327 protein-coding genes, 3 tRNA genes and 1 pseudogene (2 of these 331 only partly in view) are annotated in these 461,373 nt (G+C 46.2%); 200 read left to right on the top strand and 131 right to left on the bottom strand.

Annotation, left to right across the window (positions count from 1 at the left end; all coding sequences use genetic code 11):
- On the top strand, window positions 1–402 hold the end of the coding sequence (locus H6F73_RS13415) for a PLP-dependent aspartate aminotransferase family protein (RefSeq protein ID WP_190759215.1). Its footprint begins 813 nt before the window's first position; the window shows 402 of its 1,215 coding nt (coding positions 814–1,215); the start codon falls outside the window, past its left edge; the stop codon is at window positions 400–402.
- Window positions 403–648: 246 nt separating this feature from the next.
- Here the strand turns inward: H6F73_RS13415 and H6F73_RS27275 are convergent, their stop codons facing one another.
- On the bottom strand, window positions 649–1,887 hold the full coding sequence (locus H6F73_RS27275) for a septal ring lytic transglycosylase RlpA family protein (protein ID WP_199330518.1): 1,239 nt from the start codon (window positions 1,885–1,887) through the stop codon (window positions 649–651).
- Window positions 1,888–2,505: 618 nt separating this feature from the next.
- On the opposite strand from H6F73_RS27275, the gene H6F73_RS13425 reads away from it, so the two are divergent.
- The 8 genes from H6F73_RS13425 (at window position 2,506) to H6F73_RS13460 (ending at window position 11,827) form a co-directional block, all read left to right on the top strand.
- Window positions 2,506–3,735, top strand: a complete 1,230-nt coding sequence (locus H6F73_RS13425; RefSeq protein ID WP_190759216.1) for an ABC transporter substrate-binding protein — start codon at window positions 2,506–2,508, stop codon at window positions 3,733–3,735.
- Between the two features lie 119 nt (window positions 3,736–3,854).
- Entirely contained in the window at window positions 3,855–4,805 is a 951-nt protein-coding gene (locus tag H6F73_RS13430; protein WP_190759217.1) for a branched-chain amino acid ABC transporter permease, read from the top strand.
- Window positions 4,806–4,845: 40 nt separating this feature from the next.
- A complete protein-coding gene (locus tag H6F73_RS13435) occupies window positions 4,846–5,634 on the top strand; it encodes an Rpn family recombination-promoting nuclease/putative transposase (RefSeq protein WP_190759218.1) in 789 nt (262 codons plus the stop codon).
- 115 nt (window positions 5,635–5,749) lie between these two features.
- Complete coding sequence (locus tag H6F73_RS13440) at window positions 5,750–6,679, top strand: branched-chain amino acid ABC transporter permease (RefSeq protein WP_190759219.1); 930 nt, start codon at window positions 5,750–5,752, stop codon at window positions 6,677–6,679.
- Window positions 6,680–6,690: 11 nt separating this feature from the next.
- Complete coding sequence (locus tag H6F73_RS13445; protein ID WP_190759650.1) at window positions 6,691–7,515, top strand: ABC transporter ATP-binding protein; 825 nt, start codon at window positions 6,691–6,693, stop codon at window positions 7,513–7,515.
- A 66-nt stretch (window positions 7,516–7,581) separates the two neighbouring features.
- Window positions 7,582–8,304, top strand: coding sequence for an ABC transporter ATP-binding protein (locus tag H6F73_RS13450; protein WP_190759220.1), 723 nt, complete (start codon window positions 7,582–7,584; stop codon window positions 8,302–8,304).
- A gap of 753 nt (window positions 8,305–9,057) precedes the next feature.
- The gene (locus H6F73_RS13455) at window positions 9,058–10,770 is read left to right on the top strand and encodes an ABC transporter ATP-binding protein/permease (RefSeq protein ID WP_190759221.1); all 1,713 of its coding nucleotides are present in this window, start codon (window positions 9,058–9,060) and stop codon (window positions 10,768–10,770) included.
- A 193-nt stretch (window positions 10,771–10,963) separates the two neighbouring features.
- The gene (locus H6F73_RS13460; RefSeq protein ID WP_190759222.1) at window positions 10,964–11,827 is read left to right on the top strand and encodes an EamA family transporter; all 864 of its coding nucleotides are present in this window, start codon (window positions 10,964–10,966) and stop codon (window positions 11,825–11,827) included.
- Between the two features lie 6 nt (window positions 11,828–11,833).
- Here the strand turns inward: H6F73_RS13460 and H6F73_RS13465 are convergent, their stop codons facing one another.
- Window positions 11,834–12,325 carry a GNAT family N-acetyltransferase gene (locus H6F73_RS13465; RefSeq protein WP_190759223.1) on the bottom strand — a complete coding sequence of 164 codons (492 nt, stop codon included), beginning with the start codon at window positions 12,323–12,325 and terminating at the stop codon, window positions 11,834–11,836.
- A 272-nt stretch (window positions 12,326–12,597) separates the two neighbouring features.
- On the opposite strand from H6F73_RS13465, the gene H6F73_RS13470 reads away from it, so the two are divergent.
- Entirely contained in the window at window positions 12,598–14,847 is a 2,250-nt protein-coding gene (locus H6F73_RS13470; RefSeq protein WP_190759224.1) for a GAF domain-containing protein, read from the top strand.
- A gap of 645 nt (window positions 14,848–15,492) precedes the next feature.
- On the opposite strand, the gene H6F73_RS13475 is transcribed toward H6F73_RS13470, so the two are convergent.
- Window positions 15,493–17,673, bottom strand: coding sequence for a transglycosylase SLT domain-containing protein (locus tag H6F73_RS13475; protein ID WP_190759225.1), 2,181 nt, complete (start codon window positions 17,671–17,673; stop codon window positions 15,493–15,495).
- Between the two features lie 959 nt (window positions 17,674–18,632).
- On the opposite strand from H6F73_RS13475, the gene H6F73_RS13480 reads away from it, so the two are divergent.
- On the top strand, window positions 18,633–20,111 hold the full coding sequence (locus tag H6F73_RS13480) for a leucyl aminopeptidase (RefSeq protein ID WP_190759226.1): 1,479 nt from the start codon (window positions 18,633–18,635) through the stop codon (window positions 20,109–20,111).
- 294 nt (window positions 20,112–20,405) lie between these two features.
- Here H6F73_RS13480 and H6F73_RS13485 read toward each other — a convergent pair whose 3' ends face one another.
- Window positions 20,406–25,868: an ATP-binding sensor histidine kinase gene (locus H6F73_RS13485; protein WP_190759227.1), complete on the bottom strand. Its 5,463-nt coding sequence runs from the start codon at window positions 25,866–25,868 to the stop codon at window positions 20,406–20,408.
- Between the two features lie 577 nt (window positions 25,869–26,445).
- Here H6F73_RS13485 and H6F73_RS13490 point away from each other — a divergent pair.
- Window positions 26,446–28,512, top strand: a complete 2,067-nt coding sequence (locus H6F73_RS13490; protein ID WP_347239533.1) for an acylase — start codon at window positions 26,446–26,448, stop codon at window positions 28,510–28,512.
- Between the two features lie 105 nt (window positions 28,513–28,617).
- Here H6F73_RS13490 and H6F73_RS13495 read toward each other — a convergent pair whose 3' ends face one another.
- From H6F73_RS13495 to H6F73_RS27015, 3 genes are all read right to left on the bottom strand, one after another.
- Window positions 28,618–29,913 carry an MFS transporter gene (locus H6F73_RS13495; RefSeq protein ID WP_190759229.1) on the bottom strand — a complete coding sequence of 432 codons (1,296 nt, stop codon included), beginning with the start codon at window positions 29,911–29,913 and terminating at the stop codon, window positions 28,618–28,620.
- A gap of 238 nt (window positions 29,914–30,151) precedes the next feature.
- Window positions 30,152–31,315 carry a PepSY-associated TM helix domain-containing protein gene (locus tag H6F73_RS13500; RefSeq protein ID WP_190759230.1) on the bottom strand — a complete coding sequence of 388 codons (1,164 nt, stop codon included), beginning with the start codon at window positions 31,313–31,315 and terminating at the stop codon, window positions 30,152–30,154.
- Window positions 31,316–31,538: 223 nt separating this feature from the next.
- On the bottom strand, window positions 31,539–34,316 hold the full coding sequence (locus H6F73_RS27015; protein WP_190759231.1) for a TonB-dependent receptor: 2,778 nt from the start codon (window positions 34,314–34,316) through the stop codon (window positions 31,539–31,541).
- Between the two features lie 541 nt (window positions 34,317–34,857).
- Here H6F73_RS27015 and H6F73_RS13510 point away from each other — a divergent pair.
- The 13 genes from H6F73_RS13510 (at window position 34,858) to H6F73_RS13570 (ending at window position 75,342) form a co-directional block, all read left to right on the top strand.
- On the top strand, window positions 34,858–43,449 hold the full coding sequence (locus H6F73_RS13510; RefSeq protein ID WP_190759232.1) for a non-ribosomal peptide synthetase: 8,592 nt from the start codon (window positions 34,858–34,860) through the stop codon (window positions 43,447–43,449).
- 52 nt (window positions 43,450–43,501) lie between these two features.
- Entirely contained in the window at window positions 43,502–48,160 is a 4,659-nt protein-coding gene (locus H6F73_RS13515) for a non-ribosomal peptide synthetase (RefSeq protein ID WP_190759233.1), read from the top strand.
- Between the two features lies 1 nt (window position 48,161).
- Window positions 48,162–56,180: a non-ribosomal peptide synthetase gene (locus H6F73_RS13520; RefSeq protein ID WP_190759234.1), complete on the top strand. Its 8,019-nt coding sequence runs from the start codon at window positions 48,162–48,164 to the stop codon at window positions 56,178–56,180.
- 13 nt (window positions 56,181–56,193) lie between these two features.
- Complete coding sequence (locus H6F73_RS13525; RefSeq protein ID WP_190759235.1) at window positions 56,194–57,219, top strand: TauD/TfdA family dioxygenase; 1,026 nt, start codon at window positions 56,194–56,196, stop codon at window positions 57,217–57,219.
- A 23-nt stretch (window positions 57,220–57,242) separates the two neighbouring features.
- A complete protein-coding gene (locus H6F73_RS13530; RefSeq protein ID WP_190759236.1) occupies window positions 57,243–60,536 on the top strand; it encodes a non-ribosomal peptide synthetase in 3,294 nt (1,097 codons plus the stop codon).
- Window positions 60,533–66,286 (top strand): non-ribosomal peptide synthetase, encoded by a 5,754-nt coding sequence (locus H6F73_RS13535; RefSeq protein WP_190759237.1) that lies wholly within the window; start codon window positions 60,533–60,535, stop codon window positions 66,284–66,286. The genes H6F73_RS13530 and H6F73_RS13535 overlap by 4 nt, the downstream gene beginning before the upstream one ends.
- A gap of 112 nt (window positions 66,287–66,398) precedes the next feature.
- A complete protein-coding gene (locus H6F73_RS13540) occupies window positions 66,399–70,781 on the top strand; it encodes a non-ribosomal peptide synthetase (protein WP_190759238.1) in 4,383 nt (1,460 codons plus the stop codon).
- Window positions 70,782–70,819: 38 nt separating this feature from the next.
- A complete protein-coding gene (locus H6F73_RS13545) occupies window positions 70,820–72,229 on the top strand; it encodes an aspartate aminotransferase family protein (RefSeq protein ID WP_190759239.1) in 1,410 nt (469 codons plus the stop codon).
- A gap of 59 nt (window positions 72,230–72,288) precedes the next feature.
- On the top strand, window positions 72,289–73,035 hold the full coding sequence (locus tag H6F73_RS13550; RefSeq protein WP_190759240.1) for a class I SAM-dependent methyltransferase: 747 nt from the start codon (window positions 72,289–72,291) through the stop codon (window positions 73,033–73,035).
- A 41-nt stretch (window positions 73,036–73,076) separates the two neighbouring features.
- Entirely contained in the window at window positions 73,077–73,307 is a 231-nt protein-coding gene (locus H6F73_RS13555) for an MbtH family protein (RefSeq protein ID WP_147686907.1), read from the top strand.
- 77 nt (window positions 73,308–73,384) lie between these two features.
- A complete protein-coding gene (locus H6F73_RS13560) occupies window positions 73,385–74,233 on the top strand; it encodes a thioesterase II family protein (protein ID WP_347239534.1) in 849 nt (282 codons plus the stop codon).
- A gap of 119 nt (window positions 74,234–74,352) precedes the next feature.
- Complete coding sequence (locus H6F73_RS13565) at window positions 74,353–74,889, top strand: tetratricopeptide repeat protein (protein WP_190759241.1); 537 nt, start codon at window positions 74,353–74,355, stop codon at window positions 74,887–74,889.
- A gap of 156 nt (window positions 74,890–75,045) precedes the next feature.
- A complete protein-coding gene (locus tag H6F73_RS13570) occupies window positions 75,046–75,342 on the top strand; it encodes a DUF3493 domain-containing protein (RefSeq protein WP_190759242.1) in 297 nt (98 codons plus the stop codon).
- 342 nt (window positions 75,343–75,684) lie between these two features.
- Here the strand turns inward: H6F73_RS13570 and H6F73_RS13575 are convergent, their stop codons facing one another.
- From H6F73_RS13575 to H6F73_RS13620, 11 genes are all read right to left on the bottom strand, one after another.
- Window positions 75,685–75,906: a hypothetical protein gene (locus H6F73_RS13575; protein ID WP_190759243.1), complete on the bottom strand. Its 222-nt coding sequence runs from the start codon at window positions 75,904–75,906 to the stop codon at window positions 75,685–75,687.
- Between the two features lie 211 nt (window positions 75,907–76,117).
- Complete coding sequence (locus tag H6F73_RS13580; protein WP_190759244.1) at window positions 76,118–76,810, bottom strand: low-complexity tail membrane protein; 693 nt, start codon at window positions 76,808–76,810, stop codon at window positions 76,118–76,120.
- Window positions 76,811–76,944: 134 nt separating this feature from the next.
- Entirely contained in the window at window positions 76,945–80,082 is a 3,138-nt protein-coding gene (gene infB / locus H6F73_RS13585; protein ID WP_190759245.1) for a translation initiation factor IF-2, read from the bottom strand.
- A 61-nt stretch (window positions 80,083–80,143) separates the two neighbouring features.
- A complete protein-coding gene (locus H6F73_RS27020; protein WP_277882607.1) occupies window positions 80,144–80,272 on the bottom strand; it encodes a hypothetical protein in 129 nt (42 codons plus the stop codon).
- Window positions 80,273–80,327: 55 nt separating this feature from the next.
- Complete coding sequence (locus tag H6F73_RS13590) at window positions 80,328–80,675, bottom strand: YlxR family protein (RefSeq protein WP_190759246.1); 348 nt, start codon at window positions 80,673–80,675, stop codon at window positions 80,328–80,330.
- A gap of 208 nt (window positions 80,676–80,883) precedes the next feature.
- On the bottom strand, window positions 80,884–82,179 hold the full coding sequence (gene nusA, locus H6F73_RS13595) for a transcription termination factor NusA (protein WP_190759247.1): 1,296 nt from the start codon (window positions 82,177–82,179) through the stop codon (window positions 80,884–80,886).
- A gap of 99 nt (window positions 82,180–82,278) precedes the next feature.
- Window positions 82,279–82,740: a ribosome maturation factor RimP gene (gene rimP, locus H6F73_RS13600; protein WP_190759248.1), complete on the bottom strand. Its 462-nt coding sequence runs from the start codon at window positions 82,738–82,740 to the stop codon at window positions 82,279–82,281.
- A 260-nt stretch (window positions 82,741–83,000) separates the two neighbouring features.
- The gene (locus H6F73_RS13605; protein WP_242072437.1) at window positions 83,001–84,479 is read right to left on the bottom strand and encodes a hypothetical protein; all 1,479 of its coding nucleotides are present in this window, start codon (window positions 84,477–84,479) and stop codon (window positions 83,001–83,003) included.
- Window positions 84,480–84,780: 301 nt separating this feature from the next.
- The gene (locus H6F73_RS13610; protein ID WP_190759249.1) at window positions 84,781–85,383 is read right to left on the bottom strand and encodes a DUF948 domain-containing protein; all 603 of its coding nucleotides are present in this window, start codon (window positions 85,381–85,383) and stop codon (window positions 84,781–84,783) included.
- 64 nt (window positions 85,384–85,447) lie between these two features.
- Complete coding sequence (locus H6F73_RS13615) at window positions 85,448–85,858, bottom strand: YtxH domain-containing protein (protein WP_190759250.1); 411 nt, start codon at window positions 85,856–85,858, stop codon at window positions 85,448–85,450.
- 235 nt (window positions 85,859–86,093) lie between these two features.
- A complete protein-coding gene (locus H6F73_RS13620) occupies window positions 86,094–86,411 on the bottom strand; it encodes a hypothetical protein (protein WP_190759251.1) in 318 nt (105 codons plus the stop codon).
- Window positions 86,412–86,470: 59 nt separating this feature from the next.
- On the opposite strand from H6F73_RS13620, the gene H6F73_RS13625 reads away from it, so the two are divergent.
- From H6F73_RS13625 to H6F73_RS13640, 4 genes are all read left to right on the top strand, one after another.
- Entirely contained in the window at window positions 86,471–86,608 is a 138-nt protein-coding gene (locus H6F73_RS13625) for a hypothetical protein (protein ID WP_190759252.1), read from the top strand.
- A gap of 122 nt (window positions 86,609–86,730) precedes the next feature.
- Window positions 86,731–87,666 (top strand): hypothetical protein, encoded by a 936-nt coding sequence (locus H6F73_RS13630; RefSeq protein ID WP_190759253.1) that lies wholly within the window; start codon window positions 86,731–86,733, stop codon window positions 87,664–87,666.
- 94 nt (window positions 87,667–87,760) lie between these two features.
- Window positions 87,761–89,683 (top strand): plasmid segregation protein ParM domain-containing protein, encoded by a 1,923-nt coding sequence (locus H6F73_RS13635; RefSeq protein WP_190759254.1) that lies wholly within the window; start codon window positions 87,761–87,763, stop codon window positions 89,681–89,683.
- A 280-nt stretch (window positions 89,684–89,963) separates the two neighbouring features.
- A complete protein-coding gene (locus tag H6F73_RS13640) occupies window positions 89,964–93,077 on the top strand; it encodes an efflux RND transporter permease subunit (protein ID WP_190759255.1) in 3,114 nt (1,037 codons plus the stop codon).
- Between the two features lie 19 nt (window positions 93,078–93,096).
- Here H6F73_RS13640 and H6F73_RS13645 read toward each other — a convergent pair whose 3' ends face one another.
- Window positions 93,097–100,797: a PAS domain S-box protein gene (locus H6F73_RS13645; RefSeq protein ID WP_190759256.1), complete on the bottom strand. Its 7,701-nt coding sequence runs from the start codon at window positions 100,795–100,797 to the stop codon at window positions 93,097–93,099.
- Between the two features lie 127 nt (window positions 100,798–100,924).
- Window positions 100,925–101,197 (bottom strand): hypothetical protein, encoded by a 273-nt coding sequence (locus H6F73_RS13650; protein WP_190759257.1) that lies wholly within the window; start codon window positions 101,195–101,197, stop codon window positions 100,925–100,927.
- Window positions 101,198–101,278: 81 nt separating this feature from the next.
- On the opposite strand from H6F73_RS13650, the gene H6F73_RS13655 reads away from it, so the two are divergent.
- On the top strand, window positions 101,279–101,869 hold the full coding sequence (locus H6F73_RS13655) for a COP23 domain-containing protein (RefSeq protein WP_190759258.1): 591 nt from the start codon (window positions 101,279–101,281) through the stop codon (window positions 101,867–101,869).
- A gap of 269 nt (window positions 101,870–102,138) precedes the next feature.
- Here H6F73_RS13655 and ggt read toward each other — a convergent pair whose 3' ends face one another.
- Together ggt and H6F73_RS13665 are read right to left on the bottom strand one after the other, a co-directional pair.
- Window positions 102,139–103,695, bottom strand: a complete 1,557-nt coding sequence (gene ggt / locus H6F73_RS13660) for a gamma-glutamyltransferase (RefSeq protein ID WP_190759259.1) — start codon at window positions 103,693–103,695, stop codon at window positions 102,139–102,141.
- A gap of 112 nt (window positions 103,696–103,807) precedes the next feature.
- Window positions 103,808–105,610 (bottom strand): mechanosensitive ion channel domain-containing protein, encoded by a 1,803-nt coding sequence (locus H6F73_RS13665; RefSeq protein ID WP_347239535.1) that lies wholly within the window; start codon window positions 105,608–105,610, stop codon window positions 103,808–103,810.
- An 803-nt stretch (window positions 105,611–106,413) separates the two neighbouring features.
- Here H6F73_RS13665 and H6F73_RS13670 point away from each other — a divergent pair.
- The 3 genes from H6F73_RS13670 to H6F73_RS13680 all read left to right on the top strand — a co-directional run bounded on the left by H6F73_RS13670 (window position 106,414) and on the right by H6F73_RS13680 (window position 108,802).
- A complete protein-coding gene (locus H6F73_RS13670) occupies window positions 106,414–107,331 on the top strand; it encodes a DMT family transporter (protein ID WP_190759260.1) in 918 nt (305 codons plus the stop codon).
- A 155-nt stretch (window positions 107,332–107,486) separates the two neighbouring features.
- Window positions 107,487–108,149, top strand: a complete 663-nt coding sequence (locus H6F73_RS13675; RefSeq protein WP_190759261.1) for an HAD-IA family hydrolase — start codon at window positions 107,487–107,489, stop codon at window positions 108,147–108,149.
- A gap of 437 nt (window positions 108,150–108,586) precedes the next feature.
- Complete coding sequence (locus H6F73_RS13680) at window positions 108,587–108,802, top strand: hypothetical protein (protein ID WP_190759262.1); 216 nt, start codon at window positions 108,587–108,589, stop codon at window positions 108,800–108,802.
- Window positions 108,803–108,978: 176 nt separating this feature from the next.
- Here H6F73_RS13680 and H6F73_RS13685 read toward each other — a convergent pair whose 3' ends face one another.
- The 6 genes from H6F73_RS13685 to H6F73_RS13710 form a co-directional block, all read right to left on the bottom strand.
- A complete protein-coding gene (locus H6F73_RS13685) occupies window positions 108,979–109,635 on the bottom strand; it encodes a YdcF family protein (RefSeq protein ID WP_190759263.1) in 657 nt (218 codons plus the stop codon).
- A 12-nt stretch (window positions 109,636–109,647) separates the two neighbouring features.
- Window positions 109,648–110,769 carry a serine hydrolase domain-containing protein gene (locus tag H6F73_RS13690; RefSeq protein WP_190759264.1) on the bottom strand — a complete coding sequence of 374 codons (1,122 nt, stop codon included), beginning with the start codon at window positions 110,767–110,769 and terminating at the stop codon, window positions 109,648–109,650.
- A 142-nt stretch (window positions 110,770–110,911) separates the two neighbouring features.
- Complete coding sequence (locus tag H6F73_RS13695) at window positions 110,912–111,385, bottom strand: peptidase M56 (RefSeq protein WP_190759265.1); 474 nt, start codon at window positions 111,383–111,385, stop codon at window positions 110,912–110,914.
- 684 nt (window positions 111,386–112,069) lie between these two features.
- Window positions 112,070–113,122, bottom strand: coding sequence for a 3-deoxy-7-phosphoheptulonate synthase (locus H6F73_RS13700; protein ID WP_190759266.1), 1,053 nt, complete (start codon window positions 113,120–113,122; stop codon window positions 112,070–112,072).
- A gap of 353 nt (window positions 113,123–113,475) precedes the next feature.
- Window positions 113,476–113,895, bottom strand: a complete 420-nt coding sequence (locus H6F73_RS13705) for a PIN domain-containing protein (protein ID WP_190759267.1) — start codon at window positions 113,893–113,895, stop codon at window positions 113,476–113,478.
- Entirely contained in the window at window positions 113,895–114,131 is a 237-nt protein-coding gene (locus H6F73_RS13710; protein ID WP_190759268.1) for a hypothetical protein, read from the bottom strand. Before H6F73_RS13710 ends, H6F73_RS13705 begins: the two co-directional genes overlap by 1 nt.
- A 165-nt stretch (window positions 114,132–114,296) precedes the next feature.
- Between H6F73_RS13710 and H6F73_RS13715 the strand changes: the two genes are divergently transcribed.
- The 3 genes from H6F73_RS13715 to H6F73_RS13725 all read left to right on the top strand — a co-directional run bounded on the left by H6F73_RS13715 (window position 114,297) and on the right by H6F73_RS13725 (window position 119,720).
- A complete protein-coding gene (locus tag H6F73_RS13715) occupies window positions 114,297–115,340 on the top strand; it encodes a dipeptide epimerase (protein WP_190759269.1) in 1,044 nt (347 codons plus the stop codon).
- A 184-nt stretch (window positions 115,341–115,524) separates the two neighbouring features.
- Complete coding sequence (locus tag H6F73_RS13720) at window positions 115,525–116,577, top strand: DUF1611 domain-containing protein (protein ID WP_190759270.1); 1,053 nt, start codon at window positions 115,525–115,527, stop codon at window positions 116,575–116,577.
- Between the two features lie 707 nt (window positions 116,578–117,284).
- The gene (locus H6F73_RS13725) at window positions 117,285–119,720 is read left to right on the top strand and encodes an MASE1 domain-containing protein (RefSeq protein WP_190759271.1); all 2,436 of its coding nucleotides are present in this window, start codon (window positions 117,285–117,287) and stop codon (window positions 119,718–119,720) included.
- Window positions 119,721–119,966: 246 nt separating this feature from the next.
- On the opposite strand, the gene H6F73_RS13730 is transcribed toward H6F73_RS13725, so the two are convergent.
- Window positions 119,967–120,650, bottom strand: coding sequence for a Uma2 family endonuclease (locus tag H6F73_RS13730; protein WP_190759272.1), 684 nt, complete (start codon window positions 120,648–120,650; stop codon window positions 119,967–119,969).
- Window positions 120,651–120,731: 81 nt separating this feature from the next.
- Here H6F73_RS13730 and H6F73_RS13735 point away from each other — a divergent pair, with 81 nt between their 5' ends.
- The 5 genes from H6F73_RS13735 (at window position 120,732) to H6F73_RS13755 (ending at window position 129,506) form a co-directional block, all read left to right on the top strand.
- Window positions 120,732–122,645, top strand: coding sequence for an oligopeptide transporter, OPT family (locus tag H6F73_RS13735; RefSeq protein ID WP_190759273.1), 1,914 nt, complete (start codon window positions 120,732–120,734; stop codon window positions 122,643–122,645).
- Between the two features lie 833 nt (window positions 122,646–123,478).
- Window positions 123,479–125,134, top strand: a complete 1,656-nt coding sequence (locus H6F73_RS13740) for an iron uptake porin (protein ID WP_190759274.1) — start codon at window positions 123,479–123,481, stop codon at window positions 125,132–125,134.
- A 687-nt stretch (window positions 125,135–125,821) separates the two neighbouring features.
- Window positions 125,822–126,799, top strand: a complete 978-nt coding sequence (locus H6F73_RS13745; protein ID WP_190759275.1) for a substrate-binding domain-containing protein — start codon at window positions 125,822–125,824, stop codon at window positions 126,797–126,799.
- A gap of 83 nt (window positions 126,800–126,882) precedes the next feature.
- Complete coding sequence (locus H6F73_RS13750; RefSeq protein WP_190759276.1) at window positions 126,883–128,505, top strand: sugar ABC transporter ATP-binding protein; 1,623 nt, start codon at window positions 126,883–126,885, stop codon at window positions 128,503–128,505.
- Window positions 128,502–129,506 (top strand): ribose ABC transporter permease, encoded by a 1,005-nt coding sequence (locus tag H6F73_RS13755; protein ID WP_190759277.1) that lies wholly within the window; start codon window positions 128,502–128,504, stop codon window positions 129,504–129,506. Before H6F73_RS13750 ends, H6F73_RS13755 begins: the two co-directional genes overlap by 4 nt.
- 97 nt (window positions 129,507–129,603) lie before the next feature.
- Here the strand turns inward: H6F73_RS13755 and H6F73_RS13760 are convergent, their stop codons facing one another.
- On the bottom strand, window positions 129,604–130,815 hold the full coding sequence (locus H6F73_RS13760) for an ATP-binding protein (RefSeq protein WP_190759278.1): 1,212 nt from the start codon (window positions 130,813–130,815) through the stop codon (window positions 129,604–129,606).
- Window positions 130,816–131,140: 325 nt separating this feature from the next.
- Here H6F73_RS13760 and glgP (H6F73_RS13765) point away from each other — a divergent pair, with 325 nt between their 5' ends.
- Window positions 131,141–133,738 carry an alpha-glucan family phosphorylase gene (gene glgP / locus H6F73_RS13765; RefSeq protein WP_190759654.1) on the top strand — a complete coding sequence of 866 codons (2,598 nt, stop codon included), beginning with the start codon at window positions 131,141–131,143 and terminating at the stop codon, window positions 133,736–133,738.
- A gap of 96 nt (window positions 133,739–133,834) precedes the next feature.
- Complete coding sequence (locus tag H6F73_RS13770) at window positions 133,835–134,452, top strand: Uma2 family endonuclease (protein ID WP_190759279.1); 618 nt, start codon at window positions 133,835–133,837, stop codon at window positions 134,450–134,452.
- Window positions 134,453–134,515: 63 nt separating this feature from the next.
- On the opposite strand, the gene H6F73_RS13775 is transcribed toward H6F73_RS13770, so the two are convergent.
- Window positions 134,516–135,286: a DUF429 domain-containing protein gene (locus H6F73_RS13775; protein ID WP_190759280.1), complete on the bottom strand. Its 771-nt coding sequence runs from the start codon at window positions 135,284–135,286 to the stop codon at window positions 134,516–134,518.
- 316 nt (window positions 135,287–135,602) lie between these two features.
- On the opposite strand from H6F73_RS13775, the gene trpS reads away from it, so the two are divergent.
- The 5 genes from trpS to H6F73_RS13800 all read left to right on the top strand — a co-directional run bounded on the left by trpS (window position 135,603) and on the right by H6F73_RS13800 (window position 140,489).
- Window positions 135,603–136,613, top strand: a complete 1,011-nt coding sequence (trpS, locus tag H6F73_RS13780; protein ID WP_190759281.1) for a tryptophan--tRNA ligase — start codon at window positions 135,603–135,605, stop codon at window positions 136,611–136,613.
- Window positions 136,614–136,855: 242 nt separating this feature from the next.
- The gene (locus H6F73_RS13785) at window positions 136,856–137,797 is read left to right on the top strand and encodes a methylenetetrahydrofolate reductase (protein ID WP_190759282.1); all 942 of its coding nucleotides are present in this window, start codon (window positions 136,856–136,858) and stop codon (window positions 137,795–137,797) included.
- A gap of 311 nt (window positions 137,798–138,108) precedes the next feature.
- Window positions 138,109–139,128, top strand: a complete 1,020-nt coding sequence (locus tag H6F73_RS13790; RefSeq protein WP_190759283.1) for an ABC transporter ATP-binding protein — start codon at window positions 138,109–138,111, stop codon at window positions 139,126–139,128.
- A 54-nt stretch (window positions 139,129–139,182) separates the two neighbouring features.
- Window positions 139,183–140,073 (top strand): ABC transporter permease, encoded by an 891-nt coding sequence (locus H6F73_RS13795; protein ID WP_190759284.1) that lies wholly within the window; start codon window positions 139,183–139,185, stop codon window positions 140,071–140,073.
- A 38-nt stretch (window positions 140,074–140,111) separates the two neighbouring features.
- The gene (locus H6F73_RS13800; protein WP_190759285.1) at window positions 140,112–140,489 is read left to right on the top strand and encodes a hypothetical protein; all 378 of its coding nucleotides are present in this window, start codon (window positions 140,112–140,114) and stop codon (window positions 140,487–140,489) included.
- A gap of 136 nt (window positions 140,490–140,625) precedes the next feature.
- Here H6F73_RS13800 and H6F73_RS13805 read toward each other — a convergent pair whose 3' ends face one another.
- The 3 genes from H6F73_RS13805 to H6F73_RS13815 form a co-directional block, all read right to left on the bottom strand.
- Window positions 140,626–142,992: a C39 family peptidase gene (locus tag H6F73_RS13805; protein WP_190759286.1), complete on the bottom strand. Its 2,367-nt coding sequence runs from the start codon at window positions 142,990–142,992 to the stop codon at window positions 140,626–140,628.
- A gap of 320 nt (window positions 142,993–143,312) precedes the next feature.
- On the bottom strand, window positions 143,313–143,753 hold the full coding sequence (locus tag H6F73_RS13810; RefSeq protein WP_190759287.1) for a peroxiredoxin: 441 nt from the start codon (window positions 143,751–143,753) through the stop codon (window positions 143,313–143,315).
- Window positions 143,754–144,081: 328 nt separating this feature from the next.
- Complete coding sequence (locus H6F73_RS13815) at window positions 144,082–144,285, bottom strand: hypothetical protein (RefSeq protein WP_190759288.1); 204 nt, start codon at window positions 144,283–144,285, stop codon at window positions 144,082–144,084.
- 410 nt (window positions 144,286–144,695) lie between these two features.
- Between H6F73_RS13815 and trxA the strand changes: the two genes are divergently transcribed.
- The 4 genes from trxA (at window position 144,696) to H6F73_RS13835 (ending at window position 148,296) form a co-directional block, all read left to right on the top strand.
- Window positions 144,696–145,517 carry a thioredoxin gene (gene trxA, locus H6F73_RS13820; protein WP_190759289.1) on the top strand — a complete coding sequence of 274 codons (822 nt, stop codon included), beginning with the start codon at window positions 144,696–144,698 and terminating at the stop codon, window positions 145,515–145,517.
- A 342-nt stretch (window positions 145,518–145,859) separates the two neighbouring features.
- The gene (locus tag H6F73_RS13825) at window positions 145,860–146,885 is read left to right on the top strand and encodes a sirohydrochlorin chelatase (protein WP_190759290.1); all 1,026 of its coding nucleotides are present in this window, start codon (window positions 145,860–145,862) and stop codon (window positions 146,883–146,885) included.
- A 129-nt stretch (window positions 146,886–147,014) separates the two neighbouring features.
- Window positions 147,015–147,281: a regulatory protein SipA gene (sipA, locus tag H6F73_RS13830; RefSeq protein WP_190759291.1), complete on the top strand. Its 267-nt coding sequence runs from the start codon at window positions 147,015–147,017 to the stop codon at window positions 147,279–147,281.
- Between the two features lie 91 nt (window positions 147,282–147,372).
- Window positions 147,373–148,296, top strand: a complete 924-nt coding sequence (locus tag H6F73_RS13835; protein ID WP_190759292.1) for a YegS/Rv2252/BmrU family lipid kinase — start codon at window positions 147,373–147,375, stop codon at window positions 148,294–148,296.
- A 178-nt stretch (window positions 148,297–148,474) separates the two neighbouring features.
- Here the strand turns inward: H6F73_RS13835 and H6F73_RS13840 are convergent, their stop codons facing one another.
- Window positions 148,475–149,641, bottom strand: a complete 1,167-nt coding sequence (locus H6F73_RS13840) for an IscS subfamily cysteine desulfurase (RefSeq protein ID WP_190759293.1) — start codon at window positions 149,639–149,641, stop codon at window positions 148,475–148,477.
- Between the two features lie 714 nt (window positions 149,642–150,355).
- On the opposite strand from H6F73_RS13840, the gene H6F73_RS13845 reads away from it, so the two are divergent.
- From H6F73_RS13845 to H6F73_RS13910, 14 genes are all read left to right on the top strand, one after another.
- Window positions 150,356–151,519 (top strand): BMP family ABC transporter substrate-binding protein, encoded by a 1,164-nt coding sequence (locus H6F73_RS13845; protein ID WP_190759294.1) that lies wholly within the window; start codon window positions 150,356–150,358, stop codon window positions 151,517–151,519.
- A 156-nt stretch (window positions 151,520–151,675) separates the two neighbouring features.
- Window positions 151,676–152,800, top strand: a complete 1,125-nt coding sequence (locus H6F73_RS13850; RefSeq protein WP_190759295.1) for an ABC transporter permease — start codon at window positions 151,676–151,678, stop codon at window positions 152,798–152,800.
- A 38-nt stretch (window positions 152,801–152,838) separates the two neighbouring features.
- Complete coding sequence (locus H6F73_RS13855; protein WP_190759296.1) at window positions 152,839–153,765, top strand: ABC transporter permease; 927 nt, start codon at window positions 152,839–152,841, stop codon at window positions 153,763–153,765.
- A 53-nt stretch (window positions 153,766–153,818) separates the two neighbouring features.
- Complete coding sequence (locus H6F73_RS13860) at window positions 153,819–154,502, top strand: isochorismatase family cysteine hydrolase (RefSeq protein ID WP_190759297.1); 684 nt, start codon at window positions 153,819–153,821, stop codon at window positions 154,500–154,502.
- Between the two features lie 164 nt (window positions 154,503–154,666).
- Complete coding sequence (locus H6F73_RS13865) at window positions 154,667–156,235, top strand: ABC transporter ATP-binding protein (RefSeq protein ID WP_190759298.1); 1,569 nt, start codon at window positions 154,667–154,669, stop codon at window positions 156,233–156,235.
- A gap of 45 nt (window positions 156,236–156,280) precedes the next feature.
- On the top strand, window positions 156,281–156,637 hold the full coding sequence (locus H6F73_RS13870; RefSeq protein ID WP_190759299.1) for a cupin domain-containing protein: 357 nt from the start codon (window positions 156,281–156,283) through the stop codon (window positions 156,635–156,637).
- 22 nt (window positions 156,638–156,659) lie between these two features.
- The gene (locus tag H6F73_RS13875; RefSeq protein ID WP_190759300.1) at window positions 156,660–157,361 is read left to right on the top strand and encodes an isochorismatase family cysteine hydrolase; all 702 of its coding nucleotides are present in this window, start codon (window positions 156,660–156,662) and stop codon (window positions 157,359–157,361) included.
- Between the two features lie 20 nt (window positions 157,362–157,381).
- Complete coding sequence (locus H6F73_RS13880) at window positions 157,382–157,783, top strand: gamma-glutamylcyclotransferase (protein WP_190759301.1); 402 nt, start codon at window positions 157,382–157,384, stop codon at window positions 157,781–157,783.
- Window positions 157,784–158,035: 252 nt separating this feature from the next.
- Window positions 158,036–159,982: an iron uptake porin gene (locus tag H6F73_RS13885; RefSeq protein WP_347239536.1), complete on the top strand. Its 1,947-nt coding sequence runs from the start codon at window positions 158,036–158,038 to the stop codon at window positions 159,980–159,982.
- Between the two features lie 155 nt (window positions 159,983–160,137).
- Window positions 160,138–160,623, top strand: coding sequence for a 2-amino-4-hydroxy-6-hydroxymethyldihydropteridine diphosphokinase (gene folK, locus H6F73_RS13890; RefSeq protein WP_347239537.1), 486 nt, complete (start codon window positions 160,138–160,140; stop codon window positions 160,621–160,623).
- A 100-nt stretch (window positions 160,624–160,723) separates the two neighbouring features.
- On the top strand, window positions 160,724–160,921 hold the full coding sequence (locus H6F73_RS13895) for a heavy-metal-associated domain-containing protein (protein ID WP_190759302.1): 198 nt from the start codon (window positions 160,724–160,726) through the stop codon (window positions 160,919–160,921).
- 171 nt (window positions 160,922–161,092) lie between these two features.
- Entirely contained in the window at window positions 161,093–161,644 is a 552-nt protein-coding gene (locus H6F73_RS13900) for an NUDIX hydrolase (RefSeq protein ID WP_190759303.1), read from the top strand.
- 427 nt (window positions 161,645–162,071) lie between these two features.
- Window positions 162,072–162,692, top strand: coding sequence for a VanW family protein (locus H6F73_RS13905; RefSeq protein ID WP_242072439.1), 621 nt, complete (start codon window positions 162,072–162,074; stop codon window positions 162,690–162,692).
- Between the two features lie 42 nt (window positions 162,693–162,734).
- A complete protein-coding gene (locus H6F73_RS13910; RefSeq protein WP_190759305.1) occupies window positions 162,735–163,577 on the top strand; it encodes an ADP-ribosylglycohydrolase family protein in 843 nt (280 codons plus the stop codon).
- Between the two features lie 33 nt (window positions 163,578–163,610).
- On the opposite strand, the gene H6F73_RS13915 is transcribed toward H6F73_RS13910, so the two are convergent.
- Window positions 163,611–164,024: a TonB-dependent receptor plug domain-containing protein gene (locus tag H6F73_RS13915; protein WP_190759306.1), complete on the bottom strand. Its 414-nt coding sequence runs from the start codon at window positions 164,022–164,024 to the stop codon at window positions 163,611–163,613.
- A 185-nt stretch (window positions 164,025–164,209) separates the two neighbouring features.
- On the opposite strand from H6F73_RS13915, the gene H6F73_RS13920 reads away from it, so the two are divergent.
- From H6F73_RS13920 to H6F73_RS26585, 3 genes and pseudogenes are all read left to right on the top strand, one after another.
- Window positions 164,210–165,643, top strand: coding sequence for a deoxyribodipyrimidine photo-lyase (locus tag H6F73_RS13920; RefSeq protein ID WP_190759307.1), 1,434 nt, complete (start codon window positions 164,210–164,212; stop codon window positions 165,641–165,643).
- A 525-nt stretch (window positions 165,644–166,168) separates the two neighbouring features.
- Complete coding sequence (locus H6F73_RS13925) at window positions 166,169–166,795, top strand: PEP-CTERM sorting domain-containing protein (RefSeq protein WP_190759308.1); 627 nt, start codon at window positions 166,169–166,171, stop codon at window positions 166,793–166,795.
- Between the two features lie 493 nt (window positions 166,796–167,288).
- Window positions 167,289–167,708, top strand: a pseudogene (locus tag H6F73_RS26585) (IS982 family transposase).
- Window positions 167,709–167,937: 229 nt separating this feature from the next.
- Here H6F73_RS26585 and H6F73_RS13935 read toward each other — a convergent pair.
- The 3 genes from H6F73_RS13935 to H6F73_RS13945 form a co-directional block, all read right to left on the bottom strand.
- Window positions 167,938–168,621, bottom strand: coding sequence for a transposase (locus H6F73_RS13935; protein ID WP_277882616.1), 684 nt, complete (start codon window positions 168,619–168,621; stop codon window positions 167,938–167,940).
- Entirely contained in the window at window positions 168,622–169,110 is a 489-nt protein-coding gene (locus tag H6F73_RS13940) for a hypothetical protein (protein ID WP_190759310.1), read from the bottom strand. It lies immediately after the preceding gene.
- Between the two features lie 87 nt (window positions 169,111–169,197).
- Window positions 169,198–170,055 (bottom strand): FkbM family methyltransferase, encoded by an 858-nt coding sequence (locus H6F73_RS13945; RefSeq protein WP_190759311.1) that lies wholly within the window; start codon window positions 170,053–170,055, stop codon window positions 169,198–169,200.
- A 201-nt stretch (window positions 170,056–170,256) separates the two neighbouring features.
- Here H6F73_RS13945 and mnmG point away from each other — a divergent pair, with 201 nt between their 5' ends.
- From mnmG to H6F73_RS13980, 7 genes are all read left to right on the top strand, one after another.
- Complete coding sequence (gene mnmG / locus H6F73_RS13950) at window positions 170,257–172,179, top strand: tRNA uridine-5-carboxymethylaminomethyl(34) synthesis enzyme MnmG (protein WP_190759312.1); 1,923 nt, start codon at window positions 170,257–170,259, stop codon at window positions 172,177–172,179.
- Between the two features lie 268 nt (window positions 172,180–172,447).
- Window positions 172,448–173,854 (top strand): hypothetical protein, encoded by a 1,407-nt coding sequence (locus H6F73_RS13955; RefSeq protein WP_190759313.1) that lies wholly within the window; start codon window positions 172,448–172,450, stop codon window positions 173,852–173,854.
- Window positions 173,855–173,971: 117 nt separating this feature from the next.
- Window positions 173,972–174,559, top strand: a complete 588-nt coding sequence (locus H6F73_RS13960; RefSeq protein WP_190759314.1) for a TIGR04376 family protein — start codon at window positions 173,972–173,974, stop codon at window positions 174,557–174,559.
- A gap of 367 nt (window positions 174,560–174,926) precedes the next feature.
- Window positions 174,927–175,073, top strand: coding sequence for a ribbon-helix-helix protein, CopG family (locus H6F73_RS13965; protein ID WP_190665880.1), 147 nt, complete (start codon window positions 174,927–174,929; stop codon window positions 175,071–175,073).
- A gap of 411 nt (window positions 175,074–175,484) precedes the next feature.
- On the top strand, window positions 175,485–177,698 hold the full coding sequence (glgP, locus tag H6F73_RS13970) for an alpha-glucan family phosphorylase (RefSeq protein WP_190759315.1): 2,214 nt from the start codon (window positions 175,485–175,487) through the stop codon (window positions 177,696–177,698).
- A gap of 166 nt (window positions 177,699–177,864) precedes the next feature.
- Window positions 177,865–178,698: a Tab2/Atab2 family RNA-binding protein gene (locus tag H6F73_RS13975; protein ID WP_190759316.1), complete on the top strand. Its 834-nt coding sequence runs from the start codon at window positions 177,865–177,867 to the stop codon at window positions 178,696–178,698.
- A gap of 157 nt (window positions 178,699–178,855) precedes the next feature.
- On the top strand, window positions 178,856–180,247 hold the full coding sequence (locus H6F73_RS13980; RefSeq protein ID WP_190759317.1) for a hypothetical protein: 1,392 nt from the start codon (window positions 178,856–178,858) through the stop codon (window positions 180,245–180,247).
- Window positions 180,248–180,446: 199 nt separating this feature from the next.
- Here H6F73_RS13980 and H6F73_RS13985 read toward each other — a convergent pair whose 3' ends face one another.
- The gene (locus H6F73_RS13985; RefSeq protein WP_190759318.1) at window positions 180,447–180,650 is read right to left on the bottom strand and encodes a hypothetical protein; all 204 of its coding nucleotides are present in this window, start codon (window positions 180,648–180,650) and stop codon (window positions 180,447–180,449) included.
- Window positions 180,651–180,864: 214 nt separating this feature from the next.
- Between H6F73_RS13985 and H6F73_RS13990 the strand changes: the two genes are divergently transcribed.
- Window positions 180,865–181,737 (top strand): S-methyl-5'-thioadenosine phosphorylase, encoded by an 873-nt coding sequence (locus tag H6F73_RS13990; RefSeq protein ID WP_147682409.1) that lies wholly within the window; start codon window positions 180,865–180,867, stop codon window positions 181,735–181,737.
- Window positions 181,738–182,026: 289 nt separating this feature from the next.
- Here H6F73_RS13990 and H6F73_RS13995 read toward each other — a convergent pair whose 3' ends face one another.
- Both H6F73_RS13995 and H6F73_RS14000 read right to left on the bottom strand, forming a co-directional pair.
- The gene (locus H6F73_RS13995; RefSeq protein ID WP_190759319.1) at window positions 182,027–183,019 is read right to left on the bottom strand and encodes a tetratricopeptide repeat protein; all 993 of its coding nucleotides are present in this window, start codon (window positions 183,017–183,019) and stop codon (window positions 182,027–182,029) included.
- A gap of 71 nt (window positions 183,020–183,090) precedes the next feature.
- Complete coding sequence (locus tag H6F73_RS14000) at window positions 183,091–183,513, bottom strand: tetratricopeptide repeat protein (RefSeq protein WP_190759320.1); 423 nt, start codon at window positions 183,511–183,513, stop codon at window positions 183,091–183,093.
- A 40-nt stretch (window positions 183,514–183,553) separates the two neighbouring features.
- Between H6F73_RS14000 and H6F73_RS14005 the strand changes: the two genes are divergently transcribed.
- The 6 genes from H6F73_RS14005 to H6F73_RS14030 all read left to right on the top strand — a co-directional run bounded on the left by H6F73_RS14005 (window position 183,554) and on the right by H6F73_RS14030 (window position 187,419).
- The gene (locus tag H6F73_RS14005) at window positions 183,554–183,694 is read left to right on the top strand and encodes a hypothetical protein (RefSeq protein WP_190759321.1); all 141 of its coding nucleotides are present in this window, start codon (window positions 183,554–183,556) and stop codon (window positions 183,692–183,694) included.
- A gap of 177 nt (window positions 183,695–183,871) precedes the next feature.
- Window positions 183,872–184,879 carry an RNA-directed DNA polymerase gene (locus H6F73_RS14010; RefSeq protein ID WP_190759322.1) on the top strand — a complete coding sequence of 336 codons (1,008 nt, stop codon included), beginning with the start codon at window positions 183,872–183,874 and terminating at the stop codon, window positions 184,877–184,879.
- The gene (locus H6F73_RS14015; protein ID WP_190759323.1) at window positions 184,854–186,260 is read left to right on the top strand and encodes a hypothetical protein; all 1,407 of its coding nucleotides are present in this window, start codon (window positions 184,854–184,856) and stop codon (window positions 186,258–186,260) included. The genes H6F73_RS14010 and H6F73_RS14015 overlap by 26 nt, the downstream gene beginning before the upstream one ends.
- 91 nt (window positions 186,261–186,351) lie before the next feature.
- On the top strand, window positions 186,352–186,696 hold the full coding sequence (locus tag H6F73_RS14020; protein WP_190759324.1) for a hypothetical protein: 345 nt from the start codon (window positions 186,352–186,354) through the stop codon (window positions 186,694–186,696).
- Window positions 186,686–187,105 (top strand): hypothetical protein, encoded by a 420-nt coding sequence (locus tag H6F73_RS14025; protein ID WP_199330613.1) that lies wholly within the window; start codon window positions 186,686–186,688, stop codon window positions 187,103–187,105. Before H6F73_RS14020 ends, H6F73_RS14025 begins: the two co-directional genes overlap by 11 nt.
- Before the next feature lie 158 nt (window positions 187,106–187,263).
- On the top strand, window positions 187,264–187,419 hold the full coding sequence (locus H6F73_RS14030; protein WP_190759325.1) for a hypothetical protein: 156 nt from the start codon (window positions 187,264–187,266) through the stop codon (window positions 187,417–187,419).
- 27 nt (window positions 187,420–187,446) lie between these two features.
- On the opposite strand, the gene pyrE is transcribed toward H6F73_RS14030, so the two are convergent.
- On the bottom strand, window positions 187,447–188,040 hold the full coding sequence (gene pyrE / locus H6F73_RS14035) for an orotate phosphoribosyltransferase (protein ID WP_190759326.1): 594 nt from the start codon (window positions 188,038–188,040) through the stop codon (window positions 187,447–187,449).
- A gap of 86 nt (window positions 188,041–188,126) precedes the next feature.
- Between pyrE and H6F73_RS14040 the strand changes: the two genes are divergently transcribed.
- The 3 genes from H6F73_RS14040 to bioF all read left to right on the top strand — a co-directional run bounded on the left by H6F73_RS14040 (window position 188,127) and on the right by bioF (window position 190,196).
- On the top strand, window positions 188,127–188,576 hold the full coding sequence (locus H6F73_RS14040; RefSeq protein WP_190759327.1) for a hypothetical protein: 450 nt from the start codon (window positions 188,127–188,129) through the stop codon (window positions 188,574–188,576).
- A 123-nt stretch (window positions 188,577–188,699) separates the two neighbouring features.
- Window positions 188,700–189,023, top strand: coding sequence for a hypothetical protein (locus H6F73_RS26590; protein WP_242072440.1), 324 nt, complete (start codon window positions 188,700–188,702; stop codon window positions 189,021–189,023).
- Between the two features lie 9 nt (window positions 189,024–189,032).
- Window positions 189,033–190,196 carry an 8-amino-7-oxononanoate synthase gene (gene bioF, locus H6F73_RS14050; protein ID WP_190759328.1) on the top strand — a complete coding sequence of 388 codons (1,164 nt, stop codon included), beginning with the start codon at window positions 189,033–189,035 and terminating at the stop codon, window positions 190,194–190,196.
- Between the two features lie 128 nt (window positions 190,197–190,324).
- On the opposite strand, the gene H6F73_RS14055 is transcribed toward bioF, so the two are convergent.
- From H6F73_RS14055 to H6F73_RS14090, 8 genes are all read right to left on the bottom strand, one after another.
- The gene (locus H6F73_RS14055) at window positions 190,325–190,942 is read right to left on the bottom strand and encodes a BON domain-containing protein (RefSeq protein WP_190759329.1); all 618 of its coding nucleotides are present in this window, start codon (window positions 190,940–190,942) and stop codon (window positions 190,325–190,327) included.
- A 253-nt stretch (window positions 190,943–191,195) separates the two neighbouring features.
- Window positions 191,196–192,398 carry a general stress protein gene (locus H6F73_RS14060; protein WP_190759330.1) on the bottom strand — a complete coding sequence of 401 codons (1,203 nt, stop codon included), beginning with the start codon at window positions 192,396–192,398 and terminating at the stop codon, window positions 191,196–191,198.
- Window positions 192,399–192,572: 174 nt separating this feature from the next.
- Window positions 192,573–193,067, bottom strand: a complete 495-nt coding sequence (locus tag H6F73_RS14065) for a BON domain-containing protein (protein ID WP_190759331.1) — start codon at window positions 193,065–193,067, stop codon at window positions 192,573–192,575.
- Between the two features lie 49 nt (window positions 193,068–193,116).
- A complete protein-coding gene (locus H6F73_RS14070; protein WP_190759332.1) occupies window positions 193,117–193,707 on the bottom strand; it encodes a hypothetical protein in 591 nt (196 codons plus the stop codon).
- 417 nt (window positions 193,708–194,124) lie between these two features.
- Complete coding sequence (locus tag H6F73_RS14075; protein WP_190759333.1) at window positions 194,125–196,617, bottom strand: CHAT domain-containing protein; 2,493 nt, start codon at window positions 196,615–196,617, stop codon at window positions 194,125–194,127.
- Window positions 196,618–196,625: 8 nt separating this feature from the next.
- Window positions 196,626–199,292: a filamentous hemagglutinin N-terminal domain-containing protein gene (locus tag H6F73_RS14080; protein ID WP_190759334.1), complete on the bottom strand. Its 2,667-nt coding sequence runs from the start codon at window positions 199,290–199,292 to the stop codon at window positions 196,626–196,628.
- A gap of 108 nt (window positions 199,293–199,400) precedes the next feature.
- Window positions 199,401–200,039: a PEP-CTERM sorting domain-containing protein gene (locus H6F73_RS14085; protein ID WP_190759335.1), complete on the bottom strand. Its 639-nt coding sequence runs from the start codon at window positions 200,037–200,039 to the stop codon at window positions 199,401–199,403.
- A 94-nt stretch (window positions 200,040–200,133) separates the two neighbouring features.
- Window positions 200,134–206,205 carry a proprotein convertase P-domain-containing protein gene (locus H6F73_RS14090; protein WP_190759336.1) on the bottom strand — a complete coding sequence of 2,024 codons (6,072 nt, stop codon included), beginning with the start codon at window positions 206,203–206,205 and terminating at the stop codon, window positions 200,134–200,136.
- Between the two features lie 1,378 nt (window positions 206,206–207,583).
- Here H6F73_RS14090 and H6F73_RS14095 point away from each other — a divergent pair.
- The 12 genes from H6F73_RS14095 (at window position 207,584) to galK (ending at window position 222,887) form a co-directional block, all read left to right on the top strand.
- Window positions 207,584–208,903: a glycosyltransferase family 1 protein gene (locus H6F73_RS14095; protein WP_190759337.1), complete on the top strand. Its 1,320-nt coding sequence runs from the start codon at window positions 207,584–207,586 to the stop codon at window positions 208,901–208,903.
- A 176-nt stretch (window positions 208,904–209,079) separates the two neighbouring features.
- On the top strand, window positions 209,080–210,312 hold the full coding sequence (gene glf, locus H6F73_RS14100) for a UDP-galactopyranose mutase (RefSeq protein WP_190759338.1): 1,233 nt from the start codon (window positions 209,080–209,082) through the stop codon (window positions 210,310–210,312).
- Window positions 210,293–212,494, top strand: coding sequence for a family 1 glycosylhydrolase (locus tag H6F73_RS14105; protein WP_190759339.1), 2,202 nt, complete (start codon window positions 210,293–210,295; stop codon window positions 212,492–212,494). The genes glf and H6F73_RS14105 overlap by 20 nt, the downstream gene beginning before the upstream one ends.
- A gap of 779 nt (window positions 212,495–213,273) precedes the next feature.
- On the top strand, window positions 213,274–213,651 hold the full coding sequence (locus tag H6F73_RS14110) for an STAS domain-containing protein (protein WP_190759340.1): 378 nt from the start codon (window positions 213,274–213,276) through the stop codon (window positions 213,649–213,651).
- 473 nt (window positions 213,652–214,124) lie between these two features.
- On the top strand, window positions 214,125–214,862 hold the full coding sequence (gene nuoB, locus H6F73_RS14115) for an NADH-quinone oxidoreductase subunit NuoB (RefSeq protein WP_190759341.1): 738 nt from the start codon (window positions 214,125–214,127) through the stop codon (window positions 214,860–214,862).
- A gap of 205 nt (window positions 214,863–215,067) precedes the next feature.
- On the top strand, window positions 215,068–216,069 hold the full coding sequence (galE, locus tag H6F73_RS14120; protein WP_190759342.1) for a UDP-glucose 4-epimerase GalE: 1,002 nt from the start codon (window positions 215,068–215,070) through the stop codon (window positions 216,067–216,069).
- 23 nt (window positions 216,070–216,092) lie between these two features.
- The gene (locus tag H6F73_RS14125) at window positions 216,093–216,482 is read left to right on the top strand and encodes a signal peptidase I (RefSeq protein WP_190759343.1); all 390 of its coding nucleotides are present in this window, start codon (window positions 216,093–216,095) and stop codon (window positions 216,480–216,482) included.
- Window positions 216,483–216,772: 290 nt separating this feature from the next.
- A complete protein-coding gene (locus H6F73_RS14130; protein WP_242072441.1) occupies window positions 216,773–218,602 on the top strand; it encodes a glycoside hydrolase family 2 TIM barrel-domain containing protein in 1,830 nt (609 codons plus the stop codon).
- Complete coding sequence (gene galT, locus H6F73_RS14135) at window positions 218,535–219,635, top strand: galactose-1-phosphate uridylyltransferase (protein WP_190759345.1); 1,101 nt, start codon at window positions 218,535–218,537, stop codon at window positions 219,633–219,635. Before H6F73_RS14130 ends, galT begins: the two co-directional genes overlap by 68 nt.
- 117 nt (window positions 219,636–219,752) lie before the next feature.
- On the top strand, window positions 219,753–220,853 hold the full coding sequence (locus H6F73_RS14140; RefSeq protein ID WP_190759346.1) for a M24 family metallopeptidase: 1,101 nt from the start codon (window positions 219,753–219,755) through the stop codon (window positions 220,851–220,853).
- A 148-nt stretch (window positions 220,854–221,001) separates the two neighbouring features.
- The gene (locus H6F73_RS14145) at window positions 221,002–221,637 is read left to right on the top strand and encodes a hypothetical protein (protein ID WP_190759347.1); all 636 of its coding nucleotides are present in this window, start codon (window positions 221,002–221,004) and stop codon (window positions 221,635–221,637) included.
- 179 nt (window positions 221,638–221,816) lie between these two features.
- The gene (galK, locus tag H6F73_RS14150; RefSeq protein ID WP_190759348.1) at window positions 221,817–222,887 is read left to right on the top strand and encodes a galactokinase; all 1,071 of its coding nucleotides are present in this window, start codon (window positions 221,817–221,819) and stop codon (window positions 222,885–222,887) included.
- Window positions 222,888–223,076: 189 nt separating this feature from the next.
- Here galK and H6F73_RS14155 read toward each other — a convergent pair whose 3' ends face one another.
- Entirely contained in the window at window positions 223,077–224,246 is a 1,170-nt protein-coding gene (locus tag H6F73_RS14155; protein ID WP_190759349.1) for a hypothetical protein, read from the bottom strand.
- Window positions 224,247–224,686: 440 nt separating this feature from the next.
- On the opposite strand from H6F73_RS14155, the gene H6F73_RS14160 reads away from it, so the two are divergent.
- Complete coding sequence (locus H6F73_RS14160) at window positions 224,687–225,541, top strand: MBL fold metallo-hydrolase (protein WP_190759350.1); 855 nt, start codon at window positions 224,687–224,689, stop codon at window positions 225,539–225,541.
- Between the two features lie 205 nt (window positions 225,542–225,746).
- On the opposite strand, the gene H6F73_RS14165 is transcribed toward H6F73_RS14160, so the two are convergent.
- From H6F73_RS14165 to H6F73_RS14200, 8 genes are all read right to left on the bottom strand, one after another.
- Window positions 225,747–226,136 carry a hypothetical protein gene (locus H6F73_RS14165; RefSeq protein ID WP_190759351.1) on the bottom strand — a complete coding sequence of 130 codons (390 nt, stop codon included), beginning with the start codon at window positions 226,134–226,136 and terminating at the stop codon, window positions 225,747–225,749.
- A gap of 359 nt (window positions 226,137–226,495) precedes the next feature.
- On the bottom strand, window positions 226,496–227,509 hold the full coding sequence (locus H6F73_RS14170) for an SDR family oxidoreductase (RefSeq protein ID WP_147686541.1): 1,014 nt from the start codon (window positions 227,507–227,509) through the stop codon (window positions 226,496–226,498).
- Window positions 227,510–227,638: 129 nt separating this feature from the next.
- The gene (locus tag H6F73_RS14175) at window positions 227,639–228,904 is read right to left on the bottom strand and encodes a DUF4142 domain-containing protein (protein WP_190759352.1); all 1,266 of its coding nucleotides are present in this window, start codon (window positions 228,902–228,904) and stop codon (window positions 227,639–227,641) included.
- Window positions 228,905–229,068: 164 nt separating this feature from the next.
- A complete protein-coding gene (locus H6F73_RS14180; protein ID WP_190759353.1) occupies window positions 229,069–230,130 on the bottom strand; it encodes a hypothetical protein in 1,062 nt (353 codons plus the stop codon).
- A gap of 666 nt (window positions 230,131–230,796) precedes the next feature.
- Complete coding sequence (locus H6F73_RS14185) at window positions 230,797–232,527, bottom strand: hypothetical protein (RefSeq protein ID WP_190759354.1); 1,731 nt, start codon at window positions 232,525–232,527, stop codon at window positions 230,797–230,799.
- A gap of 80 nt (window positions 232,528–232,607) precedes the next feature.
- Window positions 232,608–234,245 carry a glycosyltransferase family 39 protein gene (locus H6F73_RS14190; protein ID WP_199330523.1) on the bottom strand — a complete coding sequence of 546 codons (1,638 nt, stop codon included), beginning with the start codon at window positions 234,243–234,245 and terminating at the stop codon, window positions 232,608–232,610.
- Window positions 234,246–234,302: 57 nt separating this feature from the next.
- Window positions 234,303–235,994, bottom strand: coding sequence for a hypothetical protein (locus tag H6F73_RS14195; RefSeq protein WP_347239538.1), 1,692 nt, complete (start codon window positions 235,992–235,994; stop codon window positions 234,303–234,305).
- A gap of 124 nt (window positions 235,995–236,118) precedes the next feature.
- Complete coding sequence (locus H6F73_RS14200; protein WP_190759356.1) at window positions 236,119–237,921, bottom strand: hypothetical protein; 1,803 nt, start codon at window positions 237,919–237,921, stop codon at window positions 236,119–236,121.
- Between the two features lie 192 nt (window positions 237,922–238,113).
- Between H6F73_RS14200 and H6F73_RS14205 the strand changes: the two genes are divergently transcribed.
- The gene (locus H6F73_RS14205; protein WP_190759357.1) at window positions 238,114–239,040 is read left to right on the top strand and encodes a glycosyltransferase family 2 protein; all 927 of its coding nucleotides are present in this window, start codon (window positions 238,114–238,116) and stop codon (window positions 239,038–239,040) included.
- Window positions 239,041–239,073: 33 nt separating this feature from the next.
- On the opposite strand, the gene H6F73_RS14210 is transcribed toward H6F73_RS14205, so the two are convergent.
- The 6 genes from H6F73_RS14210 to H6F73_RS14235 all read right to left on the bottom strand — a co-directional run bounded on the left by H6F73_RS14210 (window position 239,074) and on the right by H6F73_RS14235 (window position 245,364).
- A complete protein-coding gene (locus H6F73_RS14210) occupies window positions 239,074–240,015 on the bottom strand; it encodes a lysylphosphatidylglycerol synthase transmembrane domain-containing protein (RefSeq protein WP_190759358.1) in 942 nt (313 codons plus the stop codon).
- A 105-nt stretch (window positions 240,016–240,120) separates the two neighbouring features.
- Window positions 240,121–240,708, bottom strand: a complete 588-nt coding sequence (locus tag H6F73_RS14215) for a Uma2 family endonuclease (RefSeq protein ID WP_190759659.1) — start codon at window positions 240,706–240,708, stop codon at window positions 240,121–240,123.
- Between the two features lie 153 nt (window positions 240,709–240,861).
- Window positions 240,862–241,392, bottom strand: coding sequence for a nuclear transport factor 2 family protein (locus H6F73_RS14220; RefSeq protein WP_190759359.1), 531 nt, complete (start codon window positions 241,390–241,392; stop codon window positions 240,862–240,864).
- 230 nt (window positions 241,393–241,622) lie between these two features.
- Window positions 241,623–242,480: a M48 family metalloprotease gene (locus H6F73_RS14225; RefSeq protein ID WP_190759360.1), complete on the bottom strand. Its 858-nt coding sequence runs from the start codon at window positions 242,478–242,480 to the stop codon at window positions 241,623–241,625.
- Between the two features lie 184 nt (window positions 242,481–242,664).
- A complete protein-coding gene (locus H6F73_RS14230; protein WP_242072442.1) occupies window positions 242,665–244,293 on the bottom strand; it encodes a hypothetical protein in 1,629 nt (542 codons plus the stop codon).
- Window positions 244,294–244,419: 126 nt separating this feature from the next.
- Window positions 244,420–245,364: a glycosyltransferase family 2 protein gene (locus H6F73_RS14235; protein WP_190759362.1), complete on the bottom strand. Its 945-nt coding sequence runs from the start codon at window positions 245,362–245,364 to the stop codon at window positions 244,420–244,422.
- A gap of 577 nt (window positions 245,365–245,941) precedes the next feature.
- On the opposite strand from H6F73_RS14235, the gene H6F73_RS25990 reads away from it, so the two are divergent.
- Window positions 245,942–247,243 carry a hypothetical protein gene (locus H6F73_RS25990; RefSeq protein ID WP_199330524.1) on the top strand — a complete coding sequence of 434 codons (1,302 nt, stop codon included), beginning with the start codon at window positions 245,942–245,944 and terminating at the stop codon, window positions 247,241–247,243.
- A gap of 133 nt (window positions 247,244–247,376) precedes the next feature.
- A complete protein-coding gene (locus H6F73_RS14245; protein WP_190759363.1) occupies window positions 247,377–247,982 on the top strand; it encodes an exopolysaccharide biosynthesis protein in 606 nt (201 codons plus the stop codon).
- A gap of 36 nt (window positions 247,983–248,018) precedes the next feature.
- Here H6F73_RS14245 and H6F73_RS27025 read toward each other — a convergent pair whose 3' ends face one another.
- Entirely contained in the window at window positions 248,019–248,153 is a 135-nt protein-coding gene (locus H6F73_RS27025) for a hypothetical protein (protein WP_277882608.1), read from the bottom strand.
- A 745-nt stretch (window positions 248,154–248,898) separates the two neighbouring features.
- Between H6F73_RS27025 and rnc the strand changes: the two genes are divergently transcribed.
- The 13 genes from rnc to H6F73_RS14315 all read left to right on the top strand — a co-directional run bounded on the left by rnc (window position 248,899) and on the right by H6F73_RS14315 (window position 271,107).
- Entirely contained in the window at window positions 248,899–249,582 is a 684-nt protein-coding gene (gene rnc, locus H6F73_RS14255) for a ribonuclease III (protein ID WP_190759365.1), read from the top strand.
- Window positions 249,583–249,968: 386 nt separating this feature from the next.
- Entirely contained in the window at window positions 249,969–251,450 is a 1,482-nt protein-coding gene (locus H6F73_RS14260; protein ID WP_190759366.1) for a tetratricopeptide repeat protein, read from the top strand.
- Window positions 251,451–251,623: 173 nt separating this feature from the next.
- Window positions 251,624–252,553 carry a tetratricopeptide repeat protein gene (locus H6F73_RS14265; RefSeq protein WP_190759367.1) on the top strand — a complete coding sequence of 310 codons (930 nt, stop codon included), beginning with the start codon at window positions 251,624–251,626 and terminating at the stop codon, window positions 252,551–252,553.
- 132 nt (window positions 252,554–252,685) lie between these two features.
- Window positions 252,686–253,684, top strand: a complete 999-nt coding sequence (locus H6F73_RS14270; protein WP_190759368.1) for a tetratricopeptide repeat protein — start codon at window positions 252,686–252,688, stop codon at window positions 253,682–253,684.
- Window positions 253,685–254,253: 569 nt separating this feature from the next.
- Window positions 254,254–254,853, top strand: coding sequence for a hypothetical protein (locus tag H6F73_RS14275; protein WP_190759369.1), 600 nt, complete (start codon window positions 254,254–254,256; stop codon window positions 254,851–254,853).
- 550 nt (window positions 254,854–255,403) lie between these two features.
- Window positions 255,404–256,666 (top strand): hypothetical protein, encoded by a 1,263-nt coding sequence (locus H6F73_RS14280; RefSeq protein ID WP_190759370.1) that lies wholly within the window; start codon window positions 255,404–255,406, stop codon window positions 256,664–256,666.
- A gap of 76 nt (window positions 256,667–256,742) precedes the next feature.
- The gene (locus H6F73_RS14285) at window positions 256,743–259,058 is read left to right on the top strand and encodes an NAD(P)-binding protein (RefSeq protein ID WP_190759371.1); all 2,316 of its coding nucleotides are present in this window, start codon (window positions 256,743–256,745) and stop codon (window positions 259,056–259,058) included.
- Between the two features lie 209 nt (window positions 259,059–259,267).
- A complete protein-coding gene (locus H6F73_RS14290) occupies window positions 259,268–264,766 on the top strand; it encodes an ATP-binding sensor histidine kinase (RefSeq protein ID WP_190759372.1) in 5,499 nt (1,832 codons plus the stop codon).
- A gap of 300 nt (window positions 264,767–265,066) precedes the next feature.
- Entirely contained in the window at window positions 265,067–265,546 is a 480-nt protein-coding gene (locus H6F73_RS14295; protein ID WP_190759373.1) for a hypothetical protein, read from the top strand.
- Between the two features lie 10 nt (window positions 265,547–265,556).
- Window positions 265,557–265,910 (top strand): hypothetical protein, encoded by a 354-nt coding sequence (locus tag H6F73_RS14300; RefSeq protein WP_190759682.1) that lies wholly within the window; start codon window positions 265,557–265,559, stop codon window positions 265,908–265,910.
- A gap of 8 nt (window positions 265,911–265,918) precedes the next feature.
- Window positions 265,919–266,692: a tetratricopeptide repeat protein gene (locus H6F73_RS14305; protein WP_277882609.1), complete on the top strand. Its 774-nt coding sequence runs from the start codon at window positions 265,919–265,921 to the stop codon at window positions 266,690–266,692.
- Window positions 266,693–267,054: 362 nt separating this feature from the next.
- A complete protein-coding gene (locus H6F73_RS14310) occupies window positions 267,055–268,578 on the top strand; it encodes a carboxypeptidase M32 (RefSeq protein ID WP_190759660.1) in 1,524 nt (507 codons plus the stop codon).
- A gap of 108 nt (window positions 268,579–268,686) precedes the next feature.
- Window positions 268,687–271,107, top strand: coding sequence for a sucrose synthase (locus H6F73_RS14315; RefSeq protein WP_190759375.1), 2,421 nt, complete (start codon window positions 268,687–268,689; stop codon window positions 271,105–271,107).
- Window positions 271,108–271,190: 83 nt separating this feature from the next.
- Here the strand turns inward: H6F73_RS14315 and H6F73_RS14320 are convergent, their stop codons facing one another.
- The 4 genes from H6F73_RS14320 to infC form a co-directional block, all read right to left on the bottom strand.
- Complete coding sequence (locus H6F73_RS14320) at window positions 271,191–271,673, bottom strand: Crp/Fnr family transcriptional regulator (RefSeq protein WP_190759376.1); 483 nt, start codon at window positions 271,671–271,673, stop codon at window positions 271,191–271,193.
- Between the two features lie 104 nt (window positions 271,674–271,777).
- The gene (locus H6F73_RS14325; protein WP_190759661.1) at window positions 271,778–274,837 is read right to left on the bottom strand and encodes a HEAT repeat domain-containing protein; all 3,060 of its coding nucleotides are present in this window, start codon (window positions 274,835–274,837) and stop codon (window positions 271,778–271,780) included.
- 194 nt (window positions 274,838–275,031) lie between these two features.
- Window positions 275,032–275,193 carry a hypothetical protein gene (locus H6F73_RS14330; protein ID WP_190759377.1) on the bottom strand — a complete coding sequence of 54 codons (162 nt, stop codon included), beginning with the start codon at window positions 275,191–275,193 and terminating at the stop codon, window positions 275,032–275,034.
- Window positions 275,194–275,265: 72 nt separating this feature from the next.
- Window positions 275,266–275,805: a translation initiation factor IF-3 gene (infC, locus tag H6F73_RS14335; RefSeq protein WP_190759662.1), complete on the bottom strand. Its 540-nt coding sequence runs from the start codon at window positions 275,803–275,805 to the stop codon at window positions 275,266–275,268.
- Window positions 275,806–276,138: 333 nt separating this feature from the next.
- Here infC and H6F73_RS14340 point away from each other — a divergent pair, with 333 nt between their 5' ends.
- The 3 genes from H6F73_RS14340 to H6F73_RS14350 all read left to right on the top strand — a co-directional run bounded on the left by H6F73_RS14340 (window position 276,139) and on the right by H6F73_RS14350 (window position 279,189).
- The gene (locus H6F73_RS14340) at window positions 276,139–277,116 is read left to right on the top strand and encodes an alpha/beta fold hydrolase (RefSeq protein ID WP_190759378.1); all 978 of its coding nucleotides are present in this window, start codon (window positions 276,139–276,141) and stop codon (window positions 277,114–277,116) included.
- 299 nt (window positions 277,117–277,415) lie between these two features.
- The gene (locus H6F73_RS14345) at window positions 277,416–277,931 is read left to right on the top strand and encodes a pentapeptide repeat-containing protein (protein ID WP_190759379.1); all 516 of its coding nucleotides are present in this window, start codon (window positions 277,416–277,418) and stop codon (window positions 277,929–277,931) included.
- A 94-nt stretch (window positions 277,932–278,025) separates the two neighbouring features.
- Entirely contained in the window at window positions 278,026–279,189 is a 1,164-nt protein-coding gene (locus tag H6F73_RS14350) for an AMIN domain-containing protein (RefSeq protein WP_190759380.1), read from the top strand.
- Window positions 279,190–279,273: 84 nt separating this feature from the next.
- On the opposite strand, the gene H6F73_RS14355 is transcribed toward H6F73_RS14350, so the two are convergent.
- Both H6F73_RS14355 and H6F73_RS14360 read right to left on the bottom strand, forming a co-directional pair.
- Window positions 279,274–279,399 (bottom strand): photosystem II protein Y, encoded by a 126-nt coding sequence (locus H6F73_RS14355; RefSeq protein WP_190759381.1) that lies wholly within the window; start codon window positions 279,397–279,399, stop codon window positions 279,274–279,276.
- Between the two features lie 185 nt (window positions 279,400–279,584).
- Window positions 279,585–280,139 carry a gamma carbonic anhydrase family protein gene (locus H6F73_RS14360; RefSeq protein WP_190759663.1) on the bottom strand — a complete coding sequence of 185 codons (555 nt, stop codon included), beginning with the start codon at window positions 280,137–280,139 and terminating at the stop codon, window positions 279,585–279,587.
- A gap of 116 nt (window positions 280,140–280,255) precedes the next feature.
- Between H6F73_RS14360 and H6F73_RS14365 the strand changes: the two genes are divergently transcribed.
- Window positions 280,256–280,765, top strand: a complete 510-nt coding sequence (locus tag H6F73_RS14365; RefSeq protein ID WP_190759382.1) for a TIGR02652 family protein — start codon at window positions 280,256–280,258, stop codon at window positions 280,763–280,765.
- A gap of 152 nt (window positions 280,766–280,917) precedes the next feature.
- Window positions 280,918–281,355, top strand: a complete 438-nt coding sequence (locus tag H6F73_RS14370) for a VOC family protein (protein ID WP_190759383.1) — start codon at window positions 280,918–280,920, stop codon at window positions 281,353–281,355.
- 37 nt (window positions 281,356–281,392) lie between these two features.
- Here the strand turns inward: H6F73_RS14370 and H6F73_RS14375 are convergent, their stop codons facing one another.
- Together H6F73_RS14375 and H6F73_RS14380 are read right to left on the bottom strand one after the other, a co-directional pair.
- A complete protein-coding gene (locus H6F73_RS14375; RefSeq protein ID WP_190759384.1) occupies window positions 281,393–281,575 on the bottom strand; it encodes a hypothetical protein in 183 nt (60 codons plus the stop codon).
- 124 nt (window positions 281,576–281,699) lie between these two features.
- Complete coding sequence (locus tag H6F73_RS14380; RefSeq protein WP_199330526.1) at window positions 281,700–281,966, bottom strand: hypothetical protein; 267 nt, start codon at window positions 281,964–281,966, stop codon at window positions 281,700–281,702.
- Window positions 281,967–282,183: 217 nt separating this feature from the next.
- On the opposite strand from H6F73_RS14380, the gene H6F73_RS14385 reads away from it, so the two are divergent.
- The 3 genes from H6F73_RS14385 to H6F73_RS14395 all read left to right on the top strand — a co-directional run bounded on the left by H6F73_RS14385 (window position 282,184) and on the right by H6F73_RS14395 (window position 286,254).
- Window positions 282,184–283,635, top strand: a complete 1,452-nt coding sequence (locus tag H6F73_RS14385) for an aminotransferase class I/II-fold pyridoxal phosphate-dependent enzyme (protein ID WP_190759385.1) — start codon at window positions 282,184–282,186, stop codon at window positions 283,633–283,635.
- Between the two features lie 456 nt (window positions 283,636–284,091).
- A complete protein-coding gene (locus H6F73_RS14390) occupies window positions 284,092–284,691 on the top strand; it encodes a transposase (RefSeq protein WP_190759386.1) in 600 nt (199 codons plus the stop codon).
- A 252-nt stretch (window positions 284,692–284,943) separates the two neighbouring features.
- On the top strand, window positions 284,944–286,254 hold the full coding sequence (locus H6F73_RS14395; protein ID WP_190759387.1) for a hypothetical protein: 1,311 nt from the start codon (window positions 284,944–284,946) through the stop codon (window positions 286,252–286,254).
- A gap of 35 nt (window positions 286,255–286,289) precedes the next feature.
- On the opposite strand, the gene H6F73_RS14400 is transcribed toward H6F73_RS14395, so the two are convergent.
- Both H6F73_RS14400 and H6F73_RS14405 read right to left on the bottom strand, forming a co-directional pair.
- A complete protein-coding gene (locus H6F73_RS14400; protein WP_242072443.1) occupies window positions 286,290–286,535 on the bottom strand; it encodes a hypothetical protein in 246 nt (81 codons plus the stop codon).
- Window positions 286,536–286,645: 110 nt separating this feature from the next.
- Window positions 286,646–287,839 (bottom strand): SpoIID/LytB domain-containing protein, encoded by a 1,194-nt coding sequence (locus tag H6F73_RS14405; protein WP_190759388.1) that lies wholly within the window; start codon window positions 287,837–287,839, stop codon window positions 286,646–286,648.
- Between the two features lie 354 nt (window positions 287,840–288,193).
- Here H6F73_RS14405 and H6F73_RS14410 point away from each other — a divergent pair, with 354 nt between their 5' ends.
- From H6F73_RS14410 to H6F73_RS14425, 4 genes are all read left to right on the top strand, one after another.
- Complete coding sequence (locus H6F73_RS14410; protein WP_190759389.1) at window positions 288,194–289,324, top strand: ABC transporter ATP-binding protein; 1,131 nt, start codon at window positions 288,194–288,196, stop codon at window positions 289,322–289,324.
- A 310-nt stretch (window positions 289,325–289,634) separates the two neighbouring features.
- Window positions 289,635–290,753 (top strand): extracellular solute-binding protein, encoded by a 1,119-nt coding sequence (locus tag H6F73_RS14415; RefSeq protein WP_190759390.1) that lies wholly within the window; start codon window positions 289,635–289,637, stop codon window positions 290,751–290,753.
- Between the two features lie 110 nt (window positions 290,754–290,863).
- Window positions 290,864–291,772 (top strand): ABC transporter permease subunit, encoded by a 909-nt coding sequence (locus tag H6F73_RS14420; protein WP_190759391.1) that lies wholly within the window; start codon window positions 290,864–290,866, stop codon window positions 291,770–291,772.
- Window positions 291,773–291,892: 120 nt separating this feature from the next.
- A complete protein-coding gene (locus H6F73_RS14425; protein WP_190759392.1) occupies window positions 291,893–292,738 on the top strand; it encodes an ABC transporter permease in 846 nt (281 codons plus the stop codon).
- A gap of 131 nt (window positions 292,739–292,869) precedes the next feature.
- Here the strand turns inward: H6F73_RS14425 and H6F73_RS14430 are convergent, their stop codons facing one another.
- From H6F73_RS14430 to H6F73_RS14440, 3 genes are all read right to left on the bottom strand, one after another.
- Complete coding sequence (locus tag H6F73_RS14430; protein ID WP_190759393.1) at window positions 292,870–293,847, bottom strand: DUF1517 domain-containing protein; 978 nt, start codon at window positions 293,845–293,847, stop codon at window positions 292,870–292,872.
- Window positions 293,848–294,400: 553 nt separating this feature from the next.
- Entirely contained in the window at window positions 294,401–294,622 is a 222-nt protein-coding gene (thiS, locus tag H6F73_RS14435) for a sulfur carrier protein ThiS (protein WP_190759394.1), read from the bottom strand.
- A gap of 121 nt (window positions 294,623–294,743) precedes the next feature.
- Window positions 294,744–295,844 (bottom strand): thiamine phosphate synthase, encoded by a 1,101-nt coding sequence (locus H6F73_RS14440; RefSeq protein WP_190759395.1) that lies wholly within the window; start codon window positions 295,842–295,844, stop codon window positions 294,744–294,746.
- 315 nt (window positions 295,845–296,159) lie between these two features.
- On the opposite strand from H6F73_RS14440, the gene H6F73_RS14445 reads away from it, so the two are divergent.
- Entirely contained in the window at window positions 296,160–297,884 is a 1,725-nt protein-coding gene (locus tag H6F73_RS14445) for a DUF1565 domain-containing protein (RefSeq protein WP_190759396.1), read from the top strand.
- A gap of 77 nt (window positions 297,885–297,961) precedes the next feature.
- Here the strand turns inward: H6F73_RS14445 and H6F73_RS14450 are convergent, their stop codons facing one another.
- Both H6F73_RS14450 and dapF read right to left on the bottom strand, forming a co-directional pair.
- Entirely contained in the window at window positions 297,962–299,101 is a 1,140-nt protein-coding gene (locus H6F73_RS14450) for a hypothetical protein (protein WP_190759397.1), read from the bottom strand.
- A gap of 538 nt (window positions 299,102–299,639) precedes the next feature.
- A complete protein-coding gene (dapF, locus tag H6F73_RS14455) occupies window positions 299,640–300,494 on the bottom strand; it encodes a diaminopimelate epimerase (RefSeq protein WP_190759398.1) in 855 nt (284 codons plus the stop codon).
- Window positions 300,495–300,761: 267 nt separating this feature from the next.
- Between dapF and H6F73_RS14460 the strand changes: the two genes are divergently transcribed.
- Entirely contained in the window at window positions 300,762–300,974 is a 213-nt protein-coding gene (locus H6F73_RS14460; protein ID WP_190759399.1) for an RNA chaperone Hfq, read from the top strand.
- Between the two features lie 57 nt (window positions 300,975–301,031).
- Here H6F73_RS14460 and H6F73_RS14465 read toward each other — a convergent pair whose 3' ends face one another.
- Window positions 301,032–303,344, bottom strand: coding sequence for a cation:proton antiporter (locus H6F73_RS14465; protein ID WP_242072444.1), 2,313 nt, complete (start codon window positions 303,342–303,344; stop codon window positions 301,032–301,034).
- Window positions 303,345–303,596: 252 nt separating this feature from the next.
- Between H6F73_RS14465 and H6F73_RS14470 the strand changes: the two genes are divergently transcribed.
- The 4 genes from H6F73_RS14470 (at window position 303,597) to H6F73_RS14485 (ending at window position 308,213) form a co-directional block, all read left to right on the top strand.
- Window positions 303,597–304,583, top strand: a complete 987-nt coding sequence (locus tag H6F73_RS14470; protein WP_277882610.1) for a M23 family metallopeptidase — start codon at window positions 303,597–303,599, stop codon at window positions 304,581–304,583.
- Between the two features lie 101 nt (window positions 304,584–304,684).
- On the top strand, window positions 304,685–305,236 hold the full coding sequence (locus H6F73_RS14475; RefSeq protein WP_190759401.1) for a late competence development ComFB family protein: 552 nt from the start codon (window positions 304,685–304,687) through the stop codon (window positions 305,234–305,236).
- Between the two features lie 155 nt (window positions 305,237–305,391).
- Window positions 305,392–306,387: a ketol-acid reductoisomerase gene (gene ilvC, locus H6F73_RS14480; RefSeq protein ID WP_190759402.1), complete on the top strand. Its 996-nt coding sequence runs from the start codon at window positions 305,392–305,394 to the stop codon at window positions 306,385–306,387.
- A gap of 515 nt (window positions 306,388–306,902) precedes the next feature.
- The gene (locus H6F73_RS14485) at window positions 306,903–308,213 is read left to right on the top strand and encodes a Mur ligase family protein (RefSeq protein ID WP_190759403.1); all 1,311 of its coding nucleotides are present in this window, start codon (window positions 306,903–306,905) and stop codon (window positions 308,211–308,213) included.
- Here H6F73_RS14485 and H6F73_RS14490 read toward each other — a convergent pair.
- The gene (locus H6F73_RS14490; RefSeq protein ID WP_242072494.1) at window positions 308,210–309,451 is read right to left on the bottom strand and encodes a sugar ABC transporter substrate-binding protein; all 1,242 of its coding nucleotides are present in this window, start codon (window positions 309,449–309,451) and stop codon (window positions 308,210–308,212) included. The two genes, H6F73_RS14485 and H6F73_RS14490, sit on opposite strands and share 4 nt — an antisense overlap.
- Before the next feature lie 753 nt (window positions 309,452–310,204).
- Between H6F73_RS14490 and pilM the strand changes: the two genes are divergently transcribed.
- The 8 genes from pilM (at window position 310,205) to thyX (ending at window position 321,152) form a co-directional block, all read left to right on the top strand.
- A complete protein-coding gene (gene pilM, locus H6F73_RS14495) occupies window positions 310,205–311,308 on the top strand; it encodes a type IV pilus assembly protein PilM (protein WP_190759405.1) in 1,104 nt (367 codons plus the stop codon).
- Window positions 311,309–311,312: 4 nt separating this feature from the next.
- On the top strand, window positions 311,313–312,227 hold the full coding sequence (locus H6F73_RS14500) for a PilN domain-containing protein (protein WP_190759406.1): 915 nt from the start codon (window positions 311,313–311,315) through the stop codon (window positions 312,225–312,227).
- Window positions 312,224–312,961, top strand: coding sequence for a hypothetical protein (locus H6F73_RS14505; protein WP_190759407.1), 738 nt, complete (start codon window positions 312,224–312,226; stop codon window positions 312,959–312,961). Before H6F73_RS14500 ends, H6F73_RS14505 begins: the two co-directional genes overlap by 4 nt.
- A 107-nt stretch (window positions 312,962–313,068) precedes the next feature.
- Window positions 313,069–315,480, top strand: coding sequence for an AMIN domain-containing protein (locus tag H6F73_RS14510; protein ID WP_190759408.1), 2,412 nt, complete (start codon window positions 313,069–313,071; stop codon window positions 315,478–315,480).
- Window positions 315,481–316,160: 680 nt separating this feature from the next.
- Complete coding sequence (locus H6F73_RS14515) at window positions 316,161–316,439, top strand: HU family DNA-binding protein (RefSeq protein WP_190669218.1); 279 nt, start codon at window positions 316,161–316,163, stop codon at window positions 316,437–316,439.
- 27 nt (window positions 316,440–316,466) lie between these two features.
- Window positions 316,467–317,552, top strand: a complete 1,086-nt coding sequence (cobD, locus tag H6F73_RS14520) for a threonine-phosphate decarboxylase CobD (RefSeq protein ID WP_190759409.1) — start codon at window positions 316,467–316,469, stop codon at window positions 317,550–317,552.
- Window positions 317,553–317,732: 180 nt separating this feature from the next.
- Window positions 317,733–319,172 (top strand): FAD-dependent oxidoreductase, encoded by a 1,440-nt coding sequence (locus H6F73_RS14525; protein WP_190759410.1) that lies wholly within the window; start codon window positions 317,733–317,735, stop codon window positions 319,170–319,172.
- A gap of 105 nt (window positions 319,173–319,277) precedes the next feature.
- On the top strand, window positions 319,278–321,152 hold the full coding sequence (gene thyX / locus H6F73_RS14530) for an FAD-dependent thymidylate synthase (RefSeq protein WP_190759411.1): 1,875 nt from the start codon (window positions 319,278–319,280) through the stop codon (window positions 321,150–321,152).
- A 42-nt stretch (window positions 321,153–321,194) separates the two neighbouring features.
- Here thyX and dcd read toward each other — a convergent pair whose 3' ends face one another.
- A complete protein-coding gene (gene dcd / locus H6F73_RS14535) occupies window positions 321,195–321,776 on the bottom strand; it encodes a dCTP deaminase (protein ID WP_190759667.1) in 582 nt (193 codons plus the stop codon).
- Window positions 321,777–322,101: 325 nt separating this feature from the next.
- On the opposite strand from dcd, the gene H6F73_RS14540 reads away from it, so the two are divergent.
- The gene (locus tag H6F73_RS14540; RefSeq protein WP_190759412.1) at window positions 322,102–323,715 is read left to right on the top strand and encodes a VWA domain-containing protein; all 1,614 of its coding nucleotides are present in this window, start codon (window positions 322,102–322,104) and stop codon (window positions 323,713–323,715) included.
- 134 nt (window positions 323,716–323,849) lie between these two features.
- On the opposite strand, the gene H6F73_RS14545 is transcribed toward H6F73_RS14540, so the two are convergent.
- Entirely contained in the window at window positions 323,850–324,386 is a 537-nt protein-coding gene (locus tag H6F73_RS14545; RefSeq protein ID WP_190759413.1) for a P-loop NTPase family protein, read from the bottom strand.
- 426 nt (window positions 324,387–324,812) lie between these two features.
- Here H6F73_RS14545 and H6F73_RS14550 point away from each other — a divergent pair, with 426 nt between their 5' ends.
- Together H6F73_RS14550 and rph are read left to right on the top strand one after the other, a co-directional pair.
- The gene (locus H6F73_RS14550; RefSeq protein WP_190759414.1) at window positions 324,813–325,373 is read left to right on the top strand and encodes an adenylate kinase; all 561 of its coding nucleotides are present in this window, start codon (window positions 324,813–324,815) and stop codon (window positions 325,371–325,373) included.
- A 15-nt stretch (window positions 325,374–325,388) separates the two neighbouring features.
- Window positions 325,389–326,117: a ribonuclease PH gene (gene rph / locus H6F73_RS14555; RefSeq protein WP_190759415.1), complete on the top strand. Its 729-nt coding sequence runs from the start codon at window positions 325,389–325,391 to the stop codon at window positions 326,115–326,117.
- 14 nt (window positions 326,118–326,131) lie between these two features.
- On the opposite strand, the gene H6F73_RS14560 is transcribed toward rph, so the two are convergent.
- Window positions 326,132–326,593 (bottom strand): DUF29 domain-containing protein, encoded by a 462-nt coding sequence (locus tag H6F73_RS14560; RefSeq protein ID WP_190759416.1) that lies wholly within the window; start codon window positions 326,591–326,593, stop codon window positions 326,132–326,134.
- A gap of 294 nt (window positions 326,594–326,887) precedes the next feature.
- Between H6F73_RS14560 and bchB the strand changes: the two genes are divergently transcribed.
- Both bchB and H6F73_RS14570 read left to right on the top strand, forming a co-directional pair.
- A complete protein-coding gene (bchB, locus tag H6F73_RS14565) occupies window positions 326,888–328,414 on the top strand; it encodes a ferredoxin:protochlorophyllide reductase (ATP-dependent) subunit B (protein ID WP_190759417.1) in 1,527 nt (508 codons plus the stop codon).
- A gap of 226 nt (window positions 328,415–328,640) precedes the next feature.
- Entirely contained in the window at window positions 328,641–329,387 is a 747-nt protein-coding gene (locus tag H6F73_RS14570) for a GUN4 domain-containing protein (RefSeq protein ID WP_190759418.1), read from the top strand.
- 43 nt (window positions 329,388–329,430) lie between these two features.
- Here the strand turns inward: H6F73_RS14570 and H6F73_RS14575 are convergent, their stop codons facing one another.
- Complete coding sequence (locus H6F73_RS14575) at window positions 329,431–330,330, bottom strand: alpha/beta hydrolase-fold protein (RefSeq protein ID WP_242072446.1); 900 nt, start codon at window positions 330,328–330,330, stop codon at window positions 329,431–329,433.
- A gap of 299 nt (window positions 330,331–330,629) precedes the next feature.
- Here H6F73_RS14575 and H6F73_RS14580 point away from each other — a divergent pair, with 299 nt between their 5' ends.
- Window positions 330,630–330,896, top strand: coding sequence for a hypothetical protein (locus tag H6F73_RS14580; RefSeq protein ID WP_190759420.1), 267 nt, complete (start codon window positions 330,630–330,632; stop codon window positions 330,894–330,896).
- A gap of 103 nt (window positions 330,897–330,999) precedes the next feature.
- Here the strand turns inward: H6F73_RS14580 and H6F73_RS14585 are convergent, their stop codons facing one another.
- Window positions 331,000–331,209 (bottom strand): chlorophyll a/b-binding protein, encoded by a 210-nt coding sequence (locus H6F73_RS14585; protein WP_190759421.1) that lies wholly within the window; start codon window positions 331,207–331,209, stop codon window positions 331,000–331,002.
- Between the two features lie 401 nt (window positions 331,210–331,610).
- A complete protein-coding gene (locus tag H6F73_RS14590) occupies window positions 331,611–332,150 on the bottom strand; it encodes an isochorismatase family cysteine hydrolase (protein ID WP_190759422.1) in 540 nt (179 codons plus the stop codon).
- Between the two features lie 302 nt (window positions 332,151–332,452).
- Between H6F73_RS14590 and H6F73_RS14595 the strand changes: the two genes are divergently transcribed.
- Window positions 332,453–333,316: a mechanosensitive ion channel family protein gene (locus tag H6F73_RS14595; RefSeq protein WP_190759423.1), complete on the top strand. Its 864-nt coding sequence runs from the start codon at window positions 332,453–332,455 to the stop codon at window positions 333,314–333,316.
- Window positions 333,317–333,470: 154 nt separating this feature from the next.
- Here the strand turns inward: H6F73_RS14595 and H6F73_RS14600 are convergent, their stop codons facing one another.
- On the bottom strand, window positions 333,471–334,739 hold the full coding sequence (locus tag H6F73_RS14600; protein WP_190759424.1) for a glycosyltransferase family 1 protein: 1,269 nt from the start codon (window positions 334,737–334,739) through the stop codon (window positions 333,471–333,473).
- An 861-nt stretch (window positions 334,740–335,600) separates the two neighbouring features.
- Here H6F73_RS14600 and H6F73_RS14605 point away from each other — a divergent pair.
- Window positions 335,601–335,692: transfer RNA gene (locus H6F73_RS14605), tRNA-Ser, on the top strand.
- Window positions 335,693–335,994: 302 nt separating this feature from the next.
- On the opposite strand, the gene H6F73_RS14610 is transcribed toward H6F73_RS14605, so the two are convergent.
- The gene (locus H6F73_RS14610; protein ID WP_190759425.1) at window positions 335,995–336,930 is read right to left on the bottom strand and encodes a serine hydrolase; all 936 of its coding nucleotides are present in this window, start codon (window positions 336,928–336,930) and stop codon (window positions 335,995–335,997) included.
- 174 nt (window positions 336,931–337,104) lie between these two features.
- Between H6F73_RS14610 and H6F73_RS14615 the strand changes: the two genes are divergently transcribed.
- Both H6F73_RS14615 and H6F73_RS14620 read left to right on the top strand, forming a co-directional pair.
- On the top strand, window positions 337,105–337,863 hold the full coding sequence (locus H6F73_RS14615; RefSeq protein ID WP_190759426.1) for a C40 family peptidase: 759 nt from the start codon (window positions 337,105–337,107) through the stop codon (window positions 337,861–337,863).
- Window positions 337,864–338,055: 192 nt separating this feature from the next.
- Complete coding sequence (locus H6F73_RS14620) at window positions 338,056–339,117, top strand: glycosyltransferase family 2 protein (RefSeq protein WP_190759427.1); 1,062 nt, start codon at window positions 338,056–338,058, stop codon at window positions 339,115–339,117.
- A 10-nt stretch (window positions 339,118–339,127) separates the two neighbouring features.
- Here the strand turns inward: H6F73_RS14620 and H6F73_RS14625 are convergent, their stop codons facing one another.
- Window positions 339,128–339,313, bottom strand: a complete 186-nt coding sequence (locus tag H6F73_RS14625) for a hypothetical protein (RefSeq protein WP_190759683.1) — start codon at window positions 339,311–339,313, stop codon at window positions 339,128–339,130.
- A gap of 28 nt (window positions 339,314–339,341) precedes the next feature.
- Here H6F73_RS14625 and H6F73_RS14630 point away from each other — a divergent pair, with 28 nt between their 5' ends.
- Entirely contained in the window at window positions 339,342–340,592 is a 1,251-nt protein-coding gene (locus tag H6F73_RS14630) for an MFS transporter (RefSeq protein WP_190759668.1), read from the top strand.
- 51 nt (window positions 340,593–340,643) lie between these two features.
- On the opposite strand, the gene H6F73_RS14635 is transcribed toward H6F73_RS14630, so the two are convergent.
- A tRNA-Arg gene (locus H6F73_RS14635) sits at window positions 340,644–340,717 on the bottom strand.
- 74 nt (window positions 340,718–340,791) lie between these two features.
- Between H6F73_RS14635 and moaC the strand changes: the two genes are divergently transcribed.
- Window positions 340,792–341,304 (top strand): cyclic pyranopterin monophosphate synthase MoaC, encoded by a 513-nt coding sequence (gene moaC / locus H6F73_RS14640; protein ID WP_190759428.1) that lies wholly within the window; start codon window positions 340,792–340,794, stop codon window positions 341,302–341,304.
- Between the two features lie 71 nt (window positions 341,305–341,375).
- Here the strand turns inward: moaC and H6F73_RS14645 are convergent, their stop codons facing one another.
- Window positions 341,376–341,906 carry a hypothetical protein gene (locus H6F73_RS14645; protein WP_190759429.1) on the bottom strand — a complete coding sequence of 177 codons (531 nt, stop codon included), beginning with the start codon at window positions 341,904–341,906 and terminating at the stop codon, window positions 341,376–341,378.
- Window positions 341,907–342,150: 244 nt separating this feature from the next.
- Between H6F73_RS14645 and H6F73_RS14650 the strand changes: the two genes are divergently transcribed.
- From H6F73_RS14650 to H6F73_RS14660, 3 genes are all read left to right on the top strand, one after another.
- The gene (locus tag H6F73_RS14650; RefSeq protein WP_190759430.1) at window positions 342,151–342,444 is read left to right on the top strand and encodes a 2TM domain-containing protein; all 294 of its coding nucleotides are present in this window, start codon (window positions 342,151–342,153) and stop codon (window positions 342,442–342,444) included.
- A 221-nt stretch (window positions 342,445–342,665) separates the two neighbouring features.
- Window positions 342,666–344,843 carry a CHASE2 domain-containing protein gene (locus H6F73_RS14655; protein WP_190759431.1) on the top strand — a complete coding sequence of 726 codons (2,178 nt, stop codon included), beginning with the start codon at window positions 342,666–342,668 and terminating at the stop codon, window positions 344,841–344,843.
- A 324-nt stretch (window positions 344,844–345,167) separates the two neighbouring features.
- A complete protein-coding gene (locus H6F73_RS14660; protein WP_190759432.1) occupies window positions 345,168–345,401 on the top strand; it encodes a hypothetical protein in 234 nt (77 codons plus the stop codon).
- 70 nt (window positions 345,402–345,471) lie between these two features.
- Here H6F73_RS14660 and nadB read toward each other — a convergent pair whose 3' ends face one another.
- The 4 genes from nadB to H6F73_RS14680 all read right to left on the bottom strand — a co-directional run bounded on the left by nadB (window position 345,472) and on the right by H6F73_RS14680 (window position 349,851).
- A complete protein-coding gene (gene nadB, locus H6F73_RS14665) occupies window positions 345,472–347,181 on the bottom strand; it encodes an L-aspartate oxidase (RefSeq protein WP_190759433.1) in 1,710 nt (569 codons plus the stop codon).
- 188 nt (window positions 347,182–347,369) lie between these two features.
- Window positions 347,370–347,798: a photosystem II complex extrinsic protein PsbU gene (gene psbU, locus H6F73_RS14670; RefSeq protein ID WP_190759434.1), complete on the bottom strand. Its 429-nt coding sequence runs from the start codon at window positions 347,796–347,798 to the stop codon at window positions 347,370–347,372.
- A 218-nt stretch (window positions 347,799–348,016) separates the two neighbouring features.
- On the bottom strand, window positions 348,017–349,003 hold the full coding sequence (locus H6F73_RS14675) for an FHA domain-containing protein (RefSeq protein WP_190759435.1): 987 nt from the start codon (window positions 349,001–349,003) through the stop codon (window positions 348,017–348,019).
- Between the two features lie 119 nt (window positions 349,004–349,122).
- Window positions 349,123–349,851 (bottom strand): DUF3120 domain-containing protein, encoded by a 729-nt coding sequence (locus H6F73_RS14680; RefSeq protein ID WP_190759436.1) that lies wholly within the window; start codon window positions 349,849–349,851, stop codon window positions 349,123–349,125.
- 324 nt (window positions 349,852–350,175) lie between these two features.
- Here H6F73_RS14680 and H6F73_RS14685 point away from each other — a divergent pair, with 324 nt between their 5' ends.
- Entirely contained in the window at window positions 350,176–351,018 is an 843-nt protein-coding gene (locus tag H6F73_RS14685) for an undecaprenyl-diphosphate phosphatase (protein ID WP_242072495.1), read from the top strand.
- A gap of 177 nt (window positions 351,019–351,195) precedes the next feature.
- Complete coding sequence (locus H6F73_RS14690; RefSeq protein WP_190759438.1) at window positions 351,196–352,527, top strand: TIGR03279 family radical SAM protein; 1,332 nt, start codon at window positions 351,196–351,198, stop codon at window positions 352,525–352,527.
- A gap of 12 nt (window positions 352,528–352,539) precedes the next feature.
- Here the strand turns inward: H6F73_RS14690 and H6F73_RS14695 are convergent, their stop codons facing one another.
- Window positions 352,540–353,868: a protein kinase gene (locus tag H6F73_RS14695; RefSeq protein WP_190759439.1), complete on the bottom strand. Its 1,329-nt coding sequence runs from the start codon at window positions 353,866–353,868 to the stop codon at window positions 352,540–352,542.
- Between the two features lie 407 nt (window positions 353,869–354,275).
- The gene (locus H6F73_RS14705; protein ID WP_190759440.1) at window positions 354,276–354,458 is read right to left on the bottom strand and encodes a hypothetical protein; all 183 of its coding nucleotides are present in this window, start codon (window positions 354,456–354,458) and stop codon (window positions 354,276–354,278) included.
- Window positions 354,459–354,676: 218 nt separating this feature from the next.
- Between H6F73_RS14705 and H6F73_RS27030 the strand changes: the two genes are divergently transcribed.
- The gene (locus H6F73_RS27030; protein ID WP_277882611.1) at window positions 354,677–354,799 is read left to right on the top strand and encodes a hypothetical protein; all 123 of its coding nucleotides are present in this window, start codon (window positions 354,677–354,679) and stop codon (window positions 354,797–354,799) included.
- A 94-nt stretch (window positions 354,800–354,893) separates the two neighbouring features.
- Here the strand turns inward: H6F73_RS27030 and H6F73_RS14710 are convergent, their stop codons facing one another.
- From H6F73_RS14710 to H6F73_RS14730, 5 genes are all read right to left on the bottom strand, one after another.
- The gene (locus tag H6F73_RS14710; RefSeq protein WP_242072447.1) at window positions 354,894–357,110 is read right to left on the bottom strand and encodes a serine/threonine-protein kinase; all 2,217 of its coding nucleotides are present in this window, start codon (window positions 357,108–357,110) and stop codon (window positions 354,894–354,896) included.
- Window positions 357,111–357,200: 90 nt separating this feature from the next.
- The gene (locus tag H6F73_RS14715) at window positions 357,201–357,356 is read right to left on the bottom strand and encodes a PIN domain-containing protein (RefSeq protein ID WP_190759441.1); all 156 of its coding nucleotides are present in this window, start codon (window positions 357,354–357,356) and stop codon (window positions 357,201–357,203) included.
- Window positions 357,357–357,358: 2 nt separating this feature from the next.
- Window positions 357,359–357,511 carry a hypothetical protein gene (locus tag H6F73_RS26000; RefSeq protein ID WP_199330529.1) on the bottom strand — a complete coding sequence of 51 codons (153 nt, stop codon included), beginning with the start codon at window positions 357,509–357,511 and terminating at the stop codon, window positions 357,359–357,361.
- A 304-nt stretch (window positions 357,512–357,815) separates the two neighbouring features.
- Window positions 357,816–359,156 (bottom strand): serine/threonine-protein kinase, encoded by a 1,341-nt coding sequence (locus H6F73_RS26605; RefSeq protein ID WP_190759442.1) that lies wholly within the window; start codon window positions 359,154–359,156, stop codon window positions 357,816–357,818.
- Window positions 359,157–359,404: 248 nt separating this feature from the next.
- Window positions 359,405–360,202 (bottom strand): hypothetical protein, encoded by a 798-nt coding sequence (locus tag H6F73_RS14730; protein ID WP_190759443.1) that lies wholly within the window; start codon window positions 360,200–360,202, stop codon window positions 359,405–359,407.
- Window positions 360,203–360,623: 421 nt separating this feature from the next.
- Between H6F73_RS14730 and H6F73_RS14735 the strand changes: the two genes are divergently transcribed.
- Window positions 360,624–364,877 (top strand): chemotaxis protein CheB, encoded by a 4,254-nt coding sequence (locus H6F73_RS14735; RefSeq protein ID WP_190759444.1) that lies wholly within the window; start codon window positions 360,624–360,626, stop codon window positions 364,875–364,877.
- Between the two features lie 120 nt (window positions 364,878–364,997).
- Here H6F73_RS14735 and H6F73_RS14740 read toward each other — a convergent pair whose 3' ends face one another.
- The 5 genes from H6F73_RS14740 to H6F73_RS14760 form a co-directional block, all read right to left on the bottom strand.
- On the bottom strand, window positions 364,998–368,318 hold the full coding sequence (locus H6F73_RS14740; RefSeq protein WP_190759445.1) for an efflux RND transporter permease subunit: 3,321 nt from the start codon (window positions 368,316–368,318) through the stop codon (window positions 364,998–365,000).
- A 495-nt stretch (window positions 368,319–368,813) separates the two neighbouring features.
- Entirely contained in the window at window positions 368,814–370,859 is a 2,046-nt protein-coding gene (locus tag H6F73_RS14745; protein ID WP_190759446.1) for an alpha/beta hydrolase, read from the bottom strand.
- 134 nt (window positions 370,860–370,993) lie between these two features.
- Window positions 370,994–371,692, bottom strand: a complete 699-nt coding sequence (locus H6F73_RS14750; protein WP_190759447.1) for a hypothetical protein — start codon at window positions 371,690–371,692, stop codon at window positions 370,994–370,996.
- 100 nt (window positions 371,693–371,792) lie between these two features.
- The gene (locus H6F73_RS14755; protein WP_190759448.1) at window positions 371,793–372,812 is read right to left on the bottom strand and encodes a DNA cytosine methyltransferase; all 1,020 of its coding nucleotides are present in this window, start codon (window positions 372,810–372,812) and stop codon (window positions 371,793–371,795) included.
- 65 nt (window positions 372,813–372,877) lie between these two features.
- Window positions 372,878–374,368: a CIA30 family protein gene (locus H6F73_RS14760; RefSeq protein WP_190759449.1), complete on the bottom strand. Its 1,491-nt coding sequence runs from the start codon at window positions 374,366–374,368 to the stop codon at window positions 372,878–372,880.
- Between the two features lie 289 nt (window positions 374,369–374,657).
- Here H6F73_RS14760 and H6F73_RS14765 point away from each other — a divergent pair, with 289 nt between their 5' ends.
- Window positions 374,658–374,855, top strand: a complete 198-nt coding sequence (locus tag H6F73_RS14765) for a hypothetical protein (RefSeq protein WP_190759450.1) — start codon at window positions 374,658–374,660, stop codon at window positions 374,853–374,855.
- A gap of 18 nt (window positions 374,856–374,873) precedes the next feature.
- Here H6F73_RS14765 and H6F73_RS14770 read toward each other — a convergent pair whose 3' ends face one another.
- The 3 genes from H6F73_RS14770 to alr form a co-directional block, all read right to left on the bottom strand.
- Window positions 374,874–376,409, bottom strand: a complete 1,536-nt coding sequence (locus H6F73_RS14770; RefSeq protein WP_190759451.1) for a right-handed parallel beta-helix repeat-containing protein — start codon at window positions 376,407–376,409, stop codon at window positions 374,874–374,876.
- Window positions 376,410–376,829: 420 nt separating this feature from the next.
- Window positions 376,830–377,093 (bottom strand): tyrosine-type recombinase/integrase, encoded by a 264-nt coding sequence (locus tag H6F73_RS14775; RefSeq protein ID WP_190759452.1) that lies wholly within the window; start codon window positions 377,091–377,093, stop codon window positions 376,830–376,832.
- Between the two features lie 350 nt (window positions 377,094–377,443).
- Window positions 377,444–378,640 (bottom strand): alanine racemase, encoded by a 1,197-nt coding sequence (gene alr, locus H6F73_RS14780; RefSeq protein ID WP_190759453.1) that lies wholly within the window; start codon window positions 378,638–378,640, stop codon window positions 377,444–377,446.
- A 491-nt stretch (window positions 378,641–379,131) separates the two neighbouring features.
- Between alr and H6F73_RS14785 the strand changes: the two genes are divergently transcribed.
- From H6F73_RS14785 to H6F73_RS14830, 10 genes are all read left to right on the top strand, one after another.
- Window positions 379,132–382,224: an adenylate/guanylate cyclase domain-containing protein gene (locus H6F73_RS14785; protein WP_190759454.1), complete on the top strand. Its 3,093-nt coding sequence runs from the start codon at window positions 379,132–379,134 to the stop codon at window positions 382,222–382,224.
- A gap of 148 nt (window positions 382,225–382,372) precedes the next feature.
- A complete protein-coding gene (locus H6F73_RS14790) occupies window positions 382,373–383,416 on the top strand; it encodes a cytochrome-c peroxidase (RefSeq protein WP_190759455.1) in 1,044 nt (347 codons plus the stop codon).
- The gene (locus tag H6F73_RS14795; RefSeq protein ID WP_190759456.1) at window positions 383,413–385,881 is read left to right on the top strand and encodes an adenylate/guanylate cyclase domain-containing protein; all 2,469 of its coding nucleotides are present in this window, start codon (window positions 383,413–383,415) and stop codon (window positions 385,879–385,881) included. The genes H6F73_RS14790 and H6F73_RS14795 overlap by 4 nt, the downstream gene beginning before the upstream one ends.
- 136 nt (window positions 385,882–386,017) lie before the next feature.
- Window positions 386,018–390,172: a PAS domain S-box protein gene (locus H6F73_RS26610; protein WP_190759457.1), complete on the top strand. Its 4,155-nt coding sequence runs from the start codon at window positions 386,018–386,020 to the stop codon at window positions 390,170–390,172.
- Window positions 390,173–390,580: 408 nt separating this feature from the next.
- Window positions 390,581–392,683 carry an adenylate/guanylate cyclase domain-containing protein gene (locus tag H6F73_RS14805; RefSeq protein ID WP_242072448.1) on the top strand — a complete coding sequence of 701 codons (2,103 nt, stop codon included), beginning with the start codon at window positions 390,581–390,583 and terminating at the stop codon, window positions 392,681–392,683.
- A gap of 197 nt (window positions 392,684–392,880) precedes the next feature.
- Window positions 392,881–394,671 (top strand): iron uptake porin, encoded by a 1,791-nt coding sequence (locus H6F73_RS14810; protein WP_190759458.1) that lies wholly within the window; start codon window positions 392,881–392,883, stop codon window positions 394,669–394,671.
- A gap of 365 nt (window positions 394,672–395,036) precedes the next feature.
- The gene (locus H6F73_RS14815) at window positions 395,037–395,948 is read left to right on the top strand and encodes an ABC transporter substrate-binding protein (RefSeq protein ID WP_190759459.1); all 912 of its coding nucleotides are present in this window, start codon (window positions 395,037–395,039) and stop codon (window positions 395,946–395,948) included.
- Complete coding sequence (locus H6F73_RS14820) at window positions 395,949–396,935, top strand: ABC transporter substrate-binding protein (RefSeq protein ID WP_190759460.1); 987 nt, start codon at window positions 395,949–395,951, stop codon at window positions 396,933–396,935.
- 126 nt (window positions 396,936–397,061) lie between these two features.
- Window positions 397,062–399,881: an adenylate/guanylate cyclase domain-containing protein gene (locus tag H6F73_RS14825; RefSeq protein WP_190759461.1), complete on the top strand. Its 2,820-nt coding sequence runs from the start codon at window positions 397,062–397,064 to the stop codon at window positions 399,879–399,881.
- 144 nt (window positions 399,882–400,025) lie between these two features.
- The gene (locus H6F73_RS14830) at window positions 400,026–400,526 is read left to right on the top strand and encodes an HNH endonuclease (RefSeq protein WP_190759462.1); all 501 of its coding nucleotides are present in this window, start codon (window positions 400,026–400,028) and stop codon (window positions 400,524–400,526) included.
- Here H6F73_RS14830 and H6F73_RS14835 read toward each other — a convergent pair.
- On the bottom strand, window positions 400,523–400,915 hold the full coding sequence (locus H6F73_RS14835; protein WP_190759463.1) for a hypothetical protein: 393 nt from the start codon (window positions 400,913–400,915) through the stop codon (window positions 400,523–400,525). The genes H6F73_RS14830 and H6F73_RS14835 overlap by 4 nt on opposite strands.
- A gap of 83 nt (window positions 400,916–400,998) precedes the next feature.
- Here H6F73_RS14835 and H6F73_RS14840 point away from each other — a divergent pair, with 83 nt between their 5' ends.
- The 8 genes from H6F73_RS14840 to H6F73_RS14875 all read left to right on the top strand — a co-directional run bounded on the left by H6F73_RS14840 (window position 400,999) and on the right by H6F73_RS14875 (window position 408,307).
- A complete protein-coding gene (locus H6F73_RS14840; protein WP_347239550.1) occupies window positions 400,999–402,159 on the top strand; it encodes a bifunctional oligoribonuclease/PAP phosphatase NrnA in 1,161 nt (386 codons plus the stop codon).
- Window positions 402,160–402,266: 107 nt separating this feature from the next.
- Window positions 402,267–402,767: a phosphohistidine phosphatase SixA gene (gene sixA / locus H6F73_RS14845; RefSeq protein ID WP_190759464.1), complete on the top strand. Its 501-nt coding sequence runs from the start codon at window positions 402,267–402,269 to the stop codon at window positions 402,765–402,767.
- Window positions 402,768–402,860: 93 nt separating this feature from the next.
- A complete protein-coding gene (locus tag H6F73_RS14850) occupies window positions 402,861–404,018 on the top strand; it encodes a citrate synthase (RefSeq protein ID WP_190759465.1) in 1,158 nt (385 codons plus the stop codon).
- A 311-nt stretch (window positions 404,019–404,329) separates the two neighbouring features.
- On the top strand, window positions 404,330–405,448 hold the full coding sequence (gene nuoH, locus H6F73_RS14855; RefSeq protein WP_190759466.1) for an NADH-quinone oxidoreductase subunit NuoH: 1,119 nt from the start codon (window positions 404,330–404,332) through the stop codon (window positions 405,446–405,448).
- Between the two features lie 149 nt (window positions 405,449–405,597).
- Window positions 405,598–406,182, top strand: a complete 585-nt coding sequence (gene ndhI, locus H6F73_RS14860) for an NAD(P)H-quinone oxidoreductase subunit I (protein WP_190759467.1) — start codon at window positions 405,598–405,600, stop codon at window positions 406,180–406,182.
- A gap of 79 nt (window positions 406,183–406,261) precedes the next feature.
- Window positions 406,262–406,897 carry an NADH-quinone oxidoreductase subunit J gene (locus H6F73_RS14865; RefSeq protein WP_190759468.1) on the top strand — a complete coding sequence of 212 codons (636 nt, stop codon included), beginning with the start codon at window positions 406,262–406,264 and terminating at the stop codon, window positions 406,895–406,897.
- 55 nt (window positions 406,898–406,952) lie between these two features.
- Window positions 406,953–407,258 (top strand): NADH-quinone oxidoreductase subunit NuoK, encoded by a 306-nt coding sequence (gene nuoK / locus H6F73_RS14870; protein WP_199330606.1) that lies wholly within the window; start codon window positions 406,953–406,955, stop codon window positions 407,256–407,258.
- Window positions 407,259–407,386: 128 nt separating this feature from the next.
- On the top strand, window positions 407,387–408,307 hold the full coding sequence (locus H6F73_RS14875; RefSeq protein WP_190759470.1) for an NAD(+) kinase: 921 nt from the start codon (window positions 407,387–407,389) through the stop codon (window positions 408,305–408,307).
- A 116-nt stretch (window positions 408,308–408,423) separates the two neighbouring features.
- Here the strand turns inward: H6F73_RS14875 and H6F73_RS14880 are convergent, their stop codons facing one another.
- The gene (locus H6F73_RS14880; protein ID WP_190759471.1) at window positions 408,424–409,485 is read right to left on the bottom strand and encodes a peptidoglycan recognition family protein; all 1,062 of its coding nucleotides are present in this window, start codon (window positions 409,483–409,485) and stop codon (window positions 408,424–408,426) included.
- A 578-nt stretch (window positions 409,486–410,063) separates the two neighbouring features.
- Between H6F73_RS14880 and H6F73_RS14885 the strand changes: the two genes are divergently transcribed.
- From H6F73_RS14885 to H6F73_RS14915, 7 genes are all read left to right on the top strand, one after another.
- Window positions 410,064–412,427, top strand: a complete 2,364-nt coding sequence (locus H6F73_RS14885) for a serine/threonine-protein kinase (protein ID WP_190759472.1) — start codon at window positions 410,064–410,066, stop codon at window positions 412,425–412,427.
- A 256-nt stretch (window positions 412,428–412,683) separates the two neighbouring features.
- A tRNA-Leu gene (locus tag H6F73_RS14890) sits at window positions 412,684–412,764 on the top strand.
- A gap of 709 nt (window positions 412,765–413,473) precedes the next feature.
- Window positions 413,474–415,507, top strand: a complete 2,034-nt coding sequence (locus H6F73_RS14895) for an alpha-1,4-glucan--maltose-1-phosphate maltosyltransferase (RefSeq protein WP_242072450.1) — start codon at window positions 413,474–413,476, stop codon at window positions 415,505–415,507.
- A gap of 234 nt (window positions 415,508–415,741) precedes the next feature.
- Window positions 415,742–419,068 (top strand): maltose alpha-D-glucosyltransferase, encoded by a 3,327-nt coding sequence (gene treS / locus H6F73_RS14900; RefSeq protein WP_190759473.1) that lies wholly within the window; start codon window positions 415,742–415,744, stop codon window positions 419,066–419,068.
- Window positions 419,069–419,193: 125 nt separating this feature from the next.
- On the top strand, window positions 419,194–421,137 hold the full coding sequence (gene glgB / locus H6F73_RS14905; RefSeq protein WP_190759474.1) for a 1,4-alpha-glucan branching protein GlgB: 1,944 nt from the start codon (window positions 419,194–419,196) through the stop codon (window positions 421,135–421,137).
- A 652-nt stretch (window positions 421,138–421,789) separates the two neighbouring features.
- On the top strand, window positions 421,790–423,610 hold the full coding sequence (treZ, locus tag H6F73_RS14910; RefSeq protein WP_190759475.1) for a malto-oligosyltrehalose trehalohydrolase: 1,821 nt from the start codon (window positions 421,790–421,792) through the stop codon (window positions 423,608–423,610).
- A gap of 213 nt (window positions 423,611–423,823) precedes the next feature.
- Window positions 423,824–424,375, top strand: coding sequence for a chorismate lyase (locus H6F73_RS14915; RefSeq protein WP_242072497.1), 552 nt, complete (start codon window positions 423,824–423,826; stop codon window positions 424,373–424,375).
- Between the two features lie 155 nt (window positions 424,376–424,530).
- Here H6F73_RS14915 and purF read toward each other — a convergent pair whose 3' ends face one another.
- The 6 genes from purF to H6F73_RS14945 all read right to left on the bottom strand — a co-directional run bounded on the left by purF (window position 424,531) and on the right by H6F73_RS14945 (window position 432,957).
- A complete protein-coding gene (gene purF / locus H6F73_RS14920; RefSeq protein ID WP_190759477.1) occupies window positions 424,531–426,102 on the bottom strand; it encodes an amidophosphoribosyltransferase in 1,572 nt (523 codons plus the stop codon).
- Window positions 426,103–426,390: 288 nt separating this feature from the next.
- Window positions 426,391–428,775, bottom strand: coding sequence for a phosphoribosylformylglycinamidine synthase subunit PurL (gene purL, locus H6F73_RS14925; RefSeq protein WP_190759478.1), 2,385 nt, complete (start codon window positions 428,773–428,775; stop codon window positions 426,391–426,393).
- Between the two features lie 380 nt (window positions 428,776–429,155).
- Window positions 429,156–430,397, bottom strand: a complete 1,242-nt coding sequence (gene codA, locus H6F73_RS14930; protein WP_199330531.1) for a cytosine deaminase — start codon at window positions 430,395–430,397, stop codon at window positions 429,156–429,158.
- Window positions 430,394–431,215, bottom strand: coding sequence for a hypothetical protein (locus H6F73_RS14935; protein WP_190759479.1), 822 nt, complete (start codon window positions 431,213–431,215; stop codon window positions 430,394–430,396). Before H6F73_RS14935 ends, codA begins: the two co-directional genes overlap by 4 nt.
- A gap of 236 nt (window positions 431,216–431,451) precedes the next feature.
- The gene (locus H6F73_RS14940; RefSeq protein ID WP_190759480.1) at window positions 431,452–431,742 is read right to left on the bottom strand and encodes a hypothetical protein; all 291 of its coding nucleotides are present in this window, start codon (window positions 431,740–431,742) and stop codon (window positions 431,452–431,454) included.
- Between the two features lie 474 nt (window positions 431,743–432,216).
- Window positions 432,217–432,957 carry a LuxR C-terminal-related transcriptional regulator gene (locus H6F73_RS14945; protein ID WP_347239539.1) on the bottom strand — a complete coding sequence of 247 codons (741 nt, stop codon included), beginning with the start codon at window positions 432,955–432,957 and terminating at the stop codon, window positions 432,217–432,219.
- A gap of 121 nt (window positions 432,958–433,078) precedes the next feature.
- On the opposite strand from H6F73_RS14945, the gene H6F73_RS14950 reads away from it, so the two are divergent.
- Both H6F73_RS14950 and H6F73_RS14955 read left to right on the top strand, forming a co-directional pair.
- Window positions 433,079–433,501 (top strand): DUF6220 domain-containing protein, encoded by a 423-nt coding sequence (locus tag H6F73_RS14950; protein WP_147682480.1) that lies wholly within the window; start codon window positions 433,079–433,081, stop codon window positions 433,499–433,501.
- 78 nt (window positions 433,502–433,579) lie between these two features.
- Window positions 433,580–433,939 (top strand): MAPEG family protein, encoded by a 360-nt coding sequence (locus tag H6F73_RS14955; protein WP_242072498.1) that lies wholly within the window; start codon window positions 433,580–433,582, stop codon window positions 433,937–433,939.
- A gap of 745 nt (window positions 433,940–434,684) precedes the next feature.
- Here H6F73_RS14955 and H6F73_RS14960 read toward each other — a convergent pair.
- Complete coding sequence (locus tag H6F73_RS14960) at window positions 434,685–436,067, bottom strand: efflux RND transporter periplasmic adaptor subunit (protein WP_190759483.1); 1,383 nt, start codon at window positions 436,065–436,067, stop codon at window positions 434,685–434,687.
- 103 nt (window positions 436,068–436,170) lie between these two features.
- On the opposite strand from H6F73_RS14960, the gene H6F73_RS14965 reads away from it, so the two are divergent.
- The 4 genes from H6F73_RS14965 (at window position 436,171) to H6F73_RS14980 (ending at window position 442,743) form a co-directional block, all read left to right on the top strand.
- The gene (locus H6F73_RS14965) at window positions 436,171–436,758 is read left to right on the top strand and encodes a PadR family transcriptional regulator (RefSeq protein WP_190759484.1); all 588 of its coding nucleotides are present in this window, start codon (window positions 436,171–436,173) and stop codon (window positions 436,756–436,758) included.
- A 359-nt stretch (window positions 436,759–437,117) separates the two neighbouring features.
- Entirely contained in the window at window positions 437,118–438,716 is a 1,599-nt protein-coding gene (locus H6F73_RS14970; RefSeq protein ID WP_190759485.1) for an efflux RND transporter periplasmic adaptor subunit, read from the top strand.
- An 88-nt stretch (window positions 438,717–438,804) separates the two neighbouring features.
- Complete coding sequence (locus H6F73_RS14975; RefSeq protein WP_190759486.1) at window positions 438,805–442,008, top strand: efflux RND transporter permease subunit; 3,204 nt, start codon at window positions 438,805–438,807, stop codon at window positions 442,006–442,008.
- 96 nt (window positions 442,009–442,104) lie between these two features.
- Entirely contained in the window at window positions 442,105–442,743 is a 639-nt protein-coding gene (locus tag H6F73_RS14980; RefSeq protein ID WP_190759487.1) for a hypothetical protein, read from the top strand.
- Between the two features lie 212 nt (window positions 442,744–442,955).
- Here H6F73_RS14980 and H6F73_RS14985 read toward each other — a convergent pair whose 3' ends face one another.
- Window positions 442,956–443,162 carry a hypothetical protein gene (locus tag H6F73_RS14985; RefSeq protein ID WP_190759488.1) on the bottom strand — a complete coding sequence of 69 codons (207 nt, stop codon included), beginning with the start codon at window positions 443,160–443,162 and terminating at the stop codon, window positions 442,956–442,958.
- Window positions 443,163–443,500: 338 nt separating this feature from the next.
- On the opposite strand from H6F73_RS14985, the gene H6F73_RS14990 reads away from it, so the two are divergent.
- Together H6F73_RS14990 and H6F73_RS14995 are read left to right on the top strand one after the other, a co-directional pair.
- On the top strand, window positions 443,501–445,444 hold the full coding sequence (locus tag H6F73_RS14990; protein ID WP_190759489.1) for an efflux RND transporter periplasmic adaptor subunit: 1,944 nt from the start codon (window positions 443,501–443,503) through the stop codon (window positions 445,442–445,444).
- Between the two features lie 534 nt (window positions 445,445–445,978).
- Window positions 445,979–450,274: an EAL domain-containing protein gene (locus tag H6F73_RS14995; protein ID WP_190759490.1), complete on the top strand. Its 4,296-nt coding sequence runs from the start codon at window positions 445,979–445,981 to the stop codon at window positions 450,272–450,274.
- A gap of 88 nt (window positions 450,275–450,362) precedes the next feature.
- Here the strand turns inward: H6F73_RS14995 and H6F73_RS15000 are convergent, their stop codons facing one another.
- Window positions 450,363–451,433 carry a DUF3616 domain-containing protein gene (locus H6F73_RS15000; RefSeq protein WP_190759491.1) on the bottom strand — a complete coding sequence of 357 codons (1,071 nt, stop codon included), beginning with the start codon at window positions 451,431–451,433 and terminating at the stop codon, window positions 450,363–450,365.
- A gap of 866 nt (window positions 451,434–452,299) precedes the next feature.
- Between H6F73_RS15000 and H6F73_RS15005 the strand changes: the two genes are divergently transcribed.
- Window positions 452,300–452,617: an RNA-binding protein gene (locus H6F73_RS15005; RefSeq protein WP_190669374.1), complete on the top strand. Its 318-nt coding sequence runs from the start codon at window positions 452,300–452,302 to the stop codon at window positions 452,615–452,617.
- Between the two features lie 297 nt (window positions 452,618–452,914).
- Window positions 452,915–453,097 carry a 30S ribosomal protein S21 gene (gene rpsU / locus H6F73_RS15010; protein ID WP_190669376.1) on the top strand — a complete coding sequence of 61 codons (183 nt, stop codon included), beginning with the start codon at window positions 452,915–452,917 and terminating at the stop codon, window positions 453,095–453,097.
- Window positions 453,098–453,419: 322 nt separating this feature from the next.
- Here the strand turns inward: rpsU and H6F73_RS15015 are convergent, their stop codons facing one another.
- The 3 genes from H6F73_RS15015 to H6F73_RS15020 all read right to left on the bottom strand — a co-directional run bounded on the left by H6F73_RS15015 (window position 453,420) and on the right by H6F73_RS15020 (window position 454,320).
- Window positions 453,420–453,701 carry an NfeD family protein gene (locus H6F73_RS15015; RefSeq protein ID WP_190759492.1) on the bottom strand — a complete coding sequence of 94 codons (282 nt, stop codon included), beginning with the start codon at window positions 453,699–453,701 and terminating at the stop codon, window positions 453,420–453,422.
- 39 nt (window positions 453,702–453,740) lie between these two features.
- Complete coding sequence (locus tag H6F73_RS27035; protein ID WP_277882612.1) at window positions 453,741–453,872, bottom strand: hypothetical protein; 132 nt, start codon at window positions 453,870–453,872, stop codon at window positions 453,741–453,743.
- 268 nt (window positions 453,873–454,140) lie between these two features.
- Window positions 454,141–454,320, bottom strand: coding sequence for a hypothetical protein (locus tag H6F73_RS15020; RefSeq protein ID WP_190759493.1), 180 nt, complete (start codon window positions 454,318–454,320; stop codon window positions 454,141–454,143).
- Window positions 454,321–455,259: 939 nt separating this feature from the next.
- Here H6F73_RS15020 and H6F73_RS15025 point away from each other — a divergent pair.
- A complete protein-coding gene (locus tag H6F73_RS15025) occupies window positions 455,260–455,535 on the top strand; it encodes a GlsB/YeaQ/YmgE family stress response membrane protein (RefSeq protein ID WP_190759494.1) in 276 nt (91 codons plus the stop codon).
- A 154-nt stretch (window positions 455,536–455,689) separates the two neighbouring features.
- Here H6F73_RS15025 and H6F73_RS15030 read toward each other — a convergent pair whose 3' ends face one another.
- Both H6F73_RS15030 and H6F73_RS15035 read right to left on the bottom strand, forming a co-directional pair.
- Window positions 455,690–456,061, bottom strand: a complete 372-nt coding sequence (locus tag H6F73_RS15030) for a DUF4342 domain-containing protein (RefSeq protein ID WP_190759495.1) — start codon at window positions 456,059–456,061, stop codon at window positions 455,690–455,692.
- 176 nt (window positions 456,062–456,237) lie between these two features.
- Window positions 456,238–457,353, bottom strand: coding sequence for a WD40 repeat domain-containing protein (locus H6F73_RS15035; RefSeq protein WP_190759496.1), 1,116 nt, complete (start codon window positions 457,351–457,353; stop codon window positions 456,238–456,240).
- Between the two features lie 711 nt (window positions 457,354–458,064).
- On the opposite strand from H6F73_RS15035, the gene H6F73_RS15040 reads away from it, so the two are divergent.
- The 3 genes from H6F73_RS15040 (at window position 458,065) to rppA (ending at window position 460,690) form a co-directional block, all read left to right on the top strand.
- The gene (locus H6F73_RS15040) at window positions 458,065–458,595 is read left to right on the top strand and encodes a hypothetical protein (RefSeq protein ID WP_190759497.1); all 531 of its coding nucleotides are present in this window, start codon (window positions 458,065–458,067) and stop codon (window positions 458,593–458,595) included.
- A gap of 31 nt (window positions 458,596–458,626) precedes the next feature.
- Window positions 458,627–459,253: a DUF305 domain-containing protein gene (locus tag H6F73_RS15045; RefSeq protein ID WP_190759498.1), complete on the top strand. Its 627-nt coding sequence runs from the start codon at window positions 458,627–458,629 to the stop codon at window positions 459,251–459,253.
- Window positions 459,254–459,994: 741 nt separating this feature from the next.
- Window positions 459,995–460,690: a two-component system response regulator RppA gene (gene rppA / locus H6F73_RS15050; RefSeq protein ID WP_190759499.1), complete on the top strand. Its 696-nt coding sequence runs from the start codon at window positions 459,995–459,997 to the stop codon at window positions 460,688–460,690.
- Between the two features lie 107 nt (window positions 460,691–460,797).
- Here rppA and H6F73_RS15055 read toward each other — a convergent pair whose 3' ends face one another.
- A protein-coding gene (locus H6F73_RS15055) for an AI-2E family transporter (protein WP_190759500.1) crosses the window boundary here: on the bottom strand, window positions 460,798–461,373 show its 3' portion. Its footprint extends 477 nt past the window's final position; only the last 576 of its 1,053 coding nucleotides appear in the window; its start codon lies off the right edge, out of view; its stop codon occupies window positions 460,798–460,800.

Genomic DNA, 461,373 nt, shown 5'->3' on the forward strand with positions numbered 1-461,373 from the left:
GCACTGAAAGTGGCACAATTCCTGGAATCTCATCCTCAAGTCAAACAGATGATTTATCCAGGTCTACCCTCCCATCCGCAACACGAATTAGCAAAACGGCAGATGCGAAACTTTTCTGGCATGATTGCTTTCCAGGCCAAAGATGCTCTTGCCGTTGCTCAAGCTTTTGCCCAGCGATTGCAAGTCATTCACTATGCTGTGTCTCTTGGTCATCAGCGTAGTCTTATCTACTATATTTCGACTCAGGAAATGCTAGAAACCTCTTTCGCACTCGATGAGACGCAGGCTGAGGCGTACCGCAACTTTGCAGGGGATGGGGTTTTCAGACTATCAGTGGGACTTGAAGACGCGGAGGATCTCTGTAGGGACTTAGATCAAACAATGTCAAGCGTTGGAGGGTAAGCTATTGTCGCGTAGCGAGCTAAATGGATTCTTACGCCGATTGCGTTGGTCGATGCCAAAAAATTTAGAAAAATTGCGGCAAAATCTCGAAGTCGAGCTGGAAAATTTAACGTCACCAATTCTCGCATCAATTACTGTACGGCATGATATCTTATCAGCTTTATGTGTAGTTGACTTTTAGAGAATTAGTATACATTTGCTCTCAACACGAGCGAGCAGAAATTCCTTGTGTTTCTCCTCTCTTCCCTAGCTTCTAGTCTTTTGCATGACGACAGCCTCCACCGGCACGACTCCAGATTCCACACTATTGAGGCATCGGGCTGCCTCACGGGAGAGATCCAAGGCTCTATCCCCAACATAAGGGCCACGATCATTGACTCGCACAATCACGGTCTTGCGACTTTCCAGGCTGGTTACTTTCAAATAGGTATCGAAAGGCAAGGAGGGATGGGCGGCAGTAAGTTCTGTTTGCCGATACGTTTCACCTGTGGCAGTGGGGCGACCTTCAAAATAAGGCCCATACCAAGAAGCCAACCCCGCAATTTTCCTTGGTGTTTCCACCAATTGATGCATCTTCGCTTGAGCTTCTACTAGGGTTAATGGGGGAGTTTCTAGAGCAATTCGGAGATTGTTCACCCACTCAATCGCTAGTAATTCGCGGTTAGTTTTAAGACCGGCACTTAGTTTTTTATCGATTGTCAGGATTATGCGAGTGCCGGCTTTAAGCGCAGGCATTCCATTCACCATTGTCGGCTGTAGTTGTGCCGGCTGGAAATGCCGGTCTTTTAAAGATTGTTCTAAAGCCTGAGCAATCTTATTTGCTTGGGCGCGTCCGGGCACTTCTGCAATCACATATTCCTTCACCCGAACCTGAAACGTCTCCAGGTTGGAGGATGAGCCGGCAGCCTCCCGATCCTGTCTCGACTTCAAATTTCGCCAAAAGCCTTGCAGCTTGGTGTCTCCAGCCTTAGCTTGAGTGCTGCCGGCTTGAGCGTTTTGCTCGGTGCGAATAACCACCACCGACACCGGCACCGTCTGAGAGGGGGGTTCAACTCTCTCGGTTCGAGGCACTAAATTGTGAAAAAACTCAAAAATTTTATTCGCGGAATCGCTTTCAACTGGAACTTTGACATCCAACGGTTCAAACGGCTGCTGAGTGGTTTGTGAAACCGTGATTAATTGAGGGGTTTGCGGCACTTGCTCAGAAGGGCAAAGCGGTTTGTCTGCAAAATTTAGCCACGGCCAAGAACGGAACGGTTTGACTCGCTTTAGTTGAGGGGAATTGCGTCCCCGCTGAAGCATCCAATTAAGCGGCAGCAGGACAACTGGGGGAGCAAATGAACTTGAAATGCTTGTACTTGCTTTTGCCTGAGAGAACCAAGAATGAGACCAATTAATCTCAAAACCGGCTGCCGATAAACCTTTGGCTGGAACTGCGCTGATTAAGGGAACGGGGCTTTTGGCTAACCCGTGACCAGATGCCACTACACAGCTCAAACAAGGTGTTATCCAAATAAGTCCGAGAAACGGCATGGGCTTTCCTCTGCTACAAGTTGTGTGCGATCAGTTGGCTCCTTAAAAAATAGAAACGATCCTTCATAATTCGTAACGTATATGCACCACTAAGTAAATAGTAATAAGCGATACCCCAGCCGAAAGTCAACCTTTTTGTCTACGAATGCTGTGATCCCAGGCCCAAAAGCTGCTTATTTTCGTCCATACAGATTGCCGGCAACCAGCCTGTTTCCCTGTTTAGCAGGGGCACTTGAGGGGCAGATAGCGCTCAAAAATTAGCGATGGCACCCGTGAGTAAACAGCGGCGTTCGGCTGTAAAATACAACATCTGTTGCTGTTGAGATCAGTTAGAGCCTTGCAAACCAGTGCGGAATCTATCGAGAATCCTTTACTTTTTCAATGAAAGAGCCGGTTGCATCGCCGGCTTAATCAGGCTGCCGGTGATGCGAGTGAGCCTGAAAAAATGGCCAATTGTGATCATTGGATGCGCGATAGACTTAACCGAGTGCCGGTAAAAAAACAAAAATAGGCTCTTTAATTGGTTACAGCTTCAGTAAAATATTCTCAAAGAATTTCCCTTTAGTTGTTATGAAAAAATTTGCTGTTCATCGTACCTGTGCTTTATTTGTTACTTTGGCTGTATTGCTAAGTGCTTGTGGTGAGACAAATAGTGCTTCAAATTCCTCAACTGAAACCACGTCTTCAACAACAGCCGGCTCATCTGGGGCAATTCCTATTGGCGTTGCGGTAGGACAAACCGGCAACGTTGGTTTAATCGGTCAAGAATCTGTTGCCGGTGCAAAAATTGCTGAAAAATATTTCAATGACAAAGGCGGTGTTGACGGCACCCCCATTAAACTGATTCTTGAAGACACGGGAGGGGATGAAGCCGGCGCGATTAATGCCTTTCAATCGTTGATTACTAAACACAAAGTCGTTGGCATTGTTGGGCCGAGCCGGTCACAGCAAGGGTTTGCTGCCCAGCCGGTGGCAAATAACGCCAAAGTGCCGGTACTTGGGCCTTCTACTACGGCTAAAGGAATTCCCCAAATTGGAGACTATATCGCTCGCGTTTCAGCACCCGTAACGATCGTTGCACCCAATGCAGTGAAAGCAGCAATTAAGCTCAATCCTAAGCTCAAAAGAGTTGCCGTTTTTTATGCTCAAGATGATGCTTATAGCAAATCTGAAACAGACATTTTTCAGCAGACTGTGAAGGAACAAGGACTTGATCTTGTCACCGTCCAAAAGTTCCAAACAACTGACACAGACTTTCAAACCCAAGCAACTAACGGGATGAATTTAAAACCCGATCTAGTGATTATTTCTAGTCTAACTTCTGACGGAGGAAACTTGGTTCGGCAATTGCGAGAACTCGGTTATAAAGGCTTAATTATTGGGGGTAACGGTCTCAATACTCCTAATGTCTATCCAGTCTGTAAAGCACTTTGTGATGGGGTGTTAGTTGCCCAAGCTTACAGTCCTGAGCATTCGAGCGAAATCAATAACGTGTATCGCACAGCTTATACCAATCAATATAAAAAAGATCCCCCTCAATTTAGCGCTCAAGCTTTCACCGCTGTTCAAGTATTCGTAGAAGCCCTAAAAGCAGTCGATCAGAAAACTGACATTTCTAAAATGTCCCTTCCTCAACTGCGAACAGAACTGAACAAACAGATATTAGCTGGAAAGTACGATACGCCCATCGGTGAGATTTCTTTTACCTCAGAAGGAGAAATCGTTCAGAAAGATTTTTACGTCGCTCAAATCAAAATGGATGCTGATGGAAACAAGGGTAAATTTACTTACCTGAAATAAGGGTATTGCTTTTAAGAAGTCACGCAAAGGAACGCAGAGTCAATGAAAATCTTTGCGTTTCTTTGCGTTTAGTATAAAATAAGCGCGTCCCTAATCGATGGAGATCAATTAGAATAATTATGGATTTAACTTTATTTTTTCAACAATTTCTTAACGGGTTATCGATTGGGAGTGTTTATGCCATTTTTGCACTGGGATACACTCTCATCTTCTCTATTTTGGGCATTATTAATTTCGCACATGGGGCAATTTTTACCCTAGGTGCCTACTTTACTTATGCGTTGATGGGTGGTGCCTTCGGTTTTAATGGATTATTAGCAAACGCACAATTGCCTATTCGCTTACCTTTTATCTTGGCATTGCTTTTAGGCAGTACCCTAGCCGGTTTGGTTGGAGTGGCTGTGGAACGTTTGGCTTTTCGACCTTTGCGCCGGCAGGGTGCAGATCCGCTGCTGACGGTGGTTTCAAGCTTAGGGGTGGCCTTAGTTATTGTCAATTTAATTCAGTATTTAGTGGGGGCAGAAAGCTACACATTTCCCGCTAATACTTATGGCAATTTGCCCCCATCCATTAACTTTGGTACGCCGGAAAACCCCATCCCTATTCGCACAGTTCAGATAGTAATCTTTGGGGTTTCTGTGTTAATTTTGCTAATCCTCACTTATTTCATCAATCGCACGAAATACGGGAAAGCAATGCGGGCTGTTGCTGAAGATGGGCTGACGGCTAGTTTGCTTGGGATTAACACGGATTTTTTTATCGTTCTGACATTTTTTATCAGCAGCTTTTTGGCAGGATTGGCGGGAACGTTAGTCGGTTCTAGCGTGAGTATTGCCGGCCCTTATTTTGGAATTGCTGTTGGGCTTAAAGGCTTAGCAGTGATTGTGTTGGGAGGTTTAGGCAGTATTCCCGGTGCAGTGGTGGGGGGTTTGGCAATTGGACTGGTGGAGGCGTTTGTACCGGGAGAATTTTCTGCCTATAAAGATGCGGTTGCCTTTGGGATATTGTTTTTCATGCTATTAGTTAAACCTGAAGGCTTGCTGGGCCGCCGGTTTGTGCAAAAAGTGTAGGGCATCAGGCTTTTAAAATGCTTTTTAATCTGCCTAAGTCATGAAAACAGATAGCCTCTTTTATCAGATTTTTCAAACATTTCCCGGCATTTTCTTTGAGTTAATCGGTCAGCCGGCATCCGAAGGCAATGCTTATCAGTTCCAGTCAGTTGAAATTAAGGAAACCGTTAAACGTATTGATGGCGTGTTTGTGCCGGCAACTGAGACTCAACAGCCGATCTATTTTGTTGAAGTTCAATTTCAGTCTGACAAGGATTTTTACTACCGATTCTTTACTGAAATTTTCCTCTATCTAGGGCAAAACAAACCAAAAAAAGATTGGCGTGCAGTGCCGGTGTTTTATCAACGCCGGCTCGATCCAGGAGTCCCCATAGAATATCAGTGTCTGCTTGCCAGTCAGCAAGTGCAGTGGGTTTACTTAGATGAATTAGGTGAAACCGCAAACCAATCACTGGGAGTGGGAATGGTGCAATTAGTGGTTGAAGATGAGGCAACCGCACAGCGACAAGCCAGACAGTTAATCCAGAAAGCGCAGATAGAGCTTGAGGATGAGGCAATTAAGCGAAAGGTGATAGAATTTATTGAGACAATCTTGCTCTATAAATTTCCCAATTTAAGCCGGCAGGAGATAGAAGCCATGTTTGACTTAAGTGAGTTAAAGCAGACGAGATACTTTCAAGATATTAAGGAAGAAGGCAAGTTAGAAGGCAAGTTAGAAACAGTGCCTCGGCTAGTGCAATTAGGGTTAAGTTTTGAACAGATAGCAGCAGCATTAGAGTTGGATATTGAAAGGGTAAGGCAGGCATCTGAAAGACAATCTGATAGCTGAATTTAGGGAGTGGCTAATTGGTAAAAAGCCGATCGCAGTTGCGATAAAGTTGCTGAGTTTCAAAATTGTAAAAAGTAACCGTTAATAATATTTGTAATGGGTATCGTTAATTGCAATGGAAAATTTTTTCAGTACCTACGGATTTCTAATTGTATCCATGATCATGGGGGCGTTGCTGGGACTGTCCTTGTATTTGCCACTGATGGCTGGGCAACTCTCTCTAGCTAGCCCTGGTTTTTATGCCTTGGGCGGGTATATTTCGGCAATATTGTCAACTAAAGTTTTTCCCCCTACTGAGGGTTTCTTTCCCTTCCATCTGCTGCTTTTAGAAATGCTGATTGCCGGCATTGTTAGCGGAATATTAGGTCTTTTAGTCGGAATACCGGCACTGAGATTGCGAGGAATTTATTTAGCGATCGCCACTATCGCTTTTGTTGAAGTTCTGCGAGTTTTATCCCTGAATTTAGAAATCACTGGCGGCGCAGTTGGAATTTTTGGGATTCCTCAACCTTTTGCCACTCCCCTTGAATATTTGTGGGTGGCAGTGCCGTTACTAATAATTAGTATGGTTTTACTTTACCGGCTCGAACGCATTCGCGTCGGACGGGCGCTGACAGCTATTCGTGAGGATGAATTGGCTGCCGGTGCAGTAGGGATTAATCCAACTTACTACAAAGTTTTAGCATTTACTTTAGGTGCAATTTTAGCCGGCATTGTTGGAGCCATTAGCGCTCACTTTCTCAATACTTGGAACGCCCGTCAGGGTACATTTGATGCCAGTATCGTTTACTTAACCTCAGTTTTAATTGGTGGCACCCGAACCTTTGTCGGGCCGGTGTTAGGAGGTATGGTATTTACAGCACTGCCTGAAATATTGAGATCCCTTGCAGAAATCCCTCGCTTACCCATTTGGTTAGCAGAATTTTTGCGAGATGGGCGGCTAATTATTTTTGGTGTGCTAATTGTTGTAGGGACAATATTTTTCCCCCAAGGTTTAGTAACGCCCGAATTATTTAAAAAACGCCGGCAGACGCAGCGATGGTAATTTATAACTGTATGAAAGCACAAAACACAAGCCAAGATTCAACGGCTACAAATGAAAGAACTTGCCTAGAAGCAAAGACTTTAACTCGCAAATTTGGGGGTTTAGTTGCTGTCAATGAAGTGTCTTTCACCGTAAAGCAAAATGAAATATTCGGCCTGATAGGCCCAAATGGAGCAGGAAAAACAACGCTATTTAATTTAATGACTGGAATGATCGTTCCTTCTAGCGGGGAACTGATTTATCAAGGGCAAAACATTTCCGCCCTCAAACCGCATCAAATTGCCGCTAAAGGAATTGCCCGAACCTTCCAAAATATTCGTTTATTTGCCGATTTGTCAGCACTAGAAAACGTGATGGTTGCTAGACATCTCCATAATCGCGGCGTAGAAAATCCTTTATTATCTTGGGTAATTGGGGTGCTGGGTTTGCCACCGGCACCCAAAGAAGAACGTCAAACCCGCGAAAAAGCTTTGGAATTACTAAATATGGTAGGGTTGAGCGATCGCGCCGGCGAAAAAGCCAAAAACTTTTCCTACGGCGATCAGCGCCGCCTGGAAATCGCCAGAGCACTAGCTTTAGAACCGCAAGTGTTACTGCTTGATGAACCGGCTGCCGGTATGAACACCAATGAGAAGCAACAACTAAGTGAATTTATCCGGGAGATGCGTGATTCTTTTAACTTAACCATCATCTTAATTGAGCATCATGTGCCCTTAGTTATGGGTTTGTGTGAGCGCATTGCTGTCTTGCATTTCGGTCAATTAATTGCTTTGGGAAACCCCGCATCCGTCAGAAGCGATCCCGCCGTAATTGAAGCCTATTTAGGAGATGAATAAAAAATTAATAGGGGAAATGGGAAGGAATTTAAGTTAAAAATATTTTTAAATTAATCTGAGGTTTGCATGGAATTAACTAGCACATTGTTATTAGAAATTAAGGAATTATATGTTAATTATGGCGGAATTCAAGCATTGCAAGACATTAATATAACAATTAACAGCGGCGAGGTGGTAACGCTGATTGGCGCAAATGGAGCCGGTAAAAGCACAACATTGCGAGCGATTTCTAAAATTGTCAATCCGCGCAAAGGTAAGATTTTCTACCGGGGGCGCGATATTACGCGACGCCAAGCTCATGAAGTGGTGCGCCTAGGCATTGCTCATAGTCCAGAAGGACGCCGAGTGCTCGCGCGGCAAACGGTTCTTGATAACTTGGAATTAGGCGCATATATCCGCTCGAATTTGACGGAAGTGAAGGCAGATTTGGATCGGCAATTTGAACTTTTTCCGCGTCTAGCAGAACGCCGGCAGCAGTTAGCTGGAACACTCAGCGGCGGCGAACAGCAAATGCTGGCGATTGCGAGGGCGTTAATGAGCCGGCCAAAATTGTTACTTTTAGATGAACCTAGTCTGGGGTTAGCACCGGCGATCGTGCGCGAGATTTTTTCGATCATCCAAAACTTGCGTACCACCGGCGTCACTATTCTTTTGGTCGAACAAAATGCTAGCCTCGCATTGCAAACTGCTGATCGGGGCTATGTCCTCGAAGCCGGTCACATTACCCTCACCGGCGCAGCGTCAGACTTACTAAAAGATGAGCGAGTCAAGCAGGCTTATTTAGGGTAAAGCGAAAGGCCGTCATACTTTTGCCTGGAAAACAACTTAATTAAATGCTTGAACCAGCATTTCTCACAAGCCCATTTCATTTGGGTAATTGAGAGAATTTTTTTTATTTATTTTTGAGTATTTGAAGCCTCTTCATCCTGAAATTTTTATTGACTTGTGCTTTAACTCTCAATTAATCATGGGTGATTTATAGCTTTTCTGAAACTTTCATGGTTTGTAGTTTTTTTAATTCACTAAAACCTTACTACAACAAAATCTGTTAGTTATCTGAGAGTTATCCGGTTTCATTTGAATCAAATTTTATTGTTATATAAAAATTACCTAACTGCCTCTTTATTTATTTTTTTGCTTTTTCTTTCATATATAAATTTTCATTTTAATTTTAACCTAACTGATTAAGCAGTTCCTCTTAAAGACTTGCCATCGGCCCAAATGACATGGTTGGTGGCGATCCCCATCTGAAACACATCCTCTGCCTGTAGAATAAACAAGCCCAGTTCAATTATGCTGAGGTGATGTGTTCAACAAGACCTGTAGCCTCTCAACAACTACGGCAAAAGCCTCTAGGCGTTCTGGAATGATCACGAGGGGCCAAAATCAAAACAAATTTTTGATTGAAGCCAACACAACATCACGATCATTTATAACCTTGGAAACGCTCAATCTCTGTGACTTTCCTCGCTGAAACTTTAACCTCTGTATTAATGTCAAGCTTTTATTAACCAGAGATGTGCATTGCTCAAAACAAAGAAAATGAACAGATTCGACTGGCAGTTGTGGCAGCAGTTTTTGGCGCTTGCCAAACCCTATTGGTATTCTGAAGAAAAATGGAAAGCCAGGGGATTACTGGCGATTTTGCTGTTGTTGTTGCTGTTAGTTAGTGGCATTAATGTGACCATTAGCTATGTAAATAGAGATTACATGACCGCCCTCTCCAACAAAGATGCTTCCAAATATTTTCATCTATTGTTTGTTTATGGCGGTGTGTTTGCGGTTGCCACTCCAATTGTGGTGTTTTATCGCTACGTGCGAAAACAACTCAGTCTTTACTGGCGGGAGTGGCTAACCAATTATTTTGTAGATAGATATTTTCGCAACCGCGCGTATTATCAAATTCATGAGAATAGAAACATTGATAATCCAGATCAGCGCATCTCTGAAGATATCCGATCATTTACTCAAGAAAGCCTTGAATATTTGTTGATTTTGCTCAATGCCGGCATCGATTTGATAGCCTTTATTGGCATTCTCTGGTCAATTTCTATCCCACTTGTGAGCGTGCTCGTTCTCTACGCGACAGTCGGCACCGGCATGACCATTTGGTTCGGTAAGCGACTGATCGGGTTAAACTTCAACCAGTTGCGAAGAGAAGCCAATTTTCGTTATGGCTTAGTGCGTATTCGTGACAACGCCGAATCTATTGCATTTTATCAGGGAGAACAACAGGAATCAAATCAGGTAAAGCGACAATTAATGGAGGTCATTCGCAATTTTAATATTCTCATTGGTTGGGAACGAAACTTAGATTTTTTCACCACTGGCTATCGCTATCTTGTCGTCATTGTACCTTCATTAATCGTCGCTCCCTTGTATTTTGCCGGCCATGTTGAATTTGGAGTAATTACGCAAGCAATTTTTGCTTTCAGGCAGGTTTTAGACGCCCTCTCTGTGATAGTCGATGAGTTTGACAAACTCAGCGTGTTTGCGGCTGGAATTAATCGCTTAGAAGGCATTACTGAAGTTTTGGAAAAACCCACCCCAACTCGCAAGCTGGAAACACCTTGCATTGAAAGGAGAACCGGCTCTTATTTAGCCCTTAAGCATCTAACTTTGCAAATTCCCAACTCGAATAAAATTTTGGTTAGGGATCTGTCTGTTACGATTCAACCGAGTGAAGGATTATTAATCGTTGGTCCTAGTGGTGCCGGCAAGAGTTCCTTAATGCGTGCGATTGCGGGATTGTGGGACAGTGGCACCGGCTCTCTGATCAGACCGAATTTAGAGGAAATGCTGTTTTTACCCCAGCGTCCTTACATGATTTTAGGTTCCTTACGCACCCAATTACTTTACCCCAGCACTCACCGAAATATTGCAGACAAAGAACTCAAAAAAGTGTTGCTGCAAGTCAACCTTGAATATCTGCTAGATAGAGTAAGTGGGTTTGATGCAGAGTTAGACTGGGGAGATGTTTTATCGGTTGGGGAACAACAGCGCCTCGCCTTCGCCCGTCTACTGCTTTCTTCACCGCGCTACGCCTTTTTAGATGAAGCCACAAGCGCTTTAGATATTAAAAATGAGCAGTCTCTTTACCAGCATTTGCAAGCGACAAACACAACATTTATCAGTGTTGGTCATCGTGCTAGCTTGCTGAAGTATCACCAGCACGTTTTAGAGCTAAAAGGAGATGCCAGTTGGCGGCTGGTGCCGGTTGAAGCTTATGCTGCCGGCGCAAGTTCTTTAGTCTAGAAAAAGGAAAGAAAGAGAAAGTAAACAGTAAAATCTACTTTTACTTTCCTCTTTTCCTCCCATACTTCAATTGAAATTGCTTGTTTTGCTCAATAACTCTAACTTAAGGATGATGACCGGCAGCCCCTTAAGATGAACAATTATTGCAAGTCTATTACACTCCTTCTAGTGCAAAATTCTTATCTGATAGCTTATGCTTTGGTTTCTTCTATCTTTTTTGACAGCTTTCTTTGAAGCGATTAAAGATGTTTTCGGTAAACAAGGTCTTAAAAATAACGATGAATACGTCGTTTCTTGGGCGCTCACTTTTTTTTGCGCTGTTTTTTTAATTCCTTTTACAATCTTATTTAAAATTCCTCCTTTGGGAAACCTGTTTTGGATCTCCCTGGCCATTGGTGGCCTTCTAAATACGATCAGCACCCTGCTTTACATCAAAGCCATTAAAGAATCCGATTTATCACTGACGCTTCCGATGATCGCTTTAACGCCTTTATTTATGGTGATCACCTCTCCTTTAATTGTGGGAGAGTGGCCAGACAAATTTGATCTGGTGGGGATTGTGCTATTAGTAATCGGCTCTTATCTATTAAATATTAAAGAAAAATCTAAAGGTTACTTAGCTCCATTTCGAGCGTTGGTGCAAACCAAAGGGCCACGCTATATGTTAATTGTGGCATTTATCTGGAGCATTACCTCCAACTTTGATAAGCTGGGTGTGCAAAATTCCTCGCCTGTTTTTTGGGTCATGGCGTTGTTTATCGTAATGACGTTAATGTTACTACCTATCCTGTTATTCAAAACCTCTCAGCCGGCAAAGAAAATTATCAAAGGATTGCCCGTTTTACTGGCAATGGGTCTGTGCTGCGCTTTAGCCGTAATTTTCCAAATGCAAGCGCTAACGATGACCCTGGTTGTTAAGGTCATTGCTATCAAGCGTACGAGCGTTTTAATGGGAGTATTATTGGGTTACTTTATTTTTAAAGAAAAAGGCATTAAAGAGCGATTTCTCGGCTCAGCAACAATGATTGTAGGGGTTTTATTCATGACATTATTCTAGAAAAAGTTAGGGTAATAGATGCTTGACATATACCCGATCACACCGGCTCGTCTCTACCCCAGTTGCCGGTTGATAACCGCTGCTTTCATAGAGACGTGTAGCTTCTTTCAATACGCTGGCGGTTTCAATCCAAATCGTTTGAAAATTGCGATCGGCAATCGCTTTTTCTAGCTGTTGCAGTAAGAATTTACCTAATCCTTGTCCTCTTGCTTCGGGCAAAAGATACATTTTGCGAATTTCCACCGCATTAATGCCCCGCTTCACCGGATAATAAGCGCCGGTGCCCACCAGTTGAGCCTGCTTTTCAATTACCCAAAACTCGCCGCCGGCAGATAAGTAACACGCTTCAATTTCCAATACATCCCGATCTGCACCGGCAGCTTCCCAACCCAAACCATACTCAGCTAAAACGTCCCGAATGATCGCCGCAGCGCCGGCTCGATCCTGCGGTTGCCACGAACGAATTAAAAAATCTTGATAAAATGTCTTGCCTGTCATGAATAACCAGTGTTCAAATTTAAGCTGCGTGAATGTACGGGTGCTATTATCCGTGAACTTACGGAAAGCAACGTTTGATGACTTTTCGGAGGTTAAACTGAGATCATTGAGATTATACTTTATAAATTATAAATAGAAAATTTCTCCCTTACTCCCAATTGCCGGTTAATTATATCTCTGTCAATTTTAAATTTTGTTCAAACGCTACAAATTTAACTTATAAGAATCGGCGAAAATCATAGAAATAACCCTTCTGAGAGGCAGAGAAACAAATGGCTCAAGTTAGTTTAAAGAAAATTCTTTCTAAAAAAGAATGCTTGTCTGCGCTCCAGAACCTCATTGCTGCAATGGGTAAAGCCATTAGCGTTGAGGATACAGACGGCAAAATCTTGATAGGAAGCGAACTCAAAAATCCCAGCGAGAAGTATCCTGTCGAAGTTTCAGATGAAGTGATTGGCTCGGTAAGTGGAGACGAGAGTGCATCTGCTGTCGCCGGCTTGCTTTCTTATTTAGCAAATAAAGAACTAGAAAAGAAAACCCTAGCACTTGAATTATTAGATAAATATAGAGAAAGTGAATTTTTTTATGAAACCTCTCAAAAAATCACTGCTAGCTTGGATCTTAAAGAAGTTACTAAATTGATCGTTGAGGAAGCCCAAAGACTAATAGAGGCAACCGGCGGCTCAGTCATGTTAGTAAATGAAAGTACCGACAAGCTTGAGATCGTTTCCGCATTCGGTCAAGAATGGAATTTAAACCTAACCCGAAAACTCGGTGAAGGCATCGTTGGCAGCATTGTATTAACCGGCAAAGGAGAAATCGTTAACGAAGTCTTATCAGATGCTAGATATATTGCCGATCATGAGCCAATTAGCTCTTTAATTTGCGTTCCTTTAAAAACCAAAGATAAAGTCATCGGTGCCCTCGCACTCAGTAGCACTTGCCCGTTCACCTATCGGGCAGAGGATCTTAAACTCCTCACCATGCTTGCTTTTCAGGCAGCCTCAGTCATCGAAAACGCATTGCTTCATGAAAACAAGCTCAAAGAAAGCCGGCGAGATGCCTTACTTTTCCGGTTGGCTAGCCAGATCCGTTTATCCTTAAACCTCGACACTATTTTAGAAACGGCAGTGAGCGAGATTCGCACACTTTTACAGATTGATCGCTGCCAGTTTATTTGGTATCGACCGGCAGCCCAGAAAAAAGAAGAATTGAGATTGAAACAAGAAGAATTTGTTTTTCCCCATTCTCAACTATCAACCCTTAATTATAGTAGTTGGGAAGTGGTACATGAATCAAAAAAATCTGATTTACCAAGCTTGTTGGGCTGCTGTTCTGCTGTAGAAATTGGAAGTTTCACGCAGAACCTGCTAAAGATGGAAAGGTTTCAAGCCGATGCGGTGGCAAATCTTAGCGATCCGGTTCTGCAAAAATTCTTTGAGGGACGAGGCATTAAATCTGTATTAGCGCTGCCTATACAAACGCGATCAGGGGCAATTGGTGTAGTGAGCTGTGCGAGTAGTGAAAACGTGCGACCCTGGAGTGAGCATGAAGTGGAACTCTTGCACGCGATTGCCAATCAACTCGCACTGGCACTCGATCAAGCAGAACTTTACGATCAAACTCGCATTGCCGCCGCTGTTGCCCAAGCGCAAACCCAAGAGTTGCAGCAAACCCTCCACGAATTGCAACAAACCCAATCTCAATTAATTCAGAGCGAAAAGATGTCTTCTTTGGGACAATTGGTTGCCGGTGTCGCTCACGAAATCAACAATCCCGTTAACTTTATTTACGGCAATCTTTCCCACGCCCATGACTACACCCAACAGTTACTTCAACTGTTGGAACTTTATCAGCAGGGCAACCAAAATCTAATTGAAGCCTATGCAGAAGAGATTGAACTGGAATTCTTAATCGAAGATTTACCCAAATTACTGTCATCTATGCATCTGGGAGTTGATCGCATCCGCCAGATTGTGCTGTCATTGCGAAATTTCTCGCGAGTGGATCAAGCGCAGATGAAGCCGGTAGATATTCACGAGGGAATTGATAGCACTTTGTTGATCTTGCAGCATCGCTTGAAAACAACATCAGGAAAGACAGGAATTCAGGTTATTAAAGAGTACGGCAATCTGCCACAAGTGGAATGCTACGCCGGCCAACTTAACCAAGTTTTTATGAACATTCTGAGCAACGCCCTCGATGCTTTAGAGGAGCAGGAACAACCGGGTATTATCACCATTTCTACCGAAGCTTTAGAACCCTATGCGGGCGGCGTGACGATTCGGATTCGAGATAACGGCCCAGGCATGACTGAGGCAGTTAAATCAAAATTGTTTGACCCGTTTTATACCACAAAGCCGGTGGGAAAAGGCACCGGATTGGGGCTATCGATTAGCTACGAAATTGTGGTAGATAAACATCGGGGAGTTCTCAGGTGCTTATCTCAGCCGGGAGAGGGAACAGAGTTTGTTATAGAAATTCCGGTAACACAATCAGCAGCCTTTAAGCTTGCCGGTTAGCAGCTACGACGCATTGAATTAATTTCACAGAATTCTTCATCGGGCATCCTTCACGTGTGTCTGATGAACTGACTAAAAGGACTAGATTAAGCAAGTGGTATAAGGGCAGAGGAATTGTATAAAAATTGAATTAATTTCACAAAGATAGTTGCTATCTTTTAAAGTTCTTCCCTGACGACTTGTTCCATAAACTGAGCAACCGACCCATCGTTTCGCATCCTTAAGGGTACACAATAGTCCTAAATCTTTGAAGCAGCGGCGCGTTAGTTCCATTCGCTGCAGAGCTTGCGCTGCTCTCCCTTGCCGGGTGAATGTGAAAAGGAAGATCGCCCACAGCAATTCTGGAACCCAAAATTAGAGGCGCAGAACACCGAGAATACTAGCTACACCCGATGCTACGCTGTACAATACACTCCGTTCTAAGCCTCATGCTACACATCGTGTTACATAGATTGTTATACATAATACTACATTCAGTAAACAACAAATAATACATCTAATGCTATACCCGATTAAATACAGATGATAGGGGAGGGTGCCGGCAGATAAATGCAGATAAGGTTAATAAGCAAATAGGGTATGTCTACCGGCAGGCAGGCATACCCCTAGCTGTGTGAGCTTCTAAGGTTTTTGTAAGCAGTCCGCTCATTTTTTCGATGTAGTTTGCATCGCTTCTGAGTGTTCGGCTAAGCGTTGGCTTAGTTCTGGATTGTACAGTCTCAGGTAATTCCAGTAGTTGCCAAAGACAGATTTGACGTAGGTTTGAGTTTCCTCGAAAGGAATCTTTTCTACAAAGATATCGGGATCGCTGAAACCGTATTTAGCAATCCAATCAGCTACATTACTAGGGCCGGCATTGTAACTCGCTACGGCTAACAAAGAGTTATTTTTGTATTCGCGGTGCGTGAAATCTAAATAGCCAGTCCCTAGTTGGATGTTGTCATCTGGATTGTCTAGTTTGTATTGTTTAACGCCAAACGTTTTAGCAACTTCAGCGCCCGTTTCTGGCATTACCTGCATTAATCCAACTGCACCCACACCCGATTTAATTGCCGGCATAAAACGCGATTCCTGCCGAATCAAGCCGGTTACCAGTAGGGAATTGAGCTTGCGAGCTTCAGACCAGTTAACAATACTATCCAAAAATGGAAATGGATAAAGCGCGTGCCAGTAAGCGCGTTCTTGTTTGAGGGTTTCGTATTGCAGTTTCTCTTCAGGTTTATCTCGCTGATCTAAACTGCCTATCATGAAAAGGGCTTCTAAATTATCGCCAACTGCCAGCCGCATTAAACCATCTGTAAACTGTTCTGCAACCGTTGGCTCCATCGGGGTTTTAAATTCTACGTGCCAAAGTCTCCAAGCATCCACTCCTTGACCAAGTTGGTAGAGTTCTTTTAACACCTCAGAACCTGTGGGCAGATTGGGCAGCACTTCTGGCTGTAGTACAAGCGGTGTGCGATCTCTAACGGTTGTGAAGTCTCCCACATCCCAACCCAATAGGACAGCAGCACGCCAAGCATAGTAAGATTCTGGATACTTTGCGAGCACCCACTCAAACGCTTGCTTAACTTCGGCATCTTTGCCTAAAATCTTCCCCCATTTGCCGGCCCAGAAAGCCGCCTCTGGCGCTTGCTCACTGTCAGGGTTTTCTGTAATAATTTGCTGCGCCAATTGCCAAGCTCTTTGCACATCGGTCACAGCGGCTCGTTGCTGAGCCTGAGTCCAGCGCAACTTTGCAGCAGCGTTAGATTTGCTGTGTTCGCTCAGAAGTGTTTTACGCACTTGTTCCGCTGCTTTGGCATTTTTCCGGCTGTCTAGAACTTTTGCTTTTTCTAATAGAGCCTCCGGTGCTTTTTCTGGAAACCGCTTGACAACTGCATCAAGATAGTCAATCGCCTGTTTGGGACTGACTAACTCTTGCAGGCGCAACAGTCCTGTGGCAGTTTCTTCAGCTGCTGGATATTCTCGCAACAGCTTTTTATAAGCACTCTCAGCCGAGTCTTGTTTTTCCCCTAGCTGCAACCCCCGACCGGCACGGTATGCGTTGCGCGGTGTGCGGGTGGCTTTGGCGTAGGCAGCGCCGGCTTTGCCATACACCTGCTTTTCCCAATAACCGAAGGCGACGGCTTCCCACTCTTCTTCCGTCAGTTTTTCCCCAAACTTAGTGTCGAGCCGGTCTAACACAGAAATAATATCTGGGTGGTAAAGGCCGTGTTTCGCCAGTACCATCAGCATCTCCTGCTGATTGGGCTTTTTCTGCAACCGAAGGCTGGCAATTTCAACGCTGCGGGGGTGCTTGGGAAATTCCTCGATTGCTCGATCCCAGTATTTGCCATCTTTTTGGCCCAGCGCAAACAAAGCTTCTGCCGCCACCGGCTCTTTACCATGACGCTTGAGAACTTCTTGCCAAGCCTCCTCAGCCTTCCCGGCATCCCCAGCGACTTCATAAGCGCGGGCGCGTTGCACAGCAATATGGCCGGCGAGAAGCGGATAATCATTCTCCAACCCTTCCAACCATTTCAGCGCCTCAGTTCCCTGCTGCTGCCCAATCAGATCGCTGGCGAGAAGATAACGAGCGCGGCTGCGATCTTGCGATTTTGGCTCCTGCGCCAGCGCCTCCAGCTTTGACGCCCGTTTTTCCGGTGATAACTGCGCTAGCGGCAACACTTCCGATTTCGGGTCTTGGACATCCACCTGCTTCAGCTCGTTTTGGAACATCCCGACTCCGTTCCATATTATTACCGGCAAGCTAATTCCGAGTACCAGAACACAGATTCCTGTCCCGATTGCCACAGAAACGTTGGGTTTGCGTCGTTGCTTGAACATGGATAAGGTTAAGCCTTCAAGAGTTTTGAGTTTTGAGGTTTGAGCCTGCAAGAGTTTTGAGTTGGGACTTCACTCCTATCCGGGCGAAGCCTGAGCGGGCTTTTTGGGCAATCGCCCCTACGACTCCTGACTTTTGACTCTCACTTTGATGAGCTAAGCGCTGGCTCCTGACATATTAACTTTTATTTTTATAAATAGTGACTCAAATCATAAACAATTGCAAACGTTTAGTTGGCCCGCAAGTTATCTCAGGTTTGTCAACCACAACACCCTAACTGCCGGTTAAAGGCATTGGAGATGGCGCTACAACTGAGATTCAGGATTTTATTGATGTCAGCGTTAATCCATATTTGCTAACCATCCGGCTCAGGCACAATCGAAATATCAGCGAATTCGGCTTCCCAATGCAATGTTATCTCGCTAACCAGCCTGAAGAATACACTAAATTTTTGACAACTCTCGCTTTATTGATAAAATCTAGCGCTTCTTAATCTTAGGAAACACGGAAAAGACAGAAAGTCATTGGGGGGCTTCCCCCCAAACCCCCCATTGGGGGACGCACCCGTCCCCCAAACCCCCTCCACAAGGGTTCATCGGCTATGCCTCATGGATCTAAGAATTGCTATATTAGAGCCAAATTAAAAAAATATAAATTATGATTTAAATCGCTTATGAATTTCCTAAAATCTGCTAATAGTTAAGCTATATTTTTTCTCTATAATAAAATTTTCCGGGTTTATAATTCTCAAAATTTAAAAGTAAAAATAGACTTAGGCCAAATGAGGTAAAAAGCAGCAGTATCACACCCCTTATGCAGACGAACCAGGATGCTCGGCCAGAGATTTCCGCACAAGGACTTTGGCCGAATCGGCGCAAACAGCCCAGACGTTTTAATTATAAAATTGAATAAGTTTTGCCATAGTAGTAATGGTATAAGTAATCAAAAGGTAGAAGGCAGAATGGATTTTCGAGCGACTGAACTTAGCTTCTTGGATTGGTCAGGGGATGCCCTAGCGATCGGATTGTTTGAGGATGCCGTGGAATTAACCGGCAATTTGGCGCAACTCGATGAAAAGCTAGCCGGCACCTTGAAAGAACTGATTGAAGAAAGCGAATTTAAGGGAAAAGACGGCAGCAGCGCCGTAACTCGCGTTGGCACCGGCAGCCCCATTCGCAAAATCATTGTAGTCGGTTTGGGCAAAGCAGACGCCCTGAAATTAGACAGCTGGCGTCGGGCTGCCGCTGCGGCTGCGCGATTGGCAAATAAAGAAAAGTGCAAAACTTTGGGGTTAGCGCTGCCGGTGTGGCATGAGGCACCGGATGCCACAGCAGAGGCGATTGTGGAAGGCGCAGAACTGGCTCTCTATCAGGATAATCGCTTTAAGTCAGACACAGAAAATAAAGGGCTAAAACTAGAACACATTGATTTGCTGGGGTTAGCCGGCACAGAAGCATCCATCACCCGTGCTCAGCAAATTTGTGCCGGTGTGATGCTAGCACGCCAACTCGTTGCAGCGCCGGCGAATTCGGTAACGCCAATCACAATGGCAGAAGCCGCCCAAGCAATTGCCTCGGAACACGGCTTAGAGATTGAAATCCTTGAACGAGAAGCCTGCGAAGAACTCGGCATGGGAGCCTTTTTAGGCGTTGCTCTAGCCTCGGATCTGCCGCCCAAGTTCCTCCACCTCACCTACAAACCAGAAGGGACGCCGCGCCGCAAACTGGCAATTGTGGGCAAGGGTTTGACCTTTGACTCTGGCGGTTTGAACATCAAAGTTGCCGGCAGCGGGGTGGAGATGATGAAGGTAGACATGGCGGGTGCCGGTGCAACCCTAGGTGCGGCTAAGGCGATCGCGCTGCTCAAGCCAGATGTGGAGGTTCACTTCATCTCAGCCGTGACTGAAAATATGATTAGCGGCCACGCCATGCGCCCCGGTGACATCCTCAAGGCTTCAAATGGCAAAACGATTGAAATTAACAACACGGATGCAGAGGGGCGTTTGACCCTGGCAGATGCCTTAGTGTTTGCAGAAAAGCTGGGGGTTGACGCAATTGTAGATTTAGCGACCCTCACCGGCGCGTGTATTATCGCGTTGGGCGATGATATTGCCGGCTTATGGAGTCCTGATGATGCAGTGGCAAATCAACTGCTCAAAGCATCGGAAATGGCCGGTGAAAAGTTCTGGCGGATGCCTTTGGAAGAGAAATATTTTGAAGGCTTAAAATCTCCGATCGCGGATATGAAAAATACCGGCCCGCGTCCCGGTGGTTCAATTACTGCCGCTTTGTTTCTGAAGCAATTTGTTAAAGAAACGCCTTGGGTTCACCTAGATATTGCAGGGCCGGTTTGGACGGATAAAGAAAGCGGTTATAACAGCGTCGGGGCCACCGGCTTCCCCGTTCGCACGCTTGTTAATTGGGTGTTAAGTGATGCTTGATGGGGATTTTTAACCGCAGATTCCGCAGATAAACGCAGATAACAGATGGATGTATTTCTTCCTCGAATTAAAATAAGAGGAAGAAATATTGAGTAAATCCTAGCAAGCTCTAGGTTTAAGACACTCAACAGATTAACCCTTTTGGAGGGGGTTTGGGGGACGCAACCGTCCCCCAATGGGGGGTTTGGGGGGAAGCCCCCCAAGGTCTTTCTGCCTTTCATCCAATTGAGATTGGGGCAATCTGATTCAGGTTGCCCCAATTTTATGAGCAGCAAAGCAAAAAGTTTGCAGAGTTTAGCCGGCATCATTTGAATAAACAGCCGGCACTTCAAGAATAAACTCAGTTCCCTCTCCGGGTGCCGAGACACAGCTCAATTTTCCCCCGTGTTTTTCAACCACAATTTGGTAACTAATCGATAATCCTAATCCAGTGCCTTTACCCACCGGCTTTGTTGTGAAGAAAGGATCAAACAGACGTTGCGTCACTTCTTCAGGCATCCCTGGCCCATTATCAGAAATCCGAATCACCAGCCAGCCGGCGCTGAGTTCTGTGCGAATTTTGATGCGATTGGGATTTTGTTCAATTTCCTTGTAGGAACGATGCCGGTTGCTCTCATCTAGCGCATCAATTGCATTTGCCAAAATGTTCATAAACACTTGGTTAAGCTGGCCGGCATAACATTCTATCTGAGGCACTTCCCCATATTCTTTCATCAGAAGAATTGCCGGACGTTCTGCATTTGCTTTCAGGCGATGTTGCAGAATCATTAGTGTGCTGTCAATACCCTGATGAATGTCTGCCGGCTTTTTCGCTTGCTCATCCACGCGGGAGAAATTGCGTAACGACTGCATAATCTCCCGAATGCGCTCTGTTCCCACCTGCATAGAAGAAAGTATTTTAGGCAAATCTTCAATCAAGTAATCAAGTTCGATTGCTTCTGCTTCTTCTTGAACTTCTGCTGGTGGGTTCGGGAATTTTTCATGATATAAATTCAGAAAGTTGATCAAATCTTGTACATAATTAGAAACGTGGTGCAGGTTGCCGGTGATAAAGCTAACGGGGTTATTCACTTCATGCGCGATTCCTGCAACCAGTTGCCCCAAACTTGATATTTTTTCGGTTTGAACCAGTTGACTTTGAGTTTGTTGCAGCTTGTGAAACGCTTGTTCAAGTTCTTGGGTTTTTTCGCTCAAGGCAGTATTTTTGACTTCCAGCTCTTGGGAATACGCTTGTAAGTTTTTGTACAAACTAGCGTTTTCAATGGAAATAGCTACTTGAGAAGTCAAAACTTTCAGAACTTCTAAGCGTTCTGGGGTAAACGTTCCCGCTGTCAAGTCATTCTCCAGATAAAGAATGCCGGTTAACTTCCCTTGATAAAGAATGGGCAACCCTAAGATAGACTTAGGTTGGTTTTTCACAATATAGGGATCGGTTGTAAAAAGTCCTTCAGTTGTCGCTGCATCAACAACCACTGTTTTTTGGGTTCTTTCGATATAGTTAATCATCGAAAGTGGCAAATTTTCAACCGCTTCTACGGGAATCGCGTGCAGCACTGAACAAGTGTGGTTGGCCACATTTTTTTCTGCAACCACCACCAATTTTTCTGCTTCTTTAAGCAGGAGAAATCCTTTTCGCGCACCGGCATTTTCAATCAAAATGTGCATTAATTTTTCGAGCAGCCGGTCAAGAACAATTTCCGAAGAAATAGCAAGCGAAGCTTTCATCACCGCCGCCAAATCTAACGCTGCTGAAACTGTTCCCGTTGTCGAGGTTGTCGTCCGCGTCACTTCAAGATTGCTGGTTTCTCTAGCAAGTAGGCGAGCGAAGAAACCTGGATATCTTGAAGCCAAATCTTTTGCTTTTGCTACAGCTCCCCAACGGATATAGCAGTAGTAAGCTTCAGTTAAATAAGCTTGAGCGATCTTCTCTTTCTCACACTCAAAATAGAACTGCGCCGCCAGTTCATTTGCCATCGCTTCTTCTTGAACATAGCCTTGGTTTCTGGCTGCTTTTATGCAAATGTCATAAAATTCCATTGCAACCAAAGGTTTGCCTAAAACCCGTGCTTTTTCTGCTTCTACTAGATCGTACTTGTGTTGGAAGTTTGCGGGAGCGTGCTGCGCCCAGATTTTCATCTGTTTTTGGTTGGTTTCTACTTGCTCTAAGAATTGTTGCTGTTCGCTGGGGTTGGCTTGGGGATAATGAGCGAGGAGTGCCAGAGAGTGGTAGCAATTAAGGACGGCAACCTGCATAAAACCAAACGCAGAGCCGGCTTGTTCTGCTGCCAAAGATGCTGATTTTATTGCAGCTTCAAAATCTCTAAACTGATATAAAAGAATGGTTTTAGCGACATAAAACACAAATAAAACTGTTCCCGTTTTCGCTTCAATTAAACGGGGTAACATTTGAGCTTCATCAAAACTCTCGCCAATTAACAGATATTTATCGGCTGCTTTGCCTTGAAAATTTAGCCCTAATTGTCGCCACACACTCGAAAAGTGAATGGGTATTTCTTGCTTAATTTTTATGGCTAGATCAATGTAAGGCGCTTGTTGTCGTACCGCAGACTCTAAGCTTTTTTCGGTAAAAAATAAGTAGCCGCAATAGTTACCGATACAATATCCACCCCATTCGATATCTCCAGTTTCCAGTCCACTTTGAACGCCTTCTTGGAAGGAGGTTACACTGTTTTTCGCGTGTTCTGTCCAGCTTCTAATATTGGCGTTAAACAAGTTGTAAACTTTAGCCTTGAGTTCTTTGGCGTCGAATTGCTCTAGCAGTTTTAAAGCGATTAAGCCGGCTTGATATCCTGCATCCAGTTTTCCGAGTCCAGACAGCAACAAGCCATAGAAACCATAGGCAAATGCTGAAAGGGCTGAATTTCCGTGTTCAATACAAAGATTGATCATCGTTAATATTACTTGCGGAAAAATCTCAGGTTTTGCCTGAAAAACCGGCGTACAGAGGAGTTTTAAAATCCGCATAGCCGCAAGCTTTTGCGGATCAGTCATGGTGGGAATGTTTTCTAATTCCGCAAGTTCGGGCAACTCAACCACTAAACTGTCTTCGCTGCTGAGTGTTAAGAGATAAACGCCCAAGCTTTCCAAAACTTGCAAGCCGGTATCAACGGCTTTGATCATCTCTAGTTGAGCAATATAAACCTGCATTTGCAGTTCATACACTTTGACTTTGTCAAGTAGAGAGGTCACTTGTTCGCCGGCAACTGCAACTAAGCTGGCTGCCTTGGTAAAGTTGATGTTTAAATATTCCGCTTCTACGGCTTCTAAATGCAGGGACAGCGCGAGATCATAGTGACTCTGCCAACTGTTTGCCGGCAACAGTTTTAATCCCACGGTTAAATACCTAACAGCCGCTTCATAAGCTGCCGCTGCTTTCGCTTTTTTACCGGCAATCAGATTTAAGTTGGCAAGTTCCTCTTTTTCCGTTTCATTGGAGATTAGTTCCAAACCGATATTGAGCTGATTGACAATATCAAAGATATTTTCTTCTAGGGCAAATTTCGCTGTTTTCTGCAACAGCAGTTGGCCAATTTTTAAATGAGTGGCTTTTTTCTGGTCTTCGACAATTAAAGAGTAGGCAGCTTGTTGCACCCGATCATGCAAAAACTTGTAGCTAACCCTAATTTCTTCAAAAACTAAAGCACCCTGTTGGGTTTGGTCAAAAAATAAGGGGATTTTGTAGGCATTGCTCAACGGTAAAATTAAGCCGGCTTGCAGTGCATCCCATAGCTCATCGGCAGTGGTTAACACGGATTGCTCGTTGACAATGGCAAGCACATCTAAGCTAAAAGAGTTGCCAATACAGGCGGCTAGTTTTAAAAGGTATTGGGTTTTTTCCGGCAGCTTTTGAATGTTCCTGGCAACCAGTTCGACAATATTGTAATCGGTAATTCCAATGGCTTGGATTTGATCAATGTTCCACAGCCAGCGACCTTCAAGGAAATCAAAATGCAAAAGCTTCTCAGCATGAAGTGTTTGCAGTAATTGAGTCAAGAAGAAGGGATTACCGGCGGTTTTATTAAAAACTAGCTCAGCAAGTTCTTTCGATCTTTCTTTTTCGTGGAGGGTATCGGCAACTAATTGCTGAACATGAGGGAGCGCTAAAGGCTGGAGCGTGATATTATTCACAATTGCTCCGCCAGATTTAATCTCATCTAAAGTCAACATTAACGGATGAGTTGGGCTGACTTCATTATCCCGATATGCCCCAATCATCAGCAAGTATTGGCTGTCAGGGTCAGCAATTAGCAGATGAATTAACTTTAAGGAAGCGCTATCTGCCCATTGCAAGTCATCGAGGAACAAGACAAGCGGATGTTCTTTTCGGGTAAAGACATGAATGAATTGTTTAAACACCCGATTAAAGCGATTTTGGGATTCAGCAGGACCCATTTGAGGGACAGCCGGCTGGTTTCCGACTATCAATTCAACTTCGGGAATCACATCAACAATCACTTGACCATTCGCACCCAAAGCATTTTCTAGCTTTTCTTTCCAAATAAAGATGCGATCAGAACTTTCTGTTAAAAGCTGTCGGATCAATTCGGCGAACGCTTGAATTAAAGCCGCATAAGGAATATTTCGTTTAAACTGATCGAACTTGCCTGCGATAAAATACCCACGCGCCGCAAGAATCGGTTTATGTACTTCTTGAACTAAACAAGATTTACCGATTCCTGAGTAACCGGAAACTAACATCATCTCGGAACGGAGAACGCCCACTCCCTCTTTCAATTTTTTGCTAGGTTGCCTTCCAGCAACCCGGTCAAAAGCATCCATTAAGGTGATGACTTCTGCTTCGCGCCCATACAATTTTTGAGGAATATAAAATTTTCCAGATTTATCTCGTTTGCCTGGAGTAAAATTTTTAATTTGTTCGGCTTTTTGTAGATGAATCAAGCACTCTTCTAAATCCACCTTTAGCCCCTGAGCGCTTTGATATCTGTCCTCTGCATTTTTAGCTAAAAGTTTTATCACAATATCAGAAACCGCCCCGAAAATTTCCGGAAAAGTAGGGGTTTCATCAAGCGTTTCTACAGCATGAGGAGGAACCGGCTGCTTAGCAATATGGCAGTGAACAAGTTCTAGTGGATCGGTGGAGGGAAAGGGAAGCGAACCTGTTAGCATCTCATAAAAAGTGACGCCTAAAGAGTAGAAATCGGTGCGGTAATCAATCGAGCGATTCATCCTGCCTGTTTGTTCCGGTGACATATAGGCAAGGGTGCCTTCTATCAAATTGGGATTGCTCAGGTTTTGGGTTTCTCTTGATAGCCGCGAAGAAATGCTAAAATCTGTGAGTTTAACCTTTTTAGTTTCTGGATTGATGATGATGTTGTGGGGCTTAATATCTTTATGAATTATCTGATTTTGATGCAACACTGCGAGGGCTGAAGATAGCTGAATTGCAATTAAAAGAAACTGCGTCAAATTAATTTTTTCATGGCTGAGAAATTGTTTAAGAGATTCTCCGCCAAAATCTTCCAAAATTAATGCAACACCGTTATTATAGTTGTCCAAAGCAATCGATCTGACAATTCCCTCCCCATTTAGACTTTGGGAAATTTTGTATTCGTGTCTTAATTGGGTAATTTCTTCTAGGGTAGGATACTCTGCTTTAAGCACTTTAACGATTACTGGGGTTTTATCCAATTGCTTTATTCCGCGAAATATTATCGTTTTTTCACCTTCATGAAGCGGTAAGTCGTTAAGTTGGTAATCAGTTAAAGAGGTGTTCATTTTTGATGAATAAATCTGTAGCTAATGAATTGAAGGAAACAGAAAAGTGAATAGATGAGATTTTTTAATTTAGAAATTAATTATTCTGTAATTTCCAAATCAGAAAATCAGATGAAAATAGTGCAACCCTAACTAAAAACTCAAAACCGTTCGCAATCGCTCCTCAGATTGAGGTTTACAAAACTTCGCTGACAGGTGCCTACCGCTGCCGGCTTGAACGGAAAAATGCCTGTTCCAGAAGGGTGAAGTCGCGATACATCAATAAACTTAACACCTTTTGACGCCGGCTCTTGTCTGTGGTGATTACCCCATCCTTGCTCTATGCTCAGTGTCTCTCTTCTGAAGTCATGTTTAATTTTGCCTACTACTTAGCTTTTTAAAGAATGCCCTAAATTCAAAAATATATTAACTTTTAAATAAAATTAAATATAAAAACATAAATCTTAAATTTCCTTAGAGTAAAAAGGGGAGTACGCTTAACAAAAACCGAATAACCGGATAAATTATTCCTTGTTCAGACCCCTACCTTCTAAAAATGTTCTTAAATCTACCGCTTTCAGCTCGTCTTAAAAGGCGATTGTTACGAATCATTCTATTAATTGCCGGTTTTGTCCTAACTTTGCTTCTAGGCATCTACAGTCCATCCGCCGGCTCACAAAGCAACGAAATTTTGTGGGATACCTATGGCGTTCCTCATATTTACGCACAAGATGCAAAAAGTTTGTTTCACGCCTTTGGTTGGGCGCAGATGCAAAGTCACGGCAATCTGATTTTACGTTTGTATGGTCAAGCGCGGGGACGGGCAGCAGAATACTGGGGGCAAGATTATTTAGAATCTGATCAATGGGTGCAGACAATGGGAATTCCCGAACGCGCCGGCGAGTGGTATAAAGCCCAAAGTCCAGAGTTTCAAACTTATCTTGATGCCTTTGCCGCCGGCATCAACGCTTATGCTAAACAACATCGTGATGAAATCGACGATGAATTAGAAATTGTGCTGCCAATTGAGCCGGCAGATTTACTCGCTCACTTGCAACGTGTCGTTCATTTCACATTTGTTGTCAACCCACAAAGTCTTTCCAATATTGACGAAGACACCAACCCTGCCGGTTCAAATGGTTGGGCGATCGCACCCTCACATTCAGAAAGTGGAAACGCGATGTTACTTGCCAACCCACATCTTCCTTGGGCAGACTTATTTCTGTGGTATGAAGCGCAATTAAACGCCCCTGGAATTGATGCCTATGGAGCAACCCTCGTGGGATTTCCTGTTCTAGAAATTGCTTTTAATAATAACCTGGGCTGGACTCATACGGTCAACACCCATGATGGCTGGGATGCCTACGAATTGCAATTAGCAAAGGACGGTTATCGCTTCGATGGCAAAATTAAAGCATTTGAGACACAAAACAAAGTCTTGAAAGTGAAACAAGCAGACGGTACTCTGCGTGAAGAACCGTTGATCGTGCGGCAATCCATTCACGGGCCGGTTGTCACGCAAAAAGATGATAAAGCCATTGCGCTGCGAGTTGTGGGACTGGATCAGCCTGGAGCTTTAGAAGAGTGGTGGGAGATGGCACGGGCGAACAATTTGACAGCGTTTGAAACCGCTCTTAAACGCTTGCAAATTCCCATGTTTACGGTGATGTATGCAGATCGAGAAGGGCATATTATGCACTTTTTTAACGGTCAGGTGCCGGTGCGTTCTCAGGGAGATTTTGAAGATTGGTCTGGAATTATTCCCGGTGATCAATCTAATAATTTATGGACAAAAAATCACCCTTATGAAGACTTACCCCGTGTGATCGATCCGCCCACCGGCTGGTTGCAAAATGCTAACGATTCGCCCTGGACAACAACATTTCCCCCGGCAATCGATCCAGATAATTATCCTCCCTATATGGCACCGCGTGGCCCGATGAATTTGCGGCCCCAGCGTTCAGCGAAGATGCTGCTTGAAGAGGACAAACTCTCGTTTGATGAACTGGTTAAATATAAGCACTCAACGCGGATGGAATTGGCTGATCGTTTGCTAGACGATTTAATTCCTGCCGCCCGTCAGGGTAGTGAATTGGCGCGTCGGGCGGCTGATGTCTTGCAAAATTGGGATCGCAATGCAGATGCAGATAGCCGAGGTGCCGTGCTTTTTGCATTCTGGGCTGATGCAATGGATTCTGATAATTTGTTTGCGAAACCTTGGAGTGAAAAATCTCCCCTGACAACGCCTGATGGTTTAGCAAATCCTGCCGGCGCGGTATCGGTATTGGAAGCAGTTGCAGCCAAAGTTGAGGCGACTTATGGGGCACTAGATATTGCGTGGGGCGAGATAAACCGGCTTGATTTGGGGGATGTTAATTTGCCGGCAAATGGTGCTGAAGATTTTCTGGGTGCATTTCGGGCACTTGAATTATCTCCCACAGAAGACGGTCATTTTGAAGCAGTTGGGGGAGATTCCTACGTTGCCGTGATTGAATTTTCTCAGCCGGTAAAAGCAATGGCACTGACCAGTTATGGGAATGCAACCCAACCCCATTCGCCGCATCGTGGCGATCAGTTAAAGTTATTTGCCGGCAAACAATTAAGGCCGGTGTGGCGATCTCGTTCAGAAATTGAAGCCCATTTAGCTTCTCGGCAACAGTTTTAATAAACCACAGATAAACACAGATAAATTAGCAATGATCTGTGTTTATCTCTGTATGCCCGCCGGCCCGCTGCGCTATCATCTGCGTTTATCTGCGTTTATCTGCGGTTAAAAATCCTCATCCCGATCTGCCACAAGCGTTTCCACATCGCGCAACCGGCGGAACGCATACCCACTTAACCCAACAAGCAATAAGCAGATTGAGCTAATAACGTACAAAAGCGCCACACCGGCACCGTCACCCGTCCCAAATATTCCCCCAAAAATGGGTGCCAGCGAACCTTGTGGCTTCATCGCCGGCTCAAATACATAATCCGCAAGTGGCCCCGCTATTAAGTAACCGAGTGCTGACATGAGCATCATCAGCATTGAACGAGTGGCGAATACGCGCCCTTGCACTGCCGGTTTAACTTTGGCCAACCAAATCGCATCATAAGAACTACCCAGGAGTGGAAAGTTGACAGATGAACAAAATTGTGCAGGAATCCAAATGAACAGCGTTTGACCGAGGCCAAACACGATTTTACTTGCGCCGGCACCCACCATTCCCAGCAGAAAACCGTTGATTCGACGCTTTGGCCCACCCCAGCCGGTGATGATTAGTGCCCCGATAACGCCGCCGATACCGGCTGCTGAGGCGACGGTTCCCAAGACTCTGGCATCGTTGCCGGTGCGGGCTAAAATCATGGGCGAGTAAAGTGCTGCGCCGATATCGTGGGCAAACCAAAACAGGGAGGCGGATAGCAGCAGCGCTAGCAAACTGGGGCGTTTGGCGATGTAACGGAAGCCGAAACTAATTTCGTGGAGGATGTTTGGCCGGCTTTGTTGCGCTGTTTCGGTAATTTTTGGTTGCGGGATGTGTACGAAGAGGACTGTGGTGACGGCGAGTATAAAGGTGATGAGATCGATGGTTAAGATGCCGGCGAGGCTAATGAGATAGTAGAGGGAACCTGCGAGTGCCGGTGCCATGATATTAGAGCCATAATTTGCTAAAAAGCCAATACTGCTGGCGCGGCTGTACTGCTTTTCGGGCACCATGATTGAGATTGTTGCTGAGTAAGCGAGTTCTTGAATTTGCTCGAAGGTGCCGGTGATTGAGCCGGCTACATATAGGTGCCAGATTTGCAGATTGTGGGTGAGATAAAGGAATAAGATGGCGATGGTTGATAGGCCGGCAATGGTATCGCCGGCTATCATTAAAAGTTTCCGATTGTAGCGATCTACAATAATGCCGGCGAAGGGTGCGATTAAGATTCGTGGGATTTGGCTGAAGAAGCCGAATAATGCTAGTGCTGTTGTTTGTTCTGTGATTTCCCACACCCATATTGTGAGGGCAAAGCTTGACATTTTGCTGCCAAGAATTGAGGCTGTTTGGCCGATCCAAATGGTTAGGAAGGTTCGCACGATAGGTATATATTTTTAACCGCAGATAAACGCGGATGGTTTATGGGTGGGTGTTATGGGTTTTTGGGGGATAAGATTTTTTTAACCACAGATGGACGCAGATAAACGCGGATGGTTTATGGGTGGGTGTTATGGGTTTTTGGGGGATAAGATTTTTTTAACCGCAGATGGACGCAGATAAACGCGGATGGTTTATGGGTGGGTGTTATGGGTTTTTGGGGGATAAGATTTTGATGGTTTAAAACCAGGGCCATTCGGTTAGTCTGAGGGTTTCTTGTTCGTAAACGGGGATGCCTTGGCTGCGGCGGATGGCTTCTTCTCGTCGTGCTTTTGCCCACTGGCGCTGTCGCCACAATACGAGGCCGGTAAGAAATAGGAAGGCGGGGGAAAGACCGATTAATACATGAATGATTCGGGTTCCTATGCCTCCATAGTTGCCGATGTGGAGGGGAAATAGTAAATTTACAATTTTGGTGGCTAAAGGTGTTTTTAAGGCATTTTCTACGCGTAAGACTTGGCCGCTGTACTGGTCAAGATAGATTCTACTATTTCCATTCGGGGTGATTTCTTGGGGAAATTTCTTTCTAACTTGGATAATTTCTTCGGGTTGGCTTGGAAGGGAAATAAAGGTAGTTTTTGCACCCGGTAAGGCTGCATCGGCTTTTTTTAAAATGGCATCAATTGGCATCACCGGCTTGTTTTTGACAACTTTGGATGTTAGTTCCGGCGGATGGGGTGTTTGAGTGAGCGAGTAAACGGCGTTTTCAAATTCGGTGTGAAAAATTATTGCGGTGCCGGTGAAGGCGATGATTATTAGAAAGATGGCTGATAAGATTCCCCCGACTTTGTGGAGATCGTAATTAATTAACCGGCTGGGGGAATTCCAGCGAATTTTGAAGCCTGAAATCAATTTTTTCCAACCTGGCCATAAAATAATGCCGGTGATGCTTAGCAGTAGCAGCAATATCCCGCTGGTGCCAACAACTTTCATGCCGATTTCGCCGGCAAGCAGTTTGTAGTGTAGGTCATAGATAAAAGTAGTTAAGGTGCGTCCCCACTGTTGCGAACCGAGGATATCGCCAGTGTAAGGGTTGAGGTAAAAGAAGAGTGATTCATCGTTTTTTGATGACATTGCGATTTTATAAACGCTATCTATCTTTTGAGGCAGATCGATGTAAGATAGCGTTAAATCGGGATAGGCTGAGCGGACTGTATCAAGGGCTGTTTGGACAGGGATTCGCTCTCCTTGAGGAATGACGTGAAACAGATGGGGATTGAGAAAGTGATCGATCTCTTTATGAAAAACTAAGAAGCTGCCGGTTAAGCCAATTAGAACCAGTATGAGTCCGACTAATATTCCTAAATAGCGGTGTGTACTCAAGGCGAGCTGACGTAATTTCATATTGATTCACCGAATTTGGAAAGGATGGGTACTTAAATTACTTCAGCCGGCTTCTTTCCATCGCTCAAAAACTCTTCCTCCCTTCTGATATCCTGTCGCCTCGCTTACCTGAATAACTGAGTAGGGTGCGTAAGACACACACCCTACACTCAATCAGAATTTGTTTGCCGGCAGTCCTGTTTAAAAGCAGTGAATTTTCCGCTCTTTTTAGCTTGGTTTAGTCTTAAAAAGACAAACTGTAGCCTACAGTAACCGTTCTGCCTCTAGCTGCGGTGTCTAGAGAATCTAGAAAACCACCCAGCCATTGAGATTGGACAGTGGAATACTGCTCATTTAACAAGTTTTGAATGCCAATTTGTAGCGTTCCTCGCCCGATCTGAATGCTGCTGAGGTAGTCTACGGTGATGTAACTTTCAATCGGTGCACCATCCAGTTCAGCTTCAAAGCCGGCACTGCGATCACCACTAAAGAGCAATTGCAAACGATTACTCCAGCCTGGTGTGGTTTGGTTTTCGATATAAGCTGTCAGCTTCACCGGCTGAATTGTACTACTATCAAGCGCCAGATATTCGCCATCTTCATCATCATCACTTTCACCTTCTGTCCAGCTTGCTGTACCGCCGAATTGCCAGTTATCTGTCGGTTGCCAATCAATCGTTGCTTCAGCGCCGTAAATACGTTGTGGGGCACGGATAATTTCTAATCGACCGTTTTCATCCTCTTGCAGAGTGGAACCAAGTTCTGAGGTATTGTAGAAGCCGGCAAGTGATACTTGCACCTGAGACCACTGACCTCGAATGCCAAGTTCGTAGTTATTCGTTTTGATCGGTTCTGTCACCTGCAAATCCGATTCAACTGCAACAAAACCTTCGGGAGGTCTGCGGAGAATACGGCCAAAATCTGGAATGGAAAAACCTTGGGCAAAGTTAGTAAAGAAACTAATTTCTTCCGTGGCTTTATAAACAGCGCCGGCATTAAAAACGGTTGCATCAAAATCCCGTTCTCCGCCTGTAATCGGCTGATCTTCTGCTGTGAGGTAGTCGTCAACAGTCAGGCCAATGCGTTCGTGACGCAAGCCACCACTTAAAAGAAATTGCTCGCTAATATCCCATTGGAGCTGGGCGAATAAGCCGAGGTTATTCACTTCATAAGGGGGTACATAATCGCGCTCTCCGATTTTCCGTAGAACGTTCCCTCCACTTGCATCGAACTCTTCTGTATCGAAAAGTTCAAACTTCTGGCCGATATCCTCCTTCACATAATCAACGCCCCAAAGTAAGCTGGCAACGTCACTAAAAGGGGTGTCAATTTGCAATCTTCCGCCTAAACGTTCTGTTTCCTGTCGGGAGTTGGCAACATCAATCAAGCTTTCAGGCTCGAAAATTCGGTTATCAAAAAACGCACCGCCACTGGCGTTCTGCCGATAGTAGGCTTGAGCTTGAACACGACTACCAAAGATGTTTTCATTGGAATAATCTAGACTAGCCACGGTATTGAGATTTTGTGGGCCAGGAACTCCAATAAATTGTAAGTTTCTTCTCAGCGCTCTGGCTTTTTCGTCATCTTCATCCTGGTCAACGGCGGGATCGGTGATATATTTCACCTCTTGGGTGTCGCGGAAATGATTAAACGTCAGTTGGAGGCGTTGCTCGTCTGTAATATCTAGGCCAACTTTGCCGAGTAAATTAATTGTTGTGCTATCTGAAGCATCGACTTCCGCAAGGGGAATTCGGTCGCCTTCGGCATCAAAAGCTGCGCCAACTTTGACGACTGAGGCGCTGGTGGTAAAGTCAACATTACCCTGCCGGCCAGAAATTCCGTAGACAAGGTTCGATCCGAAACTGTCCTCGATATGGCTTAAGGAGTTCGTCAGATCTGCTTGTATGTTAGAAGTGATGCCCTCTTCACCAGGTGACCGGGTGATGATGTTGATCACACCCCCCGTCGCCCCTTCCCCGTAGACCGCACTAGGGCCACGAATAACTTCAACTCGCTCAATGGCGCTGGGATCGATGGATCGCAGTTCTGTACCATAGGCGGTTGAAAGGTTGGTGCTCACCGGCACGCCGTCAATCAACACAAGAGGCCGGCGACCCCGCAAAGATTGTCCAAATGAACGATAGCTTTGGTTTGGTTGGCCTAAGCCGGGAACCGACTGGCCCAGAACATCCGGTAGGTTTCTGGAAAAGGTTGCCTGTTGTTGGATCTCTTCACGGTCAATCACGGTGACAGAACGCGGCACATCTTCCACTTCTTCTGCCGTTCGGGTGGCAGTAACAATCAGGTCAACAGGTCGCTCTGCTTCTGTTTGAGCGGAGTCAGGCCCAGTGGGAGGCAGTGGCGGAATTTGAACCCCTGGCTCACCCGATGGCGGAGTTGAGGGTGTTTCAAAGTCGGGTTCACCGGCATCTGGAGAAGGTCTGGGGATCGGTGCTTGAGTCTCTGGTTCAGTGTCGGGTGATGTGGGGATCGTTGGTAGTGTGGGTTGCTGACCAGATGGGGGTGTGGGGATCGGTGCTGGCGGCCTTTCAATGCTGGGTTGCTGTGATGGCTTTGTCGGTCTAGTCGGTGCCGGCTGTTGTGCGGTTGTTTCAGTACCGGGGTTGACGCTGAGAACTAGACCCTGTTTGCTATTGCTCACTTGTGCGGTGGGTACGCCTGTCTCGCCGGTGACGATGACTCGAACGCTGTAAGTATCCAGGGGGATTACTTGGATTGAGCTGATTCCCGGTGCTGGATTGTCTTGACGAAACGCATTGCCAGCCGGTAAACGCAACTGAGTGGTGATCACGTCCGCAACGAAGGTTTCACCATAGCTGTAACTGAAGACTTGCAAAGGTTTGCCGTCTGCGGTTTCTAAGATAACCTCCAGGCCGCTTGGTGTCTGGTTGACCCGAACGTTGGTCACTTGCGCGATCTCACTTTTTGCCGGCAAAGCGATTAATACCGATAACGCTCCAGCCAGCCCCAAACCCCTGAGAAATTGCTGTTGTCTGTCCATTGCTCCTCACACAAAAATCGATCCAGTCACACCCGTATGATCTGCCTGAGTTCACGATCCCTCAGTTTTAAAAGCCGTGCTCAGTCTTTAATGAGAAAGAATTTTAATTAAATAGCAAAGTCATCCATTCTGTCAATCACAGTTTAATGACAATGAAATTCATTACTTATTAGGGGGCATCACCCCTCTTGGCAAGTAACAGCATTCATGAAAGCACGAAGAACGCACATTAGGCAACCCCATGACAAAATCCTACCTTCAATAGCTGACAAAGATTATCCAACAGTCCTGGCAAACTTCAAAAATTTAGAACCAGCCTATTGACAATTAGTTGCAGCATGGTAAGGTAAATAACTGTCAAGCCTGTTACAGATTGCATCAAGGCACTGACAGGCCGGTGAGGGCACTAGAAGTAAAACGCGCTCTCGCAGATTCCCAACTTAAACAGCTATAAGCGTTTACTGACAAGGCTTTCAAGCTTTTACGGGATAATTTTGACTTTTCGCAGCCGTGTTCAACACTTTGGGGTTGATAGAGATCAATGGCCGATTATTCTCAGAACTTTTCGCAACGCTCCCTGAGTTGTGCCAATTTAGTGGAACTCCTGCGCTACAGAGCATTCCACCAGCCAGAAAAGATCGCTTATACCTTTTTGCCAGAAGGCGAAACTGAAGAAATCAGCATTACTTATCAAGAATTAGACCGGCAAAGTCGTGCGATCGCAGCCTCGCTGCAATCTTTGGCTGCGAGTGGAGAACGTGCTTTGCTGCTATATCCCGCAGGACTTGATTATCTCGTCGCCTTTTTCGGGTGTTTATATAGCCAAGTGATCGCAGTTCCGCTTTACCCACCCAAGGTGAAGCGCAATTTATCCAAAATTCAAGTTATTGCAACCGATGCACAGGCAAGTTTTGCACTGACAACCACGCGAATTGCCGGTAATTTAGAAGCGATATTTGAGCGAGCGCCGCAGTTAAAAGCAATGCAGTGGTTGGCGACTGACGCGCTAATTGATCAGGAGGAAGCGTGGTTTGAGCCGGCGATCAACCCTGATGATTTGGCTTATTTGCAATACACCTCTGGCTCCACCTCCACTCCGAAAGGCGTGATGATTAGTCACGCCAATGTACTGCACAATATTGATTGTATTGATCGCGGTTTTGAACATACACAAGATAGCGTTGCCGTGACATGGCTGCCCCATTTTCACGATATGGGGTTAATTGATGGATTATTAAAACCACTTTATAAAGGAATTCCCTGTTATTTCATGCCGCCGGCAGCGTTTATTCAGCGTCCGGTTCGGTGGCTGGAAGCAATTTCACGTTATCAAGCAACCCATAGCGGCGGGCCAAATTTTGCTTACGATCTTTGCGCTCGTAAAATCTCGCCGGCGCAACGAGCGACACTAGATTTAAGTAGCTGGCGTGTGGCTTATAACGGCGCAGAACCGATTGATAAACAAGTTTTAGAACAATTTTTTAAAGTATTTGAACCTTGCGGTTTTCGTTGGGATGCCTTTTGTCCGGCTTACGGAATGGCAGAAACAACGCTAAAAATTTCTACAGTTCATAAAAAAGATGCGCCTGTTTTCCGAGCTGTGGAAGCAGCGGCGCTTGAAAAAAATCGCGTTGTAGAAATTGCGGAAAACGAAGAAGGTGCGCGAACCCTGGTTGGGTGCGGTTATCCTGATTTTGATATTAATGTTGCGATTGTCAATCCTGATTTGCTGAGCCGCTGTGCTGATGGCGAAGTGGGTGAAATTTGGGTTGCCGGTTCTTCGGTGGCGCAGGGATATTGGAGCCGGCAGGAAGAAACAAAAGCAACCTTTCAAGCATATCTTTCTGATACCGGAGAAGGGCCGTTTTTACGCACGGGAGATTTAGGCTTTTTTCATAAAAAAGAGTTGTTTATTACAGGCCGGCTCAAAGATTTAATTATCATTCGAGGCCGTAATCTTTATCCCCAAGATATTGAGAGAGTTGTTGAGCGCAGCCATCCCGCTTTAAGACTGGCTGCCAATGCGGCTTTTTCAGTACAAGTTGAGCGAGAAAAACAGCTCATTGTGGTGCAAGAGTTAGAATCTCGGCAAGCACCGGATATAGAAGAAATTGCCGCAGCCATTCGTCAGGCAATCGCTGAAGAATTTGAGGTAGAAGTCTATGGAGTCGTGTTAATTAAACCAACGACGATTCCAAAGACAACCAGTGGAAAAATTCAGCGTCGCGCTTGTAAGACGGAATTTTTAAACGGCAGTTTAGAGGTTTTAGGAAGTAGCCTTTTAACGTTAGTCGCAGAAAGTGAGACGCGGTTAACCCGTGAAATATTGTTGGCAGAGACTCCAGAAGCACGGGTGCCGGTTCTGGAAGCTTATCTTTTAGAGCAAGTGACGCGAGTCCTGCCGGTGAAGCTACCTATCAACTCATTGCAGCAGCCTTTAAATAGCTTAGGACTTGATTCTTTAAAAGTTTTTGAGTTAAAAAATCAAATTGAAACTGACCTCGGAGTGAGTTTATCGGTTGCAGACTTTTTTGAGGAAATCAATCTGGCTCAGTTGGCTGCACAAATTCTTGAGCAAGTGGCAGGAATCCCGGCTATATCAGCAATTGTGCCAATTTCTCGCAAAGAGAATATCCCGTTATCTTTTGCTCAAGAGCGGTTGTGGTTTTTTGATCAATTAGAGCCGGCAAACCCCTTTTATAATCTTTGCACGACGATCCATTTAACAGGAAACCTTGATGTAGAAGCACTGAGAAAAAGTTTAAATGAGATTGTCTGCCGGCATGAAGTGTTAAGAACCACATTTGCGTCGGTAGAAGGGCAGCCGGTGCAGGTTATTCATCAAAATCTCGATTTTGAAGTGCCGGTTGTCGATTTCCCTCAAACTGAAAATCATACATCCCCTTATAAAGGGGGGGATCTGATTCAAGATTTCATTCTTCAGGAAGCGCGAACCCCATTCAACTTAGAACAAGACTCTTTATTACGCGCCAAACTCCTGCAACTATCTGAAGGCGAACACGTTCTGATTTTGACAGCGCATCATATCGTATTTGATGGCTGGTCAATGGGCGTTTTCATGGGAGAAATTGCCACACTTTATCAAGCTTTTTCCACAGGGAACATAGCGTCACTTCCTTCTTTGCCAATTCAGTATGCAGATTTTGCAGTTTGGCAGCGTCAGTGGTTGCAGGGAGAGGTTTTAGAAACACAGCTAAGTTATTGGAAACAGCAGCTAAGCGGAAGCCTGCCGGTGTTAAATTTACCCACAGATTTTCCCCTTCCTGCGGTTCAAACGTTTCAGGGAAAACGGCAAACGTGGGAGTTTTCTAAGGGTTTAACTGAGGCGGTTTGTGAATTAAGCCGGCAAGAAAAAACAACTTTATTCATGACTTTGCTGGCAGCATTCAAAGTATTGTTGTACCGCTATACCGGACAAGAAGATATTTTAATTGGTTCGCCGGTTGCTAACCGCAATCAATCAGAAATAAAACCCTTAATTGGCTTTTTTGTCAATACTTTAGTGCTGCGAACTGATCTGGCCGGCGATCCCAGTTTTCGAGCGTTATTGAGTCGAGTTCGCGAAGTCGCTTTAGGTGCTTACGCTCATCAAGACTTGCCCTTCGAGAAGCTGGTAGAGGAATTGCAACCAGAGCGAGATTTAAGTCATTCGCCGCTATTTCAAGTGGCTCTTGTCTTCCAAAATAACTTGACCCAGACTTTGGACTTGCCGGCACTGAAATTCAGTTCACAGGAAGTAGACACCGGCACCGCTAATTTTGATTTAACTCTATTTTTAGAAGAAACTGAACAGGGACTAATCGGAACTTGGGAATATAACACTGATTTATTCCAAGCCGGTACGATCACTCGAATGATGGGGCATTTCCAAACGCTACTAGAAGGAATTGTTGCAAACCCAGAACAGCGAATTTCCGAACTGCCGGTGCTGACTGAAACCGAAAAACATCAACTATTAGTGCAGTGGGTTAACCCAAGCCAAAAACCAAACACACCTGAAGAAAATCTCTGCATACATCAGCTATTTGAAGCCCAAGTTCAACGCACACCCCATGCAGTTGCCGCAATTTTTGAAAATCAGCAGCTAACTTATCAAGAACTGAATGAAAAAGCAAATAATTTAGCAAATTACCTGCAAACTTTAGGAGTCAAACCCGAAGTTTTAGTCGGAATTTGTGTTGAACGTTCCCTAGAAATGCTCGTGGGAATTCTAGCAATTCTTAAAGCCGGCGGTGCTTACCTGCCAATCGATCCATCCTCTCCAAAAGAGCGCCTTGCTTTCATGCTTGAAGATGCACAGGTGCCAATACTGCTGACTCAGAAACAACTGTTAGAAACCGTATCGAACTACAGCGGTCAAATCCTATGTTTAGATGAAAATCAAGAATTTATTACCGAAAAAAGCCCAGAAAATCCTCTCAGCAATGTCTGCGCCGGCCACCTCGCTTATGTCATTTATACCTCTGGCTCAACCGGCACACCCAAAGGCGTCACAGTCACCCACTCAAACGTTGTCCGTTTATTTGCCGCTACACAACCTTGGTATAATTTCAACGCCGAAGATGTCTGGACAGTTTTCCATTCAATCGCCTTTGACTTCTCCGTGTGGGAAATTTGGGGAGCGCTGCTTTACGGAGGCAAACTTGTTGTCGTTCCCTACATAACCAGCCGCTCACCTGCAGATTTTTATCAGTTGTTAAATGAACAGAAAGTCACTGTTCTCAATCAGACTCCTTCGGCTTTTCGTCAACTGATTAAAGCGGAAGAGTCTAGAGAAAGCTCTGAAGAATTAAACCTGCGTTTAGTAATTTTCGGCGGGGAAGCATTAGAGTTGCAAAGTTTGAAACCCTGGTTTGAACGGCACGGCGACAAAACCCCACAATTAGTGAATATGTACGGGATTACAGAAACCACCGTTCATGTCACTTATCGTCCCCTAACAAAGGCTGATCTGAATGCAACCGGAAGTGTAATTGGTCGGCCAATTCCTGACTTACAAGTGTATTTATTAGATAATAATCGCCAGCCGGTTCCCATTGGGGTTCCGGGTGAAATGTATATTGGGGGTGCCGGTGTGGCGCGGGGATATCTCAATCGCCCAGAATTAACCGCTGAACGATTTATTTCTAATTGCTTCAGCGACGAGCCTGAAGCACGACTTTATAAATCTGGGGATTTAGCGCGTTATCTGCCAAATGGAGAGCTTGAGTATTTAGGAAGAATTGACCATCAAGTAAAAATTCGGGGATTTCGCATCGAACTGGGAGAAATAGAAGCGGCTCTCAGTCAGCATCCATCTGTCGAGAAAGCGGTTGTGATTGCTAGAGAAGATGAGCCGGGCAATAAGCGAATAGTGGCTTATCTTGTGGCTAATGAACCCTTAATAGATAGTCAAGGTTCTCCGATAAAATCTAGCGAATTGCGAAGCTTTTTAAAGGAGAAACTGCCGGAATATATGGTGCCGGCTGCTTTTGTGTTCCTCGGTTCTATCCCGCTGACCTCTAACGGAAAAATTGACCGCTCAGCGCTGCCGACTCCTGATACCTCTAGACCGGAATTAGAGTCTGCTTTCGCGGCACCTCGCACTCCACAACAACAGCAGCTTGCTGATATTTGGGCGAATGTTTTAGGTGTTAAACAAGTCGGAATTAACGACAATTTCTTTGAATTGGGAGGACATTCTCTCCTGGCAACTCGACTGGTTGCAAAAGTGCGTGAAACATTTCAGGTGGGCTTACCTTTGCGCTGCCTATTTCAATGTCCTACTGTCGCAACTTTGGGCACTTTGATCGCACAACAAGCCAAACAAATAGATGAAAAACTGTCTATCAATTCCTTACCTGCAATTGTCCCAAATCAAGACAGCCGGCATCAACCTTTCCCGCTAACTGATATTCAGCAAGCTTACTGGATTGGTCGCAGTAGGGCATTTGAATTAGGAAATGTTGCCGCGCATATTTATGTAGAAATTGACACCGTTAATTTAGACTTTGAACGATTCAATAAAGCTTGGCAAGAACTGGTTGAACGTCATGACATACTGCGGGCAATTATCTTACCAGACGGCCAACAGCAGATTTTAGAAAAAGTGCCAGCTTATCAAATTCGAGTTTTAGATTGGCGGCAACAAAGTTCTGAATTCATCAATGCTCGACTAGAGGAAGTTCGCCGTTCATTATCTCATCAAATCTTACTCTGTGATCGCTGGCCTTTGTTTGAAATTCAGGCTTCTCAATTAGATCAGCAAAAAGTTCGACTTCACTTCAGTTTTGATGCCTTAATTAGCGATGCTTGGAGTTTTCAAATACTTGGACAAGAACTAGCCAAGCTTTATCAAAATGCAAAAAATAGGCTGAATCCACTTCAAATATCTTTTCGAGATTATGTGTTAGGTGAAATCGCTAGCCGCAATTCAGAACAGTACCAGCGATCTTTAGAGTATTGGCAAAACCGGCTTCCCAGTTTACCCCCAGCACCCGAACTCCCTCTAGCTCAAAATCCTGCTGCAATTAAACAACCGCGTTTTGTGCGCCGCAGCGGTAAATTAGAGGCAAAAACTTGGCAAAAACTGAAAGATAAAGCTACCAAAGCCAGCATCACTCACTCAGGAATTTTGCTGGCTGCCTTTGCGGAAATCTTAACAGTTTGGAGCAAGACTCCTCGATTTACGATTGGTTTAACTTTATTCAATCGCTTGCCATTGCATCCCCAAGTTAATGAGATTGTTGGAGATTTCACCTCATTAACTTTGCTGGAAGTAAATAACGCCACACCGGCACCCTTTGCACAGCGAGTGCAGCGCATTCAAGAACAACTTTGGGACGATCTTGATCACCGTTATGTTAGTGGCGTTGAAGTATTGCGGGAGTTAAGCCGGCACCAAAACAGAATTTCAAGCGCCATGATGCCGGTGGTGTTTACCAGCACATTAACTCAGGATGCTCAAAGTGATGAACAAAATTTTCCCTTAGATTGGTTAGGAAAGTTCATTTACGGTATCACCCAAACGCCCCAAGTTTTTCTCGATCATCAGGTATTTGAAGAAGCCGGCTCGCTCGTTTTTCACTGGGATTGTGTTGAGGAATTGTTTCCTGTCGGAATGCTGGACGATATGTTTGCCGCTTATTGCAACTTCCTCCAACGTCTAGCAAATGAAACAGAAAGCTGGCAAGAAATTCACCCTGAATTATTACCCTCGGCACAATTAACGCAACGCAATGCTATCAACGCCACCGACGCGCCTGTGCCGGCAGCGACGCTTCACAGCTTATTTAGCGATCGCGTGCCGTTGCATCCTAAAAAAGCGGCTGTGGTAACAAGCGATCGCACTCTAACTTACGAAGAATTACACCGGCATTCCCATCACCTCGCTTGCCGGTTGCAACAACTCGGTGCACGCCCAAATACCCTAATTGCTGTCGTTATGGAGAAAGGCTGGGAGCAAGTTGTTGCCTGCTTAGGCATTCTCATGTCTGGCGCAGCCTATGTGCCGATCGATCCTGCACTCCCGTCGGCACGGCGATCGCATCTATTCGCACAAGCAGAAGTGCAGATCGCTGTCACTCAATCTTGGCTTGACACAGCCTTAGAATGGCCAGAAAATCTTCAAAGAATCTGCCTTGAAGATAATGAAGCATTGGGAGAAAACTCCTCTCTCATCCCTCATCCCTCGTCCCTCATCCCTGAAGAAAATCTCGCTTACGTTATTTACACTTCTGGTTCCACCGGCACTCCCAAAGGCGTAACGATTAATCATCGCGGGGCTGTTAACACAATTGTTGACATTAATCAGCGTTTTAACGTGGGAGAAACTGACCGAGTATTTGCACTTTCTTCATTGAGTTTTGACCTGTCAGTTTATGACATCTTTGGCACTCTAGCTGCTGGGGGAACCCTTGTTATTCCCGAAGCCAGTAAAACCCAAGATCCTGCCCATTGGGCAAAGTTAATGCAGCGCGAGAAAATTACGATTTGGAATTCGGTTCCTGCCTTAATGCAAATGATGGTGGAATATGCAGCTAATACTCCTAAAATCCTTGCAAGTTTGCGCTTAGTTTTGCTTAGCGGAGATTGGCTGCCCTTAACCTTGCCGGTTCAAATTCAAGCCGCAGTTAAAGGGGTAGAAGTTATTAGCTTGGGGGGTGCAACGGAAGCCTCGATTTGGTCAATTCTCTATCCAATTAAACAAGTAAACTCAGCTTGGAAAAGCATTCCTTACGGGCAAGCGATGAAAAACCAGCGCTTCTACGTCCTCAATGAAGCGCTAGAACCTTGTCCCGTATGGGTTCCAGGACAGCTTTACATCGCCGGCATCGGACTCGCTCAAGGTTACTGGCGCGATGAGATAAAAACGGCTGCGAGCTTCTTCACCCATCCTCGCACCGGCGAAAAGTTGTACCGCACAGGAGATTTAGGACGTTTTCTCCCCGATGGCAATATTGAATTTTTGGGAAGACAAGACTTTCAAGTTAAAGTCGGTGGTTATCGCATTGAATTAGGAGAAATTGAATCAGTTTTGATGCAACATCCAGCCGTGCGAGAAGCTGTTGTCACTACATTCGGCGAACAACAAAATAAGCGTCTCGTTGCTTATATTATTCCTGAGTCTTCTTCTTCAATTTCTGAAGCTTCATCTTTCAAAGAGTTGCAAAACTTCTTAAAAGAAAAGCTGCCCGAATATATGGTGCCGGCAACCTTTATGAAACTGGATACTCTGCCCTTAACTTCTAATGGCAAAGTGGATCGCAAAGCACTTCCCGCACCTAACTTTATAAAGTCTGAATTGGATGAAAACTTTGTTGCACCTCAAACGCCGGTTGAAGAACGGTTAGCCAGAATTTGGTCTGAACTTTTAAGTTTAGAACAAGTCGGAATTTATGACAGTTTCTTTGAACTGGGAGGAAATTCCTTGCTAGCGACTCAATTGTTAACTAGACTGCGCGAAACATTTCAGGTAGAGTTGCCCCTGCGGGATTTATTTGAAGTTCAAACGATTAGCGGACTTTGCGAAAAAATTTCCCAAGCTAAGAAGAAAGGCGAAAAACTCCAAGAACAGGAAATTGTGTCGGTTTCTCGAAAAGCCTATCGCAAGAAATTGTCTTCATTAAGCTAACTGCTAAAAACCGCCGGTAAGCACACAACAGTAATCAACCGAAATTCAGCCGATGACTTCGCATTTTTTAAACAACTCTTTAGAGATCAAAACCCCAGCAAATTCTTCAGGAGAAGTCTTTGTACTTCCCACCTCATTTGCTCAACAAAGGCTGTGGTTTCTTGATCAATTTGAATCGGGCAATTCTTTCTACAACCTGCCGGCAGCCGTGCAATTGAAAGGGCAGGTTAATATCCCTGTTTTAGAAGAAAGTTTTCAAGAAATTGTGCGCCGGCATGAAGTTTTGCGAACAGCCTTCACCCTAGAAGACGGGGAGCCGGTTCAAGTCATTTATCCCAATGTGGATTTAAAATTACAAATCGTAGATTTTACCCAAATCCAAAACCCCCATCCTCAAATCCAAACGGCAATTCTTGAAGAGGCTCAAAAAACCTTCAACTTAGCCGAACCTCCTTTGCTGCGTACCACGCTAATTAAGTTAGACGAGCAAGAATTTATTCTGCTCCTAAATATCCACCATATTGTTTCAGATGGTTGGTCATTAGGAGTGCTGGTAAAAGAATTAGCAGCCCTTTATGAAGCCTTTTTGTTAAACAAACCCTCCCCGCTTCCTGAGCTTCCGATTCAATATGCCGACTTTGCAATTTGGCAGCAAGAAAACTTGCAAGGAGAAAAGTTAGAAACTCAGTTAAATTACTGGAAGCAGCAGCTTCAAGATGCACCTCTATTACTGGAGTTGCCGGCAGATAAACCCCGCTCAGCCGTTCAGACATTTCGAGGTGCGAGACAATCATTTGTGTTGTCAAAGGTTCTTACTGACGCCTTAAAAGAGTTCAGTAACCGAGAGAATGCTACGCTCTTTATGACGCTTCTAGCGGCCTTTAACGCGTTGCTCCATCGCTATACAGAGCGCACAGATATCTTAGTGGGTTCTCCCATCGCCAATCGCAATAAAGCTGAGATTGAAGGGTTGATTGGTTTTTTTGTCAATACATTAATTCTTCGCACTAAACTATCTGAAAACTCCAGCTTTCGGGAATTACTCGCACAAGTTCGAGAGGTAACGCTAGGTGCTTATGCTCATCAAGATTTACCGTTTGAAAAGCTAGTTGAAGAACTAAAACCCGAAAGGAGCCTCAGTCATAACCCGTTGTTTCAAGTCATGTTTTTGCTGCAAAATGCACCAATGCCAACCCTGGAATTACCGGGGTTAACGTTGAGTGTTTTAGAAATTGATAGCGGCACCTCTAAATTTGATTTAACCCTTGAAATGGCTGAAAAGCCGGATGGGCTTCATGGTTGGTTTGAATATAATACAGATTTGTTTGAGAGCAGCACCATCAGCCGCATGATTGGGCACTTTAAAAATTTATTAGAAAGAATTTTTGCTAATCCAGAACAGCAAATTTTTCAACTGCCATTACTCACTGAAAATGAACAGCATCAACTTTTAGTGGAATGGGTCGGCGATGAAGAAGAAATTAACGAGCCAACACAACATTTGTGCCTGCATCACTTATTTGAAGCCCAAGTAGAAAGAACACCCGATGCAATTGCCGTAGTTTTTGAAAATCAACAGCTAACTTATCAAGAACTGAATGAAAAAGCAAATAGTTTAGCAAATTACCTGCAAACTTTAGGAGTCAAACCCGAAGTTTTGGTGGGGATTTGTGTTGAACGTTCCCTAGAAATGCTTGTGGGGCTTCTGGGCATTCTCAAAGCCGGCGGCGCTTATGTTCCCCTAGACCCAGCCTATCCTTCTGAGCGCTTGGCCTTCATGCTAGAAGATGCTCGCGTGCCCGTGTTGCTCACCCAGTCCCATCTCGTTGAGACACTTCCAAAGCATCAAGTCGCTGGCACCGGCATCCTGCCTATCACTGTCTGCTTAGATACCCAGTGGCAGGCCAATGTTTTAGCCAGTAACGAGAACCCTGTCAGCAGCGTAGCAGCCGCGAATCGAGCCTACGTCATCTATACATCGGGTTCAACCGGCAAGCCAAAAGGTGTGCAAATTTGTCACCAGGCTGTGGTCAACTTCTTAAGTTCCATGCGGGTAGAACCGGGGCTAACGGCTGAAGATACACTGCTATCAGTCACCACCCTATCTTTTGACATTGCAGCGCTGGAACTTTTCCTCCCCCTGAGTGCTGGTGCGCGTGTGGTGCTAGTTAGCCGGCAAGTCGTCTCAGATGGAAAGCTATTGTTAGAAACACTCCATCAATCTGGGGCAACAGTGATGCAAGCCACACCCGCAACTTGGCGGCTATTATTAGAAGCCGGTTGGAGTGGCAGTGGACAGCTCAAAATTCTTTGCGGTGGAGAAGCTTTGCCGAGAGAACTGGCCAATCAGTTAACGGCGCGGTGCAAAGAACTCTGGAACCTTTACGGCCCAACTGAAACTACGATCTGGTCGGCAGCGTGTAAAGTCAAGCCTGGGAACGCTTCAGTTCCCATCGGGCAACCCATTGCCAACACGCAGATTTATTTACTCTCCCGGCATCTGGTGCCTGTACCCATTGGTGTGCCGGGAGAAGTTTATATTGGGGGTGTCGGCTTATCTAGAGGGTATTTAAACCGGCCTGATTTAACGGCTGAAAAGTTTATTCCAAATTTATTTAGCCAACATTCAAATAGCCGGCTCTACAAAACCGGCGACTTAGGACGTTATTTACCCGACGGCACAATCGAATATCTCGGTCGCATTGATAATCAAGTTAAGATTCGGGGTTTCCGGATTGAACTGGGCGAAATTGAAGCAAAATTACTAGAAAACCCGGCTGTTCAAGAAGCTGTAGTTGTTGTGCGTGAAGAGAATTTAGGCAATAAACGGTTAGTTGCTTATGTGGTTCCTAAAGCGCAATCAATTGCTCTCAAATCAAGTAACTTACGCCAGGATTTACAACGTAAGTTACCGGATTATATGGTGCCGGCAACTTTTGTTATGTTGGAAAGTCTGCCTTTAACTCCCAACGGTAAGGTAGATCGCAAAGCCCTGCCGTCTCCTGAGAAAACTCGACTAGAACAAGAAAAAGCTTTTACCGCACCTCACACGCCGGTTGAGGAAACTTTGGCACAGATTTGGACTCAAGTTCTCGGTCTTAAACAAGTTGGCATTGATGACAATTTCTTTGAATTAGGAGGAGATTCTATCCTCAGCATTCAGGTCATTGCTAAAGCTCATCAAGCAGGATTAAAACTTAAACCTAAACAACTCTTTCAATATCAAACAATTGCTCAACTAGCAGCCGTTGCCGGCACAACTACTGCGCTGGAATCTCAACAAGAACTAATCACAGGAAAATTTCCCCTCACTCCTATCCAGCACTGGTTTTTTGAACAAAATTTTTCCGATTCCCATCACTGGAACCAGTCAATTCTTCTAAAAACGAAACAACCGCTCAATTCAAAACGCGTGGAAAAAGTTGTGCGGCAATTGTTAAGGCATCACGATGCGTTGCGCCTACGTTTTCTGCACGAAGAAACCGGCTGGCAACAGGAAAATGCTGAACCTGATGAGGCTGTACCATTTAGCGAAATAGATTTGTCATCGCTGTCGGCACAGGAACAAGCGCCGGCCATGCAAAAAGCTGTGGATAATTTGCAAGCCAGTCTGAACTTATCCCAAGGGCCATTGATGCAGGTTGCCTTGTTTGACTTTGGCGATCAAAAACCGAATTACTTGTTATTTGTAATTCACCACTTAGCTGTTGATGGGGTATCCTGGCGGATTTTAATTGAAGATTTTCAGATCGCTTACGAACAACTAAGCCGAAATGAAGCGCTCACACTTCCAGCTAAAACGACCTCATTTAAACAGTGGTCAGAACGCTTGAATTTGTACGCCCAATCGGGCGAATTAAAACAAGAGTTGAATCACTGGTTTTCACATTCTGGCAAAAAGGTTTCTCCGTTGCCGGTGGATCATGTTAATGGGACAAATACAGTTGCAACAGCCAACACGGTATCCGTGACATTAAGTGTCGAAGAAACCCGTTCTTTGTTGCAAGAAGTGTCGGCAGCTTATCGCACACAAATTAATGATGTGTTGTTGACAGCTTTGCTACAGGCTTTTGAAGAATGGACTGGAGAACAAACCTTGCTTGTTGATTTAGAAGGTCATGGACGCGAAGACATTTTTGAGGATGTAAATTTATCGCATACTGTGGGCTGGTTTACCAGTTTATTTCCAGTCTGGTTATATTTAGAAGCCACACATCCTGGGGAGGCTTTGAAGGCGGTTAAAGAGCAGTTGCGAGGCATTCCTAATCACGGCATTGGCTACGGCATTTTGCGATATTTGACTGGCGAAATTGCTGATACATTGCTTTCTTTGCCTCAAGCTGAAGTAAGTTTTAACTATCTGGGACAATTTGATCAAGTTCTGCCGACATCCTCTTTATTTGCCCTTTCCTCAACGTCTCCAGGGATAACTTGTAGCCCACGAGGAAATCGGCATTATCTACTAGAAATTAATGGCTTTGTTGTGGGTGAAAAGCTGCAAATAGATTGGACATACAGCCAAGAAGTTCATCAACAAAGTACCATTGAAAATTTGGCGCAAGGGTTTGTGGCAAAACTGCAAACGCTAATCGCTCATTGCCAATCACCCGATGCCGGTGGCTACACCCCCTCTGATTTTGCAGAGTTTCAGTGGAGCCAGTGGAGTCAAGAAGATTTAGACAAAATTAATGCAGTTCTGGGAGAGGTGTGAAATGAGTAAAAGCAATATCGCAGAGTTTTATCCCCTCTCGCCCATTCAACAGGGCATCCTGTTTCACACGCTTTATCAACCAAAATCAAGTGTGTATTTTGGGCAGCTACTTTGCACTTTGCAGGGTAAAATCAATGTTGCAGCCTTTAAAGAAAGTTGGCAGCAGGTTATTAACCGGCACTCGATTTTACGCACTGCTTTTGTTTGGGAAGGCTTAAAAGAGCCAATCCAAGTTGTTCGCAAACAAGTCAGTCTGCCTTGGGAACAATTCGATTGGAGAGGGCTATCTTCTATCGAACAGCAAGCGCATCTAGAAATATTTCTCAAAAAAGACCACGAGCGAAATTTTGAACTAACATCAGCCCCCCTAATTCGCATCACGCTGATTCAGTTAGAAGACAATACTTATCAGTTCATCTGGAGCCATCACCACTTAATATTAGATGGGTGGTCACTTCCCTTAATTCTCAAAGAAGTCTTTGCATTTTATGACGCCTTTTGCGAAGGCAAGGAACTGAACCTGACGCGTCCTCGCCCTTATCGAGACTACATTGCATGGTTGCACCGGCAAGATTTGTCTGCTGCTGAATCTTTTTGGCGGGAAACGCTTAAAGGTTTTACCGCACCCACTTCGTTAGTAATTGATAAAACTTTAAGTTTATCCCACACAGAAAACGAGCAAGGTGAGTGTAAAATCGCACTCTGTGCATCAATGACGACTGCACTTCAGTCTTTGGTACGACAGCATCAGCTAACATTAAATACCCTCGTTCAGGGTGCCTGGGCCATGCTTTTAAGCCGTTATAGTGGCGAAGAAGATGTCGTTTTTGGGGCGACTGTTTCGGGGCGTCCTCCTGAATTAGTGGGCGCTGAATCAATCGTGGGGATGTTCATTAATACCCTGCCGATGAGGGTATCAGTGCCGGCAGAAGCATCACTTTTATCATGGTTAAAGCAACTACAATTTCATCAGGTTGAGTTGCGCGAGTACGAATACAGCCCCTTGGTAGAAATTCAGCAGCGATGGAGTCAAATTCCTCACAATGTCCCGCTGTTTGAAAGCATTGTAGTTTTTGAAAATTATCCTGTTGATCCAGCTTTACGAGAGCGAAATAGTCATCTAGAAATTTGTGATGTGCAATCCCACGACAGCACAAATTATCCAATTACTGTGATGGTGATCGCACAATCTGAGTTAACAATCAAGATTTCGTATGATCGTCGGCGCTTTGATGCTGATACGATCACTCGAATGCTCGGTCATTTACAGACATTGTTAGAAGGAATCGTTGCCAATCCCAATCAATATTTGAAGGATTTGCCGATATTAACGCCGGCAGAACGGAAACAACTGCTGGAATTAAATAACATCGCCGATTATTCCCAGAATATTTGTCTGCATCAGTTATTTGAAACGCAAGTAGAAAAAACACCGGATGCAGTAGCCCTAATATTTGAACAGCAACAGCTAACTTACCGAGAACTGAATCAAAAAGCCAATCAACTTGCACATTACTTACAATCTTTGGGTGTCAACCCAGAAGTTTTAGTCGGAATTTATCTAGAACGCTCCCTAGAAACGATTATTGGAATCTTAGGCATTCTTAAAGCCGGCGGTGCATATCTACCCATCGATCCAGCTTATCCAAAAGAGCGCCTTGCTTTCATGCTCGAAGACGCACAGGTGCCGGTATTGCTGACTCAGAAACGGCTTTTAGAAACCGTACCGAACTACAGCGGTAAAATTATCTGCTTGGATGAAAGTCAAGAATTTATTACCGAAAAAAGCCCAGAAAATCCTCTCAGCAATGTCAGCGCCGGCCACCTCGCTTATGTAATTTATACCTCCGGTTCCACCGGCACACCCAAAGGCGTCACAGTCACCCACTCAAACGTTGTCCGTTTATTTGCCGCTACACAACCTTGGTATAATTTCAACGCCGAAGATGTCTGGACAGTTTTCCATTCAATCGCCTTTGACTTCTCCGTTTGGGAAATTTGGGGAGCGCTGCTTTACGGCGGCAAACTTGTTGTCGTTCCCTACATAACCAGCCGCTCACCTGCAGATTTTTATCAGTTGTTAAATGAACAGAAAGTCACTGTTCTCAATCAGACTCCTTCGGCTTTTCGTCAACTGATTAAAGCGGAAGAGTCTAGAGAAAGCTCTGAAGAATTAAACCTGCGTTTAGTAATTTTCGGCGGGGAAGCATTAGAGTTGCAAAGTTTGAAACCCTGGTTTGAACGGCACGGCGACAAAACCCCACAATTAGTGAATATGTACGGGATTACAGAAACCACCGTTCATGTCACTTATCGTCCCCTAACAAAGGCTGATCTGAATGCAACCGGAAGTGTAATTGGTCGGCCAATTCCTGACTTACAAGTGTATTTATTAGATAATAATCGCCAGCCGGTTCCCATTGGGGTTCCGGGTGAAATGTATATTGGGGGTGCCGGTGTGGCGCGGGGATATCTCAATCGCCCAGAATTAACCGCTGAACGATTTATTTCTAATTGCTTCAGCGACGAGCCTGAAGCACGACTTTATAAATCTGGGGATTTAGCGCGTTATCTGCCAAATGGGGAGCTTGAGTATTTAGGAAGAATTGACCATCAAGTAAAAATTCGGGGATTTCGCATCGAACTGGGAGAAATAGAAGCGGCTCTCAGTCAGCATCCATCTGTTGCGGAAGCGGTTGTGATTGCTAGAGAGGATGAGCTGGGTGATAAGCGATTAGTGGCTTATATTGTGGCTGATGAACCCTTAATAGATAGTCAAGTTTCTCCGATAAAATACAGCGAACTGCGAAGCTTTTTGAAGGAGAAACTGCCGGAGTATATGGTGCCGGCTGCTTTTGTGTTTCTCCCGTCTATTCCGCTGACTTCTAATGGAAAGGTTGACCGGCGAGCGCTGCCGGCTCCTGATACCTCCAGACCTGAATTAGAGTCTACCTTCGCTGCACCTCGCACTCCTGAAGAAAAGTTGTTTGCAGAAATTTGGGGACAAGTTCTCGGACTGGAAAAAGTCGGCATCCATGATAACTATTTTGCTTTAGGTGGAGATTCAATTCGCAGTATCCAGGTACAATCTTTAGCAAAAAAACAAGGTTTTAATATTTCGCTGCAAGAATTATTTCAATATCAAACAATTGCTCAGCTAGTTGAGAAAATTAAAAAGGAAAAATCAGAGCCGTCCCAACCAGAAAAAAGCCAATATTTCAGCCTTATCGGTGATGACGATAAACAACGCTTACCGGATGGGATAGAGGATGCCTACCCTCTGGCAATGCTTCAAATGGGGATGATTTTCCACAGCGAATATAGCCAAGAAAGCGCCACTTATCACGATATTTTTAGCTTTCATCTCAAAGCACCGCTGGATCTTCAAGCTTTGCCGGCAGCCATCCAATATTTAACCAATCGTCATGGGATTTTGCGAACTTCGTTGCACCTCACCGGCTTTAGTATCCCAATGCAACTGGTTCATCAAAACGTTGAGATTCCTTTGCGGGTGGAAGATTTGCGTCATCTTTCAAACGCAGAGCAAGAAAACGCTTTAAATGCCTGGTTTGAATTAGAAAGAAACCTGCATTTTAATTGGAATATTTCCCCTTTACTGCGCTTCCAAATTCATCGCCGCACTGATGACACCTTTCAGCTTACACTAACTTTCCATCACGCAATTCTTGATGGATGGAGTGTGGCTTCCTTGCTGAATGAACTGTTTGGACAGTATTTCTTACTTTTAGGCAAAAAAGCCGGTTCTATTGCACTACCTCCCACCAGTACATTCCGTGATTTTGTGGCACTGGAACAAGCTGTGATTGCATCCCAAGAACAGCAGCATTATTGGAGTGAAAAGTTAAACGACAGCAGCATGACTGTACTGCCTCGTTGGCCGGCTTTTCAACAAAAACAAAAAGTTCAGCAAATTTGTGTGCAAGATGTGAGCGTCCCACCAGAGATTTCTGAAGGACTTAAACAGCTTGCAAAATCCGCAGATGTTCCCCTCAAAAGTGTTTTACTAGCCGCACACTTACGCGTTTTAAATCTACTTACCGGACAAGTAGATATCCTCACGGGATTAGTGGCAAATGGACGCCCAGAACAGACAGACGGGGAGCGAATTTTAGGGCTTTTTCTCAATACTTTGCCATTGCGCCTGCAACTGTCTGGCGGCACTTGGATAGATTTGGTACGGCAAGTTTTTGAAGCAGAACGAGAAGTGTTACCCTTTCGGCGCTATCCGCTGGCAGAAATTCAGAAAAACCAGGGAAATCAGCCTTTATTTGAAACGGCCTTTAACTATGTAAATTTTCACGTTTATCAAGGGTTGCAAGAACTTGAAGATGTCAGAGTTTTAGGGCAAAAATTCTTGTTGGAAACTAATTTTCCTTTATTTGCTGATTTCAGCCTTGATCCTTTTTCTTCTGAAGTGGAACTGTCGCTGGAGTACGATGCTGTAGAGTTTAGTCACGAACAAATTCAGGCAATAACCGGTTATTATGCTCGGACTTTGGCGGCAATGGTGTCCGAGCCGTTGGGACGTTATGAAAGACATTTGCTGCTTTCCGAGGGAGAGCAAAATCAGTTGCTTGTTGAGTGGAATAATACCCCAACTAAGTCAATTCAAGAACAATACATTCATCAAGTATTTGAAGCCCAAGTGGAACGGGCACCGGATGCAGTTGCAGTGGTATTTGAAGATCACCAACTGACTTATGATGAGCTGAACGAAAAAGCAAATCAATTAGCGCATTACCTGCAAGAAATTGGTGTAAAACCAGAGGTGCTGGTTGGAATCTGTGTGGAGCGTTCTGTTGAGATTGTGATTGCTGTTTTAGGCGTTTTGAAAGCCGGTGGAGCTTATCTACCACTCGATCCAGCTTATCCGCAGCAGCGCTTGGCTGTTATGTTGGAAGACGCACAAGTGTCGATAATTTTAACCCAGAAACGGTTGTTAGAAACTCTTCCTTCACATCAGGCTAAAGTTGTCTGTTTGGATAATGAGCAAACTTTACAAATTAACAATCAAAATTATTTCAAAAATCCCCAACTAACTCAGCCATGTTTTCCTTCAAACTTGGCCTATGTCATTTATACCTCTGGCTCCACCGGCACCCCAAAAGGCGTGATGATTTCCCACGGCAATCTGAGCAATGCCTATGCTGCTTGGAAGGATGCTTATTCGCTTGATTCCACACCAACTTGTCATTTACAAATGGCAAATTTCTCCTTTGATGTCTTTTCTGGCGATTTGATCCGGGCGCTCTGTTTCGGAGGAAAATTAGTTCTCTGTCCGCGAGATTTTCTCTTAGAACCAGAAAAGCTGTATCAGCTAATGCTTCAAGAAGAAGTTGATTCTGCTGAATTTGTACCGGCTGTGTTAAGGAGCCTCATTCAATATTTAGAAAAAACCAATCAGTCTCTCAAGTTCATGCGGTTGCTAATTGCCGGTTCTGATAGCTGGTATGGCAAAGAATATCAGGAAGTTAAACGCTTTTGTGGACTAGAAACTCGCGTTATCAACTCCTATGGATTGACAGAAGCAACTATCGACAGCACTTACTTTGAAAGCGATGTAACTGAGCTGCAAAGTGAGGGTTTAATTCCTATCGGTCGTCCCTTTGCCGGCACCCAAACTTATATTTTAGATTCTCATCTTCAGCCAGTGCCGATTGGCGTTTTCGGAGAGTTATGTATTGGAGGGAAGGGATTAGCACGGGGATATTTAAATCGGCCCGATTTGACCGCAGAAAAATTCATCCCCAACCCCTTCTTTAAAGAAAAAGAAAAATCCCCTCTCATCACGGCTTCAAGTCGGCTCTACAAAACCGGCGATTTAGCCCGTTATTTACCTGATGGAACTATTGAACTGTTAGGGCGAATTGACTATCAAGAAAAAATTAGAGGTTTCCGGATAGAACTCTCTGAAATTGAGGCAATCATTAGTCAGCATCCAAAGGTAGAACAGTCGGTGGTTACGGTTTGGAAAGATGCAGCCGGCAACAAAAACTTAGTTGCCTATGTTGTTTCAACCTCTAATTTTGGAGCGCAAAACCCCAACATTGGCGACAGTAGGGTGCCGTGTCTCACGCACCCGACAGCATTTCACTTTCCTAACAACGCTGCTGAGTTAATCGGATTTGGTATCAAGAGCGAATTGCGCGGCTTCCTCAAAGAGAAATTGCCCGATTATATGGTGCCGGCTACATTTGTGTTGCTGGAGACTTTGCCCCTAACGCCGAACGGAAAAGTTGATCGTCGTGCATTGCCGGCACCCCAGCTAACAACAAGTGATTTAAAAGAGAATTTTGCCGCACCGCGAACTCCAATTGAAGAAGTTATCGCCCAGACTTATGCACTCGTTCTTGGTGTTGAAAAAGTCGGGATTTACGACAATTTTTTTGAATTAGGCGGACATTCCTTATTAGCAACTCAGGTAATTTCTCGACTGCGAGAAGCTTTCCAAATCGCAATTCCTTTATCGTGGCTGTTTGAGTCGCCGGCAGTGGCGAGTTTGACTATACGCATTGAGACGGCACTAAAGTCTGAGCAAAAATTTGCAGCGCCGCCCATTCATCCCGTACCGCGCAACCAAACATTACCCCTATCTTTTGCTCAACAACGGATGTGGTTGTTGCAGCAGTTAGCGCCGGATTCTTCTCTTTACAATTCTCCGGTTGCAGTCCGATTGAAAGGTTCTCTCAACTTGGCAGCTTTAGAGCAAAGTTTGAACGAAATTATTCAGCGTCACGAAGCTTTGAGAACAAGTTTTGTGGAAATGGAAGGTGAACTCGTTCAAATCATTCACGGCACTGTAAAAATTACTTTGCCGATGATAGATTTAAGCGAGGTGCCGGCATCAAATCACGATGCTGAAGTGCGCCGATTAGCTATAGAAGATGCTGTAAAACCCTTTGATTTAACTCAATGTCCGCTACTTCGTGCCACTTTGCTGCGGTTGAACTCACAAGAACATATTACACTGCTAACGATGCACCACATCGTTTCTGATGGGTGGTCGATGGGAGTTTTTCTAAAAGAATTGGCAGCACTTTATGAAGCCTTTTGTGCTGGAAATCCTTCGCCACTTCCTGAACTGCCGGTGCAGTATGCCGACTTTGCTGTTTGGCAGCGCCAGTGGTTGCAAGGAGAAGTTTTGCAAAGTCAGTTAAATTACTGGAAGCAGCAACTAAGCGGTCGTTGTCCTCAGTTAAAATTCTCTACCAATGGGTTAAAATCCTCTGTTTCAAGTAATCGCGGTGCCAAACAATCGTTTATTATTTCCAAGGATGTAAGCGAAGCACTTTCTCAATTAAGCCGCCAGGAAGGTGTCACTTTATTTATGACCTTGCTAGCAGCATTTCAGACTCTGCTCTATTGCAACACCGGCACTAAAGATATCCGAATAGGTTCTCCCATTGCCAACCGTAATCAGGTTGAAATTGAGAAATTGATTGGATTTTTTATTAATACTTTAGTGTTGCGAAATGACTTGTCTGACAATCCAACGTTTCGAGAAATGATGAGACGGTGCCGTACTGTTGCTTTAGGCGCTTATGCTCATCAAGATTTGCCATTTGAGAAGCTGGTAGAAGAACTACAACCTGAGCGGAATTTGAATCATAACCCCATGTATCAAGCATGGTTTGTGCTGCAAAATGCTCCGATGCCTCCCTTGGAATTAGCGGGTTTAACTCTCAGCCTGTTTGAGCTAGGAACCGAAACGGCAAGGCATGATTTACTCCTTGACATTTGGGAAATTCCTGAAGGCTTAAATGCTAGCTTTGAATACAAAACTGATTTATTTGATCAGGCGCTGATTACCCGATTAATTAGAGATTTTGACGGACTTCTCAATCAAGTTGTGGCACAGCCTAATAGCCGGTTGAGCGAACTTGCAGAAATTATCGCTGAAACCGGCAGACAAGCACAGCTCATTCAAGAAAAGGAACTTCAAGCAACAGGCCGGCAAAAATTAAAGATGAGCAAGCGGAAGGCAATTCAAGATTTATAGAAGTGAGCTAAATATGGCGCTTAAAAAGTTAGGAAACATCAGTCGTAAAACGATCAGCCTGTCCCCAGAGGAATTAATTAAGACCTCGTATGTACAGCAGGACAGCCTGCTTCCATTAGTCGTGCAGCCGGCTGTAGATGAATTGAACTTGACAGCTTGGGCGCACAACAATCGCCAATTTATTCAAAATCACTTATGGAAGCACGGAGGAATTCTTTTTCGGGACTTCAAAGTAGATGGGGTAACGGAATTTGAGCGGTTTATTCAAGCAGTTGCTGGGGAATTGCTAGAGTATTCTTTTCGCTCAACGCCACGCAGTAAAGTAAATGGAAATATTTATACTTCAACTGAGTATCCTGCTACTCAATTTATTCCGTTACATAATGAAATGGCCTATTCTCGCAATTGGCCGCTAAAAATTGCTTTCTTCTGCGTTAAAAAAGCCGAACAGGGCGGAGAAACTCCGATTGCAGATAGTCGAAAAGTTTTTGAGCGAATCAAGCCAGAAATTCGTGAAAAATTTATGCAAAAAAAGGTTATGTATGTGCGAAACTATGGAGGGGGAATAGATTTACCCTGGCAAAATGTTTTTAATACCGACAGCAAACCTGAAGTAGAAAAGTATTGCGTTAAAGCTGGAATTGAGTTTGAATGGAAAGAGAATGATCGCCTTAGAACCAGGCAGATTTGTCAGGCTGTTGCGAAGCATCCTAATACGAATGAAATGGTGTGGTTTAATCAAGCTCATTTATTCCACATTTCCAATTTAGAACCCACCGTCTGTCAAGAGCTTTTAGCAACTTTTAAAGCGGAAGATTTACCCCGCAATGCCTATTACGGTGATGGTTCGACAATTGAAGATGATGTTTTAGAAGCCATTCGCCAAGTTTATCAGCAAGAAACAATCATCTTTCCTTGGCAAGAAGGAGATGTTTTGTTACTGGACAATATGTTAGCAACACACGGAAGGACGCCATTTTCCGGTTCCCGCCAGGTTGTCGTCGGCATGGCTGAACCGTTTACCTGTCAGGATATTTAGGATATAAAAAAGGAATTATTAAGATGCCAACAAAAAAGATTGAAGGATTTCGACTGTCTCCACAACAAAAACATTTATGGCGACTACAAGAAGTTGAACAAGGACATCCCTATCGTGTTCAGTGTGGGGTGACAATTGAAGGAAATCTAAACAAAGAGCAGTTAAAAATTGCCCTAGAGAATATAGTCTGCCGGCATGAGATTCTTCGCACGGCATTTCAGTGCCTGCCGGGTATGACAATTCCGTTGCAAGTGATTGCTGAGACTTGTCAAATTTCTCTATCTGAATATGATCTCAGTGAGTTGCATCCCGAACAACAGGAAATTCAAACTGACGCTCTATTTCAAACACTGATTCAACAGCCTTTTAATTTTGAAAAATGCTCACTTTTTGATGCTTCTCTTGTAAGATTATCCTCACAGAAGCATCAGTTATTGCTTAGCTTATCTGCTATGAATGCAGACGGCACAACACTTAAAAACTTAGTGCGTGAAATCAGTTGTTTATATTCAACGGGCTTACAGGGAGAGCAAGCCGGTGATGAACCCATGCAATATGCTGATATTGCCGAATGGCAAAATGAATTACTGGAATCAGAAGAGACGCATATTGGCAAAGAATATTGGCAAAAGCTGACGATTGCTGATTTTCCAAAAATTAATCTTCCTTTTGAGGAAAAGGTTTTGAAAAATCCAGACTTTCAGCCTCAGTCATTGAGGGTTAAAATCAATCAAAATTCAACCCAAAAAATAAAATTATTATCCCAAAAGTATGAAACAGAAGTTTCTCAATTACTGCTGGCTAGTTGGCAAATTCTAATTTGGCGACTAACCAGAGAAACCAACATTATTGTCGGGCTAGCTAGTGATGGGAGAAAATATGAAGAGTTAGAAACGGCGCTGGGACCCTTATGCCAATGTTTACCGCTTCAAAATCATCTTGCAGCAGATTTAAAATTTTGCGAAGTTTTACAGCAAGTTGAGCGCTTAGCGAATGAGGTTTATAACTGGCAAGAATATTTTAGTTGGGAAACGCTTTTAGATTCCAATGAAAATGCTCAAGGTTTTTCAGGATTGCCATTTTGTTTTGAATTGATTGATATTTCAAACAAATATGAAACTAACAGCGTTTCATTTTTAATCGAGCAGCAGTACGCCTGTACTGAGCGCTTCAAAGTTAAACTGTCGTGTATTTATCAAGAAGATTCCCTTGTTGCCCAGTTTTATTATGATTCCAGATTATTTTCACTTGAAGATATCGAACGTTTATCAAAACATTTTGAAACGCTGTTAGAAAGTGCGATAAATAACCCGGAAACTGCGATAGGTCAATTAGATATCTTGAGCGAGTCTGCCCGATATCAACTATTGGTTCAATTCAACAGCACTCAAACTAATTCCCCTGAAAATAAGTGTATTCACAACTTCTTTGAAGAACAAACTGAACGCACTCCAAACAATATTGCCGTTGTTTATGAAAATCAGAAACTCACTTACGCTGAACTCAACGCACGGGCGAACCTACTAGCTCACCACTTGCAAGAATTAGGCGTTGACTCAGATGTTATTGTAGGTATTTGCGTCGAACGTTCAATAGAAATGATAGTCGGAATGCTGGGCGTTCTCAAAGCCGGCGGTGCTTACTTACCAATTGAGCCAACAATGCCGGCTGAACGCATAGCCTTGATGTTAGAAGACGCTCAAGTTCCAGTCTTGCTAACTCAAGAAAACCTTTTACAAACCCTGCCAATACATAGCGCACAAATCGTCTGCATAGACAGAATTGTTGCTGACAAGGTAACTGAAAATGCCGGATTACTTCAAAGTAAAAAGCATAATAATCTTACCGCTTTAGCTTATGTAATTTATACTTCTGGTTCCACCGGCACCCCCAAAGGAGTTGCCATTGAACACCGAAACCTCAGCAACTATTTGCACAGTATTCTGGAAAGATTAAAATTACCTGCCGGTGCCAGTTTCGCCACCGTTTCCACCTTTGCAGCCGACTTAGGAAACACAGCGATTTTTCCGGCATTGTGTACAGGCGGCTGCCTCCATATCATCTCCCAGGAACGCGCCACAGATCCAGAAGCCTTAGCAGAATATTTTCGCCGGCAGCCCATAGATTGTTTAAAAATCGTTCCCTCCCACCTTGCCGCCTTGCTCACATCTTCTGAAGCCGCAGCTATTTTGCCTCGTCAGCGCCTGATTTTAGGAGGTGAAGCTGTTAGCTGGAATTTAATGGAGAAAGTGCATAAATACGCTCCAAATTGCCTGATTTTCAATCATTATGGGCCGACAGAAGCTACTGTAGGGGTGTTGACTTATCAGGTCGATTTTGAAAAATTGCAGCATGATTCTGAAACAGTTCCACTCGGTCGTCCGATTGCGAATACCCAAATTTATATCCTCGATTCCTACCAGCAGCCGGTGCCCCTGGGTGTAGCCGGTGAATTGTACATCGATGGTGATAATTTAGCGCGTGGCTATTTAAATCGCCCTGAACTAACCGCAGAAAAATTTATTACAAATCCCTTCAAACCGCAACCCGATGCGCGTCTTTACAAAACCGGCGATTTAGCTCGTTATTTACCCGATGGAAATATTGAGTTTTTGGGACGCATTGACTCTCAGGTAAAAATTCGGGGATTTCGCATCGAACTCGGAGAAATTGAAGCGACTTTAAGACAGCATCCAGATGTAGACCAAGCGGTGGTTATAGATTGGGAAGATGTACCGGGTGATAAACGTCTCGTTGCTTACGTCGTTCCCAAGGAAGAATTAATTGCTTCAAAATCCAATCTGCAAAATTTAAAATTAAGTGATTTGCGGAACTTGTTGCAAGAAAAATTACCCGCATACATGATGCCGGCAGCGTTTGTCATTCTCAAAAACCTGCCTTTGACGGCTAACGGAAAAATAGATCGGCAAAAATTATCGGCTGCCGATAAAACCTGTTTATTTTCTACAGAAACCTTTGTCGCGCCTCGCACTCCCCTTGAGGAAAAGCTCGCAGATATTTGGGCTGAAGTTCTTCATCTTGAAAAAGTTAGCATTTACGACAATTTCTTTGAGTTGGGAGGGCACTCTCTACTAGCGACTCAGGTAATTTCTCGACTGCGCCAAGCTTTTCAAATTGAGTTGCCTTTAACCCATCTTTTTGAATTTCCAACAATTGCCGATTTAGCGGGGATAATTTCAGAAAGGATAGAGCGGCCATCAGAGGATGAAGCATTCGCTCAAATGCTAGCAGAGCTAGAGCAACTATCAGAGGAAGAAGTCCAACAAATTTTGGCTAAGGAAGGGGTGAACAAATGAGCGATCTTCTCGCACGCATGGCAGAACTTTCTCCAGAAAAACGTGAGCTGCTGTTGCGCCGGCTTAACCAGAGAAAAGAAAACGTTTCCCCTATATCAATCAAACCCCAAGCTCGAAATTCTAACGTTTTCCCCGTCTCATTTTCTCAACAGCGGTTATGGTTCCTCGATCAATTAGATCCCGGCAACCCGACTTATAACATCCCTGCGGCTATACGTCTGACGGGAAAGCTCAATCTGGCTGCTTTAGAGCAAAGTTTTAACGAGGTTATCAAGCGTCACGAAGTTTTACGGGTAACTTTTGCAACGGTAGATGAGCAACCCGTTCAAATCATTCATCCAACTGGTGATTTTAAATTGCCGGTTTTAGATTTAACACCCTTCCAAAATCAAGATTCCCAAATCCAAAACTTCATAGTAGAGGAAGCAAAGCGACCATTTGATTTGGCAAAAGATCCGTTATTGCGAGTTAGGTTGCTGCATTTAAAGGATTCAGAATATGTCGTGATCCTAACGATGCACCATATCATCGCTGATGGTTGGTCAATGGGGATCTTTATTGAAGAAATTGCGACACTTTATCAAGCTTTTTCTAACGGCAAACCTTCCCCTCTACTTGAACTGCCAATCCAGTATCCAGATTTCGCAATTTGGCAGCGAAAGTGGCTACAGGGAGAGGTGTTAGAAAAGCAAATTGCCTATTGGAAAAAGCAGCTAGGCGGCACGCTTCCTGTATTGGAGTTGCCGGCAGATCGACCACGACCGGCAGTGCAAACCTTCCAAGGCGCACAGGAAAGTTTCATTGTTCCTAAAAAGCTGACTGAGGCAATTGCTGAATTAAGCCGGCGTGAAGGCACAACCTTATTTATGACCTTGCTGGCAGCATTCAAAGTATTACTTTACCGCTACACCGGCCAAACAGATATTTTAATTGGGTCTCCCATTGCTAACCGCAATCGAGCTGAAATTGAAAAATTAATTGGCTTTTTTGTTAATACTTTAGTATTGCGAACTGACTTAGCCAATAATCCAACTTTTCGGGAGTTGCTAAGTCGAGTTAGAGAAATCGCATTAGGTGCTTATGCTCATCAAGACTTGCCATTTGAGAAGTTGGTAGAGGAATTGCAGCCGGCACGCAACATGAGCCATGCCCCTCTATTTCAGGTGATGTTTGTTCTGCAAAATTCGCCGCTCTCCTCTCTAAAGCTGCCAGGATTAACCTTGCATCCTTTGGAGATAGAAACCACCACCGCTAAGTTTGATTTAACCCTGTCAATGCTCAACACCGAGCAGGGATTAAATGGGGTAGTAGAATATAACATCGATTTGTTTGATGCTGCCACAATTAAACAGATAATTGGGCATTTCCAGACTTTATTAGAAGGAATTATTGCCAATCCAGAACAGCAAATTTCCAAATTACCGTTACTAACTGAGCAAGAGCGCGATCAACTGTTAGTTGGATGGAATAATTCTTCGGCAGAGGAGCAAGGGAGAAAAGAAAATTCTGGATTGTGCCTGCATCAGTTATTTGAAGTACAAGTAGAAAAAACCCCAGATGCGGTTGCCGCAGTATTTGAAAATCAACAACTGACTTATCAAGAACTCAATCAAAGAGCGAATCAACTTGCAAACTATTTACAAACTCTCGGCGTTCAGCCAGAAGTTTTAGTTGGAATTTGTATTGAACGCTCACTGGAAATGCTGGTTGGGATTCTTGGGATTCTCAAAGCTGGCGGCGCTTATGTTCCACTTGATCCAGCCTATCCAAGGGAGCGCCTCGCACTCATGTTAGAGGACGCACAGGTGCCGGTGCTATTAACTCAAAAATGCCTGGTAGAAACCCTGCCAGAACATCAAGCTCAGGTGGTGTGTATCGATCAATATGAATTAGATAATTCCGACAATAATTCCATTAAAGATTTCAACTTTCCTAAATCTAATCCTTTCAATCTAGCCTATGTAATTTATACCTCTGGCTCTACAGGACGCCCTAAAGGCGTGCAGATCGCGCACGCTTCTGTCATTAACTTCTTAAGATCAATGCAGAAGCGGCTAGAAGTCACAAATAAAGAAGTTTTTATAGCAGAAACTTCTCTCTCTTTTGATATTGCGGTTTTGGAGCTTTTCCTGCCGCTTATTACAGGCGCTTGCGTTGTTTTGGTCAGCCGTGAAGTAGCATCTAATGGCACAGAACTCTTAAAAATGTTGACCAGTTCGGGGGCTACATTTATGCAAGCAACTCCTGCAACTTGGCAAATGCTTTTAGCAGTAGGATGGCAAGAAAGTAAGAATTTAAAAATACTCTGCGGCGGTGAAGCTTTACCGCGAAAGCTCGCCAATCAGTTGCTAGAAAGAGGTGCGAACGTATGGAATCTTTATGGCCCTACGGAAACCACGATTTGGTCTACTATCTATAAAGTTGAGTCAAATGAGCAGCCAGTTTCCATTGGTCGTCCGATAGCGAATACACAAATTTACATATTAGACTCTTCCCTGCAACCAGTGCCGATCGGTGCGGTTGGTGAACTGTATATCGGTGGTGCCGGCTTATCTAGAGGGTATTTAAACCGACCTGATTTAACGGCTGAAAAATTTATTCCCAACCCCTTCTTTAAAGAGAGAGAGGGGGAGGGTGGATTCTATTTTACCCAGACTTCAGACCGGCTCTACAAAACTGGCGATTTAGCCCGTTATCTTCCCACTGGACAAATTGAATATTTAGGCAGAATTGATCATCAAGTAAAAATTCGGGGATTCCGCATCGAGTTAGGAGAAATTGAATCCGCCCTCAGCCAGCATTCTTCTGTACGGGAAGCTGTGGTTACGGCTAGAGAAGATCGTCCAGGCGAGAAATTTTTAGTCGCTTATCTTGTGCCTAACGAGCAGTTAGTTAATGAAAAATCCCAAATTTCAAATCTAAAATCTAGCGAACTGCGTAATTTTTTGAAAGAAAAGTTACCTGATTACATGGTGCCGGCTGTCTTTGTGCTGCTGGAAGCGCTACCTTTAACGCCTAACGGGAAAGTTGACCGCCGATCACTGCCGGCACCAGACACGGCTATCAGTGACTTAACCAGCGCTTTTATCAGTCCTCGGAACCCGGTTGAAGAGGTAATCGCCGGCATCTGGACTGAAGTGCTTCATGTTGAACGAGTCGGCATCGACGATAACTTTTTTGAGTTAGGCGGACATTCATTATTAGCCACTCAGGTAATTTCTCGCCTGCGCGAAGCTTTGCAAATTGAACTTCCCCTGCGCTATCTGTTTGAGTCGCCAACGGTGGCTGGTTTGGGTGAGCGCATTAACGCAGCAAATGTTAAGGAGAAAAGTCTTAAAGCCCCCCCCATTGTGTCGGCTTCACGGCCTAAAGAATTGCCCCTTTCTTTTGCTCAACAACGCCTTTGGTTCCTAGATCAATTAGCTCCTGGCGATCCGGCTTATAATATCCCAGCGGCGGTGCATCTAAAAGGTGAACTCAATGTGCCGGCGCTAGAAAAAAGCCTGAATGAAATTATCTATCGCCACGAAGTTTTGCGAACAAGTTTTGCTACACTGGATGGGCAACCTGTTCAAATTATCCATCTAAATTTTGATTTTAAGTTGTCGATTTTGGATTTAACACAAAACCAAAATCAAACATCGAAACTGCAAAGTTACATTATTGAAGAAGCGCGACAACCATTTGATTTAACGCGCTTACCTTTGCTGCGAGTTACGTTGCTAAAACTAGAGAGTATAGAGTGGGTTGCTGTGCTGACCATGCACCACATCGTTTCTGATGGTTGGTCGATGGGAGTGCTGGTTCAGGAATTGGCGACACTTTATGAAGCATTTTGTGCCGGCAACTCGTCCCCACTGCCGGCGTTACCAATTCAATATGCAGACTATGCCATGTGGCAGCGCAAGTGGTTGCAAGGGGAGGTTTTGGAAGCCAAACTTAGCTACTGGAAGCAGCAGTTAGGAACAAGCTTGCCGGTGCTGCAATTCCCCACTTTGCGAACGCGAACTGATGTTTCGACATTTCGGGGTGCAAGCCACTCTTTCCAATTACCGGCAAATTTGTCTAAGGCAATCAATAAAGTAAGTCGGCAAGAAAATGTCACACTTTTTATGACATTGTTGGCTGCTTTTCAAACATTTTTATATCGTTACACAAATCAAGATGATCTGGTTATTGGCACCGATCTAGCAAATCGTACTCAGGTAGAAACAGAGTCTCTCATTGGTTTCTTTGTTAATCTTCTCGTCTTACGCACTGATCTCAGCGGCAACCCAACTTTTCGGGAGTTGTTGAAGCGAGTTCGAGAGGTGACATTAAACGCTTATGCCCATCAAGATTTGCCTTTCGAGAAACTGGTGGAAGCATTGCGTCCTGATCGCAGTTCCAGCCACAACCCGCTTTTTCAAGTGTTATTTGTTCTGCAAAACACCCCGGTGCCGGCTTTAGAGCTTCCGGGTTTGACCTTAACGCCTCTTGAGATTGACAGCGGCACAGCCAAGTTCGATCTGGCTTTATTTATGGCGGAAACAAAGTCGGAAATCATCGGAACTTTTAAGTATAATGCTGAGCTTTTTGATGAAGCCACTATTGCTCAAATTTCTGATCGCTTTGTTACCCTACTCAGCAGCATTATCGCGCAAAGCGATGCTCGTTTAAACAGTTTAGAAATTATCACAGAAGCTGAAAAACAGAAACAAGCCATGCAAGAAGTAAAACGTGAAAAAGGTAACTTTAGCAAATTCAAAACTATCAAGCCGAAAGCGGTGAGTCTGCCCCAAGGAGAATTAATCCGAACCGAGTCTCTACAGCCAGGAGAAACTTTTCCTTTGGTCATCAAGCCGGCTGTTGCTGAGGTTGATATCATTGATTGGGCAAAGAGTAACCGGGAATTTATCGAAACCAAATTGCTACAACATGGCGCAATTTTATTTCGAGGTTTTAACGAACCTTTAGTGTCTGTATTTGAGCAATTTGCCCTTTCTCTTTGCCCTCAATTATTTGGCGAATATGGGGATTTACCCCGCGAAGGAATTAGTGGAAAGGTTTACGGTTCAACGCCTTATCCGGCGGATAAAGCGATTTTATTTCATAACGAAAGTTCACACTTGCATCGCTGGCCGTTAAAAATCTGGTTTTTTTGTGTGCAGCCGGCAAAACAAGGCGGCGAAACGCCGATAGTTGACTGTCGCAAAGTTTATCAACTTCTTGACCCCAAACTCATCGAAAAATTCACACAAAAGCAACTTGTCTATGTCCGCAACTACACTGATGGACTTGATGTAAGTTGGCAGGAATTTTTTAGAACGACAGATAAAGCTGTAGTAGAAGATTATTGTCGGCAAGCTGCCATAGAATTTGAGTGGAAAGAAAACAATGGGTTGAAAACTAAAAAAATTAGGCCGGCAGTAACGAAACATCCAAAAACTGGAGAAATGGTCTTTTTTAATCAACTGCCCTTGCATCATGTTTCTTGCTTAGATCCAGCAGTTCGCGCTTCTTTAGTCTCCGTATTTGGAGAAGAAAACTTACCCCGCAATGTTTACTACGGAGATGGAACGCCTATAGAAGATTCTGTCATTGAAGAAATTCAAGCAGTCTATCAAAAAGCAGCCGTTACTTTTCCTTGGCAGGCTGGAGACATATTAATGTTAGATAATATGTTGGCCGCCCACAGCCGTAATCCTTTTACAGGTTATCGAAAAATTGTAGTGGCAATGGGAGAAATGTTTTCTGAAGACAAACATTAAAAAGATGCTCTTTTAACGCCGGCAATGGGAGAAAAGCTGCAAAAGTTTTTCGCTTTCGGTTTTCTCCTTGCCCTGATCAAATTAATTTGAAGTAGTTTAACATTCAAGAAAAATGCAAACAATTACTGGATTTCGGCTTTCTCCTCAACAAAAATATTTATGGTCTTTGCTTCAAGAAAGCCCCGCTTATCGTGCCCAATGCTCTCTTCTTATAGAAGGTAATCTTAACCAAAAAACGTTAAAAGAAGCTTTACAAGCAGTCATCAATCGACATGAAATCTTACGAACAACTTTTCATCGCCGGCCAGGGGTAAAAGTTCCCATTCAAGTTATAGAAAGCGTCACTGTACCTTCCTGGAAATTTATTGATTTTACTCAAAGCGAGCCTCAAGATATACAAACGAAACTTCAAAGCATCCTAAAAGAAGAAACTAGCGTTAATCTTGAATTTGACAAATCGCTATTATTGCGTTTATCTTTAATTTATCTATCCGAAAATAGATATATTCTTATTGTTAGTTTGCCATCGCTTTGTGCCGATAACCGCACACTCACTAATTTGGCTCAAGAAATTAGCCAAGCTTATCGGGCTTGTCTTCAAGGTGAGGAACTGTCTGATGAAGAAATTGTGCAATATGTTCAATTTTCAGAATGGCAGAATGAATTACTTGAGGATGAAGATGCAGAAGCCGGCAAAGAATTTTGGAATCAGCAAGATTTTTCGACTTTAGCTAATTTAAAGTTGCCTTTTGAAAATAAAAGAGTTGAGGTGCCGACTCGCTTTGAACCCAACTTTAGCGAAGATAAAATAGAGCTTTCTCTCGTTGCTAAAATCGAACAAGCCGCAAGAAAGTATAATGTTTCAACTTCTCTATTTTTACTCGCTTGCTGGAAAATCTTACTTTGGCGATTAACTGGGCGAGAAACTATCATTGTTAACTCCGCCTTTGATGGCAGAAAATATGAAGAATTAGAACCGGCACTTGGATTATTTGCTAAATTCTTACCCCTTCAGACTCATCTGCAAGATAACTTCCACTTCAATGAAATTTTGCAGCAAATCCAGCAGTGGGAACGAGATGCTTACAAGTGGCAGGAATATTTCTTAGCAGAAGACATTGGCAACGCAATTTTACCTTTTAGTTTCGAGTTTGAGGAACAGCCGGCAACTTATTCTGCTGCTGATATATCTTTTTCAATTGTCCACCAGTACGTCTGCTTTGATCGGTTCAAAGTCAAACTTTCTTGCCAGCGCCAGGAAAATTTTCTCTTAGCACAGTTTCACTACGATCCGGCTTTTATTGACGAAATAGCAATTCGATGCTTAGCGGACCAATTTCATACTTTACTAGAAAGTGCCGCAAATAACCCAGAAAGTGTGATCGGACAGTTAGGAATATTGAGCGAACGTACGCGAAATCAACTGTTAGTAGAATTTAACAATACGCAAGTAAATTATTCACAAGATCAATGTATTCATAAAATTTTTGAAGAACAAGTAAAGCGCACACCTGCTCAGATTGCGCTTGTATTTGAAAATCAGCAGCTAACCTACCGGGAACTAAATGATCGCTCTAACAAACTTGCCAATTACCTACAGAAATTAGGCGTAGAACCTGAAACAGTAGTGGCAATTTGTGTGGAACGTTCCCTAGAAATGGTGGTGGCAATGCTGGGCATTCTTAAAGCCGGCAGCGCTTATTTACCGCTCGATCCAGCCATGCCGGCAGATCGCATAGCCTTGATGTTGCAAGATGCTAAGGTGCCGGTTTTGTTAACGCAACAGCATCTTGTGAATAACTTCGGCGAACACGCAGCACAGGTTCTTTGCCTAGATACGGAATGGAAAGTTATAGAAAAGCAAGCTGAAGATTCAATTAAACCCCTCAAATTAACTATCCCAAACCCATCAAACCTCGCCTATGTAATTTACACCTCTGGTTCCACCGGCATCCCCAAAGGCGTTGCGATTGAACACCGGCAACTATCTAATTACTTGCAGGGAATTACAGATAAATTAAACTTAAGTGCCGGTGCAAATTTTGCCCTCATTTCCACCTTTGCCGCCGACTTAGGGCATTCCGTTGTTTTTCCCTCCCTGTGCGGCGGTGGCTGTCTCCATATCATCTCCCAAGAACGCGCAACCGATCCCGAAGCACTTGCCGATTATTGCCGGCAATATCCCATTGATTGTCTGAAAATTGTCCCCTCTCATTTGCAAGCATTACTAACAGCTTCCTCTCCCGCAGATATCCTACCTCGTCAGCGATTAATCTTAGGCGGTGAAACTTTAAGTTGGAACTTGATTGAGACGATCAAAAAATACGCCCCAAACTGTTTTATCTTAAACCATTATGGGCCAACAGAAGCAACCGTAGGCGTTTTGACTTATCAGGTAGATTCAGGAGAATTCGCTCACATTTCGGAAACAGTTCCCCTAGGTTGTCCTCTGCAAAATACACAGATTTATTTACTGGATTCACAGTTGCAGCCGGTGCCGATTGGGGTGCCTGGTGAAATTTATATCGGTGGTGCGGGGTTAGCACGAGGCTATTTAAACCAGCTCAAACTCACGGCAGAGAAATTTATTGTTAACCCATTTAATCGGGAAACCCGACTGTACAAAACCGGCGATTTAGGCCGTTATTTACCCGATGGAAATATTGAGTTTTTAGGACGCATTGATCATCAGGTAAAAATTCGCGGTTTCCGCATTGAATTAGGCGAAATTGAAACAGTGCTGTCTCAACATCCGGCAGTGCGTGAAACAGTTGTTGTCGTGCGAGAAGATAAGCCTGGGGAAAAAAGCCTTGTCGCCTACATCAATGTCAACCCTAAAATTCAAAGTCCCAAATCTAGTGAATGGCGTGCTTTTTTGAAAGAAAAGCTGCCGGATTACATGATGCCATCATCATTTGTCGTACTCAAGGCACTGCCACTGACGCCAAATGGCAAAATAGATCGTCAAGCACTGCCGGCACCAGAAACCCTCAATACCGATTTAGCCGATACATTTGTCCCACCTCGCACCCCCGTTGAGGAGGTATTAACCGGCATTTGGGCAAAACTGCTTAATCTTGAAAAAGTGGGAATTCATGATAATTTCTTTGACTTGGGAGGACACTCCTTACTCATTACTCAATTATTAGCAAAGGTACGAGAAAGTTTTGATGTGAATCTGCCTTTACGCAGTTTGTTCGACTTTCCTACGATTGCCGGTTTAGCCAATAGCATTGATAAGCAAAATGCAAATTCTTTTACACTTCATCCCTCCAAGTTTGCTCTGAGTGCTGAAGCCGTCTTGGATTCTACAATTCGTCCCGCCACTCAACTTATTTATTCTGCCAAGCCTACCTCTATCTTCTTAACAGGAGCAACCGGCTTCCTCGGTGCTTTTTTACTGAATGAACTGTTGCAAAAAACACAGGCAGATATTTATTGCCTGGTACGTTCCTCTGATATTGAATCAGCCAAGCAACGGTTAAAAAACAGCCTTGAATGTTACTCACTATGGGAGGAACGCCTCAGTTCTCGAATTATCCCAGTTATCGGAAACTTGTCTGAACCCCTTTTAGGTCTTTCAAATGAGCAATTTCAAACGCTCGCCAGTAAACTTGATGTCATTTACCACAATGGTGCATTTGTTAACTTCACTTACCCCTATTACGCACTCAAAAACGCTAATGTTTTAGGAACTCAAGAAATTCTGCGATTGGCAAGTGCTTTTAAACTCAAGCCCGTCCATTTTATTTCTACTACTTCTGTTTTTTCACCAGTGATTGAGTCAGGCGTTCAAATTGTGCGAGAACAAGACAATTTGACTCCGGGCGAAGCCCTCACTGGTGGCTATGCTCAGAGTAAGTGGGTGGCTGAAAAGTTGATAGAAATTGCCCGCGAACGGGGGATTCCTGTTTCTATATACAGACCCGGACGTATTTCTGGGCACAGCCAAACAGGTGTTTGTAATCCTAGCGATTTTCTCTACAGAGCGATCACCGGCTGCATTCAACTCGGATGTGCGCCGGTTCATGACCGAAGGATGAATATAGCGCCAATTGACTATGTAAGCCGAGCAATTGTTCATCTTTCTCAGCAAAAAGAATTGCTAGGAAATACCTTTCATTTAGCCAACCCTCAGCCATTTCTTCTCAATGAATTAGTCGATTGGATGGGTTCGCTGGGTTATCCACTTGAGCGGGTTTCTTATGATCATTGGAAAGCAGAAATACGGAATAGGGCTGGAGAGTCTCAGGAAAATGCTTTATATCCGCTGGTCGGTCTTTTTTCTGAAGGAGATTCTGAAACGCCAAAATCTAAATCAGGGGTGCTACAGTTTGATTGCCAAAATACCTTAAATGGTCTTGCCGGCACAGACATCATTTGCCCAACAGTAGATATTAACTTGTTCCGCACCTACTTCTCATATCTCATCGCTCGTGGCATTGTAAATGCGCCTAAGCAAAATGATGAACTTACTACCCATAAATTCGCTTAAATGTCAAGAATTTTAAGTTAAACTTAGGAGAATCAAAAATGACTGAACAATTACGAGAAAAACATTTAGAAGCGCTGATTGAGCGCTACACAAAGCGCACCAAGAAATCAAAGCAAATGATGGAAAACTCTCGCCCGATTATGGCAGATAATCGGGCTTCCGATGGGTTTCGTTTTCCCGTTAAAGAAATGTTTTATCCAATTGTAGCTAAGCGATCTCTCGGTTCCAAAATTTGGGATGTGGACGGGAATGAATACATTGATTTAACAATGGGATTGGGAGTTAATCTATTCGGACACAACCCATCTTTTATTAAAGAAGCACTGATTGAGCAACTGGATAAAGGCATTCAAATTGGCCCTCAAGCAGAACTTGCCGGCGAAGTTGCTGAGTTAATTTCTGAGATAACCGGCATGGAGCGCGTCACCTTTTCTAACACCGGCACCGAAGCCGTTATGGCAGCCATTCGAGTCGCCCGCGCCGCCACAGGACGCAATAAAATAGTTGTATTCTCAAATTCTTATCACGGTCATTTTGATGGAGTTCTGGCAAAGGCAAAAAAAGGAGATGAGCATTTAAGTTCGCTGCCACAAGCGCCTGGAATTCCTTTAAGCATGGTTGAAGATGTTTTGGTTTTAAATTACGGAAATCCTCAATCCCTCGAAATTATCAAAGCGCATTCTCATGAATTGGCGGCTGTTTTAGTTGAACCTGTACAGACTCGCCGGCTCGACTTTCAACCGAAAGAATTTCTCCAAGAACTCAGGCAATTAACCAAAGAAACAGAAATTGTATTAATCTTTGATGAAATGGTTTCGGGTTTCAGAATTCATTTAGGAGGGGCGCAAGCTTGGTTTGGGATAGAAGCTGATATTGCCACCTATGGAAAAATTGTCGGGGGTGGAATGCCGATTGGTATTATCGCCGGCAAAGCGGCTTATATGGATAGAATTGACGGCGGGATGTGGAAATATGGAGATGCTTCCTACCCTCAAGTCGAAATGACATTTTTCGCCGGCACTTTTTGCAAACACCCCCTGGCGATGGCAGCGGCACGCGCTGTATTGCAACAGCTTAAAACTCAAGGAGCCGATCTTCAAGAAAACTTAAACCAGCGCACCTCTCACTTAATCCAAACTTTGAACGCTTACTTAACAGAAAACGAAGCCCCAATTTGGTTAGTCAATTGTGGCTCAGTTTTCCGAGCTGTCGCCTCCTCAGTTCATCATATTGATCCTTTTCTCTTTCATTTAATCGAAAAAGGAATATTCATTTCTGAAGGTCGCAGTTGTTTTCTTTCCACTGCTCATACAGATCAAGATATTGAATTGATCATTCAAGCCGTGAAAGAAAGCGTCCAAGAAATGCGAAAAGGAGGGTTTTGGCCTGTTTCCTCCTCCAACTCGCAAAAAGTGCCGGCAGTTTCAGGTGGTTTAAAGACAAAATAAGCCCGTTTCTTTAAAGGCTGGCAAAACTTCATTGATTCTTCCCTAGAAAAGCGAAAAATATGTCTTCAGGCATTGTTTATTCCGACTACGATCCTTTAGCTCAGATATATAACCAAGTTTGGGGCGAGGAGCTAGCGGAGGTTGCGCTGCAACCTGTCGAACAATTATTGCTAAAGCATCTCCCCAAAGAAGCGCATATTCTTGACCTGTGTTGTGGCAGCGGCCAGTTAGCGCAAAAATTGCTCCTGAAAGGCTACAAAGTCACTGGAATTGATGGCTCCGAGAAGATGCTGCACTACGCTCGTGAAAATGCACCGGCAGGTCAATTTATCTTAGATGATGCCCGATTCTTCAAATTTCCGGCAACCTTTCATGGGGTCATTTCCACAACCTACGCTTTGCAATATGTCATGAACATTGAGGAATTAACTTCGGTTTTCCAGAATGTTTATAACGCGCTGTTAGATAATGGCTGGTTCCTGTTCGATTTGAGTTTAGAAGAACGGTTTCAATCCTCAAGCTGGCAAGGCTTGGCGGGTGGAGATGTTCAAGACAATTATGCGTGGGCGATGCAGCGCAGCTATCAAGCCGAAGAAAAAATAGGCTGCGTCAAAACTACAATATTCCAATTGATAGACGAAGCGTGGCAGCGAATCGATAACACGACTTTAATGAAATGTTACTTTCCCGAAGAAATTCAACCGGCTCTAGAAAGCGTGGGTTTCAAGAAAATTAGCATTTACGATGCAGAAGGTGATTTTGCTATGCCTATTTCTGGCAAGATATACTTTGTCTGTCAGAAATAACGAGCCTGGTCAAAAAACTCGATATTGGGAGAAATGGTTCCATGAATAAAGACAATACAGAAGACAGCACGATCTACAAAGTTGTTGTGAATGACGAAGGTCAATATTCAATATGGCCGAGTGACCGAGAAAACGCTCTCGGCTGGCAAGATGCCGGAAAAACCGGCTCTAAAACAGAATGTTTAGCCTACATTAAAGAAGTGTGGACGGATATGAGACCCCTCAGCCTCCAAAAGCAAATGGCAGACTCAGCCGGCCAAACACAAGCTTAATCACGGGTGCATCTCAAATTTGCAAAAATATTGGAGTGGGAGCATCTTGCTCCCTAAGACTACAGCAAGCGGGCAAGATGCCCGCACTACAAATTTTCAAAAATGAGACAGCCGGCATTCCCGCCTGCCCCAAAAAAAATATTCAAATGTTAAAAACAAGCAAATCAGCTTTTAACGCTTGGGTGATGTGCCCTAAACCCAATCCCCAAGCTAGCTTGCGCCTCTTTTGCTTTCCCTATGCCGGCGCGGGATCTCAAATTTTTCGCACATGGGCGCAGAGTCTGCCGGCAAGTATCGAAGTTTGTCCCATAGAACTGCCAGGGCGGGGAACTCGAATCATGGAAACTCCCTGCACTCAACTTGAGCCACTTGTTGAAACCCTCGCATCCGTTCTTTTGCCCCACCTAGACAAGCCATTTGCCTTTTTTGGTCATAGTATGGGGGCACTGCTGAGCTTTGAAATCGTTCGCCGGCTTCGCAAAAAATCCAATTTGCTGCCCCTTCACCTCTTTGTATCGGGCCGGCAAGCCCCTCAGATACCGGATTTAAATCCCCCCATCCACGCACTTCCTGAATCGGCCTTCCTGGAGGAACTGCGCCGCTATAATGGCACACCTCAAGCCGTGCTGGAAAATGCAGAACTGATGCAGTTGCTTCTCCCGATTCTGCGGGCAGATTTTGCCGCCATTGAAACCTATGTTTACGCAAGCGAACCTCCCCTTGATTGTCCAATCACGGCTTTTGGCGGGTTCCAAGATCCGGAAGCCAGTTGTGATCAGCTAGAAGCTTGGCGCGAACAGACGAGCGCTGCGTTTTCCCTACAGATGTTTCCGGGGGATCACTTCTTTTTACACTCAGCCCAGCCCCAGTTGCTTCAGTTTCTTTCTCAAGCGCTGCATAAGCTGGCAGACTTAGGGTGCGGTTAAAGCGCGTGAAACTCCTATTCCTCGGCTATGGTTGCTGGCTTCTCTTCAAAGAACTGAAGAAGTCCGTCTATCTAGTGGGGTAAAGTGAAAGAGATGAGAGTCTCAGTGTTTCTGTGGTTATGGATAGCAATCTTCCCATTGTTTACGTGTCCCTGTTGCTAGTTTTGCTCTCTGCTGCCGGTTGGTTCGTTTTTCGCCAGATCCTTAGAACTCGCAAAGTAGAAAGTAACCTGGCACGGTTGCAAAACAAGCTAAGCAAAGACAAGGGCAAGGGCACTGCCCAAGAACATTACGAACTTGGCAGTATTTATTTGGATAAGAAACTGTTTGCCCAGGCAGCGGTGCAGTTCCAAAAAGCCTTAAAAGCTAAAGACTTGGAGGGAGAGGAAAATCAGGCTCTTGTCTACAATGCTTATGGCTATGCTTGTGCTGCCCAAGAGCAGTATGACTTAGCTATTCGCCAATACAAGGAGGCTTTGAAGTTCAATCCCGCTTATGTGACGGCGATTAACAATCTGGGCTTTGCTTATGAACGTAAGAAGTTAGCGGCTCAGGCGTTGGAAACTTACGAGGAAGCGCTGAAGTATGAGCCGGCTAATCCAACGGCTAAAAAACGCGCTGAATCGCTGCGGAAACAAGTGGTTCCTGCCGCCTAAAATGATGCCGGCAATTTGAATTAACCGCTCAGAAATGCAGGGATTTTGGCAATGCGAAAGTTCCTGCATTTCTAGTCTGTGTTTATCTGTGGTTAAAAAACATCCCATCTCTGGCCTAAAATGAAAGGGCCATACCCATTGCCAAATTTCAACATTATGGCCGATCCTAGTTCAAAAAAGCCTGCCGGGAGTCAGAAAGCCTCCCCGAAGCTTAGCCCTGAAACCTACGCTCGCCTCAAAGGGGAAGCTGCCGCCCCTTACCGGGGACTGCGGAAGTTTGTTTATGTCGTCTGCGGAGCCTCTGGTTTCTTGGGTGCCTTTGTCTTCTTGGCTCAGCTCATTGCCGGCAGAGAAGTTAGCTCAGCTTTGCCCAATTTTGCCCTACAAGTTGGGGTCATTGCTCTGATGATTTGGCTATTTCGTCTGGATAAGGCGTCGGGTAAAGAGCGGTAAGGCTGCCGGTGTCGCGCAACAAAACTTCTTAAATCCTGACAGTCAAACACAAAAATAAAGAAAATATAAGGAAAGTCAGGGTATTTTGATAAAGGTGCCACAATAAAAACATGAAAGATTGATTGGGGTCAGCCGATATAAAGACCCTAAGCTTCAATACAAAGAATACTCGCAACGCGTCAAACTCCACAATATAGGGGTTCTGGCGCGTTGTACTTTTAAGGCTTAAAATTTTCTGACTATAAAACACCCCTTCATTGCCGGCAGATTTTTTCTGCAACATTTAAGAGGCGTTGGGTTTTACTTCCGCTGCCGGGGAATTTGCCGGCAGCGGGAAAGATGTTAGTAAGCTAAAGTTTCTAGGGTTTCGCGCAGATAGCAACGGACTTGGTGATCCAATCCTGCATCTCGGTATTGTTTGTCCAGAAGAAGCTCTGTTTGCCAGCGTTTAAATCCAGAGCTGGCCGCAATTGCTTGTTTGAGGCTATTCCAGATTTTGGCATCGGCCTCATGGCCCGATGATGTAGCTTTAACTTCCCGTAGGTTAAAAGGAGATTGAGCCATAAATATCTCACTGATTGACGAGGAACCGCAGACTGAAGGATAGCCAATGGCACCCTTGACATGACCACCGGCACCTTCAGAGTGCAGATGGAGCCTCTACTGTCAATTTGATATTTTTATCCAGGTTTGTCAAGTTTTTCCGGTCTTAAAGCCGGAAAAAGTCAAGAAATGCCGGTAAATATATAATTTACCCTACCGATGTGCCTGCAGCTTAAGCAGATTCGGTGGGATTTGAGCTGGAAGCCGGCTCATCGGTTGCTAGGGGTGAAACCGGCTGTGGGGTGGCAACGGCAGAGGTTGCGGTTACCATTTCCGATTCAGCTTCGAGGGCCGGCAATATTTGATTCACCTGCAAACCCAACGATGTAAAATCCTGGCGGATCTTTTCTAGGGGATAGGGTGAGGTGCCGGCAAATTTTGCGTCACCGCCTAACATCACCCGTGCGACGCTCACCGGCACTTGCAAGAATAAATTACAGCCCAAAAAGGCCAGTGCTGCTAAAACCAATCCTGCCGGTCGCCAGTCTGAAGGAGCCACTGAAGCTGCAATCGGTGACCACCAGTAGATTGGCCACAAAGCCAGTGCTAGGAAAATGGCCACCAAAATCGAGAGCATTTGATGTGCCGGTGTTTTAAAAAGGCTGAGGATACGCTGCCGTTCTGGGGTCAGAAGCTCCGGCTTCATGGCCACGACCAACGTGCTAAAGATGTAGAAGGGACGAAAAAGTTGCATCCCTAACACCGGCACAATGCCGGCAGCGCCAACTAAAAATAATTCTAACCAAACCGGCAATAGCGGAGCGCCCATTGCCAATCCCACCAGGCACAGGCCCAATAAAATTGGAAAAGCGGCCAAGCCGGCCAAATGAATCCACAGAAAAGGATCGGATCTAAAGGAGCGCATTTGTCAATCGTCAGTTTTCAGTTGTCCGTTGTCAGAGCTTAGCTGTTAGGGGCTGGCGGTCAGATGTCCGTTATTAATCGCACTTTGACCCAGACAGGGACGCTCTCCCTGATTCCTAACAGCTAAGCACCAACCTAAGTAGCTGATAGAGTCCGCCGCTTGCTAACCATCCGGAAGGCTTCGATGATGTCACTTTCAGCCCAGGCATGGAAATTATCGAGTCCTATACCGCATTCAAAGCCGGCGTTGACTTCCTTGACATCCTCTCTCATCCGTCGGAGCGAGTCGAGGGTTCCCTCGTGGATCACATTATTGCCCCGACGCACGCGCACCTTACAGTTGCGGATAAACTTGCCAGACTGAACCATGCAGCCGGCGACAGTGCCCTTGGTCGCTGGGAAGACAGCCCGGACTTCCGCTTGACCCAAAGGTTCTTCAACCAATTCTGGATCGAGCAGACCTTCCATTGCCCCTTGGATATCATCAAGCAGTTTGTAGATGATGTTGTATTCGCGCACATCTACACCGGCTGCATCTGCTGCTTGTCGCGCACCGCTTGCCAGGGTCGTGTTAAATCCAACAATCACCGCATCAGAAGCGGCTGCGAGATCGACATCTGTTTCCGTGACTTCGCCGGGGGCTGAGAACAGCACTCGGACTTGCACTTCATTTTGAGGCAACTGTTTAAGCGATCCCAAAATAGCTTCCACAGAGCCTTGAACATCGGCTTTGAGGATGAGGTTGAGTTCCTTGAGCTGGCCTTCTTGAGCGCGGGCTGAGAGGCTGCTGAGGGTAACGCGGCGAGAAGCCATCGCCTGCTGTAGACGAGATTGGCGGTTCTCTTCGGAGCGCAGGTCTACAACGGCGCGAGCTTCGCGTTCGTTGGTGTAAACCTCGAACTCGTCACCGGCTGCTGGGACATCTCCCAGACCCAACACTTCAACGGCAAAAGACGGAGTTGCCGCATCCACGCGTGCGCCTCGGTCATCAATCATCGCCCGCACCTTGCCCATTGCTGAGCCGGCTACGAGGATATCACCCACTCGCAAAGTACCATTTTGCAACAGCAAGGTCGCAACCGGCCCTCTTGCCTTATCGAGGTGCGCTTCAATGACCGTACCTTTAGCGGAGCGGTCGGGGTTGGCTTGCAGCTCTTGGATTTCTGCAACTAACAGGATCATCTCTAACAGGGTATCGAGGTTTTCCCCTTTAATGGCGCTCACTGCCACCATAATGGTGTCGCCGCCCCATTCTTCTGATACCAGACCGTATTCAGTCAGTTCCTGCTTCACGCGCTCCGGCTGAGCGCCTTCTTTGTCTATTTTGTTAATGGCCACGATAATCGGCACTTCAGCGGCTTTCGCGTGGCTGATTGCTTCAATCGTTTGAGGCCGGACGCCGTCATCTGCTGCCACCACCAAAATTGCGATGTCAGTGACCCGTGCGCCCCGTGCCCGCATTGCGGTGAATGCTTCGTGGCCCGGTGTGTCCAGAAAGACGACTTGCTGCATCTCGCCTTCATGTTCCACATCCACATGGTAAGCACCGATGTGCTGGGTAATCCCCCCAGCTTCGCCGGATGCCACTTTTGTTTTGCGGATCGTGTCGAGCAAAGTCGTTTTGCCGTGGTCTACGTGGCCCATAATCGTGACCACCGGCGGACGCGGAACCAGGTATTCCATATCTTCCGCATCGAGCATTTCGGTACTCTTGCGAGCTTCCGATTCTTCCTCAGCAGTTTCTACCTCAACACCTAGCTCTTGGGCGACCAACGTGGCCGTTTCCAGATCCAAGGTTTGCGTGATGTTGACCGCCATTCCTTTAAAGAACAAGGCCCTCACGATGTCGGTTTCTGCTGCACCTAGAATGTTTGCCAGATCCCGAACCGTCATGCTGCCGGTCAGTGTCACTTGCTCTGGCCGTTTTTTCGTCTGCTGTTCGCGGCTGTTGCGGCGGCTAGACTTACTGCCACTGCCTTGCTCACCACCCCGACTGGCCGCAGATTTCTTCGTTTTATTTGCCGCCAGTGCCGGCGCTGCTGCCGGTTTGGCTTGGGCGGGACGAGCTTTTTGCTTGGCCGGTCGGGCGATGGAGAGACTGACCTGAACGGTTTCGGGCAGTTCATCCAATTCTTCCAAATCCTCATCTTCATCTTCGATGGGTTTGGTACGCCGTTTCGCCTTTACGCCGGCTTTGCCAGCTTTCTCTGGAAACTCTTGGATTTCCTCTTCCTCGTCCTGGCGGTTTTTGGGGCGTTTTGGAGGCCGAGGCGGGGTCGGGCGCAGCAATTGGATAGCGTCCGTGTCATCTTCTGATGACTCAGCCGCGACTTCACGTTCTCCTGGAGCCGTTGGGGCTGCCGGTTCAGCCGGACGTACCCGCTGGGGTCGCTGTAGTTCTGGAATCCGCTTCGCTGTTTTTGGCTTTAACTCTATTCCTGCCGATTCTCCAACCGCTGCAATGCGCGGCGCTGATGGCGCTTGCGGAGCCTCAGGTTTCGCTTGAGGAGGAGCCTGAGAGGGTGCTGCTGGCTCCTCACCCCTGACTCGTTTGATCACAGGCCGAGCTTCTCTTCCCCCTGGAGAACCGGGGGCTTGAGGGGCAGCCGGTCTCACTGGCGGAGACGACAATCTGGCTGATGGCACGGGTGGGCTGGCTGGTGTCGGCGTTGCCGGCGGTTGGGGTTTATTAATCGGTTGAGGGTTTTCTTCAGCCACAGGCGGCGGCAATTGTGCCACTGCGTTATCTGTATCTGACTCTATCTCTAGAGGTTCCGTAACCAAATCTGTATCTGTAACAGAGTCTGCTGCTACAAATTCTTCTTCACTCTGATTGTTGGCGCGAACTGGCCGATTCAGCATCTTCGGCTTTCCTGGTTGCTGTGCCCGATACTGGGCTGGTGGCGATTGAGGGGGAACTAAAACCTGCTGTTGCACAGTTCCGCTGCCGCCTACCTGTTGTTTGGGGGTAGCGCGGGGGGTAGGGCGAACCTCCAAAATTTGCTGTTTTTTCCGATCGTTGTTGTGGCGATCGCCTGCTTCTGTAGGTGGCGTCGCAGGTTTTTGTCTAGCCGGTGCTGACTTAAGTTGAGTAGATTGGTTGGCCGTATGTTTATCAGCTTGAGCACGAATGCGCTCCGCTTCCGATTCTGTAATCGTGCTGCTGTGGCTTTTTACTGCTATATTGAGCTGTTCGCACACTGCCAAGATGTCTTTGTTATCCAAATTCAATTCCCGTGATAGCTCGTAAATTCTGACTCTGCCGTTGTTCATCCACTTCTCCCTCTAGAATCCAACCTATTGTCACAGGGTGACCCACTGTTTTTAAAAGGCACTACATTGATTTGTCATCTGTGACGACGCCTAACCTTTCTCGCACACAACGCAAATTGCGCTGGTTGACAAGGGATAAGAAGCGCCCTGTAGCCTGACCGTGGCTAGCGTTCTCAGCTTGGTAGACCATGTTGGCCTCTTTGCTGCGAACAAACTTCCTTTCTAATCTAATCTTGCACAAATCTTTAAAGAACTGTGGGCGGTCTTGTTTGGGGTTTGGGTTCTGAGGCTATTTGATTCTGGTTAGGGAGCTTTGCAGCCAGTTGCTTTGAAGCATCCGCCTGCATCGCGGATAAACGTTGCCACAAGATTTGGTAAATTTCGATCGGGACGGATGCTTTGAGGGCGCGTCCCAGTCGATTTTTCTTTTGCGCTGCACTTAAGCAGCTCTCATTAGAGCAAAGGTAGGCCGAACGCCCCATGCCTAGGTCTAATTGTAACTGATGGGACGGAAAGACTCTGACAATCCGCCACAAATCATTTTTATGAGCCACTCGGCGGCAACTGATACAACGACGGTAGTTCGTTTCCATTTACACCCTAAGGCATAAGGGTGAAAAAAAAATCATCCCTGTCAAAGAATTCTACCTGTAAATTTTCCACTCTTGGGTTCTGCACAAAAACAATTTAAAACTGTCTGAACCCTCCAGGTAAAATTTTTACTCAGAAAAAATTGCCTTGTGCCGGCTCCCTCCCCAGACAGCGCCCTCCAAAAACGCCGCCCCTTATGAGATTGAAGCCTTAGGTCGAAGCGCCGGTTGTTTCCTCCGCAAAGCTTGGTGAGGCTTCGGTGCTGGCTGCTTCATCTTCGTACTCATCTTCATATTCATCCTCATATTCATCTTCCAACGCCGCCTCCTCGGCTTCGGCTGCCTGCTGGGCAAACTTCCGATTTTCCGCTTCGTAGTCATACTTAGCGGTATCTTTGATATCAATTTTCCAGCCGGTCAGGCGAGCTGCTAGGCGGACGTTCTGCCCTTCTTTCCCGATGGCTAAACTGAGTTGATCCTCGGCCACAAGGACGTGGGACTGCCGGCCTTCGGTGGCCACCAGACGCACTTCATCCACTCGCGCTGGACTGAGGGCGTTGGCGATATAGGTTGCTGGATCTGGGGACCAGCGAATCACATCTATTTTTTCACCTCTTAATTCATTCACCACGACCTGAATGCGTGATCCCCGCGCTCCAATACAAGCGCCAACGGGATCAACGTCTCGTTCTAGGGTATCGACGGCTATTTTGGTTCGAGGGCCAACATGACGTGAGGGTGGGTTGGCTTCTCTGGCCACTGCTACAATTCGGACGACTTCATCCTCAATTTCGGGCACTTCGTTGGCAAACAGATAGACCACTAAGCCGGCATCTGCTCTAGAAACGATGAGTTGGGGTCCGCGTTGAGGGGCGTCGGTTACTTTTTTTAAGAAAACCTTAAATGTGGCGTTGGCGCGATAGTTGTCATTGGGCAACTGTTCCCGCTTGGGAAGTTCTGCTTCGACTTCTGGCTGGCCAAATCCACTGCTGACGGCCATAATCACAGACTGCCGCTCAAACCGCAGCACTCTGGCTTGCAAGACGGTTCCTTCTAAATCCTGGAATTCTTCTTGAACTAACTTGCGCTGCTGATCCCGTAGCTTTTGCGCCAGCACTTGTTTGGTCTGAATCGCCGCCATCCGACCAAAATCACCTTGTTCTGGGGTGACATCCAGAACGACGGTGTCGCCAAGTTGGGCTTCTGCGGCAACGGCTTGGACTTCTTCCAGGGAAATTTCATGATCCAAATTGCCGACTTCCTCGACAATGGTCTTGGTGGAAAGCACGCGAAAGCCTTCTTCTTCCACGTCTAGGTCTACTTCAAAGTTGTCGAAGTAGTTTTCATCAAAGTTGGGTTGATCGAACCGCTGGGTGCGTCGGAAGCGCTCGTAGCCTTTGAGTAATGCTTCTCTCAGGGCTGCTTGAACGGCGTGTTTGGGTAAATTCCGCTCTAGACTGATGCCGTCGATCATGTCTTTGAGACCAGGGAGTTTGACGATTGACATAAACAGAAAAACCTCGCTGTTGAATGGATAAATCGTGAGTTGGCGAATAAAAGTAACGAATTACTGATGGGACAAAGCAGATGAGTATTTGGAAGGGCCTCACTGCCGTTCGTCCAGCTCGACTTTGGCGACCAACTGCCGAGGAATGGAAATGACACGACCTTTTTGATTGAGATAAACGGCTGTCTCATCCCGCCGAATCAATTGGCCCGACCACTCTACATGACCGTGGTAGGGTTCAGAAGCGCTCACCGTGACCGGAAAGCCTTTAAAAGAGATAAATTCTCGGTCTGTTGCCAGATGCCGCGATATACCGGGACTAGAAATTTCCAGCACATAAGCGTCGGGAATAATATCTGAGGCATCTAAGGCGGCTTCCAGTGCCCGACTCATGCGTTCGCAGTCATCTAACCCGGTATCTTCCTGCCGGTTGCGGATATCGACTCTCAACACCGGCGGACTTTGGTTGGTATGAAAAACCGCACTGACGACTTCTAATTCGAGCGCTTCTGCAACAGGTGTCGCCAATTCGATGATTTGTGGGATCAGGGGATGAGTCATTGTTCGTTTCAATAAAAAAAGTGGGTACTCCCCCACTTCCCGTGTACATGACACTCTTCTGTCACTCTTGCCAAGACAGAAGTCTTAATGTTTGCCCGCAAGGGGTTTGAATTCCCCTGTTTCTTCTGTGAAATCGGGCAAGGACAAAGGCGTTTAAATGTCAATCCCTAAGCGGGATTTTAGCAAGCACTTTACTCTACCCTCCACCCATTCTACAACAAAAATCTCGCTGTGCGGGTTGGTCTGACGACCCATTGCTTCTAGCGTCCAGCCAATCGGCGCAGTTGTTGGGTTTGCTGCAAGATGTGCGCGGGATCAGGTTCGGGTGTTCGTTTGACGTAGTTGATCTTGATCTCTTCTAGCAGATCGGAAACGAGGGTTTGCAGTTCTTCAAGGGTCTGTTCTTGCTGTAATTCTGAGCGTAGGGCTTCGCTAAAATGCTCTACAAGCCGGTCAGATAGTTTGGTGGCGATGGGATCGGGGGGGGCGTTGGCAATGGCCGTGTAGGCGCTCTGAGGCATCTCTGTTAGCAGTTTTGAGACTTGTGAGACTAACTGCTCGGTTAGCTGGGCCGGCAGGTGTCCTAGTCCCGGAAAGTGCTGAAGTTGCTGGTAAACCGGCAGTTGGTTGAGGGTGTGATCCAGGTTATGGCGCAACAAGGCTTCTACGTCGGTTTGAACTTCGGGTAAGGCTTTGCAGAGAGTGACTTGCAGCAAACGTTTGGCAATGACTTCGATCTCGTTGGTGTTATTGATGTCGATGTAGCGTTTTTGGGTTGATTGCAGCAGGGATCTGGCAACCTCCCCTCGTTCCACGGCACCCTGAAGTTGGTCGATTGCCTGGATCACGACGACTTCAGTGAGTTCTTCGGCAAAACTGGCGACAAAAACCCGGCTGATTTGGGTTCGCAAAGGTTCGAGATCGGGAAATTTGGCATTGTTGAGGCGAATAACGACGGGGATCACACGCAGCCACCGCCAGAAGGGGAGTAAGAGAAAGATGTCATACCAACGCAATAGCATGGCGTCGGGTATCCAGCGCAACCCTGTGTGCCGGCGCGAAAGCCACCAGGTACGGACGAGAAATTCGATTAAAAACAGCCCGATAAACCATCGGTCGATTTTCCAGAATCGGTCAATAAATTTGCCATTTTCTCCGATGTTTCGATAATAATTCGTTGCGATTAATGGCTCGATTTGGCGCTCGAAAAAGGCAATTTGCGAGTTCCAGCCTTTTTGAGTTAAATACTGCTGGCTCCAAAAGGTTCGGAATGAGTCTTTTGAAGAAGCATCTCTATTGCCAAAAACCTGCCGGCGCATTCGGTTTTTGATGGTTTCTAAAGTGCCGGTTTTCTCGGCAATCTGAAAGTGATTTTGATCAATCATTTCGCCGCTAAGTTCGCGGAGTCGCTGGAGTACGGTTTCGGCTTGGGCGGAATCTAATCCATTGCTGGCGACTTGTTCTTTCAGTTGATCGACTATTTCTAAATACTGTTGGGTGTCTCTATGGGGTTCAATGCCTTTATAGGGGTCATAGAGTTTGTAAAAGTTAACATCTTTCAGCGGTTCGTACACTCGGCCCAATGTCCAAAATCCCCGCAGATATAAATCACGTGCGGGTACATAGCTCAAGTCAAACAGCACCAACCCTAAGTTAGCTAAGGCTAGGAAAGCCATCAGCCGGTCGAACCAAAGACTCCGGGGAGAAACTTTGCGAGTGGTGATTTGTCTGGATTGCATGGCTAAATTTTTAGGAAGTTGGAACCGGCACGATTGAAATTTGAAGGCATCGATGCAATAACTTACTGATTTTTCGACAAAATCTCACTGCTTGGAAAAAATTATTTGAACGTTGGAAAATGTGGGGATCAGTGAGCGAGTCCACCCTTAAGATGCCGCAAGAAAGTAATCCGAGTTGAGCGTAAGAGTTGCGGGAACTTCCGAAAGATAAGAGTGGGTTCCTGAATCGCTCAATCGAAAAAGTAAAATCAGGAAAACTTAACCATTAAAAATCAAAAAATGTCTTTTTTGAACTTAATTTTTAACGGTCAGGTGGGGGAATGTCTGAAGCAGGAGGCGGGGCAATTTCCCAATCGGGTTGACCGGCATCTTCAAGGCGGGGCGGTAACCGGGAAGCACTGGGGTTTTGCCCGCTTGGAACGTCATCACCGTTGCGTCCAGATTCCTCTGGGGAATTCAAGCGATCCCGAACCTCGAAGGGGGGTCTTTGAGAAGCTGGAAGACGCCCTACAGGCCGGCGAGTGGCCTCTGAACCGGCAGATGGACGGGTAAAGGTTTTCCAAGCAGTTTGGATGCCGGCAAAAACGCTGCGAGTGGTGACTTGCGCTTTTTTCGCCTGCTGCTTCGCGCTGCCAAGGGTTTGATCCACTTGTTTGACAACATCGGTGGCGCTGTTAACTCCTTCGCTGACATCATCGGTCAGATCGCTGATTTCCATGCCGGTGAGGCGGATAGCTTCCAAGGTGGGAGGCAACTCACGCGATAATGTCTCCGCTAATTTTTCCACACTCCGCGCAGCCCGCGCTAACTCCTGTAAGGCCGGCAAGGCTGCCACCAAAACAGCAGTTAAACTGACTGCAACCAGCAAAATTGACAGTCCTAGCCAAAAAATGGGGTCGATCACAGAATTGTGTTGAAAGTAGCAGGGGGTGGGCAATCAGTCTGTAAGGGTCTGTCTAGACTCAACTTTAACGTTCTTGAGGCATTTCCGTTGGCATTACCTCTCCAGCAGAGTTAGTCACTACGTCACCGTAGGCATCACGCATCGGAGAACTTGACGCTGGGGAACCTGCGGCTTCTGTTTGGCTAAGGATTTGACGTTCTCTGCCAGAGGCTTCTATGCCGGCGTTAATGGCTTCGCGCAATCTTGTTAGGGTGCCATCCCAGTTCCGCAGCGCTGTTTCTGACAGGCGATCCGCTTGCATTTGTACGCTGGTTGACAAGTCTTCGGCTAATTCCGGTAGGGCGTCTGCAGATTTTTTCAGCAGCTTGCGCGTGTCCCGGCCCGTACGAGGGGCCAGCAGTAGGCCAGTGACTGTGCCAATGGCGGCTCCTAACAGCACACCCCCAAAAAAGAATCCTGAGCGGTTATTTGACATCGTTCGGTTTGTATTCTTACACCAATTGTAGGAGTCTTGATGGGCGATTCAAGCTTCTAAGGGTTGAGTCCGGCTGATAACAGCGTTCGGCACTCGTTCCTAAATACTTCAAAGCGCCTTAAACTCGCCTGTAGATTAGCACAGGTGTGAAGCGCTTGATCCGCGCACCGGCTTTCTCTAAGCGGATGATGGGTGAAGCAACTGCGTCCTTTTACGCTTGGGAAACCGCTGTTTTTCAGGGTTTGAACCGGCGCACCACGGTTGAGCGACGCCGCCACGCCGTTTGGCCTAAACTTAGGAGGCCCAACACTTGCTCAGCCCGCTGAAGTTGGGTTTGCAGTTGCCGGTATTGTTTTCGCAGCTGGCGAGTGCCCCGTTGTCCTTTGATAATGGCATTGGGTGCGCCATGCAGCACGGCATAAGTGTTACGCTCAACTGAGATCAGTGTATCTGCGACATTGGCCAGCACCCGCCGCAAGTTCCACACTTGCCATGCCACATAAAGGCACAAGAGTGCGATGAGCGCATTGACGATTAAAACGACTGTCAGCATTTCCCCCCTCTCGCGATTGACTTCTCTAGCTAAAGTTGCGGGTTATCCCTACATCGGCTTTGGCTCGATCATACCTGTATAACCTAGGCGATGAGTATCTACGAGAAGGTGGATCTCAAAGCTGGGATCTGATCAATGGAACGACTGGCAGTTCAGTTGCCGGCTTTCCATCCAACATCTATGGCAGACTAACTTAAAGAGGCTGGAAAAATCTTAGCGGTGAACTCAGTCATGAAGCGTCCGAGCTTGAAAGGTGATACCTAGCTGACGCTATATTGTGAATAAGTATTCCGCTAACGCTGAAGTTTTAAAGAACCCGATGAAAACGCTCATAACACTTTTTGACAAAGAACGCAGTGAACTCCAGAGAGATATAGATAAGGCAGGCAGCCTTGACCAAGTCGTAAAACTGGTTCAAAACCGGCTTGATAATTTAGAAAAAAGTTACATGGGTGATCTTAATGTCACTCAGATACGTCTGGCTTCCTTTTTTCTAGAAACTCTGCGCCAGTCTGTTGCTGCTTTGAGTGCGGCTAATGAGGTTAAATTTTCGGTTCCCCCCACCTCATCAATTTCTAACTCAACTGCAAAGTTAGCTCCGAATAAGTTAATTTTAAAAGTTTTGCAGGTGCTTGCCGGCGCAGGAACCTTAACTTCCTTAATTTCCTTAATGCCAAATGACCCGCAAGTGTGGATGCCGACCTTATTGGTGTCGGTTGTCATTGGCTTAGAAGTTGCCCTTAAACTTGACAAAAAAACCAGCGAAAATAATTCAACCGTTCCGCTGCTTCCAGAAACGACTCTGCCGGTTGTGCGCGTTGATAGTCAAATTTTATTAGGCAACCTCGCGGATGCTTTAAATACAATCGATCAGGCAGTTGCACGGGCAACAGATGTTCAAAGAAACCCTGAATCTAATGGTTTAGAAGAACTGCCAGAATTGTTAACGCTGATTCAAAGACTTTGGGGCGCGTCAGTTCTAAATAAACCCCAGATGGCAATTGAACTAACAAAAATGTTGCCCCAAGTTTTGATGGAAGAGGGAATTCGCGCTCAGATTTATCAGCCCCATGAGGCAAAAAATTCTCGTGAGTATTTTGATTTTGAGCCAAGCATTGATCCCGCCACTAAAGACTGCGTGACAATTACGCCGGCCTTATTTAAAGGTGATAGCTTGTTGCGGCGTGGTCGAGTGATTGAGCCGGCTAATCTAACGCTTCCACAAAGTGATCGTTATAATGAAACTGTGCGGTGAGCCGGCAGTTGCTTAAAGTTGGAAAATTAGAAATTGACCTTAATACCCAGTCAGCCGAATTCGTTGAACTCAGGATAAAATCTTTAGTAAAGTTATGGAAATTTTAGAAACAATCGGTTTCGATCTGGGACATGGAGAAACAGCCGTCGCTAAAGCTGTAATCGAGAGCATTGAGCCTCCAGAAATGCTGGAAGTCAACAATAAAAAAAATCAAATTACTGCCCTAGGTTGGCATCCTGAACTTGGCTATCTTGTGGGAGAGCAAGCCTTAATTCAAGTTGGGGTTACTCAGCTTCAAATTGCTTTTAAGCAAAAACCTAATCAAGATGCAAGTTATCGAGAAACCCTGCGAAGTTTCTTAAAAACCTATTACTCGCTTTTGAAAGAAAGCCGGCAAATTCAAGGCGAGAAAAACAGCTATTTTTATGTAGGTTGCCCTTCAGGTTGGTCACTAGAAGATCGTGAAGAGTACCAAAAGCTGCTTCAGGAAGCTGGAATTCCGCTGCTGAATGTGATCCCAGAATCACGAGCGGCTTTTATGCAAGCCAAGGAAGCCGGTAAACTTGAGTACAACAAGCTGACATCATCGGTACTGATTGTTGATATTGGTTCTTCAACAACTGATTTTACCCTCGTTAAAAGCTTATCCGAAATCCCTATAGATTTTGGCAGTAATGAGCTGGGAGCTTCTTTAATTGACAAAGCAATTTTTGAACGCACGCTTGCCAATCACGAGCAAAAAGAATTACTTGAGAGAGTCTTTGCTCAATATTCACATCACAAAGCTCGCTGTGAACTTGCCTGCCGCAAAGCAAAGGAAGATTATTTTTCTAACGAACAGCTTTACAGTTCCCCTCAATCTTTTGCACGGGGGTTTGAGTCGATTAACGAACAAATTTATTTTATCCCCCAAGTCAATCAATCAATCATGGAGGAAATTTTAAACCACCCCTTAGCGGAATTAGGGAAAAAGAGTTGGATTCAATCATTTCGTGAAGCAGTCACGGTGGCGAAAGAAAAGCTCGATCAACAAGGCATTGCCCCAAAAGTCTTGCTGATGACAGGTGGGGCATCTCGCATGAAGTTTACCCGTCTTATTTGCGAAAAAACATTTCCCGAACCCGAAACGCAAGTTCGTCCCGATCCAGAACCTGAACGCTGCATTGCGCTGGGTTTAGCGCGAGTGGGAAGATGGGATTTGCGTGCTGCTGCTTTCAAACAAGAAATGAATCACTTATTTGATTCAAATTTTTTCAGAAATCTCATTGAAAAAAATCTGCCGAATTTAATAGAATTATTGACCAATTCACTTTCAGATGAATTAATTAAATCCATCGTTAAAACTGGGTTAAAAGATTGGCAAAATAACAAAATTAGGACTTTATCTGATCTCGAAGGTTCTATGAAACAGCGAGCGGAGCAGTGGGTTAAAAGTAATGAAACTCAGGCTCTCATTAACAGCCAATGTCTCGCTTGGTTTAATAGCAAGATTCAGCCTGAATTAGCCGATAAAACCGATCCGATTTGTCGAAAATTTCAGATTCCCAGAAGCAGTTTAAGGTTTGAGGAAGGAATCGCGCCGGCAGCCGTAAATCCGGAACTCCAGCTCGGAGATGCGATTCTTGCCGAAATTGTGTCATTTATCATCAATGTGGTGATTGGTGGGGGCACTCTTGCTAGTCTCTTGACTTTAATCTTAACTGGACATTTAACTTGGCCAATCGCCCTAGTTTATGGAGCTTCAGCTTTAGCGGCAGGAATGGAGTTAAATCGTCAGGGTGTTAAAGATGCGATTAAGACAAATTTAGATGTTCCTAGCTGGATGCGTTCAAATTTGTTAAGTAACAGTAAAATTGACAGTATATGCAAGGAAATAAATCCAGAGTTGGAGAAGGTTCTCAAAGAACAACTGGCGGCGAATCAGGAGACGTTTGATCAGTTAATGGAAAAAGTTGAGTTAGGGTTAAAAGACGCTCTGAATGCAAAGATTCAAGAAGCGATCATTTTAATTCAATAAAAACCGGCACTTTATCAACTTAACTGCATGATGCCGGCTCTTTGTCAAAATATAGGCAAGAGCTGGCTTTTTTATATAGCTGTATATTGTCAAAATTTTTATAAAAGTTTGTCAGGAGAGAAGTTTCATTCTAATTTCATTTTCCTATGAAAAACTCTATTCTAGGTGCCAACTGATGCCGGCTTAAAAAGTTGCAGGAATAACTACTTGGGCGAACACATCTCGCACCTTCAAAGCAGGTATTGAGGCGGCAAGAGTCAAACGCTTAGTTAAACAAATTATGCTTAATGCCATCCTCAAGTGGTCAATTGTCCAGCGCTGGTTGGTTGTCTTAGGGGCAATTATCGTCACCGTTTTAGGCGCTTATAACCTAACGCAAATGCCCTTAGATGTTTTTCCCAACTTTGCTCCTCCCCAAGTTGAGATTCAAACAGAAGCACCAGGATTAGCACCTGAAGAAGTGGAATCCCTCGTCACATTACCGATTGAAAGTGCCGTCAATGGCACTCCAGGCGTAACAACAGTGCGATCTTCCTCGGCTGCCGGCATCTCTGTTGTCAAAGTAATTTTTAGCTGGGGAACCAATGTCTATCAAGCCAGACAGTTAGTAACAGAAAGATTGCAGCAAGCCAGCGAAAAACTTCCAGAAAGTGTTGAGCAACCGCAAATTTCTCCCATTAGTTCCCCCATTGGCACCATTTTGCAATACGCTTTCACGGCGGAAACTACGCCATTAATGGAAGTGCGGAGACTGGTTGATCGTGATATTACCAACCGTCTGCTAGCCGTTCCTGGTATTTCTCAAGTCGTCGTTTATGGCGGAGATATCCGTCAGTATCAAGTGCTGGTTATTCCCGCTAAATTAAAAGCCTTTAATGTTTCCTTAGCAGAAGTCACGGAAGCAGCCGAAGCAGCTAACACCAATGCAGCCGGTGGCTTTTTGATTAGTCCAGATCGAGAATTATTAATTCGAGGAATTGGCAGGATTTCCTCAATTGAAGATTTAAAACAATCCGTTGTTACCACCCGGAATGGCACCCCCGTATTACTAAGCGATGTGGCTGATGTGGAAATTGGAGCCGCATTAATGCGAGGTGATGGCAGTATTAATGGTGCGCGGGCAATTGTGGTGGTGATCGACAAACAACCCCAAGTTGACACGCCGGCAGTTACGAAGGCGGTTGAAGCTGCGATGGCAGAACTTAAGCCTAGCCTACCTCAAGATGTTCAGTTTACCGTCACATTTCGGCAGGAAAATTTTATCGATGATGCCATTGAAAATGTTTTGAGTGCTTTACGTGATGGCATCATTATTGTTTCGATTATTCTGTTGCTATTTTTGATGAATTGGCGCACTGCTATTATTACCCTGAGCGCAATTCCCCTATCTGTGCTAATTGGAATGATGATTCTCAATTTGTTTGGTCAAGGCATCAATACAATGACGCTAGGGGGACTAGCCGTGGCAATTGGCTCAGTGGTAGATGACTCAATTGTGGATATGGAAAATGCCTACCGAGGATTGCGAAAAAATCAGTTAGCAGGAACGCCGGTTCATCCGTTCCAAATTGTTTATGATACCTCCGTGGAAGTGCGCGTTAGTGTGATATTTTCAACCGTGATTATCGCTGTCGTTTTTGCCCCTATTTTTACCCTAACTGGAGTTGAAGGTCGAATTTTTGCGCCAATGGGTGTGGCTTATTTAATCTCGATTTTTGCTTCAACCTTTGTGGCAATGACACTCTCACCGGCATTATGTGCCATCTTGTTAGCTAAGCAGCAATTACCGGAAGATGAAACCTGGGTTTCGCGGTTTTCTCAAAGGCTATATCGACCTCTTCTAAAATTTTCTCTAAATTTCCCCAAGATTATCTTGATGATAGCGATTGCTTCATTTATCGCTTCCCTAATTGTTCTAACTTCTTTAGGACGGGTATTCTTGCCGGAGTTTCAAGAGCGATCGCTTGTTAATGCGATGCTGCTGTATCCTGGTGTTTCTTTAGAAGCGACAAATCAGGCGGGATTCGCCATTCAAGACGCGCTTAAGAATGACAGCCGGTTTGAGTCGGTGCAGTTACGTTCTGGACGTGCACCGGGAGATGCAGATGCCGGCGGCGTTAATTTAGGACACGTTGATATCGAAATTAGCGATGAAGGGATGAGAAATCGGCAGGCAACGGTTGAGAAAGTTAGAGAAGAATTTGCTAAATTGCCCGGTGTCGCGCCGAGTATTGGGGGCTTTATTTCTCACCGCATGGATGAAGTTTTATCTGGGGTTAGAAGTGCAATTGCGGTGAAAATCTTTGGCCCTGAACTGGATGAATTACGCAGAATTGGCGCTGAAGTTCAAACAGCCATGCGCGAAATTGAAGGAATCGTGGATTTGCAGCTTGAACCTCAAGTTCCTATCAAACAGTTACAAATTCAATTTGACCGGCTCTCTGCCGCTCGTTATGGTCTTTCGATTGGTAACTTATCAGAAACAATTGAAACGGCATTAAATGGGCGAGTGGTTTCTCAAGTGCTGAAAGAACAGCAATTATTTGATTTATTAGTCTGGCTAAAAGAAGATTCTCGCCGCAATTTAGATACGATTCGAGATTTGTTAATTGATACACCGAGCGGGCAGAAAATTCCCCTAGGACAGGTTGCTAAAATTGATTATGGAACCGGCCCGAATACCATCAATCGCGAAAATGTTTCTCGCTTAATCGTTGTTTCTGCCAATGTTGCCGGTCGAGATTTAGGCTCTGTGGTTGATGAGATTCAAGCCAAGGTGAAACAAGCGGTACAACTACCTCCTGGCTATTTTATCCAATACGGCGGTCAGTTTGAATCTGAACAGCGAGCGACGCAAAATTTGCTGGTATTCGGAACTTTAGCGCTTGTCGTTATCGCTGTTTTAATGTATTTTGCCGTCAAATCTATACCGGCAATGCTGATGATTATGATCAATCTACCCTTAGCGATCATTGGCGGCATTATTTCTGTCGCTTTGGGTGGCGGCATCCTCTCTGTTGCCTCGATGGTGGGATTCATTACGTTGTTTGGCGTAGCCACGCGCAACGGACTGCTGCTGGTGGAAAACTATAACAGCAAGTTTGCGATGGGTATGCCCTTGAAACAGGTGCTATTTGAGGGATCGATAGAGCGACTTGCAGCCATTTTGATGACTGCGCTCACTTCAGCATTGGGAATGGTGCCCCTCGTAATTGGCACAGGTGCCGGCAAGGAAATTTTGCAACCGTTGGCGGTAGTGGTGCTGGGCGGGTTATTTACCTCTACGGCATTAACGTTGCTGGTGCTGCCGGCACTTTATGCCCAGTTTGGGAAATTTTTAGTGCCGAAGCAAACACCGGCATCTCTTGAAGAGAAAAGTTGGAGTGGCGTTTGAAACGATTTGCCGCTTCGATTTATCCCTGAGTATTATCCTCCAGTTGCCGGCTCAGACGTGCCACCACCTGAATCAACTCATCCGTATCCACCGGCTTAGCCAAATGCTGCTGAAAACCGGCCTCAAGCACGCGCCGGCGATCCTCTTCCATCGCGTAGGCGGTTAGTGCCACCGCAGGGATTTTGCCGCCCCGATCCGCAGCCAAAGCTCTCACCTTACGGATCAACGAGTAGCCATCCTCCTCAGGCATTCCGATATCGCTAACTAAAACATTGGGTTGAAATTGCTGTAAAGCGATAAATGCCGTATTCACGGAGGCCACTACCTTCACCTCAGCGCCACTTTGTTCGAGTGCTGTAACAATAACGTCTCGCGTGTCAGCTTCATCATCAACGACAAGCACCCGGACGTTGGAGAGTGGGGCAGAGGCAGAGGAGGAGTGCAGGAGTGCAGGGGGATTTTCTTCTACCGGCTGCCTTTCCAAAAGTGGCAGCAACACGGTGAAGGTTGCCCCTTGTCCCTCACCCAAACTGTCAGCCTGGATCGTGCCGCCGTGCAGTTCGACTAAATGGCGCACAATTGCCAAACCCAAACCCAGTCCGCCGTGCGCCCGTGTCGTTGAGCCATCCGCCTGACGGAAATACTCAAAAACATGGGGGAGAAAATCGCCTGGGATGCCAATGCCGGTGTCGCTGACTTGAATTTGAGCCATAGAACCGGCAGCCGCAAGGCGGATCGTCACACACCCTCCCGACGGGGTAAACTTAATCGCATTTGAGAGCAAATTCCAGACAATCTGCTGTAACCGGCCTGGATCGGCTGAAATTAACTTCACCGTTGGATCAAGCAATCGCTCAATTTTAATCGCCTTCGCTTCAGCAGCCGGTCGCATCGTATCAAGCGCCCCCTCAATGGTGGATGCTAAATTCACCGGCATTATATTCAGGCTGGTTTTGCCCCGCAGGATGCGCGAAACATCCAGCAAATCTTCTACCAGTTGAGTTTGCAGGCGGGCGTTGCGCTCAATTGTTTCCAGGGCGCGAGAAATGGTTGCTGCATTAAAGTTACGAGTCCGCAGCATCTGCGCCCAGCCCAAAATTGCATTCAGCGGCGAACGTAACTCATGAGAAAGTACCGCCAGAAACTCATCTTTAATTCGGTTCGCCGCTTCCGCTTCACCGCGTGCCTCCCGTTCACGAGCTAAAAGTTGCTCGCGTTCTGCCTCCAACTGCTTACGGTCGCTAATATCGGCAACAATTGACAGACAGCTCTTTTGGCCTTTTGCATCCCGCAGTTCAGTCGCCCAAACGGCGATATCAATCGGTGAACCGTCTTTTTTCTGCCGGCGCAACTCTACCCCAATTAATTCCTCTCCTTGGCTAATGGTGGCGAGGTTTGCTAGAAATTCTTCTCGTTTGTCTTCTGGAACCGAAGGCAGAAAACAGCCCAGTGCTTCTTGTTCACTCCAGCCAAAAATCCGCTCAGCGGCTGGATTCCATAAAGTTACAACCCCATCATTGAGATTAAACACCCGAATCCCCAAGGGGCAAGCTTGAATCAAGCTGTTAAGGGTTTGATTGGTTTCCCACAGCTTTTCAGAAGCTTGTTTGCGATCAGTAATATCCGTAATCATGGCGATTTCGCCCGTGAATTCTCCTCGCTCATTAATAATGGCGTTGCTAGAATTCAGTGTCCACAGTTCAGAACCATCTTTGCGACGCCACCGGCATTCACTCAGTGCTTTAGTTCCTTGGGTTTGCCCCTCAATATTTCCCTCGGATACGATGCGGGCCGGCTCGTTCGTGAAGTCAGAAATCGGACGCCCCATCATCTCTTCCACGGTATAGCCCAGCATCTGAGCCATGCGAGGATTCACGAAATCTGTGTACCCTTGGGCGTTAATTGTCCAAATTCCTTCATAAGACGTTTCAACGATGCGACGGTAGCGTTCCTCACTCTGCCGGCGCTCTGACTCGGCTTGTTTGAGTTGGGTTAAATTGAGAACAAAGCTGACCCCGCGATCCTGAGATCCCTCAAACATGACACCGCCGAGTACAACGGGAATGCGGCTGCCGTCTTTGCAAATGTATTCCTTTTCTAGGGGACTCGCTGCCCCAGACTGCTTCATCTGAGCAATTGCCCCCTCACTGAGATGCAGATGTTCAGCAGGGGTCATGTCTTTCCAGTTGACTTTACCGGCTCGCAAATCTTCCTGGGTATAGCCCACCATCTGCAAAAAGGCATCATTGGCATCGGTAATGTTGCCGGTGGTGTCCCAAAAGATCGCGCCGATGACGTTGGACTCTACCAAGCGTCTAAAGCGGGATTCACTCTCGCGCAGCGCTTCCTCTGCCTGCTTGCGTTCGCTGATATCGATGCCAGAGCCAATGTAGCCGGCAAAACTGCCATCGGGAGCGTAAAGCGGCACGCCGGTATCGAAAATCCAGCGGTATTCACCATCGGCTCGTTGGTGCCGGTATTCGATTTGGAAGCCTTCCAGCCGGTTTAATGCCACCCTACACGCCTCCGCACAAGGTTGTACATCGTCAGGATGCCGCCCTTCATACCAACCAAGGGAGAGTGCTTCTTCTAGGGTGTGGCCGGTAAAGTCTAGCCAAGGCTGGTTGAAATAGGTGCATTGCCCATCTGTGCCGGCCATCCAGATAAATGCCGGTGAGTTATCTGCCATCGTGCGGAAGCAGGCTTCGCTTTGCTTGAGCGCATCTAGCGCCGTTTCAGCAGCAGCACGGGCTAATCGTTCAGCTTCAAACAGACGCGCTCGCTCTAGGGCTTGGGCGCACTGCTGGGCCAGCGCCAGCATAAAAGCACGGTCATCTTGATTGAATTGCCGATCCTCTGGAAAGCCCAAACCGATTCCGCCTACAACGCGCTCGTTCACGATCATCGGGATGGCAACTAAAGCGCCATCAGTGGCCGTGGCTTCTACATGGACAGACACTAGATGGGGATACTGGGCGTTACGCTCTGCCTGTGTTTCCAGCACAATCGGCTGCCTGTGCCGCACCGCATCAGCAATGGGTACGGGCGCATCCGCTGCAAAACGGGGCCATGCATCCACAACGTCTTGCGGGTAGCCCACGATCCGGATATTCTCAAATTCTGTGCCGGCTTCATTGAGCAAAGAGACGAGTCCGACATTTGCATCCAGTACGGCTAATCCGGAAGTGAGGATCGCATCTGCCACTTCTGAGGCTGTCAGTGCTTCTGAAAGGGTGGCAGTCACGTATTGCAAACCGGCGATCCGTTCAGCGGTGCGCTCAGCTAGATGCCGGGTTTGCTGTTCTCGAACCAAAAGCTGAGCACGTTCAGACTCGATTTGTTTAGCGGCAGAAATATCACGAATAAAGGCAGTCGTAGCCGGCCCATCCGGTAACTCAAACCGGGCAACATGAACCTGAAAAGGAAACACCGAGCCGTCCCTTCTTTGACCAAGGGTTTCATAATTATTCGGAACGGTTTCCCCTCGCTCTCGTTGTCGAATTCTTTCAGTGATCTCCTCGCGGCACTGGGGCGCAATATCATTGAGCAGCGGTCTGCCTTGCATTTCAGAGAGAGTGCTGTAGCCAAACATCTTGAGGTAAGCAGGGTTGGCGTACAAACTGACTCCGTTACGCGCGATGGAGATGCCCATTGGTGCGTTTTCAAACAACAAGCGGAAGCGCTCTTCACTCTGCCGCAGGGCTTCCTCAACCCGCTTGAGTTCAGTAATATCCCCCACGGTGACACCCGTGCCTAAGATTTCTCCACTGCCGGAACGGATCGGGTAGTAGCTTGCCAACCAGCGCTGCTGCTGATTAGGAGCAGCGCGTGTGTCGCCACTCACTTCTACATTTAAAATTGGCTCTCCGGTATTAAGGACTTGCCGGTGAAGTGCTCTGGTGATGGATGCTGTTTTTGCCGGCAAAATTTCCTCAAGGGTGCGCCCTAAGTGATCTGCCAAAGGAATGCCGTTGATCTCTGCGAGGCAACGATTGAGGCGCACAAAGCGCAGATCGCGATCCATAAAGGCAAACCCAACCGGCGCACTTTCCAGCAAGGCGTTGAGCAGTGCTAAGGACTCATCTTTGCGACGTTCTGCCTCCTGAACCTCGCGGTAAAGCAGCGCATTGTCGATGGCGACAGCAGCGCGGTGGGCTAAATCTTCAGCCAAGGCGAGATCGGCGGCAGTGTAATGACGCTCTGATTCGGCTATGGCAAAGGAAATTGCACCGAATACCCGCCCACGGGCAATCAGTGGCACGCTCATATAAGACTTGATCGCCAACGAGCGCAGCATCTCTAGGTGTTCTGCATCTAGGGCAGTGGCAACTAATACTTCATCGGGCATCTGTGGATACAGTTGTGATTGCCCTGTACGCAGTACCTTCACGATGGGGTGTTCCCCATTCGGGCCGGCTGGGTAGCGCTGTTCAATGTCACGCGCTAGCTGCTCTTTGATTGGGTTGGGATGAACTGCAGCCACCCGGCGGAATACCTCGTTGGTTTCGGCAATATCGACGACGCAATAATCTGCCAGAGTGGGAACCGCTAAACGCGCCACGCTGGAGAGAGTCGTTTCGTAGTCGAGGGAAGAAGCCAGCAGGGTACTCGCTTGCGATAGAAACTGCGCGGTTTGTTCGGCCCGCTTTTGATCCTCAATATCTGTACAAGTTCCAAACCACTTGATAATCTGGCCTTGTGCGTCGTGCATAGGTAACGCTCGTACCAAGTGCCAGCGATATTGCCCATCGGTTGAGTGCCGCAACCGAAATTCAACTTCGTACTTCGTGCCGGTGGTTAAGGAGTGCTGCCAGCGATCAAGACTGTGGGGGAGATCGTCTGAATGCAGCATCTGTTGCCATCCCCAGCCGATCAGGTTGTCAACGCTTAATCCGCTGTAGTTCGCAACACGCTGGTTCATGTAATCTAACTGGCCATCGGGTTGTGCCGTCCAGATTAGCTGGGGGATCGAGTCGGCGAGGAAGCGAAAACTTTCTTCGCTTTGGATCAGCGCTTGCTCTAGCTGTTTGCGCTCAGTGATATTTTCAAAGGCTATTCCCACACAGCGATCGGGCAGGGGAAATGCTTTGATAGAAAAGAATTGCCCAGTAATCCGTTCATCGCTGTAAAGCACTTCTCCAAAGTCTTTGGCAATGCCGGTGTGAATGACTTCTGCATAATCTTGAGGCAATTGTGTCTCAAGCATTAGCGGGAAACTCTCAGCCAATGTGGTTCCGATCAACTCTTCCATCGCTATCCCGTTCGATTGACGGGCAGCGGGATTGCTTGCTATCAGCCGAAAAGAACCCAGATCCTTGCTATCTTCCAGTTGCCAAACGCTCAAGCCCACCGGCACATTTTTAACAATGTCTGCATAAAGCTGGATGCGCTTTGAGGCGGCTCTTTGCTCGCTGATATCCTCAATCATGCCAAATCCGTAAAGCGGTTCAGCGTTATCGTCCCGAACCAGCGTCACGGTTAAATTCACCCACAAACTTTCTTGATTTTTTTTGATATATCGTTTTTCTAACTGATAAGTAGAAATTTTTCTCTCAAATAGTTGCTCAAGCAGCCGCATATCTGAGTCAATGTCTTCGGGATGGGTAATATCAACAAATGTCAGCTCGGTTAATTCTTCTGCGGTATACCCCAACATTTCGCAGAAAGTTGGATTGACATTAACGATTTGATAGTCCAAATTAGCGACAACAATTCCAATGGGTGAAGCTTCAAAAAAGGTGCGAAATCGCTCTTCACTGGCTCGCAAGTTCTCCTCAGCTAATTTTCGCTCGGTGATGTCATAAGAAGTGCCGACGCCGGCTACAATGCGCCCAGAACCATCCCGAATCGGGGCGGAATTGGCAATCATCGTGCCACGGCTGCCATCCCCCCGCACGATTTCCACCTCTTCGTTTATTACCACTTCTCCTGTTCTGATAGACCTTGCCAAGGGGATTTCTTCGGCTGTGTAAGGCCGGCCATCTGCGTGAAAGATTTCGTACTGCAAATAGTCTTCGACTTGGTCAAGTATTTGGTAATTGCCGCGCACGAGTTGCTTCACTTGCTCATTCATCAGCACGAGACGCCCCGAAGGGGCTTCGGCGACGACGACACTGGCCGGCATTTGCTGCAATACAGCTTCTAAGAGTCTCTCCTTGGACTCCAACTCCTCGAAGAAGCGATCACGTTCTGCTTCGGCTCGTTTGCGATCACTTAGATCCAGGATAAAGCCCACGCCTATTTCGTCAGATCCTCCTAGATAAGCAGCTCCCACCAAAACCGGCACGCGGGTGCCGTCTTTGCGGATGTATTCTTTTTCAAAAGGCGTGTGGGTTCCTATTGTTTTCAGTTCCTCAACTGCGTGCAGATCGAGTGGCCGATATTCTGGAGGTGTTAGTTCTACCCAGTTCAGGTTTCCAGAGAGCGCCTCTTCTGGTGTATATCCCAGGATCTCGCACAAGGCGTTATTGACTTCTATGATCTTGCCGGTGAAGTCTGCGAACATAATCCCGATCAAGTTCGAGGCTATCATGCGTCTGGCGCGGGATTCGCTTTCTCGCAGCGCAGCTTCAGTTCGTTTCTGGGCGGTGATGTCATAGGCAATACCCAAGACATATTCAACTGAACCATCTAAGGCAAATTCTGGCACCATGCGCGAGCAATAGTAGTGTGTGCCATCACTGGGCGTGGGCAACTCAAATTCAAAGCTCATCTGTTGAGCTGTGGTAAATACTTGTTGAAAACAGGCTTCCCACATCGCGCAATCTGCTTCTGGGGTGCCTAATTCTCGGTGAGTTTTCCCGGCAAATTCTTGCTGGGGGATGCCGGTTACTTGTTCGATGGCGGGGTTAACGTAAACGTGACGAAATTCTCTGTCTATGCGGGCGATGAGCAGGGGGGCATTTTCAACAATGGTTCTAATTTCTCGTTCGCGCCGGTGTAATTCTTCTTCTATTTGCTTGGTGTGTGTGATGTTACGCCAACTTACAACAAAACCATCCTCTAGTTTGCTAGCGCGGATCTCATAAGCTTTGACGAGGCGTTGTTGGTTAAATACATCTTCGTAGATCAGGGATTCTTTGCTTAGGGGAATGCCGGTTTCTACGACTTGGCAGTATTCCTCAAATAAGCCGGTTTCTTGATATGCCGGCAGCAATTCACCCAGTCGCTTACCAATTTTTTCTTCTTTGCTAAATAGGTGATCTGCACAAGCGCCGGCGTTGATATATTCGACTTGAAAATCTGTGATGCGACCGAATTGGTCTCGAATGCTTTTATATATACCAAAACAGTCGAGCATATTTTCGACTGAGATACTAAAGCGCTGTTCGCTTTTTTGTAATGTTCTTTCTACTGACTGGCGATCTGGGATATCTACGAGAAAACCGCTGAGGCGTTGTAGGTTGCCTTGGGTGTCTTTGACAGTGCTGAGTCTATCACGCAGCCACACCACACCCCCGTCGGCTGCCACGGCACGGAACTCAATTTCTTGTGGCTTTCCTTCAGAGATGGCTTGATGATACAAAGCTAGGGTACGATCTCGCTCATCTGGATGGATCAGGTTTGTCCAGAAATTCGGGTTTGAGAGCCACTCCTGGACAGAATAGCCCAAAAGTTGCTCGGCTTGCCGGCTCACAAAGGTAAACTGCAAGGTGGTTGTTTGTCTTTCCCAAACGATGACACCGAGCGTTTGCGCGATATCGTGGCATTGTTGTTCCATTCCTTTATCCTCGGTGTGTGCCACCTATTCACGAGCCTAGCACTGAGTCGCTACTGCAAAATACGACGGTTCTGGCGAAAATGCGATCTCGCACTAAAACTATTATGTGCTCAAGATTTTTGCCGGTCTAGCCACCGTGCTGATCTGTGTATTTTCCCTGAGGAGTGCCGGCGTTTTTACTGTAAAACTGCTCAGCAAAAGCCGGTTTGAGATACACGCACCCTGCCGGCACCTCTGTAGCGTCGGTGCGCTCTGGAAACAGAAAGTGACTGATTAAACTCAAACTCCGTTGCAGAGGCGGTGTCGCTGCCGGCAGGCGCTTGATGCCGGTGCCGGTTGTGAGGGTGAATTGAGGAACACCAGGATTATTTAAACGACAACATAATATATCAGCTGGCAACTTGGGAGAAGTTGGTGCCCTTTATTGATGTGCTTTAAGTTTACTGCTAATTTTCTAATCGCTTCTCTGACTTTTGCCGTCTTGGGAGTTAATTCAACTGTAGCTCAACCAGTTGTCTCACCTCCAAGCCCTACAAGAAATTCACCAGAAGCAACTATCTTTAAATGTATTCCTTACAGCAATGAATTTTTGATTACTGTTGCACAAAACGGTGAAAGAGAAGCGGCTTTATTTATCTGGAGCCAGCATAATTTTAGTTCTGACATACCTCCTCAAGAAGCTTGCAACAGTTTTTCACAACGCTTGAGTGAGAAAGTAACTCAGAACAACGGTAGTTTGAAAAATTTGCTGTTTACAATGGGGCGGGTGAGTGATCGAACCGTGCTTTGTTTGGTACACAATTACCAAGAAGGCTGTAACACACATAACACGGTGTTCACATTAAACCCTGAAGATGCTAAACAATATAATGGACAACCCTATAAATTTGTAGAATATTTAACAAACTTTCGGCCCCCGGCTTGCGACTCTCAAGTTGTACAATTTGTTGGAAATCCGATTATCGATATTGAGCGGCAATTTTATTTTAGTTTAGAACTTTGGCAAAATAAATTTTTACTCAATGAAACACCGATCCCCTCACCTCCACCCGAATGCGTAAACCAGAAATAATAAAATAAAAAGCATCATCCTCATCTTAAAAACTTCTCCTCCAGCCAAAAAAACCTCAACGGCATCTGTGTTTCTCTGTGTCCATCTGTGGTTAAAAAACATAAAAATTTAACTTGTTATAAAATTCTCAAAAAGCCACAACCCATTCCTCTAACCGTTAATTTTATCTGCGTATGGCTAGCGCCACGCTGCGCTATCATCTGCGATTCAAAATATTAAACTTTATTACGATCAACAAATACAAAATCTTTCATTTCCATTAAAAAAACCTAAACCTCTCGAATCACACCACCTCTTCGCCGATCTCCTGCCCCTGAAATATCTCCTTCCGAAGTTTCCAAAACTGTATGAACTCCCCCAAAAAACATATTCTTTTTCTGCCACTCAACTAACTGACTACTAAAGTTAATCCCTAAATTCTTAATTTCTTCGCTGGCAAATCCCGGTTCCAAACTAAAAACATTATTTTCCCAGTGAACTCTAGGGCTATCCACTGCCCTATCAACCGGCATCTTAAAATCAATAATATTGGAAATGACTTGTAAAATCGCAGTTCTGATCCGATTCGATCCACCTGAACCCAAAACAATTTCTGGTTGATTATCTTTTAACACAATAGTAGGAGCCATCATCGAAGAAATTCGTACATTTTCCGGCCACTTATGGAATCCTTGCGGGTTTAAATCTTCTTCACCCAGCATATTATTAACCATAATGCCGGTGCCGGGAATGACATAACCCGATCCTTCGCCATTGGAAGTTGTAACACTGGCAGCATTTCCTTCACTATCAACTACGCTGATATGGGTTGTGCTACCCCATTTACTGGAAATTTCTGTTAATTGATTTATCGAATTTGATAAATGAGAGGAGTTTAAAAAATTATCTGCAACATCTTGTTGATAAAGATTTCCATCGAAACCATGTTTTCTGGCATCATTTGTTAAACGCATTACCTCTGCTAATAGTTGCAAATGACGAGTGCTGCCAAATTCTAGATTTTCTAGATTAACATTGGATAGCAGTTTTAAGGCAAAGGCAATCAGTGTGCCTCCAGAACTCGGCGGAGGATTTGTTAGTAAAGTATTGCCTCGATAATTTATAATCTGCGGGGTTCTTTCGATAACGCGATAGTTTTTCAAGTCTTCTAAGGTTAAATGCCCACCTTGATCCTGGCAATCTTTAACAAGTTGATCAGCGATTTCGCCTTCGTAAAATTCCCTTGCTCCTTTTTCTGTTAAATAGGTTAATGTCTTGGCAAAGTCTTGGAATGATAATTGTTCGCCGGCTTGAATAAGCTTGCCGGTGGGAGCATATATTTTGCGGCTTTCTTCAGAAGCCAGCATAATCGGGTTGAGGAGTGTTAAGCAGTAAGCTTGAAAATCGTTGAGTTCTATGCCGTTTTGTGCATAGTGAATTGCCGGCTCTGCAACTGCTTTTAAGGGTAATCTGCCTAACTTTTTTTGAACGTAAAACACCCCAGCAAGATTGGTCGGCACTGCCATAGAACCAAGCCCAATATGAAATTCTTGCACGGCTCCGCCAAAATTAACTTCAATCGGAGCAAAACTTAATTCTGACTCAGGTTTTTTCTGGCGAGGAGTTTGGGTAAAAAAATCAAATAAAATATTTTGGTTATCTTGCGTGTGTGCTAAAAGAAATCCCCCACCGGCAGCCGAAGTTAAGGCAGATTCAGTGACAAAAGATGCTAAAATTGCAGCGGCTGCGGCATCAAAAGCATTGCCGCCTTGTCGCAACATTTCAACGCCGGCTTCTGCTGTTTTTGGGTGGCCGGCTGCAATCACGCCATGAGTTTTTTTATTCATAAATAGTAATTTTTCCTTTTTCTAATTATCTTATGCCGGCAACCTCTAAATATTGGTAGAGGCAAGCCATATCCGCTCTTAGGGGAAACTCTTGAGATGACAAAACCTGCTTTCAATCCCGCTCAATTCTATCGCGTTCTGCGTTCTTTATCACATCAGATGATCCGTTTTTCTGATTTCCTAAGCGTTCTAACAGACGTGATATAAGACGCTCCAATTCTGGCGACAAGCTCAAGGGCAAATCTTCAGAATGTAAATGTAAATCTTGTTGTGGGAAAGGAATTTTGATATCTTGCTCCCGAAAAAGTTCTTCAATGCGAAAATAGATATCGCTTTTGAGAAGATATTGCTTGCTAGGTTCTTTTGTCCACACAAGTAATTCAAAATCCAGATAACTCTCCCCAAACCCTTTAAATAAAATTTGGGGTGCAGGAAAGGGCAAGACACCCTCATGATCTTTCGTGGCATCCAACAATGCTTGTTTAACTTTTTTCATATCTGAACCGTATTCCACCCCAACCGGCAACTTCAACCGTGAAACTGGATTGTGATGACTCCAGTTAATCACTTCGGTTTCTAAAAAGCGGGAATTTGGCACAATAATGGAAATATTATTGAGCGTTCGGATCAGGGTGCTGCGTGCCCCAATTCGTTCGACTGTGCCCATATAGGTTCCGATTTCAATAAAGTCTCCCACCTGAATTGGGCGCTCAAAAATTAAGACTAAACCACTGCCAAAGTTTTTGGCGATATCTTGAAAACCAAAACCAATCCCAACACCGAGCGCACTAGCGAGAATGGTTAAGGAACTAATATCTAACCCCCAAATTTGCAGCACAACTAAAGTGCCCAAAATAATTAAGCTATATTTAATAATGACGGCAACAGCTTCCTGTGCGCCCCGATTAAAGCCGGTGAGTCCCAAAATCCGAGATTTTACCAGATTGGTGGCGATTCCAGAAATAAAAACGACTCCAAAAAGTAGAGCCATTAGAATGAGGATATCCGTCACCGTGTAATCGTTTTGACTAAGGGTGAGGATCGGGGAAGTAAACGTTGCACCGAGGCTGTTTGTGAGCCGGTAAATCCATTGACGCGTTAGGGGAAATAAATTGGTGATATTAAAAATTGTGGCTAACCATAAACCCATGCGCGCACTCGCTAGGGTGAGGTTAAGCAATACATCCATCAATTTATGAGAGTCAGGACTCGAACCTGCCGGCACCGGCATCAGTCTTTGCAATCCTGAAACGATATACTGCCGCCAAATATGCCCTAAAAACCAATGAAGCGCCAGCGCAAACATGACCATCGCGCTGACTTGAATTAACGCTTCTTGCATAAAGTCGGCGCTGCGTTCTTGCTGAGCTTGTTGCAGTGCTTGCTGAATTTGTTTCGCCCAAATCTCCGCTTGTTCTGTTGCCGTCATGCCGTCAATTGCATCGAGTTGGGTGACCGTCAGCAAATACTGATCATTCAGTAAAATTGTTGGTAATTGGTTACGTTCTTCCACCTTGACTGTCACCGGCACGGAAGATTGAGCTGCCTGTTTCAGTTGAGTATTAATCCACTCAGCGCGAAATTCGGCTGGATAATCTCCCGCTTGACTGAGTAAAAACAGTTCTCGACCATCTAAAATGATCGGAGCCTTAGAAACTGAGGAAACGATTTTTTTGACTCGTTCGGTGGTTTTGGCAGCTAGTAACTTCCCTGAATAATCTTGCGGGTGGCTGATTAAGGAAAGTTCCGATCCTGGCGAAGTTACAGTAGCACTGAAGGCTGTTATCGGAGCGCTTTTCCCTTGAGCGATTGCCGGCGACCGGCTCAGCAAACCCACAAGCAGCGCCATTACAATTCCAGCAATACAACAGGCCGGCAACAGCCAAAATTGATGACGGTTTCGATTGTTTTTCACGTAGATGCTCCTACCTATATAGGGACTAGAGGTTAGAGACTAGCGGCCAGAGACTAATGGGGGCGGATGGCTGACGCACAAAGTCTGCGCTCAAAGGTCGTTAATCGTTGTAGGGTTAAGACAGTCGGCCTTCTCGGCAGCAACAATTCACGCAAAATGATAACACTTCTCTAAAACCAAAAGATTTCTTATTTTAGACGTTAGCAGAACGAGAGTGTTTGAGAAATTCACTTCACAAACGACAAAAGAAAAATTTTGAATGGAACCCCCCAAAGAGAGGAATTCGACAAATTATAAAATAAGCATTTAGAGGGACGCGAGTCGCCTTCTCATTTGATTCTCTTAAAAGAGGGGATTTGTGGAGGCTTGAAAGATGGAAACGCGAGTGAATGAAAATAATATCAGGAGAAAAGACCTGATTACTAGCCTGCTTACGGGTTTGATTATTGGGGCAATTGCCGGTGCCCCTATCGGTTGGTTCGTTCATCAGTATTATGCGGAGCAACGGTTAGCTCAAATTTTGATATGCCGGGAGAAGAATCGGAATCAGCCTGAAGCCACGGTGCAGCAGATTTGCGGGTCTAGATTCTAAAAATCAATTCAATAATTGCTGGCTTAGAGTTTTTTAAACGAAAAAGCACACAAAGGAATTGACAAGGGGTTTTTGGCGAAAAATAGCTAAGAATCGCTCAAATCTGCCTGTGGTTTCCCCTGGAGACTTGGCGCTAACCTGTGCGTGACTGTGGGTTAAAAAAGCGCTCAGGATCGGGCACAATGGAAGAATTTGGCACAGGTATTGAGTGATGAGCCTAGCCGAGCGACCGGCTCGTTGGCAAGTGGGGCTGGTTCTGATTGCTGGCATTTTGGCCATCTCGACGGCGGCAATTTTTATACGCCTAGCAATTGCAGCAGCCGGCGCTGGGGGTGTGGGGTTCAGTCTGGTTTTGGCGGCTTCTCGTCTGGCGCTTGCCGGCCTGATTTTGCTGCCAACGTGGCGACGTATTCAGTTTAACCGGCTAGATCGGGGTGCTTTGCGTTTTGCCGGCATGGCGGGGTTTTTTCTGGCGCTGCACTTTGCCACCTGGATTACTTCGCTCTCTTACACCTCCATTGCAGCTTCTACCGCTCTCGTCACAACCAATCCAGTTTGGGTGGCTATTCTTTCATGGCTGTGGTTTAAGGAGAAACCCACCGCGCAACAAGCGGCTGGTATTGCCATCGCTTTCGCCGGCGGCTTGTGTATCGGTTTTGCAGATGCCGGTTCGGCTGATGCCGGCAGCAACCCGCTATGGGGAGATTTTCTGGCACTGCTGGGTTCGGTCGCTATTAGTCTGTATTTGCTTTTAGGGCGAGAGGCGCAACGGCGAGGGCTGGGCATAGGGGGATACGTGGCAGTGGCTTACACGGTTGCAGCGCTGGTGCTTTTGCCGCTGCCGCCGATGTTTGGAGCCGGCTACATCGGTTATCCGAGAGAAGTTTATCTCTACCTGCTGTTGATGGCCATTTTTCCTCAGTTGATTGGCCACACCAGTTTTAATTGGGCAGTTGTCTGGATTTCACCCACCTTGGTGACGCTGGCAATTTTGTTTGAGCCGGTGGGTTCGAGTCTCCTCGGCTATCTGCTATTTCGGGAAGTGCCCCCAGTGCCGGTTTTGGGAGGTGCGGCGGTTTTGCTTGCCGGTGTGGCGATCGCAGCATTAGGCGCGAGGAAAGAGTGCTGAGTGAGAGTGGGAGAGATTAATTGCGGTTATTTTAGCAAGCTCAATCTAAGCCGGCACTCCCATAGATGGGAATGGTGCGGAATTTAACTTGAGTTTTGCTAATTCCGGGCGATAATTAGCCTCGGTATTAACACTTAAGGAATGGGTGAGAAACGATGCTGGCGGCAATACTTTTTGATCTCGATGGAACTTTGGCAAATACTGACCCAATTCACTTCTTAACTTGGCAAGAATTGCTGAGAACGTATGATTTAGAGATTGATCAGGCGTTTTATAAAAGCCGGATTAGTGGTCGTCTCAATCCGGTGATTGTTCAAGACATTTTGCCACACTTGACGGCATCTGAAGGCAAGCGGGTTGCGGATGAAAAAGAGGCTCATTTCCGCCGGCTGGCAACTGAACTTGAATGTTTGCCTGGACTTGCTGACGTGATCGCTTGGATAGAAGAGTGCCGGTTGCAACGAGCGATTGTGACGAATGCCCCGCGTGCGAATGCTGAGTTTATGCTGGAAGTTTTGGGACTCATTGATATTTTCCCGCAGGTTATCTTAGCGGAAGATGGGCCGGCAGGAAAGCCCGATCCCGCTCCTTATCTATTGGCGCTTAGCCGGTTGGGTGTGAAGCCAGAAGAGGCACTTGCCTTTGAAGATTCTCCCTCTGGAATTCGTTCGGCTGTGGCTGCCGGCATTTATACAATTGGCATTGCTTCCACTCATCCTCCGCAAAACCTCTTCGATGCCGGTGCAACAATGGTGATTCCTGATTTCACAGATTCTCAATTGTGGTCGTTCTTGCGATCTTCTGAAATAGCCGGCTGATGGACGATTGCCGGTTTAACTTGCCTGTTGCAATTGAAGGAAAGAGGCAAAGGGGATCAGAAATCAACGGTATTTTCACGGTTTGGGGATCGTGGGAGAGAAATTTGCTAGATCCGAGCAAGTTTGGATTGTAACTTGTGAATTTTGCTTAGGGGCTTAGCGCGTCTAAGCCTTTCCCTTAAAGCTTTTCAGTTTTTTACGAATTAATTCGTCAATTTCCTTAATTAACCGGACTTTATCATATAAACGAAATAAAAAATGCCATCTTGGCAGATTGTGAATCCTATAAGCAATCGAAATTTTTTTTATCACTGTTTCTTATAAATTTTAAGTAACAGATTTTTTTAATCTTTTTCTCCCTTTTTTGATACCTAGACTACTTCTCGCTCGAAAAAAAAGCTTCATAGTATAAACATCACTTTCGAGCGATAACTTTTATGCAAACCAGTAGCCCTTGTACCTCCACTTGTCGCAATTGCCGATTCTACAGCATCGAAGGACGCCGAGGGGGTCACTGCCAGCTACTCGATGTGCCGGTGCAAGGTAGCTGGAAGTCTTGTTCCTTAGCTATGCAACCTTTTGCGCCGGCATGGGACAATCTGGAAGAGATTATGCTCTGGCCGCAGGAAAGTTTGATGCAGCAGCCGGCATGAGGATGATGCCTCTGTGAAGCCTGCCGGTGCCGGTTAATCGCAAATTCCGGTTAGCTAAACTTTTTTTGCTGACTCTAAACTCCTGATGATGCCAGAATCATCTATTAATGCGATCTTGTAATGCCGGCAGACAAGATGCCGGGTGCAACCATTCTGCTTTAATAACTTGTATAAAGTTAAAAGGTGTGAGGATTTTGAGCCGGCATTTCAAATAACCGTCTGATTAAATATAAGCTGTAAAACAATGTTTCTCGTCTCAAAAACTCCGATTGAGCCGAAAAACTTTTATATCGTGTCGTTAGCGTTGGAGATGACTTAGCCTTCATGTCTAAATCTTGCGCCATTCGCATCGCTCGTTTCATGTGCAACGGATCGCTGACGATTAAAAATTGACTTAACTGATTATTTTCAGCTTCTTGTTTCGCATAATAGAGATTTTGAAACGTTGTTCGTGACTGCGTTTCAGTCAAAATATCTGCTGCTGCAACTCCCCGATCAATTGCATAATCTTTCGCCACGATTGATTCTGCCTGTTCGGAGACTTCCCCTTGTCCGCCGGTGAAAATAATATTTTTAACTTGATTCGTTTTGTAGAGCGTAATTGCATGATTGATGCGCTCTCTAAAAACGGGTGACGGTTCCGTATCCCAAACTGCCGCACCCAAGACAATGGCTGCATCTGCTTTCTCAGTTGTTGTTTGACTGCCGTAGAAATAGATGCTGCCGGCTAAATATCCAATCCATAGGATAAAAGTAGCAATTCCTAGAATTGCCACTCTCGCAAATCTTCGTTTCAGCCGCTTAACTTTTTTAGGGGATGTGGCTAACTTCATTTTTTAAGGATTTCAGTAATCAATCATCGAAAAAGAAAAGGCAGGGTGCTGTCCCCCAATTGCCAACCGAACAATATTTTCACAAATTCTCAATCCGTTTTCACTGTTGGTTAAAATAACCATTCCAGTTTTAGATCTTTTGGAACCCAAAGTAAAGCTTTTGAAGATGCCGCTATCTCCCCAATGCCAGAAAAAATCTCCATCATTGGTGCGTTCTAAACCCCAGCCAAGACCCCAACCCAAAGACTGACTAATTCTGCTGTTTTGTTGCAGCATTATCTCCAAACTTTGTTCATTGAGTCGGAAAGGATCATTCACTGCCGGCTCCATCATGGCGATTAAAAATTTTGCGTAGTCGGTGGCAGTTGTGCGTAAACTACCGGCACCGTTTGCTTGAGAGGGTTTACCTACAGGAAACGGAACGCCATCCCTATCATGTCCGTTCGCCGCTAAAGATTGAAAAGAACTTCTCCAAATATAACTGCTGTTTGTCATACCAAGAGGCGCAAAGACGTTGCGGGTTACATATTCATTAAACGGTTGCCTTGTTATGCGCTCTATAACACTTTGTAAATAAAGAAAACCTTCACTTGAATAGCTAAATTTTGAACCGGGAGTAAAATCTATCCACACCGGCTCATCTCCACTCCAATTCGGAAATCCCGTTGTATGAGACAATACCAATCGCGCTGATATTTTCCAAATTCTGGGATCAGAAATGTAAGGTTTAGCCGTATAATTTGTTAAAGGAGCGTCGAGGTCTAATTCGCCCCGCTCATACAATTTCATAGCAGCATAAGCCAACACCGGCTTGCTTAAAGAAGCGGCAGCAAATACGGTATTTTCATTAACAGGTTGCCCACTGTCTGTATTTTTAACGCCGAAGCCACGACTCCAGAGAATTTCTCTATCCCTAACAACTGCAACGGCAACGCCCGGAACCCCGGATCTTTGCATGAGTTGAGGAATTTGCTGTTGAAGATCGGTAATTAATTTTTCTGCCGGCACATTGGTTTTTAACTGTCCTGAAGCGCGAGAATTACATCCCAAGCTCACCAAGCCAAAAGTCGAAAGACCGAGAATTCCAGCTTGACTATGCTTCAGAAACCGCCGGCGAGAAATCCGTTTAGACATTGCTATCAATCCTAAATCCCTGTGAAATTTTCTAAAATTATTATCTTAGCAAATAAAAAAACAGCGCTAGCCGTTGCAACGAGATCAGAATTCAATCATTTCTTATGAGGCAAGCAAGATGCCTGCCTCACAAGAATTTGAGCTAAATAAATTTCAGTGTTCTAGCAAGCTCTCGGATATGTTTTTTATCGGCCACTAACGTAAAATTGTTGTATTGAGTTCCCGAAATTTTAATCAATCGCGGAGCTTGAACAATGAGCTGAGCTTGGTTCATCATGCTTTTATCTTGATCCTGTGAAGGCCAAATCAAACAGGCTTGCTGTCCCTGAATTCGTAGTTTCTCGATGCGAGGATTTGCTCCGTAAGGCTTGAGTTTATGACTTGCTTCTTGAGCGCACAAAGCCTCAAAAGTTATTCCTTCACGAGTGCCGGCAGACATCATAAAAAAGCCATCAGAGCTGCCATAACGCGTGTTAAAGGTATCGTAACCTGCTATTAATTTCCAGTGACTCGGATATTGCAAGGTGGCGCGAAAAGTTGAGCTAGTAAATGTCTTTTTACGCTGGTTGACAATTGGGCTAGCAGCTCCATCCAATGCAAGAAGATTAAGTAGCATAAAACTTGTGCCGGCGGACAAAATTCCAGCCAACAAAAAAACGGGAACAAGCTTGCGATGGGAAAATCCAAATTTTCCCTCACTTATTTCACGAAAACAATACCGCTCCATCTTTTTCCAGAGATGTCTCATAAATCGTTACCTTAGATTAAAATCAGGACTGGTTTTCTTCTAGCAAGTTTCCGAATCCAAAAAGATTGCTGAAATTGCTTGATTACCAGCCTTGCTGTCGTGCCTGGTTTCACAATTATTAAAATCTTGAAAGTTAGCAAAATTTTGTTAAAGATAGCCACTTTTTAAAGTGTCTGTATAACTTCTTTAATTATCCGGAATTTGCCAAAACCGGAATGAATTTAATAAGTTTGGTGAATTTAACGAATAAAATTAATCGTTTCAGTTAAAAGATTTTAAACTTAAAAATTAATGAGCATTTATTTTTATTTTCTGCCGGCTCTTATAAAGAATTTCTCTAGAAAAAGTGGGACAGGTGTTTAAAATTAAATGAATTAGCCGGCACTCCAAGCATTCATGGAGTGAAGGGAAATGATCTGTTAAACCTGTCACGAAAAATTTCTGAGCGCTTAGTTAAAGGTTGCTGTAGCCTTGCAAAGTTGTTAGCGACTTTTACAGAATAGTCGCTAGGTGGATAGCCTTCGCGTCCCCACCTAGCTATCAACTACGCTTTTATGGCAGTTTTTCGTATGCCGCCAAAATCATTTCTTCTGTTTCTTCCCAGCCGATACATTTATCAGTGACAGAAACCCCGTATTTGAGTTGATCGAGTTGACTTGGAATCGGAATCGATTGACCTCCTTCATAGATATTCGATTCCAACATCAAGCCAACAATTGACGTGTTACCGTCTGCAATTTGTTGCATTACGTTCTCAAAAACGTACCCTTGTTTTTTGTAATCTTTGTTTGAATTGCCGTGGCTGCAATCAATGACCATTCTCACGGCTTGATCGGCCTTTTGCAATCTTTCTTCTACTGCTTTTACATGATCTGGGTAAAAGTTAGGCTGACCATTCCCGCCTCGGAGAATAATATGACCGTAGGCATTGCCCGTCGTTTTGAAAACAGACACTAATCCTCTGGCGTTAATTCCTAGGAAATGGTGAGGTTTGCTTGCTGATTGCAAGGCATTCAAAGCAACTTCTATGCTGCCATCTGTGCTGTTTTTGAAACCCACCGGCATAGAAAGCCCACTAGCCATTTCCCGGTGCGTTTGCGATTCCGTGGTGCGTGCGCCAATAGCTGTCCAGGAAATCAAGTCGCCGATATATTGTGGGACGATGGGATCGAGGGCTTCTGTGGCTGCCGGCAATTGCAATTCGGCAATTCCAATTAGGAACTGACGCCCCAGGTGTAACCCTTTTTCTATATGAAAAGAATCATCCATGTCTGGATCGTTAATTAATCCTTTCCAGCCCACGGTTGTTCTGGGTTTTTCAAAATAAACCCTCATGATCAGTAAAAATTTATCTTTTACTTTTTCTGAAAGTGTTTTAAGGCGCTTTGCATATTCATAGCCGGCATCTACATCATGAATAGAACAAGGGCCTACGACGATAAATTTCCGCTTATCCTTCCCATCCAGGATCTCTTGTATTTCTTTGCGATACTGCAAAACATGATTGCCGGTTGAAACCGTTAATGGTAATTTCGCTTTGATTTCAATCGGACTAATTAAAATCTGGGCGTTTTCAATATGAGCGTCCAAGATTTTGTTGGGCATTTGGGCAGACCTCCTGATAAGGCTAGCGTGTGAGGGTTCAGGGCGAGGTATCATGTTCAAGATGGGCGGCAAAGTCCTTACCTATCTTAGACCCTACTTGAGTGACACATCCAGGGGGAGCAGCTAAGAAAATCTGTAAAGTCTTTACAAGGTCAGGGTTTTGTGATTAAAACACTTGACATTTATATTATTTTTCTAGGCTAGGAGTTGCAACTGCTTTGTGACTCCAGCCGATCTGATAGCGCCGGCGGACATCGATCCACGGTTCTGAAACTGTCCAGAGTGCAACTGTGCCGGCTGCTTAAGAGCATTCGCAACTGTGCCGGCTGCTTAAAAGCATTTGTCTCTTCAATTTAAGGCGATTGCAGAGTATTTAATAATTCGCCGGCGGATAAAATTGATAACGGAGCATCCACAAAATCTTGAGCGTCGCGAGTGATAATTGCATCAACATCATTTGCCAGCGCACAAGCTATCTGAACTGCATCCTCAAAATCATTTAAATTAGATGCAAAAGCGCTCTCTAAAATGCTCTTGTCAACCAAGCATATTTCCATTAAGGTTAGCGTATCGGAGACAGCTTGTTTGGCCCGCTCAAGGCTCCGAGTTGCCCGTTTGACAATATAAAAAATATTGGTTAAGGTTGTGGCCGCTATATACCCTTCTATTTCACCTGATGCGATGTACTCTAACAAAGTAGAAGCCTCTGCTACAAAGGGTTCGCGATCAAGAATAAAGTCTAGAACAATATTCGTATCTACCAAAACCCGCATTATTTATATTTCTCCATTAAATAATCTACATAAGCTTCGGTTGCTTCCGCATCTGTGGGTGAGGGTTCATCTGTTTTTGCCATTCCACGCAGCCGCGTTAATGCTCCCATGCGAGCAGCTTGATCTGGACGAGGTCTGAGTTCCTGTTGAAGCGATTGGGCGATTGCTTCCATTAAGGCTAAGCGCTCCATCACCGATAAATTATAAATTTGTTTTCTCAGTTCTTGCAAAGACATGGTTTCTCCTCGCATAAAAAATATTGTTAACCAATTTAATGTATTATATCACTGAATTCAAAAACTTTTGTTCATAATTGGATAAAATATCAAGGCTTGAAGTGTTTCTCTAAATGTTAATCTCAATAAATGATCAAAGAGTAACTTTACCACCAGCAAAACCCCATGCAAATACACATTGAACCCTTTACCGTCCACAAACGCTTTGCCCTTACCATCAGTCGCGGTACTACCGCCCAAACAACAAATATCTGGGTTAGAATCGAACACGCCGGCATTGAAGGATGGGGAGAAGCTTCACCTTTTTCGATTGGAAGCAACCGGCAAACGACTGAAGATATTCTTGAAGCATTGCAGGCATTTGTAAGGTTGGCAGATGGATTAAATCCCCTCAACCGGCAGCAAATCGAACAATTATTTCTTGAACTTAAAACACCTTCTGCTGCCCGTGCGGCAATAGATACAGCCTTGCACGATTGGTTAGGTAAAAAAGTGGGATTGCCCCTATGGCAAATGTGGGGACTCAATCTTAACCTAATTACCCCCGTTTCTGTCACGATTGGAATTAATTCGCCAGAGGGTGCAAAAGAGCGGGTGCGAGATTGGTTTAAACTGACAAAATTCAAGTTTGTTAAAGTAAAATTAGGCAGTCCGGCTGGAATTGAAGCGGATCAGGCGATGCTGAGGACCGTGAAAGAAGAAGCACCACCTGATACTCAATTGAGCATTGATGCAAATGGGGGATGGAGTTTAAATGATGCGGTGAAAATGTGTTCGTGGCTTGCAGATTTGGGTGTTAAATATGTGGAGCAACCGCTGCCGGCAGGACAGGAAAAAGACTTACCGGCCTTGAAAGAAAAATCGCCTCTACCTATTTTTGTTGATGAAAGTTGTTTCACCAGCCGAGATATTCCAGAATTGGCAGATCGGGTGCATGGCATTAACATTAAGTTGATGAAGTCGGGAGGTTTAGCGGAAGCGTTGCGGATGATCCATACTGCAAGGGCTTGCGGTTTACAAGTGATGTTTGGTTGCTATTCCGATAGTTCGATTGCGAATACTGCGATGGCTCAATTATCACCTTTGGCGGATTATTTAGATTTAGATAGTCATTTGAATCTGATAGATGATTCGTTTGCCGGCGCGGTGATAGAAAAGGGTTGTTTGGTGCCGAATGATTTGCCGGGGTTGGGGGTGATTAAGAATTAGGTTTTTGATAGGAGGCAAGCAGTTTGATTTTTTGAACCGCAGATGCACGCAGATAAACGCAGATGTAGGCAATAAATTATTGTTAGGTGGACGCAGATGTAGCGATAGTCTACTGTTAGTGTTCTAAGATGATTGTGATGGATGGATAAAGTTAGGTTTCGATTTTTAGAAATTAGTTAATTTTATGCTGACTGATCAAGATAGAGTTGCTATTTTATTGCATGAAGGGATTCGTGGGCCTTCTGGAAAAACCGGCTTATCCCTTCTACGTTTTAGTGAAGCGTCGATTGTGGTGGTAATTGACCGGCAATGTGCGGGTGAGTCGCTGCCAGAATTAACCGGCATTGCGCGTGATGTGCCGATTGTTGCTTCGGTTGAGGAAGCGCTCGCCTACAACGCGAATGTGTTATTAATCGGGATTGCGCCGTCTGGGGGCGCGTTGCCGGCAGAGTGGCTGGCGGAAGTTCGGCAGGCTGTGGCAGCGGGGTTGTCGGTGGTGAATGGTTTGCACACGCAACTCGCCAAAGATGAGGAATTCCGGGAGTTGCTGCGGGAGGGACAGTGGATTTGGGATGTGCGAAAAGAACCGGCACGTTTGGCAATTGGCGGTGCGAAGGCGCGATCGCTGGCTTGCCGGCGCGTTTTAACCGTTGGTACGGATATGAGTATCGGCAAAATGTCTACGAGTTTGGAGTTAAACCGCGTATCTGTGCGGCGCGGCTTGCGTTCTAAATTTCTGGCAACTGGACAAGCCGGCTTGATGATTGCCGGTGATGGAATTGCGCTGGATGCGGTGCGGGTGGACTTTGCTGCCGGCGCGGTGGAACAGATGGTGATGCAGTTTGGCAACGATCACGACATTTTGCACATTGAGGGACAGGGTTCCCTGCTGCATCCGGGATCAACGGCTACTTTGCCCCTGCTGCGCGGTTCTCAGCCAACGCATCTAGTGGTGGTGCATCGAGCCGGCCAAACTCATGTTCGCAATCATCCCCAGGTGCAGATTCCGCCGCTGCCGGTTGTGGTTCAGCTTTATGAGGCGGTTGCCGGTGCCGGTGGTGCCCTGCAACCGGCGCGTGTCGCTGCAATTGCACTCAACACTCACCACTTAGATGAGCCGGCAGCCAGAGATGCAATTGCACAAGTTCAAGAAGAAGCCGGTTTGCCTTGCACCGATCCCGTGCGTTTTGGTGCCGACATTTTGTTAGATGCAGTGATGAATGAGAAAATTTTGTAACATAACTTTTCCCAAGAATGCCCTGCCACCTGCATAATCAAAGCCCAGTGCTCCCAATATACCTCTATATATATTTGGAGTTCTTTGTTATGTCATGTCCTTACGATGGTAAAAATCTTCAAAAACTTCCTTGCCATTTTGTTCAGCACCCTCAGAAGTCACACCTCTTTGTCTGTTGCGTTTGCAAAAACTCCTGTGATGCTCAAGAAGGGGACAATCCCTTTGGTAGTTTGCTAGGGATTGTAATCGCAGTCATTATTGTCATGGCTGTCATTGTGGACGGGAGAGCAGATGTACCGAACCAACCCGCCACTGATACTAGACAATCTATTAAGGTTGAACCTTTTCGCTAATACTTAATGCTAAAGGTGATTTTATTACCAATAAACTGAGCCGGCATTCCACCGGCTTTTTTGTTGCCTTCAGTTTCAATCAGCTAGAAGCTATTTATCGCCCTAAAGGATCGTCACCCTGAAAAGCTTGCCGTGCCGGCATCTTCTTTGTTAGAAATGTTACAACCGATTGAGGATACATGAATTGCCGGCATTCGCACATTTTAAACTTTTTTTAAAAAAAAGAAATCAAAGAAGTTTAGCAGCAAGAAACACAGAAGGGCCGAAACGTAGAATGCTACATTACCTTTCAATTTGGGTACTTTAAGCTTTGAAGCAGCTCAACCTTTAATACTTCAGCTCTGGATATCTCTCATGAATCTGCTAGCTTTCCCGAATCGTTCCAAACAAGTTTTGCTGATCTTTTTGATTGCGCTCATCTATTATGTTACAGCAAAACTTGGGCAATATCTGGCAATTCCGCCTGGATTCATTACGCCCGTATATCCACCATCTGGCATTGCACTTGCCGCCATTTTGCTCATGGGCTATCGAGTTTGGTGGGGCATTTGGTTAGGAGCCTTGGTTGCGGCAACGTGGGCATTTTTGGCAAATACAGGCATTTTGTCAATGTCGATTATTTCTGGTTTCGGTATTGCCACAGGTTCCGTCTTACAGGCAATCGTGGGTGCATATCTGATTAAACGGTTCATCGGTTCTCGCTATATATTTACCACTACACCTAACGTTACAAAATTTACTGGAATTGAACTTTTGAGCTGTATGGTGAGTCCCACCTTTGGTTCGACTACCATGTACCTGTGTGGATTCATTGAGGAAAAAGACTACCTCATTAGCTGGTTAACATTCTGGTTAGGAGATGCCATCGGTGTTTTGGTGATTGTACCGCTTCTGCTTTTTTGGATTGAGCATTGGTTCAGCAAGCATAGCCTTCAAGCCGGCAAACCCATAAACACAGCAACGCATCACAGATCACGACGAGCAGTTCAGTCCACCTTGGAAATTACGCTCTGGGCTTTCTTGCTATTAAGCGTAGGAATCGTGGCTTTTGGCTTCGGCTATCCGGTTGAATATTTGCTGATTCCACTGTTAGTGTGGTCGGCCTTTCGTTCTGAGCAAAGGTTCACAGCGATTGCGATCTTTTTGGTTTCGGCATTAGCAATTGCCGGTGCGATTCGAGGGACAAGTTCATTCAATCGCAGCACCCTCAACGAATCTCTACTGCTATTGCAAGCATTTATTGGAACTGTCTGCGTTACCACACTGATTTTGTCAGCCGTCATTATGGAGCGAGAACAGGCAAAAGCACGAATAGAGCGAGTCAATGAAGAACTAGAGTTTAAAGTTGAGGAACGCACAGCAGCATTACAGCAATCTAAAGAAATTGCTGTTCGCGAAGCGGCGCGAAGTGCAGCAGCAAACCAGGCAAAAAGTGAGTTTCTTGCCAACATGAGCCATGAGTTAAGAACGCCACTCAATGGCATTATGGGCTATGCCCAAATTTTGCAGCGATCTAAAACTGTGGGTGAAGAGGAGCGAGGGCAGGTGAATGTGATTTACCAGTGTGGTTCCCACCTGCTAACCATGATCAACGATATCCTCGATCTCTCTAAAATTGAAGCCGGCAAGATGGAAATCAACCCATCCGACTTCCACTTCCCTGCATTTCTGCAAGGCGTTGCGGAAATGTGCCGTATTCGCGCCGATCTAAAAGGCATTAGCTTTCACTACCAATCCACCGCCGAGTTACCCACCGGAGTGCGTGCTGACGAAAAACGCTTGCGGCAAGTTTTGCTCAACTTATTGGGCAATGCAATCAAGTTTACCGATGACGGCAGTGTTACCTTGAGCGTTAGCTTTGCAGCAGCAGACAAAATACGCTTTGAAGTGCGCGATACCGGCATTGGAATGTCTCCCGATCAGTTGCAAAAGATATTTCTGCCTTTTGAACAAGCCGGTGACGCTAAACGCCAAGCCGAAGGCACGGGATTGGGACTTGCTATCAGCCAAAAGATCGTCAGCCTCATGGGGGGTGCCATTCAAGTGCAAAGCGAAAGGGGTGTTGGTAGTATCTTCTGGTTTGATGTCAGCCTACCCCAAGCAGATGAGTGGATAAAAACAGCTCAAGTTGATCGTCATGGACAGATCGTTGGAATCAAAGGCGAACGACGTAAAATCATTGTTGTGGATGACAAGTGGGAAAACTGTTCTGTTGTTTGTAACTTATTACAACCCATTGGTTTTGAAGTTGTAGAAGCCGGCAACGGTGAAGAAGGTTGGCAGAAAATTCAGCAGTTTCAGCCTGATTTAGTCATCACCGATCTGGTAATGCCTGAACTAGATGGATTTGGGCTGATGAAGCGTATCCGCGAATCGGAGAATCTGAAACACATCATCATTATTGTTTCCTCTGCCAGTGTCTTTGACAGTGATCAGCATCAAAGTTTGGAAGCTGGAGGAGATGCCTTTTTGCCTAAACCTGTGCAGGCAACAGAACTTCTGGAAAAACTTCGTAAGCATTTGCAAATAGAATGGGTTTACGCAGAAATCTACCCAACCTCTGTTCAGCAACTCACTGATGAAACCGATATCATTCCACCTTCTGCAACAGAACTTGAAATGCTATACCAGTTAGCTGTGCGCGGAAGCTTAAAAGGCATCATCAAACAGGCAAAACTGCTGGAGCAATCGGATGACAAACTTCTTCCTTTTACTCAAACCCTACAGAAACTTGCAAAAGGTTTTCAAGAGGAAGCCATTTTAGAATTCATCAATCTCTACAGGAGCTAGCAAGTATTGATTCTCTCTCTAAACTCCAAACAGCTATTCTGATGTGAATAACACGCTGCAAGCCTTGTCATCCCGGACATTCCAGCCGTGTTCATAACGGATGCATCCCAGATTTGCAAAAATATTGTCCACAGGAGCATCTTGCCCCCTGAGATTACAGTCAGCCGGCAAGATGCCCGCATTCCTTATTTACAAAAATGGGATGATCTCGTTCATATTTGTCAGAAAAAAATTTATAAATATCATCTAAGACTCAGAATCTGACGAATTAGCAATTTGTTGAGAAAACCAAAGCGCTGCGCTGCCATTTGTTCCCTGATTCAACTGCTGTAAAGTCTGCTCTAATAGAGAAACTGACAACCCTTCAAGTGCCACAGAAGTTTGACACTCTTTATACTTACCCTCTTCCTCTAAGCAAAACACAAATACTCTTTCTGCTCTGATATCCACAACCCAATATTCAGGAATTCCTAAAGCCGCATAAAGTTGCTTTTTCTCATCTAAATCGGTTGCTATCGTCGTGTCAGCCACTTCACCCACCAGATCAGGAACTCGCCAGTTATCCAGATTAATTCGGCGGGGTTCTCCCTTTTGCCAGCGCGGTGAACCTTCCCCGATATAAAGCACTAAATCTGGTGAGGCACCTTGCTGGTTAGGTTTTTCAAGGACACATCCTCCCAGATCGTCGAAAATCACCTCTGGTTTGCGAGAAAACCAGAAAAAAAACAGCATGGCAAAAAGTCTACTGAATCTCGCGTGGTCAATTCCTTCATTACCCATGTCAACAAACAGATAATTCTGATTAAAAAATAGCCTGATTTCCTCGTCTGCCGGCTCATCACGCAATCGCACATAATCTTCCCATGTTGCCGGCTGCCAGTGATGAAGCGGTTTAGATAAGGTGGGTTCGGCCAAAATGGAGCGATTCATAAAACCAAAAATGCTTAAAATAGTACATCTGGAAAATCTATTTCTAATTTTATTACTTTCTCAAAAGAGAGTTGATATTTTATGTCTGAAGATGCAAACCGACCTGAATTAAGATTGCCGGCGCAAGCTTACCAACCCCTGCCACCGGGAGAAGAATATCAACCGGCAGTCCCCGCAGATGTGCAAATGCCGGAACTGACAATGCGATCGTTAATTGTCGGCATCGCCACCGGCATCATTTTCGGTGCAGCAAACGCCTATCTTGCACTCAAAGTTGGACTCACCGTTTCTGCCTCTATCCCGGCTGCCGTCATCGCCGTCGCCATCTTCCGCGCAACCGGACGCGGCACGCTTCTGGAAACAAACATGGTGCAAACTATCGGATCTTCCGGTGACTCATTGGCTGCCGGCGTGATCTTCACGATTCCGGTCCTGTATCTTTGGGGCGAAACCCCCGGCTTCTGGCCGATTTTCCCCCTTTCTATCCTCGGTGGACTGCTGGGAATTTTATTTATGATTCCCCTGCGCCGGCTACTGATTGTGCGCGAACACGGACGCCTCACCTATCCTGAAGGTACCGCCTGTGCAGAAGTTCAAGTTGCCGCCCAAGGCAGAGGCCGGCAAGCCCAACTGCTATTCACCGGCATGGGAATCGGCGCAATCTACACCGCCTTGGAAAGATTCGCCCACCTGTGGCCGGCAGAAGTGGATATCGCCATCAACCGACTCGGTTTCCGCACCTCAGTTGGAGCAGATGTCACCCCGGAACTGCTCGGTGTTGGCTACATTATCGGGCCGCAAATTGCCGCCGTTATGCTTGCCGGTGGTGCCGTTGGCTGGCTGGTTATAATTCCCCTCATCTATCTGTTTGGCAGCGCTGCCGGCGTCCCTATCGCCCCAGAACTCACTACTCCCATCGCCCAGATGGACAGCTTCACCATCTGGAGTCGCTACCTGCGCTATATCGGTGCCGGTGCTGTCGCCTTCGGGGGTTTATTCACCCTGATCAAATCAGCCCCCACGCTTTGGGAATCCGTGAGAGTCGCCCTCGCTGGTTTGCGCCGCCACACCGGCAGCACATCTGTAGCGCGAACTGACGAAGATTTACCCTTTTCCCTCGTACTTGCAGGACTCATCGCCACCGGCCTTTTAGTTGCCTTTCTTCCCCTGCGAACCGGCGGCCCACTGGGCATCCCTGCCGGCATTGCAGTTGTCGTGTTTTCCTTCTTTTTCGTCACCGTATCTTCCCGGATCGTCGGGCTGATTGGTTCTTCCTCCAACCCGATCTCCGGCATGACCATTGCCACTGTGCTGATCTGCGCCCTGCTTTTCGGACAAGCCTACAGCCCCGCAGAAGCCAAAATCGCAGTCTTGACAATTGGCGCACTCGTATGCATTGCAGCAGCAATGGCCGGCGACACCTCCCAAGACTTGAAAACCGGCTTTCTTCTCGGTGCCAGTCCCCGCAACCAGCAAATCGGTGAAATTGTTGCAGTCGTTGCCACTGCCTTAGTCATGAGCACCGTAATGGAATTGTTTAGAGCAGATATCGTTGCCGGCAACTTCAAAGCACCGCAAGCGAATTTAATCAAACTCGTTATTGAAGGTGTTTTAGGCGGCAACCTGCCTTGGGGACTCGTCCTCACCGGCATCGCCCTTGCCGGCTGTGTGGAAATGATGGGATTACCCACCTTAGCCTTTGCGGTCGGGCTTTATTTGCCCATCCATTTAGCCGTTCCCATTATGGTTGGCGGGTTAATTCGGTTATTGGTCGAGCGCAGAAAAGGCGGATTTAGTCATCAGTTAGAGCGAGGTGTCCTCTACGCATCTGGACTCATTGCCGGTGCGGCTTTAATGGGTGTGGTGGCTGCAATCATTACTTTTTTCCAGTTGCCTTTGTTTCAAGGAACGCCGCCGGCACCGTCTCAATGGTTGATCGCGGCAATTGCCTTCTCTCTGCTCAGCGGTAGCCTATGGCGTGTTTGCAAACGATAGTGTTAAGTGATATATCCTTGCTTACCTTTAATAGGCGTGAGCATTTTTCATCCTAACCCTGAAGGAGCCAACTCGCTGGCGGTTGCTGAGACTCATACAAGATGGGAGTTTCAACTGATTCGGCTCAACTATTGTAGCGCTCGCTATGCTATAAAGAAAGATTTCTGCCGGCACATAAGCAGCCACACTTATAACTTGCATAAAGCTTGATCACTAGCCGGTTAAATCTTTATGTAATAAAGCAATTTGCATCTATAACTAGGCGTTTGAGCTAGTCCAGGCTCTTGAAAAGCATTGAAACTAATAGCTCAAATCCCAACTATTAAATCAAAAGTTTATTAACTCTTAACAACTTATGTTTAACACAAGCTATAAATAATCTTGACCAGAAATAATACAAAACTTAACGGATTTGCTCTGATTTCTCAATCTTTCATCCATCTTAAGATAGATGCGAAGCCGGTAAGTTAATATGAGCATAGATGATAGCGAGAATTAAATTGAATGTGATTCCGCAAGCCTTTAAACAAAAGCTATAACGGCTTTTGCTAAAAACTTTCTCCAGATTTTAAGTCCTGGAACGCTTATACCATCCTTAAGATATTTTAAGAACCTCCAAGGATTTTTAGGAGGCAAAGCCGAGGGGTTCTCTTTGTATCTTTCTTCGTATAAGCATCTAGAAATCTCATCTGGAATTGATTATTAGCAAAAAATAAATATGTGTGTTTTTAGCGAGTCATAAACCCGCTATATCGTCGCGCACACGTTTAATAGTCAGTACCTTGAAAAATTCTTTGTTGCGATAGATATCAACCTTAAAAAAGTCATGTTTTATGCTGCTTAAGTCTTTCTGTCACAGGGTTATTGCATTTCTACTCGCATCACCGGCTTTATTTTTACTCACTGCCTCTGCAACTTGGGCGATCCCCATAGATAACTCGGTTGCGGATGAGCCGGTGGAAGCGATAGAGGCTGAACCGTTAGAAAATTCCGCTGAAGATCCCTTAGCACAGATAAACTCTGTCTCCCAACTCTCGGATGTGCAACCCACGGATTGGGCATTCCAAGCATTGCAATCACTGGTTGAGCGCTACAACTGCATCACCGGCTACCCCGACGGCAGCTACAGAGGGAACCGTGCGATGACTCGATACGAATTTGCCGCCGCATTGAATGCCTGTCTCAATTTTTTCACCGAATCACTTGGAACACAACCGCCTGACCAGGCTACTAAGGAAGATTTAGCAACCCTACAAAAGCTGCAAGATCAATTTGTTAGCGAATTAACAACCTTGCGCGGTCGAATAGATGTTCTAGAGGCACGCACAATCGAATTAGAAGGCAATCAATTCTCCACCACGACTAGGCTGAATGCTGAAATTATAGTGGCAGCAACCGATACATTTGGTGATCGCGTCGGGGGAAATAGCGATGATACCAATACCTTTGTTGCAAATCGCGCTCGATTAAATATTGAAACCAGCTTTACAGGTCGCGATCTTCTTAGAACCCGCATCGAATTCGGCAACTTTGGGAACGTTGCTGAACAGACGGGTACAAATATGACGCGATTAAATTTTGATGGCAACTTTAATAACGACATTACTCTGCCTCACCTGCTCTATATCACTCCAATTACGCCGAATGTCGCCATTACAATTGGCCCAACTGGTGTTGGCTATCCTGATATTACCGGCTTGCTTACCCCTCCCACCATCGCCAGCGATAGTTTAGGAATTCCTTCCAAGTTTGGAGAATACAATCCCATCTACCGGCGCGGCGGTGGAGGCGGTGCCGTTAACTGGGATATCAACAAAAACCTAGTTTTAACGCTGGGTTATTTATCCGGTGATGCTAATATTCCAAGTCCAAAAAATGGTCTATTTAACAGTTCCTACAACGCTTTGGCTCAGCTTGCTTACTATGGAGAGTCGGGAGCCGTTAGCGTTTTGTATTCCGGTTCCTATGCACCCAGTGACAAGGTTGATCTCACGGGGGATACCGGCAGTTTTCTGGCGAGAAGACCCTTTGGAGATAATATTGCCACATCCAGTGATTCCGTAGCAATACAAGGATTTTATCGCTTTTCTCCCAACTTTCAAGTTCATGCTTGGGGCGTTTACACCCATGCCTATGCCAACAGTTCTGGTGACAGCAACCTCTCTGATGGTAGAGGTGGCTCGGTTCTACTCAACGTTGGTAAAGGTGATAGCGCCAATATTATGTATGGAGCGATTGGTCTCAGTTTCCCAGATGTCGGGGGTGAAGGCAACCTACCCGGTATTTTAGTGGGGTTGCCGGCACGCGTCATCAATAGTGATGTGCGTGATGAGCCAGATTCTTCATATCACATTGAATCGTTCTATCGCTTTCAGATAAATGACAACATCTCCATTACTCCCGCTTTTTGGGTGGTGATTAATCCTGAAAATGACAGCCGCAACGAGACGCAATGGATCGGGTTGATTCGTACCGGCTTTAACTTTTAATCTGGAAAGTACCCGATTGATTTCCAAGGCTTTTCTGGGATCAAATAGCTCGTATTCCGCTAGCTTATAGTCGAGTAAGCTATACAACGACGAGCGCTTCATGATTTTTTGGACTTGCGCCCTAACCTTAACTGGCTTAGCTTTTACATACTTTGCCAGTTTTTTTTGAAGGAACTCTGTACTTCTGAACTATAATATTGGCGCTCAATATTGTGGCAAAATTGCTCTCAATATTCGTTCGTCATAATAAAAAGATTGCGTAAATAATCTTTACAAAATTTAATTTATTAAATTTAAGCAATATAGTTCTTTATAAAGCATTATATCAATCGAAAGATAGATGACAAGCTAGATTTAAAGTCAGAATATAAATAATAGCGAGAGTCAAATTTAATATGACTTTGCAAGTGTGGCTTCTGCCAAAACTTTCTCCTAATTTGAAGCACCGGAACGCTTACCCATTTCTAATATCCTTTAATAAAAAATAGCAATTTTCCGGAAGAGAGAGCGAGGTTTATCCTTAATTTATCTCTTCCTATAAGCATTCTAGAAATCGGATTAGTGAGATTTGACTAGCAGAAAATCAAAAGGTATTGGGCAATCCTATACACGGGTAATTGTTAGGTTTGCACAGTCATATTAGCAATCGACTCTCTTCAAACGATCGTTCATTCATTGGAGTTTGAAGTGAAACGAGTAGCGGTCGCAGTTGGTTTTTTGAGTTTAGTAACTGGCACTCTTGCGAGTTGCTCAGCAGATACCCAGAACACTCAAGCCGGCAAGAATCGAGGCACAGAACTGTCATCGGTTGCTGTTACAGTCCGCGATCTCGGCAATCCCTTCTTTGTACAAATTGGGAAGGGTGCTGAGGCGGCAGCGAAAAGAATAGGCGGTGGAGACGTGAAAACAACGCTTGTTTCCAGTGGGGATGACTTAAATCAGCAATTCAACCAAATCGAAAACTTCATTGCCTCGGATGTCAGCATGATTGTACTGAATGCTGCGGACAGCAGGGGAATTTTCGCGGCTGTAGAAAAAGCAAAGCGAGCAGGAATTCCTATTATTGCAGTTGATACCGCTGCTGAAGGCGGTGTTGATGCCACTGTCACCTCAAATAATGTGCAAGCCGGTGAAGTTAGTTGTCAATACATTGCAGATCGTTTAAAAGGTCAAGGCAATGTGGTGATTATTAATGGGCCTCCTGTTGCTTCCGTGATTGAGCGAATTGATGGGTGTCTGAGTGTATTTTCCAAATATCCCAAGATCAAGATACTTTCAAAAGATCAAAATGCCGAAGGAAGCCGGGATGGCGGGTTAAGAGTCATGAGCGATTTGCTCACATCTTTCCCAAAAATTGATGCCGTTTTTGCGATTAATGACCCAACCGGCATTGGTGCAGAATTAGCCGCTAAACAAGCACAACGAAGCGAATTCTTTATTGTTGGCGTCGATGGCGCACCGGAAGCGCTAGATGCGCTCAAGCAAGAAAAAAGCCTATTTGCGGCGACGGCAGCTCAAGATCCTTTTCGCATGGCAGCCAAGGCAGTTGAGGTGGGGAACGACATTATTAAAGGGAACAAGCCTGCCGATCCAAACATTTTAATTCCCGTCACACTCATCACTCGTGAAAACGTTAATCAGCATAAAGGCTGGACCAGTGAATAAACACTTTTGTTCATTCCACTCATTCATGAATTGATCATCTGTCGCGTTGTGGAGCGCGAAGTATCAAATAACAGGGATTTCTGATGGTAAGTAGCACTGAAAATTCAATAAAAACGAAACCCGTACTCGAAATGCAAGGCATTACAAAAACCTTTAACGGTTTCACCGCCTTGCATGATGTCAATCTCACTATTTATCCTGGGGAAGTTCACGCCCTCATGGGTGAAAATGGTGCCGGCAAGAGTACGCTGATGAAAATTCTTGCCGGTGCTTATATCGCCGATGCCGGTGAAATCCGAATTGACGGTCAAGCCGTTAGGATGACAAATCCCGGTCAAGCGAGAGATTTGGGCATTGCGATTATTTATCAAGAGCTGAATCTTGCCCCTAATCTGACCGTTGCCGAAAACATTTTTATGGGGAGTGAGCTGAGGAAAGGAGGCACATTTCTTGACCAAGAGGGAATGCGCCGGCAGGCAACTGAGGTACTGGAAAATCTTGATGCAAGTTTTGGTGCGGGGGATCTGGTTTCAACACTTTCCATTGCAGAACAGCAGCAAGTTGAAATTGCCAGGGCACTCAAACATAAAAGCCGCATCTTAGTAATGGATGAGCCAACAGCGGCACTTTCAGATCGGGAGACAGAAAAGCTTTTCGAGGTGGTTCGCCGCTTACGAAGTGAGGGCATTGCGATGATTTATATCAGCCATCGCATGGAAGAGATTTATGCTTTGGCTGATCGCGTGAGTGTCATCCGAGATGGGGGTTATATTGGCTCTCTTGAGAAGCGAGAAATTTCCGCCGAACGCTTAGTTGAGATGATGGTTGGCCGGTCTTTACAGGATTTATATGAACACAAGCGTCAAATAACTCCTGGCCGAGTTGTTCTTGAAGTCAGAAATTTAAGTGATGGGCGCAAGGTAAAGCCGGCAAATTTTCAACTTCATGCCGGCGAAATTGTGGGGTTAGCCGGCTTAGTGGGTGCCGGCAGAACTGAGCTTGCCCGTCTAATTTTTGGTGCCGACAAAAAGGCCAGTGGTGAAATCATACTAGAAGGTCGTTCTCTAAATATCTCCGAACCCACGAATGCAATTGAATCAGGAATTGCCTATGTTCCAGAAGATATCAAAGAGAAACGCCCATTAAACATCTCTAGTCCAGATGATGCCATTGAAGCGGGAATTGCCTATGTCCCTGAAGATCGCAAAAATCTCGGTTTATTTCTAGACATGAGTTCGGGGGAGAATATCACCCTGAATGTTCTAGAACGAGAAGCAAGAGCCGGCATTATCAACTCAAAATCCCTGTTTAAAATTGTGGCTGATGCAATTAACGACTTAGGAATTCGGCTTGCCAGTCCCAGCATCAGGGCAATGGATTTATCTGGCGGAAATCAGCAAAAGTTATTGCTTGCTCGTTGGTTAGCCATTAACCCCAAGGTACTTTTATTAGACGAACCAACACGAGGCGTTGACATTGGAGCAAAAAGCGAAATTTATCGAATTATTAGCGATTTAGCCGCAAAAGGCGTTGCCATTTTAATGATTTCTAGCGAATTACCGGAAATTGTGGGAATGAGTGATCGGGTCTTAATCATGCGTGCAGGAAGCCTGGTTGGTGAAGTCGGCGGCTCAACTGGGGAAAAAATTACACAAGAGAACATTATGGCTTATGCCACAGGGGCTAGAGAGGTTGCGAAATCATGAGTAAAACAGAAACCAGACCAACCAGAACTTCAGGAAATGAGCGCCAGAAAGCGAGTAAACGTCAAGCTTGGAGAAACTTTATCCAGGTTGCCGGTATTTTACCGATTTTAGTGGCAATTTGTATTATTTTTTCGATAGTAACGCCAAGCTTTCTTTCACCGGGAAATCTCGTTAATGTGATTCGGCAAGCATCGATTAATATTGTGCTAGCCACTGGCATGACCTTTGTGATTTTAACTGGAGGAATTGACCTTTCAGTTGGCTCAATTTTAGGTGTAACCGCAGTTGTTGGGGTGCTTGTCTCGTTGATTCCAGGTGTAGGCTTGCTCGCCATACCGGCAGCCTTATTAGCGGGATTAGGTTTAGGCTTACTAAACGGATCTCTCATTGCTTATTTAGGTTTACCCCCTTTCATCGTCACCCTCGGTTCCTATACAGCTTTGCGGGGGGTTGCTTACTTAGTTGCCAACGGCACAACCGTACTTAATCGAAATCTAAACTTTGCTTGGATAGGTAACAATTACCTCGGCCCAGTTCCTTGGCTCGTTGTCATTGCTTTGCTAGCCGTCGTAGCCAGTTGGTTTGTTTTAAGAAGAACCGTTCTAGGAAGACACATTTATGCCGTTGGTGGTAATATTCGGGCGGCACGGCTAACAGGAATTAAAGTCAACCGGGTGCTGTTATTTGTCTATGGCGTAAGTGGGTTGCTTTCCGGTTTAGGTGGAATTATGAGCGCCTCCCGCCTTTACAGCGCAACGGGGATGTTAGGGCAAGGATATGAGCTGGATGCGATCGCTGCCGTAATCTTGGGAGGAACGAGCTTCACGGGTGGCATTGGCACGATCTGGGGAACTTTACTCGGTGCCTTAATTATTGCCCTACTCAATAATGGATTAACCCTGATGAACGTGTCATTTTTCTGGCAGTTAGTTGTCAAAGGTTTGGTAATTATTATTGCCGTAACGATTGACAAAGTTCGCACCAGTTCAAGCGCAGCGTAAGGGTTAAAAGGAAAATTAACTGTTCAAAGCAGACACCTCCAGCTTCTCCTTTTCAGGTTACTGAGCCGGCAGCAGAGGGAGGTGTCTGTACTCTTTTTTATCGGGAAGATCGTTCAGTATCCTCCTCCTCGATCGCAATTTTTGCTTTCCCATTCGCCACGACGGCAGGAAGATAAATCCTAAACGTCGAACCCACTCCCACTTTACTTTCAACGGTAATCTTCCCGCCCATCATCTCACAAAGCCGGCGGCTGATCGCCAAACCCAAACCCGTACCACTGTGGATGCGAGAGATTGAAACATCCGCCTGAGTAAATGCCTCAAACAGATGAGCTAACTGTTCGGCGGCAATTCCGATGCCGGTGTCTTGAACTTGAAACACGATCCACCGGCTCTGCCCCCCACCGACTGCCTCGGTTTCCCCCTCTTTCGCACTCACGGTTAGCATAATTTTGCCCTGCTGGGTAAACTTAGCCGCATTATTTAATAAATTAAGTAATGCCTGCCTTAATTTCGTTGCATCCCCATAAATAATGTCCAAATGATTGGTTAAATCCACTTTTAAAGTATTGCCGTTGCCATCAATGATCGGTTGAATGGTGCTAACAACTTCCTTGATAAGACTTGCAATACTAAAAGGTTCCAAATATAACCGCATTTGGCCGGATTCGAGTTTAGAAATGTCTAGAATATCATTGATTAAAGTCAACAGATGAGCGCCGGCTGTGCGGATTTGCTTGAGATCGCGTGCCGTGTCCTTATCGCCAACTGCCAAAGCTTCCTCCAGCAGCATATCGCTGTATCCAATAATCACACTCAGCGGCGTGCGAAGTTCGTGACTCATATTCGCCAGAAACGCACTTTTCGCCCGGTTCGCCGCTTCAGCCTCACTCGCAGCCTGTTTCAATGCCGCTTCCGACTGTTTGCGCTCAGTGACATCATGACTGTTGATCACCACTCCCTTCACTGCCGGGTGATCCAGTAAATTTGTCAGCACTGCCTCAAAAATAGACCAAGAACCATCGCTGTGCTGCACTCGGTACTCAGCAATTGGCAAGTGTACTCGCGGGGTTTGTAAGGCATGATCAAATAGCTGAGATAGCGCCGCCACATCGTCTGAGTGCACCAATTGAAACACGCTTTTGCCAATAATTTCATTGAGGGCATAGCCTAAAATCCGCCCTAGAGAAGGACTGGCATAGTGGCAAATCCCATTAGCATCTAAAACTAAAATTAGATCCGTTCCATTTTCAATGAGCGCTCGAAAGCGCTGCTCACTCTCTAACTTTTGCCGATTCTGCTCTAGCATTTCGCTCCCCTGTTGCTGCTACACATCCTGCGAACCCGTGATGGCACCCTGTTGTAGCTCGATGAGCTTCTGCTTCGATCATGCCTCAATCCTGGAAAAGATTGCTGTTTAACCCCACTCCACCGGCAAGCAGTATCCAAACGAATGGCCCAATTAATCGCCAATGCGAAAAGTTGTATTAAGAGCGCCATGATTTCGGCAGAACTGAAGAGACAATGAGCTAGAGACTAGGGGCTAGTGGCTAGTGGCTAGATTCTATACCCTACTCCCTGTGTCTTCCCTAGTCCCAAGTCTCCAGTCCAAGCGTCCCTACAAGGATCTGCCGATGCAGCCAATTCGTACCTTTAACGTTTCCTCGTCTCTACCAGAGCAACTTGAACCCCTCCGCAAGCTTGCTTACAACCTGCACTGGGATTGGAATGTTGAAACCAAAGACTTATTCCGACGCCTAGACCGCGATTTGTGGGAATCTAGCCGGCATAACCCGGTTTTAATGCTGGGCACGATTTCTCAAGATCGTCTACAGGAAGTGGCGGAAGATGAAGGCTTTCTGGCTCACATGGAACGAGCCGCCCGCCAGCTAGATGAGTACCTGACCGAGCGGAACTGGTATCGCAAACATCGGGGCCACACTGAGCAGAAGGAGTGCTACGCCTACTTCTCTGCTGAATTTGGCCTCGCTGAATGCCTGCCCATCTATTCCGGTGGTTTGGGCATACTCGCCGGCGACCACCTCAAGAGCGCTAGCGACTTGGGCTTACCGCTAGTGGGCGTGGGCCTGCTTTATCAAGAAGGCTATTTCAGTCAATATCTTAACCCCGATGGCTGGCAGCAGGAGCGTTACCCGATTAACGACTTCTATAATATGCCCTTGCACCTGGAACGAGACGCCAACGGGGAGGAACTACGGATTGCCGTAGACTACCCAGGCCGGCAGGTTTTCGCTCGCATCTGGCGGGTGCAGGTGGGTACGGTGCCGCTGTATATGCTCGACACCAATATCGAACCGAACAACCGCTACGATCACGACATCACCGACCAACTTTATGGCGGTGACATCGATATGCGGATGCACCAAGAAATCATGCTGGGGATCGGTGGGGTGCGGATGCTGAAGGCGCTGGGACTGCAACCCACGGCTTACCACATGAATGAGGGTCACGCAGCCTTTTTAGCCCTGGAACGCATCCGGGACTATATGCAGGAGGGTCTGAGCTATCACGAAGCCCAACAGGTGGTAGCCGCCAGCAATGTGTTTACCACCCACACGCCCGTACCGGCAGGCTTTGACTTGTTCACTCCTGACAAAATCATGCACTTTGTCGGCCACTACGCCAACACCTTTGGCCTGCCGGCAGAGGAATTTTTGGCACTAGGGCGCGAAAATCCGCGCGATGCACAAGCGCCGTTCAATATGGCAACCCTGGCGATTAAAATGGCAAGTTTTGTTAATGGGGTTGCCAAGCTGCACGGGCTAGTGTCGCGGGTGCTGTTCCAGAATTTGTGGCCAAGTTTGCCGGTCAATGAAGTGCCGGTGAGTTCAATTACAAATGGCGTTCATGCCCGCAGTTGTGTGGCTAAGTTCACTCAGGAGCTTTACGACCGATACTTAGGGCCATCTTGGCAGGCAACACCGGCAGACAATTCCCTGTGGGAACGGGTAGACACGATTCCCGATGATGAGTTATGGCGAAATCACGAGCGCTGCCGATCCGAGTTGGTGGTGTTTGTGCGTGAGCGACTGCAAAAATACTTACGGGAACGCGGGGCGTCGCCAGTGGAGGTGGCAGAGGCGCAAGAAGTCCTCGATCCGGGTGTTTTAACGATTGGGTTCGCCCGCCGGTTTGCCACCTATAAGCGCGGCACTCTGTTTTTACGCGATATCGAGCGAATTAAGCGAATTTTGCTGGATCTCCATGCCGAGCGCTTTAAGGGCGGGGTACTCGTGGGCCAGAAAAAACGCATGGTGCAGTTTGTGATTGCCGGCAAAGCACACCCCAAAGACACACCCGGTAAGGAAGTCATCCGAGAGATTATCCACTCTATCCGCGAACAGGGACTGGGCCGGCATATCGTCTTTATTCCCAACTACGACATTAATGTGGCGCGGATGATGGTTTCTGGCTGTGATGTCTGGTTGAACACCCCCCGACGCCCACGGGAGGCATCTGGCACCAGCGGCATGAAGGCATCGATGAATGGGCTGCTCAATCTCAGCATCCTTGACGGTTGGTGGGATGAGGCCGATTATGTCCGCACCGGCTGGCCGATTGGTCACGGTGAAGTCTACGACGATCCGGAGTATCAGGACACAGTGGAAGCCAACGCTCTCTATGATCTGCTAGAGCAAGAAGTGGTGCCATTGTTTTATGACCGGGATGAGGAAGGGCTTCCCCGTCGCTGGGTGGCGAAGATGAAAGATGCCATCCGACTCAACTGCCCCCACTTCAACACCGCCCGGATGGTGGGCGAATACGCGATGCGGGCTTATTTCCCAGCGAGCGACCGCTACCGCGATATGACCGCAGACAGCTATGCAGCCGCTAAGACGTTAGCCGGTTGGAAGACGAACCTGTTTAAACACTGGTCTGATATCAAAATTGAAGATATTGATATCGCTGAACCAGCCGATCTACAGGTTAATCAAACCATTCCCGTTAAAGTTCGCTTGAACTTAGCAGGATTAACACCAGATGATTTGCAGGTGGAACTCTATCAAGGGTCGGTGGATGCTAACGGTGAGATTGTTAATGGGATGCCGGTGGTGATGAATTTCCAAGGCAAAGAGAACAGTAGCCTGAGCGTTTACACCGGCAATATCACCTACACCTCCTCCGGTCTTCAAGGGGTTTCCCTACGGGTGCTGCCTCATCACCCACATCTCAGCAGTCCTTATGAACCCAGAGTAGTGCTGTGGGCATAAGCAAGTGAAGTAAGAAAGGTGAAAAGAACGCTGAAACACGCTTTCTTTTCACCTTCCACAGAAAGCCATGCTTTAAATAGAGGTGGAGTGATTTCTATGGCTCAAGCCCTACTAAAACAACTAACATTTGATGAATTTATTGCCTGGTATCCAGAAAATTCAGAACAGCACTACGAACTGCATGATGGGGTAATTGTTGAAGTGCCAAAACCAACGGGTAAGCACTCGGAGGTCGCCGGATTTATAGCCGGCGAGTTTTTTCTAGAGATTCGCCGATCTCAACTACCTTATTTCATTCCCAAGGAATGCGTTATCAAGCCGGCACAAGAATCAAGCTATGAACCCGATGTCATTGTGCTAGATAAGCAGGCAGTTGAGAACAACGAACCCCGATGGGGAAAAGAATCTATCCTCACGCTAGGGAGTTCCATCTGTTTGGTTGTAGAAGTTGTTTCAACGAACTGGAGCGATGATTATGCGCTGAAACTAGAAGACTACGAGGCAATGGGAATTTCTGAGTATTGGATTGTAGACTATTTAGGATTAGGCGGCAGGCGCTACATTGGCAACCCCAAACAACCTACACTTAGTATTTACCAGTTAGTTAAAGGCGAATACAAACTTAAGCAATTTAGAGAAAATGAACGAATTGAATCGTCAATATTCCCGCAATTGATCTTGACAGCACAACAGATATTTAGTGCCAGGGATTAACCTGTTTTCATGCACTATCGTCTGTGGTCTTAATACATGAGTTTTAGCATTTTACAATATTTTTTATAAATAATTATCACTTCTTAAAGGAATAACAATATAGCCGGTAGCGTGATCACCTAACACTAAATTACGCTCTAATCCCCAGTACCACCAGTGCGCCCCTACATAGGCGCAGATTAGCGCATCTAGGCGATCCTCAACCGCTTTAAGATGGGAGCCTGCAAGGGTGTTGAGGTCGCAGAAGATATCAGAATCTTGATGATTTTTTATATTCTGTAAGCTTAATTTATCTAGCTTTGGCTCTAGCGCCGGCAACCCATTCAAAATATACTGCTGCAACTTGGCTAATTCCAACCGGCGTTCTGAAAGTCGGCCTTTTTTATATTTAAGGATGCGCTCAAGATTAAATAAATTTACAATCGCTGGGTGAGGAAACACTTCTATTTGATAGCGTTCACTTCTTTGATTTTCTATAATCGGTGCATGAATAAAACCCCGCGCTTCTAAACTCAGCCCTAATTCCGTTGTGCGTTGAGCAAACCGGCTGCCGAGATTGGCAGGATAGCAGCCGGCATGATAGCGACCAAAATATTTATGGGTCAGTTTATCAGGCAATCTCATGCCGGTCGCATTTGGAATTAAAGTAGGTGCATCTACCGCAATCATTGCCGGTGCCGGTGCCGGTGCCCAAACGTCAACCCAAGCGAGAATATCTTCAATCGTTGAATACCTGGTTAAATCCAGTAATTGCAAAGCCCCATCCTGCCACTTTAAGCAGCACAAACCACTTGCCCCTGACATCCATCCGAAATCAATTCCTAAAAATTTCATGGGTAATAATTTTTAACTGATAACGTCCAAATGGAAAAAATTTGTGATTATTTCCAGGCAAACACCCTTTTCATTCCTCACATTGTCATGGGTAAACCATTGTTTCGGCTTAAACCATCTCGAAGAGTAAGGGCGATAGCGAAAACGGGATGCGCCCCTTTGAGTGTCTCAATGACTCAGGATCGACTTAGGGGAAGCGAATTTGGCGCTTTAGCCCTGCTCTGGGCGAATCACCGGCACCAGAAAGTGTAAAACTATTTATAAGGAATTCTCAGCCGGCACCAAACGTGTGTTCGGCGGTACTTAAGTAGTATTTATGGGTAAGCAGCGCGTTCTTTCTGGGGTTCAACCAACCGGCAATCTGCATCTGGGTAACTATCTGGGAGCCATTCGCAACTGGGTAGAAGGGCAGAGCCAGTATGAAAATTACTTTTGTGTGGTGGATTTACACGCAATTACCGCACCGCACAACCCAGCGACGCTGGCGGCAGATACTTACACAATCGCAGCGCTTTATTTAGCGTGTGGCATCGATCTCAATTATTCCAGCATTTTTATCCAGTCCCACATCAGCGCTCATAGCGAACTAACCTGGCTGTTTAATTGCATCACGCCGATCAACTGGCTGGAAGATATGATCCAGTTTAAGGAAAAAGCGGTGAGGCAGGGAGAAAATGTCAACACCGGCTTGCTAGATTACCCCGTGCTGATGGCAGCGGATATTTTGCTTTATCAAGCTGATCGCGTGCCGGTGGGGGAAGATCAGAAGCAACATTTAGAACTAACGCGCGATATTGCCAATCGGTTCAACCATTTATTTTGCACACCAGAGCAGCCGGTTTTAAAGCTGCCAGAACCTCTCATTCGCAAAGAAGCAGCGCGAGTGATGAGTTTGACAGATGGCACCCGCAAAATGTCGAAATCTGATCCTTCTGAATTAAGCCGAATCAACCTGCTTGATCCGCCCGATGCGATTACCAAAAAAATCAAACGCTGTAAAACCGATCTTGTTCGGGGTTTGACGTTTGACGATCCCGATCGTCCTGAGTGCCGGAACTTACTCACCCTTTATATGGTGCTTTCTGGGAAGACAAAGGAGGAAGTTGCAGCAGAGTGTCAGGATATGGGATGGGGTCAATTTAAACCCTTACTGACTGAAACGATGATCGCAACGCTGCAACCGATTCAGGAAAAATATAAAGCAGTGATGGATGATCGCAGCTATTTGGAATCCGTGTTGCGGGAAGGAAGACAAAAGGCAGAGGCAATCGCCAATGACACGCTTTTAAAGGTTAAAGCTGCAATGGGTTATTCCATGCCCCTTTAAAGCGTCAAGCATAGACACCTTAAAGTAAGGGCATAGCGTGAGCGTCTGAATATTGTAATTCCAGCAGAGATTTTCTGCGCTGAGGAATCGCCCTTACAGGGGCGGTTCTTTATTTTTCATCCGTCTAGTGTCAATCGCTAAATCTTTTGATGATTCCCCAGCAGAGGCGAGTAGCGAGAAAATAGGCTACAAAAGAGCGAGTAGTCATTTACACAAAATCTTAATCCTCTTGGTTTTTACCCATGATAGAGCAGCCCAATTCACCCGCTAGCAGCCTCCCTGGATCAATACAGACTCGCCATCGCTTTCGTGAGGCGGCGAGAGCCGGCGAATTTTTAATCACGGCTGAGGTAACGCCACCTAAGGGGGGAAACCCAGTCCACATGGTTGAAATGGCTAAAATCCTCAAGGATCGTGTCCATGCAATTAATATTACAGATGGCAGTCGGGCAGTGATGCGGATGTCATCTCTCGCGTCGTCGGTGATTTTATTGCAACACGGAATTGAACCGATTTGCCAGATGGCTTGTCGAGATCGTAACCGAATTGGCATCCAAGCCGATTTAATGGGCGCGTATGCCCTGGGTATTCGCAATGTTTTAGCATTAACCGGCGATCCGGTAAAAGCCGGCGATCATCCAGATTGTAAAGGCGTATTTGATTTAGAAGCAGTGCGATTGTTGCGGCTAATTGATAAACTCAATCAAGGGTTTGATTGGAATGATAAACCTTTAACCGATGGAGCAACAGATTTATTTGTTGGCGCAGCCGTCGATCCACAATTAGCGAGTTGGTCAGGTTTGCAGAGCCGGTTTGAGCGTAAGCTGGAAGCAGGGGCGCAGTTTTTCCAAAGCCAGTTAGTTTGCGATTTTGACCGGCTTGAGAAATTCATGACTCAAATCGCTGCCGGCGCAAATAAACCGATTCTCGCCGGAATTTTTCTGCTTAAATCTGCAAAAAATGCTGAATTTATTAATAAAAATGTGCCGGGAGTTCAAATTCCCCAACATATTATTGATCGCCTAGCCAAAGCTTCCGATCCTCTGCAAGAAGGCGTTGCAATTGCCGCCGAACAGGTAATGATGGCAAAACAACTTTGTCAAGGCGTTCACATGATGGCAGTCAAACGCGAAGACTTAATCCCTGAAATATTAGACAAGGCGGGAATTGAGGCAATTCTGTAAAAAGTAACCCATTAAAAGGCAAAATGGGAGACTTCTTTTTCTCACTGTTTAACTTATTTTCCGCTGCTGAAGAGGGCATGGGGCATGGGGCATGGGGCATTGGATGAGGTGATGGGTGCATTTCTCGGAATAGGGCACATACGCTTTTTCGCCCTTACAGCTCACTTTGCCTATTTGTCCCTTTATCCTAATTTAAGTTCATCAATCAAATTAGATATCACTGGCTGACCATTAATGTCTGAGCAATAGCTTAAAATAGAAGTAAAGATTGTATAGATTTATTTCAAAATCGCTCAGGCGTAGACAAAATCATGGCTCCAGCCGTTTTAATCGAGAAGCTGCAAAAACGCTACGGCTCTGTAGAAGCTGTAAAAGACGTATCCTTTCAGATAGAACCTGGGGAAATTTTTGGTCTGCTTGGCCCAAATGGTGCCGGTAAAACCACAACCATCCGCTGTCTGTGCACCTTAGCCACCCCAGACGCAGGGCGCGTAGAAGTCTCTGGAATCTCCGTTACAGACGATCCAAGGGCAGCCCGCCGGCTGCTGGGCTACGTCGCGCAAGAAGTCGCCTTAGATAAGGTGCTGACGGGGCGAGAACTCCTACAACTGCAAGCAGCTTTATATCATATTCCTGGTAATTTGTCAAAAGATCGGATTAATACCGCGATTCAGTTGCTGGGTTTAGAAGAGTGGGCGGATAAACAAACCGGCAAATATTCTGGAGGATTGCGCCGGCGTCTCGATTTGGCAGCCGGCTTGCTGCATAAACCGGCAGTCCTCGTCTTAGATGAACCCACCGTCGGGCTTGATATCGAAAGCCGCATGGCAATTTGGTCATTTTTGCGCCAGCTGCGCGATAGCGGCACCACGGTACTGATTACCAGCCATTATCTCGAAGAAATTGACGCACTGGCTGACCGAGTCGCGATCATTGATAAAGGCGTAGTCATCGCCACCGGCACCCCATCGCAACTTAAAGACAAAGTCGGGGGAGATCGTGTCACCCTTCGCATTCGGGAGTTTTCCCCCTTGGAAGAAGCAGAAAAAGCCAGTGAGATGCTGCGATCTCTGCCTTTTGTGCAAGAAGTGATTATTAACAGCGCCCAAGGCAACTCGCTGAATATGGTGGTAGCCGCACAAAGTGACGCTTTGCTGACGATTCAGCAATCGCTACGGGATGCCGGTTTACCCACCTTTGGCATTGCACAATCACGTCCGAGTTTGGATGATGTGTATCTGGCAGCAACAGGTAAGACGCTGTTAGATGCGGAATTGGCGGCAGCCGGCAGTCGTGATCCGAAGGCGGAGAAAAAGCAGAATATGCGCTGATTTTTTGATTTTTAACCGCAGATAAACGCAGATAAACGCAGATAAAGAGAATATATGAGTCAGACAACTACTCCCCTCAAGCCGGATGTTAGCTGGTTAACTGAGAAAGCTGGAGAGACAAGCACTTCTAACAATTTGTTTGGCGAATTTGTGCAAGAAACCTTAGCACTGACGCGCCGTTTGTTTATTCAGTTGCAGCGGCGTCCTTCAACATTGATTGCCGGCATTATTCAACCTTTGATGTGGTTGGTTTTGTTTGGGGCGCTGTTTCAAAATGCTCCGCAAGGATTATTTGGAGAAAGTCAGAATTACGGACAATTTCTCGGTGCCGGCGTGATTGTTTTCACCGCCTTTGCCGGCGCACTCAATGCTGGCTTGCCGGTGATGTTTGACCGCGAATTTGGCTTTCTCAACCGGCTGCTCGTCGCCCCCTTAGCGTCCCGATTTTCGATTGTGATTGCTTCCGCAATTTTTATCATGACACTGAGCTTAATTCAAACCTCAGTGATTGTAACTGCCGGCGCATTTTTAGGATCTGGATTGCCCGGTATTGCAGGATTAGGCGCAATTGGTCTAATTATTTTTCTGCTGGTTTTAGGCGTCACCGGCTTAAGCTTAGGTTTAGCGTTTGCCCTACCGGGACACGTTGAACTGATTGCCGTGATTTTTGTTACCAACTTGCCTTTACTGTTTGCCAGTACCGCCCTTGCGCCGCTTTCCTTCATGCCGAACTGGCTACAAATTGTTGCAACCTTAAATCCTCTCAGCTATGCCATTGAACCGATTCGCTATCTTTACCTGCATAGCGACTGGGCACTTAACAGCGTAGTAATGCAGGCACCTTGGGGCGATGTCACCTTTGCCGGTGCTTTCTTAGTGCTTCTGGGTTTTGATGCAATCGCGTTACTGATAATTCAGCCACTACTCCGCAGAACCTTTGCGTGATTACAATTGTCTTAACTTAAGGCGTTTAAACCATCAATATGAAAAGCACAACCCCGCCGGCATCCGCAAAGTCCCGCAACTGGCTTGTTTTAGCCGGCTTCGCCACAATGGGAGTCATTCCCTTTGCCCTACCTCAAAGCAGTTTCGCTCAAGCCTGTACAGGTGCTCAAGCACTACAGGGTTGTGGTGCAGCAACTCAAAGCAACGAAGTTAGCACCTTCTCCGGGCGTAACGATGGCCAACTTAATATGTTGGATTTAATTCACCAAGCTCAAATGGGCAGCCTCGGCAATATGGAGGAATTTACTGCCGAACAGCGAAAAAATGTAAATTCTGCCGCCGAAACTTACCGAAATCAACAGCTTCAGCGCATCCAAGGGCAGCAGGAAGCCAAGCCGCCGGTGGAACAAAACTAAGTACGTTTGAACCTAAAGGACGCACACAGATCTATTGGGTTAGGTTGGGTTGGGTTTTGTCCCTCAACCCAACCTTGGCTTAACTGAGAATTGACAACTGATCACTCAGGACTCAGGACTCAGCACTAACCGATGTTTACCGGGAGATACAGTGTGCCCAAATCTTCCCATCGGGACCGGCAACTTGATTGAGATAGCCATAGGGATACAATAATTTTCGGCCTTCGGTATCCGCGTAGCCGGTGAGGGCGTCTCCCCAAGGATCGTTGACGATGAGACCGCTGGAGTTATAACCGATGACACACAGAATGTGGCCGGTAGCGGTAAAGTCGCCGGCAAGTACCACAGGACGCCGGTTAATCAGTTCAATTTTAATTTCTGACCAAGTGCGTGTGGTGCTAAAACTGGTTTTGAACCCATAGGCACGAATTAATTGGGAAAGTACGGAGTGTTCCATGTGACTCCCTTCCCCGTATCGGTTGAAACACCACTCCAGCAATTCGTCTTCTAACTGCCCTCCGCTACTACTCCGCACGCCATAATAATAAAGTGGCATTGCAATTGAGGTGACATTGCAAGTTGACCAGTAGAAGCGAGGATTATCGCGCTGGGAAAAATACGGCACATTCAGTTCTACTTGGCTGGGGTAAGGATCGAAAGTGCGGCTTCCCCGCTGCATTTTAATGTGGCCGGTATAAAGATAACCCGTATTACCAAATTGAGGCAATTCTTCGGTTAAAGCGACTTTAATATGACCGGCATCTTCTAAACTGTAGCTGCTGATTCCGTAAACTCTTCCTAAAGCCAGGTCAATTTTTTCGCTAGCGCTTAACCGGCTGCTTTCCGCCAACTTCTTTTTCAAGATAGTTGTTTGCCCAACTGTAATCGTTAAGGCATCTGGATCAAAAGGTACAACTTTGCCGTCTCGTTTAATTTGAACGTGACGCCAATAGACGTAACCAACATTGCCGAAACCTGGAATACTTTGGGTTAGTGTTACGCGAAAATGTCCTTCAATGCAGGCATAGCCGGTGATGCCGAGAATTTGTCCTAAAAGTAAATCTGCTTTTTGATTTTGAAGCAGAGAAGATGAATCAACCGGCTTGGCTTTGATAACAGTTGTTTCTGTTACCAACATCTGGGCACTTAGGGGAGTGCTCGTGACATCTTCAATTTCAAATTTGAAGACTTGGCTGCCTTTGCTGAGCTGGACGTGCTTTTCATAAAAGTAGCCAAAATTTCCCACCGGCATTAGGGGCGAACTGAGGGTGACTTTCAAGTGTCCGTCTAAATATCCGTATTTGCTGACGGTAAAGGTTTGGCCGGCATTCACGAGAATTTTTTGCTGAGAATTGAGATTTGCAGACTCTCCAGACGTGGTTTTAAAAAACGTATCTTTGAGTATTTTTAACGTCAAAGATTGACCAACCGTGCCGGCATTTGCACTAACGGTAAGATGCACAATCTGGCTACTAACAACCTGACCTTTTGTGTCAGTTCCCTTCAGGCGCAACCACCGCGCACCGGCATCTTTAAACCCGCGATCTAGCTTGACTTGCCAGCTACCAGATGAGCGGTTGAGGGTGACTTCTAGGGGATATTTATCTTCCGCCACTAGCGCCACATTTGCCACTTGCTGCGGGTCAAATGAACCGTTGAGAGTGGTGCTTTGGTTCACTAAAACTTCAGATGGCCCTTGATAAGTTAAAGCCGGCGAAGCGTTAAATAATTTGCCGCCTCGGCTAAGTTGAACAAAATCGGGATAAAAATAGCCGGTGTTGCCAAATCCCGGTAAGTTTTCTGTGAGTGAAACTTTTAAATGTCCCGATTCCAGCGTGTAGCCGGCCACACCAAAAATCATCCCTGCCGGCACCGTAATTTGTTCATCGGGTCTGAGATTAACCGCCTCAGCGGGTTGCTTCTTAAAAATCGTTGTTTCAAGAATTGTAATAATTACAGCATTGGCATCAAACTGCACATCCCGGCCATCTTTTTTAATTTGAACGTGTTCGTAATAAAGATAGCCGCTGTTTCCAAAATTCGGAATTTCTTGAGTAAAGCTTACGCGAAAATGACGTTCAACACAGGCATATCCGGTGATGTAAAAAGTCTGTCCTTGAGGTAGTTCGATGAGTTCTGCGGCGGAAAGCTGAGATGAATCTTCCGGTTTTCTTTTCAGTTTTGTTTTTTGCGTAATCGTTAGCAAGGATAAGCCTGGAGGCACTGCCGAAGCATCAGCTTGGCTACCACTAAAAGCCGGTGATGATTTAATGATTTGGACGTGGGGCGCGTAAAAATAACCTATTTTCCCAATCGGGGAAACTTCTCCATTCAATTCGACTTTCAGATGACCGCTTATCCCCTCAGAACGGTTAATTTTAAAGGTTTGACCGGCAGTTAATTTAATTTTTTGCCGATCCGTCAAAGTTGCCGAGTCTGCGGGCAAAATTTTAAAAAAAGTGTCTTGGAGAATCTTTAAGCTAAGGGTTTCTTGAATGTTCATAGTTACTGTGTTAGTGGTAATGTAAATGATTGGGTCAATAAGCTGCCGCCGTTTCCTGTGCCATTCCGATTCAGTTTGGTGCGTTGCCCATGATTACTTCTCACCTCCTCACCCTTTAACCCCTCACCTTCTCTGCGCTTTTAAAGGTGACATTCAGAGGTTATTTTTCAGGTTACTAACTTTTCGTAATCATCTAAAAACTTATTGCCAACTGACGAATGACAAAACCGCCCATAGAGACACTCTACGGGCGGTTGCTTAGAAATTCCGCTCAATTTGTGATGGGATGATCAAATATTTACTTCCCACACGCAGAATCCTCAGACCATTGCAGCTAAAATGTCTTTGGCGTGGGTTTCAGTGTTGAGATTTGAACCTTCATAGATTTGGGTGATTTTGCCAATGGGATCGATCACATAGGTGACACGCTTGGCGTAATTGCCTCCATCGACATCGTAAGCTTTGGCGATCGTGCCATCAGTATCAGCCAATAGGGGAAACGGCAGGCTGAATTTTTCGGTGAATTTTTGGTGAGAACCTTCATCATCTCTGCTAACGCCGAGAACAGAAATATCTTTGCCTTGATATTCTGAGTAGGAGTCCCGGAAGCTACAGGCTTGTTTGGTGCAGCCGGGGGTATCATCTTTGGGGTAGAAGTACAGAACCAGTGTTTTGCCGGCAAAGTCAGACAGTTTGACGGTTTTGCCGGTGGTATCCTTGGCGGTAAAAGCGGGGGCAGCAGTTCCAACAGGTAGTGTCATAAATTCAGTTTCCTCAACAATATTAGGACTGCTTGAAAATCTTAGCACTTAAAGGTGCTTGCTAAAAAGCATTCTTCTTTTGCAATTAGCTAATTAATGCTTAAATTGGCCGAATCGCCGTCATGCCGGCATTATCAAATTTTATATAAGTTATTGTTTTCAAATTACCGAACAGGGGTTGGGCATAATTATTTCATGTCTAAATTTTTATATTAATTTCTAATTTTATAATGAATGTTTAATTAAAATAAATTATTTTACCTGAAGCCTACACAAGTTTGCCGGTTGCGAGAGGACACCCTGGAACTGATTTGATAAATATAGCAATTCAATCCACAGCTCGGATAGTTCCCTTTTGTAAGCTATGAAACAAGCGAGAAATTAAAGTTTGATCTTCTGGGCTTAGAGAATCTTTAGATAGCATAGCCGACATCAGCCACTGCTGATCGGCGCGACTAATTTTGCGGGAAGTAAAGATGCGCTCAACAATTTGCTCAACGGAGAGTTGGGGGAGGGCGGCTTGTGCTTGCATGGAAGTAGAGTTAATAGCTTTCTATTTAATATGCAACATCACTCTAAAGCAACTGGTGATTGTAATGGAAAACAAATGTGATAATTGGGTGCGAGTTGAATGATGAGGATCACGGCAAAAATAAGTAAGGTGAGCTATAATCGATTAACTAAATGTAAAATTTCACCGGCTCCTCTTGCAAACTGGCCGGCAGCCTCACCGTCAATAGCGCAGAATGCGAACGAACTCTACAGCAACAAACCACGAGAAGTCAGAAACAATTTTTTCCCACTGAGACTGAATCATCTGTTTCACTTGTCCGAAAAGCACTTTAGCGATAAGTTGGGCATGGGAGTCGCCAGTCAGTCGTGAATGAAGGCGTCAGTTTAAAAGTTAACCCAGAAGTAGAATCAGAAAAGAAGGGGTGAAAAATGGGATATTCCGTTACCGTCAATAGTGACAACTTTGAAGCCGAAGTTTTCCAAAAATCTTTTGAGAAGCCGGTGTTGATCGATTTTTATGCCCAGTGGTGCGGGCCATGTCAAATGTTAAAACCAATCTTAGAAAAAATCGCGCAAGAGTATGACTTAGTTGTTGCGAAAGTTAATATTGATGAAAATAAAAGTTTAGCCCACGATTACGAAGTAGAAGGAATTCCTGATGTGAGACTCATGCATCAGGGGGAAATGGTCAACAAGTTTGTAGGAGTGTTGCCAGAACCTCAACTCAGAGGTTTTTTAGCAAAACATAACATCAAATCAGAGATTCAAACCGGCTTGGAATCCATTGATGGATATCTGGCAGATGAACAGATAGAAAAAGCTGAAGCAACTTTTAGAGATTTAGTAGAAAAATATCCAGAAAACCGGCAGATTACGATTGAAATGGCTTCTTTTTTAATTGATCTCAATCAGTTAGAAAATGCTGAAAAGTTATTGGATTCGGTGCCAGAATACGAAAAAGAATATTTTAGCAAAGCTCAAGCGGGCAAACAGTTAATTATTTTAAAAAGAGCTTGCGATAACCCAGAAACAAACAGCGAAGCTGATCAATTGTTCCGCCAAGCATCCTGTTTGACCCTAGAAGGAGACTATGAAAACGCTTTGGAAATGTTTTTAGAAGTTATAGGAGAAGACAAAAATTATAAAAACGACGCGGCGAAAAAAGCGATGCTGGCGATCTTTACCTTGTTAGGCGATGATAATCCCCTCACCAAAGACTACAGAAAGCAGTTGATGATGGCACTTTACTAACCGGCAAAGACAGACAAATTCTTCGCTGCAAACTCAAAAATCAAAAATATAAACCTCAAAATTCCCCCTCCCCTGCATTTGAGATAGCAGTTCGATGGGCTAAGATAACGTTTGCACACCCGAACCGTAACAGGATAGGGAAACGCCGGTGAAAATCCGAGGCTGTGCGGCAGCTGTAAATCGATGTGAGATGAGAGATTTTAGAGTTTAGATGGGGGATGGTTGGCAAAACCTGTCTCATCCAAAATCAAAATCCCCAATCGAAAATTGAGTGAGCCAGAATGCCTTCCTGTTACCCATTCACGCTAATTTTCCGCCTCGCACGGGAAAGGAACCCAGTTAATGCTTACTTCAAATTCACCCAGTTTCAACGCCCTGTCGAACCCAACTGAGCCGCTGATTGAATTGCCGCCCCTGCCGGTGAAGCGTCCGCTATTAATGGTAGGTCACGGTAGCCGCGATAACGATGGCCGGCAAAACTTACTCGATTTTGCCGCTGCCTATCAAGCCTTAGACAACTCGCGCCCCGTCGTGCCTTGTTTTCTGGAACTCACCGCCCCGACGATTCAGCAAGGCGTAGACGCGTGCGTTGAGCAAGGTTACACCGAAATGTCCGTCCTGCCGGTGCTTTTATTTGCGGCGCGTCACAATAAATTTGACGTGACAAATGAACTAGATCGGGCGCGGCAACGCCATCCCCAGGTGAAATTTCACTACGGGCGTCACTTTGGAATTACCCCAGGCATTCTGGAGTTGTGGAAATCGCGCTTGGCAGAACTTGACGATCCGCAATGGAGTCGTTCCGATACCGTATTGCTCTTTGTGGGACGGGGTTCCAGCGATCCAGATGCCAACGGCGACGTGTGCAAAATTGCCCGAATTCTCTGGGAAGGCAGCGGCTATCAAACCGTGGAAACCTGCTTTATCGGCATTACTCACCCGCGTTTAGAAGAAGGTTTTCGTCGCGCCCGTCTGTTCCAGCCAAAGCGAATTATCGTCCTGCCTTATTTTCTGTTCACCGGCGTGCTGGTTAAAAAGATTTTTGACATCACCGCCCAACAGCAAGAACAGTTTCCTGACATTTCGATGGTGTGCCTGCCAGAAATGGGAATTCACCCGCAACTGATGGGTGTCGTGCGGGATAGGGAGATTGAAACCCAATTAGGGCAGGTGCAGATGAACTGTGAGATGTGTAAATTCCGGTTGGCAGCCGGCAACGGGAATAGTGACGATCATCACCATCACCCGCATGAAAATGGCCATCACCATCACCACGGACACAACCATTCTCACGATCACGCTCATGCCGCTGAAGATCCGTATGCAGATGTAGCGCAATATCACCAGCGAATTTGGCAAGCGCCCTAGACAACTGTCAGCCGGTTGGCGCTCGGTGCAGATTATGCATTTGGGAAGATAGACTGTAGATTCTGGAGAGTCTAAAGTCTGTAAAGACTTGATTGCATTTGTAAAAAGTCTGCTGAGCGCTAATCGCTGATGTCTAAAGAATTTATTGTTGGCAAAAAAGTCCGACTGGTGGCACTGCCGCCTTACGTGAAAACAGCAGAACCGAAACCCATGCTGCGTCCGCAGAATGTCATTCACCTTGGGGAAGAAGGCATTGTGCTTGATAGGCGTCCAGGAGATTTTTGGGGTGTGCGCTTTGAAAAGGGGGCTTTCTTAATGGAAAGTCAGTATATCGAGGCATTAGAAGACAGCACAGATACTACTGCTGCTTTAGAGGGAGAATTGCCGGCTCAATAAGTTAAAAAAGGCAGAAAATTTTCCACATCAAGTAATGGTGAAATTTTCTGCTGTTCCTCTGTAAAATTAAACTCTAAAAACGAAAATTGTTATGACTCGCTCAGCTACTCTGATTTTTAATCCCGTTGCCGGTCAAGGCGATCCAGAGCAAGATTTAAGAACGATCTGGAAACTTTTGGAACCGGATATTACATTAGATATTCAGTTGACCAGTGAAGAAGTTGACGCGAATGAGTTGGCAAAAGAAGCAATTGAGCGCGGAACAGATATGCTAATTGCTTCTGGAGGAGATGGCACTATCTCCTCTGCTGCCGAAGCCGCCATTGGCACCGGCATTCCGTTTGCTGTCATTCCCAGAGGAACCGCGAATGCCTTTGCCGGCGCACTGGGACTTCCTAACACAATCCAAGCGGCTTGTGAAACGATTTTAGGTGGGGAAACCCGTGTCGTAGATGCGGCGACTTGTAATGGCAAACCAATGGTTTTACTCGCCGGCATTGGGTTAGAAGCTGAAGCAGTCGAACGCGCAGATCGCGAATCTAAAAATTGGTTGGGACGGTTGGCATACGTGATTGCCGGTTTGGAAAAGTTAGGGGAAATCGAGACATTTGAAACTGAAATAGAAATCGATAATTTAGTCAGTAATGTCCAAGCAATTGCCGTCACAATTGCCAATGCAGCACCCCCCACATCGGTGCTAGCGCAAGGATCAGCCGGCGTTATTGCTGATGATGGTTTATTAGATGTGACAATCGTTACTTCGGTTACTCAGTTAGAGGCGATTAACGCCATGACTAATTTATTGGGAACTGCTTTACTAGGAACCGCTGCCGAGCGAGAAGATATTATTTACTTGCGGACAAAGCGGATTAAAGTCACAACAGAGCCGGCACAAAAAGTGGTATTAGATGGAGAATTAATTGGCACAACGCCAATAGAAATTGAGTGCATTCCAGGAGGTTTAACAATTGTGGTGCCTTCTACAGCAGAAGAGCCAATTAGAGCTTTCGGTTGAAACTGTAGATCAACTCAAAAAAGCGGTTATTTGCTGCCGGCACACACACTATGCTTACATCTGCGTTTATCTGCTGCCGGCACACAGACTCTACTTGCATCTGCGTTTATCTGCGTATGGCTAACGCCACGCTGCGCTATCATCTGCGGTTAAAAAATCCCAAACCTAACCCTTTTTTTCAAGTTATAACTGCCGGCAACTGCCGCAAAGATTGAATCGCAGTCACAGCGTGTTGAGCCACATTATCAATTTCTTCCTCAGTATTAAACCGGCCAATGCCAAATCGAATCGAGGCATAAGCTAAGGTTTCTGGCAGTCCCAGCGCCTGCAAAACATGGGAAGGCGCAATTTTAGCCGCAGTACACGCCGAACCCGAAGAAACCGCAACCACCGGCTGCAACCCCAACAGCAAAGCCTGTCCGTCAACTCCTTCAACGCTGATATTCAAGTTACCCGGTAGTCGCTGAATCGGATGGCCATTGAGGTGAATACCCGGTAGCCGGTTTAGCTGTTCCCAAAGCCTGTCTCTGAGGGCTTTTTGGCGTTCTGCCTCCGACTTTCTTTCTGAAAGTGCCAGTTCCACAGCCTTGCCAAACCCGACGATCTGCGGCGTGTAAAGCGTACCCGATCGCATTCCCCGTTCATGTCCTCCCCCGTGCATTTGGGGTGCTAGCTGAACTCTAGGGTTGCGCCGGCGCACATAAAGGGCACCAATGCCTTTTGGCGCGTAAATTTTGTGTCCGGTTAGGGACATGAGATCGATATTCATCGCCTGCACATCCAGGGGAATTTTGCCAATTGCTTGGGCGGCATCCGTGTGGAAAAGCACATTGCGATCACGACAGATTGCCCCAATTTCTGCTGCCGGTTGAATCACCCCAATCTCATTATTTGCCACCATTACTGATACTAAAATTGTATCGGGACGGATGGCTTGTTCTAATTGGGCTAAATCGATTAACCCATCACCGCACACCGGCAAGTAAGTAATTTCAAATCCCAGTGTTTGTAAATACGCGCAAGGATCAAGCACGGCGTTATGTTCTGTTGCCACTGTTATAATGTGCCGGCCTTTGCTGAAATAAGCTTCGGCAACACCTTTAATGGCTAAATTATTCGCCTCTGTTGCGCCGCTAGTAAAGACAATTTCTTCTGGTGTGGCATTAATTGCATCTGCCAAAATCTGCCTTGCTTGTTTAACAGCCGCTTCCGCTTCCCAGCCATACTGATGAGTGACGCTGGCAGGGTTCCCAAAGTGTTCTGTGAAATAAGGCAGCATGGTAGCGAGTACCCGCTCATCAAGGGGAGTCGTCGCGTGGTTGTCGAGATAAATAGGCCGATGCATTGCTTTTAAATTTTAGAGTTTAGATTGTGTATTTGGTTGCCGGCTTTCTATCTATTTTAGATTTTAACTTGAGTTCTTTTCTGATAACCGGCTGTATAAAGATTTAGTAACTGGGATTACCCAATTCGATTTAATGAAAAAATTAATTAACTTTAGCTGCAAACATCATTAAAATTTTAACGCATCCAGTAACACTCAACTGAATAAGTTTCAGAACTCGTGTTTTCTGCCGGCATCTTATGACAGGGCTGTTTCATTCTCCCCAAACCCGCCAGGGACTGACGAAAGTGACAAACACTCGCTAAAATCCGTCCTTATTGTCACAGATGCAGGCCGGCAACTGGCAAACCGCTCTAAAAAGATACATTTCTTAATTTGACAAATATTCCTTGATATGAGTATAGTTCTACCTAATTATCAGCCGTTTTTCACCGGAGTTTTTTCTGCTTTGTTGGTGCCGGCAGCCGACAGCACAACCTCCTGAGATTTGGGTTGCTCTAATGCCTCAGTCATGATTTATTTAGCCCTAATTTGTGAACTAGAGAGCAAAAACTTTAAATTATTATTAATTGTATTTGTTTATACAAACTTAATTCCGTAAGCAGTGTTTGATTTGCTTATTCTTCCGAATTAACCCAAACTAAATATTAACTCAACTTGAGCCATCTTCATAATTCTTTATAGGAGAATAAAAGAGTGAGCCATAGACGTTTCATGTCTTTATCACGCCGTCAGGTTATTCGCGGCATTTTAGCCACGACAGCCTTTGGAGTGACCTCAAAATTTGGCACTGGATGCAGTTCCTCAACTGCCACTAAAGCTAATTCCACTGGAGAAGGCAAGCCGATTGTGATGGGCTTCATTTATGTTGGCCCAAAAGATGATTACGGTTACAGTCAAGCCCACGCTGAAGGAAGGGCCGGCGTTGCCAAACTTTCCTGGGTAAAAACTGTTGAAGAGGCCAATGTTTCTGAAACGACGGCGGTAGAAGAAACAATGCGAAATATGATCGAACAAGACGGGGCAACCGTTTTGTTTCCCACTTCATTTGGCTACTTCGATCCGCATATTTTGAAAATCGCAAAAGACTATCCTGAAGTTCAATTTATCCACTGTGGAGGACTTTATCAGCAAGGCGTTCACCCCTCCAATGTTGGCAGTTACTTTGGCTACATCGATGAAGCTGAATATATCGCCGGCATTGTTGCCGCCCATACTTCCAAAACCGGCAAGCTTGGGTTTATTGCTGCTAAACCGATTCCCCAAGTGTTGAGAAATATCAACAGCTTTACTTTAGGGGCACGCAGCGTTAAACCGGAGGTGAAAACTCAAGTTATTTTCACCGGCGATTGGTCAGTGCCGGTGAAAGAAGCCGAAGCTGCTAACAGTATGGCAGACCAAGGCGTTGATGTTCTCACCTCTCATGTAGACAGCCCCAAAGTTGTTGTAGAAACCGCAGAAAAACGCGGCATTTTCTCTAGCGGCTACCACGCGAATCAAACCACACTCGCTCCTAAAGGATATTTAACCGGCGCAGAATGGGATTGGACAAATGTCTATTCCAAATATGCAGAAATGATCAAAGCCGGTAAAACCTTAATGAATGGGGGAATTCCTCATATCGTGCGCGGCGGCTTAAAAGATGGGTTTTTGAAACTATCGGACTATGGCCCAGCCGTCACTGCAGAAGCAAAAAAAGATGCTGAAGCGGCGAAAGAAAAGTTTCTCAGCGACAGCATGATTGTTTACAAGGGAGAAATTAAAGATAACACCGGCAAAGTTGTAATCCCAACCGGCAAAGATTTCAAACAGCAAGATGGTGAACTCGAAAAAATGAATTGGCTGGTTGCCGGTGTCGTTGGCAAGGCCGGCAGTTAAAAGTAAAAGATGAAGGATGAAAATAACACTTTACCCTTCTATCTTTTCCCAATCCCCATACCTTTAGGTTGGCGCAGCCATGCCCCATGCCCCTACCTTTAGGTTGGCGAAGCCTTGCCCAATGCCCCATGCCCATTTCCCATTCCCCCATAAATTATGATTAACCGGCACAATTGGCGTGGAACCTTAGAAGCAGTCTGCATCCCAATCGCTGCTCTCCTCTGCTCATTAATTGCTTTTGGAATTTTTTGTGCCCTCGCCGGAGCGAATCCATTTGGCGTTTATGGCTCAATTTACAAAGCAGCCTTTGGCAATTGGTACTCCTTTCAAAACACATTAATTCGGGCAGCTCCTTTAATGCTGAGTGCCCTTTGTACGGCGCTTCCTGCTCGTTTAGGGTTGGTCATTATAGGCAATGAAGGAGCGCTCGTAATTGGGGGAATTGGGGCTGTAGCGGCGGGATTAGCCCTTTCTTCCGCACCGGCAACTATTGTGCAAATGGGGATGGCACTGGCCGGCATGATTTGTGGCGGATTGTGGATCGGCGCGGTGGGAGCGTTGCGCCACTATCGAGCGGTGAATGAAACGATCAGCAGTTTGTTATTGAACTACATTGCGATCGCCCTCCTCAACCATTTGGTGGGTGGCCCGATGCGTGACCCCAGTTCCCTCAATAAGCCCTCCAGCTATCCAATTGCCGAGGTGAATATGCTGGGAACCATCCCCGGCACTCGCGTTCACTACGGGCTAATTTACGGGTTAATTGCCTGTGCGATCGCCTACTTCCTGATCCAGCGCACCACCTTTGGCTTTGCAGCGCGGACTGCCGGCGGCAATATTCGAGCAGCTAGAATTGCCGGTCTGCCGGTTGGCAAGTTAACAATGGCAATTTGTTTCCTCGCCGGCTCTTGTGCTGGGTTAGCCGGCATGGTGGAAGTTGCCGCAGTGCACGGTCGCGCCAATGAATCCCTTAATGCAAACTACGGTTACAGCGGCATTTTGGTTGCCTTCATCGCCCGACATAATCCCCTCGCCGCAACTTTAGTCGCAATTTTACTCGGCGGCATCCTCGCCAGTGGAGGCATTTTGCAAAGAGCGCACGGCCTACCCGATGCCACAGTTTTAGTGTTTCAAGGGCTAGTTTTCTTAGTCGTTCTGTATAGTGAATCGCTCTACGGACGGTTAGCAATCTTTAAAGAAGGCATCGGAAAAAAAGGTCAGGGAACCGGGCCAGATTCCCTACCTCCTATCCCAAATCCTCAAGCACCCATTCCTAGTTAACCACCTTTAAATATTAGAAAAATAAGGATAAAAAACAAATGAGTGCAGAAGCATTAGGTTGGTGGGGAGTTCCTTTAGCAATTGCAGCCGGCACGCTGCGAGGAAGTGCGCCATTTCTGTTTGTGAGTTTGGGGGAATGTATCACAGAAAAAAGCGGCAAAATTAATTTGGGATTAGAAGGAACGTTGCTCACCGGCGCAATGACCGCTTACGCTATTTCATATCTAACCGGCTCCCCTTGGTTAGGGGTATTAGTCGCAGGAATTGCCGGGATGCTGTTGGGATTAATTCACGGCTGGCTTTCCCAACAGCCGAGGGTGAATGATATTGCCGTTGGCATTGCGATGATTATTTTTGGTAGCGGTATTGCCTTTTTCTTCGGCAAACCCTTTATCCAACCTTCTGCACCCCAATTGCCGACGATTGATTTAGGAGCTTGGAGTTCTTTACCTCAGATCCAATCTGCCTTAAAAATTAGCCCACTTTTTCTGATAGGCGTGATCATTGCTCCCTTGATGCATTGGTTTTTCAAATCAACTCGTTGGGGTTTATTTATCCGCGCGGTTGGCGATAGTCCGGATGCAGCAAAAGCAATGGGAATTTCTATCTTTAAAGTGAGAATGCTCAGCATCGTCGCCGGCAGCTTTTTAGCCGGCATTGGTGGGGCTTACTTATCTCTTTATTATCCCGGTAGTTGGAATGAGCGGATTTCTAGCGGACAGGGATTAATGGCAGTCGCACTTGTCATTTTTGCGCGTTGGAATCCCATTCAGTGTTTGTACGCTTCTTTACTATTTGGTGGGGCACAAGCAATTGGGCCGGCTTTGCAATCGGTCGGCGTAAATTCACATTATTATTTATGGAATGCTTCGCCCTACATTCTAACTTTAGCAATCATGGTTATTACCTGTTCTCCGAAACGAACTTTAACAGGTGCACCGGGCGCGTTAGGAACGAACAGTTAGCAATTAAATCTCGATTCCTTCACAATTCACACATCTGAAATCAAAACTTGATTATGGGACGTTTTGTTGAAGCCGATCCTTATCCCTATCCCTATAATGGCGATCTGCGTCCAGAAAATACTGTTCTGCTGATTATTGATATGCAGACAGATTTCTGCGGTGTTGGGGGCTATGTTGATAAAATGGGTTACGATTTATCACTGACTCGTGCCCCAATCGAGCCAATTAAACGAGTTTTAGAAATCGCACGAGCTAAAAATTTTCATGTGATCCACACCCGCGAAGGACACCGACCTGATTTATCTGATTTGCCAGAAAATAAGCAGTGGCGTTCGCGTCAAATTGGTGCCGGCATTGGTGATCCTGGCCCTTGTGGAAAGATTTTGATTCGAGGTGAAGCCGGCTGGGAAATCATTCCAGAACTTGCACCTTTGCCAGGAGAAACTGTGATTGATAAGCCGGGAAAAGGGTCTTTTTATGCAACAGATTTAGACTTACTGCTCAGACGTAAAGGCATCCAAAATATTGTTTTAGCCGGCATTACCACGGATGTCTGTGTTCACACAACGATGAGGGATGCGAATGATCGCGGGTATGAGTGTTTGGTGCTTTCTGATTGCACCGGCGCAACGGATTATGGCAATTATTTGGCGGCTTTGAAAATGATCAAAATGCAAGGGGGTGTTTTTGGAGCTGTTGCAGATTCACGGGCGTTTATTGAGGCGGTTAAAGATTGACAGATTTAGATATTTTGGATCTTTTTAACCGCAGATAAACGCAGATAAACGCAGATGTCGGCGTCGGGTTAGGTATATGCAGATTGGATGGATGTTTGACAGGTTTTTAGGAAATTACTAATTTTGGCTGACTTTAAAAAGTCATAACTCAGGAGATAGGAAAAATGACGCAAATAGCAGATACGTTTACTCAGGACTCAGCCGGCAGCACTCAGCAGTCAATTCCCCCACCAGAATTGGAGGTGGTGAACATGACTAAGCAATTTGGTAAAATGACGGCTCTAGATAATGTTTCGCTGCATCTAAAACCGGGAACTTTTCACGCGTTGTTGGGTGAAAATGGAGCGGGTAAAAGTACGCTAGTGAAGTGCGTTATGGGTTTCTATACGCCCACGACTGGGAATATTTTGATCAACAAACAACAGCGCACGATTTCTAGTCCGCGTGATGCACATAAATACGGCATTGGGATGGTGTACCAGCATTTTACTTCGGTGCCGGCGATGACGGTGGCGGAAAATTTGGTGCTTTCTCGCTTCGAGAGTCCTAATTTAATTAATTGGAAGGCGGAATCTGAGCGGTTACAGGAATTTATGCAAACCGCTCCTTTTCAAGTGCCTCTCGATATTCCTATCGCTCAATTAGCTGCCGGCCAAAAGCAAAAACTGGAAATTCTCAAACAGCTTTACTTGCAAAGTCGCATTTTAATTCTAGATGAGCCGACTTCTGTTTTAACTCCGCAAGAAGCTGATGAAGTTTTAGGATTATTGCGTCAAGAAGTGACTGCCGGCAACTTAAGTGTGTTGATGATTAGCCACAAGTTTCGCGAAATTATGGCATTTGTGGATGAAGTCACGGTATTGCGTAAAGGTAAGTTTGCCGGTCACGGAATCGTGAAAAATCTCACGGTTTCAGATATGGCGCAGATGATGTTGGGTGAGCAGCGAGAAGCGCAGCCGGTTGAAAAAACAGCGCATTTTGAAGCAATCCCAGTGCTGCAAGTTCAAAATCTTCACGCAAATAAAGACAATGGGTTAGAAGCTGTTTCTAGTATTAATCTAACCGTTCATAGCGGCGAAATTGTGGGAATTGCCGGCGTTTCTGGCAATGGTCAACGGGAATTAGTGGAGGTGCTTGCCGGCCAGCGTTCTGCGACAGCAGGAGAGGTTTTGGTGAATGGCGAAGTTTATAAAGCGACACGCGCCCAGATGTTCCAGCACAAGGTTTGTGCGCTGCCAGAAGAACCGCTTCGCAATGCCTGTGTCCCTCACATGAGTGTGGCCGAAAACCTTGCCTTGCGGACGTTTGACCGCCCTCCCCAAGCGAAAGCCGGCATTTTTCTCGTCCTGCGGGCAATTCGCCAAATGGCCGAAGGATTGATTCATGCGTTTTCGATTAAAACCCCTTCTCCAGAGACGCCGGTGGGCAATCTTTCAGGGGGAAATGTGCAGCGAACGGTACTAGCGCGAGAACTTTCTGGCGAGCAAATTAAGCTGCTAATTGCTGCCAATCCTTGTTTTGGTCTTGATTTTGCGGCTGTGGAGTATATTCACGGTCAAATTGTTGAGGCGCGAAATCGAGGAGTTGCAGTGTTATTAGTCAGCGAAGATTTAGATGAATTGCTAAAACTAGCAGATCGAATTGTCGTTATTAGTGAGGGAAAATTTGCTTATGAAAGTGCGATTGCTGAGGCAGATTTTGCCACAATTGGTCGTAGCATGGCAGGACATTAATTATTGCTAATTCCTTTTAACAATTAGCGATTAGGTAGTGAATTTATGACTGAACAACATGAGCCGGTGTTAATTCTCAAAGATTTAATCAATATCGCTTCACGGCAGGATGAGTTACCCTGGCAACCTTTTCGTCCAGGGGTTGATATCTACCGGCTTTACGGCAATGGTGAAGAAGGCTCTGCGGCGGCGCTACTGCGTTACCAACCTGAAGCAAGTGTTCCCAAGCATCAGCATACCGGCTTTGAACACGTTTTTGTGATTTCTGGCTCACAAACTGATGGAAATGGTGAACATGAAGCCGGCACGCTGGTGATTAATTCACCCGGCACTAAGCACAGTGTTAAAAGTCAAGCCGGCTGCATTGTTTTAGTCATTTGGGAAAAACCTATCAGTTACTGACAAATAGTAATAGTTAGTAAATATGGTCTTCATTTCTGCTCTACCTTACGATTACGAACTCCCTTTTAATGGGAAGATAGCGCTGTTAATTATCGATATGCAGCGAGACTTTTTAGAACCCGGAGGGTTTGGCGACGCTTTGGGAAATGATGTCAGCCGGCTTCAGGCAATTGTTCCAACTGTTAAGCAATTACTGGAAGCATTTCGCACCTACAAATTGCCAGTTTTCCAAACAATTGAAGGACATCAACCGGATTTATCTGATTGTCCGCCGGCTAAACTTCTTCGGGGAAAAAGCCAGTTAAAAATTGGCGATGTTGGCCCGATGGGACGCATTTTAATTCTCGGTGAAGCCGGCAATGCAATTATCCCGGAGTTAGAACCTTTACCGGGCGAAACCGTGATAGCAAAACCAGGGAAAGGCGCTTTTTTTCACACCAAGTTAGAATCTCTCTTGCGCGAAAAGGAAATTACGCATTTAATTGTAACTGGAGTCACCACTGAGGTTTGCGTTCAGACAACCATGCGAGAGGCAAATGATCGGGGATTTGAGTGTTTGTTGGTCGAGGATGCCACTGAAAGCTATTTTCCAAACTTCAAACAATCCACCTTAGAAATGATTCGCGCTCAAGGAGGAATTGTGGGTTGGACTGCAAAAGCTGAATCAGTTATTGACGCTTTAGAAAAAACTTATAAAGCAGTCGCAACTTCAGTAACTCTATAGTTTAGAAGGCCAATATTGTTATGCAAACGGTAAGCTTGGCAGTGAATGGCACTTTGATGCGCGGGTTAGAATTGAACGAAAATTTATTGAATGCCGGCGCGACTTTTATTCAGGAAACTTTAACAGAACCGGCTTATCGTCTCTGGTCAATTGAAGATCGCCATCCGGCTATGATGAAAGTTAAGACAGGCGGCGCTTCTATTTATGTGGAAATTTGGGCGATACCGACTAACAATCTCGCTCAAATTTTATTGCAAGAACCACCAGGTTTGTGTGTGGGGAAGGTTCGTCTTTTAGATGGCGAAGAGGTACTGGGGGTTTTGGGAGAAACTTTTTTATGTGAGGGTAAACAGGAGATTACTAAATGGGGCGGTTGGCGAGCTTATATCGCAGATTTACAAAAGAAAAAGCTGCCCTTGTAAGTAAAATGGAAACTTAAGCCGGCATTCGTGGATTCGGATGTTGGTCGGCTGTTATAAAATATTTACAAAATTAAATACTCATTGACTAAGTTTAATTATTTTTAAATAAAATAAAAATAAAATTCGTATTTTTATAATCTTAGTAAATATAAAATTTTAACTAATGTGGTCAGAATTACACATTTAATAATGTATTGTTGATAACATACATTTTGGTAAAGTATTAGCAACGATTAGGTGTGAGGATTTTTTGTGAAAATTATACAGATTTACAAAATTTGGGATGTGCCTTTAAAAACTTCCTGTTTATCTTTCTTTGTGTTCAGTCATTTAATTTGCTGGGGACAGCTTCCAGCAAGTGCAGATGAAGTGTTAAACTCTCTTCCTCCTTTACATAAGCAACTAAGGCTTGATGAAGCAAGTTTATTAACTCAGGTAAAAGTGGAAACCAATCCCTCTACAGGCACTTTTACGCCTTCACAAGACCAAAAGTTTAGTGAAGTCAATGTTTTAAGCAATTTAAGCTTGGAAATCGAAGAAAATCAGCCAGAAAATGACCCAATGGATCAAGTAACTTCTGTTTCACAATTAACAGATGTCCAGCCAACCGATTGGGCTTTTCAAGCATTACAAAACTTGGTTGAACGCTACGGGTGTATTGCCGGCTACCCAGATGGAACATTTAGAGGAAATCGCGCCCTAACTCGATATGAATTTGCTGCCGGTTTAAATGCCTGTCTGGAAGTCATTGTCGGATTAATTGGGCAAGATGGTGATTTTGCCACAAAAGAAGATTTAGCGCTATTGCAGCGCCTGCAAGAAGAATTTCAGGTAGAACTTGCCACTTTGCGGGGTCGGGTAGATGCCTTAGAAGCCCGTACTATTGAGCTAGAATCGAATCAATTTTCCACAATAACTAAGCTTTCTGGTTTAGCTTTCTTTAATGTTACTAAAGCGGGTTTCGGCGACACTCTTAAAGTTGAAACAACAGATTTAGGATCGCCGCTAGAAATTAGGCCGGCAGGGCGAAATTCAGTCACTAACCGGCCCATTATTCAGACAACTGATGACGAGCCGGCAACGACTTTTAGCAACTTGGTGTGGCTGACGCTGCAAACTTCTTTTACGGGTGAAGATAGTTTAGTCACTCAACTTGCTGTTGGTAACGGTAACTCACCGGCGAATGCTTTGGCATCTGCCGGCCTTTACAACACATTCGGTGCCCCTTATACTGACCAAACGGCAGGGCCAAATATTAGCTCAGGTGAAGTAGTTTTGCGGGAATTATTTTATGAATTTCCCGTGGTTGATAAAATTCGACTTGTTGTCGGCCCACGGATTAATTGGTATCGCTACTTTGATAACAATGCGTTTACCTTTTTCTTGACAGGTGCCGGTAGTTTTAACTCGATTAGCAGCACTTTATCTAATACCCTTGATCGGGGTGCAGGCGCGGTTGTTCTCTTAGACTTCAGCAAGCAATTTAAGTTTCGTTTTGGCTATCTGGCGGAAAGTAATGAGTATTTACCTACTGCTTTTTTTGATACGGCATCCGATCCAAATGAAGGATTTTTTAATGCCACGAATACACTAACGGCTGAGGTTATTTTTTCTCCCAGCGACAGAGCAAACATTCGCTTAAATTACACTCGCTCTAAAATTGATGCCAATGTCCCAATTTTTGATGAAAATGGCAATTTAACCGGCTTTGGCGTTGGCGGTGCAACTGGAGAGCCAATTTATGGTGTTGCTGATGATGGGTTTGGTGGCTCAATTGAAAATGCCAGTGCCGATACTTTTGGCCTTAACTTCGACTGGTTAGTTACTCGTGGCTTTGGCCTTTTTGGGCGCTATAGTTATGGTAGTACCAATATAGAGCCAACCACGTCGGGTCGTCCGAGTGGAGAAGTTAACGCGCAAGCTTTTCAGTTTGGCCTTGCTTTCCCCAATCTAGGCCGGCAAGGATCGCTGGCAACGCTATCTTTTTTGGTTCCTTTTGATGTTTTAGATGGGCGCGGGTTTCTAGCTGCCGGCGGCGGGAATGGGGGCACTCAGTACGAAATTGAAGCGAGTTATTTTCTTCCAGTTACTGATAACATTGCCGTGGTTCCAGCTTTTTATGTAATTGGAAACCCAAATAATTTCGATGATAACCCTACAATTTTTATAGGCAACCTCCGCAGCCAATTTAGTTTTTAAGTGGGACTTGCTTAAGCGATTATCAAGCAGTACGATGGGTTAACAAGTCAGGCATATTCCCAGCCTAAGCGCAAAGGATTGCCTGCTTGTCTGACACTTTCAATTGCTCAAAAATAAGCTTAAAGCAAATAGTCTCACTGGCGAAATTAAACCGATTGGAAAAAACAGCACGCTGCGCCATCGCTCTGGGCAGCAATCTTGGTGACTCCCGCAAAACTCTTGAAGCTGCTATCGAAACCCTTGACAAAACTCCAGGGATTACTTTAGAACGTCAATCTAGCTGGTATAAAACGCTGCCGGTGGGTCCACCACAACCGGCTTATCTAAATGGCTGTGCGTTGCTGCGCGTGCAACTGACGCCGCAAGAATTGTTAGAAACTTTGCTAGCCATTGAAGCTAAATTCGGACGGGTTCGCCGGGAACGCTGGGGTGCGAGAACCCTCGATCTGGATTTACTATTATTTGATAATTTAATTTTGGACACGCCAACGCTGGAATTGCCTCATCCGCGCATGAGAGAACGAGCGTTTGTACTGGTGCCGCTGGCTGAAATTGCTCCAGATTGGGTGGAGCCGGTTTCTGGGAAAGCGATCATACAACTGCTTCACGTAGTAGACTCTGGGGGAGTCTGCCGGCTTTAAACTCGCTCATCTGTGCTCAAACAAATTCTTCCTGGCGGCTGATAGCCAGCAGCGCCATCAAGGTTGAAAATAAGAATTAGTACATTAACAAGGTTGAAGCATGGCACTAAAATTAAACGTTCCTTCAATAGTTTGCCAAGGTTGCGCGGACAGCATCACCGAAGCGATTAAAACAATTGATCCAGATGCTAGCATACAAGTCGATGTACCGGGCAAGACAGTAACTTTGGACTCGCAAGCTGCAGAAGAGTCATTTAAGCAGGCTATCACTGCCATTGGACATAAAGTGGAAGAGTAAAGCAATATAAGAAGATGCGATCACTCATTTCTTGACAATAGCGAAGATAGAGTGATCGCTTTTCTAAAAGCATTAAAAATTTAGCTTAGTTTACACGATTCGTTGTCAAAAATTTTTGGCACGCCTTTAACTTTCAATCGAAATCAAAACTCTAAAACCTAAAATCCGATTATGCCTCTAGGCCAAGAACCGCCCGAAGTTTTAAAACAACGCCTCGCCTATCAAGGTCGCAAATTTAATTTTGATGTGACGACATTGCGTCTGCCGAATGGGGTGGAGGGCGATTGGGAATGTATTCGTCATCCGGGCGGTGCCCTGGCGGTGCCGGTGACACCAGAGGGTAAATTGGTGTTGCTGCGTCAATATCGCTTTGCTGTTCAAGGCCGGCTCTTAGAGTTCCCCGCCGGCACGATTGAACCAAACGAAGATCCTGCTAAAACAATCGAGCGTGAAATTGAAGAAGAAACCGGCTATCGCGCGCGTAAATGGCAAAAATTAGGGGAATTTTTTCTCGCCCCTGGCTATTCAGATGAAATTATTTATGCGTTTCTCGCTCAAGATTTGGAACTGCTAGAAACTCCTCCAGATCAAGATGATGACGAGGATATGGAAACAGTCTTAATGACGCCTCAAGAATTAGAGCAAGCGATTTGGGCAGGAGAGCCGGTGGATGCGAAATCGATTTCTAGCTTTTTCCTAGCGCGTCCGTTTTTGAATTTATAAGAAATATTTCTCTCTCGTCGGTTCAGCTTGCTTGGTGCTAAATTATTTTTAGTTCCGCTCGGAATTCAATGCGCTTATTGTCGTCAAGGCTACTAGCAAGCTGTAGAGCCTTGACTTTGGTGCATCTTATTTCAGTTTAAATATCTACAGCGCAGCGTGTCCTCTAGATATAGCATTGGGGGCATCAATTTTTAGTTCAATCATTCAGTGATTGCACTCGATATGCTATGCCCAGAGGGCACGCTGCGCTAATGCCTTTACTATTTTAATATTTAATATGAAAAATCTACTTCCCCCCCGTCTGCGTCTTTATATCAAAATCTGTCTGAGAAAATTAATAGATACCGTAACAGGGCGTAGCGCTAGGTTTGTTAGTTATTCTAAGCATAGGGTTGAGCGAGGCGCAAGTTTTAATCCGCAAATTGTGATGACTCAACCTATTTATATTAATGAATTTTCTGCCAACAAAATTTATAACCTAAAATTAGCGACTCAGCAAATTGAGAATTTAACGATCCAGCCGGGACAAATTTTTTCATTTTGGCATTTGGTTGGCAATCCTAACCAATCTAGAGGTTATGTCATCGGTCGCACTCTGGTTCAAAATGAACTGAAAGCTAGTTATGGAGGAGGTTTGTGTCAGTTATCTGGACTGTTATATTTATTAGCGTTGAAAGCCGGCTTATCTGTTCTTGAACGAACGGCACATTCTCAGGATATTTACACAGAGCAAACCCGCTTCGCACCATTAGGATCGGATGCAACGGTTGTGTACGGTTATAAAGATTTGCGATTGCAAAATAATTTGCCGTTTTCCATTTGCTTTCGGTTTCAAGTGCAGGATCAGGCGATTACAGCCATGTTATGTGCTGCCGAGCCGGTTTTAGAATACAAAATTGAGTTTATTCATCAACCTTTGCCAGATGGGGTGCGAGTTGATACCCTGCGTTACGAGCTAAATAACTTGTTTTTTCAGGAAGTGACTACAACGATTTACAAAATACAATCTGTTCCTCAAAAACAAGAATTACAACCGGCAGACAGTTGAGATTCATTTTAAAACTAACTTTCTCTAAAATCAAAAAAGTCTATGTTGCTTGAATTAGCAGTTGGAGATGCCTACGGTGCCGGTTTTGAATATGCAGAGCAAGAAATAATTGATTTGCACAATAATTTGAGCAGATATGTCAAGCATCCCCGTCACCCGTTAATTCCAGGGTGCTACACAGATGACACCCAGATGAGCATTGCCATTGCCGAAACCATTGTTTCTCAAAAACCTTGGACACCCGAAGTTTTAGCAGAGGCATTTGTGACAGCTTTTAAACGCGATCAAAGAGAAGGCTATGCCGGCAGATTTTATCAATTTTTGTTAGGAATTAAAGATGGAACTCAATTTTTAGAACAAATTAATTGGACAAGTGATAAGAGCGGAGCATCAATGCGTGCCGGCCCGATTGGGGTATTTCCTACAGTCCAAAAAGTTATGGAAGCTGCCACAATTCAGGCTGCTATTACTCATAACACCCCTGATGGAATCAATGCTGCTATTGCGGCAGCTTTGATGTCGCATTATTTTATTTACCAGCTCGGAGAAAAAAGTAACTTAGGAACGTTTCTTGAAACTCATGTTGCCGGTTATCAATGGGGAGAAGCGTGGCAGGGAGAGGTCGGCTCAAAAGGCTGGATGAGCGTTAGAGCCGCGATTACAGCCGTGATGCGAAATGACAGCATGAGCGAACTTTTAAAAGATTGTATAGCCTTTTCTGGCGATGTGGATACAGTTGCAACGATTGCATTAGCAGCCGCTTCTTGTAGTGTGGAAATCGCTCAGGATCTTCCCGATCATCTCATTGTCAATTTAGAAAATGGCTCCTATGGCAGAGATTATCTGATCAATTTAGACAGACATTTGATGAGTTTGATCAAATGAACTGACATTGAATGCCGGCACCCTTAAAATCATTTAAGAGCGACATCGATTGTTGGGATTAGGAATAACTTCAATCCGCTCAATAGTTCCCGGCTCGATATTTCTTGGATCGATAGATAAGGGAACACCATCAACTAACACAGAAGAATGCTTACCTCGCAAAGCACTTCTTGAAAAACGAGTGTTTCGCGCAGAAAAGCCAAAACCCGGAACCAGCCGGTAGAGAATTTGATTCATATCCCGCGTCAAAGCAGTTTGTTGTTGAATTTGTGCGCGTGTAATAACAGTTACTGATCGCGGCACTTTGTCAAACGGTTCAGTAATACATGAGGCGCTGCCAACCCCTTGAGAGACGCTGAGAGATGCGTCACCGGCAACACTCACATTAGCCGCTAAAATCGCAAGAGCGCTAACCACCCAAACTGAAAACACAAAATTTCTGGACATACCAATCAGTTTAATTTAAAGTAAAGCGAATCCGAAAAAAACATCCGAAAGATTGATCTCCACTGCTATCACCAGCCTTTATGCTGGCAGAAGTGGAAACTTTTAAACGTAAAGGTTCGGTAAGTTAAAATTATTATCTGCCTCACTAGAACGTTTAAAAATTAGTTGTAGTAATTTAAACATCCATGTCTGACTTAATTCTATTTTGGCATCGGCGAGATTTACGCATTTCTGACAACATCGGACTCGCAGCAGCACGACGACAAACTCCAAAAGTTGTAGGCGTTTTTTGCCTCGATCCCCATATTCTTAAACCAGGGGATGTCGCGCCGGCACGCGTTACTTATATGATAGGCTGTTTGCAATCACTTCAGCAAAGTTATACAAAAGCCGGCAGCCAATTATTAATTATGCAAGCTCAGCCAGAGCAAGCAATCCCAGCACTGGCAGCCGCGCTCAATGCTAAAGCAGTTTTCTGGAATTGGGATGTCGAACCGTACTCCCAAGAACGTGATCGCACCGTAAAAAATGCCCTCCAAGAAAAAGGCATTCAGGTACAGAACTTTTGGGATCAAATATTACACGCGCCAGAGGAGATTCGTACGGGTTTAGGACAGCGCTACACGGTTTACACACCTTTCTGGAAAAATTGGGTGGGCAAACCGAAAGCAGAGCCGGCAGAATTACTGAAAAATGCTGAAAATTTAACTGAAAATGAGCAGGAAGCCGCACAAAATGCCGGTGCCGGCAGACTTCCCAGCGCCAAAGATTTGGGCTTTATTTGGGATAACCCACTGTTACTAGAACCGGGAGAGAACCCGGCACAAGAAAAACTGGAAGAATTTTGCCAACGGGCAATTTATGGATATCAAGAACAGCGTAATTTTCCAGCCGTTGATGGCACTTCTACCCTAAGTGCTGCGCTTAAATTTGGTGCGATTGGTATTCGTACCGTTTGGGCGGCAACCGATACTGTAATGCAGGGATGTGCCAGTGATGAAGCGTGTGCCGGCGTCCAAACTTGGCAACAAGAACTCGCATGGCGAGAATTTTACCAACACGCGATGTATAATTTTCCAGAATTAGCTGCCGGCCCTTATCGCCAACCTTTTAAAGACTTTCCTTGGGATGAAGATAACAACGATGAGCGCTTTCAAGCTTGGTGTGAAGGCAGAACCGGCTACCCCATTGTTGATGCAGCAATGCGTCAGATGAATCAAACTGCCTGGATGCACAATCGCTGTCGCATGATTGTTGCCAGTTTCCTCACAAAAGACTTAATTATTAACTGGCAAAAAGGAGAAAAATACTTCATGCAAAAGCTTTATGACGGCGATCTTTCTGCAAATAATGGCGGTTGGCAGTGGAGTGCATCCAGTGGCATGGACCCCAAACCTTTGCGGATTTTCAACCCAGCCACGCAAGCGCAAAAATACGATCCCGATGCTGAATATATCCGGCATTGGGTTCCAGAATTAGCCGGTGTGGATACCGCAGCGCTGCTGAGTGGAAAAATTACGCCGGTGGAGCGCCAAGCTGTTGGCTATCCCCTACCTATTGTGGATCACAACCAACAGCAGCGCCGGTTTAAGGAATTGTTTGCACAGCAGAAAGCCTGAAATATTAAATAGTTTTAAGCTTGCCGGCTGCTTGAGCGGAAATGACCTACAATCCCTCAGAGTTTTTGCCGGCATAAAAATCACGCCAAAGTTACCCTGGCTTCTCACTAAATTACGCAACAAATTCATATAGCCCTTGCCCCTTGCTCCTCTCTGTGGGGCAATGCTATGTATTTAAACTAAGCTTTCGCCTCTTGGGGATCGAGCGTCTTTACAATTTCATTAAACAAGCCCGATAAATGTAATGTTTCTGTAAAAACAGGAAGCAGCTATTGCCGATAGCTGAGTCTGGCTAGTAGATTTACACAAGACACCAGATTGCTGCTGAACGCCAGAGGGCAAAACTACTGAAGGAGCGCTGTTTCTCTTTCTGTTTCAAAGTAGCAATTAGCCCAATCTGCCGGCATCCCACTGAGAAAATGTCCTAGTGTGAGCGCTGCTGATCTGACACTACACAGTCTTGCAAAGATTGAACAAGTGTCGCCAGTGTTTTCTTCTTTAACCATCAACAGGGAAGGTTTTAATATGGCATCACAATTATTTACTAAATTAACATTGGCTACAGCAGGAGCAGCAGTTCTAGCAATTGGATCAGTGTGTGCGCCGGCTGAAGCAGCATTCAAGTTTTCTTTTAAAACCAAGGGTGGTGGAAGTGGCTCTTTCTTATTAAACACCTCCACTCCTGCGACTTTGGGATCTGTAACAAACTTCTCGTTCTCTGGCAGCAAGTTCATCAAGGGTGCCGTGAGTGGTTTATCGGGCATTGGTGGGTTTATCAGCGGTACTTCCGGTAAGCCAACTTTGGCAGGTTTTTTAGTTCCTCAATCCTCCACAACGTTTTGGGGTGGTTTGCTCGCTCCTAAAGGAACACCGATTGTAGGAAGTGGTATTTTAGGGAAAGCTTCTTTTTCTATAAACCCTCTGTTCGCTGCTGCTGGAACACTCTCAACCGGCGGTGCTAGTGTCGGGACAAATCCTTTTTCTGGTTTGGGACTTGATGGCGGATTGGATAGTATTAATTGTTGGGACGCAGAACAAGTTGTACAAACAGAAGAAGTTCCCGAACCTTTCACCGTTCTTGGCAGTATTGTGGGTGTTGGAGGATTGCTAGCAGCACGCCGCAAACGGCAGATGACAATCAAAGCCGGTTAAACGTTTAAATTATCTTCAAATAGATTTGCCGGCATCCAAAGCTTAATATCTCCCTAGAGTTTATCTTCTAGGAAGATATTTAACCTGAGTTCGGGATAAGGAAGGGACAAGCGAGTAAGCTAAAAGTCATCACACAACAGCAATACTTGCTCGTGCCATGCCCCGTCTAGAAGAACTTTTTTGCTCTGTCGATGATTTTTGCCTTCTTTTTGAACCTTTGTGGCATAAACAACTGATGGGGATGGACTCAAACATCGCCACCGCCATCGTCAACTGTGCCCCAGCGAAATCATGACCATCGAGATTGCATTTCATCAATCTCATTAGCGCAGTTTTAAAGCATTTTACCAGGAGAAAGTAAGCTGACAGTGTAGTTCCGCCTTTCCCGGCGTTGGTAAGTTATTAACGTTTTATGGAATGGATGCCTTCTACCCTGATGCCTTTGAGTATCTATCTGCACACTTGTTTTGGTCAGTAGAAAGGAGTGTCTGTAATGGACTCGACCAAGATTGGGGTCTGTCATAACCGCCGCATCAAAGGGCACAAGGTGTTCAAGGATCTCGGCAGGCGGGGTAAGACTTCTTTTGATTGGTTCAAAGGCTTTAAACTACATCTGGTTTGTAATGACAAGGGGGAACTGCTGAATATCGCTGTCACTGCTGGCAATATAGATGACCCTTAGCCTGTGCCCACTCTACTCAAAGGGTTGTCTAGTAAGGTGGTGGCTGAGCGAGGCTATATATCCCAAAAGTTGTTTGAGCAACTGTTAACCCAGATGGGGATTCTACTGATTACTAAGCCGAAGCGCAATATGAAGAATAAGCTGATGCCACTGATAGATAAGCGGATTATCCGCAAACGCTCCATAATTGAGACAATTACCCTTCCAATTGAAAAACATCTCTCATATTGAGCATTCTCACCCGTCGCAATCCGGTCAATTTCTTGGTGAATTTAGTCTGTGGATTAATTGCCTATTGCCATCAGCCCAAGAAGCCCTCTCTCAATATCAATGCGTTTTTCCTTCCTTCTGCTTAACCCGAACTCAGGTTATTTAATGTTAGAGCAGATCAGCAAAGGGAAAAATTTTATCAGGTTGCAGGTTGACTTTTTTTAGAGTAGTTCCTGCTTGACTGACAAAACTAAGAAGCTGGAATGCGCCTAAGGACGGTGAATTCGCGCTTAAAGGAGTCATCGAGTTGTCGTTTGGAGGCAATGGCAGGTTGCGGGTCAGGCAAGTTGGATAGAAACTGATAAACTTGGATACTCCATTGCTGGGTGATACCAAGACGAATCCAGTTCCAACCGAGTTTGAGATAACTCATCCCCCGCATCCAATGAGCATCGACTAGACGACGCTTACAGGATGCGACGACTTGCACCCCTTGGAGTACCAAAAACAGCATCGTCAACGCAATCACCCCACACAACTGAGTCAGGGCAAACAGATATCGCAGGCGGGAAGCCTCTAGGTTAAAGCTATTGGACTTGAGGTCTAAAAATGATTCCTCTACCTGGAAGCGCAATCGATACTGGGCGAAGGTCTGTAAATTGGTCGCTTCATCACTGACAATCACCCAATCTTCACCACTGTGATCGTCATGGGCAAACGCCAGAAAAACTCCAGCATAGGGCCTGGTTTTGCCAATGGAGACAACGGGTGTGAGGTAAGCTTGCCCCGCTTGCAGATACACCTGAGATACCTTGCGCCACTCCCGCTGAAGTTGAAACTGAAACGAGCCTTTGATGCGAATCCGGAAATGCCGGTGCAAAGTTTTTTTGAGGTATTTCATCAACTTGCCTATGGCAATGCCTCGGTCTGCCAGTCAGACCACTTCTACCCCAATCGGCAGCACCCATGCCGCTTGCCTGAGTACCCGCTGAATGGTTCCTAGGCGCACCGTACTGCTGGCTTGAACTACCACCGTCCATGCCACAGGAAGGGTTCGCCCTCGATAGAGCGCTCCGACCCAGACGATGCACAAACAATTCCACACAACCGTTGTATCCAGACTCAGGTACAGGCGTTGCTTGCCCCACATAGACAATGCTTGTTGCATCAAGGCATGGTGGGCGCTCATGACATCAATTCGACGATTCGACAGCCACCGCCGAAACCGCCGTTGATGGGACTGGGCAATCTGGGCACGACTTTTGACATACACGCCAAACCCATTGAGATGGACATTCTGACTTTGGATCATGCCAATCATCATCCAGCACAGGGTTTTGAGGTGAGGGGCATCGCGCCACTGGTTGTCAAATTGACGCAGAAAATCATTCAACGCATCATAGAGTCGAGAAGTTGGAGTCATTGTTTCTGCCGATTGGTGTGGTAACTTCTCAGCTTAAACGATGCTCCGCTTCCCGCCTAGCTTGCATTTCAGGCTCTACCACTTTTGTCACTCAAGCAGAGAGTAGTTCTTATTAGCCCGCAGAAAACTGTCACGCTGCACAAAGATAAAATCTGATTGCCACAACGCTTGATCGAGTGGACGACGCCAAAAACTACAGATATCATACGTTACCCAGTTCCGGGCATCCAGCCACGCAATCAGTTCAGCCAACAAAGGAGCATCTTTATAAATATCTAATAGATTAATCTCTGCCAAAATTACTTGAATTTGATTTAAAGTGTTTTCTGTCCCTTTAAGCACCTCAAGTTCATAACCTTGCACATCAATTTTTAGCAAATCTGGGCTGTGTCCAGCAAAGTGATTCTTAACAATCTCGTCTACTGTAGACATCGGATAATATTGAGGAGGTGACTTAAAGGCAAGTTGTGTGTTGAGAACACTAGAAGCGGTTTCAGCATCAGATTCTAGTTGATAAAATGGAAATTCATCATGACAATTTGCACCTAATAATGTTGAAAATACTTGAATCGACGATTTAGAAGATGCTAATTTTTTTAGCTCACTAACTTTGTGAGGAATGACTTCAAAACAAGCTACCTTTGTGTCAGGCCATAAGTCGATGCAAGATTTAGCAAAATCCCCTTGATAAGCCCCAATATCAAAAATATGGTTGGGTTTAAAGCCTAAATTTGCAAGGCGCGTTAATGCCAAATCTGTATTGCATACGAGATTTGTTAAATTCTGATTTACTTCGACAGGTGAAACAACTTTTTTCAGAAGAGATTTTAGTAAAGATTTTATCTTCATTTTCTTGGTTGAATGATTAAGTTGGAATTGAGCGACTACTAAATATCCAAGAATCACCCTTGAAAGGAGTGAGAGCCGTGCCACGTCTTCTATCAATTCTTCCTCAGTTTGCCGAAATTTATCTACACCGAAAAATTTAACGGCGTTGTTGAGGTGTTAGCTTAAGTGCTGATCGCATCTCATCATAATAGAGTAATTTTGGATATTTTGAACCGGCATCACGAAAACGCAATACCGCCGCTCCCAGTTTAGCCGTTAAACTATTTAATATGAGTCTTTGCCACTCAATCGCTTACTATGACCGCACACACACCTGTAGAATTCCAAGATGCCTTTGATGTTGTGGTAGTCGGTGCCGGCCACTCAGGATGTGAAGCGGCACTCGCTAGCGCACGTCTGGGCTGTCGCACCCTGCTGCTGACCCTTAATTTAGATAAAATTGCTTGGCAACCCTGTAACCCCGCAGTGGGAGGGCCGGCAAAATCTCAACTCACGCACGAAGTAGACGCACTGGGTGGCGAGATCGGCAAAATCGCCGACCGCACTTACCTGCAAAAGCGCATCCTCAACGCCTCAAGAGGGCCGGCAGTTTGGGCATTACGCGCCCAAACCGATAAGCGCGAATACGCTGCCGTGATGAAAAATATTGTTGAGAACCAAGAAAACTTGACCATCCGCGAAGGCATGGCAACTGACTTGGTACTCGGCGCAAATGATGAAATTATTGGCGTTGAAACTTACTTCGGTGTCGCCTTTGAATGTAAAGCAGTTGTCCTAACAACCGGCACCTTCCTCGGCGGCATTATCTGGGTGGGGAATAAATCGATGCCGGCAGGACGCGCCGGAGAATTTGCAGCCACAGGTTTAACTGAAACCCTGAATAAACTTGGCTTTGAAACAGGCCGGTTAAAGACAGGAACCCCTGCACGGGTTGATAAGCGTTCTGTAGATTACAGCGTCATGGAAGCGCAACCGGGTGATGAAAAAGTCTCCTGGTTCAGCTTCGATCCAGAAGCTTGGGTGGAACGGGAACAGATGAATTGTTACCTCACCCGCACAACCGCAGAAACGCACCGGCTGATTCGGGAAAACCTGCATTTATCACCTGTTTATGGCGGTTGGGTGGATGCAAAAGGGCCGCGTTATTGTCCCAGCATTGAAGATAAAATTGTGCGCTTTGCCGATAAGGAAAGCCACCAAATCTTTATTGAACCCGAAGGTCGAGATATTCCAGAATTGTATATTCAGGGATTTTCCACCGGCTTGCCAGAACAACTGCAAGTGCAACTGCTGCGCTCGCTTCCCGGTATGGAAAAGTGCGTGATGCTACGTCCCGCTTATGCCGTTGAGTACGATTATCTGCCGGCAACCCAGTGTTACCCAACCCTGATGACGAAGAAAATAGAAGGGTTATTTTGTGCCGGCCAAGTTAACGGCACAACCGGCTATGAAGAAGCTGCGGCGCAGGGAATCGTTGCAGGGATCAATGCCGCGCGATTGGTGAAAAACCAAGAAATGATTATTTTCCCGCGTGAGCAAAGTTACATCGGCACCTTAGTTGACGATCTCTGTACCAAAGACTTGCGCGAACCTTACCGAATGCTCACGTCTCGATCTGAATACCGGCTGCTGTTGCGTTCAGATAATGCCGATCAACGTTTGACCCCGCTTGGACGAGAAATCGGTTTAATTGATGATCGCCGGTATTCCTTATTCACCCGCAAACAGCAAAATATTGCCGCTGAAAAGCAACGGCTGGAAACAACGCGGATTAAAGAGCATGATGACATTGGCAAAGCGATCGCATCAGATACGCAGCAACTGATCAAAGGCTCAATCACCCTTGCTGACTTGCTGCGCCGTCCGAATATCCATTACGTTGATCTTGATCGTTATGGACTAACAAACCCAAACTTAGACCCCCCTGAACAGCAAGGCGCAGAAATTGATATCAAATACTCTGGCTATATCCAGCGCCAGCAACACCAAATTGACCAAATTGCGCGTCAAGAACACCGCAAATTGCCGGCAGATTTAGACTACGCCAACATTGACACCCTCTCCAAGGAATCGCGGGAGAAACTTGCCAAGGTAAAACCCTTGACAATTGGGCAAGCTTGCCGTATAGGCGGCGTTAATCCTGCCGATGTCAATGCGCTGCTGGTGTATTTGGAGCTGCGTTCGCGTCAATTTGCCGCAGCCGGTGTGGGACAAGTGTAGAATCTTTTCCCAATCTTCACAGCAAGAAGTTGCCAAAATCTGAGGCTACGACTCATTTTCAGGCATTTATAACTAGCACGGGCGCTATGCAAACAGTAGGAGGGGCAAGCTTAGCGCCCCTCCTCTTAACCTATAATTTTTTTATCAACTGCCTAAAATCCACCTGTTGATCAAATTCTCCTGCTAAATTCTTAGGAGTGCCCTGTAAACTCGTGGATTCGTAGCGTGTGGGTCGGGGGCGTTGAGGAGCCGTAAACGCGAAAAACCTATGTCTCAGAATGTCAGCACAAAAACGATAGCCTCAGAAGAGTTGCAAGAACCAATCAGCCCTGGAACGGTGGCGGTTGAGTCTTATGCAGATCGCTTAATGGACGATTTATTCGAGGATGTTGACCGAATTCTAGTTGGCGGCAATCACTTGCCAACAGATTCGGCCCGCTCGGAATATGTATCTTTAAAACCAATTACAGTGCCGGCAATCGTCATGCCGCAGATGACATCACCCGCCGAACTCCAAAAGCGGGCTGATGCTCAGGAAACCGTTGAGGCGAAAGTCGTTACAACGGACAACAAACAGCAAGAGTCTAACCAGTGGTTTGACAAATGGCTGCTGGGGGCAGCGTGTGGCTCCCTCGTCATTATGTTGGGCTTGTGGCTGGCAAGTCGCGCACAGTGGCAGCGGATGTCTGCAAAAGCGCCGGCACCGGCACCCTCGCCGATCGCTCCATCTCCGACGATCTCCGCATCAGATGCCAAGTTTGCTAACTATGTGGTGTCTTCCCTCGATAAAATCGCTCAAAAGAACGGAGAAGCGAGAACTGGAGCCGGCAGACCAACCATAACCGCACCGGCACTCCAACAGCAACCGCAACAGCAACCCACACAGCAATCTACAACCATCAACCTGCCGGCGTTGCCACTGTCACTGAATCTGTCAGACGCGACAAGTTTAGCCCAAGCGCTCAACCGCCTCGCCACTGCCCTGGAAAAAGTGGCCATACCGACAGCAAACAACGCACCAAACAAACCAGCAGCCCCCAGGCCGCCGACAGCCAAAGCAACCCCATCGGCTCCTAAGCCGGCAGCTGCCAAGTCTCCAACCGCTAAACCATCCCCAACGGCGGCAGCAGCATCCCCAACCGCTAAACCATCCCCAACGGCGGCAACGGCATCCCCAACCGCTAAACCATCCCCAACGGCGGCAACGGCATCCCCAACGGCATCTCCAACGGCTGCACCCTCCCCGGCGGCAACGGCATCCCCAACAATTGCCCCATCCCCAACAGCCGCCCCAACTCCAACGGTTACGCCATCCGCAGCCGTAACGGCATTTCCTGAAATTCAAGCTCAACCGGCAGTCCCGACACTCCCACCAGAAATACCCGCGCCGGCTGGCGAAACTCCACCGCCACCGCTTGAGCCAAGTGCTGAACCTAGCGTTAACGCAACGACTCTGCCTAGTCTTGATCCGGCAGCCATTCATACCTTGGTTGGCATTCTTGAACTCGGAGAACGCTCTGCCGCCCTATTTGAAATCAACGGCGTCGCTCGCCGGGTTAACATCGGGGAGAGTATCGGCTCTAGTGGCTGGGCACTGGTAGAAGTGGCGAACCAGGAAGCCGTGATTCGCCGTAACGGTGAAGTCCGCTCGATTTATGTCGGGCAAAAGTTCTAAATCGTTTGGATTTTGGATTTTGGGTTTTAGATATCTTCTAAAATCTAAAATCTAAAATCGCCCCGCCGGCTAATTAGATAGCATGAAAAGGCATACCTGATCTTGGGAGTTCCGACGATGGGCCTATTTGAAGACCTCAGCCGGTTTTTAGAAACTAGACTGGAAGAGTTTTTACGCAATAATCCCCATCTGGAGTTGCAGGCGCTGGAAGAACAGTTGCGGGAGCAAGAAGAAGATACCCTGCGGCTGATCGTTGATTTGCAGCGCAAAGAAAAGGGGCTGCAAGATCAAATTCTCTCCACCGCTCAAGACATCCAGCGTTGGCACAGCCGCATCGAAAAAGCGAAAGCATCGAACCGGCAGGATTTGGCGCAGGCAGCACAAGAAAGAGAGGCGACGCTGTTGCGGCAAGGAAATCAATTCTGGGGTCAAATGCAGGGCGTTAAGGAACGCATTCAGAAATCTAAGGAATTGTACAAGCAGATTCAGCAGCGCCGGCAGGAAGTGCGTGCGAAAGCAACCGAGGCAGCAGCCGCAGCAACGCGTACCAACACCCAAAAAGCCGAGCAAAGCTGGCAAACTGCCGGTTGGAATCAAAGTCAAACCCGCACAATGTCTGGCGGCGCTGATTCTTTAGAGGAAGCCTTTAGACGCTGGGAAACAGATGATGAGATTGATCGGATGAAGCGAAATATGGGCCGGTAGTCTCACTCGAATTTAGATTGGCAAGGCATCTTTGGGGTTGCCGGTATTAACTTTCAAGTCGCTTATTGTAGAGAGCGCCAGAGTTGAGCCGGTTGGTGAAATTTTCATGCTTCCCCATTAAATTGCTAACATAATTTTTAGTAGCAAACTGTCTTTAGATTGCGCTCTCATCCCCTCTGTGAGCGACTTTAAAGGCACTGATTGCTACTATTTGCATCGAGCGAGCGCAGCATTTAGCACAAATTCCGGTTAATTCAACCGCGAATTTCAAATCTCTAAGCTATAATTGGAATTAGCACAAGATTAGTACAAGTATTTCAATATTTTCAACACCTAATCACTACAGTGTTATTAGCTTGTAACAGCCATGCCAAGAACAAAACCGCCCTCCGATAAAGTGCTGACCATTCGGCTTCCTTCTACCGAGCTGGAGCGTTTAGAATCTTACTGCACGAGTAAAGGCAGAACGAAAACCGATGTGATCAGAGAACTGATTCGCAAGTTACGGGGTTAATATTTCAGTGCTGAGTCTTGAGTTTGCAGCATTAGGGTGGGTTAGGCACCGGCTATAACTGAGCGCAGAAAAACCAATCATCCACTTCCCGTGCCGTAACCCACTTCAGGTTTATCTGTAACTTGTGCCAATATTTTTCATCCGAAACCCCAAACAGCCGGCCTGAGCGCTCGGCACTTCCTATCTCACTGACAGCTAAGAAGTTAAGAAAAGTGGAAAGAGTGTAAAGAAGTACACCCTCTCTCAAAAATCCTGTCAAGCTAGAATACGGTTCCCTGACATAAAGGTTGAAAGACAACGCATAGAGAATGCCCCTAGCCGTACGGAACGCTGAAGAGTTATTAGGGGCATGAGTGCGCGTGTCTTCACCGGCATCAGAGAACTGGGAGAGTTTTGAGAGTGACCTACTTTATGACAACTGACCGTTCTATGACTCCAGCCGAAAAGTTAGCCCAGAAATTACCCCTTCCCCTCAAGCGATTAGCAGACCTGGCTTATAACTATTGGTGGAGTTGGACAACCGACCGAGTTTCCCTATTTCAGCGCATCAGTGCTGATGAGTGGGAACGCTGTAACCACAACCCAGTTGGCATTCTTCAGACAGCTTCTAGCGAACGCCTAACCGAACTCACCGAAGATCCTTTCTACATCAAGCAAGTCAAAGCGCTTGTCGAGCAGTTTGACCGCTATATGTCAGAACGCAATACCTGGGCGAGTCGCGTTGCACCCCAAATTTCTCGCGAACACCCTGTCGCCTATCTGTGTGCTGAATTCGGCATTCATGAATCCTTGCCAATTTATTCTGGCGGCTTAGGAATTTTAGCCGGCGATCACCTCAAATCTGCCTCGGATCTGGGCGTACCCCTGGTTGGTGTTGGCCTACTCTACCGGCAAGGTTACTTCCACCAGCGGCTCAGCGATGGCGGTTGGCAAGAAGATTATTACCTCGACAACCGCTTTGAGGAAATGCCCTTAGAGTTGATGACAAACGACCAGGGCCAACCCATCACCGTAGAACTTGAAATTCGCCAGCGTTCTGTCAAAGTCCAAATCTGGCGGACTCAGGTGGGGCGTGTGTCTCTTTACCTGCTAGATACAGACCGGCAAGATAACGATCCCATCGACCGTTGGCTTACCGGCCACCTTTATGGCGGCAACCAAGAAACCCGCATCGCCCAAGAAGTGGTGCTGGGGATCGGCGGTGTCAAGGCATTAGAAGCGTTGAACATAGAGCCGGCGGTTTACCATCTCAACGAAGGACACGCCGCTTTCTGCACCCTGGAAATTGCCCGGTTAACAATGGAGAAAACCGGCAAATCCTTCTACGATATCGAAGCCTCAGTGCGGGATCGCTGCGTGTTTACCACCCACACCCCCGTCCCTGCCGGTCACGATGTCTTCTCATCCGACTTGATGGATTCCTACTTCGCCCACTACTGGCCCACCTTAAAATTGTCCCGCGAACAGTTTTTGGCCTTGGGAGCACGTCGTCTCGGCGATCCTTGGGAACCCTTCGGCATGACCGTCTTAGCCTTGCGCCTGTGCCGCACCGCCAACGGCGTCAGCGAACTGCACGGTGTGGTGTCCCGCAAGATGTGGAATATTCTCTATCCAGACCGGCCTGAGAACAAAGTCCCCATCGGTTACATCACCAATGGCGTCCACGCCCCAACTTGGACAGCACCGCTGCTGTGCGACCTCTACGCTCAATATATGGGCGAAGATTGGGCAGAGCATCTCCTTGACCCGCAAATGTGGGCAAAGGTAGACGCCATTCCCGACGAGGAACTGTGGGAACGTCACAAAATCCTTAAAGCACGTCTTGTTGCATATACACGCTCAAAAGTCAAGGCAGCGCGGCAAAATCGCCACGAAGACCACCACCGCATCCAAGCAGCCGATGAGCTGTTAGATGCAAACGTGCTAACCATTGGGTTTGCGCGGCGCTTTAGTCCTTATAAGCGGGGTCACTTGCTGCTGCGCGATGCAGAACGGGCTTTAAGGATTTTTGGCAATGCCAATCGTCCAGTGCAAATCGTGTTTGCCGGTAAAGCACATCCCCGCGACGAAGAAGGCAAGCGGATCATTCAGCGGTTGATGGAGTGGTGCAAGCACCCATCCATTCTCACGCGGGTGGCATTTATTGAAGACTACAACATCTACACCGGCCAAAAATTGGTGCAAGGCGTTGATGTGTGGCTAAATAACCCCCGCCGTCCTCTAGAAGCGTCTGGCACCAGTGGCGAAAAGGTTTGCTTTAATGGTGGGATTAATTGCAGCGTCCTTGATGGCTGGTGGTGCGAAGGCTACAAAGCTGATGCCAATGGCAAAGGACTTAATGGTTGGGCAATTGGTGAAGATGCTAATACCAGCGATCAGGAATTGCAAGATCGCATTGATTCAGAGTCTTTGTATCGGTTATTAGAAGAGGAAATTGTTCCGCTTTACTATGACCAAGATGCAAATGGAATTCCTCACGGTTGGGTTCGTATGATGAAGGAGTCAATTAAAACGAATGCTCCTTTGTTCAATACAGATCGAATGATTGCGGACTATGTCACTCAGGTTTACGCGCCCGGTTGTGCGGCGGATGTTAAACCGATTTTAGCGAGTCTGCCGGTGTAGTTCTTTTTTGATTTCCGGGTAAGTTAGGGCAGGTATTATACCTGCCTTTTTTATTGGGGTGTAACGATTAAAATAGAGCCAATATTATACGAAAACCGGCTTTGCTATCATCCCCGTCAGTTAGTCGGTATTATTATAGGGTTTGAATAAGTTTGGGGATAACAAGATGCGTATTTGGCAAGCTGATTTTTACAAGCGTCCCCTTAAAAATGATGTAGGACAAAAGTTGTGGGAATTGCTGGTGTGCGAGGCAACCGGCAGCTTTAGGTACAGTGCGATGTGTCCCCAAGCTGAAGCCAATGCTAGCTGGTTAGCTGAGCATTTAAAGCAGGCTAACGGTGGCAATTTACCCGATCTCATTCAAGTATTTCGCCCTCAATCCTTAAGCTTGCTGGAAACAGCCGGCAAGCTTTTGGGAGTGCCGGTGGAAGCAAACCGGCAGTGCAACCATGTAAAAGATTGGCTGTTACTCAAAGCTAAAGATTACCCAGAAGAGAAAAATTACACCGGCGAAGCTGTGGATCTGCTTGCGATTGATCGTCCGCCGCCAGTGCCTTTACCAGAAAATCTGTTAGGCGAACAGTGGCGATTTGCTGCTTTAAATGCCGGCGATCTGATCGATGCCTTTGCCGGCAGAGCGATCCCCATTTTGGAAATGCCAGAATCTTTCTTGCCAATTAATTTAGGATTAGCCTCTACTGTGCCGGTTCCTGGGGTTATTATTGATGGAGGCCGGCAATCCATGAAATTGGCCAGATGGCTGCAAGATGCCCGCCCTGTGGCGATGAATTACATTGCCGGTGATCCGGATGGGTTAATTTTAGAAGCTGGGCTTGCAGATCGATGGGTTTTGGCGACATTTGAAGATGAAGAAGTTGCAGCCGCAGCCAAGGCGTATGAACAACGCAAGCAATTAACTCAGGGACTGCATTTTCTGTTAGTACAACCAGATGAATCTGGAATGACTTACAGTGGTTTTTGGTTATTACGAAATTGCTAATTGTTAATGGTTAGACCGAGTTGCATTCATCCCGATAGGCGCGTTACCCTTGTGGCAAACTCTGTACCCACCTATCGTTCCAATTGCCGGAACTTTGCAGATTTATCGCGCAACTTGGTATTAATTGCTAATTTCCATGACTTGAGAGTCACGAACCATGAACCGCCAACGATTAGCCATGCGCCATTTGAACAGATTTGCCTTCTGTTTAATGCTTTTACCTGGTTTATTCTCAGTTGAACAGATCACTTTTGGCAGGGACAAGCCGGCATTATCTTCACAAATAGAGCAAAGCGGAGGTGACGCACTCATCTTCGCCTCTGGCACCTATACGGCTGCAGCAGGCTCCTATCCAACCTTTAATAGCGAACTTCTCGACCGGCAGCTGGCGCTCTATCAGCAATATGTGGCAACTTCAGGCCCACCTGATATTTTAATTGTGGGCAGTTCCCGCGCCCTGCAAGGCGTCGATCCGGTGGCTTTGCAAACGGCTTTGGCATCTCAGGGATATGCGAAGCTAAAAGTTTTTAACTTTGGCATTAATGGGGCGACGGCTCAAGTTGTGGATGTCTTGCTGCGACAAATTTTAACCCCACAGCAGTTGCCTCGGATGATTGTGTGGGCGGATGGGGTGCGTGCATTTAACAGTGGTCGCGTGGATCGCACGTACAATGCGATTATTGCTTCTCCTGGCTACCAGCGGGTATCTGGGGGAAGTCGCCCCAATGTCAGCCAGCCAACTCGCCCCAGCAGCATACCGGCAACTCGCCCCAGCAGCGCACCGGGGGGCGGCATTATTCGACCAGATCCGATCAATTTTCGTCAACAGGTGCCCCAGTCTCCTGGCTACACCATCCGGCGCAAAAGCAGCAGTCGCTCACAACAATTGTCTTTTAAATCTTTTAAAAGCAGCGCTGCCGGCAGCAAAATTCGCCCGATTTTGGGCGCTAGCTATCAAGCACAACTCTGGGACGAGAATCAGGAACAGGCGCTTGCAGACGCCTACTCCCAGCAACGAACCATACCCAGCCGAGGAACCGGCACGGTTTCGCCACCGGCACAACAACCACCCCGCACAGCGCCGGCAGCACAACCGGCGAGCTCCCCTGAAAGTGAACGAATCGGCAGTGGTTTTAATGCTGTGTCCACTCGATTTAATCCTACGACGTATTATCAGCGCGTGCGACGAGTTCCGGGTGAATACGACGGTGATTATGCTTCCTTCAACCTGCAAGGACAGCAAGCCGCCGCACTGCAATCAGTTGTGGCTTTTGTAAAGTCGAAACGGATACCTCTTGTCATGGTTAATTTGCCCTTGACGCAGGATTATTTAGATTCTTTGCGGCTGCGGCGTGAGCAGGAATTCCAGCAGTTTATGCAGCGCTTTGCCGGCGAAAAGGGATTTATTTTCCGTGATTTATCAAGTCGGTGGCCGGTTCAAAATGATTATTTTGCTGATCCCAGCCATCTTAACGTCTATGGCGCACAAGCTGTCTCTAAGCAACTTGCCCAAGACCGTACAATTCCGTGGCCAACTTCACGACCTTAATAATAGTCAGTAATTTTGCGGTATAAACAGTGAAACGCGAACAGCAATATTTTCTGTTCGCGTTTCATTTTTTGAATAAGTAAGCGGGTGACATCGCAGATACTAGATAAAAAGCAGCCGACAAGAATGCACCATTAATCTAAAACCGAATTCTTTGTAAAGATGAATCCGAAATATTACTGAATATGGGCATTTAAACTCAATCCACTACTTTAAGTAATCCCCGTTGCAGAGCATCAAATACCCGGTTGATATTGCTTTGATCTTGTTCGCTTAATGAATCTTTTGATAGCAGTGACGACATGAGCAGACGCTGGTCAATGCGGGAGATTTGGCGAAATGCCATAATCCGCTCAACAATTTTGTCTAATGAGATTTTAGGTAATGTGGCTTGAGCTTGCATTGTGTTTCTGGGAACTAAAGGTTGAACATCACTCAATATTTATAAGTTTAAAGATTTCATAAAGATGTTAAGTGATTGCCGGCATATCAAGAATGTGACAATTCCTAATTGGTTAAGTGATACTTATCATTGACAAAGCCGGTCATCTCGCCGCAGTCCTTCTCATTTCCCGGTAAAATAGCTTGGCGAAATAACAAGGCAGCAGGGAAAAATCATGGCTCAAGCAAAGATTGGGATTATTGGTGGCAGCGGACTCTACAAGATGGACGCGCTCAAAGATGTTGAAGAAGTTCGTGTTGACACGCCCTTTGGCGCACCGTCCGATGCCTTGATTGTGGGAACCTTAGAAGGAACGCCAGTGGCTTTCCTCGCCCGTCACGGTCGGAATCACACGTTCTTACCCTCAGAGTTGCCGTTCCGGGCAAATATCTACGCAATGAAGAGTCTGGGGGTTGAGTATGTAATCTCTGCATCCGCCGTTGGATCGCTTAAAGAAGAGGTAAAGCCGCTGGATATGGTTCTGCCGGATCAGTTTATTGATCGCACCAAGAACCGGATTTCTACGTTTTTCGGGGATGGCATTGTAGCGCACATTGCTTTTGGTGATCCCGTCTGCGGCAAGCTGGCGAAAGTGCTGGCGGATGCAGTGGCAAGTTTAGAGTTGCCAGATGTGACGCTGCACCGAGGGGGTACTTATGTTTGTATGGAAGGGCCGGCATTTTCCACAAAGGCAGAATCCCATCTTTATCGCAGTTGGGGTGCCACAGTGATTGGCATGACGAATTTACCGGAAGCCAAGTTAGCGCGTGAAGCAGAAATGGCTTATGCAACTTTAGCTTTGGCAACAGATTACGATTGCTGGCACTCGGATCATGACAGTGTAACGGTAGATATGGTGGTCGCGAATCTACAACGCAATGCCCTAAATGCTCAGAAAGTGATTCAAGAAACTGTGCGACGGTTAACTGAAAATCCGCCGCAATCCGATGCTCATTCAGCGTTAAAGTATGCGATTTTAACGCCGTTAGATAAGGTGTCACCGGCAGCCAAGGAAAAGTTGGGATTGCTCCTGCAGAAGTATTTATAAGTACAGGAAAATGAAGAGTAGGGAATGGGGCAAGGGGAAGAAATGCCTCATCCCTCTACTCACCTGCACTCAGCACTCCTCCTCAATAGTTTTGAGGAATTAAACTGGAATTTTAATCAGCAGACAGCCGAATTTTTAGATTTGAGTCTATATAGGGTGTTTCTCTGTTTCACAGGTGATATTTGTAGATTTTTAAGCAAAAAATAAAAGACACTCAGGTCAAACTTTTCTTTTAACCTCAGTGCCTTTTAATAAAGTTGCCGGCATTAAAACTTCTCAGCAATTTCTTCTATCTAGCAATCAAATCTTCAAACCACTCATTATCCCGAATTCCATCAAAAGAAGGGTCAGTTTTAGCGATTTGCCTTTTATCGGGATTGAGGTTAACCGACTGCCTCAAATTTTCAATGGCCGAATCTATATTGCCCTGTAGCGCATAGCAGCGAGCTTTTTCATACCAAGCATCAGCATACTCAGAATTGATACGGAGGGCTTGGTTAAATGACGCAATTGCGTCGTCGTAGCGTTCCACCCTTGTTAATGCAACCCCTTTACCACACCAAGATTCATAATCCTCTGAATTCGCCTGAATTGCCTTTTCGTAAACCTCAATTGCATCGTCATAGCGACCTTCCAGAAAAAGGGTATCGCCTTGCTTCACATAATGGTCGAAAACATCTTTGAGTAAATCCCCAGTTTTAGCTTGGGTGTTGAGTGACTCTTCAATGGAGTTGCGAGCATCTGAAATAACATTTTGAGTCGCCATTGCCATTGAAATCAACTCTTTTAATTGAGCCACATTTTCACCGCTCATAGCGGGCTGTGCCGGCGGCGGAGCAATTTCTCGTTTATTTTCGATGCCGGCACCCATTAGCCGCACCATCTCTCCTTTGACTTCCTTACCGAGTTCGTCTTTCACCTCAGATTTAATCTGATTTGCCAAACTGCGTTTCAGCAGCCACAGGCTGAGAATGCCGGCAAGCGGAAACAGAATCAACAGAAACAGCAAAATATTCAGCATAGAAGTTGTTAACCCAAACGTGCGGTTAACTTCTCGCTGGACATATCTTTGAATTCGCTCTTCTTCTCGTCGCTGTTGCAACTCCTGCCTCTCCCGCGTCGAAAGCGGTGCAGCAGGCGCAGTTGTGGGTTTTGCCGGCGCAGCCGGTTTAGCAGCAGGAGGCTTGGCGGGTGGTGCTGCCGGCTGTGCGATAGCCGCAGCACTTCCCACAGATAACAGCAGGGTAGAAAGTACGAAAGCAACTTGATTGTTAATCTTCATGGATACTTGTAACCTATGTATCAATTAACTGCTTGAAAATCTCCCAATCTCGAATTGCATCAAAATTCGAGTCAGTTTTGGCTAGCTTCTTTATATTCGCCCAGATTAAGGCTGAGCGCCTGTTGTAGGTTTTCAACAGCCAGCTCAAGATAATCCTGCGATGCATAACAGCAAGCTTTGTTATACCAAATCTCAGGAGCATCAGGCTTAAGTTTCAGGACGGCGTTATCAGTGGCGATGGCATCCTCATGCCGGCACCCTTGGGCAAACCCACTCCCCCGGTTACTCCAAGCTTGATAGTAATCTGATTTAAGTTGAATCGCTTTGTCATAGCAGGAGATCACTTTTGGCTGCCGGTGCAAATACGTCATCGCATTGCCGCGATTATTCCAGATTTCTGGGTCATCTGGTTTGAATTGAACAGCTTTTTCATAACATTTCACTGCCTCTTCATATCGGTGCAATTTTTCCAGGGTTTTGCCGGTTGATTCCAAGCGCCGGCACAGTCTGGTTTTAGCTCTAGCGCCCGCTTATATGAGTGTATCGCCTCTTGCTGCCGGCTCAGTTGCACTACTGCCGGTTGTACCTGCGGCGCGAGAACTGTTGCGGGATCTGTTAAAAACGCATGAATACACAGTTTGGCTGGATGAGCCGGGTTTGCGGGTGCCAATGTGAACGGGATTTGAAGTTGGTGATTTTGGGTTTGCCGGCGAAACCTGTGGAGCTTGAGTTTTTGCCTATTTATCCTCAGGTTGACGGGATGCAGAGGCATTTCCGTGGTTTTACGGTGAAATTAAGGGTTAGGGAAGCGATACAGTGACACAAGGTTCAATATCAAAATAGCTATAAACAATGACATCAAGCGAAACTCTTTGGAATCAGTTTACAACTTATGATAATTTCCTACTTGCATGGCAGCGAACCGTGAATTGTACGAGCCGCATGATTCACGATGAGTTAGGCATGAAAACATTCGCATACAACCTTGAAGCTAACCTCAAAGATTTAATACGGCAAGTACAAGCAAAAGATTTCCCTTATACACCTTTAGCAGATCATAAAGTTTATGTTCCCAAACCATCAGCGACATTAAGAACTCTGTCGCTGATGGCTGTAACAGATGTCATTGTTTACCAGGCACTGGTTAATGTTATTGCTGATCAAGCTCACTCTTATCTTGTCACCCATGAAAATCAACATATTTTCGGCAATCTCTATGCGGGATATGGAAAACGTTGGATGCTCCGTCCCTGGAAACAACAATATAAAAACTTTGTCAAGTCAATTCAAAAGTTATATGATAACGGAAATTCATGGATTGCCTCAACAGATATCGTGTCTTTTTATGACACTATAGACCATGAGCGTCTCTTGTATCTTATACGCCAATACTGTGGTGAAGATAACCAGTTTGAAAACTTATTTCGCAAATGCCTTTCACAATGGTCGGCACACAAAGCACAGGTTAAAATGAGCCGTGGAATTCCTCAAGGTAGCAATGCCTCTGATTTTTTAGCGAATTTATTTTTATATGATATCGACAAAAAAATGATTTTGCATAGCTATCATTATGTGCGATATGTAGATGATATCCGTATTCTGGGTATAGATAAGCGAACTGTCCAGCGAGGGCTTATCCTCTTTGATCTAGAACTCAAACATGCTGGACTTGTAGATCAGGTAACAAAGACCAGTATTCATGAAATTAAAGATATTGAGCGGGAAATTACACGCTTGCGTTTCGTTATCACAGACCCCACAGGAAAAGGCGAGTATACGCTGATCGAGGTGCCCTCTCCTCCCAAAAGTGAACAGGCTGAATTAGCGGCTGACTATGTATGTAAACAAACCACCTACTGAAAATACAAATTCTCAAATCGGCTTATCGGCTAATAAGGAAAATTTGAAATTAAATTTATCGACTAATAAGGGAAATTTGGAATTCAATATTAATGACCTTGAGAAAAATGAAGAAATAGGAATGTATTCCTCAAATGATAATCTTGATATTGATAAAAATACCTCTAGAAACCTGCAGAAGCAATTACGTGAAAAATTTTTAGAAGCATTTGCTCTTCTAGATAATCGAGATAGAGGAAAAGAGGCTGAGTCAAACATTACATTTTGCCTATACCGAATAAAACCGCATGAATCGATACGCGAACCATTACTTACTTTGCTTTCCAGGCTACCTTGGCGTTCTGAAGCTGTATGTTCATGTTTGGGGCGCTTCAGAAATGATTCAGCAGTGGTTTTAGGACTAAAAAATTTTATTAAGGAACATGATGTATATTCTTGGCATCGTGCCAATTCACTAGAAGCACTGTATCAGGTAAGTGGAGCTAAAAATGTTGCCTTCATCTGTCGAGATTGGCTAGCTGACATTCAACTTGACTGGCATGCAAGAATGATAGCTACCAGGATATTGGCAAAGCTTCCAGGTCAACATGCTTATTTTATGGAGTGCTTGCAACGTGAACAGCATACTAGCGACAACGATCCAGAAGCAACAGCACTTCTACGACAGGAATTAGCTTACGGTGCTTTTCAAGAAATTGAATCATACCATAAGCAGTTGGCAATATTTCGCTTAATTTGTAAAGATAAAAGCCCGGTTCTTCACAGATTAGCTGTTTATCTTGTCCAAGAATTAAAATGTAAAGTTACTTGGGATGATTTAAAGCCATACTATCAAGGTATGAGTAACTTGTCAGATTTAGTTAGGGATTTAGGTCTATCACAAGACGCACCGAAACACTGCTTTATATTCCAAACAATTTCAAATATGTACGGAGTTTCCCTATCACAAAGCGATCTTCGTTTATTTTATGGTATGCATTATGACAGAGCAGTTGATAAATTGCGTGAATCTGTGAGCAACTACCATCAATCTCCTAGTGAGTATATTAGAACTTTCCATCAATTCGCACACCTCACTCTTATTGCCTTCTATGAATATGTTTTTCCGTCAGAATCAGGATTACATGACGGTTATGCAGCTCTTACTGACCGAAAAGTTCTAACACATACTCTTCCTAATGGCTTGGATACTTGGAAAGAACTTGGCTCTATGCGGAACCGTGTCGATCATCCAGTAGATAAAAAGACTAAATCTCACTCAAAAAAGATTACTGTTGAAGAGGCTGAATTTCTTCTCAAAAGACTCGAAGTGGCTCTTCAAGAAATCTTTAGTTTTTGGTTGAATTCATCATCAATCACTACTACTGTATCCATACCATAATACTGCATAAAAAACTAGCTTAAATTATATCTCTTTGATTTTAATATTAATTGCTGTCTCAGTTAAATAAGCTAACCAGAGTAAAAAATTGATGTCGGATGAGCTACCTATCGATCCATTTTTAGCCCAGCTATGTGAAGGATACACCGAGGCAGAAGTTGGCGAAATAAAGCAGTACATGGCTGAATGGGATGCCTCTACCTATATCAGTGTAGCTCAAAGTATTTTAGACCATGCTTCAAGAAAAGAGTTAGAGCCATTGAGATATCTGCGAAAAGCTCATAACTTCAACAAGAAAGGAGCAGTACGGGTTCCAAAAACTGGATATCGTCGTGATGGTTCCGCAGTCTATCGCAAAGGAAATGAATATTTGATTGTACGACCCGACCGATTTGGTGTTGAAAAAATAGTCACTTATGGAGTTAATGATGACTGAAGCAACGCACCTAACTCAAAACACTGAAGTTACAAAAAATTACATTGATCATTTGTTACAACAGTTAACCGTCGATTATCAAAATACTAAACAAGAGCGAAAAGAAATTGCTTCTCTATCTCTAACTGCTGAGGACGAATTTACTATTTTAGAGGAAATCGAACTGCTAACGTCAGATATTCGAGGCTATGCTAGCCAAATTCAGGCAAGAGGTTGGATTGAAAATGAACAGGAGGCAATTGATCGATTGCAAACGATGCAAGTCTTTGATGTTCCTGCAATCACTCAGTTTTACTTCACAACCGATGGAGAGTACAGGCAAATGAAAGCGTATATTCGGATGCTGGATTACTTGCGCTTGCTGATTCTTGAATATCTGCGCTGCTACCAACATTCACAACAAGAATAAGGACTCAACGCCAGAATTTACCGGCTAGACGTTGCTGTGCGCTTCCACGTTGCTAACGACATCACCGGCAACGAAAAAGCCTTGACTTAAGAGACATCCTCAGAACTCATTGCCTTTCAAGAGGTGATATTCACTAACCTTTAGGGGAAGGTGAGACTATGACTAATTCTACAAATGCCGATGTCTGTCGCTTTCTAGAGCAGTTCTTCGACACCGGCAATCAATTCGAGCGGGGAAAATTAAACGCACTGAAGCCAGTCTCGCCAAAATTTGTCCTTGATGCGGAGATTACGCTAATTCTGCAAAAGGTCTAGTGCTTCAGCGTTTAACTTCAGTCAAATTTAAGCTTGCAGTTGCTTCCACCGGCTCTGAATTGCCTCAATGGTAAACACGGCTTCAAATTTTAATCCCGCTTGCTCATATAGTTCCGCACCGCCTTGCTGCCGGTCTATTAACGAAATGACGGAATCAACATTATAACCGGCATCCCGCAGTCGCTCAACGGCTTTCATCGCCGATGCGCCGGTTGTCACAACATCTTCCAAAACGACGACTTTCGCCCCCTCTGGCAAAGCCGGCCCTTCAATGTAAGCTTTTGTCCCATGTCCCTTCGCTTCTTTCCGGATAATTAGGGCTGGGATAGGCCGGCTTTCATAGGCAGAAACCACACTCACTGCCGTTACAATCGGATCGGCCCCCAACGTCAAACCGGCGACTGCTTGCGTATCTGCCGGCAGCATAGACAGCAGTAAACGACCCGTCGCCAATGCACCTTCGGCGTGCAGCGTCACGAGCTTACCATTGATGTAATAAGAGCTAGGCTGCCCCGAAGAAAGGACAAAGTCTCCTTCTTGATAAGCCAGCTCACAGAATAAATCCAAAAGTTGCTGGCGCAGCGTTGTTAAATCGGCAGTAGCCACGCAAAGATCGCTCATTAATAACCCACAACATTAAGTATTCAGCCATTTTGCCATGAGATGAGTTTAATATTGAGGAGTGAGAAAAATTAAGGAGGAGTGTTATGGGCGTGCGGCTGCAAAATTGGATAGGGCTGTTGGCGACAATCTCTTCGCTGAGTGTTGCGGGTGCGATCATCACTGAAGCAACGCCCTCAAATGCCCAGCAAAGAGGACAGACGACTGTTCAAGAAGCATTCCAACGGACTTTTTATGATAATGATAAACCCTTTTTTCAAAATCGCGGCATCGGGCGTCAAATAGACTTTCTATTTGGGCAAGGTACGCTGTATAAAAACTCTTTTCTGGAAAACGAAATGAACCGCGATGGCAGAGAGGTTCACAATCTATATTTAGATGTGTTGAACCAGCAGGTGTCTAGCGATCCAATTATTCGCACACCAGATTTGCCGAACCCCTACAACAGTTCTATTTTTTCCCAGCCACCGGCACCGGCTTTTAATAACCGCATACCGGGTAGTGAGTTGATTTTTGAAAGTATTCCCCTGCGGTAAAGTCAAGTTTTGGCAAAGCGCAATTTCTCGCCGGCAGATGATTAACTTTTTATAACAAAAGCTGTCGGCGGGAGATTTTCCAAAGCTAAATTGAGGAGATAAAAATAATCCCCTACGAAAAGTATGAGTGAATCTGGCTTTGGAAGTGGAGAGTTTCACAGTGTTCCGGGTGATGGACACCAGGAACCGCTCATTCCGTCAGAAGCATTTTATATCCCGCAAGAAATTCAGCCGGTTTTAAACCGATCCGCTTGCGAACCCAATCAAATTGTTCATCTAAAACAGTATTGTTTTACCCCAAATCAGGTGTTTCCGCCTGGAGAATACCACGCTTATCAGTTACCAGATGTGGCATTTGGTATGGGAATGGTGATTCCACCCACCAAACCGATTCTCAAAATTGATAAACGAGAAAGAATTGAGAAAGTCATTGATAACGAGCCTTAAATTGCAAGCGTGGCAACAGATCCTTATGCTTGGATAGAACAATGTCTGACGACGATTCATCGCGCCGGCTGGTATCGTTCTGTGCAAACAATTGAAAACCGGCCTGGTGCAACTGTTTTGCTAGAAGGGCGTGAGGTGATCAACTTTGCCGGCAATGATTATCTCGGACTTGCCGGTGATCCGCGCTTAATTCAAGCCGCAATAAATGCTACACAAGAATACGGCACCGGCAGCACCGGCTCTCGATTAATTACGGGGCATCGGGAATTACACCGGCAGCTAGAATGTGGGATTGCAAAGCTGAAGCAAACCGAAGACGCCCTTGTTTTCAGTTCCGGTTATCTGGCAAACTTGGGGGCGATCACCGCCTTAGTCGGCAAACGTGACTTGATTCTGGGCGATCAATACAACCACTCCAGCCTGAAAAATGGGGCGATTTTGAGCGGTGCAACGGTTTTGGAGTACCGTCACAACGATATTGAGGATTTAAAAAAACAACTGAATCAACACCGGCAACTCTACCGACGCTGCCTGCTCCTCACTGACAGTATCTTTAGCATGGATGGAGATATTTGTCAATTGCCGCAACTTTTGGAACTGGCACAAACGTTTAGCTGTATGGTGCTGGTGGATGAAGCGCATGGCACCGGCGTTTTCGGGACAAGGGGTGCCGGTTGTGTGGAACATTTCGGCTGCACAGGGCAACCGCTGATTCAAATGGGCACCTTGAGCAAAGCCTTGGGCAGTTTAGGCGGATATATTGCCGGTTCGGCTGGTTTAATAGACTTTTTGCGGAATCGCGCATCTAGCTGGATTTATACCACCGGACTTTCGCCGGCAGACACAGCAGCCGCGTTAGCAGCGATTGCCATTGTCCAACAAGAACCGGAACGCCGCCGCCGGTTGTGGCAAAATGTGGCTGATTTGCAACAGTCGCTCAAAGCAGTTGGGATTGTTCCGCTTTTTCAAGAGTCTCCGATTGTGTGCGTGCCGGTGAAAGACGCCAAAGAAGCAATTGCCACTGGAAAATATTTAAAAGAAAGGGGAATTTTTGCCGGCACTATTCGCCCTCCCACTGTTCCCACGAGCAGAATACGGATAACCTTAATGGCAACCCATGAGCCGGTGCATATTCAACAATTAGTTGCTGCTCTAACCTGTTTAAAATTGTAGATTTTGAATAGAAGTGGAATAAAAAAAGCCTGTTACTAATTGAAGTAACAAGCTTTTGACTCGTTTTGAGATTTTACGGATTAAGATTGCCTGTTTTGACCAAACTGAAAAGCTAAAAAAGTTTGCCTTTACTGTGGGCTTTTGGTCTCAGTGTTTTCAGTTTCCTTTTCAACTTCCTTGTCAGCTTCCGGGGTTGTTGTGTCCGTGCTGCTAGCTCCCGGCGTTGTTGTGTCGGTGTCGTTTGCTGCCGGCGTTGTTGTGTCGGTGTCGTTGGCTGCCGGCCCAGATGTTGCTGAGGCAAGGGTTGCTTTATTGGTAACCGTGTTAACACCCTTGACTTCCTTCGCCAAAGTGTCGATCTGGGTCAACTGCTCTTCAGTCTCAACCGTGCCGGTGATCGTCACAGCACCTTCATCAGTGGCAGCAACCGTTAATTGGCTGGAAGGAAGGTTAGTTTCGAGGGTATTGCGAACTTTACTTTCAATGTCGTCTTCGCTGATATCTTGCGGGTTTCCAACGGCTTCATTGCGCTGATCCCGCGCTCGGTCGTCTGAGGATATTTGAGCTTGACGGGTTTCGCTCGCCGCGTCGTTTCTAGTCTCGCGAGCGCTTTCTGCATCCGGAGCTATGGTAGCGGTTTCATTGGTGGAATTGGGAGCGTCAGAGCTTGTCTTAGAAGTGTCTTGGCAAGCAGCAGCACCTAGGACTAAAGCACCGCTCAGTAGAAATGGAATGAACTTTTTCATTGTGTACTTTTCTCCTTGGGACTGGCCAGGGTATCTGTGATTTTGAGAAATTTTACACTCATTTTTTTTGCTTGACAAGTAGCTAATTGAATGGTCTGATCTTTGGGAAAAAATATTGTTTTATACCCGCTAAAAAATTGGAGCTTCTAGAGCATTAAATAATTTTAGAAGCTCCAATATCCGACTTTTTAGAGATTTACCGTTCAATTAGCAACTGCCTGTCAGGCAAAGAATGAGGCTGGATCTAGAGTTATCAACGACCTAGGTTCTCAGCATTGCGGTCATAAACCGTTTCCGGGAAAGGCACGCCAGGAGCGCCGGTTGTGGCGTAGGCTGCATCAGCGCGATTAGGGTTGGGGGCATCATACACACCCCACTCCTCAATGCCTCGATGGTTGAGAATTGTGTCGGCGTGGCGAACCTCATCTTCAGATCCATTCACCATCACCAGATAGTCACCCTTCGCCACGCGATCACCGTAAACTTTGGCTCGCTCTTCAGGAATTCCCAAACCAACTAATGCACCAATCAAACTGCCGGCTGTTGCGCCAATGGCAGTACCGGCTAGGGTGGTAGCAATTGCAGTGGCTTCAGCACCGGCTAGCATGATTGGCCCAATGCCGGGAATTGCTAGGGCACCCAAGCCGACTAGCAAGCCGGTGATCCCGCCCAGTGCACCACCTGTCAGTGCGCCGGCGGTTGCGCCTTCGTCAGCCTTATTGCCCACGCTATCCTTGACATCAACGCCGGCAATCTCTCCCTCGCGATCAGCATCCCGTGCGATCACAGAAACTTTATTCATGGAAAAGCCACCATCTCGCAAGTCGTGGAGAGCTCTTTCGGTTTCTGCGCGGCTAGAAAAAACACCGACTGCCCGTTGATGCCGGTCAGCACCTCTGCCGGTGCTACCCACGGGTGCGTCATAAATGCCCCAATCTTGAATTCCACCACGGCTGAGAATCGATTCTGCCGCATGGATTTGCTCGTCCGTACCTTCCACGAGCACTAAATAATCGCCTTTTGAGACGCGCTCATTGTAACCTCTAGCGCGATCTTCAGGAACTCCCAACCCGACCAGTGCGCCAATCAAACCGCCGGCTGCGGCACCAATCGCGCCACCTACCAGCGCGTCCCCTAAAACAGAGGCCAAAGCGCCGCCAGCCAATACAGGGCCAACTCCCGGAATCGTCAGCGCACTCAGGCTTCCGATTAAACCGATTAGACCTCCTGTTGCGGCACCCGCTACCGCACCGGCTTTCGCGCCTTCGCCGGCTTCTTGACCCGGACGATCACTCATGCCAGCGCCGGCTATGTCCTTGCGTCCCCCAGTATCCTGAGCAACGACGGAAACTTTATGCATGGGGAAGCCAGAAGTTCTCAGTTCATTGAGTGCCGCCTCAGCGTCCCGATAGTGGGAAAAAACACCCACAGCACGTTTGTGTTGACCTATTGCCATTTTCCTTCCTCCATTATCTGCAATCTTAGCAGGCAGGCATGACACGGTTTTCCAGCCTGTCCCACTTATTTACACACTTTTTGTCAAGCGTATTCATCAGCCCCAAGGGATAACGTCACCCTCTATCAAGAGATAGATGAGTGAACAGTCCATCGCGAACTACCGTCCTTAGTGCTAGTTGTTCTTCTGATCTTTTTGCTGGCTCTTCTCAGGAACTGCCGGTTTTACAGTGGCTTTAACATCCACCGTTTTGACCCCTTTAATTTCTTTGGCTAAAGGTTCGATTCTAGCTAGCTGTTCTGGTGTCGGCACAACTCCGGAGATCACCACTGCTCCATCATCGGCTTTAACTGCTAGAGAACTTGCCGGTAGATTAACTTCCAACTTGCTGCGAATTTCGCTTTCTAAATCGCCATCTGCTCTTTTCAAAGGATCGCCGGCAACATTGTTGCGTTGCTCTCTGGCGCGAATATCAGCGTTTGCTTGCGCTCTGCGAACTTCGCTGGTGGCATCAGCCTTATTTTCTTCAGCGGTTTCAGCTTTTGGGGCGTTGGGGTTCGTGTTTGCAGTGGTATCGGGAGCATTGGAACTCGTTTTAGCCACGTCATTGCAAGCCGCTGCAGTTAAAACTAATAGACCGCTGAGTAAAAATGTTGTTAGCTTTTTCATTTTCCTTCTCCTTAATGTATTCACCAAACTTTTTGGTGACTAGGGTTAGTTACATCCCCATCCAAGTGTCTGATGGTAAATCACTGATTTGTTTTCTTTGAGCGTCGTAGATGATTAAGTCTTCAATCTGCCGCTCTGTCAGAATGTTTTGAGCAATGGCAATCTCTTCTTCTGTGCCTTCTGCCATTACCAAATAGGCTCCGCGCGAGACTCGTTCGTAATAACTTTTTGCTTGAGCTTCGGGAATGCCCAAACCAACAAAAGCCCCCATAAAACTACCCGCAGCAGTACCAATTGCACTCCCTGCCAGCGTGGTTGCCAGGGCAGTTGCTTCCGCACCGGCTAGCATAATTGGCCCAATTCCGGGAATTGCGAGAATGCCCAACCCGACCAGTAAGCCGGCTACTGTCCCCAAAGCCCCACCAGTAAACGCACCTGTCGCGGTGTTTTCTTCCGCTTGATTGCCACTTTCGGTGCTTTTAACCAAGTTGGCAATCTCCCTATCTTCTTCAGTATTTCTGGAAATTACAGAAATCTTTTCTATGGGAAAACCGGCTGTTTTTAGTTCCGTCAGTGCCGCAACAGCATCTTCGATTTTGGCAAATATGCCGACAGCGCGTTTGGTTAGAGGCAAACCCATTTGCTTTTTCTAGGGAGTTGAAACAGTGAATAAAAAATCAGTTTTATACGTTTATATTAAGTAGGTTATGCACAAGAGTTCATCAGCCTTTAGGGGTAATTTAAGGCTCTGCCGGTAGAGAGATAAAATAGTAAAAATGAAATCTTCCTTGCAAAGACATCAATTGGTTACTAGCACAATGTCATGGGGAAAAGGGTGTGAGTCAGTTAGCGTCTGGCTGTTTGAGCTACGCAAAGCAGCGCTATCGCCTCTCGGTGTACAGTTAGCGCTTTAGCGGTGTTGGAGACAACAGTTGAAGGGAATTGAGCCGCAGTTCATCCCGCCAGGGTGTTCAAATCATTGCCTCACCCTTGTTAAAGCCGGCTAAGGGCAAGAAAATCTTACGTTGATTGAAAGTCTTAATGATAAATTCCAAATTTACTGCCAATTGCCTACTAGAATGTACGGTGCCCATTTCATTGGTTGAAGGGCAGGGTAATCATCCATCAGCTTTAATTGGGCTTTTCGTAGGGCTTCTGCTTTGGCAATTTTAGGATTTGCTTTTAACTGTTTATAAAATTCCTCGACTAACTGAGCGCTAGAATTGTCGTTTACTAGCCATAAAGAAGCAATGGTACTGCGCGCGCCGGCTTTCACCGCAACTCCCGCAATTCCCAAAGTCGCTCGTTTATCTCCCTTAGCAGTTTCACAGGCAGAAAGAATCAGCAATTCAAGCTTGTTAGAAGTTTTTTGATCACTAATTCGCAAGATGCTATCTAAATCTTTAACTTTGAGACTTTTGCCCCAAACATCAATATAAGTTTGATTAGGATCAGAACTAAATTTCCCGTGCGTTGCGATATGAACTACAGAGACGGGATCTGATTTAATTGTTGCTTGGAAAGTCATTTCAGTAAAATTTTCATTCAGAAGAACCTGACTCTGCTTAGGCACTTGTTCTTGAATTTTCTGAAGCTCATTTTCAACCTGGGGAAGCGGGGTGGACTTGTTAAATATTTGTCCTTTGCTAACGCCGGCAGCTAAGACATTTAAGTTTTTCTGTGTGAGAGCTTGGGCACTTAGTAGTTGCAACCCCGGTGCTAAAGCTAAATTATAATTTTTTTTGATTAAATATTGCTTAGTCTTTCTATCGTAAAGAGCCGCCATTGGTATATTGCGTAAAGAGCCATCCAGCACAAAGACTAACGCACTTACCTCAGCCTTTTGTAAATCTTGCTCTGCCTCTCGAATTAACCAATCATAAACTTTTGCCGGCAATTCTTTATCTTCTTCTGTCAGATGAGAACTTTTAAGTTTTATGAGTAAATTCTCTAAATCCTTTTCTACTTTATCTTGACTAACTGCCGTTGAGTAGTAACGCAGTTCTTGTTTAGGCAACTTGAGAATAACTGCCAATTTATTTTCCAAAATAATAGAATAAAGAATCGCTGCTTTTGATTCTGATTTATTAACAATTTCGTCGATCTGTTCCGGTTTTGCATCTGCACAAGCATCTCTAAAAAAATCATCCAGTTCAGCAAGCTGCAATCCTTCAATGACATCACGAGCAAGAATCAAAGATTCTTGTTTTGGCGTTTCCGGTTGCAAAAGTAAATCAACTAACTCCCGATACACCGGCTCTACTTCATCCCGAAAGGAAAATTGAACATCTCGATTGAGAGAAGACAAATCTTTGCGTAATGATTGAAGGTTGTTAAAGGCAGTAGTGTAAGCGGCGATGGCTTCCGGATTATCTTCTTTAATTTTTCGGCTAATTCGTCCTAGTTGCCATTGCAACCGATAAGTAATCTCCTCTGCTTGAATAGACTGAGCGAGGTTTAATGCTTCTTCAGTTAATTTTTTAGCGATTGACCATTGCTGGTTTATTTCGTATAATTCCCCAAGATTGCCAAGCGCGTAGGATTGCAATTTCACATCTTTTAAATTTTCAGCTTCTTGCGCGGCTGTATATAATAGCTGTCCAATATACTTCCAGTCAGGCTTAACCGAGTTAGACAACACACTTTTTTCTGTCTGGGTTTTCCCTTGACAAAGCTTCATAATCGGGGGATGAGGCGTTGGGATTCGTTGTCGTTCTTCTTGCCCTATTTCTTGCAAATTTATGCAAATTAAACTTTGAGCAAAATCGAGACGAATATAATTTTTTTCAGAAGTGAGGGGTAATGAATCTATCGCTAATTGAACTTCTTGCCACAAATCACTGAGATCAAGTTCATAATTTGTTTCTACCAATAAGCTTAATTTGTTTAATTTTGCCTGTAAAGCTGTTAGATTACTTGAGGAGTTTATTACCTTTTCATAGGATTTTAAAGCAACTTTATAGTAGTTTTCTGGGCGTAGTGAATCAATCGATAAATTTTCTTCGAGGTTGGGTAAGTTAATAATTAATTCTTCTGCTCGCTTGCCTAAAGCTCGTTGCGTATTGCCCAAACTAAGATAAGCGGCGCTGATGAAGTCTGGATCTATCAAGACTCTTTCAGACATTTCTAAAGTTTGCTTTAAAACCGTTTCAGAATTTTTAAGAGCGCCCATTACTCGCAAAAGCTCGCCTAAGTTAGTTAAACCGGCTACTCTCAGCGACGTGACAGGGACATTTTTAAGAATTTGCGTAGTTTCTGCAGGCGTTATCTCGTCATCTATTAACTTATTGCAGTTAAAATCTGGAATTTCTAGTGCTTGAAGTAATGTTTTGCAAGCTTGCCGGTAACGTCCATCTGCTTGCAATTTACGGGCATCATCGAGCCGGCTGCGCGTAATTTCTTCCCCCCCAAACGCTTGAGTGTAGGTATTAACCGAGTTAGCCTGAGAAACTTTTGCCAATGCCGGCAACCCAGCCACCCACAGAAATGCAAAAAGTGCGGTTAGTAAAAACCTGAAAAATTTTTGCCTAAAAAATTGATTAAGTTTCATGGTTTTTATTAATTAGAAGGGTAAGATGTTGACTGCAAACGACAACCGGCAGCGGGACTTTCCCAAGAAGGGGAGGGAGTCGTGTTAGGCGATTGCACAACAAGATGCACTACGTTATTTTCATCGATTATCCATCCTTGAGCTTCGACTAACTGCGCCGGCTGCGAGGCATTTTCTCTTCCAGTATCTTCCTCGATCTTAAACACACCAAGATTCAGCGCTTCTCTAGGATTGGGTGGTAAACCACCGCGTCCACTATTAATAAATTGACTACCTTTGCCGGCTGCTGCACAGGCGTTTTCTGGAATCTCATCTTGTGCAAAATCTTCAGGCAAATCAACTAACCCTTGGGCGGGATCAATATCTGGGTTGGTAATAGCTACAGTGCCATCAAACTCAGGCCCAAGTTGAGACGTGGCTGTGATATCACTGGAGATTGCAGAGGAGTCTCTATTAACATCTGTTCCTAAAAAGCCTTGCCGAAAGATGCCTTGGGTACTAATTTGAACTTTCCCCCCAAAGTCTTGTTCAGCATTAGCGCTGATGTCGCTATTTTCAAGAGCGGCTATCGTATCTGTATTGATAAAAATATTACCACCCGTTGCAGGGCCGGTGGCGTTGGTTGTAATGTTGCTGTTGCGGCGCAATTGTAAGTCTTGTGTTTGCAGAAAGATATTGCCTTCACTGCCGGCTCTAGTTTCTGCGGTGATAATTCCCGTATCTAGTCGAATTTCAGGGGAGTTAATGTTTAGGTTGCCGGCATCTCCTAACGCTTCCCCGCTTACCGAGATTTTTGCGTTATTCTGGATATTTAAGCGCTCGGTATTAATTGTTAAGTCGCCAGCTGCTCCACTACCTTGCGTTTGGGTAAAGATCCCACTGGGAAACTCACTTTGTCCGGTCACTTCTACCGATTGTGAGGCGTTGACCGTTAACGTACCTCCTCGGTTCGGGCCGGCAGTGATCGCTGTTAACTGCCCCCCATTACGAATAATTAACCGCTCCGTGTCAATATTTAAATTGCCACCGCGACCCTGTCCCACTGTGGTGGTTGTGATTTCTGCGCCATTTTGAATAATAACCTTTGGCGTTTGAATGAAAACATTGCCTCCATTGCCGCTTGCTTCTGAACTGACGCCGGCAGAGATGCTGCTGGGATCGACCGCTTTACCGCTGACTTCCACAAATTCAAAAGCGTGAACGAACAGATCGCCAGCATTGCCGGCACCAAAGGTAGAAGCGTTAACCTGTGCGCCATCTCGTATAATTAACCGTCCGGTGGTCACTCTCACGTTGCCCCCGTTCCCCGTGGAGGCAGCGCTTGCACCCAAACCACTGGGTAACGAGGGTTCAATAGACGTGCCGGTCAGTTCTATAAACTCAGTGGCGTTCACCGTCAAATTTCCTCCCCGGTTCTCGCCAACGGTTGAAGCAGACATCTGTGCGCCATCTCGCACAATTAGTCGGTGGGTGTTAACTGTTAAGTTTCCCCCGGCACCAGCCCCCTCACTGGAGACAAATAAACCGCTGCCTAAGCGAAGTTCCCTGGTTTGTGGATCTTCGAGCAATCCTGATTCTCCGATCAGCTCGACAGAAGAAGCGTTAACCGATACATTACCTCCCTGACCTTCGCTTCCAGGCATAGCGGCGGCGGAAATTTGCCCACCATCGCGGATTTTAAGCTGCGGCGCAGTAACGGTGATGTCGCCGCCGGCACCCGTTCCTTCCGTTTCCGCGAGGATGCCGGTAGGATAACCATCTGGGCCATTCCCCCGCAACTCGAGCAACTCGGAAGCGCGGACGGTAACGCTGCCGCCAGGTTCTGATCCTAGGGTTTTAGCCTCAATTAGCGATCCGTCAGTCAAGGTGACGCGTCGGCCTGCAATTTGAATATCACCGCTGCGTTCGCCGGTTGCATCCAGCAAACTAGATTGAGAGAGTTGGATATCTTGGAAGTTTCGCACACCGTCATATCCCAAGGCATAGCCGCTTTCCGTTAGGGTGAGGCTGACTTGACCCGCCGCCACACTTGCGAGATCAATTCGCCCTGCTGGTGCGGCCAGCAACGCATTTTCTAGGGCAAGATCGCCTCCTACGAGTGCTAGAGTTTGACCTGCCGGCATTTCTAATGCAGATCCTTGCACGCGAATTTCTGCCGGCTGTTGTCCTAATTGCAAACCGATGGGAACGCTGACGGTTAGCAGGGGTGTTGTGTTGATAGGGTTTGCGAGGAATTCGGTGCCATCTGCAAAGAGCAAACTATCAGCGGTTGTGGCGAGAAAGGAACCACCAATATCCAGCGCCGCATTGGGGCCGAACATAATGCCGTTGGGGTTAAGAAGAAACAGGTTAGCGGTGGCGTTGGCTTGAATTAACCCGTCGATATTTGAGGGTAAATTGCCTGTGACGCGGTTGATAATGTTGCGAATTTGGGGGGCGTTGTTAAAGAAAACAGTGGTGCCGGTGGTGAGTGAAAAGTCTTTAAAACTGTGAAAAAGATTGGTGCCGGCGCGGGTTCCGCCTTCAATAACAATCGTTTCACCTTCTGGCGTGACGGTGGAATTAGCCGGCAGGGTTTGATCGGGAACTATTTGGGCGGCTGTCGGGCCGGCTATCAAGAGAGTGCCAAGGAAGAGACTGCCAAACACTCTGACTCTCTCAATCACTTGTTTCATTGAAACCACTGGTGAAAATTCAGTCTGATTTTAAGATGTAAGCCTCGCCTTTTGGCGTGAATGTTTATAACGTTTAAGCCGTCATTCTCTATGACTGAGATTTTTTACTTACGACAAAACTTGCGATAGTTTGCGTTTCACTATCCACCCCAGACCGATCGCGCCGAGTACCAGCAGTCCCCAAGCCGAAGAAGGTTCGGGAACCGCTGCAACGGGTTGGTTTTCTGCAATCCCCAAATAATTGTAGTTGACTTCTCTAATTTGATAGCTACGGGAAATGAGGTAGTTAAATATTGTCGGATCGGTGCTGGGATCTCTGCTTTCTATTCTTGAAATATTTCTAAGTAGAACTGGATTTGGGTTTAAGTTGCTACCCAGTGCTAAATAATAGATGCTGTCATAAGTTGGAGCGGTGGGATTAGCCAACGTGGGATCTACATCACCCCCCTCATCTCCTCCACTAAAATCGGTATTTAAGGGACGAATTTCCCACCAATAAAGCGCGTAAGGCTCTTGAGCGAAGACTTCTTCATAGGGTGGTTCAACACCTCTGATTCCGCGAAAGGAGAGGAAGCGACGCCGCGCCCACATAAAAGGCAGAGAAATGGCGTCACTGGTTGGGTCGTTTCTGAGCTGGAGTGATAAAGTCCCACCTCGGAAAAAGTCAAATTCCAGGCCGTCGATACTCTGAAAATTAGACGTTTTTAGGCTCCAATGCGTCGGTAGTGTTAGGCTATCTTCTTCCATGTTCTTTGGTTATATTTAAGTAGTTGTTATTTAGAGGTTACGAAAGTTTAAAGCAATCTCTGTATGTTTCATGAAAACTACCTCCTTAATTCTATTAAATAGTCTGGTACTTCGCTACCCACGCATCTACTGAGCCGACAGAAGTTCCCCCTAAATTTCCGTTTGTGTATCCAGAAATATAAATGTTGTAAGCTTCATCTACTGCTACGCCCCAAGCAATATCATAGTTTTTAGATGCTAGCTTTTGAGTCCAAATATTGATGCCGCTGTCGCTGTACTTAGCGACCCAAGCATCACCGCTACCCCCATTGCTTCCCCCCACATCCCCCATACTGATTCCTGTTATATAAATAGAATTGAAGCTATCAGCTGCGAGACTCCAAGAGTTATCATCATTAACTGAGCCAAACTGCTGAATCCAAAGTTTGCTGCCGATGCTGTCATACTTGGCAATCCAAGCATCCCAACCGCCAGCATTCGTTCCGCCTAAATCGCCATTTGTATATCCTGTTAGGTAAATATTGCCAGATGGATCGACGGCAATATTCGTTGCTCTGTCATCTCCGGCACTATCAATCTGTTGCGCCCACAACTCATTGCCATTACTATCATATTTAACAGCCCAAGCATTAACCTCGCCAGCATTAGTTGGCTTCAATGGATCGCGGTCCAACCCTGTCTGAGTGTTACCCGACATATAGATATTTCCAGAGTTATCGACGGCTATGCTGCGAGCTACATCAAATTTATCTTCCGCATCATATATCCTCCCCCAGAGAAGATTGCCACCGCTGTCATACTTGAGCATCAAGGCATCGGTTTGGGGAGAAGAAGAATTGAGATTCCAGGATTCTCCCACAACATAAACATTTCCAGCATTATCAACAGCGACGTCATAAAATGTCGCTATTCCTAACTGTTGCGACCACAACTGGTTGCCATTGCTATCATACTTTGCTACCCAACCGTTAATATCCCCACCTGTAGAATTCGTCCCTCCTAACGATCCCCAAGTCCATCCCGTCAAATAAATATTTCCCGAACTATCAACAGTCATGCTTTCGGCTCGTTCGGAACTATCAGTTCCAAACTGCTGAACCCACTGTTGAACCCCATTTTTATCGTATTTAGCAAGCAAAACATCACTACCGCCAGCATTAGCTCCTCCAAAATCACCAGAGGTTTCTCCTGAAAGATAGACATTTTCCTCCCTATCAACTGCTACATTAAAGGCCGCATCAACACCTACAGTTCCCAACTGTTGAACCCAGGTCGGTTCATTAATTATGATCGTACTGCTACCTGAAGTTGCGACTTGGTAACCGATGCTTGATAAGAGCTTCAAGACTACTGTTTCATTTCCTTCTACGGGAACATTATCGGCGAATACAGTCAGGGGAATTTTAACACTATCAGCCCCGGCAGGAATGGTAACGCTACCGATTAAATTCTCATAATCACTGCCATTTTCAGCCCTACCCGCCATCTCATAATTCACCGTCAGCGGGCTGGCAGTACTGCCTGTACGGGTAATTGTAAATTCGCCGGAATCGCCAAACTCTGAAGCAATTGGATCAGTTGACCTGAGAGCCACAACCGGCTCATCAGTTGTTCCGTAAAAATTTAACTTCCACTCATTCCAAGTTCCCAGATCATTACTAGGATTTGAATACAGATCCGCCACGCGCAACTTCCACTCACCGGCTGAGGATGCACCCCAGTGGTGCGGCGTTGCAAACACCCATTTGTAGTTATTATTTTCATCAACACTCGGTTCTGCCAGCGTCGATACCGTCCCGTCGGGAGAAATTAACTCTATCATCAAATCTCCCCGGTGTTCGTGAGTGATGTCTAACATCACCTCCACCCACTCAACCTTAATATCTTCCTCAATATTGACAGTCTGTTCTATCCAGTTGGCATCTTCAGCGAAGAAAACATTCACGGACTGGGGAATCTCTTCACCAACCAACAGCAAATCAGAACCCACCGAAACTTCCGGATCAACCGGCACCCACCCAGCCGCCAACTCTACTGCTGCCGCCGCATCAATTGCACCAAACCCGTAGTTGTGATTAACCGCATATCCTGCCCCATTTGTCTGCCAGTTTGGTTCATCTTTCAAGTCGTGCCAATCATTCGGATCAGTGGGTCGGGCAGTTTCCACTAAAATATGTTGTACATCGCGCCAAGTTAAATTTGGATTTGCTTCCAGCATCAAAGCAATGACCCCAGAAACTACCGGCGCTGCCGCAGAAGTCCCACCAAAATCACGGGTGTAATCCCCCGCATCTTTGCCCTCAGTTCCCACTAAATCAGTCGTGACAATGCCATTGGTTCCAATCGAAAGTGACCAGCTTCTCAGTTGACCGACTTGTTGACCAGTATCGTCAGTAATTTCTAACCGCCAACTGCCGTTAGGATTCTCGCCATCAAAATCCGATAAACGTCCCTCAGCGCGAAAGCTGCTGTTAAATGGCGCACTGGCAAAGGCAATCGAAGCACTGGCATCATCTGTCAAAACTGTATTTAAAAAATCAGTTCCGTTACCGCCCACATCAGTAAACAGTTCTATTCTTTTACCTGATGGACTCATTAAAAACACATCCAAATCGCTGGTACGCGGATGCTGAATATTCAAAGTAACAGCCACATCAGTGATCGAGCCTACCACCCCACTGGCATTCAAATTTGAGGAAACTGTGCGGTTATCTGGAATTGCTTGACGGGCGTTAGAGATAAAGCGATACTGATTATCTCCCTTGGAATAAGCCGAGACTAAAATCGGCGCTCCTGGTTCGCTGTATGGAGCAAATTTGCCATTGTGATCGAGAGCTGCAACAGCAATAGTAGAGCGAGACTTAGCGAAAGGATTGTAATTGACATTTTGAGCCTCTGACCTGTCATTGCCGCCTGCAAAAACATAGTTATTTCCTAACCCATTTCTACCCTGACGGACTGCTAATTCCATCGCGTATAAACTTATGGGTAAATCTTTGAAAGAATCGGTTTTCCAGCTATTGTTATAAATATCTATATCTTGGTTGCGATAAGACAAAGCATCGGCAATTTGTAAGTCTGTCACGCGATTGGCAATTAGGCGCAATCCTGCTAGCGATGCCTCAGGTGCCGCACCCGTTACGCCAAGGCCGTTATTCCCCTCTGCTGCCACATTGCCCCCAACTGCTGTGCCGTGCCGGTTTGAGGTGGTAAATTGCACCGACCAATTGTTAATTCGACCGATATTTCCTGCCGTATCGTCAGCAATTTCTAGTTTCCAAACCCCGCGAGCGTCTTCACCGTTAAAATTTGCCAGCATTCCCTCTGGCCTATAGCTTCCAGAAAAGGGGGCAGATCCAGCCGTAATTGACGTGGCTGCTGCTTCATCTAATATCGTATTTGTCAAGCCGCTGCCGCCGGCTAAATCGGTAAATAACTCAACGCGCGTTCCCGACGGACTGACTAAAAATACATCCAGATCCCCGACCGAGGGGTGCGTGATGTCCAGCGTCACATTTACATCAGTAACAGTGCCATTTAACCCCGTCTCTAATTCAAAAAAAGTGGTGCTGTTATCGTCAATAGCAGGCGTTTCGACATCGCCTCTGAACTTCACGCTCAGTGGCGGTGCTGGGTCATAATCATAGGCTCTTGTTTGGATATTTCCTTCATTAAAATCACGACTCAAATCAGCGCGGTAATTTCTCCGCAAATCTGGGTGCGTGTAGTCTAAATCACCATCTACAATGCCAATCGTGACTCCACTTCCCCGGACTGAATCCCAAGCGTCGGTAATGTTGGCATCAGCGCCGGCAGTCCCGCCGGTTTGGCCCGTATTCTCCCACTGCCACTGGTTGGCAAAAAGCGGATCATTCGGCACAAGTTGCGGGTGAAGCTGGATGGGAACTAGCGGATAAGCAAATTCAACGCCATTGAGTGATTTTAATTGTTCAGAAACTTCTGCCGGCGCAATACTATCAGAAAACTGCCAAATGTAAGTATTTGGAATATAGCCGGTAGAACCTAAATCTTGAGCGCCAATAATTGTGGCTAAATTTTGGGGAGATTGTCCGGGTGTTACCCACACCACCCATTCGCGCGTTTGTGCTAGCGCACGGGGATTATAGCTTTCCAGATTCGCTGCTTCTGCAATCGCCAACCTGACAGGATTGGATAGTCCGCTGCCATCCAGATCGGTAATGACGAAAAAGCTTTGGGAGGCTGTGTTACTAGCGTTGCCGGCGTAATCGTAAGCGGTTGCAAATAACTGATAATTGCCTGGTGCTAACCCATTCAAGTCATACCTAAAATTAAATCTAGACCTGCCATTGTTGTCAGTGATAAATTCTGTGACATCACTGAGTTCCAACCGTTCACCATCAAGTTTTTGCAGCCAGAAATCAACTTTTTTAAGATCGTTATTTCCGTCAGGATCGTAAACTTTCGCCCCACTAAAACTGACTGTTTCAGCATTGGTGTAGAGTGGCAGAGTGTCGAAATACAACGATTGAGGCGGTAAATTGAGCGGCGGTTCAACAGGCGTTGGCTCAACTGGAGTCGGTTCCACCGGCATTGGCTCAATTGGCGTTGCTTCAACTGGAGTCGGTTCCACCGGCATTGGCTCAATTGGCGTTGCTTCAACTGGAGTCGGTTCCACCGGCATTGGCTCAACAGGCGTTGGCTCAACTGGAGTCGGTTCCACCGGCATTGGCTCAATTGGCGTTGGTTCAACTGGAGTCGGTTCCACCGGCATTGGCTCAATCGGCGTTGGCTCAACTGGAGTCGGTTCCATCGGCATTGGCTCAATCGGCGTTGGCTCAACTGGAGTCGGTTCCACCGGCATTGGCTCAATCGGCGTTGGCTCAACTGGAGCCGGCTCTACTAACTTATTAATACAAAAGCTTTGAATCACCTCGTTGCTGGCTGCCCCGTTGCCATCATAAGCTAGTCCTTTCAATTGATAATTGCCAACATCTAAGTTTGTTAATTTATAGGTAAAATTTGTCCATCCCTCATTATCAGTTCTGAGTTCCACAACTTCACCATGCTTCATCCACTCTCCGCCGTCTTTTTGGAGTAAGAACTCCACCTTACTTAAATTTGCATTGTCGTCATAAACTTTAGCCTCAGTCAGGGTAATGATATCTCCGGCTGTGTAAATTGGCTGTGTTATAAATTGCAATTCTTGGGGCGGCATATTGATATAGACGCGCAATTGTTCTCCAAATTCTGTAATGCGCCAATCCCTCTTTGGATTAATCACTTCATTCAGGTTTATAGCTTTTCCGCTCGCACCCGTAACTCGAAATACGATGTCGTTATAATCTTTATCGGAGCCGCTGTCAATTCGCAAATCTTCCATAACAAACGTTCTGCCATCGCCGGTGACATCGGCAATTTGTCCAACTTGGAAAGCTTCAAGTGGGTTGGCAGTGGCTAAGGAAAATAAAGGACGCTTTTCTCCGTTAGCGTTTGGATTATCAAATACTTCTTGCACCTTACCATTGGGGACAAGCATGATGCCAAACTCGTCACCCGGTGTCATGGCAACGGTTTTCATGCCTTGATACTCATCCCGGTTAAAATCACCTTCCCAAGGCAAACTGGCACTGAGTTTTGCCCCTTGGTTAGCGTCATCAATGACAATATGACCCTCGACAGAGTCGCTCAGCGCTCGTCGTGCTGCTTCTTTAATAAAGTTAGGAGAACCGGCATTATAAGCTGCCATTCCTTTTAAGCTGAAAATGGCAATTTCTCCTTCGTAGCTGCCGCCATCAAACAGAAAATCAATGCCGACTTGCCCGCTTTCTCCAACGGTAAAGAACCCTGATTCAACAGATAAGCCCGTTAGAGGATCTACTGTTAAATTAAGTTGATAATTGGTGTTTTCGCCGGCAGACAAGACTTGTAGCAAATAGTCTCCCGCCGCTAATTGATCTGCGTTGATCGCTTCGGGACTGGTGCCGGCGAGGAAGGAACTATAAAGCACGGTTCCATTACTATCTAATAACCGGACATCCGCATTGGCGCTCAAATTGGCAAGGGATACGCTGAAACTTCCTGGCTTGTTGAGGCTGAAGTTATACCAGTCAGATAGATCAGCGCTGTCAATGAAACCCGTATAGTTGTGTGTGCCGCTCAGATTACCCAGATCAGTCGTAGACATGATTATAGCTCCCTAGAAGATGCTCCCTAGTTTTGGCAAGCTTGATACCGGCAGTCTCAGAGGCTTACCAATGGGGCTGATCCCTTATCCCTCGTGAGTGCGCCGACAAAACAGCCGGTGATTGCAACACCCGTGGTGTGACCGCCCAAGGCTTATATACAAGATATAAAATACTTTCAGGCTTTATAGTATAGGGTTTTGCCTGCTGAATTCCGTCCCAAGGTCAAAATTTACCAAAAATTTATACCTTAAGGAGGATTCATAAATTTTTTATAAAGCTTTATGGTTGAGATCGGTTGTTAATGTGTTGGTTGTTAATCTCACCGCAGTTGCCTAAAGCCTTGAGAGGTCTGTGCTGCCGGCAGTAACTTCCCATTGCGAATGCCGACCAAGCGGTAGCGTTTATCAGGATCTGTTGAGACTTTGTCGGAAAATAGGGAAAAAATAGAGGAAAGCGAGAGTTTACTCGTTTGCCGGCCAGAGTAAAAAATTTGAGGTTAATGTTTGGGGGTAAAAGTTTGCTCGATCTTGCCTGTACCTTTACATTCTCAAGTATTTGTTTTGGTCTAATTTTGCAAATCTGTGGAAAAAACTCTCAGAAAAAAGTTTAATTCACACCGTTAATAATCTAGAATTAGATAAAAAAGTTGTTACAAATTAAATTTAAATTAAAAATTTTAAAAAATTCAGGCATTTTTTGTTAGGGTGTTATACATTGCATTCACCCTATTTTGAAGTTCATTGTACTGACAAATTCGGTTAATTATCAGTGGTTTTTCGTTTCTAATCGTTAAAGAAACGAGAGCCAAAGTAATGTCATCTACCAATATTGTTCATTGGTATATCTTCAGGAATACCTTAAAACCCTTAAAACCCAAGTAATCTTGTTTTAGCAAAAAGTCTGGCTTGTGGGCCATTAAAAATTAGCACAAACGCAATACCCAAACCGCTTAATACAGTTTTCCTGATTCGGTAAAGCCGCATTCCAGCTAAGTTGTATTGCCAATTACAAGCTAACTTTACAAAGGCTTAATTCTTCAGGTATAAACTTATGCAGTTTTTCATAAAAGAATCGAAGTAAGTGGCCATTATGTTTGTTCGGTATTGGTAGCAACCTCATCCTTTAGGCAGAAGAATACAAAAAACTTAAATGATATTGTTTTCGTTAATGAGAGCAATCAAAAACAAAAGCTTAAAGCGAAGTTTTCCAGTCTGCAAAAGACAGCAATATCTACTTCATTTAAGCTAAGCAAACGCTTCCTTCAAACTCATTCTTATGTACCGTTCTGGTAAAAACGCTCCCAGTGATGTTTGATAGCTAGCTGCTTTTGACACTTCTAAAAAACAGCATCGAACGACTAAATATCTGAGGCTACTTATGTCCCTGTACGAAGGTAAAATAACTGACGATCTCAGCAATGTTGTATCCAGAGCGGAATCTGCTCAAAAACTGGGCGATGAAGCGAGTTCCCAAGCTTCAGACAACGGCGTTCACAGCCCCGAAGACTCCCTTCCACAGGTGCCCGATCTCGTCTGCCTATGTCATTTGCGCTGGGATTTTGTCTACCAGCGGCCTCAACATCTGTTGAGCCGGTGTGCAAAAGCGCGGCGTGTGTTCTTGATCGAGGAACCAATGTTTGGTGCTGAACCGGCAGGACGGTTGGATGTTAGCCGGCGCGAGAATGGGGTGTGGGTAGTTGTTCCGCATTTGCCGGAAGGGATGGATGAAGAGGCGGCAAGCACGCTTCAACAGGCACTCATTGACGAGCTATTTGCAAAACACAGCATTAATCAGTACATTTTATGGTATTACACCCCAATGGCGATGGCGTTCACGCGGCATCTCAAGCCCTTGGCAGTTGTCTACGATTGCATGGATGAGCTTTCCGCCTTCAAAGGAGCACCACCGGCACTGAAAGAGCGCGAAGCCGAACTGTTCAAACGTGCAGACTTAGTATTTACCGGCGGGCATAGCCTTTACGAAGTCAAGCGCAACCAGCACCCCAACGCCCACCCATTTCCCAGCAGCATCGAAGCAGAGCATTTTGCACAAGCGCGGAACCTGTCAGAAGATCCGGCAGATCAGGCAGATATCCCCCACCCGCGCCTCGGTTTCTATGGGGTGATAGATGAACGGATGAATCTCGAACTGCTTGCTGGTATTGCCGAAGCGCGTCCTGACTGGCATCTGGTGATTATTGGGCCGGTTGTCAAAATCGATCCCGCCGTCTTGCCGCGCCACCCAAACATTCACTATCTGGGCGGTAAATCTTATCAAGAATTGCCATCGTATCTGGCCGGCTGGGATGTCGCGTTGCTGCCATTTGCGCTGAACGAGTCAACACGCTTTATTAGCCCGACCAAAACCCCAGAATATCTTGCTGCCGGTAAGCCGGTGGTGTCAACCTCCATCCGCGATGTGGTGCGTCCCTATGGGGAGCAAAACTTGGTAGCGATCGCAGATACCTCTGCCGAGTTCGTTAGCGCAGCAGAGGCGGCAATGAATCAGAATGCCGATGAATCAGCGCAATGGCTGAGTGAAGTTGATACCTTCCTCTCTCAAACGTCTTGGGATCGCACTTGGGGGCAGATGTTGCAACTGATCGAGTCTGTCATTAGCGATCGCATGGGATCGGCACAGGAGTTAGGGGCTTTGAAGGAAAATCGCAACACTGCTGCCTCAGTTCATCACGGATAGCAGCCAGTCAAGTTTGACCCCTTCGATTTAACGTTCCACCGGCAGCGACTATTCCCGGCTGCGTCGGGAGCGATTTGTTCAACAATTTTCTGCTTTGAAGCGGCCTTTTCATCCTTTGATAGAAAGTGAGAAAAGTGAGTGGCCGCCTGATTAAATACAAAAAGTGAGGTACTTCAATGTTCGATTATTTGATTGTGGGCGCAGGTTTTTCAGGAAGCGTGCTTGCCGACCGGCTGGCGCGTGAATGTAACAAAAAAGTTCTGATCGTTGACACGCGCAACCACATCGGGGGCAACGCCTATGATTGCTATGACGAATCTGGCCTTCTGATCCACAAATACGGCCCGCATATCTTTCACACCAACTCCCGCGAAGTCTTCGAGTACCTCTCGGAATTTACCGAATGGCGACGTTACGAGCACCGAGTCATTGCCAGCGTTGATGGGCAACTCGTTCCCATCCCGATCAACCTCGACACCATCAATAAGCTGTACGGATTAAAACTGACTTCCTTCGAGGTCGAAGAGTTTTTCAAGTCCGTTGCTGAGCAAAAAGAATACATCCGCACCTCAGAAGATGTCGTTGTCAGCAAAGTCGGTCGGGAACTGTACGAGAAGTTTTTCCGCAATTACACCCGCAAACAATGGGGACTCGACCCATCCGAACTCGATAAGTCAGTGACGGCCCGCGTTCCCACCCGCACCAACCGCGACGATCGCTATTTCACAGACACCTATCAAGCGATGCCGCTGCACGGCTACACCCGGATGTTTGAGCGGATGCTGACGCACCCCAACATCAAGATCATGCTCAACACCGACTACCGCGAGATTCAGAACATTATTCCGTATCGGGAAATGATCTATTCCGGGCCGGTCGATGAATTCTTCAATTATCGCTTTGGGAAATTGCCTTATCGCTCCCTAGAGTTCAAGCACGAAACCCACAATACGCCGGTTTATCAACCCCAGGCAGTGGTTAACTATCCCAACGAACATCTTTACACCCGCATTACCGAGTTCAAGTACCTGACCGGCCAAGAACATTCTAAAACAAGCATTGTTTACGAATTTCCCCGTGCAGAAGGCGACCCTTACTACCCCGTACCGCGCCCGGAAAATGCCGAAGTTTACAAGAAATACAAGGCGTTGGCTGACGCGACCCCAGGCGTGCATTTTGTAGGCCGGCTCGCAACTTACAAGTATTACAACATGGATCAAGTGGTGGCTCAGGCGCTGACGATCTACAAACAAATTCGCACCCAGCCACAAGAAGCCGGTGTGACAGATGTAGTCCAGAAGAAAATGGCTCCCGACATCACCCTGCCGCCGGCACTAGAAACCCCAGGACTTGCCCTTTCAAAATTGGAATCTCTAGGAGGCAACGGTAATGGTAAAGCCACTTCCTAACCCGCGCCTTGAAATGTGGGGCGGAGTGGAATGCACCGTTAACCGTGTACGCGACCAGTATTTCGACCAGTTAGAGCGAAACGGCCACGCAACGCGCCTAGAAGACCTCGATTTGTTTGCAGAGCTGGGGGTGTCTGCGCTGCGTTACCCCGTGATATGGGAGCGCACAGCCCCTAATAACGTGGAGGATGCCGACTGGTCCTGGGCGGATGAGCGACTCGGACGCTTGCGGGAACTGGGCATCCGCCCAATTGTGGGACTGGTTCATCACGGGAGTGGCCCTCCCCATACCAGTCTGATCGATCCGGCGTTTCCGGAGTTGCTGGGCCGGTTCGCCGGCGCAGTGGCCCAGCGCTATCCCTGGGTAGAAAGTTACACCCCGATCAATGAACCCCTGACAACGGCACGGTTCAGCGGACTGTACGGCCACTGGTATCCGCATGGCTATGATGATGCGACCTTCCTGCGGGCTTTGATCGTAGAGTGTCAAGCTACTGTGCTGTCAATGCAGGCGATCCGGCAAGTAAACCCCACGGCACAGCTAGTTCAAACTGAGGATTTATGTAAGGTTTTCAGTACGCCGCTGTTGGCGTATCAGGCAGAGTTTGAAAATGAGCGCCGGTGGCTGAGTTACGATCTGCTGTGCGGTCGTGTCAACCGTGACCATCCGCTTTGGAAGTATTTGCTGAAGGCCGGCATCGGTGAGGCTGAACTTGATTTCTTCCTTGAGCAGCCTTGTCCGCCCGATATTCTGGGAATTAACCATTACCTGACGAGCGATCGCTTTCTGGATGAGCGCCTGGAACGCTATCCAACGAGCACGCATGGAGGCAATGGCCGGCATAAGTACGCAGATGTCGAAGCCGTGCGTGTCTGTACTGAAGGGATAGCAGGGCCGCGCCGGCTACTGGCAGAGGCGTGGGAGCGTTACCATCTGCCGATGGCTGTAACCGAAGTCCATCACGGCTGCACGCGAGAGGAGCAACTGCGCTGGTTTTATGAAGTCTGGGGGGCTGCAGAAAGTCTGCGGCAGGAGGGAGTAGACGTGCGGGCGATCACAGCTTGGTCGCTCCTCGGTTCCTACGACTGGAACACCCTGGTGACTCGCCTCAGCGGTCATTATGAGCCAGGTGTGTTCGATCTGCGTTCCCCCCACCCCCGCCCAACCGCACTTGCCCGAATGCTGCGCGAGTTCTCTACTGGGGGCAAATATGAGCACCCTCTGCTTGAGATACCGGGTTGGTGGCACAGAACCCAGCGGCTGCTTTATCCAGCAGTGAGTTGTGAGGTTGAAAGGAAGCCCAATTGTGTGGAAGTTCAACAACACAGCAGAAATTCAGCCACGCCGCGCCCCCTAGCGATCATCGGAGCTAGAGGAACCCTGGGAAATGCCTTTGCTCGCCTATGCGAACTTCGAGGCATACCCTACCACCTCTTAACCCGTCAGGAAATGGATATTGCTGATCCGGTTTCTGTGGATGCGGCGTTAAGTGAGTTGCAGCCTTGGGCAGTTGTGAATGCTGCCGGTTACGTTCGCGTGGACGATGCGGAACGCGAACCTCACAAATGCCTGCGCGAGAACGCTGAAGGGCCGGCAATTTTGGCGGCTGCGGCGCAAAAGCGGGGAGTCGCCTTGCTCACGTTCTCATCGGATCTCGTATTCGATGGAGCCACAATTTCACCATACGTCGAGAGTGATGCGGTTGGCCCGCTCAATGTCTACGGGCGCAGCAAAGCGGAAGCTGAGGTCAGGGTTTTACAGGCCCATCCTTCCTCGCTTGTGATCCGTACCAGTGCGTTCTTTGGGCCGTGGGACGATTATAACTTCGTGACCGTTGCCCTGCGAACGCTCTCTGCTGGGCATCCTTTCATGGCTGCAGAGGATGCGGTGATTTCGCCGACTTACGTCCCCGACTTGGTGAATGCCAGCTTGGATCTGTTAATTGATGGCGAGTATGGGTTGTGGCATTTGGCTAATCCAGATGCAATCGCTTGGGCTGATTTCGCACGGATGGCGGCTAAACTTGCCGGTGTTAGTGCCGGCCACGTTGATGCCCGTCCTGTCCGAGAACTCGGACTTGTCGCGCCCCGCCCCACTTACAGCGCTCTCAGCAGCGAACGCGGCGTGCTGCTTCCGTCTCTGGAAAATGCCTTTTTTCGCTATTTCCACGAGCGCCGGTGACACGAGAATGCAACCCAGCTAGAGAGAATTTCACACAACCTATTTTGTAGCGCTCTCTTAGAAGAAAGTTCAAAAGATGAAATTTCAATCAACTATTTCTACAAATCAGAAAAATAGTTGATTGACTCACTTTTGAATTTTTGATTTTTCTTACGGATCAGGCCGGCACTCTGTTTAGGTGGCCGGCTGCTTTGCTGTAACCTAATAGCAGAGCAGAGTTGCATTTAGCTAGCCAGATTACCGAAAATTCTAAAAACACCTTTTATCTCGATTTAAAAGCTGGGAGTGAGTGTTCTCCATAGCTGCCATTTTATTGTGAAATTAGAAAACCTGAAGCCAGCCATATTTTTCTCAAATAGTTCGCTTTCGCAATGTGGGCGTCTTCTGTTCACCTTTTTTAATTACTAATCACTAAAAATCTTATCTATTTTTAATGGCAGGCTTTTTAGCTAGCCACCCTATCAAATTGGAAAAGCCTTTAATAAAACAATGTATTCAAAATAACAAATAACTGTAGAGCCACATCTTCTTCCTCAAGATAGAGGAGTAAGTTTAACAGATCGCTTAAATTATTGGAATGGCAAACCAAATGTATTTTCAGCAAAATCAAGCTTAACCCTACTAGACTTGGCCGTAACCAAACAGAACTGAAGAAGCTTAGTTGGTTAGCCTTGCAAAGATAAAACTTAGAAAAAGAAGTTTTGACTGTTGGTAATTCTGCGGTTTGCCGGCAGCTATGGAGCTTCTCAATTTCACTTTAGTCATTCAAAGGAGTCTGTATGAGTCTGGTTATAAAAGCGATCCAGTATCCCGAAAAGTTGGATAATAAGCGGATCGCCCAGTTTCATCGAGAAATTGAATCCGTGGTTAATGCTGGCGCGAATATTATTCTGATCGACTTCAAAAATGTCTCTTTTATTAGCAGCCCAGGTTTAATTCCTTTAGTTTCAGCGTTTAGAAAAGTTAAAGTCGCTGGATGCAAATTTTTTGTCTGCTCTATGAACGCCCAAGTCAGAATGTTATTTGAGTTAACGGGTCTGAATCAAGTCTTTGAAACGTTTACTACTAATCGAGACGATTTCCAGAAGCCAGTTTTTTCAAAAAATCTCTCATTCAAACCTTCATCATTAAAAGTGAGTCATTTAGTCGAAAAATAATCATAAAACCAATTTTGTGAGTTGCTATCTTTGTACTCATTAAGATGAAGCTTTTAAAAATAAACCTAGAACTGCTCAGGCAAGCTAGGTTTTTATTTTTTTTATTCTGGATTGTCTGGCTATATCGGGCAGCGTCACACTGACTGCGGGAAGCCAATAGTCCAGAAAGTCGGAGATTTTTTGCAAAAGTCGTAGGTTTGAATAAAAGCCACACATAAAAACAGAGGGCTTATAAGGATTAACGTCTTTTGCAAGCGGTTGAGCAATGAATGGCGTGCTTTTTTTGTATTCCAGCTCACAAAATAATGTTACAGATGCTCATTCCTTGAGATAGAAGGAAAAACAGAAAAATAGTGATTAGCTTTTGAAAAGTACGACTAAACAAAACACAATACCTGTGTTCGTTTATAAGGTGTTGAGGCGGATAAAAAATAGAACGAGTGTTTTGATTAAAAACTGATCTGAGCGTGATCATGAGTCCTAACCCTATCACTGACGATGGCTCATTGAACGGTGAACGCATCGCCTTCCCTGTTGAGCGATACCAGGTTACTCAAGAACTGTCTGAAAATGTCATTTTGACGACAGCAGACGATCTCTATAATTGGGCGAGACTCTCTAGCTTATGGCCTTTAATGTACGGCACAGCTTGCTGTTTCATTGAGTTTGCTGCCATGATTGGCTCCCGGTTTGACTTTGACAGGTTTGGCTTAATTCCTCGCGCTAGCCCTCGCCAAGCTGACGTGATTATTTTAGCCGGCACCCTCAACATGAAAATGTCTGCAGCAACTCGTCGCCTTTACGATCAGATGCCAGAACCCAAGTATGTCATTGCAATGGGCGCGTGCATGATCACCGGCGGGATGTTTAGTGCTGATTCGCCTACAGCAATTCGAGGGGCTGATAAAATTCTTCCCATCGATGTTTATATACCTGGTTGTCCTCCCCGCCCAGAAGCGATCATGGATGCTCTGATTAAGCTTCGCAAAAAAATCTCCAATGAATCCTTTCAAGAGCGCGGCAGAATTCAGCAAACACATCGCTACTATACGGTTCGTCATAAGATGAAGCCGCTGTCACCTGTTCATACAGGTGAATACTTAAATTCCTCGACTCGTAATAACCCGCCGAAGGAGTTAGGAGAGGCAATGGGAACCCTTGTCCCTCCAGCGCTTAAGGCAACCGAAACCGAGGAAGCGGCTCGGACTTAGAAAATTAAGCTCAGGTTATTTTTTGGGATATACATTGCCGGCAGCGTCTCTTCCTTTAGGTGGATTTTTATCAAGAAGACTACGCATAAAAATCTAAACTATGAGATTCTAGAAGCAGAACAAGCGTTGAAAAATTTATGTGGCTCAACTGACATTCATCAGCAGCCATCTGTCTAAAAGAAAAAAAGATTACCGAGTATTAAAAATGTCAGAAAGCAAATCAACTATTTTAGTCACCGGCGGTGCCGGCTACATTGGCAGCCATGCTGTACTCGCTCTGCAGCAAGCCGGTTACGATCCGATCGTTCTTGACAATCTGGTGTACGGGCATCGAGAACTGGTTGAAGAGGTATTAAAAGTTAAGTTAATTGTCGGAGATACTAACGACCGCGCCTTACTGGATAACCTCTTTGCCACTCACTCCATTGACGCTGTCATGCATTTTGCCGCCTATATTGCCGTCGGGGAATCCGTTACAGATCCAGGCAAATATTACCGCAACAACGTAAACGGAACGCTAACGCTTTTAGAAGCAATGGTGGCGGCGAATATCAAGCAATTTGTCTTCTCCTCCACTTGTGCGGTGTACGGAATGCCAAAAACGGTTCCGATGGCTGAAGATCACCCTCAAGATCCGATCAGTCCCTACGCAACCAGCAAGCAAATGGTGGAGCGTATCTTAGCTGATTTCGATACCGCTTATGGCTTAAAATCAGTAGCTTTCCGCTATTTTAACGCTGCCGGCGCTGAGGCAAATGGCTTACTGGGAGAAGACCACAACCCGGAAACTCATTTAATTCCTTTGGTATTACTAACTGCCTTGGGTAAACGAGAATCTGTCTCTATTTTTGGCACCGACTATCCGACTTCTGACGGCACTTGCATTCGAGATTATATTCATGTGAGTGATTTAGCGCAAGCTCATGTTTTAGGCTTAGAATACTTGCAAAAAGGGGGAGATAGTAACGTATTTAATTTAGGAAATGGCAGCGGATTTACCGTCAGAGAAGTGATTGAATCGGCGCGTCAGATAACCGGCAAAGACATTAAAATCGTAGAAAGTGAGCGCAGAGCCGGCGACCCCCCTGCCTTAGTTGGAAGTAGCGACAAAGCCCGAAATATTTTAGGTTGGAATCCCCAGTATCCAGACATCAAAGAAATTCTCGCTCACGCATGGCAATGGCACCAAAAGCGACATATTAGCTAGGAGACAATACTGGGAATTTGGCAATGCAACCTCAAGTTATTTTTGGAAATGCCGACACGGAAGGTGCCCCTCGCCGGGGTTGGTTTATGGGGCACTTTCTAGACCTTCCTGATGATCCTCGTTCCACTTCCGAGCTTGAAGTAAAATGGGCAATTCATGAAGCAGGAGAGGGAAGAAATCAGTGGGCGACAAATGCTGAAGCAACTACACTTTCTATCCTAATTAACGGGCGATTTTCTATTCAATTTCCCGACCAAGAATTTATGCTTTCTCGGGAGGGCGATTATGTTCTGTGGTGTCCGGGGGTGCCTCATACTTGGTTAGCCGAAGAAACTTCGACCATTCTTACCATCAGATGGCCATCAAAGCCTGGGGATAGTGTGGGAACGACTCGCGCCGGCACAGACAAATAAATAATGATGAGCTTGGAAATAAAACAGGGGAGCGAGATTATGTATGAGCTTGCTTACTTTTTTCCAAGCTATTAAGTTTTACAACAAATTCGCCGGAACCCTAGGCACAAACATGGAATAAAAATCTATTGTCAAGTTAGAGACCGTTAGACAAAAACCTGACGCGGGAACTCTGACATAAATGTAGCTAGGATTGATGATCCATGAGTTCGTTTGGTAAATGGCTTGAGAATTGTTACATACAACAGTCTGGTGAAGCCGGTAGCCAGAGTAATTTTGAATTAAGCAAAATGGCCTATCCACGCCCACAGTTACAACGCGCCAATTGGATGTCTCTTAACGGCCCGTGGAAGTTTACTTATGACGACAATGGGCGATTTGTTCAACCTAGTGACATTTCCGAGTGGACGCACACCATTGAGGTGCCGTTTGCGCCGGAAACGACCCGCAGTGGCATAGGCGACACCGGCTTCCACCCCAATTGTTGGTACGAACGCGAATTTGACTTACCCCCAGGCGAAGGCAGAGTGCTGCTGCAATTTGCCGCAGTAGACTATCGCGCCCGTGTTTGGGTCAATGGTCAGTTCATCACAGAACATGAAGGCGGCAACACCCCGTTTACCGCCGATATGACTCACGTCATCAATGAAAATGGGCCGCAGCGGGTTACAGTCTGGGCGCAAGACGACCCCCAAGACTTAGCCAAACCCCGTGGCAAGCAAGATTGGCAGCTGGAACCGCACAGTATTTGGTATCCGCGTACAACCGGCATCTGGCAAACCGTTTGGGTTGAACGCGTTCCCCCCACCTATATCAAGAACATTCGCTGGACACCAGACTTTGATCGCTGGGAAATCGGGTTTGAAGCATTTGTTGCCGGCGAACCGTGTAATGATATCCAACTGAAGGTGAAACTCTCCTTCGGTTGCCAAATGCTCGTCAACGATACCTACGAAGTGCTCAACCGGGAAGTTCACCGACGCATCGCCCTTTCCGACCCAGGCATCGACGATTACCGCAACGAATTGCTCTGGAGTCCGGAAAAACCCACCTTGATCGACGCCGAGATTGAGCTGTGGTGTGATGGCAAACTGATGAATGTCGTTAAATCCTATACCGCAATGCGGTGTGTGGCGATCCAGCGTGACCGCTTCATGCTCAACGGGCGTCCGTACTATTTGCGCCTGGTTCTCGACCAAGGCTACTGGCCCGAAAGCTTCATGACCGCGCCCTCAGATGAGGCGTTGCGGCGGGATGTCGAGTTAGTCAAAGCGATGGGATTTAACGGGGTGCGGAAACACCAGAAAATTGAAGACCCCCGCTTTTTATACTGGGCAGACGTGCTAGGTTTGCTCGTTTGGGAAGAAATGCCCAGCGCCTACCGCTTCACCCCGAAAGCCGTGGAACGCATTACGAAGGAATGGGCGGAGGTCATTGAGCGGGATGTCAGCCACCCCTGTATCGTGGTGTGGGTGCCCTTCAATGAATCTTGGGGCGTTCCGAATTTAACAGAAAGCGCCGCGCACCGGAACTATGTGCAAGCGCTGTATCACTTAACCAAAACCCTCGATCCGACGCGCCCGGTGATCGGCAACGACGGCTGGGAAAGTACAGATACCGACATAATCGCCATTCACGATTACGACAACAAACCCCAGCGATTAGAAAAGCGCTACGGGCCTCAAGTTGACCTGACGAAACTGTTCGACCGGCAGCGTCCCGGCGGGCGCATCCTCACCCTCGACGGCCACCCCCACCAAGGGCAGCCGGTGATGCTGACAGAGTTTGGCGGCATTGCCTATGCCGGTCGCGAAGCACCCGAAGCGGAGAAAGTCTGGGGATATGTGCGGGCAGAGGAAATTTCAGAACTGCAATTGCGTTACACAGCGCTGTTGGAAGTGGTGAACAGAATTGAGATGTTCAGCGGATTCTGTTACACACAGTTAACAGATACATTTCAGGAAGCCAATGGCCTACTGTATGGCGACCGCACACCCAAGTTTCCCATTGAAGCAATCGCAGCGGCAACTTTAGGAGGAGAGGAAGAGGACGATGTATTCTGTGGAACGATTAAAGCCGGATGGCCGCAAGCTGACCCTATACAGTCGGTTCCCCATTGACCCCGACATAGAAGCCACCAGTCCTAGTGATGAGCCGGTGCAGGCGAACCCTCACCTGCGCTGGCATCCCTTGCGAGGGGAATGGATCGCCTATGCCAGCCACCGGCAAGGGCGCACGTTTATGCCGCCGCCGGAATACAACCCCTTGGCACCAACCATCAATCCTCAGTTTCCTACGGAACTACCCCAAGGGAAATATGATGTGGCGGTGTTCGACAACCGCTTTCCCTCGCTGGCGCTGGCGGCCAAAAATCCGCCGGCCAGCATTGTGGAGACGCTGCCGGCAAATGGGGCGTGTGAGGTTGTGGTATTCACGCAAGATCCGGAAGCCACTTTCGGTTCCCTGCCACTGGATCACCTGGAACTGCTGTTGCAAGTCTGGGCAGATCGGACACGGGCGATTGGAGAAAATCCGCACATTCAATATGTGCTGCCGTTTGAGAACCGAGGTGTAGAAATGGGGGTGACGTTGTTGCATCCCCACGGACAAATCTACGCCTATCCCTTGGTGCCGCCGGTGCCGGCAAAAATGCTGGAATGTCAGCAAGCCTATTACCGGCAACACCAACGGGGTGTACTGGAAGATTTAATTCAAAAGGAAATTGCAGACAAACAGCGGATTATTTATCTGGATGAACACGCCATCGCTTTCGTGCCGGTGTGTGCGCGTTATCCGTATGAAGTGTGGGTTGCCCCGATCAAGCCGGTTGCCACGTTTGGGGATCTAACGCCACAACAGCGTCAAGGACTCGCCAGAGCTTTAAAGACCGTCACCCTCAAATATGATGGGATGTGGCACCGGCCTTTCCCTTACTTGATGGCGTGGTTTCAAGCGCCGACAGATGGGCAGCCGCATCCCGAAGCACATCTGCACGCAGAGTTTTATCCGCCCTACCGGACAAGTGAACGCCTTAAATATTTGGCGGGAACTGAACTGGCAGCAGGGTTGTTTGCGAACGATGCTTTGCCAGAGGAAAAAGCCAAAGATTTACAGGCAGTTGTCGTGAATATCGAAACGCCGGTGGCTTTATGATCCGCCTTTAAGGATTGGAAAAAGATCCCCCCACGCCACCCTAGTGGGGGGCTTTCAATTCCCCTTAATCAGGTGTCTAGAAAAATTGAAAATGCAGCAGTACAATCGAGAAAGCCTATGAATCGATTCACTGAAGAAGTCTCCACGAAGCTTGCGTTAATCCGCAACGCCCTGAGTGAAACCGAGGCGCAAGGTGTGCGACTGCGCGGCACAGATTGGTTTGCTTGGGCAACTGCCGGCGCATCTAACACGGTACTGCTCACTGCAGAAACCGGCGTGGCAGAAGTGCTAGTGACTGCCGGTGACGCCTGGGTTCTCACCGATGAAATTGAAGCGCAACGCTTTAAGGATGAAGAACTGCCCAATAATTTCAAGGTACACGTTAATCCTTGGGCGGATGCAGCTGCCCGTGAGTCTTTCGTGCGCGAAGTGACCCATGACGGGAAAGTTTTAAGCGACCGGCCTATTGCTCATGTCGAGAAGCGATTGCCTGAGTCTTTACAACTGCACAAGAAAGTGCTGATGTCAAGTGAATTGGAGCGATATCGCGAAGTGGGGCGCAAGGCAAGCGAAGCGATGACAGAAGTGCTTTTAGCCGCCAAACCGACTTGGACAGAATACCAACTAGCCGGTGCCGGTGCTGAGGCGTTGTGGGCAAGGGGGCTGCATCCAGCGCTGACTTTGGTTGCCGGTGACAGGCGGTTGCCGCTTTATCGGCACGCAACAGCAACCGGCGAATCCCTCGGACGGCAAGCGATGCTGGTGTTTTGCGCCAGGGGATACGGAGTTTATGCCAATCTCACCCGATTTGTTTCATTTGGAAAACTTCCAGATAAAGACGCTCAATTGCACCAGCACGTTCGCGAAATTGAATCGCTAGCCTTGGCAGCTTGTCAACCAGAAACGCCCCTCAATCAGGTTTACAAAACTCTGGAACAAGCTTATCACCAGCACGGTTATCCCCAAGCAATTTATCAGCATCACCAGGGAGGAACGACTGGATATTTGTCGCGAGAAGTTGTGGCAAATCCTAATACGGACGAGTCCTTAAAAGAAAATATGGCGATGGCTTGGAATCCCAGTTTGCCTGGGGCAAAAATTGAGGATACTTTTGTAATTCTTGAAGGTGGGAAGTTAGAAAATTTAACTTTCGATCCTAATTGGCCAAGTGTTGAAGTTGAAGGAAGGCAGCGCCCGGTGCCGGTGGAGGTTACATAATTTCTGATTATGTTGCATTCGAGTTTTTTAATAGCACTGTCCGGTTGTGGATGGTGCTATTAAAAAACTTTACGTTATCTCTGCTCTATCTCGTAAAAACAAGATAATGGGAGAAAAGCAGAGAAGATCAACAGCAAAGGTTCGGAAAATGGATGAAGTCGTCAAAAAAATAGCTGCCTTGGGTTTACCAGGTATCATCCTGGTAGGGACGATGGCTGCGACAGGTTTGACAGGAGCGGCTGCGATAACAGCAGCTTTGGCATTTCTGGGCGGCCCAGCAGGAATGCTAGGCGGCATTGCTATGCTAGGTTTGACGGGATTGATTGCAGATGCTCTGACAAAAATGGGGCTGGAGGACTTGCTGACAGCGATTTATTGCCAAAGGCGTTTATCTGCGCCACACGGGCAACTGTTAGAGGAGATTGAGACGTTATCCCTGTTTGATGGCGACATAAAACAAAGGCTCAAGCTGACTGTGACAGATGGCTGCGGCTGTTCGGCAGTGAGCGGGGAAGGCATTTCAGATATTACCAGGGAGGCTCTCGCCATTTTAGAAGCTGTCCCAGGAATAACACCGGCACATCACAGGGATTTTAATAGTTCCAATCCGATTATGAGGCTCAGGGATGGGACAGCGGTTAGAGCTTGGAAAAACCCCCTCGGCGTTGACCACATTTTTTTAGGCGCACCCGATGGCAGAATGATTTATGGCGGCTACGTTGGCTGGATTCACAGTGAAGACTTGAATCAGGCGCTCTCGCAGATGAGACGAGAGTTGACATAACCATCCCCGACAATAAAGGATTTTCTTTGCATTTAACTGCGTGTGCCGGCCTTCATCGCCTCATCAATTTCCTCTAGTAACGCTGCCACAAACCGCGTCGGCAAGGGCACGTTTGTATAGCCCCAAACTTCTGTTTAAAAGGTAATCGTTGCAGTGCTTTTTATTAGCAAAACAGTATTATGAATTTTCAAGAAATATTTGGTCAAGAACCGGCAATAGAAGCCAGTGCGCCCGGACGCGTCAATTTACTCGGAGAACATACCGACTACAATGATGGATTCGTCTTGCCAACGACGATCCCTCAACGCACGACGGTACAGTTAGGTTTGAGTGGGGATAAACAGCACCACTTCTACTCGCAAAATTTAGACGAACGGGTAACAATTTCACAAAGTGATCCCACCCCGTCTGGGTTCGCTAGTTATATATTTGGGTGCATCCGGCTATTAGAAAAAGAAGGCTACACGATCCCGGCTGTGAATGTGTACGTCAATTCATTAGTGCCGATGGGTTGCGGTTTGTCTAGTAGTGCGGCTTTGGAAGTGGCGACGCTGCGAGCACTGCGCGAACTTTTAAATCTGCCTCTTGATGATGTGCGGCTGGCGCAAATCGCACAGCAAGTGGAAATTCAGTATGCCGGTTTAAACTGCGGCATTATGGATCAAATGGCATCAAGTTTAGCCGGCACCGATTCGATGCTATTTCTGGATACACGCACCCTAGAGCGGCGAGTGTTGCCTTTTCCTGCCGGCGCAGAAATCCTCGTCATTGATAGTGGCGTGCATCACGAACTCGCCGCAGGAAGCGGTTACAATCAGCGTCGGGCTGAATGTGAAGAGGCAGCGCACCTGCTAGGTGTAAAAGCCCTTAGAGATATTACCGATCCGCAACTTACAGAGTCCTTACCCGAATTGCTAGCCCAGCGGGCGCGTCACGTCATTACGGAAGATAACCGCGTGCTAGAGGCTGTGGAAGGGGTGTCAGCCCAGCGATTTGGAGAGTTAATGAATGCTTCCCACACCAGCCAGCGCGATGATTACGAAGTTTCAGTGCCGGCAGTCGATAGCCTAGCGGCAATTTTACAAGAAACCCCCGGCGTCTTTGGTGCACGCCTCACAGGTGGCGGTTTTGGGGGTGCCTGCGTCGCTTTAGTGGAAACGGGTAAAGGTGCAGAGATCGCTAAAAATGTGTTGGAACATTATAATAGTGCCGGTCACACAGGACGCGTATTAGTTTGCCCAGAATTGTAACAGCATCAAACCAATAAACCTCTAGCAAAAACCGATCAACACATCCCAAATCATCTAGAGACACCTAGGCTGTTCGGTCAAAGAAAATTGTAAGTTCAGAAACCCGGCTTCTTGAAGAAACCGGGTTTTTTAAGTGCCTTGGAACCCCACACTAGGCGGAGCAAATCAACTAAAAGAAAGTCCAGTTAATTAATAGCGAAACACCGCTGCTAACGGAGCCTCAGCCGGCACTTTTTCAGGTTCCACTGCATAAACAGTGCCACCGTTCAAAATCGTTTGAATCGCTGCGGAATTCAATAAATCGTCATCACCGACTTCTGCCTCTTGATGGATCTCAATGGTATTCGTATCGCGATTAAATGTTCCCCACTGCTGAACGCCCACCGCGACAAATAATTCCTCAACTCGCCCGTAATAAGCAGCCGGCACCGCTTCTTTCAAGTCAGTGGAAGTTTTTTCAGTAATTGCCGCCAGTTCCTGATATCGTTCCATTGCCTCTTGCTGCGCTTGCAAGAATATAGGTTCCACTATTGGCAAAGCTTGCTCTTGTAACTCTTCTGGCTTCAAGTGTTCAGGATTGCCGGTGATGCCTTCAGCAACAAGATGCGGGTAAGTATTCGCTTCGCGGTAAATTGGGAACAGATACTCAACGCCGGCTAGCACTAAAGGCGCTTTCCTGTTTCTCAAAAATTCGTGCAGGGCATGATCAATCATGTGAAAATATTGCTCGATATCCTGTTGGCTCTTATCCTGATCTGGACTGCCTTGGCCGTGAAAACTTCCTGCGTGTTGAAAGGAATTATTCGTGCCGCCTTTTGATGTACTGATGCGAAACTGTCCGTCTTTGGCAGTTGGATCATATTGCAGCGCATCATCCATACTCTTCGGTAAGTTTTCTACTTCAACTTCTGTGGCACTGGATCGCGTGCATTCCAGCAGTCTAACCTGCTGTTGACTCAGCGCTAAGACATAAAATAGTCCATCGCCGGTGAGCAGTGGCATTAAGGGTTTGAGATGGAAATTATCTGCGACAACGACTAATTCGTCAAAACTCAGCGGTGAGCGATAGTAGTGGAAAAAATCAGGGGCAATAAAAATTGCTAACCCATTGTTTTGGTTTTCCCAGAAAGTTGCTTCATCGATTTCTTGGAGAGCCGGCTCTAGCATTTTCCTAATTTCTGTTTTTTCAAAGCCAAACTCTTCTAATTTATCTTCTGCTTCCCGCACTAAGTTTTTAAAACGTACGGGATTTTGTTGAATTTCTTGCCCAACTCGATAGATGGGCATATAAATTGAAACGCTTACTCCTGTCGGTTGTTCAACTAGATTTTTAAGTTCTTCTACAGACAGTAAAGTCATGGGTTTGACTCCTTGTTCAAGTGCTGTTATGTAATGGAGTGAAATAGATGCAAAGGACTCCACAAACATTCAATACGTCTCTTAAGCTTTAACCCGGCAAAATATTGATATTTTCTCTAGTAGCCACTTCTTCACGCGCCGGCATTACCTGAGACTATTTTGATAAGCTTATCTCTGCAATTGAAGCTGATGCGTCTATCTAAAGAATGACGTTTTATGATAATTCCAGTTTTTAATGAATGTTAAATATTGTAAAATAATTAGATAAAACAAATTTTTAGTATCAATTTTTATTGTATTTATCAATACAAGCAAACTTAAATTAAAATTACGCCTCTTGGGAGAAGTTTCAAACAGTTAAAAGTATTAAGTTTTCTTCAAGCGATAATCTGCTTTGGCTAACGCCATGCTCATACATTGGGAGTCAGCTAGGATGCGTTATGAGTGAAATAAAAACGATTGTTCTACCCATCGGTCGGGAACAGCCGGATGTGGAAAATGGCTCGATCTTCTTTGTGGGAACGGCAACGGTTATCCTGCGTTATGCAGGATTCACAATTCTAACTGACCCGAACTTCCTCCATCAGGGCGATCACGTACATTTAGGTTATGGAATTCGCGCGACGCGAACCACAAATCCAGCGATAGAGATTGAGGAGTTACCACCCATAGACTTACTCGTGCTTTCGCATATGCATGAGGATCATTTTGATCGCGTGGCAGAGGAAAAGCTGGATAAAAGGATTCCGATTGTTAGCACGCAGCACGCTATCGCTAAGCTGAATAAGAAAGGATTTAATTCAACTTACGCCCTGGAAACTTGGGAAAAAATAACCTTTACAAAAGGTGAAGAAAAACTTTGTATTAGTGCGATGCCGGGTACACATGGCCCTGCTTTTCTTTCCGCTGCCTTGCCGCCGGTGATGGGGAGTATGCTGGAGTTTCAAACACCTGCCGGCAAGACTCGCTTTCGCCTTTACATTACGGGAGATACGCTGATTACGGAACAGTTGAAAGAGATTCCTAAGCGGTACTCTGATATTGATTTAGGGCTGCTGCACTTGGGAGGAACAATGGTTTTTGGTGTGTTACTGACGATGGATGCAAAACAAGGCGTAGAAGCGATTCAAATTATCGCACCCCAGACAGCTATCCCCATTCACTATAACGATTACACGGTGTTTAAATCGCCACTTGAAGACTTTATGAAGGCAGTGTCAGCAGCCGGCCTTGAAGAACGAGTGAAATATTTAAGCCACGGGGACACTTACACATTTAAAGTGTCGGCAACTTAATCGCCACAAATGCAAAAAATACGCTCAAGAGAAAGTTTTGTTAACTATCTCCAAGCGCTTTACTGTTTGATGATACCTCTTACAGAGAGCCAGTTATTTTGCCGGCAGAACTGAATTTAAGCATCCAATTCATTTGTGGGGCAAGCATTCTGCCGGTTTTATATCTGCCACTGCAAGAGGTATATATTTGCGAAAATTATCGGCTTTAATTTCCACTCACGGCATCACCGGCACTCTCCAAAGCACGCTGTGGCGCTTCAAGGATTTCACCGGCTTTGTCTTTCACCGAACCAAAAAACTCTTTGGTACTCTCAGGAACCGGCTGATCAAGATTCAACCTTTCACGGAGGGTTTCACCCAAGTTTTTACCGTTAGTATTTGGAGGGAGCGGTTTCTGAGGGATGGAACTTCCTGGGCTAGAAGCCTTGTCAATTTCGTAAGCAGTGCCCTCTGGGGTCACGGCACCGGCAGCCAGTGCTTGAGTTGCGTTGCTGGCGATAAAGGGCGCACTCAAAAATAGGGCGGTTGCTACCAGGAAAACGCTCAAAACTTGGCGCAAGCGAAGATTTTTTAGCAGTGAAATGACTTGTTTCATTGAATGACTCCTTTTCAATTTTTTCGGCTTTAGTACAACTTTAACACAATTGTCTTTCTTGTTTTGAAAATTATTATTTTTCAGGGAGTCTTAATCAAGAACGAACGGGTAGGCGAACCCCTTAAAAAAATTGATTTTACCATTTTAAATACGGTGAGGGGTGAAGCCTCATTAAGTGGTTGCTTCCCTAACTAACCGTTAACATAAATAACGGCAAAAGATGGAACCTTTGCCGGCAAACCGCTTTCAGTGTTTGACTTTTTTATTAAGGCTGGCGTTGCTAACATGGTTGCCGCCAAGGCTCCCAAACCGGCAACGCCAGCCTACTGCACCAACTTCGTTGCCGTAATTGAGTGAGGCTAAATTTGATTGGGATTGGTGAAGGCGGCTGCTGCCAGCAACGCTGCCACTCCCAAGACAGTGCCGGCAATTGCCACTGCCGGATTCAGCATTATCCAGTCAGATAAGCTGGGGATTGTCAAGTGACCAAAATCTCCCTGCACTCGGTCATAACCGGCCATTGGCTCAAACAAATTGTCCGGCGCATCCTCAGACTTTGGCTCAGGAGTTCGCTGTCCCGGAAAAGCGATGAGTAGCAACAGCAGATCCACCAGCCCAGGTGAAAGCCGTTGCAGCACATCCAGCACTCGACCGACATCCCCCACAATGTAGTCACGAGTTGGATGCTCAGCGACGTGGAGGATCGCATCCGCAACCAATTTGGGGTCGTAGTAGGGTGGAATTCCTGTGGGTTTTACGCCTAACTTGGTGCGAACGTGATTGTAGTAGGGCGTGTTGATCACTGCGGGTTTGATACTCGTGACACTGATGGGGATTTTTTCGTGTTGGAGTTCCACGCGCAGGGATTCAACGAAGCCTTCAACGCCGTGCTTTGCTGCTGAATAAGGGCTTTGCAGCGGCACAGATCGCCGGCCTTCCATTGAGGAAATGTGAATCAACGCCCCCCGCCCTTCTCGTTTGAGATGGGGGAGCGCTGCCATTGCCCCGTATACTTGCCCCATCAAGGTAACGTCGATGACGCGCTGAAATTCTTCTGGGGTAATTTGGTCAAAGGTGGCGAGGACGCCGGTGGCTGCGAGGTGAACCCAGGTATCGAGCCGGCCATAAACTTCTATCGCTTTGTCGGCAATCGCTTGCACCTGAGCGAAATCTGCTACATCAGCGGTAATCGCCACAGCCACACCGCCGGCATTTTGGATCTCGCGCACTAAGGACTCTAACCCTGATTGGCTGCGAGCCGAAACCACCAATTTTGCCCCTCGTGCGGCGAACTGTAAGGCAGTCTGACGCCCGATGCCGCTGGAGGCTCCAACGACTGCGACAACCTGCTGGTTTATCGGCTTCAGTTGCATTAAATCGCGCTCCTTGTTTGTTGTGAATTTGTTTTTCTCGCTCAGGCGATAGCTGCCGGCCCGCTTTTGATCAATTGGAACCGGCAGCCTAAAGAAGATGTAACGATTGGGGATTTTCCGAAGGTGTTTTTATCCCTCTGGAGTCATGCTCCGAGCCATTTGTAGATGCTCTTCTAGGAGTGGTAGCTTCTCGGCTGCCCAGGCTTTCAAATCTTGAGCCTGTCCTTGTTGAGTTTGGCTTTGGAACAAGGAGACATCCTGGGTGTGAGCCTTGACCATTTCTTGCATATAAGCTGAGTCAAACTCTCTCCCGGAAAGCTTGGACAATCGCTCTATCTTTGCTCGGTTTTCTTCGCCCATATCTGTTGGCAAAGTCAGACCTTTTTGGCGAGCTAATTGTGTCAGTTCTTGCGTTGCTTGGGTGTGATGATCAATCATCATTTGCCCAAACTCTTTGACTGCATCACTTGTAGCTTTTTCTGTTGCGAGTTGACCAAGTTGGATTTCGGCTATGTTATCTTGGGCGGCTTTCATCACGAAATCCCTGTCTGCGGTGCTCAGAGAACTTTGGGAATTTCCCCTAGCAGGATTGTTCGTTCCCCCTGCCGGCGCATTCATTGTGCCTGGAGTATTGCTGCCGCCACCTTGGCGCTGCATGGTGCCTGGGGTGTTGCTGCCTTCACCTTGGCGCTGCATGGTGCCTGGGGTATTGCTGCCTTCACCTTGGCGCTGCATGGTGCCTGGGGTATTGCTGCCTTCACCTTGGCGCTGCATGGTGCCTGGGGTGTTGCTGCCTTCACCTTGGCGCTGCATGGTGCCTGGGGTGTTGCTGCCTTCACCTTGGCGCTGCATGGTGCCTGGAGTGTTGCTGCCTTCACCTTGGCGCTGCAGGGTGCCTGGAGTGTTGCTGCCTTCACCTTGCTGCAGCCTGCGTGGAGCGTTAGTCTCCCCTGCCGGCGCGTTGATATTTTCTGGGATATTCGTGTCTGTTGCCGGCCCGCCGCTGTTACTTGGGCCATTGGTGCCTTCACGCTGACGCATCCCTCTTGGGGTGTTCATCTGTCCTGCCGGCTCATCCATTGTGTCTGGGGTGATGACGCCGCCGTCCTCCTGGCGCATCGTGCCCGGAGCGTCACTACCCTCACCCTGCCGCATCCTCTCAGGAGTGTTCATTGTATCTCCAGTTTCACCCGTGGTGCCTGGAGTGTTCATGGTGTCTCCAGTTTCACCCGTGGTGCCTGGAGTATTCTGAGCAATCTCTAAACGTTGAGAGACAGATGGGTTAACAGTGCGGGGTGTTGCAATCTGTGCCAATACCGGCAGACTGCTCAAGGAACTGACACTGGCAATTCCCAGAAACCCAGCTAGTTTCTTGAGGCTATTTTTGCGACTCATTGTTTTATCTACCTTTGATTTTTTCAAGTGCTAAATGGCTATGCACCCTGCCTTGAAAGATCGGAATTTTCGGAGCTTTTGAATCCGTCGTCGATTGAATTTTTGTCGCTATTAACAGCGGAGCTGGAAGTCAGCAATACCGGCAGCCTATTCGCTAAATCGCTCTAACGGTAAGGAATGACTTCTTCACGTTGAACGACTGGTTTTGATTTGCGGAATAAATTGGCTAATCCACCTAAGCCGAGTAAACCGAGCAAGCCCCAATTGGAAGCGCGGCTTTTCCGGCGAGTTGTTGCAGCTTCAGTCGCACCATAAGGAGTTGTGGTGGGGCTGGGCGAGATGGTAGTGGTGGTGGTTGTGGTGCGAGTGGTACTCGGCGTGGGGGTTGTGCCTAAACCGCTTGGCGTGGTGGTGGTGCTTCCCGGCGTGATCGTGGTGGTGCTTCCCGGCGTTGTGGTGGTGTTTAAACCGCTCGGTGTCGTGGTGCTGCCGGTGCCGGTGCCTAAACCGCTCGGTGTCGTGGTGCTGCCGGTGCCGGTGCCTAAACCGCTCGGTGTCGTGGTGCTGCCGGTGCTTCCCGGAGTTGTGGTGGTGTCGGTGCCGGTGCCTAAACCGCTCGGTGTGGTGGTGTCTATGTCTGTGTCTGTATCACCGGGAGTGGAAGTCGTGCCTAAACCATCCGGACTGGTGGTGGTATCTGTCCCTAAACCACTCGGTGTGGTGCTGCCGGCTCCTGTGTCATCGGGCGTGTCGGTGTCTAAACCGCTTGGTGTGGTGGTGTCGGTGCCTAAACCGCTCGGTGTCGTGGTGCCGGTGCCATCCGGGCTGGTGGTGGTATCTGTTCCTAAACCACTGCCGGTTCCTAAACCACTGCCGGTTCCTGAGCCGGTGCCAGATCCTGAGCCGGTGCCAGATCCTGAACCTGTGGGGCTAGTAGAATTCGTGCCGGTGCTACCGCCATCGTTGGTGGTGCCGGCTCCTGAGCGGGTGGGGCTTGTGGTGGTTCCTGTCCCTGAGCCGGTGCCGGTTCCTAAACCACTGCCGGTTCCTGAGCCGGTGCCAGTTCCTGAGCCGGTGCCAGCTCCTGAGCCGGTGCCAGCTCCTGATCCACTACCGGCACCCCCAGCGCCTGACTGGGCAGAGGCAGGCAAATCTAAAGGCAGACTGGCTACAGCTATAGTAAAAGCACCCGCACAAACAATTTTCAACAAGTTAGAAGGTTTCATAATCTACATTCCTCTGGGCTTTAACATTTTTGACCGTTCTGTCTTTCTAAATCAGCTTTGTCTATTGAAGTAGCTGCTACATTTAAGCAAGCTTTTCCAAACATTTTTGACAAGGCTTCCAGGGTGTTACCTGCCTGGAACGGGCGAACTCACAAGCCTGAAGAACCGTTCAATCTGCGCTCAAGTAAGTGGCAATCTGGACGGCCCTCGCTGCAAGTTTGATTATTCCCCCTTAAGCTATGACTAATGCCTTGGTTTCGCCTACAGCCTGTAGGAGGATTTCGCTGTTTTCACAATCCGCCCTCCGGTGTATGTATTTTGGTTTTTCCAAAGAATTCTGAGGCTCAGTTAAATCCCCTTCGGGCTTGAGTCTGATAGCTTTTTGTGAAACTGGATTTTTGGGGACGCTGTTCGTCTTCTGATTCGCCTCACAAATTACTTTTGTCCTTCATCCTCAGCCTTCAAGAAGCACTGATCCTCTAATGGCACTTCTATCAAAGGAAGTAATTCAAAGTTAAGTTAACTTGTAATTAAGATAACTTTTAGTCAGAAAGTCGTCACACTTGATTCGATGCCGGCGGCACCTAACTGTTAACACGTAGTGTTCCCCCACCATTCGGAACAGTCTGGCAAAAAGATGAAAAATAAATATTTCAAACTGCCAGATTATTTCTGTGCTGCTTTCACAATACACTCCGAGGGCAGAATTATAAAACCTTCTTGATTGAAAACAGAACATTGCTCGGCGACGCGGGACAAAGCCGGCACTGCGCCTTGCTGCAATCTATTACTAGCATCAATTGCTACTTGATACTGTCGCCGCCAGCGATTTGCTGTGATATATTCTGGCGTAAAAGCGGAGTTATCGAGCAGCCAAAAATCGACTTTGTACTTTTGAATGAGCTGCTGTGCCGGCGTTAAATCCTGGCTGTACTGAGCTTCAATCAATTCCAGCACTCGTTCCCGAAATTGGCGATAATAGCCGGCATGGTAGGGAATCGCGTATTCCCGCCCAACTAAAATGGAGCGTCCAGAAAAGGAGGGAATGTTATTGGCTTCTTCCGCAATCGATGCGATCAGAGTGTCTTTGGGTTGTTGTTGAAAAAACTCATATAAAGCCGGAGTTTGTCCCACAGCATAATCACTTTTTGGGAAGGTTTTAACCAAGCTGGGATAAATTAAAATTATCACAATTATTACGCAAGAAAGCACTCCTAGCAATAAAAATATTTTTGATTTATTACCTTTCGAGATAGAATTCTTGAGTGTTTCTAAAACTGCTTCTAAGAGGATGATTAAGGTGATGCCGGCGGCAATTGCTAAGACAATTCGCAGGCTGTGTTGGGTATACCGGCTGGGCAGATGAAGTTTGAATAAAACAGCATGAGCAGCCAAAAACATGGCGAGGGAAGCCAGAAGAATTTGAGGTAAAACAGTGATGCCGGCACGCAATTCTTTGAGTAACGGAAAGCGAGACGGATAGCGGAGCAAAATCGGCAGCAATACCGCACTCCAGATAGGAATCGGCAAGCGAGAGGGCAAGATGCCGCTACCTCGCCCATCCAGCCAAAAGTTTAAAGGATCTTCGTGGAAAAAAGGTGTGCGCCCTTTGGGTAAGAATTCTGGCAGTATTCTCGCTTCTGCTGGGGTGATCACGGGGCCATATTCACTCGCATTTAAAGCGTAGGGCAACATAATCAAAAAAGCAATGGCTAATCCGACTGCACAAAACCAATATTCTTTTCGATTTTGGGGCAGTTGAATACGCCCTTTTGAGAAGTTAATGAGTTGCAGAATTAAGAGTCCGGCGCAGATGAATACATATTGGGGATAAAATAGTCCTAAAAGGGCAATAGCGATGCCGGTGCCTATAAAGGATCGGCGGAGTAAATAATATAAAAATGCTACAAATAGAGGGTAAACAAAGGCTCTAGGGGTTGCGGAGATTAAGTCATCTTTCATCCACAAGCTTTGATTGAGCAGCAATGAGGAGAGAAAGCCGGCTGCCGGTATGGGCAAGATTTGTATTGTAGAGGCGAAACAGTAGCCGGTGGTGATTAATCCTAATACCATTGGCAGGAGTTTATGCAGCATCATGGGTTCGATGCCGGCTGCGTTTATCAGTTGATAAAGGGTGGTGTATCCCCAAGGTGCAACTGATTGAAAGTAGTTGGCGATTAAATCGTTGGGAAATAGTTCTGGATCGCTAAAGCGTTGCATCCAAAATACGTGTTGTCTGGCATCGTCTTGCACGATGTATTCACTGCTAAAAGCTTGTTGCAATGCGAGAAGTGCGTAAATACATGAGAATGTTAGGCTTAAGCTGAACCAGAATATTAGTTGGGATCGGGAGGGTTTGGTTTGGGTTAAAAGTTTATGTAGTTGGGTGATCAGCATGGGGATTTTTTATTCTATTTTTTAACCGCAGATAAACGCAGATAAACGCAGATAAACGCAGATATTTTTTGGGTGGGTGTTTAAGGGTTTGAGATGGGTGATTTTTTTAATTTCCATAGCCAGAAGTTTTGGTTGTTTAATAGTAGTTCTGTTTGGCGTTTTTGCTGGGCTTCGATTCCTTTAATTAAGGTTTGGGAAGGACTGAATATAAATATATCGCTGAAGCCGGCTGGGATTTTAGGGATTTCGGGTTCAAGGACTAATTGCAGTTTGACTTTTGGATCGAGGAGGTAGCTGAGAGATAGCATCCGGCAAGTAAAACAATCACCCAGGATAGGGGAATTATCACTAATCAGAAGTGGGTTAGGTGTTTGGTTGACTATTTTGGCGATTTGGGGCAGATATTGGTTTTTGGAGGGGCTTTTGTTCCACCAAAATTGGGCTTGAGAACTGATGGCGCAGGAGAGTATTCCGCTTAAGGCTAGGGCAATTAGAATCAAGTGCCAAAGTTTTTGGTTGCGGGGATGTCTGGAGATGGGTATTTGAGTGGCGATAAGGTAAGCAACAGTGAGTTGAATACCTAAATAATAGGGAATTAGATATCGGGCGGTGGTGGATCGTAGTCCTCCTAAAATTAAATCAGGAAGGATTAAAGCGAGTGCCGGCACTCCCATCAATATTAGGATAAATAACCAAACTTTTTGGGGGGTATGCCGGCACAAAAAATAAATTGAATAGGCAATTATAAATAATATAGCGATACTGGGAGGGTTTAAGGATTTATAGCCGGTATTTAAATCGAAAAAAATATTGCTTGTGTGAACTAGCAACCGCTGTAGTAAAAAACCAAAAGCTACTTTTTGATTTGTCCAAGCAGCGCTCGTTTGAAGCCGGTTTAAATTAGCAACTGTCACCCAAAGCCAGGGAGAAAAAGCAAGAATGCCGGCGGATAAAGCGATGAGATAAATTTTAACGGTTTTATTCCAGCGGAAATTTTCGGTTTTTAAGAAATAAATGCCTTGGGCAATTGTTACGAACCAAGCAAAGAGAAAGGTATAAAGATTAAGCGCTAGGGTGGCGGCATAAATACCCCAATGTAGTTTAGTTTGAACGCGCATGGCTCGCAATAATGCGGCACTTGATAGTAAAGTGGTAACAGTCCATAAACTATATTCTCGTGCTTCTTGTGCGTAGAGAACGTGGAAGGGAGAAACAGCCATGAGTGCAATGGCAATCCATGCGACTAACGGCGACTCAAATAATTCTATGCACAACCAATAAAGAGCCGGAAATACTAACAAGCTAATTAAGGCAGATAAAGTTCTTGGTGTTGCTAGAGAATGACCCAACTGCTGCACCCAATATCGCGCCATTATATAATAAAGGGGTGGGTGTTGGGGAGATTCTATGGCTAAAGAGTTTAGAGTGCCGGCTAAGCCTTTTTCTGGATTGGGTTGTTGATATTTCTGCAAACTTGCAACGCTAATTACTTCACTATTGTAGAGTTGTTGGATTGCTTCGGCTTCGGTATGTCCGGAAATTCGCAAGGATGTGTAAGTTTCATCAATCCAATATATTTTTTTATCAATATTGAGAAACCTGAAATAAACACCAAAAATCAACAAAATTGTAATTAAAAATGTTAAGCAAGTTTGTTGCAAAGCTCGACTTTGCCCCATCTTTCTATTAATTTCTCGCACCCGATCAAGATAATTCATTCAATTGTTTTTATTTAGGGCTTTCGGCTTCAATTTTTTCGCCTAGAATTTCAAGGTTTACTTTTCTTGAGCTTTTAAAAGACAGTCTGAACTTAAGACAATCAAGTTTTTTCTGTCGAATACAGAACATTGCTGTAGAAGATTTTCTAAAACCGGCTTTCTTTTATCCTTCATTTTTTCAATTGCTTCGCCGGCTGCCGGCTGGTATTGCATTACCCATTTATTTTTTGCCACATAATTTGGTTTAAAAGCATTTTTATCTAGCAACCAAAAATCTACACCAGATTTCTGAATAAAATTTTTAACCTCGACTAAATTTAAGCTGTATTGAGCGCGAATCAAATCGAGGACTCGCTGGCGGAATTGCCGGTAGTAGCCTAAATGATAGGGAATAGCATATTGATTGCCAACCCAAATCGAGCGCTGAGCAAATGTGGGTATCCTGTCAATTTCATCGGCGACAGACGCAATCACAATGTCTTTGGGTTGCTGTTGAAAAAAATCATAGAGTGCCGGCATTTGACCTATCTTATACGCAGTTCTGGGAAAATAAGGCACAAAATAAGGATAAAATAGTAAAATTAAAAGTACGGAAAGAAACGGAAAAAGAAACAAAGCGTTTTTTTGAGAAGTTGAGGGTTTACCTGTTACCTTTCTCAACAGCGCATCTAATATAACAGTTATAGCGATGCCGGCTGAAATTGCCATCACAATTCGCAGGCTATGTTGACTATACCGGCTGGGGAGATGAAGTTTAAACAAGACAGCATGAGCGGCAATAAACATTGCCAGGGAAGCTAAGCCGACTTGAGGCAGTAAAAAAATGTTGGTTTTTAGCTGTTTAATTAAAGGAAACTGGGAGGGAAATTTTGCTAACACCGGCAGCGATAATCCCACCGCAAACATTACGGGAAAATACTTAAATGGCAACCAACTCCACTCTAAGGGAAAGAAGCCGCTGCGCTGTGCATATAGCCAAAATTTCCAAGAGTTGGGAAGGAAAAAATCACTTCTCCCACTCGCTGAGAATTCTAGCATTTTCCTCGCTTCTGCACCTGTAATTATCGGGCCAAATTCTGAGGCTTTTAAGGCATAAGGTAACATCACGAGCAACGCCACAGCCAAGCCGACTCCACAGAATAAATAATCGCCTCGATCTTGAGAAAAAGTAGGATGCCAAATGCCAAATTTTGCGTGTTTTATCCATTTCAGCCATTGCAAAATTAGGATGCCGGTGCAGAGAAACACAGACTGCGGATAAAATAATCCTAATAAGACGATTGTTACACCTGCCGGCAGCAATGAGCGCCGCAAAAAATAGTACAAAAATGCTGTGAATAATGGGTAGAAAAAAGCCCTTGGCGTGGCAGATGCTAAATCATCTTTCATCCAGAGATTTTGATTGAGCAGCAGCGAGGCAACAAATCCAGAAAACGGCACCGGCAGCATTTCCACCGCACAGCCGAAGCAGTAGCCGGTGGTGATTAATCCCAGCACAGTGGGTAAGAATTTATTCAGCAGTAGGGGATTCATTCCTAACTGTGCAAATAGCTGATAAAAAGCCGTGTAGCCGGCAGGCGCAACGGATTGGAAATAATCGGTAATTAGATCATTAGGAAATAATTGCGGATCGAGAAACCGCTGCATCCAAAATACGTGCTGCCGCGCATCATCCTGCACAACATATTCACTGCCAAACGCTTGCCGCAGCCCTAAAAATCCATAAAGGGTTGCAAAAGTCAAGCTCAAAGAAAACCAAAAAATCCACTGAGATTTGGTAGGTTTAGCCGTTGGGGCAGTAAAAAAATTGTGCAAATGCGCGATTAGCATGGCGTGACAGAATAAAGCCTTAAAAAGTTAAATTTGTCAAATTTTAATTCTTAATTGAATTAACAATACATTCTGCCTGGAGAACAACCAATCCTTGAGGTTGCAAAACGCTGCAGCGCTCTGTGACACCGGCTAAAGCTGGAACCGCACCTTGCTGCACTCTTGTTTTTGCTTCTAAATATGCCGGCTCATACTGCTTAATCCAAATACTGGTGTGAGAATCATCCTCCTCTAAAAAAGCAAAATATTCCGGTTTCAGCGCTTTCGCATCTATTAGCCAAAAATCTATCCCATACTTTTCTATAAAGCTTCGGACTTGTTTAGGATCAGGACTATATTGAGCGCGAATTAAATCGCTCGTGCGCTGCCGAATTTCGGCGTAGTAACGAGTATGGTAAGGAATTGCGTACTCCCGTGCTGTTAAAACTGAGCGTTTGGTAAATGTGGGAATATTACTGGCTTCTCCCGTTAAAGACGCAATGGTAATATCTTTGGGTTGTTGTTGAAAAAACTGATAAAGTTCGGGCATTTTACCCACTTCGTAACCGGCTCTCGGAAATTTCTTTAAGGAACTTGGGTAAAGAATGAAGGTAGCCCCTAATAGGACAGTTAAACTCAGTGCTAATAGCGGAGGGAAGAAGGGGAAACGATGAAGGGAAAATTTACCCCGCTTTTCTCTCTTTCCTTTTGCCCAAGAAAAAAGAGCATCTAATAAAACCGTAACTGCAATGCCGGCTGAAAGTGCCATTAACATTCGCAAGTTATGTTGCGTATACCGGCTGGGAAGATAAAGCTTAAACAGCAAGGCATGAGAGGCAATAAACCAAAACGTCGAAACCAGTAAGATTTGGGGTAATATTGCAATGCCTTTTGTGATTTGGGTTGCCAGGGGAAAGCGGGAAGGAAATTTTAACAAAACCGGCAATAATAACCCGACTCCGAGCAAAATAAGAAAATAACTATGGGGTAATTTGTACCATTCTCTTGGAAAAAAGCCGCTGCGATCTCCCCATAACCAAAACTTCGAGAAATGATTGCGGAAAAAATCACTCCGTCCGGCTTTGGAAAACTCTAACATTGTTCGGGCTTGAGCGCCGGTGACGACAGGGCCAAATTCTGAGGCTTCTAAGGCGTAAGGTAACATCACCACCAGCGCCATCCCCAAGCCGGCGGCAACAAACCCAAAATCGCGCCGATCTTTACATAGACGGGGACGCCAGCCTTCCCAACGCACTAACTGCAAAATGAGCACGCCGGCTGAAATCAGCACGCATTGCGGGTAAAACAACCCTTGCAGGGCGATCGCCGCGAGGCAGGGAAACAGCGATCGCCGCATCAAATAGTATAAAAACGCGAGAAACAGCGGATACAGAAACGCCCTAGGGGTGGCTGAGGCGATGTCATCCTTCATCCACAAATTTTGATTCAGCAGCAGTGTGGCGATAAACCCAGCCGCCGGCACCGGCAAGATTTCCATCACGCAGGCAAAACAATAGCCGGTGGTGAGTAATACCAGGGCGAAGGGCAAGATTTTACTGAAAAACAGGGGATTGACGCCGAGGGTGGCAAACAGCCGGTAAAAAGCGCTATATCCAGCCGGCGCAGAGGATTGATAGTAATTGGCAATCCAATCATTCGGGAATAACTGGGGATCGATGAAGCGCTGCATCCAAAATACGTGCTGCACGGCATCGTCTTGCACGACATACTCGCTGCCAAAGGCTTGCTGTAGCCCCAAAAAGCTGTAAATCACCGCAAAAGTCAGGCTTAACGTCAACCAAAACACCAATGGCGATGATGATTTGCCGAGTGGGGCGCTTAAAAATCTGTGCAAATGCGATATCATATCAATTTTGAATTTTGAATGCGTGGATTTGGGAGCGCTTAAGCAAGCTGAAATTGGTATTCTAAGTAATTTAATTCATGCAAGGTTATAACAAATTCAGATGATAGCGGTCAGACAGAGGAATGAAAGGCTCAAATCAGAATAGTATATGGGGGTGATGGAATAAATGTAAGCAGGAGTGGAAGACAAGTCATGGGCGAAGGCAAGATATTGGGTGAAGAAGGAAACCCAACCGCTCAAAATTTAGGAGCGATTTGTCCGGCTTTTTCGCTCGTGCTGCCGGTTTATAACGAAGAATTAGGCATTACGACAACGCTGGATCACCTTCAGGAAACGCTTCAGGGTGTTGGCAGCAAGTATGAACTCGTTGTTGTAAACGATGGTTCTACAGACAGAAGCGGTGAAATTTTACGCGCTCGTTCTGATATCCGGCTCGTCGAACACCCGCGAAATCGGGGATATGGTGCCGCACTGAAAACCGGAATTCAACACGCTCAGTATCCCTTAATTGTTATTACAGATGCGGATGGCACTTATCCGAATGAGCGAATTCCCGAATTAGTTGCACTGGCGATGCACGCAGATATGGTTGTCGGCGCGAGAATCGGGGCAAACGTTCAGTATTCCAATATCCGGAAAATTCCTAAGTGGTTCCTCGTTCATTTTGCCCAATGGGTGGTAAGGCGTCGGATTCCTGATTTGAATAGCGGGTTGCGAGTTTTTCACAAAAGCGTTGTCGAGCGATTTCTCAATATTTTGCCCGACACATTTAGTTTTACAACGACGATCACGCTGGCAATGCTAACGAACCATTATTTGGTTCATTACGAGCCAATTGACTATCGATTTCGGGTGGGTAAAAGTAAGATTAAACCGATCCGCGATACGTTAGGTTTTATTCAGTTAATTCTCAGAACCGGCGTGTATTTTGCACCGCTGAGAGTGTTTTTGCCCGTAGCCGGTATATTCTTTGCCGGCTTCCTCTTCACACTTTTTCAAGATATCTTTGTTCGGGAAGATTTAACAGAGAGAACACTTATTCTCTTTGTCGCTGCTACCCAGATCGCGATGTTTTCGCTTCTAGCAGACATGATTGATAAACGTAATATGCGGTTGTAAAATCAGGGAGCAATCTTGCCTTGCCGGCTCAAATTAAACTTTACCGCGCACCGCTGTTAAATATTGCCCTAAAAAAGGCAAGCCGGCAAGGGCAGGAATGACATAGCGCGACGTACAAAGTAACCCCAGCGCCGCAGCAGTTGGCGCATTAAAATAAGGCTGGTAAAACAAAATCAACGCCGCATCACGAGTACCCACACCGGCAAACGTCAGCGGCAGCAAACCAGCCAAAATCGCCAGGGGAGAAAGGGCAAGATTTGCCAGAAAAGGCGTCCAAGCATTGAGTGCGAGAATAAAAAACCAAATTTGTAATAGATGGCAAAACCAGATAAAAATAGAAGTGCCGGTGATGATCGCTAGCTGACGTTTATCGCTCCAAAAATAATCGTGCATTTCTGACCAGGAGAAGCGCATTTTGTCAAGTTTAACTTTGAGTTTTTTAGGAGCAAACCGGCTCAAAATCGTAAAAAATAACTGGGCAAGCCGGCGAGAACTTAACAACAGTACACCCGCCAGCAAGCCGGTAGAAACCCCAGCCGTCATCAGCCAAAACAAAACATCCTTGTGCCGGTAAAATATTAACCCAAACACACACCAAAGCAACAGCGACAACATATCGCAAGCCTTCTCAAACACCACCAGCGACAGAGACAGGGAACCGCTCAAATGTCCCTTATCTCGCATAAAATAAGCCTTCGCAATATCCCCCATCTTCGAGGGCAGCACCATATTCAACGTGCTCGCAGCCAGAATTAAACCATTCGCCTCACCAAAACCCAACCCTCTGCCGGTGGGCATCAACTGTTGCAAACGCCATGAAGTCAACATCGTCAACGGCACCACCATACCCAGACTAATTGCCATCCAAATAACATTACAATTTTGAAAAACCCTAATTAGCCCAAGAAAATCAATTTTAGAATAAATAACCGCCAAAATAATCAGGCTAACAGCCAAAGAAATAACTCGTTTCATATATTAACCATCATCCCTCAACCATTACCCATTCCCCTATCCCCCAACCCTAAACCCATCTGTATCCATCTGTGTTTATCTGTGTGCATCTGTGGTTAAAAAATCTTACTCCTCCCTCAACTCAAAATCAACCCGCTCATACATTTCACTCAAAGCAATTGTAAAATTTATCGAAGACAAAGTTAAAACAGCATCCGCCGATTCATAGTAACTCAACAGCCATTTGCCCTCAGAAGTTTTAGAAAATTGTTCAACATGAAACCTATATTGGTCAATCAGGATATATTCTTTAAACTCAGGAATTGAGCGATAACAATCAAACTTGTCGCCTCTGTCATAGTTTTTCGTTGATTTTGATAAAACTTCAACAATTATTAGTGGATTCGTTACAGTATCCGTACGATTTTCATAATAAACCGGCTCCCCTTCAATCACCATAATATCTGGATAAGTGTACAATTTATAATGCGTCATCCACAAGCGCACATCGTTCATAAAAACGCGATAATTTTGCCGGCGAAAAGCAAAATGTAAATTAGCGTAAAGATTTCCTATGATTTGGTTATGATTAGTGGTGCCGCCTGTCATGGGTACGATTTCTCCATTTCTGTACTCACTTTTGTATTCAGCCGCTTCCTCCAGCGCCAAATACTCTTCAGGCGTGTAATAACGTTTTTCTGTTTGTGCCGGCATCATATCTTCCTCCCAATGTAGTGGAACGATCTCACCATTCCTGTACTCACTTTTGTATTCAGCCGCTTCCTCCAGCGCCAAATACTCTTCAGGGGTGTAATAGCGTTTTGGTGGCGGTTCTTGCATAAAAAATGACACAACTTAACTTAATCTTTATTGAATCCTGGAAACAGCCTTAACCGAAGTTGCCAAAATTTTCCCTTGAATTAACTCAAACCTAATAGTTTCAGCAGAAGTGCTACGGATTTTTTGACCTTGAAATGAAACTTCCTCATTAACATTAAAAGCCGCAGTGGCAGTTTTTCCATCCGGGCTAACTTGAACTTTTAAATTTGAATAGGAACCGTTGTAGTTCTGCATCATCTGAAATCCCTGTTCCAAATACTGGCGATACTCTTGCCGTTTCAAACGAAGTGTCTGAGAACCAGACGCAGCCTGAACAGTTATTTCAATCGCAACATTAGGAGACATAAAGTTAGTAATTGTCTCAGCATTTTTATTTTTTGTAGCAACCCTCATTTGCTCCAGAATATTGCGGATTTGAGTTTCAGTAATTTTCTGCGTTTGTTGAGTTGCTTGTGCTGTGAAATTCGGGAGCGATGCCTTCGCTGATACTGGGCCAACCAGACATAAACTCAGTGCCAAACCGGCCAAAATCGCTTTGGTATAAACGCTCAAATACATAACGTGTTCTCCTTTGCCTTGATCATTGATGGAATCTAATGGGATAAAATGAATTGTAGCGACAAAAAGACCGCACATAGCTGATCGGCACTATTTTTCAAGTCCCTCAGCAATATTATGAATATAACCAATCGCTTTTGGTATGAGAATTTTGCCTATTTCGCCTCAGCGAGATAGACAAATATTCGCTAATGTAAATCAAAAACTCACTAAAACAAAGCCGGCACTCACTAGCGCCCTTGCAAACGCGGCTGCACAATACGAGCAAATTCTTCGCGTCCGTCCTGAAGATTTGCCGGCACACCATTCGGGTATTTATCCGCGATCAAACCCTGTAAACGTTCAACCCGGTTGCCTGGGTTTGGGTGAGAACTTAAAAACTCTGGCGGTGCTCCCCCACTCCTTGCCGCCTCGAATATCTTCATCACCTCGATCAACCCCCTCGGATCGTAACCGGCTTCACTCATAAACCGCACACCCAGCCGATCACTCTCCAACTCATCCTCGCGTCCATAACGCAAACTCACCATTTGGTTAACAGCCTGCGCGAGCACTGCCCCCTGCCTTCCACCCCCCTGTTCATCCGTCGTTGCCACACCAACAGCCGTTACCAGCGCCCCACCAAGCTGCTGTTTTGCCAAGTGTTCAGCCCCATGCCGGCCTATAACGTGACCGACTTCGTGGCCCAGTACACCCGCTAGTTGAGCTTCCGAATTCATCTTTTTTAGCAACGCAACCGTAACAAAAACCTGCCCCCCAGGCAGGGCAAACGCATTCACCGTCTTCGCATCAGCCAGCAAATGAAATTCAAAGGGATAAGGTGAACTAGAAGCCACCGACTGTTTCACTACCCGCTGTCCTACCTGATCGATATAAGCTTGCAGCTGCTCATCTGGGTAAAGACCCCCAAACTGTTGTGCGATTCTCTGCCGGCCCTGAAGCCCAAGTGCCACCTCTTCCCTGGGTGAGAGTTTTACCCGCTGCTTTTCCCCTGTGATCGGGTTTTCTACCGTACTCGTGAAATAACTAATTAGCCCAAAAAACGCGACTAAAAGCCCCAACCCCATACGGAATAACAATCGGTTCACTGCTTTTCTCCCATTGGTTGCCAAATTCCTGGTCAGGAGACTACCATGCAGCTACTAAATCTGACATCTGTCTTAAGGTGACTTTTGCCGCCGGCATTCCTATTTCACTGTAGATTGCCCTTAAGGTTCTGACAATTTTTCAGCTTGAGAAAACCAGCCAAAATTAAAAATTAACCCTTAATATTTATAACCGGCGCTCCACTTTTAACGGTTCACCGGGCGCGAGTTTTTTAACTTCATCCGTGAGGTCTAACCAAGGCTGTAATTGACCTAACTGAAACGTGCGACTCATCACCACATAAATTGAAGTTTGGTCGCAACCAATGCCGGCAGCCACCACCTTTTGCCAGGAGTCTGCTTGCAATTCATCTGTGACAATCCATCGACCATTTTCCCACCGCAACCGGCGCGTGAAACGAAAGGGCGCATCTTGCTTGCCGGTGATTAACATTTTTTGCAATAACTTGCGAATTAAGTTCGGAAAAAACCGCCCGAAACCAAGCATCACGACCCGCAATAAAATTAATTTTGCTGGCGTCATTTGTTGCTGTTTCGCCCACCCCAACTGACCTTGAATTGTAATTTCTTCTTGATCGAGCTGGACTTGATACGGGCCAATTAAATGCCCCACCGCATTTTTAACAGAGTTTCCTTCACGTACCAATACAGAAAACTGCGTATCAGAAGCAACCAACTTGCGATCACGAAACAGTTTAAACACCCCACCTTTATTAACCGCTAAATACAGTTCTGTAGAGACACGAGAACTTTTGTCTATGCGGCTGATATCGTCATCAAAACTGCGGTCAATTAAAAGTTGAGCTTCGGGCAACCAAACACGACTGCTGGGACGAGGAATCGGTGTGGGTCGTTCGGGCGCAAAATCCCGCCAAGCGAGTAAATAATTCCAGGTATGATGACCAATGATGTGATCATCCGAGTGAGAAGCCGCCAAACCGGCAGCCAATCCTTGCAAAAAATAATCATTAATTCTTAGGGCATCTGGTAGCCAGCGACCGGCTAATTCAAACCCGTGGGGGAAAAAATTGTAAGTGTTGCGACTTGCATATTCACCGCCATAAGATCCATCCGGGTGCATAAAATGGCCGGCTAACTCAACCGCTTTTGTAATGACTTCCTTCAACCTCACATCCGGTTTTAATTGGTGAATTTTAGCCAAACAGGAAATGGTCAGGGTATGGTATCCCGGATCGCAACCCTCGTATTCCTGAAACCAGCCTTCTTTACTTTGCCAATCTAGCACCCGTTCTAAACGTATCGCTTTTGCTCGTTTCCACTTCGAGGTTTTTAATAGCTGAGAAAGCAATTCTAGACACAACACAATTAAAGCTTGGTGGTTTGTTAGTTGCCCACTTTCATTGTGATTTGCTAACCAATCAGCCCGTTTTTCAAAAAACCTTACCGCCTCATCACTATATAGACCCATTAGCAAATAACTTTCGATACAAGCTAGTAGGGAAAAAGCCGCCGCCCCGCCGGCCCGTTCATAGGGAAAATAATCATCACAAGACCCATCTGCATGGGCGCTGCGGGCTGCGTAAAGAATGCCGGCTTCTACGAAATCCCGAATCACCGGCTGCCGATAAAAAGGGTTATTTGGCACGTTTGTATCGTAAGCCAAAGCCAAGGGCCAAACAAACTCCTGAGACATCCCACTGGGAAAATCTATAATTTTGTAATGCCAGAAGTTGCGGTCAAAGCAACCATAAGTCGGGCTGTGGCGATTACGATCTAACAGCGTTAAAATTTTCGGAATTTGTGCCAATGCCTCACGGGCAAACAAGTCTCTCATAGCCATTTTAAATTTTAGATATTAGATTTTAAATTACGCTTACCAGAAAATTGATACTTAATACTTTACAACTTTATAAACTCATAATTTCTTTAACTCTTCCACTCAGGACTCAGCCCTCCCTTTTTATCCCCTAAAATCCTTGCGTCGCAGTCGCAGTTGAATTTCTTCCATCAGTTTACGGTTGGCTGCCAGTAAATCAGCAACTAACCCTAAAATCCATAACTGAAAGCCCATCAAAATTAAAATGCTAGCCAGAATTAAACTGGGAATTCGAGTGCGTTCAGTGCCGGCAAAAAAGTAAATTAGCCAGCGAATGCCAAGAGTTACACCCATACTAAACGGTACGCTCCCTAAGAATAAGAAAAAGCGGAGTGGTTTGTATACCATGAAAATCCGCAAGATCGTAAATAGGGAACGTAGCACATAGGAAGGAATGCTCTTGACCAAGCGGGAGGATCGTAACACGCCATTGGTGCGAACCGGCACAGAGGTGATAGCCATCCCTTTTTGGCCGGCTTGAATAATGGTTTCTAAGGTATAGGTATATTCATTAAAGACATTTAACTGCATCGCCGCCTCCCGGCTAAAGGCGCGAAAGCCACTAGGCGCGTCGGGGATATTGGTATTGCTAGCAAGGCGCACCACCCAACTGCCCAACTTCTGCAAGAATTTTTTAGCCGGCGAAAAGTGTTTGATTTCTGTAATGGGGCGTGCTCCCACCACAATTTCAGCTTGCCCTAACAGAATAGGCCGGATCAGCTGAGGAATATCCTCCGCACAATACTGATTATCCGCATCCGTGTTGACAATGATATCAGCACCGGCTTTCAGCGAAGCTTCTAGCCCCGCCATAAACGCTTTTGCTAACCCCTGGTTGCAGGAAAGACGAATAATATGTTCGACACCACACTCCTTCGCCACTTCAACCGTGCGATCTTGGCTGCCATCATCAACCACCAGCCACTCAATGTGATCCACCCCAGGCAGTTGGCGCGGTAAGGCTGCTAGCGTGACGCCTAGGGTATTTTCCTCGTTGTAGCAAGGAATTTGGATAATCAGTTTCGTCATGGGTTCAGAGGTGCTTGCTGCCCAGATTTTAGTTGCAGCCGGTGACTTTCCACACTAGCCGGTTATGAGTTGCGCCAACTCAATTGTGTGCGGCAACCGATCAGACTCTATTTAATCAGTTAACGCTCGTGCATTCACAAAGCCTTTAAACAATTCACTCAGGGGCGTATCTCCCAACCGCAGGGTTGCTGCTTCACTGACTTTCTACGCACCCCACAAGGCACCCTAAAAACATCTTAAGTGTGCTTAGCATTTTTAGCTGATGTCTGTGGTATGTTGTCGAAAGTCTTAAGAATGACAATTTGGTATGAACTTAAAGGTTAATTCTAGCGTCTTCTTTTGCAGAATCAATAGGGTGCAATTCGTCATGTTAATGTCATCAATAATTTTTACCGTTATTAAGCTTTTAACCCGGCTCGTTCAAAACGTAACTGTTAAGTTGCAGAGCGTGCTGTCTTGCTTCCTACCAAGTCCTGAATTCAACGTTCTGTACAGATTTCCCTCCAAAGAGGTGTTAAAGCACCCGTAAACCTATCAGATCCCTATTCCCTGTACCTCGGAGCGGCTGATTAAGTGTATGATTCAGGAACAGACTTTAAATATTGAAATCCCCCAATCCTTACTGACTTCTTTGACATCTCTCCCTTCAACTGAACCTTGGCTGATCTACGCCCTTGGCGGCGGGTGGGGTCATTTAGTTCGCTCTCTGAGCTTCGGTCGAATTGCAGCAATTCATAGGCCGGTGATTATTCTCTGCAATAGTCCTTATGCGGCTCACTTATTGCAATATGAAGCTTCTGATCGCCTGGTCTATGCTGATTCATTCCTTGCAAAGGAAACCGTAAAGATACAAAAACAAAAAGAAGAACCAGACGACTGTTTAGGATTGCTTTCTACTTTGTCAATGTTGCCTTTCTCAGAAAATTTACGTTTCACCCTTGAGGATTCAGAATTATTAGGAGCAACTGATCCATTGCCAATTGTGGAAGGTTGTTATCTCCATGTCATTTCACCCATCGCATCATCTAGCGCCATTAAAAATCAGGTGCGTCAAATGCTGGCAGAGGAGCAGTATGAGTGTGTAATTGTAGATACTTTCCCCAGAGGACTTGGCGGAGAACTGGCAGAGATATTGCCTCAATTGAGCGCCTCGAAAGTTTTAATTCATCGAGACATTAATCCGGATTATGTTATTGCTAAGAATTTGCCGGATTTCGTTGCAGATAACTTTGATTTAGTAATTGTGCCGGGAGAAGGTGAGGAGATGCCTTTGGCAGAACTTCCCCAGGTTCGACATACTGCGCCGTGGTTGATCCGCAGCGCCGGCGAACTGCCAGATGTCATTCATGCGCGGACTTTATTGGGTTTAAATCCCACTGACACTAACCCGTTGATTGTGATCTGCGCTGCCGGTCGTGCTGAAGAGTTAAGCTTGTATGGCAACTTGACACGAGTGCTGGCTGAATCGTTGCCTGGAGTGACGGTGCGGTGTTTAGCGCCAGAGTGTCCAGAAAATTGTCCGGCAGAATTGTGGGTGTTTCACTGGCCGGGAATTGAATGTTTGCCGGCAGCGGATGTGGTGGTGGGAGGTGCCGGTTATAACACTTTTTATGAATGTCTCTCTGTGGGTGTTCCTTTGGTGGCGTTTGCTTTTAAACGTCAGTACGATCGGCAGGAAATGCGTGTGCTACGGTGGATAGAGAATCAAGTAACCGTGCCGGTGAAGCTGGTTGAAAGTGTAGAGGGTGCACTCTCGGCTGTTTGCGATTTCCTCAATCAGGCTAACAAATCAATATCCTCAACCAAAATTCCAAAAGCGTACCTTAATGGTGCTGCCGGTGCTGTCAAACTGATTGAGCAAATTGTCAGCTATAGCTGATGCCGGTGTCTGCGAATTCTTTACTTTTTATCAATTGCATCGGGTGTTTCTGCAAGCCATTTACCAGATTGCTATCATTAAAACTTAAAGAGTTTTACGATCAGCGAAAAGCCAATCACGAATTTAGGTTTCTATGCCGTTGAAATTTTCTCAGGATATTGAGTCACTTCTCAAACGATTATCCGAAACTTCTCTTACCCTCGCAGATATTATCACAGAAACAAAGGAACGGGGATTTAGCCTAGTTATTGGCTTGATTACGTTACCCTTTTTGTTTCCCATGCCACCCGGATTGACTGCTGTTTTAGGGATCGGCAGCTTGCTTTTAGCTGCACAGATGGCCCTAGGCCGGCGCACCCCTTGGCTGCCAAAAAAAGTTGCTCAGTTTCAATTTCCCCACGCATTTGTCCTACTACTGTTAAAAAATCTCAAGAAAATCACCCGCATTTTGGAAAAATTGACCAAGCGCCGGTTGCCGCGAATCGCAGACAATCCCCGCGTTTGGCAAATGAATGGAGTTTGTATTGCTTGGCTGACGCTGTTACTGATGTTGCCAATTCCTTTTACAAACCCGATCCCCACGATTGGAATTTTGCTGTTTGTTGTTGCGACTTTAGAATCGGATGGTTTATTAATTTGTATTAGCTATATCTTGACTCTTTTAATTACCTTGTTGTTTGCGTTCATTATTTATACTCTCTGGCACACACCCGGTCTATTACAAAATCTGTTTCAATAACACCCTTGACACTTGATGATGTTACGTGCTATGTTCTTACGCAATGACATCTAAGATCAGCATCCAGCTTAAAACGTGGGCTGCTGTCTCAGATGCGGTATAAAACGGCGGTTCTTGCTCTAGTAAGGTACAGACGCCATCGTCAGAAGCCTTACTAGCTATAAGTCTCAAACCCTATTGAGAACCGAACAAATAGCAATTTGTGATCTAGCAAAGTACAGAGGTACTTGTCAAAAGGGTTACTAGATCTAATCGAGGTTATACCTTCGATGACAAAGAATTGCTACCAAGTAATACCGCACCTGAGACATCAGCTCACACCTAGCACCACTTAAACGTGTTCGCTTAGTGTGAGTTGTTCTCATTTTATGGACTTGTATTTGGGAAATTATCCCTATATCCTGAGTAATCCAGCAGTAGCATTCTTTACTACTTCTGAATTGCCGTTATTGGGAAATATTTCTCTGTTGCAAGTCTTTTGAGCAAAACTCCGTGAGTGCTAGATGCGTAATCTACCAAAGCTGTCATGTAAATAAATCGCAAAAAGGAAGCGTAAACATGGCAAAAAAGAGTTCAAAGCGAATGAGTTCAAAGCAAAAGCGCAATGCAAGAGAGAAACTCATCGCTTTAGACGGTTCATATTGTGCTTGGTGCGGGAAAGAACTACTTGAAGATCAGTTAACAATTGACCACTTTACTCCCTTAAGCAAAGGCGGATCTAACTCTTTTGAAAACTTGCGGCTTGCTTGTTCGCCGTGCAACAAGTGGCGCGGAAATAGTCGATTCCCTCCTGGCTGGAAACCCGTAACCTGTTGATAACCGGCACCCAAAACTTGTAAAAATATTTATTAGGCGGGTAGGTATCCTACCTGCCCTTTCCGTGCGGTGAATGAACTTAGCAAGAAAAGAGATAACAATGACAAAAATTCCACAATTTAAAGATGAATCTCTTTTGCGCCTTGCACTAACTCATCGTTCTTATGTTAACGAACACCCGGATGAACGTGAAAACAATGAGCGTTTAGAATTTTTAGGGGATGCTGTGCTGGGTTATTTGGTCGGTGAACTGCTTTATAAGCGTTATGATGATATGACCGAGGCGCAACTAACGCGCTTGCGCTCTGCTTTGGTAGACGAAAAGCAGTTAGCAAAATTTGCAAGTCAGCTAGGCATCGGTGATTTAATGCGGCTAGGTAAAGGCGCAGATAAAGATGGAGGCCGGCAAAACCCATCATTGCTCAGTGATACCTTTGAAGCGATTATCGGCGCGTACTTTCTCGATTCAACAATTACTCCAGTTCGTGCTTTTATAAATAAGCTATTTATTCCTGTAGCAGACAGCATTATTTTTCCCGATTCTGATGAAGACCCTAAGAATCTCGTAGACTCGAAAAATCGGTTTCAACAATGGGCGCTAGCAAAATTTGGGCAAAATCCTGACTATGCAATTATTGATGAGGATGGGCCGGCACACGCGAAAGAGTTCACGGCTGAAGTGTATGTTAAAGGAAAAATGTACGGAGTTGGCAAGGGCCGGCGCAAACAAGATGCTGAAAAACGAGCTGCTGAAGTGGCATTGAGAAAGGTTGGTTTGGTGTAATTCTAAAATAGCTGCTTATTGCTGAAGGAAAACAGTGGATTACTATTAAAAAAAATCATAGCGAATTTTTTATTCAGTTTTCCATAATGCGAAACTTGCATAAGTTAGCTTTTTGTTTTAAAACCGCAGATGATAGCCCAGCTTGCCGTTAGGTTTATGCAGGTAAATGCCGATAAGCTTAATGATTAAAAATGTCTTTAATTGTGGGATTATAAGATTTTTATTTAAACACAAACGGCTTTTTTACTAAATTCGCCGAAAGAAAACTTAACTCTGGCAAATGTCATCAAATCTTTAACCTTTAGAAATACTGAAGATTTAAAAAAAAATGAAGTTTTTTAAGGCTTTCGGGGTGATGATCTAGAGTGGGTGTTTATACAGGAGGTATGACTAACGTGAGTGCAATCCACGATGAAAAATTAGAGCTAGAACCAAATAGCAATAGGGATTTATACCGGGAAGGTAATGCTTTTCTGGATAGAGGCCGCTACGAAGAAGCGATTGCCAGTTATGACAAAGCTTTAGAACAGGAACCGGCAGACTATTGGGTGTGGTATAACCGGGGCATCGCTTTGGATGAATTAAACCGGCACGAAGAAGCAGCCGCCAGCTTTGGAAAAGCCTTGGAATTGCGCCCGGACGACTACTGGGCAACTTACCAGCGCGGCGAGGCTTACCGGCACGCACGCTGCTACGAAGATGCCCTTGCCAGCTACAATCGAGCGGTGGAACTGCGGCCCAAAGACTACTGGGCGTGGTATAAACGGGGATGTGTGGCGTTGTATGACTTGCACCGGCATGAAGATGCCCTCACCAGTTTTGAGAAAGCCATTGAAAACCGCTGGTGGGACTACTGGGCATACTACCGGCGCAGTGAAACCTTGCACCAGATGGGACGCTATGAAGAGGCTTTGGTAAGCTACAGCGAAGTGCTGGAAATGAGACCCAATGACGCTGCCGGCTGGTACAATCGCGCTCAATTACTCGACGATTTAGGCCGGCATGAAGACGCCCTCGTTAGCTATGATTGCGCCCTCGATATTAACCCCGAAATCACCGAAGCTTGGTATTTGCGGGGCTTAGCGCTGGGAAATTTAGGAAGTTACGGAAAAGCCATTGCCAGCTTCGAGAAAGTGCTGGAATTGCAACCCAATCACCCAGAAGCTTTACTCAACCGCGCCATTACCCTAGATGAATTAGAATGCCCGGAAGAGTCCCTCGCCGGCTTTGATCAACTTCTCACAATTCAACCCGACAACCCAGAAGCTTGGTTTAACCGGGGCATTGCCTTGGGCCACTTAGGCCGGCATGAAGAGGCCATTGCCAGTTACGAACACGCTTTAAAATGGCAACCAAACTATCCAGAAGCCTGGAATAACCGGGGCATGGCATTCGATGAGTTAGGCCGGTACGAAGCGGCTATTGCCAGTTATGATCAAGCCTTAGCCCGCCGGCCTGATTACGCCAGAGCACTGAATAACCGAGGCATTGCCCTTGCTAAATTAGGCTGTGCCGACGATGCGATTGCCAGCTACGATCAGGCTTTAAAATGCCCCCCAGACTATCCCGAAGCTTGGACTTGGAACAACCGCGCCCAAGCATTGCGGCAATTAGGTCGCATTGAAGACGCCCTTGCCAGTTACGATCAATCAATGGAGATTGAACCGGAAGAACCGGATACTTGGTACGGTCAAGCTTGCTGCTATGCCTTACAGGGAAATGTGCAACAGGCAATTGAGAAATTAGAACAAGCAATTTTGATCGATCCCGATCAATACCGGCATCTTGCCGGCAATACTTCAGATTTTGACAGCATTCGATCATCCGAACAATTTCAGGCTTTGATTGCAGGAAAAAGTCACCATTGAGAAGAGAAATTCTGAATGGGTGAGTGTGTGAATTTTAAAAGAGATTCTTCCATTCAAAATTCACCCATTCAAAATTATTTTCCCTTCACTTTGGATTGTGCTTAAGGGTAACACTTTCAAAGTTCAGTTCCCCTTATACTCAATTCAAAATTGCACTACTGCTGGGGGTTTAGATGAGCCACAAAGAAGAATCTCAAGCCTTGGAAATACAGGGTAGCGTCTTAGAAGACCCCACCCCCACGGCAGCCATGAACGCCGGCGAAAAGCAAGCACCGGCAGCCGGCACAAATGAGTATCTGGATTACTACAAACGCGGTAGCGTCCTCCACAATGCAGGCCGGCTTGAAGACGCTTTGGCTAGCTACGACCAAGCCTTAGAATTACGACCGGATGATTATTGGGCTTGGTATCAGCGCGGCAACGTCCTCGACGACTTAGGCCGGCATGAAGAAGCGGTTACCAGCTACAACAAAGCCCTGGAAGTGCGCCCGGATGACTACTGGGCTTGGTATCATCGCGGCATCGCCTTACAAGACTTAAAATGTTACGAACAATCTCTCGCTAGCTACGAAAAAGCCTTAGAATTACGACCAAATGACTACTGGGCTTGGTATCAGCGCGGCATCGCCCTAGATGATTTAGGCCGGCTAGAAGATGCCCTCACCTCCTTCGACAAAGCCCTAGACATCAAACCCCATGACTACTGGGCACAATACCGGCGTGGGGAAGCGCTGCGTCATGCCGGCGATTATGAAGCCGCAATTACCAGCTACAATCAAGCTTTAGAAATCAAGCAGGATGATTACTGGGCATGGCATCGGCGAGGTCTGGCCCAGGAACGCTTAGGTCGCATTGAAGACGCCCTTGCCAGTTTTGACAAAGCCCTGGAAACGAAACCGAATGACCCGGAAGCGTGTTATGACAAGGCTTGCTGTTATGCCGGTTTGGGTAATGTTGAGAAGGCGATCCAAAACTTGCGCTACGCCATCAATCAAAATCCTGACCTTTACAGCAAACTTGCTAAAAAAGACGCAAAATTTAACGCCATTCGCAGAGATAATCGGTTTTTGACGTTAATAGAAGGTAACGAGGGGAATGATTGATAGGGGCATGGGGGATTGGGCATGGGGGATTTTCACGCCCTCTGTCCTTCCTAGTCCTTAGCTTCTAGTCCCTAGCTACTCCCAATTCTCATATACTGAGAATTAGAAGCTATTCCGTGTACCGCTGTCTTTATGAGTCCCTATCAAGCCTTTCACGCGCTACGCATCCCTAGCGGTCATAATGACGTAATGGCGAGTTATAACAAAAATTTGGAATGCCGGCCCGATGGCTACTGGGCTTTGTATCAGCGCGGGAATGCCCTGCGGCAGGCGGGTCTTTATGAGGACGCCCTTGATAGCTATGAAGAAGCCTTAGCCTGCCGGTCAGATGACTACCGCGCTTGGCATCAGCGTGGAAACGTACTGGCAGAATTACGCCGGTATAACGATGGCATTGCCAGCTATGACAAAGCGTTGGCGCTAAAACCGGCATACTACTGGAGTTGGTATCAGCGGGGTCATGCATTGCGTAATGCGGGCCGGTATCGCGACGCCGTTGCCAGCTTCAACAAAGCTTTGGAAATTCGACCGGATGACTACTGGGCTTTGTATCACCGGGCAAGCATTTTCCTGTATAACTTGAACCGATCTGAGGAAGCGCTTGCCGGCTACGATCAAGCTTTGGAACTCAGGCCAAAAGACTACTGGAGTTGGTACAGGCGGGGTATCGCACTGTTTGGCCTGAGTCGCTATCAAGATGCCATTGCCAGCTATGACAAAGCCTTAGAATTCAGGCCGCGCGACTATTGGGCCATTTACCGGCAGGGCGATGCCTTACTGTGGTTAGGCCGGTATGAGGATGCTATTGCCGGTTATGATCGCGCCGTCGATATTCAACCCGACTACCCAGACGCCTGGGTTTATCGGGGTCTGGCGTTGCAGCTTTCAGGCAGAACTCGCGATGCCATTGCCAGCTATGATCAAGCGCTGGAACTCGATTCCTATGTCTCCGATGCCTGGTATGGCAAGGCTTGCTGTTATGCCTCACAAGGTGATGTGCGGCGGACAATCGAACACCTGCAAAAAGCGTTTGAGCTGAGTCCTGATGAGTACCGGCAGCCAGCCACCGCTGAGCCGGCTTTTGATGCGATTCGCGCTTCTGAGCAGTTTCAGGCATTGCTGCAAGATTAATCCTATAGATAAGTCTGTCGGCTAGAGCAACGCGAAACTTAACGTTGACAAGCATTTGAAACGTTGAGTTGAGAACCCTCCGTTTCACTGCGCCCAACCTACCTCAAATGGTGTCGCGCCTGCTTTTCTTCAGCCACTCTCCCACTCAGGACTCAGCACTCCCCAGAGGCCGTTCGCCAGCAAAGTATTAAATAAACTTTTGATTTCTTCCAATTTTATAAGTTAATCAACTCGATGTTTGTCAATAAAAAGTCCCAATTAGATTTTTTGCTTTCTCTCAAATGTTGATTTAAAAAGCAACAAACCGAGTCGATTTGCGCTATAATTAAAAAGGTTGTAAAACCCTACAAAATGCGTAAATTTAAAGCCTATATAAATCAGTAAATTCACTCGTTTGAGTGAGGGGTATTTCCCATAGAATATAGGGAGTTCCGAGCGAAGACTCAAACAAAGCTCGCTCTCCAAAAATTGGAAAGCTAAGTTGTTTCACCGACGTATTTAAACAAATATTCGGTTGATTGAATTCAAGTGAATCCCCAAGCAGAAATGCAGAGTCAACGCAGGCATGAATGATGAATAATAAGCGCTTAATAGATCTCATCGAACCCCGCACCCTTAATATCACCCTGTCTGATATTGCTCAGGGGGTGAGAAGGCCGATCGAGCAACTTTATTTTCCCCGGCCTAAACCGGAAGACGAAACACCAGAAGATGCCTGGAAATGGGCGGCGCTGTTTCTAATTGTCGTGTCGGGTGAGGGAGGCCGGTTTGGCAGCTATCGCTCCTTGCCGTGCTGGTTGGAAGCAGTAAAGGAATTACTCTCTAACTGTGATAATTGGCGAGTTTTAGAAGAACTAATTTTGCTCGTAGAAAGTGACTTGGAAACCTATCGCTACTCAGAAATACAGCGGGAGCGGTTGCGGGATTACTTAGATGAGCAAAAGTACAGGGTGAAAGACTTAAAAGAGCAAAATGCGGGGCTAGATAGTGCTTGGGAGTGGGCAAAAGGTTGGGTGCCGGTACTCAAATCTTGTCTGAATGAAGAATCACTAAATATTGCCTTGCAACTCTACAAATCCCAGAAATCTCAGTTTGAAGAGTATCCAGAAGTTCTAGAGTGGGTGCTGCAAATTGGGCGAGAACAGCGGGCGTCTTTGCGGAGTTTGTAAACGTTTCGGTGGGCTTTCAGAAGCGAATTCTGAGGCAATAAAAATCAAGGTTATTGGCAAGCCGGCTATAAAATTTGTAAGATTTAAAGTCCGCAGGGGTGGACTTTGCTTTTATAGCCGTGCTTTCAATTCAAAAATATTTATTTAGATAAAATTTTATATTCACTAAAAGCAACACCGGCAGGCTGATTCATTTTATCGTCTGCCGGCAGTTTTATTGCTCAATCACTGTCACTCCTTTTTGGTCGGTTAATCTAAAATCAAGTTTCTCACAAAACTTGCTGCTTCTCATCTATTCCCAAAAATGTTAAATCATCCACATAAGTTGATTCTTGTTCAGATATTACTTTAAAAAATATTGCGAATTCCTTGGCTACAAAAAAAACGTGCTTTAATAGATGGAAATCAAAAAAGCGGGTTGTGCAATTGTAGCAAAAATAACCTTAGTAATCTGCTCCAACGATTGTCTCTTAAATTTAGAAACTTAGTAAACCTTTTTTGTTAAAATTTTTCTCTAAATAAAATTAAACCCTCATTCTTCACAAAATAAATGAATTCTAACAGTCCCACTCAACTTTTGCAGACAGGCTTTCGCGTCGCTTTGGGAGGTGCTCTTAGCTTGATCGAACTGCTGGGAAACTCACAAAAACGACAAGACAATCTCACCCAAGTCCAGCAAGAATTGGATCAAGTTGTCCAAGAATTAGCTAAAAAAGGTGAACTTTTGGAGCGAGAAGCTCTAAACTTTGTGGAAACGTTGCTCCCCCAAAATAAGCCGGCTTCAAAATCTCATGATTACATCGAACGTGCCAGTGAGCAATGTTTTCGTCAGCCTTTCGATATCAAAGGAACGAACCTTTATGGCTTTGTATTAGAAGGAAGTCTGCACAAGTTACAACAACTGTGTGATAAATATCTCAACGATCCAGCTAACGGAAAAGTTCACTACCGGCCAGCGACCCATTATATTATTCTGACCTTTGGAACCCTAGAATCCTTAAGTTCAAGAGATAAACCCGACCGCGATAGGGGTTATATTGACGAGCAAGAAGTTGTGATTTGGATGCTGACAATGGTTGGCCAACAAATCGGGCCGGTGTTTAAAGTAGACCGCATGGCTTGGTTTGTCCCTTATATTTTTGTCAGTAATTCACCGGCATTAGTTTCGGGACGTGAAGTTTATGGAATTCCCAAAGAACTCGGAGGATTTCAAATTCCGCCGGCTAATACGGAACCCGAATGCTTGACTTTACACGCTCATACCTGGAAAACGCTGACCGCGCAAACCGAGGCAAAATGGGAAAAACTGATCGAAGTTTTACACATAAAGAAGAACAGCGAAGCTCAATCTCCTAAAATCTGGGCAACCTATAACGAGGCTGTTAGAGATATCGCAGACTTGCTGTTAGGGGATAACAATACTATCGAAATTCCCGGCTTAGGCTTGCCAATTCATCTACTAGAATATCTCATCGAAGCTGAAGTTCCGGTTGTTATGTTAAAGCAGTTCCGCGATGCAAAAGATGGCCAAAAAGCTTGTTACCAAGAAATTTTAGAAATTCCGATGAAACTCTCACGATTTCATGGGGGCCGGCTGCTAAGTGTTGGTGGCTTGAGCGAAAAATTTAAAGTTAGCATCTACAATTTTGCCAGTCACCCGATTGTCAGCGAATTGGGGTTAATAAGAGGCCAAATGCCGGCAGAAGACCCGATAAATTTACCAGTCAAGCTGGCGTTTGAGCTGAACTTTGACTTCACAGTTGAAGATGCCAAAGTAATTTGGAAAGCTTCTGAAAAATCAAGTTGCCAGTAAAACACAGCAAAATTTTAACCGTTTGTCCTAAATTTTCAATCGCAGCCGTCCTCACAAATTAAACACATAAATAGCAATGTCTGAAGCTACTGAAACCAAAAAAATTGTGTTGTTAGGAGGAGGAATGGCGTCCCTAACAACAGCATTTGAACTCACCAACCAGCCGGGATGGAATGCTAATTACGACATTACTATCTATCAAACAGGTTGGCGTTTGGGTGGTAAGGGGGCAAGCGGACGCAACGTGCGGCCTCACGAACCCTATTGCGAACCAAACTATCGCATTGAAGAACACGGATTACATATCTTTTTTGGATTTTACCAGAATGCTTTTCAAGTGATGAAGCAGTGCTACGATGAACTGGGATATGATGGCCCATTTACGTCAGTAGAAGATGCTTTCAAACCCCACAGTCTGATTGTTCTCCAAGAGTATCTAAATGGCAAGTGGGTTCAATGGCCACTCAATTTTCCCACGAATAAATTACTGCCTTGGGAAGCTGGGGGAATAGCTACTTTATGGGAGCATATTTGGACAACACTTAAATTGATGCATGAGAGTTATGAAGATTTAACTGTTTTGAATTCTAGCCTGTCAGTTGATAGCGTTTCTAATTTGCAAACAACCCCAACGTGGTTAGAACGCTTGATCAAACAAATAGACTTGGGTTGGGCAACGTTAAAATTAACTTCAGAAACCGCACTTTTTCACTTTCCTGATAAGCTGGTTCAGTTACTCCTTCACTCACCAGAACGTTGGTGGGAGTGGTTTGAAAATACTACAAAAGAGATCGGAACGATTTTGGAGAAAACAGAGTTAACCTCTGAGGGAACGTTCCTTTATCTCGCTTACAAACTGGCCGAATCTCTTTCTAACAACCCCAGAACTCACCGCATCGAACATCACAGAATTATTAAAAAACTCATCGAGCGCTTCATGGAGGGGTTCCAGCTCAAAATAGACCAAGCTATCGAGCTGGATGCTAACACTTTTCGGCTAGTAACTCTCCTAGATTTGGGCGCTGCCAATATCCGGGGTTTAATCGCAGATGAGATAGTTTTTCATGGCTCTCTAGATCCTTTAGATGAGTTTGATTATAGAGATTGGCTGCGGAAACATGGCGCACGAGAAACAACCCTCAATTCAGCGTTTGTTCGGGTGTTATACGATCTCGTTTACGCTTTTCCGGGAGGCAATATCCAACAACCCGAACTGGCAGCCGGCACAGCTATTCGCATCCTAACAACTGTGATTTTCCAATACAAAGGGGCGATTATGTGGAAAATGCAGGCCGGCATGGGAGATACCATCTTCGCCCCACTTTACAAGGTGCTAAAGCGGCGAGGCGTTAAGTTTAAATTCTTTCATCGAGTTAAACAGCTCCACCTTTCTGAAGACGGGAAATCGATTGAGCGCATTAGCATTGGCCGGCAGGTCAATTTGATAGACAAAAATCAAGAATACGACCCGTTAATTCAAGTAAAAAGACTGCTGTGCTGGCCCAGTGAGCCACGATACGAACAAATCGAAGAAGGCGAAAAACTGCAACAAGAAAACATCAATCTGGAATCTTTCTGGAGTCCGTGGACTGATGTGGAAGAAGTGAATCTTAAAGCCGGCGAAGATTTTGATATCGCAGTTCTCGGCATTTCTCTGGGCGGTTTGCCGGCGATTTGCTCTGAACTGATTCAGGCGAATCAAAAATGGCGCGATATGATATCAAAAATCCAGACAGTGGCAACTCAGGGAGGGCAGATATGGCTCAAAGACAATTTGCGGCAACTGGGATGGAAAATCGCCAGTCCTGTTGTGGGCGCATACGTCGAACCTTTAGATACCTATGCTGATATGAGCGTTCTGCTTGAACGAGAAAATTGGCCTAGCGAACATTATCCCTATAACGTTGCCTATTTTACAGGTGTAATTGCAGATCCGGGAATTCCCCCCAGTCATGAATATGATTTCCCAGAAAAAGTTCAGAAACAAGTCGATAAACAGGCGATTAATTTCCTCCAAAATCATATCGGACATCTGTGGCCAAAAGCCACAACTGCAGAAAATCCTCAAGGACTGAATTGGGATTTACTTGTTGATTTGGAAAACCGCCAAGGAGAGGAACGATATCATGCTCAATACTGGCAAGCCGGTATTAATCCATCAGATCGTTACGTGCTTTCTGTTCCCGGCAGCACTAAATATCGTCTCAAAACAGATGAATCTGGCTTTGATCATCTCTATCTGACGGGCGACTGGATAAACAACGGTTATAATTCGGGATGTATCGAAGCAACCGTGATGTCAGGAATGCAGACTGCACAGGCGATTTTAAAGCAGCGCTTTCAAACAAAGTACCAAAAAGAAATTCTTAATGAGAGAGATTCTTGGATTTGAAAAAGCGGGGAGGGAAGCCTGATCCCTCCTATTTCAGAGAAAATCCCGTTTTTACTTATATCCCAGTAGGGGCAGATAATTCGGGTAATCTATCTTTTGCTTCACACATAAATTATGACACCGAATGCTATGCCCTCTGGGTAAGCTGAGCTAACGCGCCTACAGTCAACAAAAACTGCAAATAACAACTTAATAAAAATATCAAAATTATGCTGAATCTATCAGGATACACTCTAACCGAGAAAATCTATCAAGGGCAAAAAACAGTTATTTATCGCGGGTATAAGCACCCAGAGCGACAGCCGGTTATCGTTAAGAGTCTGGCAGCCGAGTTGCCTCATCCTCTGGATATTGCCAGTTTTAAACATCAATACGAAATTTTAAACAACTTAGATGTACCCGGAGTCGTAAAGCTTTTAGGTCTGGAAAGATATCGAAACAGTTTTGTTCTCATCATGGAAGATTTTGGAGGGCAATCACTGACCGAATTTATGAGGTCTAAAAAGATTAATTTAAAAGAATTTTTACAAATTGGCATTCAAATTACAGAAATTTTAGGAAAATTGCACAAAAAAGGCATTATTCATAAAGATATTAAACCGCAAAACATTCTAATTAATCCCAGCACTAATCAAATAAAAATTACAGATTTTAGCATTTCATCACGCCTTGATAAAGAAACACACGCAATTGCTCACACCAATGCTTTGGAAGGCACCTTCGCCTATATTTCGCCAGAGCAAACTGGAAGAATGAATCGGTCGCTTGATTACCGCACTGATTTTTACTCTTTGGGCGTTACTTTCTACGAAATCTTAACGGGTGAACTGCCTTTCAAGAGTAACGATCCAATGGAATTGCTACACTGTCATATTGCCAGACTGCCGGTGCCTCCCTGTGAGCGAAACCCTCTTATTCCCCCTGTGGTTTCATCTATCGTGATGAAGTTACTGTCCAAAACTGCAGAAGAGCGATTTCAAACGGCTGAAGGGCTAAAGGCTGATTTAGAAGAGTGTCTATTTCAACTGCAAACAACTGGCAAAATTGACAGCTTTTCACTCGGTGGTAAAGACTTATCGAGTCAACTTCTTATCCCACAAAAACTTTACGGGCGTGAGCGGGAAGTGCAAACCCTGATGGACGCCTTTGATCGCGTAGCGTGTCTGCAAGAAAAAGAAGTTAACACCGGCACGACTGAATTAATGCTGGTTTCTGGTTATTCAGGGATTGGCAAGACAAGTGTCGTTAACGAAATACACAAGCCTATCCTAGGGGCGCATGGTTATTTTATTGCCGGCAAGTTTGATCAATATAAGAAAAACATTCCTTACGCCGCGATCATTCAAGCGTTTCAATCCTTGATAGAACAAATTTTAACAGAAAGCTCTGAAAAGCTGGCTGTTTGGAAAGCAACTCTTTTAGCCGCACTGGGTGAAAACGGTCAGCTGATTATTGATGTTATTCCCGAAGTTGAACTGATTATTGGAAAACAACAAGATGTTCCGCAGCTAGGGCTATCTGAATCTCAAAATAGATTCAATCGGCTTTTCAAAGAATTCATCAATGTCTTGGCCACAAAAGACCACCCGCTCGTTCTATTTTTAGACGATCTTCAGTGGGTAGATTCTGCCTCGCTCAATTTAATTCAACTGCTATTATGTGATCCTGATAGTAAATACTTATTGATGATTGGGGCATATCGAGATAACGAAGTTACCCCTACACATCCCTTCATAAAAACATTAGAGAATATTCAGCAAAGTGGGGCGACTGTTAATCAGATTGTTCTTCAGCCTTTGGCTCTTAGTCATGTCAATCAGCTTGTTTCTGATACCCTTAAGGATTCAAATCGATCACAATTGCTTGCTCAGTTGCTCTTTAACAAAACTAGAGGAAATCCTTTTTTCTTGACACAATTATTCCAAACTCTGCATTCTGAACAGTTGCTAATCTTTGATTTTAACACCGGCAGATGGCAGTGGGACTACGAGCAAATTCAAGGAATTGGCATTACAGATTGCAATGTTGTCGAACTGGTTGCGAGAAATCTCAGTAAATTGCCCGAAGTAACACAGACGGCTTTAAAGTTAGCTGCTTGCATTGGCAACTCGTTTAACTTAGAGACTCTGAGTGTGATCAATGAGGAATCGGCTTCCATTACAGCCGCTCAGCTTTGGCCGGCACTTCAGGCCGGTTTATTGCTGCCGCTCTCGCAAAATTACAAAATACCACTGCTTTTTTTACCCGAAGAACTGAACGCGATTCCCTTAAGAGATTCAAAGGTTGACTGTAAGTTTTTGCATGACAGGGTTCAGCAAGCCGCCTACTCCTTCATTCCAGAATCGGAGAAAAAAGCCACTCATTTTAAAATCGGCCAGTTATTACTAAAGAACACCACCCCAGAAGAGCGAAAAGAAAATGTTTTTGCCCTGGTTAATCAACTAAATTTTGGCACAGACTTACTTGCGGAGCAGGCAGAAAAAGATGAGCTAGCTGCTTTAAATTTAATAGCCGGTCAGAAAGCGCTGGCAGCAACAGCGTATGAAGCTGCCGTCAAATACTTAAATATTGGCCTTGAACTCCTCACGCCTGATAGCTGGCAAACTCAGTATGAACTAACACTGGAACTTTATGTAAAAGCAGTGGAAGCGGAATATTTAAATATTAACTTCGAGCGGTCTGAACAGCTAGCCAATATTGTTTTACAACACGCAGCTAATTTGCTCGATAAAGTCAAGGTTTATGAGCTAAATATTCAATCTTATGTCGCTCAAAACCAATTAATTAAAGCCGTCGATACGGGAATTTTTGTCGTAGAAATGCTGGGGGTTTCTCTTGCTCACCCAGATGCCGGCAGGGAGATCATTGAGTTACCAACCCTCAAAGATATAGAACAGTTTCCAGAAATGACGGCTCCCGATAAATTGGCGGCGCTTCGGCTTCTCATCACAATTTCTGGGCCGGCTTCTTACGGTAAGCCGGAATTGTTTCTACCCATTGTTTTAACTCAACTCAATCTGTGTCTCCAACACGGTCATTCGGCTCTGGCTGCTTACGTTTACAGTATTTATGGTTTGCTTTTGTGTGCCGCGCTGGGGAACCTGAATGCCGGCTATCATTCGGGGCAGCTTGCTCTTAAGCTGCTAGAGCGTTTCCGCGCTAAAGAACTCAAAGCTAAAGTTTACACACTCTTTAATGTAACGACACGACACTGGAAAAAGCTGGCTAGGGAAACCATTGCACCCTTACAGGAAGGCGTTCAAAGTGGGTTAGAAACTGGAGATTTAGAATATGCCGGTTACTGTGCGCTGAACTGTTGCGCTCATGTATTTTTAGTCGGTGAGTATTTAGAAACTGTCGAAAAAGTTCAATCTGAATACTTCGCACTCTTGCTCAAACTCAAGCAAGAATTTCAAATCAACTATGTGAAAATTTGGAGACAGCTTGCTTTAAATCTTTCTGGAAATGTCACCGATAAATATCGATTAATTGGTGAAAGTTTCAATGAAACTGAAATGTTACCTCATTTGGAAAAAACGAATAATCGGCTGTCGATTTTTGTAACTTATTTAGCAAAAACAATTCTCTGTTACTTGTTCAAAGATTACGCAGCAGCGATTGAAAATGCTGCCATTGCTGAAAAAGATAGCATTTCCGCACCGGGACACATGACGGTTGCCGTTCACAATTTTTACTACTCACTGGCGCTACTGGCTCAGTATCCTAATCTTGAAGCAGACGAGCAAGAAAAATGCCTTTCTATCGTGGCATCGAATCAAGAAAAGTTAAAAGTTTGGGCGTCATCTGCACCATCCAACTATAAACATAAATATGAGTTAGTAGAAGCGGAAAAAGCCAGACTTTTAGGACAAAATTGGGAAGCAATGGAGCATTATGACCAGGCCATTGCCGGCGCGAAAAAATTTAGTTATATTCAAGAGGAAGCGCTGGCTTACGAACGAGCAGCAGAATTTTATTTAGCTGCCGGCAGAGAAGAAATTGGCCAGACTTATATAAAATCTGCATACTACGGCTATGTGCACTGGGGAGCGCAAACGAAAGTTGAAGATTTAGAGTCACAATATCCCCAAATTGTTGCCCGGATATTCGCTAGTAAAATTGCTTGTGTCGAGGAAAATATAACGACGACCTCGACAACGGGCGCGGCTGGGGAGGTGCTGGATTTCGCAGCTGTGATCAAAGCCACAACTGCTTTGTCTGGAGAGATAGTGATAGATAATTTGCTCAAAAAGTTGATGAAAATCACTTTAGAAAATGCTGGAGCGCAGAAAGGTTATTTAATTTTAGAAAACAATGGAGAGTTGGTGATAGAAGCATCAGGAGAGATGGGTAAGGATGAAACTATCTTGCTACCATCGTTGCCAGTGTCGGCTTTTCAGAATCTCCCTATCTCTCTTCTCAATTATGTAAAAGTAACTCGAAAACCTGTCGTTTTAAACAATGCAGCTAGTGAAGGAATTTTCACAAGAGATGCTTATATCATTAAAACCCAGCCGAAGTCAGTTTTGACTATGGCGATTGCTAACCAGGGAAAATTCATCGGTTTAGTTTATTTAGAGAACAATCTGGCTGTGGGTGCTTTTACCCCTCAACGATTAGAAGTTTTAAAGCTTCTTGCTTCTGGAGCGGCGATTTCTTTAGAAAATGCTCGTCTCTATGCCCATTTAGAATCTGCTAATCAACGATTGGAGGAATACAGTCAAACTTTAGAGGTGAAAGTTCAGGAAAGAACACTGGAGTTACAAGAAAAAAATGAGCGGCTGCAACAAACTTTTCAAGAATTGCAGTGGACTCAATCTCAGTTGATCCAAACAGAAAAAATGTCTTCTTTGGGACATCTGGTTGCTGGAATCGCCCATGAAATTAACAACCCCATTAATTTTATTCATGGAAATCTGGCTTACGCAACTGAATATACCGAACAACTGCTACAGTTGCTCACACTTTATCGCCAGACTTACCCCACAGCTACGCCTGAAATTGAAGCTGAACTAGAGGCGATTGACTTTAATTTTATAAAGGAAGATCAGCCGAAATTACTGGAGTCGATGAAGACGGGGGCTGAGCGCATTCGCACAATTGTTTTAAGTTTGCGGAATTTTTCGCGGTTAGATGAATCTTCCATGAAGCCAGTGGATATTCACGAAGGCTTGGAAAGTACGTTGCTAATCTTGCAAAACCGGCTCAAAATTGATGCCGGCCAAACTAGCATTTCTGTCAGAAAAGAATACGGCAATTTACCGCTAGTGGAATGTTATGCAGGGGAACTGAATCAGGTGTTTATGAATATTCTTAACAATGCCATTGATGCGTTGGAACAGCGTTTTGGGCATTGGCTTAAAGATGAAACGATAGATTCTTCAACCACTCCCCACATCCGGATTCGCACGGAAGTTACAACCGGCGAACGCATAATTATCCGTATTGCCGACAACGGTTCCGGCATGAGAAAGGAAGTGCAGCAACGAATATTTGACCCGTTCTTTACAACCAAGCCTGTGGGTTCTGGACCCGGCTTAGGGCTGAGTATTAGCTATCAAATTGTGGTAGAAAAGCACGGCGGCGTCTTGAAGTGTGTTTCAACATCTCAAGAGGGAACAGAATTTATCATTGAAATTCCTCAAAATCAGCAGCGCCGGCATCTGTATCGCTTCTCAAAAAATTCTGCCGGTAATACAGTCAATTAGTTGTAGTTTTAAAGCCTCACACCCTCACGTTCACATCTAAAAGTACAAGATAAAGCGGTTTTTCACGAGGTAAGGAATACGCACAAATAAAACAATAAGTCAAGGTATCCGCTCCCTCAAACCGGCCCACTTAACAGATATGCAATGATGCAGTAATTACCTAAGCAGGTAGCGAGCGCGGTGCTTTTCTGCTAAATTTGCATCGTTAAGTCGCTACCAAGATTAATCTAGAAGTAGAAGCCCTTCTATTTCATCGGGAAAATCCCAGCAAACCTAAAAAATTGCTAACAACTTACTAGAATGAAAAGCCGCATCCTTCGGGTTTATGCCGATACATCTGTGTTTTGCGGCATCTGTGACGAGGAATTTGAACAAGCGAGTCGAGCCTTTTTCCGTCAAGTTCAGAGTGGGCGCTTCCGCCTCGTCACCTCCGTAGTTGTGCAAAATGAAATAGAGCCGGCACCGGCAGAGGTTCGGGAACTCTTTGAAAAAATCCTTGGCATTGCAGGAATTGTTAACCTAACTGAAAGTGTTCTGCAACTTCAGCAAGCTTACCTAGATGCAGCAATTGTTACCCCAACCCTAACCATCGATGCCCTTCATGTTGCAATGGCTACCGTCTCCGAGTGTTCTGCCCTTGTGAGTTGGGACTTTCAGCACATCGTCCATTTTAAAAAAATTCGCCTATATAACGCGATTAATTTATTGGAAGGATACTCTCAAATTGCCATTTACTCACCTGTGCAAGTCATTCCTTATGAAGACGAACAAGAAATTTGATTGTGTAAAAATGAAACGTCAGGGCAGCGAGGGCATTTTAGATAAAATTAAAGACATGAACCCAGAAGATCAGCTAGCTTACTGGCAGAAACACACAGAAGCTTTGCGGAAGCGCCAGCAAACTAAACGCCGGGATAACTTAAATGCCGGCTTGATAGCGGTTGATTCTCCCACCGTCAGCTTTCCCACTCAAACAAAAACATTCGACTGCGTGCGGATGAAAAGAGCGGGAAATCAAAAAATATTTGAAATAATAAAAGATATGACCCTAGAAGAAGAACTCGCTTACTGGCAAGAAGCCACGGAAAAACTGCGCCGGCAGCAACAAGCTGTTCGCCGGCACAACCTGGTTTCAGGCAACTAAATCTAGCAATGGAAAACTTACGCTCCCTTGAAGAAGCCCTTATGCAATACGATCAGCACCTTACCACTCACCCAGACGACTACAAAGCTTGGAACAACCGAGGCGTTGCCTTAGAAAAATTGGGTCGCTATCAGGATGCGATCGCCAGCTACGACAAAGCTTTAGCCCTCAAACCCGATCTTGCCGAAACCTGGAACAACCGAGGCATTGCACTCACCGAACTTAACCGCGATCAAGACGCACTAAGATGCTACGACCAAGCTTTAACCCTACAACCAAATCTATCTCAAGCTTGGAACAATCGGGGGGTTTCTCTGCGGAAACTTGGTCGCTACCAAGCAGCCGTTGCCAGCCATGACAAAGCCATCGCCATTCAACCTAACGACTGGCAAGCTTGGAACAGTCGCGGCATCGCTTTGTATGAATCAGGTCGTTACCGAGACGCACTCACCAGCTACGACAAATCTTTAGTGATTAAACCCAACAATTGCGAAACTTGGACAAATCGAGGCAATGCCTTGGGGAAACTGGGTCGCTATGAAAACGCAATTGATAGCTACGGCGAAGCTTTAGCAATCGAACCAAATCAAGCGCTAATTTGGTATAACAAAGCTTGCTGTTACGCACTGCAGCGTCAAGTAAATCTAGCCGTTGAAAGTCTGCAAATTGCTCTTAATTTAAACCCTGAAAGATATCTAGAAATGGCAAAAATAGACTCAGATTTTGATAAAATTCGGCGAGATGTAAGGTTTCGAGTTTTACTTCGAGGGCCAGTCAGTTAACCGTTTAATGCCGGCAGCTACGAAAGATAAAAAAGCAATTAAAATTTATAACTTTATGAAGTCGGCTTACAAAACTTAGTTTTTTTCAGTTTTGCATAAATTTCGTAATTTAAAATCGGCAACTAGAAGAACAGCAACAATCGGAGTTAACGTTTGTCTAAGTTTGATAAATAAGCTAAAGCGCATCTAATTCGCTACTTTATGGGAACAAATCGAAATCGGTAAATTCTTCCCCCCCTCCCCCACTCTTCCCCTCTCCCCCTCAATCTCGACAGATAAAATAAAACAGTTGCTTATAAGATACGGATATCTGCTGTTTTGAATGGTAAAGCATAATGCTTATGTCTTCTGATGCCGCTAGCATGAAAACCCTCGCAAAGAGCGACCCTAAATTTCTAGAACTGAAAACTCGTCTGACAGAGATCGACGACATCGAATCAGCAGCGGCATTGCTGCACTGGGATCAAGCCACTTATATGCCCGTCGGCGGCGCACCGGCACGAGGTCGCCAACTCGCCACTTTGCGGCAAATCGCCCACCAAAAATTTACCGATCCCACCATCGGGCAACTGCTAGAAGATTTAAAACCCTACGAAGACAGCCTCTCCTACGACTCCAACGAAGCCAGCCTCATCCGGATCGCCCGCCTCAACTACAACCGATCCGTTTGCGTACCGGCATCCTTCATGGCAGAACTTTCTCACCACCGATCCGCATCCTACGAAGCTTGGGCGAAAGCGCGACCGGCCAACGACTTTTCTATTGTTCAACCTTACTTGGAAAAAACCCTAGATTTAAGCCGCGAATTGGCCGGCTTTTTTCCCGGATACGAGCATATCGCTGACCCACTGATTGACTTTTCAGATGCCGGCATGAAAGCATCTACCCTGCGACAGATATTTAGCCGGCTCAGGCAAGAACTCGTGCCCATTGTCGAGCAAATCACCTCCCAACCGGCAGCCGATGATGCCTTCCTGCACCAGCATTTTCCCGAAACCAAGCAACTAGAATTTAGCCGTAGGATCATTGAGCGCATCGGCTACGACTTCAAACGAGGCCGGCAAGACAAAACCCTGCATCCCTTCATGACCCGATTTTCCACCGGCGATGTTCGTATCACCACCCGCGTCTACGAAAACGATCTGGGACAAGGACTATTCAGCAGCATCCACGAAGCCGGTCACGCCATGTACGAACAAGGCATCTCCCGTGAATTTGAAGGCACCCCCCTAGCCAGTGGCGTCTCCTCCGGCGTCCACGAAAGCCAATCTCGCCTCTGGGAGAACCTCGTCGGGCGCAGCCGGGGTTTTTGGGAATGCTTCTATCCCCAACTGCAAGGCGTCTTCCTCAGAGAACTTGGCAATGTTTCCATCAACAAATTTTACCGGGCAATTAACAAAGTCGCCCGCTCCCTAATCCGTACCGACGCCGACGAAGTCACCTACAACCTGCACGTCACCATTCGCTTCGATTTAGAATTAGCCATGCTCGAAGGTTCCCTGCCGGTGCGCGACCTCCCCGAAGCCTGGAACGAGCGTTACCGCAGCGATCTCGGCCTCGTCCCCACAACAGACAGCGAAGGCGTCATGCAAGACGTACATTGGTACAGTGGCGTGATTGGCGGGATGTTTCAAGGCTACACCCTCGGCAACCTGATGAGCGCCCAGTTTTATGAAACAGCCCTCAATATCAATCCAGAAATTCCCGTTGATATTGAGCGAGGCAATTTCACCAGCCTGCATCAGTGGCTTCAAGAAAACATCTACCAGCACGGACGCAAATACACCGCAGATGAATTGCTTGAGCGCGTCACGGGCAGTCCTTTGAGCGTCGAACCCTTTATCCGCTACATCCGGGGCAAATACAGTGAACTCTACTCGCTGTAAAAAGTGTGAGATTTTAACGCTTTTTATACTACAGAGGGAGTCCCCCTCAGGGCAGCATTTTGTAACTTAGTGGTTGTAAAAGCTATTAATTTCTACAGGGGAGGCTTCATGTCTGATTTGTTACAAACTGTTATCGAAAGTAGTGAAAAAAGCGATCTTCGGCAATTTATCAGTGATATCCGACAACAAGAAAAGCGATATTTACTCAGAAATGACATCCTAACTGCCTTCGCCGACTTCTGCATCAATTACCAAAAGCCCGAAGCGTTTGCTGATTCTTCCGTTTTAGGTAAATTTATTTACGAAACTCAGGAAATTATCATTGAGGAGGACAGTATCTGTCTGATCGTGCGCCCCAAAATTGCCTCTCAAGAAATTTACCGGCTCACAGATGACTTGAAAGTTGAACGGCTGAGTGCCGAAGAGTTACTGGATGTGCGCGATCTTTTTGTCAAGCACTTCCACCCCCACGAAGGAGATGTATTCGAGATTGATTTTGGGCCGTTTTACGATTACTCCCCCACTATTCGCGACCCGAAAAACATTGGTAAAGGAGTGCAATTCCTCAACCGATATTTATCTAGTAAACTGTTTCAAGACCCCAAACAGTGGCTAGCGGCGCTGTATGATTTCTTGAGCGTCCACAGCTACAATGGCATTCAACTGCTGATTAACGAACGCATTAAAAACCAGCAGCAGCTTTCTGATCGGATCAAGCAAGCGATCAAATTTGTCGGTGCTCGCCCAGGGGATGAACCCTACGAAAACTTCCGCTTGGATCTGCAAGTGATGGGCTTTGAACCGGGATGGGGTAACACTGCCGGCAGGGTACGCGAAACGTTGGAAATTCTCGATGAACTGATTGACTCGCCTGACGATGCCGTTCTCGAAGCTTTCATCTCCCGCATTCCGATGATCTTTCGCATCGTTTTGGTGTCTGTGCATGGCTGGTTTGGCCAAGAAGGAGTTCTAGGCCGGCCTGACACCGGCGGCCAAGTTGTCTACGTCCTCGACCAAGCCAAAAGCCTAGAAACTCAACTGCAAGAGGAACTCTCCCTAGCCGGTTTAGATGCCTTCGGTGCCCAGCCCAAAGTCATCATTCTCAGCCGGCTGATCCCCAACAGTGACGGCACCCGCTGTAACCAGCGCCTGGAAAAAGTTCATGGAACCGATAATGCTTGGATTTTGCGCGTTCCCTTCCGCGATTTTAATTCCAACCTCACCCAACACTGGATTTCGCGGTTTGAAATTTGGCCTTATCTGGAAACTTACGCCATTGATGCCGAAAAAGAACTGCTGGCAGAATTTCAAGGCCGGCCTGACTTTATCATCGGCAACTACTCTGATGGCAACTTAGTCGCCTTCCTGCTAGCGCGTCGCCTCCAGGTTACTCAGTGCATTGTCGCCCACGCCCTAGAAAAATCTAAATACTTGTTTAGTAACCTTTACTGGCAAGAATCGGAAAAGGCGTACCACTTCTCCCTGCAGTTCACCGTCGATTTGATTGCGATGAACGCCGCCAATTTTATCATCAGCAGCACTTATCAAGAAATTGTGGGAACGCCAGATAGTGTAGGGCAATATGAGTCTTACAAGTGCTTCACCATGCCGGATTTGTATCACGTCGTTAATGGAATTGAGCTGTTCAGTCCCAAATTTAACGTCGTGCCGCCCGGAGTGAATGAGAGCGTATATTTCCCCTACAGCCGGCAAGAAGATCGGCTCAACAGTGTCCGTGAACGCCTCGAAGACCTGCTTTTCCATCAAGAAGACCCCGCTCATATCTTTGGCAAACTCGACGATCCCAGCAAGCGCCCGCTGTTTTCAATGGCACGCCTCGACCGCATTAAAAACCTCACCGGCTTGGCAGAATGCTTTGGTAAGAGCAAGGCATTGCAAGAGAGCTGCAATTTAATTTTGGTTGCCGGTAAATTGCACGTTAATGAGTCAACCGATCACGAAGAACTCAGCGAAATGGAGAAGCTTTATCGGCTCATTGACGAATACAATTTGCACGGGCGTGTTCGCTGGTTGGGAGTGCGTTTACCCAAGAGTGACTCCGGCGAAATTTACCGAGTCATTGCCGATCATGAAGGGATTTTTGTCCAGCCGGCCTTATTTGAAGCTTTTGGTTTAACAATTTTGGAAGCCATGATCTGTGGCGTTCCTACCTTTGGCACTCAATTTGGCGGACCGTTGGAAATCATTAAAGATAAAGTCAACGGATTTTACATCAACCCCACAAACTTGGAAGAAACCGCCGAAAGAATCCTGGATTTTATTACTAAATGTGACCAAAATCCTAATTACTGGCACCAAATTTCCAAAGCCGGTATCGAGCGAGTTTACAGCACCTACACCTGGAAAATCCACACCACGCGGCTGCTATCTTTAGGCAAAATCTACGGTTTTTGGAACCACATCTCCAAAGAAAACCGTGAGGATATGCTGCGTTACATCGAATCGCTGTTTTATCTGCTCTATAAACCCCGCGCCAAACAGCTTCTCGAACAACACCAGGAACGGTAAGAGAGGGCATGGGGCATGGGGCATGGGGCATGGGGCATTGGGCATTTCTCCCCTCTCTCCAACTAGCCCCTAGTCCTTAGTCCCTAGCCTCCTAAACTGCGTCCCGCACCATGTAATTCTGGTGCGGGAGTTTCAGTCTCTTTAGCATTTAACTTGCGGTTAAATTCACGAATTCGGCGAGATAAAAGACGGATAATATTGACCGCAATTCCTGGGGTTTCTTCAATGGCATCGTAGAGTTGCTGCTGCGTTAGCATCAGACAGTCACAGGGTTCCAAAGTCGTGACAGAGGCAGAACGAGGTTCGGCATCGAACAACGACATCTCACCAAAACAAGCACCTTGCTCAAGTTGTGCCAGATCCTGCTCTCCCAGGTGAACCCGGACTCGCCCAGAAACGACAATGTAGAGGGAACGCCCCTCTTGTCCTTGAGTGAAAATCGTGTGCTGAGCTGGAAATGAAAGCTCATCCATCACAGAAGCCAGCCGGACGAGAAAATCATCCCGTAGCTCTTTAAATATCGGGACTCCCCTGACAAATAATAGGCGGTCAACGCTAGTCAGCATTTAAGTTGTTCATCCTCAGGATTCCGGTTGCCTCTAGAGAAACGATGGAGCGGGAACGTTGAATGATGAGGGGAAGAACAGTTTAATTCATCATTCATCCTTCATTAAGTTGCCTCAAATCCGGCTATCCCCGGATAATTGGAAGCGCGGTTTGCTTCGCCGGCCTGGTCGAAATACCCCCGCCCCGATGCAGTTTCTGCTGAATTGCTAACGGCCAATTCAGCCATCATCTGCTTAACTTGGGCAGCAACGAGTCGATCGGGATCGTTTTGCAGCATTGGTAGCAATTCTACCAATGCGCGTGGCGAAGCGACTCCCAGATAGGCAAGTACCGACTCGCGCACCAAACCTCTGGGATGGCGCAGACAAGCGAGTGTCTGATCCGCCGTCAGACTCCAACGGGCGGACCGGGCCAGATGGAAACAGCAAGCCAGGGGCCAATCGGAGAGGAAATGGCGTAACTCTAGCAGCCGGCGTAGGCGATCGCTGGGAGTCATGGGCTGATAAACCAGGAGTTCTGACAAGTTTTGCAGTTTTTCCCGATCCTCGCGCCGGTCTAACACACTCAGCAGCGCTCGTTTAGTCGGAATATCCAAAGTATTATCTAAAATTTCCAGCCCCCGCGCCATATTTGACCGCGAACCCGATTTCAAGTTAAATGAGGCTGCCTGAATGCTCGTGTGGGGATAAAGGAACTTCATCAGCAAAAATAACCGATCTACCGCATCCGCTTGCAGATCCCGCAGCGCCCGTCGCAGCAGTTCTGCTTCCTCACCGGCAACTTGTTCTGCCGGCAGATCCACCAGTGCCGCATAAAGCTGACCGAGGAACCTCAATTCCTGGTCAATTAAGGTTTCTACGCCACTACGACCCAAACGATCCAACACCCCTTCAATCCCGGCTTCTTGGGGCATTTTCAGCAGAATCCGGAGAATATTACGCCGGGTTGTACCCCAAGCCGTCATCAAGTGAGAAGCCAGGGCGTCTAGGGCTTCCCGCGTGCCGATCTGGCCTAGGGCACTCCAAGCGTGCATCCGCACTAAATCGGGCTTGTGAGCATCTTCTGCAAGTACCACAAGCGGGTTAATGATTTCGTTATCTAATCGAACCAAGGCACGCAGGGCGGCTTCGCGGGTGGATTTATAGTAAAGTCCACGCAGCAGAGAAGGATAATATTCCTCTAAATGTGTGGATGCGATCACATCCAGCAAAGCGCAGCGCACCCGCAACGATTCATCCTGTAAGAGGTTGGGGATATAAAGTCGCAAGCCTTGCAAATAATCGGCCTCGCCCAGCGCCCGACAGCCCATCACCCGTTCCCGTTCTTGTTTATGGGTGAGCATTCGCCGCAGGGCGTTGGTGGCTTCGGCTTTTTGCTCCCGGTTGCCCCGGCGCATGATCAGGGAAGCGGCGGTTCCTCGCACCACGGGGTCTACTTGGGGTTGCAAATAAGGTCTTAAAGCTTGAATATCTGGGGCTTTCTCGGTTAGCCAGACGTAGCGTAAACCTAACGCTAAGACTTCTGGCGGCAGGGTGTGCTCGATCAGCGCCCGCACTTGGGGAAGGTAGGCGGGACTGGGATGGTTGAGCATCGTCTCCAGACTTTGGCGCTGCAAAGCCGGCGGCAGGGTTACCAGCAGCGGCGCGAGAACTTCACCAACATTGTTGGGATCGATTTGGGTGAGGAGTTCAATACAAGAGCGTTTATCGGCTTCTGTACCGGGCTTTTCTAAGGTGTCTACCACGGCACGTTTGAGGACACGCAGATCCACGTCTGTCACCCCCAGCCGGCCCCTTTCAGCGCTGGAGACGAGCAAGCCGACATAACGAGATCGCAGCATCCAAACGACGTACACCCAAGCCAAGGCTAAGAGCACAATCTGACCGACAAAAATCCATCCCTCTAATTGCACAACTGCGGCATCTGTGGCTTTGGGCAGTACAAAGCGACAGAACCAAATGGTTGCAAAAATCATCAAGCCAATCACGCCGTCGGATAGCGGCTCAGCAATGCCATTGACGACGGCCTGCACGTCATCACGATTGGCTTCTGGGATAGGTTGGAATAAGACGGGGCTAACCCCTTCAAATAGGGTGTAGTGCAATAGTTCTTCAAAAAACTTGAGAACCACCAAACCGGAAAATAAGGGCAACAGGTTTGTGAAAGAAGTGATTACGGAACCTAACCCAATTACCGCCAAACCAGCCGGTAAGATGATGGCGGAACCAAACACGCCCATGCGTTCAACGAGCCGGCTAGAGACAAACCACTGCATCACGAGTTCAAAGATGCCCAGAAAGCCGTTGAAAACGCCAATGAACGCTGCGATACCCAGACTTTTATCGCCTAAATCTTGCTGTTCTAACTCGCTTAAGAATTGAAAATCAACCAGGATATTTAGCAATTCTGCGAGGACAAAAAAGGCGATTAAGGGGACGACGTAGTGCTGGATGGGACCGCGTAGCCGTTTGTTGGCGAATTCTGCCTGTTCATCCTCTTCTTCTCTGAGGGGAGAGTCGGGAAATGCTTGTTGGTAAGCTTGACTGAGATAGTACAGGATGCCGGCTCCTAGCACCATCATCAAGCAAGCCATGAGGATGACATTATTCAGTCCGACTAAATTGAGAAAGAAGGGCAGGGAAAAGCCGCTAACAACATCGGCAAGCAAGATACCGCTGCTGATAATCGGGTAGGTGCGTTTAATTTCCCGAATGTTAAAGAGTTGGTTGGCGGTGATCGAGGTGTTGAGGTCGTTGAGGACGTAGATCCCATCCAGCCACAGACGCATCAGAAAGACGGTGATACCTAGGATCACCGGCAGCCCTAATCCAACCCGGAACAGCAGTAGGGGGGCTGCCATGATCAGGGCAATCAACACAATCACTCGGCGCAGGGGCAGGATGCTTTGCAGCCACGTATACAATGCGCCTAAGGCAGAACCAATAACGGCACCGGAGATATAAATCCACGGCAGCTGTTCTGCACCATATTCGTCTAAGAACAGTCCAACTGTACTGGCTTCTAGCCAGAGAACTCCCACAGAGGTTGCTGTGTAGAAAGCGAACATCAGGAAGGTTCGTTCTGCTTCCTCTGGCCGCAAATTCACCCACTGTAGAAGTATCTGCCCCCATCTTCCCCCAAACCGCTGATCTCTCAGTTCCATGCCCCGTTCATTCCTGTGTTGTAGATATCCGAAGATGGCTTTTGTGCTAGCTGTTCGGTCAGCCGGTCGGGGTTGGTTTTGCGGGTAAATTGTCTGCAATTGAGCCAAAATTGCGCTCTCACACTCGCCCGTACCAGTCACATATCTTTTGTGCTATTCGTTATTAATTTTTTGAGCGCTGACCTTTGAGTGCTTCACCAACCACGAACCGATGAGCTAACTTGCCTTCGCAGGATTCGCCGGCAATTTTGCACCGGCATCGCTAGCCTCTGAGGAGGATACACATCCTCGTCTTCTTCCCCACTCGCCGGTAGGGGTACGAGTGGCGCATCTATTTTGAGCAGCGCTATCGTCAAGGCGTAGCGCTGCCCACTTATCTATCCCGCATTCGAGCCGGTGTCAGCTCTTATCTTATGCGACTGATGTTATTACTTTTTGGGGGAGAGCAACATCATCATACTACGCCCCTCTTTTTTGGGCGCTTGCTGAACTTCAGCAACTTCTTGCAAATCTGTTGCCATCCGCTTCAGTAAGCCTTCTGCCAAGTCTGTATGCTGAATTTCTCGGCCCCGGAACATAATGGTTGCTTTAACCTTATCTCCATCATGAAGAAAGCGCTTTGCTTGATTGATCCGCACTTGGTAGTCGTGATCTTCAATCTTGTAGCGCATTTTCACTTCTTTGACTTCAGCAGTGTGTTGCTTTTTCTTAGCTTCGCGGGCTTTTTTCTCCTGTTCAAACTTAAACTTGCCGTAGTCCATAATCCGGCAAACAGGTGGATCTGCCTTGTCACTCACAAGCACGAGATCCAGTTCCTTTTCGTAAGCTTGGCGCAAAGCATCTTGCGGCGTCATGATTCCCAACTGTCCTCCGTCGGTATCAATAACGCGTATCTTGGGAAAGCGAATTCTTTCGTTAATTTGGGGTAAATCGCGATTCGGGCGTCTCTTTTCTATCACAGGCGTTATAAGGTATGAGGTGATGGGAGCGGTTAGTTAAGGGTTTACGTGAGCTATTGGGTGAGTCAGTGAACAGCCTCAAACTTCTATCAAGAAATGTCATGATTGAGGCAGTGGTTAAGAAGGCGATTATTATATCGTATTCAATCCATGCACAATGTATGTGAACTTGTAATTGCCATTCTACTCAGTCTGACTGAGTTTCTGTAACTGTGTTAATCTATCTTCGGAAATAGCTTGCCTCAAAAAGCTATAGCCATTGGAAATGCAGACCCAAGGCTATGGCCAAAACCATTAAAATTGAGAAGAAAGTTTGTAAAGTAATTTTGAGTTGAGGCAAGTGTGACTGTTTCCAGGCAATGGCAGCAACGAGTTGGAAGTCAGCGGGACTGGATCTGGCGCGGGTGGCAAACTCGCTATACTTACCTACGCTCTCCAGGGTTCGACCGGCAGGGCGAATCCCCAGTCGCTTCTTCTCCCTTAATTCTACTGCATGGGTTTGGGGCATCGATTGGCCACTGGCGAAACAATCTGGCTGATTTGGCTCAGCATCACACGGTTTACGCATTAGATATGCTGGGCTTTGGAGCGTCTCAAAAAGCACCGGCTCAGTACAATGTATCACTGTGGGTCGAGCAAGTCTATGAATTCTGGAAGACGTTTATTAATGAGCCGGTTGTGTTGGTGGGCAACTCGATAGGTTCTTTGGTTTGTCTGGCGGCGGCGGAGGCTCATCCAGAAATGGTGCGGGGCATTGTGATGCTCAGTCTGCCTGATCCCTCTGTACGAGAGGAGGCGATCCCGGCATGGTTGCGACCGATCGTTACAACAGTTGAAGGAATCGTGGCCTCACCGGCATTGCTGAAAACGATATTTTATTTTGTTAGACGCCCCTCAATTGTTCGCCGTTGGGCCGGCATCGCTTATGCAAATCCGACGGCTGTAACAGAAGAACTGGTGGAAATTTTAGCCGGCCCTGCTCAAGATCGCGGTTCCGCCCAAGCTTTTTGCGCCATTCTCAAAGCAATGGCCAGTTCCAAATTTGGGCCAAGCGTTAAGAAAGTTCTGCAAAACCTAAAAATTCCGATGCTCTTGATTTGGGGACGTGAAGATCGCATGATCCCCCCCGGACTCGCCCGTCAGTTTGGCCAGCATAACACCGGCTTGCAGGTCGTTGAGCTAGAAAATGCCGGCCACTGCCTCCATGATGAATGTCCAGAGCAAGTTAACAAAATGATCTTGGAGTGGCTGAACGAGCAGTGTGCCGGTGCGCCGGTTTCGCCTTCCGTCTCAACGTCTTCTGCCATCTTCAGCCCCTAAAAACAGCCTTTTGTCGCTTCAGCACAGCGCCGATAAATCAGGGATTTGAGCAGATTTCATCTATTTACCAAAACATCCATCCCCAAAGAAGTTGACACTCGCTGCAAAAAAAGCGCAAAGTAAGCCCGTTACCAACATTTGCGGTACAATGTCTGCCCTTGAGGAACTAGAACACAGGGACTAGAGACTACAAACTAGGGATTCTACCGTAGCTAAAAGCCAATCAAACATTTTGTTTTGACTTTTAACCAATAACCGTATCAGACTCACCGACTTTTGTTTTGGCATAACTCAGGAATATGAAACTCAGCATTCTAGCGATCTGCACACTGTTAGCCAGCCTCTGTCTACCGAATCCAGCTTTTGCTGCCAATCCCCAACACCTCAGACGCTTGCTTGATACCAATGTCTGTCGCGGCTGTAACCTCAAGGGCGCTAACCTGAGCAAAGCCGACCTCAGCAACGCTGACCTTCGGGGTGCTTTACTAACGAATGTGAACCTACAAGGGGCTAATTTGTCTGGTGCAAAACTGCATCGCGCCCACATGAGCAATGTCAACTTAAGCGGCGCTTCTCTGGTGGGGGCTGATCTTAAAGGAACTTCTCTGGATGATGCTGACTTAACAAATGCAGACCTCAGACAGGCTCAACTGACTTTTGCGACGTTAATTCGTGCCAACCTGTTGAACGCGGATTTGAGGGGCGCTTATTTTGTTGGTGCGAATCTGCGAGATGCAAATCTAACTGAAGTAGATTTATCGAGTGTGATTTTAACAAGAGCAACGATGCCGGATGGCAAAGTCAACAAAGAATAGATGAACGCAAAAGGGAAAGGGTAGGGGCTAATAGTTTATGGTTGATGGCATAAACTATTCGCAAGCTTGCAATTAGCAATTTCAGTAAAAAGCAATGCAGACAGCAAAACTAGGCCAAAGATTTTCGCTGTGCTGGGGATTGCTAACAGCCCCAGGCTGCCGGCAGTGCCGGCCTTTAACCCTCGGCTTTGCCGGCATGATGATGATGTGTACGCAAGAAATTGCTGTGCTGCCGGCACAAGCAGCTATTTTGTCAAGCTGGAACTTTGACTCAAAAAATAACCAGCTGGAATTGATGGTGCAGGAGGGGGCGCAGCCGAGCTTCTCGGTGTTGAGCCAACCCCCACGCATTGTTTTAGACCTCCCCAATACTGATTTGGGAGTCAATCCCAGCCAAAAGACTTATTCGGGCACTGTGCGTCAAATTGAGGTATCGCAGATCCAGGGCGGAACGACCAGAATTGTGATGGAGTTCGATCCCGCAGTTGTTTTAGACCCCGCCCAAGTGCGGCTGCAACGAGTATCAGCACCGATTGAAAGCGGCCCATTCCGAGATCGGTGGGTTCTGCGTCCCTTCGTTGCTACGGCACCCATCGGCACAGGTGGTTGGCAAACTGCTTCACCCCTACCACCAGCAACTTATAGCAACCCTCAGTCTGCTGCTGTCAGCGTTCCACCTTTGGAACAGACCAATTTCCCGCGCCCAACGGCAGTGGGTGAGTTTGACCAGCCCTTCCCTCCTGCCCCGCAACTGCCGCGATCAAATCCGCTTGGCACCCTTCCTCTAGCACTTCCCACAGAAACCTCTGCTATTCCTGTCCCCTCGGCAACGGTGATGGTGCCTTCTCTAGAAACGCAATCACCTGTGGGGATAACAAAAGTTGGTTTTGCTAATCCTGCCCCTGCCGGCCTTCCCAAGCCGCGAGGAAATGAGATTTTGCTGCCGGCAGGGGCGCAACTGTTTGTCCGTTACGCGGGTGAAAGAATTGTGAAGTTTCACCCCGATTTAGACCGGCAGGAAGTCTTGTTTCTAGATGCGGCAATTTTTGATAGGGCCGGCAACTTGATTGCGCCTGAAGGAACGCCCGTGATTGGACGGTTTGAAAGCAATCGCAAGGGCAGCCGGTTTGTCGCTCAAGCCATTACCCTTTTTGGTCGCAATATCCCCCTAGCTGCCCAATCAGAACGCTACAAGAAACCTAACCTTCTGCAACCGGGTGGAATTATGGAAATCCGTCTGAAGGAAGCCTTGCGCTAAGGGAATGGGGATTGGGGATTGGGATTAGGGAATTTGTAACCTCTCTTCTCCCTAACCCCTAGTCCCTAGTGCCTAGTTCCTAATTCAGGTTCCTCTGTTCAAAAACCCTTGAATTTGCCGGATGGCTGCCGGCGCAATGTTAAACAATGCCCAGCTTGCGGCCAGAGCGATAGGGCCAACAACGATAAGCACACGCCAATCAAAGTCCATTTGGGTTTCCCTCTTTTAAAAGATTGTTACACCGTTCTCATTTGTAATATTTTGCGGCGAAAGGGGCGAAATTGCTAGACCTTTCCCTTAATTGAGCGGTGAGCTTGTTAAGGCTTGGGATCAAGGGCAAATGAGGAACCGGCAACGAACTCTTTAAAATCCAAACTCTCACACCTTAATTTGGATTAGTGGGGGTGGGTGAATCCGAGATTGGTGCCTTTGCCGGCATGAACCAAAGCCAGTTGCTCATAGCGTTCTGCGTGTTTTATCAGTTCAGCGGCTTCTTCGGGGGAAATCTCTCGCAACCGCTTTGCCGGCACCCCCACAACAAGGGAAAAGGGTGGCACATCCTTTGTCACAATCGCGCCGGCTCCAATAATGCTGCCGGTTCCCACGCGCACACCGTCCATCACCACAGCGCCGATCCCGATCAGGCTACCCCGTTCAATGTAAGCACCGTGAACCACGGCTCGATGACCGATGGTAACGCATTCTTCTAGAATTGTTGGCTGACCCGGATCGCCGTGTAGAATCGCACCATCTTGGATATTGGTGCACGCTCCGATTTCAATTTTTTCCACATCTGCTCGCACGACTGCGCCATACCAAATACTCGCGCCGGCAGCTACGGAAACTTGACCGATAACCGTGGCATTCGGGGCGATAAAAGCAGCGAGAGAAAGGTCAGCAGGGGGCCAATAAGAGACCTGTATGGGTAAAGGTTGGTTAAAATTGCTCACCATTGTTTGCCGGTTAATCAGAGAATCCCCGTAGAATTTGAGCTGAGGGCGGAATACCCACAGCTATAATAAAAGCACTGAAACTGGCGCATAAATAATATGCTGGTATGCACTTCATGATCAATCCAGGCTTGCAGTACCCTATTTTTGGCTCGGAGATTCAATGCCCCCACTGCCGGCAAACGATTCCGGCACTTACGCTAACAGATACTTATTTGTGCCAACGTCATGGTGCGTTTGAGGCAAATCCGAAGACGGGGGAATTGATCCATCTTCAATCCGGGCGTCACTGGCGTCGGTGGAACAATGAGTGGTATCGGCAACACACCCATCCGGATGGGATTCGATTTGAAATCCATGAGGCACTTGATCGCCTCTACACCCAAGGTTTCCGCGCCACGCGGGTGATTATCGCCCAACGCTATAAAGACTTAATTAGCTCTTATTTGGAGCGCAGCACGCCTTGGCGGGGCCAATCTGACTCTCCCAAACCCCGACTTTACGGGCTGCCGGTGGAGTTTAGCCCCGATCCCGCAGAAGAACCCTGCTGGGAAGTGATTAATTTTGAGCTTGACAAAGAGCCGGGGGTGCCGGTTCGTTACCCTTATTTCCGGCTGTTTGAGTAGGGTTGGGTTTCGCCGACTATTTTTGCACCCACTGCTGACAATCACTCAAAAAAACCCGCTCATATCGCAGCGGGTTCAATCAATAATTTTGGTGCCGGCGCAGACTGTTATTTCAGAAAATCCGCCCGTACTCTTGACAATTTAAATTGATTATGCATCACGCTTCCATTCGCACTGCGAATATTCACCGGGCGATGGCGTTTTACGAACTATTGGGCTTTAGTGTTTGTGAGCGCTTTACTGCCGGCATCACCCTCGCCTGTTGGATGGAAGGGTTAGATGGGCGCATAGAATTAATTCAAATTCCCCAACCCAAGCCGGCACCGGATGCCTTTGAGGATGAACATTATACGGGTTATTATCATTTATCGTTTGACCTCACCGACACCGCAACAGATTTACCCGGTTGGTTAAACGCTTTAAAAGAACGGTTTACCCAAGCTGCCGGTGAGCAACCCGAACAATTCCAACCTTTAAAAATTCTATTAGAACCCACCCAACAGATGATTGGGGATCGTGTTTACGAAGTTGCTTTTATTGCGGATACGGATGGGTTGCCTTTAGAATTCTTGCGCTGTTTAAAAGGGTAAAAAGTGCAGGAGTCAGAGGAAGATAAATTAGAATAACCTACCGGCAAACCAAAACACAAGAATTTTGCGGGCGAACATCTTGATGCTTTTCAGGCAACGGCGCTTTTATTTCAACAGCATTTGAGCCATACCCAGCCGGCACTCTAGACTCAGCCTGTTTAACCGCTGATAAACCAATTGTTAGACAAAGTGCAGTGATTGCCAAAATTCCAAATTTCATCTGATTTCCCTCCAATAATTGCAATATTCAGTTTTCAAAAACGCGCTTTTCTGCCAGAAATAGCAAGTTGTATTCAGTTATTTTCTTGCCGATTTCTCTGAAAACTTATAACAACGGGCTATTTTTAGTAATAACGCCGCTCAATCCATTCGCGCATCTCAGCATCAGAAGCTACACAAATAGATCGTCCTGTTGTTGGATCGTAAGCGTGCCAGCCGGTTTCACCGTTGCGGTCAGATGTTTTCCAAACTCGCAGTTCATGGCCGCTTGCTAACCACACAAAAAGGCGCTGCCAAACTGTTTTAAAGATTAAGGGAAAGCGTGTCGAGGCATTTTTCGAGGCGTTTAAAGATACCTGAGATACCGCTTCTGGAGTGTGAGAGGTTGTCATAACTAGAACCTCATGTTTGCTTTTGAATCTGTTACCTTTACTTTCTCCTAATAGAGATTGACCTGAGAAGGTACAGATTGCTAGAGTTTAGCTAGTACAGTTGCCACAACTAAAAGTGTTCTAGTAAAACTTAGTAAAACTGTACTAGCTAAAGCGGTTTTGCATCGCTTATATTGCTTAACATCCCTCTGCTGTCATTCTGAGGAAGAAACGCACCGTGATTATTCCACTGGAGCGACAATCATCCAAAGCCGTCTATCTGCAAATTCGGGATCGCATTAGCCGGCTTATCAAATCAGGTGTTTTAAAACCCGGGGACAAACTTCCCTCAATTCGGGCGTTAGCTTTAAGTACACAAGTCAACAAATTAACCGTTATTGAAGCCTATAGCGTCCTGGAAGCTGATGGGTTAATTCACGCTCGTCAAGGCGCTGGTTATTTCGTCAGTAAGCCCGCAATCGCCTGTCCCCAGCCGGCTTCAACCTTTGCCCCACCCCAAGATGTGATTGTATCCGAACGGCAGGGGGGGTCATTTTTCAACGTCATCATGAGTTCACTGGATGCGCTGCACCACTTAGGTACGATTGATTTCAGCAGTGGGTTTCCCCTCGACTCAGGATTAGAAGATTTACAGCGCATTGCCAGACGCGCAGTCAAGCAAATGGCTGAGGCTTTATTTCACTATGATGTGCCGCAAGGACAGTTCACTTTGCGGCAACAAATTAGCCGGATGTTGGTGCAGCGAGGACTGGAAGTGACGCCAGAGAATTTGATCGTCACAAATGGTTCACAGCAAGGGTTATCCTTGGCAATTAATTACTATGTGAATCCCGGAGACTGGGTGATTGTAGAAAGTCCCACTTATCACGGGGCATTGTCAATTTTGTGTTATAGGGGAGCTAGGGTGATTGGCATTCCCATGACAGCAGAAGGGATGAATTTGGAATTACTTGAGCAGTACCTTTATACGCATCACCCAAAGCTGATTTACACAGTTTCGACGATGCACAATCCGACAGGGGTGACAACGCCCCAATCTCACCGGCAGCACTTATTAAGACTAGCTGAGCGTTATGGTTGTGCGATTTTAGAAGATAATGCTTATGAAGGTTTAAATTTTGAGCCAGTGCCGGCACCGATTAAAGCGCTAGATCGGCATGATTGCGTGACTTACTTGGGCACTTTTTCCAAAACTTTGATGCCCGGTAGTCGCGTGGGTTACATGGTAGTAACGGGAAAAAATTACCAGCCTTTTGTTGAACGTAAATTACTGGGCGACTTACATACTTCAACGGTTTCTCAGGCAATTATTAGTGAATATCTTGCTTCCGGGCACTATCGCCGCCGGCTGAGTTATTTGCAAAGCCATCTTTTACAAAGCCGGAATGCGATGTTAAGTGCTTTGGAGCAATACTTCCCTATAGAAGCTTCTTGGACTGTTCCACACGGCGGTTTATTTTTGTGGGTGCATTTACCAGATGGTTTACCCATGAAATCAATCTGTCAGAAAGCGGTTTCTCAAAATGTTTTAGTTACTGATGGTAAGGCTTTTTTCCCAGATGAACAGGGATATCCAGCAATGCGGCTGAATTTTTCTCATACGCCGGAAGAGATTGAGCGCGGAATCTCGGTTTTGGGTAAATTGTTGAAGGATGCTTTGGTTGCGTAAGGGCGAAGCATTCGAGATTTCAACTTTTGTGAAGAACCGAACTGTGGCTGCCCGAAACTCTGGCGAAGTGTAAGGGCGAAGCATTCGGGATTTCAACTTTTGTGAACAACCGAACTGTGGCTGCCCGAAACTTTGGCGAAGTGTAAGGGCGAAGCATTCGGGATTTCAACTTTTGTGAAGAACCGAATTGTAGCTGCCCGAAACTCTGGCGAAGTGTAAGGGCGAAGCATTCGGGATTTCAACTTTTGTGAACAACCGAACTGTGGCTGCCCGAAACTCTGGCGAAGTGTAAGGGCGAAGCATTCGGGATTTCAACTTTTGTGAAGAACCGAACTGTAGCTGCCCGAATGCTTCGCCCCTACTGTGTAAATCTTCGGTTCTTCAAGTATGACAAAGATATTATAATGGAGGGCACAAAAATTTCAATTTTGAAGGGCAAGAGGGTGCTTAACAGTTATGAACTATAACCCGGAGAAACATCATCGCCATTCAATTCGCCTTAAAGGATATGATTACAGGCAGGGAGGTGCGTATTATGTCACCATTTGCTGTCATCAAAGACGATTTTTATTAGGAGAGATTGTAAGCGGGGTAATGCACTCAAATCACATCGGTGCGACTGTTCAAGCTGTTTGGGATAGTTTACCGCACCATTTTCCATTTTTAGAATTGGATGCTTTTGTCGTGATGCCTAATCATATACATGGAATTCTTGTAATTGTTGAAAATTATAGCGAAGCATCTGTGCCAGAGGATAATGATACTCCATTGATCTTTTCACAGAGGAAGATTTCCCCTAAGCCGGCAGAGCAAACGATACCCCCTCGCGGCACACTAGCCGGTTCATTGGGGGCAATTATTCAAAACTTTAAATCAGTGACCACGCGCCGAGTCAATCGTCTAACGGGCAATAAAGCGACAATCTGGCAGCGCAACTATTATGAAAAAATTATTCAGAATAAAACCGCTTATCAAAATATCAGGCGATACATCATGGAAAATCCACTCAACTGGAACGAGGATGAACACAATCCGAGCAATAAAATCAATAAATAAGCAATATCATAAAATATGTAGGGGCGAAGCATTTGGGCGCAAATACATAAAATATATGAAAAATAACTATACCCAAATGCTTCGCCCAACTCTCCAGGTAACGCCCCTACGGGGGAATTTATAAGAATTTCGGCAGCAAAAGCGCACCCATCAATCAGAGAGATGGCAGAAAAGAGTAACAACCGATCCCCTTAAAATCTCCACAAGCCTATACTTGTAAGTAGTACAGGCAATCATACTTGAGGGAAGGACATGGCTCCAAATCCCATCATCATGCAGGCAGTCGAACAGATGGGCTACCGCGTCACAGTCGGAGACGTAGCCACCAAAGCCGGCTTAAATATCAATCTGACTGAACGAGGATTATTAGCCCTTGCGTCCGAGGCGGGTGGGCATTTACAAGTCGCAGACACCGGGGACGTTGTCTACCTATTTCCCCCAAACTTCCGGACAATTATCCGCAATAAGTATTTACAGATACAACTGAAGGAATGGTGGGAAAAAGTCTGGCGGGTGTTATTTTACCTGATCCGGATATCCTTCGGGATTGTTTTGCTGCTTTCAATCGCCATAATTTTTCTGACGATTTTTGCCATTCTCACTGCCACTAATCAAGATGGTGACAGCAGAGGCGAAGGCAGCCATTCGGGTGGCGGGATGATCTTCATGCCGAGTTTCTGGATCGGGCCAGATTGGTTCTGGTTTTTATACTGGGATTATGACAATCCCCGCCGGCAGTACCAACGCCGGCAATCTCCCGGTGAAGGTAACCAGATGCATTTTCTGGAAGTCGTCTTCTCCTTCCTTTTTGGCGATGGCAATCCCAATGCGGATCTGGAAAAACGCCGGTGGCAAGCCATTGGTAACGTCATCCGCAACAACCAAGGTGCGGTGATTGCCGAACAAATTTCCCCCTATCTAGACGACACCGGCACCGGCTACGCCAAGGAATATGAAGAATATATGCTGCCGGTGCTCAGCCGCTTTAATGGCCGGCCTGAAGTCAGTCCCGAAGGCCAATTAGTCTATCATTTCCCAGAGTTGCAAACCACCGCAAAAGAACACCAGATACAGCCGGTGCAAGCTTATTTGCGGGAAGGGCTGTGGCGCTTCAGTCAGGCAAATTCTAGCCAACTCATGCTGGCAATCGGGTTGGGTGCAGTGAATTTTATTGGTGCGCTTGTTCTAGGTTCCCTATTAGCCAGTGGCACAGCCGCAAAATTAGGGGGCTTCGTTGCCTTCGCAGCCTCAATTTACAGCGTTTTACTTGCATACGGAATCGGCTTTTTGGCAGTTCCTTTAGGCCGGTATTTCTGGATTCAGTGGAAAAACCGCAAAATAGAATCCCGAAATCAAATTAGACAAGAGCGTGCGGTTATTTTAAATCAACCGGATGCTGAATTGCAGAAAAAACTTGCCTTTGCCCAACAATTTGCCGCACAAAGTATTATTGGCAGTGAAGACCTGGCTTACACAACAGAAACTGATTTAATCGAACAAGAAATCGAGCAAACAGCCAAACTCGATGCCGAATGGCAGCGCCGGCTCAATAGCGGAGAGTAAGGGAGAGTGGGGGAAAAATACCCCACTCCCAATCTCTAATCCTTGGGACGCTTGAAAACTAAAAAGCCGTAGCCATAAGCCGGCGTATAATTCAAGCCAACCATTTCCCAACCTTCCTCTCCAACTTGATTGGCGTATTCATGTAGAGGCTTATTAATGCTGGGATCTCGCGCTTCTTGACCATTCACGCTTTGGGCGCGGAGATCCCCAGCAAAATAGTCAAACCGAACGAACAGATATTCCCACTTCGGCATCATGCCCCTTTCAATTTCAGACAACATTCCGTCCCATATAAATATTTTCTAGATTTGTTAGAAAAAAATTCCTAGTCTGCTAATTTCTGCCCTTCCTAATAAATGGGACACAGACAGAAACAAACATTCAGATGCCGCTACTCTACCTGGATTGTAGCTAGCGTTGCGCCTTGGTAATAATGGGCCAAAATCGACTGGTAGGGAACGCCCCGCCTAGCCATGTTGTAAGCGCCCCACTGACTCAGGCCAATTCCGTGACCGAAACCGTAGCCTTGAATAACAAAAGCAGTGGGAACCGGCTTAGAATTGCCTTTACTAGGCTGCTGACCGCCCTGCGGGTTCACCTTAAAGCGAGAGCTTCTCAGTCCCAGTGTGTCTCTGAGGGCATCCCCACTCATCGACCGAGTGCCGGCATCCCCAACCACTTTCATCGTAATAATCCGACCTGTGGGCGTGGTGCGTTCGGGTGTCATTGACACCACATTGCCGACGCCAGAAATCAAACCGCTGAGTTCTTCACGGGAAAAGGTTTTTGTCCACTCATAGCCTGGTGTTCCCCGATCATCATCCGGAACGCCGCGCAAGTAGGGGAGGGGTTCTTCCCATACATCCTCGACGTTTTCCGTGTGTCCCCCAGAGGAAGAATGGAACACTGCGAGAATAATTTCTCCATTATGGGTGAGCACTTGGCCGGCTGTGGTATCCACGGCTGCATAGGTGCCAGGAGATTCTGTTTCAACGCCTTTGTAAACCTGCCATCCCTGGTTATCGCCCACATCATACAAGCCATTTGTGCCGGCCCCGCGTTCGTGAAGGGCGTAGGAACGTGCAGCCACCGCTTGCGCCTTCAGGGCTTCTTGGGGCCAACCGCCGTCCATTTCGGCACCGAGAACACTGTAGAGATATTTTTCGAGATCGACGTAATTAACCGCTGTGATGCCTTTGCCGGTGGGAACCAAGAGGGTGCGGCCTCGATACCAGCGATCATTAATGTAAATATAACCGTCGCCGGTTGGCTCGATCCAAATCTGACCGGCTTGCCAGCGGTTGATGGCGACAAATTTGCCTCGCAGTTCCGCAGCAAAGCCATTCATGCCGGCGAGTTCGCCTAAAACTTGACCAGCACCATTGCGAACGATCGCGTTCGTGGAACTGCCGACTTTAACCTTACTGACCTCCTCTTCAATGGCCACTCGCATTTCCAGCGCTGCCTGAGCCGGTGCTAGCAGCATCAACCAGATTAGAGTCGAAAGCCACCAGGAATGTTTTCCCCATTTCATCGGCTGTTGAACTCGTGAGAGCACAGAGAAGGAGAAAAATCTAGCACTCATTTGGATAAATTCCCCTTACAGTCAAAAAAAGCACGAATGACAAGCGCTTCTGCGATTAAACTTCGCCGTCAAAATCAAACTTAAAAGCCATTTGCCAATGTGGCACAATATTAAAACAATTGATTCCCCCTTGGGTAGTAGTTCTCGCGCTTCTTTTCGGCTTTGCGCCAGCCGCCGGCCCTCATCAAACAAAATGTCGCCGGTGTGCAATTTTGGCCAGCGCCGTAAAAACCTTTAATAAAGTGTAATTTGCATTCCGAAATTCAAGTGCTGTAGATACAATAAACCCAACACAGATAAACCAGCAAAATCGGCACAGCCTTTAAATGGGGCATCACCGCAGGGGTGACTATTATGTTTCAGACGGCTACACAAAATCGAGGCACTACGGGAACAGAGACCAGTCTCGACGTTGAACTGCGTAAAGTTTTTAAAGTGTTTAACGGCGAAACGGCTGTACGCGGTGTCGATCTCGATATCCATCGGGGAGAGTTCTTCAGTATTCTTGGCCCTTCTGGCTGTGGTAAAACCACCACACTGCGCTTAATGGCCGGGTTTGAGACGCCGTCAGCAGGAGAGGTCATGATTCGGGGCCAATCTATGACCCAAGTCCCACCCTACCGGCGGCCCGTTAATACTGTCTTTCAAAGCTATGCCTTATTTAACCACCTGAGTGTCTGGGATAATATTGCCTTTGGACTGCGAATTAAACGCCTAGGTAAAGCAGAACTTGAAGATCGGGTAAAAGAAGCGCTCAAGCTTGTCAAAATGGAAGCCTACGCCAGCCGGTATCCAGCGCAGTTATCGGGGGGACAGCAACAGCGGGTGGCTTTGGCGCGAGCACTGGTGAACCGACCGGCAGTCGTATTGCTTGATGAACCCCTCGGTGCCCTAGATTTGAAACTGCGGAAGGAAATGCAGGTAGAGTTATCAAATCTGCATCAAGATTTGGGCTTAACGTTTATTATGGTTACGCACGATCAGGAAGAGGCGCTTTGCTTATCTGACCGTATTGCCGTGATGAATCATGGCCGCATTGAGCAAATTGGCTCCCCCAGCGAAATTTATGAGCGACCCCGCACACCTTTCGTTGCAGATTTTATCGGGGAAACCAATCTGTTTAATGGCAGGATTGAAAATCAAGACGGCTCAACCCTCCAGATTTTGACTGAGAAAAAGCTCAAAATTACGGTGCAGCAGCCAGAAGTTTGGACTCAATTAGGCTCCGGAGAGCCAGTGGTTGTCAGCGTGCGACCGGAGAAAATTCAGTTAAATTTGTATCCACCAAACCTCCCGACTGACTGCTTTGAGGGCCGGCTAAAGCACGTTATGTATTTGGGCACCCATGTACATTATGTGGTGCAGTTAGTGTCAGGAGACACCCTAACCGTTATGCAGCCTAACACGGTTGGCAGTTTGCCGGATGCAGACACTCCCATTTATGTTTCTTGGTCGCCCACAGATTGTATTGCGCTGCCGGCTTAAAAAACTGGGCAATAATGCTGGATCTGGGAAAATTCTCACCTTTAAATTTTGAATCGTTGAATGCTTGAATTCCTGAGTTAAATTCAAGCATTCAATGCCTAAAAAATGGGATGTTAACCTATTAAAAACGAATGCGAACACAGGAAAAATCACAGAAAACCCTCCTTTAGAGCGAGTTTATAAAAGCTAGCAGCAGCCAAATACTGAAGGCTGTAATTTTAGATGAGCCATTCGTCATCTAAAATAGAAAATATCCAATCTGCAATTTAAAATCCGCTGACTGTTCATCGCTGACGATCCCTAAAAAACAGTGCCTTCAAAAGATTTACACGCATCTGGGTTCTCCACAACACGACGCCGGTTCTTACAAGCATCAACTGCGGCAGTCGTGGGATCGACGCTATCGAGCTGTGGGTGGAGGCTGGCTAATGTGCAATCCTCTCCTGGCCCGATTCCGCCCACCAAAATGTACATCTACACTTGGGCGAACTATACCGATGAAGAGTTGCTCAAGAACTTCTCCGAGCAAACCGGCATCGAAGTGATTGCTGATGTGTTTGAGTCCAATGAAGCAATGCTTGCCAAAATTCAGACCGGCGGTGGGGGTGCCTACAGCATCATCTACCCCTCGGAGTACATGGTGAGAAAGCTGATTGAGCTGGAGATTTTGCGAGAACTCGATCACTCGCGTTTGGTGGGAATTAAAAATCTGTACCCGCGATTTCAAAATCCCGACTACGATCCGGGGAACCGCCACAGTGTACCGATCAGCTGGGGAACCACCGGCCTGATTTACAACCCAAATAAGTTGCAAAATCCTCCACAGGATTGGAACTACCTCTGGGATAACCAGCGAGATTTGTCCCGCCGGCTCACCTTGCTTAATGATCTTCGCGAGGTCATGGGTTGCGCGTTAAAAAGCTTAGGCTACTCCTACAATTCCACCAATCCAGAACACATTAAACAGGCGTATGAGAGGTTAGTCGCACTCAAGCCGGCAGTGGCAGCGTTTAATTCCGACGCATGGCGTGATCAAATATTAGCTGGTGATTTACTGATGGCAATGTGTTATTCATCAGATGCCAATGAAGTCATCTCAGAAAATTCGGAATTAAAATATGTACTGCCAACAAGTGGGTCTTCCTTATGGATAGATACCCTCGTCATTCCCAAATTTGCCCCCAATGTAGAGGGCGCTTATGCTTGGATTAACTTCTTATTGCAGCCGGCAGTGGCCGCAAAGATTTGCGAGCGATTGAGTTTTGCAACCCCTAATCAAGTAGCTGTTAATAAACTGCCTGAAGAAGTTCGTAACAATGTCGGCTTGTTTCCGCCAGAATCAGCCTTAGAAAAGTGTGAAGGTCTCGCGCCGCTGGGAGAAGCAAACGAACTTTATGAACGCTACTGGACAAAATTAACCAGTGGGTAAATCGTCACGGATTTTCGCTCTTTTGTCAGTAGCGAATTCTTCATCATTCATGACAGCAAACAATTTGCAATTAGCCAATAGCAACTAACAATTAATTCCAGAGGAAATCGGTGTCTGTATCTACTAAAACCTCCCCTCCCGTTCCCCCACAGTCTCAGCCCGATGTCCGCCGGCTGGGGTCAAACTTGTTAGGCCCAGCGGTGTTACTTGGCCCCGCCGGCTTGTGGTTGCTCTTGTTGCTAGTGGTGCCCACCCTAGTAATTTTCGAGCTAAGTTTGGTGCCAAATATCCGACCTGGGGATCTGGTCATTCCTTCAGGTTTGGGCAACTATCTGCGAGTATTTGAATCCCTGAACCTCCAAGTCATGGGGAGATCGCTATTCTTTGCCATCGGCACTACCCTGATTTGTTTGAGCCTGGGCTTTCCCGTTGCTTATTGGATTGCCTTAATGACCCCCCAGCGATGGCGAAATCTGCTGCTGCTGGGCTTTATTTTGCCTCTGTGGACTTCTTCTCTCCTGCGTTCTTACGCTTGGGTAACGATTCTACGACCCACTGGCGTGCTTAATTTATTTCTCACCAGTTTAGGATTGCCGGCTTTGGATTTACTTAACCGCAGCTCAGCCGTTTTGATTGGCATGAGCTACAGTTATCTACCCTACATGGTTTTGATTCTATACGCGTCCCTAGAAAAACTTGATCGGCGCTTGCTGGAAGCTTCAGCAGATTTGGGAGCCAATCCGATTGAAACCTTCTGGAAAGTAACCGTTCCCCAAACCTTCCCTGGAATTGCCGCCGGCTCACTGTTGGTTTTCATCAGCAGTTTAGGCGATTTTGTTGATCCAGAATTGTTGGGTGGGGCATCTAGCATGACCGTCGCCCGCTTAATTTACAACCAATTTTTGGGAGCTACTCAAAATTGGGGCTTCGGTTCAGCGCTGAGCATGGTTTTAATTTTTCTCGTCAGTATTGCAATTGCGCTTTTACTGAAATATGGCGATACTAAGCCACAAGGATAAAAACAAGCTGAATAATCCTTGCTTTTTCAGGAAATTTATTTGCAGTTGAAATCACTTTTTATTAATGAGTTCGGCAATTCCATAAAAGCAGAAATCTAAACTCTAAACTCTAAAATCGGTATGACAGAAACGGTGAGCCATGAACTGGAGGAGATACCCGTAGATATGGTGCAATCTAAACCTAAATTTCAGGTTTCTTGGCAGGTTGTTTTTTCCCTGGTAATGTTTGTTTTCATGTATCTGCCAATTGTGGTTCTGACTGTTTATAGCGTTAACCAGTCTCCCTACAGTGCCGGCTGGAAAGGATTTACCTGGGATTGGTATCTCAAACTCTTTAGTGACAAACGAATTTTAACGGCGCTGCAAAATAGTTTGACGGTGGCTTTCAGCGCGGTTGTCATCTCAGCAATATTCGGCACCCTGCTGGCGGTGGGTTTGGCTCGTTATCGATTTCCTGGTAAAAACTTATTTCTAGGAATCTCTTACCTACCATTAATTATCCCAGATATTGCGATTGCGGTGGCTACTTTGGTATTTCTAGCAGCACTGCAATTTCGTTTAAGTTTGTGGACGATTGTAGCAGCTCATGTTGTGTTTTGCTTGGCTTATATTGCTCTTGTTGTTTCCACCCGGCTTGCAGATTTAAACCCACATTTAGAGGAAGCTGCCCTTGATTTAGGCGCGACGCCGGCAGAAGCGTTTATTAAAGTCCTATTACCTCAACTCATGCCAGGAATTATCTCTGGTTGTCTCTTGGCATTTGTCCTCAGCATGGACGACTTTTTAATTGCTAGTTTCACTTCCGGTACAGGTGCAACAACGCTGCCAATGGAAATCTTTAGTCGCATTAGAACCGGCGTTAAACCCGATATTAATGCCCTGAGTGTGATTCTAATTCTGGGATCAGGAACGATTGGATTTATCGGTCAGTATTTAAGCAATCAAGGCGAACAAAAGAAACGCTAAAATAACAGCTTTTTCCCATAAAAATAGCAGGCTTCTTGCCTGCTATACAGAAAAAAATTAGATTACCTAAGATGCAAGGGGTAGGAGCCAGGACAAAGTTGAGAATAGCATTAGCCCCTAGCCCCTAATTCCTACACCAGTCTCAGGTTAGAATACTCAGCCATGATGTCATCTGAGGTTAAGGTGTCACCGGCAGCTTGAGGTGTCCAGAGAATTTCTACTGCCAACAGTTGTTCGCTGGAGATGCCGCCAATTTGACGCAGTGCTTGACGTAAATCGTCTGAACTATTGATCGCCGGCAGTTGTAGTTTGCCTTGGGTAGCAACGATAATCGAGACGACAATGTATTCTCCCGGCCCTTCCGTGTTCGCCAATTCTCCACCGCGTTGATCAGCCGGCAGATAGTTTTGAGCCTCCGATCCGCGCAGTTGGTTATTGACGTTGGAAAGAGTTTCTGCAGTGAATTTGCTGCGTTCTGTCAAAGACAGTTGGTTGAATTTAGCTTCTGCTGATTCTAAGCGAGCTTGCTGCGATTCGGCTGCGCCATAGAACAAGTATTCAGGATGACGCAATAAAGCGAGGGAGGCTTCTTGCAAAACTTGTGCCCGACCGGCAGCTGTGCCGGTGTCTGCTCTTTCAGCCAGTTCGTCTAGTTCACCTTGCAGAGAACGTGCTTCAGCCAGCAGTCCCACTTGCACTCGCGCCACAGAAACCGTGGGGTTGTTGTATTCGAGCTCTTCGACTGAAGTGCCGGCGCGACGGAAGCTTTGTACCAAGAAGTTCGCAATTGCGATAAAAATCAAGATCGTAAAGATCCCCCCAAATCCACCGCCGACGCCCCAGAAGGGAAGCAGGAAGGGAAAGCCAAATCCACCGCCACCGGGGTAATATCCGCCGCCTCTTGGGTAGTATCCGCCGCCTGGTGGTGCGTAGGTGCGCGGAGACGAGAAGGTGCGACTGGGGGCACTAAATGAGCCACCGCCAATCCGTCCGCCGGTGCGGGCTGCCAAGGCTCCATCCGCATGAGAGAAGGCTAAGGTAATCACCAGCCCGATCACCAGCAGGGATTTTACAAAGGGTTTGATTAACGAAAGCAGTTTGTTACGCATAAATATTGTCCCTATTTCTTCCGACGATCAAAGCTTTTCTGGCTTTGGGGGTTGCCATACTGACGATTGCTTTGGCCGCTTCTCTAGCTCAATCTGCTTAGCTTGGGTCTTGGCTGGGTGTCAGCAATGGCACCCTTCTAATCTATCGCCTTCTCTCACCCCTAGGGAGCCATCTCAGGGCAGATCCCTGGGGGAGATATCCGTACTTTAGGAAGAAGAAGAGTATCAGTTAATCTGCTAAGCCGGTTGCGTTTGAATTTATGGATGCTGCCGGCATGGGTTGAAATGAATAGGAGAAGCCGTTTAGCAGTTTCTGCCGGCACCTTTAAAATCAGAGGCTCACAAATTCTGATTTTCTTTATAAAGAAATGGGTTCTTAGCTTTTTTAAATTTTTTCCATACAAATTAGATGTCGTTAAGTTAAAACTTGACGTAGATTTTTAGGTTGCAGCGCGTCATCACTCAAATTTTCCCTGAATTTTCCATCACCGGCTTAATGTTCTAAAGCGGTTTTCTGTAAAATGCACCCTGCCGGCGATGGGAAAAATTCGAGCTAACCGCCCCCAACAATCGTGACAATTTCCAGGCGATCTCCTTCCTGCATTTGTGTGTTTTCCCAAAACTGCCGGTGTAAAATTTCGCCGTTATACTCCACCGCCACTAAACGCGGGTTCATCCCCATTTGCTCCAACAGTGCCGGCAGAGATATTTGGGGTGAGCAAGTGCGAATTTCCCCATTCACTTGTAGGCTAATTTGTCTGGTGTCACTCGTCATTTTTTAGGTTAAAAAAGCGTTTATCTGTTCCTTGCCATTTTTTCCAGTTTATTTGCCATTGCTTAATAGCCGATTAAAAATTACTTTTAACCATTCACGTAAGCAATTGCTAAGAGTAAACTTATCCCTCCGCACTTTTTAAAGCTCGCATCGTTTGCAGGCGAGTTAATTGGGAGATAAAATACTGAGTCACCAGGGTTGGTTGTTCGGCTTGCATAATCGCACGTACCACTGCAACGCGATCAGCACCGGCATTGAGCACATCATTGAGATTATTCATATCAATTCCCCCAATGGCAAACCAGGGAATCGGTGAGTGATTGGTGGCGTAGCGGATGTAATCGAAGCCGGCAGCCGCTTTCCCAGCTTTAGTTGGCGTTTCATAAACCGGCCCGACCCCAATATAATCCGCGCCTTCCTGTATCGCTCGTTGCATTTCCTCTGGATTCGTAGTAGAACGACCGATTAAGCGTTGAGGGCCAAGCATTTGCCGCGCTAGGGCGATTGGCACATCTTGCTGTCCTAAATGAACCCCATCTGCCTCAACGGCTAAAGCCAAATCCACACGATCGTTGACCAGAAAAAGCGCACCGTAGCGCCGGCATAACTTGCACAGCTTTTGAGCATTTCTGAGGCGTTCACCGTCGTCAGCGTTTTTATCTCGATATTGAACCAAAGTTAATCCCCCTTGCAGCGCCGCTTCCACAACTGGAAACAGATGTTCTGAAGGAGAAGTCACTAAATAAAGGTGCGTTCGCAGTAGAAGTTGAAGCCGGTGATAAGCGAGTAGGCTGCTTTCCAGGGTGTAAACGCGATAGCGCATCTGCTTAAAAGTCGCGCCCATATCCGGATGATACAATTTGCCGTACTCTTCTATTACCCGCAGGGCTTCTTCCACACGGCAAAAATTGGCTTGCAACAACTGCTGGATGCTAGATCGCTGTTCTTCTTGAGGATGGCTTAACTCGGTTCCCAGATCGCCTGGAGTGTCTCTTGCTGATCGCAACTCCGGCGTGTGCCAGCTTGCCAATTCTTGGCGCAAATGTTTGCACTCCCCAGCAAGTTGGGCACTATTAATACCGAACCGGCACCATTCTTCAACAATTCTCAACCCTTCGCGAGCGCGATCTAAGTTTGCATCTAAAATGCGGCAGAGGGCCGGCTGACCCCCTAGGGACACAAAGCCTTGCGGCTTTTCACTCAAGCTATGTCGATCGCCCATCAAAACACCCCCATGAATTTTCAATGTTAAGAATTATCCGCCGGCAGTGCGGTGCCGTTGGAGACTCAATTGAGACCCCATGACCAGAACAGGGACAATCTAAAATTTTGCCATTGCTCCTGGTTATTTTAATTATTTTTAAGCGATGAGCACCGACTTGGCAGATCCGACAAAATGAGAGGCAATGATTTTCAGCTTTGCTCAGTAAACCAGACGGGATTCATTCCATCTGTAGATTGTTTTAACTGTCTCATTTGAGCGGGTGCACGTCCATCAAGAATCGGTTAAAGTCTAAACCACCGTTGGAGGAGATCCGTGAGTTTGTTATACTCCCGCAACTGTCAAAGTAGCGCAGCCGCCAGCCGGCACCACAGCTTGATGCAGCCAGTCGGTAAGGATCTAGCCCGTACAGGGTTAGGATTGGCCGCCACAGCCTTACTTTGGTTGTCTCACTCAGCCGCTATTGCTCAAACACCATCGGTTGGGGCGATTCCAGAAGCGCCTCAACTTGACCTTTTGATGGCCCAATCACCCTCACCCAGCACCATGCTGTATGTCAATCCCACGTCTGGGAAGGACTCAGCCGGCAGTGGGGCCGAAAGTGCGCCGTTCAAAACCGTCACCCAGGCTTTGAGCGCAGCAGGGCCAAACACTGTAATTTTATTAGCACCGGGGACTTATAATGCTCAAACCGGCGAAACGTTTCCGCTAATGCTGAAACCGGGTGTCACGGTTCAGGGTGATCCCCGCAGCCGTGGCCAAAATATTACGATCGTCGGGGGCGGTGCCTTCCTCAGCCCCTCGGTGGCCACGCAAAACATTACCATTTTGGCCGCTGATAAAGCTGGGCTAACAGGAGTGACTGTCACCAATCCCAACCCACGCGGTTATGCCTTATGGGTGGAATCGAGCAGCCCTCTGGTTGCAGATAATACCTTCACCGGCAGCACCCACGACGGCATTTCTGTGGTGGGAACCAGTGCGCCGGTGATTCGCGGCAATTACTTTAAGCAAAATGGGGCGAACGGAATCACGATTTACGGATCTTCCCAGCCTCAAGTGCAGGATAACGTTTTTGAAAATACGGGATTTGGCATCAATATTGGCCAGAATGCCGCGCCGACGTTAACTGGCAACCGGATTATCCGCAACCGATCAGGCGTTTTGGTGCAAGCCAATGCGCGGCCCGTATTGCGGAACAATCAAATTGAAGGCAATGTGCAAGATGGCGTTGTTGCCCTGGCGCAAGCTCAGCCAGACTTAGGGAATGGGGGCGAACGGGGCGAGAATGTGTTTCGCAACAATGGTCAATTAGATATCAACGCCAAAGCTTCCAATCAAGTGATCCCAGCCTTTGGCAATCAAATGTCGAGTGATCGCACAAGCGGTCAAATTGATTTAGCCGGCAAGGTGGCTTTAGCCCCCAGGCCGGTTCTTCCTCAACCAAGGGCGGCTAGTTTATCGGCAAGAACCAATACTCAGCCGGCAGTAAACAGCGTTCAGCCGGCAGCTACCCCTGCACAGCCAAGCGTTGCCAGCAATCCCCAACCTGTAAGGCCGGCACGCACTGGTGCCCCCGTTGCCGCCTCTTCCTCACGCCCCTACAAGCCGGTGAGTGCCTCACAAGCCGCGATTGACATCCCCGTTCCTCCACCCTCATCAGCCAGCGCCAGCCGAGTGTCGCCTTCTGAAAGCCTGTCAACGCTGCCCATTCTCGCCCCACCGCCTCCCAGCGCACAAGCCGCAGCCCCAGCAGTCCTGCCGGTTCCTGGCCCTGATATCCCCTTGGGAGATGGTGCTTCCCCACCGGCGGCTGCCGGTGGTGGATCTGCGGCGCTGCGCTATCGAGTAATCGTTGAAACCAGTGGTGAGCGAGAGCAAGCTCGTGTGAGAGCGCTTGTTCCAGAGGCATTTCGCACATTCCTCAACGGTCGGGTGGTGATGCAAGCCGGCGTCTTCAGCTCACGAGATAATGCCGATGAAATGATGGAAAAGCTGAAAAGGCAGGGGTTTAAAGCCACGATGGACGAACTTGAATAACTCAGCCGTCCCTTATCCTCAGTCTTTAGCAACGGATAGAGACTGAGGACAAGGAATTGAGGCGAAATGCTCTGTTTTTACCCAGTAATTTGGTCAACGACCCACTCAAATGTTGCCATGACTTGCTGGAGTGTCGTTTCATCTTGCAAGGTAGACAAACGCAAACTGGGTAATCTTCTTTCGCTGGGATCAGCGGGTAGAGACAGACCGATGGAACTCAGTTGGTTTCTGAGTTCCAGCCATTTCTCTTCAGAATTAAAAGGCCGTTGTGAGGCGTAGTTGCTAGAAGAAATTTCTAGTTGGCCAGCAATATCTACCGTGAAAAGTTCAGGCAGTAATATTCCCTTATGCTTTAGCTTGGCTGCAAAGCCCCCGTATGTGTCGCCGGTGCCCCACTGAACGCTTACGTCAGGTTCTTGCTCACGCGCCCATTCATAGATTTTTTTGGCAATCTTAGCCTCATCTCTGCCTTGTCTAGCTGCAAATTCTTGGAAGAATGAAACTTCATCCCACCGTCTTCTCTCACGAGTTGCACTAGATTTTTTGTGTTGGGCTTCCGCTGTTTGGCCGATGATTCTAGGCACTAAAGTTTTTAAACCGTTCTCACTTACATATTGTTTGATTTCCACAGCCAGCACTTCTGTAGGGTCCATTTGTTCGTTAAGAAACTCCACCACCCGTTGCAATTCTGGGGAAATGTCATCCGCTACAAAAGCTAAACGAACTTTACCGGCTTGTAAATTCGTTTTAACTTTTTGCCAAAACAATTCTTCATCAGCGTCAGATCCTAAAAATTCTTCAAATATCTGTTCGGGATCGCGACCTTGATCTCGACAGTTCGATTCAAACTGGACAACAATTGACTCAACCGGCCAGTAAATGACGACATTCGCCGCATAGTCAAGCATCTGGCCCATGACTTCTCGCCGGCTGCGGCTGTCGTTACTGCTTTTGACTTCTACAAGGGTGGGAATTGCATTCTGATCGAGAAACAAATGATCAAGCGACCACTTTCCATTCCCCTCTTCTTCCGGGATTGCCATCTCTCGTGCGATCAATAGCCATCGTCGGGGAGTCGCGCGATCTATCTGGTCTCCAGCTAAAAGATTGGGATATTTTTCTAGCAGTTCTTGCAGCCGATCTTCTGAGTCATAGGCTTGTTCTGTCATTTCAACAAGCCGATCATCATCCTGAATGAGATAAATACCTCCACCCATTGCAATCCCCCTATGGTTGCTGATTAGCCCGATGCACAACTGCTTTCTTTTCTTTGTTTCTGTGAAAGTGAATCAAAACACTCCACATCTATTCTTTTATTTATACAATATTTTTGATAATAAAATATTGTATGATTACAATATTTTGTCAGGTTTACCAAAACTTTAATAAGTTTAAATCTTGCTGTAGTTTTGCTTAAGTCTACTGGACTCAAGCTCAATAAAACTTCATAAACTATAAATAATAAAAATCCAAACTTATTAACTCAATTGACTGTGCTTAACATTAGCAGAGTTTGTACTAAATCGAGGGAGGTTACAAAGAGAGCCGGAAAGCAACTCAACCACTCGTTGCTCAAACGCCTCCTGGGTAAGCTTGTCCCATTTTAGCTTTAAAAAAACTTCGAGGTTATAACTTAGGGAAGAGAAAAGTGCAAACCATCAGTAAAAAACAAAACCAACTGACTAAAGATTTTAGATTTTGAACGCGTAAATTTTAAACGGCTCGCTCATTCAAAATCTAAAATCCCCCGATTTCTTATAAAGTGCCGGTAAAGACTCGCTCAGCCGGCCCGGTCATGTAAAGCCGGTTATCTGTTGCTGACCATTCAATGTGCAAACACCCGCCAGGAAGTTCCACCGTTGCAGTGCGGTCACACCGGCCTGTCAGAACACCCGCCACCAGTGCAGCACAAGCGCCGGTGCCACAAGCCAGCGTAACACCGGCACCCCGTTCCCACACCCGCATTTTTAAGTAATCCGGTTGCACCACTTCAATAAACTCCGTATTTGTGCGCTTGGGAAATACCGAGTGATGCTCAAACAGGGGGCCAATTGCTTCCAGAGAAATCGCCGCGACATCCTCCACAAACGTAATGCAGTGTGGGTTGCCCATGCTCACGCAAGTCACCGACCAAGATTGACCGGCAACTTCCAAAGACTGATCGACAACTTTCTCATCAGGTGCACCCAAGGTTGTAGGAATTTCAGCAGCGAGAAGCCTAGGTTCGCCCATATCCACAGTTACCTGACCGTCAGGCCGGATTTTGGGAGCAATAACACCGGCTCCCGTATGGATGCGATAGGAACGAGAAGAAGCGACTTCTCCCCCACCCGCGCCGGCTTCCAGATCGGCTAAGAACCCAGCCAAACAGCGAATTCCATTGCCGCACATCTCTGGCTCAGAACCGTCAGAATTAAAAATCCGCATCGTGTAGTCAGTGCCGGCACCTCCTGGCAAGGCGAAAATCACACCATCCGCACCAATGCCAAAATGACGATCGCACAGCTTCACCGCATCTGCCGGTGTCAAACACGGTTCTGAAGACGTGCGATTGTCAATCAGAATGAAGTCATTGCCAAGTCCGTGATACTTTGTAAATTCGATTGCCATCGAGTTCTCCGCTTTTAGCTAGCCGCTTTCAGCATCCAACTGTTACTGTACGGCTTTCTGGGGGGCAGTGAGGCGATTTTGCAAGTCCGTAAGGGAATTATAGAGTGCTTGCGCCTAGCGCTTCGTTTCTCCTAACTCATCTGTTGCCGGCCTTGACCAAAATCGGATAAAAACCCACTGCCACCCATCAGAGCGAGTAGCCAACTGAATGTCTGATCGCCAAATCTTTAAACTTTTTGTAAATTATCCCCCAGGACGGATTAAATTATGGCTGAGTTCAATACAGGATTGCCCAGCATTCGCCAAGTTCAGAATTTAATTAAAGACAAAAAACAGGTTGAGATTAAAGTCACCACCGCCGATCTGCTCACAGGCCAGATTCGCTGGCAAGATGAGAACTGCGTTTGTGTATTCGATCAGCAGGATCAGCCGACCATTGTTTGGCGGCACGCAATTGTTTACATCAAGCCCAAATCTTGAATCGAGAGGGGGAAAATGGCCCTCCCTTTGCGCTATCCTTTTGAGCCGGCGTCCCACTCAACCATCTCGCAAACTATCACTCGGTAAAAACTCCTGGAGCGGTTCACTCACCGTCGCTCGGATCACAGGCACCTGCAACACCGGCAAGTGGGGAGATGGCGCGATGATCCGGCGCACTTGATTGAGCGAATGGAAACCCCCGCACAGCAGCAGGCGATCACCTGCTTGAAAATTGGTTTCACCATTCGGAAAGCGGATAAACTTACCCTCTCGCCGGATCGCTTGCACCTGCACCCCATGCAGCCGGCGCAGATCCAGTTCAGACAACGCTGTCCCCACCACAGGACTGCCATCTGGCACCGTCAACCACTGACAGGACATACTTTCACGCGGGACAGCCACCTCACCTTTGACCAACTGGGCAAAAGCAGCCAGTTCTTCCGGTTCTCCCACTACCAAAAGCCGATCCTCGGCTAACAGTGTAGTCTGCGAATCTGGATAGTCGATTTCCTCCCCAGATGAGCGGCGAATGGCCATCAAACTGATGCCGGTGAGGTGGCGCAGGTCTGTTTCTTCGAGCGTCATCCCAGCCAGGGGAGACCCTTCCGGCAGCGGATACCACTTGCTGTTCATATCCTTGGCCGCCACTTGCAAATCCCGCGATACTTGAGAAGCCGAGCGTTCCGGTCGCAGATCCAAATAGTGCCGGCTGCGGATTTGCGCCACTTCTCGCTGAATCACCGGCAGCAGCAACCCCATGCCGGCCAGCAAATGAGCTGACAGTTCCAAACTCGCCTCAAACTCCGGCTGCACAACTTCTCGCGCCCCTAACTGGTACAGCAGTTCGATATCTTTATCTCGGTTAGCCCGAACCACAATATCCAAGTCCGGGGCCAGTTCCAAGGCTCTCTTGAGGCATAGCCGGCTGCTCATGGCGTCAGGCAGCGCAATGGCCATCGCCCGCGCCTGTTCTACCCCAGCGGCTTCTAATACGTGCAAACTCGCGGCATTGCCATAGACATAGCTAACGCCGGCCTCTCGCATCTGCTGAATTTGACTTTCAGACTGATCGATCACCACCACCGGCAGTCCGTGTTCTTGCACCAGTTTCACAAGATTGCGCCCAACTCGCCCATAGCCTACGATCACGACATGATTTTGCACCGATTTTTCAGCGGACACTTCCAAGGGCACATCCGCTTGATTGAAATACTTTTTCAGCACGGGCAGTTCTAATAACTTCGGCACCAGTCCCAGTACGAAGGGTGTCAGCACTAGCGTTACTGCCGTTGTGCCCACAATGAGCAAATAAACTTCGCGGGAAACCAGACCCAGCAGTTGCCCTTCACTGGCAAGGACAAAGGAGAATTCTCCGATCTGCGCTAAACCCACGCCGGCAATTAAAGCGGTTTTCAGGGGATAGCCAAACGCCCTGACAATCGGTGTGACAATTAAAAACTTGCCGACAAGTACCAGCGCCACCAGTCCCAAGATCAGTTCTAGATTTTTCCATAGGAACAGTGGGTCAATCAGCATCCCCACCGAGACAAAAAATAGGGCAGCAAAGATATCCCGCACGGGTTCGACATAAGTTAGGGTTTGGTCGGCGTACTCGACCTCTGAAATCATCAGGCCGGCGACAAACGCTCCCATTTCGATAGAAAAGCCCAAACGATCAGTGAGCAGGGCAATGCCCAAGCACAGGGCAACCACTCCCAGCAAAAATAGCTCCCGACTCTCGGTTTTCGCCAAAAATTGCAGCAACGAGGGGACAACCCAGATGCCGGCAGCCACTGCGCCGGCGGCAAATAACCCAAGGCGTACCAGGGAACTAGCAACGGTCATGCCAAAGGCTTCCGGTGGCTGGTCGAGTGCCGGCAGAACGGCCATCATCAGGCCCAAAGCTAAGTCCTGCACGACTAAAATTCCCAGCATCACCTGCCCGTGGGGTGTGGCGGTTTCGTTGCGTTCCATCAGGCACTTGAGCACCACAGCGGTTGAAGATAAAGAGAGGATCGCGCCTAAGAACACACCCTGTGCCGGTGAAGACACCCAGCCCATCCCCACAGATGCTAAGGTCGTGATCCCAATTGTCAGGGCAATTTGCAGCCCGCCCCCTCCCAGACTGATGCGTTTGACTTTGTTAAGTTCGGCCAAGGAAAACTCAACGCCCAAGGCAAACAGTAAAAAGGCCACACCGAACTGCGCTAGGGTTTCGACCTGCACGATTTCTTTAATGAGTCCTAATCCTGCTGGGCCTACGATTATCCCACCTAGCAGATAGCCCAGTAAAACCGGCTGTCGCAGGAGTGCCGCAAACAGCCCCCCAGCGGCGGCGGCGGCTAGAACTGTTACTAAGTCAACGATCAATCTAAAATCTTCTTGCACAGGTTTATGAGAAAAATTATTAAGGTCTATAAACTTCAGAATATAAAGTTTTTTGGGATTGTGGGTAGAAGTTTAGGTAAAGAGTGTAGAGGGGCATGGGGCATAGGGCATGGGGATGGGGGAAGAGTTGCATTTGTCCCACTCTCCCCCTCTATCTCCTAGCCCTTAGTTCTATGCCTCTCAGCCTGAGAAAGGGCTGGAAACAGAACCCGCAAAACGCTAGTCTAGTTGCCAATGCTGACTGAATCCCAACGCATGATGAGTATCTTGAATCAAACCAATAATTTCCCAAATAATGGGCTGGGTTCATCCCCACGCCTTGCACAAGTTGCTGCCGATGCTGTTTCTTGGGTGCGGCGTCTAGGCGTTGCGACAAGTTTGACCGTTGGAATTGCTGCCGGCGCGGCTAGCTGGGCAATGCCGGCGCTTGCCCTACAAGTCCAACTGAGTCCGAAAAATCCCCAACTGGGCGATACGATGTCGGTGATGATTCGGTTAGACAAACCGGCAAATAATAACGCCAGTCCTACCGTAAAAATGAACCAGAAGACCTACCAGACGTTTGCGGTAGGCCCAAATCGGTATCGGGCTTTGCTGCCCTCAACACCGTTAGATCGCCCTGGCACTTGGAAAATTGAGGTAGCCGGTGAAGGTCAGGTGCGTAACTTGGCAGTGCAGGTGCGCGATCGCGACTTCCCTACCCAGTCCATCTGGTTGCCGCCAGGGAAGGATGGAGATGTTAGCGATTATGAGTTCGATATTGTAGACGCTTTCAAAAAGTTACAAACTCCGCAAAAGTTTTGGAATGGGGCATTTCTGCGGCCTAATGCCGGTGAAATTACTACAATTTATGGAGTTCGCCGCTATTATAATGGTAAATTTGCTGAAGATTATTACCATCGGGGTGTAGACTATGCTGGAGCTTACGGTTCAGCAGTGGTCGCACCGGCAGCCGGTCGAGTGGCTTTGGTGGGGCGTGAAGCCGACGGATTTGTGATTCACGGAAACTGCATTGGTATTGACCACGGTCAGGGTGTGACAACTATCTATCTTCATCTGAGCAACATTAAAGTTAAGGAAGGAGATATGGTGAAACCCGGTCAAGTGATCGGTGCTGTCGGAAATTCGGGGGCTTCAACCGGCCCTCATTTACACTGGGGTCTGTATGTACACGCTTTGTCTGTCGATCCAGTACCCTGGCGATATCAAGGATTTGAATAACTCTTCTTTTTTTATGGGTTTAGTCACATTCGTAGCTGAATTTAGGGCAAGATTATTCCAGGTTTGCCCTGTTAAGATAGTGCCGGGGAGCGTAAGAATTTATGAGTATTGAAAGAATCGTTGAGCAGGCACTGCAAGATGGCTATCTGACGCCAGCAATGGAAGCCGAGGTAGGCCGCATTTGTAACACTGCCTCTGAATTGTCGATTGAAGAGTATATGGCTCTTGATCGTCTAATGGGAGCGCTTTTGACGGGTGAGGTGGTTGTTTTACCTCGCAAACAATTCATCAATGTGATGGAAGAGTTGGTTCTCTCAGAAGCGATTGCACGGGTTGCAGAAATTGAAGCCACCAGCGAGCAAACTCTGGATGTAGGAGATATCGCTGCTTACGCGCTGAACCGGCTACCTCCCCTCTATGCCACAACGGAGGAAGGGGCGAATTTTCAGCGATCCCGCGCTAAGGAAGAACTGCAAACCCTGATCGCTGCTCAAGTTAATGAAGCGATCTCCCGCAACCTCGATCAACCAGAATTCTTCCCAGAACGCCAAGTTTTAGGCAAGTCGTCGGGTAACGAAGTGCTCACTCAAGTCAGTGCTTTGCTACAGACTTATGCCCACAACTTTGAACCTAAACCGAGAAATTCTCTTTAAATTTTAGGGTTGGTTAATTTGAAGGATTTCGGATGGGCCAGTTTTGGATTGACTGGCAATCTGAAATCCTTCAATGCGTTTTCAGGTAACCGCCGGCAGGTATAATACAAGATTTGCTACCAAAATCTTGACGCTTGCTGGAAGGAGAAGCCCCTATGGCTCGAATGTACTACGACGCCGACGCCAATTTAGACCTATTAGCTAATAAAACCATCGCGATCATCGGCTATGGTTCTCAAGGTCATGCTCACGCCCTCAATCTTAAAGATAGCGGCTTAAACGTCATTGTCGGGCTGTATCCGGGCAGTAAGTCAGCCCAGAAGGCAGAGAAAGCCGGTTTGACTGTTCATACTGTGGCCGATGCCGCGAAGGCAGCTGACTTCATCATGATCCTGTTACCAGATGAGGTGCAGAAAACTGTCTACACCAATGAAATTGCGCCGAATTTAACCGCAGGCAATGTTTTAGCCTTTGCTCACGGCTTTAATATTCATTTTGGCCAAGTTGTGCCACCGGAAGATATAGATGTGGTGATGGTTGCCCCCAAAGGCCCAGGCCATTTAGTGCGCCGCACCTATGAGCAGGGACAAGGTGTGCCCAGCTTATTTGCAGTTTATCAAGATGCAACAGGTCAGGCGCGGGATCGCGCAATGGCTTACGCAAAAGGCATCGGTGGCACTCGCGCCGGCATCTTAGAAACCAGCTTCCGGGAAGAAACGGAAACCGACTTATTTGGCGAACAAGTCGTGCTGTGTGGCGGATTGAGTGCGCTGATCAAAGCCGGCTTTGAAACCCTTGTGGCTGCCGGTTATCAGCCGGAATTAGCCTATTTTGAGTGTCTGCATGAAGTCAAATTAATTGTTGACTTGGTTGTGGAAGGTGGCTTGGCTAAAATGCGCGATAGCATCTCCAACACAGCGGAGTATGGCGACTACACCCGTGGTCCACGTATCGTCACCGACCAAACCCGCGCTGAGATGCGAAAAGTTCTGCAAGAAATTCAATCTGGCCAATTTGCCCGTGAGTTCGTGCTAGAAAACCAATCCGGTAAACCTGGATTTACTTCCATGCGCCGGCAAGAAGCCGAACATCCGATTGAGGAAGTGGGCAAAGATTTACGGGCTATGTTTAGCTGGTTAAAACAAGACTAAAAGCAAAACAAGCGCGTTAGGGGCGGTTGACTTTCCGCCCCGAATTCATTGCTTTTAGTTGCAACCAAAGCTTGCAAACCAAAGTAAACACAGTTTAATTTTCTCTTTGTAAAAGTCGCTCAACGGTAAATTAATACATTTCTAATTTTTGGTTTTATATTTGATCGAGTGATCATCTCATGAAAATCCATATTAGGTAAATTACCTTCATGAATTCTAAATAAGCAAAGTTTGTTTTGAGTTTCTTGCAGATAATCTACTGAATTTTTGGTAAAACTCAGAGAATCTTGAATTGATTTATACCTCTATTTAGCTTTTTTTTACGCCGGTTTATTCCTTCTCGTTTAGTATTCAAAATAGGCGTTAGATCACAATAAAATTATAGATTTGCCTTAACATAGATTCTAAACAAAGGGGACATCAAGTTCTCTTTCGCCCGCCTTTCATCTTTTGATATAAGGCAATTGAGCGGGCGTCTTCTTGGCAGTTTAAATACTCGACAGCCCTGATAAGCCGTGAACATCGATTCTCTTCTCAAGCCGTTTGAACATTTTGGCGTCGATCTCGGCCTAGATCGAATTCAGCAACTGCTAGCCAACTTAGGCAATCCTCATCACCAAGTCCCTGTAATTCATGTAGGGGGAACGAATGGCAAAGGCTCAGTTTGCGCTTATTTATCAGCAATACTGACAGAAGCCGGCTATCGAGTTGGACGTTACACCTCTCCTCATTTAGTAGATTGGTACGAACGCATTTGTCTCAATGAACAACCCATCACCCCCGAAGATTTGCAGCAGTTGCTGGTACAAGTGCAAAACGCCATTCAACCAGATCAACCCTCACCCACTCAATTTGAAGTAATTACGGCAGCAGCTTGGCTTTATTTCGCCCAGCAGCAAGTCGATGTCGCCGTTGTAGAAGTTGGGTTAGGAGGGCGTTTGGATGCAACAAATGTCTGTGATCGCCCCCTCGTCAGCATCATTACTTCCATAAGCTGGGAACACTGGCAGCGCCTCGGCCCTACTTTGGCGGATATTGCCTTTGAGAAAGCCGGCATCCTTAAACCAGGGTGTCCTGCTGTCGTAGGACAGCTACCTCCCGAAGCAAAGGCTGTGGTCGAAAACCGCATTGCTGAACTTGGCTGTGTGGCAGTGTGGCCGGCACCGGCTGTTAGCGAAACAAGAGAGGGGGAAAGTCAGTATTCCTCGGATCTTGGCAACCCAGCACCCCAGCAGCCTGAGTGGGCGACATCCCAGGGTATTAAGTATCCGTTACCGATTCCGGGAGATGTTCAATTAGGGAATTCGGCGCTAGTAATGGCAGCGCTACAAATTTTGCGGCAGCAGGGATGGCAAATTTCTGATGAGGTGATCGCGGCAGGAATGGCTAAAACAGATTGGCCAGGACGCCTACAGTGGTTGAGATGGCGAGATCGCCCGTTATTGATTGATGGTGCCCACAACGGCGATGCTGCGGGCGTTCTGCGCCGGTATGTCGAGAATTTGGAGGTTAAATCGATAATTTGGGTAATGGGGATGCTGTCTACCAAGGATCGCACCGGCATCTTTAACGCACTGCTGCGGCCTGGGGATCGATTGTATCTCGTGCCGGTGCCCGATCATGCTTCTGCTGAACCCGAAGAACTCGCCACCCACGCCCAAATGATTTGCCCCCAGTTGCTAGAGTGCCGATGCTTTACTGGCTGGGAAGCCGGTGTAGAGGCAGCCATCAAAAATATTGACAGTTTAACCGTTTTATGCGGCTCCCTTTATCTGATTGGCGATTTCTTAAAAAGCCAACGTTCCCAGCCGCAATCTCCAAATTAACCTCTCAGCCGGTTCCAACTTTGTGCGGCATCGGCAACCGCCTGATCCACCGGCTTCTCATCCAGCATTGCCGCCTGCAAATTGTCATAAATAATCTTTTGCAGCTGGTTGCTATCCTTCATTGCGGGGACTAAAACCTCGGCATTTTTCAGTTGATTCGCGCTGATCGCCCGCGCTTTATCCACTGCAGTCGCATTTGCCGGCTGAGTTTGGAAGTAGCTATCTTTGAGTGCCTGCTGGTTAGAAGGCAACACATTAGCAGCTTTAGCAAACGCCAACTGATTGGCACTATTGGTTACAAATAAGGCAAATTTGAGGGCATCATCAGGCCGATTGGTGCCTTTGGGGATCGTTAAGTTCATTACCGCAACATTTTTCTTGCCGGTTGGGCCGGTGATCTCTGGGGCGGGGACGGAAACCTGAGCGATCGTCGGTGCATTTTGGGCAATTGTCTTGAAAAACTGAGGCCCAGAAGACAGCAGGGCAGTCTCACCGGCTTGGTAAAGTTCGATTGCCCGTCGGTGTCCTTGGGTGAGGGCTTCCTGTGGTATTAGCTTTTGTTTGTAGAGGTTTACCCAATACTGAAACGCCGCTTTCCCTTGAGGCGTGTTAAAAGCAGCTTTCCCTTGGTCGTCTACCAGTTTGACGCCCATCTGCACCAAAGATTCCAGCACTTCTCCTGAATCTTCTGGCACAAAGGTTACAAAAAAGGCGTATTTGCCGGTTTTTTCCTTAATTTGTTTGGCAACTTGCGCCAATTCCGCATAAGTTGCTGGGGGTTTAGAGATGCCGGCTTTTTTAAATAACTCGGTGTTGTAAATAGTTATGCGAGTTGTAAGATACCAAGGAATTCCAAAGCTTTGACCGTTGAACGTGTTGGCTTTCCAAATATTGGGTAAATATTGCTGACGCACATTATCAGGCACTTTAGAATCAAGATACATCCAAGCATTGCGTCCTGCCAAAAGGGAAGCGAAGTTGGGATTGAGGTTGACGACATCAGGGGCAGTCTGGGCTGAAACAGCGGCTAAAATTTTGCTTTCCATCGCAGACCAAGCCACATCCACCCAGCGGACTTTGATGTTTGGGTTTTCGGCTTCAAAAGAAGTGATCAGGTTGTTGAAATAATCTGTAAACTGTGGCTTAAGCTGCATTGTCCAGAATTCTACTTCCTGCTGTCCTGTGGCAGCCGGTTTGATGCCGGTGCCTCCGTCACCCGGAAGGGGTCCACAGCTCATCGCCCAGCTAAGCAAAAAGCCCAGCAGCGCAAGAATACTCAAACGTTTCCAGTTAGCGGTTAAATTTAAAACATTCCGCAAACCTCGGTCGATCCGAAAGGTTACCCACTGTGTCAACTTTGACCTCTGAGTTTTAATCCTGCTCATTTTGCTTGCCTTTGATGCCGGTTACTGAACCGATTGTGCCCAATGTACTAGATTATCGAAATGTGATGGGGAGTGCGAGAACGCAGATCCGCTGCTACGCATTTAATTTATCTAATGAGATAGAAGGAAGATAGGGAGAAAGGGAAATAGGGCAAGGAATTTAAGATTTTTTCTGGCTCGTAGACAATACGAATTAGATGTACGTTAACTTAAACATGGCGGCTGCTGAATGTTTCAGGCGAGGCACGCCGGCCTGCCTCAGAAGCGACTATGCCTGAAATGGCAAAAGGCAAATACCAGTAAATCTATTTTGTGCACCTTATTTTAGTGTTTGTGAACGATAAAATTCTTGTTTGCTGAATGCAAGGTGACTAGGCACTTTAACCGGATCTTCTAAACACATTGGTGAGGGCCAGTGAGCAAATAGGAAGGTGGGCCGCTAAATCGGGAATCCTAGCAGAGGCAGCTTGTTTGTAAAGTTTCTAACGAACGTGGTGATTCTTGATGAAATTGGGTACGATTTGAGTACCATAAATTCGGTATTATCATCTCGCTCTGGCTAATTTTCAATATCCCATCCACCTTGATACGTGAGCGGACAAAGCCGTGGTTAACTCATTCAAACGTCTATTTTCCAAAAGCAAGCAAGGGGTCGGTATAGAATTGGCTCCTGAACGGATCAATATTGTGCAGCTCCGCAAACAGGGTCAGGGTTACAAAGTGGCCACCTTTGCCTCGGTGCCGGTGCCGGAAGATGTCTTTCAAGAAGGCCAAATTGTTGACTCTCCGACTTTAGCTGCCTTGATCACGGAAACGCTGGCAGAACACAAGATTAAAGCAAAGCAGGTCGCTACGGCAATCCCTGGGAAAGAAGCCGTGATCCGGTTGATTCCGGTGCCGGCAGAACTCAATGACTTAGAGTTAAAGGAATACATGAACTCGGAAGCGGGGCTGTATTTGCCATTCCCACGGGAAGAAGCAGATGTAGACTTCCAAAAATTGCAACCGTTTGTGGATGAAGATGGGATTGAAAAATACCAGGTGCTGTTGGTTGCCACCCGCAAAGAAATTACAGATGTCTATATCGATATCTTCAAGCAGGCTGATTTAAAAATTGATGTTATAGAGGTGACGAGTTTTTCCCTGATCCGGACAATTCGAGAGCAATTGCAGCAGTTTACTCCGCAAGAAGCAGCAGTGCTTGCAGATATCGAGTTTGACACAACTGAAATTGCCATTGTTGTAGATGGCATCCCTCAGTTTTCCCGAACCATTCCGATCGGCACCTTCCAAATTCAAAGTGCGCTGTCAAAAGCGATGAACTTACCGCCGTCGAGAAACACCGATCTGCTGGCGGGGATGACCATTCCCGTTACCCCCGTGGATACATCAGGACTGGGTACAATGGGAGGGACAAACCCCGGAACTGCAGCCATGCTCAAGATTTTAGGAGAACTCGCGGATGAAATCCGTCGCTCCATTGACTTCTATCTCAACCAGAGCGAAAACTTAGAGGTAGCGCAGCTTCTACTGGCAGGGCCAGGTGCTGCACTCGGTCAACTGGATGAATTTTTCATGCAACGGTTAAGCCTGCCCACTTCTCAGGTAGATCCAGTGGAAAGTTTATCGTTGGAAATTGATGAAGAAATTACTGAGGTGCAACGACCAGGACTGGGGGTTGTACTGGGTCTAGGACTACGGGAGGTGTAATTTTATGTATAGCCTTGATATTAATTTTCTCAATGACCGGCCTGATTATGTCACCCAAAAAACCAAACGCAAGGGGGGCAAAATTCAGGTTGGGGATAGGACTGCGTTAATTGCGGGAGTGGCGACGGGTGTTTTTTTCCCGGCTTTGGTGATGGGTTTTTGGTTCGTTGCCCAGTCGGGTAATCAAAAACTGCAAGATCAATTGGCAACATTGGAAGGGCAAGCCGGCCAATTGGCTAGCAAAGATAGCGAGTATAGAGCTATTAGAGCGCAAAGCGATCAAATTAAGGCCGAGACGGATGGATTAGCGCTGCTGTTTAATACTTCGCTCAAGCCGGTTTCAGCGATTTTACAAGATATCCGCGACCGGGTGCCGGCAAACGTTCAAATTGCTGACGTTGAGCAAACTGTAAAAGTAGCAACCCCAGTTCCAGGCACACCCCCGCCGGCAGCAGCACCCCCGCCACCAGCAGCCGGGACTCCCCCAGCAGCCGGTGCGCCCCCAGCAGCCGCAGCACCTCCCCCACCGGCAGTATCTCCGTGGCAACAGTTTACCCAAAAACTCGTGATCAACGGCACAGCAAAATCGTTTGACGAAGTGAATGATTTTATGCTAGGTCTCCAGGATTCTAAATTCTTGAATGCGTCAGAAGTTAAGATCCTTGAAGCGAACTTGACAGACAACTCCTTGCAAACGAGAACTGTCCTGCCTCAAAACAAAAATAAGCAGCCAGATGACCCGTCTAATGAAGGGCAACCTCCGGAAATACAACTGCCAAAAGTGGTGACTTACAAAATTGAAGCCGGTGTTAGTAACGCAAACGCTTCAGAGGTGGTTCGAGAACTGAATCGGAAGGGTGCGATTGGACTGGCAACTCGGATCGAACAACTGCAAAACAAGGAGGTCATTAAACCATGACAGTTAGTGAAGAGTGGGGTCCGGGCGAAGAAGAGCAGGAAGCTGGCGGTGGCCTATTTGGCATTAAATTTACGCCAACGATTATTGGGGTTTTGGTCGCCGTTGCTGGTGTGGCAGCGGCAGTTGGTCTGTATATGTACGTGCTGACGCCTGAGTGGACAAAGCAGGAAGAACTTAAAGGCAAGATTAGCACCAAAGAAAGTGAAATTGCACAGCTCAAAGTTGGTGCGGCCAAAATTGAAGAAGCCAAAGTTGAATTACAGAGAGAAAAACAGCTAAAAGCTGAGGTAGAAGCTTTGTTTGGTGATCAAACAAAGCTAGATACTTTACTGTTGGATATCAACAAAATTGTCAAACAGGGTGGAGCTAGGATTCAACTGTTTAAACCAGATAATGAAATCATCAGTAACACCCTGTATCCAGATGGTAAAGGGCCAAGCCTTCCAAATCTAGCTCAGTTTAAAGCTGTGCCACTGAGATTGGAGTTAGAGGGGACATTCGCTCAAACGCAATCCATTATTCGTAACATTGAGCGGTTAGAGCCGCTGCTAGTAATGGGAGAATTCAGCGCGAAAATAGATGAACAAACGATGCGACTGGTGGTAGACGAACAAGGCAAAGTGCGCGGGCTAACTGAACCGGCTCTTGACACCACTTTGAAGATGACGGTTATTGTACCTAAATCAGCGGAAGAAATTGCCGGCGCAACACCGGCAACCCCACCAGCCAAGTAAACAAGACGAAACAAGCGAAGTTTAAAAGCCATAGCATCCAGGAGCCAAAACCGGCAACAATCATCGGATGCAATTTCATACCATTTTTGTGAGTTGAGGAGAGAACGGTGAAACAGGATCGGGGATTTGGCGGCCTCTTGCTCGCAGGAGCAGTGGTATTAATGGGACAAGCGCCGGTGTGGGCGCAAGCTACCCAAGTCACAGGTGTGCAGGTTAGGCAAAGCAATCAGGGAATTGAGGTTTTCTTGGAAACTCAGAGCGGCGAACGCCCTCAGATTTTCACGGTAAGCCGGGGTAACGATCTGGTCGCCGATGTCATCAACACACAGCTTCGCTTACCACAAGGCAATATCTTTCGTCAAGACAACCCCTATCCTGGCATTGCCTCCGTGGTCGTCACTCAGCTTGATGCCAATAGTGTTCGGGTGATCGTCGCCGGCACTACTGGTACTCCTTCTGGACAAATTGCCGGTAGAGACAGTCAGGGGATCCTCTTTAGCTTTACGCCGGGAGCCGGCACAGCCGCAGGACGCCCTAGCCAAAATGTGCCGCCAGCCCCACCGGGTCTGCCTTCGATTAACCCAGGGCCAATGGCTCAAACTCCACCAGGGCCGGCACCCAATGTTTTGGTTCCAAACCCAGAAATTACCATTGATGGCGTGCCGGCAACTCCTCCGATTGCCAATATGCCGCCCGCTGCTGCCGGTCCCAGCGCAGCGCCACCTTTCTTGCCACGAGCCGTTGCACCACCCGTGGGCGATATTGCAGCCGCAACCACTGATTCAGCGGCTTCGACTATCGATCTGGGCACCAATCAGCGGGTGCCTCGTTTAGTTTTGAAAGACGCGCCGGTTCGCGAGGTGTTGTCACTCTTGGCAAGAGAAGCCGGTCTTAACCTCGCCTTTACCGCAGAAGTCCCTGGTGGGCCGACAGCAGCCGGTCAGCCAGCAGCACCTGGGGGTCAAGCGGCAGCCGGTGCCGGCATACCGACGATTTCACTAGATATTGAAAATGAGTCGGTACAAGATATCTTTAACTACGTCCTCCGGCTCAGTGGTTTGCAAGCCAACCGAATTGGACGCACAATTTTTGTAGGCAGCCGATTACCCAACGAGCTAAGTGATGTGGTGATTCGTACCTATCGGCTTAACCAGGTGCAGGCACGACAGGCATCCGGCTTTTTAGCCAGTATGGGAGCCGAGAGTGCTGTGACTTCCACTCAAGAAGTGACTCAGGTAACGGCTATTCCCATCCAAGGAACCCAGCAAGCAATTACACAATCGAACACCAGGACTCAAACAACCATTGACACCCTTCGCTTTACCTCGCAAAACGCACAACCCGTCTTGCAAGGTTTGCAAGTCTTGGTTGATGAGCGGCTCAATTCTGTTACCTTAGTTGGCCCTCGCCGTCTCGTAGAAATGGCTGCCTCTCAATTGGTGCAGCTTGACCTACGTCGGCGTCAAGTGGCGGTCAATGTCAAAATTATTGATATTAACCTCTCCTCAGTAGATAACTTCAACAGCAGTTTTTCTTTTGGAATTGGTGACACTTTCTTTGTCAACGATAACGGAGCTGCTGCCCTCAACTTTGGAGGGATTAACCCCCCTAGTAGAGCAACTACCACCGGCGGCATAACGAATCCGCCAATAGTTCCTAATCCCCTTAGCGAAGAGGAACCTTTCTTTGATACACGGGGCACATTTAATGTACCGCTTACCGGCAATCCTAATGGGGTTTACCTAGACCCCCGTCCGCCTGTATCGCGAGATCCCCTAGACGTAGGTGTTCAAGAGTACACGGTTCCTACAATAGATCCAGCAACAGGAAACATCACTGCTACTGGCTCTGCAACTTTTGGCTTATTTCCTTTTATCCAATACCCCAGAAGGTTTCTATCCCTGCTGCAAGCTCAAGTGATCAGTGGCAATGCGAAGATTCTGACCGACCCGACATTAGTCGTTCAAGAAGGGGAAACTGCTAGGGTCAACCTCACTCAAGATGTAATTGGCAACATCGAGATCGAGAGAGAATCCTCTGAAGGTGTAACAGTAAGCACAACGACAGCAGAAAAGGAACAGGCCGGTTTAATTCTTGCTGTTATTGTTGAGCGCATTGACGATAACGGTTTTATCTCGTTAAGGGTTAACCCCCAGGTAAGATCCATTGCGGATTCAGCAGTGTTTGAAGACACCACCATTGCTTTACTGGCAGAGCGTAGCCTGGACTCTGGACTGATTCGCTTGCGAGATGGCCAGACCTTAATTCTCTCAGGGATTATTCAAGAACAAGATCGAGTTACCGCTAGAAAAATCCCCCTGTTGGGCGATCTGCCAATTATTGGTGCTTTGTTTAGAAGCACTGATAGAACCAATACACGGGCTGAGGTGATTGTGGTGCTGACGCCGCAGATTATGGATGACTCTGAACTCTCACCGTTCGGCTATGGCTACACTCCAGGCCAAGATGTGCGTCCGCTGATCCAAAGGCAGATGCTCCCTGAGGGCAATTCTCGGTAAATACAGGTTAAAGAGAGAAACGTATTCTCCCTTTATAGTTTTGTGCCCCTGTTTTAGCTGAAACAGGGGTTTTTGCTTTTTTGAGCAAGGGGAGGCTGAGTTTTTTGGCCGGCATTAGGAGATTTGGCCATCTTGATTGGGCCACGCCGGCATTTACAAAATGTTTTATTGGTCAGCTCAATGGTGAACAGTACGCTTAGCGAACCAAATTCGTGCAAAATCAGCTTTTTAGGATTTACTGATTCCCGGCACTCGGTTTCTAGAATTTTAGATAAGGAAAATTATTATTTTAAGTGATTGATTTAAAATAAGCATTTATAGCTTGTAAACTTTACTGCTTAAGCATTTTATTATTATTTTTATTGTTTTAACCTCTGCAAGCTTATAGCAAAATTACAAGTAAACAGAATAGGTATTTATTCTGATTTTTGAGAAAAAATCGGGTTCGGCAAAGCTGCAAAGCGGCTTGAAATTGGCAAAAAAATACTCAGATCCACATAAATTAAAGGTTTCAGGCTTCCATATCAGGCTTGCACCCTTTAGAATATTGCAGTGAAAACTAGAGTCTGTGGGATTTTCAGCGATTTTTAGCAAGTCCCGCCAAGACTTATGCCCGGATCTCTCTTTTGAGGTCGCCCAGTGATGTTTAACACGTTCTACAAACGCTAAGGATCTTTGAAATGAACAAAGGCGAATTAGTTGACGTTGTGGCTGAAAAAGCCAGTGTGACTAAGAAACAGGCCGATGCTGTACTCACAGCAGCCCTGGAAGCGATTATGGAAGCCGTTTCCGAAGGTGACAAAGTGACATTGGTCGGCTTTGGCTCGTTTGAATCTCGCGAACGCAAAGCCCGCGAAGGTCGCAACCCCAAAACCGGCGACAAAATGGAAATCCCGGCAACGAGGGTGCCTGCCTTCTCCGCCGGCAAGTTGTTCAAGGAGAAGGTTGCGCCCGAATAATCGTTTCTCTAAGGCAAGAACCAAACCTTGAAGCAACCGGCACATGGGGGGAATTTAGCTTGGGCAGCGGCATTAGCCGGCTGCCCCCCTTCGGCCATTCTTGATTTTTCTGCCAGTATCAATCCCTTGGGTCCTCCCAGCAGCGCGATATCGGCGATTCAAACCCATATCAGCGAGCTGAGAGCTTATCCCGACCCGGATTATCAGGAACTGCGGACGGCGCTGGCTCAGCTGCACCAGCTTAGCCCTGAGTGGATTCTTCCTGGTAATGGCTCGGCAGAGTTATTAACGCTTGCCGGCAGGGATTTTTCGCAACTGGCAGAGACTTATTTGCTTACGCCGGCATTTGGTGACTACAGGCGGGCACTCAAGGCATTTGATGTGAATGTGTTTGAGTGTCCTTTGTCATTTGTCAGAGAGCAGTGGTCACTTGTTTTGAGTCAATCCCAAGGGACGCAAAACAAAGGACTTTTACTCAATAACCCGCACAACCCCACCGGCACTCTGTTCCAAAAAGAAACGATTCTGCCTTACTTAGAGCAATTTGCTCTGGTAGTGGTCGATGAAGCTTTTATGGACTTTCTACCGGCAGATCGGCAGCAGAGTTTAGTGCCGGTGGTGCGGGATTACCCCAACTTAGTGATTCTGCGCTCACTGACGAAATTCTATAGCCTGCCCGGACTTCGCTTAGGTTATGCAATTGCACATCCAGAGCATTTACGCAAGTGGCAGTTGTGGCGTGATCCGTGGCCGGTCAATGTTTTAGCAGCCGCTGCCGGCGTAGCCGTGGTGCAAGATACCGAATTTCAACAAAAAACCTGGGATTGGTTGCCACCGGCACGAACCCAACTATTTGAGGGACTGGCACAAATACCCGGTTTGCAACCTCATGCCGGTGCTGCCAACTTCTTACTCGTAGAGTCCGATCAGCCTACTTCTTGGCTGCAACAAACATTACTCAAGCGCAAACAAATTTTAATCCGCGACTGCCTCAGCTTTCCCGAATTGGGCGAACGTTACTTTCGGGTTGCCGTTCGCTTAGAATCTGAAAACCAACGTTTACTAGAAGCACTAGCAGAAATCCTGTCAGGAAAAGACAAGCCTGAAAAATGAGAAAATAAAAAAAAACTTTGGCTCACACACATCCCATTTATAAAAACTTGAAAAAATCTATTTTAAAACTATAAAATTATCTGTGTTTATCTGTGTGCATCTGTGGTTAAAAAAAATCCATATTTTCAAACATAAATAACAAAACCTCAAATTATTTTCATAAATTTGTAGAGTTCAAACATGGCAGTTGACTACGACTTAGTAATCATTGGAAACACTCCTGCCGGCTTTTATGCCGCAGCCAAAGCCGCATCCCTTAAAGCCAGAGTTGCCTTAATCGCACCCGAACCCTTGGTGAATGCCGGCGCACATAGCAAAGCATTAACCCAAATTAGCCGCACTGCTCAGCAAATGAGGGCAGCGCATCAATTTGGTATCTACTGCGACACTGATGAACAGATATCGGCAGCCCCGCAAATCTCCGTAAAATTGAACGAAGCAATGCAATGGTGTGCCGGCATTGTCTCTAACTTAGAAGCGCAGCAATCACCTGCAGTCTTGGCTTCTTTAGGCGTTGATTTCATTGCCGGTGCCGGCCAATTTTATCCCAAACCTCAGCTTGGTTTTGAAGTCAAAGATCGACGACTCCGCGCCCGCGCTTATCTACTCGCCACCGGCACTCTATCAGCGATTCCAGATATTGACGGACTCGCAGCGACCGGCTATCTTACTGCCGAGACAATTAGCCAGTTTGCTAACATCAAACCCCAGCCTCAAAACTTAATGGTAATTGGTGCAGAACCCACCGCAATAGAACTCGCTCAAACATTTGTGCGCCTGGGAAAAACTGTCACCCTAGCAGTCAGAAGCCCTTATATTTTACCCAAAGAAGACCCAGAAGCAGCACAGCTAATTCAGGCACAGCTAGAAGCTGAGGGAGTGCGTATTCTCACGAAAACCGAGGTAACTCAAGCTAAATCCATCGACGGTAAAAAATGGGTTCAAGCCGGCAACCAAGCAATTGAAGTGGATGAAATTTTGCTGGCAGCCGGTGAGCAGCCGAATCTAGACTCGTTAAATTTAGAATCGGTAGGGGTAAAATGGCATTTGCGGGGCATTGAGCTGAGCGAAAAACTGCAAACGACGAATCCCCGAATTTTTGCCTGTGGCTACAATCTTGCTCATCTGGGGAATTATGAAGCCGATATTGCGCTAAAGAATGCGCTATTTTTGCCGGTTTTCAAGGCAGATTATCACGGCATTCCCTGCGGAATTTTCAGCGATCCCCAACTAGCGCGGGTTGGAATCTCGGAAGCGCAAGCAAGAAGCCAATATGGAAAGGATGTTTTGGTGTTGCGGCAGTATTTGAAGACGATTGCCGGAGCGCAGATGCTGGGAGAAACGACAGGATTGTGTAAAATTATTGTTCGGGGCAATGGCGAGATTCTCGGCGCTTCGATTGTCGCGCCCAATGCCGGTGAGCTGATTTATCCGATTGCGCTGGCGATGCGGCAGAAAATTAAGGTAGAGAAGCTAAAATTGCCGGCAATCTGGCCCAGTTTATCAGAAATTACTGAGAATACGGCTGCGGAGTGGAGCCGGCAGCGTCTCAGCCGTAATGAACGTTTGCAAGATTTTTTGGAAGGTTTGTTCAATTGGCGTCGAGGCCGGTTTAAATAGATAGGTTTAGATTTAATCGATGGTTACATTTTCTGAGAAAATATTTTAGAAAGCTCACCCGTAAAAAATAGAATGTGAGCTTGGTCAATTAATTGCGAACGTATAATGGATCGATTTCGAGTAGAAGTTATTTCTAAAACATTAAATCCCCAGCAGGTGGTTTATGGTGCCCTTCATCAAGATTATAGTGAGGGGTTTGTGTTTGACGAGCGCGAATCGTGGCCGTCTGAGTCAAAATGTGGCGAACTTATTGTTAAGCGTCTTTTAGCCGGCGAACGTGGGCATTTTGGGCCAATAGAACACGTTCAAATTGTGTTTAATTGTGGCTATTTTCCTCACAGTGTCATGCAGCAGGTACGGACACATCGTGTGGGAATTTCATTCGATGTACAATGTCTTGGCCCAAACACCGAGATTACCTTTGTCGATTGCGAAGGGCAAAGCGCCAAAAAATTACGCAAGACAATTGGGGAATTGTACGATCTCTGGACAAACGGAGAAAACGCGATTCGCTCCAGGAACATTCGAGGCAGAAACGGAGAACTGCCCGGAGAATATCGCCGCGATTGCAAAAAAAGAATCCGCAAAATGCGAATTCGCGTACTGAACGAAGAAACGGGACTGTTTGAATTTAGCCATATCAAAGATGTAACTTGTAGTGGACTTCAGCCCGTTTATCGCGTAACGCTTGAAGATGGAAAGAGCCTGGACTGCACCGCGAATCATCGACTTTTTACTTCAGAAGGGTGGCAGACAATGGGCGAAGCTGTTGGATTGACAGCGGACAGGATGACAAAGCAGTGCTTCGTAATGTGCAATGGAACGCTTGCAGCCGGCACAGGTCTTTACCGAGACAAAGCTTGGTTAGAGACACAGTTAGGCAATGGACTTTACGCAAATGAAATGGCACAGTTAGCGGGTTGCTCAATAGAGGCGGTTAAGAAATGGGTTTATATCTATAGATTGTCGCTCAACAAAAGACCAATGGAGGGAAGAACACCTTGGAACAAGGGCAATGGAGGATACAAACTCAACCTATCCAAAGAAAGCCGACAGAAACGTCTAGAAAATGCCAAGAAATATACAAAAAGAGGGGAAGATTCTCATTTCTGGAAAGGCGGCACATCGACTGAACGCGAACTTATAGGTGCGTGGACAAGACAAATTGCAGCCCAAGTTCACCAAAAATTTAATTACATTTGCCAAAAATGCGGAACAAAAGGAGGCAAGCTTCACGCACATCATTTAGTGCCGGTGTTTGCGGATGAATCCCTTGCGTATGAATTTAATAACTTGGTGAGTTTGTGCAAGGAATGCCATGAATATATCCACCAGAATAACGAAGAAGCTGATTTTGCTAAATCTTACCAACCAATCTTAGAACCTCAACATTGGCAGCCAAAACCTAAACCTCCTGGTAATAAACTCAGAGCGCATCCCGTCAAAGTCAAAAGTGTGGAGTACCTTGGCAAACAAATAACTTATGACTTAGAGATTGAAGAACCTTGGCATAACTTTGTAGCGAATGGCATGGTTGTTCACAACTCTAACCGCTACACCGGCAACCGCATCGCTCAAGCTGCTCAAGGTTTAAAAGATATCGAAGATGTGTTTTATTTACGTCCTGTCGGTCATTATCTGGATCGGCAGGGAAAACGTTATGACTACACTCAGGAAATGCGAGAAAAAGACTTATCTTGGTGTATTGAAGCCGCAAAACGCTATCAGCAACTTCTTGAGCAAGGAGTTTCTGAAGAACACGCAAGAGGAATTATTCCTTTTGATGTCCGGCAGCATTTTGTCGTATCTTTCAACGCGCGATCTTTAATGCATTTGCTTGACCTAAGAGCTAAACCAGATGCTCAGTTAGAATGTCAAAAACTCTGCGATCTCATTATGCCGCATTTCAAGGAATGGATGCCTGAATTAGCAGAGTGGTATGAGAAATCCAGGCTAAAAAAAGCGCGATTAGCTCCCTAACAACTGTATAATCACGCTCATTCTTAAGGAGTGCTATTCCACTTAAACTCTGGGTAAAGTCACCATCTCTGATTGATCTTGATATTTACCCTGACGAGTTTCATAACTGATTGAACAGGGTTCTCCTTCAAAAAATAGCAGTTGCACGACGCCCTCATTAGCATAAATTCGACAATCAGCACTTGAAGAGTTAGAAAACTCTAGGGTTAAATGACCTCGCCATGCTGCTTCTGCCGGCGTTATATTTGCGATAATTCCACAACGCGCGTAAGAGCTTTTCCCGATACAAACTACAGTAATAGTGTCGGGAATTTCTAATCTTTCCAGTGCAACTCCCAAACCGTAAGAGTGTGCTGGCAGAACAAAATAACTGCCGTTTTTATCTGTATAAAGCTTTGTTGGTTCTAAATTCTCAGGATTAAAGTTTTTGGGATCGACAACGGTTCCCGGAATGTGGCGAAAAATTCGGAATTCAACGGGAGACAGCCTGATATCATAACCAAAGCTACTAAGACCGTAGGAAATAACAGGTAGCTCCTCATTGCGTCGAACTAATTTAGACTCAAAGGGAGAAATCATGCCTTTCTCTGCCATTCGAGCAATCCAAATATCGTTTTTAATCATCTGTATTTGCTTATAACCGGCAACTCCGGTGAATTTCAGTATTTGAACAGCAACTTTCAAAATTGCTTGCGGCATTTATAGCCGGCTCAAGATCATATCAATAAACGGGGGCAATTTGTCAACATTGCTTAACAATCTATAGGGAGTGCAGTGATTGTTAAGAATCAATAAATATAAGCTGCTGATTATAAACACTAATTAGATACATCTACTCACTGTCAAGCTTAGAAAAATTGCTATCTTGGACTGAACACAACGGATGCCGGAAATGCCATGTTATCCCGTGTTGTCAATCCTGAAGTTAACTTCTATTAAAGAGGATACGATGAACCAACCACTTGCCGGCCTCGTGAAACACTCGAAAATCATATTACTCGCCGGCTGCATTCCCTTCCTGATGTTAGCAGCGTGTGGCCCTCAGATGACCGGATCAAGTGCGCCTGCCGGCAATGCACCGCCGGTAACTGCACAAAAAGCCGCAATACCGGCATCTGAAACCCCTGGACGAAGAGTAGCCGAAGACTACAATCGCATTGAGGATAACCCATTTCAGGTTGTTAATAATAGCCCGCTTTCAACATTTTCTATCGATGTAGATACGGCATCCTACAGTAACATTCGACGGTTTATTAATGAAGGTCAACTCCCGCCGCCAGACGCCGTTAGAATCGAAGAAATGATTAATTACTTTACTTACGATTATCCTCAGCCTAAAGGTGAACAACCCTTTTCGGTTACAACAGAAATTTCTCAAGCGCCTTGGAACCCTTCACACAAGTTAGTTCAGGTTGGTTTACAAGGAAAACGCATTTCCACTGAAAATTTACCGCCGAGCAATCTTGTCTTTCTTATAGATGTTTCTGGCTCAATGAATAGGCAGAATAAACTACCGTTGCTCAAATCAGCTTTGCAATTATTGGTTGATGAGTTATCTGAAAAAGACCGGGTATCGATTGTTGTGTATGCTGGGGCTGCCGGCTTAGTTTTACCACCAACTCCCGGCAACCAAAAAGACAAGATATTACAGGCAATTGACAAACTAGAGGCAGGCGGTTCTACTGCCGGCGGTGAAGGCATTCAACTTGCCTATCAAGTTGCCCGAAATAGTTTCCTAAAATCTGGGAATAATCGCATCGTCATGGCAAGTGATGGGGATTTTAATGTTGGGGTTTCCAGCGATGGGGAACTGGTACGTCTGATAGAAGATTATCGAAAGCGAGATATCTTTCTCACGATTCTTGGATTCGGTATGGGAAATCTCAAAGACTCTAAGATGGAGCAATTGGCAAATAAAGGTAATGGAAATTACGCTTATATCGATAACCTTTTAGAAGCCAAAAAAGTTTTAGTGACGGAGATGGGCGCAACGCTATTAACAATAGCCAAGGACGTAAAGATTCAAGTTGAATTTAATCCCGCTAAAGTTCAAGCTTACCGTTTAATTGGGTATGAAAACCGGCGGCTACAAAGTCAAGATTTTAATGATGACAAAAAAGATGCTGGAGAGTTGGGCGCGGGACATTCGGTAACAGCATTATATGAAATTCTCCCGACTGGGGTGAAAAGTGATGTCAACTTGCCGGCTGTTGATGATTTGCGATATCAACAAAAAAATAATGTCGCACCGGCTGCTTATAAAAGTGATGAACTGATGCTAGTTAAGTTACGTTACAAAGCGCCTAAAGCGGAAACTTCTCAGTTAATCTCACAGCCATTAGTTGACCGAGGTGTAAAATTAGAAAATGCCTCAAATAACTTGAAATTTTCTGCAGCCGTTGCTGCATTTGGTATGGTTTTGCGGGATTCTCAATACAAAGGAACTGCGAATTTTGATCAAGTTTTAAGCCTTGCCAAGCAATCGAAGGGTACAGACTTGGAAGGCTACCGAACCGAATTTATCCGTTTGGTTGAAAAGAGCAAATCTCTAGCAGGAAAATAATAAATCTTTTGCAAAAATTGAAACTTTTTACCCAGAAATCTGCCGGGAACTTGAGTTCCCGGCTAATTGCAAAAGTTCTCTTTAGAGGACTGACTAAGAGTATTTAGTCAGATTTATCCAACTTTATGACTTAACTATGGTCGGTGACTGCGCCGAATTTCCGTAATTTGGTCAGCAACTTCCAAAACGGCCACCGGCATCTCAGGGCCGGTCAAGATAATATCCACATGACGGGGACGTTTGTCAAGAAATGCCAAGACATCCGCCTCTGGAATCAAGCCAAAATTCATCGCCAAACTCAGTTCATCCAGAACCACAAGGTGATAATTACCGGCTAGCACCACTTGCTGGGTATGCAGCCATAGCTTACGCAGCGATTGCGTTTCTACTTCGTCTAGGTGGGGGGTATCGATGCAGCGCGGCAAATCACAGCGAATCCAGTCTAAATTCTGCCCCAGTCGCATTGGATGTTCGTGACCTTGGCCAATTCCTCCTTTAAGAAATTGCACCACCAACACCGGCGTCCCCTGACCGGAAATTCTGAGTGCTTGCGCCATGACGCTGGTGAAAAAGCTGCGGTGGCTGCCGGTGAAGACTTGGATCAGTCCTTCCACGGTATAGGGGATGCGACCAGGAGAATTGAGAACTGCGGTTTCTAGCTGTGCGACCATAGGGAAAATTTAACAAGTGACGGATTTTGATAGTAAGCTTACTGAGCACTATAGCGGCAGTTTAGTCTATAATTCGCAACCAATATATAGTGTGGTTTATCTATGTGTTGCCTAATATAACACTAGATGTATCTCTATTCTTCCTTTCTCCAGATAGAAAAATCCTTAGCCGGCGCAACAGGACATAGCCAAGCTCAACCGAACAGTCAGAGAAGCCGGTTAATAAGTTTTATGGATGACGCAGGTTGACCAAAACCTGACAGTCTATCCTGTCACTGGTTACACCGGCACCCGTCCAATCCAAAATTAACATCAGGGGTCAAACAATCACCGGCATGAGTGCCCGAAGAAGCTTACAATAATGGCGTTTAGCGAACCACAGCCCAGTAAAATTGTGCGGAACGCTACGGAAGTAGGAGCTTATTTGTGAGACTGGTAATTCTCGGAGGGCCAGGAGCCGGTAAAGGAACGCAAGCGCAAAAGCTGTGCGCTCACCTCAATATCCCTTTGATTGGCACCGGCGACATTTTACGACAAGCCATCGCTGCTCAAACTGAACTGGGGCGTCAAGCTGAACCTTATGTTGAAAAAGGCGAACTCGTGCCCGATCCCACTATGATTGAATTCATTCGCAAGCGAGTTTTAGAGTCTGATGCCGCCGGCGGTTGGCTGTTAGATGGCTATCCCCGCACCGCCTTCCAAGCTGAAGAATTAGACTTTTTGCTAGATGACTTGGGACAGCATTTAGATTGGGCAATTTCTTTAGAAGTCCCTGAAAGCGTCTTAATGAGCCGGTCAATCTCACGGGCACGCCTAGACGATTTGCCAGAAATTGTACAGCGGCGGATTGATTTATTCTATGAATATACAATTCCCATCATGGAATACTATGAACACCGGCACCGGCTCTTAAAAGTTAACGCCGACCAACCGCCGGCACAGATCCAGCAAGATATCTTGAAAGTTCTCAATCCATCTAAAATTTAAAGGTTAAAATCTCCTATGTCTTGGCAGCGTCCTGATGGCCGGCAAGCAGACCAATTACGTCCCCTTTCTTTTGAGCGAAACTTCACCCGATTCGCAGCCGGTTCAGTTCTAGCAAAATGTGGGGACACTCAAGTTTTATGTACCGTCACAATTCAGCCTGGAGTCCCTAAATTCTTAAAAGAAACAGGTCAAGGCTGGTTAACGGCTGAATACCGAATGCTACCGGGAGCAACACCCCAGCGCCAAGAACGAGAATTTCTTAAACTCTCCGGGCGCACCCAAGAAATTCAGCGATTAATTGGGCGCAGTTTACGCGCATCTTTAGATATGCGAGCATTAGGAGAACGTACCGTTATTGTTGATGCAGATGTCTTGCAAGCAGATGCCGGCACCCGAACAACTGCAATCACCGGCGGTTTTGTTGCCCTAGCAGATGCTTTGGAAACACTCCTACAAAGCGGAGCATTAGAGCGTTCGCCCATCCGCCATCAAGTTGCAGCAATTTCAGTCGGACTTTTAGAGGATGAATTGCTTTTGGATCTCAAGTATGAAGAAGATGTCGCAGCCGAAGTCGATCTTAATGTTGTGATGAACGAGCAGTTAAACATTATTGAAGTTCAAGGAACTGCTGAATCTGGTAGTTTTAGCCGGCATCAACTCAATCAAATGATGGATATCGCAGAAAAAGGAATTCGGGAATTATTAGAAATTCAACGGGAAACGCTGCGAACGGCTATCACTTAAATTAGAGTTTTTCCTCATTCAATACCTTCTTCCTCATCTTTAATTAAACTATACTCTTCCTCAAACACCTCTTCCCAAGAAAGAGAAGTTAACTGACATTTTTTTCCAATTTCTACAACAGCTTCTTTCATCGCTTTATTGAAGCATTTATCCCAGATTGATTGAATGAAATCACGATTCAAACTGGGGACTTCTTCTTGACTATCTTCAATTTCAGTACGAGCAGATAGAATCGTAATAGCCCAACTCGATGAACGGCGCTGTGGCTGACATTTCCACTTGATAATGTGGCTCATCAGCCGAATTAACTGGCTTTGAACCGCTCGCTTCTCTGTTCTTCCCATTGCTTCAATCAGCGAATCTAAACCCTCGCCGGCTTCCACAGATTTTCCCTCTTGTAAAAATTGCCGCACAGCCACAGCAGTTTGATAATGAGAGCAAACTGCTAACCATTCCCAATCTTGCTTTGTCTGCATCGTTTTCTCCAATCTTGCAAAATAATTGTCAATCTAACGCCGGCCCCTTATTTACAAAGTGTAGGGAAAGATTAAGAATCATTGCACTTAAACAATGGGATAGTTGTTTTAAGTGCAAGCTATATCCCAATCACAAAGAGCATTTCAGCCATTTGATCAGCATTACATCACCCAGAAGTCACCGCTCCGAATGGCTGCAAGTCTGAGAAAATCAAAAACGATTTCAAAATTCAGCACTCATCACTCACCTATCTCATTTAGGCTGTGTTCAATTAGCACAAGGGAGAACACCTTATGAAATTGGCTTACTGGATGTATGCCGGCCCCGCACACATCGGCACCCTACGTGTCTCCAGTTCCTTCAAAAACGTCCACGCCATCATGCACGCACCGATTGGCGATGACTACTTCAACGTCATGCGCTCGATGCTAGAACGGGATCGGAACTTCACGCCGGTGACGATCAGCTCGGTTGATCGCAACGTGTTGGCACGCGGATCTCAGGAAAAAGTGGTGGACAACATCACCCGTAAGGACGCTGAGGAACGCCCGGATCTGATTGTGCTAACTCCCACCTGCACTTCTAGCATTCTGCAAGAAGACTTGGAAAACTTTGTGCAACGCGCTCAGCTAGATGCCAAAGGCGATGTCATGCTGGCAGACGTGAACCACTACCGGGTGAATGAACTGCAAGCAGCCGACAGCACCCTGCGTCAAATTGTCCAGTTCTACATCGAGAAAGCTCGCAAAAAAGGCGAAATCCCCGAAGGCAAGACAGAAAAGCCTTCAGTTAACATTCTCGGCATTTCCAGCCTGGGTTTCCACAATCACCACGACTGCACGGAACTAAAGCGGTTAATGGCTGACCTCGGCATTGAAGTCAACGAAGTGATTCCAGAAGGCGCTTCGGTTCATAACCTCAAGAAATTGCCTCGTGCTTGGTTTAACCTGGTGCCTTATCGCGAAATCGGCTTAATGGCAGCGCGTTACCTAGAGAAAGAATTCGGCACACCTTATGTTGATATCACCCCGATGGGTGTGGTGGAAACAGCACGCTGCATCCGCAAGATCCAGCAAGTGATTAACGCTCAAGGCGCTGAAGTTGATTACGAAGACTTCATCAACGAGCAAACGCTCCATGTGTCGCAAGCAGCTTGGTTTTCCCGCTCAATTGACTGCCAAAACTTAACCGGCAAGAAAGCGGTTGTGTTTGGCGATAATACTCACGCCGCCGCTTTAACAAAGATTCTGGCGCGTGAAATGGGAATTCACGTTGTTTGGGCCGGCACTTATTGCAAATATGATGCTGACTGGTTCCGTGAACAGGTAAGCGAGTATTGCGATGAAGTGATCATCACAGACGATCACGGTCAAATTGGCGATGCGATCGCTCGCGTCGAACCGTCTGCTATCTTTGGCACCCAAATGGAACGCCACGTTGGCAAGCGTTTAGATATTCCTTGCGGTGTGATTGCGGCACCAATTCACGTTCAAAACTTCCCGATTGGTTACAAACCTTTCTGCGGTTACGAAGGCACGAATCAAATTGCAGATTTGGTCTACAATTCCTTTACTTTAGGAATGGAAGATCACCTGCTGGAAATTTTTGGCGGACACGACACCAAAGAAGTCATCCACAAGGGAATTTCTGCTGATTCGGATCTGGCTTGGACAAAAGAAGCTCAAGGCGAATTAAATAAGGTTCCTGGCTTTGTTCGAGGTAAAGTAAAACGCAATACTGAGAAGTTTGCCCGTGAGCGTGGCTTCAGTCAAATTAATGTTGAGGTGATGTACGCGGCTAAGGAATCTGTCGGCGCATAGTTGGCGGTTCAGTGATTAGTCGCTAACTCGTAAAAATCCTTCCGCTGGTGGTTCAGGGGGAGGATTTTTTCACTTTTTGGGACAAATATTTTTGTTGATTTTAACCACAGATTCCGCAGGTGAAACTTGAATGTGCTGTGCTCGTCATTCAAGTTTCACCTGCGTCCACAGATAAACACAGATAATTACTCAAATAATAAATGTGTAATAATTTCTTACGATAACTATGTCTAAAAAATCTAAATCTCAATCAGGTGATGAGCCTAAGCAAGGCAGTTCTAAGGAAGATAAAAAGCATAAGCGGGAAACGCTTTTACGTCTAGAAGCAAAATTAGATGAAATGCAGGCGCAGTTGCAACAGGCAGGGGAAGAAAGAGCGCAGTTGCTATCTCTGTTGCAGGAAGCAGCACAGGAAAGAGTTTATTTGCAATCGCAGTTGGAATGGGTGTTATACCGGCTCGAACAAGGAAATGTAGCGCAAACCGAAGAACAAAGCGAAACTGATCAGTATTCAGAAGTTGGAATCGACTACAGCGAATTGCAGAACTTGCTTGAAAGTGGCAAATGGCAAAAAGCTGATCGGCAGACATGGGAAGTGATGCTAAAAGCTGCCGGTAGAGAGAAAGAAGGGTGGCTAACGGTTGAAGATATTCAAAACTTTCCCTGCACCGATTTACGCATGATTGATTGGTTGTGGGAACACTACAGCAATGGTCACTTTGGTTTAAGTGTACAGCAACGCATCTGGCAGAGCAGTAACACCAGCTACACAGATTTTTGTGATTGCATTGGATGGCGTGTTCGGGGTGGGTGGCTTTACTACAACGAACTCAGCTTTAATTTGAATGCGCCGGCAGGACATCTGCCGGTTTTAGGATGGCGGCAACGCGCCTGTTATGGGGTTGGCAAATGTACCGCTTCCGAGAGCATTTCTCATCTAAGCGCAAGACTTTCAACCTGTAACCTTCCCTAAAGTTTTAAATTCCCTAATTCCGGCTAATTTCTAATACTATCGCTCACCGACTCTCAATGATCTTGTCAAAAAATGTAAAAACAGCCGGTAGTTGTCTCCCCCAAAACTTATAGTCATGTGCCGCACCTTTAATCGGATGATATTCCACCTGAATTTTATTACCCTGGCTTTGCACAAGCGCCTGATAAAATAGCCGGCTTTGTTCTTCGGGTACGATATTATCAGCCGTACCGTGAGCAAGATATAAAGGCATCTTCCATTCTGAAACTCGCGCCATCGGATTGTCTCGACCTTTCCATCTTTCAGGAAATTTGTTAAACGAACCATAGACAGCGGTCATTAGCCGGTCTTCGGGCGTATTTTCTTGGCTAAAATCTCCAGAAAGACTTGCTCCCGCTACAAATAACCCTGGATTTTCCAGAGCAATTAGTGCGACTCCCCTGCCGCCGGTGGAAAGTCCCAGCAAGGTATTATTCTCCCCTTGCTTTAACAAATTATGTCTTTTTTGTATTTCCGGAATAAAACGCTTCTTAATAAATTCTCCCCCCGGCATTTTATTCCATTTCAGTTGAGTTTCTGGATAATAGGAACTTTCATATAAGGTTTGTAACATTTCTGGCAAAATCAGAGCGTATCCATATTGATCAGCATATTTAACAAGCGGAGAATCTTCTACCCAGCTAGTACGCGGAAAATCCCAGCCTGGAAGGACAACTATCGAACGGTTGCGATAATTTTGGGGAATGTAAATATCGTAAGCAACATCATCCACTTTCAGATTTTTACTCCAGCCGGCTTTAAGTTTTGCTGCTGCCGGCTGTGGTGAGGGAGAACTTACATTTGGCTCTTTTGGATTAACATCTTGAGCCTGGATTGCCGATTTTGGATTGGAACAACTTTCTAAACTAAAAAATAAAAAAGGAAGAAATATCAATCGTGCCATGAACTTCGACATGAGCATTCTGTAAAATTTCAAAATAAACGAACTTAATATTATAAACCTTTTTTTCGTCAAATAGAAGCCTTTTAAATCCTCCTCTCCTCAAAATTTTGCAGATAATGGTAAACTTTAGAATGCTTTAATTCCGCTCGGCTCAGACAGCAACTGCGCTGCAAACCGAAGCCGGCGCTAGTTTCTCTGAAAAGCCGAGCGATAAATTAATTTTTTTTAAGAAGGTAGCTGCAAAACTGAGTATAACTCCAGAACCCTATCTTTTTTCTAGTGTTCATGAGGAAAGACCCATGAGTGAGTATAATCCCGAAACCGGCATTTATGAGCTGACAAAGAGCAAAGCTGACTCTTACTACAACAAGCCCCATGATGAAAGTATTAAAGCTCAAGGGATAGATTATTATGCAGAGCTGTTAAAACGAGCGGGATTAAAAGTGATCTCAGTGCATGAAGATTCTTTGCGGGTTAAGGCAAATCAAGTGCAACTGTGGGAAGTGCTTAGTGATGAGCCACCGGCATGGGAAATTCTGCTGGATGAAGTGCCAAATAACGAGTAGAACTCTACTGATCAACTCAAAAAAAATTGAGAACCCTTCACAGAGTCCCCAATTTTTTTAACGATTTCAAGCCGCTAAGGCTTTACAGGAATAGACTTAGAATTTAGTACAGACCCAAGAAGTGGAGAACACCTTGGCCGGTGGTTAGCTCAACAATCAGGGCAATCAGGAAGCCCAGCATTGCCAAACGACCGTTCCAAAGTTCGGCAGTCGGGTTAGAACCAAACTCGAACTTGGTTCCGAATTCGCCGTATTTGCGTTGGAATTGACCTTGGTAAGTAGGGTCGGTGTTGGGTGCAGGTGTGTTACTCATGATTAAATCTCCGAATTCAGTAAGCGTGTTGTGTGCTGTTATTAAGTAATGTAAAGAATGCTTGCGGGAAGCGCCATCTTCCTTTAGGTAAGGAAAAGAATAGCCTCAAATGGCCAAAAGTCTGCCTTAAGACGGCGGCCAGATACTTAAAGCCCATTTTTGTTAATCCCACACGGCTTGCCAGTAGGCAGGGGGTTCCCTGTGGAAGCTGATCTGAGGAAAATCGACGGGTTGCCTTAGAAAGTATTTCAATAGGTGGATGCCACGCCACACTGTTGCATAGGCTACGAATTCAAACAGCTGACTTTATTAAAATCCATAGCAAAACTAGCGGTGCGAGGGCGCATCCGCTAGCAAGCTAAGTGTATTAAATTCACCGGCAGTTAATAAAACTATTGCGATCAGGATGCAGCAGGTGCAGCCAGCATTCCCTCACTCAGACCGGCATCGCGTAGCCGGTTGGCACCAATATTACGGCTAAGTACCGCCAAACCGGCTAGGTGCGCTTGCAAGCCGGCTGTACTGGCGCAGCAGTCGGTGATCACGATCGGTTCAATGCCGATGTCGAACACATCCATTGCAATTTTCAACACACACATATCTGTGTCGATGCCGGCAATAAAAATTTTCTCGATAGAGTTTTCGCGCAGATAGCCGGTGAGTTCATCTGGCATCCCGCACAGTCCCGACTTAGCAAAGATTAGATCCGGCGAGGCATAGGGTTGCAGTTCTGGGACAATGTTAATTTCAGGATCGCCGGCGCATCCATTCCAGTTGAGAAAGCGACAGTACGGCCCTTCTTGATCGTTAATGAACCGAGTAAAAATCAGTGGTGCATACTCGCCGGCTTGGATCAGGCGGACGATGCGTTGCGGGATATGATGCGTGAAGTCGTTAATAAAGCCGGCTTGCACATCAACGATGAGTAATGCCTCAGACATTTCTAAAAGCTCTCCTCAAGAGGGCGCTGAGTTTTTGTTAGCTGCTTTACATCTAATTGACTTGACACCTGCGCTGAATCTCCCTAACGAAAGATTTTAGCCGGCTAATTAGGGACTTGCGGGAAGAGAGGGGGAGAAAATTGTCTGTAATGGCAGGCATCCGATTTTACAAGTAGAGCGAATTTTGTTTTGCATAACAATGGGCATTGTTTCGTGCTGTATATTAATTCCGTCACCGGCACGAAATTTCTAAATTTCCTAATTCCCTGATGCCGGCTCAAATTCTTAATTACATAACTGCCATGCCTGAATTCCTCTCCAAAGTCCTCTGGTTATGTCAAGTTGAAACAGCCGATCCTCAGCTATTAGATCCGCGCAGATATGCGGCTGTATTGCAAGCGCTGGAAGTTTGGAGAAAGCTGCTTGACTTAGGCTTTAAGGTTGTCCCTCAATTTCTCTGGGCGCTGGGAATTTTGTTACTCACGCGATTAACCATTGGTGTGATCAGTCGTTCCTTGCGCCGCGTCCTCAATCGCACAGAACCCACATTACGCAAGTTCCTGATCCAAGCCGCTGAAATTTTAACGCTGGTTGTCGGTGTTGTGGGTGCTTTGAATGCGGTGGGAATTCAGGCAACAAGTGTGGTTGCGGTGGTGGGAGCTGCCGGTATTGCCATCGGTTTGGCTTGGCAAAATACGCTTTCTCATTTTGCTGCCGGTGTGATGCTCATCAGTTTGCGTCCGTTTGAGGTGGGGGATACTATTGAAGGTGCCGGTGTTGCCGGTACGGTAGATGGCATCGGCATTTTTTCCACAACCCTTTTAACCCCAGATCGCGTCAAAATTATTGTGCCGAACGGTCAACTTTTTAATGGGACGCTGAAAAATACAACTGCAGTGGGTACGCGGCGGGTTGATATCGAAGTTAATATTGGCGAACGTCCTATCGGCCCGACAATGGTTCAGCTAATATCACTGGTTCAAACCCATCCGCTTGTTTTGGAAGAACCGCAGCCAAGTTGTATTGTTGTCTCGATAGCAACCGGAACGGTTTTATCTTTACGTCCTTGGTGTGCGGCTGAAGCTTACGAACAGGTGAAATCGCAAGTGCAACAAATTGTTAAAGAAACGCTCAAAGAAACTGAGCCGCCGGCAGATGATTGTTAACAACTTTGATCCGGCTGTCTGCCGGCTTGTCTTTAAAACTTTCTGTCAAAAATTTATGAAAACCGGCACCCCATAACTAAAAGCAGCAGCTTTGAATTTTAAAGCTGCTGTATAAAAAAAGATAACTTATAGGTTTAACTGATCAAGCTTCATATTACGCGCTGACAGGCCCAACTTCTTGAGCCGGCACTTGCACAAGTTGCGTGTACAGATCGCTCAGTTGTGCGGCAACGCCATCCCAGCTGAACTTCATTTCCACGCGCTTTCTGGCAGCTTGACCCATTTGCATTCCCCAATCTGGATTTGCCAGAATGCGGTCGATTGCGCCGGCAAAAGCAGCCGGATTCTTAGGCGGACACAGCAACCCAGTCTCTTCTGGTACAACTGTAAACTGAAGTCCCCCGACATCAGATGCCACCACCGGCGTTCCACACGCCATCGCTTCAATTGCCACCAAGCCAAAGGGTTCATAGTGGCTAGGAACCACGCACACATCCGCTGCTGCGTAATAAGTCGGCAGATCGTTGGGACCCAAACGTCCGGGAAAAACGGTTAGATCGCTCAAGCCAAGTTCGCTAACAATTCCCTCAATGCGTTCGCGTTCTTTGCCATCACTTTGGCCGGCACGAGAACCACCGCCGATAATCAGCTTGAACTTAGCATCTCCGCGAAGCTGAGACTGCCCAACCGCGCGGACGGCAGTTTCAATACCCTTACGCGGATCGAAGCGTCCAACATATAAAACCACTTTCGTGTCTGAATCAATTCCCAACTGGTGCCGCGCTTCCTGCTTGGAAACCGAGCCAAACCGGCGGATATCTGTCCCACAAGGAATAATATCAATATTTCCCTTTGCGGAAACCAGTTCTCTCATGTGTTTCTTTTCTTGCGGACTGGTGGCAACAATTCGATCTGCGGTCTCTAAAACTGTCTTTTCAACCGCTAAGCGAGTTGTGGCAATCATTGGAATCGTAGCAATCGACTTATACTTAACCGCTCCCAAAGAATGGTAAGTATGAACTTGCTTTATCGGTTGAACTTTTTTCAGCTCCATCCCGACCCAAGATGAAAGCCAGTAATTCGTATGGACGACCGGATATTCAACGCCATTTGAAGATTGGAATTTTAAAAATTCTTCCACAAATGCTGGTAAGTATCCATACAGATTGTCGCGGGGGATAAATTCTTCTGGCCCAGCCGTTAACCGAATCGTCCGGCAGTTCGGACTGTGTTCGACCACCGTGGCGTCTTGCTTATTGGCTTTACGGGTAAACATATCAACTTCCAAGCCCCGCTTTGCCAGCGCCTCACCGACTTGGCGCACATAAACGTTTTGTCCCCCCGCCTCTTCTTTACCAATTTCTACTGCGGGATCGCCGTGGACGGAGATGAGAGCGATACGCTGTTTTTTTGAAGAAATCATAGGTTTTGTTTTCCCCTACTTCTAGAAAATTTGGAGCGATGATTTGCGCTTGCAATCATCTGTTGCTCTTTTAGCTCTGTTAGGGTTTCGGCTCATAGATGAAACCGCAGAGCCTAATGCTAGTGAAGGCTATTCACTGAGCTAAAATCCACAGAATTCAGGGTTGTGATTACTACGGATGGCCATGACCGTTGCCGGATTTACTTCACGGTTGAGTCCGAATTTTTGTTAGAAAAATCTTACTAAAAATCCTTTTAGTGTTTTTCTAAATCTGATTGACTCTTCAGCTAGTTAAATCCAGATTTTCTTGAGTTCTAGGATAAGTTAAATTTAAATCGCATGGCCTCTCTAGGGTATCCTCCTTAGGCTATATTTCACTATGCCAAATGTAAGGACGAAGATTTGACCTTTGGATACAGCTGGTTGTGCTGATTAAAACTTACAGGCTAAATAACTCGTTCGGCAGAATAGTTTGCTGAGTTAAAAGTGCCTTAACGAATCTTCATATATTATAATCAAGCTCTCTCCTTGTCAAAAACTTAATCTAAATTTCGCGCAGTAGCTTGAGTTTGCGAGACTTGAGTGGCTAGGGAAGCTCAAGTTTTCAAACATAAAATTTAATTACATTGTAAAAACAAATTTAGTTGGTTGTCAGAGTCCCCCAGCTTACTCCCGTTTCTTAATCACTCGATTTTCAGTTAAATCGCAATCGCCCGAACAGTCCTGCTCGACTTGATTTGTGGGGCTTTTGCGCCGCTATCGGGTGCCGGCAGGTTGAGAGGAGTCTACATTCGCAAAAAAAATATGGAGCGAGTTGACGCACTACAGAAAATGTGTGCTACGATAAGTAATTGTGACCTTGGAGAGGTGGCTGAGCGGTCGAAAGCGGCAGATTGCTAATCTGTTGTACGGCAGGTAACTCCGTACCGAGGGTTCGAATCCCTCCTTCTCCGTTCCTTAAACAGTTTGTAGCACAGCCATCCCAGCTAGGAAGAGATTTCTGGGATGGATTAAGTGTTTGCTTTTTCTTGGCGGGGTGTAACGTTTTTGTCCTAGGAGCCTAACTTTTTTCAACAGGCTTCATTCAAAGCACTATAAACGTGTGCGTGAAATAAGGGGACAGCCGGATGATGAATCCGGTCAATCACTTTATGCAAAATTTTATAGGCTGCCGGCACTTCCTAGGAATGGGTAAACAGCAAAAATGTCAATCCGTACAGGGGCGACTTTTTCACCGGCTGCCCTGTGTAAAATTTTACCAAGAACAAACAGCCGCAGCAATTTGCTCCGAGACAAAAGGTAAAATCGCTTCGTTGGTACTGTGTGCCTTACCTTCTATAAACACAACCAGCAAATAGGGCTGCCGGTTAGGTAACTCAATGTAAGCAGCATCGTGACGGACTTGGCTAGTCAAACCGGCTTTAGACCAAACCCTGGTATCCAAAGGCACACCAGCACCAAAAAAACCCGTCACTTGATTTTCAGGATCAGCAGCGAGATCGGCAGGGTTTAAACTGCGTTTCATCAGTTCCATCATCGCTTGGGAACGCACCGAAGAAACCGCCACACCGCCGATGATACTGTGCAGCAACCGAGCAGTCGCATTGGTGGTGAGCATATTGCGATTTTCCATTAACTCGCCCAAAAAAGCCCGTTCCCGACCGTAAGGGCCATCACACCAAGTTTTTTGGTTAACATTAATACTCTCAAACTCTGGCCACCCGAAGGATTGAAAATAGCGGTTGATCAGGTTACGTTGCTGTTTCCAAGTTTCAAACGGGCCAGCCGACAACTCTGGGCCACTGGTAGTGCCGGTTAAGACATCCATTACCAGACTCGTGGCATCATTGCTCGAATCGACAATCATATCCCGAATCGCGCGTTCGAGTTCCGCTGAATTCTGGCTCATCCCTTTTTCCAGCCACTCATGCACCGCCACCAAATAGAACAGCTTCACCACACTCGCCGGGTAGATGCGCTCAACCCCCCGATAGCTAAAGCCTCGTACAGAATGCTGCCAAAACGCATCGGGACTTAGTGCACCGCCGGTATTCACCGGCACTGGCTGATCGTAAACTATCCAAGTAATCGCAACTTGATTTTGAGCTAAGCCGGGAAACTTGGCCCAAGTGGACTCTAGGATGCCGGTGCCTAGCGTTTCTAATTGGTCGTCTTTACGAAAAAACGTCATTAGTTATCCGTTATCAGTTGAAGTGAAAAGGGGAAATTGGCAATGGGGTTCAGAGCAAGCGGCTAGAGTTTAAAGGATAAAATTTCCTAGTAGCCGGTCTTGTATTCCTCTACTTTCTTTTCCCATGACCACAGACAATTCTACCGATCGCTGAGCGCTGACAAAGAATAAAAAATGGTTTCTATTGCCCAACTGCAAGCAACCTTGACTTCTAACCCCGATGAAGCGCTTCTGCGCCAGTATTCCTGTTCGGCAAATCTTAACTTATATGATTCCCCCAACTGCGACCGCTTGGCAACTCAGGCAGCAAAAGGGCGGCATTTGCGGATTGTCTCCCTGCGGGCAGACGAAAGCGATAAAAATACAGCAACCAGCATTAAAGTGCAGCTATGTGAAGATGATTATCCAGGCTGGTTGGCCATTTCAGACCTTGACCGGCTGGAACTCGCTTTTCAGTTGTATCAGGCAAATGCCCTGTCGGAGGCGGAGATTAAACAGCGCTTGCCGGCAGCCATCGCCTTTACCCACGCTGCCATGCAGACACCCAATGAATACCTGTGGGGCGGCACGCTAGGGCCAAATTACGACTGTTCCGGACTGATGCAAGCGGCGTTTAATTCAGTAGGGGTTTGGTTGCCCAGAGATGCCTATCAACAAGAGGCGTTTACCCAACCAATCTCCATAGATGACTTGCAACCCGGTGATTTAATCTTTTTTGGGCCGGCACATAAAGCCACCCACGTCGCTCTTTATTTAGGAGAGGGAAATTATATCCACAGTTCAGGAAAAAACCAAGGTCGTAATGGCATTGGAATTGATGTTCTATCAGAGAACGGACATGAAGTTTCTCAAGCATATTATCGGCAACTGCGGGGTGCCGGTCGCATCGTTGCTAGTTATCAACCGCGTTTAATTGAGACAGGCAAGGCTTAATTTTAGATTTTGCTGGGCTTTTCCAACTCAAACAATCACAGAAATAGATTTCGGATAAAAAAATTGTGAATCGTATTTTGGTAGATGCCGGCATCCAACAAGTTTGGATACAAAACCGACTGGGCGCAAGCAATCCAAAATCCGAAATGGTATAACATTCGAGGTTGACCTCGATGGTGTGAGGCAGGTGTGATGGACATATTTCTTGAAAAACCGGCAGTGCGAAATAGTTCTGCTAACGAGCTGATCCCAGATGTGTCGGTGGTTGTGCCAATTTTTAACGAAGTGGAAAGCCTGCCTCAACTGATTGAGGCAATTGTAACCACACTCAGGGCAAGCGACCTAAACTACGAAATCATCTGTGTAGATGATGGCTCAACAGATGGCTCAGGAGAACTGCTTAGGCAACTTGTCCGAACAGGTTTAGAAGATAAATTTGCCACGGAATCTGAGACTTCTCAGGCAAAATCTAACCCAAACGGCCACCTGCGAGCGGTATTATTGCGTCGCAACTACGGTCAAACTGCCGCGATGGCAGCAGGATTTAATCATGCTCAGGGCCGTACCATCGTTACATTAGATGGCGACTTGCAAAACGATCCAGCGGATATTCCTCTACTGGTCGCTAAATTAGATGAAGGCTATGACTTAGTCAGTGGCTGGCGCAAAAACCGGCAAGACGCAGCGTTAACACGGTTGCTGCCGTCTAAAATTGCTAACTGGCTGATCGCGCGAGTCACCGGCGTGAAATTGAACGATTACGGCTGCTCACTCAAAGCTTACCGCGCCGAACTGGTAGCAGACCTGAACCTTTATGGAGAGTTACATCGATTTTTGCCGGCACTTGCCTTTATTGAAGGGGCAAGAATCACTCAGATGCCGGTGCGCCACCATGCCCGCCGGTTCGGTCAGAGTAAATACGGGTTAGACCGGACATTCCGCGTGCTGATGGATTTATTCACTATTTTCTTCATGAAAAAATTCCTCACGCGCCCTATGCACGTTTTTGGCCTGTTTGGTCTAATTTCCATGATATTCGGGACAATAATAGGGCTTTATTTAACCTTCGTCAAACTCGGTTTGGGTCAAAGTATTGGCAACCGGCCTTTGCTCATTTTGGCTGTCTTGCTTCTTGTCACCGGCCTGCAGTTATTTAGCTTTGGTCTAATAACAGAACTGTTGATGCGTACCTACCACGAATCTCAAGGTCGCCCCATCTACCGCGTGCGAGAGGTGATTGAGCCTAAAGGCTAGGGACTAGGTACTACGGACTAGGGACTACGGGAGAACACTTAATCTTCCCAATCCCCCATGCCCAATCCCCCATGCCCCATGCCCAATCCCCCATGCCCCATGCCCCATGCCCCAAAATATTTACATTCCTTAACAATTCAGGCTGAAGCGAACTAGGATGAGAGAAGATGCCGGCGATCCCGGTTGTCTCATTCATCCCATCCTTTCAAGGAGAACTCGGTGCTTTGAAAGTTTTCTTCACGCTTGAACCGCAGCGGCGCAAAAGTTTGCTGGTTTTGTTCTTCGCCGGCTTGTTGTTTTGGGCGAGTATGGCCTCTCTGCTGCCAACTTTGCCGCTTTATGTTGAGTATGTGGGTGGCACAAAGCAACAAATTGGTCTGGTAATGGGTGCCTTTGCCCTGGGTTTGCTGCCATCTCGTGCTTGGTTAGGGCCACTGGCAGACCGGCGGGGGCGTAAAATTGTTTTGCTTCTGGGTGCGACTGTGGCATCTCTCGCACCGTTTGGCTATTTATTGGTTGATTCGATTCCCTGGCTGATGGTAATCCGTGCTTTCCACGGCATTAGTATTGCGGCATTTACCACCGGCTACAGCGCCCTTGTAACCGATTTATCCCCACCGAAACAACGGGGTGAGTTACTGGGATATATGAGTTTGGTTAATCCGATTGGGATGGCACTAGGGCCGGCAATTGGGGGCTTTTTGCTAGAGTCCACCGGCTACCCGCCGCTATTTCTCATGTCTGCCGGTTTAGGGGTGCTGAGTCTGCTGTTTACTACACGGGTTACGGAAGGCGATGCTGAACCGGCAAGCCAACCCGCACAAAACATGACCAAGCCAGCCGGTCAAAAATACTGGCGGCTGTTATTTAGCCCCCGTGTCCGCATTCCCAGTCTTGTACTATTCATGATTGGCTTGGTATTCGGGACGATAAGTACCTTCGTGCCTTTGTTCATGAAGGAGACAGGTGTTGCGTTGAATCCCGGTTTGTTCTACAGTGCTGCTGCTGTGGCTAGCTTTACGATCCGCTTACCCACAGGGCCGGCTTCAGATCGCTATGGTCGTGGACTGTTTATCACCGGCAGCTTAGTTTGCTACTGTGTGTCGATGCTAGTGCTATGGAATTCTTACAGTCCCAGAGACTTTTTGCTGGCTGCAATCATTGAAGGGGCTGCGTCAGGGACGTTGCTACCCATGATGATCGCCCTGATTGCTGATCGCAGCGAACCGAAAGAACGGGGCCGGTATTTTTCTTTATGTATCGGTGGCTTTGACTTTGCGCTGGTACTTGCCGGCCCGATTTTGGGTGCGATCGCCGAGTCTGTCGGTTATCGAAATATGTTTGCGATTGCTGCAGTGATTGCATTGCTCGCCTTCATCATTTTCATTACCTTCTCGAGCAAAAGTTTATCCCATTCCCTCAGATTTGCGGTGGGGCGGGAAAAAGATGTTTATGCTTTAGAAGCCAAAAACTAAAAAGTCAACGATAGAATTTTATCGCTGACCTTTTAGTTTTTACGGTTTTAACGGGCTAGGAGGGATTCGAACCCCCGACACCGTGGTCCGTAGCCACGTGCTCTAGTCCACTGAGCTACAAGCCCTTGTTTGCGCTTTCAGCGGTTTGTTTTTCGCTGTCCATCGCTCACGAAATTCTACAATAGCACATCTTCCTGAAATGACACAAGATTTTTTTTCTACTTCCAACTTGCCGGCACAAAACCAGCTCACTCACTTGGATGAGCAGGGCGAAGCCCGGATGGTGGATGTTTCTGGAAAGCAAGCCACTGTGCGGCAAGCCGTCGCTGCCGGCCAAGTGCGAATGTCACAGGCTACGTTTGAAGTGATTCAAGCCGGCAACGCGCCAAAGGGCGATGTTTTGGGAACGGCCAAAATTGCTGGGATCATGGCAGCCAAGCAAACATCCCAGCTGATCCCCCTGTGCCATCCCCTCCCCCTGCACAAAGTAGATGTCCAGCTGATTCCTGATCCCCAACTGCCGGGATATCAAATTCGCGCCCAAGTCATCACCAAGGCAGAAACCGGCGTAGAAATGGAAGCCCTAACTGCTGTTTCCATTGCCGCACTCACGCTCTACGACATGGCCAAAGCCCTTGAGAAGTCCATCGAGATTGAATCAATTCGTTTGATCAGCAAAGCCGGTGGCAAATCTGGCGATTACCAACGTTAGGAGATTTAAATTTTAGGGGCGGGTGCGGGTGGATTAAATCTAAAACTGTTAGTCTAAAATCTAAAATTGCTTTAACGGGATTTGGGAAGACAATATTGTTTCAAAACGTCCTGTCCCAGGCGGACAAGCTTTTCTGGCCCTTCCATCATCAGCAAATAATGTCCCTGACGCAGATGATGCCGGTAGATTCCAGCCGTACTGCCTTCTCCTAAAAAGCCAAATAAGGCTCCTAAAACTGCCCCAAAAAAGCCGGCTATCACGCTGCTGGCGGGGATCACAAGCATTAAGTTCACGCTGAGAGGGATCTTGAATCCCAAATTCAAAATAGACAAAGCAACGGCACCCATCACCGCACCGAAAGCCCCTGTAAACATCGCCAAACGGCGGGCTTTACGAAGTGCGATCTGCGTAGGCTCTAATAAACCCACTCGCTCAGCAGAACTGTAGCCTTCACCTACAATGGCCAAATGCTCAGGCGAGATGCCGTGATATTGCAGCAGGCGGTAGGCTTGGAAGGCAGAGGCTTCGTCGGGAAGCGCCATGATAGCCAGGTACGTGTGGCGCTTTAAAGAGGCTTTGTGCAGAAATCGCGAGGCAGTCACAAAACTTTTTGGGGTGTAGAGGAGGTATTGAAGTCTTTTTGAATTCTAACGCTAGTCTTTGCCTTGTCAGTAAGGTTTTAACTTCAAATTAATCAATCTATATCTTAATGTAGAGTTCGTGCGTCGCTGGAGATGGCCATTTTCTAAAACAGGTCTCGATAGAAAGTCGCGGTGCGGGTTTGAGGAAAGCTCTACAATAATTGAAGTAAGCGATGTATTGTTGACTTTAGTTTAAAAATTCCCTATGCCCCCTCGTTGGCCACGCAAACCAGACCGGCAAGACCCCGCCTACCGGCGTTTAGACGACCGGATGAATTTTGCCATACACGTTGCCGCTTTTGGTGCGTGCAACTCTAGTATTTGGTTTTTCCGCAACTTGCAATCTTCGGCGTGGAATTGGACGCCTTGGCTAACCGGCATTTGGCTGACGGTTTTGCTGGGTCACGCCCTTTACGTTTTCGCGATTGCCGATTACTCTGACTCTGCTCCCGCATCTTTGAGCAAAGCCTCTTCTGAATCTGGGCCGCCGTCATCATAATCCCGATTCTTATCTGTCGCAAACAGAAGATTGACAGCAAGCGAAACAGCTAGCCGATAAAGCTGGCTGTTTTCTGCCTATTAGCAGCAAATATCAGCGGTATTCGCTGACCTCAGATATAAAGAAGAAGATTAGCCAACGCGCTATGATTAAGTTCAAGGCAACGAGTTCACCGTTTGGGTGTCATCTGCACTGACTGCTAAAGTAACCGAAGCATAAATATGCAGCCAGATAGACACTCAAAACCCACGAAATGGATCAAATTAAAGCAACAGCATTGGCAAAGGCATCGCGTCTTGCTGACGTCTTTAAGTGTTGCCGGCTTTATTATAATTTTGCGTCTTTCTGGTGTTTTGCAGCCTTTAGAATGGGCAGCATTAGATCAGTTTTTTCGCTGGCGTCCCCTCGAACCCGTCGATAAACGAGTCGTGATTGTGGGGATTGATGAGGAAGACATCAATCAAATTGGACGATGGCCGATTTCGGACGCAGTGCTGGCCCAGGTTTTGCAAAAGTTGGATGCTGCCAAGCCTCGCGCCATCGGTCTGGATATTTATCGGAATTTCCCAGTAGAACCCGGTAATTCTCAGTTAGTGAAAACTGTCAAGTCAATTCCTAACATTATTGGGATTGAACGAATTCAAGATGAAAAGTGGCCGGCGGTTCCTCCCCCGCCGATGCTGAGTCAGCCCCAGCAGGTGGGTTTTAATAACATGATTATTGACTCAGATCGCAAGGTTCGTCGTGCTGTGCTGTACTGGTGGCCGGGGGATGATACGACTCGTAAAAGTTTTGCGCTGCAACTGGTGTTGAGGTATCTCAAGGCAGAAAAGATCAGCATCAAAGCACTTGCGAAAGGTTCTGATCGTTTGCAGTTGGGGGGGGGCATCTTGCAACCCTTGGAAGCTCATGATGGGGCTTATGTGGCGGTAGATGCAAAAGGTTATCAAATTTTGGCAAACTATCGCGGCCCTGCCGGTCACTTTCTCACGGTATCGATAAGCGATGTTCTCGCCGGCAAGGTTCCTGCTGATGTTTTTCGAGATCGCATTGTCTTGATCGGTTCAACGGCTGTCAGTCTCAAGGATTATTTAGATACGCCTTACACCGGCAGCCTCATCTCCAGGCGTCAATCGATGTCTGCCGTTGAGGTTCACGCCAATTTTATCAGTCAGATTCTCAGTCTGGCCCTAAATGAACGACCCTTAATCCAAGTCTGGCATGAGCCGATTGAAAAGGTATGGATTCTAGTTTGGTCTTGGATTGGGGCGAGTCTGAGTTGGAGAGTGCGTTCGCCGAGATGGTCTGCCCTGAGTATTTTTCTGGCGGGTGCCGGCTTAAGTGGCTTTTGTTACGTGGTGTTTTTACTCGGATGGTGGCTGCCGGTGGTGCCGCCACTGCTAACGCTGTGTGGGTCGGCGGTAGCGATCACGGCCTATTTTGCCAATCTTGAGGATGAACTCAAAAAATCTAAAGAATTTTTATATACGGTAATTAATACAATTCCCGATCCTATCTTTGTTAAAAATAAAGAACATCGGTGGGTTGTTTTAAATGAGGCGTATTGCCGATTTATTGGCTATCCTTATGAAAAATTAATTGAAAAATTAGAGTCCGACTTTTTTCCGGCCCAGGAAGCGGAAGCTTTTTGGGATCAAGATGAACTGGTCTTTAACAGTGGTCAAGGCAAGGAATCGGAGGAAAAGTTTACAGATGCTAAAGGCTTCACTCATTTGATCGCGACCAAGCGTTCGCTCCACAAAGATGCTGCCGGCAATTTGTTTTTAGTGGGTGTGATTCGTGATATTACTGAGCGAAAGCAGATAGAAGAAGATTTAAAACGCACGGCAGCGGAATTAGCGCGTTCTAATGAAGAATTAAAACTTTCAGAAGATCGATTGCGTCATTTGGCCTATCACGACACACTCACCGGCTTGCCCAATCGGAAACTCTTTTACGAACGCTTATGCCAGTCTTTAGAACGAGCCGGCATAAATCATCAAATGGTGGCTCTTTTATTTTTGGATTTAGATGGCTTCAAATGCGTTAATGACACCCTAGGGCATGAAATTGGTGATTTACTGCTGAAAGCCGTTTCAGCCCGATTAACCGGGTGCTTGCGTGGTAGTGATACGGTTTCCCGTCTGGGTGGAGATGAGTTTACAGTAATTTTGCCGGCAATTCCCAGCATACCGGATGCCGAAAAAGTAGCAGACAAAATTTTAACAACTTTATCCCATCCCTTTATAATTGAGGGAACGACGATTGCGGTGACAACCAGTATTGGCATCAGTTTGTATCCCCTGCACGCTGAAGAAATTGATTCTTTAATTAATAAAGCGGATGCAGCTATGTACTGTGCCAAAGACTTGGGTAAGAACCAATATCACGTTGCCTGATTCACAAAGGATTCCGACTAATTAATCTGCCGATAGCCGGTTTTGGGATCGCAAATCTCTTAACTCCCGCTTTTTTGCACTTAAAACGTTGGGAATCCAAAGATTTCATTAAAATTTCACAAAACTCAGCAGAGCGCTCACTCTTGCTATTGTTAAAAACAAAGCCTGATAAGGCTTTCAGTGTGTAGTTGCATCAAGCTAAATGTAGTTGCGTAAATATACGGGATTTACGGAATGTTTGTAGACAAGTCCGTGATTATACCGATATAATAGAATACTTAGAGGAGCATCTACAGAATTAAGTGTTTCGGGGCTAAAAGTGTGATGGATACTGTCATAAAATTCACTTACCGAACCGTTCTGGCAGCTGGCCTCCTGTTAAGTGCATCTGCAAGCGCTTCTGCTAGTATTGGTTTCAATCTACCGGCTCACAGCCATTCTTATCAAACCCTCTTAGGGCAAACTGTGGTAGCCGAGGATGAACCTCCCCCACGGGGTGGGCCGAAGGATACTGGCGACGGCGGAAGCCGGTATATGGAAACAAGAAGCAATCAATAAGCAATAGAACTTTAATCGTTAGCACCTCACGCAACGATTGAGAGCGAAAAGCTGAGTGGTTATAAGATTGCTACGAGTCTACAGTCGTGCCAACCGGCGACTGCCACCAGTGAGAATTTTGGATTGAGGTGTGGACTTGCCAAGCCGGATCTGGCTGAGGGAAATCTGTGCGATAGTGTCCGCCTCGACTTTCTGTGCGAAACTGTGCGCTTGTCAAAATTAAGTACGCCACATCCAGTAAGTTGCGGGTTTCTCCCCAACTCCGTAAGTGCACATCTGCATCCGGTAAATTGATACTGAGAGTTTGGGCGGGTTGTAAGTTAAGCAGGAACTTGCTCATGGCAAGCGCCAAAAATTCTGCTTGCCAAGTTTCTATCAAATTAAGGGCGGAGGCTAACGCCGCCTGTCCCCGGCAGATACCGGCACTTTGCCAAACTAAGCGGGGTAAATCTTGCCGCAGCGCTTCTATTTTGGCTTGCCCAGTCGCCCAGTCCTTTGCAGACAGGGGAAGCGGGGAAGAGGGGGAGAGGGGAATAGAGGCAGACGGGGAGAGGGGAAAGTCTAGGTGAGCAAGTTGAGCACCGAAGACGATACATTCAAGTAAGGAATTACTCGCAAGGCGGTTGCCTCCGTGCACGCCTGTACTGGCGGTTTCCCCGATTGCGTATAAACCCGGAATCGATGTTTGGTTGATTAAATCGGTCATGATGCCACCCATCCAGTAATGAGCTGCCGGTGCCACCGGCACGGGTTGGGAGAACACATCAATTCCCCACTGCCGGCATACTTGGATAATATTCGGGAATCGGTGACGAATTCTCTCCTCTGGAATGGGACGTAAATCTAACCAAACGTTTGCATCAGCCGGATCTACCCCCATCCGCTGAAAATGACTAAAAATCGCACGGCTGACGATATCTCTGGGGGCGAGTTCACCGGCAGGGTGGTAATCAAAGGCAAAGCGATATCCCTGATCATCGACTAAGTGCGCCCCCTCGCCCCGCACTGCCTCACTGATCAAAAATCGCGGCGCACCGGCTTTGGTGAGGGCGGTGGGGTGAAATTGGACAAATTCTAAATCTCGCAAAATGGCACCGGCACGCCATGCAATGGCCACTCCATCGCCGGTGCTCACCCCTGGATTAGTTGTTTGAGCAAAAACTTGGCCGCCGCCGCCGGTTGCCAGCACCACAGCGCCGGCACGCACCCAGCTAATTTGCCCTTGATACACTAAGCAAATCCCCTGACAGCGTTGCGTGTCGGGATCGATCCAGAGACTCAAGGCAAACGCTTGCTGGATCACCTGAATATTCTTACGGTTTAAAACTTGAGCTGTGAGGGTGCCGACAACCGCACGTCCTGTAGTGTCTGCGGCATGGAGGACACGCCGGCGCGAGTGAGCAGCTTCTAGCGTCAGTGCTAGGTCGTCTCCTTGCCGGTCAAACGCTACCCCCAACTTTACCAGCGAGTGTACGCATTCTGGGGCTTTTTCAGCGAGAAATCGCACCGCCTCAAACTCACACAAGCCGGCACCGGCTTTCAACGTATCTTCAATGTGGAGTTTGGGTGAATCTTCTGATGAGATAGCAGCCGCCATACCGCCTTGCGCCCAATCACTTGCGGACTGAGGCAGCCTATCTTTTGTAATCAAGCCAACCTGGAAGTGTTCTGGCAGGCAAAGCGCCGCATACAGCCCCGCTGCGCCGGTGCCCACGACGAGGACATCAAACTGGCTTGGGAGGTTTAGCTGGGTTGATGAATCAGTATTTGCAGGATTCACTAATGAAAAATCGCCCTCTGTCAATCGGTTGAGCCTTTAATCTGGCTCTACTTTAACCTTAGTTGACAAAAGGCGATAGGAGGGCGGATGACTAATCTCTAGTCCTGTCGGTTGCCCTTAATTGGGATTGAGGGGGAGATGGGGAACTTGATATATCACTAGCCCCTCTCTTCCCTAGCCCCTAGTCCCTAGTAGACGCCGTTATTAATCCGATCATCACCTTCTACTAAGGCTGATTCCACATCAGTTACCGTGAACTTGCCGAGGTTGGCTTGTAGCACTTCTTTTTGGCGTTCGGTCAAGCCTGAAATGTTGAGTACATCATCGACCTTTTCATAGGGCGCATTTTCAACAATTTTGCCGGCCAGGGTTGGGTACAGCCCTGGATAACTGCGAAATGCCCGTACATTGGTGTTATTTAGATCGATTTTTTGGCCAAACTCGGTATTTAGCTTGTCGTCTATCCGATTTCGCAAACCTGACTCGGCCAAAACCGGCGTTTGCACAAATGCCACACCGCTCAAGTTAGCAGCGTAAGCATTCTGAGGCAGACCCAACCATCCCAGGCAGCCCACTAACAGGCCGACAACTGCCAACAGGCGAACCAATCGTCTCATAAAGGAATTCCTCGCTCACTCATACACAGCATTTATATTAAAGAGATTACCATTTCTTTACAGTAGAACTGAGATTGCATTCCGTTGAGGAGGGTCTGGTCTTTCTGCCATCGTTAAAAGCTGAAATCCCCTCACCTGGGTTTAAGCGATTTTTGCCGACGCTAAACCCTAAAAACTCAAATCGATCCGCGTCATATCTAGCCCAACCGGCATTGCTGCTAAGGATCTTGACGTTTCCGGTGCAAAAACTTATGCAAGTGGGCAAATGTGCTGGCATACGTCAGGGTTGGGCTATCGTAGCCTTTAAGATTCACTGTATATGCCTGAAACGGGGCTTCTGAAGCGCCAATAGCTGAGAGATGTTGGTAGGTAGTTTCGCCCAAAGCGATATCCATGCCAATTTCTTTTGTGGAAGATTCCAGACGAAAAGCGGCGTTTACCGTATCCCCCAGGGCGGTATAGTCGGGGCGATCTCCGCTGCCGGTGTTCCCCACCATTGCGTAACCTGTATTGACGCCGGCACCGATGCGTAAGGGAAACGGTAAGGGGTAGCGCTGACTGAGATCCTCCGTGACTTGATGTAGGGCACTCAGCGCTTGAAAAATCTGAATCACCTCTTGATTACTGACTTTTTGAGTGCTGTGAAACCAAACAGCCATCACCGCATCCCCAATATATTTATCAACCCAGCTGCCGTGAGATCGCAGAATCTCCCCTGACTGGCGGAACCAACTCCCGATCACCTCAGAAAGGATGTGATCCTCTAGCTGGCGAGTCAGTACGGTGAAACTGCGGATATCAACCACCATTACAGAGATCAGCCGGCGCACGTGCAATGCCGCTGTTGCCGTAAAATCGTCCGAGTCTTCGTCATCTTTGGCGGCATCGAGACTAGATTGACAGGAGAATGCTAACTCTGTTTGGCCAAAGGTGAGGCGATCCCCATTTTGTAGCGTCACGGGAATGCTCACCCGCCGCCCGTTCACAAATGAACCATTGCGGCTGCCCAAATCAATGAGATAAAACTCTCCATTCTCCATGCGCTGCAACATTGCGTGGTTGCGAGAGATCCACCGATCTGGGAGAACAAAATTGTTATCTTCACTGCGCCCAATTGTCCAGCAACTACTACCCGCTAAGGGCAGATAGCGATTACCGGCTTCGGTTCTTAGAACTAGATGAGGAGTGGGTTGTAACTTCAGCACGAGCTAAGTTAACGACCGCAGGTCGTTTCAAAAGTCTAGTTGTCAGACTAGATCCTAGCTCTGGTTAGCACCTATATGGTTGCTTTATGTAGCAGTTTGAAGCAATCGTTTCATCTGTCTCAGGCAGCAGAAGCGGCAAACCAAAATAGGCTATCTACCAAGATTGTGCTCAACACTGCCCCACCAAACGCCCACCAGTGGAGCTGCTTTGAGCGCAAGGGGACAACACCGGCAACGAGTAGAACGACGAGCAAAACCATTGCCCAGCCGATGCCCCAAGGCGTCTGCACTTGTTTGGTGGCACTTTGGAAGATTGGCAGCGCGAGTGCGGGATCAACTTGCATAATCTGCCGCCAATGCGGAATTAAATCGACTAAATAAAAATATATGTCGGTAATGGCGGTGCCTAATAAAGAACCCAAATAAAACCAACTACCTACTTGCAGCCGGCGACGGGTGATGCACCACAATGCCACCGGCAGACAAATTGCCTCCACCGGCAAGTGCAGTACGGGTTCCCAACGCAACCAGCCCCAATAAATTGAACCGGCTAACCAACTGCCGGTGAACCCCAGCAATAAGTCTCCCCACACATGGGTTGAGGAATTTGATAGCAGCCTCCAACCCAGCCACACCAAGCAGCCGGTCAGTGCTAAGCTCAGCAACGGAAATTGCCGTACCAGGGGCGCTTGGAAAAATACGGGCACTGAAACTAGGAAGATCGCCGCTGCGAAAATCCGCCAACTTTCGCTTAAGGTAATTTTCCATAAGAAAGCATGGGAAAAATTGCTGGTCGGCTCCGCTGGCTGCGGGTTAGAAGTGTAGGAGGACAAAGTTTCGTTAAACAAGAGTTCTTTAAGATTCTTTACTTATGTTCATTATTCTTTAATATATCACAGGTTGTATCCCCCTGGGGGGCATCTTTCCTTATCTGAATTGTACCGGATATCATCAGTTTCTACCGAAGGTCTACTTCATTTGCGCTTGGAAATACGACAGACAACAGCATGGCTTTATCACGCAGTCAATTTTTCACACTCTTAAGTGCCGGGGTTGCCGGTGCAATATTGGCATCTCCTTTAAAAGCGTTCACAACCCCGTTACCCGGTGCTTCCACACTTTTAGCTCAAACCCCCCCTGTAGCAGCCCCCGCTGTGACAAGCGTCTCTGATATGAATATCTTTCAGGCGTTCATTTTAGGGTTGGTGCAAGGTTTAACAGAATTTTTGCCTATCAGCAGCACTGCCCATTTAAAAGTCGTGCCGGTGCTATTGGGTTGGGGCGATCCCGGTTCTGCCTTTACAGCAGTGATTCAGCTGGGCAGCATTGCCGCTGTACTTTGGTATTTTTGGAGCGATCTCTCTCAGGTGGTAAACGGTGCAGTCAGAGCACTGGTGCGGCGTGAATACGATGACAAAGACTTCCGCATTGCCTTGGGAATTGCGTTGGGAACCCTGCCCATCATTGTTGGCGGTATTCTAATCAAGGTATTCGTTCCAGACTATGACAACTCTCCCCTGCGGAGTCTGGGGGCGATCGCGATTGCTTCGATCGTCATGGCAGTGCTTTTGGGGGTTGCTGAAAGCATTGGCAAGCGCAAGCGCGATTTTAGCCAGCTAGGAATGCAAGATGGCATTTTAATGGGTTTGGCTCAAGCAATGGCGTTAATTCCCGGTGTTTCTCGCTCAGGTTCCACCCTGACTGCCGGCTTATTTATGGGCTTAGAACGAGCAACAGCCGCGCGATTTTCTTTCTTGCTAGGCATCCCAGCGATTACTTTAGCCGGCCTTGTAGAGCTTAAGGATGTGGTTACAGGAGGCTTTGCCGGTGTGGGTGCGCTGCCGCTACTGGTGGGTGTGATTTCATCGGCTGTGTTTTCTTACATCTCGATTGCTTGGCTGATTCGTTTCCTGCAAACTCAAAGTACCTTGGTATTCGTCGTGTACCGGCTGCTGTTTGGCTTAGCAATTTTGGCATCGATTGCCGCTAGGCAGCCTTGGACGGTTGGACAGTAGTAAATCTTTAAGGGTTAATGGTTAATCAACGATTGGTAATTAGCGATTAACCATTAGCATCTGGCATAATAAAGAAAATAACGTTTCAAATTGGCTATGTCTGCCTTCAGTAAAAAAATATTTAAACTTTAAATCTAGCGGTTAAATTTTAGATTCGTTATTGCCATCCCAAAATTTATGAGTGAAACTTCTATTCGTCCGGCTTTAATTACAAACGTCGTTCCCGATTCTATCGCGGCTGAAGTGGGATTTGAGGCGGGAGATCGTTTGGTTTCGATCAATGGTCAGCGTCCTCGTGATTTGATTGATTATAAGTTTTTATGTGCGGATGAAGTTTTAGAACTGGAAGTTTTAGATACGAAGGGTAAAAGTCATCAGGTAGAAATTGAAAAAGAGTACGACGATGAGTTAGGGCTGGAATTTGAAACGGCTCTGTTTGATGGGTTAATTCAGTGTAATAATCGCTGTCCTTTTTGCTTTATCGATCAGCAGCCTCCAGGTAAGCGAGAAACGCTTTATTTGAAGGATGATGATTACCGGCTCAGTTTTTTGTATGGCTCGTATTTAACGCTAACAAATCTTACGGAGCGGGAATGGGACAGAATTGAAATGATGCGCTTATCGCCGCTTTATGTATCGGTTCACGCAACGGAACCAGAGGTGCGAATTCGCTTGCTAAAAAATCTGCGTGCCGGCAAGATATTAGAGCAATTGAAATGGTTTAAAGAGCGCCGGCTGCAAATTCACGCTCAAGTGGTTGTTTGTCCCGGAATTAATGATGGGGAACACTTGCAGCAGACTGTGCTAGATTTGGCAAAGTTTCATAGTGGAAAAGTGCCGGCTGTGGCGTCTGTGGCGGTGGTGCCGGTGGGTTTGACGAGATTTCGACCGGCAGAAGATGAATTGGTGCCGGTGACGCCAGAAAAAGCGCAGGAAGTTATCGCTCAGGTGCAAGCTTTGCAAGCGCAATTTCGCCGGCAGAAGAAATCGAATTGTGTTTGGTTAGCCGATGAGTGGTTTTTAATTGCTGGGGAAGAATTACCTGCGGCATCTCATTACGAAAACTATCCCCAAATTGGCAATGGGGTAGGTTCAATTCGCCAGTTTTTAACACAGTTTGAAGAAGTTGTCAAGCGTTTATTGCAGCCTTCTGTTTCTCCGGCGCGTCGTTTGACTTGGGTTGTGGGAAATGCCGTTGAAAAAGCCTTTGAGCCGGTTGTGCAAAGACTGAATCAAGTTGAAGGTTTAGACGTGCAAATGGCAGCCATGCCAAGTGAGTATTGGGGGCAGAAAATTACGGTTACTGGCTTATTAACGGGTCAAGATTTGCTGAAAAATTTACAGGGGAAAGATTTAGGCGATGGAATTTTGCTGCCTTCGGTGATGTTAAAGCATGGAGAGGCTTTATTTTTGGATGATATGCCGATTGATGAGGTTGCAGAAAAGTTGGGGACAAAAATTGTGCCGGTGACTGGTGTTGAGGAGTTAATTCAAGCTTGTCTCAGCTAAATTTACCAAAATTTAGAGTGAATTCTCCAGAGCTTTTTTAAATTCAGCAGCAGTTTTAAACGGAATTTCTGGATTGTCTGTTAGGGCAAAATCGAGTAATTCTGCTAGAGGTTTTGGAATAGAAGGATCGCGCCGGCGGATGGGGACGGCTGGTTCGGTTAAAATTACGACATAAGCTTCTTTTTCGCCGGTAAAATTTCGCGGGTAAGTGCCGGTGATCATATTGTAAAAAGCGGCGGCGGCTGCCCAAATATCAACATCGGGTTTGGCATATTTAAAGTCTAGCAATTGCTGCCGGCACATAAAAGGGACTGTCCCCCCCATGCTTTTATCTGTCATAGAAAGCCCACTTAAACCTGCGAGATCGAAGGCTTTGGCTAATCCGTAATCTCCGACTTTGGCAACGAGTTTGCCATTGATATTGCTGAGGAAAATATTTGCCGGCTTTAAGTCTCTGTGAACTAATCCTTTCCCCCATCCAAATGCGCCGTTTTTTAATCTGACATAGGGAATATCGGCGTTGTGGGCGTATTCTAATCCATCTAAGACTTGCAGAATGATCGGGATGGCTTCATCGAGGGGTAATTTACCCCGGCGTTTGTTCATTAAGTCATAAACGCTGCCGGCATTACAATATTCGAGGGTGAAGAAAAACGTCTCGTTTGAATAGCCATCCTCCAATAATTTCACAACATTGGGATGGTTTAATGCCCTGGTATTTTCTACTTCTCGTAAAAATAAATTGATCAGTCGCTGAGTGGGGGCGATTTGGGAATGGGTGACTTTTAAGGCAACTTGTTCGCCGGTTTTGTTGTTTTGCGCGAGATACACTTCTCCCATGCCTCCCTCACCTAGCTTTTTGAGGGTGGTGTAGCCTTGAATTGAGATTAAGTTTGAGGAGTTTTCAGAGAGTTTTAGCCCGACTTCTGGGGAAGAAATTGCTACAGGTATCGGCTGGTTGGCTTCAATTTCGCTGTGCAATTCTACGCTAACTTTAAAAGCAGTGTTGCTGAGTTTAATTTCGTCGCCATCGCGTAAATCGTATTCGGGAAAAGTCTGTTTTGCGGCTTCTTCGGGGGTTTGATGGCGTTCTCGTTGTCCGATTTTTTTGCCGTTAACAAATGTGCCGTTAAGACTGCCAAAATCTCGCACGCGGATATTGGGTGGGTTGATGTCGAGAAAGCAGTGATAGCGGGAAATGGTGCGGTGATATTCGTCGTCAGGAATTTTTGGGGTGCAATCAGAGGATCTGCCGATAATACAGGTGGTGCGAGAGTCGAATTCAAATCGTTGTCCTTTGAGGTTGCCTTCGATGCCGGTGAGGATGATTTTTGTTTGCATAAAATTTGATTTCAGTCAATAGAATTAGAGGAGCAAAAAATACTAAAGAAATATAGTTTGAATGTGGGTTATTTTAAGAGATGTCCAGTGCCTTTTTCACGGCTTCTTTAACGTTGTCTAGAATATTTGAGGATACAATTCCTAACTGCCTCTGAAAAACGGATTGATTGACTGTGGCAATTTTATCAGCCCTAACTAAAGATGCTTTTTTAAGACCTGTTTGTGAGAAATCAGGATGAGCTTCTGTGATTAAAACCCATGCTTCTAGCAATTCTCCTGCTGGGATTTTTGAGAAAATGCCTAAGATAATCCATTCTTCTCAATGAACTGCAATTATAAGAGCGGGTCTAACTTTGGTTGAAGTCAGAGCGCTAAACGGAAATCTTACCAACCACACTTCATCAATATTAGGTTTCGAGTTCATAAATATCTTCTTCAGGGTCGTTCCACTCGTCAAATCCTGTATCTGCCAGTTGCATCATTGTAAAGTTTTCAACTTTTTCTTCTATTTCTGCCATGAGGACGATGAGTTCCCCTAGGGGAAGCTGAAATACCATTGCTTTGATGTCTTCAACGCTGGGATTCGGCATATAGGCTATTTTTTGAAAGTAATTTTAATGGTTTGAAGAATAGGTGCGATGGGTAAATTTTTACTTGCACTGAGTTTTAACTCGGTAATCTAACTGATTGGCAGAAATTATCTTTAGTAAAATTTTCTTCTCTTACAATAGCAATTCTATAACCCTCCGTTTCATTTCGTCCAAGGATGAAGCTTAAAGGCAAGACGAAAAAAACTTCCCCGGCACAGATGCGGCTACCTTGGGGGGAATGGGAGGCGAATAATCCAGAAATTGTTGCGGTGGCGAAAAAGTTTGTGTTGGCGAATTGTTACGATCCCAAGTTCGCTAGTCTGCTGTTTGAACCGGAGTGATGCCGGTGCCAGGTATCGGAAAGCTAGAACAGGCAAGGCTTCGTGAGATTAGACCCTGTTAAAAATCTTGAGAATCTTCTCAAAGCTTTATAGGTTACACTTTACAAGCCTGGACGCGAGAGAAGAGCAACCCCCACAAACCACAACCAATCCAACCCAACCCCTCCCACCCCAACCAAACCCCACAAAAGCTCGACACGGGGAGGTGGCCCTCTGGTGCTTTGAGGGAAAAAGTTAGCTTATCGTAGTCTTTCCATTCTCCATCCACACGCCATCCCACAAAGTCGCCCAGGCGACGTTCAGTTTCTATGTCGATTTTACCACCGGCCTTGAGCCAAAAGCGCTTTTGGACAGAAAAACCAAAGCGCCCGTTGCTGTATTTTACCCAAAGTTGGTCGATGGTACGCAGGTCTGTACAGGGAAAATTATCAATGCTTTCTCTATCAAGCCAGCCTTCTTCGTCTCGGTTAGCTGCTTTCAGCATCACTTGCCTTGTTTCCTTATCCGCTTCTTTCCAGCTTCCCGCTTTTAAGTAATCCCGCAATTGGCGATAATCTACACCTTTTTCTGAACGGAGATCGTCAGTATCTTCTTTCAACAATTCCAGCCAAGCTTTAATCGTTTGCGGACGATCTTTTGCCTCCAATTTCATGCCTTTGAGAATGGCTTCATTTTCCCAGTCTGCTATCTGGGGGTTATGCTGCTTGGGGGGTACTAAGGGATCATTTTTTTCTGTCCTGTATTTGGCGAAACACGGGTGTTCTCCCGTTCGCACATAATACAGCGTCGCCGCTAAGGCATAAACATCCGTATAAGCACCCCGTTCCGCTTTCATCTGGTACTGTTCAATAGGTGCGAAACCTTCTGTTCTAGAATTTGTATGCGTTTTTATTTGCCCTTCTGTAAATTCTCGCGCTAAACCAAAATCAATTAATACGGCATCTAAATTTTGCCGGCGCAGGAGAATATTCAACGGTTTAACATCCCGGTGTAAAAAACCCCGTTCATGAACAAATGTCAGCGCTTCTCCTATTTGCCGAATAATTCGCAAGGCTTCATGTTGCAACAAAATGCCGTTATCTTCCTGATACTCGTGTAAATTGATGCCGTTGATGTATTCCATCAACATACACCACAGTCCATCCTCTTGAAACACTCGATATACTTGGGCGATATGGGGATGGCTGCATTTAGCTAAACACAGTGCTTCATTGACAAAGTCTTCCTGAAGTTTAGCAAAGTTACCTTTTTGTTGTGTTAAATGATTAAGTGTTTTGAGAGCAAGAATTCTCCCGGCAGGCTGTTCTTTGATGCGATAGGTAATGCCGAAGCCGCCGCTTCCGATAATAGCTTCAATAATATATTTGCCGTCTTGCAGTTTTTGACCGGCTGTCCAGAATGTTTCCCTATCGACTTCTTTCCAGTTTTCTGCTTTTAAGTAATCCCGCAATTGGCGATAATTTACGCCTTTTTCTGAACGGATATCCTCAGTATCTTCTTTCAACAATTCCAGCCATGCTTTAATGGTTGGCGGACGATCTTTTACCTCCAATTTCATGCCTTTGAGAATGGCTTCATTTTCCCAGCCTGCTATCTGGGGATTATGTTGCATGGGGGGTACTAAGAGAAGATTTGCTTCTTTCATGAAGTTGGCAGGATACGGTAACTTTCCTGTTCGCACATAATACAGCGTTGCCGCTAAAGCATAGACATCCGTATAAGCACCCCGTTTTGCTATAAGCTCGTACTGCTCAATCGGTGCGAAACATGGTGTTAAAGAATTTGTATGGGTTCTTTTTTGCCCTTCTGCAAATTCTCGCGCTAGATCAAAACCACTTAATACGGCATCTAATCCTTGGGGACGCAGGAGAATATTCCACGGTTTAATATCCCCATGTAAAAAACCCCGTTCATGAACAAATGTCAGCGCTTCTCCTATTTGCCGAATAATTCCCAAGGCTTCATGTTGCGACAAAATCCCTCTGTTTTCTTGATAGTCGTGTAAATTGATGCCGTCGATGTATTCCATCAACATACACCATAGTCCACCCTCTTGAAAAACGTCATAAACTTGCACGATATTGGGGTGTTTCCACTTTGCCAAACGAAACGCTCCCTTAACAAAGTCTTCCTGCAGTTTGGCAAAATTAGATCTATTTTGGCTTTGATGATTCAGAGTTTTAATCGCAAGGATTTTACCGTCTCTCTGCTCTTTGGCACGATAGGTGATGCCAAAGCCACCGATTTCGATGATATCTTCAATAATATATTTGCCGTTTTGCAGGGCTTGGCCGGCTGTCCAGTGTGTCATAGGTGAGGAGGATGAAAAACCAGATGTACACAGATTAACACAGATAGATTATATGTATCTGCAATGTGCGGTTAATGTGTGAGCCGGCAATTAGGTGAAAGTCGGCAAGGTAGCTAGAATGGCATCACAAGTAATAGATTGAACGATGCCTCTTTTTGCCAGTGCGGTGCATTGAAATGGCTTGCCGGTTGGGGAAAGAACAGCAGAAATGAGGATATTTGTGTCGAACACAACTCGCAGTGTCACCGTTATGCCTCATGCAACAATTCGTCAATGAATTCTTCTCGTTCATCTTCTGTCATAGCATCCCAATCTCTCCCCCGTTTTGCCGTAGCTTGACGCGCTTTTTCCAGTGCATCCTGTGTTAAGTTTGCCCAAAATATCCAAGGCTGGGTTAGCAATATTTTTAATAATTCTTCTTACTTATTTGGGGGTAATTCTCTAACCAATTTAATAACTTGCTCATCGGTTAAAGCTAACATTGGGATGGGCTTACCTCTAGGGTTTTTACTCTTTAAATATTTATGCTATTTTAGCAATCTAGCAGTGGCGAAAAAGTTTGTGTTGGCGAATTGTTACGATTCCAGGTTTGCCAGTCTGCTGTTTGAACCGGAGTGATGCCGGTGCCCGGTATCGAAAAGCTAGAACAGGTAAGGCTTCGTGAGATTTGACCCTGTTAAAAATCTTTAGAATCTTCTAAAAGCTTTATGGGTTACACTTTACAAGTCTGGACGCGCTCCAAGACCCCCACGCACACCACACACACTTCCCATAAGCAAATAGCCCCCTCCAACACACCGGGAGGTGACCCTCTGGTGTTTTGAGGGAGAAAGTTAGCTTATCGTAGTCTTCCCATTCTCCATTCACACGCCATCCCACCAAGTCGCCCAGGCGACATTCAGTTTCATAGTCGATATTACCACCGGCCTGGAGCCACAAGCGCTTTTGTACAGAAAAACCAAAGCGCCCGTTGCTGTATTTTACCCAAAGTTGGTCGATGGTACGCAGATCTGTGCAGGGAAAATTATCAATGCTTTCTCTACTAAAGAAACCTTTTTGGTTAGCCGCTTTCAGCATCACTCGCCTTGTTTCTTCATCCGCTTCTTTCCAGCTTCCAGCTTTTAAGTAATCCCGCAATTGCCGATAATCTATGCCTTTTTCTGAAAGAAGATCCTCAGTATCTTCTTTCAATACTTGTACGCTTTCTTCTAAAGGTAGATCGTCAGTATCTTCTTTCAACAATTCCAGCCAAGCTTTAATTGTTTGCGGACGATCTTTTGCCTCCAATTTCATGCCTTCGAGAATAGCTTCATTTTCCCAGTCTTCTATTTCAGGGTTATATTGCTTGGGAGACACTAAGGGAATATTTGCTTCTTTCCTGAATTCGGCAGGAAAGGGGTTTTTTCCTGTTCGCACATAATACAGCGTTGCTGCTAAAGCATAGACATCCGTATAAGCACCTCGTTCCGCTTTCAGTTCATACTGTTCAATGGGGGCGAAACATTCTGTTCTAGAATTTGTATGGATTCTTATTTGCCCTTCTGTAAATTCTCGCGCTAAACCAAAATCAATTAATACGGCATCTAAATTTTGCCGACGTAATAAAATATTCGCGGGTTTAACATCTCTATGTAAAAATCCCCGTTCATGAACAAATGTCAGTGCTTCACCCATTTGCCGAATAATTCGCAAGGCTTCATGTTGCGGCAAAATTCCCTTATCTTCCTGATACTCGTGTAAATTGATGCCGTCGATGTATTCCATCGCCATGCACCAGAGTTCATCCTCTTGAAACACTCGATATACTTGGGCGATATGGGGATGGCTGCATTTAGCTAAACACAGTGCTTCATTGACAAAGTCTTCCTGAAGTTTAGCAAAGTTACCTTTTTGTTGCGTCAAATGATTAAGCGTTTTGAGAGCAAGAATTCTCCCGGCAGGCTGTTCTTTGGCGCGGTAGGTAATACCGAAGCCGCCGCTTCCGATAATATCTGCAATAATATATTTGCCGTTTTGCAGTTTTTGGCCAGGTGTCCAGTAGCTCATAAGTGAGGAGGGTTTTAAACCACAGATGCACACAGATTAACACAGATGATGGCGTTATGTTTCTGCGTGGGGAAGAGGTTTTATTTTAACCGCAGATTCCGCAGGTGAAACTGGAATGTGCTTTGCTCGTCATTCAAGTTCCACCTGCGTCCGCAAATAAACGCAGATGTCGTTGTGATATTTTTGCTGGGTTATCGATATTTTGGCATGGGTTGGGTGTTTGCTGGGGGAGGTTTGGGGGAAAGGATTTAATCTTGGATGGATGATTCTTGCATCCATGCTTGAACCATTGCAATTGCAATACCGGCGGGGGGAAAGATCGCTTTTAATAGTTCAATTCCACCTACTTTGAGCATTTTTTTGACTTTTTGATTGTGTTTGATTACTGCTTCGACTGCTTCTTTATCTTTGAGAACTGGATGCGCGGCAATGTTGTTTTCTACGATACCTAATGTTTTTGGGCTGTTTAAGTCTTGGGTGGAAATCTCATCAATTAACTGCTGCATTTGGGAGGCAGCTAACCCAATTTTTAGGGCGGATTCAACTTGGGTAATTTGAATTTCGAGAATTTGACCTAATGGGTTATCAAATCCCATATCTGATAAAATTCCCGTCCAGGGGGGTGCCGGCATCGTTAATAAGGCTTCTAATAAATGAATTAATCTCACATCCTCTCCCTCTGCCTCGGCGAGTGTTTCTGCCTGGTGAAACACCTGTTTTGATGCTGCGCTGCGGTGCATTTGCTGCGGGAGTGGCGTGTCGGGTGCCGGCTTCGTGATCTGTGCTCGCAAGCGCTGGCGAAAGCGTGTTAAGTTAAACTCTGCTTGCTGAAACTTTTGCTTGAGAAATTCTACATCTGCTCTCACTTCATCTTGTTCCTGTGGTTTGAGCAATGTGCCGGCAAGCAAATTTTCTAAACCCGTATCGCACAGCTTGCAGAGTGCCATCGCTAAATGTGCCGGTTCGATGTGGGTAGCGTTGCCGATTGTTGCCTCAGCCGCCGCCATTTCCCAAGTCAAAATTACTGCCGGTGAATAGTGCGTCATAAATTAAGAACCTTCCTCAATATTTTTAATCATATATTTTTCTTTCTTTCGTGTTTTGTCGGCACTCAGAATCAATCATAGATAAGTAAAATTAAAATCAACAAATTGCTTTACAAATTATTACTTTCTACTAAAACCTATTGCTCATTCAATGCCGGCAGCGCTTTAGTCGTAATTGCCGGCTTATAGTTAACAATTTCTATCCGCAACCTATACGGCTTAGTCTGCTTGATAAGATACAGAAAGTATAGGGAAAGGTTATATAATAACTACCACGGGGAAAGAGCAACCTTAGAAATGGACAAAATAAGTCACTCCTAATCTAACTATTTGGTTTTTTTAAGAAGGCTAAGACATCGTGTGTCCATTATCTGCTTCATTAAGCTTCACATTTGTCGGATCAAGTATTCAAGTAAGAATTATGAACCCGATAGAATCTTCTAGCCAATCTGAAAACCAAGCGACGGCTGCCGGCACAGCCGATGAGAATCAACAGAACGAAAACCAACTTTTTCCAATCGTCGGCATCGGCGCTTCTGCCGGCGGTTTAGAAGCATTCACTGCATTACTGAAAGCCCTACCTACCGATACCGGCATGGCTTTTGTGCTGATTCAACACTTAGCCCCCCAGCATAAAAGCCTATTAACTGAAATCCTTTCCAAAACAACCCAGATGCCGGTGAAGGAAGTAGAGGAAGGCATGATAGTAGAACCTAACAGCGTCTACATCATTCCACCTAATACAAAAATGGCGATTGTTCGGGGTGAATTGAAACTGATGCCCCGCGAGAAGATTGAAGGAAAATATATGCCGGTGGATGCGTTTTTGCAATCACTGAGCATGGATCGCAAGAACAAAGCAATTGGGGTGGTTCTGTCTGGGATGGATGGAGACGGCACCCTAGGAGTTGAGGCAATTAAAAGCGAGGGTGGCATTACTTTTGCCCAATGTGAAGACACGGCTAAGTATGATAGTATGCCCAACAATGCTGTTGCCAGTGGTCGGGTAGATTTTATTCTGCCTCCCAAAGAAATTGCGCTAAAGCTGGGGAATATCAGCCGGCATCCCTATGTTACGCAGCCCATACCTTTATCGGCGAATGACTTACTTTTTGAAAATCCAAATCTCCTACAGCAGATTTTTAGCTTACTCTTAGCCAGTGCCGGCGTTGATTTTACGTGTTACAAGCACCCCACTATTAAGCGACGCATCATGCGACGCATGGCTTTATACCAATTTCCAACGCTTGAGGATTATGTCGCCTATCTTCAGGAAACACCGGACGAAGTGACGGCTTTGTACAAAGACATCTTGATTAATTTCACTTGTTTTTTCCGTGATCCTGAATCCTTTGAAGTCTTAAAGAACAAAGTATTTCCCAGCATCATCAAAGATAAACCCCTAGATACACCGATTCGGATCTGGGTGCCAGGGTGTTCAACAGGTGAAGAAGTTTACTCGATTGCTATTTGCTTGCAAGAGTTTTTGGAAGCTGAGGAAACGAATATCCCCATCCAGATTTTTGCCACCGATATTAGTGATAGCGCCATTGAGAAAGCCCGCGCCGGTATCTACACAGACAAGCAGGTTCAAGATGTTTCGCCGGCAAGTCTTCAGCAATTTTTTATCAAACTAAATGAAAGCGGTTACCAAATCAAAAAATATATTCGAGATAAATGCATCTTTGCTAAACAAAACGTTAGCCAAGATCCGCCTTTCTCCAAACTAGATTTAATCAGTTGCCGAAATATGCTGATTTATCTAGGGCCGGCTTTACAAAAAAAAATTATCCCGCTTTTCCATTATGCGCTCAATCCCATAGGTTTTTTGATGCTTGGCTCATCTGAAACAACCGGCGAATTTTCTGACTTGTTTGCCCTAGTGGATAAAAAGCAAAAAATTTATTCCAGAAAATTTGCCCCAACTCGACAGAACTTTAACTTTGCTACGACCACATATCCGGTTGAGAAACTAACGACGAATAAGCCAATCGACGAGGAGATTCCCAAAACCCTCGACCTGCAAAAAGAGGCTGATCGAATCGTCTTAAGTAAATACGCCCCAGCCGGCGTCGTGATTAACGATGAGATGGACATTTTGCAATTTCGGGGAGACATTAGTCTTTATCTAGAACCTGCTCCCGGAACCGCAAGCCTCAACCTCTTAAAAATGTTGCGAACCGTCTTTTTGCTAGCTGTGCGAACAGCAATCCATCAGGCAAAAGAGCAGAACATCCCGATAAAGAAAGAAGGCATCCAGGTCAAAAATCAGGAGCAATCCAGGGAAGTCAATATTGAGGTTATTCCCTTTAAACCTGACACTTCTGTAGAAGTCTACTTTTTAGTCTTATTTGAGGATGTTACCCCAATAAGTTCTGAGTCTAAAGTAACCAAATTCAGTTGGATAAACGCTCTCAAGGGAAACCAGAAAACCGACCAGACTGCCCAAGATCGTGAGATTGTTCGACTTCTGCAAGAGCTAACTGCCACAAAGGAGTATTTGCAGTCCATTATTGCCGAAAAAGAAGCCAGCAACGAAGAACTTATAATTGCCAACGAAGAGATTCTCTCCAGCAACGAGGAGTTCCAAAGCACAAATGAGGAACTGCAAACTGCCAAAGAAGAAATTCAGGCAACGAATGAAGAACTAAACACGATTAACGAGGAACTGAAAAATCGCAATGTTGAAATTAGTCAGGTTAACAATGACCTGAGCAATCTGCTCAATAGTGTGAATATTCCCATCTTGATGTTGGGAAAAGATTTGTGTATTCGGCTGTTCACGCCTTTAGCAAAAACTGTGCTAAATATCATTTCTACAGATGTTGGGCGCTCGATTGGGGATATTCAGACCCATATAAACGTGCCCCATTTAGAGAAGTTAATCAGGGAGGTTATTGACACCGGCACCATTGCTGAGCTTGAAATTCAAGAGCGCTCCGGCTATTGGTATAACCTGCGAATATTGCCCTACCTAACGCGAGATAACAAGATTGATGGCGCAGTGCTCGTGTTAGTCGATATTGACGCGCTCAAACACAGTGCACAACAGTTGCAAGAATCCCGTGATTATGCCGAAGCCATCGTGGCCACCGTCAGAGCGCCCCTCGTTGTTTTAGACTCACAATTACGCGTAAAAACGGTGAATCGGTCTTTCTATGAAACCTTCCAAGTAACGCCAGAAGAAACAGAACAAAAACTTATCTTTGATCTTGGGAACGGTCAGTGGAACATTCCCAGACTGCGCCAGCTGTTAGAACAGGTTCTCTCACAAGATACGCTGATTCACGACTTTGAAGTAACTCATGAATTTTTAAACATTGGCAACAAAACGATGCTGCTCAATGCCTGTAGAATCCCTCTTGATGGCAACCCGATGCAGATGATGCTCCTGGGGATTGAGGATATCACCGAGCGTAAGCAGTTTGAGGATGAGCGCAATCGCCTATTTGTGTGTGAGCAATCAGCCCGGGAGTCGGCTGAGACGGCTAACCGCGCCAAGGATGAGTTTCTCTCCCTGCTTTCCCACGAGTTGCGGAACCCCCTCAGCGCTATCCTGGGTTGGTCAAAACTGCTGCGTACCCGCAATTTGGACGAGATCCAAACCAGTCGTGGGCTGGAGGTAATTGAGCGCAGTGTGCAGGCGCAAAACCGGCTGATTGAGGATATGCTCGACATCACGCGCATCACGACCGGCAAACTCCGCCTAAATGTAGTGCCGGTGAGCCTCCCCTCTGTGATTGAAAGAGCGATTAGTATTGTGCGTCTGTCGGCTGAAGCCAAGAATATTCAGCTTGAATCGGTGATCAATTTTCCAACCCTCAAGATGGTCGGCGATCCTGACCGCTTGCAGCAGATAATGTGGAATCTGCTGTCAAATGCCATCAAGTTTAGCCGTGACGGGGGACGAATTGAGGTCAAACTTGAGAAGATTAAAGACGAGCCGGCAGATTGTTTTTATGCTCAGATCGCCGTGAGTGACACCGGCATGGGAATTGCGCCTGAGTTTTTGCCCTTCGTCTTTGAGCGCTTCCGCCAAGCCGACAATACAAGCGTTAAATCCTCCGGCGGACTTGGACTGGGGCTAGCGTTGGTGCGGCATTTGGTCGAACTCCACGGTGGAACTGTTCACGCAGAAAGTGCCGGCGAGGGCTTGGGATCAACCTTTATCGTTCGGCTGCCGGTGCAAAACGTCTGTGAGCTAGATAGGACTTTTGCGAACTATAGCCCACAACTCAAATTAACGAACGACACAGAAGCGATGCTGGATGACGCCCCCAACTTAGAGGGCTTACATATACTTGTCGTTGATGACGAGGTTGATACCCAGGAATTGCTCGCTGCAATACTCCAACTGTGCGGGGCTGAAGTAACGGCGGTGGGATCGGCAGGCGCGGCAATGAGCGTGTTGATGGGGAACTCTCTTTATGGGCAGCCGGCTGTACTGGTTAGCGACATCTCGATGCCGGAGGAAGATGGCTACGCTTTGATGGATCAAGTGAGAGCGTTAGAGGCATCCCAAGGGGGGGCCATTCCTGCTGTGGCGCTGACTGCCAATGCCGGCGTTGAGGATCGCATCCGCGTTTTGCAATCAGGTTTTCAAATTCATATTTCTAAGCCGGTGGAACCTGCAGAGTTGGTTTTCGTGGTTGCCAAGCTTGCTCAAAGAATTTAAAAACAAAAATTAAAGACGTTTGAGCGAAAAAGCGCTAGAGATTTGATGTCACAACTCTTTCATTTAGAGTTCCTTATCAAAATCTTTAGCGCTTGATTGAATCGGGTTGCCGGCACTTCATTATCTCTGTTTTACTTCTTCTTTTTTGCGGGCCAAAGACTTGGAGAGTTTTTTCCGTGCATTCAACTTCTTATTAATCCCAAAAGATGAACCAAACCGGAACTTACCAAACCTCGGCAACCGAAACTTGCCAAGTTTCGGCAATCGCAAACCGTGCAGCAGGGTATAGAAACAGGGAATAATAAACAGCGTCAAAAGCGTCGCCACAGACATCCCGGAAAACACAACAACACCCAGCGGTTGCAGAAACTCCGAGCCTTCTCCAATCCCTAATGCCAGCGGCAGCAAACCCAAAACGGTGGTGATTGTGGTCATTAGAATCGGGCGTAGGCGTTGGGGAGCTGCTTTCAAAATAGCTACCTCACGGCTAACACCTTCCTCTTCCCAGATTTGGTTGGCAAATTCAACCATAATAATCCCGATATTCACCACAATCCCCACCAGCAAAACCGCACCGACAAGCACCGTCGCACCAATCGCAGTTTTAGTGACGTAAAGCCCTAAAATTCCTCCAGCCAGCGCTAACGGAACCGTCAAGATAATCACAAGCGGGTCGATGATGGAATTGTATTGCACTGCCATCACAACAAAAACCAAGAAAGCGGATAAGCCGCCTAACAATTTCAAAGAGTCTTGAAGCTGTTGGTTTGTCTGTTTAGTAGAACTGGGTAAAACAGTAACCCCTTCAGGTAACTCCACCGTCGCCAGCACTTTATCAACTTCCGCAAAAGCCTCGCTGAGACTGGCTCCCTCACTTAGAGAGCCGGCAATTAAAAACACCTGGCGCTGGTTAATTCGCTGCACTTCACCAGGCGCTTGTCCTTCTTCAATTTTGGCAACATCTCCTAAACGAATTTGGCGGTTGCTATCAACAAATAGGGGTAACTGTGCAAGCTGTGACGATCTCTGCACCGATTCTTCATCCAGTTGTACTCGCACATCCACCAAACGCTCGCCTCGCTGCAATTGAGTAGCTACAGAACCTTCGATTGCAGTCTGAATGGTGTCGCCAATGTCTTGCGTCGTCAAGCCAAGCTCTTGAACACGCAGCCAATCTGGGCGAATTTGCACTTCTGGCTGCCGGGGGTCGGCATCAGGCCGGAAACGCACGAGTTTCGCTCCCTCGTCTAGTGCCGCTACAACCTGCCGGCCAGCCTGTTGCAGCTTTTGTTCGTCATTTCCCTGAAGGATAATGTCAACATCGGCCCCCCGCACCGGCGAGTTGGTTAAAATAATCCCGCGCACCTGACCTGGAGATAGCCGCAGCCGAATTCCTGCGAGATTTAGCTTTTCAAACTCCTGAGTCATGCGCTGAACGAAAGCTTCTACATCCGTCCCCTGTTTGAGTGTGATTGTGCTAGAAGCACGCAGGGAGTTCGCGGTGGTATTGCTGCCAAACAGAGACCCTCCCGACGTTGTAAAGACATAGTCAGTTTCTGGCTGTTTGCTGAGGATTTCATCAGTAATCGCCATCATTTTTAAGTTGGTGGCCAGAGGCGTTCCGGGAGGGAACTGAGCGGACAGGTTGGCTTGGCCGGTGTCCACGCGGGGTAAGATTTCTTGAGGAATCTGGCCGGCCATCCACAGGCTACTCCCACCCATGAGAACGAAGGCGCAGACGATTATAAGCAATGGGTAGCGCAGCACCCAGCGAAGGGTGTAGGTGTAGCTGCGTGTGGCATCCTCAAAGCGCCGGTTAAACTGTCGCAGCAGCCAAAACTCACTCACGCGGCTCGACCACTTAATCGTTAGCAGGCGAGACATGAGCATGGGTGTCACAGTCAGCGCAACTAAAAGTGAAGCGGCGACGGCAAAGCAAATTGTGAGAATGAGTTCGCTAAAAAGCAGTGAGAAAAAACCACCGATGAGCAGGAACGGCAACACAGACACTAAGTTAGCGCCGGTGGAAGCAATCATTGCAGATTCTACTTCCTGACCGCTGGCGATGGACTGATCGAGGATTTGCTGTGAGTTTATCAGACGCTTATTACTCGTACCGGGTGCAACACCGGCACCGGCGGCAATGTTCTCTAAAATCACCACACTGGTGTCGATCGCCTGTCCAATTCCTAACGCAAGGCCGGCCATACTGAAAAGATTGAGGGACAGGCCAAACAGCTTCATTAAAATGATCGCTGAGAGCGTACACAAAGGAATCGTCAGGGAAATAACCAGCGTTTGCCGGATAGAACCCATGAAGAACAGCACCGCGACTGCTGCCAGCAAAGCTCCAGAAATCCCTGAATTCGTGACATCAGCTAGGGAATTGCGAATGAACCGCGATTCATCTAGCGTCGAAATGATCGTCATATCTTCGGGAATTAAACCAGATTTTTGCAACTCTTCGATGCGTTTTTTCAAGCCATTGACAACACTCACAGTGTTGGCATCGGGTTGTTTCTGGATACTGACTTTCACTGCCGGCTGACCGTTCAGGGAAACAAACACCCGTTGCTGTTCCGTACCATCAATCACTTCAGCAAAGTCTCGCAGGTAAACGCGAGCGGAAGAGGCGGCAGGTTGGGGAGTCCCTGAGCCGGTGTTTCTTGCTCCTACCTCAAAGGAGAGATCCCGCAGTTCCCTGGCGTCTTTAAATTTGCCGACCGTGCGGGTTAAGGCTTCCGCTTGTGTTCCTTGAATACGACCTCCAGAAATATCTGCGTTGCGCGATTCGATGGCATTTAGCACATCTGTGAGGGCAATGTTTTGCGCCTGCAACCGTTTAAGGTCAATATTGACTTGTACTTCTTCCCGCACGCCGCCGGCAACGTCTACGTTTGCCACACCCTCGACAATACTAAGTTCTCGCCCCAGTTCTTCGTCGGCAAACACCCGCAGATCTACATCTTCCAACGAGGGAGATTGCAGGGCGAATTCGTAAATCGGCAGCTGAGACGGGTCAACTTTGAACAAGCGCGGATCTTCAACAATATCCGGCAGAGTGCCCCTGGCGCGGTTAAACGCAGCCGTGGCGTCGTTAAGCGCTTGGTCAATATCGCCTCCCGGCTGAAAGTACAAGTCCACACTCACTTGTCCTTCGCGTGTTTGGGAAAACACTTGCACAACGCCTTCCGTGGCGCTTAAAGCTTCTTCCAGGGGCTTTGTGATTTCCTGCACGCCAACTTCTGGCGAGACGCCTGGAGCGCTCAAACGCACGCCAATGCGCGGATAGGTGATGGCCGGCAGCAAATCCACCTGTAGCTGGGTGATGAAGAAAATCCCCACAATAATCACTGTCAGCGTCAGCATCAGAGTGCCGATATGCTGGCGGATGGCAGTAGCGCTGAGGCTAAATCCTGCCGGTTTAACTTCCTGCTTCATAAGTAATGGGTTGTAGGTGGTGGAGTGCCGGTTGAAGGATTAATTGTTAAAGATGATGCACCTGAGATTGAATGACTTTAAGATCAGGGTAATCTTTCTCGGCAGAATTTGCCTTCCTGCTTAGGGAGAAACACCGGCAGGCAGTGCCATTAATAAATTGACTGAGCAACAAACCCTGCTCAGGCCAGGGTTATCAAAAGCGTATCTAAAACTGATTTTTCACTATTATAAAAGATATTTTTAATAACTTGAAAACAAAACTATCTGTTTTTAAAGGATTGCAGTTTTTATAAAGCCTTTGGATTAAATTTATTTTTTTAGAAGCGCAGCCCTGATTGGGCAAAGGTTAATTCGTCGCTAATCCTAACTAAATTGGGTATCAGCAGTTTTTTAACCGGCTCCAAGGATTTACGTTTGCCAGAGCCGGTTAAACCCCCTAAGTTAACCTTAAATTGACTTTCTCAAAAAAAAGACTAACTCTACACAGATTTGGGATTATTTTTGAATGTTTAAGTCTGCCGGCTGAGGGCTAGTAAAGGGCTGACTTGGTAAAAAGCGCAGTGGCGTGTCGGTAATGATTTGATTGATTCCTGCCCAGATATTTTCATCTGAGCAATCATCAAGCGTCATCAGCAACTTTAAAATCTTGAAGGAGGGCGTCTTGGTCACGAAGTAACCGCCGTGGGTATCAACATGACCTACAATGTGAAGCAGGGTATTAATGAGGTCAATTAGCAAGCCGGTCGCATAATTGAGCGGCAGATTGATGCCATTAACTTTAACCATTTCAGAGCAATCGATATAGTTGAATTTTTGAAACAGATCATAAGCAGAGGTAGGTTCGATTGCCGGCTGAGAACGCAACATATTGCGAATAAACGGACGGTAACGGATTTCTGCTTTAGAAACTCGTGTCATTTCTAGATAAACGTTTCCCAGTCGAAAGCCAGACATTTCTAAGCTAGGTTCACTAAACCAATTGCCCAATGTTGACAGATAGCGCAGCACAATATCGCGATCACTTGACATCAGATAAATCTGCCGGCATCGGCGCATTGCTGAGCGCACGTAGTTATTGCGTCCCTCGCACAAAAACTCTAGAGGGATATCAGGAGAAGCCAAAATCAACTTATCTAATTGCAAATTATCGCCAATTTGGTCGGCATCAGACACCGGATTAAATCGGGGTCGCAATTCTTTTCCTGGCTCGATTTGCACCGGCACTAAATCGGGCATCAGCGATCCTTGATCATCCTTACCGAAACGATCAGACAGGATACGCAGCACATTCACTAGGAGCAATCCTCCCATGCTGTGGCCGATTAAATTCACCATCAGCAGCCGACTTGGAGTGTTGGAATTTTCAGCTTTTTGGGAGGAGACGGTGGGATGATCCGGTTCGCACTCATCCGTGTTAGGTTGTGGTTGCGCTGCTGCCTTCTGCTTACTCATGGCTTTATCTAAGCGCCAAAAGAACTCTGCTAAGTCGGGTGCACCGTAGTGAATCGCGCGGTAACGATCTCGTTGGTAGGCGATGACGCGCAAAACTTGCATAAACAGCACCCACAGGAGAAACACAGAGGGGGCAATCCAATAACACGATACAGTTGCCTCAAAGGTGGTACTAAAGTTTCTCCAAGCCTCAAACTGAGCGATTGCCGGCACTAAACCTAAGACATTGATTAGGGGAATTGCCAACAGTTTCAGTAACGCATAGATCAGGGTGCCTACAGTGCCGGCGAGAATAGCGAGGACAAATAAAAATTTGAAGACAATCCTCAAATTGTAGCGAAAATCAGTCCATAAACCGGGGCTAAGAAAGGGTTGCTCGCTTGGCCAATGGTAGCCGATATAAAAGTGTTTATTTCCTAAAGAGTTAGGCGCAGACGCTTCCGAACTTCCTCTGCCGGCAGTCTCATTAGAAGGGCGATTGAGGGCATCTGCTTCAAACATAAAAGACTTGTAGAAACCATGTGCGGCGTTGGCATAGCCGTGAGTTCGCAACGTCAAACGCTCACAGGATCGCGCCTGCATAATTTGAGCCAGTTCTTCAATATTAAACAGAGGGCGAAAGCGCACTAGAGGCGGCAGCAGCCGGTTTACGCGCAGCGAAATTGTAGCGGTACTGGTTACTAAAAAAACATTATCATGCAGCCGGTCAGCATAAACTTCAAAGTTTCGCCCGATGGCTTGAGCAAATGTTTTTGTTTTCCAACTGTTGAGTGTTCTAATCACATAAGTTTCATCAACAGCGGCTGCCAAACTGGGATACTGCTTTAAATCGCAGATCGAACGCAAAGCATCTACGATTTCTGCTTCAGATTTTAAACCGGCATAGGTTGGTAAACTATCCGCTGCCGGTGTTGCACCCGGAGGCATAGGGTAAGCCATCTGAATGATCCGCGCCTTTACCCACCAGTCAGAAAACGGTGCCGCATTGAGAATAATCGATTCCAACCACCGGCAGTCGTTGCGAATGGTTTCCGGAGATTTCGTTTGCCAGGTAAAGGGCAAGCCCTCGTAATAACGTTGAATGTCCATAAGTGATTAGTCCAGTTTCTCCACACAGCCAAATCTGCACCGCGATCCGCTCAAACGAATCACAATGCCCTTATCCATCAAGCCACATTTATTGCGTTTGCAGGTAGAGGTGCCGGCACCTTTACCCGGAAAATTCAATCGGTATGCAAGATGGGTTGTTCAGTAGCTTTGAGAAAATAAGTATTATTTTCCCCATCAGTCAATCTAACAACAACATCCACTAAAGTTCCCAACCCCCAACTAGGGGCATTTGTGGCACTATTTTCTATCTGATTCCCTGCCGGTTCTTTCGCTTCACCGTCTAAAGTCGTTGTCCACATTTGGCCATCATCTTTTACCAGCCACAACCGATCTAGTTTCAGTGAAGCAGGAAATGCTTGTTTATCGTCTGCAACCACCCGAACTACAGTATTTGTTGGGTTGCCATCAATCATCGTGCTGGGCATCGCATCGCGCCAGAGATAAGTTTCTAAACGGTACTGCCGGCCCTTTATTTCAACCGTTTCTTGGGCGGATGATAGAGTTTTCGCATCGGGAAGTGCGGCGATTTCACCGAGTTGCGATCCCTGAGTTTGCAATCTTTGCAATTCTTGTCTTGCTAGAGGGCCACGCACGGGGCCGCAGTAGTACATTTTTAAGACAATATCATAAGCCCAGTGATCCGGCGCTACATCGACAAATGGCATGGGTAAAGTGCGAATTTGATCGCCGGCGCAAGCTTGCAAAACTTGCTCTCTATTGGGCTGCGTTTGAGCATGAGCCGGTGTGTGCGGCAAGATGGATAACCCAAGGGGAACCACGAAGGCAACGGTGAGGAGGAAAGTTGGTTTCATAAATACAGCTCTTGAGCAATATTATTGCATTTGTCTCAAATTTTTCGGATACAGTTCCATGATAGAAGGTTTAGTTTTAATTCTGGATTAGATGCCCCTGTCAGCCGGCGATGATTGAGGCAGGTTGTTTGCAATTTTCTAAATAGACTTTAACAGAGCCGGCGATAACTTTTGCCAAGATTGGAGGAACGGCATTACCGATTTGGTTGCACTGACTTTCTTCAGAACCTTTGAATTCAAACCAATCTGGAAAACTCTGTAAACGCGCACCTTCACGCACGGTTAATCTTCTTCTGCGCCCATCGGGTAAACGAATCCGCAGCATATCGCCGGTGGGAGCGCTAAGATTGCGACAAGTTACAGTTCTAGAAGGAATATTTAGGTGTAAATCTCTAGGTGTAATACATTTAGATGCTTTCTCATATTTACTAATATATTCATCCATACCGGCAGTGAGAAATTTTGAGTTGGGAGGAGCAAGGAAAGCCAGTTCTCCTAGCGCTTCGCCGGCAGTGTAGGGCGAATTAAAATGCGTCTTTTTTGGCCACTTCCAACCGCCTTTATGGGTAACACAAAAAAGACGCTCTCTTCGTTGAGGAACACCATAATGGGCGGCGTTCAGAATCTCCCATTCGACAATATAATTGAGATTTCTAAGAGCCAAGACAATTTCTTCAAAATAAGTTTTGTTGCGAAAAAGCATTCCCCGCACGTTTTCAAATATAGCGATTTGTGGCCGGCAGCGGTCAACAGCATCAATAAAAATTGGGAATCCATCGCGGCTATCTTTCAGCCCTTTTTGATGTCCGCTAACGCTAAAAGGCTGGCAGGGAGGGCCACCTATTATCACATCTGCTTTCGTGATTAAATCAGTATTGAGTGTGAGGATAACCTGGGTACATGAACCGCTAAGATTGTGCCGGTAAGTCGCGCAGGCATCCTCCAGCATTTCATAACCGGCTGTTTGAAAACCGGCTGCTTCAAAACCTAAAGCCATCCCCCCGCAGCCGGCAAACAAATCAATCACCAAAAGATTGTTTTCTGGCTGTTGAGAAACTTGAAGTTCTTGCTCAATAAAATCAAGGTAAGCAGGCTTTATGCTAGAAATATCAGTTTTCATTGACGCGCAAGCAATTCCATAACTACCTTGATTTCAATCGATTAAATGGTTTTAACTTGAAAGTTTTACCACGGTTGCTTATCAGGTTTCAATCCAGAAAATAAACTTTCCCATTCTTCCGAGTTCTGATCATTTTGGCTTTCTTTCACCTCAAACGTGACATTACACGCCTTGGATTCCTCAAGCGCTTCTACGCATAACTGAGCGATATCTTCCCGGCTGACTTTGCCTCGAATATTATCGCCTTGCTCGAATATTAAGGCTTTACCGCCGGCTTCCTCAGTCAGGGCACAAGGTCTGATAATGGTGTAAGGAATTCCACTAAAGCGAATACTATCTTCGCCGCGCAACTTCCAAGTTAAAATTCCCCCCAATTGGTCATTCATTCTAACTGCCGGCGGTTCTTCTTCTAAATTAAGTCCGGGACGCCCAGGACGAGTCACGCCGGCAGAACTAATGTGGACAAATTTTGGAAACTTTTCAGCGCCATAAGCTTTGATAGATTCCACTTGCAACTGAAAAATTCCTGCTTCAAATTTGGGGTTCAGTTCCCCGTCGTATTCAAACTTACTCAGCATTAACTGGAATGAGCTGATATTACTCGTATCAATCGGTTCGCCATCTTTCACAGTTTTAGCGCGAAAAACTGGAATTAACGCCTCGAAGGGAATGCGAACAGTTATCCAAATATTGTAAACCGTATCAAAAGAATAGCTATAACCAATGCCATCCCATTTAACTTCACTGCGAATGATAAATTTATAGCGTTTGCCGTCACCTTTGACGCGTAAATCAATGCCGGCATACCCAGCTAAATTTAAAGGAGGATCGAAATTTTTGGTGCGAACAGATGCAAAACCACCCGAATTTGCCGTGGAAACATTACCAGAGAAAAAAGCAGTATTATCTACCAATCGAATCGAACTTTCGCTCACCCCACCCATGACAATGTCATCAAGCGCACCCCAAGTTTCTTTAATATCTTGGGATGGTTTGGTGAAGTCAAAAATCATTTTTTCATCACCGGCACCTTGGAAGTGAGTGCGCGTTGCCCGCACAAGATTCTCAATGCCTTGATATTCCACAACTTCCGGCACATCCACAACTTCAGGCATATAAAATTTGATGCCTTGATAGTATTTTTCACGGGTTGGGGTGTCGCCTTCCTTCGGTTGCACACGAGTGCCGGTGCAGCACACCACGGCTGTCACATCCCTGAAGACTGCCGGCGTCAAGGTTTCAGGGATCGTGATATCTCCCTCCACTAATTCAACCGCGTTGCCCAAAATTTCCTTCGCTCTTTTCGCATCTCTAACGAGTCCTCGCACGTTGTAACCCCGTTCTTGGAGTTTTCGCACAACTCGTTTGCCAACGCCGCCGGTGGCACCGGCAACCAAAATCACGCCCTGTTTGCGATCGCTTGCGTTGGCTTTTTTACCCATTCCGAGCAAGGTTTGCAACCAGCTAATGCTACCCACGAAGGGTATCACCCCGAAATAAGCCAGAGTTCGCGCAAACCTGCCGGCATTCCATTTGGAGGTAGTTTTTTCACTCATAACCTTTGCCCTACCCTCTTCTGATGTCTACTTAGCAATATAGTGCAGGTATCGGGGTTTGAGTATCAACGGAACAGAAACTCACCTTAAGGCTGAAATGCTTACAGAGTCAACGTTATAGAAATCGTTTTTCAGTCTCAATGAGACGTACCAATGAGTCTTTAGGCTAATTGGTACAGAAATCTAGAACAGAATATCAGGGGTTTTAGGCCCTTAAATTTCGAAAGAGCAGTCTGTGACAAAACCTGAAATCCCTTCAGATACTTACGTTTAGCAGATAGATACCACTGTGAAGGGATTGCTGCCGGTGGAACCCGATCAGCCAGCTACTACCCCATTGAGGGAAGGCGCGGTTGTCCGATGGGTCAAGAGGACGATTCAGGTCAGCATTGAATTCCTTGCCCTTGATAACAGCATTGCAATGGTGAGGGATATCGTCAACAAACAGGCATTCAACGTCCATCCAGATGAACTTCAAATAGCTTAATAGGATTTAATGAAGGGTTTATTGGGGTAAATCAGGAAATTGAGGTGGGAACTTATCCTGCCACCAAAAATGGTGTTTTTCTCCATTGGGAAAAGCTCCAACTCTCATCTGAGATGTTTTAGAATTAGCAGTTAATGGGGTTGGGTTACTGACCGGAGATTTTAAGTAAAAATTCCCTTCTTCAGGATTAACAAATTGAGGTTCTTCTCTGATCGCAGCAGTTCCATTCGTTCCATAGATATTCGCATAGTTATCAGGAGGCCATCCAGCATAAATCGGACGGGTGGTGTTATTTTCTCCAAAGATTAAGTTCTGGCTAATCTCAATATCTTTTTGACGAAAAATCTTTTCGATGTCAGAGTTAGCTGCCAAATAGCGATCGCTATAACCGATTTGAAATCCCCTATTCTCGCTAAAAATATTATTCTTGATTTCAACATTTTGAAGATTATCAGATAACAAATATAACCCTCCAGTAATCCAAAAAAAGCTTTCTCCTGGGTTCGGTTTACCATAACCATTATGATAAACCGTATTATTATAAATTTTAATATTATGTCGTAGCGCATCATTTCCCCATCGGGCAAAGAGAATTCCGGTTCCCCAGTTATCATAAATTAAGTTATGGTGAAATCGAATATTTTTTGCTTCTGAACCTCCTTCTACTGCTAAAGCAAATCCTGCTCCATTACAATCATGAACAACATTATTAAATACCTCAACATCTTCTAAGACTCCAAACCAACTATCAACATATAATCCTTGTCGTGCCATGTGGTGAACATAGTTATGATGGACGGTTCCATATTTACTCTTTTCTTTAACATCAATCCCTTCTTTTTTCCCATCCTTAACTAAGTTATAAGCAACTTCAAAATTTTCAACCCCACCGATTGAAATTGCTTCATGGGGAGCTGCTGAAAAATTATTTAAAAAGTTAGCCATCTTCAGGTCGTTTGCATTAATAACCGTATTTCCCATTACTTTATAGTGATCACCCCACCAAACACCAATGCCTGGAGACAACGTATTTTCTGTTTTATTATTGTAAAGGTTAATAAAATGGCTATTTCTAACTGTAATTCCAGAATTATGAGAATTAATAACTTCTAAATCTTCGACTTGAATATAACTAACATTTTGTAATAAAAATGCACCTTGATCATGAGAATAAAAAGATTTTTTAGCAGAAGAGGGAGGCTCTACTTTAACCGCATCTGCATCAATAATAACCCGTTCTTCAGGATAGGCTCGATAAGTAATCCAAGCCTTTTCTGTTCCTGAATTTTTAGCTTGAATTTGTTCATTGATGCGATAAGTTCCAGCCCGAACATTAACTGTATCACCCGCTTTTAATACCGACGCTGCGTGATTAATTGTTGACCAAGGATGCTCAAGTGAACCGTTATTTGTATCACTGCCATTTGGTGCAACATAAAAAACATGAGGATGGATTTGTGCTAAAGTTCGTGATGTCCAGCACTGGCCACTAATCGCCAATAGAAATCCTGCTACTACTAACGTGATGAACCTATGAACGGTTTTTCTAATCATGAAGTGTTTTTAGGTAGAATTTAATTGATTATATATTGTTTCCTACGCGCTGGGAAGATTATTTGAATGGAAACCTGCCTTCTTCTAACTGGTACGGTATCAGGACAATAATAGCTTTGAAAGTTTAGCACTCGCTGGGAAGATTATTTGAATGGAAACATGGTTGTTCTGTTTCCTTGCTTGGTACTGGACGGGTTTCCCGCTCGCTGGGAAGATTATTTGAATGGAAACAAGTAAACGCAATCAGCGCAAGTATTAGTTTTAGCTACTGCGACTCATAGCGCCATCCATAAGAAGAATCCATGTAAATGGCTGCTCAATTTCAAGCTCAAGAGTTCCTATCATCTTCCTCTCCTTTGTTGTTTGTAGTTGGCATCTATGAAGAGATGCTGACAAGATTGGTCGCATCGCCTGTAGTTATTACACAACTAGATGTAACCCACTGCTATCAGAGGAATTGGTGTGCAAGTATTGGCCAGTCGTCTCAATCGAACTATGCCCCAGCGTTGCCTGCACCAGATGAATGGGGCAACCTTTGTTAATTGCGTGGAATGCGTGAGAGTGCCTGAGCCAATGGTGGCTAACCTTGCCCTCTATCCCTGCCCGCTTGCCGGCAGCAGCAACGATTTTATGCAGATGGGCTGTGGATAGGTGGCCACCGGGGTTTGAGTAGCAACCGAACAAGAACTCCCGTTAAGGGATGTACCCATTGAACCTACCGAAATTTAAGGGCCTAAAACCCCTGATATTCTGTTCTAGATTTCTGTACCAATTAGCCTAAAGACTCATTGGTACGTCTGATTGAGAGTGAAAAACGATTTCTATAACGTTGACTCTGTAAGCATTTCAGCCTTAAGGTGAGTTTCTGTTCCGTTGCTAGTCAAACCCCGTATCAGTTATGCGGGGAGGGATGCTTGGTTTGATTATAAGTTTAAGATGAATAAAACCTTATAGAGAAAGCCTTTACAATTTTACAAAAATTGCAACTGTTAAACAAAATTATAGGGTGCGTGACTCACACACCCTACGACTTGTCAAGATTGCGCGGTTGATTGTTCTGGGACTTCAAAAGGCTGTCCCACCGGCACACGGGGAAGCCGGTGTTTGAAGCTGCAAAGAATCTCCCAAGAAATTGTCCCCAACATTGCCGCCCAATCATCCACGGATATCTGGTGATCACCCTCAGATCCCAGCAGCGTCACCACCTCGCCGGCTTGCAAATCAGGAATTGCACTCACATCCAGCATCAGCTGATCCATCGTAATTGCCCCAATTTGCCGCACCAGTTGCCCTCGAACCAAAACATTGATTTTATTAGAAAGATTGCGCGGCACACCGTCAGCGTAGCCAATCCCCACCACCGCAACACGCATCGGCTCACCGGCAACGAATTGATAACCATAACTCACGCCGGTTCCCGCTTCAATTGTCTTCACTTGCGTCACCCGCGCCTTCACTTGCAAAACCGGCTTCAATTCCACCACCTGCCGCAAATGCTCAGCCGGATAAAGCCCGTAAATTGCCAAGCCCACGCGCACCATGTCATAGTGCAAAGCAGGATCAGTTAACGTGGCCGCCGAATTTGCCAAATGCAGTTTAGGCAACTGAATGCCGGCATTTTGAAGTTCCGCAAGTGCCTCTTGAAACCGGCTGTGCTGCTGCTGCATCACCGTTGGATCAACACTGTCAGCCGTGGCAAAATGGGAATAAATGCTGGCAATCTTCAGATTTGGGCAGCGAGACACCAGCTGGACAAACTCAACTGCTTGCTGCCAAGGTGCCCCCAGTCGTGACATCCCCGTATCCAGCTTTAAATGCACCGGCAGCGATCGTTCACTGGCACTCAACGTCTCAGAAAATACCAGCGCTTGCTTCGGGGTGCACACAGTCGGTTGCAAGCGCCAGCGCACCAGCGCCCGAATTTGCTCAGGGGTATTGGTTGCCCCCAAAACCAACACCGGCGCTTGTATCCCGTTCTCACGTAGCTCAATTCCCTCCGGGATCGTAGCCACCCCCAGCCAACGCGCACCGGCAGCCAATACCGTCTGCGCCACAACCACCGCCCCATGCCCGTAAGCATCTGCCTTCACCACCGCCATCAAATTTGTTTGGGGAGACAAAAACCGGCATAATTGCTGGACATTGTGGGCAAGCGCCGGCAAGTCAATTTCTACCCACGCCCGATCACAACGCATTGACGCAAGACTTGGAGTTTTATCCCAGCTCAGCATTTCAACTCACTCCTGGTTTCACACACCACTATGAACTATAGACCTACCCATTCCTCCGGATAGCTACAGTTTTGGATAACCTATCAAAAAAGAGCGGTTCCTTCCACTGCCGGAGGAAGGGGAGAATGAAAGAGGAGGAAAAGAGGAGAGGGCATTCTTCGCATAACACCCCCACTGGGGCATGAAGCGTTGAGGGCTTGTCTGAATTCTTCCTGTTTAATTCTGTATTTTTAATTCTTCTGTTGGGGCTAAAGGTTAAGTTCTACCAATCGTCCCAGCAAGTGTGAGGAATAAGCAGTTAAAACAAATGGCTCAGGGCCGAGCAGAGAATGCCACACAATGATGACAGTGATTTTACAGAAAAGGCTTGTAGAAATAGCTGGGTTAAACAGTTGGGTGATCAGGGCACTCTACACCTGTAAACGTTTATCAATGATTATTCAGCCTTCAGTGGCTAGCAGCCCGACAGGTAAGTGCAGGAGAGTGACAAGATGAGCCTACGCCGTAAGACACTGTCAATCGTTGGCGTGACGCTTGTCGGCTTGGTTGGCGTGCTGTATGCCACGTGTTCCACCATCTTGCTGGGCAGCATGAAGCAAGCCGAGGAGGAAAACACCCGCCAAACTGTTAAGGGCGTCCTGAGTGTTTTTGCTCAAACCCAAGATGATTTTAATAGCCGCTTTGCCGATTGGTCGGCGTGGGATGATACTTACACCTTTATAGAGGACGCGAACCCAGAATATATTAAAGCGAACTTAGTGCCAGAAACACTGGCCAACTTAAAGATCAATCTCGCTTTGTTTATCAACACCTCTGGCGAGATAGTCTTTGGCACCGGCTTCGATATCAAAAACCAAAAAACCACACCGATTCCGGAAGCATTACGCACGCACCTGACTCCCACAGACCGGCTTTTGACACACCCTGATCCAGACAGCAGCCTGGTGGGAATTATCATGCTGCCTGAAGGGCCAATGCTGATTATCTCCCGGCCCATTGTCACCACCCAAGGAACCGGCCCGATTGTGGGTAGCCTGATTTTTGGCCGTTACTTAGATGTCTCTCAAGTTGAGAAATTAGAGCGGATCGTGCGATTGCCGCTAACGGTGCACCGCGTTAGGGACACGAAACTGCCGCCTGAGTTTCAGGCAGTGCGAGAAGAATTGTTAAAGGTTAGCGCTTTGAAGGCCGGCTTAGAGCCGGCATCTGCGGTTAATCGCGCCAATTCACCGGCTCAACCTACCCCGACAGCGGAAAAGAACCGAGAATCAATCCCCGTTCATGTCGAGCCTTTAAGCGAAGATATTATTGCCGGTTACACCCTGATTCGGGACATCTACGATCAGCCGGCGCTACTATTGCGAGTGGATATTCCCAGAGAAATCTACAAGCAAGGTCAGAAAAACTTAGACTATCTGTTGATCGCCCTATCCGTTGTGGGCTTAGGGTTTGGCGGTTGCACCATTCTGCTTCTAGAGCGATTGGTTCTATCTCGCCTAGCACATCTTACACAGGATGTCAGCCGCATTGGTGAGTGCAGTGATCTTTCACTGCGGTTGTCGGTGATTGGCAAAGATGAGCTGTCAATCCTGGGACACACGATTAATAAGATGCTGGCAGCTTTACAACAAGCTCAGAACCAGCAGCAAGAAAGCGAAGAACGCCATCGCGCAGTGGTTGAGCAATCTTCAGAAGGAATTTGCTTAATAGACGTAAATACTTACCGCATCTTGGAAGCCAATCAAGCGTTTGTTAATCTTCTAGGTTACTCGCCGGCAGAGATTCTCAACCTAAACTTGTACGATATCGGCGTCTCCGATAACAAGAATCTTGATCGCCACGTTGAACGGATTTTGGCAGCAAAAGACCAAACAATTGGTGAACAACTCTACCGCCGGCAGGATGGTTCACTCATCGAGGTAGAAGTTAGCGCCAACTCGATTTCTTATGGAGGTCGAAAAGTCTTATGTGCAGTTGTGCGGGACATTACAGAGCGAAAACAAGCCGAGAAGGCATTGCAACAAAGCCAGGAACGGCTTCGCAAACAAGATCAAGTGCTGGTAGAACTGGCAAAAAGTCGCAGTCTGATTCAAGGCGATTTGCAATCGGTGTGCCGGCAAGTCACGGAAACTGCCGCAATCACCCTAGAGGTTGATCGGGTGAGTGTGTGGCTGTACAACGAAGATCGTTCCATGCTTCATTGCTTCGATCTTTATGAATTGAATGCCAACCGGCATACTTTAGATGATGATTTGGCAGCGGTCGATTATCCCATCTACTTTAAAGCTTTAGAACAAGAGCGGACGCTGGTAGTGAGAGATGTGCGAACCGATGCCAGAACCCTTGAGTTTAACTCTTCCTACATGAACCCCCTGAATGTCGTGGCGCTGATCGATGCGCCGATCCGCGTCGGGGGTCAAATTGTGGGGGTTGTGTGTCACGAACAAACCGACAACCCGCGCGATTGGACATTGGATGAGCAAAACTTTGCCGGCTCGATCGCGGATTTAGTTTCCTTAAGTTTAGAAGCGCGAGATCGCCACCGGGTAGAGGCCGCATTGGGCCAAGCGGAAGAGAAATATCGCATGATCTTTGAGAATGCAATTGAAGGCATTTTCCAGACCACGCCACAGGGGAAATATCTTAGCGCAAATCCCGCGCTGGCTCGCATTTATGGATATGCTTCCCCGGAAGAACTTATGAATAATTTAACGAATATATCCGCACAACTTTACGTTCACCCTAGCCGGCGTGCCGAGTTTATTGAGGCAATGCACAGCAACGATGCAGTGTCAAATTTTGAATCTCAAACTTATCGCAAAGATGGCAGCATTATTTGGGTGTCGGAAAATGCCCGTGTGGTGCGTGACGGGCAAGGTGAACTGCTTTACTATGAAGGCACCGTTGAAGACATTACAAAGCGTAAGGTAGTAGAAGAAGCGCTGCGCTACCAGCAAGAACAATCTGAGCGTCTGCTCCTCAATATTTTGCCAGAGTCGATTGCAGAGCGGTTAAAACAGGAGGAAGGCACAATTGCCGACAGTTTCGCTGAGGTTACTGTTTTGTTTGCCGATATTGTTGGCTTTACGGAACTTTCTAGCCATATTTCTCCCACGGAACTGGTCAACTTGCTGAATCAAATCTTCTCAGCGTTTGACCGGCTTGCCCAGACGTACGAGTTGGAGAAGATTAAAACGATTGGCGATGCTTATATGGTTGTGGGTGGACTGCCGGTGCCTCGCGCGGATCATGCGGAGGCGATTGCGGAAATGGCCATTGCTATGCAAAAAGCAATTGCTCTGTTTAATGATGCCACCCATCAACCGCTGAGTATCCGGATCGGCATTAATACCGGCCCTGTGGTTGCCGGTGTGATTGGTCTTAAAAAATTCATCTACGATCTATGGGGTGACACGGTTAATGTTGCGAGTCGGATGGAATCTCAAGGTCTTGCCGACACGATTCAAGTGACTTCAACAACTTATGAGCTATTGCGACATAAGTATTCGTTTGAGGAACGGGGTGCAGTCGAAGTGAAAGGCAAGGGAAAGATGACGACGTATTTACTCATCGGCAGAATTTAAGCCGGTTGAGTTGTCAGGGTGCTGAAGGAATCTCTCTCATTTTTCCTATTTTATTGGAGCTTTTTTAGATGAGATGCGGCTGTGCCGGCCAGCCTTAACACCCAACTTAAATAACAAATAAATTTTAGTACCCAATCATTATTTTTTTATGAACCAACTTAAATTTTTTAAAAAGTTCAAACTTCGCTTTTACCTTCTTGCTATCATCCTGGTTGTTTTTTTAATTACTTTCCCTTGGCAGCAGTTTCATCAAGTAAAGGAATCGCAAATCGCTACAGTTGCAAAAGAGGTGGTAAAAACCACGGTTGTTCCTGAACCTGTTCAGCCAATTCCACTGTACATCAAACTAAATAATAAAAAAGTTGTTCTGGGAGATAAACTCTTCCATGACCCGCAGCTTTCTCACAATAATACGATTTCCTGTGCAAGTTGCCACAGTTTGAAAACAGGAGGCGTGGATCGCTCACCCTTTTCTTTTGGCATCAACGGTGCAGTCGGTTTTTTCAATGCTCCTACAGTTTATAACAGCGGATTCAATTTTAAACAAAACTGGGATGGGCGTTCTGATACTTTAGAAGCTCAGATTGATAGCACCGTTCCAAATCCGATCAGCATGGGCGCGACTTGGCCAGAAATTGTTAAAAAACTGAAGAAATCTCCAGAGTATGTTAAAGTTTTTAACGATTTGTACTCGAATGGCATTACCGGCGACAACATCAAAGATGCCATTGCAACTTTCGAGCGGTCTTTATATACGCCTAATTCCCGGTTTGATAAGTTTTTGAGAGGAGATAAAAATGCTATTACCGAAGAAGAAAAAGAAGGCTATCGCATTTTTAAAGACTATGGCTGTGTGAGCTGTCACCAAGGCGTTAACTTGGGGGGAAATTTATTTCAGAAATTTGGCATCATCAGCGACCCCTTTGCCGGTCGAGATGTCAAGAAAGCCGATTTAGGACGCTATAATATCACCGGCAATGAGGAAGATCGCTACGTTTTTAAGGTGCCGAGTCTGCGAAATATCACTCTGACACCCCCTTATTTTCACGATGGTTCAATCAAAACCATCGAAGAAGCTATTGCTGTGATGGCACAGTATCAATTAGGACGCCAGCTATCACCCAAACAGCTCGATTTGATGAGCAAGTTTCTGAGAACCCTGAATGGTGAATATCAAGGGAATCCATTATGAGATTGACCAAGCTGCACGTTAAAATTGTGTTTGCCTTAGCAGCGGTAACGATCTTCAGCTTTTTATTGCTCAAATTTTTGTCAGTTGATTTTATAGAACACGACCGATATAACAGCAATTTAGGCCAGATAAAAGAAATTGATGCCACACTCAATAAAAATGTTTTTGAACTAAGATATGGAAATTTAAATTATTATGATCCCCTTGTCAATAGCCTAGAGAAACTTAAAATTGTGGAAAAAAAACTTGAATCAACTCCAAGTTTTATTGATAAACAGGGGCAAGTAGAACTTCAAGAAATTCTCAAAAATTATATTTTGATTCAAGATCAAAAAGAAATTTTCATAGAAGAGTTTAAATCGAAAAATGCGGTTCTAAAAAACTCTTTATATTATTTTCCCATCTTAACTACTGAAATAAGGCAACAAGCCTTTTTGGTGGATGATGAGTTAGCTATTCGTATAAATGATTTGCTGCGAGATGTCCTAATTTATAATTTAACAGCTAGCGAAGAACTTGCCCCAAAAATTAATGAGCAAATCGAAGAACTGTCAAACAATCGAGAGCAATATATATCCGTTAAGGCTGCCGATCTCGATTTGGTTATCGCTCATGTCAATATAATTTTAAAAAATAAGCCGGCGGTCGATAGATTGCTAGAAACCTTGGTATCAATGCCAACTTTTCAGCGGAGCGATGATTTATATAAAACCTACACTCGCCAGTATGAGAAAGCTTTAGAAACGGTTGGAATTTACCGGGTTTTGCTGTATATATTTTCTATTGTGTTAATTAGCAGCATTTCCGCTTACATCATTCTAAAACTAAGAAGAGCAAGCCAGGTAGTTAATGCGGCCAAAGAAAAACTGCAACAAGCATTAGAAGCAACACAGGAAGCTGAAGAAAAATATCGCAGCATCTTTGAAAATTCAACAGATGGAATCTTTCAAACAACCGCCGAAGGACAATATCTCAATGCTAATCCCACCTTAGCTTACATTTATGGCTATTCATCGCCGGCAGAACTCATCGACACTGTCACCAACATTAGTAAGCAACTTTACGTTAACCCCAACCGGCGAGCCGAGTTTGTTGCTGCCCTACAGAAAAACGATTCAATCTCGCAATTTGAATCTCAAGTTTATTGCAAAGATGGCAGTATTATTTGGATTTCTGAAAATGCCCGTACCGTTAAAGATATTGCCGGCAACCTCCTTTACTACGAAGGCACGGTTGAAGACATTACCGAACGTAAGCGAGTGCAAGCAACCCTGCAAGAAAGTGAAAACCGCCTGCGGATGCAGCAAACCGCGCTCATGGAACTGGCGATGTGCCAGCCACTTTACAGCGGCGAATTGAATGCGGCATTGCCGGAGATTACCAAAACCGCAGCACACACTTTGAGCGTAGCACGAACCAGTGTGTGGCTTTACAGTGAAGACAAATCAGCCTTGCACTGCCTCGATCTGTACGAACTTAATCACTCCCAGCATTCCTTTGGAACTGAGCTGTATGCTGTTGATTATCCGGCTTATTTTAAGGCATTAGAAACTTACCGCGCCATCGCCGCGCATGACGCCCACAAAGACTCACGCACCAAAGAGTTTTCTGCATCCTATTCAACTCCCTTGGGAATTAACTCGATGCTAGATGTGCCCATTCGTCTCGGTGGGCAAACTGTAGGCGTGCTGTGTTTGGAACACGTAGGACCGGCTCGAAAATGGGCGCTAGAAGAACAGAACTTCACCAGTTACTTAGCTTACATGACTTCTCTGGCAATGGAATCGTGTGATCGCAAACGAGCACAAGAAGCACTGCGAGAAGAACAAGAAAAAGTTGAGCGCCTGCTTCTCAATATTTTGCCCCAACCGATTGCAGAACGCCTCAAACAAGAAACCGGCTCTATTGCCGACAGCTTTGAGGAAGTCACTGTCCTGTTTGCTGATATTGTAGGTTTTACTCAGCTTTCTGCCACCATTTCTCCTACCCAACTTGTCGAGTTACTGAATGAAATCTTTTCAACCTTTGACCAGCTAGCAGAACGGCACGATTTAGAAAAGATCAAGACCATAGGAGATGCCTATATGGTGGTCGGCGGTCTTCCTATGCCTCGTTCAGATCATGCACACGCGATCGCAGAAATGGCGATGGATATGCAACGAGAAGTTGCCAAGTTTAGTGTAAAAAATGGCCAACCTTTTAACATTCGCATTGGGATCAATACCGGCCCTGTGGTTGCCGGCGTCATCGGACTCAAAAAATTCATTTACGATCTCTGGGGAGATACGGTCAACACAGCTAGCCGCATGGAATCTCACGGCATTGCCGGTGCTATTCAAGTTACACAGAAAACCTACCAGTTATTACAAAATCAGTATAAATTTGAGCAACGGGGCCTCATTGAGGTAAAAGGTAAAGGGGAAATGGAAGTTTATCTACTCACCGGCAGAAAAGGAAAAGGCTAGGGGTGTTTGAAACAGGGGGAGAGAGGGAGAGGTGAATACATATATGTGTTCCCTCATATCTAGATGACAAGCGAGAAAAGTTAACAAATGATTGATTAAAATTCCCAAGAACAATTAGCGATTAGCTCTTTAAAAAATGTCATTGAGAAATCTCACCAGCCGGGTTTCAAAACGTACTAAAAAAATACCTCTTCGCCATGTCCTCGTCGTGCCGTTCGTCATTGAAATCTTCGTGGCAGTGGGATTAACCGGCTGGCTGTCTTTACGCAACGGGCAAAAAGCCGTGAATGACGTTGCCACCGAATTACGCAACGAAATTACTGCCCGCATTCAACTGCAACTTCAAACCTTTTTAACAACTCCCCATCTCGTCAATCAAATTAACGCGGATGCGATTCGCCTCGGTCACTTAAAAATAGACGACTTGCAGACTTTTGAGCGCCATTTCTGGCAGCAAATGCAGTTATTCGACTCAGTCAGTGCGATTTCTCTGGGCACTGCAACCGGAGAATATATTGGTGTGGAAAGTGCAGATGATGGCAGTTTGCGAATTGCTATTACCGACCGCACCACCAACGGAGATGGCTATCAATATGCCACTGACGCATTAGGAAATCGAACCCAATTAGTCAAAATTAATCCAAACTACGATCCGCGAAAACGACCGTGGTATATCGCCGCTCAACAAGCCGGAAAGCCGACTTGGAGTGAAATTTACTCAGTTTTTGCGGAGCCGAAGTTGACCATTACTGCCGGCCAACCTATCTACGACAACATCGGCAGCTTGAAAGGCGTTGTAATCACCGATCTTATTGTCTCACAAATCGATGAATTTCTTCGCAGTTTAAAAATTGGTGAAACCGGAGAAACGTTCATCATAGAACGCTCTGGAATGCTTGTTGCTTCTTCAACGTTTGAGAAGCCATTCACGATGAGCAAAAAAGGCACAATCCGGCGTCAAGCTTCAGAAATGAACGATCCCCTGATTCGTGCCACAACAAAACACCTCAAAGAATTAACAGAACAGTTAACCCAAATAGACCGCAATTGTCAAACTATTAACTGCACAATTTCTACAACTTTTAACCTTAAAGGCGAGCGGCAATTCGTGCAAATCACGCCTCTGGGACGGGGAAGATGGGGAGAGAGGGAGAGAGGAAAAAGTGCAAAATTGTTAAATGCCGGCTCAACAAACACGCTTTTTCAAGATCCTCCAGACTGGCTAATTGTTGTTGTCATTCCCGAAGCCGATTTCATGGCACAGATCGAAGCCAATACGCGTTCTACGATTTTGCTGTGTACGGCAGCCTTATTTATCGCCATCTTGCTAGGGTTGCTGACTTCGCGCTGGATTGTCCGGCCTATTCTCCGGTTGAATGCTGCTGCTGTTGCTCTCTCTGAAGGAAACTGGAACCAGATCGTGCCGGTGGAACGCGAAGATGAATTGGGAATGCTGGCGCACACGTTTAACGAGATGACAGGACAACTGCGCCTGCTGTATGGCGATTTAGAAGCAAATGTGGTGGAATTGATGCAGGCGCAAAAATCCCTGCAACGCAATGAAGCGAAGTATCGGGAACTTGTCGAGAACGCCAACAGCATCATTTTGCGCCTAGATACCGAAGGCAATATCACCTTTTTTAACGAATTCGCTCAAAGCTTTTTCGGCTACACAGAAGCGGAAATTATCGGTTGCAAAGCCATCGGGACGATTGTTCCCCAGACTGATTCAGCCGGATCTGATCTCGTTGCAATGCTCAGGGATATCCTGCAACACCCAGAACTTTACAAGCTGAATGAGAATGAAAACATCCGGCGCAATGGTGAGCGCGTTTGGGTGGCTTGGACAACTAAAGCCTTGCGGGATGCAAAGGGTAACTTCACCGGCATCCTCTGCATTGGTGGTGATATTAGCGATCGCAAACGCGCAGAAAATGAACTGCACAAGGAAAGACGCTATTTGGCTGCGTTGGTGGAAGTACAAAGCCGGCTGCTGGCGTTTCAGGGCAACGGCAACTGCTATACAGAAATTCTAGAACCTTTAGGACAAGCCTCAAGGGCGAGCCGCGTTTATTTGTTTGAAAATCACTACGACGAAGCCGATCGTTTGCTAACAAGTCAGCGTGCCGAATGGTGTGCGCCGGCTATCCAACCAGAAATTGACAACCCCACTTTGCAAAACCTTTCCTATAATGATTTCTTTCCCCGCTGGCCGGAAATTTTATCTAGAGGGGAAGCGGTTGCCGGCAATGTCAGTGAATTTCCTGCAAATGAGCGTCAAATTTTAGAATCCCAAGGCATTCTTTCCCTGTTAATTTTGCCTCTGATTGTGAATGCGGAATTTTTCGGTTTTATCGGCTTTGATAACTGTAAAGAAGCCGTTGTTTGGCAACCGTCAGAAGTCGCTTTACTGCGGGCGGCGGCGGCGGCAATTGCACTGCACAAAGAGCGCCTTCTTGCACAAGATGCTCTGCAAAAAGCCAAGGAGAATTTAGAAATTCGAGTTTTGGAACGAACTGCCCAATTACGGGAAAGTGAAGACCGATTTCGTAAATTGTCTGAGGCGACGTTTGAAGGAATTGTTGTGGGCGAAGGCGGAAAGATTGCAGATGCGAATGAAGCGTTTGCCCGGATGTTTGGCTGCGAATCGAGTGAAAAAATTGGAGCGGATGTCCTAGAATATATCGCCCCGGAAAATCGATCAAATGTGCGGCAAAATATGCTGGTCGGCAATGAAAATCCCTATGAAGCAATTGGCTTGAGAAAGGACGGATCGAGGTTTCCAATTGAGATTCAAGCAAAGGTAATTCCTTACCAGGGAGAGCAGGTGAGGGTGGTTGCAATTCGGGATATCACAGAGCGCAAACAAGCTGAAGTTGCGCTGCGAGAGTCGGAGGAAAAGTTTTCCACTGCTTTTCGGCAAAGCCCTAATTCAATTACGATTTCTACGTTTCCAGATGGGCATTTGATCGATGTGAGTGATGGTTTTTCAGACATTACGCAGTATAGCCGGCTAGAAGTGCTCGGTCGCACGACAGAATCATTGAACTTGTGGGTAAATTCAGAGGATCGTATCCAAATTCAGCAGCAGATTCAAAGATTGGGAAGCCTTCGCAATCAGGAAGTTTTATTTCGCAAAAAGTCAGGCGAGGTACTTGTCGGGTTATTATCGGCTGAAATTATTTATTTGGGTGGGGTGCGCTGTATCCTTACAGTAACAAGTGATATTACAGAACGCAAACGGGCGCAAGAGGCACTGGCAAGGGCGCTACAGGAACAGCAGAGCATTTTTGAGGCGCAGTTAGATATTATTTTTGTGTTTGATTTGAATCTGAATCTTATTAAATGGAACCACCGCACGGAGGTTGTTACGGGGCTTTCGCCGGCTGAGCTTCAAAACCGGCCTGCTTTGGCTTTTTTCCCAGAATCAGAACGAGAAATCATCGCGCAAGCCATTCAATTAGCTTTGGAAGAACGATCAGAAGGTTCTTGGACGGAGGGGCATTTGATCGGTAAAGATGGGGTTTTGTTAGACTACCAATTTACCGGGGTGCCGCTGAAGGATGAAAAGGGAAATACTATCGGTTTTACGGGTGCCGGTAGAGATATCACAGAATCGAACAAAGCGGCAGCGATCTTGCGTGCTGAACAGGAAAATTCCGAGCGTTTGTTGCTGAATATTTTACCCAAAGCTATCGCAGAGCGGTTGAAATTGCAAACCGGCCCGATTGCAGAAAGTTTTCCAGAAAGCACGGTTCTTTTTGCTGATATTGTTGGGTTTACCGAGCTTTCTTCCCAGATTTCTCCAAGAGAATTAGTTAATTTGCTCAATCAGATTTTTTCCAGATTCGATCAACTGGCAGATCGGCACGATTTGGAAAAGATAAAGACAATTGGGGATGCTTATATGGTTGTGGGAGGATTGCCGGTGCCTCGACTCTCTCACGCTGAAGCGATTGCCGATATGGCTCTGGATATGCAGCAAGAAATTCGTCATTTTTGCCGGGAAACTAACTTATCTGTTAATATCCGCATTGGCATCAATTCCGGGCCGGTTGTTGCAGGGGTAATTGGTCTTAAAAAGTTCATTTATGATTTATGGGGTGATACTGTAAATACCGCAAGCAGAATGGAATCTCACGGGATTCCGGGTGCGATTCAAGTTAGCGCGACAACTTATCAACTTTTACAGCATAAGTATCAATTTGAGAATCGCGGTATGATTTCTGTGAAGGGGAAGGGAGAGATGATGACTTATTTGCTTCTCGAAAAAAAAGCTACCTTGGATTAAATTTAAGAAAATTAAAATCTTAACGGGTTAAGGATTTATTATTCTGTAGCAGGAGGAAAACCGAGCAACACCAGACGGATGAGCTGATAGCAGTGAAGTAAGTTATTTTTCTCTTAAAAAATATTTTTTGCTCACGCTTCATAACAATTTTAAACTTGAGCTTTTGGCGTGTAAGTTCCTGGTAAAATTTTAAACGGTTCTAAAAAGATCAGGACGTAACCTGTGTCTTCTGCCGGCTGCATTTACGGCGTCTTTGTTTATTTATACCCAGAAAACTTTAAATAAAAGAAGAGTTTCTAAAATTTTGTTAAACTTTCCTCATTTTATCAAGTTTTATCAAAATTTATATGTAGTTATATCAAATTCATGGCAGTTAATAGTCACACCTAAAGAGCGGAAACTGTGATCATGTCAACAATCTTTCACAAGCCAACCACTCTGCAAACCAGTCTTTTAGGAATGATTCTCGTTTTTATTATTCCTTTTACTGTAGTCGTGTATCAACTAATTGCAGAAATTAATGTAGGAATTGAATTTGCCGGTAAGGAAAAAAAGGGAGTGCAATATAATTTTTATCTCAGAAAAACACTAGAACCTCTGATTCTGCATCGTAGCCTAACGAAAGCTTACTTAACCGGCAATGAATCTTGTCAAGAAATGATAGGTGTTTTGCACTATCAAATTGAAGAAAATATAAAAGTCATAGATACGCTTAATTCACAAATGGGGGCAACACTTGACACAACTCAGGAATGGATAGCTTTTAAGAAAAGATGGCAGTCAGTTAAAAACAATGCACTGAAATTGCCTGCTCAAAAAAGTTTTGAAGCACAAACCGCATTAATTGCCGATCTACTTTCTCTAATGGCGCACGTAGGCGATACATCCAATCTCATCCTCGATCCTGTGCTTGAGAGTTATTATCTGATGGATGCTGCGGTTAACCAGTTGCCCTCTTCGGTAGAAAATACAGCTCAAGCAAAAGATTTGGGTTCGCAGATAGTGAGCCGGCAGCAGATGAATGCGGATGAAAAAGCGCAGTTAATCATTCTCTCTAGCTTGATTAAAGCGTCGAAAGATGAAATTCACAGAGGTTTGGGAGTTTCTTTCACTCAAAATCCTCAACTTAAATCTTCCATAGAAACTTATGCCAAAGAAAGCTTGGGTGCCACGAATGATTTTCTAGAAGTCATTAATAAAAAAATCATCAATCCTGAAAAAGTGGAGATTAAATCTGTAGAATATACGGAGGCCGGCACACAAATAATTACGGCTCAATTTAAGCTTTATGATGTAGTATCTCCTGCCTTAGAAAAATTGTTGGAAGACCGCATCAATAAGTTTTCTTTTAAAAAAAATATTGTACTCGTATTTGCTGTAATAGTACTGGCCACAGTTTGTTATATCTTTGGAGCATTTGCTCGTAATCTTGCCAAACGCAAACAGGCAGAGCAAGCACTTCAAGAAGCAGAAAAGAAATATCGTAAAATTTTTGAAAACGCCACTGAAGGCATATTTCAAACGACGCCCAGCGGACACCATATTAGTGCAAATCCGGCACTGGCACGCATTTATGGTTATTCTTCTCCTGAAGAATTGATAGTGGAATTACGCGACATTGCACGGCAGCTTTACGTCCAGCCTCAGCGCCGTGCAGAGTTCATTGCCGCAATGGAAGAGAACGAGTCCTTATCGGGATTTGAATCTGAAATCTATCGCAAAGATGGCAGCATCATCTGGATTTCTGAGAATGCCAGGGCGGTTCGCAATTCCCAGCGTGAGCTAATTTATTACGAAGGTACAGTTGAAGATATTACGGCTCGCAAAGAGACTGAAGAAGCGCTACGCTATCAACAAGAACAATCGGAACGCTTGCTTCTCAATATATTGCCAGAAGCCATTGCACATCGTTTAAAAAATGAGGAAAGTACCATTGCTGAAAGCTTTTCTGGGGTAACTGTTTTGTTTGCTGATATTGTTGGGTTTACCCAACTATCTGCTCGAATTTCTCCGATTGAATTGGTGAACTTGCTTAATCAAATATTTTCTATATTCGATCATCTAGCAGAAGAACACGGGTTAGAGAAAATTAAGACAATTGGGGATGCTTATATGGTGGTTGGGGGTTTGCCCTTGCCTCGAGCAGATCATGCCGAAGCTGTTGCAGATATGGCTCTTGATATGTGCCGAACCCTGGAGCGCCTGAGTATCCAAAATGACCAACCTTTAAGTATGCGAATTGGCATCAACACGGGGCCGGTTGTTGCCGGCGTTATTGGTACGAAAAAGTTCATTTATGACTTGTGGGGTGACACGGTGAATACAGCAAGTCGGATGGAATCTCACGGCGTCGCCGGCAGTATTCAAGTCACTGAAACAACCTACGAATTATTAAAAATGAAATACTTGTTTGAAGAACGGGGAGTCATTCACGTTAAAGGTAAAGGAAATATGACGACTTATTTGCTTAAAGGTAGAAAAATTCCTATTTTGTCTGATCTCATGTCATAATATTAACCACAATAGCTACTTTTTAGGAATTCGAGAACTTCTAAAATATTTCGGTGATTGCAACCGCTAAGGGAGGGTTTAAACTATTTAAATGTTTCAGAGGAATTTGTAAAATTGATTTTCATAAAACATTTGATCAGTTCTTAACTTTCTTAATTTAACTTTACTTTACGGATTGTTCGAGGATGTCTAAATTGATGAAGAGTTCTTTTGCTTACATCTTGGGAACTTTACTTGAATTGATTTTATTACAATTCGTGATTTTAAAATCGGCCCTTGCAACAGAAATTCAGGCCGATAATAAAACACTTGAAGTTAAAAAAAGTATAAATTTATCAGCGACAAAATTTGTTAAAACTACAGAAACTCTTAAATATAATAATCATCCTTCTGAAACAACTGTTCAAGCATTGCCGGTTAACCCAACAGTAGCCGAGGCGATGGAACAAGTTACTTCGGTTTCTCAATTGTCTGATGTGCAACCAACAGACTGGGCGTTTCAGGCTTTGCAATCTCTGGTAGAACGGTATGGAGTGATCGCCGGCTACCCAGATAGCACCTTTCGCGGAAATCGAGCAATGACACGCTATGAATTTGCTGCCGCTTTAAATGCTGCACTGGAGAGCTTAGCACAAGTCATTCCTGCAAATTCTACTGACTTCGTTACTCAAGAAGATTTAGCGAAATTGCAGCAATTACAAGCAGAATTTTCTGCTGAACTCGCAAGCATTCGGGGACGTGTGGATGCTTTAGAAATTCGCAGCGCTGAACTCGAAGCCAATCAATTTTCCACCACCACAAAACTCAATGGTTTTGCTTGGTTTAACTTAACAGAAGCCAGGGTTGGCAGTAATGTGAAACGAGAAACCGGCAACCGGATCAATGGTGCACGAGAAATAGAAACAGTCAGTGATGCTAACACCACCTTTAGCAACTTAATCTGGCTAGAACTCACCACTTCTTTCAGCGGCAATGATGCCTTGATCACGCAACTTGCGGTGGGAAACGGGACATCTCCAGCCAATGAATTTGCCTCTGCCGGCCTTTTCAATTCTTTTGGAGTGCCTTTTACTGACGCAATTGCCGGCGTAACTGCTAACGAACTGGTTATCAAAGAATTATCTTACAGCTTTCCTGTCACTGATTCGATTCAATTGATTATCGGCCCGCAAATTGATTGGTTTCGCTATTTTGATCTCAACAATTTCACAAATTTTTTAACCGGCGCAGGCAGCTTTAACTCTGTTAATAGCACATTAGTTAACGATCCTTTACGCGGTGCCGGTGCTGTTCTTCAGTGGAATTTAAATCAGCAATTACTCCTACAGGTTGGATATCTCGCCGAGAATAACGAATTTCTTCCCGGCACTCGTCCTGCAGCCGATCCAAATAAAGGTTTTTTTGACGGCACGAATACAATTACAGCCGAATTAACGTATTCTCCCAGCGAGAATGCCAACATTCGCTTACTCTATGACCGCTATAATATTGATGCTGATAATGGAATAATTAGCACCATTAAGCCAGTGATTGGGGTACTTGATGATAGCGTTGGCGGCGGTCTTAATGATGCAACTGCCGATGTTTTTGGTTTAAACTTCGATTGGTTAGTTACACCCCAAATCGGAGTTTTTGGGAGATATACCTATCTCAGCACCCATTTAGATCCCGTGAGTTCAGAGATTGCCGGTGGAAATCTTAACGCCCAATCTCTACAAGCAGGGCTTGCTTTTCCAAATTTAGGCCGCCCCGGCGCACTGGCTACGCTCTCCTATGTCATCCCCTTTTCTATTTTAGAGGGCAGAAAATTTCTTGCATCTGGGGGTGGCGACGGTGGCGTGCAATTCGAGATCGAAGCAACTTACTATTTCCCAATCACTGATAATCTGGCGCTTGTTCCTGCTTTATATGTAATTGGAAATCCCAATAACTTTAGCGACAATCCTACCATTTTTATTGGGAATCTTAGAACACAGTTTAGCTTTTAGTTTAGCAGTATAGGGTGTGGCAACCAGAAACTCTGTCTAATAATTTCGGTTTAATACGGGAGCTTCTCATTTTTGTAAATTGGTTGTGCAGGCATCTTGCCCGCTTGCCGTTATTTTAGGGAGCAAGATGCTCCCACTACTATATTTTTACAAGTCTGAGAGCCACCCGTTCGATACAGGCAAAACTTTAATTTTTATGGATTCAGAATAGGAGGAGCGGGATGAAATTATTAAGATGGTTTTGGGGTTCATTACGAGTCAAAAACAGGAGAATAAAAGTTAAACTATTTTCTCTGTTTTGCTTGGGTTTATTGCTGTTAATTTCATGCAAAAATGTAACGCTTGCTCCCTCCAAAATAGAAGCAGTGCCCCTTAAGGTTGCCTACAGTGCATGGCCTGGATTTTTGCCCATTGCAATCGCTCAAGAAAAAGGATTTTTCGCGCAACAGGGAGTTAAAGTAGAAACCTTTTATTCAGAAGATACAATGGCGCAAATGGCTGACTTTGGTGCCGGCAATTATGATATTGTCACCTTAGCACTGGGCAGCATTGGGATTATCAGCGAAAAAAATCCTGGTGTGCAAATTATTTTTGCGACGGATCGCTCGGCTGGAGCTGATGCCATCGTCGCCCAATCTAACATTACAAGCGTTGCTGATTTAAAAGGAAAAAGAATTGGAACCGGCTTAGGAGGATTTGGTGAATTATTTGTCACCACGATGCTAGAAGCAAACGGACTCACCACTGATGATGTTACTCTGATTAAGGTAGATGGAGACAAAATTCCAGCCCGGATTAAAAGTGGAGAAATTCAAGCTGGCCAGACTTGGGAACCCTACGTTTCGCAAGTCGTAAAATCCGGTGGTCACGCCTTGTTTACTAGCGATAAAACTCCTGGTTTAATTCCAGATGTCGTGGCAGTTCGAGGTCTGGTATTACGCGAGCGCCCAGATGATGTACAAGCTTTCGTGCGAGCTTGGTTTCAAGCCGTAGATTACTGGAAAGGCAACTTTAAAGAAGGAAATGAACTGATTGCTAAAGCTTTAAAGATTTCACCCGAAACAATTTCGCTAGAGGGGGTAGAGTTGCTAACTTTAAAGGATAATTTAAAAGCATTTACCCCAGGTAACACCACAGCTTCATTATACCACACCGCCCAACTTTACTCTAATTTTTATATCCGTACAGGAGGCATAGCTCGACCTTTAGATATCAACAAATTACTCAACCCCTCGTTTTTAGAAAAGTTGCACCAAGAGCGACAGACCAAATCGTAAATGAACATGAAAAATTTGCAGTTGCGCCTCATTGCTCTTTTTTTCATCCACGCGCTGTTCCTTACGGCCTGTTTTTTCACGGCTTCACCCACACCAGAAAGACCGCCATTAAGGCTGATTTACGATTTATGGCCAGGATATTTACCAATTATAATCGCTCAAGAAAAAGGTTTTTTTGACCAACAGGGTGTGAATGTAGAAACACTTGTTACAGAAAATGCTTCCGAAAAAATAGCCGATTTTAATGCCGGCAAAGCGGATGGAATTACCTTAGCACTGGGTAACGTCATGATTTCTAGCGCAGATAATCCGAACGCACACATTATCTTCGCCATTGATCGCTCAGCTGGTGCAGATGCAGTAGTCGCGCAACCTCAAACCAAAAAAGTAAGCGATTTAAAAGGCAAATCAATTGGAACTAGCGTCGGCGGATTTAATGAATTGTTTGTCACCCAAATGCTAGAAGCAAATAACTTGACGCTTGAAGATGTGACACTGGTCAATGTAGAGGGAGAAAACGTCCCCGAACTCGTAGAAAACGGGAAAATACAAGCCGGCAGCACTTGGGAACCCTTTGTGTCACAAGCCATCGCATTAGGCTTAAATGTACTGTTTACCAGCGCCGAAACGCCCGGATTAATCCCAGATGTGATGGTGTTTCAAGGATCAGTGCTGCGCGAACGTCCCGATGATGTCCGGGCATTTGTCCGAGCTTGGTTTCAGGCAGTAGATTACTGGAAAGCCAATCCAGAAGATGGAAAAAAAATTATTGCCCAAACCATGAAACTTCAACCAGAAACAATTTCTCTAAAAGGCTACGACTTACTCACCTTAAACGATAATTTGAAAACCTTTGTACCGGGCAACACCCTAGAATCCTTGCACTACACCGCGCAACTCTATGCCAATTTCTTTGTAAAAACCGGCAGTCTCAGCCGACAACCCAACATTAATAAATTACTAGAACCCTCATTTTTACAGCCGTAGAAACAAGTGATACCATGTGGCTATGCAGCCCTCATTCTTTCCTACCAATGGAAATGCTAGGATCATCGGCCATTTGCTCGCTCCAAGTCTAGTCAAACCAAAGTTCACGCATAAAGCCAAAAAGGTATGAGGCAGTCCAGGCTGTACACTCTTCGCACCAAGCTGATCGTGTCCTTCTTGCTTGTTGCACTCATACCCTTGAGCTTGCTGGCTGTTGTCAACAAACACACCACACAAGAAGCGCTGACGCGCAATGCCAATCAAGCCTTATTTGCAGCAGCCTCCCAAACTGCAACCAGTATAGACGCCTTTATCAATACCAATCTCAACTCGGTTCGCGTCGAGGCGATTTTACCCGGATTGGCCAAATATTTAAGCCTTCCTGCCTCAGAACGAGCCGGTAGTGCTGAACAGGCAATGGCTGGGGCGACTTTACGCAGTCTCAGCCGTAAAGATACCGTGAATATCTTCTCTTATGCCCTGCTGGATCTGCAAGGGCAGAATATACTTGATACCTATACGCCCTATATCGGTCAAGACGAATCCAAGAGCGACTACTTTATTCAACCGCTCAAAACCGGCTTACCCTACGTCTCCACAATGCGGTTTTCCCCAACCGTTCCCGGCTTAGTTAACCTGTATTTTAGTAGTCCTGTCCGCAATGCCACCGGAGAAATGATTGGAGTGTTGCGCGTGTCTTATAACGCCACAGTTGTGCAGCAATTAGTAAGTTTGCAAACCGGACTGGCAGGGCCGCAATCATTCGCAATTTTACTGGACGAACATCACATTCGCCTAGCCCACGGAGCCGGACTGGCCTCCGCTTTTAAATCGGTTGTGCCATTAAAGCCGGCTTTAGTCAAACAATTGCAGGCACAAAGACGGCTGCCCGATCTGCCGGCAGATGAACTATCAACCAACCTACCAGAGTTTGAAAAAGGTTTAAAAAACGCCCCTAATCAGCCTTATTTCAAAACTCAACTGGTAGCAAGCGACAATCAAATCAACTCAATCGCAGTTACCCCACTCAAAACCCAACCCTGGCTTGCCGTCTTTGCCCAGCCACAGGCCGTCTTTCTCGCCCCTATTCAAGCCCAAACTCGCGTCGCATTACTATTAGCTGCCATCATTGCCGGTGTCGTCACAATTGTTGCATTCACTATCGCCCAACTATTGGCTAAACCGATTATTCAATTAACCAATAAAGTTTCTCAATTCACCGCCGGCAAGATGGAAGTGCGGGTTCATATTCAAACACAAGACGAAATTGGCCTGCTTGCTGGTAGCTTTAATACAATGGCTGAGCAAGTTGGTAAACTTCTCCACGGACTGGAAGAACGCACAACAGAACTCAAAGAAGCCGTCAACCAATTACAAGGCGAAATGGGCGGACGAATTCGTGCCCAAGAAGCCCTTCGCAAGGCAAATGAAGGCTTAGAAATTCGGGTAGAAGAACGCACGGCAGAATTAAGGCAAACCAACGATAAATTGCAAGAAGAAATTACCGAACGGCAGCGGGCAGAAGAGGAACTTAGAAAATCCCAGCAAAGACTTTCACTGCTTTTTCAGCAAACCCCAGTAGCGGTCATTGAATGGAACATTAATTTTGAAATAACTGCTTGGAATCCAGCCGCAGAATCAATTTTTGGATATAGCAAAAGTGAAGTGATCGGTCGTCATGCAGCCGACTTGCTCGTACCTGAAAGCATCAGAACTCGTGTCAAGAAAATTCAACAAGCCCTTTTAGCCAGAGCCGGCGGTACTCGCAGCACCAACGAAAATATCACCAAAGATGGAAGAACAATCATTTGTGAGTGGTACAACGCTCCGCTCATTGACGACAGCGGAAACACTATCGGAGTCGCCGCTGTTGCTGTAGATATTACCGAACGAAAGCAAGCAGAAGAAGCATTACAACAGGCTGAAGAAAGATATCGTACTATCTTTGAAAATGTTACGGAAGGCATTTTTCAAACCACCCCAGACGGAAAATTTTTATCAGCCAATCCAGCCTTGGCAAGAATTTATGGCTATTCCTCTCCCGAAGCGCTTGTTCAGGATATCCGGGATATTAACCAGCAAATTTACATTGATGCAAACCGGCGTGCCGAATTTATTGCCACCATTGAAAAACATAACGCCATCGCTGAATTTGAATCTCAGATTTATCGCAAAGATGGCAACATCATTTGGATTTCAGAGAACGCCCGCGCCGTTCGTGACCCCACCGGCAACCTGCTTTACTACGAAGGCACCGTTGTAGACATCACGTATCGCAAAGTAGCGCAAGAAGCCCTGCGTTATCAACAGGAACAATCAGAACTTCTCCTGCTGAATATTTTGCCAGAACCGATTGCTCAGCGCCTAAAACTGCATCCCAGAACCATTGCCGACAGCTTCGAGGAAGTTACCGTTTTATTTGCCGATCTCGTAGGTTTCACCCAACTTTCTGCTCGAATTTCCCCCACTGAAATCGTCGAGTTACTCAACCAAATTTTCTCAGCATTTGACCATCTGGCTGAAAAGCACGGATTAGAGAAAATTAAAACAATTGGGGATGCTTATATGGTAGTCGGCGGCTTGCCGGTGCCCCGAAGTGATCATGCTGAAGCGGTTGCCGCAATGGCACTAGATATGATGCAAGCCATTATTAAATTTAACGCCCGCACCGGCGAAGCGCTTGAAATCCGGGTAGGCATCAGCACAGGACCCGTGGTTGCCGGCGTCATCGGACTTAAAAAATTCATCTACGACTTATGGGGAGACACCGTCAATACCGCCAGCCGTATGGAATCTCAGGGCATCCCCGGTGCCATTCAAGTCACAGCCGGCACTTATGAGCGTTTGCGCGATAAATATCACTTTAAAAAACGAGACCCAATCCAAGTTAAAGGTAAAGGAGAAATGACAACCTATCTGCTCACAGGAAGACATATAGAATCCTAGGGCCTTGAGCATCTTTTCCCCACTCTCCCCCATGCCCCATGCCCGATGCCCCATGCCCCATGCCCCTTCTCCCTCCAAATCCACAGAGCGAGTGTCAGCTGTGTTACCATCTGTGAAAAATCTTCTCGCTATATCGATATATCAATGGGCAAGGTTCTAGTCCTGAACGCCTCCTACGAACCGCTGAACATCACCAGCTGGCGACGTGCGGTCGTTTTGTTGCTCAAGGGTAAAGCGGAACAAGTCGAACACAACGGCAAGTACCTCTATGCAGAATTCCCGCTGCCAACGGTAATTCGGCTACGTTACTACGTCCGGGTTCCTTACAAGGAAATTCCCCTAACCCGCCGAAATATCCTCCATCGGGATAGTCACTCCTGCCAATACTGCGGTTATACCGGCGATGATTTAACGCTCGACCATGTGATACCGCGTTCACGGGGGGGCGGTGATAGCTGGGAAAACATCGTAACAGCTTGCGTGCGGTGCAATGTCAGAAAAGGCAATCGCACCCCAAAAGAAGCCAATATGATTTTGGACTATCCACCGCGTCAACCATACAGCAGTCTCTACTTCGAGGTTAGCAAATACCTAAAAACCGGCTTGCATGATGAATGGCAAAAATATGTGATCGGTAGCAGCTAAGCCCCCAGCATTGAATAAAATGCGGGGGCTTTTTGCAGGAGTTCTCGGCGAACTCGGCTGTGCGGCGATAGTTCGCCGAGAATGCATCTGCCGGCATCAGCAGTGAGTGGCAGCATAGAAGCGCCCCTAAAGGTGTTTTGCTCGCCCAGCCACCGTTCCCAATTCTCCATGCCGGCAGACGTATTCCCCCATTTTATTTTTTTTGTCAAGATTAGAAAGAGCAGATTCAATTGAGCAAGGATCGGCAGCACAGCTCGAAAGCAGTCGAGCCACGACTGGTATAAAATTTTTTTGCTTACCCCAAGCAAATCATCTTCTTCAGCCTGGAAATTGTCGGCTGCAAACAACAAACCCGTACCCAAAAGATGCAGACTAAAGTTCTGCGTCATTTTAATAAAAAAAAATTGAGGAGCCAGTGACATACTCAGGTGAAGAACCCAACAACAATCAGGGTCAGCAAGACGTTGCGGTGATCGTAGCGCCAGCAGGGTCGAATGGCGTTGTGAAAACGCAGGCTCAGTTCCTGGAAAAGAAAGTGGAAGCCTTTCGCCAAACCCTAGAACGGCATAGAGGCCAGCGCCAGTTGGTGATTTTACAGGATTTCCCTGACCCCGACGCCCTTTCCGGTGCTTGGGCGTACCAGTTAATCGCCCAGCAATATGACATTCACTGTGATATTGTCTACGCCGGCGCTCTCAGCCACCAGGAAAACATCGCCCTAGTCAAACTCACAGGTTTGCCGGTGCAGCGCTTTCCTGTTGAAACCGCGAAAAATAAAAATTTATCAATATATGACGGCTGCGCTTTGATCGATAACCAAGGCACCACCAGCGGACTAACCCAGCTGGTACTGTCAGCCGGCATCCCCATTACCGCCGTCATCGACCATCACAGCTTGCAGGCCGATCTCAAACCGGAATTTCTAGATATTCGCCCTTCCACACGAGCGACCGCAACAATTTTCACCCATTATCTCCAAGCCGGTTTGCTCAAGCTAGACAGCAGCATCGCCGATCATGTCAAGTGTGCCACCGCTTTAATGCACGGGCTGCGGTCTGATACCGGCGGCATGAGACTCGCTCAAGAAGATGATTTCTTAGCAGCCGCCTACCTCAGCCGCTTTTATGACGCCCAACTGCTCAGTGCAGTGCTACAGGCATCTCGCTCTAAACGGGTGATGGATGTGATTGAGCGATCACTGCACAACCGGATCGTTCAGAATAACTTTTCCATTGCCGGTGTAGGCTATCTGCGTTACGACGACAGAGATGCCATCCCCCAGGCTGCCGACTTTTTACTAACCGAAGAAAACGTCCATACTGCAGTCGTTTACGGTATTGTTCACGACGAGGACGAAGAACTCGAAGTCGTCACCGGCTCTTTGCGAACCGATAAAATTACCCTCGATCCCGACGAATTTATCAAAGAAGCGTTTGGCCAAGATGCCCACGGGCGCTTTTTTGGAGGTGGCAGAAGTCAGGCAGGCGGCTTTGAAATCCCGATGGGATTTCTCTCTGGCTGCAACGAAAATAAAGACTACGCCAAGATGAAGTGGGAAGTATTTGATGCCCAAATCAAGCAAAAGCTGCTGAGATTGGTCAGTCCCAAGGATGACTTAATCCAGACAGAATAGTTTTTTTGTCCGCAGCCGGCTGTTTGTGCTTCGTTTCCCCATATTTGAAGCTTGATGCCCCATCCCTAGATAACATCCGCTCTCCCCGCGCCCATATCTGACGATCCATGACCGCAAAACTTTACTTTATCCGTCACGGCATCGCAGTAGACCAGCAAGACTGCGATCGCGACGAAGATCGCCCGCTCACAGAAGAAGGCCATCGCAAAACCAAGCAAGTAGCTAAACGACTGCACCAGATGGATATCGCGTTTGATTTAATTCTCACCAGTCCATTGGTGCGAGCTCGCCAAACTGCAGACATCCTAAAAACAGCCGGTTTGTCTGGCAAAATCGAAGAATCAGAATTCCTGGCCCCAAATGGCGACATCGGCAGCTGGCTGAGTTGGTTAGACACATGGCTGCAAGCCGGCGGCACGAGCTTAGCGCTGATTGGTCATCAGCCGGATCTGGCAAATTGGGCTGAAATCTTGGTTTGGGGGGAAGCCAGAGAGGGTCTCGTCCTTAAAAAAGCCGGTATCATCGGTTTAATGCTGCCCGACACTGGACTGCCGGTGGGACGGAGCATGATGTTCTGGCTGACAGCGCCCAAGTTCCTACTCGTGTAGTCGGTGTTCAACAATTTATGTAAAACCAGGAACACCACCAGAGTTTCTGGTAAGTTAGCCTAATGATATTTCACTCAAGTAAAGAGTAGAGCTATGACTGCCGCCGGTGAATTAAAGATAGGGTTAGAATTTAAGCCCGGTTTAGAAGGGGTTCCCGCTACTCTATCCAGCATCAGCTATGTGGATGGACATAAAGGGGTGCTGGAGTATCGGGGTATTCCTATTGAAGAACTTGCAGAAAAAAGCACTTTTCTGGAAACTTCCTATTTATTAATCTGGGGTGAACTTCCCACCCAGGAAGAGTTAGAAGCCTTCGAGCATGAAATTCGCTACCACCGGCGCATTAAATATCGCATTCGGGACATGATGAAATGCTTCCCCGAAAGTGGTCACCCGATGGATGCCTTGCAAGCCTGTGCTGCTGCGCTTGGCCTATTCTATTCCCGTCGCGCCTTAGATGACCCCGCTTATATCCGGGCTGCAGTCGTGCGGCTGCTCGCTAAAATTCCCACAATGGTTGGAGCTTTCCAGCTCATGCGGAATGGGAACGACCCCGTCCAACCCCGCGATGACTTGGACTACTCGGCCAACTTTCTGTATATGCTGACTGAGCAGGAACCCGATCCTCTGGCAGCACGGGTGTTTGATGTTTGCCTCACCCTTCATGCAGAACACACGATTAATGCTTCCACATTCTCGGCACGAGTTACCGCATCAACCCTCACCGATCCTTACGCCGTGGTAGCTTCAGCAGTAGGAACCCTGGCAGGACCCCTGCATGGCGGCGCGAATGAAGAAGTAATTTCAATGCTGGAACAGATTGGCTCTGTGGACAATGTCCGCGCCTACGTTGAAGATTGCATACAGCGCAAGGCGAAAATTATGGGCTTTGGCCACCGAGTTTACAAAGTCAAAGATCCGCGAGCCACAATTCTGCAAAACCTTGCCGAACAGCTTTTTGAGAAGTTTGGCCACGATGATTATTATGATATTGCCGTTGCCTTGGAGAAAGCTGTTGAGGAAAAAATGGCCCACAAAGGCATTTATCCCAACGTAGATTTCTACTCTGGCCTGGTTTACCGCAAAATGGGCATTCCCATCGATTTGTTCACCCCGATCTTTGCGATCGCACGGGTTGCCGGCTGGCTAGCTCACTGGAAAGAACAGCTGGCAGAAAACCGGATCTACCGGCCTACCCAAATTTACACCGGCAATCATGCTGCTGCTTACGTTCCCATCGAAGAACGTTAGTTGAACACGAGCAAGCAGACTGGCTAAGTTTTACAGCTTGCTGCTTTCGTTGGTATATTCCGATTGATTAACTCCTAAAACCTTCAGACTAAACAGACTGAAGGTTTTTTGTCGGAATCTCAATTTGGCAGCGCCACCCTAGGGTGCGTGCCTTACCCACCCGACATTTCTAATCAATAAACATCATCCTTTAGAAATGGTATGAATAAGTAAAATGTCTCACTCTGAATTTTCTGGTGTAAACCGTCGAGCGATATACTAAGCAGTGGGGCAGTAAAAAATCTTCATAATCTATCATCTAAACGGGAAACATGAACCCAGGAATTGATCTGCAAGGAACTTTTATTCAGTCCCTCATAGATTTGGGGGTGCCGGTAGAGATCGCCAAAGTCCTTTGGTTGCCCCTGCCGATGGTGCTGATGCTTGTTGGTGCCACCGTAGGGGTGCTGGTGGCTGTCTGGCTAGAGCGAAAAATTTCAGCAGCAGCGCAACAGCGAATAGGCCCAGAATTTGCTGGCCCTCTTGGCGTGCTGCAACCCGTTGCCGATGGTCTAAAGCTGGTTTTCAAAGAGGATATTATTCCCGCCCAAGCTGACGCACTGCTGTTTACCCTCGGACCCATTATTGTGGTCATTCCAGTCTTTCTGTCCTACCTGATCGTACCCTTCGGACAGAATCTGGTAATCACAGATGTGGGAATGGCCATATTTTTGTGGATTGCGCTGTCTAGCATTCAGCCCATTGGCTTGCTGATGTCAGGCTATGCCTCCAATAACAAATACGCCCTACTAGGCGGACTGCGGGCAGCAGCACAGTCAATCAGCTATGAAATTCCCCTGGCGTTGTCGGTACTGGCGATCGTCATGATGTCCAATAGCCTCAGCACCATCGACATTGTGCAACAGCAATCTGGCTATGGAATTATCGGCTGGAATGTCTGGCGTCAGCCGGTGGGTTTGCTGATCTTTTGGATTGCGGTTTTAGCAGAATGCGAACGCCTACCCTTTGACTTGCCAGAAGCAGAAGAAGAGTTGGTGGCGGGATACCAAACTGAGTATGCCGGCATGAAGTTCGCTCTGTATTATCTCGCTTCCTATGTGAACCTCGTGCTTTCTTCCCTGATGGTGGCAGTGCTTTATTTGGGAGGATGGGATTTTCCGATTCCCATTGGGATGCTAGCCGGCTGGTTAGGCGTTAGTGAAACAACTCCTTGGGTGCAGATGATTACCGCAACGCTGGGAATCACCATGACCCTGCTCAAAGCTTATTTCTTTGTCTTCCTAGCCATCCTGCTACGCTGGACTGTACCCCGCGTCCGCATTGACCAGCTGCTCGATCTGGGCTGGAAGTTCCTATTGCCGGTGGCGCTGGTAAACCTGCTACTAACTGCAGGACTGAAATTGGCATTTCCTTTTGCTTTCGGCGGTTAGTGTGCATTCAGTGTTTTGGGGCGGATAGTGAAGCGGCAATGAGCTGCTAAAGCTGCCCCAAAAGTACCGCTCAAAAAACTGAAAGCTCATAGCTAACCGCTCAGAAAAAGCAAATTGCTTAAAACTTGAAAAGACAGATTGAGAACACCATGCTTAAGTTTCTTAACCAAGTCGGTAACTATACCAAAGAAGCGGTTCAAGCTGCGAAGTATATTGGTCAGGGTCTATCCGTTACCTTTGACCACATGCGCCGGCGTCCGGTGACAGTGCAGTATCCCTACGAAAAGCTCATCCCTTCGGAACGCTTCCGGGGCAGAATTCACTTTGAATTTGATAAGTGTATCTCCTGCGAAGTTTGCGTGCGGGTTTGCCCCATCAACTTGCCGGTGGTGGATTGGACATTTATCAAGGAAAGCAAAAAGAAACAGCTCAAGCACTACAGCATTGACTTCGGCGTTTGTATCTTTTGTGGCAACTGTGTGGAATACTGCCCAACTAATTGCCTGTCTATGACAGAAGAGTACGAACTCGCAGCCTATGACCGGCACGAGTTGAACTTTGACAACGTTGCCCTCGGACGGCTACCTTACAAAGTCACAGATGACCCAATGGTGACGCCTCTGCGAGAATTCGCCTACCTACCCAAAGGCGTAGACAGCCCCCACGACTTGCCGGCAAATGCCCGTCGTGCCGGTAAGCGGCCAGAGGAAATTCTTGAGGAAATGGAAAAATAAGGTCTGGGGGCTAGCGGCTACAGCAACCCTCAACTAGCAACTAGCCACTGGCAACTGACAACTGACAAAGGACAAAACAGTGAATATAGCAGAAGGCGTTCAGATTGTTTCTTTTGGCCTGCTGGCTGTGATGATGATTGGAGCGGCATTAGGTGTCGTGCTATTGTCCAATATCGTTTACTCAGCCTTTTTGTTGGGCGGTGTATTTATCAGCATCGCAGGAATGTACCTGTTGCTGAATGCCGATTTTGTGGCGGCGGCGCAGGTGCTAATCTACGTGGGTGCGGTTAACGTTTTGATTCTGTTTGCCATCATGTTGGTAAACAAGCGCGAGGATTTTGTCTACCTTTCCAATGCGTGGATACGCCGGGGGGCAACCGCACTCGTATGTGCCGGCCTGTTTGCACTTTTGGGTACGATGGTTGTCACCACTCCTTGGGCGATTTCTACCGAAACCGCAGCCGGTGGAGCCTCCATTGTGGTGATTGGAGAGCATTTCTTTACCGACTTTTTACTGCCCTTTGAGTTGGCATCCGTATTGCTGCTCATCGCAATGGTTGGCGCGATCATTTTGGCGCGTCGGGAGTTCTTGCCCGATCTAGGGTCTAACCAATTGGCTCAGCCGCCGGTGTTGACGCTGCCAGAACGTCCTCGTGAACTGGCTTCAACATCAGGAGATAGCACTCAGGGTTCCCCCACTCCCCTGAGTAAATAAGAGAAACTTAGGCTACAGCAGTTTTGATTGATAGAGAGTAACCGGATTCATGCAACTGCAACTCCAGTATTTCCTATTATTAGCGGCAGCACTTTTCTGCATTGGCATTTTTGGATTGATTACCAGCCGCAATGCAGTGCGAGTGCTGATGTCCATTGAGTTGCTGCTTAATGCTGTCAATCTCAATCTAATGGGTTTTTCCAACTTTATAGACCCGCAAGAGGTCAAAGGACAAGTGTTTTCCGTGTTTGTGCTAACAGTGGCCGCAGCGGAAGCCGCAGTCGGTCTGGCAATTGTTCTTGCCATCTATCGCAACCGCGATACGGTGGATATGGAACAGTTTAATTTGTTGAAGTGGTGACAAATAAGATTAGATTTTTAACCGCAGGCATACGCAGATAAATGCAGATAATTATCTTATATATCTGTGTTTATCTGTGTCCATCTGTGGTTAAAAAATCTAAAATTTAAACATTAAAATCGCAAAACGTGCAACTCAAGCAGGTCATTATCGCGCATAAGGCGGGAGACGAAGGGAGCCGGCGTGTGGCAGAACAATGCGCCCGACAGCTCGAAAGTCGCGGTTGCCGTGTTTTGATGGGTCCTAGTGGGCCAAATGATAATCCCTACCCGGTTTTTTTAGCCTCTGCCACGTCACCGATTGATTTGGCCCTCGTCTTGGGGGGAGATGGCACGGCACTGGCAGCAGCAAGGCAACTGGCAACCGATGGCATCCCGATTTTAGCTGTGAATGTCGGCGGCCATTTAGGTTTTTTGACCGAGCCTACAGAGTTATTTCAACCAACAGAACGGGTTTGGGATCGCTTGTTAGAGGATCGCTATGCGGTTCAGCGACGGATGATGCTGCAAGCGATGTTGTTTGAAGGCAGTCGCACCAATCAGGAACCGGCCAGTGATCGCTTTCTGGCACTCAATGAAATGTGTGTCAAGCCGGCTTCCATTGATCGGATGCCCACCTCCATTCTAGAAATGGAAGTGGATGGCGAAGTGGTGGATCAATACCAAGGAGATGGGTTGATTGTGGCCACTCCCACCGGCTCCACCTGCTACACGGCCTCAGCCAATGGCCCGATTATGCACGATGGCATGGAAGCAATTGCTGTAACGCCGATCTGTCCTCTCAGTCTCTCCAGCCGGCCAATCGTCCTGCCTCCTGGTTCTGTCGTCAGTATTTGGCCGCTGGGAGATCGGGATCTTAACACCAAGCTTTGGATGGATGGCGTGCTGGCCACTTCTATCTGGCCTGGACAGCGAGTTGACGTGCGGATGGCCGACTGTCAGGCAAAGTTTATTATTCTTCGGGAAAATTACTCTTACTATCAAACATTGCGGGAAAAACTTCAGTGGGCCGGCGCGCGGATTCGCTATAGTAACAATCACCGCAATTAAAATCTTTGATATTCTTTCTAAAAGAGTTTTAATTTTGAGCGATAAAAAACCCGCTTTCTTAAAAAAACGGGTTGACAATTGAGCAGAAATTCCCTTACTTCAGGATTTAATATTTTTCACTTGGCAGCCGGCATGGCTTTCAAACGAACAGAGCGATCAGAAGTTTGAAAGGTAAACGAAATCCCTAGCTCATTGCAGAAATCAGCGATTAAAACGTAAGTAGAGTTGTCAATAATGATGCCTTGCATGAATGGCTGAACCGGGAAGTCCTGATCGCTAATCGTTTCACCTTGTGCATCTTGAGGCCGGTTGAGATAAATATCGAGAACCGGGTAACCCAAGATTAAAGGAGAATTCGCTAAATACTTAGCTTTCAGAGTATTCGCCTGTAGATTAACGTAGCGGAATTTTTGATTAAAAGTTATAGGAAAGCCAAAGGCTGCGGCAAGTTTTGACAGTTGCACATAGCAACGGTTGTCTGACAGAAGATAGCCCGTAGCAATTAACTGAGAACCTAAATAAATAGGACTTTCATTTTTTTTCTCACTGGTGGATGGCTTGACGATGATTTCGGGAACCGCCATTTTAATCAAGTAGTTCTTAATTTTATTTCGTAAAATTAATCCTCCCTCACCTTCTCGATCTGAAGGCTTTAATTGCCACAAATCCCAGCGTTCAACAAATCCCCCCGGCCAGCCATCAAACCAAGAAGACGGGCCGTAATTTTCGTGAGGTAATCCCAACTGGCGGGCTTTCTCCATGTATTCCTCAGCTTGAGGCGTTGAAGTTGGGAAACGCAACCCGGAAACTTGTTTGGCTTTTTCGATTGGGCAATCTCGATTGGCTGCCGCTTCTGCGTGCGTCATGACGCGATAGATATTGATATCTTCTGGCTGCCAACCGAGTTTAAACGCGAGTTGGGCAGTTTCTTTGCACATATTTTCGATTTGAATAGCTGTGGGGGGAGAAGTCCAACCGTCTGTGCCCATACAAGATACAGCTAACGCCACAGATTCTAGATTGCGACCGGCTGTATGGTAATTAAGCGCTTGATCGTAGCCGGTTAAATGTTTAACCGTGCCATTGCCTAAAATTACCGTGTGATAATGACCGGGTTGCGCCCAATCATAAGGGGTGGCAGTCCAGTGTAGGTAAATTTTTTTGATGATTTGAGCCATTGCAGCGTTTGCCTTTGGTTAATTTGCACTTGAACTTTATTAAGCCTAATTTTAGTGAGCAACTTTAGACACCGGCATCCTTCCCAGGATGGCAGATTGCAGACATCTTCTTGCACCTGTTGCCCACAAGAGTATAATACTGACGCATCGCCCAGCCGGCTCACAGCCCCTTGATTTGCTTGGTTATCGGGCTTGCCGGCGCAAAAAATGCCGGTTGCTAACAACAATAACCAGAAACTAACAAAGCAACAGCCGGCAGCACAGAGGATTTCCTGCCGTAACAATTACAGAATAATACTTCAGGTAAGATTAATCGCGCAATGTTGATAAATTTGCTGCTTTTGGCCGATTTTCCCGCAGTTTTGCACCTCTATCGGTGTGGTTTTGGAGGTGCGACGGGGAAAACCGGCTTGTCTTTAACACATCTCCATCGGGCTTCCTTGAATGGCCAAATGGCAGAATTTTAACAACGCATTCCGGTGCCGGTGGGCATTATTGCTCAATTTAGGAGATTGAGTTAATGGGAATGTAAGTATTTCATGTCATAATCTACCAAAAAAGGGTTGGGGTCTTCCGTTATGATCGGACAACTTTTAGATAGACGTTATAGAATCACTGAAGTTATCGGCTCAGCGGAATTTGGACAAACCTATCTGGCAAAAGATACGCGCCGTCCAGGGCACCCAGAATGTTTTGTCAAGCATCTGAAGCCTTCGAGTAATGATCCACAGATGCTCGAAACAACCCGACGCCTATTTGACAAAGAAGCGGAAATTCTTGAAAAATTAGGTCAGCATGACCAAATTCCTCAGTTATTTGCCTATTTTGAGGAAAATAAAGAATTTTATTTGGTAGAAGAATTCATTCCAGGTCATTCCCTAGGAAATGAGATTTTAACCGGGCAACCCCTCACTGAAAACCAAGCTGTCAGCATCTTGAGAGAGGTGTTAGAGATCTTGGTGTTTGTCCACGGACATAGTGTAATTCATCGGGACATTAAACCCAGCAATTTAATCCGCCGGCATCCAGATAATAAATTAGTTTTAATTGATTTTGGGGCAGTTAAAGAAATTGGCACCCAATTTGCCCAGCGCCAGATGCCGCCCACGATGCGGATTGGGACTTTAGAATATATGCCGGTGGAACAATTCCAATACAATCCCCAATTAAATAGCGATATTTATGCGTTGGGAATGATTGCAATTCAAGGACTCACCGGCTTACCGATTTACGACTTACCAAAACTTAGAGATAATCATAATCCGAATAAAGGAGAACTTTCCTGGCGACACCTAGCTTTAGTGAGTGTGGAACTCGCAGATATTTTAGATAAAATGGTGCGCTATGACTACCGGCAGCGTTACCAGTCGGCAACCGAAGTCTTAGCCGATCTAATAAAAATTAGTGATGTGTCGGGGATTCGCGTCCCCAAGCTCACAATTTATCGAGAAGAAGTTGAGCGCCGCGCTAGCAGTCGAGGTGAAATTTCTGTGGTCGGTCGAAGCATATTAGATGCCCTTCGCAGTAGTTTAGAATTGCAGCCAGAGGAGGCTGAAGATATCGAAGAAGAGGTTTTAAAACCTTATCAAGATTATAAGCAGAAATTCCAAAGATATCAGCAAGCGTTAACGGAAGCGATGAACCAAGAATATCCTCTCAGTCAGGATACTCGTGATGAGTTAAAACGCTTGCAGCAAGTTTTAGGACTCAGAGATGAGGATATTGCTAAAATTGAAGAGAAAGTTCCGACGAATTTCCCTCGATTCACTCGATTAAAATTACCCCAGCGCCTGCCAAGTTTAGGAAAAAAAGACCCGCGATTAATTGGCTCTGTTATTGGGGCAGTGCTGGCTTTTTTTGCTTTAATTTATGCGGGAGTTAAATTGCAACAATTTTTTCAGCAACAGCAGCGAGAAACCAGCAAATTAAATAGCCTGAATGCGTTTTATAAAGAAGGCAACTACGACAGTTGTATTAAAGAAGCCAGCAATGTTAGCCAAAGTTCAAATCAGTATCAACCGGCTCAAAATATTTTAAAACAATGTCAGGCCGGCTTAAATTGGAAAAATGTTCAATTTCAAACATTAACCGGGCATTCAGATGCAGTGGGCGTTGTTACCTTTAACCCGAATAGTACGATTCTTGCAAGTGGAAGCAAAGATAAAACCATCAAACTTTGGGATGTGGCAGCCGGCAAACTCAATCGCACGTTAGAAGGAGATTCATCAGCCGTTTGGGCAATGGCTTTTAGTCCTGACAGCACACAACTTGCAACCGGCAGTTTTTTCTGGAGAGTTTTGCTGTGGAATTTAAATAGTGGAGAATTAATTCGCAACGTTGAGCATGATGCAGCGGTTTGGACAGTTGCAATTAGTCCGAATGGCAAAACTCTCGTGAGTGGCAGTGAAGACAAGAAAATTAAAGCTTGGAATCTGGAAACAGGAAAACGAATTTATACGCTCTCAGATCATTCAGATTATGTCTATTCCGTGGCAATCAGCCGCGATGGTAAAATGCTTGTCAGTGGCAGTAGAGACGCAACCGTTAAGATTTGGGAATTAGGGACAGGAACGCTCATAGACACGCTTGCCGATCATTCAGCAGACGTGAGATCAGTTGCAATTAGCCCGGATAGCCAAACCATTGTGAGCGGAAGTTATGATAATACAATTAAAGTTTGGAATCAGGAAACTGGGGAATTAATTCGCACACTGGAAGGGCATTCAGACGATGTGGTTTCTGTTGCAATAAGTCCAGATGGCAAGACAATAGCCAGTGGAAGTAAGGATAAAACGATTAAGATTTGGAATCTTCAAACAGGAGAAGTTCTTAATACTTTATCCGGGCATTCTGATGAAGTCTATTCAGTTGCATTCAGTTCCGATGGAAAGATGCTAGCTAGCGCCGGCAAAGATAATACCATTAAACTCTGGCGACGATAAGCGATCCGGGCCGGCACAGAAACGCAGTTGAAATCATAGGAGAGTCCGATATTCATCCATCCCAACCCGTAAGCCATCGGTGTTTATCTGTGGTTAAAAATCTCTTAACCAAAAATCTGCGGTAAAAGCCAGACACCCCTCTGCCGGCTCAAGGACTTGCAACCGAAGCCTAGAATCGTTGCCGGCAAGGCGATTGAGACATTTGGAAAAAAATCTTTTCAAAGCCGGCGACATTCATGTATAATAGAAACTCCAAGCGGATGTGGCGGAATTGGTATACGCGCACGTTTGAGGGGCGTGTGGCTTTGCCTTGCGAGTTCGAGTCTCGCCATCCGCATATTAAGCTAAAGGCACTGTGTTAAGCGGTGCCTTTACTTTTTGGTAGCCGGTGCCGGCCTATTTTATAGAGTTTTTGCAAATGGTTCAGTTTAATTAAACACAACCTCTGACGTAGGTTAGATTCAGGGTTGGCTTGTGTTCTCCAGATTAGCTAAGGAATTCACTTTATAGCCTGAACCTTGGCTGGTTGCTTAAATTAATGTTTGATTAACTACAGATGCACACAGATAATTTATCTTCAGCATCTGAGTTTTGCAGATATCTAAGAGAAAGGATTTATTGCGCTGCGCCCAATAAAGGTTCCCTAGAGTTAGCTTGATTCTGAGTAGAAGGCTAACTTTTGCAGCCGGCTTAGTAAAGCCTGCACTTTTCCCCCGCTTGATTCTAGCGGTTACGGTTCCAGTGTTTCACGACATTCGAGGATCGCTCTTACCTAAGGCAGATGAGCGAATTTTCCATTTCAGCTATTCTGTTAGGCGAAGATACGTTCAAAATTAGCGCAATTCGCTGAATTGACGTTAATTTCTATACCAATCCTAACCAGTCTAAATAATTTAAAAATTGTGTAGGTTGACCAAAAAAGCTTAACCTCATGCAATAACCTGACCCTTGCAAGTTCACGCTCGCAGGTGTTCTCAAAAGAACAGTTGAAAGGAGAAAAACTTTGTAGGGGCGGGTTGAGTGGAGATATTTGCAGGAAGCACAAAATGGTGATAAACCCACCCCTACAGGGACAAATGCGCCTGTCCCAGACAACCCAAACACAGGAAGCATCTCAAATGCTGTTACAAGAAGGCAGGAGAAGAGTTCAAATCGAAGGAATCTCGCCAGAGATTGACTGTGGTCGCTTCCCGATCAAACGGACTGCCGGCGAAGCAGTCCGCGTTGAGGTAGATATGTTCGGCGATGGTCATGATGCGATCGCAGGTCTCATTCTCTACCGAAAGGAAGAGTCTCCCGAATGGTTGGAAGCCCCACTCACCGCATTAGTAAACGATCGCTGGCAAGGAAGCTTCACCGTTACCGAAATTGGGCGTTACCTCTACACCGTCACCGGCTGGGTTGACCATTTTCTTTCCTGGCGAAAAGGCATGGCGAAGAAACTCGAAGCCAAACAAGATGTCGCCGTAGACTTGCTGATTGGGGCGCAACTTGTTGAAGAAGCCAGTTTGAGGGCCGGCGGCGATGAGCGATCCCAACTGCAAAACTGGGCAGAAACCCTGCGTTCCATTCAAAGAGAAGACTTTCCCATTTTAGAGGAAAAAGTCCTTTCACAAGACTTGGCCGGCTTAATGACCAAGTATCCAGACCGGAAATTTGCCACCACCTACGAAAAAGAACTCGCTATCGTCGTAGATCGGGAAAAAGCCCGGTTCAGCACTTGGTACGAACTGTTTCCGCGTTCCTGTGGCGAACCCGGAAAACATGGCACCTTTAAAGACGTTGAAGCCCGACTTCCCTACATTGCCGAACTGGGCTTTGATGTGCTTTACCTGCCGCCCATTCATCCCATTGGCGTTACCTTTCGTAAAGGGAAAAATAACACCGTTGTTGCTGAACCTGGAGATGTGGGAGTCCCTTGGGGAATTGGTTCCCTCGAAGGTGGGCACAAAGCCATTCATCCCGAATTAGGCACAATGGCAGACTTTCATGAGTTTGTCGCCAAAGCCGGTGAATATGGAATTGAAATCGCATTGGATTTGGCTTATCAGTGTTCTCCTGATCACCCCTACGCAAAAGAGAATCCCCAGTGGTTCCGCAGCCGGCCTGATGGCACAATTCAACACGCCGAAAACCCTCCCAAGAAGTATCAAGATATTTACCCCATTGAATTTGAAAGCGACGACTGGCAAAACCTTTGGGAAGAATTAAAAAGTGTTGTTTTGTTTTGGGTTGATCAGGGAATTAAAATCTTTCGGGTAGACAACCCGCACACCAAAGCCTTTCCCTTTTGGGAGTGGATGATTGGGGAAGTTAAACGAGATTATCCCGATGTTCTGTTCTTAGCCGAAGCCTTTACGCGTCCCAAGGTAATGTCTCGCTTGGCGAAGTCAGGGTTTACCCAGTCTTACACTTATTTCACTTGGCGTAATACCAAGTGGGAACTGACCGAATATTTCAAGGAATTAACCTCCTATCCAGCCCGCGATATTTTCCGCCCTAATGTGTGGCCGAACACGCCAGATATTTTACCCGAATATCTCCAACATGGTGGCAGGCCGGCGTTTATGATTCGGTTAGTCCTTGCTGCTACCTTAGCTGCCACTTATGGAATTTATGGGCCGTCTTATGAAGTTTGCGACAACCGGCCCTTAAAACCAGGCGGCGAAGAATACCTTCACTCTGAGAAATATCAAATCCGGGAATGGGATTTAAACAGTCCTTACACCATTAAACATTTAATCGCACGGGTGAACCGCATCCGCCGAGAACATCCAGCCCTGCAAAGTAACAACAGTCTCAAATTCCATCACGTCGATAACGAAGAGATTATTTGTTATAGCAAACAAGCTGAAGATTCTCACGATTTAATTTTAGTGGTTGTTAACCTCAATCCTTACCACAAGCAAAGCGGCTGGGTTCACTTACCCCTGCAATCTTTAGGACTGCAACCTGATCAGCCTTACCAACTTGACGATCTGCTCAACAATGCCCATTACACTTGGCGGGGTGAATATAACTATGTTGAAATCAACCCCCATGTAAGTCCCGGTCATATTTTCCGCGTCGAACAAAAGTAGAGGCGAGTTTCATCGGTTCAGCCGGCAAAGGGCATGAAGGCATTCAATACCAAACCTGCATAAAGGAATTTTGGATTGAAGAATCTCAAACCAAAGAAATATATCTGAACTGAAAATTTAGATATATTTTTTGAGAGCAAGTCAGACCAAATGCGTATTTCCCTTGACGGTTGAACCTAGCTACCAAGCTGCTGCAACATATCACCAGAACGTAAAAAAATTAAAACCTACTCCATGCAAAACTCGATTTTGAAAGACGATGCCCTCTGGTTTAAGAACGCCATCATCTACGAAGTGCCGGTTCGCGCCTTTGCCGACAGTAATGGAGACGGGATTGGAGACTTTCGCGGACTCACGGAAAAACTTGATTATCTGCAAGATTTAGGCGTCACAGCCCTGTGGCTGCTGCCATTCTTTCCTTCCCCCCTCAAAGATGACGGCTACGATATTGCAGACTACACCAGTGTCAACCCGATTTATGGCACCTTAGAAGACTTTAAAGACTTCTTAGAAGCAGCCCATCAGCGGGGCATCCGAGTCATTATCGAGTTAATTGTTAACCATACATCCGACCAGCATCCTTGGTTTCAGCGGGCGCGGAGATCACCCAAAGGCAGCCCGGAACGGGATTTTTATGTCTGGAGTGAGACCCCAGAAAAATACCAAGAAGCGCGGATTATTTTTCAGGATTTTGAGACTTCTAACTGGGCGTGGGACCCACTCGCCAAAGCTTACTACTGGCATCGCTTTTACTCACATCAGCCGGATTTAAACTACGATAATCCAGCCGTGCGCCAAGCGGTGATTGAGGTGCTTGATTTTTGGTTAGCGATGGGCGTAGATGGACTGCGAATGGATGCGGTGCCTTACCTGTACGAACGGGAGGGAACGAACTGCGAGAACCTGCCGGAAACTCACGTCTTTTTGAAACAGCTACGCACGCACGTAGACGAGAAATTTCCTAACCGAATGCTTCTCGCGGAGGCAAACCAATGGCCAGAGGATGCCGCACAATATTATGGCGCTGGGGACGAGTGCCACATGAACTTCCACTTTCCCCTGATGCCTCGTTTGTTTATGTCGCTGCGGATGGAAGATAGCTTCCCGATTTCGGATATCCTCCATCAGACGCCGGCGATTCCCGATAACTGCCAGTGGGGATTATTTCTTCGCAACCACGACGAACTCACCCTGGAAATGGTCAGCGATGAAGATCGCGACTATATGTATCGGGTTTACGCACAAGATCCGGAGATGCGCGTTAATTTAGGCATCCGCCGGCGCTTAGCACCCCTATTAGGAAATGATCGCCGGCAGATTGAATTGCTCAACAGTTTGCTGTTATCTCTGCCTGGTACGCCGGTGCTTTACTACGGCGATGAAATTGGCATGGGAGATAACGTGTATGTCGGGGATCGCAATGGCGTTCGCACACCGATGCAGTGGAGTGCCGATCGTAACGCCGGCTTCAGTCGCGCCAACCCGCACAAGCTTTATTTACCCGTGATTGTTGAGTCGGAATACCATTACGAGGCGATTAACGTTGAGGCGCAACGGGCGAACCCTAACTCGTTGTGGTATTCAATGAAACGCCTGATGGCAACCCGCAAGCGTTTTCAGGCATTAGGCAAAGGCACGTTTGAGTTATTGCACCCGGAGAACCGCAAAGTTCTCGCCTTTACGCGCACCTACAACGGCGAACACATTTTAGTGGTGGCGAATTTGTCCCGGTTTGTGCAAACCGTGGAATTAGATTTGTCTGCCTTTAAAGGCATGGAGCCGGTGGAAATTTTTGGTCGCACTCACTTCCCCAGTATTGGCGAGTCACCCTATTTCTTAAGTGTTGGGCCATACACGTTCTACTGGTTTACGCTTCAGATGCAACTGAGCGAACTACAGCCGGCCAAACCCCAAGCAGAACTGCCAACTTTGGCGGTCAGTGGTCAATGGCAAAACGTGTTTTCCCAAGCCCAGGTTAAAGGAACATTAGAGTCAATTCTGGCTAATTATCTGTATAACTGTCGCTGGTTTGGCGGTAAAGCCCGAATTGTGCAATCGGCCCATATCGGTGAAGTGATCCCCGTGTCCTACAAGGATCTGGAATCTCAGCTCGTTTGGTTGCAGGTTGACTACACCCAAGGCGACCCTCAAACCTATCTACTGCTTCTCGCCTACGCAGAAGGTGAGCAAGCGGCGCTGATCCAAGCAGAAATGCCTCAAGCCGTCGTGGCCCGTCTTCAGATACAAGGCAAAGAGTCTGCCGGCATACTCTTCGATGCCGTAGTCGATAAGCACTTCTTGAGCTTCCCCCTAGAGGCAATCGCTCAAAATCAAGTTTACAAAGGCAAGGCAGGGCAATTAGTTGCCACGGCGACAGATATCTTTGAGCAGATCAAAGAAGGTGCTACTAACCTGGAGCCGACTCTGATTAAGGGCGAACAGAGCAACACCTCTGTCATTTATGGGGATCGCTTTATCTTGAAACTCTTCCGCAAACTGGAAGAGGGGATCAACCCGGATCTAGAGATCGGGCTATTCCTAGGGGCGAAAAAACGCCTGCAACACTTTGCTTCCATCGCTGGATCGCTAGAGTATCGCCGGCCTAAAGCTGAACCGATGACTGTGGGGATATTACAAGAGTTCATCCTCGATACCCGCAGCAGTTGGGAGTACACCCTCGATAGTCTGCGCGACTACTTTGATCGCGTGACGGTGCAGCAGACGGAGATCACCGAGATTCCCATCCCCTCCGGATCTCTGCTAGATTTGCAGGCGCTGGAAATTCCAGAATTAGCCGGTCAAACCATTGGTTCTTACCTGGCAAGCGCTCAGCTTTTAGGGCAGCGCACCGCTGAACTGCATATCGCCCTCGCTTCCGATGCAGACAATCCCGATTTTGCCCCAGAAGCGTTTTCAACCTTCTACCAGCGCTCGATCTATCAATCTGCGCGTAACCTAACCGGCCAAGTTTTGCTGTTGTTGAAAAACCGGCTGAAATCCCTCCCCGACGAGTCCCAGAAGTTGGCACACACGGTTCTGGAACGCCAAGAGCAGCTAATGGGGCGCTATCAGTTAGTCCTCAACCAAAAAATTACAGCCAAGCGTACTCGCTGTCATGGGGACTACCATCTGGGGCAAGTGCTTTACACCGGCAAGGATTTTATCATCATTGACTTTGAAGGAGAGCCGGCTCGCAGTTTAAGTGAACGCCGCATGAAGCGATCAGCCCTGCGAGATGTGGCGGGAATGCTGCAATCTTTTAACTACGCGGCGAGTATGGGACTCCGCAATGAAGTCGAAAGCGGCATGATCCGTGAAGAAAATCTTCCGATGATGGAGCAATGGGCGGAGTTTTGGTACACCTGGGTAAGCGCGGCTTTCCTAAATAGCTATCTGACAGTTGCCGGCGCTGACTCTTTCTTGCCAAAAACAAAAGCCGAGTTGCAAGTGCTTTTAGATGCCTATGTTTTGGAGAAAGTCATCTACGAATTAGGCTACGAACTCAACAATCGCCCGAACTGGGTACATATCCCCCTGCGGCGCATTCTCCAACTGCATTAAACTTGCGTTTTTCCACGTAAATTCGGCTGCATAACCCTCCGTTTTACTTCGCCCAACCTCTCAAATTCTGGTAAATGTTGGGCGAATTACACCTTTGAAAACAGTCGTAAATTTTTGAATGAATCATGACCTACCAATTAACAATCAATCAAGAACAACTGCAGGAAACGAACGGAAACGTTAGCCTGATAACCAATGATGATCTCTACCTTTTCAATGAAGGATCACACTTTCATCTCTACGAAAAGTTAGGGTCTCACCCCATCGTTGTTAATGGCGTTAGGGGAACTTATTTTGCCGTTTGGGCACCCAATGCCGGCTACGTTGGTGTTAAAGGCGATTTCAACGGTTGGCAGGATGAGGGTCATGCGCTTTCCCGCAAAGGGGAATCCGGGATCTGGGAAGGCTTTATTCCCGAAATGACCAAAGGCAGCCTCTACAAGTACCGCATCGTTAACCACGATAACGGCTATGCAGTGGACAAAGCCGACCCGTTTGCCAAATCTCAAGAAAGTCCGCCTCGAACCGCTTCTGTTGTCTGGGATAGCGCATACAGTTGGCATGACAGCGAGTGGATGGGTAAACGGGAACGCTTGCAAGCCCTCGATGCGCCCATGTCCATCTATGAAGTGCACTTAGGTTCTTGGATGCGAGTCCCAGAAGAGGGAAATCGCTTTCTCACCTACCGGGAACTGGCCTCAAAACTGGCTGACTATGTGAACCGGCTCGGTTTCACCCACGTTGAATTGATGCCAATTACTGAGCATCCATTCTATGGCTCATGGGGATATCAAACCACCGGCTATTTCTCCCCAACGAGCCGGTATGGAACTCCCCAAGACTTTATGTATATGGTGGATTATCTTCACCAGCAAGGCATTGGGGTGATTTTGGATTGGGTGCCTTCCCACTTCCCCACGGATTTGCATGGACTGAATTATTTTGATGGCACCAACCTTTACGAACACTCTGATCCCCGCCAAGGCTTCCATCCCGACTGGCAGAGTAGTATTTTTAACTATGGCCGGCATGAAGTCCGTAGTTTTCTAATCAGCAGTGCTTTCTTCTGGCTGGATAAGTGCCACATTGACGGACTGCGGGTAGATGCGGTGGCATCGATGCTGTATTTAGACTACTCCCGTAAAGACGGAGAATGGATTCCCAATGAATTCGGCGGACGGGAAAATTCACGGGCAATTGATTTTCTGCGCCGGTTTAATGCGGCAATTTATGAACATTTCCCCGGTGTTCAAACCATTGCGGAGGAGTCTACCGCGTGGGCAAAGGTTTCTCGCCCACTTTATGATGGCGGTTTGGGGTTTGGGCTGAAATGGGACATGGGCTGGATGCACGACACGCTCAGCTATATGTCCTGCGATCCCGTTTACCGGAAGCACCATCAGAATCAACTCACCTTCCGCATGATCTACGCTTTTAATGAGAATTTTGTCTTGCCACTTTCTCACGATGAAGTGGTTCATGGCAAAGGTTCACTCATCAATAAAATGCCGGGAGATGCGTGGCAGAAATTTGCCAATATGCGCTTGCTTTTTGGCTATATGTACGCCCAGGCAGCGAAGAAACTGATATTTATGGGCGGAGAATTCGGCCAGTGGTCTGAATGGAGTCATGATCGCAGTTTGGATTGGCATCTTTTGGATTCTCCCTCTCATGCCGGTTTGCAAAAGTGGGTGAGTGATTTAAATCGCATTTATCGCACTGAACCGGCGCTGCATGAACTTGATTTTGACTGGCAAGGGTTTGAGTGGATTGATTGTAATGATGCGGAACAAAGCACTATCAGTTTAGTTCGCAAGGGCAAGTCTGAAAATGAAGTCGTGTTAGCTGTCTGTAATTATACGCCGCTGCCTCGTTACAATTACCGCGTTGGTGTGCCGAAAGAGGGGTTCTGGCAGGAGTTACTAAACAGCGATGCTGTTGATTATTTTGGCAGCGGTTTGGGCAATTTTGGGGGCTTAACAGCAGAAGCAATTCCCTGTCACAACCAGCCTTATTCGTTGAATCTGACTTTACCTCCGTTGGGGATCGTTTTCTTCAAGCTCAAATAACACCTTAGCGCTGTTGGTGTTTAATTTTCTTGAATGGAAAGCGGCAGGATTACTTTTCCTCAAACCGAAAGGAAGAAGGAAATTCTGCCGCTTTTTGCTTAAGTTAAATTTTTTGAAAATGTTTTAAAACGTGTTTAGTCAGATTTTTAGAAACCTGGTTAGACGATGGCTAAATGTAATTTATGAGCCTAACAAGTCTTCACTAATTTTTATATCGCTCTTTAATTTATATATTTTTTCCAAAACCACATAATCACAAAACATCTGATAATTGCATATTTTTTTGGAAATTTTTGTATCTTTGCTAACATCGGAACATTAATAAAACTTCTACCTTAAGAAAGGGGTTGCTTCCTCCTTTAGGCATATAGTCCCAATAACCTTTGCTGCTCTATCATAAACATTTATTAAGCCGTCATAGAGGAAGAACAATTTAGGAGTCAAGAGTGAGATTGACTTTGGTATGACGGGCGGATTAATCATCCGTACAAGTCTCGCCGGCAAAGGGCGAAACGGAAAAACAAAACTTTTTTTGTGAAACCCATTCCTCGTGCCGGTGGTATACTTCTGAATTCTGATTTCTTTGATTTATATCAGGCGATTTCTTTCCGTTAAAAGGTTAATAACTAGATCCCAAAGAGGAGAATTGAACGTGAAAATTGGCGCAAGTTATTTGGGTAATGGGACGTGTGAATTTACCGTTTGGGCACCGGCTGTAAAAGAAGTAGCCGTAAAAATTGTTTCTCCAGAGGAACGCGTGCTTCCTATGGAAAAAGACGAGTCAGGCTACTGGAAAGTAAAAGCTCAAGATATTAATCCAGAAACACTTTACTTTTATAAACTTGAAGAAGCGGCAGATAGGCCAGATCCAGCGTCACATTTTCAACCACAGGATGTACACGGCCCTTCTAGCGTGGTGGATCACAGCAATTTTAGCTGGAATGACAGCAATTGGTCTGGGGTTCCTTTGGAGGAAATGATTATCTATGAATTGCACGTCGGCACTTTCACCACAGAAGGCACCTTTGAAGCAATTATTCCTCGCTTAAAAGAGTTGCAAGAGTTTGGGGTAAATGCGATTGAAATTATGCCAATTGCTCAATTTCCGGGTAATCGGAATTGGGGATATGATGGGGCTTATCCTTATGCAGTGCAGAATTCCTACGGTGGCCCTGAAGCATTGAAAAAACTTGTGGATGCTGCTCATCAGCAAGGAATTTCAATCATTCTAGATGTGGTTTACAACCACTTTGGCCCAGAAGGAAATTACACCAACGAATATGGCCCTTATTTTACGGAAACGTATCTAACCCCTTGGGGTTGTGCGATGAATTTCGATGACAAACAAAGCGAAGGGGTGCGTAACTATTTTATTGAAAACGCACTTTACTGGTTTGAAAATTATCACATCGATGCGCTGCGGTTAGATGCAATCCACGCAATTTATGATTTGGGGGCTAAACATTTCTTGGAAGAACTGTCAGAGAAAGTTGAGGCACTTTCTAAAACTGCCGGCAAAAAACTTTATCTGATAGCCGAGAGCGATTTAAACGACGTTCGCGTTATTCGCGAACGCGAGTTGGGAGGGCATGGAATGGATGCCCAGTGGAGTGATGATTTCCATCACGTCCTTCATGGCTTACTCACAGGAGAAACGATTGGTTACTACAGCGATTATGGCAAATGCGAACAGTTAGCAACTGCCTATAAAGAAAGCTTTGTTTACTCTTGGAAATACTCACCTTATCGGCAGCGTTATCACGGCAACGATGCCAGCAGCCGGCCTGGTCATCAATTTGTCATCTGCACCCAAAATCATGACCAAGTAGGTAATCGAATGCTCGGTGAGCGATTATCTAACCTTGTTTCTTTTGAGGCGTTAAAACTCGCTGCCGGTGCGCTTCTTCTTGCGCCTAATGTTCCCATGCTATTTATGGGTGAAGAATATGGAGAAGAATCTCCGTTTCTTTACTTTGTCAGCCATACTGACCCAGACTTAGTTAAGGCTGTAAGAGAAGGAAGGAAAAAAGAGTTTTCTGAGTTTCATTTAGAAGGAGAATACAAAGATCCTGAAAGTGTAGAGACTTTCAAAGAATCTCAGCTTAAATGGGAGAAGCGCCAAGAAGGCAAACACAAAGCTCTGCTGGAACTTTATCAGTATTTGATTCAGCTTCGCCGCACACTGCCGGCATTGAAAAAGCTCGACAAGCAAAACTTAGAAGCTTCTGCCATTGAAGCAGATAAACTTCTGTTTCTTCATCGCTGGAGTAACGAAAGCAAAATCTTCTGCATCATGAACTTTAATGATAAAGAAGTGACGTTTAATGCAGCACTTCCTAACGGCAACTGGCATAAAATTTTAGATTCTTCTGAACCAAAATGGATGGGTTCAGGTTCCACATTGCCAGACGAACTAATGCAAGACCAAGAATTGAGCATCAAACCACAAAGTTTTGTACTGTACCAGCAGTAAAACGCTTGAGTTGCTAGAAAAAAAGCGGGGTGGGTATTTTTGCTCGCCCCCTTTTCACCGGCACCTTCGATGAACACGGCAACTGGACAAGGAACGCTATCATTAAATGGATGTTAACTTTTATAAAGACCCTTGACCGCAACTTTTAACCGGCAAGATAGCGAACCAGTACAAGATCCGCCTCTACATAAATCCTGGCACGCTCTCACTCCTCTGTGGCAAGGGGGAGAAAACTCTGTTCAGCAAGGATTACCCCACGCTCAACTCGCGCCGGCATGGCAGATATTGCTCCTGGGGGACGGTTCTCCTACCCGTCACCTGCAACTGCTCACGACTGAACCCACAGAAGTCGATGTCATCGATATGTCACTGATTGGCATGGACAACGATGGCGCACCCGACCTCATTCAAGCAGTGCCTGGGCCAAGGCTGCGACGCCAAGTGTGGCTAAGAAAGGCATCAGGCCAGCGTTTAGCTTATGCAACTTCTTGGTGGGAAGCCAGCCATGTCGATGAATATTTACAAAACCGCTCTTTGCCTATTTGGGCCAGTCTAGCTCGCTTGCGAACTGAGTTGTATCGAGATGTGCAAGGGCTATACTACGGTCACTCTGCCGCACTAGAAACTGCATTTGGGCAAAAAGGGCCATTTTGGGGCCGGCACTATTTATTCTGGCATCACGGCAAGCCCCTGACCCTCATTTATGAGGTATTTTCTCCCTATTTGACCAAATATCTAGGGCCGATGGGGAATTCTAAGTGCTGAGTCCTGAGTGCTGAGTGCTGAGTGGAGTTTTCAGTCCTGAGTCCTAAGTGGGAGAGAGAGTGGGAGAGTGGGAAAAATACACTTCATTTCTTATCTCTCATCCTTCCTCCCTCAAAAACACTCAGGACTGAGCACTCAGCACTTAGCACTGACAATTAAACGGTGCCGGCTTTCTCTAAGATCAGCTTAGAGCGCTTAACCTGCTCAGGCACTGGCACAGGATAGTCGCCGGTGAAGCAGGCAGAACAGAAGCTGTTGGGGTCTTCCTTCGTTGTCTTCAGCATTCCTTCCCAACTGAGATAGGCAAGGGAATCTACCCCAATTTGCTCGGCAATTTCTGCAACCGTTTTTGTCGCCGCAATCAATTGATCTTGACTGTCGGTGTCAATGCCATAGAAGCAAGGGTGAGTCACCGGCGGTGATGAAATTCTCATGTGAACTTCTATTGCCCCAGCATCCCGCAAGGCTTTGACAATTTTGCGGCTGGTGGTGCCGCGAACAATCGAGTCATCCACAATAATTACTCGTTTGCCCTCTAAAACGTCTTTGAGAGGATTGAGTTTCATCTTAATGCCCGACTCCCGCATCATCTGAGTCGGTTGGATGAATGTACGCCCCACGTAGCGATTTTTAATCAAACCTTCGGCATAAGGAACCCCAGAAGCTTGGGAATAGCCAATTGCCGCCGGCACGCCTGAATCAGGCACCGCAATCACAATATCTGCATCTGCCGGTGATTCCATCGCCAATTGCCGGCCTATCCGCATCCGATAGCTATACAGCGTTTCGTCATGCATCAGGCTATCGGGACGAGCAAAGTAAATCATCTCGAAAATGCAGAGCTTGCGTTCTGGGCGCTTGCTCCAATGGAAGGAAGCTAATCCTTGCTCAGTAATCCAAACCAACTCTCCCGGTTCAACATCCCGTAAGTATTGGGCACCAATAATGTCTAACCCACAGGTTTCTGAGGCGAGAACGTAACGCTGGGGGCTTGTTTCCATGATGCCGATGACCAAGGGGCGAATGCCATTGGAATCGCGGACGCCCATCAAACCTGCCGGTGTGCCAATCGCCAAACTGAAGGCTCCTTCGCACAGGTGAAAAGCGCTGATTGCGCCTTCTAACCAGTCTTTGCCGGAGGTCACTTCATAAGCGATCGCATGGGCGATCATTTCTGAGTCTGTGGTGGTGATTAAGTTACAGTTGCGCTCCAGCAAATGCTCGCGCAGCTTTCCTGTGTTGACAAGATTCCCATTATGTGCTAGAGCCAGGGGGCCAAGGCGAGTTTCCACAACTGCCGGCTGAGCGTTCACCACGCGACTTGAGCCGGTGGTTGAGTAGCGTGTGTGACCCACCGCTAAGTCTCCCGGCATCTCGTTCAAGATGGATTCATTAAAAACTTGGGAAACCAACCCCATATCTTTATGTAAATGCACCTTGCCTTTGAATTGGGATGATGAGGTACTTTGCCCCTCATTTCCATCCGTCAAACCCTCAAAGGTAGCAATCCCTGCGGATTCTTGACCTCGGTGCTGTAAGGCATAAAGACCAAAGTAGGTCAGCTTAGCAACATCTTGACCAGGAGCGTAGACGCCAAAAACACCACAGGCTTCTTCTGGCTTATCCGGTCGGGGTGAAACTTGCTCGGTTGCATTTGAAGTATTTGCCGGCAAATCATTGGATTGTGCCGACTGTACCTCAGAGGAGAGGGTTCTATTGGGGATCATGCTTCAGCTCCGCTCGTGAACGGGATGGGGGAGAGTGGATGGGGTAGAGAGATGGAGATGGAATTAGCCGCGCTAAACACCGGCATAAAAGAAACTTAACCGTTTCTTAACATCTCACCATAACGTTAGCGCAATGGGGATTAACAGCACTAGAGATTTTTACCGGCAGATCAAAAATTCATTGTTTCTCGCTCAAAAATACCTGTCGGGAAGAGGGGTAGAAGGGGCGAAAACCCCACAGGTATCGGTCATCTTATCCCAGAAAGCAACAAATTAAAGACTGCTTGACTACACACTTAAGCGGCGTTCAATGGCATGGTGCCAACAATCGCCCATCTCTCTAATGCTAACGTCAATTACGGGCCGGTTATCAGCGGTGGAAACCCGTAAATTAGAGTGGGAACTTCCGACCCTTCCAATTTTTTCCCACTCATCCCCTAAATGCTCTTGTAAATAGGATTCCCAAATAACAGCCTGTTTTGCCATAACAGAAACTAAAATTCTCGCCCCACCTTCACCAAACAGCATTTCATCCCACCGGACGCCGTCTTGCTGCGAGAGTTGAGATAAATCAATCTCCGCGCCTAACTCGCTACTGATGCAGCATTCAGCCAGCGCCACTGCCAAGCCACCCTCCGCGCAATCATGTGCCGAACGCAGCCATCCCTGGCGAATTCCCTCACGGCAGGCTTTTTGCACCCGGCGTTCCAAGTCAAAATCTACCACCGGCGGCTTGCCGGCAATCGTTCCGTGAATCGTCGCTAAATATTCCGAAGCACCCAGCGTTACCGCTTTATTTGCCGCTTTTCCGAGTAAGTAGATAAAATCGCCTTCTTTTTGCCAAGCTTGACCGCAAATGTAGTTTAAATCGGGAATTAAACCGACCATGCCCACAACCGGCGTGGGATAGATAGGCGTCGGTTGGCCGGCTGAGTCTAGGGTTTCGTTGTAGAGAGAGACATTGCCGCCGGTGACGGGGGTGCTAAACTCCCGGCAAGCTTCGGCAATGCCGCGACAAGCTGAGGCGAGTTGCCAGTAGCCGATCGGCTTTTCCGGGCTGCCGAAATTCAGGTTATCGGTAACTGCTAGCGGTTCCGCACCCACACAACTAAGGTTACGGGCGGCTTCTGCAACAACAGCTTTTGCGCCTTCGTAGGGATCGAGATAAACGTAACGGGAATTGCAATCGACGGTTGCGGCGACTCCTGTGCTGAATTTTGGTCGCTGAGTCTTGAGTGATGGGTTTGCAGCACCGGCCTCTTGTCCGCCTGACTCTACCAGTGGGCGCAACCGCACAACGGCAGCATCTGCACCTCCCGGCATGATCACGGTATTGTTTTGCACTTGATGGTCGTACTGCCGGTAAACCCAGCGTTTCGAGGCGATGGTGGGAGTATCGAGCAGTTGCAGTAAGACATCATTCCAGCTTTTGTGGCTTCCCGCAATTTCAATACCGGCCTCAGTGCAAGAAGGCAGCGAGTCGGCTGTCCACTGCCAAGCTTTCATTGCATATTCGGGTGGATTTGTCAATAACTCGCGATTGTAAATTGGCGTGTTATCTGCCAAAGCCGTTGCCGGCACTTCAGCCGCTATTTTACCTTGAAACAAAATCCGGACGATAGATTCTTCAATGACTTGGCCGGCAACAACTGCTTGCAGCCCCCATTTATGGAAAATATCGATTAATTCTTGTTCTCGCCCTTTGTGCGCCACAAACAGCATCCGTTCCTGGGATTCGGATAACAGGTATTCGTAGGGCACCATGCCGGCTTCCCTGACGGGGATTTTATCGAGATCAAACTCAATGCCAACCCCGCCTTTCGCTGCCATTTCCGAGGTGGAACAAGTGATGCCGGCAGCCCCCATATCTTGGGCTGCGACAACTGCGCCGGTTTTGAAGGCTTCTAAGCAAGCTTCAATTAAGGATTTTTCGAGAAACGGATCGCCAACTTGCACAGCGGGGCGATCGTCCATTGAGGCGTCACTGAGTTCCGCGCTGGCAAAACTTGCGCCCCCCATGCCATCTCTGCCGGTGGTGGAACCGACATACAAAACTGGGTTTCCCATGCCTGATGCCCCGGATTTGACAATATCGGGAGTTTCCATCAAGCCAAGTGCCATCACATTGACGAGGGGGTTGCCGGTGTAGGCGGGGTCAAAGTAAACTTCGCCACCAACTGTTGGAACTCCAACACAATTACCGTAGTGGGAGATCCCGGAAACAACGCCGGCAAATAAGCGACGAGTCCGTGCATCTTCCAAAGAACCGAAGCGTAAGGAGTTTAACACAGCAATGGGACGCGCCCCCATTGTGAAGATGTCGCGCAGGATGCCTCCCACGCCGGTTGCTGCGCCTTGGAAGGGTTCAACGGCTGAGGGGTGGTTATGAGATTCGATTTTAAAAGCAAGTCGCAAACCGTCGCCTAAGTCTACAACGCCGGCATTTTCTCCGGGGCCAACAAGGATGCGGTCGCCCTCTGTGGGAAATTGTTTGAGTAGGGTTCTGGAATTTTTGTAGCAACAATGTTCTGACCACATGACGCCGAACATTCCCAACTCAGCTTTGTTGGGATGGCGTCCTAGGCGCTTGACGATTTCTTCGTATTCTTCCGGCTTAAGACCTTCAGCAGCAATTTCTTCGGGGGGAAAGGGAGTGGAAGTGGTGGTAGACATGGAACCCTAGCACAAACGGCACAGGGTTCATTGTATCGGGATTTTTGGTTTGCCAAACGCTTTTCTTTTGGAGAGTTGAGGAGAAATGATTTTTTTAACCACAGATTCCGCAGGTGAAACTTGAATGTGCTACGCTCGTCATCCAAGTTCCACCTGCATCCACAGATAAACCCTTGATTTTATCTGTGTTTATCTATAACTAAATCTCTGCTCCCAACCGATAACCTATCTGCGTTCATCTGCGTGCATCTGCGGTTAAATAAAAAAATCCTCTTATCCCAACAGATAATTTAACATCAATAAGTAGATCTCTGACACGAACCAATAACCCATCTGTGTTTATCTGTGTGCATCTGTGGTTAAAAAAATCCTCTTACCACCTACTGTCGCCACTTAGTTTGAGGCACTTCTGTTTGCGCCAACAACTTACCTTGAGAAATAACATAACAAACCGTAGCACGCCGGCGGATAGCATCAAACCGATCACCGGCATCTAAAACAATTAAATTTGCCGGCTTGCCAATTTCTATCCCGTAATCATCTAACTGCAAAGTGCGCGATCCCTGAGTTGTCACCATGTCATAACAAGCATCAATTTCTGCCATGCCGGTCATTTGGCAAACATGAGCAGCCATGTAAGCAACATCTAGCATACTGCCGGTGCCTAAACTATACCAGGGATCTTGGACACAATCATGTCCTAACGATACATTAAGTCCTTGCTGCCACAATTCTTTGACTCGTGTTACACCCCGGCGTTTGGGATAAGTATCCGTCCGCCCTTGAAGGGTGATATTAATCAGAGGATTGGCAATAAAATTAATTTGGGAACGCTGTAACAATCCCATTAATTTATAAGCGTAGGCGTTGTTATACGATCCAAAGGCAGTGGTGTGACTTGCCGTAACTTTTGAATTCATGCCGGCGCGAATTGCACAAGCGGCTACAACTTCTAAAAAGCGCGATTGCTCATCATCGATTTCATCGCAATGAATGTCAATCAGCCGATTGTATTTGCCGGCTAATTCAAAAATTCGATGCACAGAACGCACACCATCTTCACGGGTAAATTCATAATGGGGAATTCCGCCTACTACATCCGCCCCCATTTCTAAAGCTTTTTCTAAAAGTGCTTCATTCTCTGGTTTGCCATAAATTCCATCTTGCGGAAAGGCAACGACTTGCACAGTTATCCAGTCTTTAACTTCTTCTCGCACTTCCAACAAGGCTTGCAAAGCAGTGAGACTAGGTTCACTGACATCCGCATGAGTGCGAACAAATAAAACACCTTGAGAAGCTTGTTGTTTAAGTGTTTCTATTGCCCGTTCTTTAACATCGGTTAATGTCAGATTTTGCTTGCGTTCCGCCCAAATTTCAATTCCTTCAAATAAGGTTCCGCTTTGATTGGCACGCGGTTCACCGGCACTCAAAGCGGAATCAAGATGAATATGCGATTCTACAAAGGGTGGACTCACCAGCTTGCCATCAATCGGAATCACAATTTCAGCTTCAACGTCTAAATGAGGCGCAATAGCCGAAATTTTTCCATCTGTAATTGCAATATCAATTTGTTCGCCGGCAAGTGAGCGGCACCCTTGCAAAAGTAAATCATTTTTCATCATGGACGCCCCGTTACAACTCCCCAAAAATACTTTTTAAATGAGAACACATCAGCTTCTACGTGCATTTTTCTCGCCCACGTATAAATATCAAAACTGATGTTACCAGTGATCGGATTACTTGGCATCGAAATATTACCCACCAATGCTATCCAGTGACTAGGGTAAGGCATCACCGGCTGCTTGTCTGTTAACAAACCATCCGAATTAACCAAGGCAAACGCTACGCCGCCGGCATCAATGGCTTCTGCTGCCTCGCGCATGGCGTCGAAATCTCCCATAACAAAGGCATGGTGATATTTTACCTCGCGATATCCTAGCACCTCTGCCACCCATCCTTTCATCTCCCAAGACTTTGTCATTCCACTAATATTGCGGATGATGTCAGGTGCGTCTGGTTCAACATCAAACAGCACATTTTCTGATTCTCTTAGGGTCGATAAAATCATCCAATCGGCTTCGTCCATTTGCAGTTCCCCTCGATTTTCTCGCAGGCTATCTGATGCCGGTATCCATTTGGATTGCGCGTGAAATCCGCCAATTTGAAATAAATTGCTACAGATTTCAACATAGCGTGAGGGATGTTTACGAACCAACTCAAATAAAACCGCAGCAGGGCCACAAAACGGCTGCCGGCCTTGATTAATATTAAAGGGATTTGTGACCCGCGCTCGCATCTGCTCAATTACTTTTTGTTGCGCTAATCCTGGCCAAACTCCGCTAACCTTCGAGTTCTCAAACTTTGTCAGTGCTTGGAGTGCCGGCTCAACTAGATGGGGTTCTGGAAGTTGAGAGTTATTTAAGACTGTCGCTGAAACCATGTGTAAAGTTTTTATCGTAAATTTACTATTTTGCTCTCAAAAAGCCAAAACTTGCCGGTGCTTTATCAACCGGCACAAACCGATTTTAGCAGCGACAAGTCGTTTTTAAGTGAGATATTTGTAAATACAGGCAGCTAAGTCGCTGTACAGGAAAATGCCCAAGAAAACAGATTTTAAAAAGCCTTAAGTAAAAAGCATTCGGCAAAAACTTTCTCCCCTTTTTCTTTGAAATTATCCTAATCTAGCAGATAATTCTCGAAATACGCCCAATGCTCATCCTGACAATTCGCTCTCAAAACATCTTTCGCTTTATCTGTCAAAATCAACTTACCCTCAGCAGTAGCGGGAAACTCTGGCCATTCTCTTAAGCCGGCCTCAGCTAATATATGTTTCATCCTGTTGACAGCGTCCATCAGACTGAGCAGTAAGTGATGCTCCTGCATCCATTCGTTAACATCGGGTACTGCAGAAACAGGATTTTCATGATTGGAGAGGTGATTTTCTGAGGATTTGGTAAAAATTTTCATATTTAAGCCTCCCAAGAGTTTCTATCACAAAAGGTTTGTATATTTATAATGAACTCTTGTGAAGATTTTATCTGTGATTATACTGAACCTTGCTATGTGATAGATTGAAGCGGTTTCAGTGATCGGCATCACTTTATTCTGATCCCTGCTGCTCAGTCATTCAACCCCAACTTAATGATGTCAACGGAAATGTTAAGTCTGAGTTTGACAAACTGCCGAGAATGATTCTTTAACCGGCAACTTAAAACAAAAAGCGATTCCAGCAACCGTTTTTATCAGCGACCAAAACAAATACTTGCTTAACCACTGGATTAACTATGCCAGAATGAGTGGTTTAGACTCCGCCAGAAAGGACACTTTTAGGTGAAGTCTAAACTAGCGGCTAACGGATTTATTAAAGTTTCATGGTTGCTGTGTTTACCCGGCCAAATACTGTTTTAGGTATTCTTTAGTGGGGACACAGCCGAAAGGTTATTAGCGGGAATTCAGCACCGAGTTAAATAAATCTGAGTTTGCTCCCGATGAATGAAGCCTTGTATCTGAAAGCTGTGCAACCATCTGTGCACGGGATGAAACCTCAAGCTTACGGAACATTCGTTTTAAAGCTTGCTTCACAGAATTTTCAGTAATCCAAAGTTGATTGCCAATTTCCGCGTTTGTTTGGCCCAACGCCACCAATTGTGCAATTTCCAACTCACGAGGTGTCAAACGTTCGGCTTTGCCGTTCTGAAGGAAACCGTTATTAAACGTTGGCTGCTGTAACTTTCCTGCAAAAATGCCTTCTGAACCCCCTGTTGCAACCCAACTCGATAAGTGCAGGCAGATAGCACCCAAATCGACTAGATTTTCGCTATCAAAAGCAGGCATTGCCTTTTCGCGTGTGCAGCCGACTACGCCCACGATTTGACCGTGATTAATGATAGGTCCCGCCATCACGTGCCAGTGATCGGGACGAGGACAGATTAATTTCCAAGCCTTGGGGGTTGTCACTAATGCTTCGTGAACCGGAGCATAGCGCTCCGCTAAATAACGCACCACAGGATTATGCTCGATTGAGAGTGCAATTTTCAGAAAATCCTGAAAATTGCGATCATTTAAAGGCAGTTGATCAAAGAAAAAAATTGCCCATCGTTTCGCTGCAAAATATTCACCAATTTTTGGTGCGATTTGCGCTTGCAGGTCGGATTTGCTATGGGTTTGGCGAATGGCTTCCAACAGAGGCTCTAAGGAACTTGTCATATGTGAAGGGGGAAGGGGTCTAAAGTGTACCCGTTCGAGGTCTAGAAGCGTTAAGGCGCTCAGCCTATATTAGCTTTAATCTCAACCATCGCCTGATATGACTATCAATCCAGAAATTGATCGCGCGGATAGAAGCGCGATGCAGGTCGGCTTTTATGCGACTTCAGTCGTCTTTAACCTATGCTTGATTACTCAATTGCTAACAGTCGGAATCGCCTACTTTATTAGTCCTGCTTGGTGGAATATTCACGTTTGGCTAGTCCGAGGATATGGTGGACTGTCATTAGTATTACTAGGATGGTCATTCATCACCCCATTTCCACCTCAAATACAACGCCTCACTGCGAGTCTACCCGTGCTGCTGGGACTACAGTTTGTCAGCATTCATCTCAAGAGTCCTTTGCACCTAGAGATACTACACCCTTTAATCGGGTTTTCGTTACTCTACGTTTCTTCAAGCCTTGTCCATCGTGTATGGCGCAGCTTATCGCTCAATCATCAGCATAATGAACAAGTTTAAGAGGTAAAGATGACACAAGAAGCAATCTTTAGTCCCTTCTTTGCAACAATGTTTTTGACACTCCTAGTCTGGTTGTATATGTACATTCGTCGCCTCAGTTTCATCAAAAGCCAGAAGATCGATCCGCAAGACCTTGTTGCATCTAACGCACCCATGCAAATCTGGCCGCGAAACGTATCCAATCCATCAGATAACCTAAAAAATCTGTTCGAGATTCCGGTACTTTTCTATGCGCTCGTGCTCTACCTTTTTGTCACAAAACAAGTCGATACAGTGTACCTAACCGCCGCGTGGATCTTCGTTGGGTTTCGCGCATTGCATAGCGCCGTCCACTGTACATTCAATCTTGTTATGCTTCGGTTCTACCTCTACCTGTTCGCTACCCTCGCGGTTTGGTTCATCGCGATCCGCGCAGCCCTTACCCACTTTGGCGCATAGGTATGCTTTCATATTGACGCAGCTTACCATTCAAATACAGCGGACGGCTGAAAGCTACTGGCGTTGAGTTCAAGCTTGTCTGCTTCCGCTGATTTGAGCCGTTGTGATAACAGATATGGGGAGTAGTTCGTTGTTAACTGAGGGAGGATCGTTCCTCAATTACCGAACTGTTCCTCGCAGTGCTTCAGCATCAATTGGTTTAATCAGGTAAATTCGTAGAAGATGACGGATGATCGCAAGCTGGAGTGGTAAGATACTTCCTATAATCTACACAAAATTATTAAAATCAAAACCTAGAAAATTAACTTATTCAAGCCCTTTTCACTCCTACAAAATTAATTTGCCGAGCAACTGCTTAGTTAATATCGTTTGTAGATTGATCGCCTAGGGCCACCAACCAAAGAAGCCTTCTATTGCCCTTGACTACAATTTGCTGCCTGCGGCTTAACCCGAACTCACGTTACTTATTTTGATAATTTTTGCGGAATTTAAGACGAATGAGCAAGCCCACGCAATCCAATTTCTCAAAGTTATGCAAGCCCTAAACAAGAGGCCAGATAATTGAAATTTGTAGTTTATTCTTAGGATAGAATTACAGTTTTAGAGTTTGTCAAACAGCTATGAGATCACAGTGAATCTATGCCTAACGATAAGCTACTATCTGCGTTTAAAAAAATAACTTTAAATCTATTACTCAGTTTTTATCTTATAGAAGAAGTAGATGCTCAACCTGAAAAGAATCGCCCTACTTTTCCGACAAAACACTAAAGCGCACAGAATCGCCATCTTTTAAAGGCTTGCCACTGCGGGTAACATATCGCTCTCCAGGTTGCAATCCTGAGACAATTTCCACTTGTCCATTCGCTCGTTCGCCGGTTTGAACACTACGCGCTTCTACAGTTGCCTTTTCGCCCTCTCCCTTGACAACAAACACAACTCCCTCACTCGATTTCGCATTTGCGCCGCTATTGCCTTGCTCCCCTCTTCCTGTGCTGCCTCTTTCTCCCTCGCCCTTGCTGGCTTGCCCACCGGCACCCTTACTGCCTTGCCCACCGGCACCTCTGCCCCCCTGCCTGCCACCGGCTTGCAGCGCCGCATCGGGTACAACGACGCGCTCAACTTGCCTGGTTGCAAAGTTAACTCTCGCTAGCAAACCACTACCAATTCGTCCATTGCTGTTGGGAATCACAACTTCCACCGGCACTAAGCGCGACGTCGGATCGGCTGCTGGAGAAATTAGGGTGATATCGCCGGTTAATTCCTCATCGGGAAAGGCATCTAAGCGAACTTTGACACTTTGCCCAACCCGAATATTTGACAGTTCCAATTCCGACACCTCAACCGCGATTTTCACGCTGCTAAAGTCCCCGATTCTCACAATTTCCCCTCCAGGCTGAACAAGGTTTCCCGGTTCTGTGATCCGCTGGGTAACAATGCCGCTAATTGGGGCGCTGACGGCTGCGTAGGAAAGCCGCTCTCTCGCTTGATCAACCAGCGCTTGCTGGGCAACAACTTGCCCTTGAGCGGCTGCAACGGCTTGCTGCTGTGTGCTGACTTGGGCTTCCGCAGAGCGCAGAACCTGCTCGGCTGTGCGGGCTGAAGTCTGTTCTTGTTGGGCGGCTTGCTGTGAGATCGCCCCTTCCCTAGCCAGAGGAGCTAAGCGATCCGCATCTGCCTGCGCTTGCTGAAGTAACAGTCTTGCCTCTTCTACGCGGGTACGAGCATTGCTCACTTCTGTTTGGGCGCGTGCCACCTCAGATTTGCTCGTCGCGAGTTCTGCTTCTGCCTGGGCAACGGCAGATGCTTGCAGAGCGTTATCCAGTCTGGCAATGGCTTCGCCTTGTTTAACCGAATCTCCCACATTGACGTTGAGGCTCAGCAACTTACCTTCGATTTGAGGACGTAAGGACACTTCCCGCACGGGGGCAGTGGTGCCGGCATATTCCAATTCTTCGGCTAATGAGCCGGTGCGGGCGACTCCCACATCCACCGGCGTTGCGCCTCCACCCTGTTGTGCGTTAGGTGGTTGAGGTTGGGCATCTGCCTCTTGCTTGGGCAATAGCCCGCAACCCGTTGAAACGACGAGTATGCCGGCTAAAACTGTGAAGCTGAAAATCCTTAGACTCATAGGAATGGGAGTTACGCCTTTATTGTTAAGTTTAGTCAAGATTTATGTGAAAAGTTATATACTTAGAGGAAGATTTACTTATTAGTATACCAGTTTGATATAGATGCTTGAGCTATCAGCATTGGGTTTATTGCAGCGCGAACCTTTGCACGGCTACCGGCTGAAGCAACAGCTAGAGCTATTCATGGGAAGTTGCATCAGTGTCAACTATGGAGCGATTTATCCGCTGCTGAAGCGTTTGGAAGAGCGGGGTGAGATAGAGGAGGGTGCGGAAGAGACATCGGATGCCGGCCCGTGCCGCAAAACTTACAGCATCACCGCCAAAGGACGTGCTAGCTGGCGGCAAAAAATGCTGGAGCATCCCCAGGAAAGCTGGGTAAAAAGCCGCTCTCGCTTCATGATCAAGTTTTTCTTTTTTAACGATTTAGAACCGGCAGAACGAATCAAATTACTCGAACACCGCTTAATGGTGTGCCGGCTGCGGCAAGAGTATCTAGAAAATCAAGTACGCGAACATAACCCAGCCGATCCTTACCAAGCGGCAGGATGGCAGAGATCGCTAGAGATCCACAGCACTGAGATGCAATGGTTAAGCGATCAACTTGATAAAGAACGTTTAAACCTGCCGGCTACAAACTTGGCCGGCGCAAAAAAGGAAACCAAAGCTTTAGTCAAAGGTAAGGGAAACTGAGAGCCGGCTGGACTAAGTGCAGATGGGGGAAGCGTTGAAAAATCTACTCCTTTGCCACTGCCGGCGCTTCACCCTAGAGGAGGAAGTGCGCTCTCAACAATTGGTAGTAACTTAAACACGATGCAGGAGCGAAGGGTGATGAATTAAGAGCTTGCCAACTAATCGAATAACTAATCGAATCAGCAGCGGTATCCATTCATCTTTTCCCCCAACTGGCCAGAGGTCAAGTTAGGCAAACAGAGCGGACGCCGGCAAAAAAATTTAAGGCGCTCAGCAAGCTTGTTGTATGCACCAAGCATTGTTGCAGCAAATCCTTGTCATTGATATCAATGTTGGCCAAAGGTCAGGAGTCCTAGCTGATGACGAAAACAAATGATTCTAAATTCTCTGAAAAAGCAGTGGCAGATGAGACGGAACTGGCCCACTTTTCAGATGATACAGAGGCAAAAGAATATCTCGTCTCTCTACCCGATGAAGACGAAGACATAGATGAGGTTCCATCCAAATCGGGTAAAAAAAACCGGCGCATCTGGCTAGGAATTCTGGGAGCAATTGTCCTGTTAGCTGGGGCAGGTTTTGGCTGGCAGTGGTGGCAGTCGCGTAGCGGTGCCGGTGGTGCCGGTGGTGCGCCACAGCAGGCAGCCGGTAAACCTCAAGGCGTGCCGGTTAAACTCGCGCCGGTGACACTGTCTACGGTTGAAGACAGTACGGAATTTGTCGGCAGTTTAGACGCTCAGCAATCAGTTGCCCTCAAGTCTGAAATCGACGGGTTAGTTAAAGAAATTTACGTTGGAGACGGCGACTTAGTCGAAAAAGGAGACACGATCGCTCGCATTGAAAATGAGGACGCCCAAGCGCAACTCAGACAAGCAAAAGCCAACCAAATGCGTGCCGAAGCTCGCCTGAGAGAGCTGCAAGCCGGCAGCCGCCCAGAGGAAATTGCCCAAGGGCAATCCCGTGTCGCTCAAGCCCAAGCACGTCTGGCAGATGCCAGAGGTGGGGCGCGTCCGGAAGAGATCGCTCAGGCAGAAGCACAAATACAAGGGGCGAGAGCAGACGCAGAACTCTCCCGGCAACGGCTGGATCGGTATCGAGATTTAGCGCGAGAGGGGGCGATTCCACAAGACACCCTCGATCAATACATCCAAGAAGATCGCAGTGCTAGAGCCGAATTGGAAGAAGCCCAACGACGCTTGGAGCAATTGCAAAAAAGCCGAAGTTCCGACATCGAGCGGCTGGAGGCGGAACTAGCTCAACAGCAGCAAGCCTTGAAGCAGCTACAGAATGGCACCCGTCCCGAAGAGATCGCTCAAGCAGAAGCGGAGGTCGCCGCAGCCGTAGCCCAAGTGCGGAATAATGAAGCGGTGCTGGAAAAAGCGCAAATTTTGTCTCCCTTTGCTGGGAAAATTGGCGATTTCTCCATCAAAACAGGAGACTACGTTACAAGAGGCACGGAAATCACGACCGTCACTCAAAATAATACCCTGGACTTGCGGATGTCCATTCCCCTAGAGCGGGCATCAGACTTGCGCTTAGGGCTGCCGGTGCAATTGTTAGATCCCCAAGGAAAGCCGATAGCGACGGGTCAAATCAGTTTTATTTCTCCAGAGGTTAATGCAAATTCACAAGCTGTTGTGGCTAAAGCCTCCTTTGGCAATAGCACTGGGGATTTGCTCAGCCAGCAGTTTGTGCGAACCAAAGTGATCTGGGATACAAGTTCTGGAATTTTAGTGCCGGTTAACGCTATCAGCCGGTTGGGCGGCCAAACTTTTGTGTTTGTGGCTGAAACCAAGGAACAATCGAAACTGATCGCTCGGCAAAAGCCAGTGAAGTTGGGAGACATCCAAGGAAATAATTACCAAGTGATTGAAGGATTAAAAGCTGGAGAAAACCTCGTTGTCTCCGGCATTCTAAATCTGACTGATGGCGCTCCCATCATCCCCGAAGCCGGAAAATAGGTAGGAGTTAGTAGTTAGGGTAAATTTTGCAAATATTTGGCCACTAACTACTAATAACTAACCAATAAAACTAACAACTACTAAAAATATGTTTGCAGATTTCTTTATTAAAAGACCTGTCTTTGCAACCGTTTGTGCCTTAGTTATTATTCTGTTAGGAGCGATTAGTATTCCTACGCTCCCTATTGCTCGTTTTCCGGATATCAGTCCCACTCAAATCAACGTCACGGCTAACTATAGTGGAGCCAGTGCTGAAGTCGTAGAAAACGCCGTTACGAACATCTTAGAAAGGCAAATTAACGGGGTTGAGGGGTTGAGGTATTTAACCTCTAGTAGCAGTAACGACGGCACCAGCAGTATTACCGCCACCTTTGACCCCTCGCGTGACAAAGATATTGCCGCCGTTGATATTCAGAATCGAGTTTCTGTTGCCCAGCCGCAACTACCAGATGTGGTGCAGCGCACTGGAGTTCGGGTAACAAAGCAGTCTAGTAGCCTTCTCTTAGCAATTGGTTTATTTACCGAAAATAATGAATACGACAACATATTTTTAAGCAACTACGCTGACCTTTACCTAACAGATGCTTTAAAAAGAGTACAGGGTGTAGGCGACGTGCGAATTTTTGGGGAACGCCGCTATGCGATGCGTATTTGGCTAGACCCCAACCGGCTTGCTAGTCGAGGTTTAACAACTCAGGATGTCGCGCGGGCACTGACTGAACAAAACATCCAAGTTGGGGCGGGAAGAATCGGGCAGGAACCGGCTCCAGAAGGGCAAATGTATCAACTGGATTTGCGAGCGGTGAGCCGGTTAACAGATGCCAAGGAATTTGAAGAAATCGTTCTTAAAACAGAAGAAAGTGGAGCCTTAACCAAGCTTAAAGATGTAGGGCGGGCGGAATTGGGAGCGGAAAATTATAACTCGTTCTTGAGATTTCGCGGCAATGACGCGGTGGGGTTAGGGATTTACCAGCTTCCTGGCAGTAATGCCTTGGATGTTGCCAAAGGGGTGAAAGCCGAAATCGTAAAACTAGCCGAACGGTTTCCTCCCGGCTTGAAATATCAAGTAGCGCTAGATACCACTTTATTTGTAGAACAGTCACTTTCAGAAGTGATTAAGACACTATTTGAAGCGATTGTGCTAGTCATTATCGTTATTTTTGTATTTTTGCAAGATTGGAGAACAACGTTAATTCCAACGATTACAATTCCGATTTCTTTAATTGGCACATTTGCTTTTATCAAGATTTTTGGATTTTCAATTAATAGTTTATCTCTGTTTGGCCTAACCTTAGCGACAGGGTTGGTGGTGGATGACGCCATCATTGTGGTGGAGGATATTGACCGACTGATTCAAACTCAGGGAATGAATCCGCGTGCAGCGGCATCTGAGGCAATGCGCGAACTGTTCAGTGCGGTCGTTGCAACTTCACTGGTGTTAATGGCCGTGTTTATTCCAGTGGCGTTCTTCCCCGGCACCACAGGAGCACTTTACAAACAATTTGCGCTGACAATTGCCTTTTCAGTCTTGCTTTCAACCTTTATGGCAATTACCCTGACGCCCTCTCTTGCGGCTATATTATTGCGTCGGAGACAGCATCAGGGAGGCCCAATTGGTTGGGTGTTTGACCGAATTAATGGGGGGCTAGACTGGACGCGCCGGCGCTATCGGCAATTCTTGTTATTTCTAACCAAAATTAAACTCTTCGTTGTCGGGCTTTTTGTGGTTTCTATTGCCTTCACGGGTTGGCTTTACCTAGCAGTACCGACCGCATTTATCCCAGAAGAAGACCAAGGCTATTTTCTCACAATTATCCAAGGGCCACAGGGGGTTTCGCTGCAATACACCCGCGAGGTAATGGATCGGGTTGAAAAAGAAATCCTCAAACTGCCTGAAGTCGTGGGGACTTTCTCTGTGGGGGGTTTTGGTTTTAGTGGCAGCACAGCGAATAGTGGCATTATCTTTACCACGCTCAAATCTTGGAAAGAACGCCACGGAAAAGATCAATCCGTGCAAGCCATTTTAGGCAAATTGATGGGGAGTTTTTCGCAAATCACAGAAGCTAGAGTCTTGCCGGTTAATCCGCCGGCTATTCAAGGTTTAGGGCAATTTGGCGGCTTCCAATTTCAACTGCAAGATCGACAAGGTAATGGCGGTTTAGATTCCCTTGTGCAATCGATGGGTCTTATACTCAAGCAAGCGAATCAAACCCCTGGATTGCAAGCGGTGTTTAGCACATTCGCGGCAAATACGCCTCAACTTCTCGTTGAAGTAGACCGTAATAAGGCCAAAGCACTAGACGTTCCAATCGATAGTATTTTCAGTACCTTGCAAAGCGCTTTGGGTTCGCAATATGTCAACGATTTCAATTTGCAGCAGCGCAATTATCGGGTGTATGTTCAGGCAGACAAACAGTTTCGCGCTAATCCAGAGGATATTGGTAAACTGTACGTTCGCTCTCAAAGAAATCAAATGATTCCTTTGAGTAATTTGGTAAAAATTACTCCCACAGTGGGGGCGCAAACGATTAATCACTATAATCTATTCCGCTCAATTGAAATTAATGGTGCCCCTGCGCCGGGATCTAGTTCTGGAGATGCGATTGAGGCAATGGAACAGGTTTCAGCTCAAGTGCTGCCGGCAGGTTTTGGTTATGAATGGTCGGGGAGTTCATTAGAAGAAATTGAATCGGGCGGTCAAGCCCCCATAATTTTCGGACTGGGGCTTGTTTTTGTGTTTTTAGTTTTAGCCGCTCAGTACGAGAATTATGTCGATCCTCTAATTATTTTGCTATCGGTTCCTTTGGCTATTTTAGGAGCGCTGCTAGCGCAGTCGATGCGGGGTTTGTCGAATGATGTTTACTGCCAAATCGGTTTAGTGATGTTGATTGGCTTGGCCAGTAAAAATGCCATTTTAATTGTGGAGTTTGCCAACCAATTGCGACAGCAAGGACTTTCCACTGCTAAGGCGGCGGTTGAGGCTTCTCAAGAGCGCTTGCGACCGATTTTGATGACTTCCTTATCGTTTATCTTGGGGATTGCTCCCTTAATTAATCCTGAAGGTGCAGGGGCAGCAAGCCGGCGTTCTCTGGGTAATGCGATTGCAGGGGGGATGGTTGTTTCTACGTTCTTGAGTTTGTTTGTGGTGCCGATTTTGTATGTGGTGATTATATCGATTCAAGATCGCTTCACCAAAAAGAAGCCGCCGCAGCAACCTCAGCCAGAGGAGGAGACAAGCTTGGATGGGAAAGCCGGCAGCCTGACGGAGCGACAATCCCACCAGCTTCGATAGGCGATTGAAAGAGATTTTGAGCCAAGTTGCTAACACCGTTTGGGAAGAAGTTAGCTAATTGATATCATAATACTCAAAACGTAGGGAGGTGCAGCCATGCTGGAAGTACAAAAGTCCCATAAGAAAATCGGATTTCGAGTTTCGGGTGAACTTGTCAAACAATTATATGATTGGGAATATTCAATTGATGAAATGGTATTTAAAGAACAATTAGCAACGGGTTCTTTCAAAGGAAGCTTTTCAGTCCAAGGGTTTATCTTAGAGATGATGCAACAGGCAGAGAAAGAGGGGGAGATTTTGCCTTATTACGGGGCTATTGGAAGTAGTGCCTGTGTCTATAAGTTTCGATTAAAAGGTTCTAAATGTAATTTGAGAATTGAACACTCATTAACAGGTGATGCTTTAGATTTAGAGGTAGATATAAAGAAAGCAAATAGGCTTTTTTCAATAATAAGAGAGCCAGCCCTTCAGTTTTCCTTTTTGTCCTATGTGATGGATAAGAAACTTGACCACCCTTGGTCTGGAAAGCGAAATTCTACGTTGGTTTGCCAGATTGCAGAGCAGGAATATCAGACTTTAACACAGTGGAAAAACTGGATGAACGAGCAAGCACTTACACCCAGATATATTTATCGGTTTACTCAAGTGAGCATAGGAGCTACCGGGTTTATTGTTAAAGTTGAAGATACAGAAACAGGTGAGATAATTGATGCGACTGACTACGATGATTGGTAAGTGATCTCTCTTTTTTATTACTCTACATAGAGTCAGTCACCGAAATTTTTACCCCTTGGTCAAATCCTATGAACGTAACCACATCGCATTATGCGAGGCAAGGCAAAATCAAAGAATTTTAAAGCGATCACAGCGAGGGATGTGTACTTAATTGCGGCAATACCGTTCACAGCCTAAAGGGGATAGATTTCCATGATTGAGCCAGAAAAGTTTTAATACTTAAACCGAATCAGGACGGTTTGACTTCCCTGATAGGCGGTATCACTTCCAGGCTGCGGTGAGAAAAACAACACCGGCACGGCCATGAGCAAAATGACTGTGGCGAAAATATGAGCTAACAGGTCAAACGTTGTAAAACCTTTACTGTCGGTTTTGTTGAGTTGAGAAAATAGGAATAAATTTAAAAGATAGGTATTCATAAGAAACTTTTCCTTGCCGCCGGCGTCCCTGAATGTGGTTACCTATAAATTGACTCTATCTATTAATAAATTCCTTTAGTGTTTCCACTGGTTTTTAACAGTATCCAGGATGAGCCTGCTGCCTTTTATCCGTAAAAACTATGCGTTAACTTTGTATCTCTTATTACATTCAAATACCTAGGCAATGTTACTTATTATATCTGCCGAAACTTGGCATTTGCTATGAGATGAACATTTCATGCTGATTTCATTTTTCTGTGCAAGTCTGAAAGAGTGTTTTCCTGCTGCCGGCACATCCGCGCCTTCAGATTCGGTAGCCCTATCAGCACAACTCACTCATGCAATTGCCTACTCTTCCCCCAACAAAATCAAAAGGGTCAGCAAATCATTGTGAACGTAAAGGATGGAAATTCTTCGTCCGTTACCTCGCTTCCCCCTCCATTGCTGCCTATTTGTTTTTCAGTTTCTTAACACCGGCATCGGTTCTGTCTCATGCCGGCCACGGGGATGAATTTCATAGTGAATCGGAAGCCGCAACCACTGCCGAAAGCATTCAGGTAGATGCCCAAACGGTTAAACGTATGGGAATTCAGGTCAACCCAGTCGTGCGGCAACCCCTGGATGTTGGCATTAAAACCACCGGCCAAATTGAAACCTTACCCAGCCAAAAAGTGGAAGTCACGGCACCGGCAGCCGGTAAAGTGGTGCAGCTATTGGTGGAACCGGGCGACGTGGTGGAGAAAGGTCAAAGTATTGCGATTTTGTCAAGTCATGAATTAACAGAACTGCGCGTCAGTTCCTTGGAAAAACGGGCGGAGGCAGAAGGAAATATTAAGGAAGCCGAGGCTAACTTGAAACTGGCTAAAGAAAATTATCAGCGTCAGCTAACCATCGCGGAAGCCGACATCACACAAGCCCAGACTCAACTAACAGCAGCCAGAGCACAGTATGAGCGCGATCAATCATTGGTAAATGAGGAAGCGCTGGTGAAACTCGCCAAAGAAGACTATCAGCGCCAGCTAACCATCGCGCAAGCCGAGATCGCGCAAGCCGATACCGAACTAACCGTTGCTCAGGAACAGTATGACCGAGATCAAGAGTTGGCAGAGTCGGGCGCACTGCCACGCCGGCAGATGTTGGAATCGCAAGCGCACTTAGCAGAGGCAAAAGCCCAAGTCGCTAGGGCAACCAGCCGCCTTGATGTTCTCAAAGCCCAATCTGAAGTGAAACGCGCTGAGGCGGATCTGCCCCTGCGGGAGATGCGGGAATCCCAAGGCAAATACGCTGAAGCCGAATCCTTGGTGACGAAGGCACAGCAGCGTCGGGACGTTTTGGAGGCTGAGGCGGAAATTAAACGGGCGGAGGCAGCGCTTGAGGTGGCAAAATCGCGGTTGCAATTGAGCAGCACCACTTACGAGACGCGGCTGAAACAGATGGGAACGGCGGCGAATGCGGAAGGACTGGTGACGGTTTCGGCTCCAATTTCCGGTACAATTGCTCACCGAGAAATTACGATAGGACAATCGATTGATGCTGCCGGCCAAGCGCTGATGACGATTTTGGATGATAGTCGGGTTTGGGCAACGGCGAATATTTATGAAAAAGATTTAGATCAGGTGAAAACCGGCCAACAAGTTCGCGTTAAGGTAGCTAGCTTGCCAAATCGCACGTTTACAGGTCGAATTGCCATGATTGGCGCTGTGGTGGACGGGGAAACGCGGGTGGTGCCGGTGAAGGCAGAATTGGAGAATGCCGGCGGACAGTTAAAACCGGGAATGTTTGCCGAATTAGAGGTTTTAACGGATAAAACTTCGGCGGCTTTGGTGGTGATTCCTGCCAGTGCGGTGGTTGAGGGAAATGGCAAGGCGTTGGTGTATGTACAAAACGGTAAGAATTTTGAGCCGGTTGAGGTAACTTTAGGTCAAACTTCTGGTGATTGGGTTGAAATCAAAACCGGCATTTTTGAGGGCGATCGCATCGTTACTCAAGGTGCGATCGGGCTGTACGCCCAATCGCTCAGAGGCGGCAATAAGGGCGCGGGGAAGCAGAAAAGCGAGGACGCACCAACGCAACAGGTTCCGCTGAATCCTTCATCCTTGCCTTGGTGGTGGGCGATACCGGCATCTGGTATGATTGCAGCCGGCGCTTTTTGGATGGGGCGACGTACCCAAAGCAGTCGGGGCGCTGCCGAGTTGCCGGCTTCTCAAATCGGGGAGTTTGAAGACTTGCCGGTTTTGGCTACGAATCATCACCATCACCCATCGGTTGCCGGTAAGGAGTAATCCTTCGTTATGTGCGGATTCGGGTGCCGGTTCAGCCCAATTCCAAATTTTGACATAAAGGATGGATTAAAGTCGCTGAGTAAAAATCCCATTCTGAAGACGAAACTCAGTTGAACGGTTGATGATTTTACGGAGGCTATATTTAAGCCGGTTCGTGACTATAGACACGATCGCCGAGAGTGATTTTCTACGTTTGAAGAAAGAAAATTACTAATTTTTGCATTAATATTTAAGATAGCAGCTAGGTTGAGAGTGCAATTCAGCCAAACAATTTTGGCAAGAACCTATTCAAGGAAATCCTCACCGGCAGCAAAGTTATCATGCGAACAGTTTAAACACAATCATAAGGATTGAGCTGGAAAACTGTGAACCGACTAAAAACCTACTATTGATTTTAGAGTTCTATAAACCCTAAGCATTTAGCTTTAACATTACAAAAAATTTATAGTAGCCGGCCAAACCTTCACACTCGAACGTGAAATAAAAAACCATGCTTAAAGAAAAAGCCAGAATTATGGGATGGAGACGAGCGGCATGACGGACGCAGGCGTAACCCTGAGAACCACGTATGATATTCCTCTGGTTATTGTTTCGATTGCCATTGCCCTGATCGCTTCCCTCGCAGCACTGGCTCTGGCGCGAAGAATAACAGCATCCCAAGGGTTTAGCCGGCACCTGTGGCTAGCGGGCAGTGCCTTCGCATTAGGAATTAGCATTGGGTTGATGCCCTTGAGCGCCATGCTGGCGTATCAACCGCCAATTTCTTTAAGCTATAACCTACCGGCTGTCTTAATGCCGGCAGTGGTGGTTGGAATTGCCAGTACGATCTTCTTCATCCTGGTACTGCTGGCATTCTTATTTGAGCGGCGTCTCAGTATCGAGATCGCCCAAACTCAAGCACTACGCCAAAGCGAAACGCGCTTACGTGCCTTGTTGCAAAATACGTCCGCCATTATCGCAACCGTTGCAGCCGATGGCACCATTGGTTACATCAGCGCCTCACTCAAACAGATTTTGGGTTATGAACCTGAAGATTGGCTGGGGAAAAAAGCTTTTGCCCTGGTTCATCCTGACGATCTGGGCGAGTGGGAACGTCTTTTAGCAGAAGCATTGCTTGCTGTATCTACCAACATTACGGCTGAGTTCCGGTTGCGAGACATAGACGGTTCTTGGCGAGATTTTGAAGTGATTGCAAATAACTTGCTGGCTGAGCCGAGTGTCGCGGCGATTGTGACAAGTTACCGCGAAATCACCTTTCGCAAACAGAGCGAGGAAACCGTGACACGCCTTGCGGCAATCATAGAAGCAACAAGCGACTTCGTCGGCACCGCCAATTCCCAAGGAATTGCATTCTACATCAACCGGGCAGGCCGGCAGTTGGTGGGACTCGGCCAACAAGAAGATACCTCAAATATCACCGTCGCCACTTATCACCCGCAATGGGCCGGTCAAGTTATTCTAGAGGAGGGGATTCCCGCTGCCATCCGCGATGGAGTGTGGACAGGTGAATCAGCCCTGCAGAGCCGTGATGGGCGCATCATTCCGGTCAGCCAGTTAATCATTGCTCATAAAAAGCCAGATGGCAGCGTTGACTTTCTCTCCACGATCGCCCGTGACATCAGCGAGCACAAGCGGACAGAAGCGGCACTGGCGAAGCGTGAACGATACTTGTGGGCATTAGTGGAAGTTGAGCACCGGCTGCTGACGTTTGATGGCAGTCCCAGTTGCTACACGGAGCTGCTGACGCCCTTGGGGCTAGCTTCTGGCGCTAGTCGCATTTACGTGTTCGAGAACCATCGCTGCGAAACAGGCGGGTTGCTGATGAGCCAGCGTGCAGAGTGGTGTGCCGAAGGTATCCAGCCTGAACTTGACAATCCTGAACTACAAAACCTTTCATACAATGATTTCTTCCCCCGATGGGGCGAGTTTCTGGGACGGGGCGAAATCATTGCCGGCATCGTCGCCGAATTTCCGGAATCAGAGCGTGTTGTCTTAGAACCTCAGGGCATTCTTTCGATTCTCGTGTTGCCGATTACAGTCAATGGTGAGTTCTTTGGCATTATCGGGTTTGATAACTGTACTGAAGCGCGTGCCTGGGAGCCGGTGGAAGTCAACCTGCTGGCGGCAGCGGCGGCAGCCATCTCCTTGGCGCAAGAGCGCAAACAGACAGAGCAAGAACTGCTCAAGACTCAGGAACGTTTGCAGCATTTGCTTAATACCAGTCCGGCAGTAATTTACAGCTGCAAGGCTGAGGGCAATTTTAGCCCAACATTTATCAGCGAAAATGTGACGGCACAGATGGGCTTTGAACCCAACGATTTTCTAAATAATTTTAGCTTTTGGGCGAGCCGGCTTCACCCAGAAGACGCCCCCCGTGTGATGGCTGGGATATCGCATTTATTTGAAGCCGGTTTCCACTCTCATGAATACCGTTTCCGCTGCAAAGACGGACAATATCACTGGATGCACGATGAACTGAAACTGATTGTAGATGAAGCCGGCAATGTGGTAGAAATTGTTGGTTGCTGGCGAGATATCAGTGAGCGCAAACAAGCAGAGTCCGCACTCAAACAAGCTAATGAAGCGCTTGAGAACCGAGTTGAGGAGCGCACCGCTGATTTAAAAAATGCGAACCAGCAACTACAAAAAGAAATTGCTGAGCGTCAGCGTTCCCAAGAGGAGTTACTCCGCACAACTGCTGAGCTGAAAGCTATTTTTGAGGCGTTTCCCGATATCTACTTCCGGCTACATTCAGATGGCACGATTATTGATTGCCACACCCCACAAAATGCTGATTGGCCTGAGCCACCCGCCCAATTAATTGGTAGGCGAATCCAAGATGTGATTACACCGAGCGCAGCGCAACAGTGCGCCGAAGCCCTTGAGCAAGTTCTGGCAAAAAAGTCCTTAGTTGATGTTGAGTATTCGCGCCTTATCCAAAATGTAAAAACAAGTTTTGAAGCAAGGTTTGTTCCCTTACTGGAAAACCAAATCCTTGTTATTGCCCGGAACATCACGGAGCGTAAACAAGCTCAAGAGGAAATTGAAAAATCGCTGTCTCTGCTCCGCGCCACACTGGAATCAACGACAGATGGCATTTTTGTCGTGAATCGAGAAGGAAAAATAGAGAGTTATAATCAGAAGTTTTTAGAAATGTGGCAAGTTCCAACTTCTGTGATCACGTTGCCAGAAGACGGCGTTGTCTTGAATTTTGTTTTGGATCAGCTCACAGATCCTCAAGGGTTTCTTTGCCGAGTTAAGGAACTTTACGCTACACCAGAAGCCGAAAGCTACGACATTTTTGAATTCAAAAATGGTCGCAGTTTTGAGCGTTATTCCCAGCCGCAGCGAATCGGAGAAAATATTGTTGGCCGAGTCTGGAGCTTTCGGGATGTCACTGAGCGTAAGCGAGCAGAGGAAAAAATTCGCTATCAAGCATTGCATGATCTCCTGACAGGCTTACCTAACCGAATGCTATTTAATGATCGCCTTGCCATTGCATTAGCTTCCTCCCAGCGTTCTGGGAACATACTGGCTGTAATGTTTTTGGATTTAGACCGCTTTAAGATAATCAATGATACTTTAGGCCATGCTGTTGGTGATCACTTGTTAGAAGCTGTTGCTGTGCGATTGACAAGTTGTTTGCGTTCTGGCGATACGATTGCCCGTTGGGGAGGTGATGAATTCACTCTGTTATTGCCTCAAATCAGTTGTGTGCTAGATGCTGTTAAAATTGCCCAGCGAATCTTAGAAGCCTTAAAGCCAATTTTTTATTTAGAAGGCCATCAACTTCACATTACTAGCAGTATTGGAATTGCGTTTTATCCCAGTGACGGCGAAGATGCTGAAACCCTGCTCAAAAATGCAGATGCGGCGCTATATCGTGCTAAGGAACAAGGACGCAATGCGTTTCAGCTCTATACACCGGCTATTAATTCTAAAGCCTCGGAATTGCTAGTTTTGGAACATAGCTTGCACCACGCTTTAGAGAGAGAAGAGTTTTTAATTTATTACCAACCTCTGGTTAATACGCTGACAGGAGAAATCGCTCAAATGGAAGCCTTGGTGCGCTGGCAGCACCCCACTCAAGGCTTGATTTCTCCTGCAACCTTTATCCCCCTTGCCGAAGAAAATGGATTAATTATTCCTTTGGGTGAGTGGGTATTAAAGACTGCCTGCGCTCAAAATAAAGCTTGGCAGGAAGCCGGTTTGCCACCGATTGGTATCGCAATTAACCTTTCTGCCCGACAGCTTCAGCAACCGGACTTTGTGGAAACGGTAAGCCAAGTCTTATTAGAAACTGGGTTAAACACTAAGTTTTTGGAGTTGGAAGTTACGGAAACTGTGGCGATGCAAAATATAGAGGCAACTCAGTTCATTTTGCGAGAATTATATAAAATGGAAATTCGCCTTTCTTTAGATGATTTTGGCATTGGTTATTCTTCGCTCAGTTATCTAAAAAAGTTTCCCTTTCACACGATCAAAATTGACCAGTCTTTTGTTCGGGATTTGATTGCAAACTGTGATGATGTTGCGATTGTAAAGGCAATTATTGCTTTAGGATATGGACTGAATCTTCGAGTGGTGGCAGAAGGGGTAGAAACAGAAGAATTAAAGGATTTACTGCGAGATTTGCAATGTCAGTATATGCAGGGTTATTTTTTCAGCCGGCCTTTACCGACAGAGGAAGCCACTCAACTGTTGCGAAATGCAAAAGAGTCAGAATCTTTGTCTTCTTGGCGTGCGGAGGTTTCTAACAGCATTTACAACCCGTTAGGAGCAATGAATGGGAATTACCAAAATCTTATCAAGTTTGGTAATTACTCATAATATAGGGGAACTGGACTGATTGCTGCCGGTTCTGCGTTTCTTCAGGGTGGCCTCACTTAAACAGCAGAGAAACGCTCAAAAGCACTTGTTATCGCTTCAACTTAAAAACATCTGCAAAAACACCATGCTCCTCAACTTTTCTGGCGGCATCCGGTGAATCATAAACCACTAAAAGAGAATTTGGCTGCCCCAAACAGGGAAAAAGTGCCAAACCTTCAGCGTGATCTGCACCCAGTATAAAAGGCAGATCGAATAAAACTTCTAACTGTCCCGACTCTTGTGAAAATAGACTGTTTCCTGAAAGTTCTAAGGCATTTTTCAAACGAAATAGTCTCAGATGACCTTCTAGATCCATAGTCGGGCCGGCAAGAATGATTAAATCTTTGCCATCGATACACAGTTCGCGCACCCCCAACCCATTCAGATGTAAAAAATGTTTTTTATACCGCTCACCTTGCGGGCCGATTTCTTTTAGGGCTAAAACTCCGGGGTAGGGTTCTTCAACTTCTATTTCTAAAATGATCGCCCAACCTCGCAACACCGGCCCGCGCAACCCAATGAAAACTTTATTTCCACGAACAGCTAATCCTTCGATATCAAACCCATTTTCTTTAGAGGGAATACCGGCTGCTATAAATGAACCGAGATGGCTGTCATTTTCTAAAATATTAAGCAGTGAGTCTGATTTTTGAAGGCATCCAGCCGTGAGTTTTTGTTCCGGGTTCTCTGGATGCGAACATGACTTAAACAATTGTTCATCAAAAACCGGAATTCGACCGAGTAAGTAACGGTTTAATTCGGTTTTAACTTCGGCCAATCTTTGAATATCTTTTTCGGAATCATTTCCCTTGGGTTGTTTACGCTTCGTACTGTGAGAACCGATAAACCAGAGATAGTGATTGGTATAATCCATCCCTTCAATATCAATTTCATCTTTATCATTAAAAAGCTCAATAAAATCTCCAATGTCAAATCGCTTATGGTCTCCAAAAATACAGGGTTCAAGCTGAGATAAACGCTCAATTGTTGTTGTTTCATCAGAAGCCACCCATAAGCTACCATCAGGCGTGACAGCGATTGCCGATAAATCTCCAATAATATCCGTAAATTCCGGAACAAAGCGAAGTAAAACGCGACTCAGTAAAAAACTTTCTGGCATAGCAACTTTATCCTTAAAATTGTTAGAGAATCGTTGGGAGTTACCGCTAGCATATCGAACAGTCAGGTTTTATAACCTATCCTTGGGTAGAGCTTTGATAAAAAGTTAGTAATTGGGTCTGGTTGCCGCAATATCTATCTTAAGAGGGATGTTCGCGCGTGTTCTGTATCGCATTTTATCGACTGCGATAGGATTGTGCTCGTGAGATTGTTTCCCTGTCAAAATGTGCCCTATTGCAACAAAAGCAGCAGCCGGCACCGGCAAGTCGGTTCACACCTTCCCTGAATATGAAGACGCCACAGATTGGAAGGCGCAATAACTAGAAAGTCTCGCTCTATCTAAAGAGGCACAAAACCGGCTTCCCCTATCGCCAGCCGAAGACAATCGCATCTCTCAAGCACGGCAGCAGTTTCCCCTGATGATGTCGGTGAGGTATGCCGGCTTGATAAACGGGCAAGAAACGATGATATCGAGCATCTGCCGGTCAGTCAAACCCGCCTCGGATTTGCAATTGCAGATTTTTGTTTGAAGGCATCAAGCTGGTGGAAGCGCTTCCTAGCCACTTGCTGCAATCTCCGCACTCACCCTGATAGCACGCCTCGGCATCCTTCGCGCAAACCCGACTCAATTATCGCTATATGGCATCAACTGCGGTGGGGATTGAATCTGTATGGGTGAATCCTAGTGCCCATCAAGCCTCACTGTCACTGGCTTTAAGAAAGTATAAAAAATGAATTTAAATCGATAATTTGTGCTATAATTCTGGACGAGAAGTAAGTTCGGCGGCAGTGTTTGTTATTTTTTGTTACAGGCGCATCTCCGGATCGAAATCTCTACACTATCTGATTTAAGTCTGGAGAGACTTTATGTCAATTTATGTAGGCAACCTATCCTACAAAGTTACCCAAGAAGACCTAACAAGCGTTTTTGCGGAATATGGAACCGTGAAGCGAGTTCAACTCCCCACTGACCGTGAAACCGGGCGGATGCGGGGTTTTGGTTTTGTAGAAATGGAAACCGAAGCCGAAGAAACTGCAGCTATTGAAGCTTTAGATGGTGCGGAGTGGATGGGCCGCGATCTAAAAGTGAACAAAGCCAAACCGCGTGAAGAAAACAAGCGGTCGGGTGGCGGCGGTGGCTGGGGAGATAAAAATCGCGGCGGATATTCTTCCCGACGTTATTAAGCTTTAGTCATAAAGCCTTCAATGCAGTTAATAAGGTGAACTTCTTGCCAGGGTCATTCAGTTCCGGTCACTAGGTTTTACCTCAGTCTTACACTCAAAGCGCTGAGATTTGCTTAGGGATCTGGGGCGTCAGCGATCAAGGGCGATGAGTCTGCGCCGTTTAGCGCAAATTCAGCCATTGAAAGCCAAGCCAAGAACTGAATGACCTTGAATTTTTGTTCTATCCTATTTCGCGGTTTGATTCACTTGGGTGAATGCAATCATCCAACAATAGTTCAACGCTTAGGAGTAGACAGAATGACCCAAATTATTCTGGGTGAAAATGAAGGAATTGAGTCAGCGCTGCGCCGGTTTAAGCGTGAAGTATCTAAAGAAGGCATTTTTGCTGATATGAAGCGCCAGCGTCACTTCGAGACGCCAATTGAGAAACGCAAGCGCAAAGCGATTGCCAGAAGGCGGAAGCGGCGATTTACCAGATAGCCAACAGCGCAGAATCGCAAATTACTGTAGCCATTTTCTCAAAATCTCATTTGACATCAAAAGTAGGGGCGAGTTTCGAGCGAGATTTAACAGTTAGAGTAAAAAGTGTATAGCTAAACCCGCCCCTACATCTCCATACTCTGATCCTGTTGAGTTAACAATCCTGCACATCGTAGAGAAGCATTGACGAGCCGTGACGCATCATCTCTAGTGCAGTGTAGATTGATATAATTAAAAGCTAGATGGAACCTCAAAACTCAAACGAGAACAAGTTAAAAAAGTTTCGCCTCATCTAGAAACTGTAATCGCTGAGTTTGACTCCTTATCTTATAGAATTCGACACAACTGGTTCAACCAGCAGTGTGATGTTATGAATTCCCTTAACAAGCACTCTTTGGCCGGGATTTAGGGTTAGTGAGCGCTCACATTTAGCCGGCCACCAGCTACCTCTAAACTTGACCCGTCCTGCCTTATACGGGCCTTCAATAATTTCTTCAACAATGGCTTCTTCCCCCGGCTTTCCTAACAAATGTCTGAGGTAGTAGTTCCTTCTTTTTCTATATTTAGGTTTAACTGCATTGTAGAGCTTAAAAGGGTTAAACATCGCTTTTGCTACCTTCTTGAAGTGAGAGAATTGTTAAAATTAAGCAAGTCGCATCAGAAATTCCGCCGAGGCTGTTTCAGTTCCTTCGCCGGCAGTAGTCTTCGTTAGAACAACATGAGTCGGATAATCGAACCGGCTGGGCATTGGGAAAAAGTAGGCTAAAAATTCCATGTGAACCTTCCTGAATGCGATGGTTCAACTTTACGAATTCCTCAATGCCTACAGTCTCGGCAACGTATCACTATCAAAGGTGGTTATCTCAATGGCATCTGGTGACGCTTCAGATAACGGTTTTTACTGCAATTTCAGTGGACACTTGAGTAAGTGGCAACCGTAAAGCGCTGTCTTTTCGCCGGCAAATGCACTTCACTTGATAACCCTACATTTGCAAGTGATTGACCCAAAAAACAATTGGATGTAAAGTTATTGCTCTAGTTTTTTAGCTAAAGGCGTGAAGATAGACCGGATCGATTTGCACAATATCAAGTCGGGAACCGTTAGCTGTCCTTAAGGTGCGAGTGCTGGTTGCCAAGGCTACAATTGCACAAAAAGCACCGGCAACAAGACTGACAGCCGGCATTAAAAATCGGCTGAACTCGATAACTCTATTGTTTTGCACTTCTCTTTTGCAAGCCGTGATTTTCACAAGAAATAAGAAAGGATAAAAATAACTGAAATTGATTGATATCAGGAACTGTGGCCTGTAATGAGATGCATCCTCTGGCTGTCATGTCGGTCATAATCTGGCTTTTGTTCCTTTTATAAAGCTCAGTTTTTGTACCTCAGCAGTTTTAGATTTTAGTTGAAAAAAAACGCGAAAACATCAGAATAAGTACGGATTAATTGGCAGTAAGACTTTTTCTCACAAAAAAAAGCCGGCAGTAAAATTTCCCGTTTTTCCCTACCCCCTTCCGAATCGTCACAGACACGATAGAACCCAATCCGGGATTTTCTATAAGGTAGCTGCAAGCACACTCTGCTGTTGCCATTCATGGGACAATCAACCAGCCGGACTCTACAGGCAACCGGAACGGCATCGATTGGGTTAAAATGTTGAGCTATTTTAAAAAATATCAAGCATCCGGCTTTCAGCGGTTGTCCCTACAAGCTCACCCTGCCTGCGTTACACGTACTCGACAACCATTTCGGCGCGACACCGGCTTCATCCGATTACAAAGTGTGAAGCTCGATGCAAGCAAACTCTGACGCTAACGTGGGTGCGAAGTTAGTACGCAAATCAGTTCGTCTCTTGATAAGACAAGGGAAAAGAGGTGAGAGGGTGAGGAATGCTTGGAGTTTGACAGCTAGCTGGCAATCGGAATTTGATGCACGTTGACAGGATAACCTGGAAAAGCTGCTTTACTGAACTTCAAAATTGGCTTGATCTTCACCTATTTATTTACAGTTCTTAATTTCTCTGTCAAGGCAGCGCAATTTTTCGCATCATTCAGATTGTTTCTAAGTGCTTATATCATTTGGTAGATGCTTAATAGTGGCGCTCGCTGCTAAGGTTAAAACATAAAGAACATTCGTCTTAGACATTCAAGGATTTAAAGCCATGAATAATATTCTTGCCTGGGTTATTTTAGGTTTAATTGCCGGCGCAATTGCTAAAGCCATATATCCGGGTTATCAAGGAGGTGGCATTCTTGCCACAATCTTGTTAGGTATTGTCGGAGCTTTTGTCGGTGGAACCTTGGCAACGTTCTTCTCAACAGGAACTCTCCAGTTAACAGCGACAACTTTTAGTATTCCCGGTCTTTTTGTTGCCGTTCTGGGTGCCTTAGTTGCTATCTGGTTGTGGCACATGATTAACCGCCGCGCCTATCGTTAAACCAGACTTCAAGGCGTCGCGGCTGAGCGGTGTGGGATTAGTAATAGAACAAAGAGCCGGCAAAGAGCAGAGGCGCGGGTGATTCCCTATTCTCCTGTGAATAATAATGATTTCATCAGTTGCATTATCCGCCCTTTCCCGGCACCAAAGAAGTTTATTCTGTTCTTTCAATGGCAATTTTGAGATGAGCAACCAGTGCGCCAATCGCACCAATTGCCGCTATGATTGGAAATAAACTGGTCGCAACAACTCCGCCAACAACTCCCACAGTCAGAGGAATTTCTATCAGGGCGCGTCCTTCATCAGTTTTAATAGTGATCCGCCGAATGTTGCCTTGGTGAATGAGTTCCTTGACTTTTGTAACGAGAGCCTCGCCAGTGATTGAGAATTCTTCTACCCGAACGTTTTCTGAAGAACGGGTTTCAGGTTCAACATTAATCGTTTCTAATCGAACAGTAGTATCTTCTTCAACCGGCGTTGAGTTGACTTCAACTGAATCGGAAGGGCGATTGTAAGGTGAATTCATATTTTAAGTCTCTGTGTTGGGGTTTCTTTCAGTATGAAAGTTTCTTTCAGTAAATGGCTGCTTCTTTAGATATATAATTATTGCCTTAGCCATTTTTTAAAACTTCTTACCTATGGATCACCCAATGTGAGCTTTGTGCCGGCAACATCGCCCCACCGCAATTGCCGGCTTTACCCCTAGTGAGTGGATTCTATCGCACTTCCCCAAATCTTAATTGTTGTGTCACGGCTGCCACCGGCTAAACTCGCTCCATCCGGGCTAAAAGCCACACACAAAACTTCATCACAATGCTCAGTTAAGGTGTTGAGCAAAGTTTGGTTGTTTAGATTCCAAAGTTTGATAGTGTGGTCACTACTGGCACTAGCTAACGTCTCTCCATCTGGGCTAACAGCGACAGACCAAACCCAATTAGTATGCCCCTCCAGAGTGCCAGTTAATTTCTGGTTTTCCAGATTCCAAATTTTAATCGTACAGTCACGGCTACCACTAATTAATGTCTTTCCATCAGGGCTAAAAGCAACTGAAAAAACTGAAGCTGAATGGCCGGTAAGCGTGTAGAGTAGTTTTTTTCTCTTCAGATCCCAAATCTTAATGGTGTTATCACGGCTGCCACTGGCTAAAATCTTGCCATCAGGGCTAAAAGCAACCGAAAAGACGGGTTCTAAATGGCCTTTCAGGGTACTAATTTGTTTCCTTTTTTCCCCATCCCAAATCTTAATCGTGCTATCAAAACTAGCACTAGCTAACGTCTTGCCATCCGGACTAAAAGCGACAGAGGAAACCCAATGAGAATGGCCTGTTAAGTTATTTTTAAGCTTTTCTGTATCAAGATCCCAAATCTTAATGTCACATTCATCGCTGCCACTGACTAGCGATGCTGACTGAACAGGGTTAAAGGTGACAGAGCGAACTGATTCGGAATGTAGTGTCAGGGTCTTTTTGAGTTGAACGATCTCCAGATCCCAAATTTTAATCGTCGTGTCATCACTGCTACTGGCTAAAGTCCTTCCATCTGGGCTAAAAGCGACCGAGAACACATCTTTAGAATGGTCAACGAGTGTTTGCAAACATTTCCATGTTTGCGGTTGTGTTGCACGGGGCCGGCTCAGCGAATGTGGCGGCTGCTGTTCTGCCGGCAGTATTTCTAAGGACAAGTTCTGATGCGTTAGGGCTTTGAGAATGGCTTTAGGCAGTTGGAAGAGGTGCCGGTGGGGCAAGTCCAAGGGAGGATGGTAAGGAACGGATGCAGACTGATCGGCGGCGATGGCCTTACTGAGTATGGAGTCGCTCATAGCTTTCATGAGAGTTTTTTGCTCCAAAAGAATCTTGATTCAAACCAAAACAACTCCTTTAACAGAGCAAATGGGGAGAATCCGGATTCTTTAGCTTTTCAATTATCTATATTTTATGAAATTTTTTATAAGAAAATCAAATTTTTATTAGCTCTTTACATATTCGAGTAGCTTTATCCGAATAAACACGTAAATATTTTTTCTTGGTCTCAATCACTCAGTAATTGCTCAGAGGTGAAGCACAGATGAGGCAGAATCGTTTGCAGCAACATTTTTAAGCTTAGTCGGTTCCGATGCTTTTTTCCAACGGCGCTTCCAAATCCCCACAAACAGTCACTTTTTGGGGTAGTTTATATTTTGTAAATTTTTTATTTAACTAACTTCTTGCCAAAAACTGCTTTCTGGCGTTTATTTACTTTTGCCGCGTCTAACCTGTTAAGCCGGTGAAGCAATCTAGGAAAAATTTATCTCATATTGATCTTAGGCAATTACGGAGGTGCAAGTGAGATCGCGCAGATGGCTTGATAAAATTTCATCCTGATTTCATTTTGCTGTGTCAAATATTAGAAAGGGATTTTCAATGCCGGCAATCCGCAACCGACTCGGCTTGGGAAGGTTTGAGCGAATAAAATTAAGAAGAAAACCGATTTCAAGGAAATTGTAGAAAAACGAATTTAATCTTTAAAAACGGAAACTAAAGGAGGGAAAAAGATGAAAGCTTTGCAGAAAAGTATAATAGGCTTAGGAAGTATAGGACTGATATTTCTGGCGGCTTGTGGCAATGAAACACCGGCAACCAATTCTAGTAACACGAATTCGGCGGTTGCAACCGCTAATCCTGCAACTTCTTCTTCGACAACGACAGCGACAACGACCACTACGACTCAGCCTAAATCAGAGGCATCTGCTAAAACAGATCATCCCCAAACTTCCCAAGGGGGTCAAGTTATAGAATCTGGACTCTATCATTTGGAATTGGTGCCGGTTTCGGAAGCAAATGGCACACATATCGATTTTTTCCTGCAAAAAGGTGACACTCACGAAGCTATCTCTGATGCTAAAGTAAGCGCTCAAATTCAGTTGCCGTCAGGGGAACAAAAAACTCTTGACCTCGACTATGATGCTGCCGGCAAGCACTATGCTGGTTTTCTACCAGAAAAAGCCACTGGAGAGTATAAGGTTGTTATGTTAACCGACATTAAGGGTGAAAAAACAAACGGTCGTTTCGCCTTTAATCGGTAATTTTTTAGTACAAGACAAAGGATGTAAAACCATGAACAAGAAAGCCAAAACTTATACGTTGATTGGGTTGTTAGCACCTCTGGTGATCGCAACAGGATTAAGCAGTTGCAACACTGAAACAAGTCAGGGCAATTTGACGCCGGCACCGGCTGCAACCACAACACCCGTCGTTTCTTCTAAAGCAGAAGCAAAAACTCAAATCGATCAAAAATTTATCGAAATGATGATTCCCCATCATCAAGGGGCAATAGAAATGGCAGAATTGGCTTTAACTAAAGCTAAACGACCTGAGATTAAAAAAATGGCTGAATCAATCATTCAAGATCAAAAACGAGAAATTCAGCAAATGCAAGGGTGGTACAAACAGTGGTACGGCAAAGAAATTGCTGTTTCATCCTCAATGGATCATTCTGCACATCAAGGGATGATGAGTATGGATATGATGGAGACGCATCTGCAAAACCTAAAAACTGCCTCTGACTTTGACAAGGAATTTGTTAGGCAAATGATTCCCCACCATGAAGGTGCCCTAATGATGGCGGAAATGGTTATTGACACTGGCGAACACGCCCAAATTCGTAATTTGGCAAAATCAATCATCGAAAGTCAAAGTGCAGAAATCAAGCAGATGCAACAATGGCAGCAAGCCTGGAAGTAAACAAACGTCAATAAACTGAAGATCAAAAACCTGGTTTGGTAGAAAAATCAGGTTTTAAGCTTTTCATTGAATGCTGTTTAACTTTGCCAGACAATATTTTGCACTTATCTTATAAATTGAGAGTGAGCTGTCTTGTACTTTTTGTTCTGAGGCTTAGGACGAATGGCAAATGAGAGTTATAGCGCTCTTATCTGATTTGTGGACATCGTGAAGCGTTCACAATAAAAAGTTACTGTCATTGCTTGACTCTCCTCCTAACTGGAGTGTTTATGATGTGATTAAGAAGACAAATTTATTGGAGCTTTAATCATGATTCTGACAAAACAGACTAAGGCAATCATCAGTGCAGCAGGTATTAGTTTGGTATTGCTAGCGCTAACTGCGGGCGCTAGTCTAGCAGCAGAAGGCGACTCCCAAACGAGCGGCGGCTGCCCTTGCTGCAAAGAGATGATGAAAGAAGGATCTCACTAGCAGCCTGGATGGCCGGCACTGTTAAAATGAGCCGAATGATGCTGCCTAAATAGGTAGAAAATATAGAAACCCGTTGAACTTAAAAAAACAGGTTTCTTAACCGTTTTTTTGCAGTTGTAACAAAATTGGCTTTAATAGCATTAATTTTTAAATTAATCTATTTTATACAATAAATTGATACTTACAAATAATGTTCAGCTATGATTCTAAGCTGCTGATTTACATCAGAAGCTTGGAGTATTAACCGTGACAGAGGAAAAATCTATTTTTATGAGGGTTATCCTAGTCGAAGATGAGCCAGATTTGGGTGCGGCAATTAAGCGCACTCTCAATCAAGAAGCGTATGTGGTTGATTGGGCGCAAGATGGCGATGAAGCTTGGGGTTATTTAGAAAGTCAGTGGACAGAATACTCGCTGGGAATTTTTGATTGGTTGCTGCCTGGGGTGTCGGGATTGGAGTTATGTAAACGACTGCGAAAGCGGCATAATTTCATGCCGGTGCTGATGCTAACCGCAAAAGATCGTATGGAAGATAAAGTCGCTGGATTGGATGCCGGCGCGGATGATTATTTAGTGAAGCCTTTTGGCATGGCAGAATTGTTGGCGCGGTTGCGTGCACTACAGAGGCGATCTCCCCAAATTCAATCCCAACAGTTGCACTTTGGCAATTTCACGTTAGATTATGGCACCCGCACGCTTTGTTTTCAAGAGGCTGCCGGTGAGCCGCAAATTATTTCTTTGACAAACAAAGAATTTCAGTTGTTAGAGTATTTTATTAGGCACCCCAATCAAATTGTTACCCGCGATCAACTGCTCAATCAACTGTGGGAATTAGGTGCGGAACCGGCAAGTAATGTCGTGGCAGCTCAGATGCGTCTGTTGCGACGCAAACTGCAAGAATATGGCTACGCTCAGCTAATAGAAACTGTTTATGGGCTAGGATATCGTTTTAATCCGGCAAACTAAGCCCCATAAATTTGACAGGCTCGGCTTTTAAAAATTCGTTGCCGCGACACAGGGGTGCGTGTAGAAAAGCACTGCATAGCGGTAACCAGCACTTCTAGGTAACTAAATTATTGCTCTATTAATTCTGCATCCCCTTTCATTTCGTCTATTTCAAACCAATTAATAAAAACTCCTGCGAGGGGAATCGCGATAAAAATGCCAAGCAGCCCTGCGGCTCTCCCCCCTACCAACAATGCAAAAAACACAACAACGGGATGAATATTCAGTGAATTTTGCATGATTCTTGGATAAATTATATTATCTTGGATCTGCTGAAGAACGATGCAAGCAAGAAAAACTTTAAGCGCTAGCCAAACATTTTGCGAGAGGACAATAAAAGAAATTAAAGTAATCCCTAAAGTCGCTCCAATCCCTGGAATTAAGTCAAAAATTCCAATCAATACTGCCAAAATTAAAGGAAAATTTACGTTTAAAAGTAGAAAAATTATAAAAGTCGAAGTAACTAAAAATAACATTAACAGAATTTGGCCTTTAAAAAATCCTAAAAAGTTGCGCTCAACAATCATGTTTAAGCGCTTGTGTAAATGACGAGGAATCACTTTAAGCAAAAGTTCCCACAGTCTTTTTCCATCTAAAAGCATAAAAAAAGACACAACCATAATTAATATAAAATTCAACAAATT

Origin of the sequence: Microcoleus sp. FACHB-68, from assembly GCF_014695715.1 — a bacterium.
In the GTDB taxonomy this organism is placed as follows: Bacteria; Cyanobacteriota; Cyanobacteriia; order Cyanobacteriales; family Oscillatoriaceae; genus FACHB-68.

What these genes read in the sequence shown, in the direction of transcription:
- H6F73_RS13725 (WP_190759271.1), top strand. Translation starts at nt 117,285, where the DNA reads ATGAATCTGCTAGCTTTCCCGAATCGTTCCAAACAAGTTTTGCTGATC.
- H6F73_RS13705 (WP_190759267.1), bottom strand. Translation starts at nt 113,895, where the DNA reads ATGCGGGTTTTGGTAGATACGAATATTGTTCTAGACTTTATTCTTGAT.
- H6F73_RS14980 (WP_190759487.1), top strand. Translation starts at nt 442,105, where the DNA reads ATGCTGGAAGTACAAAAGTCCCATAAGAAAATCGGATTTCGAGTTTCG.
- bchB (WP_190759417.1), top strand. Translation starts at nt 326,888, where the DNA reads ATGAAATTGGCTTACTGGATGTATGCCGGCCCCGCACACATCGGCACC.
- H6F73_RS14835 (WP_190759463.1), bottom strand. Translation starts at nt 400,915, where the DNA reads ATGACGCAGAACTTTAGTCTGCATCTTTTGGGTACGGGTTTGTTGTTT.
- H6F73_RS13905 (WP_242072439.1), top strand. Translation starts at nt 162,072, where the DNA reads ATGACTCAACCTATTTATATTAATGAATTTTCTGCCAACAAAATTTAT.
- H6F73_RS14395 (WP_190759387.1), top strand. Translation starts at nt 284,944, where the DNA reads ATGGCTCCAAATCCCATCATCATGCAGGCAGTCGAACAGATGGGCTAC.
- H6F73_RS14440 (WP_190759395.1), bottom strand. Translation starts at nt 295,844, where the DNA reads ATGGGCGATCGACATAGCTTGAGTGAAAAGCCGCAAGGCTTTGTGTCC.
- H6F73_RS14270 (WP_190759368.1), top strand. Translation starts at nt 252,686, where the DNA reads ATGAGTCCCTATCAAGCCTTTCACGCGCTACGCATCCCTAGCGGTCAT.
- H6F73_RS14620 (WP_190759427.1), top strand. Translation starts at nt 338,056, where the DNA reads ATGGACATATTTCTTGAAAAACCGGCAGTGCGAAATAGTTCTGCTAAC.
- psbU (WP_190759434.1), bottom strand. Translation starts at nt 347,798, where the DNA reads ATGAGACGATTGGTTCGCCTGTTGGCAGTTGTCGGCCTGTTAGTGGGC.
- ggt (WP_190759259.1), bottom strand. Translation starts at nt 103,695, where the DNA reads ATGAATAAAAAAACTCATGGCGTGATTGCAGCCGGCCACCCAAAAACA.
- H6F73_RS13455 (WP_190759221.1), top strand. Translation starts at nt 9,058, where the DNA reads ATGAACAGATTCGACTGGCAGTTGTGGCAGCAGTTTTTGGCGCTTGCC.
- H6F73_RS14200 (WP_190759356.1), bottom strand. Translation starts at nt 237,921, where the DNA reads ATGATATCGCATTTGCACAGATTTTTAAGCGCCCCACTCGGCAAATCA.
- H6F73_RS13870 (WP_190759299.1), top strand. Translation starts at nt 156,281, where the DNA reads ATGACTGAACAACATGAGCCGGTGTTAATTCTCAAAGATTTAATCAAT.
- H6F73_RS14220 (WP_190759359.1), bottom strand. Translation starts at nt 241,392, where the DNA reads ATGTATTTGAGCGTTTATACCAAAGCGATTTTGGCCGGTTTGGCACTG.
- H6F73_RS13875 (WP_190759300.1), top strand. Translation starts at nt 156,660, where the DNA reads ATGGTCTTCATTTCTGCTCTACCTTACGATTACGAACTCCCTTTTAAT.
- H6F73_RS14275 (WP_190759369.1), top strand. Translation starts at nt 254,254, where the DNA reads ATGATGAATAATAAGCGCTTAATAGATCTCATCGAACCCCGCACCCTT.
- H6F73_RS14005 (WP_190759321.1), top strand. Translation starts at nt 183,554, where the DNA reads ATGAGTGTATCGCCTCTTGCTGCCGGCTCAGTTGCACTACTGCCGGTT.
- sipA (WP_190759291.1), top strand. Translation starts at nt 147,015, where the DNA reads ATGTCTAAAGAATTTATTGTTGGCAAAAAAGTCCGACTGGTGGCACTG.
- H6F73_RS14345 (WP_190759379.1), top strand. Translation starts at nt 277,416, where the DNA reads ATGAAACTCAGCATTCTAGCGATCTGCACACTGTTAGCCAGCCTCTGT.
- dapF (WP_190759398.1), bottom strand. Translation starts at nt 300,494, where the DNA reads ATGGCAATCGAATTTACAAAGTATCACGGACTTGGCAATGACTTCATT.
- H6F73_RS14500 (WP_190759406.1), top strand. Translation starts at nt 311,313, where the DNA reads ATGTATAGCCTTGATATTAATTTTCTCAATGACCGGCCTGATTATGTC.
- H6F73_RS14985 (WP_190759488.1), bottom strand. Translation starts at nt 443,162, where the DNA reads ATGAATACCTATCTTTTAAATTTATTCCTATTTTCTCAACTCAACAAA.
- glf (WP_190759338.1), top strand. Translation starts at nt 209,080, where the DNA reads ATGTTCGATTATTTGATTGTGGGCGCAGGTTTTTCAGGAAGCGTGCTT.
- H6F73_RS14625 (WP_190759683.1), bottom strand. Translation starts at nt 339,313, where the DNA reads ATGAATGAGACAACCGGGATCGCCGGCATCTTCTCTCATCCTAGTTCG.
- H6F73_RS14880 (WP_190759471.1), bottom strand. Translation starts at nt 409,485, where the DNA reads ATGGCTCAAATCATCAAAAAAATTTACCTACACTGGACTGCCACCCCT.
- H6F73_RS13680 (WP_190759262.1), top strand. Translation starts at nt 108,587, where the DNA reads ATGCAAACCAGTAGCCCTTGTACCTCCACTTGTCGCAATTGCCGATTC.
- H6F73_RS15040 (WP_190759497.1), top strand. Translation starts at nt 458,065, where the DNA reads ATGAAAGCTTTGCAGAAAAGTATAATAGGCTTAGGAAGTATAGGACTG.
- H6F73_RS13940 (WP_190759310.1), bottom strand. Translation starts at nt 169,110, where the DNA reads ATGACTCCAACTTCTCGACTCTATGATGCGTTGAATGATTTTCTGCGT.
- H6F73_RS13735 (WP_190759273.1), top strand. Translation starts at nt 120,732, where the DNA reads ATGTCTGAAGATGCAAACCGACCTGAATTAAGATTGCCGGCGCAAGCT.
- H6F73_RS14975 (WP_190759486.1), top strand. Translation starts at nt 438,805, where the DNA reads ATGTTTGCAGATTTCTTTATTAAAAGACCTGTCTTTGCAACCGTTTGT.
- H6F73_RS14595 (WP_190759423.1), top strand. Translation starts at nt 332,453, where the DNA reads ATGCCTGAATTCCTCTCCAAAGTCCTCTGGTTATGTCAAGTTGAAACA.
- H6F73_RS15005 (WP_190669374.1), top strand. Translation starts at nt 452,300, where the DNA reads ATGTCAATTTATGTAGGCAACCTATCCTACAAAGTTACCCAAGAAGAC.
- H6F73_RS14650 (WP_190759430.1), top strand. Translation starts at nt 342,151, where the DNA reads ATGCCCCCTCGTTGGCCACGCAAACCAGACCGGCAAGACCCCGCCTAC.
- trpS (WP_190759281.1), top strand. Translation starts at nt 135,603, where the DNA reads ATGGGTAAGCAGCGCGTTCTTTCTGGGGTTCAACCAACCGGCAATCTG.
- H6F73_RS14295 (WP_190759373.1), top strand. Translation starts at nt 265,067, where the DNA reads ATGAAAAGCCGCATCCTTCGGGTTTATGCCGATACATCTGTGTTTTGC.
- H6F73_RS13530 (WP_190759236.1), top strand. Translation starts at nt 57,243, where the DNA reads ATGCCAACAAAAAAGATTGAAGGATTTCGACTGTCTCCACAACAAAAA.
- pyrE (WP_190759326.1), bottom strand. Translation starts at nt 188,040, where the DNA reads ATGAGCGATCTTTGCGTGGCTACTGCCGATTTAACAACGCTGCGCCAG.
- H6F73_RS13840 (WP_190759293.1), bottom strand. Translation starts at nt 149,641, where the DNA reads ATGCATCGGCCTATTTATCTCGACAACCACGCGACGACTCCCCTTGAT.
- H6F73_RS14280 (WP_190759370.1), top strand. Translation starts at nt 255,404, where the DNA reads ATGAATTCTAACAGTCCCACTCAACTTTTGCAGACAGGCTTTCGCGTC.
- H6F73_RS14850 (WP_190759465.1), top strand. Translation starts at nt 402,861, where the DNA reads ATGACTGCCGCCGGTGAATTAAAGATAGGGTTAGAATTTAAGCCCGGT.
- H6F73_RS14820 (WP_190759460.1), top strand. Translation starts at nt 395,949, where the DNA reads ATGAACATGAAAAATTTGCAGTTGCGCCTCATTGCTCTTTTTTTCATC.
- H6F73_RS15025 (WP_190759494.1), top strand. Translation starts at nt 455,260, where the DNA reads ATGAATAATATTCTTGCCTGGGTTATTTTAGGTTTAATTGCCGGCGCA.
- H6F73_RS13685 (WP_190759263.1), bottom strand. Translation starts at nt 109,635, where the DNA reads ATGAAGTTAGCCACATCCCCTAAAAAAGTTAAGCGGCTGAAACGAAGA.
- H6F73_RS13805 (WP_190759286.1), bottom strand. Translation starts at nt 142,992, where the DNA reads ATGAACATTCAAGAAACCCTTAGCTTAAAGATTCTCCAAGACACTTTT.
- H6F73_RS14990 (WP_190759489.1), top strand. Translation starts at nt 443,501, where the DNA reads ATGCAATTGCCTACTCTTCCCCCAACAAAATCAAAAGGGTCAGCAAAT.
- H6F73_RS14940 (WP_190759480.1), bottom strand. Translation starts at nt 431,742, where the DNA reads ATGAAAATTTTTACCAAATCCTCAGAAAATCACCTCTCCAATCATGAA.
- H6F73_RS14060 (WP_190759330.1), bottom strand. Translation starts at nt 192,398, where the DNA reads ATGGCAATAGGTCAACACAAACGTGCTGTGGGTGTTTTTTCCCACTAT.
- H6F73_RS13700 (WP_190759266.1), bottom strand. Translation starts at nt 113,122, where the DNA reads ATGCCCAACAAAATCTTGGACGCTCATATTGAAAACGCCCAGATTTTA.
- H6F73_RS14075 (WP_190759333.1), bottom strand. Translation starts at nt 196,617, where the DNA reads ATGAAACTTAATCAATTTTTTAGGCAAAAATTTTTCAGGTTTTTACTA.
- H6F73_RS14730 (WP_190759443.1), bottom strand. Translation starts at nt 360,202, where the DNA reads ATGACGCACTATTCACCGGCAGTAATTTTGACTTGGGAAATGGCGGCG.
- H6F73_RS13910 (WP_190759305.1), top strand. Translation starts at nt 162,735, where the DNA reads ATGTTGCTTGAATTAGCAGTTGGAGATGCCTACGGTGCCGGTTTTGAA.
- H6F73_RS13900 (WP_190759303.1), top strand. Translation starts at nt 161,093, where the DNA reads ATGCCTCTAGGCCAAGAACCGCCCGAAGTTTTAAAACAACGCCTCGCC.
- rimP (WP_190759248.1), bottom strand. Translation starts at nt 82,740, where the DNA reads ATGACTCATCCCCTGATCCCACAAATCATCGAATTGGCGACACCTGTT.
- H6F73_RS14450 (WP_190759397.1), bottom strand. Translation starts at nt 299,101, where the DNA reads ATGGGTGGAGGTATTTATCTCATTCAGGATGATGATCGGCTTGTTGAA.
- H6F73_RS14610 (WP_190759425.1), bottom strand. Translation starts at nt 336,930, where the DNA reads ATGACGTTTTTTCGTAAAGACGACCAATTAGAAACGCTAGGCACCGGC.
- H6F73_RS14425 (WP_190759392.1), top strand. Translation starts at nt 291,893, where the DNA reads ATGACAGAAACGGTGAGCCATGAACTGGAGGAGATACCCGTAGATATG.
- H6F73_RS26605 (WP_190759442.1), bottom strand. Translation starts at nt 359,156, where the DNA reads ATGAGCTACTGGACACCTGGCCAAAAACTGCAAAACGGCAAATATATT.
- H6F73_RS14175 (WP_190759352.1), bottom strand. Translation starts at nt 228,904, where the DNA reads ATGAGTCGCAAAAATAGCCTCAAGAAACTAGCTGGGTTTCTGGGAATT.
- H6F73_RS14145 (WP_190759347.1), top strand. Translation starts at nt 221,002, where the DNA reads ATGGATGAAGTCGTCAAAAAAATAGCTGCCTTGGGTTTACCAGGTATC.
- H6F73_RS26610 (WP_190759457.1), top strand. Translation starts at nt 386,018, where the DNA reads ATGTCATTGAGAAATCTCACCAGCCGGGTTTCAAAACGTACTAAAAAA.
- H6F73_RS27035 (WP_277882612.1), bottom strand. Translation starts at nt 453,872, where the DNA reads ATGGAATTTTTAGCCTACTTTTTCCCAATGCCCAGCCGGTTCGATTAT.
- H6F73_RS14760 (WP_190759449.1), bottom strand. Translation starts at nt 374,368, where the DNA reads ATGAGTGAAAAAACTACCTCCAAATGGAATGCCGGCAGGTTTGCGCGA.
- H6F73_RS14070 (WP_190759332.1), bottom strand. Translation starts at nt 193,707, where the DNA reads ATGGGTTTGCCTCTAACCAAACGCGCTGTCGGCATATTTGCCAAAATC.
- H6F73_RS15035 (WP_190759496.1), bottom strand. Translation starts at nt 457,353, where the DNA reads ATGAGCGACTCCATACTCAGTAAGGCCATCGCCGCCGATCAGTCTGCA.
- H6F73_RS14810 (WP_190759458.1), top strand. Translation starts at nt 392,881, where the DNA reads ATGAAGAGTTCTTTTGCTTACATCTTGGGAACTTTACTTGAATTGATT.
- rpsU (WP_190669376.1), top strand. Translation starts at nt 452,915, where the DNA reads ATGACCCAAATTATTCTGGGTGAAAATGAAGGAATTGAGTCAGCGCTG.
- ndhI (WP_190759467.1), top strand. Translation starts at nt 405,598, where the DNA reads ATGCTTAAGTTTCTTAACCAAGTCGGTAACTATACCAAAGAAGCGGTT.
- galT (WP_190759345.1), top strand. Translation starts at nt 218,535, where the DNA reads ATGTATTCTGTGGAACGATTAAAGCCGGATGGCCGCAAGCTGACCCTA.
- H6F73_RS13715 (WP_190759269.1), top strand. Translation starts at nt 114,297, where the DNA reads ATGCAAATACACATTGAACCCTTTACCGTCCACAAACGCTTTGCCCTT.
- H6F73_RS13730 (WP_190759272.1), bottom strand. Translation starts at nt 120,650, where the DNA reads ATGAATCGCTCCATTTTGGCCGAACCCACCTTATCTAAACCGCTTCAT.
- H6F73_RS15045 (WP_190759498.1), top strand. Translation starts at nt 458,627, where the DNA reads ATGAACAAGAAAGCCAAAACTTATACGTTGATTGGGTTGTTAGCACCT.
- H6F73_RS13920 (WP_190759307.1), top strand. Translation starts at nt 164,210, where the DNA reads ATGTCTGACTTAATTCTATTTTGGCATCGGCGAGATTTACGCATTTCT.
- alr (WP_190759453.1), bottom strand. Translation starts at nt 378,640, where the DNA reads ATGCTGAGCTGGGATAAAACTCCAAGTCTTGCGTCAATGCGTTGTGAT.
- H6F73_RS14490 (WP_242072494.1), bottom strand. Translation starts at nt 309,451, where the DNA reads ATGAGCTGTGGACCCCTTCCGGGTGACGGAGGCACCGGCATCAAACCG.
- galK (WP_190759348.1), top strand. Translation starts at nt 221,817, where the DNA reads ATGAATTTTCAAGAAATATTTGGTCAAGAACCGGCAATAGAAGCCAGT.
- H6F73_RS14010 (WP_190759322.1), top strand. Translation starts at nt 183,872, where the DNA reads ATGACATCAAGCGAAACTCTTTGGAATCAGTTTACAACTTATGATAAT.
- H6F73_RS13985 (WP_190759318.1), bottom strand. Translation starts at nt 180,650, where the DNA reads ATGCAAGCTCAAGCCACATTACCTAAAATCTCATTAGACAAAATTGTT.
- H6F73_RS13525 (WP_190759235.1), top strand. Translation starts at nt 56,194, where the DNA reads ATGGCGCTTAAAAAGTTAGGAAACATCAGTCGTAAAACGATCAGCCTG.
- H6F73_RS14155 (WP_190759349.1), bottom strand. Translation starts at nt 224,246, where the DNA reads ATGACTTTACTGTCTGTAGAAGAACTTAAAAATCTAGTTGAACAACCG.
- sixA (WP_190759464.1), top strand. Translation starts at nt 402,267, where the DNA reads ATGACCGCAAAACTTTACTTTATCCGTCACGGCATCGCAGTAGACCAG.
- H6F73_RS13925 (WP_190759308.1), top strand. Translation starts at nt 166,169, where the DNA reads ATGGCATCACAATTATTTACTAAATTAACATTGGCTACAGCAGGAGCA.
- H6F73_RS13620 (WP_190759251.1), bottom strand. Translation starts at nt 86,411, where the DNA reads ATGCTGACAGTCGTTTTAATCGTCAATGCGCTCATCGCACTCTTGTGC.
- H6F73_RS13475 (WP_190759225.1), bottom strand. Translation starts at nt 17,673, where the DNA reads ATGTTCAAGCAACGACGCAAACCCAACGTTTCTGTGGCAATCGGGACA.
- codA (WP_199330531.1), bottom strand. Translation starts at nt 430,397, where the DNA reads ATGATGAAAAATGATTTACTTTTGCAAGGGTGCCGCTCACTTGCCGGC.
- H6F73_RS14165 (WP_190759351.1), bottom strand. Translation starts at nt 226,136, where the DNA reads ATGAAACAAGTCATTTCACTGCTAAAAAATCTTCGCTTGCGCCAAGTT.
- H6F73_RS14380 (WP_199330526.1), bottom strand. Translation starts at nt 281,966, where the DNA reads ATGACAACCTCTCACACTCCAGAAGCGGTATCTCAGGTATCTTTAAAC.
- H6F73_RS13555 (WP_147686907.1), top strand. Translation starts at nt 73,077, where the DNA reads ATGAATAAAGACAATACAGAAGACAGCACGATCTACAAAGTTGTTGTG.
- H6F73_RS14950 (WP_147682480.1), top strand. Translation starts at nt 433,079, where the DNA reads ATGACTATCAATCCAGAAATTGATCGCGCGGATAGAAGCGCGATGCAG.
- H6F73_RS13575 (WP_190759243.1), bottom strand. Translation starts at nt 75,906, where the DNA reads ATGGCTCAATCTCCTTTTAACCTACGGGAAGTTAAAGCTACATCATCG.
- H6F73_RS13755 (WP_190759277.1), top strand. Translation starts at nt 128,502, where the DNA reads ATGAGTAAAACAGAAACCAGACCAACCAGAACTTCAGGAAATGAGCGC.
- H6F73_RS14210 (WP_190759358.1), bottom strand. Translation starts at nt 240,015, where the DNA reads ATGAAACGAGTTATTTCTTTGGCTGTTAGCCTGATTATTTTGGCGGTT.
- H6F73_RS14965 (WP_190759484.1), top strand. Translation starts at nt 436,171, where the DNA reads ATGCTTGAGCTATCAGCATTGGGTTTATTGCAGCGCGAACCTTTGCAC.
- H6F73_RS13960 (WP_190759314.1), top strand. Translation starts at nt 173,972, where the DNA reads ATGGGCCTATTTGAAGACCTCAGCCGGTTTTTAGAAACTAGACTGGAA.
- H6F73_RS14315 (WP_190759375.1), top strand. Translation starts at nt 268,687, where the DNA reads ATGTCTGATTTGTTACAAACTGTTATCGAAAGTAGTGAAAAAAGCGAT.
- H6F73_RS13770 (WP_190759279.1), top strand. Translation starts at nt 133,835, where the DNA reads ATGGCTCAAGCCCTACTAAAACAACTAACATTTGATGAATTTATTGCC.
- H6F73_RS27015 (WP_190759231.1), bottom strand. Translation starts at nt 34,316, where the DNA reads ATGGACAGACAACAGCAATTTCTCAGGGGTTTGGGGCTGGCTGGAGCG.
- H6F73_RS14040 (WP_190759327.1), top strand. Translation starts at nt 188,127, where the DNA reads ATGGGCGTGCGGCTGCAAAATTGGATAGGGCTGTTGGCGACAATCTCT.
- H6F73_RS13710 (WP_190759268.1), bottom strand. Translation starts at nt 114,131, where the DNA reads ATGTCTTTGCAAGAACTGAGAAAACAAATTTATAATTTATCGGTGATG.
- H6F73_RS14320 (WP_190759376.1), bottom strand. Translation starts at nt 271,673, where the DNA reads ATGCTGACTAGCGTTGACCGCCTATTATTTGTCAGGGGAGTCCCGATA.
- H6F73_RS14160 (WP_190759350.1), top strand. Translation starts at nt 224,687, where the DNA reads ATGAGTGAAATAAAAACGATTGTTCTACCCATCGGTCGGGAACAGCCG.
- H6F73_RS14105 (WP_190759339.1), top strand. Translation starts at nt 210,293, where the DNA reads ATGGTAAAGCCACTTCCTAACCCGCGCCTTGAAATGTGGGGCGGAGTG.
- H6F73_RS13670 (WP_190759260.1), top strand. Translation starts at nt 106,414, where the DNA reads ATGAGCCTAGCCGAGCGACCGGCTCGTTGGCAAGTGGGGCTGGTTCTG.
- H6F73_RS13860 (WP_190759297.1), top strand. Translation starts at nt 153,819, where the DNA reads ATGGGACGTTTTGTTGAAGCCGATCCTTATCCCTATCCCTATAATGGC.
- H6F73_RS14740 (WP_190759445.1), bottom strand. Translation starts at nt 368,318, where the DNA reads ATGAAGCAGGAAGTTAAACCGGCAGGATTTAGCCTCAGCGCTACTGCC.
- H6F73_RS14410 (WP_190759389.1), top strand. Translation starts at nt 288,194, where the DNA reads ATGTTTCAGACGGCTACACAAAATCGAGGCACTACGGGAACAGAGACC.
- H6F73_RS14615 (WP_190759426.1), top strand. Translation starts at nt 337,105, where the DNA reads ATGGTTTCTATTGCCCAACTGCAAGCAACCTTGACTTCTAACCCCGAT.
- H6F73_RS13975 (WP_190759316.1), top strand. Translation starts at nt 177,865, where the DNA reads ATGCGTATTTGGCAAGCTGATTTTTACAAGCGTCCCCTTAAAAATGAT.
- H6F73_RS14580 (WP_190759420.1), top strand. Translation starts at nt 330,630, where the DNA reads ATGAGTGAGTATAATCCCGAAACCGGCATTTATGAGCTGACAAAGAGC.
- nuoB (WP_190759341.1), top strand. Translation starts at nt 214,125, where the DNA reads ATGAGTCCTAACCCTATCACTGACGATGGCTCATTGAACGGTGAACGC.
- H6F73_RS14745 (WP_190759446.1), bottom strand. Translation starts at nt 370,859, where the DNA reads ATGGACATTCAACGTTATTACGAGGGCTTGCCCTTTACCTGGCAAACG.
- H6F73_RS13590 (WP_190759246.1), bottom strand. Translation starts at nt 80,675, where the DNA reads ATGGAAACGAACTACCGTCGTTGTATCAGTTGCCGCCGAGTGGCTCAT.
- H6F73_RS15000 (WP_190759491.1), bottom strand. Translation starts at nt 451,433, where the DNA reads ATGCCAGAAAGTTTTTTACTGAGTCGCGTTTTACTTCGCTTTGTTCCG.
- H6F73_RS13560 (WP_347239534.1), top strand. Translation starts at nt 73,385, where the DNA reads ATGCCCGCACTACAAATTTTCAAAAATGAGACAGCCGGCATTCCCGCC.
- H6F73_RS14560 (WP_190759416.1), bottom strand. Translation starts at nt 326,593, where the DNA reads ATGCAGACAAAGCAAGATTGGGAATGGTTAGCAGTTTGCTCTCATTAT.
- H6F73_RS14235 (WP_190759362.1), bottom strand. Translation starts at nt 245,364, where the DNA reads ATGACGAAACTGATTATCCAAATTCCTTGCTACAACGAGGAAAATACC.
- H6F73_RS14795 (WP_190759456.1), top strand. Translation starts at nt 383,413, where the DNA reads ATGAGATTGACCAAGCTGCACGTTAAAATTGTGTTTGCCTTAGCAGCG.
- H6F73_RS13880 (WP_190759301.1), top strand. Translation starts at nt 157,382, where the DNA reads ATGCAAACGGTAAGCTTGGCAGTGAATGGCACTTTGATGCGCGGGTTA.
- H6F73_RS14805 (WP_242072448.1), top strand. Translation starts at nt 390,581, where the DNA reads ATGTCAACAATCTTTCACAAGCCAACCACTCTGCAAACCAGTCTTTTA.
- H6F73_RS13515 (WP_190759233.1), top strand. Translation starts at nt 43,502, where the DNA reads ATGACTTCGCATTTTTTAAACAACTCTTTAGAGATCAAAACCCCAGCA.
- H6F73_RS13995 (WP_190759319.1), bottom strand. Translation starts at nt 183,019, where the DNA reads ATGAAGATTAACAATCAAGTTGCTTTCGTACTTTCTACCCTGCTGTTA.
- thyX (WP_190759411.1), top strand. Translation starts at nt 319,278, where the DNA reads ATGGATCGATTTCGAGTAGAAGTTATTTCTAAAACATTAAATCCCCAG.
- H6F73_RS14690 (WP_190759438.1), top strand. Translation starts at nt 351,196, where the DNA reads ATGAGTGAAACTTCTATTCGTCCGGCTTTAATTACAAACGTCGTTCCC.
- H6F73_RS13795 (WP_190759284.1), top strand. Translation starts at nt 139,183, where the DNA reads ATGAGTCAGACAACTACTCCCCTCAAGCCGGATGTTAGCTGGTTAACT.
- treS (WP_190759473.1), top strand. Translation starts at nt 415,742, where the DNA reads ATGCAAAACTCGATTTTGAAAGACGATGCCCTCTGGTTTAAGAACGCC.
- H6F73_RS14575 (WP_242072446.1), bottom strand. Translation starts at nt 330,330, where the DNA reads ATGGCACGATTGATATTTCTTCCTTTTTTATTTTTTAGTTTAGAAAGT.
- H6F73_RS14170 (WP_147686541.1), bottom strand. Translation starts at nt 227,509, where the DNA reads ATGCAACTGAAGCCGATAAACCAGCAGGTTGTCGCAGTCGTTGGAGCC.
- glgP (WP_190759654.1), top strand. Translation starts at nt 131,141, where the DNA reads ATGCAGCCAATTCGTACCTTTAACGTTTCCTCGTCTCTACCAGAGCAA.
- dcd (WP_190759667.1), bottom strand. Translation starts at nt 321,776, where the DNA reads ATGATTAAAAACGATATTTGGATTGCTCGAATGGCAGAGAAAGGCATG.
- H6F73_RS14015 (WP_190759323.1), top strand. Translation starts at nt 184,854, where the DNA reads ATGTATGTAAACAAACCACCTACTGAAAATACAAATTCTCAAATCGGC.
- H6F73_RS14265 (WP_190759367.1), top strand. Translation starts at nt 251,624, where the DNA reads ATGAGCCACAAAGAAGAATCTCAAGCCTTGGAAATACAGGGTAGCGTC.
- H6F73_RS25990 (WP_199330524.1), top strand. Translation starts at nt 245,942, where the DNA reads ATGATTCAGGAACAGACTTTAAATATTGAAATCCCCCAATCCTTACTG.
- H6F73_RS14955 (WP_242072498.1), top strand. Translation starts at nt 433,580, where the DNA reads ATGTACATTCGTCGCCTCAGTTTCATCAAAAGCCAGAAGATCGATCCG.
- H6F73_RS13640 (WP_190759255.1), top strand. Translation starts at nt 89,964, where the DNA reads ATGCTTAATGCCATCCTCAAGTGGTCAATTGTCCAGCGCTGGTTGGTT.
- glgB (WP_190759474.1), top strand. Translation starts at nt 419,194, where the DNA reads ATGACCTACCAATTAACAATCAATCAAGAACAACTGCAGGAAACGAAC.
- H6F73_RS13480 (WP_190759226.1), top strand. Translation starts at nt 18,633, where the DNA reads ATGGATTTTCGAGCGACTGAACTTAGCTTCTTGGATTGGTCAGGGGAT.
- H6F73_RS14960 (WP_190759483.1), bottom strand. Translation starts at nt 436,067, where the DNA reads ATGAGTCTAAGGATTTTCAGCTTCACAGTTTTAGCCGGCATACTCGTC.
- H6F73_RS13450 (WP_190759220.1), top strand. Translation starts at nt 7,582, where the DNA reads ATGGAATTAACTAGCACATTGTTATTAGAAATTAAGGAATTATATGTT.
- H6F73_RS26590 (WP_242072440.1), top strand. Translation starts at nt 188,700, where the DNA reads ATGAGTGAATCTGGCTTTGGAAGTGGAGAGTTTCACAGTGTTCCGGGT.
- H6F73_RS13430 (WP_190759217.1), top strand. Translation starts at nt 3,855, where the DNA reads ATGGATTTAACTTTATTTTTTCAACAATTTCTTAACGGGTTATCGATT.
- H6F73_RS13775 (WP_190759280.1), bottom strand. Translation starts at nt 135,286, where the DNA reads ATGAAATTTTTAGGAATTGATTTCGGATGGATGTCAGGGGCAAGTGGT.
- H6F73_RS14260 (WP_190759366.1), top strand. Translation starts at nt 249,969, where the DNA reads ATGACTAACGTGAGTGCAATCCACGATGAAAAATTAGAGCTAGAACCA.
- H6F73_RS13810 (WP_190759287.1), bottom strand. Translation starts at nt 143,753, where the DNA reads ATGACACTACCTGTTGGAACTGCTGCCCCCGCTTTTACCGCCAAGGAT.
- purL (WP_190759478.1), bottom strand. Translation starts at nt 428,775, where the DNA reads ATGTCTACCACCACTTCCACTCCCTTTCCCCCCGAAGAAATTGCTGCT.
- H6F73_RS14285 (WP_190759371.1), top strand. Translation starts at nt 256,743, where the DNA reads ATGTCTGAAGCTACTGAAACCAAAAAAATTGTGTTGTTAGGAGGAGGA.
- H6F73_RS14475 (WP_190759401.1), top strand. Translation starts at nt 304,685, where the DNA reads ATGAGTATTGAAAGAATCGTTGAGCAGGCACTGCAAGATGGCTATCTG.
- H6F73_RS27020 (WP_277882607.1), bottom strand. Translation starts at nt 80,272, where the DNA reads ATGGTCTACCAAGCTGAGAACGCTAGCCACGGTCAGGCTACAGGGCGC.
- H6F73_RS13675 (WP_190759261.1), top strand. Translation starts at nt 107,487, where the DNA reads ATGCTGGCGGCAATACTTTTTGATCTCGATGGAACTTTGGCAAATACT.
- H6F73_RS13635 (WP_190759254.1), top strand. Translation starts at nt 87,761, where the DNA reads ATGGAAATTTTAGAAACAATCGGTTTCGATCTGGGACATGGAGAAACA.
- H6F73_RS14080 (WP_190759334.1), bottom strand. Translation starts at nt 199,292, where the DNA reads ATGAAACAAGTGATTGAGAGAGTCAGAGTGTTTGGCAGTCTCTTCCTT.
- H6F73_RS13720 (WP_190759270.1), top strand. Translation starts at nt 115,525, where the DNA reads ATGCTGACTGATCAAGATAGAGTTGCTATTTTATTGCATGAAGGGATT.
- H6F73_RS14020 (WP_190759324.1), top strand. Translation starts at nt 186,352, where the DNA reads ATGTCGGATGAGCTACCTATCGATCCATTTTTAGCCCAGCTATGTGAA.
- H6F73_RS13500 (WP_190759230.1), bottom strand. Translation starts at nt 31,315, where the DNA reads ATGAAATTACGTCAGCTCGCCTTGAGTACACACCGCTATTTAGGAATA.
- H6F73_RS13980 (WP_190759317.1), top strand. Translation starts at nt 178,856, where the DNA reads ATGAACCGCCAACGATTAGCCATGCGCCATTTGAACAGATTTGCCTTC.
- H6F73_RS14895 (WP_242072450.1), top strand. Translation starts at nt 413,474, where the DNA reads ATGGTGATAAACCCACCCCTACAGGGACAAATGCGCCTGTCCCAGACA.
- H6F73_RS13850 (WP_190759295.1), top strand. Translation starts at nt 151,676, where the DNA reads ATGATTAACCGGCACAATTGGCGTGGAACCTTAGAAGCAGTCTGCATC.
- H6F73_RS14585 (WP_190759421.1), bottom strand. Translation starts at nt 331,209, where the DNA reads ATGAGTAACACACCTGCACCCAACACCGACCCTACTTACCAAGGTCAA.
- H6F73_RS13845 (WP_190759294.1), top strand. Translation starts at nt 150,356, where the DNA reads ATGTCTTTATCACGCCGTCAGGTTATTCGCGGCATTTTAGCCACGACA.
- H6F73_RS14090 (WP_190759336.1), bottom strand. Translation starts at nt 206,205, where the DNA reads ATGTCTACGACTGATCTGGGTAATCTGAGCGGCACACACAACTATACG.
- rph (WP_190759415.1), top strand. Translation starts at nt 325,389, where the DNA reads ATGTCTTGGCAGCGTCCTGATGGCCGGCAAGCAGACCAATTACGTCCC.
- H6F73_RS14355 (WP_190759381.1), bottom strand. Translation starts at nt 279,399, where the DNA reads ATGGACTTTGATTGGCGTGTGCTTATCGTTGTTGGCCCTATCGCTCTG.
- H6F73_RS13425 (WP_190759216.1), top strand. Translation starts at nt 2,506, where the DNA reads ATGAAAAAATTTGCTGTTCATCGTACCTGTGCTTTATTTGTTACTTTG.
- H6F73_RS13550 (WP_190759240.1), top strand. Translation starts at nt 72,289, where the DNA reads ATGTCTTCAGGCATTGTTTATTCCGACTACGATCCTTTAGCTCAGATA.
- H6F73_RS14655 (WP_190759431.1), top strand. Translation starts at nt 342,666, where the DNA reads ATGCAGCCAGATAGACACTCAAAACCCACGAAATGGATCAAATTAAAG.
- H6F73_RS14110 (WP_190759340.1), top strand. Translation starts at nt 213,274, where the DNA reads ATGAGTCTGGTTATAAAAGCGATCCAGTATCCCGAAAAGTTGGATAAT.
- H6F73_RS27030 (WP_277882611.1), top strand. Translation starts at nt 354,677, where the DNA reads ATGCGGCTACCTTGGGGGGAATGGGAGGCGAATAATCCAGAAATTGTT.
- H6F73_RS14735 (WP_190759444.1), top strand. Translation starts at nt 360,624, where the DNA reads ATGAACCCGATAGAATCTTCTAGCCAATCTGAAAACCAAGCGACGGCT.
- H6F73_RS14390 (WP_190759386.1), top strand. Translation starts at nt 284,092, where the DNA reads ATGAACTATAACCCGGAGAAACATCATCGCCATTCAATTCGCCTTAAA.
- purF (WP_190759477.1), bottom strand. Translation starts at nt 426,102, where the DNA reads ATGATCCCCAATAGAACCCTCTCCTCTGAGGTACAGTCGGCACAATCC.
- H6F73_RS14505 (WP_190759407.1), top strand. Translation starts at nt 312,224, where the DNA reads ATGACAGTTAGTGAAGAGTGGGGTCCGGGCGAAGAAGAGCAGGAAGCT.
- H6F73_RS15030 (WP_190759495.1), bottom strand. Translation starts at nt 456,061, where the DNA reads ATGAATTCACCTTACAATCGCCCTTCCGATTCAGTTGAAGTCAACTCA.
- rppA (WP_190759499.1), top strand. Translation starts at nt 459,995, where the DNA reads ATGAGGGTTATCCTAGTCGAAGATGAGCCAGATTTGGGTGCGGCAATT.
- thiS (WP_190759394.1), bottom strand. Translation starts at nt 294,622, where the DNA reads ATGACGAGTGACACCAGACAAATTAGCCTACAAGTGAATGGGGAAATT.
- nusA (WP_190759247.1), bottom strand. Translation starts at nt 82,179, where the DNA reads ATGTCAATCGTCAAACTCCCTGGTCTCAAAGACATGATCGACGGCATC.
- H6F73_RS13690 (WP_190759264.1), bottom strand. Translation starts at nt 110,769, where the DNA reads ATGTCTAAACGGATTTCTCGCCGGCGGTTTCTGAAGCATAGTCAAGCT.
- H6F73_RS14995 (WP_190759490.1), top strand. Translation starts at nt 445,979, where the DNA reads ATGACGGACGCAGGCGTAACCCTGAGAACCACGTATGATATTCCTCTG.
- rnc (WP_190759365.1), top strand. Translation starts at nt 248,899, where the DNA reads ATGACAAAAATTCCACAATTTAAAGATGAATCTCTTTTGCGCCTTGCA.
- H6F73_RS13470 (WP_190759224.1), top strand. Translation starts at nt 12,598, where the DNA reads ATGGCTCAAGTTAGTTTAAAGAAAATTCTTTCTAAAAAAGAATGCTTG.
- H6F73_RS14025 (WP_199330613.1), top strand. Translation starts at nt 186,686, where the DNA reads ATGATGACTGAAGCAACGCACCTAACTCAAAACACTGAAGTTACAAAA.
- H6F73_RS13435 (WP_190759218.1), top strand. Translation starts at nt 4,846, where the DNA reads ATGAAAACAGATAGCCTCTTTTATCAGATTTTTCAAACATTTCCCGGC.
- H6F73_RS13440 (WP_190759219.1), top strand. Translation starts at nt 5,750, where the DNA reads ATGGAAAATTTTTTCAGTACCTACGGATTTCTAATTGTATCCATGATC.
- H6F73_RS14405 (WP_190759388.1), bottom strand. Translation starts at nt 287,839, where the DNA reads ATGAGTGCTAGATTTTTCTCCTTCTCTGTGCTCTCACGAGTTCAACAG.
- H6F73_RS14370 (WP_190759383.1), top strand. Translation starts at nt 280,918, where the DNA reads ATGCATCACGCTTCCATTCGCACTGCGAATATTCACCGGGCGATGGCG.
- H6F73_RS14180 (WP_190759353.1), bottom strand. Translation starts at nt 230,130, where the DNA reads ATGAAACCTTCTAACTTGTTGAAAATTGTTTGTGCGGGTGCTTTTACT.
- H6F73_RS14300 (WP_190759682.1), top strand. Translation starts at nt 265,557, where the DNA reads ATGAAACGTCAGGGCAGCGAGGGCATTTTAGATAAAATTAAAGACATG.
- H6F73_RS14460 (WP_190759399.1), top strand. Translation starts at nt 300,762, where the DNA reads ATGGCTGAGTTCAATACAGGATTGCCCAGCATTCGCCAAGTTCAGAAT.
- H6F73_RS14365 (WP_190759382.1), top strand. Translation starts at nt 280,256, where the DNA reads ATGATCAATCCAGGCTTGCAGTACCCTATTTTTGGCTCGGAGATTCAA.
- H6F73_RS13695 (WP_190759265.1), bottom strand. Translation starts at nt 111,385, where the DNA reads ATGCTACTTAATCTTCTTGCATTGGATGGAGCTGCTAGCCCAATTGTC.
- H6F73_RS14600 (WP_190759424.1), bottom strand. Translation starts at nt 334,739, where the DNA reads ATGATTTCTTCAAAAAAACAGCGTATCGCTCTCATCTCCGTCCACGGC.
- H6F73_RS14685 (WP_242072495.1), top strand. Translation starts at nt 350,176, where the DNA reads ATGAATATCTTTCAGGCGTTCATTTTAGGGTTGGTGCAAGGTTTAACA.
- H6F73_RS13465 (WP_190759223.1), bottom strand. Translation starts at nt 12,325, where the DNA reads ATGACAGGCAAGACATTTTATCAAGATTTTTTAATTCGTTCGTGGCAA.
- mnmG (WP_190759312.1), top strand. Translation starts at nt 170,257, where the DNA reads ATGACCGCACACACACCTGTAGAATTCCAAGATGCCTTTGATGTTGTG.
- H6F73_RS14770 (WP_190759451.1), bottom strand. Translation starts at nt 376,409, where the DNA reads ATGATTAGAAAAACCGTTCATAGGTTCATCACGTTAGTAGTAGCAGGA.
- H6F73_RS13915 (WP_190759306.1), bottom strand. Translation starts at nt 164,024, where the DNA reads ATGTCCAGAAATTTTGTGTTTTCAGTTTGGGTGGTTAGCGCTCTTGCG.
- H6F73_RS15015 (WP_190759492.1), bottom strand. Translation starts at nt 453,701, where the DNA reads ATGTTTAACCCTTTTAAGCTCTACAATGCAGTTAAACCTAAATATAGA.
- H6F73_RS14515 (WP_190669218.1), top strand. Translation starts at nt 316,161, where the DNA reads ATGAACAAAGGCGAATTAGTTGACGTTGTGGCTGAAAAAGCCAGTGTG.
- H6F73_RS13645 (WP_190759256.1), bottom strand. Translation starts at nt 100,797, where the DNA reads ATGGAACAACAATGCCACGATATCGCGCAAACGCTCGGTGTCATCGTT.
- H6F73_RS14185 (WP_190759354.1), bottom strand. Translation starts at nt 232,527, where the DNA reads ATGCTGATCACCCAACTACATAAACTTTTAACCCAAACCAAACCCTCC.
- H6F73_RS14430 (WP_190759393.1), bottom strand. Translation starts at nt 293,847, where the DNA reads ATGCGTAACAAACTGCTTTCGTTAATCAAACCCTTTGTAAAATCCCTG.
- H6F73_RS14140 (WP_190759346.1), top strand. Translation starts at nt 219,753, where the DNA reads ATGAATCGATTCACTGAAGAAGTCTCCACGAAGCTTGCGTTAATCCGC.
- H6F73_RS14205 (WP_190759357.1), top strand. Translation starts at nt 238,114, where the DNA reads ATGGGCGAAGGCAAGATATTGGGTGAAGAAGGAAACCCAACCGCTCAA.
- H6F73_RS13535 (WP_190759237.1), top strand. Translation starts at nt 60,533, where the DNA reads ATGAGCGATCTTCTCGCACGCATGGCAGAACTTTCTCCAGAAAAACGT.
- H6F73_RS14055 (WP_190759329.1), bottom strand. Translation starts at nt 190,942, where the DNA reads ATGAAAAAGTTCATTCCATTTCTACTGAGCGGTGCTTTAGTCCTAGGT.
- H6F73_RS14375 (WP_190759384.1), bottom strand. Translation starts at nt 281,575, where the DNA reads ATGAAATTTGGAATTTTGGCAATCACTGCACTTTGTCTAACAATTGGT.
- H6F73_RS14540 (WP_190759412.1), top strand. Translation starts at nt 322,102, where the DNA reads ATGAACCAACCACTTGCCGGCCTCGTGAAACACTCGAAAATCATATTA.
- H6F73_RS14755 (WP_190759448.1), bottom strand. Translation starts at nt 372,812, where the DNA reads ATGAAAACTGATATTTCTAGCATAAAGCCTGCTTACCTTGATTTTATT.
- H6F73_RS13785 (WP_190759282.1), top strand. Translation starts at nt 136,856, where the DNA reads ATGATAGAGCAGCCCAATTCACCCGCTAGCAGCCTCCCTGGATCAATA.
- H6F73_RS14825 (WP_190759461.1), top strand. Translation starts at nt 397,062, where the DNA reads ATGAGGCAGTCCAGGCTGTACACTCTTCGCACCAAGCTGATCGTGTCC.
- H6F73_RS14590 (WP_190759422.1), bottom strand. Translation starts at nt 332,150, where the DNA reads ATGTCTGAGGCATTACTCATCGTTGATGTGCAAGCCGGCTTTATTAAC.
- nuoH (WP_190759466.1), top strand. Translation starts at nt 404,330, where the DNA reads ATGAACCCAGGAATTGATCTGCAAGGAACTTTTATTCAGTCCCTCATA.
- H6F73_RS14310 (WP_190759660.1), top strand. Translation starts at nt 267,055, where the DNA reads ATGAAAACCCTCGCAAAGAGCGACCCTAAATTTCTAGAACTGAAAACT.
- H6F73_RS13545 (WP_190759239.1), top strand. Translation starts at nt 70,820, where the DNA reads ATGACTGAACAATTACGAGAAAAACATTTAGAAGCGCTGATTGAGCGC.
- H6F73_RS14030 (WP_190759325.1), top strand. Translation starts at nt 187,264, where the DNA reads ATGACTAATTCTACAAATGCCGATGTCTGTCGCTTTCTAGAGCAGTTC.
- H6F73_RS14970 (WP_190759485.1), top strand. Translation starts at nt 437,118, where the DNA reads ATGACGAAAACAAATGATTCTAAATTCTCTGAAAAAGCAGTGGCAGAT.
- H6F73_RS13740 (WP_190759274.1), top strand. Translation starts at nt 123,479, where the DNA reads ATGCTGCTTAAGTCTTTCTGTCACAGGGTTATTGCATTTCTACTCGCA.
- H6F73_RS14305 (WP_277882609.1), top strand. Translation starts at nt 265,919, where the DNA reads ATGGAAAACTTACGCTCCCTTGAAGAAGCCCTTATGCAATACGATCAG.
- H6F73_RS13615 (WP_190759250.1), bottom strand. Translation starts at nt 85,858, where the DNA reads ATGTCAAATAACCGCTCAGGATTCTTTTTTGGGGGTGTGCTGTTAGGA.
- H6F73_RS13565 (WP_190759241.1), top strand. Translation starts at nt 74,353, where the DNA reads ATGGATAGCAATCTTCCCATTGTTTACGTGTCCCTGTTGCTAGTTTTG.
- H6F73_RS14095 (WP_190759337.1), top strand. Translation starts at nt 207,584, where the DNA reads ATGTCCCTGTACGAAGGTAAAATAACTGACGATCTCAGCAATGTTGTA.
- H6F73_RS13800 (WP_190759285.1), top strand. Translation starts at nt 140,112, where the DNA reads ATGAAAAGCACAACCCCGCCGGCATCCGCAAAGTCCCGCAACTGGCTT.
- H6F73_RS14885 (WP_190759472.1), top strand. Translation starts at nt 410,064, where the DNA reads ATGATCGGACAACTTTTAGATAGACGTTATAGAATCACTGAAGTTATC.
- H6F73_RS13955 (WP_190759313.1), top strand. Translation starts at nt 172,448, where the DNA reads ATGTCTCAGAATGTCAGCACAAAAACGATAGCCTCAGAAGAGTTGCAA.
- H6F73_RS14935 (WP_190759479.1), bottom strand. Translation starts at nt 431,215, where the DNA reads ATGGTTTCAGCGACAGTCTTAAATAACTCTCAACTTCCAGAACCCCAT.
- H6F73_RS14230 (WP_242072442.1), bottom strand. Translation starts at nt 244,293, where the DNA reads ATGAGAGACTTGTTTGCCCGTGAGGCATTGGCACAAATTCCGAAAATT.
- H6F73_RS14710 (WP_242072447.1), bottom strand. Translation starts at nt 357,110, where the DNA reads ATGACACACTGGACAGCCGGCCAAGCCCTGCAAAACGGCAAATATATT.
- H6F73_RS14125 (WP_190759343.1), top strand. Translation starts at nt 216,093, where the DNA reads ATGCAACCTCAAGTTATTTTTGGAAATGCCGACACGGAAGGTGCCCCT.
- H6F73_RS13580 (WP_190759244.1), bottom strand. Translation starts at nt 76,810, where the DNA reads ATGCGCTCCTTTAGATCCGATCCTTTTCTGTGGATTCATTTGGCCGGC.
- H6F73_RS14190 (WP_199330523.1), bottom strand. Translation starts at nt 234,245, where the DNA reads ATGAATTATCTTGATCGGGTGCGAGAAATTAATAGAAAGATGGGGCAA.
- H6F73_RS13760 (WP_190759278.1), bottom strand. Translation starts at nt 130,815, where the DNA reads ATGCTAGAGCAGAATCGGCAAAAGTTAGAGAGTGAGCAGCGCTTTCGA.
- H6F73_RS14570 (WP_190759418.1), top strand. Translation starts at nt 328,641, where the DNA reads ATGTCTAAAAAATCTAAATCTCAATCAGGTGATGAGCCTAAGCAAGGC.
- H6F73_RS14130 (WP_242072441.1), top strand. Translation starts at nt 216,773, where the DNA reads ATGGCCTATCCACGCCCACAGTTACAACGCGCCAATTGGATGTCTCTT.
- H6F73_RS13750 (WP_190759276.1), top strand. Translation starts at nt 126,883, where the DNA reads ATGGTAAGTAGCACTGAAAATTCAATAAAAACGAAACCCGTACTCGAA.
- H6F73_RS13865 (WP_190759298.1), top strand. Translation starts at nt 154,667, where the DNA reads ATGACGCAAATAGCAGATACGTTTACTCAGGACTCAGCCGGCAGCACT.
- H6F73_RS13790 (WP_190759283.1), top strand. Translation starts at nt 138,109, where the DNA reads ATGGCTCCAGCCGTTTTAATCGAGAAGCTGCAAAAACGCTACGGCTCT.
- H6F73_RS13895 (WP_190759302.1), top strand. Translation starts at nt 160,724, where the DNA reads ATGGCACTAAAATTAAACGTTCCTTCAATAGTTTGCCAAGGTTGCGCG.
- galE (WP_190759342.1), top strand. Translation starts at nt 215,068, where the DNA reads ATGTCAGAAAGCAAATCAACTATTTTAGTCACCGGCGGTGCCGGCTAC.
- H6F73_RS13825 (WP_190759290.1), top strand. Translation starts at nt 145,860, where the DNA reads ATGCTTACTTCAAATTCACCCAGTTTCAACGCCCTGTCGAACCCAACT.
- H6F73_RS14470 (WP_277882610.1), top strand. Translation starts at nt 303,597, where the DNA reads ATGCTGACTGAATCCCAACGCATGATGAGTATCTTGAATCAAACCAAT.
- H6F73_RS14290 (WP_190759372.1), top strand. Translation starts at nt 259,268, where the DNA reads ATGCTGAATCTATCAGGATACACTCTAACCGAGAAAATCTATCAAGGG.
- H6F73_RS14245 (WP_190759363.1), top strand. Translation starts at nt 247,377, where the DNA reads ATGCCGTTGAAATTTTCTCAGGATATTGAGTCACTTCTCAAACGATTA.
- H6F73_RS13460 (WP_190759222.1), top strand. Translation starts at nt 10,964, where the DNA reads ATGCTTTGGTTTCTTCTATCTTTTTTGACAGCTTTCTTTGAAGCGATT.
- H6F73_RS13815 (WP_190759288.1), bottom strand. Translation starts at nt 144,285, where the DNA reads ATGCAAGCACAAGCCGCCCTCCCCCAACTCTCCGTTGAGCAAATTGTT.
- glgP (WP_190759315.1), top strand. Translation starts at nt 175,485, where the DNA reads ATGACAACTGACCGTTCTATGACTCCAGCCGAAAAGTTAGCCCAGAAA.
- H6F73_RS14400 (WP_242072443.1), bottom strand. Translation starts at nt 286,535, where the DNA reads ATGTTGTCTGAAATTGAAAGGGGCATGATGCCGAAGTGGGAATATCTG.
- H6F73_RS14705 (WP_190759440.1), bottom strand. Translation starts at nt 354,458, where the DNA reads ATGCCGAATCCCAGCGTTGAAGACATCAAAGCAATGGTATTTCAGCTT.
- H6F73_RS14325 (WP_190759661.1), bottom strand. Translation starts at nt 274,837, where the DNA reads ATGGAACTGAGAGATCAGCGGTTTGGGGGAAGATGGGGGCAGATACTT.
- H6F73_RS13605 (WP_242072437.1), bottom strand. Translation starts at nt 84,479, where the DNA reads ATGCAATCCAGACAAATCACCACTCGCAAAGTTTCTCCCCGGAGTCTT.
- H6F73_RS13520 (WP_190759234.1), top strand. Translation starts at nt 48,162, where the DNA reads ATGAGTAAAAGCAATATCGCAGAGTTTTATCCCCTCTCGCCCATTCAA.
- ilvC (WP_190759402.1), top strand. Translation starts at nt 305,392, where the DNA reads ATGGCTCGAATGTACTACGACGCCGACGCCAATTTAGACCTATTAGCT.
- H6F73_RS14545 (WP_190759413.1), bottom strand. Translation starts at nt 324,386, where the DNA reads ATGGTCGCACAGCTAGAAACCGCAGTTCTCAATTCTCCTGGTCGCATC.
- H6F73_RS14830 (WP_190759462.1), top strand. Translation starts at nt 400,026, where the DNA reads ATGGGCAAGGTTCTAGTCCTGAACGCCTCCTACGAACCGCTGAACATC.
- H6F73_RS13485 (WP_190759227.1), bottom strand. Translation starts at nt 25,868, where the DNA reads ATGAACACCTCTTTAACTGATTACCAACTTAACGACTTACCGCTTCAT.
- H6F73_RS14790 (WP_190759455.1), top strand. Translation starts at nt 382,373, where the DNA reads ATGAACCAACTTAAATTTTTTAAAAAGTTCAAACTTCGCTTTTACCTT.
- H6F73_RS13570 (WP_190759242.1), top strand. Translation starts at nt 75,046, where the DNA reads ATGGCCGATCCTAGTTCAAAAAAGCCTGCCGGGAGTCAGAAAGCCTCC.
- H6F73_RS14215 (WP_190759659.1), bottom strand. Translation starts at nt 240,708, where the DNA reads ATGCCGGCACAAACAGAAAAACGTTATTACACGCCTGAAGAGTATTTG.
- trxA (WP_190759289.1), top strand. Translation starts at nt 144,696, where the DNA reads ATGGGATATTCCGTTACCGTCAATAGTGACAACTTTGAAGCCGAAGTT.
- H6F73_RS14065 (WP_190759331.1), bottom strand. Translation starts at nt 193,067, where the DNA reads ATGAAAAAGCTAACAACATTTTTACTCAGCGGTCTATTAGTTTTAACT.
- H6F73_RS13835 (WP_190759292.1), top strand. Translation starts at nt 147,373, where the DNA reads ATGACTCGCTCAGCTACTCTGATTTTTAATCCCGTTGCCGGTCAAGGC.
- H6F73_RS14750 (WP_190759447.1), bottom strand. Translation starts at nt 371,692, where the DNA reads ATGAAACCAACTTTCCTCCTCACCGTTGCCTTCGTGGTTCCCCTTGGG.
- H6F73_RS14695 (WP_190759439.1), bottom strand. Translation starts at nt 353,868, where the DNA reads ATGCAAACAAAAATCATCCTCACCGGCATCGAAGGCAACCTCAAAGGA.
- H6F73_RS14085 (WP_190759335.1), bottom strand. Translation starts at nt 200,039, where the DNA reads ATGGAAGAAGATAGCCTAACACTACCGACGCATTGGAGCCTAAAAACG.
- H6F73_RS14350 (WP_190759380.1), top strand. Translation starts at nt 278,026, where the DNA reads ATGCAGACAGCAAAACTAGGCCAAAGATTTTCGCTGTGCTGGGGATTG.
- H6F73_RS13965 (WP_190665880.1), top strand. Translation starts at nt 174,927, where the DNA reads ATGCCAAGAACAAAACCGCCCTCCGATAAAGTGCTGACCATTCGGCTT.
- infB (WP_190759245.1), bottom strand. Translation starts at nt 80,082, where the DNA reads ATGAACAACGGCAGAGTCAGAATTTACGAGCTATCACGGGAATTGAAT.
- H6F73_RS14785 (WP_190759454.1), top strand. Translation starts at nt 379,132, where the DNA reads ATGAGCCTACGCCGTAAGACACTGTCAATCGTTGGCGTGACGCTTGTC.
- H6F73_RS13990 (WP_147682409.1), top strand. Translation starts at nt 180,865, where the DNA reads ATGGCTCAAGCAAAGATTGGGATTATTGGTGGCAGCGGACTCTACAAG.
- H6F73_RS13630 (WP_190759253.1), top strand. Translation starts at nt 86,731, where the DNA reads ATGAAAACGCTCATAACACTTTTTGACAAAGAACGCAGTGAACTCCAG.
- H6F73_RS14525 (WP_190759410.1), top strand. Translation starts at nt 317,733, where the DNA reads ATGGCAGTTGACTACGACTTAGTAATCATTGGAAACACTCCTGCCGGC.
- H6F73_RS13445 (WP_190759650.1), top strand. Translation starts at nt 6,691, where the DNA reads ATGAAAGCACAAAACACAAGCCAAGATTCAACGGCTACAAATGAAAGA.
- H6F73_RS14660 (WP_190759432.1), top strand. Translation starts at nt 345,168, where the DNA reads ATGGATACTGTCATAAAATTCACTTACCGAACCGTTCTGGCAGCTGGC.
- H6F73_RS13855 (WP_190759296.1), top strand. Translation starts at nt 152,839, where the DNA reads ATGAGTGCAGAAGCATTAGGTTGGTGGGGAGTTCCTTTAGCAATTGCA.
- H6F73_RS13540 (WP_190759238.1), top strand. Translation starts at nt 66,399, where the DNA reads ATGCAAACAATTACTGGATTTCGGCTTTCTCCTCAACAAAAATATTTA.
- moaC (WP_190759428.1), top strand. Translation starts at nt 340,792, where the DNA reads ATGACACAAGATTTTTTTTCTACTTCCAACTTGCCGGCACAAAACCAG.
- H6F73_RS13510 (WP_190759232.1), top strand. Translation starts at nt 34,858, where the DNA reads ATGGCCGATTATTCTCAGAACTTTTCGCAACGCTCCCTGAGTTGTGCC.